Origin of the sequence: Ruegeria sp. MALMAid1280, assembly GCF_049195285.1 — a bacterium.
Taxonomy (GTDB): domain Bacteria; phylum Pseudomonadota; class Alphaproteobacteria; order Rhodobacterales; family Rhodobacteraceae; genus Ruegeria.
Genome location: NZ_JBMIRT010000059.1, coordinates 726,976 through 1,148,601 on the forward strand (window position 1 = coordinate 726,976; position 421,626 = coordinate 1,148,601).

The 421,626-nt window shown below is 58.6% G+C and carries 405 protein-coding genes, 7 tRNA genes, 1 other RNA gene, 6 pseudogenes and 1 riboswitch (1 of these 420 only partly in view); of the genes and pseudogenes, 231 read left to right on the forward strand and 188 right to left on the reverse strand.

Going from position 1 to position 421,626, the window contains the following annotated elements; all coding sequences use genetic code 11:
- The 3 genes in view from ACOQFT_RS20495 to ACOQFT_RS20505 are tightly spaced (at most 59 nt apart) and all read right to left on the reverse strand, a layout consistent with a single transcriptional unit that may run on beyond the window.
- Positions 1 to 545, reverse strand: the 5' portion of a protein-coding gene (locus ACOQFT_RS20495) for a MarC family protein (RefSeq protein WP_421599695.1). It extends 79 nt beyond the left edge of the window; 545 of the gene's 624 nt are visible here — the first part of the coding sequence; the start codon lies at positions 543 to 545; its stop codon lies beyond the left edge, outside the window.
- Entirely contained in the window at positions 542 to 2,395 is a 1,854-nt protein-coding gene (locus tag ACOQFT_RS20500) for an ABC-F family ATP-binding cassette domain-containing protein (RefSeq protein ID WP_421599696.1), read from the reverse strand. Before ACOQFT_RS20500 ends, ACOQFT_RS20495 begins: the two co-directional genes overlap by 4 nt.
- 59 nt (positions 2,396 to 2,454) lie before the next feature.
- The gene (locus ACOQFT_RS20505; RefSeq protein WP_421599697.1) at positions 2,455 to 2,730 is read right to left on the reverse strand and encodes a hypothetical protein; all 276 of its coding nucleotides are present in this window, start codon (positions 2,728 to 2,730) and stop codon (positions 2,455 to 2,457) included.
- Positions 2,731 to 2,974: 244 nt separating this feature from the next.
- Between ACOQFT_RS20505 and ACOQFT_RS20510 the strand changes: the two genes are divergently transcribed.
- Both ACOQFT_RS20510 and ndk read left to right on the forward strand, forming a co-directional pair.
- Positions 2,975 to 4,177, forward strand: a complete 1,203-nt coding sequence (locus tag ACOQFT_RS20510) for a multidrug effflux MFS transporter (RefSeq protein WP_421599698.1) — start codon at positions 2,975 to 2,977, stop codon at positions 4,175 to 4,177.
- Positions 4,178 to 4,279: 102 nt separating this feature from the next.
- Positions 4,280 to 4,702, forward strand: coding sequence for a nucleoside-diphosphate kinase (ndk, locus tag ACOQFT_RS20515; protein WP_170442135.1), 423 nt, complete (start codon positions 4,280 to 4,282; stop codon positions 4,700 to 4,702).
- A gap of 53 nt (positions 4,703 to 4,755) precedes the next feature.
- On the opposite strand, the gene ACOQFT_RS20520 is transcribed toward ndk, so the two are convergent.
- The gene (locus ACOQFT_RS20520; protein ID WP_421599699.1) at positions 4,756 to 5,103 is read right to left on the reverse strand and encodes a TfoX/Sxy family protein; all 348 of its coding nucleotides are present in this window, start codon (positions 5,101 to 5,103) and stop codon (positions 4,756 to 4,758) included.
- Positions 5,104 to 5,409: 306 nt separating this feature from the next.
- Here ACOQFT_RS20520 and ACOQFT_RS20525 point away from each other — a divergent pair, with 306 nt between their 5' ends.
- The 3 genes from ACOQFT_RS20525 to ACOQFT_RS20535 are packed head-to-tail and all read left to right on the forward strand — an operon-like array spanning position 5,410 to position 8,144.
- Positions 5,410 to 6,921, forward strand: coding sequence for a CHAD domain-containing protein (locus ACOQFT_RS20525; RefSeq protein ID WP_421599700.1), 1,512 nt, complete (start codon positions 5,410 to 5,412; stop codon positions 6,919 to 6,921).
- Positions 6,922 to 6,924: 3 nt separating this feature from the next.
- Positions 6,925 to 7,680, forward strand: coding sequence for a ParA family protein (locus ACOQFT_RS20530; RefSeq protein ID WP_421599701.1), 756 nt, complete (start codon positions 6,925 to 6,927; stop codon positions 7,678 to 7,680).
- Positions 7,677 to 8,144, forward strand: coding sequence for a CYTH domain-containing protein (locus ACOQFT_RS20535; protein ID WP_421599702.1), 468 nt, complete (start codon positions 7,677 to 7,679; stop codon positions 8,142 to 8,144). Before ACOQFT_RS20530 ends, ACOQFT_RS20535 begins: the two co-directional genes overlap by 4 nt.
- Here the strand turns inward: ACOQFT_RS20535 and ACOQFT_RS20540 are convergent.
- From ACOQFT_RS20540 to ACOQFT_RS20580, 9 genes are all read right to left on the reverse strand, one after another.
- Positions 8,141 to 9,511 (reverse strand): ATP-binding protein, encoded by a 1,371-nt coding sequence (locus tag ACOQFT_RS20540; protein ID WP_421599703.1) that lies wholly within the window; start codon positions 9,509 to 9,511, stop codon positions 8,141 to 8,143. The two genes, ACOQFT_RS20535 and ACOQFT_RS20540, sit on opposite strands and share 4 nt — an antisense overlap.
- Positions 9,504 to 10,184, reverse strand: a complete 681-nt coding sequence (locus ACOQFT_RS20545) for a response regulator transcription factor (RefSeq protein WP_170442156.1) — start codon at positions 10,182 to 10,184, stop codon at positions 9,504 to 9,506. The genes ACOQFT_RS20540 and ACOQFT_RS20545 overlap by 8 nt, the downstream gene beginning before the upstream one ends.
- 181 nt (positions 10,185 to 10,365) lie before the next feature.
- Positions 10,366 to 11,802: a Do family serine endopeptidase gene (locus tag ACOQFT_RS20550; RefSeq protein WP_421599704.1), complete on the reverse strand. Its 1,437-nt coding sequence runs from the start codon at positions 11,800 to 11,802 to the stop codon at positions 10,366 to 10,368.
- Between the two features lie 753 nt (positions 11,803 to 12,555).
- Positions 12,556 to 13,155 (reverse strand): nucleotidyltransferase family protein, encoded by a 600-nt coding sequence (locus ACOQFT_RS20555; protein WP_421599705.1) that lies wholly within the window; start codon positions 13,153 to 13,155, stop codon positions 12,556 to 12,558.
- A gap of 31 nt (positions 13,156 to 13,186) precedes the next feature.
- The gene (locus ACOQFT_RS20560; protein ID WP_421599706.1) at positions 13,187 to 15,604 is read right to left on the reverse strand and encodes a GcvT family protein; all 2,418 of its coding nucleotides are present in this window, start codon (positions 15,602 to 15,604) and stop codon (positions 13,187 to 13,189) included.
- A 92-nt stretch (positions 15,605 to 15,696) separates the two neighbouring features.
- Positions 15,697 to 17,004: an HlyC/CorC family transporter gene (locus tag ACOQFT_RS20565; RefSeq protein ID WP_421599707.1), complete on the reverse strand. Its 1,308-nt coding sequence runs from the start codon at positions 17,002 to 17,004 to the stop codon at positions 15,697 to 15,699.
- Positions 17,005 to 17,067: 63 nt separating this feature from the next.
- A complete protein-coding gene (locus ACOQFT_RS20570; protein ID WP_421599708.1) occupies positions 17,068 to 18,021 on the reverse strand; it encodes a site-specific tyrosine recombinase XerD in 954 nt (317 codons plus the stop codon).
- Between the two features lie 2 nt (positions 18,022 to 18,023).
- The gene (locus ACOQFT_RS20575; protein WP_421599709.1) at positions 18,024 to 19,547 is read right to left on the reverse strand and encodes a hypothetical protein; all 1,524 of its coding nucleotides are present in this window, start codon (positions 19,545 to 19,547) and stop codon (positions 18,024 to 18,026) included.
- Positions 19,537 to 19,686 (reverse strand): hypothetical protein, encoded by a 150-nt coding sequence (locus ACOQFT_RS20580; RefSeq protein WP_170348465.1) that lies wholly within the window; start codon positions 19,684 to 19,686, stop codon positions 19,537 to 19,539. The genes ACOQFT_RS20575 and ACOQFT_RS20580 overlap by 11 nt, the downstream gene beginning before the upstream one ends.
- 79 nt (positions 19,687 to 19,765) lie before the next feature.
- On the opposite strand from ACOQFT_RS20580, the gene ACOQFT_RS20585 reads away from it, so the two are divergent.
- The gene (locus ACOQFT_RS20585; protein ID WP_170442177.1) at positions 19,766 to 20,353 is read left to right on the forward strand and encodes a shikimate kinase; all 588 of its coding nucleotides are present in this window, start codon (positions 19,766 to 19,768) and stop codon (positions 20,351 to 20,353) included.
- A complete protein-coding gene (gene aroB, locus ACOQFT_RS20590; RefSeq protein ID WP_421599710.1) occupies positions 20,353 to 21,465 on the forward strand; it encodes a 3-dehydroquinate synthase in 1,113 nt (370 codons plus the stop codon). Before ACOQFT_RS20585 ends, aroB begins: the two co-directional genes overlap by 1 nt.
- Here aroB and ACOQFT_RS20595 read toward each other — a convergent pair whose 3' ends face one another.
- Together ACOQFT_RS20595 and ssb are read right to left on the reverse strand one after the other, a co-directional pair.
- Positions 21,466 to 22,536: a site-2 protease family protein gene (locus ACOQFT_RS20595; RefSeq protein WP_421599711.1), complete on the reverse strand. Its 1,071-nt coding sequence runs from the start codon at positions 22,534 to 22,536 to the stop codon at positions 21,466 to 21,468.
- Between the two features lie 18 nt (positions 22,537 to 22,554).
- Entirely contained in the window at positions 22,555 to 23,058 is a 504-nt protein-coding gene (ssb, locus tag ACOQFT_RS20600) for a single-stranded DNA-binding protein (RefSeq protein WP_170442187.1), read from the reverse strand.
- A 207-nt stretch (positions 23,059 to 23,265) separates the two neighbouring features.
- Here ssb and ACOQFT_RS20605 point away from each other — a divergent pair, with 207 nt between their 5' ends.
- Positions 23,266 to 23,850 carry a lytic transglycosylase domain-containing protein gene (locus tag ACOQFT_RS20605; RefSeq protein WP_421599712.1) on the forward strand — a complete coding sequence of 195 codons (585 nt, stop codon included), beginning with the start codon at positions 23,266 to 23,268 and terminating at the stop codon, positions 23,848 to 23,850.
- Between the two features lie 53 nt (positions 23,851 to 23,903).
- Here the strand turns inward: ACOQFT_RS20605 and ACOQFT_RS20610 are convergent, their stop codons facing one another.
- The 6 genes from ACOQFT_RS20610 to miaA all read right to left on the reverse strand — a co-directional run bounded on the left by ACOQFT_RS20610 (position 23,904) and on the right by miaA (position 31,862).
- The gene (locus tag ACOQFT_RS20610) at positions 23,904 to 24,098 is read right to left on the reverse strand and encodes a hypothetical protein (protein WP_421599713.1); all 195 of its coding nucleotides are present in this window, start codon (positions 24,096 to 24,098) and stop codon (positions 23,904 to 23,906) included.
- A gap of 64 nt (positions 24,099 to 24,162) precedes the next feature.
- Positions 24,163 to 26,250 (reverse strand): dipeptide ABC transporter ATP-binding protein, encoded by a 2,088-nt coding sequence (locus tag ACOQFT_RS20615; protein ID WP_421599714.1) that lies wholly within the window; start codon positions 26,248 to 26,250, stop codon positions 24,163 to 24,165.
- 93 nt (positions 26,251 to 26,343) lie between these two features.
- Positions 26,344 to 27,807, reverse strand: a complete 1,464-nt coding sequence (locus ACOQFT_RS20620) for an ABC transporter permease (protein ID WP_421599715.1) — start codon at positions 27,805 to 27,807, stop codon at positions 26,344 to 26,346.
- A gap of 13 nt (positions 27,808 to 27,820) precedes the next feature.
- The gene (locus ACOQFT_RS20625; protein WP_421599716.1) at positions 27,821 to 28,867 is read right to left on the reverse strand and encodes an ABC transporter permease; all 1,047 of its coding nucleotides are present in this window, start codon (positions 28,865 to 28,867) and stop codon (positions 27,821 to 27,823) included.
- A gap of 121 nt (positions 28,868 to 28,988) precedes the next feature.
- The gene (locus ACOQFT_RS20630; RefSeq protein ID WP_421599717.1) at positions 28,989 to 30,659 is read right to left on the reverse strand and encodes an ABC transporter substrate-binding protein; all 1,671 of its coding nucleotides are present in this window, start codon (positions 30,657 to 30,659) and stop codon (positions 28,989 to 28,991) included.
- Positions 30,660 to 30,968: 309 nt separating this feature from the next.
- Positions 30,969 to 31,862, reverse strand: a complete 894-nt coding sequence (gene miaA, locus ACOQFT_RS20635; RefSeq protein ID WP_421599718.1) for a tRNA (adenosine(37)-N6)-dimethylallyltransferase MiaA — start codon at positions 31,860 to 31,862, stop codon at positions 30,969 to 30,971.
- Between the two features lie 97 nt (positions 31,863 to 31,959).
- Between miaA and pyrH the strand changes: the two genes are divergently transcribed.
- The 10 genes from pyrH to ACOQFT_RS20685 all read left to right on the forward strand — a co-directional run bounded on the left by pyrH (position 31,960) and on the right by ACOQFT_RS20685 (position 44,068).
- Positions 31,960 to 32,712, forward strand: coding sequence for a UMP kinase (pyrH, locus tag ACOQFT_RS20640; protein WP_421599719.1), 753 nt, complete (start codon positions 31,960 to 31,962; stop codon positions 32,710 to 32,712).
- 209 nt (positions 32,713 to 32,921) lie between these two features.
- Positions 32,922 to 34,508 (forward strand): BCCT family transporter, encoded by a 1,587-nt coding sequence (locus ACOQFT_RS20645; protein WP_421599720.1) that lies wholly within the window; start codon positions 32,922 to 32,924, stop codon positions 34,506 to 34,508.
- A gap of 253 nt (positions 34,509 to 34,761) precedes the next feature.
- Entirely contained in the window at positions 34,762 to 35,988 is a 1,227-nt protein-coding gene (locus tag ACOQFT_RS20650) for an aminotransferase class V-fold PLP-dependent enzyme (RefSeq protein WP_421599721.1), read from the forward strand.
- 48 nt (positions 35,989 to 36,036) lie between these two features.
- Positions 36,037 to 37,461: a cryptochrome/photolyase family protein gene (locus ACOQFT_RS20655; RefSeq protein WP_421599722.1), complete on the forward strand. Its 1,425-nt coding sequence runs from the start codon at positions 36,037 to 36,039 to the stop codon at positions 37,459 to 37,461.
- Positions 37,462 to 37,530: 69 nt separating this feature from the next.
- Complete coding sequence (locus ACOQFT_RS20660; RefSeq protein ID WP_421599723.1) at positions 37,531 to 38,739, forward strand: class I SAM-dependent methyltransferase; 1,209 nt, start codon at positions 37,531 to 37,533, stop codon at positions 38,737 to 38,739.
- A 16-nt stretch (positions 38,740 to 38,755) separates the two neighbouring features.
- Positions 38,756 to 39,196, forward strand: a complete 441-nt coding sequence (locus ACOQFT_RS20665; protein WP_421599724.1) for a TrgA family protein — start codon at positions 38,756 to 38,758, stop codon at positions 39,194 to 39,196.
- A 31-nt stretch (positions 39,197 to 39,227) separates the two neighbouring features.
- The gene (locus tag ACOQFT_RS20670) at positions 39,228 to 40,343 is read left to right on the forward strand and encodes an NUDIX domain-containing protein (RefSeq protein ID WP_421599725.1); all 1,116 of its coding nucleotides are present in this window, start codon (positions 39,228 to 39,230) and stop codon (positions 40,341 to 40,343) included.
- A 69-nt stretch (positions 40,344 to 40,412) separates the two neighbouring features.
- Complete coding sequence (locus ACOQFT_RS20675) at positions 40,413 to 41,447, forward strand: cysteine synthase A (protein ID WP_170442230.1); 1,035 nt, start codon at positions 40,413 to 40,415, stop codon at positions 41,445 to 41,447.
- Positions 41,447 to 43,888 carry a DUF3772 domain-containing protein gene (locus ACOQFT_RS20680; RefSeq protein WP_421599726.1) on the forward strand — a complete coding sequence of 814 codons (2,442 nt, stop codon included), beginning with the start codon at positions 41,447 to 41,449 and terminating at the stop codon, positions 43,886 to 43,888. The genes ACOQFT_RS20675 and ACOQFT_RS20680 overlap by 1 nt, the downstream gene beginning before the upstream one ends.
- A gap of 90 nt (positions 43,889 to 43,978) precedes the next feature.
- Positions 43,979 to 44,068: transfer RNA gene (locus tag ACOQFT_RS20685), tRNA-Ser, on the forward strand.
- A gap of 33 nt (positions 44,069 to 44,101) precedes the next feature.
- Here ACOQFT_RS20685 and ACOQFT_RS20690 read toward each other — a convergent pair.
- Complete coding sequence (locus tag ACOQFT_RS20690) at positions 44,102 to 44,728, reverse strand: SDR family oxidoreductase (RefSeq protein ID WP_421600076.1); 627 nt, start codon at positions 44,726 to 44,728, stop codon at positions 44,102 to 44,104.
- Positions 44,729 to 45,039: 311 nt separating this feature from the next.
- Here ACOQFT_RS20690 and ACOQFT_RS20695 point away from each other — a divergent pair, with 311 nt between their 5' ends.
- The 5 genes from ACOQFT_RS20695 (at position 45,040) to ACOQFT_RS20715 (ending at position 49,301) form a co-directional block, all read left to right on the forward strand.
- Complete coding sequence (locus tag ACOQFT_RS20695) at positions 45,040 to 45,999, forward strand: glycosyltransferase family 2 protein (RefSeq protein WP_421599727.1); 960 nt, start codon at positions 45,040 to 45,042, stop codon at positions 45,997 to 45,999.
- Positions 45,996 to 46,382, forward strand: a complete 387-nt coding sequence (locus tag ACOQFT_RS20700) for a GtrA family protein (RefSeq protein ID WP_421599728.1) — start codon at positions 45,996 to 45,998, stop codon at positions 46,380 to 46,382. Before ACOQFT_RS20695 ends, ACOQFT_RS20700 begins: the two co-directional genes overlap by 4 nt.
- A gap of 9 nt (positions 46,383 to 46,391) precedes the next feature.
- The gene (locus tag ACOQFT_RS20705) at positions 46,392 to 47,138 is read left to right on the forward strand and encodes a methyltransferase domain-containing protein (RefSeq protein ID WP_421599729.1); all 747 of its coding nucleotides are present in this window, start codon (positions 46,392 to 46,394) and stop codon (positions 47,136 to 47,138) included.
- Complete coding sequence (locus tag ACOQFT_RS20710; protein WP_421599730.1) at positions 47,135 to 48,544, forward strand: hypothetical protein; 1,410 nt, start codon at positions 47,135 to 47,137, stop codon at positions 48,542 to 48,544. Before ACOQFT_RS20705 ends, ACOQFT_RS20710 begins: the two co-directional genes overlap by 4 nt.
- 145 nt (positions 48,545 to 48,689) lie before the next feature.
- Positions 48,690 to 49,301: a YrbL family protein gene (locus ACOQFT_RS20715; RefSeq protein WP_421599731.1), complete on the forward strand. Its 612-nt coding sequence runs from the start codon at positions 48,690 to 48,692 to the stop codon at positions 49,299 to 49,301.
- 13 nt (positions 49,302 to 49,314) lie between these two features.
- Here the strand turns inward: ACOQFT_RS20715 and ACOQFT_RS20720 are convergent, their stop codons facing one another.
- Entirely contained in the window at positions 49,315 to 50,226 is a 912-nt protein-coding gene (locus ACOQFT_RS20720) for a LysR family transcriptional regulator (protein WP_421599732.1), read from the reverse strand.
- 64 nt (positions 50,227 to 50,290) lie between these two features.
- Here ACOQFT_RS20720 and ACOQFT_RS20725 point away from each other — a divergent pair, with 64 nt between their 5' ends.
- Genes ACOQFT_RS20725 through ACOQFT_RS20735 form a run of 3 tightly spaced genes read left to right on the forward strand, consistent with a single transcriptional unit; the run spans position 50,291 to position 52,433 of the window.
- A complete protein-coding gene (locus ACOQFT_RS20725; protein ID WP_421599733.1) occupies positions 50,291 to 51,133 on the forward strand; it encodes an alpha/beta fold hydrolase in 843 nt (280 codons plus the stop codon).
- Positions 51,134 to 51,136: 3 nt separating this feature from the next.
- Positions 51,137 to 51,385 carry a hypothetical protein gene (locus ACOQFT_RS20730; RefSeq protein WP_421599734.1) on the forward strand — a complete coding sequence of 83 codons (249 nt, stop codon included), beginning with the start codon at positions 51,137 to 51,139 and terminating at the stop codon, positions 51,383 to 51,385.
- Between the two features lie 43 nt (positions 51,386 to 51,428).
- Positions 51,429 to 52,433, forward strand: coding sequence for a GlxA family transcriptional regulator (locus ACOQFT_RS20735; RefSeq protein WP_421599735.1), 1,005 nt, complete (start codon positions 51,429 to 51,431; stop codon positions 52,431 to 52,433).
- Positions 52,434 to 52,441: 8 nt separating this feature from the next.
- Here the strand turns inward: ACOQFT_RS20735 and ACOQFT_RS20740 are convergent, their stop codons facing one another.
- The 5 genes from ACOQFT_RS20740 to ACOQFT_RS20760 all read right to left on the reverse strand — a co-directional run bounded on the left by ACOQFT_RS20740 (position 52,442) and on the right by ACOQFT_RS20760 (position 58,429).
- Positions 52,442 to 52,954, reverse strand: coding sequence for a sarcosine oxidase subunit gamma (locus tag ACOQFT_RS20740; RefSeq protein WP_421599736.1), 513 nt, complete (start codon positions 52,952 to 52,954; stop codon positions 52,442 to 52,444).
- Between the two features lie 40 nt (positions 52,955 to 52,994).
- Positions 52,995 to 55,940 carry a sarcosine oxidase subunit alpha family protein gene (locus ACOQFT_RS20745; RefSeq protein WP_421599737.1) on the reverse strand — a complete coding sequence of 982 codons (2,946 nt, stop codon included), beginning with the start codon at positions 55,938 to 55,940 and terminating at the stop codon, positions 52,995 to 52,997.
- Complete coding sequence (locus tag ACOQFT_RS20750; protein WP_421599738.1) at positions 55,937 to 56,224, reverse strand: sarcosine oxidase subunit delta; 288 nt, start codon at positions 56,222 to 56,224, stop codon at positions 55,937 to 55,939. The genes ACOQFT_RS20745 and ACOQFT_RS20750 overlap by 4 nt, the downstream gene beginning before the upstream one ends.
- Positions 56,225 to 56,236: 12 nt before the next feature.
- A complete protein-coding gene (locus ACOQFT_RS20755) occupies positions 56,237 to 57,487 on the reverse strand; it encodes a sarcosine oxidase subunit beta family protein (RefSeq protein WP_421599739.1) in 1,251 nt (416 codons plus the stop codon).
- 78 nt (positions 57,488 to 57,565) lie between these two features.
- The gene (locus tag ACOQFT_RS20760) at positions 57,566 to 58,429 is read right to left on the reverse strand and encodes a LysR family transcriptional regulator (protein ID WP_421599740.1); all 864 of its coding nucleotides are present in this window, start codon (positions 58,427 to 58,429) and stop codon (positions 57,566 to 57,568) included.
- A gap of 111 nt (positions 58,430 to 58,540) precedes the next feature.
- On the opposite strand from ACOQFT_RS20760, the gene ACOQFT_RS20765 reads away from it, so the two are divergent.
- The 6 genes from ACOQFT_RS20765 to ACOQFT_RS20790 are packed head-to-tail and all read left to right on the forward strand — an operon-like array spanning position 58,541 to position 64,225.
- A complete protein-coding gene (locus tag ACOQFT_RS20765) occupies positions 58,541 to 59,140 on the forward strand; it encodes an amino acid synthesis family protein (RefSeq protein WP_170324713.1) in 600 nt (199 codons plus the stop codon).
- Complete coding sequence (locus ACOQFT_RS20770; RefSeq protein ID WP_421599741.1) at positions 59,112 to 59,891, forward strand: alpha/beta fold hydrolase; 780 nt, start codon at positions 59,112 to 59,114, stop codon at positions 59,889 to 59,891. The genes ACOQFT_RS20765 and ACOQFT_RS20770 overlap by 29 nt, the downstream gene beginning before the upstream one ends.
- A complete protein-coding gene (locus ACOQFT_RS20775) occupies positions 59,888 to 60,796 on the forward strand; it encodes a flavin reductase (protein WP_421599742.1) in 909 nt (302 codons plus the stop codon). Before ACOQFT_RS20770 ends, ACOQFT_RS20775 begins: the two co-directional genes overlap by 4 nt.
- 12 nt (positions 60,797 to 60,808) lie before the next feature.
- Positions 60,809 to 61,843 (forward strand): LLM class flavin-dependent oxidoreductase, encoded by a 1,035-nt coding sequence (locus tag ACOQFT_RS20780; protein ID WP_421599743.1) that lies wholly within the window; start codon positions 60,809 to 60,811, stop codon positions 61,841 to 61,843.
- Between the two features lie 8 nt (positions 61,844 to 61,851).
- Positions 61,852 to 63,330, forward strand: a complete 1,479-nt coding sequence (locus ACOQFT_RS20785; RefSeq protein ID WP_421599744.1) for an aldehyde dehydrogenase — start codon at positions 61,852 to 61,854, stop codon at positions 63,328 to 63,330.
- A 28-nt stretch (positions 63,331 to 63,358) separates the two neighbouring features.
- A complete protein-coding gene (locus tag ACOQFT_RS20790; RefSeq protein WP_421599745.1) occupies positions 63,359 to 64,225 on the forward strand; it encodes an urea carboxylase-associated family protein in 867 nt (288 codons plus the stop codon).
- Here ACOQFT_RS20790 and argE read toward each other — a convergent pair.
- Together argE and ACOQFT_RS20800 are read right to left on the reverse strand one after the other, a co-directional pair.
- Positions 64,222 to 65,379: an acetylornithine deacetylase gene (gene argE / locus ACOQFT_RS20795; protein ID WP_421599746.1), complete on the reverse strand. Its 1,158-nt coding sequence runs from the start codon at positions 65,377 to 65,379 to the stop codon at positions 64,222 to 64,224. The two genes, ACOQFT_RS20790 and argE, sit on opposite strands and share 4 nt — an antisense overlap.
- Positions 65,376 to 66,560, reverse strand: coding sequence for a M24 family metallopeptidase (locus ACOQFT_RS20800; RefSeq protein ID WP_421599747.1), 1,185 nt, complete (start codon positions 66,558 to 66,560; stop codon positions 65,376 to 65,378). Before ACOQFT_RS20800 ends, argE begins: the two co-directional genes overlap by 4 nt.
- Positions 66,561 to 66,646: 86 nt before the next feature.
- On the opposite strand from ACOQFT_RS20800, the gene ACOQFT_RS20805 reads away from it, so the two are divergent.
- The 11 genes from ACOQFT_RS20805 (at position 66,647) to ACOQFT_RS20855 (ending at position 78,408) form a co-directional block, all read left to right on the forward strand.
- Positions 66,647 to 67,690: a pyridoxal-phosphate dependent enzyme gene (locus tag ACOQFT_RS20805; protein WP_421599748.1), complete on the forward strand. Its 1,044-nt coding sequence runs from the start codon at positions 66,647 to 66,649 to the stop codon at positions 67,688 to 67,690.
- The gene (locus ACOQFT_RS20810; protein WP_421599749.1) at positions 67,687 to 68,832 is read left to right on the forward strand and encodes a M24 family metallopeptidase; all 1,146 of its coding nucleotides are present in this window, start codon (positions 67,687 to 67,689) and stop codon (positions 68,830 to 68,832) included. Before ACOQFT_RS20805 ends, ACOQFT_RS20810 begins: the two co-directional genes overlap by 4 nt.
- Entirely contained in the window at positions 68,829 to 69,536 is a 708-nt protein-coding gene (locus ACOQFT_RS20815; RefSeq protein WP_421599750.1) for a maleate cis-trans isomerase family protein, read from the forward strand. Before ACOQFT_RS20810 ends, ACOQFT_RS20815 begins: the two co-directional genes overlap by 4 nt.
- 147 nt (positions 69,537 to 69,683) lie before the next feature.
- Complete coding sequence (locus tag ACOQFT_RS20820; RefSeq protein ID WP_421599751.1) at positions 69,684 to 70,775, forward strand: ABC transporter ATP-binding protein; 1,092 nt, start codon at positions 69,684 to 69,686, stop codon at positions 70,773 to 70,775.
- 111 nt (positions 70,776 to 70,886) lie between these two features.
- Positions 70,887 to 71,978: an extracellular solute-binding protein gene (locus ACOQFT_RS20825; RefSeq protein ID WP_421599752.1), complete on the forward strand. Its 1,092-nt coding sequence runs from the start codon at positions 70,887 to 70,889 to the stop codon at positions 71,976 to 71,978.
- 66 nt (positions 71,979 to 72,044) lie between these two features.
- Positions 72,045 to 73,316, forward strand: a complete 1,272-nt coding sequence (locus ACOQFT_RS20830) for an ABC transporter permease (RefSeq protein WP_421599753.1) — start codon at positions 72,045 to 72,047, stop codon at positions 73,314 to 73,316.
- Between the two features lie 5 nt (positions 73,317 to 73,321).
- Positions 73,322 to 74,533 (forward strand): ABC transporter permease, encoded by a 1,212-nt coding sequence (locus ACOQFT_RS20835; RefSeq protein ID WP_421599754.1) that lies wholly within the window; start codon positions 73,322 to 73,324, stop codon positions 74,531 to 74,533.
- A gap of 160 nt (positions 74,534 to 74,693) precedes the next feature.
- Complete coding sequence (locus tag ACOQFT_RS20840) at positions 74,694 to 75,914, forward strand: aminopeptidase P family protein (protein WP_421599755.1); 1,221 nt, start codon at positions 74,694 to 74,696, stop codon at positions 75,912 to 75,914.
- A 143-nt stretch (positions 75,915 to 76,057) separates the two neighbouring features.
- Entirely contained in the window at positions 76,058 to 76,867 is an 810-nt protein-coding gene (locus ACOQFT_RS20845) for a glycosyltransferase family 25 protein (protein ID WP_421600077.1), read from the forward strand.
- Between the two features lie 117 nt (positions 76,868 to 76,984).
- Entirely contained in the window at positions 76,985 to 77,353 is a 369-nt protein-coding gene (locus ACOQFT_RS20850) for a group I truncated hemoglobin (RefSeq protein ID WP_421599756.1), read from the forward strand.
- Positions 77,350 to 78,408 (forward strand): adenylate/guanylate cyclase domain-containing protein, encoded by a 1,059-nt coding sequence (locus tag ACOQFT_RS20855; protein WP_421599757.1) that lies wholly within the window; start codon positions 77,350 to 77,352, stop codon positions 78,406 to 78,408. Before ACOQFT_RS20850 ends, ACOQFT_RS20855 begins: the two co-directional genes overlap by 4 nt.
- A 3-nt stretch (positions 78,409 to 78,411) precedes the next feature.
- On the opposite strand, the gene ACOQFT_RS20860 is transcribed toward ACOQFT_RS20855, so the two are convergent.
- The 9 genes from ACOQFT_RS20860 to guaA form a co-directional block, all read right to left on the reverse strand.
- The gene (locus tag ACOQFT_RS20860; protein ID WP_421599758.1) at positions 78,412 to 79,026 is read right to left on the reverse strand and encodes a TetR/AcrR family transcriptional regulator; all 615 of its coding nucleotides are present in this window, start codon (positions 79,024 to 79,026) and stop codon (positions 78,412 to 78,414) included.
- Positions 79,027 to 79,105: 79 nt separating this feature from the next.
- A complete protein-coding gene (ppk2, locus tag ACOQFT_RS20865; RefSeq protein WP_421599759.1) occupies positions 79,106 to 79,975 on the reverse strand; it encodes a polyphosphate kinase 2 in 870 nt (289 codons plus the stop codon).
- A 49-nt stretch (positions 79,976 to 80,024) separates the two neighbouring features.
- Positions 80,025 to 80,975, reverse strand: coding sequence for an alpha/beta fold hydrolase (locus tag ACOQFT_RS20870; protein WP_421599760.1), 951 nt, complete (start codon positions 80,973 to 80,975; stop codon positions 80,025 to 80,027).
- 4 nt (positions 80,976 to 80,979) lie between these two features.
- Positions 80,980 to 81,918: a homoserine O-acetyltransferase MetA gene (gene metA, locus ACOQFT_RS20875; protein WP_421599761.1), complete on the reverse strand. Its 939-nt coding sequence runs from the start codon at positions 81,916 to 81,918 to the stop codon at positions 80,980 to 80,982.
- 39 nt (positions 81,919 to 81,957) lie between these two features.
- Positions 81,958 to 82,830 (reverse strand): ATPase, encoded by an 873-nt coding sequence (locus tag ACOQFT_RS20880; protein ID WP_421599762.1) that lies wholly within the window; start codon positions 82,828 to 82,830, stop codon positions 81,958 to 81,960.
- A 47-nt stretch (positions 82,831 to 82,877) separates the two neighbouring features.
- Positions 82,878 to 83,774, reverse strand: a complete 897-nt coding sequence (locus ACOQFT_RS20885; protein WP_421599763.1) for a DMT family transporter — start codon at positions 83,772 to 83,774, stop codon at positions 82,878 to 82,880.
- Between the two features lie 99 nt (positions 83,775 to 83,873).
- Entirely contained in the window at positions 83,874 to 85,049 is a 1,176-nt protein-coding gene (locus tag ACOQFT_RS20890; RefSeq protein ID WP_421599764.1) for an OmpP1/FadL family transporter, read from the reverse strand.
- A 125-nt stretch (positions 85,050 to 85,174) separates the two neighbouring features.
- Positions 85,175 to 86,077 (reverse strand): DMT family transporter, encoded by a 903-nt coding sequence (locus ACOQFT_RS20895; RefSeq protein ID WP_421599765.1) that lies wholly within the window; start codon positions 86,075 to 86,077, stop codon positions 85,175 to 85,177.
- 75 nt (positions 86,078 to 86,152) lie between these two features.
- On the reverse strand, positions 86,153 to 87,712 hold the full coding sequence (guaA, locus tag ACOQFT_RS20900; RefSeq protein WP_421599766.1) for a glutamine-hydrolyzing GMP synthase: 1,560 nt from the start codon (positions 87,710 to 87,712) through the stop codon (positions 86,153 to 86,155).
- 81 nt (positions 87,713 to 87,793) lie between these two features.
- On the opposite strand from guaA, the gene ACOQFT_RS20905 reads away from it, so the two are divergent.
- On the forward strand, positions 87,794 to 88,231 hold the full coding sequence (locus ACOQFT_RS20905) for a GNAT family N-acetyltransferase (protein WP_421599767.1): 438 nt from the start codon (positions 87,794 to 87,796) through the stop codon (positions 88,229 to 88,231).
- Between the two features lie 8 nt (positions 88,232 to 88,239).
- Here the strand turns inward: ACOQFT_RS20905 and ACOQFT_RS20910 are convergent, their stop codons facing one another.
- Positions 88,240 to 88,941 (reverse strand): DUF2270 domain-containing protein, encoded by a 702-nt coding sequence (locus ACOQFT_RS20910; protein ID WP_421599768.1) that lies wholly within the window; start codon positions 88,939 to 88,941, stop codon positions 88,240 to 88,242.
- Between the two features lie 154 nt (positions 88,942 to 89,095).
- Here ACOQFT_RS20910 and ACOQFT_RS20915 point away from each other — a divergent pair, with 154 nt between their 5' ends.
- The gene (locus ACOQFT_RS20915) at positions 89,096 to 90,640 is read left to right on the forward strand and encodes a trimethylamine methyltransferase family protein (RefSeq protein ID WP_421599769.1); all 1,545 of its coding nucleotides are present in this window, start codon (positions 89,096 to 89,098) and stop codon (positions 90,638 to 90,640) included.
- Here ACOQFT_RS20915 and ACOQFT_RS20920 read toward each other — a convergent pair whose 3' ends face one another.
- Positions 90,641 to 90,940, reverse strand: a complete 300-nt coding sequence (locus ACOQFT_RS20920; protein WP_421599770.1) for a DUF6477 family protein — start codon at positions 90,938 to 90,940, stop codon at positions 90,641 to 90,643.
- A gap of 241 nt (positions 90,941 to 91,181) precedes the next feature.
- Between ACOQFT_RS20920 and ACOQFT_RS20925 the strand changes: the two genes are divergently transcribed.
- Together ACOQFT_RS20925 and ACOQFT_RS20930 are read left to right on the forward strand one after the other, a co-directional pair.
- Positions 91,182 to 92,291: a DUF6456 domain-containing protein gene (locus ACOQFT_RS20925; RefSeq protein WP_421599771.1), complete on the forward strand. Its 1,110-nt coding sequence runs from the start codon at positions 91,182 to 91,184 to the stop codon at positions 92,289 to 92,291.
- Positions 92,292 to 92,335: 44 nt separating this feature from the next.
- Positions 92,336 to 93,259, forward strand: a complete 924-nt coding sequence (locus tag ACOQFT_RS20930; protein WP_421599772.1) for a LysR substrate-binding domain-containing protein — start codon at positions 92,336 to 92,338, stop codon at positions 93,257 to 93,259.
- Positions 93,260 to 93,313: 54 nt separating this feature from the next.
- Here ACOQFT_RS20930 and ACOQFT_RS20935 read toward each other — a convergent pair whose 3' ends face one another.
- Entirely contained in the window at positions 93,314 to 93,862 is a 549-nt protein-coding gene (locus ACOQFT_RS20935) for a peroxiredoxin (protein WP_421599773.1), read from the reverse strand.
- Between the two features lie 264 nt (positions 93,863 to 94,126).
- On the opposite strand from ACOQFT_RS20935, the gene lipA reads away from it, so the two are divergent.
- On the forward strand, positions 94,127 to 95,077 hold the full coding sequence (gene lipA / locus ACOQFT_RS20940; RefSeq protein ID WP_421599774.1) for a lipoyl synthase: 951 nt from the start codon (positions 94,127 to 94,129) through the stop codon (positions 95,075 to 95,077).
- Complete coding sequence (locus tag ACOQFT_RS20945) at positions 95,074 to 96,231, forward strand: amidohydrolase (protein WP_421599775.1); 1,158 nt, start codon at positions 95,074 to 95,076, stop codon at positions 96,229 to 96,231. The genes lipA and ACOQFT_RS20945 overlap by 4 nt, the downstream gene beginning before the upstream one ends.
- Here the strand turns inward: ACOQFT_RS20945 and hpt are convergent.
- Entirely contained in the window at positions 96,218 to 96,760 is a 543-nt protein-coding gene (gene hpt / locus ACOQFT_RS20950) for a hypoxanthine phosphoribosyltransferase (protein ID WP_421599776.1), read from the reverse strand. The genes ACOQFT_RS20945 and hpt overlap by 14 nt on opposite strands.
- Positions 96,761 to 96,832: 72 nt before the next feature.
- On the opposite strand from hpt, the gene ACOQFT_RS20955 reads away from it, so the two are divergent.
- Positions 96,833 to 97,279 carry a type II toxin-antitoxin system RatA family toxin gene (locus ACOQFT_RS20955; RefSeq protein ID WP_421599777.1) on the forward strand — a complete coding sequence of 149 codons (447 nt, stop codon included), beginning with the start codon at positions 96,833 to 96,835 and terminating at the stop codon, positions 97,277 to 97,279.
- 37 nt (positions 97,280 to 97,316) lie between these two features.
- A complete protein-coding gene (locus ACOQFT_RS20960; protein ID WP_421599778.1) occupies positions 97,317 to 98,612 on the forward strand; it encodes an MmgE/PrpD family protein in 1,296 nt (431 codons plus the stop codon).
- On the opposite strand, the gene pyrC is transcribed toward ACOQFT_RS20960, so the two are convergent.
- Positions 98,609 to 99,646 carry a dihydroorotase gene (pyrC, locus tag ACOQFT_RS20965; RefSeq protein WP_421599779.1) on the reverse strand — a complete coding sequence of 346 codons (1,038 nt, stop codon included), beginning with the start codon at positions 99,644 to 99,646 and terminating at the stop codon, positions 98,609 to 98,611. The genes ACOQFT_RS20960 and pyrC overlap by 4 nt on opposite strands.
- Positions 99,647 to 99,768: 122 nt before the next feature.
- On the opposite strand from pyrC, the gene ACOQFT_RS20970 reads away from it, so the two are divergent.
- Together ACOQFT_RS20970 and ACOQFT_RS20975 are read left to right on the forward strand one after the other, a co-directional pair.
- Complete coding sequence (locus ACOQFT_RS20970) at positions 99,769 to 100,677, forward strand: AAA family ATPase (RefSeq protein WP_421599780.1); 909 nt, start codon at positions 99,769 to 99,771, stop codon at positions 100,675 to 100,677.
- Between the two features lie 58 nt (positions 100,678 to 100,735).
- A complete protein-coding gene (locus ACOQFT_RS20975) occupies positions 100,736 to 101,992 on the forward strand; it encodes a vWA domain-containing protein (protein ID WP_421599781.1) in 1,257 nt (418 codons plus the stop codon).
- On the opposite strand, the gene ACOQFT_RS20980 is transcribed toward ACOQFT_RS20975, so the two are convergent.
- Positions 101,993 to 102,496: a hypothetical protein gene (locus ACOQFT_RS20980; protein WP_421599782.1), complete on the reverse strand. Its 504-nt coding sequence runs from the start codon at positions 102,494 to 102,496 to the stop codon at positions 101,993 to 101,995. It lies immediately after the preceding gene.
- A gap of 234 nt (positions 102,497 to 102,730) precedes the next feature.
- Between ACOQFT_RS20980 and ACOQFT_RS20985 the strand changes: the two genes are divergently transcribed.
- The 5 genes from ACOQFT_RS20985 (at position 102,731) to ACOQFT_RS21005 (ending at position 108,646) form a co-directional block, all read left to right on the forward strand.
- On the forward strand, positions 102,731 to 103,699 hold the full coding sequence (locus ACOQFT_RS20985) for an XdhC family protein (RefSeq protein ID WP_421599783.1): 969 nt from the start codon (positions 102,731 to 102,733) through the stop codon (positions 103,697 to 103,699).
- Positions 103,696 to 104,694, forward strand: a complete 999-nt coding sequence (locus ACOQFT_RS20990) for a molybdopterin-binding protein (RefSeq protein ID WP_421599784.1) — start codon at positions 103,696 to 103,698, stop codon at positions 104,692 to 104,694. The genes ACOQFT_RS20985 and ACOQFT_RS20990 overlap by 4 nt, the downstream gene beginning before the upstream one ends.
- A 139-nt stretch (positions 104,695 to 104,833) precedes the next feature.
- Entirely contained in the window at positions 104,834 to 105,319 is a 486-nt protein-coding gene (locus tag ACOQFT_RS20995; protein WP_421599785.1) for a (2Fe-2S)-binding protein, read from the forward strand.
- Between the two features lie 80 nt (positions 105,320 to 105,399).
- On the forward strand, positions 105,400 to 107,760 hold the full coding sequence (locus ACOQFT_RS21000; RefSeq protein WP_421599786.1) for a xanthine dehydrogenase family protein molybdopterin-binding subunit: 2,361 nt from the start codon (positions 105,400 to 105,402) through the stop codon (positions 107,758 to 107,760).
- A 94-nt stretch (positions 107,761 to 107,854) separates the two neighbouring features.
- A complete protein-coding gene (locus ACOQFT_RS21005) occupies positions 107,855 to 108,646 on the forward strand; it encodes an FAD binding domain-containing protein (protein WP_421599787.1) in 792 nt (263 codons plus the stop codon).
- 43 nt (positions 108,647 to 108,689) lie between these two features.
- Here ACOQFT_RS21005 and ACOQFT_RS21010 read toward each other — a convergent pair whose 3' ends face one another.
- Complete coding sequence (locus tag ACOQFT_RS21010) at positions 108,690 to 109,589, reverse strand: MurR/RpiR family transcriptional regulator (protein WP_421599788.1); 900 nt, start codon at positions 109,587 to 109,589, stop codon at positions 108,690 to 108,692.
- Between the two features lie 87 nt (positions 109,590 to 109,676).
- Between ACOQFT_RS21010 and ACOQFT_RS21015 the strand changes: the two genes are divergently transcribed.
- A complete protein-coding gene (locus tag ACOQFT_RS21015; RefSeq protein ID WP_421599789.1) occupies positions 109,677 to 110,456 on the forward strand; it encodes a 3-keto-5-aminohexanoate cleavage protein in 780 nt (259 codons plus the stop codon).
- The gene (locus ACOQFT_RS21020; RefSeq protein ID WP_421599790.1) at positions 110,453 to 111,769 is read left to right on the forward strand and encodes an aspartate aminotransferase family protein; all 1,317 of its coding nucleotides are present in this window, start codon (positions 110,453 to 110,455) and stop codon (positions 111,767 to 111,769) included. The genes ACOQFT_RS21015 and ACOQFT_RS21020 overlap by 4 nt, the downstream gene beginning before the upstream one ends.
- Before the next feature lie 63 nt (positions 111,770 to 111,832).
- Here the strand turns inward: ACOQFT_RS21020 and infC are convergent, their stop codons facing one another.
- The 7 genes and pseudogenes from infC to cobA all read right to left on the reverse strand — a co-directional run.
- Positions 111,833 to 112,381 (reverse strand): translation initiation factor IF-3, encoded by a 549-nt coding sequence (gene infC / locus ACOQFT_RS21025; RefSeq protein WP_421600078.1) that lies wholly within the window; start codon positions 112,379 to 112,381, stop codon positions 111,833 to 111,835.
- A 159-nt stretch (positions 112,382 to 112,540) separates the two neighbouring features.
- On the reverse strand, positions 112,541 to 113,374 hold the full coding sequence (locus ACOQFT_RS21030) for a ferredoxin--NADP reductase (RefSeq protein ID WP_421599791.1): 834 nt from the start codon (positions 113,372 to 113,374) through the stop codon (positions 112,541 to 112,543).
- Between the two features lie 108 nt (positions 113,375 to 113,482).
- Positions 113,483 to 113,890: a DUF934 domain-containing protein gene (locus ACOQFT_RS21035; RefSeq protein ID WP_421599792.1), complete on the reverse strand. Its 408-nt coding sequence runs from the start codon at positions 113,888 to 113,890 to the stop codon at positions 113,483 to 113,485.
- The gene (locus ACOQFT_RS21040; protein WP_421599793.1) at positions 113,887 to 114,648 is read right to left on the reverse strand and encodes a phosphoadenylyl-sulfate reductase; all 762 of its coding nucleotides are present in this window, start codon (positions 114,646 to 114,648) and stop codon (positions 113,887 to 113,889) included. The genes ACOQFT_RS21035 and ACOQFT_RS21040 overlap by 4 nt, the downstream gene beginning before the upstream one ends.
- Positions 114,638 to 116,302 carry a nitrite/sulfite reductase gene (locus ACOQFT_RS21045; RefSeq protein WP_421599794.1) on the reverse strand — a complete coding sequence of 555 codons (1,665 nt, stop codon included), beginning with the start codon at positions 116,300 to 116,302 and terminating at the stop codon, positions 114,638 to 114,640. The genes ACOQFT_RS21040 and ACOQFT_RS21045 overlap by 11 nt, the downstream gene beginning before the upstream one ends.
- Before the next feature lie 65 nt (positions 116,303 to 116,367).
- Positions 116,368 to 116,682 (reverse strand): DUF2849 domain-containing protein, encoded by a 315-nt coding sequence (locus tag ACOQFT_RS21050; protein WP_421599795.1) that lies wholly within the window; start codon positions 116,680 to 116,682, stop codon positions 116,368 to 116,370.
- Positions 116,682 to 117,428 (reverse strand): annotated as a pseudogene (gene cobA / locus ACOQFT_RS21055) (uroporphyrinogen-III C-methyltransferase); the annotation flags it as partial. The pseudogene cobA and the gene ACOQFT_RS21050, both read right to left, overlap by 1 nt.
- A gap of 171 nt (positions 117,429 to 117,599) precedes the next feature.
- Here cobA and ACOQFT_RS21060 point away from each other — a divergent pair.
- Entirely contained in the window at positions 117,600 to 118,079 is a 480-nt protein-coding gene (locus ACOQFT_RS21060) for an Lrp/AsnC family transcriptional regulator (RefSeq protein WP_170442447.1), read from the forward strand.
- 6 nt (positions 118,080 to 118,085) lie between these two features.
- Here ACOQFT_RS21060 and ACOQFT_RS21065 read toward each other — a convergent pair whose 3' ends face one another.
- Entirely contained in the window at positions 118,086 to 119,258 is a 1,173-nt protein-coding gene (locus tag ACOQFT_RS21065) for a cytochrome P450 (RefSeq protein ID WP_421599796.1), read from the reverse strand.
- Positions 119,259 to 119,305: 47 nt separating this feature from the next.
- Here ACOQFT_RS21065 and ACOQFT_RS21070 point away from each other — a divergent pair, with 47 nt between their 5' ends.
- The 6 genes from ACOQFT_RS21070 to ACOQFT_RS21095 all read left to right on the forward strand — a co-directional run bounded on the left by ACOQFT_RS21070 (position 119,306) and on the right by ACOQFT_RS21095 (position 126,405).
- Positions 119,306 to 121,039: a sensor histidine kinase gene (locus tag ACOQFT_RS21070; protein WP_421599797.1), complete on the forward strand. Its 1,734-nt coding sequence runs from the start codon at positions 119,306 to 119,308 to the stop codon at positions 121,037 to 121,039.
- The gene (locus ACOQFT_RS21075; protein ID WP_421599798.1) at positions 121,036 to 122,265 is read left to right on the forward strand and encodes a sigma-54-dependent transcriptional regulator; all 1,230 of its coding nucleotides are present in this window, start codon (positions 121,036 to 121,038) and stop codon (positions 122,263 to 122,265) included. The genes ACOQFT_RS21070 and ACOQFT_RS21075 overlap by 4 nt, the downstream gene beginning before the upstream one ends.
- Before the next feature lie 372 nt (positions 122,266 to 122,637).
- On the forward strand, positions 122,638 to 123,639 hold the full coding sequence (locus ACOQFT_RS21080) for a DctP family TRAP transporter solute-binding subunit (RefSeq protein WP_421599799.1): 1,002 nt from the start codon (positions 122,638 to 122,640) through the stop codon (positions 123,637 to 123,639).
- Between the two features lie 112 nt (positions 123,640 to 123,751).
- Positions 123,752 to 124,429: a TRAP transporter small permease gene (locus ACOQFT_RS21085; RefSeq protein WP_421599800.1), complete on the forward strand. Its 678-nt coding sequence runs from the start codon at positions 123,752 to 123,754 to the stop codon at positions 124,427 to 124,429.
- The gene (locus ACOQFT_RS21090) at positions 124,429 to 125,805 is read left to right on the forward strand and encodes a TRAP transporter large permease (protein ID WP_421599801.1); all 1,377 of its coding nucleotides are present in this window, start codon (positions 124,429 to 124,431) and stop codon (positions 125,803 to 125,805) included. The genes ACOQFT_RS21085 and ACOQFT_RS21090 overlap by 1 nt, the downstream gene beginning before the upstream one ends.
- A 288-nt stretch (positions 125,806 to 126,093) precedes the next feature.
- Positions 126,094 to 126,405, forward strand: coding sequence for a DMT family transporter (locus tag ACOQFT_RS21095; protein WP_421599802.1), 312 nt, complete (start codon positions 126,094 to 126,096; stop codon positions 126,403 to 126,405).
- Positions 126,406 to 126,521: 116 nt separating this feature from the next.
- On the opposite strand, the gene ACOQFT_RS21100 is transcribed toward ACOQFT_RS21095, so the two are convergent.
- Both ACOQFT_RS21100 and tpiA read right to left on the reverse strand, forming a co-directional pair.
- The gene (locus ACOQFT_RS21100; RefSeq protein ID WP_421599803.1) at positions 126,522 to 127,271 is read right to left on the reverse strand and encodes an FkbM family methyltransferase; all 750 of its coding nucleotides are present in this window, start codon (positions 127,269 to 127,271) and stop codon (positions 126,522 to 126,524) included.
- Between the two features lie 176 nt (positions 127,272 to 127,447).
- Positions 127,448 to 128,197 carry a triose-phosphate isomerase gene (tpiA, locus tag ACOQFT_RS21105; protein WP_421599804.1) on the reverse strand — a complete coding sequence of 250 codons (750 nt, stop codon included), beginning with the start codon at positions 128,195 to 128,197 and terminating at the stop codon, positions 127,448 to 127,450.
- Between the two features lie 124 nt (positions 128,198 to 128,321).
- Between tpiA and ACOQFT_RS21110 the strand changes: the two genes are divergently transcribed.
- Positions 128,322 to 129,233, forward strand: a complete 912-nt coding sequence (locus tag ACOQFT_RS21110; protein ID WP_421599805.1) for an isopenicillin N synthase family dioxygenase — start codon at positions 128,322 to 128,324, stop codon at positions 129,231 to 129,233.
- Here ACOQFT_RS21110 and ACOQFT_RS21115 read toward each other — a convergent pair.
- Complete coding sequence (locus ACOQFT_RS21115; protein ID WP_170324779.1) at positions 129,230 to 129,595, reverse strand: HesB/IscA family protein; 366 nt, start codon at positions 129,593 to 129,595, stop codon at positions 129,230 to 129,232. The two genes, ACOQFT_RS21110 and ACOQFT_RS21115, sit on opposite strands and share 4 nt — an antisense overlap.
- A 242-nt stretch (positions 129,596 to 129,837) precedes the next feature.
- On the opposite strand from ACOQFT_RS21115, the gene ACOQFT_RS21120 reads away from it, so the two are divergent.
- Complete coding sequence (locus tag ACOQFT_RS21120; protein ID WP_421599806.1) at positions 129,838 to 130,092, forward strand: hypothetical protein; 255 nt, start codon at positions 129,838 to 129,840, stop codon at positions 130,090 to 130,092.
- A 230-nt stretch (positions 130,093 to 130,322) separates the two neighbouring features.
- Here the strand turns inward: ACOQFT_RS21120 and ACOQFT_RS21125 are convergent, their stop codons facing one another.
- From ACOQFT_RS21125 to ACOQFT_RS21135, 3 genes are all read right to left on the reverse strand, one after another.
- Positions 130,323 to 130,685, reverse strand: coding sequence for an SUF system Fe-S cluster assembly protein (locus ACOQFT_RS21125; protein WP_421599807.1), 363 nt, complete (start codon positions 130,683 to 130,685; stop codon positions 130,323 to 130,325).
- A 96-nt stretch (positions 130,686 to 130,781) separates the two neighbouring features.
- A complete protein-coding gene (locus tag ACOQFT_RS21130) occupies positions 130,782 to 131,060 on the reverse strand; it encodes an NfeD family protein (protein ID WP_421599808.1) in 279 nt (92 codons plus the stop codon).
- On the reverse strand, positions 131,060 to 131,950 hold the full coding sequence (locus tag ACOQFT_RS21135; RefSeq protein WP_170325515.1) for an SPFH domain-containing protein: 891 nt from the start codon (positions 131,948 to 131,950) through the stop codon (positions 131,060 to 131,062). Before ACOQFT_RS21135 ends, ACOQFT_RS21130 begins: the two co-directional genes overlap by 1 nt.
- 184 nt (positions 131,951 to 132,134) lie before the next feature.
- Here ACOQFT_RS21135 and ACOQFT_RS21140 point away from each other — a divergent pair, with 184 nt between their 5' ends.
- The 3 genes from ACOQFT_RS21140 to lon all read left to right on the forward strand — a co-directional run bounded on the left by ACOQFT_RS21140 (position 132,135) and on the right by lon (position 136,863).
- Positions 132,135 to 133,046: a nucleoside hydrolase gene (locus tag ACOQFT_RS21140; RefSeq protein ID WP_421599809.1), complete on the forward strand. Its 912-nt coding sequence runs from the start codon at positions 132,135 to 132,137 to the stop codon at positions 133,044 to 133,046.
- A gap of 64 nt (positions 133,047 to 133,110) precedes the next feature.
- Positions 133,111 to 134,241 carry a tRNA guanosine(34) transglycosylase Tgt gene (gene tgt / locus ACOQFT_RS21145; RefSeq protein WP_421599810.1) on the forward strand — a complete coding sequence of 377 codons (1,131 nt, stop codon included), beginning with the start codon at positions 133,111 to 133,113 and terminating at the stop codon, positions 134,239 to 134,241.
- A 213-nt stretch (positions 134,242 to 134,454) separates the two neighbouring features.
- Positions 134,455 to 136,863, forward strand: coding sequence for an endopeptidase La (gene lon / locus ACOQFT_RS21150; RefSeq protein WP_421599811.1), 2,409 nt, complete (start codon positions 134,455 to 134,457; stop codon positions 136,861 to 136,863).
- Positions 136,864 to 136,895: 32 nt separating this feature from the next.
- On the opposite strand, the gene ACOQFT_RS21155 is transcribed toward lon, so the two are convergent.
- The 3 genes from ACOQFT_RS21155 to ACOQFT_RS21165 form a co-directional block, all read right to left on the reverse strand.
- Positions 136,896 to 138,482 carry an APC family permease gene (locus ACOQFT_RS21155; RefSeq protein WP_421599812.1) on the reverse strand — a complete coding sequence of 529 codons (1,587 nt, stop codon included), beginning with the start codon at positions 138,480 to 138,482 and terminating at the stop codon, positions 136,896 to 136,898.
- A 127-nt stretch (positions 138,483 to 138,609) separates the two neighbouring features.
- Positions 138,610 to 138,684: transfer RNA gene (locus tag ACOQFT_RS21160), tRNA-Val, on the reverse strand.
- Between the two features lie 124 nt (positions 138,685 to 138,808).
- A complete protein-coding gene (locus ACOQFT_RS21165; protein ID WP_421599813.1) occupies positions 138,809 to 140,521 on the reverse strand; it encodes a M10 family metallopeptidase C-terminal domain-containing protein in 1,713 nt (570 codons plus the stop codon).
- A gap of 351 nt (positions 140,522 to 140,872) precedes the next feature.
- On the opposite strand from ACOQFT_RS21165, the gene ACOQFT_RS21170 reads away from it, so the two are divergent.
- From ACOQFT_RS21170 to uvrA, 3 genes are all read left to right on the forward strand, one after another.
- A tRNA-Asp gene (locus ACOQFT_RS21170) sits at positions 140,873 to 140,949 on the forward strand.
- A 44-nt stretch (positions 140,950 to 140,993) separates the two neighbouring features.
- Positions 140,994 to 141,070, forward strand: a tRNA-Asp gene (locus ACOQFT_RS21175).
- Between the two features lie 176 nt (positions 141,071 to 141,246).
- A complete protein-coding gene (gene uvrA / locus ACOQFT_RS21180; protein WP_421599814.1) occupies positions 141,247 to 144,105 on the forward strand; it encodes an excinuclease ABC subunit UvrA in 2,859 nt (952 codons plus the stop codon).
- Positions 144,106 to 144,121: 16 nt separating this feature from the next.
- Here the strand turns inward: uvrA and ACOQFT_RS21185 are convergent, their stop codons facing one another.
- From ACOQFT_RS21185 to ACOQFT_RS21205, 5 genes are all read right to left on the reverse strand, one after another.
- A complete protein-coding gene (locus tag ACOQFT_RS21185) occupies positions 144,122 to 144,451 on the reverse strand; it encodes a hypothetical protein (RefSeq protein ID WP_421599815.1) in 330 nt (109 codons plus the stop codon).
- A 99-nt stretch (positions 144,452 to 144,550) separates the two neighbouring features.
- The gene (gene mmsB, locus ACOQFT_RS21190) at positions 144,551 to 145,423 is read right to left on the reverse strand and encodes a 3-hydroxyisobutyrate dehydrogenase (protein WP_421599816.1); all 873 of its coding nucleotides are present in this window, start codon (positions 145,421 to 145,423) and stop codon (positions 144,551 to 144,553) included.
- Positions 145,424 to 145,426: 3 nt separating this feature from the next.
- Positions 145,427 to 146,467, reverse strand: coding sequence for an enoyl-CoA hydratase/isomerase family protein (locus ACOQFT_RS21195; protein WP_421599817.1), 1,041 nt, complete (start codon positions 146,465 to 146,467; stop codon positions 145,427 to 145,429).
- Between the two features lie 7 nt (positions 146,468 to 146,474).
- Positions 146,475 to 147,617, reverse strand: a complete 1,143-nt coding sequence (locus ACOQFT_RS21200) for an acyl-CoA dehydrogenase family protein (RefSeq protein WP_421599818.1) — start codon at positions 147,615 to 147,617, stop codon at positions 146,475 to 146,477.
- 94 nt (positions 147,618 to 147,711) lie between these two features.
- Positions 147,712 to 148,827, reverse strand: coding sequence for a carboxylate-amine ligase (locus ACOQFT_RS21205; protein WP_421599819.1), 1,116 nt, complete (start codon positions 148,825 to 148,827; stop codon positions 147,712 to 147,714).
- A 133-nt stretch (positions 148,828 to 148,960) separates the two neighbouring features.
- Between ACOQFT_RS21205 and ACOQFT_RS21210 the strand changes: the two genes are divergently transcribed.
- On the forward strand, positions 148,961 to 149,812 hold the full coding sequence (locus ACOQFT_RS21210; RefSeq protein WP_421599820.1) for a class I SAM-dependent methyltransferase: 852 nt from the start codon (positions 148,961 to 148,963) through the stop codon (positions 149,810 to 149,812).
- Between the two features lie 84 nt (positions 149,813 to 149,896).
- Positions 149,897 to 150,253 (forward strand): annotated as a pseudogene (locus ACOQFT_RS21215) (fasciclin domain-containing protein); the annotation flags it as partial.
- 51 nt (positions 150,254 to 150,304) lie between these two features.
- Here ACOQFT_RS21215 and ACOQFT_RS21220 read toward each other — a convergent pair.
- On the reverse strand, positions 150,305 to 150,889 hold the full coding sequence (locus ACOQFT_RS21220; protein WP_421599821.1) for a L,D-transpeptidase: 585 nt from the start codon (positions 150,887 to 150,889) through the stop codon (positions 150,305 to 150,307).
- Between the two features lie 195 nt (positions 150,890 to 151,084).
- Positions 151,085 to 152,584, reverse strand: coding sequence for a CoA-acylating methylmalonate-semialdehyde dehydrogenase (locus tag ACOQFT_RS21225; protein WP_421599822.1), 1,500 nt, complete (start codon positions 152,582 to 152,584; stop codon positions 151,085 to 151,087).
- Between the two features lie 103 nt (positions 152,585 to 152,687).
- Here ACOQFT_RS21225 and ACOQFT_RS21230 point away from each other — a divergent pair, with 103 nt between their 5' ends.
- From ACOQFT_RS21230 to coaD, 3 genes are all read left to right on the forward strand, one after another.
- Positions 152,688 to 153,590, forward strand: coding sequence for a LysR family transcriptional regulator (locus ACOQFT_RS21230; RefSeq protein WP_421599823.1), 903 nt, complete (start codon positions 152,688 to 152,690; stop codon positions 153,588 to 153,590).
- A 59-nt stretch (positions 153,591 to 153,649) separates the two neighbouring features.
- Complete coding sequence (locus tag ACOQFT_RS21235; protein WP_421599824.1) at positions 153,650 to 154,087, forward strand: CBS domain-containing protein; 438 nt, start codon at positions 153,650 to 153,652, stop codon at positions 154,085 to 154,087.
- Between the two features lie 85 nt (positions 154,088 to 154,172).
- Positions 154,173 to 154,664, forward strand: coding sequence for a pantetheine-phosphate adenylyltransferase (gene coaD / locus ACOQFT_RS21240; protein WP_421599825.1), 492 nt, complete (start codon positions 154,173 to 154,175; stop codon positions 154,662 to 154,664).
- Here coaD and gap (ACOQFT_RS21245) read toward each other — a convergent pair.
- The 3 genes from gap (ACOQFT_RS21245) to gap (ACOQFT_RS21255) form a co-directional block, all read right to left on the reverse strand.
- On the reverse strand, positions 154,656 to 155,660 hold the full coding sequence (gap, locus tag ACOQFT_RS21245; protein ID WP_421599826.1) for a type I glyceraldehyde-3-phosphate dehydrogenase: 1,005 nt from the start codon (positions 155,658 to 155,660) through the stop codon (positions 154,656 to 154,658). The two genes, coaD and gap (ACOQFT_RS21245), sit on opposite strands and share 9 nt — an antisense overlap.
- Positions 155,661 to 155,741: 81 nt before the next feature.
- Positions 155,742 to 155,885, reverse strand: coding sequence for a hypothetical protein (locus ACOQFT_RS21250; protein WP_421599827.1), 144 nt, complete (start codon positions 155,883 to 155,885; stop codon positions 155,742 to 155,744).
- Between the two features lie 71 nt (positions 155,886 to 155,956).
- Positions 155,957 to 156,958, reverse strand: coding sequence for a type I glyceraldehyde-3-phosphate dehydrogenase (gene gap / locus ACOQFT_RS21255; protein WP_421599828.1), 1,002 nt, complete (start codon positions 156,956 to 156,958; stop codon positions 155,957 to 155,959).
- 182 nt (positions 156,959 to 157,140) lie between these two features.
- On the opposite strand from gap (ACOQFT_RS21255), the gene ACOQFT_RS21260 reads away from it, so the two are divergent.
- On the forward strand, positions 157,141 to 158,100 hold the full coding sequence (locus ACOQFT_RS21260; RefSeq protein WP_421599829.1) for a DUF808 domain-containing protein: 960 nt from the start codon (positions 157,141 to 157,143) through the stop codon (positions 158,098 to 158,100).
- 1 nt (position 158,101) lies between these two features.
- Positions 158,102 to 158,515: a hypothetical protein gene (locus ACOQFT_RS21265; RefSeq protein ID WP_421599830.1), complete on the forward strand. Its 414-nt coding sequence runs from the start codon at positions 158,102 to 158,104 to the stop codon at positions 158,513 to 158,515.
- Between the two features lie 45 nt (positions 158,516 to 158,560).
- Here the strand turns inward: ACOQFT_RS21265 and tkt are convergent, their stop codons facing one another.
- Complete coding sequence (gene tkt / locus ACOQFT_RS21270; RefSeq protein WP_421599831.1) at positions 158,561 to 160,585, reverse strand: transketolase; 2,025 nt, start codon at positions 160,583 to 160,585, stop codon at positions 158,561 to 158,563.
- Positions 160,586 to 160,819: 234 nt separating this feature from the next.
- Between tkt and ACOQFT_RS21275 the strand changes: the two genes are divergently transcribed.
- From ACOQFT_RS21275 to ACOQFT_RS21285, 3 genes are read left to right on the forward strand one after another with little or no spacing between them, the layout of a single operon-like run.
- Positions 160,820 to 161,617: a hypothetical protein gene (locus ACOQFT_RS21275; protein ID WP_421599832.1), complete on the forward strand. Its 798-nt coding sequence runs from the start codon at positions 160,820 to 160,822 to the stop codon at positions 161,615 to 161,617.
- On the forward strand, positions 161,617 to 162,012 hold the full coding sequence (locus ACOQFT_RS21280; protein WP_421599833.1) for a cell division protein ZapA: 396 nt from the start codon (positions 161,617 to 161,619) through the stop codon (positions 162,010 to 162,012). Before ACOQFT_RS21275 ends, ACOQFT_RS21280 begins: the two co-directional genes overlap by 1 nt.
- Positions 162,009 to 162,362 carry an MliC family protein gene (locus ACOQFT_RS21285; RefSeq protein WP_421599834.1) on the forward strand — a complete coding sequence of 118 codons (354 nt, stop codon included), beginning with the start codon at positions 162,009 to 162,011 and terminating at the stop codon, positions 162,360 to 162,362. The genes ACOQFT_RS21280 and ACOQFT_RS21285 overlap by 4 nt, the downstream gene beginning before the upstream one ends.
- Here the strand turns inward: ACOQFT_RS21285 and grxD are convergent, their stop codons facing one another.
- The 6 genes from grxD to ACOQFT_RS21315 form a co-directional block, all read right to left on the reverse strand.
- Entirely contained in the window at positions 162,363 to 162,725 is a 363-nt protein-coding gene (gene grxD / locus ACOQFT_RS21290) for a Grx4 family monothiol glutaredoxin (protein ID WP_421599835.1), read from the reverse strand.
- A 37-nt stretch (positions 162,726 to 162,762) separates the two neighbouring features.
- Positions 162,763 to 163,017, reverse strand: coding sequence for a hypothetical protein (locus tag ACOQFT_RS21295; protein ID WP_421599836.1), 255 nt, complete (start codon positions 163,015 to 163,017; stop codon positions 162,763 to 162,765).
- Positions 163,018 to 163,199: 182 nt separating this feature from the next.
- Positions 163,200 to 163,436 carry a BolA/IbaG family iron-sulfur metabolism protein gene (locus tag ACOQFT_RS21300; RefSeq protein WP_170398586.1) on the reverse strand — a complete coding sequence of 79 codons (237 nt, stop codon included), beginning with the start codon at positions 163,434 to 163,436 and terminating at the stop codon, positions 163,200 to 163,202.
- Between the two features lie 134 nt (positions 163,437 to 163,570).
- The gene (purL, locus tag ACOQFT_RS21305) at positions 163,571 to 165,730 is read right to left on the reverse strand and encodes a phosphoribosylformylglycinamidine synthase subunit PurL (protein WP_421599837.1); all 2,160 of its coding nucleotides are present in this window, start codon (positions 165,728 to 165,730) and stop codon (positions 163,571 to 163,573) included.
- Between the two features lie 170 nt (positions 165,731 to 165,900).
- Positions 165,901 to 168,186 carry a mechanosensitive ion channel domain-containing protein gene (locus tag ACOQFT_RS21310; protein ID WP_421599838.1) on the reverse strand — a complete coding sequence of 762 codons (2,286 nt, stop codon included), beginning with the start codon at positions 168,184 to 168,186 and terminating at the stop codon, positions 165,901 to 165,903.
- A 279-nt stretch (positions 168,187 to 168,465) separates the two neighbouring features.
- Positions 168,466 to 169,374, reverse strand: a complete 909-nt coding sequence (locus ACOQFT_RS21315) for a LysR family transcriptional regulator (RefSeq protein WP_421599839.1) — start codon at positions 169,372 to 169,374, stop codon at positions 168,466 to 168,468.
- Positions 169,375 to 169,543: 169 nt separating this feature from the next.
- Here ACOQFT_RS21315 and ACOQFT_RS21320 point away from each other — a divergent pair, with 169 nt between their 5' ends.
- The 10 genes from ACOQFT_RS21320 to ACOQFT_RS21365 all read left to right on the forward strand — a co-directional run bounded on the left by ACOQFT_RS21320 (position 169,544) and on the right by ACOQFT_RS21365 (position 180,988).
- Complete coding sequence (locus tag ACOQFT_RS21320; protein WP_421599840.1) at positions 169,544 to 172,963, forward strand: indolepyruvate ferredoxin oxidoreductase family protein; 3,420 nt, start codon at positions 169,544 to 169,546, stop codon at positions 172,961 to 172,963.
- Positions 172,964 to 173,043: 80 nt separating this feature from the next.
- The gene (locus ACOQFT_RS21325) at positions 173,044 to 173,922 is read left to right on the forward strand and encodes a lysophospholipid acyltransferase family protein (RefSeq protein WP_421599841.1); all 879 of its coding nucleotides are present in this window, start codon (positions 173,044 to 173,046) and stop codon (positions 173,920 to 173,922) included.
- 8 nt (positions 173,923 to 173,930) lie between these two features.
- Positions 173,931 to 174,740: a glutamate racemase gene (locus ACOQFT_RS21330; protein ID WP_421599842.1), complete on the forward strand. Its 810-nt coding sequence runs from the start codon at positions 173,931 to 173,933 to the stop codon at positions 174,738 to 174,740.
- Positions 174,741 to 174,834: 94 nt separating this feature from the next.
- Positions 174,835 to 175,863, forward strand: a complete 1,029-nt coding sequence (gene argC / locus ACOQFT_RS21335; RefSeq protein WP_421599843.1) for an N-acetyl-gamma-glutamyl-phosphate reductase — start codon at positions 174,835 to 174,837, stop codon at positions 175,861 to 175,863.
- A gap of 7 nt (positions 175,864 to 175,870) precedes the next feature.
- A complete protein-coding gene (gene ccmE / locus ACOQFT_RS21340; protein WP_421599844.1) occupies positions 175,871 to 176,317 on the forward strand; it encodes a cytochrome c maturation protein CcmE in 447 nt (148 codons plus the stop codon).
- 147 nt (positions 176,318 to 176,464) lie between these two features.
- On the forward strand, positions 176,465 to 177,076 hold the full coding sequence (locus ACOQFT_RS21345; RefSeq protein WP_421599845.1) for a holin-associated N-acetylmuramidase: 612 nt from the start codon (positions 176,465 to 176,467) through the stop codon (positions 177,074 to 177,076).
- Positions 177,067 to 177,645, forward strand: a complete 579-nt coding sequence (locus ACOQFT_RS21350) for a holin family protein (RefSeq protein WP_421599846.1) — start codon at positions 177,067 to 177,069, stop codon at positions 177,643 to 177,645. Before ACOQFT_RS21345 ends, ACOQFT_RS21350 begins: the two co-directional genes overlap by 10 nt.
- A gap of 75 nt (positions 177,646 to 177,720) precedes the next feature.
- Positions 177,721 to 179,685: a heme lyase CcmF/NrfE family subunit gene (locus ACOQFT_RS21355; RefSeq protein ID WP_421599847.1), complete on the forward strand. Its 1,965-nt coding sequence runs from the start codon at positions 177,721 to 177,723 to the stop codon at positions 179,683 to 179,685.
- A complete protein-coding gene (locus ACOQFT_RS21360; protein ID WP_421599848.1) occupies positions 179,682 to 180,137 on the forward strand; it encodes a cytochrome c-type biogenesis protein in 456 nt (151 codons plus the stop codon). Before ACOQFT_RS21355 ends, ACOQFT_RS21360 begins: the two co-directional genes overlap by 4 nt.
- A gap of 74 nt (positions 180,138 to 180,211) precedes the next feature.
- Positions 180,212 to 180,988, forward strand: a complete 777-nt coding sequence (locus tag ACOQFT_RS21365; RefSeq protein WP_421599849.1) for an enoyl-CoA hydratase-related protein — start codon at positions 180,212 to 180,214, stop codon at positions 180,986 to 180,988.
- A gap of 3 nt (positions 180,989 to 180,991) precedes the next feature.
- Here the strand turns inward: ACOQFT_RS21365 and bmt are convergent, their stop codons facing one another.
- Both bmt and ACOQFT_RS21375 read right to left on the reverse strand, forming a co-directional pair.
- On the reverse strand, positions 180,992 to 182,005 hold the full coding sequence (gene bmt, locus ACOQFT_RS21370) for a betaine--homocysteine S-methyltransferase (protein ID WP_421599850.1): 1,014 nt from the start codon (positions 182,003 to 182,005) through the stop codon (positions 180,992 to 180,994).
- A gap of 123 nt (positions 182,006 to 182,128) precedes the next feature.
- Complete coding sequence (locus ACOQFT_RS21375) at positions 182,129 to 182,446, reverse strand: DUF1476 domain-containing protein (protein WP_421599851.1); 318 nt, start codon at positions 182,444 to 182,446, stop codon at positions 182,129 to 182,131.
- 187 nt (positions 182,447 to 182,633) lie between these two features.
- Here ACOQFT_RS21375 and purC point away from each other — a divergent pair, with 187 nt between their 5' ends.
- The 8 genes from purC (at position 182,634) to ACOQFT_RS21415 (ending at position 192,726) form a co-directional block, all read left to right on the forward strand.
- A complete protein-coding gene (gene purC, locus ACOQFT_RS21380) occupies positions 182,634 to 183,389 on the forward strand; it encodes a phosphoribosylaminoimidazolesuccinocarboxamide synthase (protein WP_421599852.1) in 756 nt (251 codons plus the stop codon).
- A 132-nt stretch (positions 183,390 to 183,521) separates the two neighbouring features.
- A complete protein-coding gene (locus ACOQFT_RS21385) occupies positions 183,522 to 184,184 on the forward strand; it encodes a MarC family protein (RefSeq protein ID WP_421599853.1) in 663 nt (220 codons plus the stop codon).
- Positions 184,185 to 184,300: 116 nt separating this feature from the next.
- On the forward strand, positions 184,301 to 184,531 hold the full coding sequence (purS, locus tag ACOQFT_RS21390) for a phosphoribosylformylglycinamidine synthase subunit PurS (RefSeq protein WP_109311572.1): 231 nt from the start codon (positions 184,301 to 184,303) through the stop codon (positions 184,529 to 184,531).
- A 4-nt stretch (positions 184,532 to 184,535) separates the two neighbouring features.
- Positions 184,536 to 185,579: a zinc-dependent alcohol dehydrogenase family protein gene (locus ACOQFT_RS21395; RefSeq protein WP_421599854.1), complete on the forward strand. Its 1,044-nt coding sequence runs from the start codon at positions 184,536 to 184,538 to the stop codon at positions 185,577 to 185,579.
- A gap of 11 nt (positions 185,580 to 185,590) precedes the next feature.
- A complete protein-coding gene (gene purQ / locus ACOQFT_RS21400; protein WP_421599855.1) occupies positions 185,591 to 186,259 on the forward strand; it encodes a phosphoribosylformylglycinamidine synthase subunit PurQ in 669 nt (222 codons plus the stop codon).
- A gap of 36 nt (positions 186,260 to 186,295) precedes the next feature.
- The gene (locus tag ACOQFT_RS21405) at positions 186,296 to 188,062 is read left to right on the forward strand and encodes a sensor histidine kinase (protein ID WP_421599856.1); all 1,767 of its coding nucleotides are present in this window, start codon (positions 186,296 to 186,298) and stop codon (positions 188,060 to 188,062) included.
- A 13-nt stretch (positions 188,063 to 188,075) separates the two neighbouring features.
- Positions 188,076 to 189,410 carry a sigma-54-dependent transcriptional regulator gene (locus ACOQFT_RS21410; RefSeq protein ID WP_170324832.1) on the forward strand — a complete coding sequence of 445 codons (1,335 nt, stop codon included), beginning with the start codon at positions 188,076 to 188,078 and terminating at the stop codon, positions 189,408 to 189,410.
- 505 nt (positions 189,411 to 189,915) lie between these two features.
- A complete protein-coding gene (locus tag ACOQFT_RS21415) occupies positions 189,916 to 192,726 on the forward strand; it encodes an Rne/Rng family ribonuclease (protein ID WP_421599857.1) in 2,811 nt (936 codons plus the stop codon).
- Between the two features lie 53 nt (positions 192,727 to 192,779).
- Here the strand turns inward: ACOQFT_RS21415 and ACOQFT_RS21420 are convergent, their stop codons facing one another.
- Positions 192,780 to 193,013, reverse strand: a complete 234-nt coding sequence (locus ACOQFT_RS21420; RefSeq protein ID WP_421599858.1) for a sulfurtransferase TusA family protein — start codon at positions 193,011 to 193,013, stop codon at positions 192,780 to 192,782.
- A 105-nt stretch (positions 193,014 to 193,118) separates the two neighbouring features.
- Between ACOQFT_RS21420 and ACOQFT_RS21425 the strand changes: the two genes are divergently transcribed.
- The 4 genes from ACOQFT_RS21425 to ACOQFT_RS21440 all read left to right on the forward strand — a co-directional run bounded on the left by ACOQFT_RS21425 (position 193,119) and on the right by ACOQFT_RS21440 (position 197,449).
- Entirely contained in the window at positions 193,119 to 193,871 is a 753-nt protein-coding gene (locus tag ACOQFT_RS21425; protein ID WP_170442577.1) for a cytochrome c biogenesis protein CcdA, read from the forward strand.
- Positions 193,872 to 193,934: 63 nt separating this feature from the next.
- Positions 193,935 to 195,149 (forward strand): hypothetical protein, encoded by a 1,215-nt coding sequence (locus ACOQFT_RS21430; RefSeq protein WP_421599859.1) that lies wholly within the window; start codon positions 193,935 to 193,937, stop codon positions 195,147 to 195,149.
- On the forward strand, positions 195,146 to 196,495 hold the full coding sequence (locus ACOQFT_RS21435) for a cytochrome P450 (protein ID WP_421599860.1): 1,350 nt from the start codon (positions 195,146 to 195,148) through the stop codon (positions 196,493 to 196,495). Before ACOQFT_RS21430 ends, ACOQFT_RS21435 begins: the two co-directional genes overlap by 4 nt.
- Before the next feature lie 72 nt (positions 196,496 to 196,567).
- Positions 196,568 to 197,449 carry a fructose bisphosphate aldolase gene (locus ACOQFT_RS21440; protein ID WP_421599861.1) on the forward strand — a complete coding sequence of 294 codons (882 nt, stop codon included), beginning with the start codon at positions 196,568 to 196,570 and terminating at the stop codon, positions 197,447 to 197,449.
- Positions 197,450 to 197,455: 6 nt separating this feature from the next.
- On the opposite strand, the gene ACOQFT_RS21445 is transcribed toward ACOQFT_RS21440, so the two are convergent.
- The 4 genes from ACOQFT_RS21445 to fumC are packed head-to-tail and all read right to left on the reverse strand — an operon-like array spanning position 197,456 to position 199,899.
- Complete coding sequence (locus tag ACOQFT_RS21445) at positions 197,456 to 198,058, reverse strand: DNA-3-methyladenine glycosylase I (RefSeq protein ID WP_421599862.1); 603 nt, start codon at positions 198,056 to 198,058, stop codon at positions 197,456 to 197,458.
- Positions 198,059 to 198,116: 58 nt separating this feature from the next.
- Positions 198,117 to 198,332: a ribbon-helix-helix domain-containing protein gene (locus tag ACOQFT_RS21450; RefSeq protein ID WP_421599863.1), complete on the reverse strand. Its 216-nt coding sequence runs from the start codon at positions 198,330 to 198,332 to the stop codon at positions 198,117 to 198,119.
- Complete coding sequence (locus tag ACOQFT_RS21455; protein WP_421599864.1) at positions 198,329 to 198,505, reverse strand: DUF4169 family protein; 177 nt, start codon at positions 198,503 to 198,505, stop codon at positions 198,329 to 198,331. The genes ACOQFT_RS21450 and ACOQFT_RS21455 overlap by 4 nt, the downstream gene beginning before the upstream one ends.
- Positions 198,502 to 199,899: a class II fumarate hydratase gene (fumC, locus tag ACOQFT_RS21460; protein WP_421599865.1), complete on the reverse strand. Its 1,398-nt coding sequence runs from the start codon at positions 199,897 to 199,899 to the stop codon at positions 198,502 to 198,504. Before fumC ends, ACOQFT_RS21455 begins: the two co-directional genes overlap by 4 nt.
- A gap of 183 nt (positions 199,900 to 200,082) precedes the next feature.
- Here fumC and ACOQFT_RS21465 point away from each other — a divergent pair, with 183 nt between their 5' ends.
- Positions 200,083 to 200,658, forward strand: coding sequence for a hypothetical protein (locus tag ACOQFT_RS21465; RefSeq protein ID WP_421600079.1), 576 nt, complete (start codon positions 200,083 to 200,085; stop codon positions 200,656 to 200,658).
- Positions 200,659 to 200,668: 10 nt separating this feature from the next.
- On the opposite strand, the gene ACOQFT_RS21470 is transcribed toward ACOQFT_RS21465, so the two are convergent.
- The 7 genes from ACOQFT_RS21470 to ACOQFT_RS21500 form a co-directional block, all read right to left on the reverse strand.
- Complete coding sequence (locus ACOQFT_RS21470; protein WP_421599866.1) at positions 200,669 to 201,127, reverse strand: SspB family protein; 459 nt, start codon at positions 201,125 to 201,127, stop codon at positions 200,669 to 200,671.
- Positions 201,128 to 201,203: 76 nt separating this feature from the next.
- Complete coding sequence (chrA, locus tag ACOQFT_RS21475; RefSeq protein WP_421599867.1) at positions 201,204 to 202,457, reverse strand: chromate efflux transporter; 1,254 nt, start codon at positions 202,455 to 202,457, stop codon at positions 201,204 to 201,206.
- Positions 202,454 to 203,269, reverse strand: coding sequence for a chromate resistance protein ChrB domain-containing protein (locus ACOQFT_RS21480; protein ID WP_421599868.1), 816 nt, complete (start codon positions 203,267 to 203,269; stop codon positions 202,454 to 202,456). The genes chrA and ACOQFT_RS21480 overlap by 4 nt, the downstream gene beginning before the upstream one ends.
- 128 nt (positions 203,270 to 203,397) lie before the next feature.
- Positions 203,398 to 203,829 carry an ester cyclase gene (locus ACOQFT_RS21485; protein WP_421599869.1) on the reverse strand — a complete coding sequence of 144 codons (432 nt, stop codon included), beginning with the start codon at positions 203,827 to 203,829 and terminating at the stop codon, positions 203,398 to 203,400.
- Positions 203,830 to 203,929: 100 nt separating this feature from the next.
- Positions 203,930 to 204,277: a transfer-messenger RNA gene (gene ssrA / locus ACOQFT_RS21490) on the reverse strand.
- Positions 204,278 to 204,314: 37 nt separating this feature from the next.
- Positions 204,315 to 204,677: a DUF4345 family protein gene (locus ACOQFT_RS21495; RefSeq protein WP_421600080.1), complete on the reverse strand. Its 363-nt coding sequence runs from the start codon at positions 204,675 to 204,677 to the stop codon at positions 204,315 to 204,317.
- Positions 204,677 to 205,420 (reverse strand): FadR/GntR family transcriptional regulator, encoded by a 744-nt coding sequence (locus tag ACOQFT_RS21500; protein ID WP_421599870.1) that lies wholly within the window; start codon positions 205,418 to 205,420, stop codon positions 204,677 to 204,679. The genes ACOQFT_RS21495 and ACOQFT_RS21500 overlap by 1 nt, the downstream gene beginning before the upstream one ends.
- Before the next feature lie 87 nt (positions 205,421 to 205,507).
- Between ACOQFT_RS21500 and ACOQFT_RS21505 the strand changes: the two genes are divergently transcribed.
- From ACOQFT_RS21505 to ACOQFT_RS21590, 18 genes are all read left to right on the forward strand, one after another.
- A complete protein-coding gene (locus ACOQFT_RS21505; RefSeq protein WP_421599871.1) occupies positions 205,508 to 206,299 on the forward strand; it encodes a DUF2182 domain-containing protein in 792 nt (263 codons plus the stop codon).
- A gap of 4 nt (positions 206,300 to 206,303) precedes the next feature.
- Entirely contained in the window at positions 206,304 to 207,008 is a 705-nt protein-coding gene (locus ACOQFT_RS21510; RefSeq protein ID WP_421599872.1) for a DUF1326 domain-containing protein, read from the forward strand.
- Positions 207,005 to 207,514 carry a DinB family protein gene (locus tag ACOQFT_RS21515; RefSeq protein ID WP_421599873.1) on the forward strand — a complete coding sequence of 170 codons (510 nt, stop codon included), beginning with the start codon at positions 207,005 to 207,007 and terminating at the stop codon, positions 207,512 to 207,514. The genes ACOQFT_RS21510 and ACOQFT_RS21515 overlap by 4 nt, the downstream gene beginning before the upstream one ends.
- Positions 207,515 to 208,618 carry a dimethylsulfoniopropionate demethylase gene (locus ACOQFT_RS21520; RefSeq protein WP_421599874.1) on the forward strand — a complete coding sequence of 368 codons (1,104 nt, stop codon included), beginning with the start codon at positions 207,515 to 207,517 and terminating at the stop codon, positions 208,616 to 208,618. It begins immediately after the preceding gene.
- A gap of 103 nt (positions 208,619 to 208,721) precedes the next feature.
- Positions 208,722 to 209,717, forward strand: coding sequence for an acryloyl-CoA reductase (acuI, locus tag ACOQFT_RS21525; protein ID WP_421599875.1), 996 nt, complete (start codon positions 208,722 to 208,724; stop codon positions 209,715 to 209,717).
- A gap of 186 nt (positions 209,718 to 209,903) precedes the next feature.
- The gene (gene frr / locus ACOQFT_RS21530) at positions 209,904 to 210,467 is read left to right on the forward strand and encodes a ribosome recycling factor (protein WP_421599876.1); all 564 of its coding nucleotides are present in this window, start codon (positions 209,904 to 209,906) and stop codon (positions 210,465 to 210,467) included.
- Between the two features lie 9 nt (positions 210,468 to 210,476).
- A complete protein-coding gene (locus ACOQFT_RS21535) occupies positions 210,477 to 211,208 on the forward strand; it encodes an isoprenyl transferase (RefSeq protein ID WP_170398697.1) in 732 nt (243 codons plus the stop codon).
- Positions 211,205 to 211,987: a phosphatidate cytidylyltransferase gene (locus tag ACOQFT_RS21540; protein WP_421599877.1), complete on the forward strand. Its 783-nt coding sequence runs from the start codon at positions 211,205 to 211,207 to the stop codon at positions 211,985 to 211,987. The genes ACOQFT_RS21535 and ACOQFT_RS21540 overlap by 4 nt, the downstream gene beginning before the upstream one ends.
- Positions 211,987 to 213,159, forward strand: coding sequence for a 1-deoxy-D-xylulose-5-phosphate reductoisomerase (gene dxr, locus ACOQFT_RS21545; protein WP_421599878.1), 1,173 nt, complete (start codon positions 211,987 to 211,989; stop codon positions 213,157 to 213,159). The genes ACOQFT_RS21540 and dxr overlap by 1 nt, the downstream gene beginning before the upstream one ends.
- A 4-nt stretch (positions 213,160 to 213,163) precedes the next feature.
- Positions 213,164 to 214,516: an RIP metalloprotease RseP gene (rseP, locus tag ACOQFT_RS21550; protein ID WP_421599879.1), complete on the forward strand. Its 1,353-nt coding sequence runs from the start codon at positions 213,164 to 213,166 to the stop codon at positions 214,514 to 214,516.
- A gap of 90 nt (positions 214,517 to 214,606) precedes the next feature.
- On the forward strand, positions 214,607 to 214,735 hold the full coding sequence (locus ACOQFT_RS21555; protein ID WP_421599880.1) for a hypothetical protein: 129 nt from the start codon (positions 214,607 to 214,609) through the stop codon (positions 214,733 to 214,735).
- Positions 214,736 to 214,864: 129 nt separating this feature from the next.
- Positions 214,865 to 217,225 carry an outer membrane protein assembly factor BamA gene (gene bamA, locus ACOQFT_RS21560; RefSeq protein WP_421599881.1) on the forward strand — a complete coding sequence of 787 codons (2,361 nt, stop codon included), beginning with the start codon at positions 214,865 to 214,867 and terminating at the stop codon, positions 217,223 to 217,225.
- A gap of 18 nt (positions 217,226 to 217,243) precedes the next feature.
- The gene (locus ACOQFT_RS21565) at positions 217,244 to 217,816 is read left to right on the forward strand and encodes an OmpH family outer membrane protein (protein WP_421599882.1); all 573 of its coding nucleotides are present in this window, start codon (positions 217,244 to 217,246) and stop codon (positions 217,814 to 217,816) included.
- Between the two features lie 71 nt (positions 217,817 to 217,887).
- A complete protein-coding gene (gene fabZ / locus ACOQFT_RS21570) occupies positions 217,888 to 218,361 on the forward strand; it encodes a 3-hydroxyacyl-ACP dehydratase FabZ (RefSeq protein ID WP_170398715.1) in 474 nt (157 codons plus the stop codon).
- Entirely contained in the window at positions 218,358 to 219,143 is a 786-nt protein-coding gene (gene lpxA, locus ACOQFT_RS21575) for an acyl-ACP--UDP-N-acetylglucosamine O-acyltransferase (protein WP_421599883.1), read from the forward strand. The genes fabZ and lpxA overlap by 4 nt, the downstream gene beginning before the upstream one ends.
- A gap of 4 nt (positions 219,144 to 219,147) precedes the next feature.
- Entirely contained in the window at positions 219,148 to 219,942 is a 795-nt protein-coding gene (locus ACOQFT_RS21580) for an LpxI family protein (protein WP_421599884.1), read from the forward strand.
- Complete coding sequence (gene lpxB, locus ACOQFT_RS21585) at positions 219,942 to 221,099, forward strand: lipid-A-disaccharide synthase (protein ID WP_421599885.1); 1,158 nt, start codon at positions 219,942 to 219,944, stop codon at positions 221,097 to 221,099. Before ACOQFT_RS21580 ends, lpxB begins: the two co-directional genes overlap by 1 nt.
- Positions 221,099 to 221,680, forward strand: a complete 582-nt coding sequence (locus ACOQFT_RS21590) for a cadmium resistance transporter (RefSeq protein WP_421599886.1) — start codon at positions 221,099 to 221,101, stop codon at positions 221,678 to 221,680. Before lpxB ends, ACOQFT_RS21590 begins: the two co-directional genes overlap by 1 nt.
- Here the strand turns inward: ACOQFT_RS21590 and mnmA are convergent.
- Positions 221,677 to 222,822 (reverse strand): tRNA 2-thiouridine(34) synthase MnmA, encoded by a 1,146-nt coding sequence (mnmA, locus tag ACOQFT_RS21595; protein ID WP_421599887.1) that lies wholly within the window; start codon positions 222,820 to 222,822, stop codon positions 221,677 to 221,679. The genes ACOQFT_RS21590 and mnmA overlap by 4 nt on opposite strands.
- Before the next feature lie 129 nt (positions 222,823 to 222,951).
- Here mnmA and ACOQFT_RS21600 point away from each other — a divergent pair, with 129 nt between their 5' ends.
- From ACOQFT_RS21600 to ACOQFT_RS21620, 5 genes are all read left to right on the forward strand, one after another.
- Positions 222,952 to 223,245: a DUF1153 domain-containing protein gene (locus ACOQFT_RS21600; protein ID WP_421600081.1), complete on the forward strand. Its 294-nt coding sequence runs from the start codon at positions 222,952 to 222,954 to the stop codon at positions 223,243 to 223,245.
- 82 nt (positions 223,246 to 223,327) lie between these two features.
- A complete protein-coding gene (gene ctrA, locus ACOQFT_RS21605; protein WP_421599888.1) occupies positions 223,328 to 224,044 on the forward strand; it encodes a response regulator transcription factor CtrA in 717 nt (238 codons plus the stop codon).
- A gap of 119 nt (positions 224,045 to 224,163) precedes the next feature.
- Complete coding sequence (gene ligA / locus ACOQFT_RS21610) at positions 224,164 to 226,290, forward strand: NAD-dependent DNA ligase LigA (RefSeq protein WP_421599889.1); 2,127 nt, start codon at positions 224,164 to 224,166, stop codon at positions 226,288 to 226,290.
- Complete coding sequence (gene recG, locus ACOQFT_RS21615) at positions 226,287 to 228,377, forward strand: ATP-dependent DNA helicase RecG (RefSeq protein ID WP_421599890.1); 2,091 nt, start codon at positions 226,287 to 226,289, stop codon at positions 228,375 to 228,377. The genes ligA and recG overlap by 4 nt, the downstream gene beginning before the upstream one ends.
- 112 nt (positions 228,378 to 228,489) lie before the next feature.
- The gene (locus tag ACOQFT_RS21620; RefSeq protein ID WP_421599891.1) at positions 228,490 to 228,612 is read left to right on the forward strand and encodes a hypothetical protein; all 123 of its coding nucleotides are present in this window, start codon (positions 228,490 to 228,492) and stop codon (positions 228,610 to 228,612) included.
- A gap of 184 nt (positions 228,613 to 228,796) precedes the next feature.
- Here the strand turns inward: ACOQFT_RS21620 and ACOQFT_RS21625 are convergent, their stop codons facing one another.
- Together ACOQFT_RS21625 and ACOQFT_RS21630 are read right to left on the reverse strand one after the other, a co-directional pair.
- A complete protein-coding gene (locus ACOQFT_RS21625) occupies positions 228,797 to 229,435 on the reverse strand; it encodes a MarC family protein (RefSeq protein WP_421599892.1) in 639 nt (212 codons plus the stop codon).
- Between the two features lie 59 nt (positions 229,436 to 229,494).
- Complete coding sequence (locus tag ACOQFT_RS21630; RefSeq protein WP_421599893.1) at positions 229,495 to 229,947, reverse strand: iron-sulfur cluster assembly scaffold protein; 453 nt, start codon at positions 229,945 to 229,947, stop codon at positions 229,495 to 229,497.
- A 48-nt stretch (positions 229,948 to 229,995) separates the two neighbouring features.
- Here ACOQFT_RS21630 and hisI point away from each other — a divergent pair, with 48 nt between their 5' ends.
- Positions 229,996 to 230,385: a phosphoribosyl-AMP cyclohydrolase gene (gene hisI / locus ACOQFT_RS21635; RefSeq protein ID WP_421599894.1), complete on the forward strand. Its 390-nt coding sequence runs from the start codon at positions 229,996 to 229,998 to the stop codon at positions 230,383 to 230,385.
- 5 nt (positions 230,386 to 230,390) lie between these two features.
- On the opposite strand, the gene gluQRS is transcribed toward hisI, so the two are convergent.
- From gluQRS to ACOQFT_RS21655, 4 genes are all read right to left on the reverse strand, one after another.
- A complete protein-coding gene (gene gluQRS / locus ACOQFT_RS21640) occupies positions 230,391 to 231,284 on the reverse strand; it encodes a tRNA glutamyl-Q(34) synthetase GluQRS (RefSeq protein WP_421599895.1) in 894 nt (297 codons plus the stop codon).
- On the reverse strand, positions 231,281 to 231,895 hold the full coding sequence (locus ACOQFT_RS21645) for a class I SAM-dependent DNA methyltransferase (protein ID WP_421599896.1): 615 nt from the start codon (positions 231,893 to 231,895) through the stop codon (positions 231,281 to 231,283). Before ACOQFT_RS21645 ends, gluQRS begins: the two co-directional genes overlap by 4 nt.
- A gap of 37 nt (positions 231,896 to 231,932) precedes the next feature.
- Positions 231,933 to 233,273: a methylenetetrahydrofolate--tRNA-(uracil(54)-C(5))-methyltransferase (FADH(2)-oxidizing) TrmFO gene (gene trmFO, locus ACOQFT_RS21650; protein ID WP_421599897.1), complete on the reverse strand. Its 1,341-nt coding sequence runs from the start codon at positions 233,271 to 233,273 to the stop codon at positions 231,933 to 231,935.
- A gap of 251 nt (positions 233,274 to 233,524) precedes the next feature.
- Positions 233,525 to 234,310 carry an enoyl-CoA hydratase gene (locus tag ACOQFT_RS21655; protein WP_421599898.1) on the reverse strand — a complete coding sequence of 262 codons (786 nt, stop codon included), beginning with the start codon at positions 234,308 to 234,310 and terminating at the stop codon, positions 233,525 to 233,527.
- A 58-nt stretch (positions 234,311 to 234,368) separates the two neighbouring features.
- On the opposite strand from ACOQFT_RS21655, the gene ACOQFT_RS21660 reads away from it, so the two are divergent.
- Complete coding sequence (locus ACOQFT_RS21660) at positions 234,369 to 234,812, forward strand: PaaI family thioesterase (protein WP_421599899.1); 444 nt, start codon at positions 234,369 to 234,371, stop codon at positions 234,810 to 234,812.
- Positions 234,813 to 234,868: 56 nt separating this feature from the next.
- Here ACOQFT_RS21660 and ACOQFT_RS21665 read toward each other — a convergent pair whose 3' ends face one another.
- Positions 234,869 to 235,096, reverse strand: coding sequence for a DUF1127 domain-containing protein (locus ACOQFT_RS21665; RefSeq protein WP_421599900.1), 228 nt, complete (start codon positions 235,094 to 235,096; stop codon positions 234,869 to 234,871).
- A gap of 99 nt (positions 235,097 to 235,195) precedes the next feature.
- On the opposite strand from ACOQFT_RS21665, the gene ACOQFT_RS21670 reads away from it, so the two are divergent.
- From ACOQFT_RS21670 to rpsI, 3 genes are all read left to right on the forward strand, one after another.
- Complete coding sequence (locus tag ACOQFT_RS21670) at positions 235,196 to 236,599, forward strand: PLP-dependent aminotransferase family protein (protein ID WP_421599901.1); 1,404 nt, start codon at positions 235,196 to 235,198, stop codon at positions 236,597 to 236,599.
- Between the two features lie 163 nt (positions 236,600 to 236,762).
- Positions 236,763 to 237,221, forward strand: coding sequence for a 50S ribosomal protein L13 (gene rplM, locus ACOQFT_RS21675; protein ID WP_421599902.1), 459 nt, complete (start codon positions 236,763 to 236,765; stop codon positions 237,219 to 237,221).
- 5 nt (positions 237,222 to 237,226) lie between these two features.
- A complete protein-coding gene (gene rpsI, locus ACOQFT_RS21680; RefSeq protein WP_058271904.1) occupies positions 237,227 to 237,712 on the forward strand; it encodes a 30S ribosomal protein S9 in 486 nt (161 codons plus the stop codon).
- Positions 237,713 to 237,810: 98 nt separating this feature from the next.
- Here the strand turns inward: rpsI and ACOQFT_RS21685 are convergent, their stop codons facing one another.
- The 9 genes from ACOQFT_RS21685 to ACOQFT_RS21725 all read right to left on the reverse strand — a co-directional run bounded on the left by ACOQFT_RS21685 (position 237,811) and on the right by ACOQFT_RS21725 (position 246,984).
- Positions 237,811 to 238,467 carry a YrbL family protein gene (locus tag ACOQFT_RS21685; RefSeq protein WP_421599903.1) on the reverse strand — a complete coding sequence of 219 codons (657 nt, stop codon included), beginning with the start codon at positions 238,465 to 238,467 and terminating at the stop codon, positions 237,811 to 237,813.
- Positions 238,468 to 238,554: 87 nt separating this feature from the next.
- Complete coding sequence (locus tag ACOQFT_RS21690) at positions 238,555 to 239,715, reverse strand: ABC transporter substrate-binding protein (protein WP_421599904.1); 1,161 nt, start codon at positions 239,713 to 239,715, stop codon at positions 238,555 to 238,557.
- Between the two features lie 24 nt (positions 239,716 to 239,739).
- Complete coding sequence (locus ACOQFT_RS21695) at positions 239,740 to 241,626, reverse strand: AMP-dependent synthetase/ligase (RefSeq protein ID WP_421599905.1); 1,887 nt, start codon at positions 241,624 to 241,626, stop codon at positions 239,740 to 239,742.
- Between the two features lie 4 nt (positions 241,627 to 241,630).
- A complete protein-coding gene (locus ACOQFT_RS21700) occupies positions 241,631 to 242,404 on the reverse strand; it encodes an ABC transporter ATP-binding protein (protein WP_421599906.1) in 774 nt (257 codons plus the stop codon).
- On the reverse strand, positions 242,401 to 243,165 hold the full coding sequence (locus ACOQFT_RS21705) for an ABC transporter ATP-binding protein (protein ID WP_421599907.1): 765 nt from the start codon (positions 243,163 to 243,165) through the stop codon (positions 242,401 to 242,403). Before ACOQFT_RS21705 ends, ACOQFT_RS21700 begins: the two co-directional genes overlap by 4 nt.
- A complete protein-coding gene (locus tag ACOQFT_RS21710; protein ID WP_421599908.1) occupies positions 243,162 to 244,259 on the reverse strand; it encodes a branched-chain amino acid ABC transporter permease in 1,098 nt (365 codons plus the stop codon). The genes ACOQFT_RS21705 and ACOQFT_RS21710 overlap by 4 nt, the downstream gene beginning before the upstream one ends.
- 3 nt (positions 244,260 to 244,262) lie before the next feature.
- On the reverse strand, positions 244,263 to 245,138 hold the full coding sequence (locus ACOQFT_RS21715; protein ID WP_421599909.1) for a branched-chain amino acid ABC transporter permease: 876 nt from the start codon (positions 245,136 to 245,138) through the stop codon (positions 244,263 to 244,265).
- Positions 245,139 to 245,212: 74 nt separating this feature from the next.
- The gene (locus ACOQFT_RS21720) at positions 245,213 to 246,241 is read right to left on the reverse strand and encodes an alcohol dehydrogenase catalytic domain-containing protein (protein ID WP_421599910.1); all 1,029 of its coding nucleotides are present in this window, start codon (positions 246,239 to 246,241) and stop codon (positions 245,213 to 245,215) included.
- A gap of 218 nt (positions 246,242 to 246,459) precedes the next feature.
- Positions 246,460 to 246,984 carry a hypothetical protein gene (locus tag ACOQFT_RS21725; protein ID WP_421599911.1) on the reverse strand — a complete coding sequence of 175 codons (525 nt, stop codon included), beginning with the start codon at positions 246,982 to 246,984 and terminating at the stop codon, positions 246,460 to 246,462.
- Positions 246,985 to 247,312: 328 nt separating this feature from the next.
- On the opposite strand from ACOQFT_RS21725, the gene ACOQFT_RS21730 reads away from it, so the two are divergent.
- The 5 genes from ACOQFT_RS21730 to ACOQFT_RS21750 all read left to right on the forward strand — a co-directional run bounded on the left by ACOQFT_RS21730 (position 247,313) and on the right by ACOQFT_RS21750 (position 250,961).
- Positions 247,313 to 247,747, forward strand: coding sequence for a hypothetical protein (locus tag ACOQFT_RS21730; protein WP_421599912.1), 435 nt, complete (start codon positions 247,313 to 247,315; stop codon positions 247,745 to 247,747).
- A gap of 121 nt (positions 247,748 to 247,868) precedes the next feature.
- Positions 247,869 to 248,077: riboswitch (cobalamin riboswitch) on the forward strand.
- A 203-nt stretch (positions 248,078 to 248,280) separates the two neighbouring features.
- Complete coding sequence (locus tag ACOQFT_RS21735; protein ID WP_421599913.1) at positions 248,281 to 248,415, forward strand: hypothetical protein; 135 nt, start codon at positions 248,281 to 248,283, stop codon at positions 248,413 to 248,415.
- A complete protein-coding gene (locus ACOQFT_RS21740; protein WP_421599914.1) occupies positions 248,415 to 249,173 on the forward strand; it encodes a metal ABC transporter ATP-binding protein in 759 nt (252 codons plus the stop codon). Before ACOQFT_RS21735 ends, ACOQFT_RS21740 begins: the two co-directional genes overlap by 1 nt.
- Positions 249,166 to 250,068 carry a metal ABC transporter permease gene (locus ACOQFT_RS21745; protein WP_421599915.1) on the forward strand — a complete coding sequence of 301 codons (903 nt, stop codon included), beginning with the start codon at positions 249,166 to 249,168 and terminating at the stop codon, positions 250,066 to 250,068. Before ACOQFT_RS21740 ends, ACOQFT_RS21745 begins: the two co-directional genes overlap by 8 nt.
- Positions 250,065 to 250,961, forward strand: a complete 897-nt coding sequence (locus ACOQFT_RS21750; protein WP_421599916.1) for a metal ABC transporter solute-binding protein, Zn/Mn family — start codon at positions 250,065 to 250,067, stop codon at positions 250,959 to 250,961. Before ACOQFT_RS21745 ends, ACOQFT_RS21750 begins: the two co-directional genes overlap by 4 nt.
- A gap of 200 nt (positions 250,962 to 251,161) precedes the next feature.
- Here the strand turns inward: ACOQFT_RS21750 and ACOQFT_RS21755 are convergent.
- From ACOQFT_RS21755 to ACOQFT_RS21785, 7 genes and pseudogenes are all read right to left on the reverse strand, one after another.
- A pseudogene (locus tag ACOQFT_RS21755) lies at positions 251,162 to 251,616 on the reverse strand (transposase); the annotation flags it as partial.
- A 567-nt stretch (positions 251,617 to 252,183) separates the two neighbouring features.
- Positions 252,184 to 252,738: a hypothetical protein gene (locus ACOQFT_RS21760; protein ID WP_421599917.1), complete on the reverse strand. Its 555-nt coding sequence runs from the start codon at positions 252,736 to 252,738 to the stop codon at positions 252,184 to 252,186.
- Positions 252,739 to 252,761: 23 nt separating this feature from the next.
- Positions 252,762 to 253,013 (reverse strand): acyl carrier protein, encoded by a 252-nt coding sequence (locus tag ACOQFT_RS21765; protein ID WP_421599918.1) that lies wholly within the window; start codon positions 253,011 to 253,013, stop codon positions 252,762 to 252,764.
- The gene (locus ACOQFT_RS21770) at positions 253,006 to 253,281 is read right to left on the reverse strand and encodes a phosphopantetheine-binding protein (protein WP_421599919.1); all 276 of its coding nucleotides are present in this window, start codon (positions 253,279 to 253,281) and stop codon (positions 253,006 to 253,008) included. Before ACOQFT_RS21770 ends, ACOQFT_RS21765 begins: the two co-directional genes overlap by 8 nt.
- Positions 253,262 to 254,056: a lysophospholipid acyltransferase family protein gene (locus ACOQFT_RS21775; protein WP_421599920.1), complete on the reverse strand. Its 795-nt coding sequence runs from the start codon at positions 254,054 to 254,056 to the stop codon at positions 253,262 to 253,264. Before ACOQFT_RS21775 ends, ACOQFT_RS21770 begins: the two co-directional genes overlap by 20 nt.
- Positions 254,049 to 254,684 (reverse strand): beta-ketoacyl synthase chain length factor, encoded by a 636-nt coding sequence (locus ACOQFT_RS21780; protein WP_421599921.1) that lies wholly within the window; start codon positions 254,682 to 254,684, stop codon positions 254,049 to 254,051. The genes ACOQFT_RS21775 and ACOQFT_RS21780 overlap by 8 nt, the downstream gene beginning before the upstream one ends.
- Before the next feature lie 74 nt (positions 254,685 to 254,758).
- Positions 254,759 to 255,319 carry a hypothetical protein gene (locus ACOQFT_RS21785; protein ID WP_421599922.1) on the reverse strand — a complete coding sequence of 187 codons (561 nt, stop codon included), beginning with the start codon at positions 255,317 to 255,319 and terminating at the stop codon, positions 254,759 to 254,761.
- Positions 255,320 to 255,678: 359 nt separating this feature from the next.
- Here ACOQFT_RS21785 and ACOQFT_RS21790 point away from each other — a divergent pair, with 359 nt between their 5' ends.
- From ACOQFT_RS21790 to ACOQFT_RS21865, 16 genes are all read left to right on the forward strand, one after another.
- Complete coding sequence (locus tag ACOQFT_RS21790) at positions 255,679 to 255,972, forward strand: hypothetical protein (protein WP_421599923.1); 294 nt, start codon at positions 255,679 to 255,681, stop codon at positions 255,970 to 255,972.
- Between the two features lie 115 nt (positions 255,973 to 256,087).
- Positions 256,088 to 257,437: an AMP-binding protein gene (locus tag ACOQFT_RS21795; protein ID WP_421599924.1), complete on the forward strand. Its 1,350-nt coding sequence runs from the start codon at positions 256,088 to 256,090 to the stop codon at positions 257,435 to 257,437.
- 2 nt (positions 257,438 to 257,439) lie between these two features.
- Complete coding sequence (locus ACOQFT_RS21800; protein ID WP_421599925.1) at positions 257,440 to 257,847, forward strand: hypothetical protein; 408 nt, start codon at positions 257,440 to 257,442, stop codon at positions 257,845 to 257,847.
- Positions 257,844 to 259,520 (forward strand): glycosyltransferase family 2 protein, encoded by a 1,677-nt coding sequence (locus ACOQFT_RS21805; RefSeq protein WP_421599926.1) that lies wholly within the window; start codon positions 257,844 to 257,846, stop codon positions 259,518 to 259,520. The genes ACOQFT_RS21800 and ACOQFT_RS21805 overlap by 4 nt, the downstream gene beginning before the upstream one ends.
- Positions 259,517 to 261,061, forward strand: coding sequence for an HAL/PAL/TAL family ammonia-lyase (locus tag ACOQFT_RS21810; RefSeq protein WP_421599927.1), 1,545 nt, complete (start codon positions 259,517 to 259,519; stop codon positions 261,059 to 261,061). Before ACOQFT_RS21805 ends, ACOQFT_RS21810 begins: the two co-directional genes overlap by 4 nt.
- Before the next feature lie 2 nt (positions 261,062 to 261,063).
- Positions 261,064 to 261,483, forward strand: coding sequence for an acyl-CoA thioesterase (locus ACOQFT_RS21815; protein ID WP_421600082.1), 420 nt, complete (start codon positions 261,064 to 261,066; stop codon positions 261,481 to 261,483).
- A complete protein-coding gene (locus ACOQFT_RS21820) occupies positions 261,480 to 262,076 on the forward strand; it encodes a LolA family protein (RefSeq protein WP_421599928.1) in 597 nt (198 codons plus the stop codon). The genes ACOQFT_RS21815 and ACOQFT_RS21820 overlap by 4 nt, the downstream gene beginning before the upstream one ends.
- 230 nt (positions 262,077 to 262,306) lie before the next feature.
- Positions 262,307 to 264,358 (forward strand): hypothetical protein, encoded by a 2,052-nt coding sequence (locus tag ACOQFT_RS21825; RefSeq protein WP_421599929.1) that lies wholly within the window; start codon positions 262,307 to 262,309, stop codon positions 264,356 to 264,358.
- Positions 264,355 to 265,590 carry an NAD(P)/FAD-dependent oxidoreductase gene (locus ACOQFT_RS21830; RefSeq protein ID WP_421599930.1) on the forward strand — a complete coding sequence of 412 codons (1,236 nt, stop codon included), beginning with the start codon at positions 264,355 to 264,357 and terminating at the stop codon, positions 265,588 to 265,590. Before ACOQFT_RS21825 ends, ACOQFT_RS21830 begins: the two co-directional genes overlap by 4 nt.
- A 146-nt stretch (positions 265,591 to 265,736) precedes the next feature.
- Positions 265,737 to 266,201, forward strand: coding sequence for a DUF3261 domain-containing protein (locus tag ACOQFT_RS21835; protein ID WP_421599931.1), 465 nt, complete (start codon positions 265,737 to 265,739; stop codon positions 266,199 to 266,201).
- Positions 266,198 to 267,388 carry a beta-ketoacyl-ACP synthase gene (locus tag ACOQFT_RS21840; protein WP_421599932.1) on the forward strand — a complete coding sequence of 397 codons (1,191 nt, stop codon included), beginning with the start codon at positions 266,198 to 266,200 and terminating at the stop codon, positions 267,386 to 267,388. The genes ACOQFT_RS21835 and ACOQFT_RS21840 overlap by 4 nt, the downstream gene beginning before the upstream one ends.
- Positions 267,389 to 267,393: 5 nt before the next feature.
- Positions 267,394 to 267,864 carry a hypothetical protein gene (locus ACOQFT_RS21845; RefSeq protein WP_421599933.1) on the forward strand — a complete coding sequence of 157 codons (471 nt, stop codon included), beginning with the start codon at positions 267,394 to 267,396 and terminating at the stop codon, positions 267,862 to 267,864.
- A complete protein-coding gene (locus ACOQFT_RS21850; RefSeq protein WP_421599934.1) occupies positions 267,857 to 268,582 on the forward strand; it encodes a 3-ketoacyl-ACP reductase FabG2 in 726 nt (241 codons plus the stop codon). The genes ACOQFT_RS21845 and ACOQFT_RS21850 overlap by 8 nt, the downstream gene beginning before the upstream one ends.
- Complete coding sequence (locus ACOQFT_RS21855) at positions 268,579 to 269,823, forward strand: beta-ketoacyl-ACP synthase (protein WP_421599935.1); 1,245 nt, start codon at positions 268,579 to 268,581, stop codon at positions 269,821 to 269,823. The genes ACOQFT_RS21850 and ACOQFT_RS21855 overlap by 4 nt, the downstream gene beginning before the upstream one ends.
- 9 nt (positions 269,824 to 269,832) lie before the next feature.
- Complete coding sequence (galE, locus tag ACOQFT_RS21860; protein ID WP_421599936.1) at positions 269,833 to 270,822, forward strand: UDP-glucose 4-epimerase GalE; 990 nt, start codon at positions 269,833 to 269,835, stop codon at positions 270,820 to 270,822.
- 608 nt (positions 270,823 to 271,430) lie between these two features.
- Positions 271,431 to 271,961 (forward strand): RNA 2'-phosphotransferase, encoded by a 531-nt coding sequence (locus tag ACOQFT_RS21865; protein WP_421599937.1) that lies wholly within the window; start codon positions 271,431 to 271,433, stop codon positions 271,959 to 271,961.
- Between the two features lie 393 nt (positions 271,962 to 272,354).
- Here ACOQFT_RS21865 and ACOQFT_RS21870 read toward each other — a convergent pair.
- A pseudogene (locus ACOQFT_RS21870) lies at positions 272,355 to 272,555 on the reverse strand (MerR family transcriptional regulator); the annotation flags it as partial.
- 846 nt (positions 272,556 to 273,401) lie between these two features.
- Between ACOQFT_RS21870 and ACOQFT_RS21875 the strand changes: the two are divergent.
- Positions 273,402 to 274,703, forward strand: coding sequence for a phospholipase D-like domain-containing protein (locus ACOQFT_RS21875; RefSeq protein ID WP_421599938.1), 1,302 nt, complete (start codon positions 273,402 to 273,404; stop codon positions 274,701 to 274,703).
- Between the two features lie 303 nt (positions 274,704 to 275,006).
- On the opposite strand, the gene ACOQFT_RS21880 is transcribed toward ACOQFT_RS21875, so the two are convergent.
- The 7 genes from ACOQFT_RS21880 to ACOQFT_RS21910 all read right to left on the reverse strand — a co-directional run bounded on the left by ACOQFT_RS21880 (position 275,007) and on the right by ACOQFT_RS21910 (position 286,666).
- Positions 275,007 to 276,362 carry an anti-phage deoxyguanosine triphosphatase gene (locus ACOQFT_RS21880; protein WP_421599939.1) on the reverse strand — a complete coding sequence of 452 codons (1,356 nt, stop codon included), beginning with the start codon at positions 276,360 to 276,362 and terminating at the stop codon, positions 275,007 to 275,009.
- 142 nt (positions 276,363 to 276,504) lie between these two features.
- Positions 276,505 to 277,167 carry a hypothetical protein gene (locus tag ACOQFT_RS21885; protein ID WP_421599940.1) on the reverse strand — a complete coding sequence of 221 codons (663 nt, stop codon included), beginning with the start codon at positions 277,165 to 277,167 and terminating at the stop codon, positions 276,505 to 276,507.
- Complete coding sequence (locus tag ACOQFT_RS21890; RefSeq protein WP_421599941.1) at positions 277,167 to 277,787, reverse strand: 7-cyano-7-deazaguanine synthase; 621 nt, start codon at positions 277,785 to 277,787, stop codon at positions 277,167 to 277,169. The genes ACOQFT_RS21885 and ACOQFT_RS21890 overlap by 1 nt, the downstream gene beginning before the upstream one ends.
- Positions 277,784 to 279,088, reverse strand: coding sequence for a nucleoside 2-deoxyribosyltransferase (locus ACOQFT_RS21895; RefSeq protein WP_421599942.1), 1,305 nt, complete (start codon positions 279,086 to 279,088; stop codon positions 277,784 to 277,786). Before ACOQFT_RS21895 ends, ACOQFT_RS21890 begins: the two co-directional genes overlap by 4 nt.
- A 667-nt stretch (positions 279,089 to 279,755) precedes the next feature.
- Positions 279,756 to 282,899: a UvrD-helicase domain-containing protein gene (locus tag ACOQFT_RS21900; protein ID WP_421599943.1), complete on the reverse strand. Its 3,144-nt coding sequence runs from the start codon at positions 282,897 to 282,899 to the stop codon at positions 279,756 to 279,758.
- A complete protein-coding gene (locus ACOQFT_RS21905) occupies positions 282,896 to 285,490 on the reverse strand; it encodes a PD-(D/E)XK nuclease family protein (protein WP_421599944.1) in 2,595 nt (864 codons plus the stop codon). Before ACOQFT_RS21905 ends, ACOQFT_RS21900 begins: the two co-directional genes overlap by 4 nt.
- 831 nt (positions 285,491 to 286,321) lie before the next feature.
- Positions 286,322 to 286,666 (reverse strand): transposase, encoded by a 345-nt coding sequence (locus ACOQFT_RS21910; protein ID WP_421599945.1) that lies wholly within the window; start codon positions 286,664 to 286,666, stop codon positions 286,322 to 286,324.
- 232 nt (positions 286,667 to 286,898) lie between these two features.
- Here ACOQFT_RS21910 and ACOQFT_RS21915 point away from each other — a divergent pair.
- Together ACOQFT_RS21915 and ACOQFT_RS21920 are read left to right on the forward strand one after the other, a co-directional pair.
- A pseudogene (locus ACOQFT_RS21915) lies at positions 286,899 to 287,399 on the forward strand (helix-turn-helix domain-containing protein); the annotation flags it as partial.
- A 100-nt stretch (positions 287,400 to 287,499) separates the two neighbouring features.
- Entirely contained in the window at positions 287,500 to 287,847 is a 348-nt protein-coding gene (locus ACOQFT_RS21920; RefSeq protein ID WP_421599946.1) for a RidA family protein, read from the forward strand.
- Between the two features lie 6 nt (positions 287,848 to 287,853).
- Here the strand turns inward: ACOQFT_RS21920 and ACOQFT_RS21925 are convergent, their stop codons facing one another.
- Together ACOQFT_RS21925 and ACOQFT_RS21930 are read right to left on the reverse strand one after the other, a co-directional pair.
- Complete coding sequence (locus ACOQFT_RS21925; RefSeq protein WP_421599947.1) at positions 287,854 to 288,144, reverse strand: M20/M25/M40 family metallo-hydrolase; 291 nt, start codon at positions 288,142 to 288,144, stop codon at positions 287,854 to 287,856.
- An 86-nt stretch (positions 288,145 to 288,230) separates the two neighbouring features.
- Positions 288,231 to 288,377, reverse strand: a complete 147-nt coding sequence (locus tag ACOQFT_RS21930; protein WP_421600083.1) for a hypothetical protein — start codon at positions 288,375 to 288,377, stop codon at positions 288,231 to 288,233.
- Between ACOQFT_RS21930 and ACOQFT_RS21935 the strand changes: the two are divergent.
- A pseudogene (locus ACOQFT_RS21935) lies at positions 288,352 to 288,714 on the forward strand (IS66 family transposase); the annotation flags it as partial. The gene ACOQFT_RS21930 and the pseudogene ACOQFT_RS21935 sit on opposite strands and share 26 nt — an antisense overlap.
- A 201-nt stretch (positions 288,715 to 288,915) precedes the next feature.
- Here the strand turns inward: ACOQFT_RS21935 and ACOQFT_RS21940 are convergent.
- Together ACOQFT_RS21940 and ACOQFT_RS21945 are read right to left on the reverse strand one after the other, a co-directional pair.
- Positions 288,916 to 289,653 (reverse strand): hypothetical protein, encoded by a 738-nt coding sequence (locus tag ACOQFT_RS21940; protein WP_421599948.1) that lies wholly within the window; start codon positions 289,651 to 289,653, stop codon positions 288,916 to 288,918.
- A 492-nt stretch (positions 289,654 to 290,145) separates the two neighbouring features.
- Entirely contained in the window at positions 290,146 to 291,639 is a 1,494-nt protein-coding gene (locus tag ACOQFT_RS21945) for a DNA cytosine methyltransferase (protein ID WP_421599949.1), read from the reverse strand.
- Positions 291,640 to 291,737: 98 nt separating this feature from the next.
- Here ACOQFT_RS21945 and ACOQFT_RS21950 point away from each other — a divergent pair, with 98 nt between their 5' ends.
- The 6 genes from ACOQFT_RS21950 (at position 291,738) to ACOQFT_RS21975 (ending at position 301,917) form a co-directional block, all read left to right on the forward strand.
- Positions 291,738 to 292,184 (forward strand): very short patch repair endonuclease, encoded by a 447-nt coding sequence (locus ACOQFT_RS21950; RefSeq protein ID WP_421599950.1) that lies wholly within the window; start codon positions 291,738 to 291,740, stop codon positions 292,182 to 292,184.
- A gap of 181 nt (positions 292,185 to 292,365) precedes the next feature.
- Complete coding sequence (locus ACOQFT_RS21955; protein ID WP_421599951.1) at positions 292,366 to 294,735, forward strand: sigma-70 family RNA polymerase sigma factor; 2,370 nt, start codon at positions 292,366 to 292,368, stop codon at positions 294,733 to 294,735.
- 9 nt (positions 294,736 to 294,744) lie between these two features.
- Positions 294,745 to 296,244 (forward strand): ATP-binding protein, encoded by a 1,500-nt coding sequence (locus ACOQFT_RS21960; protein WP_421599952.1) that lies wholly within the window; start codon positions 294,745 to 294,747, stop codon positions 296,242 to 296,244.
- Positions 296,245 to 296,260: 16 nt separating this feature from the next.
- The gene (locus tag ACOQFT_RS21965; protein WP_421599953.1) at positions 296,261 to 299,110 is read left to right on the forward strand and encodes a Z1 domain-containing protein; all 2,850 of its coding nucleotides are present in this window, start codon (positions 296,261 to 296,263) and stop codon (positions 299,108 to 299,110) included.
- Positions 299,097 to 300,116, forward strand: coding sequence for a PD-(D/E)XK motif protein (locus tag ACOQFT_RS21970; protein ID WP_421599954.1), 1,020 nt, complete (start codon positions 299,097 to 299,099; stop codon positions 300,114 to 300,116). Before ACOQFT_RS21965 ends, ACOQFT_RS21970 begins: the two co-directional genes overlap by 14 nt.
- On the forward strand, positions 300,103 to 301,917 hold the full coding sequence (locus ACOQFT_RS21975) for an AIPR family protein (RefSeq protein WP_421599955.1): 1,815 nt from the start codon (positions 300,103 to 300,105) through the stop codon (positions 301,915 to 301,917). Before ACOQFT_RS21970 ends, ACOQFT_RS21975 begins: the two co-directional genes overlap by 14 nt.
- A gap of 164 nt (positions 301,918 to 302,081) precedes the next feature.
- Here the strand turns inward: ACOQFT_RS21975 and tnpC are convergent, their stop codons facing one another.
- From tnpC to ACOQFT_RS21995, 4 genes are all read right to left on the reverse strand, one after another.
- On the reverse strand, positions 302,082 to 303,617 hold the full coding sequence (gene tnpC, locus ACOQFT_RS21980) for an IS66 family transposase (protein WP_421599956.1): 1,536 nt from the start codon (positions 303,615 to 303,617) through the stop codon (positions 302,082 to 302,084).
- A 54-nt stretch (positions 303,618 to 303,671) separates the two neighbouring features.
- Entirely contained in the window at positions 303,672 to 304,001 is a 330-nt protein-coding gene (tnpB, locus tag ACOQFT_RS21985) for an IS66 family insertion sequence element accessory protein TnpB (protein ID WP_421599957.1), read from the reverse strand.
- 166 nt (positions 304,002 to 304,167) lie between these two features.
- Positions 304,168 to 305,118 (reverse strand): hypothetical protein, encoded by a 951-nt coding sequence (locus ACOQFT_RS21990; protein WP_421599958.1) that lies wholly within the window; start codon positions 305,116 to 305,118, stop codon positions 304,168 to 304,170.
- A complete protein-coding gene (locus tag ACOQFT_RS21995) occupies positions 305,078 to 305,425 on the reverse strand; it encodes a hypothetical protein (RefSeq protein ID WP_421599959.1) in 348 nt (115 codons plus the stop codon). Before ACOQFT_RS21995 ends, ACOQFT_RS21990 begins: the two co-directional genes overlap by 41 nt.
- 509 nt (positions 305,426 to 305,934) lie before the next feature.
- On the opposite strand from ACOQFT_RS21995, the gene ACOQFT_RS22000 reads away from it, so the two are divergent.
- From ACOQFT_RS22000 to ACOQFT_RS22045, 10 genes are all read left to right on the forward strand, one after another.
- Positions 305,935 to 306,759, forward strand: a complete 825-nt coding sequence (locus ACOQFT_RS22000; RefSeq protein ID WP_421599960.1) for a hypothetical protein — start codon at positions 305,935 to 305,937, stop codon at positions 306,757 to 306,759.
- Positions 306,760 to 306,823: 64 nt separating this feature from the next.
- Positions 306,824 to 307,432 (forward strand): hypothetical protein, encoded by a 609-nt coding sequence (locus tag ACOQFT_RS22005; protein WP_421599961.1) that lies wholly within the window; start codon positions 306,824 to 306,826, stop codon positions 307,430 to 307,432.
- 71 nt (positions 307,433 to 307,503) lie between these two features.
- A complete protein-coding gene (locus ACOQFT_RS22010; RefSeq protein WP_421599962.1) occupies positions 307,504 to 308,076 on the forward strand; it encodes a hypothetical protein in 573 nt (190 codons plus the stop codon).
- Positions 308,069 to 308,443 (forward strand): hypothetical protein, encoded by a 375-nt coding sequence (locus ACOQFT_RS22015; protein ID WP_421599963.1) that lies wholly within the window; start codon positions 308,069 to 308,071, stop codon positions 308,441 to 308,443. Before ACOQFT_RS22010 ends, ACOQFT_RS22015 begins: the two co-directional genes overlap by 8 nt.
- A gap of 131 nt (positions 308,444 to 308,574) precedes the next feature.
- Complete coding sequence (locus ACOQFT_RS22020; protein ID WP_421599964.1) at positions 308,575 to 309,123, forward strand: helix-turn-helix transcriptional regulator; 549 nt, start codon at positions 308,575 to 308,577, stop codon at positions 309,121 to 309,123.
- Between the two features lie 307 nt (positions 309,124 to 309,430).
- Positions 309,431 to 311,185, forward strand: a complete 1,755-nt coding sequence (locus ACOQFT_RS22025; protein ID WP_421599965.1) for a hypothetical protein — start codon at positions 309,431 to 309,433, stop codon at positions 311,183 to 311,185.
- Between the two features lie 2 nt (positions 311,186 to 311,187).
- Positions 311,188 to 312,576, forward strand: coding sequence for a hypothetical protein (locus ACOQFT_RS22030; RefSeq protein ID WP_421599966.1), 1,389 nt, complete (start codon positions 311,188 to 311,190; stop codon positions 312,574 to 312,576).
- 173 nt (positions 312,577 to 312,749) lie between these two features.
- The gene (locus ACOQFT_RS22035) at positions 312,750 to 313,127 is read left to right on the forward strand and encodes a hypothetical protein (protein WP_421599967.1); all 378 of its coding nucleotides are present in this window, start codon (positions 312,750 to 312,752) and stop codon (positions 313,125 to 313,127) included.
- A gap of 12 nt (positions 313,128 to 313,139) precedes the next feature.
- Positions 313,140 to 313,553 carry a hypothetical protein gene (locus ACOQFT_RS22040; RefSeq protein ID WP_421599968.1) on the forward strand — a complete coding sequence of 138 codons (414 nt, stop codon included), beginning with the start codon at positions 313,140 to 313,142 and terminating at the stop codon, positions 313,551 to 313,553.
- 150 nt (positions 313,554 to 313,703) lie between these two features.
- Entirely contained in the window at positions 313,704 to 314,120 is a 417-nt protein-coding gene (locus ACOQFT_RS22045; protein WP_421599969.1) for a hypothetical protein, read from the forward strand.
- A 956-nt stretch (positions 314,121 to 315,076) separates the two neighbouring features.
- Here the strand turns inward: ACOQFT_RS22045 and ACOQFT_RS22050 are convergent.
- Positions 315,077 to 315,259 (reverse strand): hypothetical protein, encoded by a 183-nt coding sequence (locus tag ACOQFT_RS22050; protein WP_421599970.1) that lies wholly within the window; start codon positions 315,257 to 315,259, stop codon positions 315,077 to 315,079.
- A 26-nt stretch (positions 315,260 to 315,285) separates the two neighbouring features.
- On the opposite strand from ACOQFT_RS22050, the gene ACOQFT_RS22055 reads away from it, so the two are divergent.
- Entirely contained in the window at positions 315,286 to 316,365 is a 1,080-nt protein-coding gene (locus tag ACOQFT_RS22055; protein WP_421599971.1) for a tyrosine-type recombinase/integrase, read from the forward strand.
- A gap of 258 nt (positions 316,366 to 316,623) precedes the next feature.
- Here the strand turns inward: ACOQFT_RS22055 and ACOQFT_RS22060 are convergent.
- A tRNA-Ser gene (locus ACOQFT_RS22060) sits at positions 316,624 to 316,713 on the reverse strand.
- A 123-nt stretch (positions 316,714 to 316,836) separates the two neighbouring features.
- On the opposite strand from ACOQFT_RS22060, the gene ACOQFT_RS22065 reads away from it, so the two are divergent.
- The 8 genes from ACOQFT_RS22065 (at position 316,837) to ACOQFT_RS22100 (ending at position 323,844) form a co-directional block, all read left to right on the forward strand.
- Complete coding sequence (locus ACOQFT_RS22065) at positions 316,837 to 317,679, forward strand: DUF2059 domain-containing protein (protein WP_421599972.1); 843 nt, start codon at positions 316,837 to 316,839, stop codon at positions 317,677 to 317,679.
- On the forward strand, positions 317,679 to 318,479 hold the full coding sequence (locus ACOQFT_RS22070) for a DUF2059 domain-containing protein (protein ID WP_421599973.1): 801 nt from the start codon (positions 317,679 to 317,681) through the stop codon (positions 318,477 to 318,479). Before ACOQFT_RS22065 ends, ACOQFT_RS22070 begins: the two co-directional genes overlap by 1 nt.
- A 208-nt stretch (positions 318,480 to 318,687) precedes the next feature.
- The gene (locus ACOQFT_RS22075; RefSeq protein ID WP_421599974.1) at positions 318,688 to 319,302 is read left to right on the forward strand and encodes a 50S ribosomal protein L21; all 615 of its coding nucleotides are present in this window, start codon (positions 318,688 to 318,690) and stop codon (positions 319,300 to 319,302) included.
- A gap of 11 nt (positions 319,303 to 319,313) precedes the next feature.
- Entirely contained in the window at positions 319,314 to 319,583 is a 270-nt protein-coding gene (gene rpmA, locus ACOQFT_RS22080) for a 50S ribosomal protein L27 (RefSeq protein ID WP_010440093.1), read from the forward strand.
- 249 nt (positions 319,584 to 319,832) lie between these two features.
- Positions 319,833 to 320,369 (forward strand): GNAT family N-acetyltransferase, encoded by a 537-nt coding sequence (locus tag ACOQFT_RS22085; protein ID WP_421599975.1) that lies wholly within the window; start codon positions 319,833 to 319,835, stop codon positions 320,367 to 320,369.
- A 37-nt stretch (positions 320,370 to 320,406) separates the two neighbouring features.
- Positions 320,407 to 321,441, forward strand: a complete 1,035-nt coding sequence (gene obgE, locus ACOQFT_RS22090) for a GTPase ObgE (protein ID WP_170427712.1) — start codon at positions 320,407 to 320,409, stop codon at positions 321,439 to 321,441.
- Entirely contained in the window at positions 321,429 to 322,535 is a 1,107-nt protein-coding gene (proB, locus tag ACOQFT_RS22095) for a glutamate 5-kinase (RefSeq protein WP_421599976.1), read from the forward strand. Before obgE ends, proB begins: the two co-directional genes overlap by 13 nt.
- A 46-nt stretch (positions 322,536 to 322,581) precedes the next feature.
- A complete protein-coding gene (locus ACOQFT_RS22100; RefSeq protein ID WP_421599977.1) occupies positions 322,582 to 323,844 on the forward strand; it encodes a glutamate-5-semialdehyde dehydrogenase in 1,263 nt (420 codons plus the stop codon).
- On the opposite strand, the gene ACOQFT_RS22105 is transcribed toward ACOQFT_RS22100, so the two are convergent.
- Positions 323,841 to 324,437, reverse strand: a complete 597-nt coding sequence (locus tag ACOQFT_RS22105) for a histidine phosphotransferase family protein (protein WP_421599978.1) — start codon at positions 324,435 to 324,437, stop codon at positions 323,841 to 323,843. The genes ACOQFT_RS22100 and ACOQFT_RS22105 overlap by 4 nt on opposite strands.
- Before the next feature lie 43 nt (positions 324,438 to 324,480).
- Here ACOQFT_RS22105 and ACOQFT_RS22110 point away from each other — a divergent pair, with 43 nt between their 5' ends.
- The 5 genes from ACOQFT_RS22110 (at position 324,481) to tsf (ending at position 328,280) form a co-directional block, all read left to right on the forward strand.
- The gene (locus tag ACOQFT_RS22110) at positions 324,481 to 324,663 is read left to right on the forward strand and encodes a DUF3553 domain-containing protein (RefSeq protein ID WP_170324899.1); all 183 of its coding nucleotides are present in this window, start codon (positions 324,481 to 324,483) and stop codon (positions 324,661 to 324,663) included.
- Positions 324,664 to 324,761: 98 nt separating this feature from the next.
- Positions 324,762 to 325,517 (forward strand): GNAT family N-acetyltransferase, encoded by a 756-nt coding sequence (locus tag ACOQFT_RS22115; protein ID WP_421599979.1) that lies wholly within the window; start codon positions 324,762 to 324,764, stop codon positions 325,515 to 325,517.
- Positions 325,504 to 326,358, forward strand: coding sequence for a lysophospholipid acyltransferase family protein (locus ACOQFT_RS22120; protein ID WP_421599980.1), 855 nt, complete (start codon positions 325,504 to 325,506; stop codon positions 326,356 to 326,358). The genes ACOQFT_RS22115 and ACOQFT_RS22120 overlap by 14 nt, the downstream gene beginning before the upstream one ends.
- A gap of 166 nt (positions 326,359 to 326,524) precedes the next feature.
- Positions 326,525 to 327,328 (forward strand): 30S ribosomal protein S2, encoded by an 804-nt coding sequence (gene rpsB / locus ACOQFT_RS22125; RefSeq protein ID WP_421599981.1) that lies wholly within the window; start codon positions 326,525 to 326,527, stop codon positions 327,326 to 327,328.
- A gap of 76 nt (positions 327,329 to 327,404) precedes the next feature.
- Positions 327,405 to 328,280 (forward strand): translation elongation factor Ts, encoded by an 876-nt coding sequence (gene tsf / locus ACOQFT_RS22130; protein WP_170442733.1) that lies wholly within the window; start codon positions 327,405 to 327,407, stop codon positions 328,278 to 328,280.
- Positions 328,281 to 328,657: 377 nt separating this feature from the next.
- On the opposite strand, the gene ACOQFT_RS22135 is transcribed toward tsf, so the two are convergent.
- From ACOQFT_RS22135 to ACOQFT_RS22145, 3 genes are all read right to left on the reverse strand, one after another.
- Positions 328,658 to 329,413 (reverse strand): LuxR family transcriptional regulator, encoded by a 756-nt coding sequence (locus ACOQFT_RS22135; RefSeq protein ID WP_170442735.1) that lies wholly within the window; start codon positions 329,411 to 329,413, stop codon positions 328,658 to 328,660.
- A complete protein-coding gene (gene aroQ / locus ACOQFT_RS22140) occupies positions 329,410 to 329,859 on the reverse strand; it encodes a type II 3-dehydroquinate dehydratase (RefSeq protein WP_421599982.1) in 450 nt (149 codons plus the stop codon). The genes ACOQFT_RS22135 and aroQ overlap by 4 nt, the downstream gene beginning before the upstream one ends.
- Positions 329,860 to 329,951: 92 nt before the next feature.
- Complete coding sequence (locus ACOQFT_RS22145) at positions 329,952 to 330,965, reverse strand: NADPH:quinone oxidoreductase family protein (RefSeq protein ID WP_421599983.1); 1,014 nt, start codon at positions 330,963 to 330,965, stop codon at positions 329,952 to 329,954.
- A gap of 137 nt (positions 330,966 to 331,102) precedes the next feature.
- Between ACOQFT_RS22145 and ACOQFT_RS22150 the strand changes: the two genes are divergently transcribed.
- Together ACOQFT_RS22150 and ACOQFT_RS22155 are read left to right on the forward strand one after the other, a co-directional pair.
- On the forward strand, positions 331,103 to 331,921 hold the full coding sequence (locus tag ACOQFT_RS22150) for an SDR family oxidoreductase (RefSeq protein ID WP_421599984.1): 819 nt from the start codon (positions 331,103 to 331,105) through the stop codon (positions 331,919 to 331,921).
- Between the two features lie 21 nt (positions 331,922 to 331,942).
- Positions 331,943 to 332,965, forward strand: a complete 1,023-nt coding sequence (locus ACOQFT_RS22155) for a phosphotransferase family protein (protein ID WP_421599985.1) — start codon at positions 331,943 to 331,945, stop codon at positions 332,963 to 332,965.
- On the opposite strand, the gene ACOQFT_RS22160 is transcribed toward ACOQFT_RS22155, so the two are convergent.
- A complete protein-coding gene (locus ACOQFT_RS22160; protein WP_421599986.1) occupies positions 332,962 to 333,567 on the reverse strand; it encodes a 2-hydroxychromene-2-carboxylate isomerase in 606 nt (201 codons plus the stop codon). The genes ACOQFT_RS22155 and ACOQFT_RS22160 overlap by 4 nt on opposite strands.
- A gap of 173 nt (positions 333,568 to 333,740) precedes the next feature.
- Here ACOQFT_RS22160 and ACOQFT_RS22165 point away from each other — a divergent pair, with 173 nt between their 5' ends.
- Together ACOQFT_RS22165 and ACOQFT_RS22170 are read left to right on the forward strand one after the other, a co-directional pair.
- Complete coding sequence (locus tag ACOQFT_RS22165) at positions 333,741 to 334,961, forward strand: serine hydrolase domain-containing protein (protein WP_421599987.1); 1,221 nt, start codon at positions 333,741 to 333,743, stop codon at positions 334,959 to 334,961.
- A 51-nt stretch (positions 334,962 to 335,012) separates the two neighbouring features.
- Complete coding sequence (locus tag ACOQFT_RS22170; protein ID WP_421599988.1) at positions 335,013 to 335,882, forward strand: acyl-CoA thioesterase; 870 nt, start codon at positions 335,013 to 335,015, stop codon at positions 335,880 to 335,882.
- Here the strand turns inward: ACOQFT_RS22170 and ACOQFT_RS22175 are convergent.
- The 12 genes from ACOQFT_RS22175 to ACOQFT_RS22230 all read right to left on the reverse strand — a co-directional run bounded on the left by ACOQFT_RS22175 (position 335,879) and on the right by ACOQFT_RS22230 (position 347,621).
- Positions 335,879 to 336,646, reverse strand: a complete 768-nt coding sequence (locus ACOQFT_RS22175) for an SDR family oxidoreductase (protein WP_421599989.1) — start codon at positions 336,644 to 336,646, stop codon at positions 335,879 to 335,881. The genes ACOQFT_RS22170 and ACOQFT_RS22175 overlap by 4 nt on opposite strands.
- A 112-nt stretch (positions 336,647 to 336,758) precedes the next feature.
- The gene (locus ACOQFT_RS22180) at positions 336,759 to 337,988 is read right to left on the reverse strand and encodes an acyl-CoA dehydrogenase (protein WP_421599990.1); all 1,230 of its coding nucleotides are present in this window, start codon (positions 337,986 to 337,988) and stop codon (positions 336,759 to 336,761) included.
- Between the two features lie 110 nt (positions 337,989 to 338,098).
- Complete coding sequence (phoB, locus tag ACOQFT_RS22185; RefSeq protein WP_421599991.1) at positions 338,099 to 338,788, reverse strand: phosphate regulon transcriptional regulator PhoB; 690 nt, start codon at positions 338,786 to 338,788, stop codon at positions 338,099 to 338,101.
- A gap of 3 nt (positions 338,789 to 338,791) precedes the next feature.
- Complete coding sequence (gene phoU, locus ACOQFT_RS22190; RefSeq protein WP_421599992.1) at positions 338,792 to 339,502, reverse strand: phosphate signaling complex protein PhoU; 711 nt, start codon at positions 339,500 to 339,502, stop codon at positions 338,792 to 338,794.
- Positions 339,503 to 339,518: 16 nt separating this feature from the next.
- Entirely contained in the window at positions 339,519 to 340,316 is a 798-nt protein-coding gene (pstB, locus tag ACOQFT_RS22195) for a phosphate ABC transporter ATP-binding protein PstB (protein ID WP_170671479.1), read from the reverse strand.
- A gap of 11 nt (positions 340,317 to 340,327) precedes the next feature.
- Positions 340,328 to 341,689: a phosphate ABC transporter permease PstA gene (gene pstA / locus ACOQFT_RS22200; RefSeq protein ID WP_421599993.1), complete on the reverse strand. Its 1,362-nt coding sequence runs from the start codon at positions 341,687 to 341,689 to the stop codon at positions 340,328 to 340,330.
- Positions 341,686 to 343,158 (reverse strand): phosphate ABC transporter permease subunit PstC, encoded by a 1,473-nt coding sequence (pstC, locus tag ACOQFT_RS22205; protein ID WP_421599994.1) that lies wholly within the window; start codon positions 343,156 to 343,158, stop codon positions 341,686 to 341,688. The genes pstA and pstC overlap by 4 nt, the downstream gene beginning before the upstream one ends.
- An 83-nt stretch (positions 343,159 to 343,241) precedes the next feature.
- Positions 343,242 to 344,282: a substrate-binding domain-containing protein gene (locus ACOQFT_RS22210; RefSeq protein WP_421599995.1), complete on the reverse strand. Its 1,041-nt coding sequence runs from the start codon at positions 344,280 to 344,282 to the stop codon at positions 343,242 to 343,244.
- 203 nt (positions 344,283 to 344,485) lie between these two features.
- The gene (locus ACOQFT_RS22215) at positions 344,486 to 345,532 is read right to left on the reverse strand and encodes an ATP-binding protein (RefSeq protein WP_421599996.1); all 1,047 of its coding nucleotides are present in this window, start codon (positions 345,530 to 345,532) and stop codon (positions 344,486 to 344,488) included.
- A gap of 18 nt (positions 345,533 to 345,550) precedes the next feature.
- A complete protein-coding gene (locus tag ACOQFT_RS22220; RefSeq protein ID WP_421599997.1) occupies positions 345,551 to 346,075 on the reverse strand; it encodes a gamma carbonic anhydrase family protein in 525 nt (174 codons plus the stop codon).
- Complete coding sequence (gene gmk, locus ACOQFT_RS22225; RefSeq protein WP_421599998.1) at positions 346,072 to 346,713, reverse strand: guanylate kinase; 642 nt, start codon at positions 346,711 to 346,713, stop codon at positions 346,072 to 346,074. The genes ACOQFT_RS22220 and gmk overlap by 4 nt, the downstream gene beginning before the upstream one ends.
- Before the next feature lie 17 nt (positions 346,714 to 346,730).
- Positions 346,731 to 347,621 (reverse strand): YicC/YloC family endoribonuclease, encoded by an 891-nt coding sequence (locus tag ACOQFT_RS22230; protein ID WP_421599999.1) that lies wholly within the window; start codon positions 347,619 to 347,621, stop codon positions 346,731 to 346,733.
- A 286-nt stretch (positions 347,622 to 347,907) separates the two neighbouring features.
- Here ACOQFT_RS22230 and ACOQFT_RS22235 point away from each other — a divergent pair, with 286 nt between their 5' ends.
- The gene (locus tag ACOQFT_RS22235) at positions 347,908 to 348,528 is read left to right on the forward strand and encodes a PAS domain-containing protein (protein WP_421600000.1); all 621 of its coding nucleotides are present in this window, start codon (positions 347,908 to 347,910) and stop codon (positions 348,526 to 348,528) included.
- Positions 348,529 to 348,586: 58 nt separating this feature from the next.
- Here the strand turns inward: ACOQFT_RS22235 and ACOQFT_RS22240 are convergent, their stop codons facing one another.
- Positions 348,587 to 349,957 (reverse strand): class II 3-deoxy-7-phosphoheptulonate synthase, encoded by a 1,371-nt coding sequence (locus tag ACOQFT_RS22240; protein WP_421600001.1) that lies wholly within the window; start codon positions 349,955 to 349,957, stop codon positions 348,587 to 348,589.
- 169 nt (positions 349,958 to 350,126) lie between these two features.
- Between ACOQFT_RS22240 and ACOQFT_RS22245 the strand changes: the two genes are divergently transcribed.
- Positions 350,127 to 351,131 carry a GlxA family transcriptional regulator gene (locus tag ACOQFT_RS22245; protein WP_421600002.1) on the forward strand — a complete coding sequence of 335 codons (1,005 nt, stop codon included), beginning with the start codon at positions 350,127 to 350,129 and terminating at the stop codon, positions 351,129 to 351,131.
- A gap of 7 nt (positions 351,132 to 351,138) precedes the next feature.
- Here ACOQFT_RS22245 and ACOQFT_RS22250 read toward each other — a convergent pair whose 3' ends face one another.
- The gene (locus tag ACOQFT_RS22250; RefSeq protein ID WP_421600003.1) at positions 351,139 to 352,236 is read right to left on the reverse strand and encodes a PQQ-dependent sugar dehydrogenase; all 1,098 of its coding nucleotides are present in this window, start codon (positions 352,234 to 352,236) and stop codon (positions 351,139 to 351,141) included.
- Positions 352,237 to 352,404: 168 nt separating this feature from the next.
- On the opposite strand from ACOQFT_RS22250, the gene ACOQFT_RS22255 reads away from it, so the two are divergent.
- The 7 genes from ACOQFT_RS22255 to ACOQFT_RS22285 all read left to right on the forward strand — a co-directional run bounded on the left by ACOQFT_RS22255 (position 352,405) and on the right by ACOQFT_RS22285 (position 358,433).
- Positions 352,405 to 353,586: an ABC transporter substrate-binding protein gene (locus ACOQFT_RS22255; protein ID WP_421600004.1), complete on the forward strand. Its 1,182-nt coding sequence runs from the start codon at positions 352,405 to 352,407 to the stop codon at positions 353,584 to 353,586.
- A gap of 106 nt (positions 353,587 to 353,692) precedes the next feature.
- The gene (locus ACOQFT_RS22260) at positions 353,693 to 354,481 is read left to right on the forward strand and encodes an ABC transporter ATP-binding protein (protein WP_421600005.1); all 789 of its coding nucleotides are present in this window, start codon (positions 353,693 to 353,695) and stop codon (positions 354,479 to 354,481) included.
- Entirely contained in the window at positions 354,478 to 355,308 is an 831-nt protein-coding gene (locus ACOQFT_RS22265) for an ABC transporter ATP-binding protein (RefSeq protein ID WP_421600006.1), read from the forward strand. Before ACOQFT_RS22260 ends, ACOQFT_RS22265 begins: the two co-directional genes overlap by 4 nt.
- A complete protein-coding gene (locus ACOQFT_RS22270) occupies positions 355,309 to 355,674 on the forward strand; it encodes a hypothetical protein (protein WP_421600007.1) in 366 nt (121 codons plus the stop codon).
- Complete coding sequence (locus ACOQFT_RS22275) at positions 355,674 to 356,684, forward strand: branched-chain amino acid ABC transporter permease (RefSeq protein WP_421600008.1); 1,011 nt, start codon at positions 355,674 to 355,676, stop codon at positions 356,682 to 356,684. The genes ACOQFT_RS22270 and ACOQFT_RS22275 overlap by 1 nt, the downstream gene beginning before the upstream one ends.
- The gene (locus ACOQFT_RS22280) at positions 356,681 to 357,994 is read left to right on the forward strand and encodes a branched-chain amino acid ABC transporter permease (RefSeq protein ID WP_421600009.1); all 1,314 of its coding nucleotides are present in this window, start codon (positions 356,681 to 356,683) and stop codon (positions 357,992 to 357,994) included. The genes ACOQFT_RS22275 and ACOQFT_RS22280 overlap by 4 nt, the downstream gene beginning before the upstream one ends.
- Before the next feature lie 187 nt (positions 357,995 to 358,181).
- Complete coding sequence (locus ACOQFT_RS22285; RefSeq protein ID WP_421600010.1) at positions 358,182 to 358,433, forward strand: hypothetical protein; 252 nt, start codon at positions 358,182 to 358,184, stop codon at positions 358,431 to 358,433.
- 45 nt (positions 358,434 to 358,478) lie between these two features.
- On the opposite strand, the gene ACOQFT_RS22290 is transcribed toward ACOQFT_RS22285, so the two are convergent.
- Entirely contained in the window at positions 358,479 to 360,020 is a 1,542-nt protein-coding gene (locus tag ACOQFT_RS22290) for a helicase HerA-like domain-containing protein (protein WP_421600011.1), read from the reverse strand.
- Positions 360,021 to 360,446: 426 nt separating this feature from the next.
- Between ACOQFT_RS22290 and ACOQFT_RS22295 the strand changes: the two genes are divergently transcribed.
- Entirely contained in the window at positions 360,447 to 361,055 is a 609-nt protein-coding gene (locus tag ACOQFT_RS22295; RefSeq protein ID WP_421600012.1) for an invasion associated locus B family protein, read from the forward strand.
- A 60-nt stretch (positions 361,056 to 361,115) separates the two neighbouring features.
- On the opposite strand, the gene ACOQFT_RS22300 is transcribed toward ACOQFT_RS22295, so the two are convergent.
- Genes ACOQFT_RS22300 through ACOQFT_RS22315 form a run of 4 tightly spaced genes read right to left on the reverse strand, consistent with a single transcriptional unit; the run spans position 361,116 to position 365,355 of the window.
- Positions 361,116 to 362,324 carry a beta-ketoacyl-[acyl-carrier-protein] synthase family protein gene (locus ACOQFT_RS22300; protein WP_421600013.1) on the reverse strand — a complete coding sequence of 403 codons (1,209 nt, stop codon included), beginning with the start codon at positions 362,322 to 362,324 and terminating at the stop codon, positions 361,116 to 361,118.
- A 9-nt stretch (positions 362,325 to 362,333) separates the two neighbouring features.
- Complete coding sequence (locus ACOQFT_RS22305; protein WP_170324939.1) at positions 362,334 to 362,591, reverse strand: acyl carrier protein; 258 nt, start codon at positions 362,589 to 362,591, stop codon at positions 362,334 to 362,336.
- 32 nt (positions 362,592 to 362,623) lie between these two features.
- Positions 362,624 to 363,715, reverse strand: coding sequence for a UDP-3-O-(3-hydroxymyristoyl)glucosamine N-acyltransferase (gene lpxD, locus ACOQFT_RS22310; protein ID WP_421600014.1), 1,092 nt, complete (start codon positions 363,713 to 363,715; stop codon positions 362,624 to 362,626).
- Between the two features lie 35 nt (positions 363,716 to 363,750).
- Positions 363,751 to 365,355 carry a L,D-transpeptidase family protein gene (locus tag ACOQFT_RS22315; protein ID WP_421600015.1) on the reverse strand — a complete coding sequence of 535 codons (1,605 nt, stop codon included), beginning with the start codon at positions 365,353 to 365,355 and terminating at the stop codon, positions 363,751 to 363,753.
- Between the two features lie 354 nt (positions 365,356 to 365,709).
- Between ACOQFT_RS22315 and ACOQFT_RS22320 the strand changes: the two genes are divergently transcribed.
- Positions 365,710 to 366,279, forward strand: coding sequence for a YcbK family protein (locus ACOQFT_RS22320; RefSeq protein WP_421600016.1), 570 nt, complete (start codon positions 365,710 to 365,712; stop codon positions 366,277 to 366,279).
- 131 nt (positions 366,280 to 366,410) lie between these two features.
- Here ACOQFT_RS22320 and ACOQFT_RS22325 read toward each other — a convergent pair.
- The 10 genes from ACOQFT_RS22325 to ACOQFT_RS22370 all read right to left on the reverse strand — a co-directional run bounded on the left by ACOQFT_RS22325 (position 366,411) and on the right by ACOQFT_RS22370 (position 374,225).
- A tRNA-Arg gene (locus ACOQFT_RS22325) sits at positions 366,411 to 366,487 on the reverse strand.
- Positions 366,488 to 366,553: 66 nt separating this feature from the next.
- Complete coding sequence (locus ACOQFT_RS22330) at positions 366,554 to 367,774, reverse strand: cysteine desulfurase (RefSeq protein ID WP_421600017.1); 1,221 nt, start codon at positions 367,772 to 367,774, stop codon at positions 366,554 to 366,556.
- 13 nt (positions 367,775 to 367,787) lie between these two features.
- Complete coding sequence (locus ACOQFT_RS22335; protein ID WP_421600018.1) at positions 367,788 to 368,354, reverse strand: YIP1 family protein; 567 nt, start codon at positions 368,352 to 368,354, stop codon at positions 367,788 to 367,790.
- Positions 368,351 to 368,836 carry a YIP1 family protein gene (locus ACOQFT_RS22340; protein WP_421600019.1) on the reverse strand — a complete coding sequence of 162 codons (486 nt, stop codon included), beginning with the start codon at positions 368,834 to 368,836 and terminating at the stop codon, positions 368,351 to 368,353. Before ACOQFT_RS22340 ends, ACOQFT_RS22335 begins: the two co-directional genes overlap by 4 nt.
- Positions 368,836 to 370,119: a Fe-S cluster assembly protein SufD gene (gene sufD / locus ACOQFT_RS22345; RefSeq protein WP_421600020.1), complete on the reverse strand. Its 1,284-nt coding sequence runs from the start codon at positions 370,117 to 370,119 to the stop codon at positions 368,836 to 368,838. Before sufD ends, ACOQFT_RS22340 begins: the two co-directional genes overlap by 1 nt.
- On the reverse strand, positions 370,119 to 370,874 hold the full coding sequence (sufC, locus tag ACOQFT_RS22350; RefSeq protein WP_170671512.1) for a Fe-S cluster assembly ATPase SufC: 756 nt from the start codon (positions 370,872 to 370,874) through the stop codon (positions 370,119 to 370,121). Before sufC ends, sufD begins: the two co-directional genes overlap by 1 nt.
- A gap of 49 nt (positions 370,875 to 370,923) precedes the next feature.
- Positions 370,924 to 371,127: a hypothetical protein gene (locus ACOQFT_RS22355; RefSeq protein ID WP_421600021.1), complete on the reverse strand. Its 204-nt coding sequence runs from the start codon at positions 371,125 to 371,127 to the stop codon at positions 370,924 to 370,926.
- Entirely contained in the window at positions 371,127 to 372,647 is a 1,521-nt protein-coding gene (gene sufB, locus ACOQFT_RS22360; protein WP_421600022.1) for a Fe-S cluster assembly protein SufB, read from the reverse strand. Before sufB ends, ACOQFT_RS22355 begins: the two co-directional genes overlap by 1 nt.
- An 18-nt stretch (positions 372,648 to 372,665) precedes the next feature.
- Entirely contained in the window at positions 372,666 to 373,709 is a 1,044-nt protein-coding gene (locus ACOQFT_RS22365; RefSeq protein WP_421600023.1) for a cysteine desulfurase family protein, read from the reverse strand.
- Between the two features lie 57 nt (positions 373,710 to 373,766).
- Complete coding sequence (locus ACOQFT_RS22370) at positions 373,767 to 374,225, reverse strand: Rrf2 family transcriptional regulator (protein ID WP_421600024.1); 459 nt, start codon at positions 374,223 to 374,225, stop codon at positions 373,767 to 373,769.
- A gap of 177 nt (positions 374,226 to 374,402) precedes the next feature.
- Here ACOQFT_RS22370 and ACOQFT_RS22375 point away from each other — a divergent pair, with 177 nt between their 5' ends.
- The 6 genes from ACOQFT_RS22375 to ACOQFT_RS22400 all read left to right on the forward strand — a co-directional run bounded on the left by ACOQFT_RS22375 (position 374,403) and on the right by ACOQFT_RS22400 (position 380,365).
- Positions 374,403 to 375,056 (forward strand): alpha/beta hydrolase, encoded by a 654-nt coding sequence (locus ACOQFT_RS22375; protein WP_170442832.1) that lies wholly within the window; start codon positions 374,403 to 374,405, stop codon positions 375,054 to 375,056.
- The gene (locus ACOQFT_RS22380) at positions 375,056 to 375,301 is read left to right on the forward strand and encodes a hypothetical protein (protein ID WP_170442834.1); all 246 of its coding nucleotides are present in this window, start codon (positions 375,056 to 375,058) and stop codon (positions 375,299 to 375,301) included. Before ACOQFT_RS22375 ends, ACOQFT_RS22380 begins: the two co-directional genes overlap by 1 nt.
- Positions 375,298 to 376,455 carry an HD domain-containing protein gene (locus ACOQFT_RS22385; RefSeq protein WP_421600025.1) on the forward strand — a complete coding sequence of 386 codons (1,158 nt, stop codon included), beginning with the start codon at positions 375,298 to 375,300 and terminating at the stop codon, positions 376,453 to 376,455. The genes ACOQFT_RS22380 and ACOQFT_RS22385 overlap by 4 nt, the downstream gene beginning before the upstream one ends.
- A 391-nt stretch (positions 376,456 to 376,846) precedes the next feature.
- Entirely contained in the window at positions 376,847 to 377,182 is a 336-nt protein-coding gene (locus tag ACOQFT_RS22390; RefSeq protein ID WP_421600026.1) for a DMT family transporter, read from the forward strand.
- A gap of 76 nt (positions 377,183 to 377,258) precedes the next feature.
- Positions 377,259 to 379,076: a translational GTPase TypA gene (gene typA / locus ACOQFT_RS22395; RefSeq protein ID WP_421600027.1), complete on the forward strand. Its 1,818-nt coding sequence runs from the start codon at positions 377,259 to 377,261 to the stop codon at positions 379,074 to 379,076.
- A 458-nt stretch (positions 379,077 to 379,534) separates the two neighbouring features.
- Entirely contained in the window at positions 379,535 to 380,365 is an 831-nt protein-coding gene (locus ACOQFT_RS22400; RefSeq protein ID WP_421600028.1) for a hypothetical protein, read from the forward strand.
- A 140-nt stretch (positions 380,366 to 380,505) separates the two neighbouring features.
- On the opposite strand, the gene ACOQFT_RS22405 is transcribed toward ACOQFT_RS22400, so the two are convergent.
- The 4 genes from ACOQFT_RS22405 to recA form a co-directional block, all read right to left on the reverse strand.
- Positions 380,506 to 381,129, reverse strand: coding sequence for a transglutaminase-like cysteine peptidase (locus ACOQFT_RS22405; protein WP_421600029.1), 624 nt, complete (start codon positions 381,127 to 381,129; stop codon positions 380,506 to 380,508).
- A gap of 355 nt (positions 381,130 to 381,484) precedes the next feature.
- Positions 381,485 to 381,772 carry a DUF1330 domain-containing protein gene (locus ACOQFT_RS22410; RefSeq protein WP_421600030.1) on the reverse strand — a complete coding sequence of 96 codons (288 nt, stop codon included), beginning with the start codon at positions 381,770 to 381,772 and terminating at the stop codon, positions 381,485 to 381,487.
- Position 381,773: 1 nt separating this feature from the next.
- Complete coding sequence (gene alaS / locus ACOQFT_RS22415; RefSeq protein WP_421600031.1) at positions 381,774 to 384,443, reverse strand: alanine--tRNA ligase; 2,670 nt, start codon at positions 384,441 to 384,443, stop codon at positions 381,774 to 381,776.
- Positions 384,444 to 384,622: 179 nt separating this feature from the next.
- Positions 384,623 to 385,690, reverse strand: a complete 1,068-nt coding sequence (gene recA / locus ACOQFT_RS22420) for a recombinase RecA (protein ID WP_421600032.1) — start codon at positions 385,688 to 385,690, stop codon at positions 384,623 to 384,625.
- 192 nt (positions 385,691 to 385,882) lie between these two features.
- Between recA and ACOQFT_RS22425 the strand changes: the two genes are divergently transcribed.
- Positions 385,883 to 386,476 (forward strand): sulfotransferase family 2 domain-containing protein, encoded by a 594-nt coding sequence (locus ACOQFT_RS22425; RefSeq protein WP_421600033.1) that lies wholly within the window; start codon positions 385,883 to 385,885, stop codon positions 386,474 to 386,476.
- Here ACOQFT_RS22425 and ACOQFT_RS22430 read toward each other — a convergent pair.
- The 3 genes from ACOQFT_RS22430 to guaB form a co-directional block, all read right to left on the reverse strand.
- Complete coding sequence (locus tag ACOQFT_RS22430) at positions 386,473 to 388,764, reverse strand: ATP-binding protein (RefSeq protein ID WP_421600034.1); 2,292 nt, start codon at positions 388,762 to 388,764, stop codon at positions 386,473 to 386,475. The two genes, ACOQFT_RS22425 and ACOQFT_RS22430, sit on opposite strands and share 4 nt — an antisense overlap.
- A 104-nt stretch (positions 388,765 to 388,868) precedes the next feature.
- Positions 388,869 to 390,026: an RsmB/NOP family class I SAM-dependent RNA methyltransferase gene (locus tag ACOQFT_RS22435; protein WP_421600035.1), complete on the reverse strand. Its 1,158-nt coding sequence runs from the start codon at positions 390,024 to 390,026 to the stop codon at positions 388,869 to 388,871.
- Between the two features lie 93 nt (positions 390,027 to 390,119).
- Complete coding sequence (guaB, locus tag ACOQFT_RS22440) at positions 390,120 to 391,568, reverse strand: IMP dehydrogenase (protein WP_421600036.1); 1,449 nt, start codon at positions 391,566 to 391,568, stop codon at positions 390,120 to 390,122.
- A 216-nt stretch (positions 391,569 to 391,784) separates the two neighbouring features.
- Here guaB and ACOQFT_RS22445 point away from each other — a divergent pair, with 216 nt between their 5' ends.
- Complete coding sequence (locus ACOQFT_RS22445) at positions 391,785 to 393,827, forward strand: ASKHA domain-containing protein (RefSeq protein ID WP_421600037.1); 2,043 nt, start codon at positions 391,785 to 391,787, stop codon at positions 393,825 to 393,827.
- A gap of 22 nt (positions 393,828 to 393,849) precedes the next feature.
- Positions 393,850 to 394,707, forward strand: a complete 858-nt coding sequence (locus ACOQFT_RS22450) for a class I SAM-dependent methyltransferase (protein ID WP_421600038.1) — start codon at positions 393,850 to 393,852, stop codon at positions 394,705 to 394,707.
- Position 394,708: 1 nt separating this feature from the next.
- On the opposite strand, the gene ACOQFT_RS22455 is transcribed toward ACOQFT_RS22450, so the two are convergent.
- The 5 genes from ACOQFT_RS22455 to ACOQFT_RS22475 form a co-directional block, all read right to left on the reverse strand.
- Positions 394,709 to 394,782, reverse strand: a tRNA-Gly gene (locus tag ACOQFT_RS22455).
- A gap of 64 nt (positions 394,783 to 394,846) precedes the next feature.
- Positions 394,847 to 395,674: a polyphosphate kinase 2 family protein gene (locus tag ACOQFT_RS22460; protein ID WP_421600039.1), complete on the reverse strand. Its 828-nt coding sequence runs from the start codon at positions 395,672 to 395,674 to the stop codon at positions 394,847 to 394,849.
- A gap of 126 nt (positions 395,675 to 395,800) precedes the next feature.
- Complete coding sequence (locus tag ACOQFT_RS22465) at positions 395,801 to 396,856, reverse strand: methyltetrahydrofolate cobalamin methyltransferase (protein WP_421600040.1); 1,056 nt, start codon at positions 396,854 to 396,856, stop codon at positions 395,801 to 395,803.
- Between the two features lie 9 nt (positions 396,857 to 396,865).
- On the reverse strand, positions 396,866 to 397,792 hold the full coding sequence (locus ACOQFT_RS22470; RefSeq protein ID WP_421600041.1) for a methylenetetrahydrofolate reductase: 927 nt from the start codon (positions 397,790 to 397,792) through the stop codon (positions 396,866 to 396,868).
- A gap of 26 nt (positions 397,793 to 397,818) precedes the next feature.
- Positions 397,819 to 398,115: a virulence factor gene (locus tag ACOQFT_RS22475; RefSeq protein ID WP_421600042.1), complete on the reverse strand. Its 297-nt coding sequence runs from the start codon at positions 398,113 to 398,115 to the stop codon at positions 397,819 to 397,821.
- A gap of 242 nt (positions 398,116 to 398,357) precedes the next feature.
- On the opposite strand from ACOQFT_RS22475, the gene ACOQFT_RS22480 reads away from it, so the two are divergent.
- Together ACOQFT_RS22480 and ACOQFT_RS22485 are read left to right on the forward strand one after the other, a co-directional pair.
- Positions 398,358 to 399,470 (forward strand): Ppx/GppA phosphatase family protein, encoded by a 1,113-nt coding sequence (locus ACOQFT_RS22480; protein WP_421600043.1) that lies wholly within the window; start codon positions 398,358 to 398,360, stop codon positions 399,468 to 399,470.
- Entirely contained in the window at positions 399,470 to 400,186 is a 717-nt protein-coding gene (locus tag ACOQFT_RS22485; RefSeq protein ID WP_421600044.1) for an RlmE family RNA methyltransferase, read from the forward strand. The genes ACOQFT_RS22480 and ACOQFT_RS22485 overlap by 1 nt, the downstream gene beginning before the upstream one ends.
- 1 nt (position 400,187) lies before the next feature.
- Here the strand turns inward: ACOQFT_RS22485 and ACOQFT_RS22490 are convergent, their stop codons facing one another.
- From ACOQFT_RS22490 to ACOQFT_RS22500, 3 genes are all read right to left on the reverse strand, one after another.
- Positions 400,188 to 400,376, reverse strand: a complete 189-nt coding sequence (locus ACOQFT_RS22490) for a hypothetical protein (protein WP_421600045.1) — start codon at positions 400,374 to 400,376, stop codon at positions 400,188 to 400,190.
- Between the two features lie 96 nt (positions 400,377 to 400,472).
- Positions 400,473 to 402,371 (reverse strand): multiheme c-type cytochrome, encoded by a 1,899-nt coding sequence (locus ACOQFT_RS22495; RefSeq protein WP_421600046.1) that lies wholly within the window; start codon positions 402,369 to 402,371, stop codon positions 400,473 to 400,475.
- Positions 402,368 to 403,234, reverse strand: a complete 867-nt coding sequence (locus tag ACOQFT_RS22500; protein ID WP_421600047.1) for a YihY/virulence factor BrkB family protein — start codon at positions 403,232 to 403,234, stop codon at positions 402,368 to 402,370. Before ACOQFT_RS22500 ends, ACOQFT_RS22495 begins: the two co-directional genes overlap by 4 nt.
- Before the next feature lie 150 nt (positions 403,235 to 403,384).
- Here ACOQFT_RS22500 and ACOQFT_RS22505 point away from each other — a divergent pair, with 150 nt between their 5' ends.
- The 8 genes from ACOQFT_RS22505 (at position 403,385) to ACOQFT_RS22540 (ending at position 411,830) form a co-directional block, all read left to right on the forward strand.
- Positions 403,385 to 404,470, forward strand: coding sequence for an AI-2E family transporter (locus ACOQFT_RS22505; protein ID WP_421600048.1), 1,086 nt, complete (start codon positions 403,385 to 403,387; stop codon positions 404,468 to 404,470).
- Positions 404,471 to 404,473: 3 nt separating this feature from the next.
- Entirely contained in the window at positions 404,474 to 405,583 is a 1,110-nt protein-coding gene (locus tag ACOQFT_RS22510) for an acetoin utilization protein AcuC (protein WP_421600049.1), read from the forward strand.
- Positions 405,584 to 405,700: 117 nt separating this feature from the next.
- Positions 405,701 to 406,678, forward strand: coding sequence for an AAA family ATPase (locus ACOQFT_RS22515; RefSeq protein WP_421600050.1), 978 nt, complete (start codon positions 405,701 to 405,703; stop codon positions 406,676 to 406,678).
- Between the two features lie 20 nt (positions 406,679 to 406,698).
- Positions 406,699 to 407,646, forward strand: coding sequence for a DUF58 domain-containing protein (locus tag ACOQFT_RS22520; protein WP_421600051.1), 948 nt, complete (start codon positions 406,699 to 406,701; stop codon positions 407,644 to 407,646).
- On the forward strand, positions 407,643 to 408,119 hold the full coding sequence (locus ACOQFT_RS22525) for a DUF4381 domain-containing protein (RefSeq protein ID WP_421600052.1): 477 nt from the start codon (positions 407,643 to 407,645) through the stop codon (positions 408,117 to 408,119). The genes ACOQFT_RS22520 and ACOQFT_RS22525 overlap by 4 nt, the downstream gene beginning before the upstream one ends.
- Positions 408,116 to 409,099 (forward strand): VWA domain-containing protein, encoded by a 984-nt coding sequence (locus ACOQFT_RS22530; protein WP_421600053.1) that lies wholly within the window; start codon positions 408,116 to 408,118, stop codon positions 409,097 to 409,099. Before ACOQFT_RS22525 ends, ACOQFT_RS22530 begins: the two co-directional genes overlap by 4 nt.
- Positions 409,100 to 409,221: 122 nt before the next feature.
- Positions 409,222 to 410,601 carry a VWA domain-containing protein gene (locus tag ACOQFT_RS22535; RefSeq protein WP_421600054.1) on the forward strand — a complete coding sequence of 460 codons (1,380 nt, stop codon included), beginning with the start codon at positions 409,222 to 409,224 and terminating at the stop codon, positions 410,599 to 410,601.
- A complete protein-coding gene (locus ACOQFT_RS22540; protein ID WP_421600055.1) occupies positions 410,598 to 411,830 on the forward strand; it encodes a hypothetical protein in 1,233 nt (410 codons plus the stop codon). Before ACOQFT_RS22535 ends, ACOQFT_RS22540 begins: the two co-directional genes overlap by 4 nt.
- Positions 411,831 to 411,833: 3 nt before the next feature.
- Here the strand turns inward: ACOQFT_RS22540 and ACOQFT_RS22545 are convergent, their stop codons facing one another.
- Entirely contained in the window at positions 411,834 to 412,514 is a 681-nt protein-coding gene (locus ACOQFT_RS22545; RefSeq protein WP_421600056.1) for a Crp/Fnr family transcriptional regulator, read from the reverse strand.
- A 199-nt stretch (positions 412,515 to 412,713) separates the two neighbouring features.
- On the opposite strand from ACOQFT_RS22545, the gene ACOQFT_RS22550 reads away from it, so the two are divergent.
- The 3 genes from ACOQFT_RS22550 to cls all read left to right on the forward strand — a co-directional run bounded on the left by ACOQFT_RS22550 (position 412,714) and on the right by cls (position 416,804).
- Positions 412,714 to 414,324: an arylsulfatase gene (locus ACOQFT_RS22550; protein WP_421600057.1), complete on the forward strand. Its 1,611-nt coding sequence runs from the start codon at positions 412,714 to 412,716 to the stop codon at positions 414,322 to 414,324.
- Positions 414,325 to 414,394: 70 nt separating this feature from the next.
- Positions 414,395 to 415,369, forward strand: coding sequence for an HAD family hydrolase (locus tag ACOQFT_RS22555; RefSeq protein ID WP_421600058.1), 975 nt, complete (start codon positions 414,395 to 414,397; stop codon positions 415,367 to 415,369).
- Between the two features lie 22 nt (positions 415,370 to 415,391).
- Complete coding sequence (gene cls, locus ACOQFT_RS22560; RefSeq protein WP_421600059.1) at positions 415,392 to 416,804, forward strand: cardiolipin synthase; 1,413 nt, start codon at positions 415,392 to 415,394, stop codon at positions 416,802 to 416,804.
- On the opposite strand, the gene ACOQFT_RS22565 is transcribed toward cls, so the two are convergent.
- Entirely contained in the window at positions 416,801 to 417,235 is a 435-nt protein-coding gene (locus tag ACOQFT_RS22565; protein WP_421600060.1) for an ion channel, read from the reverse strand. The two genes, cls and ACOQFT_RS22565, sit on opposite strands and share 4 nt — an antisense overlap.
- A gap of 159 nt (positions 417,236 to 417,394) precedes the next feature.
- On the opposite strand from ACOQFT_RS22565, the gene ACOQFT_RS22570 reads away from it, so the two are divergent.
- From ACOQFT_RS22570 to ACOQFT_RS22580, 3 genes are read left to right on the forward strand one after another with little or no spacing between them, the layout of a single operon-like run.
- Entirely contained in the window at positions 417,395 to 418,042 is a 648-nt protein-coding gene (locus ACOQFT_RS22570) for an ABC transporter ATP-binding protein (RefSeq protein ID WP_421600061.1), read from the forward strand.
- Positions 418,039 to 420,453, forward strand: coding sequence for an FtsX-like permease family protein (locus ACOQFT_RS22575; protein WP_421600062.1), 2,415 nt, complete (start codon positions 418,039 to 418,041; stop codon positions 420,451 to 420,453). The genes ACOQFT_RS22570 and ACOQFT_RS22575 overlap by 4 nt, the downstream gene beginning before the upstream one ends.
- Complete coding sequence (locus tag ACOQFT_RS22580; RefSeq protein WP_421600063.1) at positions 420,443 to 421,483, forward strand: lipocalin-like domain-containing protein; 1,041 nt, start codon at positions 420,443 to 420,445, stop codon at positions 421,481 to 421,483. Before ACOQFT_RS22575 ends, ACOQFT_RS22580 begins: the two co-directional genes overlap by 11 nt.
- A 2-nt stretch (positions 421,484 to 421,485) precedes the next feature.
- Here the strand turns inward: ACOQFT_RS22580 and ACOQFT_RS22585 are convergent.
- Positions 421,486 to 421,626, reverse strand: a 141-nt coding sequence (locus ACOQFT_RS22585; protein WP_421596231.1) for a universal stress protein, incomplete at its 5' end; no start/stop codon positions are given.

Genomic DNA, 421,626 nt, shown 5'->3' on the forward strand with positions numbered 1-421,626 from the left:
CGTGTCAGCACGTTCAAGCCGGTCTTGCCCAGAATGCGCGCAATCAGACCACCGGACAGGAAGAAGATCAGAACCACGGCCATCACCGCCAACATCACAACAATGGCCTCGGCAATGCCAAGAATGCCCGGATGTTGACCGGCCAGCAGGATGATCGTTGCAATCGAACCCGGCCCGGCCACCAGCGGAATAGCCAGAGGGAACACAGACGGGTCCGGGTGTTCTTCTTCCTCTTCGACCCGGTCTTCGCGGCGTTTGGTGCGGCGTTCGAACAGCATGTCGAGCGCGGTCAGAAACAGCAGCGCTCCGCCGGCGACTTTGAATGCCTCCATCGAGATACCGACAAAGCCCAGCACGGCCTCGCCAAAGGCCGCAAAGGCGATCAGGATTCCCGAAGCCACGGCGCAGGTGCGCAATGCCACCTTGCGGCGCGCACGGGAATCCATGTCCTGCGTCAGCGCCACAAAGATCGGGGCGGTGCCGAACGGGTCGATCACCACGAACAAGGTGGTGAAGGCGGTAATGAAAAAGGCTAGATCCATCATGCTGCGTTCTCTGCGTTTTCAAGACGTTCGGCGGCGGCGACCCACAGGGCCTCGGCCTTTTGCATGGCCTCGACGACCTCGGTGAATTTGCGGTTCCAGGTTTCCAGATCGCTGATCTTGTCGTCCTCGTAAAGCGCCGGATCCGCCAGTTTGGCCGAGAGCTTGTCGTGCATATCCGTCAGCTTTTCGATCCGGTCCTCGCATTTGCGCAGGTCGGCGCGCAGGGCCAGCATCGCCTCGCGCGAGGGGCGTTTGGGTTTGGGCGCCTGCGGTTTCTCTTTGACCGGTTTGTCACGGGCGAGCAACATGGCGCGGTAGGCCTCGAGATCGCCGTCAAACGGTTTAACCGTGCCGTCCGAAACCAGCCACAGCCGGTCCGCGACCAATGACAGCAGGTGCATGTCGTGGCTGACCAGAACCACTGCGCCGGAATAGGCGGTCAGCGCCTCGACCAGCGCCTCGCGGCTTTCGATGTCAAGATGGTTGGTCGGCTCATCGAGGATCAGCATATGCGGTGCGTCGATGGTGGCGATCAGCAGCGACAGGCGTGCTTTCTGGCCACCGGACAGCCGCCCGACCAGCGTTTCCGCCTGATCCGCGTTCAGCCCGAACCCGGCCAGACGCGAGCGCCACTTGCCCGGCGCCTCGTCCGGGCGCAGGCGGCGCAGGTGGTCCAGGGGCGTCTCGTCCACATGCAGCTCATCCACCTGATGCTGCGCGAAATAGCCGATGCGCAGCTTGTTGCTGCGGGTCATCTTGCCCGCCATCAGGGGCAGGCGGTTGGACAGCAGCTTGGACAGGGTCGACTTGCCCTGGCCGTTCTTGCCCAGCAGAGCGATGCGGTCGTCCTGATCAATGCGCAGGTTCAGGCGGCGCAGTACCTCGGTTTCACCATAGCCCGTCACGCCGCCTTCGATCTGTATGATCGGCGGCGACAGTTCTTCGGGTTCGGGGAAGGAAAACGCGCGCAGAGCGGCCTCTTGCGGGGTCGAGACCAGTTGAATGCGTTCGATCATCTTCAGGCGCGATTGCGCTTGCACCGCTTTGGATGCCTTATAGCGGAACCGGTCCACAAAGCTCTGCAGGTGCGCGATGCGGGCCTTGGCCTTGGCATTTTCCGATTCCGCCTGCGCCAGTCGTTCGGCGCGGCGTTCGGCGAACTTGTCGTAGGGCACCGCGTAATAAGTCAGCTTGCGGTCTTCCAGATGCAGGATCGAGCCTACCGCTCGGTTCAGCAGCCCGCGGTCGTGGCTGATGATGATGACCGTATGCGGGTACCTAGCCAGATAGCTTTCCAGCCAAAGCGCGCCTTCCAGGTCCAGGTAGTTGGTCGGTTCGTCCAGCAACAACAGATCGGGCTGCGAAAACAGCACCGCCGCTAACGCGACGCGCATCCGCCAGCCGCCCGAAAAATCCGAGCAGGGGCGCAGCTGGTCGTGATCATCAAACCCAAGCCCTTTGAGGATCGAGGCCGCGCGGGCCTCGGCCGACCAGGCGTCGATATCGGCCAGACGTGTCTGGATCTCGGCGATGCGGGCGGGGTCCTCGGCGCTGTCGGCCTCGGCCATCAGCGAACTGCGCTCGGTATCGGCGGCCAGAACCGTATTGATCAGCGACACGTCGGAGGAGGGCACCTCTTGCGCAACACCCCCGATCCGTGCGCGTTTCGGCAGTACGATATTGCCCGATTCCAGCGCCAGCTCACCCCGGATCAGGCGGAACAGAGTGGTCTTGCCGGTGCCGTTCCGCCCCACGAGGCCAACCTTGTGGCCGTCGGGAATGGTGGCGCGGGCACCGTCAAACAGGGGGCGGCCCTCGACCGCATAGGTGATGTCTTCGATCCGTAGCATAGGCCGAGCACTGCGGCACGGCCTGACGCTTGTCAATGGGGTGAATCGCCGATGGTCAGTCAGTTTAGTTCAGCGGCCACGTCTTCAAAGGGGTACGAGGCAAAACCGACCAAATCCTGATCACCTTCTTCGCTGAATACAAAGACGTGAACTTCGTCATGGTGCAAGGTGGCACGGCAAAACACACCCGACTGAGACATGTTCGACGGGCAGGTTTCCAGATCGGTGTGAGCAATCGCTGTTTCGAATAGTTCGTAGTTCATCGGAACGGGCGCCGGATCGGCTACGGCGGTTGAGGCAAGGATGCAGGCGATAGCCGCAATTTTCGGTGTCATCAGAGTGGCCTTTTTTGTTAACACGTTCTGTCCGCACAGCAAAAAGACTGACAGAAAAAGTCAGGTAATTAAATGTGTATTATTCTACCGCGTCATTCTATCGCGCTGTCCCTTTGGTGCATTGCGCGTTCAACCTTGTTCGAGAGGTCCACACCTGCAGGCTTTGCGCCAAGTGGTTGGCATGGGCATGGTGCGCACCTTGTGATAACTCTGCCGTGATTTGTATTTCTAACCGGATTTCTTCATGCGCGCGGCTCAATCACCGCCATCTCTGGTCACACTGGTGTTCGCCACGGCTTTGTCCGTGCTGACGCTGAACATGTTCCTGCCGTCGCTGGCGCGGATGGCGGGGGATTTTCAGGTCGACTATGCGCTGGTGAACCTGTCCGTGGCCGGATATCTGGCCGTTTCTGCCGTACTGCAACTGACCATGGGGCCGCTGTCCGACCGGTTTGGCCGCAGACCTGTTCTGCTGATCTGTATGGCGGTGTTCGTCGCCGCGTCGGTCGGCTGCGTCCTGGCCGAGTCGATCTGGGTTTTCCTGGGCTTTCGCCTGCTGCAGGCCGCTGTGGTGGCCGGACCGGTTCTGTCCAGCGCCGCCATCCGAGACATGTATTCATCAAACGAGGCCGCCAGCAAGCTGGGTTACGTGGCGATGGCGATGGCGCTCGCCCCGATGTTGGGACCGATGCTGGGCGGTGCGCTAGACAGCCTGTTCGGCTGGCGCGCCGGGTTTTTTCTGTACTCCGTTTTGGGGGCAGGGCTGTTGCTGTTGCTCTGGGCCGATATGGGAGAAACCAACACCAACCGGTCTTCAACTTTCGCGGCACAATTGAGGGAATACCCGCACCTGCTCTGCGCGCGGCGGTTTTGGGGTTATGCCCTGTGCGCGGCCTTTTCGATCGGAGGTTTCTTCAGCTTCATTACCGGAGCGCCCTTGGTGGCCGCAGCGTGGTTCGATCTGAGTCCTGCGATGCTGGGGCTTGGGATCGGCATCATCACGGGCGGCTTCATGGTTGGCAACTTCATCACTGGGCGAATCGCGGCGCGCACGCCGTTGACCACCATTATTCTGATCGGGCGCATCGTTGCATCGACGGGGCCGTTGGGTGGTTTGCTCTTGTTCCTTGCTGATCTGGGGTCGGTCTGGGTGTTTTTCGGGTCGGCGATCTTTGTCGGCTTTGGCAACGGCTTGACCAATGCCAATGCAACCGCAGGGTTGATGTCCGTCCGTCCCAAACTGGCGGGCAGTGCCGCGGGGCTGTCCGGCGCGATGGTCGTGGCGCTGGGGGCGGTTCTGACCTCGCTCACCGGGCTTTGGGTCAGCCCTGAAAACGGCCCTTATTTGGTGTTGGGGATGATGTGGGCATGCAGTTTCGCCGGGCTGCTGGCGGTGCTGTATGTGCGCTGGGTTGACCAGCAGGACCCATTGCCGGAAACGATCTGAGCCGCCGCGCATCATAGTGCTTTTCATATGAGACAGACCATGCTACGCGGCGCGCGATGGATTTCGGCGCGACACCGCGCCTTATGTTAAGGAGAGGCCGACATGGCACTGGAACGCACATTCTCGATCATCAAACCCGATGCAACCCGCCGCAACCTGACTGGCAAGATCAATGCCAAGTTCGAAGAAGCAGGCCTGCGCATCGTTGCGCAAAAGCGCATCCACATGACCAAAGCGCAGGCAGGCAAGTTCTACGAAGTGCACGCCGAGCGTCCGTTCTATGACGAACTGTGCGAATTCATGTCGTCGGCCCCGGTCGTAGTTCAGGTTCTGGAAGGCGAAGGCGCCATTGCAAAGAACCGCGAAGTGATGGGCGCAACCAACCCCGCAGACGCAGCCCCCGGCACCATCCGCGCCGAGTTCGCTGAATCGGTTGGTGAAAACTCGGTCCACGGTTCGGACGCTCCGGAAACCGCAGCGGTTGAGATCGCCTACTTCTTCTCGGGCATCGAACTGGTCGGCTAATCCGCCACCTGATCGGATTTTAGGGCCGCTCCCGGAAACGGGTGCGGCCTATTTCATACCGACTTGAGGTCGTCCGCCGACACCCGCACGCCGACCGCGTCCAGATCTGAGATCATCTGAGTTTCAGGCGCGGCGCTGACACTGGCCTTGATCGCGTCAAACCGCTGACGCAGGGCCTTTTTCTCATCGCCCTTGCAGTCGTTCCACGGACGTCCCTGCAATCCCATCACCAGCACATAGTAGCCGATGAAATGCGGCCGGGTCCCGGCCCGCACCACGCGGGCATAGGCCTCGTCCGGGCCCAAGTCACGCAATTGCTGCGCCGAGTGGATTCCGGCGCGGGCGCAGGCCTGTTCGAAAGCGGGGCCCAGGTTGCGGATCGAGGAGACGGGATCGGACATGCTCACCTTCTAGCCCTGGGCTGCAGTGATGTCGACCTGATCCGGGGGTCGTGCAATATCGTGCTTGCCAGATGGGTTGCCCTGCGATTTCATGACGTCATGCCTGTCATGAGGTTTGCCTATGTCCAAAAACAAGGAAACCGGGGGAAAGCCCGACACGCGCAAAAAGAACACCTTGGAAAGGTTGGGCGGTAAGACGTTGAAGGCCCTCCATATCCGGGCAATCGTAAACGGGACCAGCGTCCGGAATATCCTTAAACCGCTGATGACGGGCTGCCTTGAAGCGCCGAAAAAGGGGCGTTCGTGATGGGGCAGGCAAGCGGGTTTTTCATCATTCCGGGCAGGTTGGATCGGGTTGAACTTTCTGGCGCGCTCAACGGACTGACGCCCGAGTTCGCGACGCTGACCGCGGCGCGGCCTTTCGACCTTTTGGACTGTTATGATCAGTCTCTGCGGGCAGAAGAACGGCTGCTGATCGAGGTCAATGGTGGGTTGCAGCTGCTTCAGGGCGATGGCGAAGCTTTGGCTCAGGCCTGCACCGGTAAAGGGAAATTTGTTCAGGATCTGCCGGACGGTCCTGTGAAAGCGGCGGTGAAGGGGTTTCCCAAACTGCGCGCATTGATGAGCGTCGGCTCGGGCCTGATCGAACCCGGCAGTTTTGCGGTGCTGGATGATCTGCAAAAGACGCAGGTTCGGGGCAGTGTCGTGACGTTGTCCACCGATGAGGGGCAGGCGACCCTTCTGACCCTGCAGCCGATGCGTGGCTATGATCGCGCTTATCACGCCGTTTGCGCGGCGCTAAGCGGCATGGCGGCTTCTGGATTTGAGGCAGTGTTTTCCAACCTGTTTCCCGGTGCCACGCCCTATGACGCCAAGCCTCAGGTCATTCTGGGCAAGCAGGAACCCTCGATCGAAGTAGCGGCTGATATCATCCGCACTTATCTGGCCGTCGCGCGCCAGAATGAGGCAGGCGTGATCGCTGATGCCGATACCGAGTTCCTGCACGACTACCGCGTCTCGCTGCGCAGGGTCCGATCAGTGCTGAGCCTGTTCAAAGGCGTGTTTTCCCCGGAACAAACCAAAGTGCTAAAGCGCGAGTTTTCGGATCTGATGGCGCCCACCGGGCGGGTGCGGGACTTGGATGTTTATCTTCTGGAAAAAGATATTTATTTCAATTTGATACCGCGTAATCTTCATCAGGGTGCCGAGACCATGTTCGCCCAATTCGCCACGGAACGCACCCGCGCGCTGGCCGCGTTGACCCGGCGTTTTCGCAGCGCGGCTTACGGCAAGAAGATGGATGAATTGGAAGCTCTGTTTGCTGATGCGAAAGGTTTGGAATTCGGTCCTAATGCGGATCGCGGCGCCTACAGCTATGCCTGCGCGCTGATTTGGAAGCGGTACCGCAAAGTCTGCAAGCTGGCGCGTGGCATCACCTCGGAAACGCCGGATGAGGTCGTGCATGACCTGCGGATCGACTGCAAGAAGCTGCGCTATCTGATGGAGTTCTTTGGCCCCCTGTTCGACAAGGGAGTCTTCAAAACGCTCATCAAGCCATTGAAAAAGCTTCAAGATAGTCTGGGCTTGTTCAACGATTACTCGGTCCAACAAGAGGCGTTGCTGGACTTTGTGGCAACCCAAAGCGATGCGCAAGGTAGGGCGAATGCACCGCTCGCCATGTCCGTCGGTGGGCTGATCGCCGTTCTCGACCAGCGCCAGGAGGCCGAACGCAACCGCGTCATTGCCAGTTTTCAACATTTCGACAACCCGGACATCCAGAACCTGTTCCGAACCCTGTTTCACCACAAGGAGGATTGAGGAGTGAAGATAATCGCCTGCTACAGCAACAAGGGTGGGGTGGGAAAAACCGCGACCTCGGTAAACCTGGCCCATGCCTATGCGCAAGCGGGATGCACTGTGCTGCTGTGCGATCTCGATCCGCAGGGGGCGTCGGGGTTCTATTTCAGGGTGAAGCCGTCGAAAAAACTGACGGATGCGCGGTTCTTCGAAGACGTTGCGCGGTTCACCAAGTCGATCCGGGCCAGTGATTTTGACAGGCTGGACGTGCTGCCCGCTAACCTGACCTTTCGCGATTTCGACGTATTCCTCTCACGAATGCGGAACAAGCGGTCGCGGTTGAAAAAGGCCTTGGCCACCGCAGGCAGTGACTATGACGTGATCATTCTGGACTGCCCGCCGAATTTCTCGACCCTGTCCGAGAACATCTTCAAAGCCGCCGATCAGATCCTAGTGCCAGTCATTCCGACCACTCTGTCGGAACGGACGCTTGAACAGTTGGTGCGTTTCTTCGACGATCACAAGTTACCCAAGAAAAAGCTCAAGGCATTCTTTTCGATGGTGCAGCGGCGCAAAACCCTGCATCTGGAAACGATGGAGAAGATGCGCAAAGCGTACAAGAAACGGTTCCTGCAGTCCGAGATCCCCTTTGCTGCAGATATCGAGCGCATGGGCCAGAACCGCGCTCCGGTCAGCATCTTTGCCGGACGCAGTGCCGCAAGTGTCGCCTATCAGGCGCTGTTCGATGAACTGGAAAACGGAGTGATTTCAACCAAATGAGCACCGAGATTGAACGCAAGTTTCTGGTCGCGGACCTGCCGGACCTGAGCGGTACGGAAAAGGCCGTTGTGCGTCAGGGTTATTTGACGGCGCCTGACGACTCCACCGAACTGCGCCTGCGTCAGAAAAACGATACGTATTACCTGACCCTGAAGGGGGGCGGCGCTTTGGTGAGGGTCGAGCGTGAGGCTGAAATCTCGGCTGAACAATTTGACACCTTCTGGCCCGAAACGGACGGGCGACGGGTGGAAAAGGAACGCTTTACCGGGCAGTTGCCGGATGGCCGGGTGTTCGAACTGGACGTGTTTCAGGGCGATCTGGCACCGCTGCGTCTGGTCGAGATCGAGTTTCAGACTGAAGCCGAGGCCGAAGCCTATACTCCTCCCGAGTGGTTCGGTGCGGATGTGACAGCAGATAAACGCTATAAAAACAAGATGATGGCGACCAAAGGTAAGCCGGTTTAAGGCTTGCGTGCCAATTTGATCTCCACCTCAAGCCCCGGATCGCAATTATGCGCCTCAAACGTGCCGCCGTGCATTCGGGATATTGCGGCAACCAGGGCCAACCCCAGCCCGGCATTGCGCTCGGTCCGGGCCGGGTCGAGCGTGACAAACGGCATGTGCAGACGCGGCAGGTCTTCTTGCGGGACGCCCGGTCCTCGGTCACGGACGCTGAGGCTGGTAAAGGGGCCGTCTTCGGACAGGTTGATCGTGACCGTCGTATCCTGCGGGGCATAGCGCATCGCGTTTTCCAGCAGGTTCGACAGCGCCTGAGATAGCAGCGGCCGGTGCCCGGGAATAGAGCCCGCGCTGCCGGTGACCTCAAGTCGGATACCCTGATCGTCGGCGACGGGCTCGTAGAGCTCGGCCACATCCGCCACCAGTTGCTGCAGGTCCACCGGTTCGAACTGTTCCCGACCCACACCGGCCTCGGCGCGTGAGATTTCGGTCAACTGCCCCAACACGCGCAGCACGTGGTCGATTTCGGTGCTGGCCCGTGCAACGTCGATCTCACGCTCCTGATCTGTCTTGTCCGGGTCAGACAAAGCCTCGACCCGCTGTTTCAGCCGCGACAGGGGAGAGCGCAGGTCATGCGCAATGGAATTCGATGTGGTCCGCAGATTGCTGACCAGTTCCTCGATCCGGTCCAGCATGGTGTTGAGCGTGCCGGCCACCTGATCGAACTCATCGTCGGTCCCGCGCAGGGGCATTCGGCGGGACAGGTCGCCCGAGACAATGTTTTCGGCGGTGCTGGCGATGTCGGACAGGCGGGAAAAGACCAGACGGGTGAATAGCCAGCCAGTCAGCACGCTCAGCGCCAGTGCAATCGCCAGCGCGATGCCGACCGACCGCAGCAGCACCCGGTCGAACTGCTGCCGCGCCAGCGCGTCGCGCCCAACCAGCAGACGTTCACCGCCGGGCAGGCGGATCGAGGCGGCCGAGATGGGCACAAGTTGGTCATTGTCGGCGCGGCGCAGTTCAAGATTGACCCAGCCGCTGCCTGCGGTGATCCCTTCGGGCCATTGTTTGAGGTTGCCCGCCAGTTTGGCGCCGAACCGGTCCGTCAGCAGATATAGTGCGTCCCGTTCCGAGGCGGTCGGGAGGCGCCGTTCAATCGCGGTCAGCAGCCCGATCAGGCCACGTCGTTCATATTCGTCCGCCAGCCCGGTCAGTTCCGCCGACACGACCGAGCGGGTCTCGCCCTCGATGCTGCGGTTGGCGGTGACATAGACCAAAGCCAACACGGTAGCCGTCAGCAAGGTGCTGAGAACCATGCTGGCCAATACAAGGCGTGTTCGCGAATTGTTGAAGGAAAGTCGTAGGTTATCCATCAGAGATCATGTAGCCCGCGCCCCGGACGGTTTCGATCATCGGCGGTTCACCACCTTCGTCCAGTTGCCGCCGCAGCTTGGAAATATGGACATCGACCACATTGGTATTCGGGTCGAAATGATAATCCCAAACCCCTTCCAGCAGCATGGTGCGCGACACCACGCGGTTCTTGCGGCGCAGGAAGAACTCAAGGATCTGGAACTCGCGCGGGGTTAGGGTGATCTCACGCCCGTTGCGGGTGACCTTGCGGGTCAGCAGGTCCATCTCAAGGTCACGGCAGGCCAGGGTCGGGCTTTCCTCGGCCTCTTGCGGGCGACGCAGAAGGGCCTCGATCCGGGCGTGCAGTTCCTGGAACGAAAACGGTTTGACCAGATAGTCATCCGCTCCGGCGCGCAGGCCCTTGACGCGCTCGTCCACGGCGCTCATCGCGGTCAGCATCAGAACCGGCGTTTTCACACCCGCCGCGCGCATCGACTTGATCAAGGACAGCCCGTCCAGCCCCGGCAGCATCCGGTCCAGGACCACGGCGTCAAACCCGCCGTCGGTGGCGTGGTACAGGCCCTCGCGGCCGTCTTCGGCTGCTTCGACAACATACCCTTCCTCGCCAAATCCCTTGGCGATGAAGTCCCGGGTGTCTTCGTCATCTTCGACGATCAGCAGGCGACGGCTCATGATCTGAGTTCCTTTCTACCAGGATTTAAACATAGTTTTCGGGCAAAACACATGGTTTTGCTAAATAATCTGCCGGGTGCGGAGATACGCACCCGGCAGCCCCAGGGGTTTGCGGACAATTCAAACCCGCCAGGGAGGCGCCCGCCAGATTCCCCATCACGTGGCGCGCGCTGGTGTCAGATCAGGCGATTTCAACCGCCACGAAGATCTGGTTTCCGCCGCGATTGATCAGCACAAGCGCGGGATCGGTCTTTTCGCTGTCCAGCGCGGCTTTCAACGCGTCCGGAGTCGCAGTTTCCTGACCGCCCAGCTTCACGATCACATCACCGCGCTGCAGTCCGGCCTTGGCCGCCGGGCTGTCGGGCTTCAGGTCAGTGACGATCACGCCGTCGACATTTTCGCCAACCCCCATGTCGGCGCGATTGCTGTCGGTCAGCGGGGCAACGGTCACGCCCAATGCGGTGCCCGAGACGGTTGCGTCCATGGACTTGTCGATCTCGGCCGAGGCGCTTTGATGCTGGCCGATAGTCAGTTCGATCTGCTGTTCCGTGCCATCGCGCAGAACGGTCAGAACGCTGTCCGTGCCCACCTTGGTTGTACCAACAAGGATCGGCAGGTCGCTGCTGGAGTCGACGGTCTCATCGTTGAAGGTCAGGATGATGTCACCCTGTTTCAGAACACCATCCGCAGGGCTGCCATCAACGACGTCCGCAACAAGTGCGCCGTGCGAGGCATCGGTACCCATGGCCGCGGCGATCTCGGGGCTGACATTCTGGATCGATACACCCAACCAGCCGCGGCTGACCTGACCGTCATCGCGCAGATCAGCGGCAATATGTTCCACGATGTTCGATGTCACAGCAAAGCCCAGACCCACAGAGCCGCCGGTGGGCGAATAGATGGCCGAGTTCACGCCAACCACTTCGCCTGCCATGTTGAACAGCGGACCACCCGAGTTACCCTTGTTGATAGCTGCATCGGTCTGAATGAATTCAGCGTAGGGCCCAGCCGAGATATTGCGGCCTTTGGCCGAGACGATCCCGGTGGTCACGGTGGAATGCAGCCCGAACGGGTTGCCGATGGCCACGACGTCTTCGCCCACGCGGATCACGTCGCTGTCGCCCAGGTTGACGGCTTGCAGCGCCTCGTCCGCTTCGATCTTCAGAACCGCGATATCGGTCAGAGGGTCGGTGCCGATGATTTCGGCGTCATAGCTACGGTCGTCGGACATGCGCACCGTGACAGACTCGGCATTGTCGACGACATGATGATTGGTGACGATGTATCCGGCCTCATCCAGAACAAACCCAGAGCCCAGCCCCTGTGCCGGCCCGCGCTGAGGGGCGTTGAACCCATCTGGCGTGCCGAAGCGTTTAAAGAATTCCCCAAACGGATGCTGGTCAAAGTCGAAGTCCTGACCCTGCGCCGGAACGGGCGCTGCGCCTTGTTCCGCGATAATGGTGACGACCGAAGGCGAAACGTTTTCCACCAGATCGGCCAGTGCTTCGTCGGCCATCGAGGGCAGGGCGGTGGTTGTCAGCATGGCGGCGCTCAGCGCGCCAGCGCCAATCCAACTGGCTGTCCCGGGCAAAAGAAGTGAGGATTTGCGGATGCTCATTTTGGTCTCCTGTTTTTGTCACGCGGTTGTGGCCGCGCGTTGAAACAGGAGATGCGCGTTCAGTCTGAGTGTTTCCTGAGCGAAATGTTAAGAAATCTTAATTTTGCCACAAACGGACGGTTTTATGCCGCCATGCCGATGGCTGAAATCGGAGGATTCGTGCGAATCACCGCGGGCGAATCGGTGGATTGTTGCCGGTTCGGGTGCCAAGTTGCAAAAAGAGTTGAATTGAATCAAATTTGTTAACAAAGCAGCCGGCAAAATTTCTCGATTTTCAGTGATCTTCTCTGAGTTGTGGTCATGTTCAAACTTGGCTGAAGGTAACGGAAACAATTGTTGGCAATTTCATCAGATATCTTATTAGGTTTGCGCTTATTGCTAAATGACGTGGCGTTAGTCAAATGCGTGACTCTTCTTTAGGTTGATTATCGCCAAAGAAATGTTGCGTAAAAACCATTCTGAGAGACGCAAAATTAACCGTTCTTTCCAATTTTACGTTGTTTGATCGCATCGGATCGGTGACGATGAAAGGGCCCAAGCGAGGGGGAGCCGATGGCACTAGGGGGTGCCTCAGGCTTGTCACAGTCACTGGAAACGCTGAGCGGCATGTTAACGAGGGGGTCTTGTTTAGGTTCGGCGGCGGAATAGCCAGGATGTCATTAGGCATTGTTGGCCGCGTTTCCGGGATTGATGAAAAGTGGTAGTCCTGTTTTGGGTACCGGCCCGGTCGATATCGACCGGGCCGCGTTACTTTCAGGAGCCGCGTTTTGCGTGCCACTCCGCCCAATCCTGAGGCGTATCCAGATCCAGCAGGGCGTTTTGACCGGGTAAGATGTGCAGATGCACTTTGCCAGCATTGGCGCGGACCACGGACTGTGCGCCTTCGTCGCCCGACAGTTGGTGGATATGGTCAAACAATCTGCGATCAAACGCAACCGGGTGGCCCGGTTTGCCGTCAGCGGTCGCGCCACGCCAGATCAACTTGTCCGGGTGGGATTGAACCGAACCAAGCACAGCCGCCAGGTCCTCGGAGGTGATGTCGGGCAAATCCGCCAGCAAGACCATCGCAGCGTGTGCCACGGCTGGTACATGCGCAAGGGCTCCGCGCAGGCTGGCATTCATGCCTTCGTACGCATCCCGGACATCGATCCGTTGCAGGTCCAACCCGTCCAACACGTCATGCCGCGCGTGCGGGGCCGGGGGCAACGCAACGATTACAGGGGCTGCGCGCAGAGCAATCATTGCTGCGCGCCGCAGCAATGGCACGCCGTCCACGACCTGCAGCAGCTTATCCTTGCCGCCCATGCGGCTGGATTGCCCGGCGGCCAGCAATAGAATAGGTATGTCCGTCATGCCGCCACCATGCCGCCGTATCCCTGCGGTGTCATCCCCGCATACGCGCCCCGTCCGCGTCAAACAGAGGCTTCGAGATCATCTTGGCTTTGCGCAGTTGGCCCAGGATTTCGATCTTAACTTCCAAGCCGTCCGTTGCCCGGTCCGCCGGCAGGAACCCGAGTGCTATGGACTTGCTGGCATAATGCGAATACCCGCCCGATGTGCAGAAACCCACCACTTTGCCGTCCAGCCAGATCGGCTCATACGCGTTCACATCTGCGTCGTCCGCGTCCACCGCGAAGGCCACAAGTTTGCGGGTCGGTCCTTGGGCACGCTCCTGTTCGGCAGCGGACCGACCAATGAAATCGGTGTTTTTGGAGAACGATATAAACCGGTCCAACCCGGTTTCGGCAGCGGTGTAATCGGGTGAGAATTCCCGCATCCACGAGCCAAAGAACTTATCCAGACGCAGGCTCATCATCGCGCGCATCCCGAAGGGTACCATGCCGTGTGGCTGCCCGGCCTGCCACAGCCCCCACCAGAGCTGTCTCTGCGCCATTGGATCGCAATAAATCTCATAGCCCAGATCGCCGGTATAGCTGACGCGCTGCACAATGCAGTCGGTCATACCAACCGTCATGCGCCGCACGTCGAGGAACCGTAGGTCTGAGGTATCGTCTCGGGTACAGGCGGCCAGAACATCCGCTGCCTTTGGGCCGGCGATCTGAAACCCGTTCAGCCGGTCGCTGATGTTCTCGACGGTCACACCATCTTGTTGGTGTTGCAGGAACCAGCGCATGTGGAAAGCCTGGCTGCCGTATGTGGCGGTCAGCTGGAATTCGTGCTCACTCAGGCAGGAGACGGTGAAATCTCCGATCAGCTTGCCCTTGGGGGACAGCATTGGCGTCAGGGATACGCGCCCCGGCTGCGGAATGCGTCCCGCCATGATTCGATCCAACCACGCGCGGGCTTCGGGGCCGGTAATGCGGTATTTGCCGAAGTTGTGGACCTCGTTGATGCCGACGCCATTGCGAACGGCGCGCACCTCGCGGCCCGTCGCGTTGAACGCGTCCGAGCGGCGGAACGATGGTGTTTCGTATCCGGGTTCGCCTTCTTGCGCGAAATAGTTCGACACTTCCAGCCCGTATTGCTGGCCCCAGACGGCACCCAGATCGCTGAAGATGTCATACATCGGGGTCGTGCGGTTGGGGCGCGCGGCGGGCAGTTCTTCGTTGGGGTAGGCGACGCTGAACCGCTTCTGATAGTTCTCGATCACCTTCGGTCGGGTGTAACCGGGGCTGATCCAGTCGCCGAACCGGGCCACGTCCATGGCGAACACATCCCGTTCGGGTTCACCCTCGATCATCCACTGCGCCAGTGTCAGGCCGACACCGCCGCCCTGGCTGAACCCGGCCATCACACCGCAGGCCGACCAGTAGTTGCGCATCCCCGGCACCGGCCCGACCAGAGGGTTCCCGTCGGGTGCAAAGGTGAACGGCCCGTGGATCACCGATTTCACGCCAGCCTCGGCCAGAACGGGAAAGCGTTTATAGGCAAACTCGATACTGTCGGTGATCTTGTCGTAATCGTCGGGCAGCAGTTCATGGCCGAACTCCCACGGCGTTCCGTCCACCGCCCACGGCTTGCAGGGCTGTTCGTAGAACCCGATGCACAGGCCGCGGCCTTCCTGCCGCAGATAGCTTTCACCGGCGGGGTCCATCACATGCGGGTGTTCGCCCCCTGCATCGATGATCGCTTCGATCTGCGGGATCGAGTCCGTCACTAGATACTGATGTTCCATCGGGTGCAATGGGAAGTAAACGCCTGCCATTGCGCCCACCTCACGCGCCCAGAGGCCACCCGCGTTGACCACATGTTCCGCGTGAATGGTGCCTTTGTCGGTCACCACGTCCCAGGTGCCATCGGGGCGCTGGTTTGTTTCGCGCACCATACAATGCGTTTCAATGGTTGCACCGCCCATCCGAGCCGCTTTGGCATAAGCATGGGTGGTGCCCGACGGATCAAGATGCCCATCCAGCGGATCGTAAAGCGCGCCGATGATGCCGTCGGTATTGGTAATCGGGGCGATTTTCTTGATCTCGTCCGGACCGACGATCTCGGTCTCCAACCCCATGAACCGGTGCTTGGCGCGCTCGGCCAGCAGCATGTCGAACCGGTCCTGATTGTCGGCCAGAGTCACCCCACCTACGTGATGCAGGCCGCAGGCCATGCCTGTGATCTCTTCCAACTCTTTATACAGGCGGATGGTATAACCCTGCAACGCGGCCATGTTGGTGTCGCCGTTCAGGGTGTGGAACCCCCCAGCCGCGTGCCACGTAGAGCCGCTGGTCAGTTCCGACCGTTCCAGAAGCGTGACGTCGGACCAGCCCAGTTTGGTCAGGTGATAAAGGACGGAACACCCGACAACACCGCCCCCGATGACGGCTACCTGAGTTGTGGTCTTCATGTCGTGGCCTCCCATGCGTTTTGGTCAAAGACTGCAGGCGCATGGCAGGGCAGGCTGTTCCGTTCACGACATCGCTTGTCGCGGAACAGGGATCAGAGAGGGCGGATTTTCAGCTCGGTAATCCGGTTGCCTTCGCGCGCAGTGACTTCGAAACGGAACCCGTGGAACGAGAATACCTGACCGGTCACAGGGATCATCTGTGCCTCGTGTATGACTAACCCGGCGATTGTGTTGGCCTCGTCATCGGGCAGAGACCAGTCCATCGCCCGGTTTGCGTCGCGGATGGTCATCGCGCCCTCGACAAGGAATTGACCATCGTCAGTTCGGGTCACGGGGACGTCCTCTTCGATGTCGAACTCGTCAGCGATTTCGCCCACGATTTCTTCGAGGATATCCTCCAGCGTGATCAGTCCACGCAGCGAGCCATATTCGTCCACCACCAGCGCAAAGTGGCTGTGCATCCGCAAAAACTCCCGCATCTGATCGTCCAGCGTGGTGGTTTCGGGCACGAAGTAAGGGGCGTTCGCCACCTTCGAGATGTCGAAGGATTTCAGCCGGTCGCTTTCTTCTTCGCTGGCGCCCGCATGGGCATACATGGCGCGGAACAGGTCCTTGGCGTGAACAACGCCCACGATGTTTTCCGGTTCATCCCGGAATACGGGCAGACGGGTGTGCGGGCTTTTCAGGCATTGCTGCAAAATGGCCCCAGGCGCGTCGTCCGCATCGATCATCTCAATGTTCGAGCGGTGCAGCATGATTTCTTCGACCGTGCGGTCGCCCAGATCAAGGGCACCCAGAATACGGTCGCGGTCTTCCTTTTCGACCACACCTTCCGAGTGGCCCAGATGCAGCGCACCGGCGATTTCCTCGCGCACGGCAAGGATGTTGCTGTCGGGGTCGATCTGCACGCCGAACAGGCGCAGCACGCCGCGTACCAGCAAGCGCACCGCAGCAACCATGGGCGAGAAAACCGTAACCACAACGCTGATGATCGGTGCCACAAGGGCGGCTGCTTTTTCCGCGTTGGTGATGGCGTAGGTTTTGGGCAGGACCTCGGCAAAGATCAGAACCAGCAAGGTCATCACCAGCGTCGCCAGCGCCACGCCGCTTTCGCCGAACAGCCGCGTGAACAGCGCCGTCGCAAGCGAGGCCGCAAGGATATTCACAAGGTTGTTGCCCAGCAGGACCGAGCCGATCAGCCGTTCATTGTCATCGGTGATGTCCAGCGCCTTTTGCGCCCCGCGCGAGCCCTTGTCGGCCTGCGCCCGCAGCTTGCCGCGTGACGAGGCGGTCAATGCCGTTTCAGAACCCGAGAAAAAGCCCGACAGAACAAGCAAAAGCAGAATGGCGCCTGTGGTAAACCAGAATGCGCCGTCGATCAGAGAAGAAGAGGGTTCCATCGGTCCTTGGTTATTGGTGTTGCTGCATCCGTTATGGGGTCGCGTCCCCTGCGGATCAAGGGGTTAGCCCTTGTCTTCGGGGTCTTTGGCCAGCGGGTGATGCTCCAGCACCAGTTCGGCCAGGCGTTCGTCCAGAACATGGGTGTAGATTTCGGTGGTCGCCACATCGGCATGACCCAGCAGCGTTTGGATCGACCGCAGGTCGGCACCGTTGGCCAGAAGATGGGTGGCAAAAGCATGGCGCAACGTATGCGGTGTGACCTTTTCCGGGGAAACGCCGCCCTGAACCGCAAGTTCCTTGACCAGCAGAAAGAACATGTGGCGCGTCAGGTGTCCCGATTTCCCGCGCGAGGGAAACAGGAACCTGGACCGTTGGCCGCCATTGGCGACCAGTTGATCCTCGGCCTCGTCCCGAACCATGAGCCACGCGGCCAGCGCCTCTCGGGCAGGAGGAGACAGCGGCACCATCCGTTCCTTGCCGCCTTTGCCCAGAACCAGCAGCATCCGCGGATCACCCCGTGCAGATGAGACCGGCAGCGAGACCAGCTCGGTCACACGCATTCCAGTGGCGTAGAGCACCTCCATCAGGCAGGTGTTGCGCACCCTGTCGCCCTTGGTGCGTCCGGTCTGACGGGCGGCCTGCAGCAGCCGGTCGACCTCGGGCACGTCCAGCGTTTTGGGCAGGCGTTTCTGCCGCCCGGGGCCTTTGATCTGAATGGCGGGGTTGGTTTCACGCCAGCCCTCTTCGAAGGCGAAACGATAGATCTGCTTGATCGCCGACAACCGCCGCGCGCGGGTGGATTGCGCCAACCCCTGCGCGTCACAGTCGATCAGATACGCCTCAATCCGATCACGCTCAGCCTCGGCGAACCCGAGCTTTCGGCGTTCCAACCAAGCAGCAAAATCCTTCAGGTCACGGCCATAGGCCAGCAGAGTGTTGTTGGCCGCCCCAAGCTCGGCCGCTTGTGCCTGCAGGAAGGTGGAGATCCACAGATCCGAAGTTGCCGGGGCCACCATGTTCAGGTGTCCTGTAGGATCAGAAGGTTCAGGGCGGCGCGGCGCGCGGTGTCCTCAAGACCCACACGGCGCAGGGTTGCCACAGCGGCGGTCAGATCGACAAGATTGCCGCGTGCGCCATGGGCGAACAGCTCCATCGTCGCCAGAATAGCCTCACCCAGCTGCCCGTTGGCCAACATGACATCAATGTCCGAGGGGATAGGCGCGGCCCAGGCGAACCCTTCAGCCACCGCATCGGCCCATGGGGAAGGCGATTTGGCCCGCCCCGGATCGCCCTGTGCCAGCGCGGCCAGAAACTGCGTTTCCACCGACTCGTCCGGAGGGGATAGGGCGGCGGTTTCATAAAGTTCGGATAACAGCAGAATTCGCCACCGCAGGTTTTCCGCGGCCGGATCGGGCAGGGCCATCTGCGACAGTCGGCCCGCGAACAACTCGGCAAAGGGAACCTCCAGCCCGGCGCTGCGCATTTGTTCCCAGACTTTGGGCAGTGTCTTGGCAACCGCGCCCGGCTTGCCTGTTTCCAACGCGCTTTCGAATTTTTGCACCGCCGCGACCCGATCCCAGACCGCGCCAGAGGCCGCAGGGGACCGCTCGGTATACAGGCCCAGCAGTTGGTTGGGGGTCAGTGCTCCGATCCGCGTCAGGCGCTCGGCGGCCTCGATCTGCGCCTTCCATCCGGCCACATCGCGCAGGTCGGCATTTGCGAATGCGCGCGGCAGCGGGGTTGAGGGCAAACGCTCGCCAATGGCTTCGAACAGCCGAAAATTCAGTGGGTCGGGGTTTTCGGGCTGCGGCAGGTAATCGGCATCTTCGTAAAGCTCGGGGCTGAGGAACCGGTCAAGTACGTCCAGATCATCGGACGGCAAAACCTGCAGCGCATGGGCGGCCTCAAGCGTCAGCGCGGCGGATCCCCAGTCGCCCCGACGGGCCTTGCAGAAGATTTGCGCCGCATAGTCCTGGGACAGATGCGGCTGTGCGATCAACGCGGTGCAGCTGCGATCCTCATCCCCGGTCAACAGCGTCGCATCGAACCAGCGTTGGAACCGCTCGCGGCTGTCGGTGGGGCCGGCCAGTTGCACCAGCGATTGCACCGGATCAGCCGCACCCAATTGCATCAGGCGGTCCAGCCGCGCCAGCAGCAGAGGTTCCTGCGCATTCGGCCCCGCAGGCGCGCGGGCCTCGGTCAGCAGCAGCGTGAACAGCAGGCGTTGCATCGCCGGGTTGTACTTGACGGGCACGCGGCCGATCAGCTGCGCCAGACGGGCGGGATCGCTGTTCTGCCACAGATCCACGGGCAGCCCGGTCACCGAGGATGACACCAGCCCAAGCGGGGGTGACAGCGCCTCGAGCGGTGTGACCTCGACATCCGGCTGAACGCCGGTCTCGGTCACAGAGGGTTCCAGCAACACGGTCCCCGGCAGGTTTTCCGGCGGGTCGTTTAGCCATTCGATGACGGCAAGAGGTTCCTGTTGCGCCTGGGCCGACCCGGCCAAAAACAGCGCAAACAGTGCGGTCTTATTCGACATTCAGGATTACCGGCTCTCGTATCTCATCCTGCGGCGCCGAGAAGTCGGCGCCGAAGAACGGACCCAAATAGGCATATGCCACCAGCCCGATGAAACCCAGGCAAATCAGATATAACAGGAACTTGATCAGACGGCCCATTGCTCAACGCTGCCCCAATTTTCTCTTTTGTCATAGTTATAGCTAGCATTTTTCCTAAGATCACGTCATTCACGGTGAAATGAGCGAAATTAAGCATAACTCTTCAGGCGTGAACCCGGATACGGGCTTTGAACTGCACAAAACGGTAGTTCTTGTCGGCATGATGGGGGCGGGAAAGACGGCTGTGGGCCGTGCATTGGCCGCGCGGCTGGGTGTTCCCTTCCTCGATAGTGATGCCGAGATCGAATCGGCGGCCAATATGACCATCCCCGAGATTTTCGCGCGCGACGGAGAGCCGTTTTTTCGTGCCAAGGAAAGCCAGGTCATCGGGCGTCTTCTGGATGAGGAAAAAGGCATCTTGTCCACCGGCGGCGGTGCCTTTCTGGCCGCACAGAACCGCACCATGATCACCGAACGCGGCGTGTCCGTCTGGTTGCGGGCGGATCTTGAGGTTCTGTGGAACCGGGTCAAACACAAGGACACGCGCCCCTTGCTGCGCACCGCCGACCCGTATGCGACTTTGCGCGCCTTGTACGAGGACCGAGTGCCGGTTTATGCGCAGGCCGACCTGATCGCTGAATCGGACGGCCATACCTCGATCGAGAATATGGTGAACCGGGTGGTGGATGCGCTGGCCACACGCCCCGATGTTTTGGAACGGAAGTGATGCACCAAACCGTACATGTAGAGCTGGGCGAACGCTCGTATGATGTGGAAATTGGCCCGGACCTGCTGGCACAGGCCGGCACGCGGATTGCCCCATTGTTGCCCCGGCCCAAGGTGGCCGTTGTCACCGATGAGAACGTGGACGCGCTGCATCTGGACGCTCTGCGGGATGGATTGGCTTCTGCCGGGATCGAGATGACGGCCCTGACCTTGCCTGCAGGCGAGGCCACCAAAAGCTGGCCGCATTTCGAACGTACCGTGGAATGGCTGCTTGCCGAAAAGGTCGAACGCCGGGACGTGGTTATTGCCTTGGGTGGCGGTGTCATCGGTGATCTGGTTGGGTTTGCCGCCGCAGTTCTGCGTCGCGGGGTGCGGTTCGTGCAGATACCGACGTCGCTGCTGGCGCAGGTCGACAGTTCGGTGGGCGGCAAGACTGGGATCAACGCGCCGCAGGGCAAGAACCTGATCGGGGCGTTCCACCAGCCGTCGCTGGTGTTGGCCGATACCTCGGTTCTGGGCACGATGACCCAGCGCGATTTCCTGTCGGGTTATGGCGAGGTGGTGAAATACGGCCTTCTGGGCGATGCGGCGTTTTTCGAATGGCTTGAGGCAAACGGAACGGATGTCTCGGGCGGTGACATGGCCGCGCGGGTGCGGGCCGTGACACGCTCGGTTCAGATGAAGGCCGATATCGTGGCGCGTGATGAGACCGAGCAGGGCGACCGCGCGCTGCTCAACCTTGGCCACACCTTCTGCCACGCGCTTGAGGCTGCGACTGGCTACTCCGATCGTTTGCTGCACGGTGAAGGCGTGGCCATCGGCTGCGCGCTGGCGTTTGAGTTGTCGTCGCGTCTGGGCCTATGCTCTCAAGAAGATCCAAGCCGCGTCCGCGCTCATCTTCGGGCGATGGGGATGAAAACCGATCTGGCCGACATTCCCGGCGATATGCCGGGGGCCGAGGCGCTGGTTGATCTGATGGCGCAGGACAAGAAGGTTATCGACGGTCAGCTTCGGTTCATTCTGGCGCGCGGAATCGGTGAGGCCTTTGTTACCTCGGACGTCCCGCCTGAGGCGGTGATTTCGGTGCTGGAAGACGCCCTGGCGACGGTCTGATCACCGCCCTTGGATCACCATCAACTCGCCGATGTTTTCCCGGGTGATGTAGCCGACCATGTTCCCGGCCTGCGTACAGACTGCGATGGCCGGGGCACCTTTGTGCAGCCCGTCCAGAACCGTTTCGAGCCCGCAGGCCAGTTGAACCTGCGGGATATCCGTCACCATGATCGAGGTTGCCGGGTCCGAACGCGGGATGTCTCCGGTCAAGGCGGTGAACAGCCGGTCGCGGGTGACGAACCCCAGCAGAGCGCCCGCTGAATCCAGCACCGGAAATTCATGCTGGGTGGTGTGAATGACGGCCTGTGCTGCGGTGGCCAGCGTGTCGGTGGGGGATAGGGCGTGAAATTCGGTGATCATCGCATCGCGTGCCAGAACCCGCCGCACGACTGAGCGCATGGCGACATCGTGGCTCTCGGAATTGGCGGCGACAAAGACGAACACCGCGATCAGGACCAGGATCGGGTTGCCGACACTCAAACCCCAGAAACCGAACGCCACGGCGACGATCTGCCCGGCAAGGGCGGCGACTCTGGTGGCTTTGACCCGGTCCATTTTCAGGCACAGCAGGGCGCGGAACACGCGCCCGCCATCCATTGGAAAGGCCGGGATCATGTTGAACGCCGCCAGCAACAGATTCAAATAGGCCAGCCGGTTCATCAGCCCGGGGCCGGTCGAGTCGATCTGCGCCATGGTCTCAAGCGGCATTCCGGCCCCCAGCACGACGAGTATCAACCAGATCACGATGTTCACGGCAGGGCCTGCAAGGGCGACCCAGACCTCTTGCATCGGTTTTTCGGGCATCCGTTCCAGCCGGGCCAGTCCGCCAATGGGCAGCAGAGTAATGTCGGGGGTCTTGATCCCGTACCGCCGCGCCATCAGCGCGTGGCCGAATTCATGCGCGACGACGCAGGCAAACAGCGCCAGCACGAAGATCAGATTTTCGACGGCGGCCGGTAACCCTCCGCTGGAGTAGGCGGCAAAACCGACCCAGGCCAGCAGCAGGAAAAAGGTGACATGGACCCTCAGTTCCGACCCCAATATCCGGCCGAGTGAGAAGGACCATGTCATGATATATCTCCGTTTCGCTTAGAACGGGATCTCGTCGTCGTCGATGCCGCCGGATGCCGGGGCAGGGGCGCTGGATGGGCCGCCATAGGGGTCGCCATAGCCGCCACCGGCCTGACCGCCGCCGTAGCTGCCCGATTGGCCGCCATAGCCACCGCCACCGCCGCCTTCACCGCGGGCGTCCAGCATTGTCAGTTCGCTGCGATAGGGCCGCAGGACCACTTCGGTCGTGTATCTGTCCTGACCCGATTGGTCCTGCCACTTTCGGGTTTCCAGCTGCCCTTCGATATAGACCTTGCTGCCTTTGCGCAGATATTGCTCGGCAACCCGCACAAGGGGCTCCGAGAATATAGCGACCGAGTGCCATTGCGTCCGATCCTTGCGCTCTCCGGTATTGCGGTCTTTCCAGGTCTCGGATGTCGCGATGCGCAGGTTGCATACCTTTCCACCATTCTGAAACGACCGTACCTCAGGGTCCGCACCGAGATTGCCGATAAGAATGACCTTGTTGACTGAACCCGCCATGTATTTCCCCGTTCTGAATTGACGTTTGCGCGCCCGAATCTGGCGCAGAGTTTCCAAGCGACCCTATACGGCCTGCGTCGTGGTTGAAACACGGTTGATGCAGGTAACACTCCGCAAGAAAATACGAGGGCTCAGTTTACCAAGCTTTCATTATTAACTGAAATATCTATACTCCTCAGAGTTCCTGAACGAGCGAGATTGGCGTTAATGCGATTTCTGGTTAGTTGTTTTTTGGTTGCGTGCTTTGCTCTGGTCTCGGTCCCGGTGACCGCGCAGACGTTGTCAACAAAAAGCCGGAAGGACATTTTTCTCAAGCAATCCAAGGTGTTGGACTCGCGTGCGGCAACTCAGTACCGCGATTCCGAGCGGCTGAAGCCGAAAAGGGCAAAGCCCAGTGACAGCTTCAACAAACGCTACACTGGCAAATACCGGGGGCAGTATATGACTCTGGCCCGGCAAGCCGCGCGCAAGCACAACGTTCCGGAAGAACTGTTCCTGCGTCTGGTGCAGCAGGAAAGCGGATGGAACCCCCATGCGAAATCGCACAAGGGTGCCTTGGGGCTGGCGCAGCTGATGCCTGGCACTGCGCGGCTTTTGGGCGTTAACCCGCATGACCCGAAACAGAACCTGGAAGGTGGGGCGCGGTACCTGTCCTGGCAATACCGCAAGTTCAAATCTTGGCGTCTGGCGCTAGCGGCTTATAACGCCGGACCAAAAGCCGTCGAAAAGCACGGCGGCGTTCCACCTTACAAAGAAACCCAGAACTATGTGAAAGTGATCTGGGGCGGCTAAGCGGTTGTTTCGGTCACATGGCACTGACTCTCGGCCCGAGCCGAGCGCGGCTCTTATGCTCTCCTCAGAGCCGCCCAGATCGCGATCACACCCAGCGCAAGGAAAAACGTCCGAACCGCGCCCCAATTTCCGAAGGCGAAGAGCATCAGCGCCGGACCCATCATCCAACCCAATGAGGTCATCACCCGCAGGCTCGCGTTGAAGGACGGTATGTCAAACCCGTAACGCCCGGCGCTGATGCTTCCCAAGCTGGACGTCGTCAACAAGGGGCGCCGGTATGTCTCCTGCACCCCTGATCTGTGGTTAACTGACTTATTCAGCCGCGACCTTGATGACCGGCTCCATGCGGGCCAGAATCTCTTCGGACAGGTGGCATTTGACCTGATGACCTTCGGCCAGAGTTTTCACCGGCGGCACGTCGCGTTCGCACATTCCGCCCGGAACTTCGGATTTCCACCGGCACCGGGTCTGGAACGGACATCCCGGAGGTGGGTTCATCGCAGACGGGATATCCCCCTCCAATACGATATGTTGCTTTTCGATCGATGTATCGGCAATTGGAACAGCGCTCAGCAACGCTTCGGTATAGGGGTGATAGGGTGGGGCAAAGACCTGATCCGTCGTGCCCAGTTCGACCACATGGCCCAGATACATCACCATCACCCGGTCGCTGAGATACCGCACGATGGACAGATCGTGGCTGATGAACAACAGCGTGGTTTTGTGCTCGCGCTGAATTTCCATTAGCAGATCGGTCACCGCCGCCTGCACCGACACATCCAGCGCCGAGACCGGTTCGTCCGCAACCACGATCCGGGCATCCCCGGCAAAGGCGCGGGCGATCCCGACGCGCTGTTTCTGCCCGCCCGACAATTGCCGCGGCATCCGTTCGGCAAAGGCGCGGGGCAGTTTCACCAGATCCAATAACTCCAGCATCCGCTTCTTGCGCTCGGCTTCGGAGTTGCCGACGCCAAAAATCTCCAGCGCTCGGATGATCTGACGACCCACGGTCATCGATGGGTTCAGCGTGTCGAACGGGTTCTGAAACACCATCTGCACTTCACCCACGGTCTTGGCGTCACGTTCCTCGATCGGGACGGCCTCGATGTTGCGATTGTCCAGCAGGATCTGGCCATCCGTCGCAGTTTCCAGCCCCATCAGGACCTTGGCGAATGTTGATTTGCCGCAGCCGGATTCGCCCACGATGGCCAGCGTCTCGGATTCATGTGCTTCGAAGCTGAGTGTTTCGTTGGCTTTCACAACCTTGGTCTCACCACCCCCGAACAGGGCATTTGCGGCCACCTCATAGTATTTCTTGAGATTTTCCATCTTCAGAACGGTCCGGCCGATCTCGGCCTTTTCCTTCTGTTCGCCCACGGTGATTGGTGCGTTCCAGTCGATCTCTTTGAACTTCAGGCAGCGCGTGTGGTGGCGATCATTGCCCGGCACCGGCTCCATCAGGATATTCTGGGCGTCGCAGCGGCCTTCCTCGAAATAATCGCAGCGCGGGCCAAAGTTACAGCCCGGCGGGCGTTCGTGGGGCAGGGGGAAATTGCCCGGAATCGCCACCAGCGGCCGCGCGTTCTTGTCGGCCCCGGGCAAGGGGATCGACCGGAAAAGCGCCTGCGTATAGGGGTGCTGCATCTCGTCGAACACATCGTGGATCGAGCCGCGCTCGACCGCCTCACCGGAATACATCACACACAGGCGGTCGCATGTTTCCAGAACCAGCCCGAGGTTGTGCGAGATGAACAGCATCGAAGTGCCGTATTTCTTGCCCAGATCCTTGACCAATTCGACCACGGCGGCCTCGACGGTCACGTCCAGAGCCGTTGTGGGTTCGTCCAGAATCAACAGCGACGGCTTCGACATCAGCGCCATCGCGATCACGATCCGCTGCTGCTGACCGCCGGACAGCTGATGCGGGAATGAATTCAGCATCCGCTCGGGGTCGGGCAGTCGCACATCGGTGACCACCTCCAACGCGCGGGCGTAAGCCTCATCCGAACTGACGCCCTCGTGAATCATCGGCACTTCCATCAGCTGCTTGCCGATCTTCATCGCCGGATTCAGCGAGGCCATCGGCTCCTGATAGATCATCGCGATTTCATTGCCGCGAATGTCACGCAGCTCGTCCGAGGTCATCTCGGACAGATCGCGGCCCTTGAACTTGATCGAGCCGCCTACGATCCGCCCGTTCTTGCCAAGGTCCTGCATGACGCCAAGGGCCACTGTGGATTTGCCGCAACCGGATTCGCCCACCAGCCCGACGGCTTCGCCGGGTTGCACACTGACCGAGAAATCCATCACAGCAGGGATTTCCCTCAGACGGGTGAAAAACGAAATCGAAAGCTTGTCGATCTCAAGGATTGGCCCGTCATAATCCGCCAGTTTGTTCATCTGTGTTTCTCCTCGCGAGAGTCAGGGGCATCCCCTTCATCTGGCTAAAAATATCCCGGGGGTCCGGGGGCAGAGCCCCCGGCCTCGATCACATCAGTCCTTCAGACTTTCTTCGCGCAGACCGTCTGCCAGCAGGTTCAAGCCAAGAACCAGTGACAACAGCGCCAGCGCAGGCGGCAGGGCCGGGTGCAGGTAGATCGACAGAAGTTTGCGCCCTTCGTTGATCGTAGACCCCCAGTCCGGGCTTTCCGGCGGAAGCCCCAGCCCGAAGAAACCCAAGGTCCCCAGAAGGATGGTGGTGTAGCCAATCCGCAGACAGAAATCGACGATCAGCGGACCACGCGCGTTGGGCAGGATCTCCCACAGCATGATGTACCATGGACCTTCTCCACGGGTCTGCGCCGCAGCCACGTAGTCCCGCGTCTTGATGTCCAGCGCCAGGCCCCGAACGATCCGGAACACGGTGGGCGAGTTCACGAAGACCACCGAGACGAACACCACAAGGATACCGCCGGGGATGTCGAACAGGTCCAGATAGGTCGGCAACCCCCAGATCCCGTAGCTGTCGGTGTTGATGATGTAACCATCAGTCGTGATCAGCGACAGGTAGAGCCACAGCGCGATGCCCAGCACTCCGATCAACAGCGGAGTGCGGAAGCTCGGCCTTGTGTAATAGCGCGAGTTCAGCAGAACCGCAAGGAACAGGATCGGGAAAACGAACAGCACGGCCGCCATATAATTCGGCACCCCGGTCGCCACGATTTCCGGCGTGACCAGCAGATAGAACAGCAGGATCACCGGGAAGGCGAGGATCAGGTTGGCGAGGAACGACAGGAACGTGTCCAGACGACCGCCATAAAACCCCGCTGGCAGGCCCAGGGTAATCCCGACCATGAAGGCAAACATGGTCGCCAGCGGCGCGATCTGCACCACGATCCAGGCGCCTTTGACCATGCGGCTGAAGACATCGCGGGCCAGGTTGTCGCCGCCCAGCAGGTACCAGGCGTACGCGCCTTCTTCCGTTGAGGGCAGGGGCGTGCCGGGGACCTTGTTCTTCATACCCGACACCTGATCCAGCGGGTCGTGGGTTATGATCAGGTCCATGGCGCCGAAGATGCCGGTGAACACCCAGAACATCACAAGGCCAAAGCCGATCATGCCGATAGGGCTGTCGAACAGTTTGCCGTAGAGGCCCAGCTTGCGTTTGAATGCAATCGACATGGCAAACAGGATGACCAGCGACAGCCAAACCGGCAAGAACTGCCGTGAGATTGCGCCGACGATGCCCGCGCTGGTGCCCATGAGGATGCCCAGCACGATATAGGCCAGTATCAACGCAACACAGGCCGCAAAGCTGTATTGCAGCGCTTTCTGCGTCAGCCCTCGCAGGCCCGAGCCTGAGCTGATCGTACCATCGATATTCACACTGACCGGGGTTTCCGGCAGCACGATACTGCCAAGGATCCAGACGGCGATCGACACCAGAAGGGCAGCTATCGCGATCATCAGTAACGGGTTCAGGAGGGCGATAGAGCCGGTCCAGGTAAGTGGTTCCATGATCTATCCCTCCTTACGAAATACGGATGCGCGGGTTGAGGTAGACATAGCCGATATCCGAGATCAGCTGCGTCACCAGCACCACAAAGACCGACACGACCGAGATCGCCAGCAACAGCTGAATGTCGTTGTTGCCCGCCGCCTGAACCAGCGCCCAGCCAAAGCCCTTGTAGTTGAACAGGGTCTCGACAATCACGACGCCGTTCAGCAACCACGGGAATTGCAGCATGATCACGGTAAAGGGCGCGATCAGCGCGTTGCGCAGCGCGTGCTTCATCACGATGTTTGAAAAGGACACACCTTTCAGACGCGCGGTTCGAATGTACTGCGCCGTCATCACCTCGGTCATCGAGGCGCGGGTCATTCGGGCGATGTAGCCCATCCCGTAAAGTGCAATCGTCAGCACCGGCAGGAAGAAATTCTCGAAGGTCGGATTCTCCATCGCTTGCGTCGCAGTGCCCTTAAACCATTTCAGCCCCACCGCGGATGAGGTGAAAATGGCGATGAAAATTACGCCTGATACGTATTCCGGTGTCGCAGTGGTGGTGATCGCAAAGGTCGACAGGGTCCGGTCGGTGGCCGAGCCTTCTTTCATTCCGGCCAGAACACCAAGGATCAACGCCGAAGGGACCATCAGCAGCATAACCCAGAACATCAACCTGCCGGTCAGGCCCAGACGGGTTCCGACAACGGTCGACACTTCCTCTTTGAAGACAGTGGAGTATCCCCAGTAGCCTTGCAGAATGCCGCAGAACTTGGGGGCGGTTTCTGCGGATTCACCGGGCAGAATACATCTTCCCTGTACCGTGCCATCCTCATTCGTATGTCGGTAGGACGGCAGAACACCCAGCCATTCGCCGTATTTGACCGGCATCGGCTGAAGATATCCGTTCTTTTCAAGAAAGCTTGCAACCTGTTCGTCCGACATTCGGAAATTGCCCTGCGTCTTCGCGAGCTTTTCGAGGTTGGGATAAAGGTTGGTGAGGAAAAAGACCAAGAATGTCAGGCATAATGCTGTCATGAGCATGATGCCGACACGCTTTAGAATGAAAAGTCCCATATTGGCCCCTGTTGGTAGGCTAGCGTGAAGATTATCCGGTTTCACGCATTGCTGTTTTTTGTGTCGCCGCAGTCAGGACGAAAAGGCCGCGCCTTTGCGGCGCGGCCCATTTGGTTTCAGCTTAGCCGATCAAGCCGAATTTATAGAGCTGGGGCAGGTCAGCGATGTGCTTTTCGACACCGACCATGTTGTCGCGGTGGTGACGCATTGCCGTCCGCCAGTAGGGTTGGATGACCACACCTTCGTCGATCATGATCGCCTGAAGCTTGGCCATCACTTCGCGACGCTGGTCCACGTCGGAGATCGAATTCGCTTCGGCCAGCAGGGTGTCGAACTCTTCGTTGGCAAATCCGGACTCGTTCCACGCAACACCCGACTTGTAGGCCAGCGCCAGAACCTGTGTGCCCAGCGGGCGGTGGTTCCAGTTGGTCGAGGAATACGGGTACTTGGTCCAATCGTTCCAGAAGGTCGAACCCGGCAGAACCGTGTGCTTGGCCTTGATGCCCGCATCGTTGAGCTGAGCAACAACCGCCGCGGTGGTGTTGCGGCGCCAGTCATCGTCGATGGACTGCACTTCGTGCTCGAAATCGCCCATGCCCGCTTCGTCCATCAGCGCCTTCGCGCCCGCCGGATCGTAGGGCAGGCGGGTCACGGCCGAGTCATACTCGGGGTGCATCGGCCCCACATGGCAGTTGTCGGCAGGGATGCCGTAGCCGGACATGCCAAGCTCCAGGCAGACATTGTTGTCCACGGCCATGGCAAGCGCCTGACGCACACGTTTGTCACCGTAGATTTTGTTTCCGTCTGCATCTTCAGCCAACTGGTTGGGACGGATGACGATGGTGAAGCCCGACGGGATTTCAGAACGAACCAGGCCGATGCTGTCAAAGATGTCGACGAATTCGCCAACCGACTCCCAGTTCATGTCGATCTCTTCGGCTTCGTAGGCAGCCAGGAAGGCCGCCGGGTCGGTGCCGTAGTCGATAAACTCGATCCGGTCGATATAACCGCCTTTTCCGGCTTCGTATCCCCACCAGTCAAAGCCTTCGTTGCGAACCAGAACGCCTTTGACGCCAACTTCGTGGCTTTCCGGGATCATGAAGCCAGTGCCGATCGGGTTTTCCAGCATATTGTTGGCGTCATGGCTGCTGTGCACGATCGCGCCCGGATAGTCGGCCATACCCGGAATGATCGTGATGTCAGGCGCGTTACACTTCAGTTTGACAGTGTGGCTGTCTACAACTGTGATAGCGCCTTCTGCGGCCTGCTGGGTGTTCTCGTCGATCAGCGACGCCATACGGGACGCCATCGAGTTACCCTCGAGCGTGGTGTCGCACCAGCCGGTGATGTTGCGCGCAACGTCTTCGGCGGTGAAATCATCGCCGTTGTTCCACTTCACGCCTTTACGGACGTTCAAGGTATACTCGGTCGCGTCATCGTTCGTTTCCCAGCTTTCCAGCAGCATGGGCTTGAACGAGCCGTCATTGTTGTACTCGACCAGGTATTCCAGCCAGCCGGCCGTAAAGGTGGCAATCTGAGTCCAGTCATAAGTCCGCGGGTCTTTCAGCGCGCGCACTTCCATCTGATAGCGGATGGTGCCGCCGCGCTGGGGCTCTTGCGCCGCAGCAGGTGATTGCAGGCCGATCATCCCGTAGGCTGCTGGCACGGCAACACCCAGCGCAGTGGCGCGGGCCATGAATTCTCGTCGGCTCAGTTTACCGTCCCGGTATTCCTGAGCGTGCATTTCTGCGGCCCAGTGAACCGGTGCTCCGGTGATGGTTTGGTTTCTCATTGATGTCTCTCCCTGATGAGATGTCTTGTTTTTAAAGAAGATTGGAACCGCTCGAACCGGTCAGTTTCCGGCAGCTGGTTCACGGTTTGTTTGAGTTCTGATTGTCCCCATGCATCCATTCCGCCCCAGAATCTGGATGAGGTCAATGTTCGAAATCGTCATTCATGATATAAAAACGACATGGCCAGAGATTGTTGTATCATGCACCACGCCCGGAAACGGGTGAATCTGCTATGTATACTGTGGTGAACCGGCGGATTCCCTCTTTGCAGGGAATCGCTCAGTAGAGCCTCTCAGGAAATCGACGTATCATTTTGAGAAGTCTATCCGATTCCATTTCTTCATCCGTGCCCTGAACCAGGTGCGCTGACGTTTGGCAAACTGACGGGTGGCGATCGTCGCACGCTCGCGGGCGGCGCCCAGGGTCATCTTGCCGTCCAGATACGCGATCAGCTCGGGCACGCCGATGGCCTTGAAGGCGGGCAGGGACGGATCATAGAGGTCGCGCATCGCCTCGACCTCTTGCAGCGCGCCCGTATCCAGCATCCGATCGAACCGCCGGGTGATGCGATCCAGCAGCCACTCCTTGTTCACGTCAAAGACGACTGGCACCGTGTCAGACAGATCCAGAACCGGAGGTGGCGTGTCGGTCTGCCAGTCGCTCAGGCTGCGCCCGGTGGCTTTCTGCACCTCCCAGGCGCGCTGAACGCGGGCGCGGTTCTGGGTGTCGATCCGGTTCAGCGTACCTGCATCGACACCGGCAATCAGTGAGGGCAGGTTCATCTGGTCTGCCTCGGCCCGAACCTCGGTCGGCGTGGGGGGGATGTCGGCCATACCTTCGGTGAGGGCCGAGAAATACAGACCGGTGCCACCCACGATGATCGGGCGCTGGCCCCCGGACAGCAGCGGCGTCACCTCGCGCAGCCAGTGGCCAGTGGAATAGTCCTGATCATAGGCGATGTGACCGTACAGCAGATGCGGCGCGCGGGCCTCTTCCTCGGCCGAGGGGCGCGCCGAAATCACCCGCCAGCAATCGTAAACCTGACTGGCATCCGCATTCACGATCACGCCGCCATAGGTATCGGCGATCTGCAAGGCCAGCGCCGATTTCCCCGAGGCCGTCGGCCCCGCGATCAGCACCGGTTTGTCGTCGTCAATCGGGGGCAGGCGGTCCCAAATCTGCGATCTGTCGTCATTGGCCATCCGGGTGTGCCCCAATCCTCACCATCCGCATTGAACCTGCGGAGTTTTTGCTTCATTTTGCGCCGGAAATTAACCCCGTGCCAGCCCGGAGCGCAACATGAGCCTTTCCCAATCAGTCGAAACCGCCGAAAACGCCAAAACAAAGTACAACCGCGTGATGCTGAAGATATCCGGCGAGGCGCTGATGGGGGATCAGGGGTTCGGCCTGCACCCGCCGACCGTTCAGCGCATCGCGCAAGAGGTCAAGTCGGTGCACGATTTGGGGGTCGAGATCTGCATGGTGATCGGCGGCGGCAACATCTTTCGCGGTCTCAGCGGTTCGGCGCAGGGGATGGAGCGCACAACGGCCGATTACATGGGTATGCTGGCAACGGTCATGAACGCGCTGGGGATGCAGTCGGCACTGGAAGAGATTGGCGTTTTCACCCGTGTCATCTCGGCCATTCGGATGGATGAGGTCTGCGAGCCCTATATCCGCCGCCGTGCTGTCCGGCACCTGGAAAAGAAACGGGTCTGCATCTTTGCCGCCGGAACCGGCAACCCGTATTTCACCACCGATACCGCTGCGACCCTGCGTGCCAACGAAATGGCGTGTGAGGCGATCTTCATGGGCAAGAATGGCGTTGACGGCGTTTATGACAAGGACCCGAAGGTTCACGCCGATGCGGTACGCTATGACACGGTCACCTATGATGACGTTCTGGCCAAACGGCTGCGTGTCATGGACGCTTCGGCCATTGCGCTGGCGCGGGACAACAACCTGCCACTGATCGTCTTTGGCCTCGACGAACCCGGCGGCTTCCGCGGCATTTTGGCGGGTGAGGGCACCTACACCAAAGTTCAGGGCTAACTCGAACAAACCGAATCCACGGGCCGGGGTCACATCCCGGCCTTTTTTGTCCGGGGATACCACTTTCACCGGCGCACAACTTGCTCTTTACACATGTCGTTTTTTGCAGGTTGTGTCGTTTTCTTGTTGTATGTGGTCTTCTCAGCCAACCCTTTTCGGTGCGGAATATTGAAAGTTCTGGGCACCGAATTAGGGAAGGAAAAGAAAGTATGTCCGAAAATACGGATACCGACTATGAAGTCGGTCAGGACAACGTCCAGATATTGGGGCTGGACGTTCACAATCCGGTTTTTGCCGTTTCGGGGCTTACCATTATTGCATTCGTGTTTTTCTCGCTCGTGTTTCGCGAGCAGGCGGCCGAATTCTTTGGTTGGCTTCGTCCGGCACTGACCAGCCAGTTCGACTGGGTGTTCATGATCGCTGCCAACATCTTTGTGGTGTTTTCACTGCTGCTGATCGTCACGCCCTATGGTTCGATCCGCCTGGGTGGTGACGATGCCAAACCGGATTACAGCTATGCCGGTTGGTTCGCGATGCTGTTTGCTGCGGGCATGGGCATCGGTCTGGTGTTCTGGGGCGTGGCCGAGCCGATTTCGCACTATGGATCGTCGCTGGGCGGCGTTGCCGTCGGAGAAGACGGCATCCGCACCGACTGGGCGCCGCTGGGCGCAGGGCTGGAAGACCCGGAAGCCTCGAGAAAACTGGCGATGGCGGCGACCATTTTCCATTGGGGTATGCACCCCTGGGCCGTCTATGCGGTCGTGGCACTGGCACTGGCCTTTTTCAGCTTTAACCGGGGTCTGCCGCTGACCATGCGGTCGGTATTCTATCCGCTGTTTGGCGAGGCGACATGGGGTCCTCTGGGGCACATCATCGACGTTCTGGCCGTGTTTGCCACCATCTTTGGTCTGGCGACATCGCTGGGTCTGGGCGCGACGCAGGCGCTGGCTGGTTTGAACTATCTGTTCGATGTTCCGATCACGGATGGCATGAAAGTACTGCTGATCGGGCTGATCACGGTGTTTGCACTGATCTCGGTTGTTGCCGGCCTCGACAAAGGGGTAAAGCGTCTGTCCGAGGCCAACATGATCCTGGCCGCGGCTCTGCTGTTGCTGGTGCTGATTGTCGGCCCGACCGCCGCAATTCTGACCGGCTTTTTCGACAGCATGATCGAGTACTTCATTGCGCTGCCCGCGCTTTCGAACTGGGTTGGTCGTGAAGACACCAACTTCTTGCAGGGCTGGACCACTTTCTACTGGGCCTGGTGGATTTCCTGGTCGCCTTTCGTTGGCATGTTCATCGCTCGCATTTCTCGCGGCCGGACCGTGCGCGAATTCGTGACCTGCGTGATCCTGATCCCGACGGTGGTCGGCGCGCTGTGGATGAGCGTTTTCGGCGGCGCGGCGCTGGATCAGGTAATGTCCGGTTCGGGACAGACCCTGTCGGACGCGGCGCTTGAACTGAAGATGTTCAAGATGTTCGAAGCCTTCCCGATGACCGGCCTGCTGTCCTTTGTTGGCATCATCCTTGTTGTCGTGTTCTTCGTGACCAGCTCGGACTCGGGCTCGCTGGTGATCGATACGATCACGGCCGGCGGCAAAACCGATGCCCCCACGGCGCAGCGTGTGTTCTGGTGCATTCTGGAAGGGGCGATTGCTGTCGTGCTGCTGCTGGGTGGCGGACTTGGCGCCTTGCAGGCCGCCGCGATTGCAACCGGCTTTCCGTTTGCGATCGTGCTTGTGCTGATGTGCGTATCGGTCTTCATCGGTCTGGCGAACGAAAAACGTCGCCGCTGAGTTCGGCCTTATCAAGAAAAGCCCCGGCCATGCGTCGGGGCTTTTTTCTTTTGGGCCGGGTTGACCGATGTCCTCGCCCTTGTCTAACTATCCGCGTCCTTCGGGTGGTCCGTTCTGCCCGGAAAGACTGCCCATGCCTCTGTCAAAAAGGGGCTGTGGTTGGGCTGGAAGACCTGCCGTGATTTCCGAGTTGTCCGAAATCATGCGCGGGCATCGTATCGGAACAAGCTGCATGAATGAGGAGAGGCGTGCCATGAGCACTCTGGATATCAATTTCGTTCGGGCTCAGTTCCCGGCTTTTTCCGAGCCCAGCCTGCAAGGACAGGCGTTCTTTGAAAACGCGGGCGGGTCATACACCTGTAAACTGGTGCTGGACCGGCTGACGCGTTATTACACGCAACGCAAGGTCCAGCCCTATGGCCCCTATGACGCCAGCCGTCTGGCGGGCGAAGAGATGGACGAGGCCCGCGCGCGCATGGCCGCGATACTGGGGGTGGACACCGACGAACTCAGCTTTGGGCCATCGACCACGCAAAACACCTATGTTCTTGCGCAGGCGTTTCGCAAATGGATGAAACCGGGCGAGGCCATCGTAGTGACCAATCAGGATCACGAGGCCAATTCGGGCCCGTGGCGGCGCCTGGCCGAGGATGGCATCGAAATCCGCGAATGGCAGATCGATCCGGAAACCGGGTCGTTGAACCCGCAGGATCTGGAAAACTTGCTGGACGAAAAGGTCCGTCAGGTGTGCTTTCCCCACTGCTCCAACGTGATCGGTGAGATCAACCCGGTCACCGAAATCACCTCGATCGCCCATGCGGCCGGTGCGTTCGTCTGTGTTGACGGTGTTTCATACGCGCCGCACGGGTTTCCAAATGTCGGCCATATGGGGCCGGATATCTATCTGTTCTCGGCCTACAAAACCTATGGCCCTCATCAAGGGTGCATGGTGGTCCGGCGCGCATTGGGAGAGTTGCTGCCCAATCAGGCGCATTTTTTCAACGGTGACGTGCTGTACAAGCGGTTTACGCCCGCCGGACCAGATCACGCCCAGATCGCGGCCAGTGCGGGCATGGCGGACTATGTCGATCTGCTGTGCGATCACCACGATGGCCCCGATGGGGACGCGACCCAACGCGGAGCCTTCGTGCATGACCTGATGCGCGGGCAAGAGGTGACCTTGCTGCAGCCGGTGCTGGATGCGGTCAAGGATCGCAATGCCGTGCGCCTGATCGGCACATCGGATGCGACGCGCCGCGCGCCGACCGTTGCGCTGGCCCTGAACCGAAACGCTGAGGCTGTCGCCGCTGATCTTGCAAGTCACGGGATCATGGCAGGCGGCGGTGACTTCTACGCCGTGCGTCCGCTGCAGGCGATGGGTGTGGATATGGCGCAGGGCGTGCTGCGGGTCAGCTTTACGCATTATACCTCGCAACAGGAAATTGATCAGTTGTTGAACGCACTTGACGTTGTTTTGTGATCCGGTTTCCGTTCGGCTTCGTAATGCGAAGAAAACAACCGGGCGGACATGGAAAACTCTCAATCTCCGATCATCTTGTGGTTCCGGCGGGACTTGCGCCTGTCGGACCATCCTGCGCTAAGCGCGGCAGCCCGGACCGGACGACCCATCATCCCGGTGTTCATTCTGGACGACGTTGTCGAGGCGTTGGGCGCGGCACCAAAATGGCGTCTTGGTCTCGGGCTAAAGACCTTTGCGCAGTCTCTTGAAAAGGCAGGCAGCCGCCTGATCCTACGGCGCGGGGACGCCTTAACCGTTTTGCAGAAGCTGATCGCGGAAACCGGTGCGACCGCGGTTTATTGGTCCCGGGCCTATGACCCGGGCGCAACTGCGCGAGACACCCGTGTCAAATCGGCTCTGACCGGGCAGGGGGTCGAGGCCACGTCCTTTGCTGGCCACCTGTTGTTCGAACCCTGGACCGTGGCCACCAAGACCGGTCAGCCGTTCCGGGTTTTCACTCCGATGTGGCGGGCGGTGCAGGGGCGGGACATCGCCGCGCCTGAGGTCGCGCCATCGGCCATCCCGGCCCCTCAGAACTGGCCGGAATCCGATGATCTGGCGGCATGGAAACTGGGCGCCGCAATGAATCGCGGGGCGGCGATTGTTGCGCCATATGTGCGCCCCGGTGAAAGTGCGGCTTTCGAGGCTCTGCACGGGTTTTTCGACCGAATCTCAGACTATTCGGCGGATCGGGATCGTCTTGATCGGGATGGCACATCGAATTTGGCCGAATACCTGTCGTTGGGCGAGATCGGGCCGCGCAGCGTCTGGCACGCGGTGCAGCGTGCCGCAATGACGGGTGCGCAGGGTACCGAGGCTTATCTGCGCCAACTGGTCTGGCGCGAGTTTGCATATCACCTGATGTTCCACACTCCGCACTTGCTGACTGAAAACTGGAAGCCGGAATGGGATGCGTTCCCGTGGAACACCGATGCCAGCCGCCCCGAAGTTGTCGCGTGGCAGCAAGGCCGCACCGGTATTCCGGCGGTGGATGCCGGGTTGCGTCAAATGTACGTAACCGGCCGCATGCACAACCGGGCCCGCATGATCGTCGCCAGTTATCTGACCAAGCATCTGATGACACACTGGAAAATAGGCATGAACTGGTTTGCCGAGTGCCTGACCGACTGGGACCCGGCGGCAAATGCGATGGGCTGGCAATGGGTTGCAGGCTCGGGGCCGGATGCCGCACCGTTCTTCCGGATATTTAACCCGCGGACCCAGCAGCAAAAATTCGACCCACATGGGACTTATCTGAAACGGTGGATCGCCGAAGAGCAGGCCGCACCTTCGATCAGCGCGCTGTCGTACTTTGATGCGGTACCGCGCTCGTGGGGACTGGAGGCCGCTTCTTCCTATCCGGAACCGGTGGTTGATCTTACCTCTGGCCGGGCGCGGGCATTGGTGGCCTATGAAGGCCGAAAAACCGGGTAAGGAACTGAAAACTTGCCACAAACACAATCTCGGCCTAGCTTTTAACTAAGGCCGCAAAGGGGAGGGCGGATGATCTTAACGACAACGGAAGGGCAGAAGGAACTGCCCAGGTATTTTGTTCAAGTCTTCAAGATGCTGAACCGGATGGAGTCCGGTCGGATAGATATCGCCTTGCCCGATGGCCGGGTTTTTCGGTCCGAAGGGGGCAAACCCGGACCGGTCGCTCGGGTTGATATCCATGACCCGGACGTCTTTGCGCGTCTGATCCGCGAGGGCGAACTGGGCTTTTCCGACGCGTATCTGGAGGGCGATTGGAGCACGCCCGACCTGCGATCCTTTATGGATCTGGTACATCTGGGTACCGAGACCGTGTATGACGATTTCACCGGTATGTTTTTGGTTCAGGCCTATGAACGCCTGCGGTTCTGGTTGCACCGGAACCATCGGCGGCAGGCCAGGAAGAACATCTCGTACCATTACGATCTGGGGAATGATTTCTATGGTTTGTGGCTGGACGACACGATGACTTATTCCAGCGCGCTGTTCGAGACGGGGCAGGAAAGTCTGGAAAACGCACAAACCGCGAAATACGCCAGTCTGGTCGATGAAATGGGCGCTAAGCCCGGAGATCACATCCTGGAGATCGGCTGCGGCTGGGGTGGTTTTGCAGAATATGCCGCGAAAGAGCGTGGCCTAAGGGTCACAGGTCTGACGATCAGCCAGGAACAGTTGAACTTTGCGCGGCAAAGAATTGAAAAGGCAGGGCTTTCAGGATTGGTGGAGTTCAAGTTGCAGGATTACCGCGACGAACAGGGCCAGTATGACGGGATCGCCTCGATCGAGATGTTCGAAGCCGTCGGACAGAAGTACTGGCCGGTCTACTTCGAGACTGTGCGCGAGCGCCTGAAACCCGGTGCGCAGGCGACGTTGCAGATCATCACCGTCGCGGATCACCGGTGGGACATTTACAAGAACGGCGTTGATTTCATTCAGAAATATATTTTTCCGGGCGGAATGCTTCCAACGCCTACGATCCTGAAAGAGCAGGTTTCCGAGGCGGGGTTGGACGTGGTGAAATCCCGGGAATTCGGCAAAAGCTATGATCTGACCCTGCGTCGTTGGTACGACACGTTCAACGAGAAATGGGACGAAATTGCCGAAATGGGGTTTGATGAGCGTTTCCGCCGCATGTGGAACTATTATTTGACCGCATGTGGCGCAGCCTTTGACACTGGCAACTGCGATGTGACACAGATCACTATAGCAAAACCCAGTTAATAAACGGAAATACCGAATGCCCAGTGCTCCGCGTCTCGTTGCTGCAATCTGTCTGTTGGTGGTCGCCTTTCTCGTATCAAGCATGATAATCGACAACGGCGAAGACGGTAAGGATTACGGCGCGTTCACGACGGTCAACATGATCATTGGATTGGTGTGCGGCTGGATGATCATGGGCAAGAGGGTTGGCCGGGGCTGGACCGGAGCGGTCAACAACGGGTTGACGGGTATTGCCGCGCTTGTGTTCTGGGGTCTTTTTGTTCAGGGCTGCAATGAAATGATCCGACTGGCCATGCGCCATCGCTATGATGGTCCGTTCGAGGCCCTGATTTCTATTTTCAAGATCGGTGTCGATTACAGCAGACTTCTGCTGGCGCCGGAAATTCTGTGGACTTTAGTGATCGGAGCCCTTATCGCCGGCCTTGCAACCGAAGAAGCCAGCCGCCGCTGGCGGTAACCCTCTGGAATTCAGCGCGAGATTCTCTTTAGTGTCCGATTTGTTCTTTTACGGCACGCTCAGGCACCAGCCGCTGCTTGAGCTTGTGCTTGGCCGCCCCTTGTCGCAATTGACGGTGTCGCAGGCCAGCTTGCAGGATCACGTAGTTTATGCCGTGGCAGGGCAGGTTTTTCCGATGATTGCTTCGGAAAAGGGCAGCAAAGCCGAAGGTCTGCTGGTACAGGGATTTACCCAAGAGGACTTGAACAGGCTGGCCTATTACGAGGGTGGGTTTGACTATGACCTCAGCCCGCTGGACGTGGAGCTTGCTGATGGGTCAAAAGCCCCGGCCAGTGTGTTTTTCCCGGAACCCGGTCTCTGGACACCGGACGGGCCATGGTCGTTGCAGGGCTGGGTCGATGACTGGTCCGAAGTGACCCTGCTGGCTGCACAGGAAGAGCTTGCCTATTACGGCAGGGTTGACGCCGCCACGATTGCCCGCAATTTCGCGCCGATCCGTACCCGCGCCTGGGCCCGCCTTGCCGCGCGCAAGCGCCGGACCGGCGATCTGCGCGACACCGCCAAAGACGTAATCGTCCAAAGCCACAAGCGCGCCTATGTGAACTATTTCGGCATGGAAGAGCTGGAGGTGCAGCACCGCCAGCATGACGGGACGATGGGGCCGGTCCTGCAGCGCAGCGGGCTGATGCAAGGGGCTGCCGTGGTCGTTCTACCCTATGATCCGGTCCGCGACGCGGTTCTGCTGGTCGAACAATTCCGCGCGCCGGTGTTTCTGATCGACGATCCCGAACCGTGGATGTGGGAACCTGTGGCCGGCATGATCGATCCCGGAGAAACACCGGAACAGGCCGCCTATCGTGAAGCCCAGGAAGAGGCTCAGGTGACGCTGGACGCATTAGAGTATGCGGGTGGGGCCTATTCCTCAAGCGGGTCGTCGACCGAGTTTATTTACCTCTATGTGGGGCTCGGTGATCTGACCCGGACCATCGACAATGGCGGGTTGGCGTCCGAGGGTGAGGATATCCGCACGCAAATCCTGCCCTATGACACCTTCATGCAAAAGGTGGACGGCAACGAATTCAAGGATTTGCCCCTGTTGTCGCTGGCCAACTGGCTGGCCCGACATCGCGACCGTCTGCGGGGGTGAGGATCGCCGCTTGTGGTTGTCGCACGGCATCTGTAAATCTTCGTTGATACGTAATGATATGAGGGCGCCATGCGCATTGCACGAGACCTTGCCGACGCAGTCGGGAAAACACCGCTGATCCGGCTGAAGCGCATCAGTGAAGAGACCGGGTGCGAAATTCTGGGCAAGGCCGAGTTCATGAATCCGGGTCAATCGGTCAAGGATCGCGCGGCGCTTTACATCATCCGCGATGCCGTTGCGCGGGGTGAGTTGAAGCCCGGCGGAACAATTGTCGAGGGCACGGCGGGCAATACCGGCATCGGTCTGGCGCTGGTTGGTGCGTCGATGGGGTTCAAGACGGTGATCGTGATCCCGGAAACCCAGTCGGAAGAAAAGAAGGATATGCTGCGTCTGGCGGGCGCGCAATTGGTGCAGGTTCCGGCCGCGCCGTACCGCAACCCGAACAACTTTGTGCACTACTCGCGCCGTCTGGCCGAGGAACTGGCGCAGACCGAACCCAATGGCGCAATCTGGGCAAACCAGTTCGACAACGTTGCCAACCGTCAGGCCCACGTTGAAACCACCGGCCCGGAAATCTGGGAACAGACCGGCGGTAAGGTGGATGGCTTTGTCAGCGCGGTCGGCTCGGGCGGGACGCTGGCCGGTGTGGCCGACGCACTGCAGCCCAAAGGGGTCAAGATCGCTTTGGTCGATCCGATGGGGGCTGGGCTTTATTCGTACTACACCACCGGTGAGATCGCGATGGAGGGCAGTTCGATCGCCGAAGGTATCGGGCAGGTGCGCATCACCAAGAACCTCGAAGGGTTCAAGCCGGACTATGCGTATCAGATGACCGACAACGAGGCGCTGCCTTACATCTTTGACCTGCTGCGCGACGAAGGCTTGGTCATGGGCGGTTCAACCGCGATCAACATGGCCGGTGCGGTACGTCTGGCCAAGGATCTGGGGCCTGGCCATACCATCGTGACGATCCTGTGCGACTATGGCACGCGTTATCAGTCCAAGCTGTTCAACCCCGAATTCCTGCGTGAAAAGGAACTGCCGGTGCCGGATTGGATGACCGAGGCGCCACGCAGCATTCCCGGCGTGTTCGAGGACGTATGATGCTGCGGCAGGTTCGCCTGTTTCTTGCGCTCTTTCTGGTTTGCTTTGCAATGCTGGGCGGCCCTGTGGCTGCCGAGCTGACCGATCAGCAAAGCGAATACTACCAGAAGTGGCTTGCAACGGCGGACCGTGCCGAGACCGAAATCGAAGCGGACCGGACCTCAAACGCGGCGCTCGAGAATTTGCGGTCCGAAATCCACACCTACCGTGAAGATTTCAACCGCGCGCGCAGCGCCAACACAGATCGCATCCAGACTCTCGATGCTCAGATCAAGGCCCTTGGACCGGCGCCCGAAGGCGACGCGACCGAGCCCGAGGAAATTGCCCGATTGCGGGCTCATCTGGAAGATCAACTGACCAGCCTGCAGGTTCCGCGGATCATTTCGGAGGAAGCCTTTAGCCGCGCCAATGGCCTGATCAGCGAGATCGATCAATTGCTGCGCGACAGGCAGACGAAAGAGTTGCTGGAACGCGGGCCATCCCCCGTGAACCCGACATATTGGGGCCCGGCCTGGACCGACATTGTGGAATCCGTGCGCGGCCTGATTGGTGAATCTGCGCAAAACCTGAAGGCCAATATTGTTCAGGACCGTCTGAGAGATCGCGGCCTTGGCATCCTGTTCCTGACCCTCGCCGCGGGTGTATTGGTTTATTACGGGCGCTACTGGTCCGAGGCTGCGGGCGAATACCTGCGCAGCCTTGGCGGGCGCGGTATTGGTGTCTGGTCGTTTCTGGTGTCGCTGCTGCGCATTCTGCTGCCTTGGCTGGGGGTCTGGCTGATGGTGCAGGCGGTCATCATGACCGGTCTTCTGGGGCTGCGTGGCACATTGCTGATCCAGAACGTACCGTACTGGGCCGCCCTTATCTTTTACTACGACTGGATCGGACGTCAGCTGTATCTGACGCAGGCGGCGCAGGGTTTCAATCGTCTGTCCCGCAAGAATGTTACCGAGCTGCGGGTGTATCTGGATATTCTGGCGATCTTTCTGATCGCGTATGAATTCGGGCTGCTGTTCGATCAGATCGAGAATATTACGGACGCAACCCGGGCGGTCATCAGCTTTCCGGTGGTCTTTGGCACCGCCCTGATCCTGCTGCGTATTCGCCGTATCCGGACCAGCCGCCCCGAGACCGACGACCCCGAGGCAAGTGAAACGCCGCGCAGTGCCGGTCTGGCTCAGATCGTGGAGTTTCTTCGCAAGGCCCTGTTCCTGCTGGGGATCGCCAGCCCGATCCTGGCGGCCGTTGGTTTTACCAATGCGGCCGAAGCGATTGTCTTCCCTGCGGTGAAAACGCTGGTTCTGTTTGCGGCTTTGGCGATCTTCCATCGCTTCCTGACCTCGGTCTACGGCTGGCTTAGCGGGCAGGGAGAGTCTGCGCGAGATTCACTGTTTTCCGTGCTGGCCGGTTTTGTCCTTGCCATCCTGACCCTGCCGGTTCTGGCGCTGTACTGGGGCGCGCGGCAAACCGACCTGCTTGAGGTCTGGTCGCGGCTGCTGCTGGGGTTCGATATCGGTGGTGTCACGATTTCTCCCAGCAATTTCTTTACCTTCCTGGTCGTGTTCGCAATCGGCTATGGCCTTACACGGTTGCTGCAAAGCGGGCTGCGCAATTCGCTGCTGCCGAAAACCAGCATCGATCCGGGTGGGCAGAACGCGATTGCGGCCGGCACTGGATATGTCGGGATATTTCTGGCGGCGCTTGCCGCCATCATGGTGGCCGGGTTCGACCTGTCGTCGCTGGCCATCGTCGCCGGTGCGCTGTCGGTCGGTATCGGTTTCGGCCTGCAGACCATCGTGTCGAATTTCGTCTCGGGCATCATCTTGCTGGTCGAGCGGCCGATCTCGAAAGGGGACTGGATAGACGTAAACGGGATGATGGGCTATGTGCGCGACATCTCGGTGCGGTCCACGCGGATTGAGACGTTTGACCGGACCGATGTGATCGTCCCGAACTCTGATCTGATCAGCGGTGTGGTCACGAACTATACCCGCGGCAACACCATTGGGCGGGTCATCGTGCCTGTGGGTGTGGCCTATGGCACTGACACCCGCGTGGTCGAGAAAATCTTGGGCGAAGTGGCGAACTCGCACCCGATGGTGCTGGCGCATCCGGCCCCCAGCGTGGTGTTTCAGGGCTTTGGCGCGGATTCTCTGGATTTCGAGATTCGCGCCATTCTGCGCGACGTGAACTGGGCGCTGTCGGTGAAATCCGACATGAACCACGAGATCAACCGCCGCTTTGTCGAAGAAGGCATCGAGATTCCCTTCGCACAGCGTGATGTCTGGCTGCGCAACCCCGTGGCGTTGCAGGGACAGCCCTCCGCACCGCAGCAGAAACCTGAGGCCGAGACCACAAAACCGGCTTCAAATCCGCCGTCTTCTGCTCCTGTTGATATGACCGAGGCCGATCTGAGTGACGGAAACGGCGACGAGATTTAATCGCGTCTGCAGCGGAACTGCGGAAGGTTGAATTTTCGCTTTAATCGCCCCTTGCAAATCCCCCGGCGATGGTCCAAATATCGCGCCCACGGAGAGGTGGCCGAGTGGTCGAAGGCGCACGCCTGGAAAGTGTGTAGGCGGGAAACCGTCTCCAGGGTTCGAATCCCTGTCTCTCCGCCATACACCACATTTTTTGCAACAGCACGACCGATGTCAGACCGAGCGTGTGATGCCCCCGTCGACGCGGATGTTCTGGCCGGTGATGTATGCTCCGCCGTCCGAGACAAGAAAGGCCACGGTGGCGGCGATTTCGTCATAGGCCTTGCCATAGCGTTCCATCGGGATGCGGGCTTTCCATTCCGGGTTTTCGGGCAGGCTATCGATGAACCCCGGCAGCACATTGTTCATGCGCACATTGTCGGGGGCGTATTTATCGGCGAACAGCTTGCTATAGGCCGCAAGCCCCGCCCGCATGGCGCCCGAGGTTGGAAACACCGGGTCCGGTTCGAAGGCGGCAAAGGTCGAGAAATTGATGATCGCGCCGGATTTCTGCTTGATCATGATAGGCGCAACAATCCGAGTTGCGCGTACGGCGTTCAGGAAATAGACCTCCATCCCCTCGTGCCAGTCCTCATCGCTGATGTCCAGAACCGGCGCGCGGGGGCCGTGGCCGGCCGAGTTCACCAGCACATCCACGCGCCCCCATTTGTCCATGACCGCATCCACCAGTTGCTGCATGTCCGCGCTGGACCTGTTTGTGCCGGTCGCGCCAATACCACCCCGCGCGACCCCAGAAATCCCCGGATCGTAGCCGCCGTGCGTGCGTGGATGCTTGCGCAGGTCTGAGGAAACCGGCACCACGTTCAGCAGGCAACCCGATCAATGCCGCAGGAAGGGCGTATTGCTGCCATATCAGGGTGCAAAAAACGCGGCAGAATAATGCGCGGTCATACTCATCGCGGGTTTTCGGGTCGGGTTATGTGTCGCAACGGTAACGACCCCCCGAAATTTCGCGCCGGCCAATTAGCGAAAGCCGATTGTTGAGATATCAAGAGCCGCAACCATAAGTGAAACAAAAAGCACGAGCAGCCAGTTCCGAAAAACCGCGACCCGATCGCGGGGGCCGGACACAAATCTCGGTCGGAGGTTCAATGTTATTGTCCGTTGTCGTTCCCTGCATGAACGAGGAGGCCTCGATCCCCATGCTGGTCGAGCGTTTGATCGTTGCAACCGACGCCTGGCGGGGTGACATCGAGATTGTGCTGGTCGATGACGGATCTACCGACGATACATGGAACGCGATCTGTACGCAGTGCAGGGACCATTCCGCGATCCGTGGTCTGAAACTGTCGATGAATCGCGGGCATCAGGTGGCCCTGACGGCCGGGCTGATGGCGGCCAAGGGTGAGCGGATTTTCATGCTCGACGCCGATTTGCAAGACCCGCCCGAGCTGTTGTCAGACATGATGGCAATGATGGATCGCGGCTATGACGTGGTTTACGGGCGCCGCAGCGAGCGCAAGGGTGAAAGCTGGTTCAAGAAGGTCACGGCCCACGGGTTCTATCGCGTGCTGAACCGGCTGTCCGATGTGCCGATTCCCAACGATACCGGCGATTTTCGTCTGGTGACCCGGCGGGCGCTGGACGCGGTGCTGCAAATGCCCGAGCGCGCGCGGTTCATCCGCGGGATGTTCGCCTGGGCCGGGTTCCGGCAGATCGGGATCGAATATATCCGCGATCCCCGTGTGGCGGGCGAAACCAAGTACCCGCTGTCCAAGATGATCCGGTTTGCCTTTGATGCGCTGGCCAGTTTCTCGATCAAGCCGCTGCAAATCGCGACGCGGATGGCCTTTCTGACCCTGATCGTTGCCGCCTTGATGGGGGTCTACGTATTCGGATCGCTGATCCTGTACAACACGGTCGCAGGTTGGGCCTCGACCGTTCTGATCATCAGCTTTTTCTCGGGTATCCAGTTGCTGACGCTTGGCATCATGGGCGAATATCTGGGCCGTCTTTACGTCGAGGCCAAGGGCCGGCCGCTGTTCTTCGTGGACGAGCAGGCCGGGGACGCGGTTGAGCCCGTCGTTGAGCATATTGCCAGACAGCAATGACCGAACACCGCCGCATATTCCGTTTTGCGGTCGTCGGGACCGGGGTGGCCGCCTATTACATGGTGACGTATCTGGGCCTGCTGCACCTGCTGGGTTCGCCCTGGATTGCCAACCTGCTGGCCTTTGGCTCGGCAATCCTGATCCAGTATGTCGGCCAGACCGCATGGACTTTTGGCAAACCTCTGGCGGCCCCGGCACAGTTCGGGCGCTTTCTTTGCATGATCGGGGTCGGGCTGGTTGTGTCTTCAGCCCTTACCGGGATCGTCGGGCCGCGCCTTGGGCTGCCCGAGACCGTCTCGGCCGCTTCGGTCGTCGTGGTCCTGCCGATCCTCAACTTTGTGATCCTTCGTCTTTGGGTCTATCGCGAGCGAAATTCAATCTAGAGATCAGTCATGTCGCATATCTATTCCAACGAGTTCTTTGACTATATCGACCAGGGCGCGCGGCGTTCGGCCAACAGCCTGATCCGGTGTCTGCAGTCGTGGATCAAACCGGAAAGCGTGGTCGATTTCGGATGCGGCCGGGGGGTCTGGCTGTCGGAATGGTCGGCGGCTGGCAGTACGGATATCGCGGGCGTAGACGGCGATTATGTGGACCGCGAACGGCTGGCGATCCCGTCAGATGCGTTTTTCGGAAAGGACCTTGTTGCGCCAATCGATCTGGGGCGGCGGTTCGATCTGGCCCAGTCGTTGGAAGTCGGAGAGCACCTGCCGCATGAGGCCTCGGTTAGCCTGGTCCAAAGCCTTACGACCCATGCAGATCTGGTCCTGTTTTCGGCGGCGGTGCCGGGGCAGGGTGGCGAATTCCACATCAACGAACAGCCGCTTTCGTTCTGGCAAAATCTGTTCGCCGAACGCGGTTACTCCGCCTATGACTGCCTGCGTCCCGAGTTGTTCGACGACACCAGCATCGAGCCCTGGTATCGCTACAACTCGGTTCTCTACGCCAATGACGCAGGCGCCGCGAAACTGCCGCCCGAGGTGCTGAAGACCAAAGTTACCGGTTCACTGAAAGAGGTGGGCTCTTTTGGCTGGAACCTGCGGAAGATGGTCGTGCGCCGTTTGCCGCGCAAAACCGTCACGGCGATCGCGCAGGCGCGCGCGTCGATCATTGCGCGCTCATACGGGGGGAAGGAATGAGCACTCGACCGCTCGGGCACGAGATTGTGCGTCTGTTTGTTCTGTGCTTTTCGGTGATGATCCTGGCGTATCTGCCGTTGATCGAAGACCCGTTTGTCCGTCATGACGACTTTCCGGCGCTGCTGGGCACGCGTACGGCGGCCTTGCTCAAGACGCTGGATGAGGGGCGCTGGCTGAACTACTGGTGGCAGTTCCGGCCGTTTTTCCTGCCGTCGCCAGTGCATTTTGTCCTCTACCTGACAGGATGGTCGCTTTTCTCAGCCGCAACGGCGCTGTGCCTTTTGGATCGCGACGTTGATGGCTGGTACAAGGGGTTTCTTGCCATTTTCGTGGCGCTTTCGATCCCCGCATATTTGATGTCCTTCTGGTTCAATACGCTGTTGCCGGGTGTCTGGGTGGTCGCGCTTTTTGCGGTGGCGGTCGTGTTCCTGCCGCATCGTACGGTGCTTGCTCTTTTGGTAGTGGCGGTGCCGTTGTCCTTTATGGCCTATACGACCTATCCGTTTCTGTTGCTTACGTTGGTTCTGTTGTCCCGCAAGGCGCCCAAGACCTATAAAAGCATGGCAATCACGCTGAGTGTGTTCGTTGTCAGCCTCGCTCTGGGTGTGTTGGCAGTCTATTCGCTAAACTACATCTATCACGGGGTTTTCGGCATTCCGGTTGCCCAATGGCGTAACCCTACCGAGGTGCATTCCTTTGCCGATCTGATGGCGAATATCGAAAAGCAGAAGGATTTCCTGCACAAAACCTTCGACCAGATGGGAGGGGGGGTCGCCAAGCACGGCGTCTTCATTCCGCTTATGTTCCTGGCAGCCTGGGTGGCTTTGTTCGTTTGGAACAGGTTTGTTGCCGTCGCTGTTCTTGCGGCAGTTCTGGCTGGGCTGGCACCGCTTGCGGCCAAGGCCCTGATGTCTGGTGTTCAGGTGCCGCTTCGGACGCTGGGCTGGGTGTGGATATTGTTCGGATTCTGCATTGTCTTTGTTGCCGTTCACTTGTCGAAGTCCAGCGCCAGATGGATGAGTCTTTCCCGCACCGCGATTGTGTGCGTGTTGTTGTTCAACATTCTGGCAATCGCGAAGACTTCGTTCTTTGCTTTCCCGCCGTGGCAGGACACGACCCGGAAAATGGCCAGCTCGGTGCCGGACGGTACTGAAACCATTTATGTCTTTGGGGATTATATGGCGGTTCACGGCGCGCGGAAGGCGGCGATTCAACAAACCCGGGGGCTGCAACTTCGGCTGGCCTATCTGACAGGGGCCAGTGTGTTCATCTGCGATGACAAGCCAAAGGGTTGCATGGATGTAGAACCGCCTTTCGACCTGAAAGTTCGGAAGGATGATCCGGTCGTCAAACCTGTGGGGCAAGATGTGTTCATTCTGCTGCCCGCACCTGACGCCGTTTCCTGAGACGGTTTGACGCCTGTCCCGTCCCGCTAAGCGGTGCGGGCAAAAGGTCAATTGTCACGGAAATAGGAACGTTTTATGTAGGGGGCTGATTTCAGAACCATCGCCCTGACGGGCGTATGTTTTTCGTGAACAGGACCCGGTAAGTATGATTGACCTGAGTGGCCTCACGCCCTTGCGGGAAAGCCGCAATTACAAGATTTTCCAGCACCCTGAATTTGAGGGTGAACTGTTGAAGGTCCGCATTGATGAGCCCGAGCGCAAGCACGTGCTGCCGCGCTATTCGGAATGGCGCTATGGCAACCTTCGGCAGTGGAATCGCGAGGCGAACGAATACCTTGCCGCGCTTAATCGCGGATGCCCGGAAATCGAACGTCTGGCGCGGTTTGGGGGCTATGCTCCGACCTCGGAGGGGCCGGCGATCGTGGTGGAAAAGCTGACCGGCCCGGACGGCGGGCTGGCGCCGACTCTGCAATCTGAACTGGTGACGTTTAATAACGACCAGTCAGCGCGGCAGCGGCTGCACCAAGAGTTCATGGAGTTGCTGGACGATCTGGAGCAGGGCCAGATCATTGTTGGCGACATGGGGTTCGAAAACATCGTTCGCGCGCATGAACGTGGAGGCAAGCTGGTCATCATCGACGGTCTGGGTGAAAGGGTGATGTTCCCGCTGGCCCTGTTCAGCAAATGGGCTTTCCACAAATCGATCCAACGCCGCCGAGAGCGCATGACCAAGGGGTTCAGGCTGGACGTCCCCTGACAAAGCGCCGGGCTCAGCCTGCGATGCGCAGGGGTACGGCGTTTTCGACCTCTTTGCGGATCTCTTCGATCAATGCCATCGCCGCAGGGTTCCGGCGTTTCAGGTGCGTTCGCGCGACAAAGGCAATGCCGGGCGGGTCGGGGAACAGATCGGCGATGATCTCCATATCCGGTGTGACGTGCAGGCCGTTCAGAAGGGCCACACCCAGCCCTGAACGCACCGCCGACTGGATACCGGCGGCACTTGGGCATTCCAGAACACTGTCGAACCGATGCGGCCCGTGGCGCAAGCCCCATTGCCGAAAAAAACACTGGCTGTCAAAGGCCAGGAACGGCACTGGGGCGGTGAGGTCGATGCGATACTCCGGCGATTTGACCCAATGCAGATCATCCTCGAACAGGATCAGGTCGTCGGGTGACACGTCCCGGCGAAAGATCTGCATGACCGCCACGTCCAGCTCTCCGGCCTTGAGCCACCCCTGAACGTTCAGGCTTTGGCTGGTGCGCGTCCGAACCTTAACATCGGGGTAGAGCCGCGTGAACCGTCCCAGTATTCGGGCGATGCCGCTGGTGGTGGTGTCTTCGGTCATGCCCAGCCGAATGGTGCCGGACAGGGGTTTCTTACCCAGGGCCGCCAGGGCCTCGTCATGCAATTCAGTGATCCTGCGGGCGTATTCGCACAGCCGCTGACCGGCATCGGTGAAAAGTGGGCCACCGGCGCGGCGGGCCAGAAGATCGCAGTCCAGTGCCTGCTCTAACCGCCGAATCTTGTGGCTGACCGCCGATTGCGACAGCGCCAGATGTTCTGCCGCCCGCGTCACGCCGCCATGGGCAGCGATGGCAAGCAAGGCCCGAAGGGCATCAATCTCAAGACGCTCGTTCATTGGTGCAGCCATGACAAAAACAGATGAGTAGATCAATATCATTCATTTGAGTCACATCCTAGCGCCGGTTTAGACATGTGAAAAGAAAAATCACCAGAGGCCAACCATGTCACATCTCGTCACCGACCATGCCCTGATCAACAAGTCCCGCATCGCCTATGGCATTCATGGCGCAGGCGACCCCGTCGTGCTGATCCACGGCACGCCGTCCTCGTCCTATATCTGGCGCAACGTGCTGCCGGAACTGGTCGAGACCGGCTACAAGGTTCATGTCTACGACCTGCTGGGTTTTGGCCTGTCCGAGCGTCCATGGGACGCGTCAGTTGATACATCGGTCACAGCGCAGGTTCCGATCCTCAAGGGGCTGCTGGACTTGTGGGGGCTGAATGACCTGCACGTAATCTCGCATGACATCGGCGGCGCGGTAGCCCCGCGTTTCGCTATTCAGTCGCCTGACCGGGTGCGGTCACTGACCATGATCGACGTCGTCAGCTTTGACAGCTGGCCCTCGAAGAGGACCAAAGAGCAGATGCAATTGGGTCTGCAGCCTTTGATCGACGCACCGGATACCCAGCACCGAGAGCATTTTCGCGAGTGGTTATTCTCGGCCGTGGCAAACAAACAGCGCTTGGCGGATACGGCGCTGGAAAAATATCTGGATTTTATCAGCGGACCCATCGGGCAGGGCAGCCTGTTCCAGCATCAGGTCTGTCACTACGACCCCAAGCACACCAATAGCATCGACTATGCCAAACTCGGCACATTGCCGGTTCAACTGATCTGGGGGGCGGAGGACGCATGGCAGGTGGTCGATTGGGCACACAAGCTGCACGACACCATTCCGGGTTCGGAACTGAACATTCTTGAAAACTGCGGGCATTTCGCGATGGAGGATCAGCCGGAACAGATATCGGCCCTGCTGGTCGACTTCCTCAAGCGGAAGGGGTAAGCCATGACCAAACATGACACCTCTCGCCGTGGTCTGACGACCGTGTTTGAAGTCACCGGATCGGTGCTGGCCATGGCTTACGCCCTGCTGATCGCATCGAACACAGGGGAAGAGCTGCTTGGCTTTGCGCTGTTGCTGGTATCCGCTGGCCTGTTCGCCGCGTGGGCGGTGATTGACCGGCGCTGGACCTTTCTGTTGCTGCAGGGGTTCTATGCGACCTCGGCCGTTATTGGGCTGATCCGCTGGGCATAAACTTCGCATAGGGCTGGTGCAGATTTCCTGCTAGGACAGACCTATGCGCATGGATGATAGAATCGAGATCGGCTTTCTGCTGTTTGATGGCTTTCCCATGGCCTGTCTGACCTCGGTGATCGAGCCGTTGCGGGCGGCCAACGAAATCGCCGGCCAACAGGCGTTCTGCTGGTCGCTGATCTCGGAGCGCGGTCAAAAGGTCCAATCCAGTGCCGGTGTCGGGTTCGAAGCTGAGCGGTCGCTGGCCGAATGCAAGGACATTGATGTTCTGTTTCTGCTCAGCAGTCCGACCTCGGTCTTTGACAATCCGACCGCCGGGAATGGTGTGCTGCGTGGCCTTGGGCGGCACGGCACGGTTCTCGGCGCGATCAGCGCCGGGGTTTTCCCCTTGGTGCGGTCCGGGGTGATGCAAGGTCATCCGGTTTCAGTCCATTGGTGCTATGAGGCCGCGTTCGAGGCCGAATTTCCTGGCATGGATGCCCGCAGTGAGGTGATTGTCCGGACCGCCAGCCGATACACCGTGTCCGGGGCTGCGGCAGGTTTCGATCTGGCGCTGCATCTGATTCAGGACCGGTTGGGTGGCGACGTGGCGCATGAGGTCGCCTGTTGGTTCCAGCATCCGATGATGCGCGGGGCAGGGGTTCGACAGCAGGTGCCCAGCGCCAATGCACCCGAAACGGGCGACAGCTTGCCGCCACTGGTGTCGCGTTGCGTCGCGTTGTTCGCAGCGCATTTGAGCCAGCCGATTTCGATCGCGGACGTGGCGCAGCAGACGGGTGTCACCCCCCGCCAAATCGAACGCGCCTTCAAGCAGGCAACGGGCGAAAGCCCCAGCCACTATTACCGCGCCATGCGGATGAAGGCGGCACGGCAGATGGTGGTCTACACCAAAGACCCGATTCCCGTGATCGCTGAGGCCGTCGGATACAGCTCGGTCTCGCCATTGGTGACTCATTACCGCGCGGCCTTCGGGCTCAGCCCCAGCGAGGACAGACGCCGCATCAACCGTTTTCGGGTCGAGGACAACGCGCCCTTACCGTCGGCCTGAGGGCTGCTTTACAGCGCCGCACGCATTGCCGTGACGATGGCGTGGTGCAGCGACCCGGCCGAGGATCGCGGACCGAATATGCTGACCATCTCGGGCGTTCGGCGCAGTACGAAACAGCCCAGATGATGGATCGCACATCGCGCGGAACCGCCATCATCCAACCTGCGCAGATCGAGCTGGCACAGCAGTTCCAGCACCGCTGAGATACTGTCACCGCTCAGATCAAACCGTGTCCAAGCGTCCGTCTGTTCTGTCACCGAAGCCGTATCCCCAACGACCGCCTTGACCTGATCTGCGAGGTCTTCGTGGCTATCATAGGGAGCTTCGATCATCCATTGATCTGGCCCGGACCAAAACGCTTTGACCGTCGCGCCAGCCCAGCGGCCAACCTCCGGGACGGGCGCGTCAATCAGCTGGGCCAACACCTCGGCAGCCTTGGGTTCCAGTCCCGCACGCGCAGCGACGGATGCCAACGCAACTTGGGGGACTTCGGTGCAGGTGACGCCCTTTACGGAGTCCACACGCGGCTCAGATCCACCCAGGGCAGTTATTGCAACAAGATCATGCACGCAGACGCTCTCCTTCAGGATCAACAAAATGGGCTGAGACGAGTTCCACCTCAACCGTCAGATCGGTCAGGGGAGAGACCAGCCGCATTTTCTCACCCAGTCGTTCCGAGCCGTTTTTAACCAGACCCAACCCGATACTGCTGTTCAGAATGGGTGAATAGACGGCCGAAGTGACATAGCCCTGATCATGGGCCGCATCGACAGGACCATCTGCATTCATCAGATGTCCGCCTGCGATGATCTTGTCCTCGGCCTGTATGGGTTTGATCCCCACAAGCCGCAGGCCATCCGGTTCGACCAACGCTTCTCGTTCCGAGAGGATCGAGCCGATGCTGTCCTTCTTCTTCGACACCATCTTGCCCAGCCCAAGGTTCAGCGCCGTTGTGGTGCCGTTCAGTTCGCTGCCCGCCGCATGACCTTTTTCGACCCGCATCACGCCCAGCGCCTCGGTGCCGTAGGGCACAACGTCGAACTCTTCACCTTCGGCCATCAGCCGCCGCATCAGCGCGTCGCCATAGCGCGACGGCACGGCGATCTCATAGGCCAGCTCGCCCGAGAACGAGATACGGAACAACCGCGCCCGCAACCCGCCGCAGACAGTGACTTTGCCGCAGGCCATGAAAGGGAAGGCGTCGTTCGAAAGATCGAACTCAGGGTCCACGATCTTTTGCAGCAGCTTGCGCGAATTGGGTCCGGCAACTGCATATTGCGCCCAGGCCTCGGTGGTCGAAATCAGCTGAACGTCCATGTCCGGGCACAGGCATTGGCGCACGAATTCCATGTGGCGATAGACACTTACGGCGTTGGCCGTAGTTGTGGTGACGACAAAGTGATCCTCGGCCAGCCGCGCGGCGGTGCCGTCGTCCATGACCATGCCGTCTTCGCGCAGCATCAGGCCATAGCGGGTTTTGCCCACGGCAAGCTTGGCGAAGCCGTTGGCATAGATGCGGTTCAGGAAGCCTGCCGCGTCCGTACCCTGTACATCGATTTTGCCCAGTGTAGTGCAGTCACACACCCCGACGGATGCACGGGTCTGGCGCACCTCGCGATCCACGGATTGCCGCCAATGCGTCTCACCGGACTGGGGGAACCACTGCGCGCGCAGCCAGTTACCAACCTCGACAAACACCGCGCCGCATTCCTTGGCCCAATAGTGCGAGGGCGTCAGGCGGGTCGGGTGGAAGTCCTGGCCCTTCATACGGCCCGCGAAAGTGGCGATTGGAACCGGAGTGTAAGGCGGACGGAAGATCGTTGTGCCGACCTCGGGGATCGATTTTCCTGCCATTTCTGCCATGATCGCCAGGCCGGTGATATTCGAGGTCTTGCCCTGATCGGTTGCCATGCCCAGCGTGGTATAGCGTTTCAGGTGCTCGACCGAGCGGAAGCCCTCCTGATAGCTCAGCTTCACATCCTTGACTGTTACATCATTCTGCTGATCCACCCAGGCGCGCTTGCATCCCTGCACGTACCAGAAAGGTGTTGGCGTGACCTGAGCGTCCTCGGCCTCGGGCAAATTGGGCAGGGCGCCATTGAGGTCCAACGCCTTGGCTGCCCCTTCGGCACCGGATTGCAAGGCGCCGTGGGTCGACATGATCCCGTTTGCCGCGCCCGCGACGGACATACCCACGGGCAGGGTGGAACCCGGGACAAAGGCGGCCAGAGCTTCGTTCCAAACCGGGCGCCCGCGTTGGTGGCAGGTCAGGTGGACGTTCGGATTCCAGCCGCCGGACACGCCCAACGCTCCGCAATCCAGCGTGCGGGTTGATCCGTCCGGCATCGCAACTTCGACGAAGGTCAGTCCGAGGCGCCCCTTGGTGTCAACGACTTGTGCACCTTTAAGGACTTCATAGTCATAACTGGTGGGCGCGTTGCCGCGCACATCCACCACGGCGGCGACCTTGACGCCTTTGGAGTGCAAATCCGCAGCGGTACGGTGGCCGTCATCGTTGTTCGTAAAGATCGCCACGCGGTGCGACGCAGTGGCTGCGAACCGGTTGGCATAGGTCCGCAAGGCGCTTGCTGTCATGATGCCGGGCCGGTCGTTGTTTTCGAACGCGATCGGGCGCTCGGTGGCCCCGGAGCAAAGCAGCGCCTTTTGCGTATAGATGCGCCACAGGATCTGGCGCGGCTTGCCTGCAGGCAAGGTGAGCAGGTGATCCCCGGTCCGTTCCACCGCGCCGTAGATACCGTGGTCGAACGCGCCGATCACTGTGCTGCGCGGCATCAGCCGAACATTTGGCAGCGACGACAGTTCCGCCACCGCCTGCGCGGCCCAGACCGAAGCGCTTTGGTCGCCCAGCGCGAAGGTCTCGCTGTTCAAGCGCCCGCCAAGAGTGAAATCCTCATCCGCGAGAATAACGTCCGCCCCGGCGCGGCCCGCGGTCAAAGCCGCCATCAGACCGGCGGGTCCTGCACCGATGATCAGCAGATCGCAGTGGCGGAAGCCTTTGTCGTATTCGTCCGGATCAGCCTCTGTCGACAGTGACCCCAGGCCAGCGGCGCGGCGGATAATCGGCTCGTAAAGCTTTTCCCAAAATGCGGCGGGCCACATGAATGTCTTGTAGTAGAACCCCGCCGAAAGGAAGTTCGAGAACATGTCGTTCACTGCCAGCGCATCGAATTTCAGGCTGGGCCAGCGGTTTTGCGAGTGTGCCTCAAGCCCGTCGAACATCTCAACTGTGGTGGCGCGGGTGTTGGGTTCCTTACGGGAGCCGGTGCGCAACTCGACCATGCCGTTGGGTTCTTCGGACCCTGCGGTCAGAAGGCCACGCGGGCGGTGGTATTTGAACGACCGCCCGATCAGTCGCACGTCATTGGCCAGCAGGGCCGAGGCCAGAGTATCGCCTGGATGCGCGGTATAGCTGCGCCCATCGAACTGGAAGCTCAGAGAAGTGTTGCGGTCGATCTGGCCGCCATCAAGCCTGTTGCTCTGCGTCATTTGGATCGCCCCCGAGCGCGGGCCACGTCGCGGGCCAGTTCCACTTTTGAAATCTCATGCGTCAGCGTGTTGCGCGTGACGACCAACCACGAACGGTCTCCGGCCTCGTGATACCACAGTTCTTGATGCTCACCGGCGGGGTTGTCGCGCAGATAGCCATATTCATAAAACGCATCGACCGCGTTGTCGGCCTGCCAGTTGGGGCGGTCGATCAGGGATGCGTCGCCCAGGTAGGTAAATTCTGACGAGTCGCGCGGACCCAGAAGGGGATGGTTGATAATCATGGAACGGTCCCCTCAGTGCAGGTTGGGCTGGTTGCCCACACCTTTTTCGTCGATCATTCGACCCGTCTTGAACCGGTCGAGGCGATAGGCGGTGGCGACCGGATGCGGTTCGTCTTTCGCCAGCAAGTGAGCAAAGCAATGACCCGAGGCCGGGGTCGCCTTGAACCCGCCATAGCACCAGCCACCGTTGAAATAGAGCCCCTCGATCGGCGTGCGGTCGATGATGGGCGAGCCGTCCATCGACATGTCCATCACGCCACCCCACATCCGCAACAGGCGCGCGCGCCCGATCATCGGCATCAAGGCTACGCCGCCTTCGCAAACGTCTTCAACCACAGGCAGGTTGCCGCGTTGGGCATAGGTGTTGTACCCGTCGAGATCACCGCCAAAGACCAGACCACCCTTGTCGGATTGGCTGACATAGAAGTGACCCGCGCCAAAGGTAATGACGCTGGGCAAGACAGGTTTCAGACCTTCGGAGACAAAGGCTTGCAATACATGGCTTTCGATGGGTAACCGCATTCCGGCCATTCCCATCACGCGCCCGGAATTGCCCGCGACCGCGCAGCCGACTTTGTTGGCACCGATAAACCCCTTGGTGGTCTCGATCCCCAGACATTTGCCGTTTTGGATCCGCAGGCCGGTGACTTCGCAGTTCTGGATGATATCAACGCCGTGCATATCGGCAGACCGCGCAAAGCCCCACGCCACCGCATCATGGCGCGCAGTGCCTGCGCGGCGCTGCACCAGACCGCCCTTGATCGGAAATCGGGCGTCGTCGAAATTCAGGTAGGGGTGTTCCTTGCGCACCTGCTCGGCATCCAGCAATTCGGCATCGGCGCCGTTCAGGATCATCGCGTTGCCGCGCCTTGTATAGGCGTCGCGCTGGCCGTCGGTGTGGAACAGGTTGATGATCCCGCGCTGGCTCATCATGGCATTGTAGTTCAGGTCCTGCTCCAGCCCCTCCCACAGCTTCATGGAGAATTCGTAAAACGGCTCATTCCCGTCCAGCATGTAGTTCGAACGCACAATTGTCGTGTTCCGCCCGACATTGCCGCCGCCGATCCAGCCCTTTTCGACCACGGCTACGTTGCGCTGACCGTATACCTTGGACAAGTAATGCGCCGTGGCCAGTCCATGGCCACCGCCACCGATGACGACTATGTCGTAGTGCGCCTTGGGTTCGGGCTCGCGCCAGACCGGTTTCCACCCTTTGTGGCCGGTAAGCGCCTCTTTGATAACTCGAAAGCCGGAGTATCGCATGAATCGGACCTTTTTTTGCCAGAATTCACTATTCTATGCGGTTTGAACATCCTCAGATGCGACATCGGTTTGATTGAATCAGACTTGGTGATGCGTCTCTTTGCGCTGAATATCGGCAAACCACTGCACAAAGGCATCGACCTCAGGCGAACGGCGCTGCACTGCCATAAAATACCCTTCGCTGGCCGCGGCGGAGGCATCTGATGCATGTACGACCTGACCGGTCTGCAGGGCGTGATCGGCGATCAGGGCGTTGACCAATGCAACGCCGTTGCCTGTCGTGGCAAGATGCAGAGCAAGGCCGTAGGAATCGACATAGAACACAGGGGTGCCAATCGGTTGGTCGGTCGCTTCGGCCCAAGAGTCCCAATTGTCCGACGTGCCAACAGTTCCGATAAGCGGCAAGTCTTGCAAACCGCCCAAATGCTGCGGTGCTTTCACCGCGATCAAGTGATTGGGCCGCAGTGCCATTGCATCCCGTCCCACCTGCTTTTCCGACCCGAATCTAATCTCTACGTCGGCGCGGGAGGCGGCGAATTCATCCGGCCAGATCGTACTGACGAACCGCACAGAAGTATCGGGATACCGTTGCTGAAATCGCGGAAGGGCCGGGGAAATCACCCATTCCAGCACACTGACCGAGGCCGCAACGGTAATATGCCGCGCTCGTTCCCCGGCCAGGTAGGGCGAGGCGGCAGAGTGCAGCATCTCAAGCGCGGCTTCGACCTGTGGCAGCAGTTTGCGGCCTTCGTCGGTCAGGGACAGCCCGCGCGCATGGCGGTGAAACAGCACCACGCCCAACCGCGTTTCCAGTGATCTGATCTGCTGGCTGACGGCGGATTGCGTCAACCCGACTTCCTCGGCGGCGGCGGTCGAACTCAGGCGTCTAGCCGCAGCTTCGAACGATCTGAACCAAGTCAGCGGGGGCAAGGATTTCGACATTGGTAACCTACATATTAGAGTCACTAATACCTAAGACCAAAGTTCTTTCGTTTGTCAAAGCAGTCCCTTGGCGAGGATAGTTTGCCAACGACAGAAAAGGGGGGCGCGCTCGTGGAGCCAAACATTCGGAAAATCGTGACCTATGACGAAGAGGTTCTGGTCGAAGGATTTCGCAAGGCCGAGCGCCCGTGGCGGATGTTTGCAGTGGCCGCGGTGGTGTCAAACCCCTGGGCGGGCCGCTATGTCGAAGACCTGCGGCCCGAAATTCTGAGCTTTGCGCCGATTCTGGGCGAAGAGCTGACCAGCCGGATGATCGCGTTGGCGGGCAGCGGCGACGCCATCGAAGCGTATGGCAAGGCCGCGGTGGTGGGGTTGGATGGCGAGGTCGAGCATGCCTCGGGCCTGATCCACACGCTACATTTCGGCAATCATTTCCGGCAGGCGGTGGCGGCGAAATCCTATCTGTCATTCACCAATACGCGCGGTCCGGCCAATGCGCCGATCATGGTTCCGTTGATGGACAAGAACGATGCGGGTCGCCGGTCCCATTACCTGACGCTGCAATTCGCCATTCCCGACGCCCCGCGCGCGGATGAGGTGGTGATCGTGCTGGGCGGCGCAACCTCGGGGCGTCCTCACCATCGGATCGGAGACCGGTATCAGGATTTGAAGGATCTGGGTCATGACGTGGACAACCCGGCCTCGGTCTGAATTCAGCAATCTGGCCGCGATTGATGCGGGCACAGGGCCGCTGGTCGTTCTGCTGCACGGTGTCGGCTTGCGGGCCGAGGCCTGGGGCGGGCAGATCGAGCCGTTGGTGTCCACCGGGTTTCGCGTGCTGTGTCCCGATATGCCCGGGCATGGCGAAACCCCGTACACTTCGGCCAGCGGGCTGGACGGCTATGCCGCTCCGGTTGCTGCGATGATACAGGAACCTGCCGTATTGATCGGGCATTCGATGGGGGCGCTGATTGCAACGCATATCGCGGCCTTGGGAAACCCTAATGTCAAAGGCGTTGCCGCTTTGAACGCTGTTTATCAGCGGCCGGAAGCAGCCCGACAAGCGGTCTTGTCGCGGGCGTATGCGTTGGATGAGGCGCACCCAAATGACCCGACGGTCACTCTGCAACGGTGGTTTGCCAAGGATGCGTCAGCGGAACGCGATGCCTGCGCGCACTGGCTGCAAGAGGTCGATCCGCGCGGATACAAAGCGGCCTACACGGTGTTCGCCGAAAGCGATGGTCCTACCAAGGCGCAGCTGGCGGCAATTGACTGCCCTGCCGTGTTTCTGACGGGAGCGGACGAGCCGAATTCAACCCCCCGGATGTCGCGCGACATGGCCAGGTTGGCGCCACAGGGACGGGCGGAAATCATCCCGAATGCGGCGCATATGATGCCGATGACCCACGCGGATGCGGTCAACGCCATCCTGCTGCGCTTGCTGCAGGAGTGCTTGCCATGACGACGCTTGATCCGCGCGCCCTGCGTGATGCCTTCGGCAGCTTTATGACCGGTGTGACGGTGGTGACAACACGCGATGCGACCGGCGCTCCGGTCGGGTTCACGGCCAATTCCTTTTCCTCCGTCTCCCTCGATCCGCCGTTGTTGCTGGTCTGTCCGGGGAAGTTCCTGTCCAGCTACGAGGTTTTCACCAACTGCAGACACTTCGCCATCAATGTTTTGGCCGAGGGGCAGCAGGACGTCTCCAACACCTTTGCTGGGTACAAGGGAGATCGGTTCGCCAAAGTCGCCCACCGGAACGGTGTGCACGACCTGCCTCTGATCGACGGGGCGCTTGCGCAGTTCTGCTGTGAAACGCATCAAGCCATCCCCGCGGGAGATCATACCATTCTGATGGGTCAAGTGTGCGAGTTCTCGCACGCTGCGGGTGACGGCCTTGGCTATGTAAGCGGGTCTTATTTCAGCCTTGGGCTGGAGCGTGAGATGGACTCGAAAGTGCCAACACTTTGCGGCGCAATCATAACGGCAGATGACAAGGTTCTGTTGGAGCATCAAGACGGGCGTTTCCGCCCCGTTCAGGTCGCGGGGGCCGAACCCGGTGGCCAGCGAAACAGGCTGGCGCAGGGGCTGGCCAAGCGGGGCATTCAGGCGCGGATCGATCAGGTCTATTCCGCGTTCAACGATGCGGATACCAAGCTGCACTACACGTTCTTTCTGGCCTCGGTCGAACTGGCAGCGCCACCTGAAAACACCCGTTGGGTCGCGGTCGAAGACCTGCCCAACCTGACCTATGCCACCCCCGGCATTCACCACATGATGTCCCGCTTCGCGCGTGAGGCTCAGACCGGCGATTTCGCCCTGTATCTGGGCGACGCCGAACGGGGCGACATTCACGATTTTCGCTAAAGGAGCCGGATGATGGAGTTTTCTCTGTTTGCCCATATGGAGCGTCTGACGCCCGACCAGCCGCATGACGTTCTCTATGATGAATTTGTCGGTCTGGCGAAAATGGCCGATGAGGGTGGAATGCGTGCGGTCTGGACTGGTGAGCATCACGGGATGGAGTTCACCATTGCGCCCAACCCTTTCCTGCCTCTGGTCGATCTTGCGCACCATACCAAGAATGTGCGGCTGGGAACGGGGACGGTAATCGCGCCGTTTTGGCATCCGATCAAACTGGCTGGCGAGGCTGCGGCGGCGGATCAGATCACCAAGGGTCGCATTGAATTGGGGGTCGCTCGCGGCGCCTATTCGTTTGAATACGAGCGTTTGGCACCGGGCATGGACGCGTGGGAGGCCGGGCAAAAAATGCGCGAATCAACGCCTCTGCTGCCGAAGATATGGCAGGGCGACTGCGCCCATGAGGGTGAGTTCTATTCCTTTCCGGCCACGACTTCGGCCCCGAAGCCAATGCAGGATGGTGGCCCGCCGATCTGGATCGCGGCGCGTGATCCCAACAGTCACGAATTTGGCGTGCATAATGGGTTCAATATTCAGGTCACCCCGCTTTGGCAGGGGATGGACGAGATCGAAACGTTAATGGGCCGTTTCAACGAAGCCTGTGGCAGCTATGCCGGACCACGGCCAAAAATCATGCTGCTGCACCACACCTATGTTGGCAAAGACGACGCCGATGTGGCGCAAGGGGTCGAGGACTTGCGGCGCTATTACAATTATTTTGGTGCGTGGTTCCTGAACAAACGACCCATTCAGCAGGGGCTGATCGAACCGATCTCGCAACAGGAAATGGACGCAAACCCGATGTACACAACCGAGAAATTGGGCCGTGACCTGACCGTCGGAACCGCGCAGCAAGTGATCGACCGGATCAAACGTTACGAGGATCTGGGCTATGATGAGTTTTCGTTCTGGATCGACAGCGGCATGACCAACGACCGCAAACGCGCCTCGCTGGCGCGGTTCATCGACGACGTCATGCCAGCCTTTCAGTGAGGACAACCATGGGAAACCTTCCGCATTTTCAACTGTTCATTGATGGCGAATGGACCGAAGGGTCAGAGGCTCAGGTCATGACCTCAGAAAACCCGGCGACCGGGCAGGGATGGGCGACATTCGCCTGCGCGTCGGCCGGGGATATTGAACGCGCAATTGCCGCAGCCAAACGGGTTCTTGACGATCCTGAGTGGCGGGACATGACTCAGACTGCGCGGGGAAAGCTGCTCTATCGTTTGGCTGATCTGGTTGCCGAAAACGCCGCGCGTCTGGGAGAGTTGGAGACAACCGATAGCGGTAAGCTGCTGGCGGAAACCTCGGCGCAAACGGGATATGTGGCGGACTACTACCGCTATTTCGCAGGGCTTGCGGATAAGGTCGAAGGCACAGTTCTCCCCATCGACAAACCCGATATGCACGTCTTCACCACGCGCGAACCCATCGGGGTTGTCGCGGCTATCGTGCCGTGGAATGCGCAGATGTTCCTGACGGCCACCAAACTGGGTCCGGCCCTCGCAGCGGGGTGTTCGGTGGTGTTGAAAGCCTCGGAAATCGCGCCTGCGCCGATGCTGGAATTTGCGCGTTTGATCGAACAGGCCGGGTTCCCGCCCGGCGTCGTCTCGGTCATTACCGGAGACGCCGAAAACTGCGCCATTCCGCTGACCCGCCATCCCGATATTGACCGAATTGCCTTCACCGGAGGGCCGGAAACCGCGCGGCATGTGGTGCGCAATTCGGCAGAGAACTTTGCGGTGACCTCGCTGGAATTGGGTGGCAAGTCCCCAATCCTCGTGTTTGACGACGCCGATCTGGACGGCGCGGCGAACGGGCTGATCGCGGGGAACTTTGGTGCGTCCGGTCAAAGCTGTGTGGCGGGGACGCGCGGGCTGGTGCATCGGCCCATTCTGGAGCCATTGATTGAACGGATCGAACAGAAGGCCAGCGCCATTCGCTTGGGTGACCCGCTGCACTCTGATACTCATGTTGGCCCGCTCTGCACCGCAGCGCAGGTCCGAAAGATCGAGGCGACATTGGCCTCGGCGCAAGGGCAGGGCGCGGTGATCCGATTTGGCGGTGCGCCTGCGGATCGTCCGGGCAACTACATGACGCCAACGCTGGTTCAATGCACCTCACCCGAGACCGAAACGCTGAAGGTTGAGATGTTCGGGCCGGTGATGTCTCTGCTTCCTTTCGACACCGAAGACGAGGCCATCGCGCTGGCGAACAGCACGCCCTACGGGCTGGGTTCGGGCGTCTTCACGCAGAATCTGGCGCGGGCGCATCGGGTATCTAAACGGATCAGGGCGGGGATTTGCTGGGTGAACACCTACCGTGCGATCTCTCCGATTGCGCCGTTTGGCGGGTTCAATCAGTCAGGCTATGGGCGTGAGGCAGGGGTTGAGGCGATCCTGGACTACACCCGGACCAAAACCACCTGGATCAGCACCGCGCAAGAGCCGATGGCGAACCCGTTTGTAATGCGCTAAGCCTGTGTAAACGCAGGGGAGGGCGCTGATGAAATTGGAGAAACCGAATTTTGTAGCACCAGCGGACGCGAATGAGCGCAAGGCCGTTCCTCCGGTCATCTGCTACCCCCCCGAGACGTTGGAACAGCCGAATCTCGCTGCGCTAACCACGCTGCGGGTAGGGGCCGGCAAAACGGCCGAGGCTATCGCAGCACCACGGGATGCCACTTGTATCGACGTGCCTGCGGGGGCGTTTGTTCGGGTGTTGTCGGTCGATGGCCCGCAGGTCGGTGACTTGAACATGTGGAACAAACATGACCTGACCGAGCGGTTCTATTCCGGAAAGACCCGCGCTTTGCACGGAACCCACCTGTCGACCGGCGACCGCATGTGGTCGAGCTTTCCCAACATGCGGCCAATGGCGACCATCGTGAACGATACGTTGGACTGGTATGGGTTCGATGCCTTTGGTGGCTCGGTCCATGACGTGATCGGGACGCGCTGTGATCCCTATACCGGACGGTTGCTGTCGGGCGATGACTACCACTATTGCTGCCATTCCAACCTGACCCGCGCCCTGGCCAGCCATTGCGATCTACCGCTGCATGAGGCCGAGATGCTGGTACATGATGTGCTGAACGTCTTCATGTGCACCGGCTTTGCCCGCGACACCGGGCAGTATTTCATGAAGGCCAGCCCGGTGCGTCCGGGGGACTATCTGGAATTCTTCGCCGAGATCGACCTGATCGTTGGGCTCTCGGCCTGTCCCGGCGGCGATTGTTCGTCCGAACATTCGTCGGACGCTGCGGCCTGTTTTCCGCTGGTGATGGAGGTCTATGATCCCGGCGAGGAGGTGCGTGCAGCGCATGTGCAACCGCCGCGGTCCTCTTATGACCGTACCCATGGGACAGGTTAAGACGTCAGGCGGCGCCCCAAACGGTTCAACATCCGGCAGCACAAGTCGAGCTGTTCGATCTCGACATACTCATCGGCCTTGTGCGCCTGTGTGATCGAACCCGGCCCGCAGACAATCGCGTGCACGCCGAGTTGCTGGAACAGTCCGGCTTCGGTGGCAAAGGCGACGACGCCCGTGCCATTGGCGCCGGTCAGTTCGGCGACCAGTTCGCGGGCGGCGTTTTCGTCCATGGGTTCCAACCCTTCGACCTCGGCTACGGCCTCTTGTGTGATGCTGGCCTCGGGATGAACGGCCTGCATTTCCGGCAGGAGAGTGTGCTGCACATAGTCCGACAGGGTATTGCGCACCAGTTCCGCATCGCTGGATTGAACGGGGCGCATTTCCCATGCGACCTCGGCCTTGCTGGCGATGACGTTATGAGCAACGCCGCCCGAGATGCGCCCGACATTAACCGTGGTCCAGGGTGGTTCGAACGGGCTGCCCTTGGGCGTGCGGGATTTCAGGATGTGACGTAACTCCAGCAGCTTGCCGATATAGCGCGCCGCGTATTCCGCCGCGTTGACACCGTCATCGGGGGCCGAGCTGTGCCCTTCGAGGCCGACAAAACTGGTGGTGTATTCGAAGCAGCCTTTGTGCCCTTCGATTACCCGCATTTCGGTCGGTTCTCCAATGATCGCGATATCCGGAACAATGCCGCGCTCGGATAGGTCGTTCACCAGGTTCTGCGCGCCCAGACAGCCGGTTTCCTCGTCATAGGTAAAGGCAAAATGCAGCGGTTGGGTCAGTTTGCTGGTGTCCACTGTCTCAGCAAAAGCAAGGGCGGCGGCAATGAACCCCTTCATGTCGCAGGTGCCGCGACCATACAACCGACCGTCCCGTTCGGCCATCTGAAATGGATCCGTGGTCCAGTCCTGATCGGCCACGGGAACCACATCCGTATGGCCCGACAGAAGAATGCCTCCGGGCATGTCCGGCCCCAGCGTGGCGAAGACATTGGCCTTGGCTCCGGTCGCATCCCGCGTCTCAATGCACCGCGCGCCCAGCGCCTCAAGCCGTTCGGTGAGGTAGCGACTGATCTCAAGGTTGCTGTCTGCGGACACCGTTTCAAAGGCGATCAGGTCGGCCAGGATTTCGGTGGTTCTGGTCAGGGTCATGGTTTCACAAACAGTTTGCGGGGCCGGTCGCAGAAACACTCGGCGGGTCCGGATTCGGTGATCAGGATCGACTCGGTGATCTCAAGGCCCCAGTCGTCCATCCAAAGGCCGGGCATGAAGTGGAAAGTCATTCCGGGTTCCAGAACAGTCTCATCTTCGGCGCGCAGGGATATGGTGCGTTCGCCCCAATCTGGTGGATAGCTGAGGCCCACCGGATAGCCGCAGCGTGCACCGCGCTCGATCCCGGCGCGTTCCAGCGGCGCGGCCAGCGCCAGTGCAATATCTCGCGCTTGGTTGCCCGCACGGGCGGCATCCAACCCGGCCTCAAGCCCTTCGACCAGAGCGGCCTCGGCTCGTAACAGGTGGTCGGGCGGCTGGCCCAAAAAAACGGACCGACAGAAGGGCGTGTGATAACGGCGGTAACAGCCGGACAGCTCGAAAAACGTGCACTCGCCGGATTTGAAGGGCGCGCCATCCCATGTCAGATGCGGGGCGGCGGCGTCCGGACCAGAAGGCAGCAGAGGCACGATGGCGGCGTAGTCCCCCCAATCGCTGTCCACGCCCGAGATCGCATCGTGATAAATCTGCGCGACCAACTCGTTCTTGCGCAGCCCCGGTTCAACCCGCTCCAGCACGCCGTCGATCACGTGTTCCGAAATCCGGGCGGCCTTGCGCATCAGGGCAATTTCTTCACCCGATTTCACAGCGCGCTGCCAGTTCACCAGCGCGTTCGCGTCGACCAGTTCGGCCTGCGGCAGCTCTGACAGCAAGGTCAGATGCGCCTTGGCCGAGTAGTAATAGCTGTCCAACTCGACCCCAATCCGTCCCGAACCCAAGCCGCAGTCGCGGATCAGCGCCGCAAGGTCCTGCATCGGGTGTCGGATGGTCGATTGCACATAATGGTCCGCATAACCGAATATCCGATCGTCCGGCATCCAGACCGTGCGCCGCGCGCCGTTGGCATCCTGACTGCGGCCCCACCAGATCGGATCGCGGTCATGCAGGACCAGAACGCCCTGATGCACGTAGAAGGACCAGCCCTCATACCCCGTCAGCCACGCCATGTTCGACGGGTCTTCGACAAACAGCGCGTCCAGACCAGCGGCGGCCATGGCTGCACGCGTCTTTGTCAGCCGACGATCATATTCAGCCTGGCTGAAAGCCGGATCGGCATGGGCCATGGGTTGCTCCGTGCGGTGTCTGAGTTTTGTTGACAGAACTAGACGAATCCGATCACGTCAATGGGCAACACAGGGAAGACGTTCAGTTGAAAATCACATCCAACCCGTATCGTGCCGGTCAGAAACTGATCGAGGGCGCACCGTTTCCGTCTACGAATGTGGCGCGCGCCTCGGAATTGATCGCGCGTTGCCTGTCTGCTGCCGAAACCCCTTTGCGCGATGTGCAGGGGTTGGCAGATGTCGCGAACCTGTGGGTCAAGGATGAACGTGGGCGGATGGGGCTGGGATCGTTCAAGGCTTTGGGCGCGGCCTATGTCATCGCGCGCCATGCAGCAGAGATTGCCGAGACGCCGGACAACACAACGCTGCCCGGTCGCACCTATGTTACGGCCAGCGCGGGGAACCACGGCCTAAGCGTGGCGTCGGGTGCGCGCAGGTTCGGGGCCGACGCGGTAGTCTATATCGCCGAGACCGTACCCGAGAGTTTTGCCGAACGCTTGCGTGAACAAGGCGCGAAAGTTGTGCGCGAGGGCGCCGACTACGCGGCCAGTATGGACGCCGCCAGCAATGCGGCGCAGGATAACAGCTGGACTCTGCTGTCGGACAGTTCGTGGGAGGGTTATTTCGACCTGCCGCACATTCTGATGGAAGGGTACTTGCAGATGGCGGCCGAGGCCGCCCGGCAATGCCCGCAGGTGCCGACTCATATCATCTTGCAGGCCGGTGTCGGTGGAATGGCGGGCGCGGTTGCGGCCTATGCGCGAACCGTCTGGGGGGACGCGCCGCAGATCATCGTGGTCGAACCTGATGCGGCCCCGGCGTTGCAGGCCAGTATCGAGGCCGGCGCCTGCGTTTTCGCCGACGGCCCCGACAGCGTGATGGGGCGGCTTGATTGCAAGGAACCGTCGTTGATCGCTCTGAACGGGTTGGCCCGCGATGCTGACAGGTTCCTGACCCTTTCCGATGCGCAAGTGACCGGGCATCTTCCCGCCATGGCCGCGGCGGGTATCGCCACCACTGCGTCAGGCGGGGCGGGGGTTGCGGCTGTCATGAATTCCGAAGTGCGCCGGGCTCTGGGCATCGGAGCAGATGCCCGTGTCTTGTGCTTCCTGTCCGAGATTGCTGAATGAGGGGCTTTGAGGCGTCCGAATTCCGCGCGCGAACGGACAGCGCACAGCGCTTGATGGAGCAGGCGGGCCTTTCGGCGCTGTTGCTGACGACCGAGCCAGAGATCCGCTATTTCACTGGCTACCTCACCCGCTTTTGGGAAAGCCCGACGCGCCCCTGGTTTCTGGTCCTTCCCGCGGCGGGCAAACCGATTGCAGTGATCCCGTCGATCGGAGCGGCGTTGATGACCCAGACATGGGTGGACGATATCCGCACCTGGAGCGCCCCGACTCTGGACGACGACGGTGTCAGCCTGCTGGCCGACACTCTGCGCGAGGTATGTCCGGCGGATGCAGTCATCGGCCTGCCGGACGGGCACGAGACCCATGTCCGTATGCCGCTGGCCGATCTCAACCGGTTGCAGCAGGGGCTGGGCAAGCGTCGTTTGGGCAGTGACGAAGGTATTCTCCGCGCCCTTCGGATGGTCAAATCCCCGGCCGAGATTGCCAAGATCGAAACCGCCTGCGCCATTGCCGGTCGGGCCTTCCAGCGCGTGCCCGAGATTGCCGGTGAGGGCGCTGCACTGGACGAGGTCTTCCGCCGATTTCAGATGCTGTGTCTGGATGAGGGCGCAGATTGGGTGCCTTACCTCGCCGGTGGCACCGGGCCGGGCGGGTATACGGATGTGATTTCACCGGCCCGCGCCACGGCGCTGCAACCCGGTGATGTATTGATGCTGGATACTGGGTTGGTTTGGGACGGGTATTTCTGCGACTTCGACCGCAACTGGTCGGTCGGAGCAGCCAGCACTCAGGTACGCGATGCCTATGCAACGCTGATCGAAGCCTCGGGCGCCGCATTCGAAGCTGCGCGCCCGGGTACAACGGCGTCAGAGCTGTTTCACGTCATGAACAAGGTGCTGTCCCGCACCTCGGGTGAGACTGGCGCGGGGCGGTTGGGGCATGGTTTGGGGATGTCGCTGACGGAATGGCCATCTTTGATCCCCTCCGATCATACGGTTCTGGAACCGGGAATGGTTCTGACGCTGGAACCCGGCATTGCGGTCGGCGACAAAATCCTCGTGCACGAGGAGAACATTGTTATCACCGAAGGGGCACCGCGCTTCATCAGCCCCAGAATCGGCCCGGAGTTGCCCGAGATATGAGTTATCTGCCCTACACGCTGGACAAGGACGATCCAGACGCCACGCCGATGGGGTTGATCGTCTTGCAAACCGACGAGACGATCGAACCCGAGTTCAACGCCTATTTTGCCGACCAGCGTGCGCCGGTGTATGTGTCGCGCATTCCCAGTGGGGCAGAGGTGACGAAAGACACTCTGGCGGAAATGGAGAAAGCCCTGCCTGCCGCCGCGGACCTGTTACCCAAGATTCGCCCCTACAAGGTGGTCGGATACGGGTGTACATCGGCCAGTTCGGTTATCGGGTCCGACCAGATCGAACGGATGGTTCGGAAAACCTGCGATACCGCTGTGGTCACCAATCCGCTGCGCGCGGCATCTGCCTGTGCGGCGCATTTGGGTGTTTCGAAATTCGCACTGCTGTCACCCTATATCGAAGAAGTGAACGAACCGCTGCGCCGGGCGTTTGCTGAAAACGGGGTTGTTATGGATGTGTTCGGCTCGTTCGGAGAGGCAGAAGAATCGAAAGTTGTACGCATTTCGCAGCGTTCCGTGGTGGATGCAGCGCTGAAACTTGGAGCTGATCCATCGGTTGAAGCTGTTTTCATAAGCTGCACGAATTTAAGAACTTTTGATGCAATCCCTGAAGTAGAAAACCGCCTGAAAAAGCCGGTTTTGTCCAGCAATCAAAGCCTTGCATGGCACATGCGGGACCTGAATTCAGCCTAGTGGCAATGCAGACGCAACCGAAAATGTCTGACCTTTGTCACATTTTGGTTGCGCGTTACGTCTCGCATGTCTTTTAATGAGGCCAATAGGTCTTTGAGATCCGGATAAACCGGGCAAACAACAGACCACAGGGAGCCAAGTTGGTATATGTCAAATGACGCAGCGTTCGTCGAGTTTCAGCGTGTCCAGAAGTCCTATGATGGCGAAGTACTCGTTGTAAAAGATTTAAACCTCTCAATGCCAAAAGGTGAGTTTCTGACAATGTTGGGCCCGTCGGGGTCCGGCAAGACAACTTGCCTGATGATGCTGGCCGGGTTTGAAACCGCCACGCATGGCGAAATCATGCTGGACGGGAAGCCGATCAATAATATCCCGCCGCATAAGCGAGGCATCGGGATGGTTTTCCAGAACTATGCCCTGTTTCCGCATATGACCGTGGCTGAAAACCTGTCCTTTCCGCTGGAAGTACGGAAAATGGGCAAGGATCAGCGTGAGGAAAAGGTGAACCGCGCGCTGGATATGGTGCAGATGGGGGCATTTGGCAGCCGCCGCCCGGCACAACTCTCCGGTGGTCAGCAGCAGCGGATCGCACTGGCGCGTGCGCTGGTGTTCGAACCAGAGCTGGTTCTGATGGACGAACCGCTGGGCGCGCTGGACAAACAGTTGCGAGAACATATGCAGTTCGAAATCACCCGTCTGGCGCATGAACTGGGGATCACCACCGTTTACGTGACCCACGACCAGACCGAGGCGCTGACAATGTCGGACCGTGTCGCCGTGTTCGACGACGGCCGTATTCAGCAACTGGCTCCGCCGGACCTTCTGTATGAAGAGCCTGAAAATAGCTTTGTTGCGCAATTCATTGGTGAAAACAACACATTGGAAGGTGTTGTTAAGTCAATCGATGGCGACTCGTGCGTGGTTGTTCTGGATGACGGATCCGAAATTGATGCCAAGCCGGTGAACGTCCACAATGCGGGCGAACGCACCAAGGTTTCTATCCGCCCCGAACGCGTCGAGTTCAACAAGGACCGTTTGCACGCCGATGCGCATACGCTGAAGGCCACGGTGAAAGAGTTCATCTATATGGGCGACGTGTTCCGCTTCCGCCTGTCCGTGGCGGGCAATGATGACTTCATCATCAAGACCCGGAACGCGCCGGATGCGGTCAGGTTGCGCCCCGGCCAGGATGTCGAGATCGGCTGGCTGGCCCAGGATTGCCGGGCGTTGGACGCCTGATTCTGGAATTCCCCGTGTGATCCGCCCGGGTGCGCGGGACATCAGATGATCGGGTTGCCCCGTGATCCGATCCTCAAAGCTAAAATTAACGGGTAAAACAGGGAGTTAACAATGAAAGTTACCAAAACCACTCTTTTGGCAAGTGCGGTTGCCGCAATTGCCGGTGGCGCGATGGCTGAAGAGATGACGATCGTCTCGTGGGGCGGCGCATACTCCAAATCGCAGCTCAAAGCGTATCACGAGCCCTATTCGGAAAAGACCGGTATCACCATCCTGAATGACGACAGCTCGAACGAAGCGGTCGCCAAACTGCGTGCGATGAACGAAGCGGGTAACATCACTTGGGATGTGGTTGATGTTGTGGCCTCGGACGCGATCCGTCTGTGCGACGAAGGTCTGGCGCTGGAAATCGACTTCGACACCCAACTGGCTCCGGCGCCGGATGGCACACTCGCATCCGAGGATTTCGGCGATCTGCTGGTCAGCGACTGCTTTATCCCGCAAATCGTGTATTCGACCACTTTCGGCTATCGCACCGATCTGGTCGGCGACACACAGCCCAGCGACATCTGCGCAGTGTTCGACCTGGAAAACTATCCCGGCAAGCGTTCGCTGGAGAAGCGGCCGATCAACAACATGGAATGGGCACTGCTGTGTGATGGCGTTGCCAAGGACGACGTCTATGACGTTCTGGCAACTCCGGAAGGGCAGGATCAGGCATTGGCCAAGCTGGACACGATCAAGGACAGCGTTGTCTGGTGGTCTGCAGGTGCCGATACGCCGCAACTGCTGGCTGATGGCGAAGTTGTTATGGGTTCGACCTATAACGGTCGTTTGTTCAGCGTGATCGAAGAGCAAAAACAGCCCGTCGCTATGCTGTGGGACGCACAGGTTTTCGACCTGGACGGCTGGATCATCCCGGCGGGCCTGAGCGAAGAGCGTCAGCAGCGCGCGTTGGACTACATCATGTTCGCAACCGATACGCAGCGTCTGGCGGATCAGGCCAAGTACATTTCGTACGGTCCGGCCCGTGCTTCGTCGGCACCGCTGGTTGGTCAGCACGCTGAACTGGGCATCGACATGGCACCGCACATGCCGACCGATCCGGAAAACGCCAAGAACACGTTCCTGTATAACTACGAGTTCTGGGCGGACTACCGCGACGATATAGACGCGAAATTCCAGGCATGGCTGGCACAATAAGCTTGTCTTGATACGCAAGGTCGGGGCCGCCAATGGCCCCGACCCACCAAAGACCAAGGGACGCAGATGACTGACGCTACTCAATCCGGTCCGATGCTGGCCGCAGATGGCACGCCACTGAAGAAATCACTGGCGCGATCCCTGCGCCGCCGCAAACTTCGGGCGCTGGCCCTTGTTGCGCCCTTGTTGCTGTTTGTTCTGCTCTCTTTCGTGATCCCGATCGTTTCGATGCTGTTCCGCTCGGTCGAAAACGGAATCGTTGCCGAAACGCTCCCACTGACTGTGGTTGAGCTGAAGAATTGGGATGCCGAGAGCAGTGAGCTGCCCGACGAAGCCCTTTACGCCGCCTTTGCCAAGGACATGGTCGAGGCTGTTGAGGCAAAAACGCATACCAGACTTGGCACGCGTCTGAACTATGAACAGACTGGAATGTCTTCGATGTTCCGTAAATCTGGACGCAAAATCAAGCGCCTGGACCCCGAGGCTGATGCGCCGTTCAAGGAAAAGCTGATCGAGATTCATGACGGCTGGGGCGATGTCGAAACTTGGCGCACGATCAAGACCCATGCGGTCCCGATCACCAATGGCTATTTCCTGAACGCCATCGACATGCGCCGTACGCCCGAAGGCGCGCAGGCGCAGCCCGAGGACAAGCAAATCCTGGTCAAGCTGTTTGGACGCACGCTGTTCATGTCGCTGATCATCACCGGGTCCTGCATTTTGCTGGCTTATCCGGTCTCGTACCTGCTGGCGACGCTGCCAATGCGGGTTTCCAATCTGCTGATGATCCTTGTCTTGCTTCCGTTCTGGACGTCGCTGCTGGTGCGAACTTCTGCATGGAAGGTCATGTTGCAACAGCAGGGCGTGATCAACGAAACGCTGGTCTGGCTGGGATTGGTCGCGGACGATGCGCGGCTTGTGATCATCAACAACCAGTTCGGAACGATCATTGCCATGACGCACATCCTGCTGCCGTTCATGATCCTGCCGATGTATTCGGTGATGCAGACCATTCCGCCATCCTATACCCGCGCGGCCAAGTCGATGGGGGCGACCAACTGGACGACCTTCTGGCGGATCTATTTCCCGCAATCCATTCCGGGTATCGGAGCGGGGTCCATCCTCGTATTCATTCTGGCCATCGGTTACTACATCACACCCGAGATCGTGGGCGGCACCAAGGGTGTCTTCATCTCGAACCGGATTGCCTACCACATCTCGTCCTCGCTGAACTGGGGTCTGGCGGCGGCGCTGGGGGCGATCCTGCTGGCGGTCGTTCTGTTGCTCTACTGGTGCTACGACAAGATCGTGGGCATCGATAACGTGAAACTGGGATAAAGATCATGGCAGCACTTACACCTATATCCCGCAAGCCGTTGTCGGTCGTCCTGCCGGCGGTCGCCATTGCCGGAGGTTTCTTCGGTATGTTCGTTGGGGCCGGGCAGGGCAATGTCCTGCTGGGTGTCCTGATCGGTGCCGCACTGATGGCAGGGCTGGCCTGGGTCTATATCACTCTGCTCGACAATGAACGTGTTGCGCGCTGGATTACCGTTCTGGGGCTTGCCGCGATCGGGTTTTTCTTTGCCGGGTTCACCGGCCTGATCGTCGGGCTGCTGGCGGGGTGGTTCTTTGCCTTTTTCATCTTCTGGCTGTACGAAGGGCGTTATCGGCAAAAGCTGTTGCCTTATCTGACAGGTCGGCAGGTGTTCGAACATTACCTGTTCCGCGTGATTTGCGGTGCCATCTTTGTCTTCCTGATCACGCCGATCCTTGTGGTGCTGCCACTTTCGTTCAACGCGCAGGACTTCTTCACCTTCACGCCTGAAATGCTGCGTCTGGACCCCGAGGGGTATTCGCTGAAGCATTACCGCGATTTCTTCACCAACAATGAATGGCAGCGCAGCTTCAAGAACTCGCTGATCATTGCGCCGATTGCGACGATCATCTCGGTGTCGCTGGGGACGCTGGCAGCCATCGGCCTCAGCCAATCGCATGTTCCGGGGCGCCGGGCCATCATGGGCATCCTGATCTCACCGATGATCGTTCCGCTGATCATCTCGGCGACGGGGATGTTCTTTTTCTACAGTGACATCGGGCGGTTCCTTGAGGGGACTCTGGGTATGGACAAGAACTTTGTGGGCTATGTGAAAGTCGTTCTGGCCCACGCGGTTCTGGGTATTCCCTTCGTGATCATCACTGTGACTGCGACTCTGGTGGGCTTTGATCAGTCGCTGACGCGGGCGGCTGCGAATATGGGGGCAGGGCCGGTGCGGACCTTCTTCAAGATCCAGATGCCGCTGATCCTGCCGGGCGTGATCTCGGGCGGCCTGTTTGCCTTCATCACCTCATTCGACGAGGTCGTGGTGGTGCTGTTCGTCGGCTCGGCCAGTCAGAAAACGCTGCCATGGCAGATGTTTACCGGTCTTCGTGAGCAGATCAGCCCGACCATTCTGGCGGTGGCGACCATCCTTGTGGTGATCTCGATTGCGCTGCTGACCACGGTCGAACTGCTGCGGCGTCGGTCCGAACGTCTGCGGGGCCTCAGCCCGGCTTGACGCGACTCGAAAGCTGATTTAGCGATTTCACCATGCACTCCGGTCACGATGGCGTCGTGACACAAGGCGGGGTGCATGGCTCTCGGTTCCCGAGGCCGCTTGTCCTGAACGCCGGGGCTTGTGGCCGGGCGGTGCTTGTCCGGCATTGAGGAGAGACCAAATGACCGATCTGCAAAATCGCCCCGAGTTCTTTACCAGCCACAACGGCGACAAGGCTCCGCTGCCTTTCAGCAAGGCGGAATACGCCCGACGTCTGGCCAGCCTGCGCGCGACGATGGCGGCGCGCGATATCCCGGCGGTGCTGCTGACGTCGATGCACAACATCGCCTATTACTCGGGCTTTCTGTATTGCGCGTTCGGCCGTCCGTATGGCTGCGTGGTAACACAGGACGCATGCACAACCGTGTCGGCGAATATCGACGCGGGGCAGCCATGGCGTCGCTCGGTCGAGGAAAACGTCATCTACACCGACTGGAAGCGGAACAACTATTGGCGCGCTGTGGCCGGTTTGATCGGTTCCGCTCGTCGTATCGGGATCGAGGGCGATCACATGACGCTGGCCATGCGGGATACGGCGCTGGACATGTTGGGTGCGCCGGAACTGGTGGATATCGCCCCCGATACGATGGCCGCGCGGATGGTGAAATCCGCCGAAGAAATCGAACTGATCAAAGGCGGTGCGCGTACGGCTGACGTTGGCGGCGCGGCCATCCATGCCGCGATCCGTGAAGCTGCGACCGAAATCGAAATTGCGATGGCCGGACGTGACGCGATGGAGGCCGAGATCGCGCGCGCCTATCCGGATGCCGAATACCGTGACACGTGGGTTTGGTTCCAGTCTGGCCTGAATACCGATGGCGCACATAACCCGGTTACCAAACGGGCGTTGCAAAAGGGCGATATCCTGTCGCTGAACACGTTCCCGATGATCTCGGGTTACTACACCGCTTTGGAACGGACCCTGTTCCTTGGCGAACCCGATGCTGAAAGCCTGCGTATCTGGAAGGCCAACGTTGCCGCACATGAGCTTGGTCTGAGCCTGATCAAACCCGGTGCGACATGCTCGGGTATCACGGCCGAGATCAACCGCTTTTTTGCAGATGAAGGGCTGCTGCAATACCGGTCCTTTGGCTACGGCCATTCCTTCGGCATTCTCAGCCACTACTACGGCCGCGAGGCCGGGTTGGAACTGCGCGAGGATATCGATACGGTGCTGGAGCCGGGCATGGTTGTGTCGATCGAACCGATGCTGTGGATACCCGAGGGCCAGAAGGGCGCAGGCGGATACCGCGAGCATGACATTCTGGTCGTCGAAGAAACCGGTGCCGAGAATATCACCGGCTTCCCTTATGGGCCGGAACATAACACGATCAGCGCCTGATAGCGTTGCAGGGAAGGGTCGCCGACCCTTCCTGACATCCAACCCGAGGGCGGGGTTGATTGTCCGGTTCAGCGGTGTGTATCTGACGATACTGCTGGAAAGGATATGCCGTGGGACAATTCGAACTGCCATCGGGAACGGGTGTGTGCTTTATCAACCTCGATCGGGTGCCCGAGAGGGCCTCTTTCATGGAAGCTCAGTTCGCTCACACAGGTCTGGTCGGCGCGCAACGATTCAGTGCGGTTGACGGGCAACTCCCCGGAGCGCTTGCGGGTAATGGCTATGCCCCCGGAACCGGCAGCCGCTGGGGCCTGAAACAAAGCGAAATCGCCTGTTTCGAAAGCCACCGGGCCGTTTGGCAGGCCGCTGTGGATCAGGGTTTGAAGGCGGTTGCGGTCTTTGAAGATGACGTTGAAATGTCTGCCCAAGCCGGGAAGGTCATTACTGCGCTGCTGGATGGCGGAGACGGGTTTGACCTCATCAAACTGGACTACTCTCCGCGTTCCATGCGGTTTGGTCCGTTGCAGAAGGTCGCGGATGTCCCGGTCAGACCGATGCTGGAAATGGCCCCCAGCGCGGCCGCTTATGTCGTCACCCAGGCGGCCTGTCGAAAACTGTTGTCTTGGTCCGAGAGGTATTCGGACCACCTTGATGATTTCATTTCGATTCCGCGCCCTGATTGGCGCATGTATCAGTGCTTTCCGGCGGTCGGGGTGCAGATGATCTGGTCCAAGCAACAGGATCAGACGGCAGAAACCGTCAAGGTCAGTGAGCGGTCGCAGGACCAGAAAACCAACAGTGGTCTGGACAAGGGGCCTTTGTGGTTCCGCGCCCGGCGCGAGCTGCAAGCCGCTGGGCGCAAACTGTATTGGCGTGCGGGTGCTCAGCGCCGTTTGCTGAATGACGGCGGGTTTATCGGGTTCATTCCGTGCGCCGATGACCTGAGCGTGTGACCGCAAATTAGGCTCTGAATCCCCTGATATCAGCCCCGCAACGCATAAGCGTTAACAAAACTGTTGATTTGATATAACCTTGCAGTGTTGTTTGTGGTTAACGTTTGGGTGTTTGGTGTGGGGCAGACAATTTACGAAAGATACGGCGGGTTCAAAACCATCAGCCGGATCGTGATGACATTCTACGAAATGGCTTTGGAATCCGATCAGATCGGCGGCCATTTCGAAGATATTGATATGCCGCGCCTGATCGACCACCAAACCAAGTTCGTGTCTTCCTTGGTGGGCGGGCCTGCATCCTTCAGTGATGATCGGATTGAAGCGGTTCACCGACACCTCAATATCTCTCATGCGGACTTTGACGAGATGGCTGAGCTTTTCGGCGAGGCGCTGGCCATGCATGGTATGGAGGAAAGCCATATCAAGATCGCCCTGAGTGCTATCGAGGCCAAACGCGCGATCATTGTAGCGCGCGACGCCGCATGAGTATTCTGGCCATCAACGAACAGCTGCTTCGGGCGATCGGAGTTGGTGTTGCGGTCGTGCGCGCTTCGGATCTGAGCTTTGTTTTTCACAACGGGCCATTCGCGGAATGGTTCGGGAAGCCAGAAGAAGGGCAGACGCTGCTGGATTTGATTCCGTCGCTTGATCCGCGCGAGTTGGAGGACGTAAAGCAATCCGGCCTGCGGTATTCGGTTGAGCTGCAGATCAAGCCAAAGCGCAGAACGCTTATTTTTGCGACGACCGTTTCGCTGGCAAATGGCCTGTCCGAACAGGTTCTGGTTGTCGAATGCCAGAACATCACCCGCATCCGCGAATTGGAAAGCATGATCGACAGCTACTCGACCATGGTCGAGCGCAACACGCGGGAATTGGAGCGCGAGAAAGAGCGGGTGGAACGGCTGCTGCTGAACCTGATGCCGCGCGCGGTGTACGAAGAGTTTAAGACGTTCGGCGTTGTCACGCCTCAGCTATTCGATCAGGTGTCGGTGGTGATGCTGGATTTCGTGGGCTTCACGGATTTCGCGGCCAAGACCGACCCGACAGTGACGCTGAGCGAGCTGAACGACATTTTCACCGCCTTCGACCGCATCGTTGAACAGTTTGGGTGTGAGCGGATCAAAACCATCGGTGACGCCTACCTTGCCGTGTCGGGGATGCCGGACGAGACGCCGGATCACGCCACCGCCGTGGCGCATTGCGCGGTGCGGTTCCTGCGGTATCTTGAGCGGCGCAATGAAAGCCATCCGCATAAATGGCAGGCCCGGGTCGGGTTGGGCATGGGGGCCGCTGTGGGCTCGGTCGTGGGGATACAGAAATACGTCTATGACGTGTTCGGCCCGGCGGTGAACATTGCCGCGCGTCTGCAAGTCTTTGCAAACCCCATGAATATCGTTGCTCCGGAAGAGATGAAATACGCTCTGATCGACGAGTTTCAGGTCTCGGACATTGGGCGCGTCGACATTAAGGGCATGGGCGCGATGGATCTGATCAATGTGACTTCTGGCCTTAGCGTGCCGCAACCGTTGTCGCGTTTCTGACCCCTAATCGTCCTGCGGAACCAACCCTAGGCCGCGAAGATAGATGCCGATTCCGGACTCCAGCAAATCCTCGGGCGGGAAGGGAGAGCTTGCGCCGGTATTGCGGGCGAACAGTTCAACAACGCCATGGCTCAAGGCCCAGATATGGGCGCTGAACATCGACGCGGGCGGGCGTTTTTCAGGCGGGATGTGCTGTGACAGATCCGAGGCCGCTTTCTCCAGCACCGCTTTCGCCCTGTTCGCCGCCAGCGCCAGTTCGGGTGTGCGGTTGATGGAAATACCGCTTTCGAACATTGCGATGTAATGACCTGGATGCTTGCGCGCAAAGGCCAGATAGGCGCGACCCGTCGCTTCGAACGCCGCCAAGGCCGAAGGCTGGCCCTTGTCATAGGCGTATTGAATCAGATCCGCGAACATCTCATACCCCTGACGGGCGGCCTCGGCGATCAGGTCTTCGCGCCCGTGGAAATGCCGATAGACCGCAGCTGGCGTTACACCTGCGGTTTTTGCGGCCTCGGACAGGGTAAATCCAGTCGGGCCTTTTTCCTCGATCAAAGACAGCGCAGCCTCGATCAGAGCCTGTTTCAGGTTCCCGTGGTGATACCCGCGTTTCGTCATCCCCGTTTCAGGTGCCTTTGCTGTTTAAGCTGTCGGAATACATGACATAATCCGCGTTGTGGTCTTCGTCCACTCTTGGTCACGCATCCCAGATTTCCGGCCCGCCGCAGATATTGGGATCATTCGGCCCGATGGCGTCCTCGTCCTTTTCATCATAGTCCAGCGCATGCAGTACCCTGCGAATGGCCGCCAGCCGCGCGCGTTTCTTGTCGTCGGACCGAACGATGGTCCACGGGCAATGCTCGGAATGGCTGCGGGTCAGGGTTTCCGAGATCGACTCGCTGTATTCGGCCCATTTGTTCAGGCCCGCCACGTCGATCGGGCTGAGTTTCCACTGCTTTAGAGGGTCCGTTTCGCGGGACAGAAAACGGTTCAACTGCTCTGCACGGCCGACATTCAGCCAGAACTTGAACAGAGTAATCCCGTCATTCACCAGCCCGGTTTCCAGCGGCAGAACCTGCCTGAAAAACCGTTCACGCTGTTCTGCGGTACAGAAACCAAACACGTTTTCTACAACTCCGCGGTTGTACCAGCTGCGGTCAAAAAACACGATCTCACCGGCCGACGGCAGATGCTGGATGTAGCGCTGGAAGTACCACTGGCTTTGTTCGGTATCCGAAGGTTTACTGAGCGCTACGTTGCGCGCGCCGCGCGGGTTGAGGTTTTCGCGGAACCGCTTGATCGTACCGCCTTTGCCAGCCGCGTCCCGACCCTCGAAAATGAGGGCAATCCGTTGATCGGTTTCCTTGACCCATGACTGCATCTTGACCAGTTCAATCTGCAGCTTTTCCATCTCTTTTTCGTACGCTTTACGCTTCAAGCGCTCGTCGTAAGGGTAGGTCGGGTTCAGAATGTCGTCCTTTTCGGACTTTTCGATGGCTGAACGCACCTCTTTCGGGGCGTCCTTTTCGAAGTACTTTTCAATGGAACCTTTCTCGGAACGGGCCATGTGCTACCTCGCCATAAAATCCATATCCTACTATGGATTAGCCGAGGGCTTAACGCAAACCCGCACGTTGCGCGGCGCGGTCGATAGCGGCGGCAACTTCGGGCGCTGCCACGACTTGCGGCATATGCCCGATGCCTGGAAGTTCAATCAGTTCGGCACCGGGGATTTCGTCGATCAACCGGTGTGAATGCCATTCAAGACCAACGGTGTCATCGGCGGTGCCGTGAACGATTTCGGTGGGGACGTTGATCTCGCCATATCGGGGTTGTAGAGCTGTCACCTCTTCCAACAAGTTGGCGCGCTGCTTGGCATTGGCGTGCATCGAGGCGCGGCGCATTGTCAGGCCGGGGCCGAAGTGATCGGCATAACCCTCTGGGGCTGTCTGGGGCGCGAACACCCGGTCCAGCGCCTGTTCGACATACCATTCGGGCGCAAAAGCGGTGATCAGCGGCAGGGTTGCCGCGCTGCCGGCCGAGGTGGAAGCCAGTCGGTTGAAACCGTCCAGAGGCGTCTCCCACGGGATCGCCGCAGGTGCGATCAGGACCAGCGCGGAAATGTTGTCAGGCCGCGTTACCGCCCAGGCAAGCGATACCGATCCGCCATAGCTTTGACCTGCAACAATAGGTTTTTCGGCCCTCAGTTGAGCAGCAGCTTTCTGCAAGATTTCCGCTTGCTCTTCAATGGTTTCACCGTCCGGATTGAAGCTGGCACTGTAACCCAATCCGGGGCGGTCGAACACGATAACGCGGTAGTTTTCGGCCAAAATCGGGGCCAGCGCAAAGGTCATGTCGCGTGTATTGCCGCTGGAGCCGTGGAGCAGCACCACGTCCGGCCCTTCGCCCATCACAACGGCATGGACGGGAATGCCATCAACCTCAACGATCTGACCTTCGGGGGGAAACGAGGCCTCGGCGCGGGCCTCGTTCCGGACCGCGCGCCAGGTTGCGACGACCCACAGCATGACCATCACGGCCAGAACTATGATGCCGACGCGCAGCATTGGCTCAGGCCCTCAGATCAGTTTGATCGACGCCAATCCGGTTGATGTCGTAGGGGGTTGTGCCGTAAATCTCGCTGATCCAGTTGCCATAGAGCAAATGCGCGTGGCTGCGCCATCTGTTCTGCGGTGTCTGGGCGGGATCGTCGTCTGGATAATAATTCATCGGCACGTTGATCGGCGTGCCATTGGCTACGTCGCGGTCATACTCTTGCTTCAGGGTATCGCTGTCATATTCGAAGTGGTTGAAGATATAGAGCGCACGATGCGCCTGATCCTCGACCAGACAAGGGCCGACATCATCGCTGCCCAGCAGAGTCACCAGCCCATCGGCGCCATCAATCTCGGCCTGTTTCATCTCTGTCCAGCGGCTGACCGGGATCACGCAATCGTCCGAAAATCCGCGCAGGAACGGCGAGGCAGGGTTGAGGTTTGTGTGACGGAAACAGCCGAAGGCCTTGGCGTTCAGCACGTGTTTCCGGACGCCGTGGAAATGGTTGATCATTGCCATCCCGCCCCAGCAGACGCCAAAGGTTGAATGCACGTTGGTCTGCGTCCACTCAAACACCTCGCGCATCTCGTTCCAATAGGTGACGTCGGTGAAATCCAGATGCTCGATCGGAGCGCCAGTGATGATCAGGCCATCAAACTTCTCGTCCTTGACGTCCCGAAAGGGGCGGTAGAACTCGGCCATATGCTCGGCTGCGGTGTTTCTGGTGCGATGCTCGGTCATGCGGATTAAAGATAGGTCGATCTGCAGCGGAGTCGCCCCGATCAGACGCGCGAACTGGTTTTCGGTCTGGATTTTCTTGGGCATCAGGTTCAGCAACCCGATCCGAAGGGGGCGGATGTCCTGACGCATCGCCTGATCCTCGGCCATGACCGAGACGCCCTCTTTGGTGAGGACGTCAAAAGCAGGAAGATCGGCGGGAATCTTGATCGGCATCAGGTGCAAGCCTTTGGAGTTAAACTGTAGAAGCGGAAATTAAGCGCGGTTCGCGCGGGTCTCAAGGGTGCGTTCGATCAACTCATCGAAATCAGCGGCGTCGCGCACCTTGTGCATGTCGTCGGCGGTAACGGCGACCCCCCAATTCTCGGCCATCGCCTGATAGCGCGGCTGACGATGCGCCAACGCCTGCGCATAGGTCCAGCGGATAAAGGCGTCGGGATCCACGTCCTCGGCCCGGCAATCGTTCAGGGTCAGGTAGTCGCCCCAGACGCGGGTCAGAAATTCGGGCTGATAGGACATCGGCTTGGGCGCCTTGTCAAAGCGGCGGATCAGTTCAGCGGTGTGGTCCTCATCGCCTTGTATCCAGATCATCAGTGTCTGGCTGGACAAGTCTGACAGTACATGGTCGGTCGGGTCATTGGGGTCCACCCATTCACAGATTGATCCGCCTGTGTCGCAGATGAAATTCGGGTATTGATACAGACGCCGCGCACGGTCGATGAAATATTCAGTGTCCAGCAGGGCATGGATTTCAGCCAGACGGAATTGTTCCTGCCGGCGGCGGTATTCGTGCAGCTCCATCCCGCCGAGATCGGGATTGCCGGGCTTGCCCAGATAGGCCGCCACCGGGGTCAAGTTCTCGAATGTTATATTCGATCCGATATAGATCGAATCCGACAGCAGGAGATCGCGCAGAAACGGGACCTTCATCGCCTCGGCCTTGGCGTTGTCGGCGATGTATTCACCCATGTAACGCGTGCCAATGCGGTAATCGATCGAATAATGGAACCAGTCGCCTGAATCTCGCAGGACGTTGGACACATAGGTCTTGCCCAGACCCGACATGCCAAAAAACAGCACCTTTTTCCGCGCCGCGTCGCGCCAGTCCTTTGCCGAGCTGTAGATCATCGTCAGCTGTCCCTTTTTGACCTAGCTAAAACGGGCAGCGGGCGGCGTCAATCGCGCGCCCCTGCGCGATTGAGGATCAGTAACCCCAGTGCAAGGATCGCAAAGCCCAGAAAGGCTTGTGGGGGCAGTGCCTCATCCCGCAGAACGGCACCCAGCACGATAGCGACCGGAGGGATGACCAACGTGACCAGCAACAGGTTGCCTGCGCCCGCCATGGCCAGAACCCGGTAGTACAGCAGATAGGCTCCGGCGGTGGCAATCAGGGCGTAATAGCCAATCGCCGCCCATGTGATCAGGGATAGGTCCAGGTTTGGTACGCCGTCGACGACCAGCGTGATCGGCAGGATCAGCAAGGTCGATCCGGTCAACATACCGGCTGCGGCGACGACGGGCGGCAGGTCGGACAAGGTGACCCGCGCCCAGGCACCGGCCAGCGCGTAGGACACCGTGCCTGCAATGATGGCCAGTTGCGCCATGCTCTGCAGATCGAAACTGGCAAAGTTGCGTATCCCGATGGCAATCGTGACCCCTAAAAAACCAAGCCCAACTCCAACCGCACGTCCCCGGCTAAGGCGTTCGTCCTTGAAAAACAGGGCCGCGACGATGACCCCGAAAATGGCCGTCATCGCGTTCAAGATCGAGGTCAGGCCGGTCTCTATGTAAAGCTGCCCCCAGGCCATCAGGGAAAACGGAATTGCGTTATTCAGCAGCCCCATGACTAGAAATGCCAGCCAAACGTGGGGGCTGCGCGGAACGGCCAGCCGCCGAAACCGCACCACAAGCCAAAGCACCAGCATGGCCCAGAAAACTCGGTGAAACACCGAGGTCATCACCGGGATGGTGTCCAGCGCGATGCGGATTGACAGAAATGATGCGCCCCAGATCAGGCCCAGCAAAAGAAGCTCGGCCCATGCATTCGGTGTGAGGTGTTTTTGTGCAGCCATGCCACCTTTTCGCATCCTCTGCGCACCCGTTCGACCCGAAACTTGCGCAAAGAAAAACCCCGCCGGAAAGGCGGGGTTCGTCTGTTTTGGTGCGTTGGATCAGCCCAGCGAGTAGGTGATCTGGAAACCGACACTCCACGCGCTGTTGCCGCTGAAGTCGGCCGTCTGGCCAAATCCACCATCCGCAGTCGCATCCCCAATGTCGGTATAGCGAACACCACCGGAAATCTGTGCGTTTTCAAGCGTATATGTTCCGCCCAGACCGATGCTCCAGAACCCGTCCGTGGGCCCAAGGTTGGACACCGGTTCGCCTTCGTCGGTTTCGTACCCCAGCGTCACAGCGCCGGCGAACTGATCGGTGAACTGGTAGCCAAGTCCAAGCGAGTAGGTGAATGTCGCGTCGTCGTAGTCAACCAGCGGTCTGCCAACGATACCAACATAGGCTGGCGGAGAGTAGTTCAACTGCGGCCAGTCCACCCAGCGGACCGAACCAAACAGCAGGGTCTTGGGTGCAACACCGGTCTGGAAGTCCAGGTTGATTGACTGAGGCGTTTCGATTTCACTGGATGTGTCAACCGATGCAACGGTTCCCGGCGGGATCGGCGGGATCGGGAGTGGGTTGAACGATTCGTCCTGCGACAGGTCGTGTGAAATTTTCGAGTTGTACGTAAGCGACACTCGTGCCGCGATTTCGGGCTTTTCCCATGCCACGCCGACAACGTAGCCGAAAGCGATGTCCCGATCCGAAGACACGTTGTACCCCGCAGCTGCAGGGACCGTGACCGAGGCTTTCACGCGCTGTGCCCGCACGCCGCCGATCGCGCTGAACCCGTTGTCGAACTTATAGCGCAGCAGAGCGGTAATCGCTTCGGTGTCCGCCTTGGCTTTCAGAGTATTGCCGGTGCGGCCGAACGGGACGGGGTTGATGGACAGCGGATAGTCATCCGCGTATTCGATGTCAGCCCCAAACGGTTCATCATACATGATCGCGAAATCAAGCTGTTCCGTGAGCGCGGTTTTGTAACCGAGATGCGGGGTGAAGAAATCATTTGCCACGCTGCCCGAGTCCACAACTTGTCCATTTGTCGGGCTGCCGGGGTTTGCATCAAGCAAGGTGCCGCTAACGCTTGGGTTGGTGTATCCAAGCCGGAACTGGGCGACCGATCCTTCTTCGAAGATCAGGTTGATGCCCTGGCCGCTGCGATCCAGGCCGCCTGAATAGGCCGCAGTCGCCCCAACGCTGAGCGCGCACGCCTGTAATAGCGCTTTTTTCATCATGTCCTCCCTTAAGGTCTCCTGTAAGTCAGGCTCGGGTTATTGAGTGGTTAAGATCGACCTGACTTGTGGTGCTCGATACTTTCTTAAGGCCTATTGAACCGTCAACTGGTGACGGTGCGTTATTACTGCTGATTGTGGTGTGAATCTGTTGCTAAACTGTTACGATTCTCGGCCTGAACGTTCATAAAGATGCCGGAAAAGATCACGGCGGCCCCCAGCAGGGTCCAGTGATCCAACGGCTCGTGATACAGAATCATACCGACCACCGCGATTGTCGGCAGGCGGGCAAAGTCGAATGGCACCACTACCGTTGCCGGGGCGATCGCCAGCGCGTTGGTGATGCAGTAATGCGCCAACAGGCCTGCCAGCCCCACCAGCAAAAGAAAAGGAATCGTGGCGAGTGTGGGTAGGGCAATCTGTCCGTCGATGCCCGCCGCGATCAGGCCCAAAATCGCCTGCATGACAGTCAGCCAGAACATGATGCAGCCGATACTGGCAAACCGCGTCAGAGTCTTGGTGGATATGGTGGTCAGGGCAAAGAAAACCGCCGAAAGCGCGGCCGTCAAAACGCCTGCGCCGAGCGGGACCGCGCCGGGGCGGGCGACAATCAGGATGCCTGCAAAGCCAATCAGAGCGGACAGCACCCGAACCGGGGTCAGCCGTTCTTTCAACAGCAGCGGGGACAACAGAATGACCCAGATGGGCTGGGTGAACTCCAACGCAAAAACCTGCGCCAGAGGGATGACCGAGACCGCATAGAACCACAGGTTCTGGCCGGTGAAGTGCATCAGGTTCCGGATACCGTGCAGACCCAGCCTGTGCGTCGAGACTTGATGCCATTTGCCGGTCAGCGACAGAATCAGCGCCACGACGCAGATACCGACAAGGCTGCGGTAGAACATGATTTCGAAAGTATCATGCGTTATGCTCAGCTCGCGACCGGCAATCGCCATGGACGAGAACGAGGCAATAGCCCCGGTCATCCAAAGCGCGGCCTTGCCGATCTGCGGTTTGCTGCTGTCCATTCACCTGCCTGCGGGATTCGCGGGTTTCTGCCTGAACCTAAACAAAAAAGCCGGGACAGTGCCCGGCTTTTTTAGTTATTCCCACTCGATCGTTCCCGGAGGTTTCGAGGTGATGTCATAGGTGCATCGGTTGATGCCCTTGACCTCGTTGATGATCCGCGTGGCGGTCTCGCCAAGGAATTCGTGGGTGAACGGGTAATAATCAGCGGTCATGCCGTCGACCGAGGTGACCGCCCGCATGGCGCAGGCATAGTCATAGGTTCGCCCGTCGCCCATCACGCCCACGGTACGAACGGGGAGGATGGCCACAAAGGCCTGCCAGATATCGTCATACAGCCCGTGCTTGCGAATCTGGTCGATATAGACCGCGTCGGCCTCGCGCAGGATGTCCAGTTTCTCGCGGGTGATCTCACCGGGGCAGCGGATTGCCAGGCCCGGTCCGGGAAAGGGGTGGCGGCCAATAAAGCTCTGCGGCAGGCCGAGTTCCCGACCCAAGGCGCGGACCTCGTCCTTGAACAGTTCACGCAGGGGTTCGACCAGCTTCAGCCCCATTTTTTCCGGCAGGCCGCCGACATTGTGGTGCGATTTGATGGTGACGGAAGGACCGCCCGAGAATGAAACGGACTCGATCACATCCGGATACAGCGTGCCCTGCGCCAGGAATTCGGCGCCGTCGATGGTGTCGGCGTGTTTCTGGAACACGTCGATGAACAGCTTGCCGATGATCTTGCGCTTGGTTTCGGGGTCGGACTGGCCGTCCAGCTCACCCAGGAACAGATCGCTTTCATCCGCATGGATCAGCTGAATGTTGTAGTTGTCGCGGAACATGCCGACGACTTCTTCGGCTTCGTTCTTGCGCAGCAGGCCGTGGTCGACGAAGACACAGGTAAGCTGATCGCCAATCGCCTCGTGGATCAGGATCGCCGCGACCGAGCTGTCGACACCGCCGGACAGGCCGCAGATGACTTTTTTGTCGCCGACCTGTTCGCGGATCTTGCGGATCATTTCATCGCGATAGGCGCCCATGGTCCAGTCACCGCTGAACCCGGCCAGTTTCACGAAGTTCTCATATAGTTTCGCGCCCTTCGGGGTGTGGTGCACCTCGGGGTGGAACTGAACGGCATAGAAGTGGCGGTTGGTGTCGGCGGTGATCGCGAAAGGCGCGTTGGGCGAGGTGCCGAATACCTCGAACCCCGGGGCGATTTCGCTGACGTGGTCGCCGTGGCTCATCCAGACTTGTTCGTCACCATCGGTGAACCAGCCGTTCAGAATGTCCAGCTGACCTTTCGGAGTGACAAAGGCGCGGCCAAACTCGGCGGTGCCGTGGCCGCTTTCGACCTTTCCGCCTAGCTGGTGCATCATCACCTGCTGGCCATAGCAGATGCCAAGGATCGGCACGCCATAGTCAAAAATCTCTTGCGGCGCTCGGGGTGAACCCTCGCGCGTCACGCTGTCCGGCCCGCCCGAGAAGATCACGGCCTTGGGCGCCATCTCGCGCACAAAGTCCATCGTGACATTCTGGTAGGGGTGGATTTCACAATAGACATTCAACTCGCGCAGGCGGCGTGCGATCAGCTGCGTCACCTGGCTGCCGAAGTCGATGATCAGAAGGCGGTCATGGGATGTCTGGCTCATGACTGGCTCTTAGGTCGCGCGGCGTCTATGTGCAAGCGTTATGAAGGCGTTTCAGGCCAGATACGCAAGGAGATCAGATCAATGACCACCATTCGTTTCAAGAATGCGACACAGGAAGACGCCGAGGCGATCACAGAATGTATCGCAGCCGCCTATTCCAAAGCGCGCGAAAGCATTGCTGATTTACCGGATGTGACGGCGGGTATTGAGCAGGATATCTCGGATCATCGGGTGGTTTTGGCTGTTTCAGGAACCGCATTGGCCGGGGTGGTCATCTATGCCCAGCAAGGTGACGAGATGAAGGTTTTCAATCTGGCCGTTTCGCCAAACGCGCAAGGGCAGGCGATTGCCGGAAAACTGCTGGCAGGGGCCGAGGCCGAAGCGCGTGAGGTCGGATGTACACGTATGGTTTTGCGTACCCACCGCCTTATGACGGATACACGCGCGATCTATGCTCATCTGGGTTGGCTTGAAACAGAAGTCAGCGGCAATTCTGTTGCACTGGAAAAAGCACTCTGAACCTGCCTCTAACCCATTGATTCCGACTTTTTACTGCCACGGCGAGAGGCGCGGTTGCCATCTGCCCGATAGCTCCAGATTGCGATGACGGACCAGCACAGAATGTAGAATATTCCGGTGATTATGAGGACCTCTCCGGGAATGGGGCCGACATCGGCCCGGTCGATGGCCTGAGGGAAACTCTCAACCGGGGTCGGGTGGACCGAGATCTTGACGCAGAAGGCGAGGCTCTGGATCAGCAGAATCCACAGGTAATTCCTGCGGATTCGTCGACCGATCGCGATCATGAGGCTCACGTGGTAGCGCGGATGCAGGTAATCCTGCGCCAGAACCTTTTGCCAGTTCTCCTCCATGTGAAGGTCGCCATCATAAAGCAGCGGAGCGTAGAAATGTGTCTCGAGCCATCTGGCCCGGGCGCGCCATACATTGAAATACCTGTATCGCCGCGCTTCGAGCATCAGGAACAGGATGATCAGAACACCGACAAGTACCAGCGGCAGGGGCGAGGCTTCGGGCGAGGAAAAGGAAATCGACAACGCAACACCCAGTGTGACAACCGCCCAGTTCGTCGTCGTATCCAATCTCGTGCGCCAGATAGTGCTGCGGTAAACCTCGCCCCGGTACAGGTGTGCAACGGCGCCGATTTCAGCCGCATCAAGGGTTTTTCGTTCAGCTTCAGGAGAGGGTGCTTTTTGCGTTTCCGATTCCATGTCCCTATCATGAGCATCAGGGGAAATGGGTCAAAACAAAATAGAAGTGGCCCACATGTCGCTTTTACCCCTATTGCGCCGCAATCCTCTACTGGTGTGATCGGCGGTTCCGGTAACACAATTTGCAACGTGAACATACTAACGGGATTATCTCATGGCAGAGGCAAACACCCGACGCAGAGCCAGAGGCGGTGGCGGAGCCGCCCGTCGGGCCGAGCGCACCGCGGTTCGTATCGAAACGGCGAAGTACATCGAACGGAACATTCCGAATTTCGAGGTTCTCAACGAAGAGGCGTTGGAGATCATCGAAGCCAACGCGGAAACCATTCTGGCCGAGGTTGGCGTCAACTTTGTTGACAATCCGGCCGCGCTGCAGCGTTGGAAAGACGCTGGCGCCGACGTTGACGGTGAGCGCGTACGCATTCCGCGCGGTTTGGCGCGTGAACTGATCAAGACGGCGCCCAGCCAGTTTACCCAGCACGCCCGCAATCCCGAGAAATCGGTTGTCATCGGCGGCCGCAATCTGGTTCTGGCGCCGGTCTATGGGCCTCCGTTCGTGCGCGACATCCATGGTGGTCGTCGTTATGCGACCATGGACGATTTCAACAAATTCGTGAAACTGGCCTATATGTCCAAGTGGCTGCACCACTCGGGCGGGACCGTATGCGAGCCGACCGACGTTCCGGTGAACAAGCGTCACCTGGACATGCTGATGGCGCACATGACCCTGTCGGACAAGCCGTTCATGGGCTCGGTCACCGATCCCAGCCGCGCGCAGGATTCGGTTGATATGTGCGGGATTCTGTTCGGCAAAGAGTTCGTGCAGGAAAACACTGTCATGACCTCGCTGACCAACATCAACTCGCCGATGACCTTCGACGACGTGATGATGGGCTCGCTTGAGGTCTATGCGAAGAACAATCAGGCCTGCATCATCTCGCCCTTTATTGTGGGTGGGGCAATGGCACCGGTTTCGGTTGCCGGTACGCTGACGCAGGTTCTGGCCGAGGTCATGGCCGGTGTGGCGTACAGCCAGATCATCCGTCCGGGTGCTCCTGCGATCTTTGGTGCCTTCGTGTCGTCGATTGACATGAACTCGGGCGCGCCGACCTTTGGTACGCCTGAGGCGTCGATGGTCACCTATGGCGCCGGGCAGCTGGCGCGGCGTCTGAACCTGCCGTTCCGCTCGGCCGGATCGTTCTGCGGTTCGAAACTGCCGGATGCGCAGGCGGCGTATGAAACCGCGAACTCGCTGAACATGGGTCTGATGGCCGGTGTGAACTTCATGCTGCACTCGTGTGGCTGGCTGGAAGGCGGCCTGGTCGCGGACTTTGAGAAGTTCGTCATGGATGCCGATCAGTTGGGCGTTCTGCACGGTCTGGCCAAAGGCGTTGCCTATGACGAGAACGCGCAGGCCATGGAAGCGATCCGCGAAGTTGGCCCCGGTGGCCACTATCTGGGTTGCGCACATACTCAGGCCAACTTCAAAGAGGCTTTCTGGAAAAGCGAAGTGTTGGACTATAAGCCGTTCGAGACCTGGGAAGACGAAGGCGCGCGCGACACGCGGACATTGGCCGCCACGCGGGTCGAGCATCTGCTGGCCAATTACCAGCAGCCGCAACTCGACCCGGAAATCAATGCCGCACTGAACGAATACGTGGCGGAAAAGAAAGCATCCATGCCGGATGCCTTCACCTGATCACTGATATTGCGAGGCGCGGCTGGCCTGATACAGCTGCGCCTCGCCCAGCAATGCGATAAGCAGATCCAGATGACGCACCAGTGAATAGGCCGCGTCTTCTTCCATACGCTGCGCGTTAACCTCTCGTTCCATTTCCATCAGCCGAACCAGTGCCGCACCGGTGCCGGGCAGCGAGCCGTATCCCAGAATACGTTGCAGATGACGTTCCCGGTCATAGTCCTGCGCCCCGAATTTCGCGGCCCGTGCCAACAGGCGAGGGCGGCGGAGGGTGGTAATCATGGTCATCAGGTCCTGCATCTCGGGGGTTCCTTGTTCGATTAGAAGTTGCCCTGTTTGTCACACAACCTAAGCGGGTGTTGCCTTGATTGGGCTCGCGCCGAACTCTGACTTCATGAGTGTTTATGTTTTTGAATCAAATCTGGTTCTTGTCTCCGTGGGTTAACGAACGAGTAACGAAAGCAACCCTAGTTAGAATTGGTTAACAAACTCATCGGGGGCGATTGAGAACAGACTGGTGTTTCGACGAGGGCAAGGAACTATGGAAAAAAACATGGCTTTCACCATTCCGGCTTGGGTACCTGAGGGGGCGCAAAGATATCTTGCCCACACAGAGACCGGCCAGTCGATCCGCGATATCGCGCGATCCGCGGGGTGCCATGCTTCGACCATTCTCAGGCAGATCAGACGGATCGAAATGCGCCGGGACGATCCTTTGGTGGATGCCGCGCTGCAATCGCTGGCCGAGACGCATTTTACCGATCCGGAAACGGGCGCCGGCGACACGTTTACAGCCACGCAAGAGGAAACCGCAGCCGCCAAGGACGAGGAATTCAACCGTGAAGCCCTGCGGATTCTGCGCCGCCTGTGCGAAACTGGGTCGGTTCTGGCGGTGGCAGAGGAAATGGACAAGGCTGTTGTGGTTCGCGACACCGGTGATGCCGGGGCCACCAGAACGGCCGTGGTGGAATGCAGGATCGCACAGGCGCTGGCCTTGAAGGATTGGATTTCCTGCGACAATCCGGGCCGGATTTCGCGCTATCGCATTTCCTCGGCAGGCCGAACCGCGCTGAGCCGCCTGATTGCCGAGGCCGAGAACAAGGCGCGTGAGCGCAGCGAGTTTGGCATGGCCGAGGCACCCGCTTCTTTCCAGGCGCAAATGGCACCGGGGCATGGTGCGGCTGCGAAACCCGACCGGCCAAGGCGCATTCGTTACAGCGCGGCGGAAAGCCCTCTGATTGCGTTGGCACGCAGGCGGGACCGGGATGGTAAACCGTTTCTCGATGAAACGCTGGTCGCTGCAGGTGAGCGTCTGCGCGAGGATTTTGAACTGGCGCAAATCGGACCGCAGGTCGCGCAGAACTGGGATCATTTCCTGACCGCCGGAGGGCGCGGCAGTTTCAAAAGCGAGGCCCATGGCGGGCGGGGGTCATCCGACGCACGGGATCGTGTTGAACATGCCTTGTCGGATCTCGGGCCGGGGCTGAGTGACGTGGCGCTGCGCTGCTGCTGCTATCTTGAGGGGCTGGAGCTAGCTGAAAAACGCATGGGCTGGTCCGCGCGGTCGGGCAAGATCGTGCTGCGGATCGCTCTGCAACGGCTCAAGCGGCATTACGAATTCCAGTCAGAGCGCAATCGTATGATCGGGTGATATGTTTTGGTTGCGTTCGCGCGGTCAAGTGATAGTCACAGGTTATGAACTTCACTCTCAGACAGTTGCAGTATTTCAGCGCCGTTGCCGAACAGCGAAATTTCGGACGGGCGGCGCAGACCTGCCATGTGTCTCAGCCCGCCTTGTCGGTGCAGATCAAAGCGCTGGAAGAAAGCTTGGGCAGTCCGCTTTTTGAACGTCAGGCCCGCGACATCCTGCTGACTCCGTTAGGGCGCGACGTGCTGGACCATGTGCGTCAGGTTCTGGGGGCCGCCGACAGGCTGGATCAATTCGCCAGGGACCGGTCTGGCGGGCATAGGTCGCTGGCGATTGGAATCATTCCGACAATCGCGCCATATCTGCTGCCCGGCGTTCTGGCCGGATTGCGTGCTTCGGACGTGTCGCTGCGGGTGCAGGTGCGCGAGGCCAGAACCGAACGTCTGCTGACCATGCTGCGCGCCGGGGAAATCGACGCTGGTGTTATGGCCCTGCCGGCTGGTGGAAATGAGCTGTTCGAACTGCCGCTGTTTCAGGATCGGTTCCTTCTGGCCGGAAGCACGGCACGTCTGCAGGGGATGGCAACAAATCCCGAGGCCCTGCGACCACTGGACCTGCAAACCGCACAATTGATGTTGTTGGACGATGGCCACTGCCTGACAGATCAGGCGCTTGATGTCTGCGGGCAAGACCGCAGCAGCGGGTTGATCAATATGGGCGCGTCCTCACTGGCAACCCTGTCGCGACTGGTTGCCGAAGGGTTTGGACTGACTCTGATGCCCGAGCTTGCCGCGCGGTCGGAATCCGAGGCTGTGCCCGGGTTGAAACTGATGCGCTTTGGCGCGCCTCAACCGGCGCGGACTGTTGGTCTGGTACGGCGTACTTCAACCGGGGGAGAGGGCTGGTTCGACGGTCTTGCCAGGGTCATCCAACGGGTCGGCGAAGATATCGTGACGGCCACGCGCACCTGAACACGAAAAGACCCGCCGATGGCGGGCCCTATTTGTTTTGGATCGTAGAAAAGCTTAGGCCAGAGCCGGCTCTTTGGCTTCGTCCAGGTGCTTTTTCAGGTTTTCCGGCGAGGACACGCCATAGGGATCTTCGGGGCAGTTGTCCATCAGGCCGGGCTCTTCGAACCATGCCTCGACCACGCCGTTGTTAACGATGGCAGCATAGCGCCACGAGCGCATGCCAAAGCCCAGATTATCCTTGTCGACCAGCATACCCATTTTGCGGGTAAACTCGCCCGAGCCATCCGGGATGACCTTGACGTTTTTCAGACCCTGGTCCTGTGCCCATTTGTTCATGACAAAGCTGTCATTCACCGACATGCAGTAAATCTCGTCGATGCCGTTTTCCTTGAATTCGGCATAGCCGTTTTCAAAGCCGGGCAGCTGATAGGTCGAACACGTGGGGGTGAACGCGCCGGGCAGCGAGAACAGGATCACCCGTTTGCCGGCAAAGTAATCTGCGGTGGTCTTGTCTTCCCAACGAAACGGGTTGGGGCCTTCGACGGCCTCGTCACGGACGCGGGTGTGAAAGGTTACGTCAGGCAGGTTGGTACCGGATTTCATGCTCAATTTCCTGTGATTCATCTGTGAACTGCCGAAGATTTAAAACAGTTCTAAATTGGCTTCAACGTGATTGTTGCCGCAAACGCGAATTTTGACGAAAACCGCAAAGCGTACTGTTTTCAATAGAATTTTGTCGGGATCTCCCCGGTGCTTTTCTGCAAAGGCATAGTGCGCTGTTATGGCAGCTATGCACGGGTGGCGTAGCTAAGCGCTGCAGTTTATATTATGTTGAAGCAAAGTGACCCAAAGTCAGGAAAGCCGACCGTGCGTGATCTGAAGATCCCCGAACAACGTCATCCCGAAAAGGCGCATCGCCAAGACAATGCGCAGCCGAAAAAACCCAAGTGGATTCGGGTGAGGGCCCCAGGTGGGAAAGGGTATGCCGATACCCACAAGATCATGCGCGAGAACAACCTCGTGACGGTCTGCGAAGAGGCCGGGTGCCCGAATGTCGGCGAATGTTGGAGCCAGGGCCACGCCACCATGATGATCATGGGCGAGATTTGTACCCGTGGCTGCACATTCTGCAACATCGCCACCGGTCGCCCGGACGATCTGGACGCGTTCGAACCCGGTCGGGTGGCGCACGCGGTGCAGAAACTGGGGTTGAACCATGTGGTCATCACCTCGGTGGACCGGGATGACCTGACAGATGGCGGGGCAGAGCATTTCGCCCAGACCATCCGCGCGGTGCGTCACCGCTCTCCCAAGACTACGATCGAAATTCTGACTCCTGACTTCCTGAAATGTGACCCTTCGGTTCTGGAAGTTGTGGTCGAGGCGAAGCCGGACGTGTTCAACCACAATCTTGAAACCGTCCCCGGCTTGTATCCCGAAGTGCGCCCCGGTGCGCGCTATTTTCACTCGCTGCGTCTGTTGCAGCGGGTCAAAGAGATGGACCCGTCGATCTTTACCAAATCGGGCATCATGGTCGGTTTGGGAGAGGATGAGCAAGGGGTCCGGCAGGTCATGGACGACATGCGCGCCGCTGATATCGATTTCCTGACCATCGGCCAGTATCTGCAGCCGACGCCGAAACACCATGGCGTTGATCGTTTTGTTACGCCCGAGGAGTTCGCGTCGTACGAGAAGGCGGCTTATGGCAAAGGATTCCTGATGGTATCCGCGACACCTCTGACCCGGTCGTCCTACCATGCGGGCGACGACTTTGCCCGCCTGCGTGATGCCCGCCAGAAAAAGCTGGAGCAAGGGTGACACCCGACACACTCGCGCAGCTAACCCGGCTGCGCCACGAATTGCACCAATACCCCGAGATTTCCGGGCAGGAGGAACAAACCGCTGCCCGGATTGCGGATGAGTTACGCGCCCGCGGTGCCGATCAGGTGCTGACGGGTATTGGCGGTCACGGTGTGGCGGGCGTTTTCGACAGCGGGCAAGCTGGGCCAACAGTCGCCATCAGGTGCGAACTGGACGGGTTGCCGATTCAGGAAATCTCTGCCGCGGATTATGCCTCGCGTGTTCCCGGCAAAGGCCATCTGTGCGGTCACGACGGCCACATGACGATGGTTCTGGGCGTGGCCGAGCATCTGGCGCAAACCCGCCCGGAAACGGGCCGCGTGGTTTTGATTTTCCAACCGGCCGAGGAAACCGGGCAGGGTGCCATCGCCTTCAGGGCAGACCCAACGTTTGCCGAAATCGCGCCAGACTTTGTGTTTGCGCTGCATAACCTGCCGGGTTTGGCACAGGGGAATGTGTTGCTGTGCCAAGGCCCTGCCAACTGTGCCTCGCGCGGGATGAAGATTGTTCTGACCGGCAAGACCTCGCACGCGGCGGCGCCGCAGGATGGGATTTCACCGGCTGAGGCGCTGGCCACTCTGATGCCGCAACTGGCGGAGATGGGGAAGGGTGGGACTCTGGATGCCAAGTTTGCCCTGACGACCGTGACCCATGCCAGCCTGGGCGAGCCGACCTTTGGCGTGGCCCCCGGCCAAGCCGAGCTTTGGGTGACCCTGCGCACCGTCGCTGACGCGCGGATGCAGGACCTGATGAACGAGGCCGAGGCGTTCGTGGCGCGGGTTGCCTCGGATCAAGGGCTGGGGTGCGAGATCGTTTATGAAGACGTGTTCGAGGCCTGCGCGAACGCGCCCGAGACCGTCGATATTCTCAGCCGATCTTGCGCCGCAATGGGGATGCCCTGCGAGTTGACGCCCAGCCCGCAGAAATTCTCGGAAGATTTTGGGCAGTTCGGCAAGGGCGCCAAATCTGCGATGTTCTGGCTTGGCTCGGGTGTGGATCACCCGCAGTTGCACAACCCCGATTACGATTTCCCGGATGCGCTGATTCCGGTGGGAACCGGGGTTTTCCTTGCTGCGATTCAGCGGGTGCTGGGGCCGCTTAACCCTCGGTAAAGCGGACCTTGCCGATGAAAGGCAGGTTGCGATTGCGCTGCGCGTAGTCGATTCCATAGCCCACGACGAATTCGTCCGGTATTTCAAAACCAATCCAGTCGGAGCGGAAATCAACCTCGCGACGGCTGGGTTTGTCCAGCAGGGCGATGGACCGCAGCCGCGCGGGTTTGCGACTGCGCAGCAGGTTGGTCACGTGGTTCAGCGTGTGACCGGTATCGACAATATCTTCGACGACCAGAACATCGCGCCCCTCAATTGCGCCCCGCAAGTCTTTGAGAATGCGGACTTCTCGGCTGCTTTCCATCGAGTCGCCGTAGGAAGACGCCTCAAGGAAATCCACTTCGATCGGCAGGTCCAGTTCACGCACCAGATCAGCGATGAAGACGAAACTGCCGCGCAGCAGGCCAACAACAACCAGTTTGTCAGTATTGCCGAACTCGGCGGTGATCTCGCGGCACAACTCCTCAATCCGGGCGGCGATGGCCTTGGCCGAGATCATCTCATCTATCACATATGCGCGGTCGTTCATCGCTGCCCCCTTGATCTTTGGCGCGCAACATACGAAATCACGCGCCAATGTCACCTGTTAAAACCGGACGCCATGCCTACCCATTCGGAAACCCGCCACCTGCCGTATACGGCGCAACAGATGTACGATCTGATTGCTGATGTGGCGAAATACCCCGAGTTTTTGCCCTGGTGTGCCGCCGCCCGCATCCGCCGGACCTATGCCGCCGGCGAGGCGCAGGTGATGGAGGCGGATCTGGTCATCTCGTTCAAGGTCTTCCGGGAACGTTTCGGCAGCAGGGTGACGCTGTTTCCCGATCAGATGAAGATCGACACCGAATATCTGGACGGCCCGTTCAAATATATGAAGTCCGACTGGCAATTCGAAGACGCGCCCGAGGGCGGGTGTAACGTGTCCTTCCACGTGGATTTCGAATTCAAGAACGCCATCCTGCAGGGCATCATTGGCGTCGTATTCAACGAAGCCATGCACCGGATCGTTCAGGCGTTCGAGACCCGCGCCGCGGATTTGTACCACTAGGTCTTTACCCGCAAACGGCGCACGCTAGACTGCGCCCATGAGCGATTTTTCCACTTCTCTGGCGGCGTTCGCAGCAGGCCCTGTCGAGACGACTTCGCAGGTGCGGGTCGTGACTTCTCTGTCCGTTCTGGACTGGGTTGCCGTGGGGCGCGCTGGCGCTGATGAGCCGGTCTCAAAGTCTGTGCGTGATCTGGTGCTGGGCGAAGAGGGCGCGGCGCAAGCGCATCTGTTCGGCGGCGGCGCGGCTCCGATGCGCGGGGTGGCCTTGGTCAATGGCACCGTGTCGCACGCGCTGGACTATGACGACACCCATTTCGCCCATATCGGACACCCGTCTGTTGCCGTTTTACCCGCCGCTTTGGCGCTGGCCGAATGGGATGATCGCATCCTCGTCGATTTTCTCGAGGCCGCGTTGGTGGGGATGGAGGTTTCGATCCGCATGGGTCTGTGGCTGGGCCGCGATCACTATCAGGCAGGATTCCATCAGACGGCGACAGCAGGCGCGTTTGGGGCCGCCGTTGCAGCGGGCCGCATCCTGGGCTTTGAGGCTACACAAATGCGTAAGGTGCTGGGTCTGACCGCGACGCGGGCGGCGGGACTAAAGGCGCAATTTGGCACGATGGGCAAGCCCTATAACGCGGGTCTTGCGGCTTCTGCCGGGGTTGAGGCCGCCTTGCTGGTTGCAAAGGGTTTTGAACCCAACACGGATGCGTTGGAGGGGCAGTGCGGTTTTGGCGCGACACATAGCGGTGAGGGGGACGCACCGACCGCTTTGGCCGGGCTGGGTGAGGAATGGCTGTTCGAGAGCATCAGCCACAAGTTCCACGCTTGCTGTCATGGCCTGCACGCCGCACTTGAGGCCGCGCGCGATTTGGATATTGCTGAACCCGAAGTGGCCGAGATCAAGGTCAAGACCCATCCGCGCTGGATGAGCGTATGCAACCAGATGTCTCCGACCACCGGTCTGGGGGCGAAGTTTTCGTACCGGACGGTGATTGCCATGCAGGCGCTTGGCTATGACACGGCGTTGCCCGCCAGCTACTCGGATAAAACCTGCGCTGATCCACGCCTGAAGTCCTTGCGGGATCGGGTGTCGGTCGAAACGGATGAAACGCTGTCAGAAACGCAGGCACATCTGACCTTGTTGCGCCGCGACGGTGCACGGCTTGCGGCAACCCATGATTTGTTGGCGCCGATGAGCTTGGCGGACCGCGAAGACCGGGTACGCGGCAAGGCCGCCAAGCTGATCGGAGGTGAAGAGGCGGACGCGATCTGGTCGATGCTGCGCACCGGCGGCCGCGCCCGCGATCTGGCAAAAAGACTGGCGGGTTAGACCACGCGCCAATGCAGCGGAAAGCCCGGATCAAACACAGTCACGGGGCCGTCGCCGGATTCGATCTTGTCTGGGTAACCAACGGGCTCCCCTTTGGTCAGGGTGATGGTGCCCTCGTTCACCGGCAGGCCGTAAAACGCAGGCCCGTTCAGCGAAACAAATCCTTCAAGCTTGTCCAAAGCGTCTTCGCGTTCGAACATCTCGGTCACCAGTGACATGGTGTTGGTCGCCGTGAAGCACCCGGCGCAACCACAAGCCATTTCCTTGTTCGCGTCAGTGTGCGGTGCGCTGTCCGTGCCCAGGAAAAACCGCGCATCGCCCGAGGTCGCAGCGGCCAGCAACGCCAACCGGTGCTCTTCCCGCTTGGCGACGGGCAGGCAGTAGTAGTGCGGTTTGATGCCACCCACCAGAATGTGGTTGCGGTTGATGATCAGATGGTGCGCGGTGATGGTTGCGCCCAGATCGGTCTCGTTGGCCTTAACGTAGTCCACGCCGTTGGCGGTGGTGATATGCTCCATCACCACGCGCAGGCCCGGTGTCGCCTTGCGGATCGGGTCCAGAACGCGTTCAATGAACACAGCCTCACGGTCAAAGATGTCGATCTCGGCATCGGTGACCTCGCCATGAACGCACATGGGCAGACCGATCTCGGCCATCTTCTCAAGCACCGGACGTACCTTGTCGAAATCCCGCACGCCCGAGGCTGAATTGGTCGTGGCCCCCGCCGGGTATAGCTTGACCGCCTTGACCAGCCCGCTGGCATGGGCGGCGGCTACGTCGTCCGCATCCGTATCCTCGGTCAGGTACAGGGTCATCAGCGGCTCGAACGTCATGCCCTCGGGCAGCGCGGCCATGATGCGGTCGCGATAGGCAGCGGCCTGATCGCCGCGCACCACCGGCGGCACAAGGTTGGGCATGATGATCGCACGGGCAAAATGGCGCGCGGTTTCGGGCAGGACGGCCTGCAACATCGCGCCATCGCGCAGGTGCAGGTGCCAGTCGTCGGGGCGTCGGATCGTGATGCTATCGGTCATGGCGCCTCCGCTATCACACGGGCCGCGCGCGGGAAAGGCCTTGTCAACCCGCCGCTTGGAAAGACCATGGCCTTGACGCGCGCGCGCCGCCGTGACCTGTTGTGCCGAGGGAGAGACATGACATGACGCAACCAAATTCCATCGACGCCGTTCAGAACATGCTGGGAGCGCAGGGCTATGTCTGCGGCCGGGCACTGGCCACGGTTGTGTTCCTGTCGCTGAAACTGGGCCGCCCGCTGTTTCTGGAAGGCGAGGCCGGGGTGGGCAAGACCGAGATTGCCAAAGCGCTCGCAGCGGGACTGAACCGGCGCCTGATCCGGTTGCAGTGCTATGAGGGGCTAGATGCCTCGTCGGCCGTCTACGAATGGAACTTCCCGGCGCAGATGGTGGCAATTCGTACGGCCGAAGCATCAGGCGGCGCAGATCGCGGCGTGTTGCAAGATGAGCTGTTTTCGGATGAGTACCTGATCGAACGCCCTCTGCTGCAGGCGATGCGCCCGGATGAAAATGGCGCCCCGGTACTGTTGATCGACGAACTGGACCGCACCGACGAACCGTTTGAGGCCTTCCTGCTGGAGGCGCTCAGCGATTTTCAGGTCACCATCCCTGAACTGGGCACCGTGAAAGCCCCGGAACCGCCCATCGTCATCCTCACCTCGAATCGCACGCGCGAGGTGCATGACGCGCTGAAGCGCCGTTGTCTTTATCACTGGGTTGATTACCCCGATTTCGACCGCGAAATCGAAATCCTGCACGCCCGCGCCCCCGAGGCCGCCGAGGCCCTCAGCCGTGAGATAGTAGCCTTTGTCCAGCATCTGCGCACCGAGGATCTGTTCAAGAAACCCGGCGTGGCCGAGACTATCGACTGGGCCAAATGCCTGCTGGCACTGGACGTGATCAACCTCAGCCCCGAGGTGATCGGCGACACGCTGGGCGCGATCCTGAAGTATCAGGACGACATCCAGAAACTGCAGGGGTCAGAGGCGAAACGGATTCTGGACGAGGCCAAAGCCACGTTGGAACCGGCCTGATGCTTCATCTTTTCCCAAATACTCCGGGGGTATGGGGGCAGCGCCCCCATGACGCCTGATGGCAGAACAACTTCTTCTCGATATTCCCGACAACCCGAAACTGGCGCAGAACATCACCCATTTTGCGCGGGCCTTGCGCAAGGCCGGATTGCCGATCGGAACGGGGCGGGTGGTCGACGCGATCCGGGCTGTACAGGCGACCGGGTTCACGGCAAAACAGGATTTCTACTGGACCCTGCACGCCTGTTTCGTCAGCCGGCCTGAGCATCGGACGGTGTTCGCACAGGTCTTTCGTCTGTACTGGCGCGACCCGCGTTACATGGAACACATGATGGCCATGATGCTGCCCGCAATCCGTGGCGTGCAAGAGGAACACAAGGCCGACCCGGCCGAAAAACGCGCGGCCGAGGCGCTGCTGGACGGCGTTGAACGCGACTTGTCCGAGGCGGTCGAGCAGGAAGAAGAGACCGAGCTGGAGATTGACGCCTCGCAAACCGCGTCCTCCGAGGAGCGGCTGCGCAGTCTGGATTTCGAACAGATGAGCACGACCGAGATCGCACAGGCCAAACGTATGCTGGCGCGGTTGACGTTACCGGTGAAACCCATCGACTCCCGGCGAGGGCAGGCCAGTCATATCGGCCATCGCATCGACCGCGCCCGCACCCTGCGCGCGGCAATGCGTCAGGGCGGAGAGCTGCGCGATATCGCGCGCCTGAAGCCCAAACCACGTTGGCCCAACCTAGTGGTGCTGTGTGATATTTCCGGGTCGATGAGCCAATACAGCCGGATCATCCTGCATTTCCTGCACTCGGTTTCGAACGCCAAAGGCGCCGGTTGGGCCAGGGTCCATGCCTTCACCTTCGGTACGCGCCTAACCAATATCACCCGCCACTTGCAGCAGCGCGATGTTGATGCCGCTCTGGCCGCTGCCGGGGCCGAGGCGCAAGATTGGGAGGGCGGTACTCGGATCGGAGAATGCCTGCATGCGTTCAACCGCGACTGGTCGCGCCGGGTCATGGGGCAGGGGGCGGTGGTGTTGCTGATCTCGGACGGGTTGGACCGTGGTGACCCCGAGGCATTGGGAAAGGAAATGGATCGGCTGCATTTGTCTGCACGCCGTCTGATCTGGCTGAATCCGCTGCTGCGTTGGGACGGGTTCGCACCCAAGGCGCAGGGCGTCGCTGCGATGCTGCCGCATGTGGACAGCTTCCGCGCGGGGCATTCGATTGCGTCGCTGGAGGACCTTGCCGCCGTCATCTCACAACCTGACGACGCGGGAGAGAAAGCGCGGCTGATGACCGCGCTTTCGGGGTGATTAGCCCCCCACCTGTTCTTCGTTGCACTTCCGCGCCATTTCCATGGCAATGTAGGTGCCGGTCAGATCGACGGTGAAGGCAAACTCCTTCTCGGGGAACACGACCATGACCTTCTGCTTGGCAATGTCTTCCGCGAACTGAGGGTCGTCGGACAGAACATAGCCGCCGGAATACCCTTTGGTAATATTGCCCTTCATGCCGGTGGCTTCACCCAAATAGATGTTGTCCCCCAGCAGGATGGCCACGGCTTCTTTCTCGCCGCGCTTGATGTCGGTCTTAGCCTTGGTAAACACACCCACATAGCCGACGCTGCGGTCTTCGGTCAGCCCCATCTGAACCACGTTTTCCGAGTCATCCACGGCTTCGATCAGGCAGGACTTCTTGTCCTGATCGATGAAGATTTTCCATCCCTCGACTTCACCGTAACGCAGGAAAGTATCCGCGCTGACCGCAGTCGATGCCAGCAGACCGATTGCCATTCCGAGTGTAAAAATGCGTTTCAACTCTCTGTCTCCTTTGTGAAAAATTAATATGCGCATACTGGAATGCACCAGCCGCGCGTGTAGGCTGGAATCAGGCCTGCTGACAATCAATCCTTTGCGTAAACCCAGGGTTCCTGGGCTTTATCGTTCCGAAGGTCCGATAAATTGGAACCCAGCAACACCTCGTGGGGCATGGGTTACTTTTCATCGCGTCAAACCTGCCTATGTTGGGGCTGAACACTCCGGGAGGGTGCAATGGACAGATTCGACAACAGCCCCGAAACGGCCCTGCGTTGGTACAGCGACGGAAGACCTGTCGCATTGGCCACGGTGGTCGAGACCTGGGGAAGCGCGCCGCGGCGTGTGGGGGCCCAGCTGGTCATCGGTGGGGACGGTCGTATCGAAGGGTCTGTCTCGGGCGGCTGTGTCGAAGGCGCGGTCGTGGTCGAGGCGCTTGAAGCGATCGACGAGGGCGAGGCGCGGCTGCTGGAATTCGGCGTCAGCGACGAGGACGCCTTTGCCGTGGGGTTGGCCTGTGGCGGTACCATCCGTGTGTTGGTCGAACCGGTGGGCAAGGTGCTGCCTGAACCGATGCTGCGCGAACTGGTCGAGGCCCGCGCACGGCGCGAACCCGTGGCCTATGAAGTGAATATCGAAACCGGTCAACGCGCTCTGCGACGCAATGCTTATGCGGACCGGCTGCGCATGGATCGATCCGGATTTGAAGAAGATGGTCAGACCTTCGTGGCGGTGCATAACCCGCCTCTGCGACTAATCATCGTTGGCGCGGTGCATATTGCGCAAGCGTTGGTGCCGATGGCGCGGATCGCCGGATATGACCCGGCCATCATCGACCCGCGCGATGCTTTTGCCTCCAGTGCGCGCTTTCCCGGCGAGACGATCCTTACCGACTGGCCAGACGAAGCCGTTGCCAAACTTGGGATGGACGCACGGACGGCGGTGGTGCTGCTGACCCATGACCCCAAGCTGGACGACCCGGCCTTACAATCCGCGCTTCAGGCCGGAGTGTTCTATATTGGCGCTCTTGGCTCGACCCGCACCCATGCCAAGCGTGTGACGCGGATGAAAGAGGCCGGATTCACTGATCAACAGATCGCGCGCATTCACGGGCCTATCGGTCTGGACATCGGCGCCGCAGACCCATCGGAAATCGCGGTGTCCATTCTGGCGCAAATGACAGCCGTGTTGCGGGGCAAAGCGTGAAGTTCGGCCCCGTTCCCGTTGATCAGGCCGTCGGAGCGATTCTGGCGCATTCCGTAAAGGCTGGTGGTACCAAACTGCGCAAGGGCCTCGTGTTGACGGCCGAGCATCAAAAGGTATTGGCCGTTGCCGGGCACAGTTCTGTCACAGTCGCCCGTTTGGCCCCCGGAGATTGCCACGAAGACAAGGCGGCCGCGATGTTAGCCGACGCACTGGTGCCTGATCCCAAGGAGGCGGCGTTGCGGGTGACGCAGCCTTTCACTGGCCGGGTGAACCTGTTGGCTGATGGTCCGGGGGTCGCAGTACTGGATGTCGCGGCGCTTGAGGCGTTCAATCTGGTCAATCCGATGATCACCGTGGCCACCGTACCGCAATACCAGCAGATGAGCGCAGGCGGCATGGTTGCGACGATCAAGGTGATTTCCTACGCCGTTCCGGGCGGCGACGTTCTTGAGGTATCGCGTCTGGCGAAGGGTGCGATCCGCCTTGCCACGCCGGTGTACCGAAACGCCGGGCTGGTGGTAACCGACATTCCCGGCGGACCACCGAACGAGAAAGGCATCGCTGCGATACAGGGGCGGGTGGAGGCCCTCGGGTTGGAGCTTGCCGATATCCGCATTGTCCCGCACCAGACAGAGGCGCTGTCGAGGGCCATCATGGAGACGCAGGGCGATGTTGTGATGATCCTGACCGGCTCGGCCACCTCGGATGTGTCCGACGTGGCGCCTCAGGCACTCCGTGCCGCAGGCGGACAGGTGGACCGCTTCGGAATGCCGGTCGATCCGGGGAACCTGCTGTTTCTGGGGGGGATCGGTGAACGCCCGGTGATCGGGTTGCCGGGATGTGCACGTTCTCCGGCTTTGAACGGGGCGGATTGGGTCCTGTCGCGGGTCGCCTGCGGGATCGCGACGACCGGCGCAGATATTGCGGCGATGGGCGTTGGCGGGCTGCTCAAGGAAATCCCGACGCGACCGCAGCCGCGTGCATCACGGCGTTAATTTGCCTTCCCAAGACCGCGCTTTACCAGTGATGACTGCCCAAGTGACTGACCAAAACAGTCGCTAAATATTTTTGTTCTCAAACAAAAATTCCCGTGTTTAACTCGGCGCAGGGAGAGTTTCATTTTGGGAGGAACATATGACACAGGTCTCAATGACCGTGAACGGTAAATCCGTGAGCGGTGATGTCGAGGGCCGGACGTTGCTGTCCAGCTTTCTGCGTGATCACCTGTCGCTGACCGGGACCCATGTGGGCTGCGATACTGCGCAATGCGGCGCCTGTGTGGTTCACGTGAACGGTGAGGCAGTCAAATCCTGCAATATGCTGGCGCTTGAGGCTGATGGAGCCGATGTCGGCACGATCGAGGGGCAAGCGAACGCGGATGGCTCGCTGAACGTCATCCAGCAGGCGTTTCAGGATCACCACGGGCTTCAATGCGGGTTCTGCACGCCGGGCATGGTGATGAGCGCTGCGGCGCTGTTGAAAAACAACCCGCGCCCGTCTGAGGCTGAGATACGGAAGTATCTGGAAGGCAACCTGTGTCGTTGCACCGGCTATCACAACATCGTCAAGGCGATCATGGCCGCATCCGGTCAGGACGTCAGCAAAATCGCTGCCGAATGATGCCGCTGCGGGCGTCGGGGGAGACGCCCGTGGGATGACAAAGGGTGCACAAGCATCCGTTTATGGGAGGAGAACAAGCAATGCCCAAAGACAGTGGCATCGGAGCCAGTTCCAAGCGGCGCGAGGACGTACGCTTTCTGACCGGAGCGGGCAATTACACCGACGACATCAACGTACATGGCCAAGCCTATGTGCATTTTCTGCGGTCCGACATCGCGCATGGCCGCATCAAATCCGTGGACACTTCGGCGGCCGAGGATATGCCGGGCGTGGTCAAGGTTTTCACCGGTAAGGATTTTGAAGGCGTGGGCGGGATGCCCTGTGGCTGGGAGGTGACCGACAAGCACGGCGCGCCGATGCAGGAGCCTCCTCACCCGATCATGGCGCAAGGTAAGGTGCGCCATGTGGGCGATCCGATCGCAGCCGTTGTGGCCGACAGCCTTGAACAGGCGCGCGACGCCGCCGAGGCGATCGATGTGGATATCGAAGAACTGCCCGCCGTGATCGACATGAAGGCGGCCGCGCAGGATGGCGCAACGCTGGTCCATGACGATCTGAAGAACAACATCTGCTATGACTGGCAACTGGGCGAGACCGACGACGCCAAGGTTGATGAGGTCTTTGCGGGCGCGGCCCATGTCACCACGCTGGATCTGGTGAACAATCGTCTGGTTGCCAACCCGATGGAACCGCGCGTGGCTGTGGGGGAATACAAGCGTGGCACGGATGAGTACACGCTTTATACCACCTCGCAGAATCCGCATGTGATCCGCCTGCTGATGTGCGCCTTCGTGCTGGGTCTGCCCGAGCATAAAGTCCGCGTGGTGGCTCCGGATGTGGGCGGCGGGTTCGGCACAAAGATATTCCACTATGCGGAAGAGGCATTCTGCACCTTCGCTGCCAAGGCTTGTAACCGCCCGGTCAAGTGGACCTCCAGTCGGTCCGAGGCGTTCATGTCCGATGCCCATGGCCGCGACCATGTCAGCAAGATCGAACTGGCGCTGGATGCGGATAACAACTTCATCGGGCTGCGCACCAACACCTATGCCAATCTTGGCGCGTATCTGTCGACCTTTTCCAGCTCGGTTCCGACCTGGCTGCACGGCACGCTGATGGCAGGCAATTACAAGACACCGGTCATTCAGGTGAACGTGAAGGCGATGTTCACCAACACAGTGCCGGTTGATGCCTATCGCGGCGCAGGCCGCCCCGAGGCAACGTTCCAGTTGGAACGCGTTGTGGACAAGGCTGCGCGCGAGTTGGGCGTCGATCCGATTGCGCTGCGCCGTCAGAACTTCATCACCCAATTCCCCTATGACACGCCAGTCGCTCTGACCTACGACACCGGGGACTATAACGGGACGATGGACAAGCTTGAGACCGCTGCCGATCTGGCAGGCTTTGCCGCGCGGCGCGCGCAAAGCGAGGCCAAGGGCAAGCTGCGCGGTCTGGGCATCAACTGCTATATCGAAGCTTGCGGGATTGCGCCCTCAAACATCGTTGGTATGCTGGGCGCGCGTGCGGGTCTTTATGATGCCGCAACGGTGCGGGTGAACGCCACCGGCTCGATCAGTGTCATGGTCGGTGCACACAGCCACGGCCAGGGGCATGAGACCGCCTTTCCGCAGGTTGTGGCCGACATGATCGGCATCGACGAGTCGATGGTCGAGATTGTGCATGGCGATACGTCCAAGATTCCATTCGGCATGGGCACCTATGGCTCGCGCTCGCTGGCGGTTTGTGGCTCGGCCATGGTCAAGGCCACCGAGAAGGTGATTGAGAAAGCCAAGCGGATCGCGGCTCATCTGCTCGAGGCGTCTGAGGCGGATATCGAGCTGAAAGACGGTCAGTTCAGCGTCGCGGGCACCGACAAGTCGGTGGCCTGGGGCGACGTGACCCTGACGGCGTATGTGCCGCATAACTATCCGCTTGAGGTTGAGCCGGGGCTGGAGGAGACGGCGTTTTACGATCCGGCCAACTTCACCTTCCCCGCCGGCGCTTATGCCTGTGAGGTCGAGGTCGATCCCGAGACCGGTCAGGTCACCATCGAGACCTTCACGGCCGCCGATGACTTTGGCAATATCGTCAACCCGATGATCGTGGATGGCCAGGTTCATGGCGGCATCGGTCAGGGCATCGGTCAAGCACTGCTTGAGAACTGCGCCTATGACGAAAATGGGCAGCTACTGAGCGCCTCTTACATGGATTACGCCATGCCGCGTGCGGATGATGTACCGTTTTATGGCGTCGATCATTCTAGTCAGACGCCTTGCACTCATAACCCGCTGGGTGTGAAGGGCTGTGGTGAGGCCGGGGCGATCGGGTCTCCGCCAGCGGTGGTCAATGCCGTGTTGGATGCGCTGAATTCGGGTGGCAAGGCGATTGATCACATCGACATGCCGGTAAGCCCGTCGCGTGTCTGGGCGGCGATGAACAGCTGAGAGGTTGGGGTGCGAGGGGCCAGCCCCTCGCGCTCCCCGGAGTATTTCCAAAAAGATGAAGGGCAGTTGAGTGCCTTTCGGAAAGGAAGACGAAATGTACAATTTCGAGTTTGAGAAACCCTCGACCATTGCTGATGCGGTCGCTGCATTGGGTGCTGAGGAGGCGCAGGCGTTGGGGGGTGGGCAGACCCTGATCCCGACGCTGAAACAGCGGCTGGCGGCACCATCCAAGCTGGTGTCAGTGAGCGGGATTGCCGAGATGAAGGGTGTTTGCGTGGAAGATGACGGCTCGGTGGCTGTTGGCGGGGCGACCACCCATGCCTCGGTCGCGTCCGAGGCCGCGGGCAGCTATCCGGCCCTTGCTGCGTTAGCGGGTCAGATCGGTGATCCGGCGGTGCGCAATCGTGGCACCATTGGCGGATCGATTGCGAATAACGATCCGGCGGCCTGTTATCCGGCTGCTGTTTTGGGATCGGGCGCGACAATCGTCACCAATGCGCGGCAAATCGCGGCGGATGACTTCTTTGAAGGAATGTTCACCACCGCGCTGGACGAGGGTGAGATTGTCACCTCGGTTCGGTTCCCAGTGCCGCAGGCGGCGAGCTATCAGAAATTCCAGCAACCGGCCTCGCGGTTTGCGTTGGTGGGCGTCTACGCGGCGCGTTTCGCCGATGGCGTGCGTGTTGCCGTCACCGGGGCGAGCGAAGATGGCGTGTTTCGTTGGTCCGAGGCAGAGGAGGCACTGAACAAAGCGTTCCGTGCGGATGCGTTGACGGATTTGCGCATCAACCCGGCCAACATGATCGCCGATCTGCACGGCAGCAAGGACTACCGCGCGCATCTTGTTGGCGTCATGACCAGGCGGGCTGTCGAAGCCTGTATGTAAGACGCGGTTAGGGAACAAAGCCCCGGTTTGAGGCCGGGGTTTATTACGTGCGGCGCAGTCTTGGCGGTTTTGCCGGTTGCCAATAGGCCCCGGTATCCTCGCGTGCCTTTTGGTAGGCGTCGATCCGATGGCGGGCCGCGTCGCCTCCGGCATCGAAGAGGTGGCCCAACAGGCATTCCAGCACCGCCATCGCTCCGGTGAAACAGGAAAACGGGTACAGGGCGCGGGTGCTGACGGTGAAGGCGATGTCGGGTTCGACCCCGGGGGCTATCACGTCACTGTCCGAGATCAGGATCAGGCGTAACCCGCGTTGTTTTGCGAACCGCATCGATTGGATGGTGTCTGCGGAATAGGGGTGGACGGTGATGGCGACCAGACAATCGTTTTGGTCGGCATCCAGCAGGTCGTCCGCAGCGGACCCGATATGGCGTGGCACCAGTTGGATGCCCGGATGCGCCATACGGCCCGTGTAGGAAAAGTAATAGGCCAGCGCGTAGCTTGCACGCGTCGCCGTGACGAAACACCTGCGGGATGTCTCGATGTGCCGGACCGCCTCGCGCGCCTTTTCGGGTTTCATCAGGCGTAAGGATCGGGCGACGATATTCTGTTCGTTCTGGGCCAGTTTGGCCTGCGTGTTGCTGAAGGCGTCTTGGGTTTGCAGGGTGGTTAACCAGTCCTGCCCCAATTCGCCTTCGCGGTCCGTGACCAAGGCGTTGCGGAAAGGGGCGCGGAAGGCTTCGAAACTGTCAAACCCCATGCGGTGTGCCAGCCGGACCAGAACATTCGAGCTGACGCCGATTCTGGTCGCCGTAGTCCGGATCGAGTCCAGCCCGAAATCTCCGGGATGGTCGATGACGTACTTGGCGGCCGCCTGCAGGGCCGAAGGCATTTGCCCGATATCATGACGCAAGCGGTCGGTGATCTGGTTTGGCGTGTTTTCCATCAAGGAAGAAAAACAAATGTTATGAAAATAACAAGTAAAAAACGTCACACGCTGGATTAGATGGCAAATGCTACCCGAGGTATGAGCATGTCAGACACGCAAACAAAAACCGAAACCGCCCGTCGTCCCTATGTGCTGGTCGCTCCGAATGGTGCGCGGCGGGGGCGTTCGGATCATCCGGAATTGCCCGTTTCGATTGATCAGATTGTTGAGACCGCGCGTACTTGTTTTGAGGCTGGCGCGCATGGGCTGCATTTGCACATTCGGGACATGCGGGGGCAGCATTCTCTGGACGCCGGTCAATATCTGGAAACGATGGCTGAACTGCGCCGGGTTGTTCCGGAGATGGACGTTCAGATCACGACCGAGGCTGCGGGTCTGTTCGATGTGCCCACCCAACTGGCCTGTCTGGAGCAGGTGCGGCCCGGTTGGGCCTCGGTGTCCGTGCGGGAAATTGCGCGGGCGCCAGAGTTGGCGTCACGTGTCTATGGGCTGTGCGCAGAGCAGGGAACGCGGGTGCAGCACATTCTCTACGATGCCGAAGACGCCGCGCTGCTGGTGCAGTGGCGCGAAGCCGGGGTTGTGCGGGACGGTCAGCTGGATCGTCTTTTGGTCCTGGGGCGGTATACGTCCGATCAGCAATCCTCGCCGCAGGATCTGGACCAGTTTCCCCAAGCCGCATCGCCCTGGATGGTTTGTGCTTTTGGCGCGCTGGAACATGCGTGTCTGGCGCACGCGACCCGGTACGGCGGAGACGTTCGGGTGGGCTTTGAAAACAGCCTGACCGATCAGGACGGAAACCTTTGGAAAGACAATGCCGCGTCGGTGACGGCGCTTGTTGCCATGTTGGAAAGGGCAGTCGAATGAGTCACGTATTTCCACGCCACACGAAATCGGACTTGCCGGTCGCGGCAGGAGGCGACGGGTGCTATCTGATCGACACGCAGGGCCGTCGGTATCTGGATTGTGGGGACGCTGCCGTGTCCTGTCTGGGCCACTCCGATCCGGCGGTGATCCGGGCTGTGCAGGAGCAGGTTAAAAAGATTGCCTTTGCCCATACCGGCTTCATGACCTCGGAACCAGCCGAGGCGCTGGCGGATTTGCTGGTTGAAAAGGCACCGGGCGATCTGGACCGGGTGTATTTCGTTTCGGGCGGGTCCGAAGCGACCGAGGCGGCGATCAAATTGGCGCGGCAGTATTATCTGGAGATCGGCCAGCCCGAGCGGCGGCATGTGATTGCCCGGCGGCAAAGCTATCATGGCAATACTCTGGGTGCTTTGTCGGCTGGTGGGAACGCGTGGCGACGGGCGCAGTTCGCGCCGATGCTGATCGACATGACCCATATTGCGCCCTGCTATGAATACGCGGAAAAGCCGGACAATGAGAGCAGCCATGACTACGGTCAGCGCGTGGCCAATGAACTGGAGGCCGAAATCCTGCGGTTTGGGCCCGAGACCGTGATGGCCTTCATGGCCGAACCGGTCGTGGGGGCGACTCTGGGCGCGGTGCCTGCGGTCGAGGGGTACTTCAAACGCATCCGCGAAATCTGCGACCAGTATGGCGTGCTGTTGATTCTGGATGAGGTGATGTGTGGCATGGGCCGGACGGGACATCTGTTCGCCTGCGATCATGACGAGGTGGCGCCGGATATCCTGTGCATCGCCAAAGGGTTGGGGGCCGGATATCAGCCGATCGGAGCGATGATGTGCACCGGCAGGATTTACGATGCGATCCGCGATGGGTCCGGTTTTTTTCAGCACGGTCACACTTATATTGGCCACCCGGTCGCGACCGCGGCGGCACTGGCCGTTGTCCGCGAACTGACCGGGCGTGATTTGCCTGCGAGGGCGGGGGTTCTGGGCGAAAAGCTACAATCGGCACTTGAAGCCGCGCTGGGACAGCATCCCAATGTCGGGGATATTCGGGGGCGCGGCCTGTTCCGAGGCATTGAACTGGTCGCTGATCGCAACACCAAAACGCCGTTCGACCCTTCGCTCGGTGTGGCGGGTAAGATCAAAAAGGCCGCCTTGGCCGAAGGTCTGATCTGTTATCCGATGTCCGGCACTCGCGACGGGCGTTTGGGCGACCATATCCTTTTGGCACCACCGTTCATCATCGATGAGGCGCAGATTGACGAATTGGTCGGAAAGCTGAGCAAGACAATATCAGCGGTGATCTGACGGCCGGGAAAAGAAAAGCCCCCTCGCATGAGGGGGCTTTGAAACTTAGGACGGATTAAGACCTTATTTCTGCGGCAGGGGCCCGATCATCATGATCATCTGACGGCCTTCCATCTTGGGCATGTTCTCGACCTTGCCCAGATCCTTGATGTCTTCTGCCACACGTTCCAGCAGCTCGCGGCCCAGATTTTGGTGCGCCATTTCGCGACCACGGAAGCGCAGGGTAACTTTGACCTTGTCACCGTTTTCCAAAAACTTGAACACGTTCCGCATTTTGACGTCATAGTCATGGGTGTCGGTGTTGGGTCGAAATTTGACCTCTTTCACCTCTATGATCTTTTGTTTCTTGCGGGCTTCGCTTTCGCGTTTCTGCTGTTCGTACTTGAACTTGCCGAAATCCATGATTTTGCAGACCGGCGGGTTCGCGTTGGGCGAAATCTCGACCAAATCGAGACCGACATCGGCGGCCATCTGCATGGCTTTAGCGGGATGAACCACCCCGACATTTTCACCTTCGGCGCCAATCAGGCGAATTTCGGGGGCACGGATCTTGTCATTGACGCGCGGGCCAGTGTCTCGTTGCGGCGGCGCGTTGTGAGGTCTGCGGGCTATGGGTTCATTCCTTTGATAATTGCAGAATTTCGAGCCCGGAATTTAGACTGCTGCGCGTCCTGATTCAAGCGCCAACCTTGCCGAATGGGCTGAATAAATCAGGTTTAACAGCAGGTTTATGCGCGGGCTACGACCATTCCAGCGGCCCGCGCATTTGGATCAGCCGACAAAGGCCTTTTCGATCACGAATTCCTTGGGCTCGGAATTGGCGCCTTCGCGCAGGCCGAACTCTTCCAGAATGGCCTTGATGTCCAGGTTGAAGGCCAGCGAGCCACAAACCATGGCGCGGTCGGTTTCCGGCTGGATGCCGCCCTCGATGCCCAGGTCGGCAAACACGGTGCCGTTTTTCAGCAGGTTGGTGATGCGGCCCATCTTGGGGCTCTCTTCCCGCGTGGTGGTCGGGTAATAGCGGATCTTGTCCGCAAAACCTTCGCCAATCAGCTCGGCCAGCATTTCGTCCTGGCGGATGTTTTCGATCAGCTGACGGCCATATTCCAACTCTGCTACTTCGCGGCAGGTATGGGTAATGATGACCTCATCATAGTCTTCATAGGTTTGCGGCTCGCGCAGAAGCGAGGCGAAGGGCGCAAAGCCGGTGCCGGTGGCAAAGAACCACAGACGCTTGCCGGGCAGCAGGGCGTCGTGGACCAGAGTGCCGACGGGCTTGGGACGCAGGATGATCTGGTCACCCGCCTTGATGTGTTGCAGTTTCGAGGTCAGCGGACCGTCCTGCACCTTGATCGAGTAGAACTCCAGCTCTTCGTCCCAGGACGGCGAGGCGATCGAATAGGCGCGCAGCAGGGGTTTGCCGTTGTCGCCCAGCAGGCCGATCATCACGAACTCGCCCGAGCGGAACCGCAGCGAGGCAGGGCGCGACACCTTGAACGAGAACAGGCTGTCGGTCCAGTGTTTGACGTCCGTTACGGTTTGGGCGTCCGGCAGAACGGGGGCCTTTACGGCGGTTGCTTCGGTCACGGGCTTCATCTCTGTCATCGTTTCACTGCCGGTCTGCTAAACCGACATCTCCGTTTAAGCTTTGATCCACATCAGGAAAAGGGGCAGATTGCCCCTTTCCTCAATTTAAGCTGGCGGTTGGCGGTCTTAGCCGCGCAGGCGGGCCTGATAGCTGTGGTCTTTCCAGTTGGCGCGGGCCAGCCACTGATCTTCGGGTTGACGGGCGGCCAGAGCCTCGTCGATCTCGACTTCGTCAAAACCGCTGCGGCGCGCCATGGCATATTGATCGGCCAGCACGTGACCTTTTGCGCGCAGACGGCCGGTATAGCCTTTCAGCCGCAGAACGCGAGCAATGGTAAAGCCACGACCATCGGCCGAGGACGGAAAGTCCACGCGCACCATCTGCGCGCCGCCCAGACGGTCAATCAGCTCATCCGGGTCGGTGTCCGAGGCCACATCCAGCGCGACCACATCATTGGCCGCGTCCTCCAGCGTGACAAAGCCGTCGGTCCAGTCATCAGGGGCGAACCCCGTATCCGATACGATTACGTTCATGTTTTCTCTCCGGCGCGCACCATTTTGCCATCGACAAAATGGATGCCGCATTCTTCCTTGTTCTGGTCGCGCCAGCGTCCGGCGCGGGGGTCTTCGCCTTCTTTGACCGGCGATGTGCAGGGCGCACAGCCGATCGAGGGGTAACCTTTGGCCACCAGCGGATGCCGGGGCAGGTTGTTTTCATCCATATAGGCACGCACGTCCGCGGGCGCCCAATGGGCCAGCGGGTTGACCTTGATCCGGCCAGTGCCGTCCTCGACCTCAAAGAACTCGAGCGCGGCGCGGGTGCCGGACTGAAACCGTTTGCGGCCGGTAATCCAGCCGTCATAGCCCATTAATGCCCGCTGCAGCGGGAAGGTCTTGCGCAGGTTGCAGCACGCATCCATGTCCCGCAAACGCAACGCGCCATAAGGGTCGTCGCGCTGAACGTCCTCATCCTCGGCGCGGATGACGTGGACGTTTTTCAGGCCCAGACGTTCGCTGACCTCCTGCTGGTATTCCAGCGTTTCGGTGAACAGCATCTGAGTGTCCACGAACAACACCGGGGTCATCTTGTTTACCACCGCCGCCATGTGCAGCAACACCACCGATTCCGCGCCAAAGCTTGAGACCAGCGCAAGCTCGTCAATCTCCTCCAAAGCGCCATGCATAACGTCATGGGCGCTGTGGTGGCGGAACTGGGCGTTCAGCGCCTCGACCCTTTCGGTCAGTTCGCTTCGATCCTTACCCAGTTCCGTCTGGATCAGGTCAAGCGGCATTGGCCTGCGCCTCGGGGTAGAGGGCCGATTTGAACGGCGCCATGCCTACCCGACGATAGGTCTGCAGGAATGTCTCCTCGCTGCTTTCGCGTTGTTCCAGATAGGTGTCGACGATGCGTTCAACCGCAGGCACGATTTCATCATAGGCAAAGCCCGGACCGGTGCGGTCGCCAATGGCCGCGTTCTCGGTGCCGTCGCCACCCAGAGTGATCTGGTAGTTTTCGACGCCAGCGCGATCCAGACCCAGGATGCCGATATGACCCACGTGGTGGTGACCACATGCGTTGATGCAGCCCGAGATCTTGATCTTCAGATGACCGATGTCGTGCTCCAGCTTGAGGTCTTCGAAGCGGGTCGCGATTTCCTGCGCGACCGGGATCGAACGGGCCGTCGCCAGCGCGCAGTAGTCCATACCGGGGCAGGCGATGATGTCGCTGATCAGGCCGATATTGGCGGTTGCCAGTTCGTGTTCCTTCAGCCTCGCGTGAATCCCGGGCAGGTCCGACTTGTGGACATGCGGGAGGATCACGTTCTGCTCATGGCTGATGCGCAGTTCGTCATAGGCGAACTCTTCGGCCAGATCGGCCATTACGCGCATCTGCTCGGCAGTTGCATCACCCGGCGTTGCACCGTGCTTCTTGATCGAGATCGTTACAATCGCGTGGTCCGCATTTTTGTGCGGCGCGATGTTGGTGTCGACCCACGCGCGGAAGACCGGGTCATTGGTGTAGGCGCTCTCGAACGACGCAACCGAGCCTTCGCGGAAGGCAGGTGCAGCGAAGAGGCCCTTGATCTCGTCCAGCAGGTTCATGTCGGCGCCCTTGAACTGCGGGCGAACCTGCAGGAAACGCTCGTTGACCTTGGCGCGGATGGTGTCGATGCCGTTTTCGTGCACGGTGATCTTGATGCGCGCTTTGTACTTGTTGTCGCGGCGACCGATCTGGTTCCACACGGAAACGGTGGCTTCCAGATATGCCAACAGGTCGTCAAAGGCGACGAACTCGGACAGTTCCTTGCCGATCATGGGTGTACGGCCCAGACCGCCACCGACGATGACGCGGGCGCCCAGAACTCCGTCACGCTCGACCAGTTGCAGGCCGATATCGTGTGCCTTGATCACGGCGCGGTCGTTTTCCGAGCCGGTGATGGCGATTTTGAACTTACGCGGCATGAACTGGAATTCCGGGTGGTCGGTCGACCACTGGCGCAGCAGTTCGGCATAAGGGCGGGGGTCGGCGACCTCATCCGCGGCGGCACCGGCGAAATGGTCGGCGGTCACGTTGCGGATGGTGTTGCCCGAGGTCTGGATGGCGTGCATACCTACCTCGGCCAGCGCGTCCAGCATATCCGGCACATCGTTCAGTTTCGGCCAGTTGTACTGGATGTTCTGACGGGTGGTGAAATGGCCGTAGCCCTTGTCCCACTTCTCGGCCAGCAGGGCCAGTTGGCGCATCTGCGCGCTGTTTAGCGTGCCATAGGGGATGGCGACCCGCAGCATGTAGGCGTGCAGCTGCAGATACAGGCCGTTCATCAGGCGCAGGGGTTTGAATTCGTCTTCGGTCAGCGAGCCGTCAATGCGGCGCTCGACCTGCGCGCGGAACTGCGCGTTACGTTTTGCCAAAAATGCTGTGTCGAACTCGGAGTAGCGATACATGATTAGCTGTCCTTGGTTGCAGCCCCGAACCTTGGGGCCATGAAGGGGAGAGAGAGGGCCGAGGATCAGGCCCGGGGCTGCGTTGCTGATTCCTGCTTGCCATGGGCATAGTTCGAGGGTCCGGTGCGGCGGAACTCCTCGCGGAAATGAGTGGGTTCGGGGCCGTTGTCGCCTGCGACGGCGTCAGCTAGATAAGCACCGACGATCTTGCTGGCCTGACGCGTGGCGTCCAGCAGACGGACCTGTGCGTGGGCTTCATCCGTGATCAACTCGGCATCGGACAGCTTACGCGACCAGCGGTCGTCTTCGGTCAGGTAAATGACGTCGCCTTCCAGCAGGTCGTTGGCGGTGATGACTTTGGGGGTAAAAGCGCGGGCCATCAGGCGTGCTCCTTCTTGAATTCGGTCAGGGCCTTGGCCGCTTGGCGCGGGGAAAGGCCGTAAAAGGTCAGGGTGGGGCCGTCCATTTCGGCGGCGTTCAGATCGGTGGGCAACTGGTCCAGCGTCGTGGCCAGAATGCGTTGATCGGGGCGTGAGGCGTTTTCCACCAGCGTCACCGGCGTATCGCGGTCGGCGCCATGCATGATCAGGCGGCCCTGAATGAAACGGGCGGATTTCTTGCCCATATAGATCGCCGCGACAGAACCCGGACGCGCCAGCGCGGTCCAATCGTGATCGGCAAAGCCTTTCATGTCGTGGCCGGTCAGGAACCGTACCGAGGAATTGCGGCCCCGGCGGGTCAGGCTTTGACCAATTCCTGCAACCGCAGCCGATGCCGCGGTGATGCCAGGCACGATCTGCCAAGAGATGCCTGCAGCCTCGACCGCTTCGATCTCTTCGTCCAGACGGCCAAACACCGTCGGGTCACCCGATTTCAGGCGTACGGCATGGTGGCCTTTCACGGCGTAGTCGACCAGCAACGCGTCTATGTCTTCCTGTTTCCACGAGGGACCAAAGCCCGCCTTGCCAACGTCAACGAGAAAAGCGGACTTGCCCGCCAGTTCCAGAACCTCGGCGCTGATCAGACGGTCATGCAGAACGACGTCAGCGCGCTCAAAGGCATTCAGCGCCTTGAGCGTCAGCAATTCCGGATCGCCCGGACCCGCGCCAACAAAGTCGACGTGCCCTGTGCCATCATATGAATGCGTAAGCTGCATGTGTGGTTCCGCTTGGTTTGACTTGGCTTGCAATATAGGAAATATTCCCGGTATAACGCTATATGGGCGCTTAAATAAGAACAAACGTTCCGTCAATGCCTCGATCTGGGACGCGAGTTTCGAAACGAAGGGAAAATTGGAATGTCGGTGCGGATTGATGACACGGATCGGAAAATTCTGGTCGAGCTACAGCGCGACGCCAGCCAATCGCTGGACGAAATAGCAGCCCGTGTCGGCAGTTCCAAGACCCCTGTCTGGAATCGCATTCGCAAGCTGAAAGGGGCCGGTGTCATCGGCCAGCAGACCGTTTTGCTGGACGCCGAAGCGCTGGGTTTCGAGGCGACTTTTTTTGTTCTGATCCGAACCTCGGAACATGAGGCCGACTGGCAGCGCAAGTTCCTCAAAGCCCTGCGGGATCGCCCCGAAGTGCAAGAGGCGCACCGGTTGGCGGGCGACATCGACTATATCCTCAAAGTGCGGGTCAAGAATGCGCGGGCCTATGACGAATTCTATCAGACCCTGATTTCCGAGGTGCGCGTCCACAACGTGACCGCGCTGCTGTCGATGGAGGAGATCAAATCCACCACCATGCTGCCGTTGAACGCGCTGATCGAAAGCTGAGACCAGTCAAACCCGCACCATCAGCCGGGTCAGGCCGCGGAAATGGTAGGTGTTGGAATATTCCGGACCGGCGCACAGACGCAGGTTCGGGCAGCGATCGAACAGGGCCGTCAGGGCAATCCGCATCTCCAACCGCGCCAGCGGGGCGCCGACGCAAAAATGCAACCCACCGCCGAAGCTGGTATTGGTCACGATCGGCCGGGTGGGGTCGAAACGGTCCGGATCGGCCCAGACCGATGGGTCCCGGTTCGCAGCCCCCAGCAACAGCGCAACCTCATCGCCACGGTGGAAGGTATGGCCAAATAGCTCGGCCTCTTCATAGGCATACCGGGTGAACATGTGCAGCGGCGGGTCGTAGCGCAGGATCTCTTCGATCAAACCGTCTATCGCATGGGCGCGTGGGTCGATTCCCATTTGCAGCAGAGTTTTCACGCCATTTCCCAGCGAATGAACCGTGGCCTCATGCCCGGCGTTCAGCAGCAGGATGCAGGTGGCGACAAGCTCGTCATGTGAGAGCTTCTCGCCGTCTTCCTCGGCGGCGATCAGGCGGGTGATCAGGTCGTCGCGCGGATTGCTGCGGCGCTGCTGGATGTAATCATCGAGGAAATCAGTGAAATCCTGTGCAGCGGCAGCGGCTGCGTCTTCGGTTTCGCGCGTCCGACTGGCCTGATACATCGCCACCATGGCATGAGACCAGCGCAGCAGATCGGGCGACATCCCCTCGGGCACACCTAGCAGGCAGCAGATCGTGATGACCGGGACTTGCGAACAGAATGTCTCCAGCAGATCAAAGGGTGCGTCTGGAAAGCGGTCGATCAGGCTGTGGCTGAGGTCTCGAATGGACGGCTCCAGCGCCGAGATTGCGCGCGAGGTAAAGGCGCGCACGACCAGCGCCCGTAACCGGGTGTGGCGGGGTGGTTCAGCCTCGAGCAATGAATGCGCCTCGACCGTCAGCCATGGGGCCAGATGCGCGGGGCGGGGGCGTTGCAACTCGGCGGGCACCTCGCGACCGAAGCGGCGATCCTTCAGCAAAGCCTGCACGGCCCGGTGCGAGACAGCCGCAACTTTTTGGTAATCCTTCCAATAGACAAGGTCCCCGTGCGAGCGGGCGTTATCATAAAATGGATAGGGGTTTTGCACGAAACCCGGATCGAGTGGGGATTGGAACAGTGTCTTCATGCGGCACAGACTTGCCATGCGGTCCGCTGAATGCAAGACCCTATACCATGCAACGGGTTTGGGTGATCCTTGGATTTCTGTGTGCCGTCGGGCTGTTGTCCGCCGGAGTGTGGTCCTACGGCTATCGGCAGGCGCTGTCGCAGCTGAGCGAAAAAGCCGAGGCCGACCTTGAGCTGGCGGCCGACCGGCTAAGCACTCAGATGCAGGTCTATCAGGAACTGGCGGTGCTGATGGCAAATCATCCGGCCTTGCGGACACTTGATACCCCGGCCCAGCAACAGGTCGCCCGGTCGATACTGCTGGACGTGGCGGACAAGACCGCGGCCGTGAACATGATGTATCTGGATCAGAGCGGTCAGGTATTGGTCTCGGCGCAACCGGTTCAGCAAGACAATATGGCGGGGCACCCTGCCTTCCAGCGTGCGTTGCAGGGGGCATTGGGCAATGCACACGAAGTGCTGCCGTTCAGCGGCGACCGGATCTATTCCTATGCGGCCCCCACCTTTGACGCCTCCGGCCGGGTCGAAGGCGCGTTAATGGTGGTGGCGGACGTACAGGATGTGGAACAGACCTGGCGTGGCAGTACCGAGGCGGTGTTCTTTACCGATGGACGCGGGGTGGTCTTTATCTCGAACCGGTCCGATCTGTTGTTCTGGCATCGTGCCGACGGGCAACAGGGGCTGACGCCGCCAGAGGGCGGAGAAGTTGCTTTCGCCTCGACTCGGGTCGGACCGCATGAACTGTGGAGGCTCAACTGGGGTCGCTACCTGCCAGGCCGCGCGTTGCATCTGATGCTTGATCTGCCTGTGATAGACATGACGGCAGAGGTGTTGGTCGATGTCGCCCCGGCCCGGCGTCTGGCCGGGTTGCAGGCGGCAACTGTTGCCGCGATCTGTCTGGCCTTCGGCGCGTTGCTGTTTCTGGCGACGGAACGCAGACGGACTCTGGCCGAAGCCAACGCAGTTCTGGAAAGCCGCGTTGCACAGCGTACCCGCGCCTTGACCGCAGCCAACACAGCTTTGCGGCGTGAGGTGCACGAGCGGCAGGAAGCGGAGACCGCGCTGAAACAAGCGCAGGAAGAGCTTATTCAGGCCGGTAAGCTAAGCGCCCTGGGGCAGATGTCGGCGGGTATCAGTCATGAGCTGAACCAACCCCTGATGGCGATCCGGCAGTTTGCCGATAACGGGACGGCCTTCCTGACGCGGGGGCGCGGGGAAAAGGCTGCCGAGAATCTGACGCGCATTTCCGACATGGCCGCCCGGATGGCGCGGATCATCAAGAACCTGCGCGCTTTTGCCCGCAACGAAAGCGAACCGATGGGCAAGGTCGATCTGGTGCAGGTGATCGACACGGCCGTGGAACTGACCGAGGCGCGTCTTCGCGCCGAAGGGGTGACGATGGACTGGCAGCCGCCCGACGGGCCGGTTCATGCGTGGGGCGGCGAGGTGCGGTTGGTGCAGGTGTTTGTCAACCTGATCAACAACGCCGCGGACGCGATGAGCCGGCAGGATGAGCGCCTTATCGGTATCGCGATCGAGGCCGGAGACAGGCTGACCGTTACGGTGCGCGATATCGGTCCGGGCATTGAAAACACCGAAAAACTGTTCGAACCCTTCTATTCGACCAAGGCGGTTGGGTCGTCCGAGGGGATGGGGCTGGGCCTTTCGATTTCCTATGGTCTGGTCCAGAGTTTCGGGGGCAATATTCGCGGTTCGAACGCGCAGACCGGCGCGGTGTTCACCGTTGAGCTTGAGTATTACCGGGAAGATGAGGTGGCATGACCCGCAAGGTTTTATTGGTCGACGATGACGCCGCTGTGCGCGAGGCGCTGGCGCAGACGCTGGAACTGGCCGATTACGCTCCGGTTTCGGCGGGGTCGTTCGTGGCGGCCAAGGATCACATCCGCGCCGATTTCCCCGGAGTGATCGTTTCGGACATCCGGATGCCGGGGCGGGATGGGTTTCATCTGCTGACCTACGCGCATGAGATTGACCCGGACCTTCCGGTCATCCTGTTGACCGGTGAGGGCGACATTCCGATGGCCGTGCGCGCGATGGGGCAGGGAGCGTTCGACTTTCTGGAAAAGCCCTGTGCCGCAGCCGACCTGCTGGAGGTTCTGGGCAAGGCCTTTGCCGCGCGAACGCAGGTTCTGGAGCAGCGTGCGCTGAAACGCGAGCTGGAACGTGGCGACCCGGCTGCGCGGCTGTTGTTCGGTCTGTCCGCTCAGGCCGAAGCGTTGAGAGAGCGCGTGCGGAGCGTTGCGCCCACCCGGGCCGAGGTTCTGGTCACCGGTCCTGCGGGCAGCGGGATTTCCAAAGTGGCCGAGGTCGTGCATCTGATGTCGCCGCAGGGGCAAGGGCCGTTTGTAAAGCGCCCGTCGTCCGGTCTGACGCCCGATGCGTTGGTTCAGGTCTGCGAGGATGCGGCCGGAGGGTCGCTGTTCCTGGACGAGATATCGGCAATGCCCGAGGCGACGCAATACGCCGCGCTGGAGGCGGTCGAGCAGGGGGTCGGCGCGCGTATTCTGGCCGGCACGACGGCGGATTTGTCAGTGCTGTCCGCAGAGGGGCGGTTTCACGCGGACCTGTTCTATCGGCTGGATGTGATGCGGGTGCGCATCCCGTCCTTGGCCGAGCGGCCCGAGGACATTCCGGTGATCTTTCGCCACTATGTGGCGCAGGCGGCCGAGCAGGCAGGTATTGCCGAGCCTGAGATATCTTCGGAACATCTGGCCTCATTGATGGCCAGCGACTGGCCGGGGAACGCGCGTTCTCTGATGTCGGCGGCCATGCGGTTTGTGCTGGGAATGCCGGAAGAGGTCGCGCAGGCCACTGATCTGGGGTTGAGCGAACAGATGGCGCGTGTGGAGCGTTCATTGCTGATTGCGGCGTTGGGTCGGCACAATGGCAAGGCCTCGGATGCGGCAAAGGCGCTGAAGCTGCCGCGCAAGACGTTCTATGACAAGCTGACCCGGTACCAGATTCGCCCCGAAGATTATCGCAGGTGATCAGAATGTCTCCCGCCCCCTTTGACCGCATTAACATGCGGTTAATGGCGTTGGGCCGGGCAGCCCGCTGGCGCGGGCTGCGCGTGGTGTGATCTGTCAACGGTATGATTCTTCGGCACTGATTCGATATGAGTGCGGATTTCCGCACAAGAGGTGTGGAGTTTGTGCGAAAATTCGCACAATGGGTGATGGGGTTTAAAAGGGAAGTCTGATTTGATCATTTTAATGCGCTGTTTTAAAGAGATAAATCCCGCAATTGCGCGACAGGAAACAAAACGTTGAGCCATAACCTTCGATTCGGTTCACTTCGCCTCATGCGGCACCAATCAGGTGCCAATGGGACGAATGAGGAAGTCTGGGAGGAAAAGACTGATGAAATTCCTGACAACGGCTGCTACGGCAATTGCACTGACCGTAACCGCAACAGCAGGCATGGCGGCCTGCGAGGACGGTGAGATTGTCGTGAAGTTCGCGCATGTGACGAACACTGACAAGCACCCCAAGGGCATTGCGGCATCGCTGCTGGAACAGCGCGTGAATGACGAGATGAACGGCGTGATGTGCATTGAGGTCTATCCGAACTCGACGCTCTATAACGACGACAAGGTGCTGGAGGCGATGCTGCAGGGCGACGTGCAGCTGGCCGCGCCCTCGCTGTCGAAATTTGAAAAGTTCACCAAGCAGTTCCGTCTGTTCGATCTGCCGTTCATGTTCAAGAACATCGAAGCCGTGGACGCATTCCAGGCTTCGGATGACGGTCAGGCGATGAAGGACAGTATGCAGCGCCGCGGCTTGCAGGGGCTGGCCTTCTGGCACAACGGCATGAAACAGATGTCGGCGAACAAGCCTCTGGTTGATCCGTCGGATGCAGACGGTCTGAAGTTCCGCGTTCAGTCCTCGGACGTGCTGGTGGCGCAGATGGAAGCCATCGGCGGCAGCCCGCAAAAGATGGCGTTCTCGGAAGTCTATGGCGCGCTGCAGCAGGGCGTTGTCGATGGGCAGGAGAACACATGGTCGAACATTTATGGCAAGAAGTTCTTTGAGGTTCAGGACGGCATCACCGAGACCAACCACGGTATCATCGACTATCTGGTTGTGACCTCGGTTGACTGGCTGGACAGCCTGGACCCGGAAGTGCGCGACCAGTTCCTGACCATTCTGGCCGAAGTCACCGAAACCCGGAACAAGGAAGCCTTTGCAGTGAACGAAGCGGCCAAGGCCTCAATCACCGATGCGGGCGGCATCATTCGTGACCTGAACCCCGAGCAGCGTCAGGCCTGGGTTGATGCGATGAAACCGGTCTGGGACCAGTTCGCCGACGATGTGGGCCAGGACAAGATCGACGCCGCTCAGGCCATCAACGCCGGGTTCTGATGCCGGTTCAGGCCGCGCGTCAGGGACTGGGGAGTATGCGACGCGCAGGCTGGGCGGGCCGTTAAAGGCCCGCCCCAATCACTCTCATCACAAAAAATGCGGGGACGGAAAGATGTCTGGTGCGAAACCCGGCCAAGGCGGGCTGGTCGACCATATCGAAGAAACCCTGATCGCGTTGTTGCTGGGCCTGATGACGGCCGTGACATTTGCCAATGTGATCGCGCGGTTCGTATTTAATTCCAACATCCTGTGGGCGCTTGAGTTGACGGTGTTCACTTTTGGCTGGCTGGTGCTGCTGGGCGCGTCCTATGCGGTAAAGAAGCACGCGCATCTGGGTGTGGATGCCATCCTGAACATGCTGCCCCCGGCACCGCGCCGGATCCTGGCGCTGATCGCGGTTGGCTGCTGTCTGGTGTTTTCGCTGCTGATGCTGAAGGGCGCCTACGACTATTGGGCCGTCTTTGCGGACCTTCCACCAACCTCGGGCCGCTGGTTCCCGACCGGGTTTGACACCGGCGCGCGCAGCCAGAGTTTCTATGAGGTCGATGACATCCCCATGGTCGCGCCGCTGCGGTTTCTGGAAGACCTGATCAACTATGGTGAAGGGTACGAGAAGCTACCGAAGGTAGTGCCCTATCTGGTGCTGCCGGTTTCAATGCTTCTGCTCGTGATCCGGTTTACCCAGGTCGCTGTGCAAATCTGGCGCGGTGAAACCGATCGGCTTGTTGCCAGCCATGAAGTCGAGGACGAGATCGAAGAGGTCCGGGCTCAGCAGGGGGAGCATGACTGATGGACGTTATCCTCCTTTTCTCGATGGTCATCGGCCTGCTGCTGATCGGGGTACCGATTGCGGTGGCTCTGGGCCTCAGCTCGACCTTGTTCCTGCTGATCTATTCCGACAGTTCGCTGGCTTCGGTCGCGGGCACTCTGTTCGAGGCGTTCGAGGGGCATTTTACCCTGCTGGCGATCCCGTTCTTCATTCTGGCCTCGTCCTTCATGACCACCGGCGGCGTGGCGCGGCGGATCATCCGGTTTTCGATTGCCTGTGTGGGGCATCTGCCGGGCGGTCTGGCGATTGCGGGTGTCTTTGCCTGTATGCTGTTCGCAGCCCTGTCCGGGTCGTCTCCGGCGACCGTGGTGGCCATCGGCTCGATCGTTATCGCCGGGATGCGTCAGGTGGGCTATTCCAAGGAATTCGCCGCTGGTGTGATCTGTAACGCCGGTACGCTGGGCATTCTGATCCCGCCGTCGATCGTGATGGTTGTCTATGCCGCAGCTGTTGAGGTTTCGGTTGGGCGCATGTTCCTGGCGGGGGTCATTCCAGGCCTAATGGCGGGTCTGATGCTGATGATCACCATCTATGTCATGGCCAAGGTCAAGAACCTGCCGAAGGGTGAGTGGAAAGGTTGGGGCGAAGTCTTCACCTCGGCGCGCGAAGCCGGTTGGGGTCTGTTCCTGATCGTCATCATCCTGGGTGGTATCTATGGCGGTATCTTCACCCCGACCGAAGCCGCTGCGGTGGCTGCCGTCTATGCCTTCTTCATCGCCAGCTTTGTCTACAAGGACATGGGGCCGCTCAGCACCGAGGACGGAGAGAAGAATCTGCCGCTGCTGAAAAAGCCCTATGCGCTGCTGACGGCGTTCTTCCATCCGGATACCAAGCACACGCTGTTCGAGGCCGGCAAGCTGACCGTCACGCTGCTGTTCGTGATCGCCAACGCGCTGATCCTCAAGCACGTGCTGACGGATGAGCAGGTGCCGCAGCACATCGCCAACGCCATGTTGTCCGCAGGCTTGGGGCCGGTGACCTTCCTGATCGTGGTGAACGTCATTCTGCTGATCGGCGGTCAGTTCATGGAGCCTTCGGGCCTGTTGGTGATCGTCGCGCCTCTGGTGTTCCCAATTGCAATTGAACTGGACATCGACCCGATCCATTTGGGGATCATCATGGTGGTCAACATGGAGATCGGGATGATCACGCCTCCGGTTGGTCTGAACCTGTTCGTGACATCTGGCGTGGCCGGGATGCCGATGATGAAAGTCGTAAAGGCGGCGCTGCCGTTCCTGGCGGTGCTGTTCGTCTTTTTGATTATGGTGACGTATATCCCTTGGATATCGACCTTCCTGCCCAACACCTTTATGGGGCCGGAAATTGTGACCAACTAACGGGTTCAGTCAAGCAAAAGATAAGCCGGGTCCGCGCAAGGGCCCGGCTTTATTCGTTCAGGTACTGTATGTCGGCGGGTATTGCCGAACCAAACCGACGGCCCCAAACGCGCGGCAGCGGCGGAATGGGCGCAATGCAACCAGAGCATTACGGTTTTGTAATTGTTTTGGTTCAACAGACCTTGCGCCCTTGAACGCTGGGCGCGACGTCTTACCTGAGGGTCAGAGGACGACCTCTCCGCATTGGGTGATCATTCGGGACGACCCGAACTGGATTGAGGTATCCTGATGTCCTGGATTTTTCTGCTCTTCGCTGGCCTGCTTGAAATCGTGTGGGCCGTGGCCATGAAGCAATCGGCCGGTTTCACCCGGCTGTGGCCAACGGCCGTCATGGGCGTGTCCATGATCGGCTCTTTCGGGTTGCTGGCCCTTGCCATGCGTACGCTGCCGCTTGGAACGGCTTACGTCATCTGGACCGGTATCGGCGCGGTGGGTGCGTTCTTGGTCGGCGCGGCGTTTCTGGGTGAGGCCCTGACCCCTTTGCGCATCGGCGCCGCGGTCCTGATCGTGTCAGGCCTGATTGTCATGAAGATCGCGTGACCGGGCAGGATGTAGCAGACCACTTTGCCTCCTGTTCGGGCATTTGCCAGCCAATGATACCTAAGGCCGGTCTGAACAAACGCTGTGCAGTTCCGGATCTTCGGTCATTCCCTTTGTTACTTTCGTTTCCTGAACAAGCGGGACAGTCGGCGCTTTTTCTTGGATGACGGTACGTATTGGTGCCATTTGTCGAGGGTGAAACCACCATGGAAGATGTTCACAAAGTTGGGTGGCGCGTATTTTGGGTTGATGAGCACAAGGTCCACTTGAACCAGGTAACCGTCATAGTAGCAAAAGTCGATTATATCCAATAGCTCGAAACCTGCGGCCATCGCCAGTTGCATTCGATCGAATATTTTATCCCGTGGAGATTCAAGGATCAGAACCGAGCAATGTTTCATCGCTTCTTGAGCCCCCTCCAGAATCATTTCTTCGGCCCCATCGACGTCAATTTTCAACAGAAATGGGGCAGCCGGAGCCTGTTCCGCGACAAAGGTGTCGAGCTTTAGCGTCGGCACCGTGCGTAGTGTTTCGGTCGGTGCTTCGCTGTGTGCAAACCTTGCATGTGTGACGTCTTGCCCCTGCACGACGGTCGAGACCGTCAGCTGCGCGGTCCCGTCAGCGTTGGATACCGCGACTTTGTTAAGTTCGAAATCTATGTTTGCGCCGCTGTAGACTTTTTCGATGGATTCAAAATGTTCTTCAATGGGTTCAAAAAGATAGTGCTTCTTTTCGGGAAATGCGGCCATCAATTCATGTGTGCCAAAGTGGATGCCGACATCCAGCACGCACTCGATAGGAAAATCGGCATCACGAAGCTGATGAAGAAGCGAAATCTTGCTTGGGTGGCGCTGACTGCTTTTCATAGTGTTCCTTTAATCGGCGAAAGTGCGGGGTATCTAGTTGGTGCGCCGGGAAGCATAACTGCTGCAGATCAAATATGATTCTGGTCCGGGTAATATTCCTCAAGCGAGAGTTTGGCGATGAGGCGAGCGAATTCAACTAATTCTTCCCCCGCCGGGTAAAATCAGACGAGAAGCGCTCAGGCTTTCTCCAATGCTTCGACGATTGCGGCAAAGTCTGCGGCCTTCAGGCTGGCACCTCCGACCAGCGCTCCATCCACGTTTGACACACCAAAGATATCGGTCGCATTGGATGGTTTGACCGAGCCGCCGTAAAGCAGGCGGACAGAACGACCAACGCCTTCACCGAAACGCCGTTCCAGGCGGGCGCGGATAAAGTCGTGAACTTCGCCGATTTCGTCCAGCGTGGGGACCTTGCCGGTGCCAATGGCCCAGATCGGTTCATAGGCGACAATCAGGTTTTCACCCGTCGACTGGTCAGGGATCGAGCCCGACATCTGGCCGCCGATGATGTCCAGCGTATTGGCGGCCTCGCGCTGTTCAAGGCTTTCGCCGACGCAGATGATCGCCTTCAGCCCGGCATCCATGGCCGTACGGGCTTTGACGCGCACGTCTTCGTTCTGTTCGCCGTGATCCTCGCGGCGCTCGGAATGGCCCAGAATGACCGCGCTTGCCCCGGCATCCACCAGCATGTCCGCGCTGATATCGCCAGTATGCGCGCCGGACGTTGCCGCGTGACAATCCTGTCCGCCAACGGTGATTCCCGTTTCCCGCACGGCCTCGGCGGCGCGGTGCAGCAGGGTTGCGGGCGGGCAGATCAGCACGTCCACGGTCGGAGAAGGGAAGGCACGGGCCAGAGCCCACAATTCGCTCAGAGCTGCCGTGGTTCCGTTCATTTTCCAATTGCCAGCCGCCAGCTTACGCCGCATGTCCCGATCTCCCTGCAATATAGTCGTTCTTCGAACCGGATAGCATCGCCAGTCGGGACTGACAATTCTGGTTGCAGAGCGGACCGCAAAACGGCAGTGTCCGCGCGCAGAAAGGAACGGGCGTATGATCGAAAACCTTGATCTGACAAAACTGGACCAACGCGATCCCGCCGAGCTTGGCAAGCTGGTGCGCGCGGTGGGTGAGGTGGGGTTCCTGACCGTCTCGAACACCGGGCTGGACCGCGACCGCGTGCGTCAGGTTCTGAGCGCGTATCGCGCGTTCTTTCACTTGCCCGAGGCCCAGAAGAAACGGGTCGATATGGCGTTGACCGGGGCCAACCGCGGCTGGGGCGCGTCACGGTCCGAGCAGGTCGATCCGGAAGCAAATCCTGACTTTAAGGAAGTGTTCGACTGCGGCTATGAATTGCCTGCGAACAGTCTGTACGCCGACGCGGATCTGGGTGTCTATGCCCCGAACCTGTGGCCGGATAATCCGCCCGCGTTCAAGGAAACAGTTCAGGCCTATTACACGGATGCCTGCGCGGTCGCGATGCGGGTTCTGCGCGCGATCGCGGTGGCGCTGGGGCGCGCAGAGAACAGCTTTGATACCGCGTTTGATACGCCGATGGCGCTGCTGCGCGGCAACTACTATCCTCAGCGCCCGGGCTGGGCCGGAGATCGCGACTTTGGCATCGGCGCGCATACGGATTACGGCTGCCTGACCCTGCTGGCGACCGACGGAACCTCGGGGCTAGAGGTGCGGATGCCCGACCAAAGCTGGGCAAAGGTCGAGGCCGCGCCAGGGACCTTCATCATCAACTTTGGTGAAATGCTGGAGTTCTGGACGGCGGGGCAAGTCAAGGCCACTCTGCATCGAGTAGTGGGCGGCGCGCAGGAGCGCCTGTCGGTGCCGCTGTTTTTCAATCCGTCCTACGATACCAACGTGGCACCGCCGAACTCAGGTCAGATCATTCGCGCCGGCGATCATCTGACCCGCCGGTTCAATGAGACCTACGTCCACCTTCAGGCATCTTAGGATTGGGGCGTCAACCCTTCGTCGAACTTGATCGACTCGCCGCACCCGCAGGCGTCGACAACGTTCGGATTGCGAAATTTGAAACCGGCTTCCAACAACGAGACCTCATAGTCGATCTCGGTCCCGAACAGGAACATCTGCGCCATCGGAGCGATCATGACCCGCGCGCCGTCCTGTTCTACGACCTCATCATTCGCGTCGGCCTGATCGACATAGTCCATGGTGTATTCCATGCCGGCGCAACCGCCTTTTTTGACGCCAATGCGCAGGCCAGCATGACCACCTGATTTCATCAGGCGGACAATCTGCTCTGCCGCTTTGGGCGTCATGGTCACGGCCTGTTTGCCGGGAATGCCGAACATTGTGATCTCCGTTGTCGCGCGTAGACTCCAATCTAGTGCTGAGACGGCAATGGCTCAAGACATAGCAGCGCTGCTTACCTAACTTTTCTGCCGCCCATTGAATGGTGCTTGCCTTTTGAGATCAGGTGACCTTAGCTGAGCGTATGCGTTTTGAGATAAGGTGAGATGGGATGGCTGACTGTAAAATTATTTGCAAAAACATGGTGTTGGCGTCAATTTTTGCGGTAACCGCAGGTGTTGCCGTGGCCGAGACCGCGCAAAAAACACATCCGGTCAACTGCGCCACCGCCGAAGGCGATTTGCGCGCGATTGCGGCCGAGAAAAAGCACGCGCAGGATCAGCAACTTGAAAGTGTGGCCGCTCTTACACCAGCCGGCGCGTTGCTGGGGTTGGTTACGGGCACCGAAAACAAAAGACTGTCCATGTTGTCTGGTGATTACGTCAAGGCATTGGATGAAAGAGCCGCCGAGATCAAAACCAAGTGCGGTGTTCAGTAACCAGTTAAGTTACCTGACAAAAAAAGACCGCTCTCGGGCAAGAGCGGTCTCTTATTCACGTCGTCCGGCCGGGTAAAGCGGGGGACGATTGCTTCTCCCGGTTGAAGTTGTGCTCTCATCGGGATGCGAGCATCAGCACACCGGGACTATTCTTGGCTTCGGTAACAGTTTTCCGACGGATCGGTGACAGAAAAATAAATCTTTTGCGACAAAGGTCTATTCTGTTCGGCTTACATGAAGCCAAGTTCCAGCCGCGCCTCGTCGGACATCATCTCCATGCCCCAGGGCGGTTCCCATGTCAGTTCCACGTCAACTTCCTTGACACCGGCGACCGGTTCGATCGCTTCGACGATCCAGCCGGGCATATCCCCGGCGACTGGACAACCCGGCGCGGTAAGCGTCATGATGACTTTCACCGCGTTTTCTTGGGAGATGTCGATCGTGTAGATCAGGCCCAGATCATAGATATTCACCGGGATTTCCGGGTCAAACACCGTACGGCAGGCTTCTACCACTGCGTCGTACAGGGGGTGCTCGATGGATGAAGGCGCAATCAGGGGCGTGCCTTCCAGCTGTTCACTCGGATGAGTCATTCGTGCCTCGGGTCTGGTTCCTGAGCAATTATATAGGGAAAGCCTGTGGCAGCGTCCAGAGGTGCAATGACGCCCCTTGAGGGGCGCCCGCAGTTCTTAGTCGTTGATGTCGTGCCGGAAGGTCTTCACCTGACCATGGGGCAGGGAGTAGACACGCCGCAGCACCAGCCACGCGACCAGGGACAATGCCGCGAAGATCAGCAGCAAAACCGGCAGCGAGGGCGCCATCCCGGGGATGACCAGCAGCAACCCGGTGATTGCCGCCCCGATCGCAAAGCCCAGAAAGATAAATCCGGGCAGCACGATCTCGAGGATACCAAGCGCCAGCGCCGCGGCCAGCCAGATCCACCAGGTCAGCCAGAAGGGATCGGCCATTATTTTCCTCCTCTCAGCATCTTGAAGGCATCGCCAAAGGCCTCAAGCGCGTTGGCGGGCACAACAATGGTTTGCGAGCCATTTCCTTTTCCCAGCGCATTCAGCGACTCAACCTGTTTCAGGGCTACCTGATATTGCGCGGCCTCGATGCCATTGTCCTGAATGGCCTTGGCGACCACGCCGGTTGCGTAAGCCTCGGCCTCGGCCTGAATACGGCGGGCTTTTGCGGTTTGCTCGGCAGCATACAGCTCGGCATCGGCGTTCAGTTCGACCGCGCGTTTCTGACCCTCGGCCTCGGTCACCTGAGCACGGCGGGCGCGTTCGGCGTTCAGCTGTTGCAGCATTGCGTCGCGGGTTGCCTGATCCAGATTCACGTCCAGAATCTCGGCACGGGTCACTTCGATGCCCCAGTCGTCAACAGCGGTTTCGACGCTTTCCTGGATGCGGGTAATCAATTGCGCACGGTTCGACTGGACCTCATCCAGGTCCATCTTACCGATTTCCGCCCGCACGATGCCAGCCACGGTTGTTGCAATCGCACCGTCGACGTCCCGAATACGGTATACTGTCTTTTCCGGTTCGAGAATTCGGTAAAACACCGAGGTGTCGATCTGCACCAGCACGTTGTCCTTGGTGATCGCGTCCTGCGTTGCGTTCGGCAACTGGCGTTCAAGAATGGATATCTTGTGGCGAGCAACATCCAGAAAAGGAACAATAAAGTTGATGCCGGGGCCAAGCACCGAATGCAGGCGGCCGAACCGTTCGACCACATATTTTTCAGATTGTGGAACGATTTTGATGCCTTTGAAAATGACAACGACGATTAGCACCGCCGCTAACACGTAAATGATGTTTGACGTCAGCAATCCAACAATCTGGTCTTCGTTCATGCCTATCATTTCTGTCCTCGTTTATTGTGTACTATAGTATACATGTGGGGATTGAGTCGCCCGTTTTCAACTCTGGTATGGGGTGAACAGGCGTGGAAGCAAATCTATGAAACTGTGGTTGCAGCGCGGAATTTTCCAATTGTGACCGCTTTGCATCCCAAGGTGTTTGCGGTATCGGGCGGGGATGAAACTGATCATCGACACAGATCCCGGCATCGACGATGCCATGGCAATCGCCTATGCCGCAGCCGCGCCCGAAATCGACCTGATCGGGCTGACCACGGTATTTGGCAACACGCATGTGCACCAATCCAGCCGCAACGCGCGGTTTTTGCTGGATAAACTGGGTCTGGCCGCACCAGTTGCCGAGGGGGCCTCATACGCGCTGGGGCAGAGCCATCACACCCCGTCCGAGCACGTGCATGGCCCGGAAGGCTTTGGCGACATTACTGAAATCCCTGAAATCGGCACAAACCACGATTTGTCGGCGGCCGAGTTTCTGGTTGAAACAGCGCGCCGCCATAAGGGCGAGGTGGTCGTCTGCGCGGTTGGCCCATTGACCAATATCGCCCTGGCCATGCAGCTTGACCCTGAGTTTTCGCGCAATATCAGTCGGTTGGTTGTCATGGGTGGCGCTGTCTATTGCCCCGGCAATGTGAACCATCATGCCGAGGCCAACATCTATCACGACGCCCGGGCCGCGGATATCGTCTTTGCCACACCGCCGGAAACCGTGCTGGTGGGATTGGATGTGACGTTGAAAACCCTCTACGAAACTGCAGATTTCGAAGCGCTGGCCGAACGATCCAGGGATATGGGCGGGTTTCTGCGCGATATTTCTCGGTTCTATCTGAAATTCTACAAAGAGGTTGGCGGGCTCGAAGGGTGCGGTCTGCACGATTCAACTGCGGTGATTGCCTGCACGCACGAGCCGATGTTCGACATGGTCGAAACCGGCCTGAGCGTGGTGACCGAAGGGCCAGAGTTTGGCGCGACCCGCCCCGATCCGTCGCGGCCTTCGGTCCGTGTGTGCCGGAATGTGGACGGGGCAGGGGTCGTGCACCTGTTTACCGAGCGCGTCGCGTCACTGCCCTGACGGGTTGCAATGGCCCGTCAGATCGGGCACATCCCACCCGGTTCAGCGACCCCGAGGCAACCCCATGACCGAGCGTTTTTCTTTTGACCTGAAAGCCACAGATGGCAAGGCCAGAACCGGCGTGATCAACACGCCGCGCGGCGAGGTGCGGACGCCTGCCTTCATGCCCGTCGGCACGGCGGCGACAGTCAAGGCGATGATGCCCGAAAGCGTACGTGCAACCGGGGCGGATATCCTGCTGGGCAATACCTATCACCTGATGTTGCGCCCTACGGCTGAACGCATTGACCGGTTGGGCAGGCTGCACAAGTTCATGAATTGGGAACGGCCCATTCTGACCGACTCGGGCGGGTTTCAGGTCATGTCGCTGGCTGGTCTGCGCAAGCTGACCGAAAAGGGCGTGACGTTCAAATCCCATGTGGACGGCTCAAGACACGAGTTGACACCGGAACGGTCGATGGAGATCCAGCGGCTGCTGGGCTCTGACATTGTCATGTGTTTCGACGAATGCCCGGCCTTGCCTGCGGTTCGGGAGCGCATCGCCGAGTCGATGCGCCTGTCGATGCGGTGGGCCGACCGGTCGCGTGAAGCGTTCGGAGATCGCCCCGGCCACGCGCTGTTCGGCATCATGCAGGGCGGCTTGGAGCGGGACCTGCGCGAGGAAAGCGCCGAGGCGCTGAAGCAGATCGGATTCGAAGGTTACGCGGTCGGTGGTCTGGCCGTGGGCGAGGGGCAAGAGGCCATGTTCGATTGCCTCGACTACGCGCCCGAATTTCTGCCGGCCGACAAGCCACGGTATCTGATGGGGGTCGGGAAACCTGATGACATCGTGGGCGCCGTCGCGCGCGGTATCGACATGATGGATTGCGTGCTGCCATCACGCTCGGGCCGCACCGGGCAAGTGTTCACCCGATACGGTGTCGTGAATATCAAAAACGCCCGCCACGCCGATGATCCGCGCCCATTGGACGAGCTTTGCACATGCCCGGCCTGTTCAAATTACTCGCGTGCGTATTTGCATCACGTGTTCCGCTCGAACGAGATGATCTCGGGGATGCTGCTGACCTGGCACAACCTGCATTACTTCCAGGAAATCATGCAAGGAATGCGCGACGCAATCGCGGCAGGCACTTTCGAGGCTTGGCAGGCCGAGTTCCACGCGCAACGGGCGCAGGGGGATATCGAGCCGCTTTAATCACCCTGCGATCCCGCCATTGTGCAAAAATGGTGGATATGTCGGCGCGATACCTTGCAGTCCGGAAAGCCTCGGGTCATTCTGAATCGTGATACACGACGGTAAGGTTGAAAAAGGGCGATGAGGCCCCACCTTTATCGTCCAAGACAGGAGATGGCCGAGCGTTGCCTTATTCAGGGACCGGAGCCGTCTTGCCAACGATAAGGATTGAGCATGCAAGAGCCTCTGAATTCCTCGTACCCCGTACTTCCGCTGCGCGATATCGTGGTGTTCCCACATATGATCGTGCCGCTGTTCGTGGGTCGGGAAAAATCCGTCCGCGCATTGGAAGAAGTGATGCAGGACGACAAGCAGATTCTGTTGTCCAGTCAGATTGATCCGGGTGATGACGATCCGACTGTGGACGGCATCTATCGGTCGGGCGTCCTGGCCAACGTATTGCAATTGCTGAAATTGCCCGATGGCACCGTCAAAGTGCTGGTCGAAGGGCAGGCACGTGTGCAGATCACGGATTTCCTTGAAAACGAAGAGTTTTTCGAAGCCCGCGCCGAGTATCTGACCGAAATTCCGGGCGATGTCACCACGACCGAAGCGCTGTTGCGCACCGTTGCGGATGAGTTCGAGCGCTATGCCAAAGTGCGCAAGAACATCCCCGAGGAAGCCCTGACCGCCGTCGGTGAGACCACCGAACCTGCCAAGCTGGCCGACCTTGTGTCGGGCCATCTGGGTATCGAGGTCGAGCAAAAGCAGGAACTGCTTGAGACGCTGAGTGTCAGCGAGCGGCTTGAGAAGGTCTATGGCCTGATGCAGGGCGAAATGTCGGTTCTGCAGGTCGAGAAAAAGATCAAGACCCGCGTCAAATCCCAGATGGAGAAGACGCAGCGCGAATATTATCTGAATGAGCAGATGAAGGCCATTCAGAAAGAGCTTGGCGATGGTGAGGACGGCAGCAATGAAGTTGCCGAACTGGAAGCCAAGATCAACGAAACCAAGCTGTCCAAAGAGGCGCGCGAGAAGGCCGAAGGCGAGCTGAAAAAGCTGCGCAACATGAGCCCGATGTCGGCTGAAGCCACCGTCGTGCGCAACTATCTGGACTGGATCCTGTCGCTGCCGTGGGGCACCAAATCTCGCGTCAAAAAGGATCTGGGTCGGGCGCAGGAAATTCTGGATGACGACCACTATGGCCTTGAGAAGGTCAAGGAACGGATCGTCGAGTATCTGGCGGTTCAGCAGCGTTCGAAAAAGCTGAAAGGCCCGATCCTGTGCCTTGTTGGCCCTCCGGGTGTGGGTAAAACCAGCTTGGGTAAGTCGGTTGCTAAGGCCACGGGGCGTGAGTTCATTCGCATCTCGCTTGGTGGCGTGCGTGACGAATCCGAAATTCGCGGTCACCGTCGGACCTATATCGGCTCGATGCCCGGTAAGATCATTCAGGCGCTGAAAAAGGCGAAGACCACGAACCCGCTCATCCTGCTCGACGAGATCGACAAGATGGGTCAGGACTTCCGTGGCGACCCGGCCTCGGCAATGCTCGAGGTGTTGGACCCGGAACAGAACAGCACGTTCATGGACCACTACCTTGAGGTCGAATATGACCTGTCCAACGTGATGTTCCTGACCACGTCGAACAGCTACAACATGCCTGGGCCGCTGCTGGACCGGATGGAGATCATCCCGCTGGCCGGTTATACCGAAGAGGAAAAGAGCGAGATCGCCAAGCAGCACCTGATCAGCAAACAGGTCAAGAACCATGGTCTGAAAGCCAAGGAGTTTGAACTGACTGACGAGGCGCTGCAGAAGATGATCCGCACCTACACCCGCGAGGCGGGCGTGCGGAACCTTGAACGTGAAATCGCCAAAGTGGCGCGGAAGTCTCTGACCAAGATCATCAAGAAAGAGGCGGAAGAGGTCACCGTGACGCCCGACAATCTGGATGAGTTCCTGGGCGTGCCGAAATACCGCTATGGTCTGGCCGAACAGGACGACCAGGTTGGTGTTGTCACCGGTCTGGCGTGGACCTCGGTCGGGGGTGATCTGCTGCATATCGAAGCGCTGAAGCTGCCCGGCAAGGGGCGGATGAAGACCACCGGTAAGCTGGGTGATGTGATGAAGGAATCCATCGATGCGGCCTCGTCCTACGTGCGGTCAATCTCACCTCAGATCGGGGTGAAGCCGCCGAAATTCGACTCGCTGGATATTCACGTCCACGTGCCGGACGGGGCGACGCCCAAGGATGGCCCGTCGGCCGGTCTGGCGATGGTGACCTCGATCGTGTCGGTGCTGACCGGCATTCCGGTGCGCAAGGATATCGCGATGACGGGCGAGGTGTCGCTGCGTGGCAACGCAATGCCGATCGGCGGTTTGAAAGAGAAACTGCTGGCGGCTCTGCGGGGTGGCATCAAGACCGTTCTGATCCCGGAAGAGAACGAAAAGGACCTGGCCGAGATTCCGGACAACGTGAAAGAAGGGCTGGAGATCATCCCGGTCACGCATGTCTCGGAAGTGCTGAAACACGCGCTGATCAGCGAGCCGGAGCCGGTTGAATGGGATGAGGCGGCGGAAGAGGCCGCAGCAGCGGCGGCCAAGGCGGCCGAAGATGCCGGGCGATCCGCAACAGCACATTAAACAGATCAAAGGCGGGGGCGACCCCGCCTTTTTTACAACCCGACAATGGGTTTTTTCGGGTCCAGAATCTCTTCCTCGGCGAGGTATTCCCGAAACTTTTCTGCGGGCAGAGCCGAGCGTACCGCGAGACCAAAGATCACTCCAGAAAACAACGCACACAACGCGATGTCCCATCCGAACGGGATTTGCTTTAGCGCGCCGTTCCCGAACTGACCGAGATAGGAAATTAACCCGATCCCGATCAGGTAAGGCAACAGCCACAGGGCTTCGGTCACGTCCATCTCATCCAGCCGGTTGCGAAACCGTGCCAGTAGCAGGGTCATCCCGATGATCAGCGCGATGCCAAGGCGCCAGACCGTGTCCCAGCCGCTCCAGTAGACGACCAGTGTTGCGATGGCAAATGCAGACATGGCGACAAGTTTTACGGCGGGGATGCGGATGGATCGTGGGTGATCCGGCATCAGATGGCGCAGGCACACGACAGCAATCGGGCCAACCGCGAACGACAACACAATTGCGGCACCGTTGAGCGCGATGACAGTGGTGAACGGAACCGTCAGCAGAAACAGTACCCCGATCAGAAAGTTCAGTGCCAGCGCCCACAAAGGCACACCGAATGAGGAAAGCGTCATCAATCGCTCCGGCAGAAATCCGTTTTTCGACAAGGCCATGGCGATCCGGGCGTTTGACCCCGTCGCAACCAGACCGTTGCCAAACGGCCCGATCACCGATCCGATGTTCAGAACGCTCAGAAACCAGACAAACCCGACCGAGATGATGACGCCGTCCAGCGGGCCCTGGCCGCCGAAACTCAGGCCGGCCCAGCCGTTTTTCAGCATGTCAGCATCCAGTGCCCCGACAAAGGCTATTTGCAGGCCCAGATAAATGGCCGCGCACAGCACTATGGACAGGACCAGCGCAGCGGGGATGGCGAATTTCGGATTTCGGACCTCACCAGCCATGTAGACTACGTGGCGAAATCCGATAAAGGAAAAGATGACCCCTCCGGTGGAAACAGCCGCCAAGATGCCCTGCAACCCGTAAGGCGCGAACCCGTCTGGCTGCGTGAAATTCTGTGCGTCGAAACGATTGACGATCAGCAGGGCGGTCAAAACGACCGGAATCGCGATTTTGGCCCATGTCAGCGCCGCGTTTACCTGAGTGAAGAACTTGACGCCCAATGCGTTGACCGCGACGAAGAGCAACATGAAGAACATGGCGACGGTGATGCCCGCTCCGGTCAGGTCTCCGGTTTCTGCCGTATGCAGCCACGGAGCATAGGGGGCGAGGTATTTCAGCATGGCCTCAACCTCGATCGGGGCAGTGGTGTTATAGCCGATCCAGGCCGTCCATCCCATCGACATCGAGACGATATTGCCATGCGAGAACTGCGGCACACGCGCAATGCCGCCGGGGATCGGCAGCATGGCCGAGATCTCGGCAAAGGTGATCGCCAGCACGAACATGGCCACGGCACCGATGATCCACGAGATCACGGCAGCCGGACCTGCGTGCTGAACGGCGAGAAGGGGGCCAAACAACCAACCGGACCCGATGATGCCGCCGACCGAGATGAAAGTCAGGCCGAGCAGGCCGATATCTCGTTTCAATCTGGCCACGACCGCACCCCATCCCTCATCGCCGCATGGTGATGCGGCTGTTCAGGACAGGATAAGCAACTGCGACGATTTCTGGCAAGCACCTGTCAGGGCAGGGAAAACCAACGCAGCCGTGCAAATAGGGGAATGGTGGGTGATAAGAGATTTGAACTCCTGACATCTTCGATGTGAACGAAGCGCTCTACCACTGAGCTAATCACCCGTGAGGACGCGTAATACAGAGAGTTCTGGTGGCTTGCAAGAGCGCCTGACGCGCAATTCTTGGAAATGCAGGCACAAAAAAACAGGCAGCAGAGACCCGCTGCCTGTTGCTGTGATTCAGGACCTTAAAGGATGAAGTCGTCTGCGGTCAGATCGTGCAAACCAACAAGTTTGATCATCATCTCAGGTTCTTCGTCGCCATCAGTGTCCACGTAGACGAAAGTCCTGTCATATAGGGTGCCTTCGTAGTCACTGTGTACGTAGTAAACCTCGCCCTGATCGGAGTTCGTTGCCGGGGTTTCGCCGTTGAAGACAAAGGTGTCGTCGCCGACCAGAACCGTGCTGGCATCGATGGCGCTCAGGTCGATCTTGTCCTCTCCGCGGGTGAAGTCCCGGATCAGGTCGGCGCTTTGACGGATGGCAGAACCTTCGTCGATCGAATTGAAGACGAACGTGTCGCTGTCGGCCCCGCCGGTCATGTCGTCCCGTCCGACGCCACCGACCAGGATGTCATCACCCTTGCCGCCGTAGAGTTTATCCCAGCCACGGCTGCCGAGTACGGTGTCGTTGCCAGCGCCACCCCTCAGGACGTCGTCTTTAATACCGCCGTCGATAACGTCGTTACCGGCATTACCCACAAGGTAGTTGACAGTTTCGTCGCCAGTGATGGTGTCGTTCTGCGCGGACCCAATAACGTGCCCGATGTTCTGGATGGTGTCGGTGCCATAGCCGGTGCTTTGCGCGCTGTCGTTCGACAGGTCAACGGTGGCCCCGCTGGTGCCCGAGTATTGCAACCAGTCCCAACCCTGACCGCCGTCGATCGTGTCGTTGCCGTCGCCGTCTTTGCTTACAAACCAGTCGTTACCATTGTCACCCGACAGAGTGTCGTTGCCTAAGCCGCCGGTAATCGTGTCATTGCCTGCACCGCCGAAAATCCAGTCGTTGCCGGCCGCCCCGGAAAGGGTGTCGTTGCCAACGGCACCGGCCAGGTAGTTGTTGACTTCGTTGCCGACCAACCAATCACTTCCGTTACCGCCGAACGCGTTTTCGATGACTACGGTGTTGGCGATGGTGAACCCGCCAGCAACGCCCGCCGCAGAAGATATCTGCCCGCCTGCGTCGCTGCCTTCAAGATCGGCATCGTTGAGATTGATGTAGACATCGCTCCATACGCCAACTGCGGAAATCGAGTCATTCCCACCGGTGTCCCAAATGGCTTTCCAAAACGTCCCCGCGCCGTTCGTGCCCTTGATTTGGTAGACGTCGTTACCCGTGGCATGCGCGACCGTGCCGTAAATGGCCTGCAAAGCGGCGATATCCAGTGCCATCGGTCCCGCTGCCTGACCATAGGTATAGTCCGTGACCGGGACATTCGATGCATAGCCCGAGTTATAGGACATGATCGTGTAGACGGCCTGATTTTGACCGTCGGTACCATAGTCGCCGAAGGGTTCGGTCACGCCGTCGAAGATGGACGAGAGTCCTCCATCGTCATGCGGGTGGGCCAGGCCAAGGCCATGCAGGATTTCATGCACAATGGTTGCGAATCCTTCACCGCCCATGGCCAGCGCTTCCTGGCTGAACAGGGGGGTGTTATAGGAGAACATCCCGAACAAGGTTGGGATGTTGAAGTCTTGCAGGAAGATGCCGTCATTACCTGGGACCTGGTGAAAGCCCAAACCACCGCCCAGGGTGTCTGAGTGCACAAGACCCCACGATATGTTCTCGTAGTGGGAGCCCTGAGGCGCGAGGAACCCAACTTCGACAAAATCAATCGGGATGAAGGTCTCGATGATGGCCAAAGCCTGGCGGAAGGCCTGTTTTTCGTATTCGTACATATTCGCGAAACCCTGTACGGAACTGTCCGCAAAGGAATACGTGATCGTGCCAGGGGGGCCTCCGGCCGGGTCGGATTTATGCGAAGATGCACATCTTATGCGTGTTTGACGTGGAATCGCGCAGGGCTAATTCCATGGGATTTCTGCAAGTGTTTCGGGTTAGTGATTCCGGCCCATAGCTGCGGCAAATCCCAATGGACGATGAATGCGTGAATGGTGCGGTTGGCAGGTGATGTGCCCCCGCGGCGGGGAACAAATTCTGCGATCTGGAAAAAAACTTCAAAACGCCGCTTGACGCTGCCCGACCGTAGCCATAATACACCCCAACGTTCAGCAACGAACGGGCAGCGGGCGGTTGTAGCTCAGTTGGTTAGAGTACCGGCCTGTCACGCCGGGGGTCGCGGGTTCGAGCCCCGTCAACCGCGCCATCGCTGCCATCCTTGGTCCAGGTCATAGGCCACGAAATAGATGCGCGGTTGTAGCTCAGTTGGTTAGAGTACCGGCCTGTCACGCCGGGGGTCGCGGGTTCGAGCCCCGTCAACCGCGCCATTTCCCTTATATGCCAATGAAATTCGAACCCCGTTCAAGGGGCGTACATTGGTTCGGGGTTTTGATGTCAGGAGATGTCGGCAATATTCCGATAGTTCACACTTTGTTCTAACTTTTCTGTTGGAGACTCGGTGCCGCTCGCCTATTTCTAGGACACTTGTGTGTTGGGGGCCAAAATGGCTGATCTGAAGAATATCGAGGTGCGCGGCGCGCGCGAGCATAACCTCAAGGGCATCGACGTCGATATCCCGCGGGATCAGCTGGTGGTGATCACCGGCCTGTCGGGTTCGGGCAAGTCCTCGTTGGCGTTTGATACGATCTACGCCGAAGGCCAGCGCCGCTATGTCGAAAGCCTGTCGGCCTATGCGCGCCAGTTCCTAGACATGATGGAAAAGCCCGATGTGGATCACATCAGCGGCCTGTCCCCGGCAATTTCGATCGAACAGAAAACGACGTCGAAGAACCCACGCTCGACCGTTGGTACGGTTACCGAGATTTACGACTACCTGCGTCTGCTGTTTGCCCGCGCAGGGACGCCCTACAGCCCCGCCACTGGTCAACCGATTGAGGCGCAGCAGGTGCAGGACATGGTCGACCGCATCATGACGATGGAGGAGGGCACCCGCGGTTATCTTCTGGCGCCCATCGTGCGGGACCGGAAGGGGGAGTATAAAAAGGAATTCCTCGAACTGCGTAAGCAGGGTTTTCAGCGCGTAAAGGTGGATGGCGAGTTCTACGAGCTTGATGAGCCGCCCGCTCTGGACAAGAAGTTCCGCCACGATATCGATGTCGTGGTCGACCGTCTGGTCGTGCGCGAAGGGATGGAGACGCGTCTGGCTGACAGCTTGCGCACAGCTCTGGATCTGGCGGACGGCATCGCCGTTCTGGAAACCGCGCCGCGCGAAGGTGACCCGGAACGCATTACATTCAGCGAGAATTTTGCCTGCCCGGTTAGCGGCTTCACCATCCCCGAAATCGAACCGCGCCTGTTTTCGTTCAACGCACCCTTCGGGGCCTGCCCGGACTGCGATGGTCTCGGCGTTGAGCTGTTCTTTGACGAACGGCTGGTGGTGCCGGACCAGACATTGAAACTCTATGACGGTGCCTTGGCTCCGTGGCGCAAGGGCAAATCGCCGTATTTCCTGCAGACCATTGAGGCCATCGCGCGCCATTACGAGTTTGACAAGAACACGCCGTGGAAGGACCTGCCTGCGAAAGTGCAGCAAGTGTTTCTGCGTGGTTCAGGTGACGAGGAAATCCAGTTCCGCTATGACGAAGGCGGGCGCGTCTATCAGGTCACCCGCAGCTTTGAGGGCGTGATTCCAAATATGGAACGCCGCTATCGCGAAACTGATAGCGCGTGGATTCGGGAAGAGTTCGAACGCTACCAGAACAACCGGCCTTGCGGTTCGTGCGAAGGGTATCGCCTGCGTCCCGAGGCTCTGGCGGTCAAGATCGCCGGTCTGCATGTGGGGCAGGTCGTTCAGATGTCGATCAAAGAGGCGCTGGCCTGGGTCGAAGACGCGCCGAACCATCTGAGCGTTCAGAAGAACGAGATTGCACGGGCGATTCTGAAGGAAATTCGCGAGCGGCTGGGTTTCCTGAATAACGTGGGTTTGGAATACCTTACGCTGTCCCGTTCAAGCGGCACCCTGTCCGGCGGCGAAAGCCAGCGGATTCGTCTGGCCAGCCAGATCGGCTCGGGTCTGACCGGGGTTCTGTATGTGCTGGACGAGCCTTCGATTGGTCTGCATCAGCGCGACAACGACCGGTTGCTGGGCACTCTCAAGAACCTGCGCGATCAGGGGAATACCGTGATTGTCGTCGAACATGACGAGGAAGCCATCCGTGAGGCGGACTACGTTTTCGATATCGGTCCCGGCGCCGGTGTGCATGGCGGGCAGGTGGTCAGCGAAGGCACGCCCGATCAGATCGCATCCGATGCGGCCTCGATGACCGGACAATACTTGGCCGGTACCCGCGAGATTCCGGTTCCGGCGAAACGGCGCAAGGGAAACAAGAAAAAGGTCTCGGTCGTCAAAGCGACCGGGAACAACCTGAAGAACGTCACCGCCGATTTCCCGCTGGGCAAGTTCGTCTGCGTGACCGGTGTGTCCGGCGGCGGCAAGTCGACGCTAACCATCGAGACGCTGTTCAAGACCGCCTCGATGCGTCTGAATGGTGCGCGCCAGACGCCAGCGCCCTGTGAGACGATCAAAGGGTTGGAGCACCTGGATAAGGTCATCGATATTGACCAGCGCCCAATCGGGCGGACTCCGCGTTCGAATCCAGCGACTTACACCGGGGCCTTCACCCCGATCCGAGACTGGTTCGCGGGTCTGCCCGAGGCAAAGGCGCGCGGTTACAAACCCGGTCGGTTCAGCTTTAACGTCAAGGGCGGTCGGTGCGAAGCCTGTCAGGGTGACGGTGTCATCAAGATCGAGATGCACTTTCTTCCGGACGTTTACGTAACCTGCGAAACCTGCAAGGGCGCGCGGTATAACCGCGAGACTTTGGAGATCAAGTTTAAAGGTAAGTCCATCGCCGATGTCCTTGATATGACAGTGGAAGACGCGCAGGAGTTCTTTAAGGCCGTGCCGTCGATCCGCGATAAGATGGATGCTCTGGCGCGGGTTGGGCTGGGCTATATCAAGGTTGGCCAGCAGGCGACCACCCTGTCTGGCGGTGAAGCTCAGCGGGTAAAACTGTCCAAAGAACTGTCGAAACGCTCAACCGGACGGACTCTGTATATTCTGGACGAGCCGACCACAGGGCTGCACTTCGAAGATGTGCGTAAGTTGTTGGAAGTGCTTCACGAATTGGTGGATCAGGGAAATACGGTTGTTGTGATCGAACACAATCTGGACGTCGTGAAAACCGCCGATCATATCATCGACATCGGCCCCGAAGGCGGTGACGGCGGCGGTGAGATCGTGGCAACCGGAACGCCCGAGGACGTGGCCGCTATCGAGCGCAGCCATACCGGCCGGTATCTGAAACAGATGTTGGATGGCGCGCGCGTGGCGGCGGAGTAAAAAAAGGGGCTGATCCTCAGTTGAGGATATCAACCACCGCTCCGATCAGGTTCAGCACCTTTCGTGTGTCGGGGTCGACACGATAGACATAGTCACCGGCGCGGATGTAGCTGCCGCGATTCAGCCCATAGCGGTACGGATCATTGATCCAGCGATAGTCGCTGTTGATGTAGTCACCCGTGCGATACAGGTTTTTGACCTGTCCCGGCGGCACGCAAGGAACGGCTTTCTTTGCCAGACCCGGCGGGCAGTGCCCGGCTTTACCTTTTCCGTTTCCAGCCAAGGCCATGCCCGAGCTAAACGCCAGCGCGAGAATTGTCGTCGAGATGGTCAAAACGCGCGACACCTTACATCCTTTCGCGTGAAAACTGTGGCCAAGGATAGATGGTCGTAGCCAGTCTGTGGGTCAACCCCATGGGCAGGAAGCTGCCCACGGGGTCCGCTCTTAGCTTCGTCCGCGTTTTTCGAACCGTGGCAGCATGGCCGAGAAGTCCATTCCCAGACCGCCCTCAACCTCGACAAACTGCTCATAGAGTGTGGTTGCGGCCTGACCCATCGGCGTGTCGGCATCCGCGCTTTCGGCGGCCTGTTGGCTGAGCCGCAGGTCCTTCAGCATCAGTTCGGCGGCAAAGCCAGGCTGGTACTGGTTATCCGCCGGGCTGGTCGGGCCGACGCCGGGGGCAGGGCAATAGGCGTTCATCGTCCAGCTATAGCCCGAAGAGGTGCTGACCACGTCAAACATCTTTTGCCGGTCCAGTCCCAGTTTGTCAGCCAGGGCAAAGGCCTCGCAGGTGGCAATCATGGTGACGCCCAAGATCATGTTGTTGCAGATTTTGGCTGCCTGACCGGCGCCGGAATCGCCGCAATGCACCGCTTTTTGACCCATGATGTCGAACAGGGGTTCGGCCTTGGCAAAAGCGTCGTCGCTGCCGCCAGCCATGAAGGTCAATGTACCGGCAGCAGCACCGCCAATCCCGCCTGACACCGGAGCATCAACAGAGAGGACACCAGCCTCTTTCGCCTGATCCGCAACCGCGCGGGCACTGTCGACATCGACGGTGGAGCAGTCAATCCACACAGATCCAGACTGCATTGCGGGGATGATCTCATCCGCAACCGCGCGCAGAATCTGACCGTTCGGAAGCATTGTGATAACGATTTCGGCACCGGCGGCGGCATCGGCGCCCGATCCGGCCATGGTGACGCCGGCGACATCGACATCGGCCATGTCAAAGCCCGTCACCTCATGTCCGGCCTTTGCCAGATTGGCGGCCATTGGATTGCCCATGTTGCCCAGCCCGATAAACCCGATTTTCATCTCTTATGTCTCCTCAAAAGTCAGCATGTCTGTGCCCAGCGGTTGCAGCATCTTGGACACCGCGACCGCAGGCACGGCCTGATCGGCGAACTGCCAGTGCGGCGTGCGGTCCTTGTCGATGATCTGGGCGCGGATGCCTTCCAGAAAATCTCCGTGTTCCATCGCGCGGAAGGTATAGCGGTACTCCAGTTCCAGCGCTTTGCGCTGTGTCAGGCTGGGGGTGCGCAAACGGTGCAGCATCTCGACCGTGCAAGCCATGGAAATCGGCGAATTGCGGTCCATGAGTTTGCACGCTTCAGTGGCCATCGCGTGTTGTGAATGGCTCAGGGTGTTCAGGATGTCCCCCAAAGTTTCACCGTCAAAACAGGCGTCTATCTCGGGCTGCTGACGCTCCAGTTCGCTGGCCGGAGGCTCTGCTGCATGTTTCTGCAGCATTTCGGTGTCACCCGATGCCTCGAGCATCTCGATCAGATCGGACCACTCGGCGAGGGGGATGTAGTGATCGGCAAAACCGGCAAAGATCGCATCGCCTTGCCCCATGCGGTGGCCGGTGGTGCCCAGATACTCGCCCAAACGACCGGGGGCCAGTGCCAGCATCAGGGTGCTGCCGACATCCGGCACCAGCCCAATGGAACACTCTGGCAGGGCAATTCTTGAGCTTTCGCCAACAATTCGGTGGCTGCCATGACAGCCGATGCCAACCCCTCCGCCCATGGTGAAGCCCTGAAGGAAGCTGACGACCGGTTTGGGGTATTCGAAGATCAGCGCGTTCAGACGGTATTCGTCCCGCCAGAAGGTCCGGCCGTAGTCGTAGTCACCCTTGATACCGGTTGCGTAAAGGTCGGCAATGTCGCCTCCGGCACAAAAGGCCTTGTCGCCCTCGGCATCCAGAATGACCAGATCCACGGCGTCATCTTCGCGCCAGTTCCGCAGCGCCGAGTCGATCGCCATACACATGTCATAGGTCAGTGCGTTCAGGGCTTTGGGGCGGGTCAGCGTGATACGCCCGGCACGGCCAGTGATGCGGATGTCGATGTCAGGCATGAGCCCCTCAGCGGTCTGCAAGCATTTGTCGGGCGACAATGACCCGCATGATTTCATTCGTGCCTTCCAGAATCTGATGCACGCGGAGATCGCGGACCAGTTTCTCGATTCCATAATCCGCCAGATACCCGTAGCCACCATGCAGTTGCAGGCATTGGTCCACAACCTTGGACCCGGTCTCGGTCACGAATTTCTTGGCCATGGCGCAGAACTTGGTGGCATCGGGTGCGCCCTGATCCAGCTTCCATGCGGCCTGCCGCAGAAAGGTGCGGGCGGCCTGCAGTTCGATCTCCATATCGGCCAGCCGGAATTGCAGCGCCTGAAACTGGTCGATGGATTGGCCAAAGGCCTTGCGTTCCGACATGTATTGCAAGGTCATGTTCAGCCCGGCCTGTGCGGCCCCAAGCGAGCAGGAGGCGATGTTCAACCGCCCGCCATCCAGGCCCATCATCGCGTATTTGAAACCGTCGCCTTCGGTACCCACGAGGTTGCCTGCCGGGATCTTGCAATCGTCGAACTGCACCTGCGCCGTCGGCTGGCTTTTCCAGCCCATCTTCTGTTCCAGCGCGCCAAAGCTGAGGCCGGGCGTGCCGTCCTCGACATAGACGGTGGAGATCCCCTTGGGGCCATCCTGCCCGGTGCGCACCATACAGACATAGGCGTCGGAATAGCCGCCACCCGAGATAAACGCCTTGGTGCCGTTCATCGTATAGCCTTCATTGGTGCGTTCGGCGCGGGTTTTCAGCGCAGCGGCGTCCGAACCCGAACCGGGTTCGGTCAGGCAATAGCTGAGCACGGTGTTCAAGCTCAGCACATCGGGCATGATACGGGATTTCAGGTCGTCGCTGGCGAAATTGTCCAGCATCTTGGCACACATGTTATGGATCGACAGGAACGCCGCGACTGATGGGCAGGCCATCGAAAGCGCCTCGAACACCAGCGTCGCGTCCAGGCGGGTCAGGCCAGACCCGCCGCTGTTTTCCGAGACATAAAGCCCACCGAACCCCAGCTCTCCGATCTGTGGCCAGAGGTTTTTGGGGATGGTCCCTTCGGCCTCCCACTGACGGGCGTTGGGTGCGATATTGTCCTGCCCGAATTCATAGGCCATATCGAAAATCGCGGTTTGCTCTTCTGTCAGTGCAAAATCCAAGGCTTGCCTCCCACGCTACCGAATGAATTGAACGACTGTTTATTTCTGAATTCTTACAGAAGTTTTGCAGGGCCAGCAATCACGCGTGGATATGTCAAAGGTCGTGGTGATATTCTTCGATCAAATGCCGGACCACGGCCTTGCCGGGATCGTCGCCCTTCGCCACGGCCTCGGCATAGACGCGGCGTTGTCGCGTGGCTGAGGTGCCGGTCTGTGCGATCTGCTGCAGGCGGGCAAGTTCTGTCATGGTGCCCAGTGCCTCGGCGTCTTCGGCCAGCAGGCCCATGAGTTCGCCCATAAGCTCGGGCATCGGTTTGATCGAACGATCGCCAAAGTCGATCAGCCCTTCGCCGACGCCGTACCGTTGCGCCCGCCAGCGGTTTTCGCCGACCAGAAACTGGTCGTAATGCCGCCAGCGCAGATTGCGGTCCTTCAGACGGCACAACATGCGGGTCAGGGCCTGTACCAGAGCGGCCAGTGACAGCGTGTGTTCCAGTCGCGGCTGCACATCCATGATTCGGGTTTCCAGTGTCGGGAACCGGTGTGAGGGGCGCAGGTCCCACCAAATCTTCGTCGTGTCCTCGATCACGCCGAGTTCGACCAGAATGCCCGTGGTGCGTTCGTATTCCGACCAACTGGCCAGAACCGGAGGCAACCCGGTACGCGGCAGGTTGTCAAACACGGTCAGGCGATAGGACGACAGCCCCGTATCCTCTCCGTTCCAATAGGGCGAGGACGTCGACAGCGCCAGCAGATGCGGCAGGAAATACGAAAGCTGCGGCATCAGATCGGCGCGCAGGGCCGAGTCCTCGACCCCGACGTGAACGTGCATCCCGCAGATCAGCATCCTCCGCGCGACGCCGCCCAAGGCGTGATGCAGCGCGTCATAGCGATCCTTGCGGGTGTGGTGTTGCTTCTTCCAGTCGGCAAACGGGTGGCAAGACACCGCAATCGGGGCGAGGTTATGTTCAGCGGCGCGTTTGGCCACGCAAGAGCGCAAGCGTTTCAAATCCTCGCGGGCGGACTTGACCGTTGGGTGGGGCCGGGTGCCGACCTCGATCTGACATTGCAGGAATTCGGGGCTGACCTGTCCTTCGAAATCCGCCTGGCAGGCCTCCATCAATGCGGCGGGTGCTTCGGCAAGTTCAAGGCTGTCGCGGTCGACCAGCAGATACTCTTCTTCGATGCCCAGCGTGTATTCTTGCTGCATGGTGGCCCTCGTTTAACTATTCCAACCAGTGAATACGGAAATTCCTGTTTTGCCAAGCGTTTGACGCAGCCTGCCTTGCAGAGGCCCGGCAAGCAGCGGTAAGGAACAGGCGAGACGAAAGTGGAGCCGCCCCGTGAAACCCAGAAAATTCCCCAAGATCAATGAGGCCCTGGATGAGTTGGGGGTAAAGCTGATCGACAAGGCCGCTGAAAACGACGAGCGCGCCCGGCTTGAGGCGTTCGAACGGGCAGGCGGGTTAACCCGCCCGGCCTATGCCTTGTCACCGGGGATGGATGGGTTCGATATCAGCCAGCTGGTTGCCGAGTACGGCCAACATGCCGATGCGCTGGAGGCCCTGAAGGACCCGGCGCGCAATCAGACCGGTTATCGGATCGGCAATGGCTATTACGACAGCCCCGACGCCGACGCGCTGTATCTTATGGTCCGCCGGTTTGCGCCGAAGCGGGTGATCGAGGTCGGCTGTGGCAACTCGACCCGCGTGACCCGTCAGGCGATCATCGACGGCGGGTTGGACACGAAGATCACCGCAATCGATCCGTACCCCCGCGCTGATATCGCGCATGTCGTGGATCACTTCGAACAGAAACGGCTTGAAGAAGTTGATCCGGCGCTGTTCGATCAGCTTGAGGCGGGCGATGTTCTGTTCATCGATTCCAGTCATGTGGTTCGGATAAGCAACGACGTGGCGCATCTGTTCTGCCGCATCATCCCGGCACTGAAACCGGGCGTGGTGATCCATGTCCACGATGTTTTTCTGCCTTATGAATACCCCAAGCGGTTCTTTTACGACTGTCCGGGCTGGGGTGAGCAGTACATGCTGCACGCCTTGCTGCAATCCGGTTCCTTTTCAATGCTTTGGCCCGGATACTACCTGCAACAGGACCGCCCGGATGCGGTCGAGGCCTTACCATTCCTGAAGGATGGCCGCGCGCAGAGCATTTGGGTGCAGATCAAAGAAAAGTGATCCGGGCCGGCTGAGGCTCCGTACCCCTCTCCATAATAAGCTGGAGAGGAGACAACAGCCATATTTCGCCGTACATTCATGGGCGCCGCCGTGCAGGTCGCCGGGCTGGGCGATACGTTGAAAGGCGATGGGCCGTTCACCGTGTTTGCCCCGACCGATGAAGCCTTTGCCGCGTTGCCCGAAGGCACGGTTGAAACGCTGTTGCTGCCGGAGAACAAGGATCAACTGGTCGAGATCCTGACCTATCACGTGGTTCTGGCCAAGGTGATGGCAGGTGATATCGCCGGGAAGCGCGCCAAGGTTCTGACCGTGCAGGGGGACCGCCTGAGCGTGAACGCACGGAACGGCGTAAAGGTCAATGACGCCGAAGTGGTGCAGGCGGATATCGAGGCCACCAATGGCGTGATCCACGTGATCGACGCGGTGATCCTTCCGGAATAACACCGCCAGGATAAGAAAAAGCCCCGGTCCTGCTGGCCGGGGCTTTGTATGTCAGGTCAGCCTGACTTGCGTTCCGATCTGAACCAGAGGGTACAGTTCCTCGACATGCTGGTTGTAGAGGCCGATGCAGCCGGACGAGCTTTGACGCCCGATCTTGCGCGTATCGTGGGTGCCATGCACCAGGTAGGCTGGCCAGCCCAGATACATGGCGCGGGTGCCAAGCGGGTTGCCGGGATCGCCACCTTCCATTCGAACGGGCAGGGACGGGTCACGCTCGCGCATGGAAGCGGTCGGGGTCCAGCTTGGAAATTCCGTCTTGCGTACGACTTTGGTGTAGCCGCGCTTGGTCAGCTCTTCGCTCATCGGGACCGAGCTTGGGTACAGTTTATAGGTGCCGTCCGGCCCCCAGTAATGCACCGCGCGGCTGGTGATGTCGGCCAGCAGACAGCCAGCGCCCAGCTCGTCGAAATGATCCTGCCAGTTCTGCTGCGAGAACGAGGACACGTTTCGGCGTACCGGCAACTGCGTGCTGATGGCTTCTTCATCGGGTGGGAAAGCATCGATGCTTTGCGCGCGCACGATGGCTGGCGTCGCCAAAAGAGACGCTGCGCCCAGCAACGCAGAGCGGCGAGTCATGCGGGGATTTGACAAATTGGCCTCCGGTTTAGGAACTGCTCGAGCAATAATTAGCCGTAAAGTATTGGCCGCCGCCCCGATTTTCTAGGGTGCGCAAGCTGAATTTATCGTGAAATTGACTGTTTTGGCGGGGCTTTGCCGAAAAACCCGGCCTGCGAAAGGCCGGGTTTGGTTGTTTCCGAGTTCAGCAGTGGATCAGTCCATTGCCTTGAAGTTGAACTCGCCACCTTCCTTGATGCCCGAGGGCCAGCGTGCGGTGACGGTCTTGGTGCGGGTGTAGAACTTGAAGCTGTCGGGACCATGCTGGTTCAGGTCGCCGAACATGGATTTCTTCCAGCCGCCAAAGGTGTGGTAGGCCAGCGGAACCGGGATCGGAACGTTGATACCGACCATGCCGATGTTGATCCGGCTGGCAAAGTCACGCGCGGTGTCGCCATCGCGGGTGAAGATCGCGGTGCCGTTACCGTATTCGTGATCCATCGCCAGGCCAATCGCCTCTTCGTACGAACCTGCGCGGACGGTCGACAGAACAGGGCCGAAGATTTCCTGCTTGTAGATGTCCATCTCGGGCGTGACGTTGTCGAACAGGTGCGGGCCGACAAAGAAGCCATCCTCATAGCCCTGCAGGCTGAAGTCGCGGTTGTCGACAACCAGTTTGGCGCCTTGCTCAACACCCGAGTTGATCAGGCCGAGGATACGCTCTTTGGCGGCGCCGGTCACAACGGGACCCATGTCCACATCGTCGCCTGCGGTGTAGGGGCCGACTTTCAGTTTCTCGATGCGCGGGATCAGCTTTTCGATCAGCGCGTCAGCGGTCTCTTCCCCGACCGGAACAGCGACCGACACGGCCATGCAGCGTTCGCCCGCCGCGCCAAAGCCTGCACCGACCAGCGCGTCAGCCGCCTGATCCAGATCAGCGTCGGGCATGACGATCATATGGTTCTTGGCGCCACCGAAACACTGCGCGCGTTTGCCATTGGCGGTCGCGCGGCTGTAGATGTATTGCGCGATCGGGGTCGAACCCACAAAGCTGACGCCCTGGATAATCTCGCTGTCGAGGATGGTGTCCACGGCCTCTTTGTCACCGTTTACAACCTGGAAGACGCCCTTGGGCAGACCCGCCTCGACAAACAGTTCGGCCAGCATCAGCGGTACCGACGGGTCACGCTCGGACGGTTTCAGAACCACGGCGTTGCCGCAGGCCAGAGCCGGACCAACGTGCCACAGCGGCATCATGGCGGGGAAGTTGAACGGCATGATCGAACCTACAACACCCAGCGGCTGGCGCATGGAATACATGTCGATACCGGGGCCTGCGCTGTCGGTGAATTCACCCTTCAGCATCTGCGGCGCGCCGATGCAGTATTCGATCACTTCCAGACCGCGCTGCAGGTCGCCTTTGGCGTCGGGAATGGTCTTGCCGTGCTCGCGGCTTAGCGCCTCGGCCAGCTTGTCCATGTCGCGGTTCATCAGACCGACCATGGCCATCATCACGCGCGCACGTTTCTGCGGGTTGGTTGCGCCCCATGCAGGTTGCGCGGCAGCGGCGGCCTCGATGGCGGCAGTAGTTTCTGCGGAACTGGCCATCGGGCAGCGATACTGAACTTCGCCGGTGGCGGGGTTGAACACGTCGTCAAAACGGCCGGATGTTCCCGGGCTCATTTCGCCATTCAGGAAGTGGGTCAGGTCTTGCATCGAAAACTCCTCCGATAGATTTGAGCGCACAATAGGCTTGCAGAAATTGTGCGAACAGAGGCAATATCTCAAAAGAGCTTTGCAAAAATGCAAAAGGTAACACATGAACCCGAACTGGGATGACATGCGGGTTTTTCTGGCCGTGGCGCGCGAGGAAAGCCTGTCTTCGGCCGGGCGCATACTTAAGATTGACCCTGCCACGGTCGGGCGGCGCATTGCCCGGCTTGAGGCGGCATTGGATGCGACCCTTTTCACGAAGTCCCAGCAGGGTTACCTGCTGACGGCGGCGGGGGAGCGCCTGTTGGATCACGGCCTGCAGGCCGAAGAAGCGATGCGTGCCGCGGCCGGAGTTGTAGTGGGCTCGACCAAATCTCTTAGCGGTCAGATTCGGATCGGGGCTCCGGATGGCAGCGCGAATTACCTGCTGCCGCAGGTCTGTGCGAAAATCAGCGATGCCAACCCCGACCTGGATATTCAGATTCTGGCCTTGCCGCGGATCATCAACCTGTCCCGACGCGAAGCGGATATGGCGTTGACCGTCAGTGCGCCAACTGCAGGAAAGCTGCTGGTCAAAAGGGTCAGTGATTACAAACTGCATCTGGTGGCGACCCATGATTATCTGGAAAACCACGACCCCATTCGCACCACCGCTGACCTGAATGGGCACCGGTTGATTGGTTACATCCCGGACATGATCTTCGACCGCGAATTGGACTATCTCAACGATATCGGCATTGACCGTGTCGCGCTTGCATCGAATTCCGTCTCGGTTCAACTGCGTCAGGTGACGCTTGGCACCGGGGTGTGTGTAGCCCATGACTTTACGCTGCCGTTCCACCGGAACCTACGGAAAATCCTGACGGATCAAGTGAGTTTGACCCGCAGTTTCTATCTTGTCCGGCATCAGGGCGACCAGCGCAACGAACGGTTGAACCGCTTTGCCGACGCCCTGAGTCAAGGTATCCGTGACGAAGTTGCGCGGCTAGAAGCCGATGCCGACGCTTGACAGGTCGGCCCAATCGCGCAACGCTTTGGAATAAGATTGTTATTTCGGAGGTGTTCTTCATGCTCGTTCAGGCCATTCTGAAATCCAAGACAACAGAAGGCGTGGTGACGGTCGAGCCTTCGGCGACGGTCTCGGAAGCTTCGAAGATACTGGCGGAAAAGCGCATCGGTACTGTTGTCGTGTCCAAAGATGGTGGGCAGACGGCATCCGGTATCTTGTCCGAACGGGATATCGTCCGTGAACTGGCCGCCAGCGGCAGCGAGTGTTTGAACCAGCCCGTCAGCGCTTATATGACGCAAGATCTGATCACGACGACGCGGCAGGCCACCGTTCAGGATATCATGGCCAGTATGACCGAAGGCCGCTTTCGCCACATGCCGGTGGTCGAAGAAGGCAAGCTGGTTGGAATTGTAACGCTTGGCGACGTGGTCAAGGCCCAGCTGGCGGAACTGGCGATGGAAAAAGACGCGCTGCAAGGCATGATTATGGGCCATTGACGGCACGGACCTCTGAACAGTTCGCTTGCACCTGCAACTTGTTTATGTTTGCTTGCGCAGAAATTTTATTGCGCAGGAGGGCGTGATGCGGGTGGGGTTATATCCTGGAACCTTTGATCCGATCACCTTGGGTCATATCGATATTATCCGCCGCGCCTCGGCGTTGGTGGACAAGTTGGTGATCGGCGTTGCTATCAATCGGGACAAGGGCCCGATGTTCTCCCTGGAAGAGCGTGTCGCCATGATCGAGGCGGAATGCGCGCATCTGTCCGAGCAAACCGGGACCGAGATCGTTGCCCATCCTTTCGAAAACCTGCTGATTGACTGTGCCCGCGATGTGGGCGCTCAGATCATCGTGCGTGGTCTGCGGGCTGTGGCGGATTTCGAGTATGAATTCCAGATGGTTGGCATGAATCGCGTGCTGGACAACTCGATCGAGACCGTGTTCCTGATGGCCGAGGCCCGGCATCAGGCGATCGCCTCGAAACTGGTGAAAGAGATCGCGCGGCTGAACGGGGACGTGTCGAAATTCGTCACGCCCCGGGTCAATGATGCCTTGCGCGAAAGGTTAGGCTAGGGCGCCCATAGCGGCGGCTGTGTCCAGCATCCGGTTCGAGAACCCCCATTCGTTGTCATACCATGCCAACACGCGCACTAGCGTGCCGTCGGTGACTTTGGTTTCCGCCAGAGACACGGTCGAGCTGTGGGCGTCGTGGTTGAAATCCATCGATACCAGCGGACGGCTTTCCGCTGCCAGAACGCCGGGGATCTTGGCGGCGGCATCAATGAACAGCGCGTTGACCTCTTCCTCGGTGGTGGGGCGCGAGACCTCGGCCACCAGATCAACAACCGATACGTTCGGCGTGGGGACACGGATCGCCTGGCCGGTCAGCTTTCCGGACAGTTGCGGCAGAACCAGGCCCACCGCAGCAGCTGCGCCGGTCGTGGTCGGGATCATCGACAACGCGGCGGCCCGCGACAGGTAAGGGTCCTTGCCCGCAGTATCGTGAACCGGTTGGCTGGCGGTGTAGGCGTGAACGGTGGTCATGTTGCCATGCACGATGCCCAGCCCGGCATCCAGCGCGGCAGCCACCGGAGACAGGCAGTTCGTGGTGCAGGAAGCATTCGAGACCACGGTGTCCTCGGCGGTCAGTTCGTGTTCATTCACGCCGAAAACGACTGTCTTAACTGCGCCATCGCCGCGCGCTGGCGCCGAGATCAACACTTTTTTCGAACCGTTTTTCAGGTGACGTTCGGCAGCTTCGCGCGTTCGGAACACGCCAGTGCATTCCAGAACCACATCCACATCAGACCAGTTCAACGCTTCGGGATCACGCTCGCTGGTCAGGCGGATGGGGCCGGTGCCGACATCCAGGCCAGCGTCGGTCAGCGTGACTTTGTTGGGATAGCGGCCATGCACGCTGTCAAATTCGAACAGATGCGCGTTCATTTCGGGCTTTGCCAGATCGTTGATCGCGACGATCTCCACATCGGTGCGCCCGGTTTCCATCACCGCGCGCAGAACGCCGCGTCCGATCCGCCCGAATCCGTTGATTGCCAGCTTGAGTGTCATTTTCTGCTCCGTACGAGTATCGGCCAATTTGGGTTAGCGCTAACATCGCCAGGTAAGCAGAAATGTCAAGCAAAACCTCAGTTAGCGCCAGAAGGCGACCCAGTCCAGAAAGGCGTACAGCTTTTTGCCGAGGAAGATCAGATGTTCCGGGCCAACGAGCGCGTAGTCGATTATGACGGCACCAAGGATCAAGAGGCCGAGCCAGATAGCGATTTGGTTGGTCATTGCGGCCCCGAACGAAAATGCCCGCCCAGATAACCTGAGCGGGCAAAAAGGTTCAAGATTTCAAACCGGTTTTAGTTAAGGTGACCCATGGCAACGGCGACGTCGGCCATACGCACCGAGAAGCCCCATTCGTTGTCATACCAGGCCAGAACGCGAACCAGTCGGCCATCAACAACGCGGGTCTGATCCGGTGCGAAGATCGAGCTTTCCTCGGTGTGGTTAAAATCGGTGGAGACAAGCGGTGCGGGCTCATAACCCAGAACACGCTGCATTGGGCCTTGTGCGGCTTCGCGGACGATCTCGTTCACCTCTTCGACATTGACTTCGCGCGAGGCGCGGAATGTCAGGTCAACGGCTGAAACGTTTGGTGTTGGAACGCGGATTGCGGAACCGTCAAGGCGGCCTTTCAGGTTCGGCAGAACCTCACCTAGCGCTGCTGCGGCACCGGTCGAGGTCGGGATCATCGACATGGCGGCGGCGCGGGCGCGGTACAGATCGCTGTGACGACGGTCCAGCGTCGGCTGGTCGCCAGTATAGGCGTGGATCGTGGTCATGATACCGGTTTCGATGCCCAGACCTTCGTCCAGAACCTTGGCAAGCGGAGCAAGGCAGTTCGTGGTGCAGGACCCATTCGAAACCATATTATCGTTTGCGGTCAGAGTGTTGTGGTTCACTCCGAACACGATGGTCTTGTCGACATTCTTGCCCGGCGCGGACAGCAGAACCTTGGCAGCGCCACGCTCCAGATGAGTTTTGGCCTTCAGTCCGTCATTGAACTTGCCGGTGCATTCCAGAACGACGTCGCAACCTTCCCAGTCCAGCTCGTTCATGTCGTAGGTCGAGAACATTTCCATTGGGCCGCGGCCCAGATCCATGGTGTTGCCATTGATCGCGATGTCGCGGGGGAAACGGCCATGAATGCTGTCATATTTCAGCAGATGCGCAGTTGTTTCCAGCGGGCCGGTCGCGTTGACCTTGATCACTTCGATGTCGTTACGGCCCGACGCGGCGATGTGCGACAGGGTGCAGCGGCCGATGCGGCCAAAACCATTGATACCGACCTTGATGGTCATGTGACGTCTCCAAAATGCGCTTGCGTTGCAGGCCATATAGCGGCGATTTCTGAATCTCAAAAGAGTAAAAGCGGCATATTTTTAAGGTGTTAGCGCAAACCCCGCCAGATTGCGCTAACGCTTGCGCTAGCTGAGGGATCGGGTAGGGTCCGTTTGCGGCAGGAGACAGGAAAGGATGCGCGATGAGCGGTCTGTTGGCCCTTTTGGATGATGTGGCGGGGATCGCCAAGGTCGCGGCGTCCTCGGTGGACGACGTGGTGGCGGCAGCGGGCAAGGCCGGGGCCAAGACGGCGGGTGTGATCATCGACGATGCGGCGGTCACTCCGAAATATGTTCAGGGCTTTGCTCCGGCGCGCGAGTTGCCGATTATCTGGCGGATTGCGCGTGGGTCGATTTTCAACAAGATCGTGCTGTTGCTGCCGGTCGCTTTGTTGCTGGCCAATTTTGCACCGTGGCTGATCACGCCGTTGCTGATGCTGGGTGGGTCGTATTTGTGTTTTGAGGGGGCTGAGAAGATATTCCACGTTCTGTTCCCGCATGGCAGCCACGCCATCGACGAAGACATGAACGTGCGCGACCCGGGGCATCTGGAAGAACAGAAGGTCAGGGGGGCAATCAAGACCGATTTCATTCTTTCGGCTGAGATCATGACCATTGCACTGGCCGCAATCGAGGCTCCGAATCTGTGGATGCAGGCGGCGACGCTGGCGGTTGTGGGTATAGGTGTGACTGTGGCCGTTTATGGTTCGGTCGCGCTAATCGTGAAGATGGATGACGTGGGCCTGTACTTGGCACAGAACGCGCCGACGCCTATCGGGCGCGGGTTGGGACGTGGCCTGGTCAAGGCGATGCCGGGCGTGATGAAGACCCTGTCGATCGTCGGGACAGCCGCAATGCTGTGGGTCGGCGGGTCGATTGTCATTCACGGGATGGAAGTACTGGGGTTTGGCTGGCTGGGCCATCACATCCACGATTGGGCCTATGCGATCGGGCATTCAGTTTCCGAGCAGTGGGTGGGTGCTGTGGAATGGATTTCCAAAGCCGCGATGGACGGCGTGTTTGGTCTGGCCTGGGGGTTTGTATTGATCCCGGTTGCAACCAAGGTCATCGGGCCGTTGTTCAACAGGAAAGCTGACCACTAAAATGAAGCATTTCCGCTTAGAAACCTTAATAGATGGGCCTATCATCCGAGAAATCGGATCACGCGGGTCGTCTCGGAGCGGTGCATCTTCGCTTCTCTCGGCGCTGAGCGTTGCAGCTGACGAAGTGCCGTTTGACGAAGGCGAACTCTACGTTTTTTTGCATTTTCGTATTGATACGGCCCTTAAGGCGCAGAAGCGTAGTCATTGGTCGGGCGGACGAGTCTACAACATTTTGACCGGGCAATCGGCAACCTACGTTCCCCTATCAGGCACCCATCTTCGTCAAGCTTTGTCTTGTATTGGCTTGCAACCACCCGAGAAAGTGGTGGTGCAGGGACGGTATGAGTTGCGATTGGATTACGCTCTGAAAGCCTATGACGCGTTAAAGTTGAAGGTTGAAGCCGAAGCCAAATGAAAAGGGCGGCCTAAGCCGCCCTTTGCTTTATTCTTCGGTATTGGCTTACAGCCCCAGCAGTTCCTTGACCTTGGCAACCGTTGCCTCAGCGGTGATGCCGAAATGCTTGTAAAGCTTACCTGCCGGAGCGGAAGCGCCGAAGCTCGACATGCCGATGAAACCGGCCTTGGCTTCGCGACCACGCTCACCCAGCAGCCAGCGGTCCCAGCCGCCGGCGCGGACAGCGGCCTCGATGCCGACGCGCACGGCGCCTGCGGGCAGAACGCGCTTGCGGTAGGCTTCGTCCTGCTCGGCGAACAGTTCCATGCAGGGCATGGAGACGACGCGGGTACCAATGCCTTCGCCCTCGAGCATCGCCTTGGCTTCCATCGCCAGCGAAACTTCCGAACCGGTCGCAATCAGGATGGCCTGACGCTTGCCCTCGGCTTCGGCCAGAACATAAGCGCCTTGTGCAACAAGGTTCTTGGCCTTGTGCTGGGTCCGTACGGTCGGCACGCCCTGACGGGTCAGCGACAGGACCGAGGGGCTGTCCTTGAATGTCAGCGCCAGTTCCCACGCCTCGGCGGTTTCAACCGTGTCGGCGGGGCGGAACACATAGGTGTTCGGCGTTGCGCGCGAGATCGCCAGATGCTCGACCGGCTGGTGGGTCGGACCGTCTTCGCCCAGACCGATCGAGTCGTGGGTCATCACGAAGACCGACGGTACTTTCATCAGTGCGGCCAGACGCATGGACGGGCGGGCATAGTCGGTGAAGGCCATGAACGTGCCGCCATAGGGGCGGATGCCACCATGCAGTGCCATGCCGTTCATCGCGGCGGCCATGCCGTGTTCACGGATACCGTAGTGGATGTAACGGCCCTTGCGGTTTTCCGGCAGGAACACGCCCATATCGGCTGATTTGGTGTTGTTCGAACCGGTCAGGTCGGCCGAACCGCCAACGGTCTCGGTCATGATCGGGTTGACGACGTTCAGAACCTTTTCCGACGAGGCGCGGGTGGCCAGTTTTGGCTGGTCTTCCGCGGCCTGTTTCTTGAAGGCGCGGATCGCACCCGCCAGTTTCTTGGGTGCTTCAAACGCATAGGCGCGGTTGAACTCGGCCTGCTTGCGCTCGGACAGTTGCGCGAAACGCTCTTGCCATGCGGCGTGCTCGGCGGCGCCACGGGCGCCGATGGCTTCCCATGCGGATTTCACGTCTGCCGGAATTTCGAACGCGTTATGCGGCCAGCCGTAACCTTCCTTGGCCGCTTTCAGCTGGTCCTGATCGGTCAGCGCACCATGCCCTTTCGAGGTGTCCTGCGCGGCGTGACCAAGCGCGATATGGCTTTCACACGCGATCATGGTCGGCTTATTCGACTTTTTGGCGTCGATGATGGCAGCATCGATGGCCTTGGGGTCATGGCCGTCGATTTCAATCACATGCCAGCCCGAGGCCGCAAAACGGCGCACCTGATCGGTGCGGTCGGCAATGTCGACCGTGCCGTCGATGGTGATGTTGTTGTTGTCCCAGAAAACGATCAGCTTGCTCAGCTCATGACGGCCCGCGAGCGTAATCGCCTCCTGGCTGACGCCTTCCATCAGGCAGCCGTCGCCCGCGATCACATAGGTATAGTGGTCAACGACCTTCTTGCCGTAATGCGCGCGCTGGATTTCCTCGGCCATGGCAAAGCCAACCGCGTTCGAGATGCCCTGACCCAGCGGGCCGGTTGTGGTCTCGATCCCGTCGACCAGGAAGTTTTCGGGGTGGCCGGCGGTTTTCGCGCCCAACTGGCGGAAGTTCTTGATCTCATCCAGCGTGACGTCGGCATGACCCGTCAGGTACAACAGCGAATAGATCAGCATCGAGCCGTGACCCGCCGACAGGATGAACCGGTCGCGATCAGGCCAGTTCGGGGCCGAAGCGTCGAATTTCAGGTGCTTTTCGAACAGCACGGTCGCAACATCGGCCATGCCCATCGGCATGCCGGAATGGCCGGAATTGGCGGCGGCGACAGCATCAAGGGTCAGGGTGCGGATGGCCGCAGCTTTGTCCCAGTGTTCGGGGTTTGCATTGCGCAACGCAGTCAGGTCCACGGGCGTTGTTCCTTTGGATTACAGGCAGATGGGCGCTCAATACCATCCGCCCTCCAAAGTGCAAGCAGAACCGGGCGTTCTGACCAAGGTGTGGTTCAAGAAAGCGGCCCAAGTTGTTGAAAGCAAACAGTGGGTATTTTCCGTCCCGTTAGGTTAGACTAGGGCAAGACGCGGTGGATGTTGATTCGGATACAGCCGCGACACAAGGAACCTTGATAAAGAGGTGGCAGGGGCATGAGCCAGATCGAAGAATTACAGCGCCGTATCATTGCCGCAATGGATCGGATCGGAACCGGCGTTGACGCGCTGCGGGATGCCGCGCCGGCCGACGGCGGTGCCGATGACGCCCTGCGCGTGGCACTGGATGATGAACGCGTTGCAAATGCGCAGTTGGAAGAGCGTCTGAAAACACTGAAGGATCGCCACGAACAGGAAGTCGACGCCATGCGCGCCGATATGGAAAGTCTGCGGACGGCACCGGTGGAAGATCCTGAAAACGGCGCGCTGCGGGAACAGTTGGCCGCGGCGACGGCAAAGCTGGCCTCGGTCGAGGCCGCGCGCGCCGAACTGGCAGCGGCCAAGGCGGCGCTGGAAAACCAGGATGAACTTGAGGCGCTCAAGGCTGAAAACGCACAACTGGCTTCGGCTGTCAGCGCTGCGCAAGAGGTCGAGGCCGAAAATGCACGCCTTCGGTCGGAACTGGCCGACAGCGAACGGGTGGCCGAGTTAAGCGCCGAGTTGGACATGTTGCGCGCGGAACGCGCCAGCCATGGGGCGGCAATGTCGCGGTTGGATGACGATCTTCAACGAATGCGCAAAGCTAACGAGCAACTTCGCCAATCGGTCGATGAATTGCGGGCCGCGGCCGAAGACGGCTTGCCCGATGCCGATCTGCTCAACCGCGCCACGGTGGCCGAGCTTGAGGCCACGCGTGCCGCGCAGGCGACAGACGCGGCCGAGGCGCAAGCGGTTCTGGCCCGGCTGGAACCGCTGCTGTCGCAGGCAAAACTGGCGGAAGGAGAGGTTGAATAATGCCCGAAGTGACCATTCAAATCGGTGGGCGCGGCTTTGAAGTCTCGTGCCAGGAAGGCGAAGAGGCGTTTCTGCATTCCGCCGCCAAGATGCTGGATGATGAGGCGCAAGTTCTGTCCGATCAGATCGGCCGGATGCCGGAATCGCGGATGTTGTTGATGGCTGGCCTGATGCTGGCGGACAAGACAGCCGGGACGGAAGAAAAGATACATGCGCTCGAAGTGAAGCTGGCTGCGGTCGAGGCAGAGATGCACGCGCTCAGAAACATGCCGCAGCCGGAACCCGAACGGATCGAGGTTGCCGTGGTACCGCCCTCGGTGACGGACACGCTGGCGGAACTGGCAGCGCGGGCCGAGGCCCTGGCCTCGGTGGTCGAAGAAAGGTCTGGGGAATGAATTCGGCCCGAACCCTCGTATGCGCCGCAGTTTTGGCGCTGCCGGGTGGTTTGGCCTGGGCTGAGATCGACATCCTGCCGGTCACATTCACCTGCGAGGGTGGGGTCCCCCTGCAAGTCGCCTATTTCAATGCGCCCGACGGATCGAGTGCGGCGGCGATGATGGTGGACGATCAACTGGTCACGTTGCGGCAAGTCGTAAGCGGGTCGGGCATTCGCTATGAATCCGAGGGCGGAGCAGGAACCTATGTCCTGCGGTCCAAAGGCTGGGATGCCAATGTGGGCTTTCTGGCGGCAGGCTCAGATGCCGCCAGTGAGCAAGTTATTCTACAAAACTGCAGCAGCCGCTGATCAGGCGTTCGCTTCGCGGATTTTGTCTGCGGCTTCTTTGTTGTAGCCGACGCCGTTGTCGTCAAACAGCGTATCCAACTCACCCGACAGGGTCATCTCGGTGATGATGTCGCAACCGCCGACGAATTCGCCTTTGACGAAAAGCTGCGGCACGGTCGGCCAGTCGGAATAATCCTTGATGCCCTGACGCACCTCTTCATCGGCCAGAACGTTCACGTCGGTGTAATCCACGCCCATGTAGTTCAGAACACCGGCCACGCGGGACGAAAACCCACATTGCGGCATTTCCTTGGTGCCTTTCATGTACAGCACCACATCATTGGCTTTGACGGTTTCGTCGATTTGGGTCTTAACGTCGGTCATTTCGCGTTTCCTTAGTCTTGCCCGTTTGAATGGGCGGTCATTTTCGTCTGAAGTAACGTAGGCCTTCCCGCCAGTTCCGTTCTTCTTGTTCTTGGTTCTTCTCATGAACCTTGTCGATGTCATTGACTTTGGTCACGCCATCGGGTTGCCAAGGTCGACGCTTCAATTCGTCGGGGTCTGGACGCATGTCGACAAGCTTGCGCTTTTTGTTGCGCTTCACATAGGCTTCGATCAGCGCGGCGGCAACTACCAACGCTGCGATTATGCCTATCCAGAATAGCCAGCCGTTCATTTTTAAACCTCAACCCAAGCGTCGTTCGTATTGACGCCATCTCATTTTCCTTGTGACACGCCAATATCTGGGCCCGTATTTCAGTAGTTTTGGCAGATCACAAAACAAGATCGATAGTGAGTAGATAATGTCAATGATCAGGAAGGTTAGCCTCAGCAGAACCCATCCGATCGGTTCATCCATTATTCAGGCACTTTCGTTGTCAACGCCAGCGCGTGTAGTTCTCCGTCCGGGCCGTCCATTTTGCCTTTCAACGCAGCATAAACGGCCCGCTGCTGCTGGACTCGGTTCTTCCCGCGAAAGCTTTCGTCCACGACCATGGCCGACATGTGCATGCCGTCATGCCCGCCAACCTGAATTTCCGCATCCGGAAAGGCTTCGCGCAGCAAGTGTTCGATTTCGTGGGCGCTCATCGGCATGTAGGTAACTCCTGAAGGTCTTTCCCAAGATGTAGAGCGCCAGGGCGGGGCGCGCAAGGGTGTGAAAGGGGGCGGAAAACGACAAAACCTGCGCCCATCGTGACGCAGGTTTTGCAATCAAAACTGATCGATGATCAGGCCACGGCCTCGGCAAAGCTGCTGCGGAAGGTGGCGGTCAGTTCCTCAAGCGCGGCCTCGGAGTTGCCGATGCGCACGCTGTCGCCGGTGAAACGGCCAACGGAAACCAGCGGAACACCGGCCTGACCGGCCGAGATCATCAGAGCCTCGGCCTGATCGAAGTTACAGGCGACCAGATAGCGGGCCTGATCCTCGCCGAACAGGAACTCGGTCGAGGCGTCGTCGAGGCAGACGCCCACGCCCGCGGCCTCGGCCAGTTCGAACGCGGCCAGAGCAAGGCCACCATCGCCCAGATCGGTGCAGGCCTTGATCATCTCACGATTGGCGCGGATGAACTCACCGTTGCGTTTTTCGGCGTCCAGATCGACATGCGGCGCGTCGCCGTCTTCGCGGTTGAAGACTTCGGCCAGCAGGGCGGATTGACCCAGATGGCCGTTGGTTTCGCCGATGACCAGCACAACGTGACCTTCGCGCACTTCGTTTCCGATGATCTCATCGGTATGGGACAGCAGGCCGACCGCGCCAATGGTGGGCGTTGGCAGGATCGCCTGACCGTCGGTTTCGTTATACAGCGAGACGTTGCCCGACACGATGGGCATGTCCAGCGCGGCGACGGCTTCGCCAATACCTTGAATCGCGCCCACGAACTGGCCCATGATCTCGGGCTTTTCGGGGTTGCCGAAGTTCAGGTTGTCGGTGGTGGCCAGCGGTTTCGCACCCACGGCGGTCAGGTTGCGATAAGCCTCGGCCACCGCCTGCTTGCCGCCCTCGACCGGGTTGGCACGCACATAGCGCGGGGTCACGTCACTGGTGAAGGCCAGCGCCTTGTCTGTACCATGTACGCGGATCATGCCAGCACCCAGACCCGGTGTGCGGGCGGTGTCGGCCATGACCATGGTGTCATATTGCTCGTATACCCACTGCTTGCCCGCGTAGTTGGGCGAGGCGAGCAGGGCGCGCAGACCATCAATCGGGTCGATCTGCGGGACCTCGGCCGGTTCTTCGGCCTCGGGCGTTGCCACCCACGGGCGGTCATATTCGGGCGCGGTCGAGGACAGTTTCGACAGCACCAGATCAGCTTTGACCTCTCCGTTGTGGACGATGAGGAAACGGTCCTCAGCGATGGTTTCACCGACGATGGCAAAGTCCAGATCCCATTTCTCGAATACGGCGCGGGCTTCGGCCTCAAGTTCGGGCTTGAGAACCATCAGCATCCGTTCCTGAGACTCGGACAGCATCATTTCGTATGCAGTCATGTTCTCTTCGCGCTGGGGCACGTTTTCAAGATCCAGACGCACGCCCAGACCACCCTTGTCGCCCATCTCAACGGCGGAACAGGTCAGGCCAGCAGCACCCATGTCCTGGATCGAGATGACTGCGCCGGTCTGCATCAGCTCCAGCGTGGCTTCCATCAGGCGCTTTTCGGTGAACGGATCGCCGACCTGAACAGTGGGGCGCTTTTCTTCGATCGTGTCGTCGAATTCGGCCGAGGCCATGGTTGCACCGCCAACGCCGTCGCGGCCGGTTTTCGCGCCCAGATAGACCACGGGCATTCCGACGCCCGACGCTGCCGAATAGAAAATCTTGTCACTGTCGGCCAGCCCCGCGGCAAAGGCGTTCACAAGGCAGTTGCCGTTATAGGCCGGGTGAAATCGGACCTCGCCACCCACGCAGGGAACGCCGAAGCAGTTGCCATAGCCGCCGATGCCTTCGACCACGCCGTTGACCAGCCGACGGGTCTTGTGGTGGCCGGGTTCGCCAAAGGACAGCGCATTCATTGAGGCAATAGGGCGTGCACCCATGGTGAAGACGTCGCGCAGAATGCCGCCGACACCAGTTGCCGCACCCTGATAGGGTTCGATGTAGGACGGGTGGTTGTGGCTTTCCATTTTGAACACCACGGCCTGACCGTCGCCGATATCGACCACGCCCGCGTTCTCACCCGGTCCGCAGATCACCTGAGGGCCCGAGGTGGGCAGGGTACGCAGCCATTTCTTGGACGACTTATAGGAACAGTGTTCGTTCCACATGGCCGAAAAGATGCCGAGTTCGGTGAAGGTCGGCTCGCGCCCGATGATCTCGAGGATCATGTCGTATTCGTCGGGCTTGAGCCCGTGTGCGGCGATCAGATCGGGTGTGATTGCGGGCTCTTGCATCTTCTGTCCTGTGTCCAATTGGGCCGAGATTGCGCGCCTTTTAGGGCAAGGGCGCGCCCGTGGAAAGGGTTAAGACCCGCAACGCATAGTTTGACGCGGGCTGCGCGTTAAAAAATGGCCGCCCGGCTGGGTCAGCAGGGCGGCCATTCTGGATTTCAAAGGTTTCCGGATTATTCCGGCGCGCCGTGTGCCGAGCCGGGTTTCTGCGCCTGTTGTTCGGCTTTCTGGTTGGCTGCTTCACCGGCCGCGGCCCCGACGGCGGCCTTTTGTTCCTCGGACAGGTGATCAGCATCGTCCAGGCCGGGGATCGCAACGCGCACCTCGCGGCGGGCAAAGTCGATGCCGTTTTCCTTGAACGCGGCTTTGACCCGGTTGAAGATTTCTTTGCGCAGCGTGAACTGCTTGCCCGGTTTGGCCATGAACTTGCCCCGGATAATCATACCCACATCGTCAAAGTCGAACACGCCCTGAGACTTGAAGGGCTGCAGGAAACCGTCCTTGTGGGTCTCGTCCTCCATCATCTCGGCACCGATCTTCTTGAAGATCTTCTTTACCTTGTTGGGGTCGGTGTCGAATGGCACGGTGAATTTCAGCTTCATGATGACCCAGTCGCGGCTGTAATTGGTCAGCTTCTGAATTTCGCCATAGGGAATGGTGTGAACCGGTCCGCGATGATGGCGCAACTGCATCGACCGGATCGAGATTTTCTCGACCGTGCCGGTGGTGCCGCCCACATCGACGTATTCACCCACGCGAAAGGCATCATCCACCAGAAAGAAGATCCCGCCGACGATATCGGCTACCAGCTTCTGGGCGCCGAAGCCGATGGCCAGGCCCAGAACACCGGCACCGGCCAGCAACGGCGTGATGTTGATCCCCAGCGCCCCGAGGGCGAGCAGGACAAAGATCACCGCAATGGCGGCCTGAGCGGTCACGCGCAGCAGGGGCAGAACCGTCGCCAGACGCGACCCACCAGAGCCACCGCCTTCGCCGGCCTCTTCATCCGGGCTTTGTTCGGCAGCGGTTTGTTCCTTGGCCAGACGACGGTTGATCCAGAGCGAGACGACCTCGTTCAGAATGTAACCGACGGCGATGATGATGAAGAACTGGATCAGCTTGCTGCCGGATTCGGCACCACCGCCTGCGATTTCCCGAAGGTCGAGGTCCCAGGCCCTGGCAATCATCAGAATGACCAGAATTCCGGCCAAAACCCGACCGATGCGAATATAGCTGCGCTTGGTGGATCTATAGGCTTTCTCCGCCACCGGACCTTCGCCCATCATAGGTGGCTGAAGATGGCGCACCAGACCGCGGATTAACGTGTCCAGTGCAGGTGCGATCAGCAGCCAGAACATCGTCGTGAAATGCGCCCCCTGAACCAGCAATGCAAGGGATGAGGGATTACGTTGCGCCACCAGAAACTCGACCAGCAGCCATATCGCGGCAGAAACAACAATGGCGAAGTATGGATAGTAATGCGCCACTTCCTCGTCGAACTTGGTGTGATCGGGGTCAGTGCCCAGCATCATCTGCGACAAGCCTTCGCGGGCCTTCCAGGCAATGACGCCGATATAGATGTGGATTGCCGCATTCAGCCAGAACCCGATGCGCGTTTCGCCAGCGGTGACCCCGTTCAGTTCATTGAAATGGATGATGAACAGTGTGAACCCGATCAGCAGCAACAGACCGATCAGATTTCGGTGCAGGTATTTCGCCCAGTGATCATCTATGTTCACAAGGCGGAAATGAGGTTTGTTCGGCGCCAGAACAAAACGCGAGACGGCTGCGCCCAGTCGTGGGATCCAGATCAGGTAGAACACGAAAGGCGCGGCATAGGTCACTTGTTCCGGCGTCAGAAGACCGCGTCCAAGGGCGCGGATGACGACATAGAAAACCACCAAACCCGCTATCTCGTGGCAGAAGCGGCGGAACAGATAGCTGACGGCCCCCCACAGATCATTCTCATCGGCGGGTTCGGCCTGGCTTTGCCACTTTCGGGTCAAAAATCCGAACAGCTTTTCCGCGATGAAGCCAACGATCAGTACGCTCAGCAACAACCCCATAAGGACAAACACGCCGTTGGTCCCGAACGTGCCGACGAAATTGTCGACAGCATGTACCTGCGCGCTGAAAAGGTTAGGCACGGTGACGGCGACATGCGTCCACGACGCCACCATTTCCGCCCAGATTTCGTTTAATTCCGTGATCGGGTCTTCGCGTTCCGCGGCTTCCGCGGCCTTTTGCTCGGCGACCGCGTCCAGACGTTCCAGAAGAATGGCGCGAACCTGATCGTCTGACATCCGCGCGACCAGATCGTCCACCTGCTCGGGCGTCAGGTCTTCGGGAATGCTGACAGAGGCTGCGGAACCTGTGGTGCCGCTGTTCTGGGCCAATACGGGCCCGGTCAAGCAGATGACGGAGATTATCGCCAACAATAGGCGAAAAGGGTGAAACATAGAATCTGTCCTCGAACGCAAGTCTTCGTGATTTTTTTTGTGATCATAGGTCTAAGTGCCCGAATTTCACAGATGTTTCACCATTCGAACCTGCGTGCGTTGCCTGAAAGCAAAAAAAAGGCCGAGCACTAAGCTCGGCCGTAGTCCAACAGGGAGGTATGAAGATGATGAGCGTTGCAGCATCACCGTCTTCGAGTGCTCATTTAGGGATCAGTTTGTGAACGATCAAGATTTATCAGACTGATTGCTGATCATGCCCGCTATGCTACATATGCATAGCTAGAGTTTTCCCATTTGCTTCAACTGTTTGCGTTGCGCGATGATCTCATCCTGAACAAAGTCGCGGAAGGCGGCGACGCGCTTGGAATGGCGCAATTCCTCGGGGTAGGCGAGGTAGACGGGAACGTCTGCGGTTTCGATATCCGACAGAACCGGCACAAGATGCGGGAAATCCTGCGTGACGTAGTCCGGCAGCACGCCGATTCCCAGATTGTGCAACACGCCCTGCAGAACGCCGAAATAGTTGTTCACCGTCAGCAGCGAGCCGGGATTGTAGGTCATCAGGTGCCGCACCATCGACGCGCTTGCGCCAACCTGCGGGGCCGAGGGTGTCTGGCAGATCAGCCGGTGGTCTTTAATCTCGTCCAGGGATTTCAGCATCCCACCATGGGTTTCGATGTATTCCTGTGTTGCATAGAGGGTCATCTGCACGGTCATCAGCCGTTTGCGGACCAGATCGGCTTGGCTGGGTTCTTTCATGCGGATGGCGACGTCGGCCTCGCGCATTGGCAGGTCGAGCACGCGTTCCTCCAGCATCAGGTCGATGTTGAGATCGGGGTATTGTTCATACAGCTTCGGAAGGCGCGGGGCGAGCCAAAGCGTTCCAAAGCCGAACGTGGTGGTGACTCGCAGTACACCAAAGACTTCTTCTTCGCTGTCGCGGATACGGGCGGCGGCGGCGTCCAGACGTTTGGACATGGCCGAGGTCGCATCGAACAGCAACTCTCCTTGTTCGGTCAGAATCAGCCCGCGTGCGTGGCGGTGAAACAGAGTCGAATCAAGCGACTCCTCCAGCGCCCTTATCTGTCGGCTGACGGCCGATTGCGACAGGTTCAGCTTGTCACCCGCATGAGTCAGGCTGCCTGCATCCGCCACCGCGTGAAATATCCTAAGCTTGTCCCAATCCATCGCCGCAACTTTCGTTATCTTTCGGAACGCCTATATGAAATAGGTAACAACTTCCACAATCAAAGGCTGAAATCCTTAGGTTTCAGAGGATAAACCCTATGCAGGTCAGAAATTATGACCTAAAATGGGTGAAAAAGTAGCACACTGATCTGACGAGGGGAGGCGTCTGATGAGTCAGCCACAAATATCACTGAATGACCGCTTCGATCTGAAAAAGAACCCGATCCTTTTGAATGGCACGCAAGCGCTGGTGCGCCTGATGCTGATCCAAAAGGCGCGGGACATGCAGGCGGGGCTGAATACCGCCGGTCTGGTAACCGGCTATCGCGGATCGCCGCTTGGTGCCGTGGACCAGCAGATGACGCGGGCCCAAAAGCAACTGTCCGAAAGCGACGTTACTTTTCAATACGGCTTGAACGAAGATTTGGCCGCCACAGCGCTGTGGGGCAGCCAGCAGGCTGGGCTGCGCGGGGACGGGCGGTTCGATGGTGTCTTCGGTCTGTGGTACGGCAAAGGACCCGGAGTAGACCGGTCCGGCGACGTGATGCGCCACGCCAACATGGCGGGCACGGCCAAACATGGCGGTGTACTGATGGCGATGGGGGATGACCACACTGGCGAAAGCTCGACCGTTCTGCACCAGTCGGAGTGGTCTCTGGTCGATATGTATATGCCGATCGTCAGCCCGGCCGGGGTACAGGAAATTCTGGACTATGGTATTTACGGGTTTGCGCTTAGCCGGTTCTCGGGGCTCTGGGTCGGCCTGAAGACGATGAAGGATACGATCGAGGTGACTTCGGTTGTGGATGGCAGCGTCGACCGGATGAACCTGATGTTGCCTAAGTTCGACATGCCCGAGGGCGGGCTGAACATCCGTCTGGGCGATACGCCGCACTTGCAGGAAGGGCGGATCATCGATTTCAAGCGCTTTGCCGCTGAAACGTTTTCGCACGCCAACAAGATGGACCGCAGGGTCTGGGGCAAGCCCGGAGCTAAGATCGGCTTTGTCGCTGCAGGGAAGAACTGGCTGGACCTGACCCATGCGATGTCTCTGTTGAATCTCGACGAGGATGAAGTCGAACGTTTGGGCATCACCACCTACAAGATCGGACAGACCTTTCCGTTGGACATGGCCGGGTTCCACGACTGGGCTGAAGGGTTGGACCTGATTGTTATCGTTGAAGAAAAACGAAAGCTGATCGAGGTGCAGGTCAAAGAGGCCATCTTTGACGACCGCCGGGGCCGCCGCGTATATGGCTGGTACAAGGGCGGGGCCGGGACTCTGCACCGCGAGGAACTGTTCCCGACTCGGGGCGCGCTGGATCCGATCATGATCGCCGAGAAACTGGGTGAGATTCTGATCGAAGAGGGCCGTGAGACAGACGGTGTCCGCGCCGGTCTGAACAGCTTGTCCGAAGCCCGCCGCGCCGATAATGCCGAGGAAATTGCGACGCGTCTGCCATATTTCTGTTCAGGCTGTCCGCATAACAGCTCGACCCGGCTGCCCGATGGCAGTCGCGCTTATGCGGGCATCGGCTGTCACTACATGGTGCAGTGGATGGACCGAGACACTACAGGCTTTACCCAAATGGGGGGTGAGGGCGTGAACTGGATTGGTGAGGCTCCATTCTCGACCACCAAACACGTGTTCCAGAACCTTGGTGACGGGACCTACAACCACTCGGGCGTGCAAGCGATCCGGGCGGCTTTGGCGGCGGGTACGAATATCACCTTCAAGATCCTTTACAACGACGCCGTCGCCATGACCGGCGGGCAGGAGAATGAGGGTGACCTGACCGCCGAACGGATCGTGGCCGAGGTCAAGGCCATGGGCGTTCAGCATGTCGCTGTGGTCTATGATGAAAAAGAAGACTTGAACTTCAAGGTTTTGCCTGCCGGAGTTGAAACATTTGAACGCGCCGGACTGATGCAGGTTCAGGAACGGTTCCGCGAGATCGAGGGCGTCTCGGTCATCGTCTACGTCCAGACCTGCGCGGCCGAGAAACGACGCCGGCGCAAAAAGGGTGCGTTCCCGGATCCGGACAAACGGGTCTTTATCAATGCCGATATCTGCGAAGGCTGTGGCGATTGCGGCGTGCAGTCGAACTGCGTCTCGATCGTTCCGAAAGAGACCGAACTGGGCCGGAAGCGGGCCATCGATCAATCCAGCTGCAACAAGGATTTCTCTTGTATCAACGGGTTTTGCCCGTCGTTCGTAACGTTGGAAGGCGCGCAAATCCGCAAGGAAGCCACCACCGAGATCGACCTGCCGGATCTGTCCGAACCCGTACTGCCGGAAATCAAGGGCACGCATAACGTGGTGATCACGGGGGTCGGGGGCACAGGTGTCGTGACCTTGGGTGCCATTCTGGCCCAGGCCGCGCAGATCGACGGCAAAGGTGCCGGAATGATGGAGATGGCAGGCCTCGCCCAAAAGGGCGGAGCCGTGCATATCAACTGCCGTCTGGCCAACCGTCCCGAGGATATCAGCGCCATTCGCGTGGCCACAGGCGAAGCGCACGCGTTGATCGGTGGCGATCTGGTAGTGTCCGCCGGGGCCAAGACCTTGGGCCTGACGCGGGCGGGTCAAACCGGGGCTGTCGTCAACTCTCATGAAACCATCACCGGTGATTTCACCCGCGATACCGAGTTCCGAATTCCAGGCGATCGGCTCAAACTGTCGCTACAGGCGCGGTTGAAGGAAGATGTTTCCCTGTTCGACGCCACCGAACTGGCGCGTGCGGTGATGGGGGACTCGATCTATTCCAACATGATGATCTTTGGCGCGGCGTGGCAACGTGGCTTGTTGCCGGTCAGTCATGACGCAATCTTGTCGGCCATTGAATTGAACGGCACGGCGGTTGAACGCAACAAACGCGCCTTCGATATCGGTCGCTGGGCGGTCCTGCACCCGCAGGATGTTGCCGGGATTCTCGAGCCTAATACAGCTGAATTGCCGAAAACTCTGGACCAGATGATTGAGTTCCGCGTGCAGCACCTGACCGCCTATCAAAGTGGTCGTCTGGCCAACCGGTATCTCAAGCTGGTCAATGCGTTTGAGGATGAAGGCATCCGAAAAGCAGTGGCAAAAGGTTATCATAAACTGTTGTCTTACAAGGATGAATACGAGGTTGCCCGATTGATGCTGGACAGCCGCGAAAAAGCGGCCGCCGAGTTCGATGGGGATTTCAAAATGACCTTCTATCTGGCCCCGCCCATTTTGGGTGGCACCGGGTCGGATGGTCGAGCGAAGAAACGGGCCTATGGGGAATGGTTGCTGAAGCCGATGAAGCTTTTGACCAGGCTTAAAGCCCTGCGCGGGACGCCGCTGGACATTTTCGGCTATAATGCCGAACGCCGGATGGAGCGAAAGTTGATCAAGCAATATGAGCGTGATATCAAAGAGATAACGCCGCTTGTTACACCGCAAACGCGGGATGCCGTTATTGCTCTTGCGCAATTGCCGCTGGACATTCGAGGGTTCGGGCCAGTGTTGCGCGCCAACGAGGCCAAAGCCGCCAAACGGCGCGAGGAACTGTTGGCCGTGATCCGTGACGGAGGGCCCGAACTGCGCGCAGCCGCCGAGTAAATCGTCACGGGCTTGTCACGAAGCCTAGGCAAAGTTGTTGCATAAACCTATCTTGCAGGTAGCAAACCTCGGAGACTCGAATGCCCTCGCGTCGGCACGTCGCTCGTGACATTTCCTATGCCCATTCCGCCGAAACCAGGGGCGGGAAGATGGTGATCAAGCTGATGGAGAACACCACAGGTCGCTTGCGTCTGATTAAGCGCGCAGATGGGTATGAGAAAGAAGTGACCGATGGGCGTGATTTCTGGTCTGTGATGGTGGGTCGCTATGGTCTGTCGCTGGATATAGTCGGCGGGGCGCTGTCGAACATTCCAAAGGACGGCCCGCTCATCCTGATCGCCAACCATCCGTACGGGATCTTGGATGGACTCATGATGGGTCATATGCTGTCCGAGACGCGAGGGGATTTTCGTATTCTGGCCCACCGCGTTTTCCGCAAGGCCGAGGACATAAATCGCATCATTCTGCCGATCTCGTTTGACCAGACCAAAGAGGCGATGAAGCTGAACCTTGAAACCCGAAAAACGGCGCTGAACTATCTGGGTGAGGGCGGCGCAATCGGGATTTTCCCGGGCGGCACGGTCAGCACCGGGGTCAAACCGTTCTCATACCCGATGGACCCGGGTTGGCGCGGTTTTACGGCGCGGATGGTGGCTAAGTCGAACGCTACGGTCGTTCCGGTTTTCTTCGATGGCCATACCTCGCGCCTGTTCCAGATCGCCAGCCATTTGCACAACACTCTGCGCATGGGTCTGTTGATCAAAGAGTTCAAAAAGCGGGTAGATACTCCGGTCAAGGTTGTTATTGGAAACCCCATCGGGCGCGACGTTCTGGACCCTTTGGCCAAGGACACACGCAAGATGATGGATTTCTTGCGCAAAGCCACGTATGAGCTTTCCCCAAAGCCGCTGAAGTCTTACGACTATGGCTATGAGTTTGAGGAACGGCATCGCGCCTAAAGGGGCAAATGGCAGTAGGCATTTTTGATTCTGGATTGGGCGGTCTGACCGTTCTGGACGCCGTGCAGAAACGTCTGCCGGACGTGGATTTGTTGTATTTTGCGGACAGCGCCCATGCGCCTTATGGCGTGCGCGATGCCGAGAATATCTATGACCTGACGCGACGCGCTGTTTACGACCTGTGGAATCGCGGCTGTGATCTGGTGATTCTGGCCTGCAACACCGCCAGCGCGGCCGCGTTGCGCCGGATGCAGGAAGAAGGCGTGCCCGAGGGAAAGCGCGTTCTCGGCGTCTTTGTGCCGCTGATCGAAGCCCTTACCGAGCGTCAATGGGGCGACAACAGCCCTCCGCGTGAGGTTGCTGTGAAACATGTGGCGCTGTTTGCCACGCCAGCGACGGTCTCCAGCCGCGCCTTTCAGCGTGAACTGGCGTTCCGCGCGATTGGTGTGGACGTCGAGGCGCAGGCCTGTGGCGGTGTGGTCGATGCCATCGAAGATGGTGACATGATATTGGCCGAGGCTCTGGTGCGCAGCCATGTGGATGCGTTGAAACGGAAAATGCCGGAACCGCAGGCCGCGATTCTGGGCTGCACCCACTATCCGCTGATGGCCGAGACCTTTCAGGCCGCCCTGGGGTCGGAAGTGCAAGTGTTCAGCCAGGGTGCTTTGGTGGCCGAAAGCCTTGCGGATTATCTGCAGAGACACCCGAAGATGCAGGGTGAGGGCAAAGGTGGGTTTCTGACCACTGGCAGGCCCGGCACTGTCAGCGACCGGGCCACGCAGTTCCTCCGACGACAAATCACGTTCGACGCCGCGTGACTTAGGTCAAGGACGGCTCAGCGCAATCTCCTTTATTTGAAGGCCGTCGCATCGGCGGTCGTGATCTGTGACACAATGGAACAAGAGGTCTGACATGACCCATAAAATCGCAATTCTGGGTGCCTCGGGTTATACCGGCGCTGAACTGGTGCGGTTGATCGCCGAGCATCCGCACATGGAAATCACGGCTTTGGCTGCCGAGCGCAAGGCAGGGATGCCGATGGCGCAGGTCTTCCCGCATTTGCGCCACATGGACCTGCCGGACCTGTGCAAAATCTCCGAGATTGATTTCTCGCAAGTCGATCTGTGTTTCTGCGCCTTGCCGCATAAAACCAGCCAGGAGGTCATTCGCGACCTTCCGAAAGACCTGAAGATCATCGACCTGTCCGCGGATTTCCGTCTGCGGGACGCGGAAGAGTACGAAAAGTGGTACGGCAATCCGCACGTGGCTTTGGAGCAGCAGGAAGAGGCGGTTTACGGCCTGACCGAGTTCTACCGCGATGATATCCGCAACGCGCGGCTGGTGGCCGGCACGGGTTGCAACGCGGCGACGGGTCAGTATGTGTTGCGGCCGCTGATCACGGCCGGTGTGATTGATCTGGATGATATCGTACTGGACCTGAAATGCGCCGTGTCGGGGGCAGGCCGGTCGCTGAAAGAAAACCTGCTTCATGCAGAACTCAGCGAGGGCTACAATGCCTATGCTGTGGGTGGCACGCACCGGCATCTGGGCGAGTTCGATCAGGAGTTCTCGGCCTTGGCCGGTCGCACCGTGCATGTGCAGTTCACGCCGCACCTGATCCCGGCCAACCGGGGTATTCTGGCGACCACTTATGTAAAGGGTGATCCGGCCAGCGTGTATGAGGCTCTGGCTAAAGCCTATGAAAATGAACCGTTTATCCGGATGCTGCCGTTTGGCGAGACGCCCTCGACCCACCATGTGCGGGGCTCGAACTTTTGCCATATCGGTGTGGTTGGTGACCGGATTGAACGTCGCGCCATCGTGATTGGCGCATTGGATAACCTGACAAAAGGTAGCAGTGGCCAAGCCTTGCAGAACGCCAACCTGATGTTAGGTGAGGATGAAACCGCGGGCCTGATGATGGCCCCGTTGTTCCCGTGAGGACGAAATGAAAACGCTCAAGAAACGCCGTCGAGTCCAAGTCATTCTGCTGGCCGTCGTGGCCCTTTTTGTGGCCACGGGGTTGATTGGGTATGCGTTGCAGGATGGCATCAACTTTTTTCGCTCACCCAGCCAGGTGATCGCAGAACCTCCGAAACCAACCGAAGTGTTCCGCATCGGTGGTCTGGTCGAGGAGGGCTCGATCATTCGCGGGCAGGGCGAGACGGTGCATTTTGTCGTGACAGACGGTGGCGAGAGTGTGCCAGTGGCGTTTACCGGCGTTTTGCCTGATCTGTTTGCCGAAAATCAGGGGATGGTGGGCACGGGTTCTTATGTGAATGGTGTATTTGAAGCCACTGAAATCCTTGCCAAACACGACGAAACCTATATGCCGAAAGAGGTTGTGGACGCGCTGAAAGAGCAAGGCGTTTATCAGGAGGCTGACGAAAGCTGAACGCAGCTGCGCTGCGGGCCTCCGGCGGGAGTATTTCGGAAAAGATGAAAAAGGGCGTTGCGCGCAACAGGCGGGCAGCGCCCTGTTTCGTTGTTGGAATTTAACCGGGTTGGGAAACCGTGTGTCGCACCAAATGCGGAGGGTGCAATGCAGACGGTACGACAGATTGCAACTGAGATCGTGGCGCGTGAAGGCGGGTTTGTGGATGATCCGGACGATCCCGGCGGGGCGACCAAATACGGTGTGACCATTCACACCATACGCCGCCTCGGGTTGGACCTGTCAGACGATGGGGTGATCAACGGCGCCGATGTGCGGTTGCTCAGTAGATCGCAGGCCGTCGATATTTTTGTGGAGCATTACTTTGAGTTGCCCCGGTTGAGCCTGCTGCCGCAGGTTTTGCACCCATCGGTTTTTGACATGTACGTCAATGCGGGCGGTCATGCCGTCAAGATCCTTCAACGGCTGCTGCGCGAAATGGGGTTCGGGGTCGTGGTAGACGGTGTCGTCGGGCCGAAAACCGCGCGGGCCTGCCAGAACGCGGCAGACCCTGATCCGGTTACCTTGCGCGATGCCTATGGGGTTGCGCGGCGCAATTTTTATTTCCGTCTGGCCGACCACCGACCAGCCTCTCGCAAATACGCTCGGAATCGAGCGGGTGGCAAAGGCGGATGGATTAGGCGGGCCGAGGAGTTCGTCTCGTCGACCTATCACCTGAGCGATTCAGATTTTCAAAGGAGGGTTGCGGGATGGGAATGATCTCGAACGTCTTGACGTTTCTGTTTGGAGGCGGGCGGAATGTTGTTCGCGAAACTGCTGAAATTTTTCGTGAAAATGCCGAAAATGGGGCCGAGCGCGGCCTGGTGTTGCAGCAACAGGCGATGGTTCAGTTTGGTCAGGAATTTCAGGCACCGACAAAGGGGGCGTTTGATCGGTTCATGGACGGGCTCAACCGGTTGCCGCGCCCGGCGATGGCGCTGGGGACGTTGGGTCTGTTCATAGCCGCTATGGTCGATCCTTTGTGGTTTGCGGCGCGGATGCAGGGGATCGCGCTGGTTCCTGAACCGTTGTGGTGGCTGCTAGGGGTGATCGTGTCGTTCTATTTCGGTGCGCGGCATCAGGCCAAGGTTCAGGATATGCAGCGAGAGATCACGGCCACGATGAAGCGCACCCCACAGGTGCTGGAAAACCTGCGGGCGTTGAAGGCCCTGCGCAGCGATGGAATCGGAGCTGCCGATCCGGGGACGGATGTTGCTCTGGCCGAAAACGCGAGCCATACCGGTGATAACCCTGCTTTGGAGGACTGGCGGCGCAAACGCGCGACCTGACCCGCGACACTATGCTCGCCCCAAAGGGGCGAAAGTGATTGGTGCTTGCCGGGCAACAGGATTATATCCGGGGCCATGATTACAGAACTTGGCCATTTTGCCCTGATCCTCGCTTTTCTGGTTGCCATCGTGCAGTCAGTTGTTCCGCTGATAGGTGCCGCCAAACGGTGGCCCGGTTGGATGTCCTTTGCTGAACCTGCAGCCATATTGCAGTTCCTGCTGGTGGGATTCTCGTTCTTGGCGCTGGTCTGGGCGTTTGTGGCCTCGGATTTCTCGTTGCGGGTGGTGGTTGAAAACAGCCATTCCGCCAAGCCGATGCTATACAAGATCAGCGGTACATGGGGGAACCACGAGGGCTCAATGCTGTTGTGGGTGCTGATCGTGTCGCTGTTCGGCGCCATGGCTGCGTTTTTCGGAGGCGGCCTGCCGCCCACGCTGAAAGCGCGGGTTCTCGCGGTTCAGGCTGCGATTGCGGTGGCGTTCTTTGCCTTCATCCTGTTCACCTCGAACCCGTTTGACCGGCTGATCGTTGCTCCGTTTGACGGGCGCGATCTGAACCCGCTGTTGCAGGACCCCGGTTTGGCCTTCCACCCGCCGTTCCTGTATCTGGGCTACGTGGGCCTGAGCATGGCCTTCAGCTTTGCCGTCGCCGCCCTGATTGAGGGGCGTGTGGATGCCGCATGGGGCCGCTGGGTGCGTCCCTGGACGTTGGCTGCGTGGGTGTTCCTGACCATCGGCATCGCGCTGGGGTCCTGGTGGGCTTACTACGAGCTTGGTTGGGGTGGTTTCTGGTTCTGGGACCCGGTCGAAAATGCCTCGTTTATGCCGTGGCTGCTGGCTGCCGCGCTGCTGCATTCGGCCATTGTGGTGGAAAAGCGCGAGGCGTTGAAAAGCTGGACTATTCTACTGGCGATCATCGCCTTTGGCTTCTCGCTGATCGGTACGTTCATCGTGCGGTCGGGGCTGCTGACGTCGGTTCACGCCTTCGCCAATGACCCCGAGCGCGGCGTGTTCATCCTGTTTATTCTGGTGATCTTCATCGGCGGCTCACTAACTCTGTTTGCCGCACGCGCGCAGGCGATGGAGGCCAAGGGCGTCTTTGGCATGGTCAGCCGCGAAAGCGCGCTGATTCTGAACAATATCCTGCTGGCCGTCAGCTGTTTCGTCGTGTTCGTCGGGACGATGTGGCCGATGGTGGCCGAGATGGCTTTTGACCGTAAACTCTCGGTCGGTGCGCCGTTCTTCAACGCAGCCTTCACGCCTTTCATGGTTGCTTTGGGTATTGCATTGCCAGTAGGGGCGATGCTGCCGTGGAAGCGCGGCAAGCTTGGCAAAACCGCCAATTCCTTGCGCTATGCATTCCTGCTGGCGTTGGCTCTGGCCTTGCTGGTCTGGGCGATGCAGACAGGACGCAGCGCACTGGGACCGGTTGGCCTGTTCCTGGGCGCATGGATCACCTTCGGCGCCGCCGTCGATTTATGGAGCCGCACGGGCCGCAAAGGCAGCCTCAAACGCCTGTTCCGCCTGCCGGGTGCAGACTGGGGCAAGGCCGTGGCGCATACGGGTCTGGGCGTAACCATGTTCGCCATTGCCGGCCTGACGGCGTGGGAGGTCGAAGACATCCGCGTCGCACAACCCGGTCAGCCGTTTGAGGTTGGGCAGTTCACCCTGACCCTGACAGATGTGCAGCGAGTGCAGGGGCCGAACTATTTCTCGACCATGGCAGATGTTCGGGTTGAAAAGAATGGGCGGCCCATGGGCACGCTTCATCCTGAAAAACGCGACTATCCGGTTGCACGGATGCCCACCACCGAGGCGGCGATCGACTATCGGTTCCTTGGTGACCTTTATGTGGTGATAGGTGACCAGCAGGCCGATGGCGGCTGGGTCATGCGGACCTATATCAAACCGCTGGCGAACTGGATTTGGGGCGGGTGTATCCTGATGGCTCTGGGCGGTTTGCTCAGCCTGTCGGACCGCCGGTTCCGGGTTGCAGCCGGTGCGCGCAAGGCGCCAACGGGCGGGGTACCTGCGGAATGAAACGTCTGATCCTGATCCTGACGCTGATTGCGTCGCCCCTGTTCGCCGTGCAGCCCGACGAAGTGCTGGACGATCCGGTGCTGGAGCAACGGGCCCGGGACCTCAGCACCGGGCTGCGCTGTCTTGTCTGCCGCAACGAAAGCATCGATGAAAGTAACGCCGAACTGGCGCGCGACCTGCGCCTGCTGCTGCGGGAACGACTGGTCGCCGGAGATACGGACCAAGAGGCGATTGCCTTCATCGTGGATCGTTACGGCGAGTATGTGTTGCTGAAACCGACCACCTCGGGCTCGAACCTGATGCTATGGCTGGCCGGTCCGATCATGTTGCTGATCGCCGCAGCGATGGGATGGAACTTTCTGCGCAAGCGATCCCAAGTTCAGGTCAGTGGTGAAAAGGACAAACTGACCGACGCCGAAAAAGAGCGTTTGCGCCAAATTCTTGAAGACTGACCCAGGGTTCCGCTTTTCCTTCCCCTGCATTTCGGTCAGGGTTCCGGAAAGACCGGAAATTTGGGGAGGGGTTCATGGAATACGAAACGATCCTGTTGGATATCACGGACGATTTGGCGGTTGTGACCCTGAACCGTCCCGACAAGATGAATGCGATGACGGCTCAGATGCGGGCCGAGGTCACGCACGCGATGAAACACGCCGCCCGGCACGCGCGGGCAATTGTTCTGACCGGGTCCGGCGGTGCGTTTTGCTCGGGTCAGGATCTCGGGGACGCGTCCAGCACCGGCAAGATTGATCTGGAACGGACGCTGCGCGATGAATACGAGCCGATGCTTGAGATGATCTATGATTGCCCGGTTCCAACCATTGCGGCCGTCAACGGCCCGGCCGCCGGGGCAGGGGCGAACCTTGCGCTGAGTGCCGATGTGGTGATCGCAACCGAAAGTGCGTATTTCCTGCAGGCTTTTGCCCGGATTGGCTTGTTGCCCGATGCGGGCGGTACGTGGTTCATGCCGCGCCAGATGGGGTTCGCCAAGGCCATGGGGGCCGCGTTGTTCGCCGACAAGATCAGCGCGCGGCAGGCGGATGACTGGGGCCTGATCTGGGAGGCTGTGCCCGACGACGCGTTTGACGCCCATTGGCGCAAGCGCGCTGCGTATCTGGCCAACGGCCCTACAGCCGGATTCGGTGCGATCAAAAAGGCGATCCGCGGAACTTATGAGAAAACGCTGCCGCAGCAGCTGGCGATTGAGGCGCACTTGCAGGGCGATTGCGGTCGTAGCCGCGATTTTGCCGAAGGCGTTGTGGCCTTCATGGAAAAACGCCCCCCGAAATTCGAGGGGCGTTGAAGATTAGGCGCGGCGGCGGCGGCGTGTGCGCCGCTCGGGCGCGGCATCGTCGCCAGTTCCATCCGATGCCGAAGAGAACGGCCCAAGAGCATCGGTTATCTGATCCAGCGTCGGGCGCGAGCTGCGCTGTCTGGTATCCAGAGCCTCGCGCATTTTACGCAGATGGTCGGGCATGGTGCCGCAGCAACCGCCAATGATAGTTGCCCCGGCATCGCGCGCCATGGCCGCATAGTCCCCCATCAGATCCGGCGTTCCGTCATAGTGGATGTGGCCGTCGACGTATTTCGGAATGCCTGCATTGCCTTTCGAAATCACGGGACGCTCGGTTCCTTGTGCGGCAAAGCCCAGCACAGTGCGCAGAATGTCCGAGGCACCGGTGCCGCAATTGGCGCCGAAGGCAATCGGCGGGTTGGGCAGGGTTTCGACCAGCTGCACCAAATCGGCCGAGGTCACGCCCATCATTGTGCGCCCGGCAGTGTCAAAGCTCATGGTGCCGCACCAGGGCATGTCGGCCATAGCAAAGGCCTCGGCTGCCGCGCGGAACTCTTCGGGTGCGCTGATCGTCTCGACCCACAGAACGTCCACACCACCAGCCTTGAGCGCTTCGGCCTGTTCATGGAACATCTCAACCGCAGCGGCGTGGGACAGGCTGCCTACGGGTTGCATGATTTCGCCCGTCGGACCGACCGAACCAGCCACCACGACAGGACGCCCGGCCTTGTCAGCAACTTCGCGGCCCAATTCTGCGCCAATGCGGTTCAACTCACCCACTCGGTTCTGCGCATCATGCAGTTTCAGACGCGCCGAGGTGCCGCCGAACGTGTTGGTCAGAAACAGATCGCTGCCCGCATCGACCGAGCCCTGATACAGCGCGCGGATCTTGTCCGGTGCATCCACGTTCCATAGCTCGGGCGCGTCGCCGGACTGAAGGCCCATGTTAAACAGATTGGTACCAGTTGCCCCATCTGCCAGAATGGCATCGTTGGATTCAAGAAGCTTGCTCAGTGCATTTGTCATTGGGGTGTTCCGAAAAAAGGCGCAAAAGGCCTGGCATCTATTGGAGACGCCCCGTGTCTCATGACCGGGGCGTTAAATCAAATTCATAAATCTCATGAAGATCATGAGGCAGGCGCTAACGCCTTAGTCTGTCTCGCTAAGAACCTGCGCTTTGGCTTCGGGCAGAAGCTCGGCCATCTTGGCGCGGATTTCGTCGTCCGACGACAGCGAACCCAGATCGCCCGAGATCTTGCGCACAACGTCTTCGTGTCCGGCTTCTTCCAGATCGGCAGTGACGACGGTTTTGGCGTAGTCTTCGGCCTCTTCGCCGGTTTTGCCCAGTTTTTCTGCAGCCCACAGGCCAAGCAGCTTGTTGCAGCGGGCTTGTGCTTTGAACTGCATTTCCTCGTCATGCGCAAACTTGGCTTCAAAGGCGTATTCGCGTTCGTCAAACGTGGTCATTGGTTGGGGACCTCTTGGATAACAACTTCTTTCCTGATGATATGACTATACGTGCGCCCGTTCGCAAGGGATTTGCGCTGCGTCAAAGCCCCTCGGGTCAGTAAACTTGCGGGAAAGGGGGGCTTGCACTATGAGAACGCCAACGTGAGGGGACTCATTCCCTCTGTGCAGAGTGGAAAGGTCGCTTATGGCGCGTCGCAAGAAAATCTATGAAGGTAAAGCCAAGATTCTGTACGAAGGACCCGAGCCGGGTACAATCGTGCAGTATTTCAAGGACGACGCCACCGCGTTCAACGCCGAGAAGAAGGACGTGATCGACGGCAAGGGCGTGCTGAACAACCGCCTGAGCGAGTTCTTCATGAACGGTCTGGCGCAGATCGGCGTGCCGACCCATTTCATCCGCCGTCTGAACATGCGCGAACAGCTGGTACGCAGCTGCGAGATCGTGCCGCTGGAAGTGATCGTGCGCAACTATGCCGCCGGGTCGATGTCGAAACGTCTGGGCATTGCCGAGGGCACGCAACTGCCGCGTCCGATCGTGGAATACTGCTACAAGGACGACGCGCTGGGTGATCCTCTGGTCACCGAAGAACATATCGCCGCCTTTGGCTGGGCCAGCCAGCAGGACATGGAAGACATCCTCAGCCTGGCACTGCGGGTGAATGACTTCATGAGCGGTGTGATGTTGGCGGTGGGCATCCGTCTGGTCGACTTCAAGATCGAGATCGGGCGCGTTTATGACGGCGACTATCAGCGTCTGATCATCGCGGATGAGATCAGCCCCGACAGCTGCCGTCTGTGGGATATCGAGACCGGTCAGAAACTGGACAAGGACGTGTTCCGCCGCGATCTGGGCAATCTGACCGATGCGTATTCTGAAGTTGCTCGCCGTCTGGGCGTCCTGCCGAAAAGCAACGTGACCAAACCGACGCTGATCAACTAAGCGGCCTTTTGGTGGGAAAATGAGTGAAAGCGCCGTCCGCCAAGACGGCGCTTTTTTCTTTTTGCTCTGGTGGTTTGACAGCGCGCCCGGTCCTTCGCATTGTCGGGCAGGTGCAATCAGGGTGGTCCCAATATGGCCGAATTGTTTGATCAGGCTGTCTTTCTGAAGTTCCTCGCGGCGCTGCTGGCGATCTTCAACCCGCTTTACGGCATCCCGATCTTTCTGAGCATGACCGAGGGCTATTCGACGTCCGAGCGCAAGCGCGTGGCGTTAATCGTGACGGGTACTGTTGTGGTCGTCGCCCTGATCGCCGTGCTGGTGGGCGAAGAGGTGCTGGCTATCTTTGGCATCGACATCCCCTCGTTCCGCATTGCGGGTGGATTGATCATTCTGGGGGTTGGTATGTCGATGCTGAACGCGTCTGACCGGCCGCAGGGCGATCAGCAGGCGGTGGAAGAGGGGGGCAAGAAGAAAAGCAACATCGCCGTTGTGCCACTGGCGATTCCTCTGACCATTGGTCCAGGAACCATTGCGACCACAATTGTTTTTGCCCACACGCTGTCGGACGGGGCCGAGATTGTCACACTGGGGTCCGCGGTGCTGATTGCCTGCGCGATCGTGGGGCTGGGGTTGCTGTTCGCGGACCCGATATCGCGGTTTTTCGGGCCGACCATGATCAATGTCATCACCCGCGTCATGGCGATCATTCTTGTCGCCGTCGCGGTCGAGATGGTGCTGACCGGCACATTCAACGCCATAGATGCGCGGTACCCGGGACTGATCGGCGGAAGCTGATCAACCAACCTGCGTCAAACTGTATGCGGACAAGGGTTGTCGAGCGCCGCTTCACACGCTATCCCCCGCGCAACGGAACGGGCCCGGAACCACGGCCCTCAGCTGGAGTTGCAGGAATGAAAGCACGGGTGCATGTGATGCTGAAAAACGGGGTCCTCGACCCGCAGGGTGAGGCCGTCCGGCACGCTTTGGGCGCTATGGGCTTTGATCAGGTCGAAGGCGTGCGTCAGGGCAAGGTGATCGACCTTGAACTGGCCGAAGGTGCGACCGAGGCCGACATCACCGAGATGTGCGAAAAGCTGTTGGCCAACACCGTCATCGAACGTTACGAGATCGAACTGGTCTGACTTGATGCGGGCCGCCCGTCTGATCACCTATCGTCAGTCGTTGGAGCTGACGACCATTCCCGACCCAGAGCCGGCCGAGGACGGCGTTGTCGTCCGAGTGCTGGCTTGCGGTGTTTGCCGGTCGGATTGGCACGCGTGGTCGGGGTCTGATCCGGATGTGGTCTTGCCGATAACACCCGGGCACGAATATTGCGGCGAAGTCGTTGCCGTTGGGGCGCGGGTGACCCGTTGGAAAGCTGGGGATCGGGTGATTGCGCCGTTCATTCTGGCCTGCGGCCATTGTTCGGATTGTGCGCAGGGCCACCAAACGATCTGCTCGGATCAGGTGGTGCCTGGTTTCACCTGTGACGGGGCCTTTGCCGAGCACATTGCCGTGGCGCACGCCGACGCCAACCTGACGGCTTTGCCGGACACGCTCGCGCCTGAAATCGCGGCTGCCCTGGGCTGTCGGGTGACGACCGCCTGGCAGGCTCTGGTGGGGCGGGCGCAGATACAGGGCGGCGAGTGGCTTGCCATCTTTGGCGGCGGCGGCGTGGGCGTCTCAACACTCTTGCTGGGTAAGGCGCTTGGGGCGCGTGTCGTCGTGGTCGATATCGTTGACGACAAGCTGGCCTATGCCACAAGCCTTGGCGCTGACGCCGTCGTCAATGCGGCCACCAGTGATGCATCGGAGGTCGTGAAAGAAATCACCGGCGGCGGTGCGCATGTCGCGATTGAGGCGCTGGGAATCGAAACCACCACCGTTGCTGCCGTGAAATCCCTGCGTAAGCTGGGCCGCATGGTGCAGATCGGAATGCCGGCCGGAAAGCACTCGACAATGTCTTTGCCGATGGACGTGCTGTATTCAGGCCAACTGGCCGTTTACGGAACCCGCGGGATGCCAAGCTGGCGCTATCCGTCGCTGTTGTCGCTGATTTCCGGGGGCAGCGTTGATCTCAGCCCGCTGGTGACGCGAAAAATATCTCTGAACCAGGTAAGTGAGGAACTTGCCGCCTTTGACCATCCAACGCCACCAGGTGTTGCCGTGGTCACCGATTTTGTCTGTTAGGAGGGTCCGCAATGCGCGCAGCCGTCATCGTTTTCCCCGGTTCGAACTGTGACCGGGACCTTGCAGTGGCCTTTGAACAGGCCGGGTTTCAGGTCGATATGGTCTGGCACAAGGATGCCGCGCTGCCCGAAGGGATCGACATCGTAGGCGTGCCCGGCGGGTTTTCGTATGGAGACTACCTGCGCTGCGGTGCCATCGCCGCACAATCGCCGATCTGCAAGGCTGTCGTCGACCACACAAATCGTGGCGGTTACGCCGTGGGGGTGTGCAACGGGTTCCAGATCCTGACCGAGACCGGCATCCTGCCCGGCGCGCTGCTGCGTAACGCGGGTTTGAAATACATCTGCAAGACCGTGGGTCTGAAGGTGGCCACCAGCGACAGCGCCTTTACCCAAGGCTACAACGCAGGCGATGTGATCGGAATTCCGATTGCGCACCATGATGGAAACTATTTCGCCGATGACGCCACATTGTCCGCGCTTCAGGATCAGGACCGGATCGCATTCACCTATACCGAGAATCCGAACGGCTCGGTCGGGGACATCGCCGGTATCCTGTCGGAAAACCGCAGGGTTCTTGGGATGATGCCGCACCCTGAGCGCGCTGCGGATGATGGGCATGGAGGCACCGACGGTACGGCATTGTTCCGCGCATTGTCGGGTGTCCTCGCGCCTGCGTGACTTGAGGTTGCAACGAAGCCCGCGTAATTTCCCGGGATGAGTTTCGGCTGGTCCAATCTGACAAAACCTTTCCGCGGTGCGCCCCTTGGGTGGCGCCTGCGGTTTGCTGTGATCGCATTGCTGGTCGCTGCCGTTGCGACGATCTGGATCACGAACCGTCTGCTGACCGACAGGTTCACCGAGTCGACCCGAAACCGGGCCGAGGTGCGCCTGGCGCTGTATTCTGGCAACCTGCTGAGCGAGCTGCGCAGAAATGCAATTGTGCCGCAGCTTCTGTCCCGCGACCCCACGTTGATCTCGGCGCTGCAATCCCATGACTTTTCGCTGTCCACCCAGCGCCTGATCTCATTCGTCGAAGAGATTGGGGCCGCGTCCTTGATGTTGCTGGATGGCGACGGGCGTCTGGTAGCGTCAACCGATCGCAACCGATTGGGTGAGGCGCATCGCAGTTCGCCTTATTTTATTGACGCTGTCCGCTCGAATGCCACGATCTTCACCGTGATCCCGAAAGAATCCGGTGGTTACAGCTTTGTCTATTCTCGCCGCATCGATGCCAACGCAGATATCCTTGGTGTGATTGTTGTCGAGGTCGATCTGCACAAGTTCGAACTCGCCTGGGCTGGTATTTCCGATGCGGTGATGGTCACCGACAGCACCGGTACGATCATCCTGTCGACCGAACCGCAATGGCGGGGGCTCGACGAAAACGCAGCCATGCTGCGGCAGCCCCCGGAAGGCGCGATCCAACGTGCAATCCGGGCCACGGCCGATTGGACAGCGCTGCCGCCAGATGCCTATCTGCAGGGCGAGGCCGTGATGCGGATGGAGACGCGCATTCCATTCCGCGGTTGGCAGATGACGTCCTTCACGACTTATGCCTCGATCCGGGAAAAGGTGAACAGCGTTCTTGCGCTTGAGATTATGGGCTTCGCGATTCTGCTGGCGCTGGCCTTCTACGCGCTCAGCCGGAGGGCGACGTTGCGGATGGCCCTGTTCCAGCGCGAGTCGGCAGAGCTTCGCGCATTGAATGCAAGGTTGCAGCGGGAAATTGCTGAGCGGGAAAGGGTTGAAAAGACGCTGGAAGTTGCCGAGCAGACGCTTGCTCAAAGCTCGAAACTGGCCGCCTTGGGCGAGATGTCCGCCGCTGTCAGTCATGAGCTGAATCAACCGCTGGCTGCAATGAAGACCTATTTGGCTGGCGCGCGTCTGCTGCTGCGCCGAAACCGCCCCGAAGAGGCGCTGGCCAGTTTTGGCCGCATCGATGGGCTGATTGAGAGGATGGGCGCGATCACCCGACAGCTCAAGTCTTACGCACGCAAGGGCGCGGATGCGTTTTCGCCTGTAAATCTTGGCGAAGCGCTGGCCTCATCCCTGTCGATGATGGAACCGCAGCTGCGCCAGCGGCATGTGAAGATCACTCAGATTTTGCCCGAAGAACCTGTTATTGTGATGGGGGACCGGATGCGGATCGAACAGGTGATGGTGAACCTCTTGCGCAATGCGCTGGACGCCACCAAATCTGTATCAGAGCCGGACGTGGAAATCATTCTGGCCGCAGGCGATATGGCGGTGCTGACCGTCCGTGACAACGGCTATGGGATCGAGGATATCGAGAACCTGTTTGAACCGTTCTACACCACCAAGCAGCCCGGAGACGGCGTCGGTTTGGGACTTGCCATCTCTTCGGGTATCGTAAACGACCATGGGGGGCGTTTGACCGCCCGCAACAGCCAGCACGGTGGCGCGGTGTTTGAGATGCAGCTGCCGATACTGGGAAGCGACGGCCTCGAGGCCGCTGAATAACAAAGGAAGTACTATGGCACAGGCCATGAAAATCGCCATTGTGGATGACGAACAGGACATGCGCCAGTCGATCAGCCAGTGGCTGGCACTGTCGGGCTATGACACCGAAACCTTCTCGAGCGCCGAGGACGCGTTGAAGGTATTGGGGCCGGACTATCCGGGCATTGTCATCTCGGACATCAAGATGCCCGGTATGGACGGCATTCAGCTGCTGAAAAAGCTGATGGGTGCCGACAGCACTCTGCCGGTCATCATGATCACCGGTCACGGTGACGTGCCGATGGCGGTTGAGGCGATGCGCGTGGGTGCGTTCGATTTCCTTGAAAAGCCGTTCAATCCGGACCGGATGTCGGAACTGGCCAAGCGGGCCAGCAATGCCCGCCGTCTGACACTGGACAACCGGGCGCTGCGGCGCGAGCTGTCGGGTGGCACCCAGATTATGAACAAATTGATCGGTGCCAGCCCGGTGATGGAACGCCTGCGCGAGGACATTCTGGATCTGGGGCAGGCAGATGGCCATGTCCTGATCGACGGCGAAACCGGTACGGGGAAGACCCTGGTGGCGCACGCGCTGCACGCGGTGGGCAGCCGGGCCGGAAAGAAATTCGTTCTGGTGTCCTGCGCGGCGCTTGAGGAAGACGTTCTGTCAAAACGTCTCTTTGGCCCGATGATGCCCGAGGATACTCAACTGCCTGCCATAGAAGAGGCACGCGGGGGAACTTTGGTTCTGGAGGACGTCGAAGCGCTGAGCGATACGCTTCAGGCCCGCCTGCTGAGTGTCATGAATGATCAGGGCACACCGGCGGAAACCCGGATCGTGGCGATTTCCAACCTGCAAGAGGCCGGAAAGACCAGCGAGGATGTGCTGCGCCCGGACCTGTTCTATCGCTTGGCCGCGCTGCGGATCACCATGCCGCCGCTGCGCCAGCGGGGCGAGGATATCCTGACGCTGTTTACCCGCCTCAGCGAGCAATTTGCCGAGGAATACGGTTGTGATGCACCGCAGGTCAGCGCTCAGGAAGCGGCGCAGCTGCTGCAGGCCCCGTGGCCGGGCAATGTGCGGCAGCTGATCAACATTGCCGAGCGTGCCGTGCTGCAGTCTCGCCGCGGATCGGGCACGATTGCGTCGCTGCTGATGTCGGATCACGAGGAAATGCAGCCGGTGATGACGACCGAGGGCAAGCCGCTCAAGGAATATGTCGAGGCGTTCGAACGGATGCTGATCGACAACACGATGCGCCGTCACAAGGGCTCGATTGCGTCGGTCATGGAAGAGCTGTGTCTGCCGCGGCGGACACTGAACGAGAAGATGGCAAAATACGGCCTGCAGCGTTCGGATTACCTGTAATTGGGCAGGGGGGGCTCTGTCCCCACCGCCTTTCAGGCGACTCCCCCGTGGTATTTTTGGCCAGATGAAGGGATCCTGAGCGGTGTTCAGGGCCCGTGATGCAGTTTGCCCATTGTCTTTTCCACAGGACTGCTTTTATTGTGTCCGAACGGGTTGGGCCTTTTTGTGCCCCTAAGCCCCGAATCTTTGAGTTTCGCTGCTCTGCCGCGGATGGTGACAATCCCACGAGGCAAAGCAGACCGATTGTGCCCCAGATTGGGGCAGATGAACGCCTGAGTCCGTTTATGCGGGCGAAAGGAATAAATGGGCAGGACGCGGCGAACCGCGCCTGTCGGAGAAGAACCGCGATGACGCGCGCGCAACGATCGAGAGTACGGGCAGGGGGCCACAGCGCCAGACCCTGCCGCGCGCCGTCCGATATCGCCCTGACAAGACACCACCCCAAAAGCGCCTGTCCGCCCGGACGGGTCAGGACAACGCGTTTGGCGCGGTGCACCAAGGACAAATGGCTAAGAAAATGCTTATCGATGCCACCCACGCGGAGGAAACCCGCGTTGTGGTGGTCGACGGAAACAAGGTTGAGGAGTTCGACTTTGAATCCGAAAACAAACGCCAGCTTGCTGGCAACATCTATCTGGCAAAGGTAACACGGGTCGAACCGTCGCTTCAGGCGGCCTTTGTGGATTATGGCGGGAACCGGCATGGTTTCCTTGCGTTCTCGGAAATTCACCCGGATTATTACCAGATCCCGGTCGCCGACCGCGAAGCGCTCATGGAAGAAGAGCGTGCCTATGCCGAGGCGATGAAAGCCCGGGATGAGGCCGAAGAGGCCAAGCCCAAGAAGCGCCGTTCACGGTCGCGCACCAAAGCGGCGGATGTGAAATCGGACGATCCGGTCGAAACGATCGAAGTTTCCACCGAGCCTACGGGTATGGAAACGATCGACTTGGATGAAGGGGAAGAGGGGGCTGATCTGTCGGTTCCCGAAGGCACCTCTCCGATGGACCACGTCGCTGAGACGCCGGTCGAAGAGCCCTCTGATGAAGCCCCGGAAGAGGCTGATGCCCCTGCCGAGGAAGCTGCAGTTGCGGAAGAACCCGCTGCTGAGGTCGAGGAAGGCGTGACTGACACGTCGGAAGCGGCGACTGCGAAAACCGATGAACCCGAGGGTGAAACGGTTGAGGCACCCGCCGAGGCTGTTGACGAAAGCGCCGCGGAGGATGCGGTCGCCAATAAAGCACCGGCGGAAGAGTCTGCAGCTGAAGAAATGAAAACTGAGGCCGACGACGAGGCGGAAGAAGAATCCCGCCCGGATGCGACCGCCAAGGATGACAGCATCGAGTCGGTGGCCGATGAGGATGACAGCGAAGACATTCGTCCGCCGCGCAAACCGCGCCCGCGTCGCTACAAGATTCAGGAAGTCATCAAGGTCCGTCAGGTCCTGCTGGTGCAGGTTGTCAAGGAAGAGCGCGGCAATAAGGGTGCAGCGCTGACCACTTACCTGTCGCTGGCTGGTCGCTACTGCGTTCTGATGCCCAACACCGCGCGTGGCGGCGGGATCAGCCGCAAGATCACCAACGCGCCGGACCGTAAGAAACTGAAAGAAATCGCCTCGGAAATCGACGTTCCGACCGGGGCGGGCCTGATCATCCGGACCGCGGGTGCAAAGCGCACGAAATCCGAGATCAAGCGCGACTATGAATACTTGCAGCGCATGTGGGAGCAGATCCGCGAACTGACGCTGCAATCCATCGCGCCTGCGAAAATCTATGAAGAAGGCGACCTGATCAAGCGCTCGATCCGCGACCTGTACAATCGCGATATCGACGAGGTTCTGGTCGAAGGCGAGGGTGGTTACCGCATCGCCAAGGACTTCATGAAGATGATCATGCCGTCCCACGCCAAGAACGTGAAGCGGTATGAGGACGCGCTGCCGCTGTTCGCGCGCTATCAGGTGGAAAGCTACCTGACCGGCATGTTCAACCCGACGGTGCAGCTGAAGTCCGGCGGGTACATCGTGATTGGTGTGACCGAAGCGTTGGTGGCGATCGACGTAAACTCGGGCCGGGCGACCAAGGAAGGCTCGATTGAGGAAACTGCGCTCAAGACCAACCTTGAGGCCGCCGAGGAAGTGGCGCGCCAGCTGCGCCTGCGTGACCTGGCTGGCCTGATCGTCATCGACTTTATCGATATGGACGAGCGCAAAAACAACGCGGCCGTGGAAAAACGCCTGAAGGACAAGCTGAAAACCGACCGCGCGCGCATTCAGGTGGGCCGCATTTCCGGCTTTGGCCTGATGGAGATGAGCCGTCAACGTTTGCGCCCTGGTATGCTGGAGGCGACGACGCAGCCTTGCCCGTCCTGTCACGGCACCGGACTGATCCGTTCGGACGACAATATGGCGCTGACCATCCTGCGTCAGATCGAAGAAGAAGGCACCCGCCGCCGCTCGCGCGAGGTTTTGGTGCGCTGCCCGGTCAGCATTGCCAACTTCCTGATGAACCAGAAACGCGAGCATATCGCGCAGATCGAAGCCCGCTATGGCCTGTCGGTTCGGGTTGAGGGTGATGTGCATCTGGTCAGCCCTGATTTCTCGATGGAGAAGTTCAAGACCGCCAGCCGTGCCGTGCCCGAGGCCAGCGCGCCGGTCGTGTCGGTGGATGCCTCGCTGATGGATCTGGTGGACGCTGACGAAGAAGAGACCATCGTCGAAGAGGCCGTACAGGCCGAAGAAGAGACCAAACCCAAGCGCAAGCGTCGCCGCCGCCGCCGCAAGAAGGGCGGTGCTGGTGGTGATGCGCCTGAGGCCTCGACCGAGGAAGAGGAATCCGCTGAGACGGATGACGAACCCGCGTCAGAGCCCGAGGCGGAAGAGGCCGCTTCGGAAGAGAGGACCGAAAAGCCCAAGCGTCGCCGGGCCCCACGCCGCAAGAAGAAAGACGTGGAACCTGTCGAAGCGGCCGAAGAAAGCCCGGTTGAGGCCGTGGCTGAGGCGACTGAGGAAACTGCCGCGCCGGACGCGGAGTCCGAGGCAGAGCAGGTAGGCGAACAGCCCGAACCTGTTGAGGCTGCGGCAGAGACCTCTGAGTCTGAAGCGCAAGAGACCTACGAACCAGCGCCCGAAGAGGTGGTTGAGCCCGTTGCTGAAACTGCGGACGCGGTTGAGGTCGTGGAAACGGTCGAGGTTGAAACCACCGTGGAAGAGGTGGTCCAGGAGACCCCTGAACCGGTGCTCGAGGTTGTGGCGGAAGAGCCCGAACAGCCCAGCGAACCCGACAAGCCGAAACGGCGTGGCTGGTGGTCATTGGGACAATAAATGGAAAAGGCGGGCTTCGGACCCGCCTTTTTTGATACGGATGCTTTTTCGCCTCAGCCTGTTTTTTGGATGAGGTAGATCTGATGCCCGTCCGCGTCCTGTTGCGACAACAACTGGTGCCCACTTTCGGCGCAGAAATGCGGAACGTCGATAACGGCAGCGGGATCGTCGGCCAAAACACGCAAAACCGCCCCTGAGGGCATGGATTTAAGGCGTTTTCTGGCTTTCAGGACGGGCAAAGGACACAACAGACCCAGCGCGTCGAGCGTTTCGGTGGGATTTGACATGAGGATGAGATATTTCCACTTTGCCTGACTGTCCAGCGCCTACGCACGGGGATGTGACCGAATGGCCCCGTGACGCGGCCGGTTTGATACCCTATGTGCTGATCCATGTTCGGAATTGATATCATCGACGCGGGCTTGCTGCCTGCCATGTTCATCGCGATGCTGGGCGGGCTGATCAGCTTTCTGTCGCCCTGCGTACTGCCCATCGTGCCACCCTACCTGGCGTATATGAGCGGCGTTACGATCAACGAGATGCAGGATGAGGCCGCGGCGCGGCGCAAGGCGACCCTGTCCGCGTTGTTCTTTGTGCTGGGCTTGTCGACGGTGTTCCTGCTGCTGGGCTTCACGGCCTCGGCCTTCGGGGCGTTTGTGCTGCAGAACCAGGTATTGTTTGCCAAACTCTCCGGCGCGGTTGTTATTGTCTTTGGTCTGCATTTCCTGAACGTGTTCCGCATTCCTTTCCTGGATCGTGAAGCGCGGATCGACGCGGGCGATTCCGGTGGCTCGGTCTTTGGTGCCTATATTCTGGGTCTGGCCTTCGCATTTGGCTGGACTCCCTGCATCGGCCCGCAGCTTGGGGCGATCCTGTCACTGGCCGCGTCTGAAGCCTCGGTCGCGCGCGGAACCTTGCTGCTGGGTGTGTACGCCGCAGGTCTGGGTATTCCGTTCCTGCTGGCGGCCATGTTCCTGAACCGGTCGATGTCGGTGATGAACCGGATCAAGCCCCACATGGGCACGATCGAAAAGGTCATGGGGGGGCTGCTGTTGTTCGTTGGCATCATGCTGATCACCGGCCTGTTCACCGAGTTCAGCTGGTGGCTGCTAGAAACCTTCCCGGCGCTTGCCAATTTCGGATGATGTGCTGATCCGGCTTACCTTGGCGGTAAGGCTGCGCTAACCTGCGCCGCAGAAGGTAAGGGCATGAGCAGTCACACAAATCAGCCTCGGGTGCGCCGGCGCCGGGTGTTTTACATCCCCGGCTATGATCCGATTCACCCTCGGCGGTATCGCGAGCTGTATCGCAAGGAAAGCCGGGCGCAGGCCGGTGTTTCCGGGTATGAGGTCTCGATTTCACGAAAATCGGTTGATGGGCCTTATGGCTGGCACGTCCGTTCGCATCAGGATGGTGCAGAGGTTGAGGCGGATGTCGACGTTTTGGTCTGGTCGGATATCGTGCGGGACAGCATGTCAAATTCGATCCCCGCGACCTACCTGCAACTTTTGAAGACAGCGTGGATTTACATAGGGTCAGGTGCGTTATGGCGGCTGATGCGGTTGCGCAAAGGGCCGGTGATTGCCGCGCTCTATCCCGTTGGAATGCTCATTATGCAATTGGCGGTGGCGCTTTTGGCAGCCTGGACCGTGGCCGCGTTGCTTTGGTCTATAGCGGGGTGGCTGGCCGTGGTGCCGGCGATTGCCGCCGCTTTTACCCTGCTGCATTGGTTCCGAAAAATCGACAACCGTCTGTTTGTCTATTACCTGATGCACGATTACGCCTATTCCGCCGCGCAGAAGGGCGCTGTTCCGAAGGAACTGAAGACCCGGTTGCAGGCGTTCACCTCTCATATTCGAAACGCGCTTGTGGCCGATGTGGACGAGGTTCTGGTTGTCGGCCATTCCTCGGGCGCGCATCTCGGGGTGACGGTTCTTGCCGACCTGATCCGCGAAGGCGGGCTGGCTGATGCCCGCCCGGCGCTGTCTTTTCTGACTTTGGGGCAGGTGGTGCCGATGGTTTCGTTTCTGCCCGAGGCCGAGGACCTGCGCACCGATCTGCAATTCCTATCCGAGCAATCTGACATCACCTGGGTGGACGTGTCGGCGCCGGGTGATGGCTGCGCGTTTGCCCTATGTGATCCGGTGGGTGTCAGCGGTGTTGCGACCGACCAGAAACGCTGGCCGCTGGTCCTTTCGGCCGCCTTCACGCAAACCCTGTCCCCGGAGCGCTGGCATGAGTTGCGCTGGCGCTTTTTTCGGCTGCATTTCCAGTATCTCTGCGCGTTTAATCGCCCCAGAGACTATGACTATTTCCGTATCACCGCTGGCCCTTTGACCTTGGGCCAACGGTTCGACGGGCGCGCGCCTTCGAAATCACGGATCGAACAACCAATCTCAAAATACAACTCGGTGCGAACATGAAGCCACCAAAGCCAACACCCCGCCCGGACAAGGTCTCGTTGTGGCGCTACCTGAAACTGTTCCGAAAGGATCTGCTGTCGGCGCAGCCGCAACGGCTCTACCGCGCGTGGATGGCAGAGTTTCGCACGCCGTTCTTCCGGTCCTACATGATCAACCAGCCCGAACTGGTGGAAACGGTTCTCAAGAAACGCCCCGGCGATTTTCCCAAATCCGGCCGCATCAGCGAGGGGTTGCGCCCGCTGCTGGGGGACTCGGTCTTTCTGACCAACGGAGAGACGTGGAAGAGGCAACGCCGGATCATCGACCCGGCCTTTGAGGGCGGGCGGCTGAAGGACACCTTTCCGGCGATGCTGCAGGCTGCAGAAGCCTGCGTCGCGCGGTTACGAGGGCAAGCGGGCGCAGTGATCGAGTGCGAAGAACTTACCAGCCACGCCGCTGCGGATGTCATTTTCCGCACCCTGTTTTCGGTCCCGATAGAACATGAGGTGGCCGCTCAGGTGTTCGAAAAGTTTCGAGCCTACCAGCGGCAACAACCTTTGCTGAATCTGGCGGCGTTTGTCCCGGTGCCGCGCTGGATGCCGCGCTTGCACGCGCGGAATACGCGCCGGAACGCCAGGGACATCCGCGCTTTGATCACGCGCCTGACAGCAGAGCGGGTCAAACTGATCGCCGTGGGTCAGGCGCCCGACGATCTGGCAACCAAGATCATGACCACGCCCGACCCGGAAACCGGGCAGTGCTTTGATACGCAGGAGATGGTCGATCAGGTCGCCATCTTCTTTCTGGCCGGCCACGAAACCAGCGCATCGGCGCTGGCGTGGACCCTGTACCTGATGGCGCTTTACCCGGAATGGCAGGAGAAACTGAGCGTCGAGGCGCGCGGTCTGGATAATCCCAGCTTTGCCACAATGTCCAAACTGCGCCTCAGCCGGGATGTGTTCCGAGAAGCGTTGCGCCTGTACCCGCCCGTGCCGATGATGGTGCGCGAGGCGACCTGTCCGGAACAATTCCGGGGCAGGGAGGTCGCCAAAGGGTCGCAGATCGTCATCAGCCCTTGGCACTTGCACCGGCAGGAACGCCTCTGGGACCGCCCGGACGATTTTGATCCCACCCGCTGGAATACCGAAAACGGCAAGACATGCCAGCGGCAGGCCTATATCCCGTTCTCGGCAGGCCCGCGCGTCTGTACCGGGGCCGGGTTCGCCATGGTCGAGGGGCCTCTGCTGTTGTCGATGTTGCTGCGGCACTTCCGGTTTGAGCTGGTAGAGGGCCGCACGCCCGTCCCGGTGGCACATCTGACGGTGCGGTCGAAAGACGGCATTTGGTTGCGCGTGGTTGAGCGCTAACAACCTACCATCACCCCGCGCCTTGCTGTATGCGATGGGCAACGCGGAATCATCATTGAACGGGAAAGTCTTATGTCCAAAGCAGAACAGCGCGAGCAGATGTCCAACGGCGCGGGTTTCATTGCAGCCCTGGATCAAAGTGGCGGCTCAACGCCCAAGGCGCTGGCGCTTTACGGGGTTGAGGCCTCGGAATACAGCTCGGACGAGGAGATGTTCGGCGAGATCCAGAAAATGCGCGCCCGCATCATTCTGGCCGACGACTTTACCAATGAAAAAGTGATCGGCGCGATCCTGTTCGAACGCACGCTGGGCGAAGTGATCGAAGGCCGCAAGGTTGCCGATTACCTGTGGTCGCAGAAGGGCATCGTGCCGTTCCTGAAGATCGACAAAGGGCTGGAGGATCAGACCAACGGCGTTCAGATGATGAAACCGATCCCGGGTCTGGCGGACACTCTGGCCAAGGCGAATGGCGTCTTCGGCACCAAAGAGCGTTCGGTGATCCACGAAGCCAACGCCGAGGGCATCGCCGCTGTTGTGGCTCAGCAGTTCGACGTGGCCCGCGAAGTTGTCGCTGCCGGCATGGTCCCGATTGTCGAGCCCGAGGTAAACATCAATTCGGCCACCAAAGCCGAGGCCGAAAATATCCTGAAGGCGGAAATCCTGAAAAACCTCGACCAACTGGCCGAGGGTCAAGACATCATGCTGAAACTGACCATCCCCAGCCAGGCGAACCTGTATGACGAACTGGCCGACCACCCGCGCGTTGTGCGCGTCGTGGCGCTGTCGGGCGGCTATTCGACCGAACAGGCCTGCGATCTGTTGGATCAGAACGGCAAGATGATCGCCTCGTTCTCGCGCGCACTGACCGAGGGGCTGTCAAAGCAGCAATCGGATGCTGAGTTCAATGCCGCGCTGGGTGGCAATATCGAAAAGATCTTCCGCGCCTCGGTCTAAGGGGCGCTAAACCGGCTTGGTGAATTCGCGGCGCATTTGCGCCGCTTTTTCGCGCTTGGAACATCCAATGGCGTGGTCGTTTACCAAGCCCATCGCCTGCATGAAGGCAAATACCGTGGTCGGCCCGACGAATTTCCAGCCGCGTTTCTTCAAATCCTTCGACATTGCGATGGATTCGGGTGACGTTGATGCGGTTTGCGGCGCGGGTGGGTTTTCTGCCTCGTATTGCCAGACATAAGCGGCGATGGACTCTTCGGCCGACACAAGCTCTTGCGCGCGGCGGGCGTTGTTGATGACGGCTTCGATCTTGCCACGATGGCGGATGATGCCAGCGTCCTGCAACAGGCGTTCAACATCCGATTCATCAAACTCGGCTACCGCGTTGAAATCGAATTGATAAAATGCTTTACGGAAATTCTCGCGCTTGGCGAGAATTGTGCGCCAACTGAGGCCCGACTGAAAGCTTTCCAGACACAGTTTCTCGAACAGGCGCCGATCGTCAGCCACCGGGTAACCCCATTCATTGTCGTGGTATTCAAAGAACTCTGGCGCCGCCCGACACCAAGCGCAGCGTGGCTGGCCATCCGGGCCGAGGACAGTCTGGTTCATGGGTGTACCATTTTTGTTCCCATTCACTCTAGGCGCATCGCCGTAATGGACGCAAGGGTTAGGCGCGATACCAGTGCAGGATAAAAACACGGATGGCAGAGGCCAGACCAATCTCGGGGTCGCGATTTACATCAATCTCAGCCGCCAAGGCGTTGATTGGCAAGCCTTTCTCTTTGGCAATGTCGCGAAAGGCCTGCCAGAACTCATCCTCCAGAGACACCGAAGTACGATGCCCCTTCAGGGTCAGAGATCGCTTGACCGGGCGGCCGCTCATTCGTCCAACTCGTGATGGTCAATGTCGCGGCGCTGTTTGTCTTGGTGGAATTTGTCTTCTATCTTTTCAGCCTTGTTGCGGCCGAATTTGACAGCGTTCTGGTCCGCGCGGGCCTTTTTCTCGGCCCGCGCTTTTTCTTTACGATACCGGTTCAGATTGACCGGTTTGCTCATTTGTCTTTCGGGCCGATCATATGTTCGGGGCGGACAACGGCGTCAAAGGTTTCTTCATCGACAAAACCCAGCGCGATGGCCTCTTCCTTGAGGGTCGTGCCATTCTTGTGCGCCGTCTTGGCGACGGTGGTGGCGTTGTCATAGCCGATGGTCGGCGCCAGAGCGGTCACCAGCATCAGCGATTCCTTCATCAACTTGTCGATGCGCGGCTCATTTGCCTTGATGCCCAGCAGCATCCGTTCGGTAAAGCTGTCGGTTGCGTCACCCAGCAGTTGGATCGACTGCAGCAGGTTGTAGGACATCATCGGGTTATAGACGTTCAGCTGGAAGTGCCCCTGCGAGCCGGCGAATTTCATTGCCGCGTCGTTGCCCATCACATGGGCGGCGACTTGCGTTAGTGCCTCGGCCTGGGTCGGGTTCACCTTGCCTGGCATGATCGAAGAACCAGGCTCGTTTTCCGGCAGTATCAGTTCACCCAAACCCGAGCGGGGGCCAGAGCCCAGCAGGCGGATGTCGTTGGCGATCTTGTAGCAAGAGCCCGCGATGGTCGCCAAAGCACCCGACAGGAAGACCATGGCGTCGTGGGCCGCCAGCGCTTCGAACTTGTTCGGTGCGGTGACGAAGGGCAGGCCGGTGATGTCTGCCATGTTCTTGGCCACGGCCTCATCCCAGCCGTTGTGGGTGTTCAGGCCAGTGCCAACAGCTGTACCGCCTTGGGCTAGCTCGTAAATCCCGGGCATCGAGGCGTGGACGCGGGCAATACCCTGGCGAATCTGATGCGCATAGCCGCCAAATTCCTGCTCCAGCGTCAGTGGCGTTGCGTCCTGAGTGTGCGTGCGGCCGATCTTGATGATGCCTGTGAACTCTTTCGCCTTGGCCTCCAGCGCTGCGGCGAATTTCTCAAGACCCGGCAGCAGCACGTCGCGCACGCTCATCGCCGTGGCGATGTGCATGGCCGTGGGAAAGGTGTCGTTCGAGGACTGACCCATGTTGCAGTGATCATTCGGGTGTACCGGGTCTTTCGAACCGATCACGCCACCCAGAATCTCAATCGCGCGGTTGGCAATCACCTCGTTCGAGTTCATGTTCGACTGTGTGCCCGAACCGGTCTGCCAGACGACCAGCGGGAAGTTGTCGTCAAACTTGCCTTCGATGACCTCTTCCGCGGCCTGAATGACGGCGTCCGCGATTTTCGCATCCAACTTGCCAATGGCCTTGTTCTCCATCGCGCAGGCCTTCTTGATCACGCCCAGCGCGCGCACGATGGCGACGGGCTGCTTTTCCCAGCCAATGGGGAAGTTCATGATCGAACGCTGCGTCTGGGCGCCCCAATACTTGTCGGCAGGGACTTCCAACGGGCCAAAGCTGTCGGATTCGGTGCGGGTCTGAGACATCTGTCACTCCGGTGTGTATGCAGTCGTATGCCGTTTACCCGTAACAGTGTCATCGTGCAATCGGCCAGTTGCGCGCACCATAAACTCAAGGGCGCCAGAGGTATAGCCGGAAGGGATTGGTAAATTCGGTCCGAAACGCATTGTGTGCGCTATCGGGTCAGCTACAATAGGTGGATCAACTTGATGGAGGCTAAGGTGGGCACATTGGTTCGAGCTTATCCCCTGAAAATCATTGCCTTTTCATTGGGCATATTGTTTTCGTTCGCCCTGACGGGGTTTAAAGCCCACGCTGCGGATATTGCGCCTTTTGTGGGCAGCTACGTCGGGTCTGCCAACGTTGTGGATGAAGACGGAAGCGAGACGCCACGTGACATGAGCGTGTCGATTAAAGAGTTGAAAAATGGCTTCAACGTCAGCTGGACGACCACAACCTACAAGGCGGACGGACGGGTCAAGGATCAGAAATTCTCGATAGATTTCAAGCAGTCAGACCGGAGTGACGTCTTCTCGGCAGCCATGAAGCGCAACGTGTTCGGGCATGAAGTCCCGCTGGACCCGATGCAGGGCGAGCCGTTTGTCTGGGGACGGATCGAAGGTGATACTTTGACCGTGTTCTCGCTGTTTATCGGCGAGACCGGGGACTATGAGCTGCAGCAATTCGACCGCACCCTCGCAGAGGGCGGACTGGACCTGTCATTTTCGCGGTTCCGCAATGGGGTGAAATCACGCTCGGTCGAGACGTTTCTGAAAAAGCAGTAGCGCCGGGCGGTTACTTTCGGAAACTGTCCAGCGAGACCACCTCGGCGTCGTGGTGAATGGGTTCCTCTTCAACCTCAATCGATTCCTCGACGATCGATTCAATCTCATCCTCGTCCTCGGGGCTTTCGAACCGCAGACCGAATTCGACCGAGGGGTCGACGAAGGTCTTGATCGACGCATAGGGGATATACAGCGGTTCCGGCGCATCGCCAAAGTTCAGCGTTATCGCAAACCCGTCATCGCCAACCTCGAGGTTTTCGAACCAGTGCTGCATGACTATGGTCATTTCCTCGGGGTACCGCTCACGCAGCCAGTCGGCCAGTTCGACGCCGTCCTGGCGGGTGTCGAAAGTGATAAAAAAATGGTGCGCCCCGGGCAGGCCATTGTCGGAAACGCTGGTCAGAACGGTCTTGATGAGACCGCGCATGGCGGTGTGCATCAGGTTCCCATAATCGATGTCTTGCGACATGTGTCATCCTCAAAAGTGGTTACCCTCAGCATAGGGGATTTCATCGGAAACGAAAGACCGCCCGTGTGAGGATTGTTTAAACGAAATACAGTCCTGTTCCTATTGCGGCCATGATCGCCAATGTGGTTGCCATTCCAAATTTAAACTTAAAAATCAATAGGCCAGCAAGCAATGTCAGGGCCAGAGCTGCCAGGTTTAGGCTTGTCAGGTCGGGCCAGGGTAATGTCACTGGTCCCCATGATGCTTCGGGGATTTTCTGGAACAGAACGTTCAGACTGAACCATACCGACAGATTGAGAATCACACCCACGACAGCGGCGGTAATCCCGTGCAGAGCGGCGGACAATCTGGGACGGGCGGCCAGTTGATCCAGATACGGCGCCGCAAGAAAAATCCAAAGAAAACAGGGGACAAAGGTCGCCCATAAGGCAACGGCTCCGGCGGCAATGGCCAGTGGCGCGCCGCCATTGATCTGGCCGGTCAGCATGGCGACGAACTGTGTCACCAAAATCAACGGCCCCGGAGTTGTTTCAGCCAAACCCAGCGCGTCGATCATCTGGTCCGTGCTGACCCAATGGTTTTTGTCCACGACGGTCTGGGTCATGTAGGCCAGCACGGCATAGGCTCCGCCAAACGTAACGACAGCGAGACGGGCAAAGAACCATCCCAGATCGCTCAGCAGTTTTTGCCCAGTAAGGGTCAGCGTCAATAGCGGCCCCAGCCACATAACCAGCCAGAACCCAGCGGTTCGGAACGTGCCGGAGACTTTGGGGGCGGAGGGAATCCCTGCGGATGAGGTCTGGCCGTCAAAAGTTACGTAGCCCCAAATCGCTGCGGCCAGAATGATCAGCGGAAAGGGCAGGTTCAGCGCGAAGATGGCTAGAAACCCGAGCCCAGCGATGGCGCGATGCTGAGTATCGGTTAGCGCCTTGTGCGACAGGTTTCGAAGTGCCTGCAGGACGATCACGATAACTGTGGCCTTGACCCCCAGAAACCCGGCCTGAACCACAGGCAGGTCACCGTAGGCGGCGTAAAGCCCCACCAGAATCGCGATGATGCAGGCTCCGGGAAGCACAAACAGGGTCCCGGCGATCAAACCGCCGGTCACCCCGCGCAAACGCCAGCCCGCATAGGTCGCCAACTGCATTGCCTCGGGGCCGGGCAGCAACATGCACAGCGACAACGCCCGCAGATAGGTCTGCTCATCCAGCCAGGGGCGTCTCTCGACCAGTTCCTGATGCATCAGCGAAATCTGCGCCGCCGGGCCGCCGAAGGAAAGCAGGCCGATGCGGCCGAACACGCGGACGAGTTCCGCGATTGACGGGGTCATGATCTGCGATCCGTCGGCCAATCGTGGTGTTCCTCGAAACCGTCCCGCGCCCAGCGAAACAAAGCGTCATAAAGGCGCAGGCCTGCCTCAAGGTTCTGGTGGTCGTCCCGGTATTGGCGCGAGAGGCCCACTGAAACCGCCAGCAAACCGGCCGCCTCGGGTGCAAGGTCATGACGATTGGTATCGGCGGCGCGGATCACCGTGGCAAGCCGGTCGAGGGCAGGGCTGTGCAACTGAAACTCGTCCAGCATGGTGTCGAAGGTGCAGCGGTCGTTTCGGTGGGACCAGAACGTATCCTCGATATCAAATGGGGTCGCATCGAAGGCCTGAGCGGTGGCGTCGACCTCGGACGGGGCCACGAACAGGAATTGCGCATCGGGGTCAACGAAGCGGCGGATCAGCCATGGACATGCGATCCGGTCGATCTTGGGCCGGTGGCGCGTGACCCAAACAGTTCGCTCATCGGCACGCTTCGGCAAGGCCGAGGCGGGTATCCGCGGCGCATCCGCCGTGTCACGCCAACCATACATTCCACCTTCCAGAAATTCGGCCTTACACCCATTGCTGCGCAGCCAGGATACGACCCCTTGGCTGAGCTTTTTGCCTTTCTGGCAAATGATGACGGCGTTCCGTTCACCAACTTTGCGGGCAATGCCGTCGATATCCATGGCAGGATGGCGAACGGAACCGGGGATCAGAAAGGGATCGGCTTCAAAATCCGGATCCAGGCAAATGTCGATCAAGACCGGCGCCTGCGGAGTTCCGATCAGGCGCAGCAACTGTTTCGGTGTGATTGAATTAGGCGCGGGCATGGCATGTCTCCTGATGCAAACGGATACATGCGAAACTTGGGCTGGCGCCTCACGGGGCGTTCGCAATCTTACCCCATGACCTTTGCTTACGATCAAGCGCCAAAGGGGTCAAGATTGCGTTGCCTGCGTCAGGCCCAATCCAGCCTCTGCCCGGTCATGCAGACGGGCAGGGTGTCTTGCGGAAATTGCCCGAGTTGTTCGAACAGCGAGATAAAGTCGAACTGGTTATACGCCTCGACCATACGGCCGTCTTTGATGCGCGCGATGACGCTGCCGGTGGCCTGCAACGGCGCCCCGTTATCCGCCCGAGTGGTGCTGAGATGCAGAATCCCGGACACCCAGTCGCCGTCTTCGACGATCTTCGGCAGATCGACCTTGATATCCCCCAGTACATGCCGGAAGGCCATGACCAGATCACGGAAATCATCCGCGCCAACCTGCATTTCGGGGATCAGCCCCTCGGCCATGGTGTCGGGGGCAAAGAACTGGTCGATGGCATCGGTGTTCCCGTTTTCCCAAACCTCGGCATACCAGTTTCTGAGTATATCTGCGTGTGACATCCCAGCTCTCCTTTTCCTATTGGGCCGAGAATGAAACGAAAGGGTGAAGAAACTCTGAACGTGAACAAGATCAGAGTTAAACCGCAGACATTAAGGGGAAAATGCAGGTTTCTGTTGCCAGGTACCTGCGAACCCCGCCTTACGCGGCTAGGCGCAAGGGCTTAAGTTTCGGTCTTGCTACTGCTTACGCAGCAACTGCAACCGGAGCACGATTGTCGTTTGCAATTGTACTAGTTTCGCCGATAACGGTGGCAGACAGCCGAGACAAAGCTAACCCCTTTAGACGTTCGTCGATCCTGTTTCGGCCCCAGAATCCTCAAACGAAGGATGGTTGGTGGAGCCGCCGGGTACCGCCCCCGGGTCCGATCCGCTTATTACGAGCGCGTTTATGTCCATAGTCCCGAAGGACATATCCTATATAGGTGAGCAGACGCGCGGATGCAAACCGGGATTTATGAAGCTCGGTTCTGTTAAAAAACAAACCTTTAGGCGGTTCTATTGAAGTTCGCCAAGATTAGCCACAGCGCCAGGGCCAGCTCGATTCCTCCGAATGTCACCGCCTTGACCATGGGGGGATTGTCCAGAACGACCGAGACAAACCGACCCAGCGCTGCGCCCGCGTACACAACCCCAAGCATGGCATAGGCCATCGGGTTGTTCAGCCACAGCACCGCTACTCCGGTTACCACGAACAGACCGCCAACCGAGGCGCGCATCTCGCTGAGACCCATGTTGCTGTCGGTCGGCGCCAGATCCAAGGATGCGGCGGTGAAAGCGGGGGCCAGGAACCCGAACAGGCCAAAGCCAATCGTCAACAAAGCGGCGATTACATTCAGCGCTGTTACCATCATTCCTCCGTCACTACTGGCTTGCTATGTTGCTGGGCCACATCCTGCGCCAGTTTTCGCGTATAGTTTTCAAGTTCAACCAATGCCGCGTCAACGTTTGCGGCGTTGCGTGCCTCCAACGCGTCCGCAATGCGATTGTGCAGGCCGGTGATCTCTTCGCGGGACCGGGCAGTGAAGGTGATCATGTTCATCAAGGGTTGCATCGCTTCAACAGCCCCGGCCAGTTGATAGGACAGAACCGGGTTGCCGGCTCCATCAACCAGAGCACGGTGGAAGGCGACGTCCGAAGAACAGAATGCCTCATCCGTCAGGCCGGGTTGTGCCTGCCGGAAAATCTCGGCCCGCATGGTGGCCAGTTGATCAGCGGTTCGACGCTGCGCCGACAAAGGGGCACAGGCACGTTCCAGCGCAAACCGGGCTTCGCAGGCGGTGTCAAAGCTGATCGCGTTCATCGACAGCAGCAGGGTCGAGGTGGTAATTTGCTGCGAATAGGCGTCTTCAAAGCTGATCCGGTTCACGAAGGCCCCACCGCTGGCGCCGCGTTGCGTGCGGATCAGCGATTGTGCGGCAAGACGCTTAAGGGCCTCGCGCACCGTTGGGCGCGACACCTGAAACTGGTCGGACAGCTCAGCCTCGGACGGTAATCTTTCGTCCACGATCAGCTCGCCCGATATGATAGCATCGCGTATGGCCTGAGCGATCTGGGCCGATAAATCCGCAGGTTTCTGGGGGTCGATTTTCATATTCCGGGGACCGTTGGTGAAATTTTTATTTGTCTGACATTTAAAAGTCTGACATTTGAAAAGCAAGGACTGAGTCGGGAGGGAAGCGTGAGTCGCGCAGTTCTACGCAGCGGATTGTGGCTGGGATTCTTCATTCTGATCCTGTGGGCGTGGTGGATGATGTTCACCATGAGCCGCGACATGGATCTGGACTGGATCGGCCGACCCGGCCCGATGGGGCAGGCGATGGCCGCGATGGACCCGCGCATGGACATGTATATGCCCATGGCCGAATTCGGCCCACTGTTCTGGATGTGGGCGATCATGATGGCGGCCATGATGCTGCCGACGCTTGTGCCGACCCTGCACAGCTACGAAGACCTGATCCGCAGCGCCAATGGTACGCGCGCGGGATGGATCGGCGTTTTGACCGGGTATTTCATCGTTTGGGTCGGATTTGCCGCCTTGATCACCGGTGTGCAGCTTGGCCTGCTCTTTGGCGGTGTCGTCGATATGCTGGGCATCGCCAAGTCCGGCTGGTTCGCGGGCGGGCTGATGATCGCGGTCGGAGCCTTTCAGTTCACCCGCGCGAAAGAGGTTTGCCACGGCGTCTGTCACGCCCCGATGACCTATTTCCTGGGCCATTGGAAAACCGGGTTCGCTGGCGGTCTGCGCATGGGGCTGGGGCTGGGCGCGTTTTGCGTCGGATGCTGCTGGGGCTTCATGGCGCTTGGGTTTGTTGGCGGTGTCATGAGCCTGTTGTGGATGGGCCTGGCGACACTGTTCATGGTTTTGGAAAAACTGCCTCAAATCGGTCACGCAGTCACGCGGCCAATGGGGTTTGCACTGATCGCAGGGGGGATTGCCCTGCTGATCTATCCCTTTGCTTACGGAGGATAAGTATATGGCTAAAAACCGAAAACCCGAGGCAGACAGGCTACCGATCAGCCAACGCATTGACAGCCGTATGCCCAATCCCAAACGGCGCGAAATGAGTCCGACAGACTGGGCCGTCAAGGGTGAACTGATCCTGAACTGTTCATGCGATGTGTTCTGCCCGTGCGTTGTATCGCTGGGCGCGCACCCTCCGACCGAGGGGCATTGCCACGCATGGATGGGCGTCATTATCGACGAAGGCCATTATGAGGGCGAGGACCTGTCCGGCCTGAACGTGGGTTTGCTGGTAGATATTCCGGGCCGTATGGGAGAGGGCCAGTGGAAAGTCGCGGCCTACGTAGACGAGCGCGCCAGCGGCAAGGCCTATAACGGGCTGCTGCAAATCTTCAGCGGCCAAGCGGGTGGCACTACGGGCCTGTTCACCATGCTAGTGAGTGAGATCATCGGGGCCGAGCGGGCTCCGGTCCAGATCGAGCGTGACGGCAACAAGCGTCGGATCGTGATTGGCCGCAAGATTCAGGGTGAGATCGAAATGTTGGCTGGCAAGGACCCTGAGCACCCGGTGATGGTCTCGAACTCGAAATACTGGATGGGTCCCGACATTATTGTGGCACGCGGCACCAAGTCCAAGGTGCGCGATTATGGTCGTGTTTGGGATTTCGGCGGCAAGTCTGCGGAAATCTGCCCGATTGACTGGCACGGTCCGAAATGATGATCACCGGCGCCTATGCACAGGAAATGGCGCGGTATAACCGGTGGCAAAACAAGCAGTTATCGGGGTTTCTGCAAGCGTTGTCGGTTGAGAACCTGACCAAGGAGCGCGGTGCGTTCTTTGGCTCGATCATGGGGACGGCGAACCATCTGTTGTGGGGCAACTGGATCTGGGTCTCCCGCTTTGACAGGGGCGAAGGTCCGGGCGGAGGTATCCCCGAAAGCGTCTCGCTGTGTACCGATATGACCGCTTGGCTACCCCTGTGTGAAACCGTCGATGCCCGTATTTCGGATTGGGCCGGCTCACTGGAAGACGCGCCGCTGACCGGTGAATTCACTTGGTTTTCAGCGGCAAAAGAGACTGATGTTACATTGCCTTACGCGCAATGTGTGATCCACATGTTCAACCACCAGACCCATCATCGGGGACAGTTACACCAGATGCTGACCGAAACCGGATCGGCCGCGCCTGTCAGTGATCTGGTCTTTATGCCCAAGGAGGCTTGAATGCCGCAGATTTCCATGTCTCGCCGGTTGCGCCGGACTCCGTTTTCCGACGGGGTCGAGACCGCCGGGGTCAAAGGGTACACCGTTTATAACCGTATGTTGTTGCCGACGGTTTTTGAAAGCGTCGAGGCCGACTATCGCCATCTGAAGTCCCACGTTCAGGTGTGGGACGTCTCATGCGAGCGGCAGGTAGAGTTGCGCGGCCCGGATGCGGCGCGGCTGATGCAGATGCTGACCCCGCGCGACCTGCGGGGGATGTTACCGGGGCAGTGTTTTTATGTGCCCATCGTCGATGAAACCGGCGGGATGCTGAACGATCCGGTGGCGGTGAAATTGGCCGATGATCGCTGGTGGATTTCCATCGCGGACAGTGACCTGTTGCTGTGGGTCAAGGGCATCGCGAACGGGTATCGTCTGGACGTTTTGGTAGATGAGCCCGACGTGTCTCCGCTGGCCGTACAGGGACCCAAAGCGGACGAACTAATGTCCCGGGTCTTTGGCGACCGCGTACGCGATATCCGGTTCTTCAAGTTCGACATGTTCGAATTTCAGGGCCGCGATCTGGCGGTGGCGCGGTCGGGTTATTCCAAACAGGGCGGGTTCGAGATTTACGTTGAAGGCTCTGACATCGGGATGCCGCTGTGGAATGCTCTGTTCGCCGCGGGGGAGGACCTGGAGGTGCGTGCAGGCTGCCCCAATCTGATCGAACGGATCGAGGGCGGCTTGCTGTCCTATGGCAATGACATGACCGATGACAACACGCCGCATGAATGTGGTCTGGGCAAGTTCTGCAACACGCACACGGCCATCGGCTGTATTGGCCGCGATGCCTTGTTGCGTGTGGCCAAGGAAGGCCCCGTGCAACAGATCCGCCCGATTGCCATCGAGGGCGATGCCGTACCTCCCTGTGACCGCCCGTGGTCGGTTTTTGCGGATGGTAAACGTGTGGGGCAGGTAACGTCGGCGGCGTGGTCTCCGGACTTTTCGACAAATGTGTCTATTGGAATGTTACGGCTGAGCCATTGGGATGCCGGAACGGTCGTCGAGGTCGACACGCCGGACGGTATGCGCCGCGCAAAGGTTCAGGAGCGGTTCTGGATTTGAACGCGGCAGGGGGCGCTGCCCCCGTCGCTGCGCGACTCCCCCGGGATATTTTTGGCCAGGTGAAAATTGGGACCTGGTTTTAGAGAAAACGAAAGGAAATAAGATGTTCAACGCATTGGTCATGGAAAAGGACGAGGAAAGCGGGCTGGCCAGCCCGGTGGTGAAACAGCTTTCGTTGGATGAACTGCCTCAGGGTGAGGTCACGGTGGCCGTCGAGTACTCGACCGTGAATTACAAAGACGGTTTGTGCACCTCTCCCAACGGGGGTGGTCTGGTGCGCTCGTACCCGCATGTTCCTGGGATCGACTATGCCGGTACGGTCGAGGCGTCCTCGGACGATCGTTATAAGCCCGGCGACAAGGTGGTTCTGACCGGCTGGCGTGTGGGTGAGGCCCATTGGGGCGGTTACTCGCAAAAGGCAAACGCTCGGGCCGATTGGCTGGTGCCTCTGCCCGAGGGGCTGGATGCGCGGCAGGCGATGGCGGTGGGTACGGCCGGTTTCACGGCGATGCTGGCGGTGATGGCGCTGGAAGATCACGATATGCAGCCCGGCCATGGCCCGGTTCTGGTGACTGGGGCCGCGGGTGGTGTGGGCTCGGTGGCAACAGCCATTCTGGCCAATCTGGGCTATGAGGTTGCGGCCGTCACTGGGCGCCCGGAAACGGGTGACTACCTGAAATCTCTGGGTGCGACCACAATCGTTCCGCGCGAGGAACTGAACGAGACCACCAAACGCCCGCTGGAAAGCGAGACCTGGGCGGGTTGTATCGACGCGGTGGGGGGCGAGATGCTGGCGCGCGTGCTGGGTCAGATGAAATACGGCGCTTCGGTCGCCGCGGTTGGTCTGGCCGGCGGTGCGGGCCTGCCTGCAACGGTGATTCCGTTCCTGCTGCGTGGGGTCAATCTGCTGGGTATCGACAGCGTCATGCAGCCCTATGAAAACCGGGTGCGCGCCTGGCAGCGCATTGCAACGGACCTGCCCATGGGCAAGCTTGAAGCGATGGTTCACCCCGCAACCCTGGGTGATCTGCCGCAATTGGGTGCCGATATCCTGAAAGGTCAGGTCAAGGGCCGCGTCGTTGTTGACGTAAACGCCTGATCGGTAAGACGAACATCAAGACCGGTCGGTCCACGTGCCGATCGGTCTTTTTGTCTCTGAAACGCCCGGAAAATGCCGGAAACACCTCTGGCCATTGGCGCATTTCCGCATCATGATTGCTATACATCCCACCTGCGATGGCTTATGAGCCATGCAAACAGCACCTGAAGACGGGGAGTGAGCAGCATGTCTGACGATTTCGAACTGGATACCGATGATTTGAAACGGCGCATGGAAGGCGCCATGTCCAATCTCAGAACCGAATTTGCCTCGCTTCGAACCGGGCGGGCGTCGGCCTCGATGCTGGAGCCGGTCATGGTCGATGCGTATGGATCGATGACGCCGATCAATCAGGTAGGAACGGTCAATGTGCCCGAGCCGCGTATGGTCACGGTCAATGTCTGGGACAAAGGCCTGGTCGGCAAGGTCGAAAAGGCCATCCGTGAAAGCGGTCTTGGGATCAACCCGCAGCTGAACGGCACCATCATCATGCTGCCGATTCCCGAATTGAACGAAGAGCGCCGCCGTGAGCTGGGCAAGGTTGCCGGCCAATATGCCGAACACGCCCGCGTTTCGATCCGCAATGTTCGCCGCGACGGGATGGATCAAATTAAGAAGGCCAAGGCCGACGGCATGTCCGAGGACGATCAGAAGTTCTGGGAAACCGAAGTTCAGGACCTGACCGACGAGATGATCAAATCCGTTGACACCGCGCTTGAGACCAAGCAGGCCGAGATCATGCAGGTCTGAGATCGGGATATGCTCAACGCCCCACATACTGAGCCCGCGAACGGGCCGCGCCATGTCGCTATTATCATGGACGGGAACGGTCGCTGGGCGCAGGCACGCGGCCGGCCAAGGCTGTTCGGGCACCACGCCGGGGCGCGGCGGGTGCGCGAAGTGGTCGAGGCCTGCCCGGGGCTTGGGATCAAGTACCTGACGGTTTTTGCCTTCTCGACCGAGAACTGGAAACGGACCCAGGCCGAGGTCGCAGGGCTGATGAGCCTGTTTCGGCGCTACATCATTAAGGAGACCCGGACCCTGAAGAAAAACGGGATTCGGGTGCGCTTTATCGGGGATCGGGTGCGGCTTGATAAGAAGCTGACCGAGTTGATGGATACGCTGGAAGAGGAAACCAAGGATAACGACTTGGTTCATCTGACGGTTGCCTTGAATTATGGCGGGCGGGATGAGGTCGCGCGCGCCACCAAACGTCTGGCCCGTGACGTGGCCGAAGGGCATTTGCGTCCCGAAGACGTGGATGAAGAAACCCTACCCAAGTATTTGGACACGCACGTTCTTCCCGATCCTGATCTGGTCATTCGAACCAGTGGTGAGGCTCGGATTTCGAATTTCCTTCTGTGGCAATCAGCCTATTCTGAATATGAATTCATCGACACGTTGTGGCCCGACTTCACCGCGGCCGAGCTGGAGCGGCTGTGCCGCAACTTCGGGTCCCGTGAACGCCGCTTCGGAGCAGTTCCGGCATGAGTGACGGCCGATGGTCTGACCTGACCGCAAGAGTTCTTTCTGCGGCTGTGCTGGTCCTTGTCGGCTCTGTCGAAGTCTGGCTGGGCGGCTTGTGGTTCGAAGCCTTCATCGGGATCGCCTGTGGTCTGATGACCTGGGAACTGGTGCGGATGATTGATCCGGACAAAGCCGGGGCGGCCGTGCAGCTTGGTATTCTGACCGGGGTCGCGGTTCTGCTCAGCTATCATCTGCCGCCGCTTTACAAATTGCCGGTTCTGATTGCTCCGGCTTTGGTCGGGGCAGGGCAGATCAGCCGATCCAAGACGACCTATGCGCTGTTTGCGATCTGGATTGCAGCGGCTGGGTTGGGGTTCATCTCGATCCGCGAGAATATGGGCTTTGGCTGGATGGTCTGGCTGATCTCTGTGGTGGTCGCGACGGATGTGGCTGGATATTTCGTTGGAAAAACCCTTGGTGGTCCGAAATTCTGGCCCAGGGTCAGCCCCAAGAAGACATGGTCCGGCACCGCCGGCGGATGGGCTGCCGCGGCCATCGTTGGTGGCATGTTCGCCATCCATGCCGGGTTCGGTTTCATGTTTGTCGTGATCTCGGTGCTGGCGTCGATGGCCAGCCAAGCCGGTGACATCGTAGAAAGCGCAACCAAGCGGAAGTTTGGCGTGAAGGACAGCTCGAACCTGATCCCGGGCCATGGGGGCTTTCTGGACCGGTTCGATGGCATGATGGGCGCAGCCCTGTTTGTTCTGATCGCGGGCCTGATCTATTCCCCCGGGGGCATGTGATGCGCAAAGTCTCGATTTTTGGTGCAACCGGCTCGATCGGGCAGAACACCATTGATCTGATCGACCGGAATCCGTCAGCTTACGACGTTGTAGCGCTGACCGGTGGGGCGAATATCAAAAAACTGGCCGAAGATGCGCGCCGCCTGAATGCTGATGTAGCCGTGACCGCGCATGAGGATCGGCTTGAGGATCTGCGCGCCGCATTGTCCGGCAGCGGCGTCGAGGCCGTGGCGGGGCAGACGGCCTTGACCGAGGCCGCGGCGCGGCCAGTTGATTGGGTCATGTCTGCAATCGTTGGGGCGGCTGGCCTGCCGCCGGGGCTTGAGGCCTTGAAACAAGGCGCGACGTTGGCGCTGGCCAACAAGGAAACGCTGGTCTGCGCCGGGGCTTTGGTGTTGGAAACCGCGCGGAAGCATAACGCACGTCTCCTGCCGGTCGACAGCGAACATTCGGCGGTGTTTCAGGCTCTGGTCGGTGAGGATATGGACGCTGTCGAGCGGATCATCATCACCGCCAGCGGTGGCGCCTTCCGCGACTGGCCGCTGAGCGATCTGGCCAGTGCCACGGTCGAGCAGGCCTCGAACCATCCGAACTGGAACATGGGACAGCGGATCACAATCGACAGCGCTTCGATGTTCAACAAGGCGCTGGAGCTGATTGAAACCAAAGAGTTCTTTGGCGTCTCACCAGATCAGATTGAAGTACTTGTCCATCCCGAATCCATCGTGCATTCGCTGGTCGGGTTCAATGACGGGGCGGTCATGGCGCATATGGGCGCGCCGGACATGCGTCACGCGATCGGCTATGCTTTGCACTGGCCCGAACGGCGCGACCTGCCGGTCGAACGCCTGAACCTTGCCAAACTGGGCCAGTTGCGGTTTCAGGAACCGGACGAAGCACGCTATCCGGCCTTGCGTCTGGCCCGCAATGTGATGCAGCGGGGCGGCCTGTTTGGTGCCGTCTTCAACGCCGCCAAGGAGCGCGCCCTGGATCACTTTATCGCGCGTCGTGTCGGCTTTCTTGAGATGGCTGATATTGTTGAAACCGTTCTGAACAGATTCGAGGTTGCAGACGGCCTTCTTGATGCCGCATTAGACCTTGATAACGTGCTGCAAACGGACCATTTGGCACGTAAGTGGGCCGACGAGGCCGCCATCCAGTCAGCAGGATAAAAACTTGGACTTAATCTCTCTGATCCCTCAATTCGGCAACCTGCTGTATACCATCTTTGCCTTTGTGATTGCGCTGTCCGTTATTGTCGCGGTGCATGAATACGGCCACTATATCGTGGGTCGGTGGTCCGGCATCCATGCCGAGGTTTTCTCTATCGGGTTTGGTCCGGTGCTGTGGAGCCGGGTCGACAAGCGCGGCACCCGCTGGCAGATCGCCGCGCTGCCATTTGGCGGCTATGTCAAGTTTCTGGGCGATTCAAACGCCGCGTCCGGCAAGGACGAAGAGGCGATGCAGGAAATCACCAAGCAAAGCCCCGAAGAGCTGCGCCGTACCATGCATGGCGCGCCCCTGTGGGCGCGGGCAGCCACGGTTGCCGCAGGCCCGGCGTTCAACTTTGTGATGTCCATCCTGGTGTTCGGCCTGATTTTCTTTTCTCAGGGCGTGACCCGGGAACCTTTGACTGTTGGCAAGCTGTATCCTTTGCCCGGGACGGCACAGCAATTGCAGGACGGTGATGAGATCGTGGCCATCGCGGGCATCACGGTGCCTGATTTTGGTCAGCAGGGGGCCTGGTCCGATTTCACCGACGCGCTGCCGGTTGAGGCCGCGCTGGATTACACGGTAATCCGCGACGGGCAGACGATGGATGTGTCCGGCCCCTGGCTGTTTCCACCGCTGATCCAGCAGGTTGCTCCGCGTAGCGCCGCAATGGATATAGACCTCAAATCCGGCGATGTCATCACGGCGATCAACGGTGAGCCGGTTTTTGCCTTCGGACAGCTCAAGGAACATGTGGAAGGCTCGGACGGTAAGGTCCTGCTGCTGGATGTCTGGCGCGACGGGGCCGAGCTTGAATTCGCGCTGGCTCCCCGCCGCACCGACGAGCCGCAACCCGAAGGCGGATTCGTGACCCATTGGCGTATCGGAATCGTCGGTGGCATGGCTCTGGAGCCGGCAACGGAACCGGCGGGCCTTGTGGACTCGCTGTCCGGCGGCGTACAGCAGACCTGGCGTATCATTGACGGGTCGCTGTCAGGCGTCTGGCACATGATCACCGGCGCGATCAGTACCTGCAACATGTCCGGTCCTATCGGTATCGCCGAAACTTCGGGCGCAATGGCCAGTCAGGGAGCGCAGAGCTTTATCTTCTTCATCGCGGTTCTGTCGACCGCTGTTGGGCTGCTGAACCTGTTTCCGATTCCGGCGCTGGATGGCGGCCATCTGGTTTTCTACGCCTATGAAGCCGTCACGGGCAAACCGCCCAGCGACAAGGTTCTGGGGGTGCTGATGGGGGTCGGCGTATCACTGATCCTGGGGTTGATGATCTTTTCGCTGACGAATGACCTGTTCTGCTGATTGTGGCGCAGCGCGCATGGAAAAGCCGCAATTCCGCCTCAATTCGGGCGTAGGTTTCTGGCCGGAATGTTAACCGTGTCAGAGGTTGTGATGTCTAAAGCCCTGCGTAAATCAGCCGAAAGTGTTCGATACTTGTTCGTGTTGAACTGGGACATGCTGCTGTTTTTTGGCGCGACCGCAGTCGCGATGGGCGGTTGGGCCTACCTGATCACCATGTGATTCTCATCACCTGTTGTGAAAACCACACGAGGCGGCCCAAGCGGCCGCTTTCTTTTTTGGTCTTTTGACAAGAATTAATAATCTCGCTACTCAGCTATAAAGTCCAAAAAAAATTGGGTAGTGAAAAGTATGACTCATAGGCGAGGCGCGGGCACATCCTGCGGGGGACAAAAGCCGGAAAACAAGATTTTGTGGCGGTCACTAACGTTTATTTTCCTTCTGACATTGGTAAGTTTCCTGCCTGCACCGCAGGCAGCATGGGCGCAGACCTTTGTCATCAATTCCTTTGACGTCGAAGGCAACCGACGCATCGAAACTTCGACCATTATCGCACGAACCGGTATCGAACCGGGCCAGTCGGTAACCGCCGGTCAGTTGAACGATGCCTATCAGCGTTTGCTTGACAGTGGTGTTTTTGAGACAGTCGAACTGACCCCGCGCGGCAATACGCTGCTGATCGAGGTCGAGGAATATCCGACCATCAACCAGATCAGCATCGAGGGGAACCAGCGGGTCAAGGATGACGTGCTGCTCGAGGCGATCACCTCGCAGCCGCGGCGTGTTTTCACGCCCCAGGTTGCGGAAACGGACGCGGATCTGATCGCCGAAATCTACTCGTCGCAAGGGCGGGTGTCTGCTACGGTCATCCCGCGCATCATCCGCCGCAGCGACAACCGGGTCGATCTGGTTTTCGAAGTCGCCGAAGGCACCACGATCGAGGTTGAGCGCGTCAGCTTTGTCGGCAACCGCGCTTATTCAGACCGCCGCCTGCGCCGGGTTCTGGAAACCAAGCAAGCCAACGTTCTGCGAACTTTCCTGCGCGGTGATACTTTCATTGCCGACCGGATCGAATTCGACAAGCAGGTCATTCGGGATTTCTATCTGTCCCGCGGCTATGTGGACTTCCGAATCAATAGCGCGAACGTCGAGTTCACCCGCGAACGGGACGCCTTTTTCCTGGTGATGAACATCACCGAAGGGCAGAAGTTCTCGTTCGGTCAAATCAGCACGGTCAGCGAAATTCCGGGCGTAGACCCGGCTCCGTACCAGGCTGCGCTGAAAATCCGGCCGGGCGTGATCTATTCGCCGTCTCTGGTGGAAAACTCGATTGCCCGGATGGAGCGATTGGGAATCAAGCAAGGAGTTGATTTTCTGCGGGTCGAACCGCGCGTCACCCGCAATGCGCGTGATCTGACGCTGAATGTTCAGTTTGTCCTGACCCGCGGACCGCGTATCTTTGTCGAGCGGATCGATATCGAAGGCAACACAACGACGCTGGACCGCGTGATCCGCCGTCAGTTCGACACGGTCGAAGGCGACCCCTTCAACCCGCGCGAAATCCGTCAGGCTGCCGAACGTATTCGTGCGCTGGGGTTCTTTGCGGTGGCGGATGTCGAGCCGCGTGAAGGGTCTACGCCCAGCCAGGTGATTGTGGACGTTGACGTCGAAGAGCAACCGACCGGCTCGCTGAGCCTAGGTGGTAGCTACTCGGTTTCCGACGGTTTCGGGATCGCGATCGGGCTGCGGGAAACCAACTTCCTTGGGCGCGGTCAGACGGTTGGACTGACCCTGTCGACTGCGCAGGATGCCGAGCAGTACACGCTGAACTTCACCGAACCCTATCTTTTGGGGCGCAAACTGCGCTTTGATCTGGGGCTTGGCCTGTCGTCGACCAACTCGAGCTTTGCCAGCTATGACACCGAGACACTGTTCTTTCGGCCCCAGCTGAGCTACGCCATTGGCGAGTTGTCGTCGCTGCGGTTGCGTTACGGTTGGGAAAACAGCGAAATGACCCAGCAGGATGATGAGGTCAACGGCGCTGTCATTTCTTCGGAAATCGACCAGGGGGAGCGTTCGACCAGTTCCTTGGGCGTGTCCTACGTATATGACAGCCGTCTCGGCGGTCTGAACCCGAACGCAGGTGTACTGTTCGAAGCCGGTATCGATGCGGCCGGTCTGGGTGGAGACAATGAGTTCTACAAGACCACCGCCCGCGGTATCGCCCAGACCCGCGTTTGGAACGAGGAGGTTGTGCTGCGTGCATCCCTCGAAGTGGGTGCGTTGCACTGGCGCGGCGATGACTTCAGCCGCACTATCGACCGCTTTGTTCTGGGACCGAACGTCTTCCGCGGGTTCGAGCCTGCGGGTATCGGCCCGCGCGATTTGTCGAACGGTCAGGATGACGCGATCGGGGGCAACTACTATTGGGTTGGACGTCTTGAATCGGACTTCCCGCTGGGCCTGCCCGAAGAGCTGGGTCTGCGCGGTGGCGTGTTCTATGACTTCGGTAACCTCTACAATCTCAATGACGTGAACACCGCAGGCGCGGACATCGTTGGCGAAGACGGCTCGATCCGTCACGTGATCGGTGTATCGGTTCTGTGGGAAACACCGTTCGGTCCGCTGCGTTTCAACTTCTCGAAAGCGTTGAAAAAAGAGGACTTCGACAAGGAGCAGAACTTTGACCTGACGGTTCAGGCCCGGTTCTGATCCTGAATGGTGAAACGTATGTTCATGAAACTGCAGGGCCCTTTTTGGGCCCTGTGTGCTTTTCTGGCCTTTGCCTGTGCAGCCCCGACCGTGGCGCAGCAACTGGGCGCACCGAAAAGCAGCGTTGTGACCCTGTCCAGCGAGCGGTTGTTTTCTGACTCGGCCTTTGGTCGGCGTATCCTGAGCGAGATCGAGGCCGAGGGTATCCTGCTGGGTGAGGAAAACGAACGGATCGTGGCCGAGCTGAGCCGGGAAGAAAAGCTTTTGACTGAACGCCGCGCCACCATGACAGCGGATGATTTCCGCCCGCTGGCCGATGCGTTTGACGAAAAGGTCCAATCCCACCGTGAAGGGCAGCGCGCCAAACTGGACGCTTTGGCGCGACGCAGTGAAGAGGCACGTCAAATGTTCTTTGAACTGGTGCAGCCGGTTTTGATTGATCTACTGCGCGAATCCGGCGCTTCGATTATCATTGAACGATCCAGCGTCTTTCTCAGCTCGGACCGTACCGACATCACCGATGCGGCCATCAGCCGGATCGACGCGGTGATCGGCGATGGCAGCTCTGTCGAAAGCGAGGCCAGCGAATAGGTTTGCTTGCCCTTACGGCGCGGTATTGCTACCACGCCGCAAACAGAAATCCATTACGGGACGACGACACTATGAGCACGGAAACCAAAAGCGCCGATATTCAGCTGATCCAGCGGATCTTGCCGCATCGCTATCCGTTTCTGCTGGTCGACAAGGTGGTTGATATCTCGGGCTATCAGTCGGCGGTTGGCATCAAGAACGTCACCATGAACGAGCCGCATTTCCAAGGCCATTTTCCGGGCACTCCGATCATGCCGGGCGTCACCATTGTCGAGGCGATGGCGCAAACCGCAGGCGTGATGCTGGGCGTCGGCATGGACGTGATCGACAGCGAACTGCTGATCTATTTCATGAATATCGACAAGTGCAAATTCCGCCGCAAGGTGATTCCGGGCGACGTGCTTGAGATGCATGTCGAAACCGTGCGCGGCAAGAAGGGCGGCAAGATTTTCAAGTTCAGCGGCAAAGCGACCGTTGAAGGCGAGATCGCGGCCGAGGCCGAATTCTCGGCCTATGTCGACTGGGACATGGAAAAAACAACATGAGCGGCATCCACCCAAGCGCAATTATCGAAGACGGTGCGCAGGTCGGTGAAGGCTGCATCATCGGGCCATTCTGCTATGTGGGTGCGCAGGTCAAGCTGGGCGAGCGGGTTGAGCTGAAATCGCATGTTGTCGTGACCGGGGATACCTCGGTTGGTGATGAAACCGTGATCTTCAACTTCTCGGTGATCGGAGAGATTCCGCAGGATCTGAAGTTCGGCGGCGAAGACACGCGGCTGGAGATCGGCAAGCGCAACCGCATCCGCGAGCATGTGACGGTGAACACCGGCACCGAAGGTGGTGGTGGTGTGACCCGGATCGGCGATGATTGCCTGCTGATGGCCGGTGTGCACGTGGCGCATGATGTACAGATCGGCAACCGGGTGATCATGGTGAACCATGCCGGTGCGGCCGGTCATTGTGTCATCGAGGACGACGTGATCGTCGGCGGCATCTCGGGGCTGCATCAATGGGTGCGCGTGGGTCGTGGTGCGATCATCGGCGCGCTGACGATGGTGGCCAATGATGTGATCCCTTACGGTCTGGTTCAGGCCCCTCGGGGTGAGTTGGACGGTCTGAATCTGGTGGGTCTCAAGCGGCGCGGTGTTTCGCGCGAGGATATCGCGGCCCTGCGGGCCGCGTTCCGCGAATTGTCTTCGGGCGAGGGGACGTTCATGGAGCGCGCTCATCGGGTGGGGGCCGAAAACGAAAGCGAATACGTGCAGCAGATCGTGGATTTCGTGACCGGAGAGTCGGATCGCTCTTTCCTGACACCGAGGAAGTAAACCGATGCTGGCGCTGATTGCTGGAACAGGTGCCTTGCCGGGCGAAGTGGTGCAACACCTTGCCGATCGTCCGGTGATCTGCGCGATGGAGGGGTTCACGCCCGACACTCTGACGGCAGATATCGTGTTTCCGCTGGAACAGCTGGGCAGTTTCATTGGTGATCTGAAAGCCCGTGGAGTGACCGGGATCTGCCTGGCAGGCGCGGTCCGGCGACCGGTGATTGATCCGTCGCGCATTGACGCGGCGACGATGCCGCTGGTGCCGGTGCTGCAACAGGCGCTCATGTCCGGCGATGACGGCGCCCTGCGTGCCGTGATCGGCATTTTCGAAGAATCCGGCCTGACCGTTCGCGCGGCCCATGAGATTGCACCCACGTTGCTGCCGCAGCTTGGATGCCTGACCGAAGCGCAACCGTCTGAGGCTGATCTGGCAGATGTGGATCGGGCCGCCGGTATCATGCGGGCCATGGGGGCCGCGGATATCGGGCAGGCCTGCGCCGTGTCCAAAGGGCAGGCACTGGCGGTCGAAAGCATCTTTGGCACCGACTGGATGCTGCAATCTCTGACCCAGCGGCCCGATGCCGGTGGCGGGGTTCTGTTCAAAGCCCCGAAACCCGATCAGGATCGTCGGGCGGACTTGCCGACCATCGGGCCGGGTACCGTTTCAGGTGCCGTAGCCGCTGGCCTCGCGGGTATAGTGATCGAAAAAGGCGGCGTGATCGTCTTGCAGCAGGATCGGGTCATTGATGAGTGCAACCGCCTTGGCCTGTTCCTCTACGTGCGCGAGCGGGCCAGCTGATGCGGGTGTTTCTGGTCGCCGGAGAACCGTCGGGCGACCGTTTGGGCGGCGCGCTGATGGAGGGGCTTCGAACCCTCGTTCCCGATGTGCAGTTTGACGGCGTTGGCGGGCCGTTGATGCAGGCACAGGGCTTGGAAAGCCGCTTTCCAATGTCCGAACTTTCGGTGATGGGGCTGGTCGAGGTTCTGCCCAAGTTCTTTCACCTCAAACGCCGGATTGCCGAGACCGCGAATGCGGTTCTGGACACGCAACCGGATGTACTGATCACCATAGACAGCCCCGATTTCTCACTGCGTGTGGCCAAGATCGTCAAGGCACAGAGCGATATTCGAACCGTGCATTACGTCGCCCCCAGTGTTTGGGCGTGGCGTCCGGGTCGGGCCGACAAGATGGCCAAGGTGATCGATCACGTTCTGGCGCTGCTGCCATTCGAGCCACCCTATATGGAACGCGCCGGCATGGAATGCGATTTCGTCGGCCACCCGGTTGCCACTGAGCCGGTCGCGACCAAAGACGATATCCGCACGTTCCGCGCCACCCATGATCTTGGCGACGCACCGATTTTATTGACGCTGCCCGGTTCGCGCAGGGGCGAGGTCGAGCGTCTGGCCCCGATCTTTGGCGCGGCGTTGCGGCGTTACCTGCAAGACCGGCCGGACGTGCGAGTCGTGGTGCCAGCGGTGGCGCATATGGTCGATACCGTTGCTCAACATGTGCAAAGCTGGCCGGGCAAACCGGTGGTGGTCGATCCGCGCAACATCCCCTCGGACCAAGCGGTTGCGCAAAAGCGGGCTGCCTTTGCAACGGCTGATCTGGCGCTGGCGGCGTCGGGGACCGTTTCGCTGGAATTGGCCGCGCAGGCAACGCCGATGGTGATTGCCTATAACCTCAACTGGCTTACGACCCGGATCGCCAAGCGCATGGTCAAGCTGGATACGGTGACGCTGGTCAATCTGGTGTCCGAGACCCGTACCGTTCCCGAATGTCTGCTGGACGACTGCCAGCCGGACAAGATCGCCGATGCCCTCTCACAAGTAGCTGTGCACCCGAATGCGCAGCGCGAGGCCATGGTGACAACGATGGAGCGTCTGGGACGCGGCGGCGAAGCGCCCGGACTGCGGGCGGCCAAAGCGGTTCTGTCCCGGATGAGCGCGTGATGCTGGACTTTGCGCTTTTTGGTCTGTCGGCCTTTATGGCTCAGATCATGACCAATCTGGACAATCTGGCGGCGCTTCTGGCGCTGACGGTGGTCTCGGGGGCAAAGCGGTCGATCTTTGGGTTCCTGATGGCACAGATGATCGTGATCGGTGCGGCGCTTTTGCTGGCGATGGGGGTCGAAGATGTGGTGCCGCATTGGGCCGGGTATCTGGGGGTGATCCCGCTGGGCCTTGGCATTCTGGCTCTGATCCGGAGGAAAAGCGGGAAAGAAACCGCGCCAAACCCCAACCTGGATACCGGAGCGTCGGTGATCATGGTCACGTTGCTGTTTATCAGCCTGTCAATGGACACCTTTGCGGTTCTGGCGCCGCTGTTGGCGGATTCAGCCCCCAGCTTTCGGACTGCGGGCGTGATCGGTGCAGTGTTTGCTGCGGCCAGTCTGGCCACGGTTGCTTTGCTTGGATCAAAAGCCCCGTTCATGAGCGGTGCTTTGGCCCGGCGGTTGGAGCGTCTGGTGCCCTATGTCATGATCTGCGCCGGGCTTTATATCCTCAGCAATTCGTGGACGGACGCGGTTTAGTAACCGCGCCAGATCCAGCCGCCGCCAAAGATGCGGCTGCCTTCCGAGGCATAGAAAACGCAGGCCTGACCGGGCGAAACACCTTCCTCGGGCGTCAGCAGTTCAACCTCGGCCGTGGTGTCGGACAGGGGCCGGATGATTGCCTCACGCGGGGGACGGGTCGAGCGGACCTTGACCGTCACATGCCACTCATCGCGCGAGGTGAACGGCTCGTCGCCCAGCCAGTTGATCTCACGCACCGGAATGGTGCGTGTGGCCAGCATGTCTTTGGGCCCAACGACGACCTGTTTCTTGTCGACGTCCAGCTTGACCACATAAAGCGGCTCGCTGAGGCCACCGATGCCCAGACCGCGGCGCTGCCCGATCGTGTAATGGATGACGCCGTTGTGATGCGCCAAGACACGGCCATCGGCGTGCACGATCTCACCGGGTTCCGCAGCACCAGGGCGCAGTTTCTCGATCACGCTGGCATAGTTGCCATCGGGAACGAAGCAGATGTCCTGACTGTCGGGCTTATCGGCCACGGCCAGCCCATATTGCGCCGCCATCTCGCGGGTGGCGTCTTTTGAGGGCAGGTGACCCAGAGGGAACCGCAGAAAGTCCAACTGCTCGGGCGTGGTCGAGAACAGGAAATAGGACTGATCCCGGTTCGCATCCTCGGCGCTGTGCAGTTCCGGGCCTTTGGGGCCCATCTTGCGCTGAATGTAGTGACCGGTAGCCATGCAGTCGGCCTCAAGGTCTTTGGCGGTTTCCAGCAGGTCCTTGAATTTCACCCGTTCGTTGCAGCGGATGCAAGGGACAGGAGTTGCGCCAGCCAGATAGCTGTCGGCAAACTCGTCGATCACCGCATCCTTGAAGATATTTTCGTAATCCAGAACGTAGTGCGGGAATCCACGTTCTTCGGCCACGCGGCGCGCGTCATGGATATCGATCCCCGCGCAACAGGCGCCTTTCTTGGCCAAGGCAGCCCCGTGGTCGTACAGTTGAAGCGTCACGCCCACCACGTCATAGCCCTCATCAGCCAAATGGGCGGCAACAACGGAACTGTCCACGCCGCCGGACATGGCCACAACCACCCGCGTTTCCGACGGGGGTTTGGCAAAGCCAAGCGAGTTCAGCGGTGTCTCGGTATCGAGGGCCATGACGATTCCAGTGCGGGTTAAGAAAGACCGGCAGAATATAGGAAAATTCTACACACTCTCAAGGGGCGGTTTCACCCTGCATTAAGTAGGCTGGTGTCAGCTTTGTCGCAGCACGAAGAGGACCGAGAGATGTATTTGCACAAAGTAGAAGGACCAAGGTCCGTAACCCTGCCGGATGGAACGGTTTTATCGCGCGCCGATCTGCCGCCAGAGGATACGACGCGATGGGTGGCCTCGCGCAAGGCGATTGTCGTTCGGGGCGTGATTTACGGGTTGATCACGCTGTCGGACGCCAAAAAGCGCTATGGGCTGAGTGATGAGGAGTTCAACGCATGGGTTTCGGCGGTTGCAGAGCACGGAACGGACGCTCTGAAGGTCACAGCGCTAAAAAAATATCGACAACCTAAAGATGAAAGTGAATAAACGATTCAACGGTAACGTCAGATTAACCATTTTTGAGCAGGCTCAATTTGAAATTGGTAAATTGACCGAATTGGAGCAGTAAATGCGTATACTTCTTGTCGAGGATGATCCGACCACGTCGAAAAGCATCGAGCTGATGCTGACGCACGCCAACCTCAACGTCTATGCAACGGACCTCGGCGAGGAAGGCATCGATCTGGCGAAACTTTACGATTACGATCTGATCCTGCTGGACCTGAACCTGCCGGACATGAACGGACATGAAGTGTTGCGCCAGTTGCGCATTGCGCGGGTGGAAACGCCGATTCTGATCCTGTCGGGCGCGGATGATACGGAAAGCAAGATCAAGGGTTTCGGTTTCGGTGCCGATGACTACATGACCAAACCGTTCCACCGCGAGGAACTGGTGGCCCGTATCCACGCCATCATCCGCCGCTCGAAAGGGCATTCGCAATCGATCATCCACACCGGACGTGTGGCCGTGAACCTGGACGCCAAAACGGTTGAGGTCGAAGGCAAGGCGGTGCATCTGACCGGCAAGGAATACCAGATGCTGGAACTGCTGAGCCTGCGCAAGGGCACGACGCTGACCAAAGAGATGTTTCTGAACCACCTCTATGGCGGCATGGATGAACCCGAGCTGAAGATCATCGACGTATTCATCTGCAAACTGCGCAAAAAGCTCAGCAATGCGACCGGCGGCGATAATTATATCGATACCGTTTGGGGCAGGGGCTATGTCCTGCGCGATCCGCAAAGCAACAGCGTTGACGAAACACGGATGGCCGTCGGCGCTTGAACTGAAAACGGTCGCCTGCGGTCCGGGGCAGCCTCCCTCACTCACTGAACAGCACATCTGGACCTGACCATGACCTCGCCCTATCACTGAGGTCCAAGAATACGTGACAGGGCGAGGCCATGAGCAAAGTGATTCCGGTATCTGACCTGACTGAAGAGGCCGCGCGGGCGGAACTGGCGCATTTGGCCGAGCAATTGTCTCGGGCAAACACGCAGTATCACACCCAAGACGCGCCCGATATTTCCGACGCAGACTATGATACGCTCAAACGTCGAAACGCCGAGATTGAAGCGCGTTTCCCGCAGTTGAAACGGGCCGACAGTCCCTCGGATCAAGTAGGTGCGCGCCCGGCTGACGGATTCACCAAAGTCACCCACGCCGTGCGCATGATGTCGCTGGGCAATGCGTTTGATAACGACGATGTTCAGGACTTTGATCGTTCGATCCGGAAGTACCTTGGGTTGAAAGAGACAGAGCCGTTGTCCTTCACCGCTGAGCCCAAGATTGACGGCTTGTCGCTGTCATTGCGGTATGAAAACGGAACGTTGGTTCAGGCCGCCACCCGCGGCGATGGCGAGGTCGGAGAAAACGTCACCGCCAATGCCCGGACAATTTCGGACATTCCTCAGTCCATCGCGGATGCACCTGAGGTTTTGGAAGTGCGTGGGGAGGTCTACATGTCGCATGAAGACTTTGATAAGCTGAACGCGCGGCAGGAAGAGGCCGGTGAAAAGCCCTTTGCCAACCCGCGAAACGCGGCGGCGGGGTCTTTGCGGCAGCTGGATTCGAAAGTCACGCGTTCGCGTCCGCTGAAGTTCTTCGCCTACGCGTGGGGCGAAGTCTCCGAACCGCTGTCGGACACCCAAATTGGTGCAATTGATCGGTTGCGCGCCTTTGGGTTTGCCACCAACCCGTTGACCCGGCTCTGTGAAGACACCGGGCAGATGTTGGACCACTATCGGGATATCGAGGTTCAGCGGTCAACGCTTGGCTATGACATCGACGGTGTTGTTTACAAAGTGAATGACCTGTCCTTGCAAGCGCGGCTGGGGTTCCGGTCCACGACCCCTCGCTGGGCGATCGCGCATAAGTTTCCGGCTGAACTGGCCTGGACCCGGCTGGAAGCGATTGACATTCAGGTTGGCCGGACCGGCGCGCTTAGCCCGGTAGCCCGTCTGCACCCGGTGACCGTCGGCGGAGTGGTCGTGTCGAACGCCACGCTGCATAACGAGGATTACATCGCTGGCCGCGATGCAAAGGGCGGTACGATTCGCGACGGCAAGGACATCCGCGTCGGCGATTGGGTGCAGGTCTACCGCGCCGGTGACGTGATCCCCAAACTGGCGGATGTGGACATTTCAAAGCGCCCCGATGGCGCCGCGCCTTTCGACTTTCCCACAACCTGCCCCGAATGCAGCAGCGATGCGGTGCGCGAAGAAGGTGACGCCGTCCGGCGCTGTACCGGAGGCATGATCTGTCCGGCGCAGGCGGTCGAAAAGCTCAGGCATTTTGTCTCGCGCAAGGCTTTCGACATCGAAGGCCTGGGCGCAAAACAGATCGAGATGTTCTATGACGACCCTGACCTGCCGGTCAGAACTCCGGTCGATATTTTCACTTTGCAGACGCGTGACGCAGCGAACTTGAACAAGCTGGCCAACCGCAAAGGGTGGGGTGCACAAAGTGTCGGCAACCTGTGGGCCGCGATTGATGAAAAGCGCAAGATACCGTTTGGTCGGTTGCTGTTTGCGTTGGGCATCCGGCATATGGGCGAGGCGGCTTCGAATCTGATTGCCACCCATTACGGCACTTGGCCCGACTTTGAAGGCGCAGTGACCGCCGCGGCTGGTTTCGAAGGGCCGGAGTGGGAAGATCTGCTTAGTGTTGATGGCGTTGGTGAAATCATGGCCCGCGCCCTCGTGTCTGCTTTCGCCCAAGAGGCTGAACGCGCCAGTATCGACGCGCTTGTTGCCCAATTGGAGGTTCAGGAGGCGAAACGCCCGGACACCACCGGCAGTCCGGTTGCGGGCAAGACCGTCGTCTTCACGGGCACGCTGGAAAAGATGACCCGTGCCGAAGCCAAGGCCCGCGCCGAGGCCTTGGGCGCCAAAGTCTCGGGCTCGGTCAGCAAAAAGACCGATATTCTGGTGGCTGGTCCGGGGGCAGGGTCCAAAGCGCAAAAGGCCGCTGATTTAGGGATTGAAACGCTGGATGAGGATGGCTGGCTGCAGCTGATCGGCACCGTATGAGCGGACGTCCCGAACAGTTATTCCCGTTGTTCGCGGGTCTTGAAACGCTGGACGGCGTGGGCCCGAAAACGGCGCAGGTTCTGACGCAGGCGGGCACGGACTCACCGCGTGACGTTTTGTTCGGCCTGCCGTATGCCGTCATTGACCGCAGGCGACGTGACACCATTCAGGGCGCCGATCTGCCCACAACCCTGACGGTCGAGGTGACCGTTGGCGCACACCGGCCACCCCGCAACAAGGGCGGCGCGTACCGGATTCATGTCGAGGATAGCCAAGCAGATTTCCAACTGGTGTTCTTCCATGCGCGCGGCGACTATTTGAAACGGGTTCTGCCGCAGGGTTCTCGTCGTGTGATCTCGGGCAAGCTTGAGCTGTTCGATGGCATGGCGCAGATGGTTCACCCAGATCACATACTGCCGGTGGAAGAGGCGCAAGACATTCTCGACTTTGAACCTGTGTATCATCTGACACAGGGGATCACGCAAAAGACGGCCTACAAGGCCGCGCGCAGTGCCTTGGCACGTGCGCCGGGCTTGAAGGAATGGATCGATCCAGCTCTGGTGTCGAAACAGGGGTGGTCAGATTGGTCTGCTGCAATTGCGGCGGCGCATAGTCCACAAGGGGCGGACGATGTTGCCGCTCATGCGCCCGCGCGCGAGCGTCTGGCTTATGATGAGCTTTTTGCGCATCAACTGACATTGGCTCTGGCGCGGCAGCGAGAACGGAAGGCCCGCGGCATTGTCAGTGTCGGAACCGGAACGTTGCAGGCCAAGGTACTGGCCAACCTTCCGTATCAGCCCACCGGCGCGCAGTTGCGGGCGATTGACGACATTGCTGGCGACATGGCCTCGGATGCGCGGATGAACCGGTTGCTGCAGGGTGACGTCGGCGCGGGAAAAACACTGGTGGCGTTCATGGCGCTGCTTGTCGCGGTCGAAGCGGGCGGGCAGGGTGTCATGATGGCCCCGACCGAGATTTTGGCCCGGCAACATCTGGAAGGGCTGCGGTCTTTGGCAGAAGAAGCCGGCGTTGTTCTGGATATTCTCACCGGCCGCGACAAAGGGGCTGAGCGCCGCGCCAAGCTGGCGGCACTGAAGAACGGCGATATTCACATTCTGGTCGGCACCCACGCCGTGTTCCAAAGCGATGTGGAGTTCCGCGCACTGCGCCTTGCCATCGTTGATGAACAACACCGGTTCGGTGTCAGGCAGCGAATGGAGTTGTCCGATAAAGGGCAGGGGGCGGATGTTTTGGTCATGACGGCCACGCCGATCCCCCGCAGCCTGGCGCTGGCGCAGTACGGCGATATGGATGTCTCCGTGCTTGATGAAAAACCGCCGGGTCGGAAACCGATCAAGACGGCCATTGTCAGCACCGAACGTATGGAAGAGGTCGTTTCTCATCTGCGCCGTGCCATCGACGAAGGGCGTCAGTGCTATTGGGTCTGTCCTCTGGTCGATGAGTCCGAGGTGTCGGATTTGACGGCGGCTGAGGAGCGGTTCAAACGCCTGCGCGCAATACTGGGCGAAGGCACGGTCGGGTTGGTGCATGGCCAAATGCCTTCGGCTGACAAAGATTCCGCGATGAAAGCGTTTCAGGAGGGGCAGACTAAGGTTCTGGTTGCCACGACGGTGATTGAGGTCGGAGTCAACGTTCCCAATGCCTCGATCATGGTGATCGAACGGGCCGAGATATTCGGCCTGGCGCAACTGCACCAACTTCGCGGCCGTGTTGGACGGGGCGAGGCGGATTCCACCTGTCTGCTGATGTACCAACCGCCGCTCAGCGAAGGCGGGCGGAAACGGCTAGAGGTGCTGCGCGAAACCGAAGACGGGTTTAGAATCTCGGAAACCGACCTGCAAATGCGCGGTGCGGGTGACCTGATCGGCACGGCGCAGTCCGGGCTGCCGAAATTCCGGATCGCGGATCTTGAACGGCAGGCCGGATTGATGGCCATTGCTCAAACCGACGCCCGCGCGCTGCTGTCGGCTGACCCGCAATTGAAATCGGACCGGGGTCAGGCGGCACGTGTTCTTTTATGGTTGATGAAACAGGATCAGGCAATCCGTTTGATTTCAGTGGGTTAGGGTCTTTGTTCCCGTAAGTTCACAAATGTTCTCAAAAAGTTCTTTACCGACTCGGTAAAATATGAGAACAAAAGGTCAACAAAGGATTAAAGCTCTGACCGGAGGTGAGACCATGCTGACCCAGATCAAGACCGCCATTAGCCGCTCGCAATCGACATTGGTGCAGGATGCTGTGGGGGCCGTGTCTTTGGTCGTTATGCTGATGGTCGCTCTTCACCTGCCGGGCACATTCTGACCCTTTCTGCCTGCGATCTCGTGCCGCTCATACCGCGCTGTCATCCCCATTTCAGTCAAGGGTGACCTGCCTGTCCCAATTCCCTTGAAGGGCCTGCCTCGGCCCTGCGCGGCTATCCGGACCCCACACGAGACACGCACAACCTGCCGCCGCCCTTTCCGCCCGGAAGGCGCGGCGGTTTTTTTTAAAGTTCACCCGTTTTGATGATCTCAATCATTGCCGACAGCACGGAATTGACCGCGACCGAAGCCAGGATCATCCCCATGACACGGCTGATGATGGCGGCACCCGAATACCGAATAAGGCGAATAATCGGGTCTGCCAGCAGCATCAAAACAAAGGCGATCAGCACCACAGACAGCATCACCAAGGCCGTAATGCCCTGATCTGCGGCACTGTACCGATTGTTGTCGGTCAGGATGACAATGGCCAACATCGCTCCCGGGGAGGCAAGGGAGGGAACTGCCAGAGGAAAGATGGCCGGGTTGGGTCGTTGCGACGGCCTTTCCAGCTCTTCCTCGGCTTCGTGTTGTTCGACGACCTGCTTGCTTTCGCCAAAGATCATCGTCAGCGCGAAGAGAAACAGAATGATACCGCCCGCGACCTGAAACGAGTTCAGGCCGATATCCAGTGCCTCGATTAGCAATTGACCAAAAATCAGAAAGAACAGGAGAACGCCGGCGCTGACCAGAGCGGCCAACAGAGCGGTTTTGCGGCGCGCAGACGCGGTCAGGGTGGCCGTGACCGCGATGAAAACGGGGATGGTGCCAATTGGATCGATAACGACCCAAAGGGTAACGAAATGCTCAAGCAGATTGTTCAAACCAGTCTCTCCCCCAAATTTCTGCTTAGGTTAGACGGGTTTGCGGCAGAAAGCTACGTTCAGGCGCAATTGGCCTGTTCGGCTTGCTCCATAGCCTCGGCCGCGGCTTCCAGCGCCAGCAGGATCGAGGCATGGCGGTTCTTATAGTCCCGCGCAGGCATCAGCACTTCGAGACCGTCAAAGGGTGCAACGGGCGTCGGGCCATCTTTCTTCAGCATGGCCGACAACTGGTCGCGTGCGGTTTCCACCTGCGCCCGTGTCGCCCCGACAATGGCATTGCCGACAACCGAGGCCGAGGCCTGACCCAGCGCGCATGCTTTCACGTCCTGCCCGTATTCCGTGACCTTGCCGTCCTGCATTTTCACATCCACGGTCACCGTCGAGCCGCACAAGGGCGACCGCTTTTTAACGGTGGCGTCGGGGGCGTCAAGCCGGTCCAGATGCGGAATGTCCGCGGCCAGCGCCAGAATGCGGCCGGAATAGAGCTTTATCAGATCGTTCTCGCCGGACATGGCTTTCCCTCGTTGTCTGTTCCCCATACATAGTGAGCATCCACCGGGATGCAAAAGGTTTTTCTTATGTCCGCTACTGTCACGTTTGACCCCTCTGCACTGAAGTTCAACGAGGCCGGTCTGATCCCGGCCATCGCTCAGGATGAAAGCTCGGGCGAGGTGTTGATGATGGCCTGGATGAATGTCCAAGCCATTGAGAAAACGCTGGAAACCGGACGTGTCACTTATTGGTCGCGGTCTCGCCAGTCGTTCTGGATCAAGGGTGAGACCTCGGGCCATGTGCAGGAATTGGTTGATTTCCGCCTTGATTGCGACCGCGATTGCCTGCTGGTTCTGGTGCGCCAGACCGGTGCCGCGTGCCACACCAACCGACGCACCTGCTTTTACACGGCCGTTCGTGACGGGAACGAGGTTGAGCTGATGTCACCGATGGAGTGACCCGGTCACAGGCCAACCATTGACCGAATGTCGGCAGGTGAGGCCCCCTCGGCCCGATATTTCGAGATCGCCCGCGCGTCGTCTCGTTTTGCCAGGCGTTTACCTGCGTCATCCCGGATCAGCCGGTGATGCAGGTAATGTGGTGTCTGAAGACCAAGCAGGGCTTGCAAGACGACGTGAATGCGTGTTGCCTCGAACAGGTCCTGACCGCGTATCACATGGGTGATGCCTTGCGCGGCATCGTCCAAAACCACCGACAGATGATAGGACGTCCCCATATCGCGCCGGGACAACACCACATCGCCAATGGTTTTCGTCAGTTCATCCAGAGTAAACGTGATGGCGCCGGCCTCGCCATTGGGTCCAGCGCCATCTTCCTGAAACGATCCCACGACGGTGTCGGATTGCCCGCAGGTCAGAAGCAGTTGGCCAGCCGCAGCCACATCCAGGCGCAGCGGTACGTCCTTGGGGCGCGGGTCTTGTGCCAAGCTCGGCAGCCATTTCGCCCGGCACCTACCGGGATAGATAATCCCGTCTGGCCCGTGCAGCGGCGTGCCTTCCTGCGGCGCACTGGCGGCAGCGGCGATATCCTTGCGGTTACAGGTGCAGGGGTACAGCAACCCGCGCGACCACAGATTGTCCAACGCCGTTCCGTACGCGGCCAGGCGGTCGGATTGCCGCATCACGGGTTCTGGCCAGAAAAGGCCCAGCCACCGCAAATCCTCATAGATTTGATCTTCCCAATGGGACCGCGACCGCGAGCGGTCGATATCCTCGATCCTCAGCAGGAACTGTCCGCTCTCAACCTTGGCTAGATCATGGGCCAGCATCGCCGAATAGGCATGACCCAAGTGAAGAGGGCCAGTGGGCGATGGCGCGAAACGGGTTTTAAATGTCACGCTTTTTCAACTACATATACGTCAGATTTCAGGTCCATGCCCGGCAAGTGGGGACCATATTCCCGGAACAGAAGCCGCGCGGCCCCCATATCCAGCCAGTCATTCAGCCGAACGGTATAGGACTTATCCGCAAGCGTATGATCGTTAAAGGAAAAAGCCAGCAATCCATTTTGGGGCAGGGCGCGCATCAGCATGTCAAACACCTCGGGCGGTGCCGTGCCGACACTGATCACGCCGATGGCGGCGATAGCCTTGTAGGCCCCTTCCTCCAACGGGTTCGGGTCCGTGATCTCGAACGTAGAGAGCTTGCGATAGATACCCTTGGCCTCGGCCCCCTCCAACATTTGGGGGGTCGGATCGACACCGTCTATCACCTGAAAACCGGCGGCGTGCAGGGCTTCGCCTGACAGGCCGGTTCCGCATCCATAGTCCAGAACGGGCGTCTGGGGTTCGGGCATTTTGGACCAGAGCGCCTCGGCCACGCGAGCGGGGGTCGCGTAACCGTGCGCACCGACTTCGGCATCATAGGAAGAGGCCCATTTCTGATAATGCGCGCGTGAGGCCTCGGGCGTTTCTAAACCATAGCTTTCTTTGATTTTATTGTCGCTCATACACGGATGTTAGGACGTCAGGCCGGGGTGCGTCCAGTCAGCAATGCACCAGCCAGTTTGTCCATTCGGCCTTGGCCCGATCGGTATAGGCCTTGTAACGGTCCTTGCGGCCCCGGCGTCCGCCTTTTAATCCGTCAACGGGGCGGAAAAGGCCGAAATTGACGTTCATGGGCTGAAAGGTCTTGGCCTCGGCCCCGCCGGTGATGTGGTGGATCAGGGCTCCCATGGCACTGTCCTGCGGGACTTCGGGCAGCGATCGGCCCAGTATTTCAGCCGCGGCCAGACGACCGGCCAGAAGCCCCATGGCAGCGCTTTCGACATAGCCTTCAACCCCGGTAATCTGTCCGGCGAACCGGATATTCGGTTTGGATTTCAGACGCATCTGCGAATCCAGCAGGGTGGGCGAGTTGATGAACGTGTTGCGATGAATGCCGCCCAAACGTGCGAAGCTGGCGTTTTCCAAACCAGGGATCATACGGAACACGTCGGTCTGTGCGCCGTATTTCATCTTGGTCTGAAAGCCCACGATGTTGAACAGTGTTCCAAGGGCATTGTCCCGGCGCAACTGCACCACCGCATGAGGTTTCACGTCCGGCTGATGCGGGTTGGTCAGGCCAACCGGTTTCATCGGCCCGTGGCGCAAGGTTTCGCGTCCGCGCTCCGACATCACCTCGATCGGCAGGCAGCCGTCGAAATAGCCGGCGGATTCACCCTCGTGGAACTCGGTTTTGTCAGCGCCCAGCAGGGCATCGATGAACGCCTCATACTGATCGCGGTCCATCGGACAGTTCAGATAGGCGGTGCGTTCTTCCTCGGTCTCGCCCTTGTCATAGCGCGATTGCATCCAGGCTTTGCTCATGTCGATGCTGTCGGCGTACACAATGGGCGCAATGGCGTCGAAGAAAGCCAGCGACTCGGCGCCGGTCTCGATCCGAATTGCCTCACCCAGCGTGGCCGAGGTCAGGGGGCCAGTGGCAAAGATCCAGTGGCCGTCATCGGGCAGGGAGGTCACCTCTTCGCCTGTAACCTCAATCCGGGGATGTGAGCGCAACTTTTCGGTAACCGCTTCGGCAAAGGGATCGCGGTCCACGGCCAGCGCGCCACCGGCGGGCAGGCGGTGCGCATCGGCAGTTGTCATGATCAGCCCGTTGGCCTGGCGCATTTCCCAATGCAGCAGACCAACCGCGTTCTGTTCGTCATCATCCGACCGGAACGAGTTCGAACACACCATCTCGGCCAGGTTGCCGGTCTGGTGCGCAAAGGTGCCCACTTTGGGTCGCATTTCGTGGATCACAACATCCACGCCCATTTCCGCCGCCTGCCACGCGGCCTCGGACCCGGCCATGCCGCCGCCCACGATATGCAATTTCTGTGTCATGCGCTGCCACATAGGGCACAGCACCGCTCAACGCAACACGAGGCGCATCGTTTATGATTTAAGGGGATTTTGGGGTCACCGCTGCGGGAATGTCGACGCTGGTGAGAGAAACCAGCTTGGAGGGACCTTCCGCCCACGGCGACCCAAAAGTGTCTCCAGAGCATACGCTCTGACCCAGCTTTGCCACAGTGTCGCCTTTTTGAAAAGTGCAAAAATGACGACAGTCTTTAAAAATGTTGACAACAATCGCCTTATTGATGCCAATTTGGCGGTCTTTTTTCGATAAATGCGGATATCCCTTCTTCGGTATCCCGGTGCAGCATATTCTGCGCCATTACCTCTCCGGTATAGGCGTAGGCCTCTTCAATCGACATATCCAACTGCGCGTAGAACGCCTGTTTGCCGATCTTCACGGCTGATCCCAGCTTGTCCGCAAGCTGATCTGTAAGGGTCGCCGTTTCATGTTCCAGCAACAAGTCAGGCACCACACGGTTGACCAGCCCCAGTTCAACCGCTTTTTCCGCCGAAATGAAATCGCCGGTCGTCAACATCTCGAACGCGCGCTTGCGCGGGATGTTCCGACTGAGCGCAACCATCGGCGTCGAGCAGAACAGCCCGATATTCACCCCGTTGACGCCAAACCGGGTGCCCTCGGCCGCAACCGCCAGATCGCAGGTGGCGACCAGTTGGCACCCTGCCGCCGTGGCAATTCCGTGAACCTGCGCGATGACGGGTTGGGGCAGGGACTGAATCGACAGCATCATCTGCGCGCATCTGGAGAACAGGTCCTGGAAATAGGCCTTGCCGCCATCCTCGGACTGACGCCCGGCCGTCATCTGCTTCAGATCATGACCCGCACAAAACGCCTTACCTTCACCCGACAGGATCACCGCGCGAATCGAGCTGTCATCCCGCAGCGCGTCGAACTCGGTTTGCAGCGCGGCCAGCATCTCGTCGCTGAGGGCATTCAGGCGCTCGGGCGCGTTCATTTTAAGGGTCGCGACCGCGCCAGTGTCGTTACGTTCCAGAATTGCCATCTTGCCCTCCGATCTGATGTCGGGCCAACTCTAGGTCGGCAAGTCGAGGAGGGGAAGTATGGCGTTGGCAATGGGCCGGGAAGACCTGATGGAGTACATGGGGCAGATCTTTCCTCAGGTGCACCGGGATTTTGTGGTCGAGGACCTGACAGAGGACTCGATTGTCATGCGGCTGATTGTCGAAGACAGGCATCTGCGTCCCGGCGGAACCGTGTCGGGGCCGTCCATGTTCGGGCTGGCGGATGTTTGTGTCTATGCTTTGGTTCTGGCCCGCAAGGGGCGCCAATCTTTGGCGGTAACCACCAACAGCTCATTGGATTTTCTACGCAAACCCGAGGGCGGCAAGGACATGATCGCCCATTGTCGCCTGCTGAAACTGGGCCGCAGCCTGGCGGTTGGCGATGTTCTGATGTTCTCGGAAGGCTCTGATAAGCCCGTTGCGCGGGCCACGATGACGTATTCGCTGCCGCCCGAGGGGTCTGCAGCCGCTGCTTTCGGATAAAGAAGGCCGGGCAGAGCCCGGCCAGGAAGAGGTCCCGTCAAGGGACTGGGGAATCTTTAATCCTGCCAGAAATAGCGGGTGTATTCACTGCGGGCCTGATATCTGGTCAGGCCGACATCTTTCAGAAGCCTGTCATCCAGATTGGACAAATTGACCCGGCTGCGGCGTTGGCGTTCCCACTTTGTCACTGCCGCCGCAAACCGCACGGCCAGCGCGGCGATCAGCGGCAGCCGGGGACTGTCGTTCAGCAGCATGAGGGCGGGGTTGTGCATTGCGCGTGTCATAGTGGATATCCTTTCAAATTGTATTGACACAAAGTATGCTTGTTCGGTATAATCGATTGATACATTCAGGATTGTGTCAAAATCAAAGGAAGAATTGTAATGGATACAATTTGGCCAGAGGCGCTGCCGAAATCCAAAGGGCCGAAATACTCTCTGGTTGCTGATACGATCCGAAAAGCCATTGAAAACAAGCTTCTCGAGGTTGGTGCGAAGCTGCCTCCGGTGCGTGAACTGGCGTATCGTTTACAAATCACACCGGGCACGGTTGCGCGGGCTTATACGATTCTGACCGATGAGGGATTGCTACAAGCTGAGGTCGGGCGTGGTACATTTGTGGCCCCTCCGAAATCGCCCATTCTGGATGATGTTTGGGCCAGGCAACTGCATCTGCGTGATGACAAATACAACGCCAATGTCAGCCTGTTCAGCCCACGGTTGGCGGATATGGGGCAGGTGTCTCTGATCCGCGAATGCCTGCAAAAGGTGTCGCAAGCTGATCCGGGGTTGTTTCTGAACTATCCGACCCGCGACGCCTATCAACCCATGCGGCAAGCGGTGGTTGAGTGGCTGTCGGATCTGCCGCTGGGTGCAGTGTCCCATGACGACATTGTACTGACACATGGCGGACAGAACGGGTTGTGTCTGGTCTTTCAGACCATTCTGCGCGGAGCCAAGCCTGTGGTTCTGGTCGAAGACCTCTCATACGCCGGGTTCCGCCGCGCCGGGGAATTGATGCGCGCCGATGTGGTCGGCGTGAAGATGGATAAGTGGGGGATCGACCCCATGGCAATGGAGCATGTGCTGCGCCAAACAGCAGCGCAGGCCGTTTGTGTTTCACCCGAAGTGCAGAACCCGACCGGCTTGCACACGCCATTGGAACGCCGGAAAGAGATCGTTTCGGTCGCCCGGCGTTTTGACCTGCAGATCATCGAGGACGACTGTTATCGCATGGGTGACGCGCGCGAGCCCAGCTATCGGGCGTTGGCGCCCGAACGGGGGTGGCATGTATCCTCGATCTCAAAAATCCTGACGCCATCGCTGCGGGTTGGGTTTGCCATCGCCCCCCGAGAGCGAAGCGGGGATCTGCGACGGTCCGCGGAATACGGGTATTTCGGGCTGGCTCAGCCTCTGGCAGAACTGACCCGGTTATTGCTGTCCGATCCCCGGACCCGTCAGATCGCCAGGGATGTGCGCGTTCGGATGGGCGATTACGTCCGTGTGGCGGTGAATGCGTTGGGTGGGTTCGACCTCAACTGGGCGCCGGATGTGCCCTTTGTCTGGCTTAACCTTCCATCCGGCTGGCGTGCCGGTTCGTTCACACGTGCGGCCGAGCGGGAAGGGATACAGTTGCGGTCCGCTGATGAGTTTGCTCTGCGTGACGGACGGGCCCCAAATGCCGTGCGTATTGCGATGAACGGGCACGTGTCGCTGGAACGGTTTGAGGACGCAATGCAGCGGTTGCGCAGGTTGCTGGACAATCCGCCCGAGCAAATCAGCGTCTGAATTTGGGGTAAAATAATACCTATTTTTTAACTCATTGAAATCACACAATTTAAAAGCACTTACTGTTGTTGACCTGCGCAACACACACCTCTAAATACGCTCCATCGAATTCGGGCCGCTCTGTCTTGGGGCGGTCTTTCACATCAAACAGGACTATCCTGCCATGAAAACCTTTTCTGCAACACCTGCAGACATCGACAAGAAATGGATCCTGATCGACGCCGAAGGCGTTGTTCTGGGCCGTCTTGCCTCGATCGTCGCCATGCGCCTGCGTGGCAAGCACAAAGCGTCGTTCACCCCGAATATGGACATGGGCGACAACGTCATCGTGATCAACGCTGACAAAATTCAGATGACCGGCAAGAAGCGCGAAGAGAACTTCTACTGGCACACTGGCCACCCGGGCGGCATCAAGTCGCGCACCAAGCAGCAGATTCTGGACGGTGCACACCCCGAGCGCGTCGTGACCCAAGCGGTCAAGCGCATGTTGCCGGGCAACCGCCTGTCGCGTCAGGTTATGACCAACCTGCGCGTTTATGCCGGTGCCGAGCATCCCCATGAGGCGCAAGCGCCCGAAGTTCTGGACGTTAAATCCATGAACAAGAAAAACACCCGGAGCTAATGACGATGGCTGATCAGATCAATACTCTCGAAGAGCTGAGCGCCGTTGCAGGCGTTGAGGTTGTGGCCGAAGAAGTCATCGTACGTGAACCCGTACGTGACGAGCTGGGCCGTTCCTACGCCACCGGCAAGCGTAAAGACGCTGTTGCCCGCGTTTGGATCAAGCCGGGTTCCGGCAAGGTCACCGTGAACGGCAAGGATCAGGACAAGTACTTTGCCCGTCCCGTTCTGCAGCTGATCCTGCGCCAGCCGTTCCAGGTTGCTGGTGTCGAAGGTGAATTCGACGTTGTTGCAACCGTCAAGGGCGGTGGCCTGACCGGTCAGGCCGGTGCGGTCAAGCACGGCATCTCGAAAGCGCTGCAGCTGTACGATCCCAGCCTGCGTGGTGCCCTGAAAGCTGCTGGCTTCCTGACCCGCGACAGCCGCGTTGTGGAACGTAAGAAATACGGTAAGCGCAAAGCGCGTCGTTCGTTCCAGTTCTCGAAGCGTTAATCGCTGCGGAATGCATGTTTCAAACGGTCGCAAGAAATTGCGGCCGTTTTACTTTGCAGGGTCATAGAACAACCAGCAAAGCTTGTTTTAAAGGCTGACTATTGACGCAAAGCCGTCTCGGCGACTTTGGTGAATCTGTCTCTGATCTGATCGATCTTGCGTCTGTTCAGAAACCCGAACCAGCGACGGACGGGAATGAGCTGCTTGCAGCCGAAACTGTCGATCCAAACCCATCGTGCTGATCCGTCGGAAAACGTCTGGTACACGATGTTCCCGGTGTTCTTGTTGCTGATCAGGACCTGCTGTTCGATCAACTGGTCAAAGTGCTTGTTCAATGCGGTCAGATGTTCACGGGTTAGGCGCCCGCTGTTGGCCAGTTCTTTCAGGCTGGGTGACAACTGCCCATCCGGTTCGGAAATCCGTTCATACATAAGCGCAAGGCCCATATCCGTTTGAACGACGCCTCGAACCTCGCAAACCGGAATAGGGTCATCGCTATTCTGGTATCGAACCATCAGATCAAAGGATTCGTGAAACTCGCGCAGGAACCCTTTAAAAACTGTGGATCGGCGGAAAGTTCGATCAAACCACGTGTCCGACAAAAGGTTGGCCTGCCCATCCATTGTGTCAGGCTGAGGTATTTTCAGAAGCGTATCCGGCGCGTCAGGGTGTTGGTAAACAAATTGCCGATTGCCCTGCGCAATCACCTCGCAGTTGGTCAGCTTCAGTACGTTTTCGATTCGAGCGATAGTCATGTCACCAAATATAACAGTTTTGTGACGCGACAAAACATGCTGGAGCCGATCCAAGACCCTACTACGCGCGGGCAATTCCGTCTGTTGCTATTCTTCGTAGACCAGTTTCCAAGCCCCGTTCTCTACCACGTTGACAAAGACGGTGTCGGCCCCCTGATGATCCTCCGGGCCATAGGTCAGGCGGTTTCCAACCAGTTCGTCGTCATAGTCCAGACTTTCCATGGCGGCGATAAAGCTTTCATGAGTCAGATCGGGTCCTGCGGCCTCCAGCGCCTTGACCATCATTTCAGCGGCGGAATAGCCCAGCATTGAAAATCCGACGGGGTCTTCGCCGGTTGCGGCCTTGTATTCCTCGATAAACGCGGCGGGGGCGGGGTCGTCGGCGCGCGCCCACAGATCCTGCCATGAGGCGGCGGCATAGAATCCATCCGTCACTCCGCCGGGAACCTGTGCGACGACGGTAAGAAAGCTTGCTGCGGTGCCCAGGAACTTCATATCTGTCAGGCCCATCTTTTTGGCTGTGCCCACAACCGTAATCGCCTGACGCACACCCAGCGCTATCGTGACGATATCACAGCCTTCTTCCTTGAGCTTGCTCAGCGAGCCGACAAAGTCAGTCTCATCCGGTTTGTGCGTCGTCTCGGCGACGAAGGCGACACCGGCTTCTTCGGCACCGGCCTTGCTGCCTTCCAGAATCTCCTCTCCGAAATCCGTCGGCAGGTACATGGTGCAGACGTTTTGCGCCCCGAACTGACCGGCCAGATATTTCACGCCGATGCGGCTTTGGTCAAAATAGGTGGAAAACGAGGTAAACTTGTTCTTCATCGGCTCCTGCAGCATCTGGCTTGATGCCGTCAGAGGTGCAACGTTCGGAATGCCCTTGGGATCAAGCAGCTTGAACCCGGCCAGGTTCATCGGGGTGCCCAGCGATTGCAGCATGGCAAACACCTGGTCGCGGTTCAGCAGCTTGTTATAGCCCTGCATCGCGCGCGGCATCTGGTAGCCGTTGTCTTCGACCACATAGCGGATGGCACGGCCATGCACGCCGCCCGCGGCGTTGACCCGGTCAAACACCACGTTTGCGCCCATTGTCGCCGGAACGCCAACAGCGGCGAAAATACCGCTCAGATCGTTGACCGAGCCGATGACGATCTCATCATCTGTAACGCCCTGCGTCTGCGCCGAGGCCAAGGTCGCGGACACCGCCAAAACGGCCGCAGCGGCCAAGCCTTTGATCCCTTTGGTCATGATTTCTCCTCTCTGTGAATTCCCTTATTTATACATGTCTTCAATAAGATGGGCGTGTTTCTGTTCCACGAAGCTGCGTTTCAGCTTCATCGTCGCGGTCAGTTCGTCGTCATCTGCGGTCAGCAGTACGTCGATCAGGCGGAAATCCTTGATCTGCTCCACACGGGCGAATTCCTTGTTGACCGCAGCGACTTCGACCCCGATCTGTTCCCTGACCTCAGGCGCCGCGCAGAGCGAGGCGAAGTTCGAGAACGGGATTTTCTGATCCTGTGCGTATTTCTCGACGTTTTCCTGATCGATCATGATCAGCGCGGTCAGGTATTTCCGGGCATCCCCGATGATCACCGCGTCCGAGATATAGGGGCTGAACTTCAACCGGCTTTCGATCTCGGCCGGGGTGATGTTTTTGCCGCCTGCGGTAATGATGATGTCTTTCAGCCGTCCGGTGATGGTGACAAAGCCCTGATCGTCGATATGCCCAAGATCGCCGGTCCGAAGCCATCCATCGGCGGTGAAGGTCTCGGCGGTTTTGGCGTTGTTGCGCCAATAGCCTTGAAAGATATTCAGGCCTTTCAGCTGGATTTCACCTTCGTCCGAGATACGAATGTCATTGCTGGCAATGGCCTGACCAACGGTGCCGATCTTGTTTGTCTCAACGCTGTTTATCGTGGCAATACCCGAGGTTTCGGTCATCCCGAACCCTTCGACCAGCGGCACACCGATGGCCCAATACCATTTCAGCAGATCGGGTGAAATCGGCGCCGCACCGCTGCCGCCCCGGCGCAATTTGTCCATTCCCAACATCCGCCGCAGGTTGCGCAGCACCAGCCGATCCCACAGCCAGTAGCGCGCCGAAATGCTGGTCGGTACGGGCTGACCTGCGCACAGATATTCGGCACGGGCAAGCCCGACCTTCAGCGCCATCCGGTACGCCGCCCGACCTGTCGGGGTGGCGTCTTGTGCCATGACCTGCACTTGGGAATAGATCTTCTCCCACACGCGCGGCACGGCGATGAAGGTGGTGGGCGAGACCTCCTGCAGATTGGCGAATACGGTCTCGGGGCTTTCGGCGAAATTGACGACGCACTTGGCGGCCAGCGGGAAATAGATTGAAACCGCGCGTTCCAGGATATGGCACAGCGGCAGGAAACAAAGCTGTTCGTCGGTTTCAAAGACGGGCAGGGCGCGGGCGCCGCTTTCGATGGCGGCCAGAATGTTCTCGTGGCTCAGCATAGCACCCTTGGGCTTTCCGGTGGTGCCCGAAGTGTAGATCAGCAGCGCCGTGTCCTGAGGGGATGCCAGCGCCAGTTCGGCCTCGAACCGCGACGGATCTTCCGCCTCGGCCTGTTGGCCCAGCTTATACAGGTCGTCGATCATCATGCAGCGGGGGTGGGCCAAGTCGTGCAGACCCTCATCCACAAGAATGATGACGTTCAGCAGATTTGGCACCTCGGCCTCAACCTCAAGATACTTGTCCAGCTGCTCTTCGTTTTCGACGATCAGGAACCGGCTGTCGCTGTCATTGATCAGATAGCTCAACTGGTGGGCCGAGTCCGTTGTGTAGACGCCCGACGCGATACCGCCGACGGCCTGAATGCCCATGTCGAACCAGGCCCATTCCTTGCGGTCTTCGGACAGGATCGAGACGACCTCGCCCCGTTTCAAGCCCAGCTTGCGCAAGGCCAGCCCGATCCACTTGGCGTGCTGCCAGTAGTCAGTCCATGAATAGGACCGCCAGATCCCAAGGTCCTTTTCACGATGCGCAGTGCGATCCCCCAGCGCGGCACAGCGTTTCTGAAACAGCTGGGTGACGGTGGTACATTCGTCCACACGCACCGGCCGCTGACCGGCGGCAGCGTTGAACCAGACGCCGTTGATATTGGTCTGAGGGGGCAGGGTGCTGATATTCAACCGCTCACCTCCACGTCTTTCTGCGTTTCCAGCGGCGGGTTTCCCGCACGCCTTCCTCTTGCATGCCAAGATAGAAGTTCTGGATGTCCTCGGATTGCATCAACACATCCGCCGCGCCGTCCATGACGATGCGGCCGACCTCCATCACATATCCGTGCTGGGCCAGTTCCAATGCGGCCTTGGCGTTCTGTTCGACCAGTACCATGGTCATGTTCTGCTCATCGTTCAGGCGCTTCAGGATGCCAAAGATTTCTTGCACCAGCAGGGGGGACAGGCCCAGAGACGGCTCATCCAGCAGCATGATCTTCGGGTTCGCCATCAGGCCGCGGCCGATGGCCAGCATCTGTTGCTGGCCGCCCGACAGGGTTCCTGCTTCTTGGGTGCGCCGTTCCTTCAGGATGGGAAAGTAGGTAAACACCAGTTCCCGGTTGTGATCGATCCGGGATTTGTCGGCCAATGTATATGCGCCGAGGTTGAGGTTTTCATCGACCGTCATCAGGGGAAAGACCTCACGCCCTTCGGGGACGTGGACGATGCCCATCTCGACAACCTTATGCGGCTCGGACCCCTGTATTTCGGCGCCGTCAAAAGTGATTTTACCCTTTTCCGGGTCCATCACGCCCGAAATGGTCTTCATCAAAGTCGTCTTTCCCGCGCCATTCGCCCCGAGGATCGAGACGATCTGACCGCGATGCACGTCCAGAGATACGCCGCGGATGGCCATGATGGGGCCATAGAAGCTTTCAACATTGCGGATGGTCAGGACCGGATCGCTCATGAGGCTTTCCCCAGATAGGCTTCGACCACGGCGGGGTGGGATTGCACCTCAGCGGGCGCGCCAAGCGCCAGTTTCGCACCGTCGGCCATAGCCAGAACCCTGTCTGACACGCCGGAAACCAGCCCCATGTCATGTTCAACCATCAACACCGTGATGCCCATCTGCCGCCGGATATCGTCGATCCACCAGCGCATGTCCGTAGTCTCTTCGACCGACAGCCCCGAGGCCGGCTCGTCCAGCAGCAGCAGCTTGGGATCGGTGGCCAGTGCGCGGGCGACCTCGACCACCTTGCGCACACCATAAGGCAGGCCCGAGATCATCTTGTCGCGATAGGCCTGCAGGTCGAGAAAGTCGATAATCTCTTCGACCTTTTCGCGGTTTTCGACCTCCTGCCGGCGGGCAGAGGGCAGGAACAGCACCTCGGACAACAGGTTGGTGCGGCGATGCCGGTGACGTCCGACCAAAAGGTTCTGCAGAACGGTGGCGTGCTCGAACAGCTCGATATTCTGGAACGTGCGCGCCACGCCATAGGCCGCCACGCCCGAGGGTTTTACCTGCAGCAGATCGTGACCGTCGAAACGGATCGACCCAGCAAACGGGTCATAGAACCGCGATATCAGGTTGAAGACGGTGGATTTACCCGCGCCGTTCGGGCCGACGATGGCAAAGACCTCACCTTGTTCGACCGAGAAGGACAGGTCGTTGACCGCAATCAGGCCGCCGAACTTCAGGGTGACGTTTTCGAACTCCAGAAAGCTCATCGCAGGCGTTCCGTCTTGAGGTAGGATTTCTGCCGCTTGAACATGTCCTTTCGGTAAAACGGGAACAGCTCGAACCAGGTGCGGATTTTCAGCCAGCGACCATAGAGGCCCATCGGCTCGAACAGGATGAAGGCAATCAGGATCATTCCGAAGATACCGAACTCCAGCCCCGGAATGGCGACCGTGTTGCCACCGAACAGCGCACCCACGTATTCCTTTGAGATCGACAGAAACTGGGGCAGAAACCCGATCACGATGGCGCCAAGAAACGCACCGTGGATCGAGCCCAGCCCGCCGATCACGATCATCATCAGCAGTTGGATAGAAATCAGAACGCTGAAGGTCTCGTTGTTGAAGGCGCCTGCGTACATGCCCATCAGGGCTCCGGCCCAGCCCGTCACGGCGCAGGACAGGGCGAACGAGATCATCTTGGTGCGCGCAATGTCGATCCCCATCGCCTGCGCCGAAATCTCGGAATCGCGCACCGCGATGAAGGCGCGCCCCAATGGTGCGCGCAGCAGGTTGATATAGCCGAGGGTGACCAGAACGGCCACACCAAGAACCAGCCAGAAGAACTGATCAGGGGTGGCCCAGCGATCAACCAGATGGCCAAAAACCACGACCCCGCCCAGATACTTGCCCGCCACGCCACCGGTGATCGGTTCGGCCAGAACGATCACGTCATCCATCAGGATCGACAGCGCCATGGTAAAGATCGCCAGATAGATACCGTGCAGTCGCAGGGCAGGGATGGCGACCGTCACCCCGGCAATCCCCGTCAGGACACCGGCCAGCGGGAAGGCGACCAGAAACGGCACGCCAGCCTCGATCAGGATGACGTTGGCATAGCACCCAAAGGCCAGAAAGGCGGCATGGCCGAGGCTGACCTGTCCGGTATGGCCGGTCAGCACCATCAGGCCCAACCCGGCGATGGCCCAGATCAGGACGTTCGTCAGCTCTCCCAGATAGAAATCATCCAGCCACCACGGCGCGGCGGCAACGACGACAAGAAGGATCAGGTAGAGGCTGAGCTGATAGCTATCCTTCCAGGGGCGGATATCCTGCAGATAGTCGGTTTTGAACACGATCCGCATGGTCTAGACCTTCTTGACCCGGACCTGACTGAACAGACCGTTGGGGCGGAAGATCAGCACCGCCAGCAACAGCGCGTAAGGCGCGATCTGGCTGTAGCCCGCGGCGATGTAACGGCTGGCAAAGGGTTCGATGACGCCGACGATCAGCCCTCCGGCCAGTGCACCCGGCAGGCTGCCCAGTCCGCCAATCACCGCAGCGGCAAAGGCCTTGATCCCAAGCAGTCCGGTTGTTGGATCCACCGCGCCTTTGGCGGCGAACAACACGCCCGCAATACCGGCGACCACACCGGCCAAGGCCCAGATGAACCCCTGAACGCGCTTGACCGGAATGCCCATGTAATAGGCCGCCAACTGGTTCTGCGACGCCCCCTGCATCGCCAGCCCAAGTTTCGTCCGATTGAAGAATACATACATCCCCCAAGTTAGCAAAACGGTGACAACGATAACGGCCACGTCCTCCATCCCCAGGACAATGCCCCCAAACCTGAATTCCTTTCCGGCCAGAGGGTTCTGCAAGGTTTGCGGCTCGTGCCCCCAGATCAGCCCGGCCAAAAAACGGATCACAAAGCCCAGAGCGATCGTCAGGATCACCACTGCGGTCTGGCTTTCCCCAAACAGGCGGCGGATGATCAGCCGGTCCAGCAGATACCCAAGCGCCCCCATGATCCCCAGCGAGATCGGAAGCGCCAGCCAGAAAGGCAGCCCCATATATTCGGTATTGGTAAGCCCGATGGTGACAAAAGCGCCCAGCATCATGAAATCGCCCTGTGCGAAATTCACCGCCTCGGTCGCTTTATAGATCAACACAAAACCAAGCGCGATCAGGCCATAGACACAGCCGTTTGCCAGCCCGCTGATCAGCAGCTGCGCATTGTCCAATTTCACCCTCCCAGCCGGTAGGCCCGGCGTTTTGACCGCCCCGGGTGTCCTCCGTCACCCGGGGCTTTGTTCTACTATGGCGTGATAATCACCTTTCCGTCACTCTTTTTCAGGGCTTCGGCCAGATTTGGCACCAACTCCCTCAGTGCAAGCTGTTCGGAAATATCGGTTTTCCAGCGACCATCGGCGAATCGGGCCTGAACTTCGGTCACGACACGTGCCTGATTCTGCGGCGGGGTGGTGGTCACCCAATTGGTCAGCCAAAAACCCTCGATCCGCTTGCCCATAAAGATCAGCTGGCCCATTTGCGTCAATTTCGGCAGTTCGGCGCTGAGCTTGCCATAGCAAACCCAGCGCGCCTGATTGGGCATGGCGCAGAACACCTGCTCGGACAGTTGATCGGCCACAGCGTCCAGGAACACGCGGGGCTTCAGAGCCTGACTGACTTTGGCAAATTTCTGGACGATGTCGGGATCGGTGGTCACCAGAACCTCTGCCGCTCCATGGTCTTTCAACGTTTCGACGGTTTCGCCGCGCCGGACCAGAGCGATCGGTTTCAGGCCAAGGTCGCGCCCGAGGCCGCACATCAGTTTACCCAACTGGCTGGTGGCCGCCGAAACCACGAACGCGTCGCCGGCGCCTCGGGCGATATCAACCATCGCCATGGCGGTCAGAGGGTTCACGATCTGCGCCGCGCCGTCTTCGTCGGAAATCTCGGGGCGCAGAGGGATGCACATCATCGCCGGAGCCAGCACGTATTCGGCCCAAGAACCGGAACCGGCGGTGATGAAGGCGACGCGCTGACCCATTAGCGCCTCGGCACCCTGACCGGTTGTAACGACGTCGCCACAGCCCTCAAACCCGGCGGCCGCCCCTTTGACGCGGGGCTGTCCGTATTCGCCCTTGATGAAATGGATATCGGATGGATTCACCGAGGCTGCGCGCAACTTGACCAGAACCTGCCCGGGGCCGGGTTCAGGAACCGGCAGTTCGGCTTCGGTCAACCAATCTCCGGCGTTCTCGATATATGGACCGGTGGCTTCACCGGAATAACCGTCGTGCAAAAGAACGGTTGCATACATGGTCTGGGGCAGGGTGGTCATGGTCGTTCCTTGTTTCTGAACCGCGCGTTTCGTTGCCAAAACCCAGTCACGGCGGCACCATAAGGACGCCCCGTGTAACAGACGAATTTGGGTTTATTTCCAACTCGATCACAGCCAAACAAATGCGCCTGTGCGCGTCAATCGACCGACGCCCTGACGTGGATGGAACCTGCGCCATGCCCAATAGGGGGCCGCCCAAACCGGGCGACCCGCTTGCTTCACTGTCCGGACAGCAGGTCGCGGAGTTCCTGGAACTTAACCGCGATCGTTTCTGGTGAAGCCTTGATGTCATCCAGAATCTGAATGGCCTGTGTTTTCAGCTCCTGCGCCAGATTGCTTTCCTGAACCGAGGCGACCATCGTGTCATAGTCGAAATTCTCAAGGCTCAGCGCGCCGTTCTCGACCCACGAGTTCAGCAGGTCCTGACCCTGGTTCGCCAATGCGGCAACTTCCTCACCGGCCTGGTTGGCTAGGTCCGTGGCCGCTTCTCCGGCCTGCTCGGCCGCATCGGTGGCCTGTGCCGCAATGGACGAGGCGCCTTCGGTTGCCTGATCAGCAACCGAGCTTGCAGCCTCGCTGACTGCATCGGTTGCGTCCTGGGCTGCCTCGCTGACCGCGTCGCCGGCATCTTCCGCCGCCGATTGCAATTGTTCGGCGGGCGTGGGTTCGGGTTGAGTAAGGTAATAATACGCGCCGGCGCCGATGGCGGCGATGGCTACAGCTAATACGATAGTGCGCGACATGTGTCTCTCCTTTGGAAAATGTGTCGCCGAGATGGGTCAAATCTAACCGGATGCAAAGGGGAAAACCCGGAAGTTCTTTTCAAATCCGAGGATTGAGCCATGCTACGCCTATCCGCTGAAACGCAATGGCAATAACATGCCACCATACAATCGAAGTAACATTTGATGCGTGGCACCTACCCGTTGAGCCTATCGCAACAAGATTGGATAGCCCGTTTTGACTGAACGAACACAGAATCTGGTCCGAACCCAGCCTGCCTATTTCCTCGATTTCGAAGCCAGTTCCCTCAGCGCGATCAGTTGGCCGATCGAGATTGGGATTTCGCGCGTGGTCCAGAGCAAGGTGAACACCGCATCACGCCTTATCAAACCACATCCTGACTGGGATGCGGCGGGCTGGTCGGATGTCAGTGCCGAAATCCACGGGTTAAGCCGCGCATATCTAGAAGCAGAAGGCGAAGATCCCAAAGCAGTCGCACAATGGTTCAAGGCAGAAAACACCGGAATTGCCGTGACGGACAATCCAGAGTTTGAGCGGCGGTGGCTGATACGGTTGCTGGAGACGGACATGCCATTTCCCAAAGTCCAGCTTCTCGATTTTGACAGTTATGTCCGGATGAGCCTGACAGAGCAGGCAGCGATTGAATGCGTCTATCACGCGTTGGAAAGTGCAGGGCCGCCACCGCACCGGGCGGGGCCGGATGCGGCGCGGTTGGCTAAAGCATGGTTGCGCGGTTTCGAATGCCTTCAGAACTCTGCATAGCGCAGGGCTGGCATTGCCGACGGTCGTATGGTGGCGGCTGTAAAAGCATTCCAATCTCCTGTGAAGTTCAGGCTATCAATCACTGTGGATAGCGCGCTCTATTGTCGAATCAATTCGATTTGTGTTTTGTGTTCGGGATGGTTCCCGACCGTGTTCTGTGGTTTGGGATAAAAGGGAATACGGTGCGGCCCTGAAAAGGCCAACTCCGTGACTGCCCCCGCAACTGTAGGCGGTGAGCGACCCGAGATCGGCCACTGGGCAAGCGCCTGGGAAGGATCGGGATAGCGTTGACCCGCAAGTCAGGAGACCTGCCATCCGAATTATTACTAACCTGGGCGGGGTGTCCCAGAGGGAGATGACAATGTTTCACACGGCCATTGCCGTTCAGAACCTTGCACTCGCTTTGCCCTCGTCCAAGCTGAGGAGGCGAAGTCATTGTCATTGCGGAATTCTGAATCCCGACCCTGCAAAACGCTTGGGGTGAATGTCACCTCGGCCCAGTCCGGCATTTCTGTATCCCGCGAGACAGCCCGATGACACTGCGTTCGACCGACTTTGACGTTGCGCACCGCGGCCGCTGCCTGACTGAATACAGCATACCGGTTCTGGTTGCGGGCGCGCTGGCCCTGTCGGCGCTTCTGTGGCTTGCGATTTACGCGGTGATCTGATGTCAAATGTTCTGCAAATCCGCGATCTGACCCTTGGCTACCGCGACCTGACCCTGTTTCGCCGCTTGTCCATGGATGTCGAAGCCGGCACGACTTTGGCCGTATTGGGGGCCAACGGGTCGGGCAAGAGCACATTCGTGAAGATGTTGCTGGGCCTGATCGACCCGCTGTCGGGCAGCGTTGACTGGCCGCAAGGCCGCCCCCGTGAAATCGGCTATCTGGCCCAGATGACCGAGTTTGACCGGCGTTTCCCCATCCGCGTGCGGGATCTGGCTGCAATGGGTGCTTGGCGCGGCTTTGGCCTCCGTTCCGGGCTGGACAATGCCGCGCGTGACCGGATGACTGCTGCGCTGGATGAGGCCGGCGTTCTGGACATCGCGGACCGACCCCTGCACATGCTGTCCGGCGGGCAATTGCAGCGCGCCTTGTTTGCCCGGGTAATCATGCAGGACGCTCCACTTGTCCTGCTGGATGAACCCTTTGCGGCCGTCGATCAACACACCGAGGCGCATCTGCTGTCGATCATCGAGCGCTGGCGCGGCGAAGGTCGCGCCGTTGTGCTGGTGGTACATGATCTGTCGTCCGTGCTGGATCATTGCAGCCACGCCCTGCTTTTGGGCGGGCAAGAGGCAACCTATGGCAAAGTCAGCGACGTGCTGACGCCCGACCGGCTGGTGGTCCAGGGATATCTTTCGGAAAGCCAGGCCTCCTGGATGTTCCGGGGCAACCGTTCAACATCGGAGCACGCACATGTTTGACCTCCTCAGCGAAATGTGGAGCTTTGCCTTCATGCGGCGTGCCTTTGTGGCGACCACGGTCCTGTCGGCCTCGGTGGCGCCGGTGGGCGCGTTCCTTGTCCTGCGTCGCCTGTCGCTGGCGGGCGAAGCCATGGCCCATGCCATCACGCCCGGCATCGTCATCGGGTTTGTCACGGCGGGCCTGTCGGTCATGTCGCTGCTGGTTGGCGGTCTGATCGCAGGCGTGGGGGTTGCCATTCTGACGGCCTTTCTGGCGCGCCGGACGATCCTGCGCAGCGATGCCAGCCTGGCCTCGCTTTACCTGATCGCACTTGCCGTCGGTATCTTCATCCTGTCGGCCGCAGGGTCTGCAGTTCCGTTGAAAAGCTTCCTGTTCGGATCGATCCTCGGCATAGACGATGCTTCGATGCTGCTGGTGGGAGGGGTCGCCACAGTCACGCTGGTGGCGTTCGCTTTCTTGCTACGGCCCCTGATCGTCAGCACTTGTGACCCCGTTTTCTTTGAAACCCAGACGCGCCGTCCATGGCTGATTGATCAGGGCTTTATGCTGCTGCTGGTGCTGAACCTGCTGGCGGCCTTCAAGACGCTGGGCACGCTGATGGCGGTTGGCCTGATGATCCTGCCCGCAACGGCGGCACGCTACTGGGCCAGCACGATCACGGGGCAGCTTGTTCTGGGCTTCCTTTTTGCCCTGTCCAGTTGCTGGATCGGCCTGACCCTGTCGTACCTGTTCCCGGACACGCCTTCCGGACCGGCAATTGTACTGGTTGCAGGTGTGTTCTTCTTCGTTTCGGCCATTTTTGGTCCGTTAGGCTTTGGCAGACGGCTGCGCAATCCGTCTGTTTCAAAAGACCTCGCCGTTGCGCAAATCCATCAAGAAGAGAGAGCCAAATGACTCTTGTGAAATCCCTCTATGCCGGTATTGCTACGGCATCCTTTGTTCTGGCCGCACTGCCAGCCGCTGCTGAAGACGACGTCAAGATCGTTGCCAGCTTTTCGATCCTGGGCGACATGGTCGAAGAGGTTGTGGGCGATCTGGCCACTGTGACGACCATCGTGGGTCCTGACGCGGACGCGCATGTCTATCAGCCCTCGGTCGCGGATGCGCGCGCCGTGGCTCAGGCCGACATCATTTTCGTCAATGGCCTGGGTTTCGAGACGTGGTCCGACACTTTGATTTCGGAATCCGGAACCGAAGCAACCGTCCACGTGGCCACCGCCGGTATCACGCCGGTCAAAGTTGACGGAATGACCGACCCTCACGCGTGGAACTCTTTGTCAAACGGCGTGATCTACGTGACCAACGTGGCCGCCGCGATGAAAGAGGCCATGCCCGAGCACGCGGGCGAGATCACCGCCAACGCCGACGCTTACATTGCCGAACTGGAAGCGCTGGATGCCGAAACCAAGTCAAAACTGGCCGACCTGCCCGCGAACCGTCGCACCGTTGTGACCGCGCATGATGCGTTCGGCTATCTGGCGGACGCATACGGCCTGACCTTTCTGGCTCCGGTCGGCATCGCCACCGAGGCCGAGCCGTCGGCCAAGGATCTCGCTGTCCTGATCGATCAGTTGAAGGCAGAAGGCGCGGCGGCCCTGTTTGTCGAGAATATCACCAGCCCGGCCTTGGTGCAGCAAATCTCGGAGGAGACCGGCATTGTGATCGGCGGGCGTCTGTTCTCGGATGCCCTGTCCGAACGCGGCGGTCCTGCGACCAGCTATCTTACGATGTTCCAGCACAACCTCGGCACGCTGCTGGACGCGCTGGCACATGAAACCGCCAGCTAAGCTTGACCTTCTGTGCGAGGCGGTGATTGATTTACCGCCTCAAGCACCCACTATAGCTTGATGCCCGGGAATTCGCGACTGGCGTTGATGACTACCAGTTTCGGGGCCAAACGGCTCTGTTGCGCAAATCCACTGATGGCCGAGGTTTCCCTTTCCCCGGAGAGACCTATCCCACAGCTTCGGCGGTGGTATCCGCTTCATCGTCGCCAGAGTGCCCGGCCGAAGTATTTCGAGGTGCCCAGCGCATTGTTTCTTGCGACCGCGCCGGCAGTAGCGGCCTTCCACGGCTTAGCGTTCTTTCGCGGCGGCATGACCGCATGGGCACCACGACCCGCAATGGCATCGTCGCGCTTACGGGTATCGTATGCGCCGTCGGCGGTGACGCGGCCGATCTCCTCATCCGCCGGGATCTGGCCGAGCAGATCTGGCAAGACCGGGCATCGCCTGTGTGGCTCCCGGTGATCTCGACGGCCCGAATCTCCAATGTCTGCTTGTCGATCCCGAGGTGGATCTTGCTCCAAATCCGCCGTTTGGACCCGCCGTGCTTGCGAGTATGCCATTCGCCTTCGCCCTTGATGCCGGCATTATCGAAAAGCAGGTGCAGAAGACCCCTGGAACAGCGATACGGCATGTTCACGGCAATCCGCTTCGAACGGAGAACACCCGCTTAGATTTATGTAATTGCTCGACTCAAATGCGGATCCTGCACCCGGTACTGCCAGAAGCAACGCGAACGCGGAAAAATTCTGTTCAATTAGTTCACAGTGATACTTGTCGAAGTTCGTTTCCCCAGAAAATGCGGTCATAAATCGACCTATGAACAGGGGTGTACGAAAAATTGTCCGTCAATGAGGTGGGTAGCGATCAATATCCTATTTGTGACGCGTTATCAGGCGGTTAACAATTCCTTGCAACCCATTCTCTCTCGGGCGGAATCCATGTTGTTGCGTAAATCGCGGACGAACCCTTCGGGATCACGGATGTTCTCTACAAACAACTCAGGAGCGGCATCGTCTTGGCTTAGCCACTCTCGAAATGGGGTCAATCTCTCCTCTATTATGGGAGCCTTCTGTTGATGGTTGAGAAGGCTTCAATCATCAGACCGATGCGTCCACTTTTCAATTGTCCGAAGGTGATTCAATAAGAAACGCCTCTCATGGGCGCTCAATGCCGAGGGAGCGACTTCGTCCATGGACTGAGATGGATGGTTAGGTTCTTTTGCTTAGGCCACGAAGAAATGGCGGTACAAAAAATCAGACGCCAACAGAACACCAGACAAACAATAAAACAGAAAACCGTTATAAATGGCCCAGATTTCAATTGGTGCAAAGAAGGCGGTTAATGCCGCGACAACAGAGTTAACAACCAGAAACACCAGCCAAATGAGTGTTAACTTGCGTGTGTAAACAACACCAGAAGGTTGCAGCTCCGGCTGTCGCATCCGCGCCAGAATTTCGATTAGTGGCTGCTCTTTTGTAAGACTGATACCGAAAATCAACGCAAATGACCCGCTCATAGCAAATGGATGTATCAGATAGGCCTGATCTTTAACCGCCAGAAGAGCCAAGGCCATGACAACAAGATAAAAGATCAGCTGCGGGACAAGTAGGTCGGTCATCCTTCGTTCGGCCAGGGCAAACCGAAGAATGCTCAGCGCGATCGCGACAACAAACAACCAATACGGATGCGCGAAGGACGAAAACCAGAATGCCGCGAACGGGAAAGCGACAAGGCAAACAGCCAGAAGAAAAGTAAGCGAGGCGCGGAAGATGGTCATCGACTTGCGTGCTGCGGACGACCTCAGAGGTTCGCCACTACCACGTCGACCACGTCCTTAACGGTTCGCGCCGATTTGAACTCTTCTGCTGAGAAGCGCTTTCCGATATCCCGCTGAAAGCGGACAATCAGATCGACGGCATCAATACTGTCGAGGTCCAGATCCTCATACAGGCGGGCGTCAGGTTGCACGTCCTGCGGTGGCACCTCGAAGTCTTCTTCCAGATACTGCTTCAGCAGGTCCAGAACCTCATCAAAATTGGCCGGCTTAGACATTGGCGCCTCCGCGTTCGGACAAGATTTTCTGCGCCAGCGTGGCAACCGAGTAAAACGCCTGTTTCACGTCATCCGAGTTTGCGTCCAGCTTGACACCATACGTCTTTTGAACGGCAACGCCGACTTCCAGAGCATCGATCGAATCCAACTCAAGCCCACCATCAAAAAGCGGCTCCGAGGATGAAATGTCAGCTTCAGACACGTCTTCGAGGGCAAGAGCATCAATAATCAGTGTCTTAAGTCGTTGTTCAAGCGTTTGGATATCCAAGGGATACCTCCAAAATCTTCTGTGCATTTCTTGAAATGTGCCGCTTGCGCGTAGGCACGGGCAGGGTCGTATCACACAGATCTCTGGTTGATACAATGGGCAACGCGGTCAGAGTCATCGATAGACGCTCGGGCGGCACACGGTACCACGGCACGCCCTTCATCAACGTCCGGTGGTTGACGGTGATTGTGATCGGGACGATCTCGCATTGCGTAGCACAGGCGACGGCGGCAAACCCACGGTGAAACTTCATTACATTGCTGGCAGGTGTTCGTGTGCCTTCGGGGAAAACAACAATTGATTTACCCGAATTGATCGCATCGATGCAGTCCTGAGCCAATTTTTCCGGATCTTCATCGTTCCGGATGTAATTCGCTCCGGAAACCGCAGGTGAGATGAAAAAGTTCGAAAAAAGCTCGTGCTTCACAATGCATTGCACGTTCGGCATGCGGGAAATCAAAGCGATGACGTCTATCAAAGTCGGATGGTTGGCGATGATAAGACGGCCCTTGCCATCTACCGAGGGGGCCATCGTCAGGTTCTGCATGTCGCGATAGTGAAACCGGGCCACGCCCAACACCGTCATCAACCGTAGAAAGGCGTTGAAGGTAAGGCTGACGCCGCGTTGGGTTCGCCGTTCAAGTTCCGCAGGGTCGTGTTCGATATATGCAAGCAGGCGAAACCAAATGGCACCCAATACGAGGCTGCCCAGCCCGAAGGTTGAAAAAGAAATGCCGGTGGCCAGAACGCGCCAATAGTAGTTCAGTTTACGCATCGGCGCGTCTCACCAATAGATTGCGCCGGGTTTCGGTCAATCGGACTTCGGTCGTTTCATTGCCCAGAAGCCGTACAAACGCACGAGCATTGTTCAGGCCGTTGGGTTGTTCGTGGGTCTTTTCAGGTTTCACACGAGACAGTGCAAGCGCGCGATCATGAAGGGCGGTTGGGCGGGAAGAGAGCGAAACACAAAGGGTGAAACCATCCGAACCTTCGGGCGCGAGTGGGCGGTATTCGTCGGGCAGGGCAGCCTCGTGAAACAAGTACGTCACTGCGCGCGCCGGGTTATAGGAAATACGGGTCAACGCCTCGGTCAGGCCCATAGTGAAACTGTCAACACCGGCGGAGATACCAGAGTGGGCCGACCGCAAAGTCCGGATCAAGGTGGCAAACCCGGGTACTGCATTGTGTACCGATGTTGAAAAGGCCGTCGGCGACAAAAGCTCTTGCTGGTTGAGTTCGGTCAGCAGTTTGAGCGTTTCTTGCATGTCCGAATACCTGGACGCGAAGATCAGCTCCGAATCCTCGGGGTCCTCGGCGGCCAAATAGGTGCCCAAGGCGGTCCGGGCAAAGTCGCTCAGACGTCTGCGGAATTTCGGCGGTATGTTCTTGTGCGGCGCGTCCACGAAACCTGGACCTTCACCGCCCTGTTTAGTCCAATACCGGCAGGGTCCAGCAAAAAAAGTCAGTTCTGTATCGGTCAGCTGTTGCTCCCCCCGGCCATTTTTAGCAACTCAGTTTCGATTTCACGCTGCAGCAGGATGACCCATTTGTTGTAGTTCCGGTGAATCTTGTTTCCGGACTGCATCAGGTTCGTGCTGTCGACCAGAGCAATACTGACTGTCTTGCTGTTGTAGATAACCTTGACCCGCGCCTGATGCGACCGGACAACGACGGTCAGGTTCACTTGGCCGGGTTGCTTGTTGGTCACAATCCATTGGTCGCGGGCACCTGCTCCGCGCAAGATAGCTTGTTCCACATCCCATGACGACAAGCGCGTTGAACTTTGCGGAACGTTGATAACCGGTGTGAAAGCCGGAACCACACGTTCGATGAGCGGAGGCGTGTAGGACTGACTCGAAGATGTTGTCTGGTTGGCGTCCAGGCTTTGCACGTCAGTCGTGCAGCCAGCGATCAAAAGTGTCAGGAATAGAGCGGCTGAATGTCTTACGTTGGTTGCCATGCGACTATTGGACCAATGATGTTCTGTTTCGGAAATGTGCTCGAATAGACGCAGCAATGTCAGTGTGGCCTGGAACATTCAAGGATGACGTTTAGTCGCAATGACGTTTCCGGGCGCAGGGCGTAGCTGCTTCCCGGATGGCCTCTTTTTGTCCCATGAAACCACAACTGCTGTTCAGGCAGAGTTGCACCGTTCTGACTGCGAAGCTGAAGGGAGAGCCCTTGAACCAGGCACCACGCCGGGCCGTGCAATCCCAGGCTGCACGGGCGCTATTGGCGGGGGCGGTTCAGGATAGGGACGATTTGCGCCATGCGGTGCTGAGCGATCCTCGCGACGGCCCAATGACCTATACCTCTGAAAACAGGCGGCTTTGGGCGTCTATAACACATCGCGGTGGGTTTGTAGGAGCCGGGTTGTCCGAAATTGGACCGGTCGGCGTGGATCTGGAAATTTTGCAGGATCGACCAAATTGGGCCGAGCTTGCGCAGGTGGCCTGGCCAGAAGGGGCGCAGCCCAAGGATCAGACCGGGTTTTATTTGTTATGGACCCTGTGGGAGGCGTGCGTGAAATGCGGCGCTGAAGACCGGTTTGCTGAAATAGCGGGCAAAACAGCGGATAATTGTGCTCAAACCGCCACATCGGACTGGGTTGAGGGGATTGCCGGTGGGCTCATGTATGCCTTTTGTGTTGACGCTCAAACGGTGCGTGCTGTAGTGCAGCGTCCGGTTTGAGGCTGGGGGAGCAGGCTCTCAGGCCAGTTTGTCAGTACAGAGTATTTGAACTCTTTTTGAGGCGCAGACGTCACTGAAGCGGCCGCCTTATCGGATTTGAACGAGCAGGAATACGTTGAACTCATTTCGATCACTGTGCGATTTGCCGAACTGGCCAAAAGACGAGGTTCTATTTCAGGGTTCCGCCGTTGCCACGACCGTGGCTGACGTCCTGGGGTTGACACGCGCGCTGGTCGTGGAACTCGCTGAGCGCAAACGTCGCGGGGACGTGCGCAGGATTGCGATTGCCTGCGAAGACCCGTCTGCCTTTTTGGCGTCCTTGCTGGCGTGTTTCGCGTGTCGGGTTACCACGATTCTGCCCGGAGTGACGTCGCCCGGTGGCCTGACGAACCGCGCAGATCAGTTCGATCATCTGATTACAGATACCGAGATTGCGCGTCTGTTTTCTGCCGCTCAAATTTCAGATGGCGCCGTAGACCTGCCAGAGGCGGCCGAGTGTAATCTTGTATTCTTCACAAGCGGCTCAACTGCCGCACCGCAGCCAATTCCGAAATCCTGGCGGCAGATTGAGGCTGAGGCTGAAACTCTGCAGCAGCAGTTCGGATCTGACGTCGCCGGAGCTCGGGTCGTGGCCACAGTTCCACATCACCATATTTATGGCATCCTGTTTAACCTCGTCTGGCCCTTGGCCACCGGACGAGCGCTGTTTGTACCGCGCCAGATATCCGTCGACGCGGCACTGGACCATGCCGAGCAATGCCCGACCGTCATCGTCTCGTGCCCGGCGCATATGATGCGCCTTGGGTCCAGACCGGTATCAGAACGGGCACCGGTAATGGTGTTTTCCTCTGGCGCGCCGCTGATGGCGGACAGTGCCCGGGCTATGGCCCAGATATCCGGTTCCTTTCCGGTTGAAGTCTATGGCAGCACGGAAACCGGCGGCATTGGTTTTCGAACCCAGGCGGTTTCGGATCAGAAGTGGACGGTGTTTCCGGGGGTCGATGTCAGGTACGCATCTTCAGGGTGTCTGGCCGTCCGCTCGGCGGTGACACCCGGTGCTGATTGGTTCGAGACGTCGGATTTATGCACCTTGTCGCCAGATGGGCTCAGGTTCCAGCTGGGCGGGCGAAATGATCGTGTCCTCAAAATTGAAGGCGTTCGCGTGTCATTGCCTCGGATCGAGGCGCTTGCGCAGGCAAATTCATGTGTTCTGGAAGCCGCGGCGCTTGGTGTGGATACGGATAAGGGCCAAAAGTTGGCAATGGTGGCAACCCTCACGCCCGAGGGTGAGCAATTGCTGCAAAGCAAGGGCAAGTTCCGCCTCGAACGCGTCCTTTCAACCGCGATCAGGACGGCGGAAAACGCAGCATCCGCGCCAAAGCTATGGCGGTTTGTCCGCGAAATTCCGACCAATGAGCGCGGAAAAAGACAGGCTGCAGCCTTGGCTGCACTATTTTCGGGGTGACGATGGCAGTGCTCAATCACAAAGATACGTACGTGACGGGGGGGTGTATGCAAGACCCTCGCGCCACTGTTTTGCCGCCCTACAGGATTGCCACATTGGAAGGCCCGCACGCGATTTTGTCGCTGAACGTAGTGCCAGAGTTGACATGCCTACAGGGGCACTTTCCGGAAAAACCGATCGTTCCGGGCATTGCCTTGCTTGATTGGGCAGTTCAGCTGGCCGATCAGGTTTTTGGCTGTGGGCGTGCGGTTGGCGGTGTGCGGAACCTTAAATTTAAAAAGGTGGTTGAACCGCAGGCGCATCTTGAGCTGACATTGGAACACCAGCCTGAACGGGACCGCGTTAAATTCACCATTGCTTCGGCGTTTGGTGAACATGCCAGCGGTATTGTCGAACTGGTGCGATCATGACCGGTGCAATTTCCGAATTCAAACCCTGCGCGCTGGTCCCCAGCTTCAATCATTACAAAGGTCTACCGGCGATAGTGGAGTGCCTGAAACAGCTTGGTCTGTCAGTGATCGTTGTGGATGACGGGTCAGCAGAACCGGCGGCCTCGGCGATAGCGCAGGTGGCGCAACCCGACGGTTCGGTGCGCGTTTTTCGTTGCCCGCAAAACGGTGGCAAGGGGGCTGCGGTCATTCGTGGATTGCAAGAGGCTCAAGCCCTCGGGTTCACACATGCCGTTCAGGTGGATGCTGATGGGCAGCATGATCTGGATGCGGTCGAAGAGTTGCTGGGCAATGCTCACGGCGCTCCTGACACGTTATGGAGCGGTCGTCCGGTTTATGAAAGCGACGCGCCTTGGGGCCGCCGTATCGGGCGCTATGTCACTCACTTTTGGGTCTGGGTGGAAACGCTATCCTTTCAGATCAAGGATACGATGTGTGGCTTGCGTATCTATCCGGTTGCGCGCACGCTTGAGGTTTGCGAGTCCGAGGTTCAGGGTCGCCGAATGGATTTCGACATCGAGGTGATGGTGCGCATGTTCTGGAACGGAACGCCGGTGCGCCAAATTCCGGTGAAAGTTAATTATCCAGTCGAGAACCATTCGAATTTTGATGCGTTGCGCGACAATATCGCGATCTCGAAGATGCACACACGGCTTGTGTTCTCGATGCTGCGCAGACGACTGTTCGGGTGGGTGCGTCCGGTCAGATCGACACATTGGGCAGATCAGAGAGAACGCGGAACCTATTGGGGCATTCGCTGCGTGGCGTCCATTTATCGCTTGTTGGGCGCGCGGGCGGCGATGGTGCTGATCGCGCCGATTGTGGCGGTGGCATTCCTGTGCTCGGGCGACGCGCGCCGGGCGTCGGGTCAGTACTTGACCCGGGCACGGCAGGCGGGGGTTTGCTGTGGCAGCGCGTGGTATCACAGCTTCTGGCAGTTTCTGAATTTCGGCCGCGCGGCTCTGGATAAGGCCAGCGCCTGGAATGGCGATATTGGGGCTGAGGACGTGTGGCTGGGCGATGGCGTTGCGTCGTTGCGCGATCAGGTCGGGGCCGGGCAGGGCATTGTCGTTCTGGTGTCGCATCAGGGCAATCCCGAGGTCTTGCGGGCGGTGGCGTCGAAGCAAAAATCCTTTGTGGTCAATATCTTTGCCCACACCAAACACGCCGAAAATTTCAACAGCGTTCTCAGAAAGCTGGACCCCGGTTCGCAAGCCCGGTTGATCGAGGTAACGGCGCTGAACCCGGTGGTCGCGGGTGAGCTTTATGATCGTGTACAGCGGGGGGAATGGCTGGTCATCGCGGCGGACAGGACGCCTGTCGAGGCGCGCGAAAATGTGGTGCGCATTCCATTTCTGGGCGACGAGGCTGCCTTTCCCACCGGGCCGTTTCTGATATCACATTTGCTGGAATGCCCGGTCTACATGATGGGGTGCCACCGGCATGACGGGCGGTTCCAAGTCAGCTGGGAAAAGCTGGCCGACCGGGTACAGTTACCACGGGCCAACCGGGGGCAGGGGCTTAGGGATTTTGCTGCCCGCTACGCAGCCTTCCTTGAGGCACAGATCCACAAAGCACCCTATCAGTGGTTCAACTTTTTCAACTTCTGGGCTTCGGAGCAGAAAACAAGATGAATTTTCCATTAGCGAGCATCACTTTCGGCGACCGGGACATCTCTTGTTCGGACATCGTTCGCATTGCGCGCCAACCTGCCGTGACAGCGGTGATCAACACCTGCCCATCCTATCGCGGCAAGCTACGGGGCAGCACAGCCTACCTTGATCGCTTACTGGAAGAAGACGGCGAGATCTACGGTGTGACAACCGGGTACGGAGACAGTGTTGTCCGGGCCGTTCCTCCCGCGCTGGTCCCCGAACTTCCTTTGCATCTGAGCCGGTTCCATGGCTGCGGTCTGGGCGAGATGTTGACGCCGGAACAGACGCGCGCCGTACTTGCCGTGCGGCTCAGCTCGTTGACGTACGGGTTTTCCGGTGTCAGCGAAGAACTTGTGGATTTACTGGCCGGGTTGCTCAACCACGACATTCTGCCCTGTATTCCCTCTGAAGGGTCTGTGGGGGCCAGCGGTGACCTGACGCCCTTGTCCTATGTTGCTGCGGCCCTGATCGGCGAGCGGGACGTTACCTATCAAGGCGAAGTGATGCCTGCGGCGCAGGCTTTGGACAAAGCAGGCTTGCAACCGATCACCCTGCGTCCGAAAGAAGCATTGGCGATCATGAACGGGACTGCGGTGATGACCGCGCTGACCACGCTGGCGCTGGAGAGGGCAGCTTATCTGGGTCGATTGGCAACACGGATCACGTCGCTGGCGGCCATCGCCCTGACCGGTAATCCCGCCCATTTCGACTCCCGCTTGTTCGAGGCAAAACCCCATCCCGGTCAGGCCGAAGCAGCGGCCCGTATTCGTGCGGATCTGGCCAATCTGGGCGCCGATTATGAACCTGCACGCCTGCAGGACCGGTACTCAATCCGCTGCGCGCCACATGTTATCGGTGTGCTGTTCGATATGCTGCCGCAATTTACGCAGATGGTAGAGACCGAGATCAACAGCGCCAACGACAATCCGCTGATCGACCCGGAAGACCACCGTATCTTGCATGGGGGACACTTCTATGGCGGTCACATGGCGTTTGTTGCCGACTCGCTTAAGAACCTCTTGGCCAATCTGGCCGACCTGATGGACCGCCAGATGGCGTTGCTGGTGGACACCAAGTTTAATCACGGTCTGCCCTCGAATCTGTCTGGCGCTGAACTGACGCGCGCATCGATCAACCACGGGCTGAAAGCCTTGCAGATCGGAGCTTCGGCCTGGACGGCAGAGGCGTTGAAGAACACGATGCCCGCCAGCGTGTTCTCGCGTTCGACCGAGTGTCACAATCAGGACAAGGTCAGCATGGGAACTATCGCCTCGCGGGATGCGCTGCGGGTCTGTACGCTGACCGAGCAGGTGGCGGCTGCCTTGCTGATTTCCGTCCATCAAGCCATCTTGTTGCGTTTGGAACGAGACGAATTGCGAACGGATCAGTTGACGCCGGAAACCCGGACCTTCCTTGATCAACTGGGCGAAACGATTCCTCGGATTGATGAAGACCGCCCACTGGACGCTGTCTTGCGCAAGTTAACCGACGACATCCACAACCGCGTGTGGGAGATTTGACGATGATCTCGTCCAGCATTGAGACCCGCGTGCAGTTCTATGATCTCGATCCGATGGAGATCATGTGGCACGGCAACTATGTTAAACTGTTCGAAGAGGCTCGCTGCGCCCTGCTGGATAAGCTGGAATACAACTTTCCGCAGATGCGCGAGGATGGTTTCGGCTGGCCGGTAGTTGATCTGCGCGTGAAATATGTTGCACCTGCGCGGTTTGGGATGCGCATCCGCGTCACGGCGACCCTTCGAGAATATCTCAATCGCATGGTCATTGATTATCAGGTTGTTGATATTGAGACCGATGCGCGCTTAACCAAAGGCCAGACCACGATGGTTTGCGTCGCAGCAGATACAGGTGTCATGCAGTTCGAAACACCGGCCACCTTCCGCGCTAAAGTCGAAAACCAAAGCGATCGGGCCGCATGACAGTGCGCGTTGTTCTGGTCTTCTTGACGTGTCTCGTCGCCGATCTCGCGGCTGCTGCACCTTTGGGTGGGACATTCCACCAGTCGCGTTACTTGCCCGAGCACGATGTTACGCTTGAAACAACTGGTTCGTTTGCCCTGTTGCCCGGTGAGGGGTTGATCTGGGCGACCCGAACTCCGTTTGCAACAACACTTATCGTAGCACGGGACGGGTTGTATCAGTTGAACCCCGCCGGTGATTTTTCCGGGCTGGACGAAGGGCGCGGGGCGCTTGAGCTGACCATACTTGACCGGATGCTTTCCGGCGATCCGCAGGCTCTGGTCAAAACCGGGATTTTTACGCTCAGCGGTGAAACGCAAATGCCTGACGGTGATACGCAGATACGCGGCGTCATGAAAACACCATCCGGAAAATCCGAGCCGGTCACACTGCGCGTGTCCGGTGGGGCAGATCCCGTACTTCGGGAAATCGTGTTCTGGGCGAAAGATGCGCAAGGTCGGACCTATGAGGCCAGCGCAGTGCGTCTGGACATGGACAGTTCTGACCGGGCCGAGCTTTTGCCCCTGTGGCAACAGTTTCAGGGGGCGCACTAACTGTGGTTCCTAATCGCCGGGTACTACTGTGGATTCTTGCGCAGGCGGTGTGTGCCGTTGTCCTGTTTACGGGCATTGCCGACGGGCGATTTAACATCCGAGGTGACATCTCGGCCTTTGATCACAGCAACAGTAAAAATCCGGACCTTGACGCAGTTTGGACCGAGCTGCGCGGGCGGCAAACAGGGCAGGGAAGCGTTTTGCTTTCGCATCAGGAGCCCGATCGCGCCGTGGAAGCGGCGGTTGCGCTACAGGCTGCCTTGTCCGCTCATCCCGGTCTGTCCTCGGCTGGGTTAGAGGAACAGAGCCCCGAGGATCAACAATTTTCCGAGCTGTTGTTACAGTCTTTCCCAAGCGTTGTGAGCCACAAGGACCGTCAGGATCTTGAGCAGTCGGAAGGCGAGGGAATTCTGGCCCGCGCGTTAGCTGGATTGACGATACCGGGCATGGCCTTGTCTTTTACAGACCCAGCGCGCGACCCGTTCAACCTGACCGGGCAGGCGTTGATCTCGGCTTTTGATCCAGCAATTCCGGACCAATTGATTGGTGGCGTGCCGGTTTTTCGATCTGCGGACGACGTCTACCACGTGCGGGTTCCGTTTCAGGCTGATGGTGTCAACGATCTGGCAAGTCAAAGCGATCTGGCCGCAGCAGTTCGAGCGGTCGTGGCTGAAACGCTGCAGGATCGGCCACTGATCCAAGCCCATTTTCTGGGGGGCGTTTTCTTCTCCGCCGATATCGCCAAAGCCTCGCGGGCCGAGGCCGAACGCCTGACGCTGCTGTCCGCCTTGTGGGTGCTGGTCGTGGTTGTCGTATCTATGCGCTCGATTCGATCCCTGATTGCAACGGCTTTGGTTCTTGGCGTCGGGTTACTTTGGGGCGGTGCCGCTGCCGCGCTGATCTGGGGCAGTGTGAACTCCGTCGCACTTGGCTTTGCCGGGGGTTTGCTGGGCGTGGTGGCAGATTATGTCTTTCACTATTTTCTGGCGCGACCTGGTAGCAACAAACGTGTGGCGTGCGCTACGCGCAAAGGCTTACTGTTCGGTGCCCTCAGTTCTATTGTAGGGTTCGCCAGTTTGTTTTTTACCTCGTTCGATCTGTTGGCACAGATCGCCGTGATTGCCTGTGCTGGCATCGCTGCGTCACTGACGACGATCCTGATCCTGCTTCCTGCAATTGGCTTGTTTCCGGTCCCGACAAATCAGCAACAGGCGTTGTTCAGCACAAAGTTACGGCGGCAGCACATCCGAGTGGCCGGTTTTCTGGCGCAACCGGTCGTCGGTTTGGCGCTGCTGGCCAGTGCTTTTCTGGTTCTCAAGCCACCATCCGATGATGTCCGAACGCTGGGTCATGCGCCTGGGGCGTTGCTGCGTGATGCCGAACTGGGGGCCGAACTGTTCCCCTCGGCTCAAATCAGCCGCTTTCTTGTGGTTAAGGCTGATGACAGCCAAAGATTGCTTGAACGGCTTGAAGACGTCGCACCGACCTTACGCCGTCTTCAGCAGCAAGGTCAGATTACCTCGGCGTTTCTGATCTCGGATCTAATTCCCAGCCTGGCTCAGCAGTCCGAGACCGCTGTGCTGGTGCAGAATGGATTGGCGCCACGCTGGGCGAAAGTTACAGGCCTGCCGTTTGTTGTATCCAAGCCGGTGCCGCTTACGATTGAAACCGTTCAGTCGATCGTGCCGCAGCATCGCGCCCTGCAGGTTGTGCACCAGACGCCGGACGGGCGTGTCTGGGTGGCCATCCCAATTGTCGGCGGCACAGCCGCAGCAGTTGCTGAATTGGCGCAGGGATTTGACGACGTGTATTTGATAGATCCGGTCGAGGGCGCGAACCGGGCTTTTGAAAAGTCCCGCAAGGGTGCTCAATTCGCTTTGTTGGTCGCGCTGGCTCTGCTTTGGGCGCTGTTTTGTATGCGCAATGGGGTGGCGCGCGGCACAAGGTTGGCGCTGGTTCCTGCAGTGGCGGTTGTGGCTGCCCCGGTTTTGGCCGCGCTGGTCGGTGTGCCATTGAACTTACTGACCGTGATGTCTTTGTTTCTGGTGCTGGCCATCGGTGCGGATTATGCGATCTTTCTTGGCGATTCAGACCTTGGGCCGCATCCCGAGACCTATCGCGCCGTGACCCTGTCCGCGCTGAGTTCGGTTGGTGCTTTCGCGATCCTTGGGACCAGCAACCTACCCGCCATCCACCAGATCGGCACCGTTTTATGCGCGGGCCTGACCGTTGCGTGGCTTATTTCACCATTTTCAACACATGTCATAGGAACAGATAAATGACGCAAAATTCGACAACCACCGGCGTTGCGATCATCGGAGCGGGACCTGCGGGTTCGCTGGCGGCCAAGCGGTTGGTTGACGCCGGGCACCGGGTAACGGTGGTCGAATCCGCTCGTCACCCGCGGTTTTCAATTGGTGAGAGTCTTCTGCCCTTTTCAATGATCCCACTGGAACGCGCAGGACTGCTGCCCGAGATTGAAGAGGCAGGATTTCAGATCAAGACCGGGGCACGGTTCGTGCGGGGCGCTCAGACAACTGACATTGACTTCCGTCAGAAATTCGAACCCGGCTGGGGGACTACATTTCAGGTACAGCGCGCCCGGTTTGACCAAATTCTGGCAGATGCGGCGGAGCGTGCGGGCGCGGAGATGTTCTATGACACGCAAGTGGTGGACGCCGATATCTCAGCACAGAATGCGTCGCTGACGCTGCGCAATGAGGATGGTCGAACAACGTGCCTCAATGCCGATTTTGTACTGGACGGTAGCGGGTTCGGGCGGGTTTTGCCCCGACTTTTGGGGCTTGAGACCCCGTCAGACTTGCCGTTCAGGGGGGCGTTGTTCACTCATATCGAGGATGGCATCACCGATCCGGATTTCGACCGCAGCAAGATCGTGATCACCGTGCATCCGCAGCACCCCGAAGTCTGGTACTGGCTGATCTGTTTCTCTGACGGGACCAGTTCGGTTGGCGTCGTGCTTGGGGCAGCGCACGACTTGGGGGAGGGCGGTGATGACCATACGGACCTGCTGTGGAAATGGGTCAACGATACCGATTTGGGACGCTTGCTAAAGGATGCACGCGCGGTTCGACCGACGGGGTGTATTCGGGGATATTCCAAGAATGTCAAATCCTTGCATGGCCCGCGATTCGCCTTGCTTGGCAATGCGGCCGAGTTTCTGGACCCGGTTTTCTCAAGCGGTGTAACAATTGCGCTGCATTCGGCCGACCTGGCCTGCGAGGTTCTGCTGCGGCAGCTCGAGGGTACTGAAGTGGATTGGGATCGCGATTTCGCGATCCCCTTGAAATCCGGTGTGGATGTTTTCCGAACCTTTGTGACCAGTTGGTACGATCAAAGCCTGCAAGAGGTGATCTTCAATCACCCGAGCGAGATCAACAATGTCACCCGGATGGTTACGTCGATTTTGGCTGGATACGCCTGGAATCGCGATAATCCTCTGGTCAAAAAACCGGCAAGCGGTTTGGCTGCGATCAGAAAGATGGTCGCCTGATGCGCCGGTTTTTGGCAGTTTTTTTTGCATCGGTTCTGGCAGCCTGTGCGGGTCCGGAGCCTGAAGCGCCGCAGGAAGCTCCAGTGTCCGTTCTACCGAACGAACCTCCGGTTGCATCAGAGCGGGCGCAGTCTGAGAGTGCACCGGTGATTACGCCGAACAAGTTGGTATGGCCAAAGCCGCCGCTGAAGCTTCAGCAAAAGCTGACGCTTGAGGTCGATGGGCGGACGCGGCAGGCGACGGCGTTTCTTAGCCTTTCGGGCGAGGTGATCGAAATGCAGCTGTTTGACCCACTTGGATTGCCAATGGGGTCGTTGAAATGGGTGAATGGTCAGGCTGCGCCGAACAGCGCTAAATTCCTGCCCGCACAGATATCGGACCGTCATATCCTGGATGACATTGTTCTGGCCTTTTGGCCGTCGGATGCTCTACTGCCCTTGATGCGGCGAGATCTGGATTTGAAGGTGGACAGCCATGACCGCATGGTCAGTGAAGGGTTGCAGCCACTGGTTACTGTCACCTATAGCGAACCGCCTGACTCGACTGAGCTGACGATCAATGACCAACAACACGGCTACACCCTAAAAATCTCTTCTGTAGAATTGTCATGACCGCACAACCGTACTTCCTAAACGATCTGGGAATCACCTGCGCATTGGGGCAGGGGAAGCAAGTCGTGGTGTCGGCGCTATTGGCCGGGGATCGATCCGGGATGCAAACAGATCCAGGTTACTTGCAGCGTGGAGAGACGGTTGTCGGCATTGTGCCGAACTTGCCCTCGTTGCCGAGATCGGACAAGTTCGCGACGCGCAGCAACCGCATCCTGTATAGTGCGTTGGTGCAAATCGAGGACTCGGTTGCCTGTGCGGCCCAACGCTATGGTCCAGAGCGTATCGGCGTGGTGATCGGTGCCACGACAAGCGGCATTGAAGAAGGCCGGTTGGCTCTGGCTACTGCCCATGCTGATGGTGCGTTTGCGTCCGATTTTCGTTTGGAAATGCAGGAACTGGGCAATCCGGCGGACTTCGTTTCCACGCTTTTCCAGCTTCAGGGTCTGTCTTTTACGGTGTCCAACGCTTGTTCATCAGGGGGCAACGCGCTGGCCAGCGGCGCGCGCTTTCTGGCGACCGGGCAGTGTGATGCGGTTATCGTTGGTGGGGTCGACGCGTTGACCAGTCTGACTCTGAACGGGTTTGATGCGTTGTCGTCGATTGCGCCTGGGCTGTCCAACCCGTTCTCGGTCAATCGCAACGGCATCAATATCGGAGAAGGTGCCGCAGTTTTTTTAATGACGCGCCAGCATTCTGACGTAGCGCTTTTGGGGTGGGGCGAGACCTCGGACGGGTATCACATGAACGCTCCGGACCCGTCAGGGCGGGGGGCGTTAGACGCCATGAAAAAGGCGATGGATATGGCCGGGTGCGATGCAGGTGATATCGCTTATGCCAATCTGCACGGAACCGGAACGAGAGCAAACGACGCGATGGAGTCGCTGGCTGTCGCTCAGGCGCTCGGGCATGACGTCCCGGTAAGTTCGACGAAGCCAATGACCGGTCACACGCTTGGGGCCGCTGGCGCTATTGAGGCCGGATTTTTATGGTTGTTGTTGTCTCGCTCTCTGTCGGATACAGAGCTGCCGCCGCACCTTTGGGATGGACAGTTGGGAATGGATTGCGAACCGTTGAACTTCGCCACATTTGGCGAAACTGGTCCCACTAAACATGTCGCCTCAGCGATGCTCAGTAACTCATTCGCTTTCGGAGGCAACAATTGCAGCCTTGTTCTGGGCAGGAGCTAACAGCCATGACCAATCCGACACCTGATTTACACGAGGATATCGTTCAGTTCATGCCGCACGACCGGCCGATGGCGCTGTTGGATCGGCTGGTCGAGGCCCAAAACGGGCGTCTCAAGGCTGAGGTTCGGATTGAGTCGGATTCAATGTTCTATCGGCCAGACGAAGGCGTGCCGAGCTATCTGTCGCTGGAATACATGGCCCAAGCGGTTGCGGCATTGGATGGTTTTTGGAAAGCGCAACGCGGCAGTGCGCCGTCCATCGGCTTTTTGCTGGGGACCCGCGCAATGCCCTTGTCCCGGCCCTTTTTTGATGTCGGAGAAGTGCTGACCGTGACCGTGGAAGAACGATTCAACGACGGGAACATGGCGTCGTTCGATGGACGTGTGGACAGTGGATCCGAGACTGTCGCCTCTGCCACACTTAATGTTTTCAGCCCGGACGGGTCCGAAGTGACGAAGGAGTCCGAAGATGCCTGAACGTATTCTGGTCACAGGCGCGAGCAAAGGTCTGGGGGCTGCGATAGCCCAAAAGCTGGCGGGCGACGGGTTCGAGATCGCGTTGCACTACGGGCGCGACCGCGCGGGCGCAGAAGCTCAGGCCGAGGCGATCCGTGGCCAGAGTGGCACGTGCAGCTTAGTCTCTTTCGACGTCTCCAATCGCGAGCAATGCCGGGACGTCATCGAACAGGATATCGTGCAGAACGGGGCCTATTACGGGGCAGTTCTGAATGCTGGAGTGACGAGAGACGGCGCTTTTCCCGCCCTGACCGGTGAGGACTGGGACGGTGTCGTCGATACCAACCTGAACGGGTTTTACAACGTTCTTCATCCTTTGTTGATGCCGATGATCCAGCGCCGTAAGCCCGGGCGAATTGTCACGATGACGTCGGTCTCGGGGATTATTGGCAACCGGGGGCAGACCAACTATGCAGCATCGAAGGCCGGATTGATTGGGGCGTCAAAGTCTCTGGCCATTGAACTGGCCAAGCGCAAAATCACTGTGAACTGCGTGGCACCGGGTGTCATCGAGACCGCCATGACCTCGGAACTGCCAAGCGACATGGTCAAAACCCTGGTTCCGATGCAGCGCGCCGGTCTGCCGGACGAGGTGGCAAATCTGGTGTCTTTCCTGTGTTCTGACGGTGCCTCCTACATCACCCGGCAGGTGATCGCCGTGGACGGAGGGCTGCAATGACGCGCAGGGTCGTCGTAACAGGCATGTCCGGCGTCACATCTCTGGGCGAGACATGGGGCGATATTCGGAATCGGATAGAACAGGGGCAGACCGGCATCCGCTACATGCAGGAATGGGATGACTGTCAGGATTTGAACACCCGGTTGGGTGGGCCGATCGACACGTTCGAACCGCGGGACCACTATAACCGCAAGGCGCTCAGAACAGCCGGAAGGGTGGCCGCGCTGTCGATGTATGCCTCTGAGAAAGCACTTGAGGTGGCAGGTCTGAAGGACGACCCAGAGCGCCTGCACACGGGGCGCGCCGGGGTTGCCTATGGCTCATCCTTCGGCAACGTTGATCCGATCATCGATTTTGCCCGCCTGCTGACAGATCGCACAGCGCGCAACTTGAACGCGGCAAGCTATGTACGCATGATGAGCCACACTTCAGCTGTCAATATCGGCATCCATCTGGGGCTGACTGGTCGGGTGCTGCCGACATCATCGGCGTGCACCTCGGGCAGTATGGGGATCGGGTTTGCCTATGAGGCGATCCGGGATGGGCAGCAGGACATCATGCTTGCCGGTGGGGCCGAGGAAATGAGCGTCGGCATGAGTGCCGTCTTTGATACGCTGTTCTCCACCAGCGCCATGAACGATCATCCGGGTCAGACGCCACGACCTTACGATAGCGCCCGTGACGGTCTGGTGATCGGTGAGGGAGCTGGAACTTTGGTCCTCGAAGAGCTTGAACACGCCACCGCGCGCGGTGCGCCCATTTTTGCAGAAATCGTTGGTTTTGGCACCAATTCGGACGGCAGCCATGCGACGCGACCGCAATCCGAAACGATGCAGACCGCCCTGCGATTGGCCTTGCAAGATGCAGGACTGGAACCGGAAAGCATCGGTTTCGTAAGTGGCCACGGAACCGCCACGGATGCCGGTGACATTGCTGAAATTCATGCGACCTCAGCCGTTTTTGACCGTGCTGTCCCCATGCACTCGCTCAAGGGGCATTTCGGACACTCGCTTGGGGCCTGTGGAGCCATCGAAGCATGGCTGTCAATTGAAATGATGAATGATAGCTGGTTCCCGGCGACGGCAAATCTCTCAGATCCTGATCCAAGATGCCTGGCGGTCAGCGCCGCGACCCCCGATTTTCTGATTGGCGCGGCGCGTGAGATCCGACCCCAATATGTGATGTCAAACAACTTTGCCTTTGGCGGGATCAACACGTCCCTTATTTTCAAGAAGGTCTGATCGGAACTCATGCAAGATGCACTCTCACCGATCCTGGTGACCGGAGGGGCGGGCTATGTTGGGGCCCATCTGGTCCGGCATCTTCGGTCCCGAAACTGTGACGTTGTGGTGGTGGACGACCTGTCCAACGGTCGGCGCCCACGCCTGCCTGATGACGTGCCGGTCTATGAAACCTGCATTGGCCGGGTAGACGAGATCACACGGATTCTTCGCAAGCATCGCTGCCGCACTGTGGTGCATCTGGCGGCATCGAAATCCGTCGCAGAATCGGTGCGCGATCCTCTGGTTCATTATCGAAACAACCTGTCGAACAGTGTTGCGCTGTTGGAGGCCTGCACGGCGGCAGATATTCGGCAGTTCCTGTTTGCGTCTTCGGCTGCCGTCTATGGCGACGTGCCCGGAGGGATCGTGACAGAGGACGCCAACCCTCTGCCGAAATCTCCCTATGGAATATCCAAGAAGATGTTCGAAGACGTGCTGCAGTCTTCGGTCGAACATTACGGGATGACTTACGCCATTTTGCGCCTGTTCAATGTGGCTGGCCGCGGCGCGTTCATGGCCCACGAAGACATTGCTGGAAGTGAGCCCAGCCTTCTGGACGCGTTGGCCGCGTGTCGGGTGCGGGCGGGAAATACCGACAAGATCGAATTCCAGATTCTGGGCAATGATTATGACACCGAAGATGGCACCTGCGAGCGCGACCTTATACATATTGACGACGTGACCGAGGCGTTCTGGCGCAGCCTCCTGCACATCGCTGAGACCGGTAAGAACCTCGTCGTCAACTGCGGCAGTGGGACGAGCCGGTCAGTGAAACAGATTGTGCACCGGTTTCGCGACAGGCATGCGCCGTCGATCACACCGGTCTACGCGCCCAGACGTAATGGTGACATCGCAAAGATCTGTGCAGACATCAGCGCATTCAAACATGCCACGGGATGGGAACCAGTCCACAGCGAGCTTGACAAGATTCTGGTTTCTATTTCCGAACCTTCGTAACGAGCCTATTCAACGCAAGAAGAGCCAGCTATCGCCATCCTCTGATGGGGACAACGGGTTCTGGTAATCTTATCGTTTCTCAAATCGAGAAATCGGGCTTTGCGCTTGCGCAGGGGCCGTTTCTTTTTTGTCGATGGGGGGAAACCTCAGCGCAGAAACTGACGCTCTCGCGACAAGATTTGGACCTAGGAGATGGCATAGTTGGTGCAATCGAAACCCGAAATGTTGTAATGGTATGAGGTGTTTCGGCGGCGCAAAGCGTGTTAACGGCGCCCCTCGCGGGAGCGGCACGCCGGGGAATATCGCTTTTTTTCTGATGGTTAGTGGCGGAGAGACAGGGATTCGAACCCTGGGTGGGCTTGCACCCACAACGGTTTTCGAGACCGTTTCTATAGGTGGTTCGGCGAGTTTGACTCCAATAAAATAAGGGGCAGGGCGACTTTCTCAAAAGCAAAATCGGCATAGTTCGCGGCATGGGTTGGCATAGTAACATGTCATAGTAAATTGGCAGGGTAACGTCGTCGTTTTAACGCCTTTCGGCCAGACGCCCGGAGGCCAACTGAGAGTGACACAAACATGGCATTCTGCGATGCTGAATGGGAACAGGTATGTCAAAGCAAAGCAAGTTTATCTCCAGGGTATTGCGCCATGAGCCGGAGGCTGCCGGACTTTCTTTACTGCCTGGGGGGTGGGTGCGCATTGAGGATCTGCTGCAGGGAATGAAACACGCCGGACATTGTTTGAGCGTGCAAGAGTTGCACCAACTGGTCGAAGAAAACGACAAACGACGGTTTTCGATTTCCAGTGATGGAACTCTCATTCGGGCGGCGCAGGGACATTCCGTTGATGTGGATCTGGGTCTCGAGGCTATTGAGCCGCCTGAAGCCTTATACCATGGCACAGCTCGGTCGAACCTGGAGAGTATTTTCAGTGAGGGTTTGAACTCAGGTCGCCGGCAACAGGTTCATCTATCTCCAGACTATGATGCAGCGAAAAGAGTGGGGCAAAGGCACGGGAAACCCACTGTTCTGCGGGTCGGATCCGGTGACATGCATCGAGCTGGCCATCTATTCTATCGAGCAGACAATGGCGTGTGGTTAACGGATATGGTCCCGGTTCAATTTTTAGGTTTTAACTAAGCTTTTGCTTCCTTTGAGCCACCGGTTGCCTCTGACCTGTGCTTCTCGTCAGCTATGGCCTCCGCACTCTCACGGCACCAGGAAGCAGATCTATTAGCTTTTTCTTGGAGCAATATTTCGATGCGATGCTCAAGCACTTTGGCTGGAACAAATTCATTTATAAGAGCGATCAGATCAGACCGGTTTAGTGCCATTAACTTGTTGTCCATACAGCTATGATACATCGCTGTGCTGGTTAAGGCCAAGCGAAGAAAACTCGACTGGCATGACTTCAATTGCATTGCCAAAGGACGGGTCACCCAAACATGATCAGCGGCTGGAAGCGCGAAGCGATCCCGAACCTTGTGCAGAACTGCCGCGTCATCCCGGGTATCGGCCGATTTGCCGGCATCAATGAAGTCTCCGAGACACCCGAGTTTGGCTCTTGGCCTTGCAGATTGCAGGCCGCGATGGCGTCTTGAACTTCGGCTCCACCGCGCCCTCGCGCAGGTACTTTCTGATGGTGTTGCGAGACAGGCCGGTGCGCCTTGAAATCTCGCGGATTGGCATTTTGTCACGCAATTCCCAGCGTCGGATAGCACTCAAAAATCTCATGTCGATCACTCCATATCTCCCCGACCGAATCCGTCAGGGCAATGTGTTCACATGGGTCAATTCTCAGTGAAAATTTAGCAGCCTACCGGGTCACTTCTCAGCGGAAATCAACAGCAATATCGACATAGAGCGCGGCTTGGGCTGACATAGATACTCGTAACAGTAATTGGCCGCTGAAATTGGCTTTGCTGGAGCCTGAGGTGTGCGGGGAAGATCCCGATTGCTGCAATGGCAGTTACTTGAGGCGGCGGAACAGAGGCAGCGATCAGACCAAGCCCGATCCCTAAAAGCTTACTTGCAGTCATGTCATTTCATCGGCTCCAAAGTTCGGAACACTATGACCAGCACTAATGACCTCATGAACTTCTCTGCGGGTAGGACTTGTCGTGAAAGCCAGCATCAGTTTGCAATTTAACCAGCCCGATCTGCAATTTTGACCATCAAAAATTTGCCACTGTTTTTGAGGCAGTGGCAAATTCAATGAATCCGGGAAGTTTCGCGGTTCAGCGCCTTGGCGCACGCGCTCCCCACAAAGCTGGCGTGTGCCAAGGCGCATTGGTCCGTCACGACCAACGCAAGTTTTTTTATTCGCTATAACGTAGTCTTGGCAAAACTGCTTTGGTCAACCCAGCTGCTTTCGGTTTGGGTGTCTTGGATGTTTAATCCTAAGTAAGGCAACATTCTGCGTTTGTTCAGTTGTTCGCGATTTTTTTGGTGACTTGAGCCCAGTTTGGAATACACGTAAGACGGGAATGAGGACAAGCTACGCTCTCGGGTTTTGGGCCTAAAAAGCGAGTGGGCGCCTATGTGGAAACGCGGATCTAATAGCGCCAAAGGATTCACTCTATGAAGACTATCGAAGAAAGCGGGTCGCAGACAATTACGACAGGTGAAGCGATCGAACTAAAAGAGCCCTGTCTGGTGCGTAACACAAGTGGGAGCTTTCTGGGGAGTCATCTTGAGGCACTTAGGTTTGTCGTCGAGAATGCAACTGAGATTTCGATCGCCGTGGCTTTTCTCAAGGGAAAGGGGCTCAAGAAGGTTATTCGTGCGTTCCGGGAACGCCTCGCTGCTGGTGCGAAACTCGAGATGTTCATAGGCCGTGACTTTTGGTTAACCGAACCTGAGGCGCTTAAAGAACTCCTCTACCTTTCCCAGCAATACTCTGCGCTCAAAGTATACTTGGTCAAAAACACTAAAGGATCGACTTTTCATCCCAAAGTCTATGTGGGCACAGGAGCGGCAGACGCACGGATTTTGCTTGGCTCGGCGAACCTCACAGGAGGAGCTTTGACTAAGAATGAAGAGATGTCATTGTGTTGGAAACTCGAGCTGAACGATCCGTTGCTCACACAGATAAACGATGTATTCACCTCGTATCGATCCGACGACATATCCGAAGAACTTGATGCAATCGTGCTTGAACAGTACCGTTCCAGGTATAAAATCGCGCTGGACACCCAGCGCCGGGTCGAGAAAGAGATTGATAGTGCTAACGCCTCTATGTTCGACTTAACGACGCTGTCTTCTCTCTTCAAGGAATTTCGCCAAGACCGTCTGGAGATGGAAGCGCTCGAGAAGAGGAGGCTCGACCGGCAACGCGCACTGCTGGTTCAGCAAGAAATCGCAAGTATGGCCGCGCAACGAAAACTATCACAATTTGATAGAAAGAAATTTCGATCGCTCTTCCGGAATCTTGTAACTTCTGGCGATGGGCATAGTCACCTCTGGCATTCTGGTGACATTCATAGACGCGGGCAGGCCGTGCTTACCCAGCCGTCAAAAGCCATAAAATTGTTTGCGATGGCGGAGAAGGCCGCGAAACTCCCGGTCAAAGAAGGGTATGCAAAAATGCGGGAACCTGCCTCCACTACACAGGGTGTGGGGATCAATATGGTTTCAGAGATGCTATGCACGTTTGCGCCAAAGCAATTTGCCGTGTTTAACGGCAATACTGCGGCTGCATTGCGCGCAATTGGTGCCAACCCACCAAGGTCGATAAGTCTTTTCTCACCGGATGCATATGGTCGGGTTTGCGAAGTAATAGAAGCGGTGCGCCGACGCACCGGAGGAGAAGACCTGTCGGATGTGGACGCGTTTCTGAACTGGGTCTATCAAAACAAAATTAAAACCGTAACCAATCGGTGAGATGTTTTCGCGAGCCTTAGAAATCCATTTTTCAAGCGCCACGCGCGCATTAGGGTTTCAGCGCGGTCGCAAAGGATTCAGTGATTGCATTGGTTAATTGAATTCCGGATGGCTTTCTGCAACACCATAGTAATCTCCGAAAAGACGTTGCTAACACATACACTTAACAAAATTGAGTTGACGCCAGCGGACAATGCCGCTGCCGCATTAGGGACCCCATGTATCTGGCATCACTTACGATTAACAATTTTCGCCGCATAATATCTGCAACTATAGAATTCGAGCCAGGGCTGAAGCTTTGCTTCAGAGTTTATCAAACACCGATCCAAACCGAGGAGCGAACAATCGCTCATATGTTTTTAGCAAGTAGGCGTCGGTCATGCCTGCTACAAAGTCACATATCACCCTCAGGCCATCGCCTTCTGCTTCATACTTTTTGAACGTGTCTGTCGGTAGCAAGCGCTTTGGGTCGGATTGAAGGGCTTCAAAAACGGAAACGACCATGCTTTGCCCCTTGAACTCCAAATGCTGGACGCTTGGGTTTTTGATAACCTCAGAAAAGACCAGTTTTTTCAGAGATTTCAAGAATTGAGCTTGGGGTGAGGCCAACTTTGCACGGAATTTAAGGAGTGGCTCGTCAAATTGGCTGTACTCATCATATTCGATTGCCGTGATGAAGTGGTGAACCAAGCGACTTATATAGCGTTTTCGGGTGTTGGTGGCGCCGAATAGGCCATCAAGCATCCGGCCATAGACATCGTTCTCGCTTTCCCCTGGATACTTTTCTTTCAGAGCGTTGAGGAAGGATGAACACTTATCTTCTGGGATATATTCCTGAAACTGCGTTGCAGAGATCAATTTCAGAGCAACGGCATCTTCAAAATCGTGCACTCCATAAGCAATGTCGTCCGCGACGTCCATGATGCTACAATCCAGGGACTTATGCATTGAAGCATTATGCTTACCATCTTCTTTCTCAAGTGACTGGAAATGGTCACGGTCTGAGCCAGAAAGCGGCTCGAGGATCCAAGCTACTACATCATTCTCGGTATTCAGGTAACACTTAGGGGGCGTGGAAGCCCTGTCATCAATTATCTTGAGCGTCGAAGGAGATTCTTGCAGTCTTGGTTGAAGCGTGGAGTTTTCGGCTTCTGAGAAGCTGACGGGATACTTCAGTATTCCGAGAAGCGAACGCCTTGACAGGTTTGCGCCTGCATCTGCGGAGAAATTCTCAAGGCGAGATAGGATCCGGAGAGTCTGCCCGTTTCCCTCGAACCCCCCAACCCTTTCTTTGTCAGCAGTTCGCATGCAGTAGTTCAGTGCGATTTCACCGCCATGGCCGAAAGGGGGATGCCCCAAATCATGGGAACATCCTATCGCTTGAATAGTGCTTCGGTCAGGTAAGTACTTTGTAGCGTCATGTTTAGGACTCGACTTAGCCAATTGCTTGACCAGACCTGAGCCGATTTGTGCGACTTCAAGAGAATGGGTCAATCTGGTTCGGTAAAAGTCACTGTCTCCCAGGTTCAGAATCTGTGTCTTCCCTTGCAACCTACGAAATGATGCAGAGTGAATTACCCGGGCATAATCAATGTCGCCCTCATCTCGCGCATCCTCTTGTTGAGCATCCCACGGCTCTCTTCGATCTAACCAAGTCATGCTAATTGCTCATCCTTGTAGTAATTGATTTTATGGCGAAATAACTTGTCTATCGCCGAGATTGCCGCGCGCTCGGATAGTGGAAGGTTAGTAGCGCTGCTTCGAGGCTTCGTGAGACTCGTTTTGCATCGCCGGGTAATGTTCAAATCGCAAAAGATAACTGGCGAGACCCTTTCAGGGATTCAACCTGCCAAATCCACCCATCAAATTCGCGCCGAGAAACAGACAATAAGTCGGCTGCATAACAAAACACGTGCTTCAAGAAACCATAGTCATCAGCATCAACGCCCACGCGCTTAGCGAATGTGCGGATGTGACGGTCTACCGCAATCGACTCGATGCCAATAAGGCATGCCAAGTAATCAACCGTCTTTGGACCTACGCCATTCACCTTTTGAAAGGCCGCTCCAAACTCGTCGGTCTTATATTTTTGTTTGAGGTCTTCGACGTCCTGAACGTCTTCGTAATACAGAAAGGCAACGATCCGTTCGAAGCGAGCGATTTTTTGGTGATGGCTCCACTGAAGGAAGGCACCTGTTTCACCATCGTTAATAATCCCGATAAGCGCGGAAATTGTATCAGCTTGCGGATGCTGGTTCAGAATGTTTGTTACTCTGGGCCGAACAACCGTAGAGTAGCGTAATCCCGCCTGAAGAGCGGTGTCCGCCAATACTGCCCCCATATGGTTGCAAACCATGCGCTTCGTCAGGCGGGCTTCCGTTAAGCCTTGGTTGCTGGCAAAGTCAGCAACCTTCCTCGCAGCCGTTAGCACTGCTATGGGATCATGTTCACATGAACGCGTCATCAAAGTAGCCCCGTTTGCCGGAGTGCTGCTAAACGTTCTACGCAATTTGGGCAAGCCCCGCAGGGTAGTTTGCTCGAGGCTTGACAAGAGAATGTTCGACCTATCGGAACGCCCAGTTTTTTAGCGTCACGAACTACATCTGCCTTGGAAGCAAATCTATAGGGTGAAAAAAAGCGGACGGGTCCGACCGCTTCTGTTAAGCCATCAAGTTTGTTCAGAAACTCAGCAGTGCAATCAATTTCCTTAGCGTGGTTGCTATTTATGAAACCTGTGTAGACTTCACGGATGCCCAGGGTTTGAGCTCTGGCTGCAGCAGCGGAAAAAAACAACATGGTTCTATAGGGAACATAAAGATCGTCGTCTTGAACTTCATCTGACCACAAGTTGGGTTCGTCGATCAATCGTGAAGTGGAGCCCCTGAACAGGTCAGAAATTTTGTTTCGTTCAGGAGGCATAACCCCTTGAGGCATGACCTCATTCAGTCGGTTCCATTCGATTTCTACGCAGTGCTGACCGTAGTCAAAGAACACAGGAACTACAGATTTTCCTTCTGATACAAGTCGGTATGCAACAGTGGTTGAATCCAGACCACCGGACGCTAACAACAGCGTTCGTGTCATTTCTTGGTGCTCCGCAACTTCGATAGACAAGAGAACAAGCCGTTAAGGCACTCCCCCAATGAATCCGAAAAAACTTCACTACCCGCCATAACCATGGTGTTCTTGTTTTCACATCGTGGGTCGTAGGTGATCACTGGCGTTCTGGATTTCAGGGCATAGCCGATTTCGACCAATGTGCCTGGGTCCTTCTCCAATGGTACTGCAAAGACAACGTCACACTTTTCAAGCAGGGCTAAGTCCTTATTGTAAACCTCACGCAGCGTATGGATGTCGGCTGGGCGAGCAACTTCACCGTTTTCTTGAACAGGGCGTCGCACGTTGAAATTATGATATTCCAGAGCGGACACGGCTTCATCCAATTCATGCTTGTCGATGTAAGAAAAATCGGGTGCAGCAAGATAAATGTTGAACGCAGTTCTTTCGTGCCAGGGCAATGATACTCCACCCAGCGATCGCACCAATTCCATTGGCAGTTTCAAATCTCGTTGAACGTCTCGACGTAGGTCGTCAGGGTATGTCGTTTGAGCGTATCGTGTAGCAGCCTGTGCACCGCGCCAGGTTGCTTCGTTAACACCAATGGGTGCCAACGCGGCCACCACAGCAGCGTATACGTCACCGACACCAACCGAGTTTACTGTTGCTCCAAGTGTAGCTTGAATCTCTTCCACACCACCCTCGATTAGATTGATGAGCCTGCTTCCCCCTCGGTTTTCCTTCAGCAGAAGGTAGGATGCATTTGCGGATCTTGCTGCTTCCATCAGTGGGTCTAAGGACTTGCCACCCAACGCACCAAAAAGGTCGGACGAGGTCGAAATCACTATAGTCTGAATGCGATCCTTGAAGCACTCCAGCTCAAGAAAAGACTCAACTCCGTAGGCAATATCCATAGTGACATCCGCATTGGATCTTAGGAGTTCACTTAATGTGGATAGTGAGAACTTGCCTGGGAAAACAACGACCTGTTCAAATTTTTCTAATTGGTTTCCAACTTCCAGCATGGAAACAGATTTTCGCTCACGCAGGAGTTCTTCATATCCTTGGTGGCCAACTTCAGTGACATCGGAAATAAAAACAACATTGGGAGAGTTGGAGATTTCGCCAAGCCAGATAAACTCAGTGCAACCGTGCGCATGAAGATAATCTGTCGCTTCTTGGATAAGATAACTTGGGCAAATAGCAGCGACTGCAAATGGAATGCCGCAAGCCCACAGACCTCGAGCAGCATGAATAATACCGCCAAGGCGCATTTTGGGTGCGAGACCTTTTCCTAACTGAAAGAAGTCAACATAGACTTCGCCCACGACCAAAATCGGGTTTGGGTCAGTGACGTTAGGCAATTGTAAAATCTACGGTCGTTTGGGGGTTGGGGAAAGTGGATGAGCTTTGAACAATGCCAACGTAATTGAAGCCTTCGTTCAAGCATGCTGCGAGATAGTTAAATCGAGTCGGTAATGCCCCAACAACTACACCGTTTGCGTCCAACGCCACGATCCGTTGTGCAACGGTAATCGTTAGCTCGGTTCCCGGTGGCGGAACGGTTCCGGTGGTCGTGAAGTAGTCACACTGTCCGACCTCTTCTAATTCTGTCGAAAAGGCCATCGCACATTGATCGGTTCCGCTGCTGCCTCCTGATCCACCACTTCCGTTTGAACTTGAAGGCGATCCTGAATAATCCGAAAATCTACCAGAGCCACTGCTGCCCATTATTGAGTTCCTTTAGGGTTGAAGGTAATGAACTTTCATCAACCCTAAATGAGTTGTCTGTGACGTCAATCCAGGAAAATACCGCTTCGGTATTGTTTCAGAACCCGTCCTTCGATCCCCATCGTCAGCGAAACGCAGGAGTGCTTTTCATCAAGAATGAATTTGATGCAATGCGCAGCGTTTTTCGACTGGGAGCAGTGTTTGGAATCAGGAGCCTCAAACAACGCATGTAGTAGCCGAAATCGATCCATGCGAAAAATGACATCAGGCTGGCTCCACGATCGACGTGTTGCCGATGCTCAACGTTCCTTCACTCATCCAGTGGATCGCGACGCCGTTCAGAGGTTTGTCGGGCCACTTTTTGCGTACCATGGTGGCATAGGCCTCGATTTGCGGCTGGTAACTGGCAAAGCGCGCGACGGGATCGGGACAAGGGCCAGATTTGTGATCGATAATCAACAGCCCGTGTGGTCCCTCGGCGAGGCAGTCGAGAATGGCGTTGGTTTCCGATCCGTCGGCTGCTTTTTCCTGCAAGGGTAGTTCGAAGTGGAGCCTGCCATAGCCCTGTTCGATTAGCCATTGGGTCAGGGCCTCCGCTTGGGCGGCGATCTGCGCGATGGCTTTTTCGGGCAAGCCGGTCGCGGCGGCAATCCGGTCGACCTGATCGGGGCGCTCGGCCAGAGCTCGGAAAGCCAAGTGCCAGGCAGTGCCGCGCTTGGCTGCGCTGCTCGTGCGGGTCTCGGCGACGCCCTCTGCCAACTGCACAGTTTCGAGGAGCACGTCAGGTTCCTGTCCGGGGGCTTCGAGGGTTGAGGGGCTGCGGCGCCACGGCGTTCGTACACTGTCAGGCATGGTGCGCGGTAGGCCCAAGCGTAGGTGCGCTTCGCTTCCCGATTGTTCAGCTTCCGGGGGCTCTTCCGGCAGGCCCTCTCTGATCAGTGCGGCAAAGGACTGTCCGGCGACAGTCAATGTGTCATCGCCAGTTTCAAATCCGGCGCGATCTCGGAGCAGATCGACCATGCGCTCTGCTTGCTCGCGTGGTTTGGACCGTTCCCGAGGCATTGCGAGGATCAGCCGATCCCGCGCACGTGTCAGCGCGACATAGAGTTTGCGGGCCGCGTCGCGTTCGCCCTCGGGGCGGCGGGCCTCGGTGAATGGGGCTTGCGATTCCGGCGCTGCGAAATCGGGCAGGTAGCCCAACCCAGCATGATCGAGAACATTGTCGAGATCGTGGAAGGTATCGAAATCGGCCCGCAAGGTGCCCGGGCGCTCGGCGATCTTCTGATCCAATCCGGCGACAAGAGTGATTGGCCATTCGCGCCCCTTTGCGGCGTGCCAGGTGCAGATCTCGATCCCTGAAGCAGACCAGCCATCCGGGTCGGGATGGCGATCCCATTCCTTGGCAGATTGATGCGCAATCCATCCGAGGAAGACCTGTATCCCGGCACCGTGGAAGCCTGCGGCGGCGCGCAGGTCCTGTGCCATGGTGTCAAACTCCTGTGCTTCGGCCTCAAGGCGTGCCAGGTCAGCCAGCGCTTGTGCCGGTTGTGCCAACCCGGCGGCCCAGTCGCGTAGTTTGGTCGTACGCAGGATGGCAGCCAGGGTGTCGGCCACGGTGCGGGCAACTACGCCCTCATTTAGGGCGTTCAGAGAAACGAGCGAGACATGTGTGTTCAGCACCCCGTCAACGGCGTTGCGCAACGCGTCTTCCAGTGGTACGCGCGGTGGACCAAGGGTCAGCCATGTCAGCGCTGCGTGGATGTCGTCCGGATCCGCTGCCAACGCCAGCGCAGCGCGGGCGGCACGCATCGCGGGCGCTGTCAGCCAACCGTTCTGCTGGATGCGTACGGGCAGGTCATGGGCTTCGAGGGCGGCAGCAGCCGCGCTGGCCTTGGCGTGGGTATAGGTCAGAACGGCGATGTCGCTTGGCTTGGCTGGGCGCATCTCCTTGCTTGCCTTGTCATAGACCGGCGTTCCTGCATCCAGGATGTCAGCCACCCGATTGGCGATGCAGGCAACCGTGGTGTCCTTGCGTCCACCAGGCAAGTTCAGTAGCTCGAGCGCGGGCTCTTCTGTCGCCTCGCGTTGCGGGCTTAGCTGGTCGTACTGGTCGAAGAGCGTCGGGCCAAGTGCATTGACCATCTCCATGATCCGCGCTTCGGAGCGCCAGTTTCGGTCAAGCGGCGTGACCGCATCCGGATGCGCAGCTTGCAAGGCCTCTGACAGCCGTGGGTCAGCACCTTGAAAACCCATGATGGATTGTTTGGTGTCGCCCACGATCAGCGCTCGTTTTGCCCCCTGCGCAAGCTGCCAGAGCAGCGCGAACTGCACCGGGTTGGTGTCCTGGAATTCGTCGATCACAACGCAGTCGATTTCGCCCAGAACGGCATACAGAATCTCGGGGCGGTTGCGAAGAAGGGTTTCGGTCTCCGCGATCATGTCAGCATAATCGATTAGCCCGGACTGGCGTTTGGCAGTCTGGTAGGCCTCCAGCACCTGCTGAGCGCCAGTGACCAACGCGGTCAGATGCGCGCAGGCGTCGGCCAAGGGGCCAGGATGGCGAGGCAGTGCGCTGGCGGCATCAATGACGGACTGGGCGAGGGCGTCATAGCCTTCTGGAGTTGGGGTGCCGCGTTTCGTTAATCTGAGGCTGCGCAGTTTCTGCCATACCATCCAATCTTTTTCGAGGACACCAGGTCGGTTGGCCTTGCGCAGGATCTGGTGGTTTCTTGCGAACTCATCGCGGACAGACTTCTTTGCAGCAAAATGTGGAGCGAGGCTATCCGGAAAGACCTCCAACAAATCATGTAACGCTCGGCGCAATGCCGCGGTCAGGGCATCGCCATCCGCCTCAACCGGGCCGTAACCCTCGGCCAGCGCATCCAGAGCCGGCACCAGGATGTCCAGCGACTGCCCGCGCGCACCGAGCCCACGGATCAGGTCGACAGTACGAAGAACATCGGCACGAAATTCATCCTCGGCGGTGGTCTGCGTTGCGTGAGACCACGCGTAGCCGAACCGTTCGAGGTCTGCCATCAGTGGTTCCAGAGCCTCGCATCGGTGCATTTCCAAGCGGATCAGCAAATCGCGTTCAGGCTCGCTCAACAAACGACTTTCAGGGGAACGTCCAGCGGCGAAGGCATGCTCCGTGAGCAACCTTTGTCCCAACGCGTGGATCGTGCCCATGTAGGCGCGGTCGATTTCCAGCGCGTCGTGCAACCGACCGCGTCCCATCAGCTCACTGCGTACACGATTTCGCATTTCGGCGGCGGCCGCTTCGGTGAAAGTCACAGCAAGGATCCGCCCCGGCGCGACCTCGCCGCTTTCGACCCAAGCCCCCAACGTCTTCTGGATGTGATAGGTCTTTCCAGCACCGGCTCCGGCCGGAACGAGAGACAGTTGTGTCATTGCGCGTCCCCCTCAGTGGCGTCATCAGGCAGGCTGAAGGCTGCAACGAGTGGGATGTCGAGGGCATAGGCCTTTATCCCGCGCTCCTTGTCGAAAGACTTTGCGTCGTTCAGGTGATTTAGGCGGATCGTACCTGCGCCGACTTCGGCCAAGACTTCAGAAAGGTGCTCCATCGCGTTCACCGAAGCATCCTCACTCGTTGTTTCAACCCGAGGCACGTTGCCGCCAGCGGCATCAGACAGGACGGTCCCGTCACGCAACATATGGTAGGCGGTTATAACCTGAGATCCTTCGGCGACAAGCCGGGTGAGTGCGGTATCTTGCGTGGGGCGTTCGAGCATAGCGCGATAAAGTGCGACCTGAAGGTCCCAGCCCTTGGCCATACGGTCGCGCCGACCACCTGCGCTGGACCGTTTGTGATCAACCACCAAGATGCGCCCGTCGGGCAACTTCAGCAGGCAATCTGCCTTGCCATGCAGCAGCAGGCCCCCGTGTTCACCCGCAAGAAGGATCTCGTTATGCAGGACCTCGGCGCCAGTCTCACGCAGGAACCCCGCCCAGGCGCTGCAAATATCCCTGGCCTCGCGTAGCAGACTACTGCGTTCCGTAGTCCAGGCTGCATTGGCAAGCCAGTCGGCATGACGGCCGATCGCTGCGTCCAGCACGCCGGGTAGAACGTCGGCAATAGTGTGTTCATCCGGCACTGGTTTACCTTCCGCAAAGACATCTTCCAGAACCTGGTGCATCAGCGTTCCAAGTGTCATTGCATCCAGTGTATCAGGCGCCCAGCTGAGGTCCTTTGCGCCAAGTTCATCCAACAACCAGCCAAGGGGGCTGACCAGCAGTGTCTCCAACCGTGAGGGAGAATGCGGTAGCGGTGTGCCATCCGATGCGTCTCGTAGTCGTAGCAGGTCGAAGCCGGGCTGTTCTGTGGTGCCAAGTCCGCGCTGGATATGGAGCATGCCGCTTTCCGGCAAGGCAGGCGCGCCGCCAATCGGGACAGGGTTGGGTTTGATGGTTGTCACCGGTAATTCCTCCGGCTGGGTCGAACGCATTTCCTGGACAAGATCGGAGGGTTCCTCGGCGCCCAGCATTTGCGCGATCAGCGCCAAACCAGTCGAAGGGATTAATCGGTCGCCTCGTAAATCCAGTGCAGGGGCAAGCAACGTCAAACCTTCGGTCGCGGCACTCAGCTGGCGGCGGAAGAGTTCCAACCCACGGGCAAGCTTCTGCTGGCGCCCCTCCAGCTGAAGGCCACGTTCGCGGATCATAGCGATCTCGCCCTCGGTGAAAAATGGATTCGATCCTGGCGGACGGGGCCAGTTTCGCCCGGCCATTCCCAGCACAATCAACTGGCGTGCCGAACGCCAAGGGAGGGCGTTTTCCGTGAAAAGAGATACGCCCTCGACAAACCGGTCATATCCTTCCGAGGCAACAAGGTTTGGCGCTGCAATGCGGCGCAGAAGCGGCCAGTCGATGGAATCGCGCGTGACGGATTTTAGCGCTGCAATACGAGGGTGCAGCTTGGCCTCGGGCGCGGCCTGAGCGATGACGCCGAGCCGAGCAAAAAGTTGTTCGGGGTTGCTGCAGGGACGCAAGGCGTCGAGCAATTCGCGCGCCGGTCCGCTAAGGCTTGACGCAGTGCGCGACCACCCCCGATCGATCACGTCGCATGCCATCTTGCGGCCCGTCTCTGCCGGCCAAGGCATTCCGGGTGCGATACACAGGGAGGCAAGCGCTGTACGAGGTGTGGGGCCGCTAAGCAGGACCAGCAAAAGCGACAGTACTTCGCCCGGCCTGTCACGGATTACTGGTTGGGCGGGCAGCCCGGAGAGCGGCAGTCCGACCCGGTCGAAGGCCTCTTGCAGCGCCAGTTCGTAGGTGGGGCTGTCCGGGACAAGTAGGCCGATCTCGCCAGGGTGATCCGCTCGGCCATCGTCCAGATGGGTTTGCGCCAAAGCAGCGGCGCACTCGGCTTCTTCATGCGGGTCGCGCAGCCCGTGGCAGATGACGGACGCGTCCGGTGTGGTAGTCTCGGAGCGGAGCCCGAGGTTATCCTGAAGATGGCGCAACGCGCTTCCGTCGTCGGCCAAGGGCGCGGCTTGGATACCATCCACGCAGCCATGATGCGTGCGAAGAGCGTTGGCCAGCGCCGCCTCTGCCGGGGATGCAAAGGTGCAATCTTCGCCCACCAACGGCAGCGGTTCCAGCGCGTCCGCGACAGTGCTGCTCAAGACGTGCCGCCAAGTGTTCATAGGGCCGGGCAGGGAGCCGATGTCATACCACAGATTACGTAGCGCGGTTAAATGGGAGCGGGCACGTCCCTCGGGAAGATTCTCTGGCCGTACGTCAGATGGATCAATTCGCGGAGTGGCATGTGCAAGCGCGATCAGCCCAGCCTTGACCGCTCGCGCGGTCTCCTCAGGTGCAGCGGCGAAGCTCTCGGACCAAGGTGCACCGGTGCCGAGATGCTCGGCGATGTTAGCATTTGATATCTGAGGTTCCAGGTAGATTTCAGCCAGTAGATCGTCCGTCACGTAGCGCAGCGCGCCTGTTGTCGGGGAGCGGGTCATCAGGGGATCGATGCGCATTGCATACCTTTTCGAAACATAAGCGGTCGTTGGCTCACGATGGCGCGGTAGTGTGTAGATAGATGTTGTGGTACAGGCTTGGTCGGGAAATCCGCGCAACGAAGTTTGGCCACCAATAACCGGAGAGCGTCGAGCACCGGAACATCAATTTGGCAGCCCCATTGATAAGGTGAACAGAGGAGCGTCGGCGCCCGGCATTGCTTGAAAAACGCCGAAGCGAATTAGTTTGAGAAATTTGTAAAGATCTGGGGTGTCAGTGTAAATTTCTGTCACGGTTATCTAAGCGAACAATTATTGAAATATTGCGAGAGGTTTATACGACCACAAGACGAATTGACCTAACGAAGGCTCGCTTGTCAATTGCTGTTCTTCGTGGTTGCCTTCCTGAAAGGTAGGGCAAATTTGCCCATGATATTGCTCTTGGCAGAATAACACACTGGTGAAGAAAATCCTTAAACTTTCGGAACGTGCGTCGCACTATTAATTATAGAGGTGCTTTTCGGAGGTGACCCTGATAACAAGGCTCCACCAAATCAAGATTGTACAAGGTCTCGGGAGGTTGCAGGCAGCGTTGTTCCCAGAGGGTTCACATTAGCAACGAGCGTTGTTGTGTAGACTGTTGAACAATTAGGCCCGTTTGAAGGATATCCAGATCTTGCATTAGAGCCGATAAAGTTGTTGGGGCTGTTAGTTCGGAAGGGGGTTGATGCGCCGGATTTGGTGGCATTCTCGGTGAAAGTAGAGGGGCTTGTAGGACGTGCCCCCAATTCACCCGTTGTGGGCAAATCAGCTCAGAACACAACAGTTGAGGCGGATTAAAGTGTTTCCAGTTTACATAGAAGCATATCCGGCCTCGCAAAAGTAGCTCCAGCATTCTTGCGGGGTGTAGAGATCGCAGATTTCGCTGAGGGCGTCGAACAGCTCCGTGAATGATCGCGCTCCAATGCGCCTCAGGTGGGCTTTGAATTTTGAGTACGCCATCGCGATCGGGTTCAGGTCCGGGCTGTAGGGTGGCAGGAACAGGAACCAGCAACCGTGTTCGCGCAGGAGCGCTTCGGCCTCCTTGTTGCGATGGGTGGCCAGGTTGTCGAGGATCACGGCAGTGCCGGGTTCGATCACCGGGAGAGAAATAGCTGAAAGTTGGTGATGTGTAAAACACACGACTTGATCTGACATTTCTGCTCTTATGGAGCGCAAGCAAGGAGTGTCGATCAATGACAAGCATTCAGGAAAAGATCATCAAGCCGAAGCTGGGGCTGCTGGAATTGGCCAAGCAACTCGGCAGCGTTTCACAGTGTTGATTGTCACTGAGAACTGACCCGGTATGCCCATAAATTGTCACTGAGAATTGACCCATGTGAACACACTTCCCCGACGGTTTTTGTTGGGGGGATTTGGAGTGATCGACATGGGATTTTTGAGTGTCATCAGACGCTGGGCATTGCGTGACAAAATGCCGATACGCGAGATCGCCCGGCGGACGGGTTTGTCTCGGAATACTATCAAGAAGTATCTGCGCGAAGGCGCGGTTGAGCCGAAGTTCAAGACGCCCAAGCGTCCAAGCAAATTGGACCCATATGCGGATCGGTTGTCCGCTTGGCTTTTGATCCAGACGCGGAAGTCACGCAAAGAGCGGCGGACAGTGAAGCAAATGCATGCTGATCTGGTGAAGCTGGGATATGACGGCTCCTATGAACGCGTGGCGGCTTTCGCCCGGGCGTGGCGTGATGATCGGCATCGAGCGGAACAGACGACGGGGCGCGGCACCTATGTGCCTTTGGTATTCCAACCCGGCGAAGCGTTCCAATTCGATTGGAGCGAGGACTGGGCCAACGTCGGCGGTGAGCGGGTCAAACTTCAGGTCGCGCATATCAAACTGTCACACAGCCGCGCGTTCCTGGTGCGCGCTTAACTGCTGCTTTGATCTGCAATTCAAATCCCGGCTTGCAACCTGACATCGTTCAGGCGCTTGATCCGGGTCGTTTCAATCCCTGACCATGAGGAAAAATATGACAGAAATCACCCGCCATCATACCGCCAAGCGAATGAGCCAGATCGTTGAGCATGGTGATACGATTTATCTCGCAGGCCAGGTTGGCACCTCTGGTGCACCGGTCGCGCGGCAGACGCAGGATTGTCTGGACAAGATCGATGCGTTGCTCGCCGAGGTTGGAAGCGACAAGACACGCATTCTTCAAACGACCATCTGGTTGGCCGATATGAAGGATTTTGCCGAAATGAATGCTGTCTGGGATGCATGGGTGCCAGAGGGTCACGCACCGGCCCGTGCTTGCGGCGAGGCTAAGCTGGCAACCCCCGAGTATCTGGTGGAGTTCATAGTGGTCGCAGCTCGCTAACTGCTGTTAGCGAACAGACCTGAGAAACTCCGCAAGAACGTCGATGGCGACTCCCAGATCTTCCGAAGATGCGAATTCCTCGGGCCTGTGGCTCACACCATCACGACAGCGAACGAACAGCATTGCGACCGGGCACAGATCCGCCATTGCCGAAGCATCATGCGTAGCGCCCGAGGGCAATGACAACCCCTTGGCGCCCTTGGATCTGACTGCATTAGTCAAGACACATGACAATCTGGCATCGCAGGGCTGGGCTTGCTGGGAATATGTTACGGAGCACTCGATGGCCAAACCCATACTCGCAGCTATGGATTGAGTGAATTGATGCAAGTCCTGACCTGCTTGCAGGCGGTTTCCGTCCAGTGGAGAGCGAATTTCGACCGTCAGTCGTACAATCCGCGGTATCGCATTCGCAGGCGCATGTTGTAGATCATGCCATCGCCATCACCGATCAGCTCGACGAAAACTACGACCGCTACTCCGACGCCTGGCCCGTCAGCAATCTGGCTCCGGGAAACGCGCTCCCGCATCTCCGCAAAATCACCTATCGGAGAGGCCCTGAGCTACATTGCCAAACACTGGGACGGCCTGACTGTGTTCCTTGAAGATGGCCGTGTGGAACTGGATTCCAACAGTGTCGAGCGGACAATCCGTCCGATTGCTCTGAACCGAAAGAATGCACTCTTCGCTGGCCACGAGGCTGGTGCCCAATATTGGGCAATCCTTGCGCCGATGATCGAGACCTGTAAACTCAACGCCATTGATCCCCACGCCTGGCTCACTTAAACCATGTCCGCCATTGCAACCGGTCATAAGCAATCCGATATCAACAACCTCATGCCCTGGAACTATGCCGCGCACGTGTGATCGGCGCACCGCTTACGGTTCTCCGGAAGACAGCGACTTTTGAAGTGCCTGAAGATCGACCCGATTCGAATGTCTCCTTCGTATCTTGCGGTTAAGCTTATCTCCCACCGCACGGAATACGTCAGCGGGGCCTACCCCCTTTCTTTTTGGCGGCAGGCTAAATTTTAGGCTGAACCTGTTTGGCACGACAACTGGCCACAATTAGAGATCCGACATCGCCCTTCTGAGATCATGTGACCACTCGCAGTCGCCGACAAGTCTTCGAACAGCATCGTTCGTATGCTTCAAGACTTTTTGCAAGTAGTCTTTGTTTCCTTGATGAACGACCCTCCGGCCGCTTCGGCTTTTCTTGTCGACAGCCTCACCCGAAAACTCACGTCGGTCGGCTTGGGCTACTACCAGTTCTTTGATTTCAGGCATGGCTTTGAGTAAAGCAGGCAAGGCAACAGGCCGCAATTTAACGCTCTCGTTTGCGTCGTACCTGTCAAACATAAACATACTGTCTGAGTGTTTACTGAACTCTTCCAGTCCAGCTGTGTCTAATAGCGACTGAGGGACAGCACGCTCTGGGTATTCGGCCATATCCCAGACTGCGGTAACACCCGAGATCTTTTTGCTACCTTCCACGATCTGCATTACATCAAGCAACGCACGGCTAACGCGCATGCGATCCACCTCTGGTAAGTGGATTTTCTTAAGTTTTTGGTAGGCGTTATAGGAAACGAAAAGCGATTTAACTCGCAAAGACGTATTTACCGGCAACCCTCTTGAGGCTGCAAACGATGATAGCTCTATATTTCGACCCTGTTCGTTTGGCCAAGGGTACAATGTCTTAAATTTGCTGTCCGGCTTTTGATCGTAGAACCTCACACACCGTGCTTTGCTAAGTAACGCCACGGTTTGAGTTGCACTTTGGATTGCCTGTTGTAGTTCTGCCATTGGGGTCCTCAAAATCAGAAAAGTTGGGAAAAATGGTAGGTCCGACAGCGCCGCCAAACACTAAACGCTCAGAGACGTTCGAAGTAGGTGCCTTTCTCTCGCTCGGTGTCGGCGGCGTTGATCGATGTGGACGCCGATGCCTTGGATAAGCGTATTTTGGAACTTGTCGAGACCAAAGAAGATCGCATGCGAGTTTGGCTCGAGGAGAATGCAGAAACTCTTGAGTAGCGCACGTAACTTCACCGCACAGACACAGCGTGAAGTCCTTCTGGTTGCAGTTTCTCCGCAGCACAGGTGGGCACGCAAAACCACTGCCTCCCCAAATTGAAAATTGGTTTGAACAGGTCCCAATTGCATCAATTGTGGAGAAAGAAAACTTCGATGTGGAAAATTACCCTCAACGTTTCGCCTGTTTGAGTTTCTATCGAACTTCACAGATAACTGCGGCGTCTACTTGCGGCCAATGGATGTGATCTTCTGTGGTGTCTGACGTCAGCCAACGAGCCTAAGTAACGCATGTCCGATCTGATAAGCCAGATAGGGTGGAACTGCATTTCCGACTTGGTGGTATTGCTTCGTGCGAGGCCCGCAGAAGAAGTAATTGTCAGGGAACGTCTGCAAGCGAGCGGCTTCTCGTACCGTCAAAGAGCGGCACTGTTTGGGGTCTGGATGAATGAAGTAATGCCCATCCTTGGAAATATGGCTGGTCACAGTGCTCGAAGGGCGATTAGATGCTTGGGTCCGGAAACGATCAGCAAAGGCGCCTGTCGATCTGTTCCGGTGTTCGGGTTGCAGGAAAGCAGGGAACTGCTCCAGCTTCGGCGCGCGTCCGAATACTCGGGTCCAAGCCGCAGAGAACATGTAGCGTCCGAGATCACCGGGAATGTGCCCCCGAGTTTCGTGGTGCAGCGTGGTCGTCAGTCGCGGGTCATCAAACCATACGCGAAGATGGTCCGGCATCCCGATGGTTTCACCACGCCATTTACTTTGTCGGAGTTGCGGAAGATCGTTTGCCATCTCGATTGATTGAGCGATAGCGCGAAGCTCGTCAGGGATTTCTTCGGCAATGGCGATACGGGCAGCTTGTTCTCGCACCGTATCCTTCCATACGGCGTTGTTGTCATTTCTGCTGAGGCCGCTTCTTAGCGACCACAGACCGCAGATAGCTTCATCGACCGAGACCATTTTCTGCGTAGCGCCCAAGGGGGCCAGACCTGTCGGCAGATTACCCGCGAGGTCAGATCGAACTCCGAGAATTATCACCCTGTGTCGGGCCTGTGGAATCCCGTGCTCTTCCGCGCGGATTAGGAAGTCCTTGGCATTCGCACGTTTCGCGTCCAACGGGATCGGTTTTCCAAGAGGCAAAAGGCGATATCCGTCTGCTGCGCTTTCGAGGTCGTCGAGAACCCGTTGAAAAATGCCGCCGCCGTCAACCTTACTGGAGAGCATGCCCTTCACGTTCTCCATGATAAAGGCTGCAGGTCGTAACCGATTCAGTATTTTTACATATTCGCGATAGAGGTAGTGGCGAGTGTCGTTTTCAAGGATGTAACCTGCCTTCCCCATATTTCGGGATCGTCCGGCGAGAGAATAGGCTTGGCAGGGCGGACCTCCAATTAATATGGTGTCACCGTGATAGCTTTCGCGGTAGTTGTCGAGCTCGGTTGCGAGTTCGTCGAAGACCCCTTCCTCTCCGAGAACTTGTTGGCGCACTTCTTCCTCTGCGCTTTGCCATTGCGCGGGATATAGAGACCGCCAATCAGGCAGACCCAATCCGGATCTCAACGCGGCGTAGTATTCATTCGGCATTTCTTCGAAAGATCGAAGGAATGCACGAAGTCGCAGGGTCTGAACTGCTTGGTCATCCATTTCGACGGAAAGATGGATTTTCATCCTGTCGTCAGATTCCCGCCCCGCACGAGAAAAACCCTCCCCAAGTCCTCCGGGACCCGCAAAAAGATCGATGATGGCAAAGGTCTTTGGCATAGGTGCATCCCTCCGGCGGCAACTTCTACCAGGTTTTGGGTGGGGCGCCATATGGAAAACAGCAGTTAGCCATATAGATTTAAGGGATGGTGGATATCGTGGACAAGCAGACCCGGTCCCGAATGATGTCAGGGATCAAGGGTGCAAACACAAAGCCGGAGCTGCTGCTGCGCCGCGCCCTGCACGCACGCGGATTTCGGTACAAAATCCACGACAGGAAGCTCCCGGGCAGGCCGGATATCGTGCTGCCGAAGTGGCGTGTCGTGATTGAGGTGCGAGGCTGTTTCTGGCACCGCCACGAAGGCTGTCCCAAAGCAAACACACCGGCCACGAACGCCGCCTTCTGGCGGGAGAAATTCCTTTCGAACATCGCACGCGACAGGATGAATGCTGATGCCTTGCTGGCGAGTGGCTGGCGGGTCCTGATCGTGTGGGAGTGTGCGATCGGCCGGATTCTTCAGAAAAACGTAGTCGACGAGGTGACAGATTTTGTCACCGACGGCATGCAAACTGGAGTTCGACTGCATGAGATCGGAGCCGTCTGACTGGTTTGGTCGATGGGTAAACCCATGTTTCGATAGATATGATTTGGGCCGGATGAATAGTTGGACACTTAAACAATAATTATGACTCAAAATCGCCTTGTGGTGGTTCTCGTTTGGCCTGAATTCAGCTTAACATTGCCGAAGATTCGGATGCCAGAATTTTGGATTGACAGAGTAATTGATGAACTTGGCGAGTAAGGTTAATTTACGGACTGGCTGCGAAGGCAGTAACCCTCCCAGAGAGAAAAAAGCTTCCTTTCCTCTCCATGATGCAGCCCGCGAAGGCCGCCGGGATGTTGTGTATCTACTTTTGGAACGCGGTCACAGCGTATTGACTTTGGATGGCGAGGGTCTCCGGGCTTCTGACAGGGCACGAGAGGAGGGACATTTAGCGCTTGCCGATGAATTGAAGGGCCGCGAGGCTGAACATCCGCCGGTATCGTCGATACGCTCTGAGGTGGAAAGGCTGTCCACCAGAGAGTTGATCAACCTCGTTCAAGGCAAATCTGAAGCCGTAGCTGCGCTGATTGCTGCCGGGCGTATACAAGCTGTTGATGGAAAGGGTGACACGCCCCTGCATATCTGCGCAGCGCAAGGGCGTTTGCAGTTTTGCGATCAACTGATCAAGGCGGGCGCCGATCCTGCTGTGTCAAACTTCGAGCGCCGGAAGCCCCACGAGCGTGCTGCCGAGAATGGGCACACCATGTTGGCGGGGCTTTTGCGAAGCTTGTTACCGGAAGTTGAGCCAGTGAGCGCCGTCAATCCTTATCCGAAACAATCAAATGTGAAGACCGAGTCGATCACGTCGAGTTCGATTTCGGAATCTTCGGAGGATTCCTTCGATTTCGATGATTTGGATATGGATTTTTACGGAGAGGAAGAAGCTGAACAATTCCATCGAGACATCGAGCGCGACGATTACGTAGCCGAGTTTGAAGTCGTCGAAGGCCGGGTTGCGCGTCTCGGAAGTGATGACGGAACGGATATTGAATTCGATGACCTTGGCGAGGGTGGGTTTTGGATCGATGCTGAGGACATCGTGGGCCCCTTGCCGCAGACGGCGGAGTTCGCTGACGCGGCCACGTACAGATCGTTCCTCGATGTTCGCATGGGTCGTAAGTCAGCGTTTCAAGCGACCGCCCCGACGACGCGGTATTATGCAATTGCGGACAGCGCCGTAGTGCAGTGGGTAGAGAATGTAGTAGCCGAAGGTTCCTGCACGGAAGAGGACGTCGATGTTCTAATTGGAAGGATTCGAGGGAGTTTCAACTCTGAAGCAGTCAGGGCCAATTTGGTTCACGAGTTTACCAATATCGGATTGATGCAAGTCGATGACCATAGTCATGGTGCCGCAATTGTTGCAGGTGAAATGCCTGATCCCCAAGATATTGTCGATCTGCTCTCGTGTATCTGCAATGGATCGAACATGCGCCCCGGGCTGGAATTCAGGCCGCTGTCGGCGCGAATGGAGGCGCGACTCTTTCGGGAACTGTCGGAAAGCCAGAAAAAGATTTGCCGCGCGCTCGTTGCCGATGCCAAGCTTGTTTCGGCGGTTGTCATGCTTGGGGAGCGGATAGAAGCAGGTACTGTCGAACCCGGCTTGCTTACCGATCTTGATATTCAGCGTGGACGACAGACGCAGGACGCCGAAGTGCTCTCAGGAGCACTTTCCTATCTCGTCGGGTACCAGACTCTTCTGGAAGACGGTGACATCACCTCCGAGGATCGCGCGAAAGCAATGGAAGCGGTTTTGGCGATGAAGCTTTCACGGCTCGCCGTTGAATTGATCGAAGAAAGTGTGCGGGTCAACACCGAACTCGACGACGCTCGCGAACAGATCGTGGCTTCGCTCGCGGTTCGAGAGCGTTATCGTCAGGAGATACTACTGGGACACCTGCCGCTCGTCCGTCGAATGGCCAGCCGGCGCGAAGCACACATCGATGATATCGAAGACTTGGTGCATGATGGTGTTTTTGGACTGATGCGGTCGATAGACCTTTTTGAGACCGATCGCGGCCACCGTTTCATGACCTACTGTCAGTTCGGAGTCCGGCAATCGATCAGTCGAGCGTTGGATGACACTGGCTCGTTGGTTCGCGTTCCGGCACATCAAGCTGTTGTTTTGAGGAAAGTGGATCAACTTGAGGGAGGTTTCTCAGAAGAGTTACCGGCGGAGGCTGTCATCTCGCTGATCTCAAAAAAGATGGGAATCCCGGCAGAGATTATTCGAAAGTTGCGACGCGTCCCGAGAAGGCTCGTGCCGTTCGAAGAAACTGCTGAAGATCAACTGGACGTGGATTCCCCTCAATTCCGCGACTACCTTTCACTTCAACGTAGGGAAGTCATCGAGGATTTCCTAACGCGCATGCCGGAACGTGCCGCGGATGTACTCGTTCGCCGCTTCGGATTGCGCGAAGAGGATGAGATGACCCTTGAAGAGCTGGGGGCCATCTACGGTGTAACGCGAGAGCGCATCCGTCAGATCGAAGCAAAGCGTCTGGCCGATTTGGGCCACCCAGCTAACCAACGGCTGCTTCGGAGCCTGCTCTGAATGATAACCATGAAGACACGTAATGCACCACCGCGCGCTGGAATGTTGATCGAGTCCCTGCGAGGACTCGGTTACACCACTGCGACGGCTGTCGCCGATATCATCGATAACTCGATTTCCGCCGGGGCTCGTTCCGTGGATGTTCACTTCGAATGGGCCGGGCCGGATAGCTGGATCCGGATCACTGACGATGGTTGCGGAATGAATGATATGGAGCTGGAAAAAGCCATGCAACTTGGCGCCAGCGATCCGCGCCATGAGAGGCGGTTGGATGATCTCGGTCGGTTCGGGATGGGGCTAAAAACGGCGAGCTTCTCACAGGCACGGGCATTGACGGTTCATTCCCTCCGTGCCGACAGCGAGGCAGCTTGCCTGCGGTGGGATCTTGACGTTCTTGAAGATATCTCGGGGGGCGACTGGCCGATGATTGAGGGTCCTCGCCCGGGTTCAGAAGAACGGTTGGGTGTCGTTAACCTTGGCCATTCGGGAACCGTTGTCTTGTGGGAGGACCTGGATCGGATCGTGACTCCAGGGTTTACCAGCGACGATCTTTTTGAGGTTTTGGAAACCCTCGAAGGGCATCTGGCAATGGTGTTTCATCGCCTGATCGGCACTGCTTTCGACCAGATCGACCTGAAGTTGAACGGCAAGCGCGTTAAGCCATGGGACCCGTTCTTGATGGGCAACCCTTCGAAGCGTCTGGAGAGCTTGGAGTACTCTCTGATCGGTGCGCCAGAAGTACGGGTGCAACTCAACGTTCTGCCACATAAGGACAAGTTCGAGAAGGCTACAGATTTCGAAGCGGCAGCCGGACCGGACGGATGGGCGTCACAACAGGGCTTTTACATTTACCGCAACAAGCGGCTGCTCGCCGTGTCCGGATGGCTTCGCTTGGGCGAACGGGGGCGTCATTGGCCTCGCGATGAAGCACATCGGTTGGCTCGAATCCGCTTGGATATTCCGAACACGATGGACAGCGAATGGAACATAAATGTTCTGAAATCCACCGCGAGCCCACCTGTTCGTTTGCGACCGCAGCTGCTGCGTCTTGCGAAGGAAGTTCGTGAGATCGCTCGGAATGTCTATGTTTACCGAGGTCGACTGGTTGCGGATGGCACACAGGGTAACGAGGGAATGCCCGACATCTGGGAGGCAATCAAGCGACCCTCTGGCGCTACTGCTTACCGACTGTCAAGGCAGCACGACCTGTACCGCTCCTTAATGGATCGTGCCGGACCACTGGCCAAGGATATCGAAGCACTCCTGCGGCTTGTCGAGGGAACCGTGCCGGTTCAGCGAATTTGGTTGGACACTTCAGACCATGACGAACCGCCAGTGAGCATCTTGGATGAAGAGGCCGACCCTGCGCTAATCGAAATGATGGAGGCCATGTTTGATGCGTTGGTTTATTCGCGTGGCTTGAGCGAGGCAGAAGCCCGGGAGAGACTCTCGCGAACCCGGCCATTCGATAAACGAGCGGACTTGATCGCAGGTCTGGGTAAGAAATAAGGAAAGGCAGCCGACCATGTCGGAGAGTAGAGATTTTGCAGACATTCTGAAAGCCAGTGAACCATTCGTTCGTCGCCAGATAGAAAAGACTGGAGAACTCGTCACGGCAGACCTAATCGACGGCGTTCTACGGAAGGTCGAGATGATCGATCCAGATTTGTTTGAGAATGTAGACCGTGAAGCCGTGATCGACGAGATGATCCGACGTTCCAGTCACGGGATCGGCAAAGACGCGTCCCTGGTTGGTACCGAGGGGCATGAACCTTGGTTGGACGCGGATCGGAAGCAGGGTTGGCGTTATTGGCGCCGATATTCAGAATACATGGAGGAAAAACTCCCCTGGAAAGCACTGGATGCGCTGGATAAGTCGACGGACGAGATTCTGGGAAACCTCGAAGATCCACTGCGTACTGGCAGCTGGGATCGTCGCGGTCTCGTCGTGGGTCATGTGCAATCAGGCAAGACAGGAAGCTACACCGGGTTGATCTGCAAGGCGGCGGATGCGGGATACAAGATCATTATTGTGCTGGCAGGTTTGCACAACAACCTGCGGGCGCAAACGCAGATTCGCCTCGATGAAGGGTTCCTCGGGTACGCGACTCTGGTTAATGTGGATCACCTTCCTTTGGTCGGCGTCGGCCAAATCGACAAGGACAAGTACTCACAGCCGAACTGTGCGACGAACCGTTCGGACAAGGGGGATTTCGACACAGCGACGTCCCGTAAGTTGAATGTGAAACCCGAAGAACGCCCGTGGCTTTTCGTGGTGAAGAAGCAGAAGAATGTTCTTGAACGGCTGGTCTACTGGTTGGAAAATCATTGTGCCGATGCAGTTGACCCTGAAACAGGGAGAAAGGTTGTAACTGCCTTGCCGGCGCTTGTCATCGACGACGAATCTGATCACGGCTCGGTGGACACGGGTGAAGTGCCCGTCGGGGACGATGGAAAGCCCGATCTCGAACACTCGCCTACAGCCTTAAACGGTCTCATTCGACGCGTGCTTCACACCTTCTCACGCAAGGCCTACGTCGGTTATACGGCCACGCCCTTCGCGAACATCTTCATCCACGAACGTAATGCCACTGCTGAGCACGGACCGGACCTGTTCCCATCGGCATTCATAACCAGCCTCGGAGCGCCGACGAATTACATCGGTCCAGGCCGGGTTTTCGGTTCTGCCTCGTCCATTCCGGATGATTTGCCTCTGGCGCGTACGCTTGACGATGACGACTATTTGGAGTGGATGCCTCCGACCCACAAGAATGGATGGCGTCCTCGGATCGGTGGGGAACGCATTCTTCCCAACGGGTTGCAAGAGGCCATCCGCTCTTTCATATTTGCCTGTGCCGTGCGCAAGGTGCGTGGCCAAGGTAGCAAACACAGCTCCATGTTAATCCATGTTTCGAGATTCACTTCGGTTCAGAACGAGATCGTGTCGCAGGTAGAGGAGTTCGTCCGCCATATGAAAAGGCGGTATGAACGAAACATAGATTTGACAGAACTCGATGCTCAAATGCAGACGGATTTTGAGCTTCGCTTTCATCCGGACATGGCACGCGTGCGCAATGCCTTTACGGAAGTGCCTCAGGGCGAAGATGTGACTTGGCCCCAAGTCCGTGCCGTTCTTCCATCTGTACTCGGGGATATCGAAGTTCGGGAAATCAACGGGTCTGCCAAGGATGCTCTGGACTATGCCGAGAACGAAAATAAGGGGCTGAAAGTTATTGCCATTGGCGGCGACAAACTCGCGCGCGGACTGACCTTGGAAGGACTCTGCACGAGCTACTTCATGCGCACTACCAAGATGTACGATACGCTCATGCAAATGGGGCGATGGTTCGGGTATCGAGACAAGTATCTCGACGTCTGCCGACTTTATACGTCAAGCGATCTGATTGAGTGGTTCGGCCACATTGCCGACGCTGCAGAAGAGCTTCGTGAAGAATTCGACAACATGGCCGCAGTCAAGGCAACGCCGAGGGAATTCGGCCTGCGGGTGCTGTCGCATCACACGCTAACCGTGACATCCAAGGCAAAAATGCGGTCCGCGAAACCTGTGCATTTGACCTATTCGGGTAGCCTGATGCAAACCGTGGCTTTCCCGATCGATGAGAATCATGAGCGAAATTTCAAGGTCGGCACGAGGTTCCTTGCCGCCGCAGGCAAGGCGCATCCATTGCAAGATCAGCAATATCCTCAAGACAATCAAAATTGGAATGGTGCTCTCTGGCGCAAGGTACCTGCGATCGCTGTCGTCGAGTTTCTCCGAAGCTATCAGCCGCACCCCAAGTCTTATCGTGTAGTTCCACCTATGCTTGCAGACTTCATCGAAAGGATGAGCTCCACGGGAGAACTCACGGAGTGGACGGTTGCGCTGGTCGGCTCTTCGAAGGGCAAGATGGAAAAAATTGCTGGCATAGAAGCTGGCATGTTAGAGCGCGCGGCAATCGGAGAACATTCGGACCGATACTCCATCAAAACTCTAATCTCCCCGCGTGATCAGGCCATCGATCTGACCCGAGTGCAGTATGAGGCTGCGCTTGCGCGAACCCGTGAGATATGGCGCGGTGATGCCGAACGAAATGAGAGTAAAGGCCCGCCAGAGGAACCCAGCGGATCAGCCATCCGGCATGTTCTGGGTTTCGGCCACGAGGGTCTGGGTCTCCAAGCTGACCGAAAACGGGGTCTGTTGCTTATGTATCTGCTGGACCCGGAAAAATCGTCCTGTCCAGCACTGCAGGGGAGAAACCCGGTTCTCGCATGGTCGCTCTCGTTCCCGGGGAGTTCATCGAAACTGCGAATACGGGATGCGGACTACATGGCGAACTCTGTGCTCTGGGAGGCAATGCGTGATGACGTGGAGTGAAGAGGGCTTGGCTCGAACATGGCGGGCGCTGAAGGATGTCGAGGGCGAGGAGTGGGCGCTATCACCACTTCACCGAAATAGTGCTGTAATCTTTCATGCTGGTCGCAGTTTTCCGGGCAGCCGTGAAGCCATCGTCGTGGATTTCCCAGTCGGGACGATTAGGCCTACCGATCGGCTCCCTGGTGGCGGTGGGTTTGACGTACTACGGGTGCCGCCCCACGATGGTTCGGAAGGGAGAGAGGCTATTGCACTTGTGCGTCTGATCGACGGTTCGCACGAGCTTTTCGCGCTCATGGCGGTAAACGTACTGCGTCACCTCGAGCACCTCGGTGGCGTCACGCCGCGAGCGACGCTCGACGCTTTCTTCGTCCGGGTTCGCGAATGGCAGGAGTTTATGTCGAACCAACGCCGCAAGCCTCTGTCGACGGAAAAACAAGCTGGGTTGATGGGTGAACTCATCGTGCTGGAGGCATTGGTCGAACACATGGGATCTGCACTGGTGGCACTTGACACTTGGCAAGGACCGTTGAAGGCCGCGCAGGATTTCCATGTCAACAGCGGTGCAATCGAGGTGAAGAGCACAGCTAAGGCGCAAGGCTTTGTCGCACTGATTAATTCCATTGACCAGCTGGATTCAGAACGCTGGCCCCTGTACCTTTGTGCTATCCGGTTTTCCGAGGACGAGGCAGGCGAAACCCTGACCCAATTCGTAAACCGCCTGCGCGAGGTCATGGAAGGGGCAGGCGTGCGCAAGCAGTTTGAGGCGCTACTCCTTCTGTCGCGCTACATGGATGAACATGCGGACCGCTACACGCGTAGTCTTCTGCCGGGAGAAGTGCAGTGTTTTCGGGTGGAGGACGGTTTCCCGCGTCTGCGCCGCGAGACGTTGCCGTGCCAGATTAGGAATGCGAAATACGATCTCGACATAGAAAGCCTCGATAGTGAGCTGCAATCCATGGACATGATGATCCAGATGCTTGGAGAGACGGTCGATGAATCTGTCTGAATTTCACACGGAATTCCGAAATCATGTTCAGGGTGTCATGGCCGAGCGGGCCAACAATCCGGATGAGGTATTTCCCCAAGAAGAGCTAATCTTCGCAGAACTCGCTATGGATGACGTGAGCGCGGCAGGCATTTCCGAAGCACCCGAGGTCTGCCATTGGGAAGGGACGATCCGAAGTGCGAAATTGCGTATTTCCGGGTTCAGCATCTCTGCAGATGACACGCGGATCGATCTGTTCTTGACACACTACCTTGGTACCGAACACCTGACCCAACTACGGGATTCCGAAGTCGGTGGTGTGGCAAAAGCAGCAGTTACCTTCGCGGCCAATGCCGGAGCGGGCAAGCTCTCCGGGCGTCTGGATCCGACGAGCCCAGTACTGGAACTGGTTGAGACCTTGGAGCGTCGTTGGCACGATCTGGATCAACTGCGGGTTATCGTTCTGACCGATGGGCAGACGAAATCGAAACACTTCTCGCCAAGAGAGGTGGAAGGTCGCCTGATTCAGGTGGAAGCCATGGATATGGAGCGCCTGTTTCGCCATACGACGGGTAAACCTCGTGACGAGATTGCAATCAGTTTTGAGCAGGCGATTGGGCGGCCTTTGCCATGCGTCCACGTGGCGGATCCCTGTGCCGATTACGATTACGCATTGACTGCCATCCCGGCGGAAGTTCTGCGTGCACTCTACGAGCGGTTCAACACTACACTTCTCGAGGCAAATGTCAGATCCTTCCTTGGCACCCGCAAGAAAGTGAATGCTGGCATCGCGCAGACCCTCAGAGACGAGCCAGGGCATTTTCTCGCCTACAATAACGGCTTGGTGATCGTCTGTGATGAGGCCAGCATGACGCAAGCCCAAGACGGGCAGGTCGGTATCTCGTTACTGAAGGGGCTTCAGATCGTGAACGGCGGCCAAACTACTTCATCGATCTATTTCGCAAGCCGCGACAATAGGGGCCTCGACCTATCGCGCGTAATGATACCAGCGAAGATCGTGATCCTCCGGGAAGGTGAGGATCAGGGACGCGAGACCCTAATCTCACGGATTTCTCAATTCGCCAACAGCCAAACTGCAGTTAAGACTTCCGACCTTTCTGCAAACCGTGTTTTCCACATCCAATTTGAAAAGCTGGCGAATGACACGTGGTGCCCAGATGGTACCGGGCGATGGTTCTACGAGCGTGCAGCGGGTGCATATGCTGTGGCCATGTTGCGGGACGGTCGCACCAAGGCGCAGAAGAAACGTCTGCAGGCGATAATCCCGACGAGGCGGAAGCTAACAAAGAACGATCTGGCCAAGTACCACGAGAGTTGGCGTGGGTTGCCGAACCAAGTGGCCTTAGGCGGGGAGAAGAACTTTGCGGCTTTCATGTCTGCCCTCGACGAAACGCCGGAGATCGTTCCCGAGACCCTCGATGTTGCGTGGTATAAAGAAATGATCGCCAAGGTGATCCTGTTCAAGGCAATCGAGAAGCAGATCAAAACGAGGGATGCCAAACAGATATTCAAGCAGGGCTACGTCAACATTGCGAGTTATACCGTAGCGATTGTGGGGCAACGTTTAGGCAGCAGGATCGACCTGATGCAGATCTGGCAGCGCCAAGATACGTCAGGACCGCTGTCTCGTCTCTTGTGGGACTGGGCTTGCGTAGTGAACTCGGTGTTCAATCGAATAGGCGCAGGCGCACAATTCTCGGAGGTGGCAAAGCGGTCAGCGACGTGGGAAGCAGTTCAAGCCGCGTCCTACCCAGACATTACGGAGATGGCTCCGGAACTTCGGCAGTTGCAGGACGTTTGACCCGTGTGTTGATCGTCAGCCATACTGGATGTGTGCCCAAACAAGCAACACTCTGATCCGTGGGCCGTATAGCGTGGCGCGACGATAAAGGTGGCCGCCGGGGTGCCTTTCTGGTCACTCCTTATGCGGTGGCCGACATAGCTTTTCCGTAAGCGGGGCGCCCATCACACGTTGGCGGAATAGTTCCATGGCAAGAGGCTTTCGATTTCCGACTGTTTGTGCCCTTGCGCGACGGCGGTCAGCGTCTGTGTGAGCCAGGCATGAGGGTCGACGGCGTTCATCTTGCAGGTTTCAATCATGGACGCGAGGATTGCCCAATTCTGGGCACCGGCGTCATGCCCGGCAAGCAGTGCGTTTTTTCTGTTCAGAGCTATCGGTCGGATTGTCCGCTCGACGGAGTTTGAGTCCAGTTCCACGCGGCCGTCGTCGAGGAACTCGGTCAGACCTGCCCAGTATTTGGAGATGTAGTTCAGGGCCTCGCCGATGGGGGATTTGGCGGAGACGCGGGCGCGGCTTTCCTTGAGCCAGTTCTCCATTTGACCGATCAGCGGTTTTGAGCGCTTCTGGCGTGCCGATTTTCGATCCTCTGGACATTGGCCCCGGATGTCCTTTTCGATGCGGTAGAGAACCTGGATCTGGATCAGGCCATCGTCAGCAATCGGGGTTGCTTTGCCGGATTTGGCGACCTCGAAGAGTTTGCGCCGGGCGTGTGCCCGGCAGTAGGCCAATCGGATCGTATTTCCCTGACGCTTGAGCAGGCGGTTATAACCCGCGTATCCGTCCACTTGCAGGGTGCCGGTGAAGCCTTTCAAAATGTCTTCCGCGTATTGGCCGGACCGCCCCGGCGCATAGGTGAAGGCCACGCCGGGAGGATCTTCCCCGCCCCATGGCCGGTCATCACGGGCAAGCGCCCAGAAGTAGCCAGTTTTGGTCTTCTTGCGACCGGGGTCGAGTACCGGGGCAACCGTTTCATCCATGAACAGCTTGCCCGAGCATTTCAGGTCAGCCATTAGCGCGTCAAAGACGGGACGCAGTTCAAAGCCCGCGCGACCCACCCAGGCCGCCAAAGTGGAGCGATCCAGATCGATGCCCTGACGGCTGTAGATTTGTGCCTGGCGATACAAGGGAAGGTGATCGGCGTATTTACTGACGATCACATGGGCAATTGTCGCCTCGGTCGGCATACCGCCGGGGATCAGGTGTGCCGGAGCGGGCGCCTGGGTAATCCCTTCCTCGCACGACCGGCATGCATATTTCGGACGGCGGGTCACGATCACCCGGAACTGGGCCGGAATGACATCGAGCCGCTCGCTGACATCTTCGCCAATCACATGCCGTTCTGCACCGCAGCCGCAAACCGTGCTCTCTGGCTCGATCACCTTTTCGATACGCGGCAGGTGCTTGGGCAGCGATCCACGATTGGCTTTGCGCGGACGGGGTTTGCCCGTTGCCTGCTGGTCGTCGACTTCCTCTTCTGCCTGGATCGCCTCCGTTGCCGCTTCGATGTCTTCCAGCGCCAGCTCAAATTGGTCAGGATCAACCCGTTCGGATTTTGATCCGAAGAGCACGCGCCTGAAGTCGGCCACCAGCTTTTCCAACCGGACGATACGGTCCTGATGACGCTGCTCACGCCCGTCTGACGCGATGATCATCGCCTTCAGAGCCGCCACATCGTCGGGAAGATCAGCCGCATCAATCATGGGGAAGGCTTACCATTTCCACCCGCAGAGCGCCTTCGCAAAGCGGGGTCCGAGTCACTCCGCCGCAGTTGGTGGGCGCGCCGCCAGAGCCTTCACCTTGCGCCAGTCGAGCCCGGCAAACAGCGCCTCGAACTGAGCGTGATTGAGCGACATCAGCCCGTCCCTGATCGCAGGCCAGGTGAAGGTGGTTTCCTCCAGCCGCTTGTAGGTCATCACCAGCCCGGTGCCGTCCCAATAGAGCAGCTTCAACCTGTCAGCTCGCTTGGAGCGAAACACAAACACTGTCCCTGTGAACGGCTCCTTGCGCAACTCGTTCTTCACCAGCGCCGCCAGCCCGTCATGGCCTTTCCGGATGATCCTGTTTGAACTTCCGTGCGAATTCACCTCTGAGCGATCATCGTTTAGGGGTTTTCAGCAAAGGGCTGTTCGCATGAATTCTTCATTCATCATCGACTAAATCGACGATGGCTACATGCGCTGCCCCAGTTCCAGCGCGGCTATGTCTGATGACGGGAACAGGTATGCGGCCTATTGCAGTGCTCTACCGTGGTCATCCGGCGGCCTCTCTGGCAGCCAGTTCCTCAAAGGCGGCGAGATAGGCCTGCCGTGTTTTTTCCTGCCAGTCTATGAGCCCTTGCCAAGTGGAATGTTCCGAGATGCCGCCGGGACGCTTTTTTCCCAACAGTGACTTTCCTGAGCCGAACGTTGCGTCCAATTTCTGTTCCAGCCACTCGGCATGCGGGGTCAGTTGATTGGTCAGGACAGAGATATCCTCTCCATATCTTCCTCGGACAAACACGCCGCCCGATTTCTGGCCGATCCAGACACTGATCGTGACTTCGGGCATGGAAGCAGGGCTGCAGTAGAAATAGCTGAGGCGAGACACCACATCCTCGACCTCTGGATAATGCTGGGCATAGGCCGACCAATAGGCGTGGCGCATGTCCCCAAGCTCGCTGTCTCCTTTGGCTTCGCGGCGTTTTGGCATCAGTTTGCGGTCCCAATCATTGGGTTTTTCAACGACCTCGAAGATGGGCGCATAAGGGCTGTTGCCGATGCGAACCACACGGGCCCGTACCGCGAAGAAAGAAAACCCATCGGCGGTGTGTTCATTCAGCCAGCGGATGGCGGAAAGGTGAGGTTCCCGAAAGGTTGGAGCAATCCAAACCACGGTTTGAGCTTCAAGACCGGCAAGATAGGTCATGATCTGACCCAAGTGGGTGTGGTCCGTGGTCTCCAACTGGTTTTCGATCAGGACGACCGTGTTGTCCATCGGATTGCGCGCCAGAATATCGGCGGAGAAAGTCTCGACAGCGACTTCGGTCCCTGTGAGCTCGAGAGGAATGCCAATCGTTTCAGACAGATGACCGATGTTATCCGCGAGCCATGGGGTGAAGGAGTGCGCTTCGTGTTTCCAAGCATCACGCAGGGGGAGGTCTTCGAGACATCCAAACTTAATATCAGTCATGCAAGCTTCTTCTGTTTGAGAAGGGGGAGGCAATAGCGTTGTCGAGGTTCTCGTTGAAATCACAGATGGACCGCATTTCGACAAAGCCCCGGCACCCGAAGTGCTCCGGCCTGTTTTCGGCAGGGATCCACTTGTTGCATGTGGCTTTCGTTTTGAGCATGGCGTCATGGCCGCGGAAACCCTTGGTTGCCCACAACGCGCCAGGCAATGCCGTCCAGAGAGTAAATTTTATTCTGGTCAAATTTTCCCTATCGGTTGGGTGCACATCATCATCGAGTTTCCAGTGCTTGTTTGGATAGGAATATGATGAATTCAGAATGGGTTGGTCGGAAAAGCTCATAGCTGCGAACATTGTTACTGTTTTCGGTCAACAAAGCAGGAGAGGTTGACAACTGCAAGTGAATCCAACTCGCACAGATGACGATTTTGGCGAGAAGTGTTCAGTCAGCCAATGCCATTTGGGCTTAGCGCCTAAGTGAGGTAATTCCGGTGGATCTGTCTCTCGACTACATACCGAGAAGGAAACCCGAGAACGGATTTGTCGTTTTGTGCACTGTGTCAAGAAGTGCGCCAAGCGTTTTGCTGAATCCGTCTTTCTCAGGTTTCTCTTGGTTCTCTCATTTCTACCGTTTCTGTTAATTCTCAGGAAAGAAAAGCATTAGATAGCAGTGTGTTTCAACGTCTCAAGCCCATCACTCGATGGTTTGCCTCGTGCGTGTTGCATGGATCTGAACTGCAAACGCGCTGAAAATTCGGAGGGATTTTTCCAGCCTTTGGGAGTCAAACCCGCCCCTATTTTTTTCAACGATGAATTCTCATGTCCCAACTACAACAAGAAAAGGGACATCCATGTTTGTCAAAAACCCAAGGGTCCAGCTATCCTGGCAGCTCTACTACAAGCTCATCCATCAGAACCTATCTGTGCCGAGCTATCGCGTCATGTTGGGGATCGTACTTCAACACGAATTCCAAGAACATTGGCACGACATTTATTGCGATCTTCCGGAGCAGACAGAGTCATGGGCTGAACTCTCAGAATTCCGCAAGATCGTCGGCCTGAGTGGCCGTGATTGGAAAAAGCAATGTGCGTCGGCGGTGGAAGAACTGTCGGGAACCGGCTGGTTTGCAGATATTGAACTTGTTCACGGCAACAGATCGATAAAGTGGACGTTGGACAGGGCAATTGTCGAGGCACAACTTGACCGAGACAAGTATGTTCTTCTTTCCCTGGAGGAAATCGCCGCCTGCCGGACATCGCTGGAACATCAGTTTGTCTCGGAGTTGACCCGGACCCGTCAAATGAAGGCGCCCGAGTTTGATTGCCATGCACTTAAAGCTGTTCCAAAGCGGGGTAACAACATCGACTGGAAGCGTTTCCGCCCACGTCTTGAACGTTTTTTTGACAAATGGGGGCGTGATGAGGGCACCTCGTTTGTCGTTGGGACCGCCCGTTCACACCTGGGCGATGTCACCAATGTCACTATCCGAACTCGGACCTCGCATACCAATTGGTTTGGTTGGGCGCTGTACAAGTTCCCCCCGAACTCAAGGGTTTATCTCTATGAGAACGGCGCAATGCGGCAGCTTGGGGCCGAGGAGATCTTCAGGAAGGTAAGGGAAAAGGTGCCCGGGTTCATTCCTGCGAAGAAACGCCAGCTGAAGCGGGCGGCTTAAACAATTCGTCAAAAAACATTGGGCAATTGATTTGGCAATTGCCGACCACCCAAAGGAACCAAAGATGACAAAGAAAGAAACCCGTGGCGCAAAGGCGAGTTACACGGACAAGCAACTTGAGACTGCTGTCGGAGCGCTGTGGACAGCGGGGCAGGTGCCCGATGCGAAATCAGTGGCAAGTTACTTCACCGACGTTTTCGGTATCGAAAGTACGCCGCGCCCGGATTCACTGCAGCGGAAAATCGGTGACATGGTCGGAGATTTGGAGAAGCGGAAAAAGACGGAACTGCTTCGCAATCTTCCCAAAAGTATCGGGGATCAGGTAAAAGCTGCAATGGCGGCGGAAGAGGAAAAATATCTCCTCATTGCAGCCCGCGCGTATGATGAAAGCCGGGCTGATGCCTTCGCAATTGTCCATTCGAAGGACACAGAGATCATCGCCTTGTCAGCGCGCATCAGAAATCTCGAGCACAGCCATGACCAAAAAGAAGGGATGTTGACGTCGGTGCAAGATGATCTCGACAGGGCTCGGTCCAAGATAGATGTGCTGCAAGATGAAAGTCGGGAACAAGAAATCCGAATACGTGAGCTTTTGGCCACCGTTCAGGCTCAGGAAAAGGCACTGAAGGTATTTGAAGGCCTTGCCAAATTAGCACCTGCTAAAGCTGCGTAGCGCTGGCTGAAATTCGGTGTAGTGACGGTGCGGATTTGCGCTTTGTGGCGCGACCGCACTATAATTCCCGTATGAGCGAACAAGAAATTCCAGAACGTATTCAAGCAGCTCTCCACGCAGAGCTGTCTCCAGATGATCTCACCGCCGATGAACAGGAAGTCTGGCTTGATGCATTTATGGAGAAAACTGCAACCCTGACGCCTGAAGCGAAGGCCTTTTATGAAAATCGCCGCTGGCTTGGTCTCGGCGTCGGCTTGGATGAAGACGGAAATCTTGTTCGCGGTCGAGACACTCAAACATCTGAAAGCCGGGCCGAAAAGTTACGTGTTCTTGCAGACATCGTCGAAGACAAATTCGGTAGCACCGTCTGGTTCGAGCAGCACCACAACTCAAAATACTACGAAATCTCGGCCTTTCATGTCTTTTACATGCCCGCATACGGCGGGGAATTCGACAAGGCGTATATAGTCTCAAAAACTGATCCCGCACGAGATTTTGTGGAAGCCGCACTCCCCAAAATCGGCATTCATGTTCGCAGTGCCGAGTTGCGAGAAACGACATTCATTGAATTACGACCTGAGTCAGCAAGCGCCGACGAAAAAGTGGCAATGCTGAGAATCCTGAATAGGGGAATCCATGATTGAAGGCATCACATTGAATACAGAAGCCATTGAGCGCAACCGACCGATAATCGAAGAACGTGCGAAAAAACTGCGGATTTTGCATGACATCGTGAGAGATCGGTTCGACGGTGCATATGTCACTTTCGAACAGCATTGCTCCCGATTTGATAACGACACGATCGCATTTTTTGTGGTCCTGCACAGCGACAAAAGCGTGGTTGAATCGGCCAGGAAATTTGTAGAAGACGCGCTCCATCGCATCGAAGTGCCGGTTCGCTACGAGCGTTGCGACGCATTTTCTGTATATCTAAGACCAGAGCCGGCAAGCGCACACGAAAAAGTGGCGATGTTGCGGGTTTTGAGGGAAGGGACTGAGCAAGGCGATTAAAAAAGCCCGTTGGGTCGCCTTGGTTTCGGTTGGACCCCGGCTTTGCCTCTGAGCGGCCTAATGATCCAAACCAAATTTCCTTGTTTTGCGTTGTGAACCCACCTCCCTGCTGAGCAGCAGGGAGATAGACTTTGACCGAAACGAAAAAAACGGCCGGCATCGCAACCGGCAACCTTGCCACTGTTGAAGATCTGGTCAAATTCTTAAGAACCAGCCGAGCCGACATACCGGGTATCATGGCGCGCATGGGTGTTCCCAAGCGTGGAATTGGATTCCCATGGCAACGGATCTGGCTGGCCCTTGGTGTGGACATGACCAGCGTTGTGGACACCACGGATTTATACAAACCGATGTTGAAGCTTGACGAGGTGGCGGCCTTGCTCGGGGAAAGTTCCAAAACGACGCGCCGAAGAGCGGATGGGATGCACCGGGATCAGTCCATTCCCAAACATATCGACCTTGGACCACGGAAGCGGATTTATTTTGCTGCGGAAATACAATCCTGGCTTTACGGTGATCCAATTGAATTTGAGAGGTGTGGCAAGAACCTTTCCTTCATCGAGCAGAAGCCGAAGGGCAGGGCGCCGAAACACTGTCGGAAGTCAGATGCAGACACTAATCCCCTGAGTGCTCCCCAAACTGCGGCGGCACTGTTCATGGGGCCTCCGCCGAAACTGTAGGCACCAAACAAACCATTTTTTCCGTAAATTCCAACCCAGACCCACCTCCTTTCTGCGCCAGGAAAGGAGGTTTTCTTTTGTCATTTCGCAGGGCGCAAAACTGCCCGAGTTTCATCATCAACCCGCACAAAATGACAACTGGGCAGGAAATTGGTCGTCCAACGGACAAATGACACCGGTGTCGGACAAAATGACAAACGCCCCCAGATTTTCGGGAGTGTTAAATCTCCAGGTAATTGTCATTTTCGACTTCGGTTTTTCGGAAAACGGCCAATTTGTCATTTAGCGGACAAGAAAAGAGGCCTTTATGAGTTTTTTCACACCTATCACACAGATGACCATGCAAGATGTTCTGGATTGGACCATCGCAAACGATAAGAACGATTACACCTCGCCAGTAGCCCGTTGCAGTGGGCTGCTGGACAATCGTCAGCTGATAGAAATCCCCGTCAACCTGACGGAGTTCAAACGGCGTTTTCCGTTACATGGATTTAATCCCAGAAACTTCAAAACTGAGAAGGCCTACAAGGCTTGGCGGCGCAAAGTGATTGCTGCGATCAAGGGAGCTACGGGCCAGGTTAAAAAAGAGCGAGAGCGACGGTCCCGGCGTGATGAATGGGCTTGCGTCATCAAGATTATCGAGCCGATGACAGGAATGCCGCCGGACGCAGTGTATCCGCATCAAATTCTGATCCCGATCCGGAAGTTGGCGGATTTTGCGCGGCAATATGGAAAGCGTCCGGACCAGGTGAGCCAGGAATGGCTGACAGAACAACGTCCGACGCTTGACTCCAACGAATGGCAAACCATGCAGCGGGCACTTCGCCAGTTGAACGATCTGAGGTGTCTATCGTCACTCAAACCGTTTCTTCCGGATCAACCTTATGCAGTGGAGAAGCCATCCCGCGACAACATTCTGCCGGGTATTCCGGATAGTATCGGCGAGGAGATCCAGGCATGGGTGGAGAACGCCGCCAAGCGCGAGTTCGATCCTATCGAGCGGGAGTATACCGAACCACCGTCAACGGGTGATGTCGGCCAAAAGACCAGCGCGCTGAGAAAATTTGTCAGCACTCTTGCCGTTTCCGAAGAAGTCGAGATCTCGCCAGACACCAGGCTCTCCGATCTGATGACCACAGACAATTTTGAAATTGTCATTCGAGCCTGGACGCGGAATTCGGACGGAAAGGGAAAAATCACGGCGCGAACCGCCAATGACTATATGAAGAGCCTCTATGTGCTGATGGCACGCAACGATGTCTGTCCGGCTGCAATCAAATCGCATGTCGCAGCAAACAGCTTTCTGAAATCAGGAAAGAAGCAAGCCAAGGAAATGTCCGCCAGGGCACGCGATTTCTGTGAAACCTTGCTTGGCTCGCAAAAGCTCACAATGGACTTCCTATCGTTGCATGTGCAGCTGCGCAATCAAGCGCACGAGATGATCGAGAAACTCACTGCTGAACGGCAGCAATTGACCACGAGAGAGATTCAGAAGATCCGCGAAATCGGAACCGTTGCTGCATTTTGTGCACTCGAGACTCGTGGCGCTCCAATCCGCATCGGTAGCGCTCTGGCTCTTAAATGCCGAGGAGGTGGTATCACATTCCACCTCCCGACGACGACAACGGATCACGCGACAATTACCCTGTCGCCGGACCACACGAAAAATGATGTGGAGATTTGGGCTCCCATCAAACGTGGCAACCTCAGTGGGTTGGAGGTCATCGAGTGGTACTTCAAAGTCATCCGACCACTTTATCCGGATGCTGACAAAAACGAGTTTGTCTTTCCGGGTATCAAGGTGGAAGGATCACTTCCTTACAAAACTTTCCTCGGATGGTTCAAACGCCAAACTCGAACTGCAGGTTTGCCAATGACGCCACACAATTTCCGTCACGGTTTGGCATCGCTGCTTATCCAAAGAAACCCGGGTCGTTGGGATCTGATCGAGCGACTGCTGGATGATACGATTATCACTATCCGCAGGAACTACGCTTGGGTCGACAAACGCCGTGCCATTGCCGAGGTCCAGCAATTCATTCTCGACCTGTCGGAGCTGTGACCATGAAGAAACCTGATCGCCGCAAAAAAAATGAAATCCTGCAACATGCGCGGTGGGATCCGATCATCGCTACACTCGACATATCGAAGGTGGCCGTCGACCATCTCCGAATTCTCGATGACTTCCTCGCCTTCATAGAAAAGCGCCAGATCACCTCGATCTGGTCGCTCCGGGTTTCTGACTTTCTGTCTTTCGACGAGGCTTACCAGTCAGCCAACCGACTTCGCCGGCTAAAGCATGGAATGCAGTCGGTTTTCCCGGATCAGCCGGCGATCCTGGTCCTGACTGATGCGATCCGCCGGAAAGAAGCCGCGACGCGCATGCCGAGAACATCGGGGCCGAGGCATCGTCGGCTTGAAAAGTCCATTCCAGCGGATGAATTGCCGCAAATCTGGAAGGATGCCTTGACGGATATGGAGGCCGGATTTGACCGAAACGGCGTAATGGCGCCGTCTTTGAGAATGATCCCGACATACCGCATGAAACTGCGTCAGTTGGCTTTCTCCGCGCAAAAAGCTGGGCTCCAAGCGGCGTTCTCTCCTCATGCGCTGCGTGCTTATGGCCGTGATATGCGCGCGCGAGACCTATCTCCTGCAACATTGCGGGCCTCTTTCTCAGCCGTGCAGAAATGTGCTCGCTATGTTGCCGCCGATCAGGAAATAATCGACTTCCTGGCCGAGCTCCTTCGTATCTATGAAGAAAAAGCTAACAAAGCGCCGAAGAAGAAGTACCAGAAGCTTCAGAATACTGGCTATTCGCCGGTCGCGATTGTCAATCAAGCCTCGAAGCTCTTGAGCGAGGCATCGGTTTTGACCTGTCCCAAATCGCGCCATGCCCAGCGTAACACAGCAGCGGCGCTCGCGCTGTTTTCGAACTTACCGTTGCGGCTTGCCGATACCCGCCTCGTCTTCGGGAAAAACGTGCTGTGGCAAGAGGGGCGATATCATCTTCAAGCAGAGATTTCGAAAAACCAGGAACCCTGGAGCGCGGAATTCGACCCACGCCTCAATGTCTTCATCAATGCCCTGATCTTACGCGGATGTGACAAGATCTGGCTCGAGCACATGCGGGAAGAGTGCCTTCGATCGAGCAGGCCGCTGTTCATCCGATCAGATGGGGAGGGCGTGGGGTACAATTACGTTTCCGATTGCTGGCGTCGAGTCTATGGAACTGGTGAGCATATCGCCCGCACGATCCAGCACACTTTTCTGGGTATCGAGCTCGGTCCGGCCGGGACTGATATGGCGCTGGCAACCTGCGGCCAAAACTCTTCACAGACACAGAAGCATTACCAGGATGACACTGTCGCCAAAGCGCTGCGCCTTAAGGGGCAGGCATCTCTGGCTGAGATTCCAGACATTGAATATCTCAAACTCTTCGAACTGATCTGAAAGTTCGCTTCAGGTTGTCTCCATTTTCTGCGCGGTCCTCTTGGTGAGACCGCGCAGCAAACGGCGCACCCGAAACGAAACACGGAAAGAAACTATGACATGAGAATACCAACAACAACCGCAGAGCGTCTTGGTCGTCCGAGGAGACGGCAGCAAACCCTGAGGAAATCTCAATGCAAATACAAGGCACTCCGGCCACCAAGGCCCTTCTCACCTTCATCCAGGACTACAACGAGGCGTTGCAGAACGCGTCACTTTTGCTCGGTGGGCAGTTTGCCCTGAGGAGGGTGCAATTCCTCATCGATCACCTGGCGACCCAGCGGTCGCTAACGCGGCGCGCCAAGCTCGACCTCGTGGCGATGCACAAATTGCTGACACTGCAGAATGTCGGCGATCCGGAGCGGATCGAGACAGCGCTGTTCGCTAATATCGATCCCGCCGACCCTGTCGTCGAAGAGCTCTGCCTTCTGTCCGACGCTCTACTCGATCACATGCGAGCGGTGGACACCGAGGCCGACTTGCCGGTGTTCGAACTCGAACTGGCGGCGTGAGGAGGGATCATCATGACGAAAGATCTGCCAGAGTTGCCGCCGTTCGAAATCGTCGTATACCGGGCCATTCTCGCCGCGCGAAGCTTTTACGCAGAATGGCAGCGACACGGCCCCGAAGTCGACCCTGAAATGCAGCGTTCGGTGTCAATTGCACTCGAGCACCTGGATGAGGGAACACTGTTCTCGTTCAACGATGACGATACATGGCTTTCGATCGAACAGGTGCTCATCAACGCGTTGAACGCCTGTCAGGACGGCTACGGCGATTACGCTGTTCGCGAAGATACCCGCTACGATCACATCTTTCTGGCCGAGCAGGAGCGGTTTCGTCGACTGATGGAAAGCTGGAAAGGCTTCAGGGATGCCCGGCAGCGGGTGCTCGATCGTCGCAGAGCATCAAAAGTCGCTGCAGAGATGGGCAACTAACGCAGCTTTAGAAAGCTCACGAAAAGTCGACAGAGCCTCGATGTGGAAACGGCGGGGCTCTGCGAAAAACTTAAATACCGCAAAATGAAACTTTGTTTGAGATTTTCCGCTCTGCAGAGGGTGCTGACAGGAACATAGAGGTAGTAATCTATGCGACAAAACAACTTGCCGGATGATCTGGACGAAATCACCGTCGCTGCCGTGAAGGCTGGTCGCGCGTTTGGTACCGCGTGGGGCGATTATCCAAAGCTGGTCAATCAAGCTGCTTCAACGCAAGAGACACTACAAACAGTCGATCGGCTGAAATCAAACGATGTGTTCAATTCTGATGATGAGGACGCTCTCGATGAAGTCGAGAAACAACTGGTTGCTTGGTTCGAGGCGCTGCCCGGACGTCGCTACCTTGAATTGGACAGCCGCGCTGGCGTTCTGAAGGTCATTGAAACTGATGAGGCGCAAGAAGTCCTGAACCTTCTACTGCAATATCTTGCTTTTCGCCGTTTGCGTCAAGAAGTTGTGGACCGAATGACGGCAAAAAGGGTGCTGATGAGCTTCCGAAATACGTGAGATGAAGGCGGCAGGTATTGCGCGCATCAAGATTCAAGAGCTGCATGAAAGAAAAATCCAAAAAAAACTCTTTCTGGCTCTTGATATGCTTTCTGTTCGAACAGGATGGGAGAACTCGGTAAATTTCGTGGCCTTGTTTGCTCCGAAAAATAGATCTTCCGTCTAAAATAAAATTACCAACCAATTGATAAATAACCATTTATATGACAGCGCTGCCGAACCTGCGAGTATTTACCATAAAAACAAACTCGGAAATTCGACTACAATTTCATCTTCAAGAAAATTTCTGCGAAATAAAGCAGCAAAAAAATTATTTGTCTTTTTTATTACAAAAAATTCTGATGCCTCACCTCTGCCGATCGGATCATCATCACCAGAAAAATACTATGCAAGTTCGGAAAAATACGACTAACGTTTCTGGTGTTTTTCATGCGATTATAGTTGGCAATTTGCCACCGGGGACAACCTATAAATATCTGTTTTCAATAAATTTTACGCATTCGAAGCACCATCCGAACACAGATGAAAAATCAAAAAAATCCGAGCGAAAAAAGGTAATTCTGAGCACTTCAAACTCGGTAAAAATAAATCGCAGAAAACTCTGATGCGACTTTATTTTTCCGACTTTGGCGTCTGCAAGAGGGGATTCAAACCTCTCTCCAAGGTCTGAGCGGCCATTCCTACTTCCTCCTCACACGCAAACAAGGCGCGAGGAGAAAATGAAAACACGCCCAATGGAAACCAAAAAGCCAATCAGGCCCGAGATGTCGGCAACCGGAAGGAACGTTCCCGGAATGGCTGGACGTGGCTTTCGAGACATTCGCCCTCGCTTCGAGCTTTTCTTCATCAACCGAGATGAAATCTCCTGATCGCTTACGCCAGCTCAAGGCGAAAGCACCGGCCAAAACAAAAAGGGAAATAGACCCATGACAAACAGAGCAGTTCGAAGCTCCGCTTCATTTGAAAACCTTGAGCTGATTGATGGGCTGGCCGACAGGCCGCCGCCCATCAAGACAGCAGTCGTCGCGCACCTCAGCGGATATTCCCGAAGGAAGATCACCGATCTCGCAACCAAGAAGGAAATCCCTGGCGCAACAAAACGTGAAGGTCTCTGGCTTTTTGACCAGCACGAATTCCACATCTGGCTCAATGAAGGAAACAAGAAATGTCGAGCAACATCTACAAGCAATCGGGCAGCAAAAACTGGCATCTCAGTGTCACGATCGACGGAGTCCGCCACAGAGAGTCGCTTCGAACAACTTCGAAACGCGTCGCCGAAAAGAAGGCGAAAAGCCGCATAGAGGAACTGCAAGAGAAAGCCCGCAAAGGTGAAAACGATTGGTTGTTTCAGGCCGGTTTCGTCAAGTTCTATGACGGGATGGATCAGGGGAACTCTTCCTGGTCGGCAGAAACCATCAAGCGCTACAGGACGAGCCTCCGTAGTATCCTCGGTGTTCTCGAGGAATATTGTGAAGATGAGGGCGACGACGTTTCTGATCTCATGGCGATGGAGATCGACAGGGCGGTTGTTTCCGAGTTTGTGGAGCGGCGCAAAGACCAAGGCGTTACTGTGGCCACGATCAACCGTGATCTCACCGCGTTCTGGCACCTGATGTCTGTGATGAAGAATGATGGCTGGATCCTGGACAACCCTGTTGCTTCTTATGAGCGGCAGGGGATGAAAGAAGTCCTGCCGGATATCGTAATGCCCACAGACACTGCCATTGAGGAACTGGCTTCAAGAGCTCCTGGAACCCTGTCGGAATTTCCTGGCTTTCTGAATGAAACAGGCGGGCGGGTGAAAGAAACCGCAATGATCAAATGGTCTGATATCAAGGGGATGGAGAAACCTGTCGAAGGCAAAGTAAAAGTCACCTATCGCAATACTAAAGGCGGAAAGATCCGAGTCATAACACTGCGACAGGGCGCAATCGATATCCTCCTTCGCATTCCGCGGTCCAACTCGTCTCCATATTTATTCTGGAATCGGAGCGATCATGGCTATTACAAGGACGCTTCAAACCTGTTCTGGGAATATGGGCAGGAAACCGGATTTGGCTCACGCCTGCATGATATCCGGCACAAGTTCGCGATTGAGCGTCTGCAGGAGGGCTGGAGCATCTATCGGGTCAGCCGGTATATCGGCCATGTGTCGGTGAGGACGACCGAACGCTATTACTTCCGGTATCTGACCCAGGAGGAGCAAGATGCCGCGCGCTCCGATGGGGACAACGGCTTCCGGTGAATCTCAGCTGGCTCAGAACATGAAATCAGGCCTCGCAGCGATTGCGGGGCCTGTTTCCTTTTGTCGATCAGCGCTCAAACAATGGATGTCAGAACAACGCGTTTGCTGCGGAATTTGGACCAGGGAGATGACATAGTCGGCGCAATCGGAACTCGAAGTGTGACATAGTATGTCAAATTTCGGGGTTGTGAGGTCTGGTATGGGCACCTGATGATTCGCCGCGTCGGCGAAAAATATTATTGCTTGTCAGGGGGATAGTGGCGGAGAGACAGGGATTCGAACCCTGGGTGGGCTTGCACCCACAACGGTTTTCGAGACCGCCCCGTTCGACCACTCCGGCACCTCTCCGCGGGGGTCTGTGAGGGGGGGATTTAGTGAGGAACGCGCGGGGGTGCAAGCAGAAAATTCCCGAAATTCACCAAGACGGGATTTTCCATTGCCAGATGGCGCAAAACACCTAGGCTTCTGGATATGACTTGTCACCTACGCCGCCTCGCTTTGCCCTTTGTTCCGTTGCTTTTGGCGTTTGCCATGTTGCCCGCGCCCACATGGGCCGCCGGGCGCGACCGGATTGAGGCCTTTCTGACCACAACCGGTTTTGACGTGGCGCTGGATAGCATCGCGCTTGCCTCGGCCTCGGCGCCCCGGATGCTGGGAATCGACCCCGAAGGGTTCGGCTCGGACTGGACCCGCCTGACCGAAGAGGTGTTCGATACCGAAGACATGCACGAAACCGCAGTCGCCATTCTGGAACAGACGCTGAGCGATGAGGCCCTGAACCATGCCGTAGAATTCTATGCCTCGGATCTGGGGCAGCGGCTGGTCGAGGCGGAAAATGCGTCTCATATGGCCGAAGATGACGACGCCAAACAGCAGCAGGGTCAGGAGATCGTGGCCGGTCTGATCAAGGACGGGTCGAAGCGTGTCGAGAACCTCAAGCGCATGAACGCCGCCATTGATTCCAGCGGAACGGCGTTGCGGGCGCTGCAAGAGGTTCAATTGCGTTTTCTGCTGGCCGCCAGCGCATCCGGAGTGATCGACCTGGAACTGAGCGCCGATGAGCTGCGGCAGATGATGAAGCAAAACGAAACCGGCATGAGACAGGCGCTGCAATTGTCCGCGCTTGCCGGGGCGGCCTATACCTATCGGGATTTCTCGGATGCCGATGTCATCGCCTATGCCCAGGCGTTGGAACAGCCGCTGATGCAGGAGGTTTATGAGCTTCTCAACGCGGTTCAATACGAAATCATGGCCATGAAGTTCGAGATTCTGGCCTCACGGATGGCGGAATTGCACCCGGCACAGGACATCTGATGCGACTGTTTCTGGCGTTTGCCGCCCTGTTTTTGTGGACCACGCCGCTGCAGGCCGAGGAAAAGGTCGAACGTCTGCTGCAAGCCCTGCATCTGGATGAAGTCATCGAAATCCTGCAGGATGAAGGTGGCACGATGGGGCAAACCCTGCAGGATAGCTTTCTGGACAATAAAGGCGGCCAGGTTTTTCAAAACCAGGTCGACCGGATTTACGATGCCGACAGAATGCGCCGCCAGGTCGTGGATGTGTTCGATCAATCCCTTACCGACAGGGAACTGGACCGCGCGATCCTGTTTTACGAAAGCGATCTGGGTCAGACTATCGTTTCGCTTGAGATCACGGCCCGTATCGCCCTTGCCGATGAAGCCATCGAGGAAATGGCGCAGGACGCGTATGAGAACGGCGACAAGGACTCCGAGCTTTACCGTCTGGTCGATGAATACATCCGGATCAACAACCTGATCGAAGAAAACGTTCAGAACTCCATCAGCGCCGACTACAATTTCTTCCGCGGGATGGATCTGGGCGGTGAAGTGGATGACGCCGAGCTTTTGGCACAGCTTCTGACGCAAAAGGACAGTATGACAGAAGAGACGCAGACATGGCTGTATTCTTTCTTTCTGCTGGCCTATCAACCGCTGAGCGATGCGCAGATTCGCGAGAATATCGCGTTTTCACGAACCGAAACGGGCAGGGCGATCAACAACGCCCTGTTTGAAAGCTTCGATCAGATGTTCGACGTGATCTATTTTCAATTGGGTCAGGCGGTCGCGCACGTGCTGCAGGGTTCCGACCTTTAAGCCTGCATTTGATGTTGACTTTCCTCTGCAATCTATGGATAAGCGCGCATCCCGGCCGGTTTTCCGCGCCGGGTCTCGTTATTGTTGACCCAAAGGGCATATCCCACGGGTCGTCACACAGCCCGAAAAGGGCGCGCTGTTCGAGGTGGCTGAGGCCGTCAACTCCCAAACGGGGACCACAGAACGCGGGTTAGAAAAGGAAAGACGCATGTTTGCGGTCCTCAAGACTGGCGGCAAGCAGTACAAGGTTCAGGCGGGCGACGTGCTCCGCGTTGAAAAGCTGGCTGCCGACGCAGGTGAAAAAATTCAATTCAACGATGTTCTGATGCTGGGCGGTGACGCTCCGGTTGTTGGCGCACCTTTCGTTGAAGGCGCAGGCGTACAGGCCGAAGTGATCGAACAGGTCAAAGGTGACAAAGTCATCAAGTTCGTCAAGCGCCGTCGTAAGCACAGCTCGAAGCGTACCGTTGGCCACCGTCAGAAACTGACCCTGGTCAAAATCACCGACATCCTGTCGTCGGGCGCTGACAAGTCGGGCATCAAGGCTGCAACCGGTTCGGCTCCGGCTGGCGAAGCTGCTCCGGCGGCAAAAAAGCCTGCCAAGAAAGCAGAAGCCAAAGCAGAGGCACCCGCCGCTGTTGCCGCTGATGATCTGACCAAGCTGAACGGTGTCGGCCCCGCCGCTGCCAAGAAGCTGGCAGAAGCCGGTATCGAGAGCTTTGCCGCTCTGGCCGCCTTGTCGGACGAGCAGATTGCTGCTATCGACACCATCAAAGTGAAACCCGAATGGGTTGAGCAAGCCAAAGAGCTGGCTCAAGGCTAAGGAGAGAGAGAATGGCACATAAAAAAGCTGGCGGTTCCTCCCGTAACGGTCGCGACTCAGCTGGTCGCCGCCTTGGCGTGAAACTGTATGGTGGCCAGGCAGCCATCGCAGGCAACATCATCGTGCGTCAGCGCGGCACCAAGTTCTGGCCGGGCGAAGGCGTAGGCATGGGCAAAGATCACACCATCTTTGCAACTGTTGATGGCGCCGTGAAGTTCCACAAGGGACTCAAGAACCGCACCTTTATTTCGGTCCTGCCAGTGGCGGAGGCCGCAGAGTAAGCCGAAACCCATAAGGTTTGAAAAATTCATGGGGGACCGGCAGAAAATGCCGGTCCCCTTTCTCGTTTTAACGCAGTTTTGATCAATGGCCCCGATGACACACGCAGCAAGCATAATCCCGTCACTGGTTCAGGGCCGGATTGCCCCTGCGGTTGAAGATCGGATGGGGCGGAAATATCTGATTGGGACGTTAATTGGTTTCACCGTTGCGTCCGCGATTTACGTGTTGTTCGGAGGAGGAACGAACTCATGAAACTTGAGACAATAATAAACCAGCCGGTCATAGAAACCGAGCGGTTCGACCTGCGCCCGCTGCGTCGGTCGGATATGGGTCTCATTGAACATTACGCAGGCGATGAGCGCGTGGCGCGCATGACCACGTCGATCCCGCACCCTTTGCCGCCCGGCTCGATCGAGGCCTTTGTGACCCGTTCCATGGCCGAGGATCGCGAAGAGGACGTTTGGGTAATGGATGCCACCAAAGATGGCGGACCCGAACTGATCGGTCTGATCTCATTGACGCGGCTGGATCGCAACCAGACCGAAGTCGGCTATTGGGTCGCGCCAGTCTATTGGAACACCGGCATCGCATCGCTGGCAGTTGAAACGCTGGTCAATGCTAATCCGTTGGAAAACGCGACGATGTTCGCCAGCGTGTTTCAGGATAATCCGGCCTCGGCCCGGGTGCTGACTCATTGCGGGTTCCAGTACCTTGGTGACGCCGAAAACTACTCGGTGGCGCGTGATGCAAACGTGCCCACCTGGACATACAGCAAAAAACTCTGACTTGTGGCCGATGGGGCCTTTGCAGTAGGGGACAGCCATGAAATTTCTCGATCTTGCAAAGGTCTACATCCGGTCCGGGGCCGGAGGTGGCGGCTGCGTCAGCTTTCGGCGCGAAAAATACATCGAATATGGCGGACCCGATGGCGGGGACGGCGGTAAAGGTGGCTCGGTTTGGGCCGAGGTCGTGGACGGGCTGAACACCCTGATCGACTTCCGCTATCAGCAGCATTTCTTTGCCAAGAACGGCCAGCCTGGTCGCGGACAACAACGCACCGGCAAGGATGGCGATGACATCGTTTTGCGTGTGCCCGTCGGCACCGAAATTCTGGACGAAGACGAAGAGACCGTGATTTGCGACCTGACCGAGGTTGGGCAACGCGTTTTGCTGGCCAAGGGCGGCAATGGCGGCTTCGGCAACCTGCATTTCAAATCAGCCACCAACCAGGCGCCGCGCCGGGCCAATCCGGGGCAGGCGGGAATCGACCGCACCATCTGGCTGCGGCTGAAACTGATCGCCGATGTGGGGCTGTTGGGGATGCCCAACGCGGGCAAATCGACCTTTCTGGCGGCGACATCGAACGCGCGCCCCAAGATCGCGGATTATCCCTTTACGACCCTGCACCCCAATCTGGGCGTTGTTGGCGTCGATAACGTCGAATTCGTCGTGGCCGACATCCCCGGCCTGATCGAAGGCGCGCATGAGGGCCGCGGGATCGGTGACCGGTTCCTGGGCCATGTCGAACGTTGCGCCGTCTTGCTGCATTTGGTCGATGGCACATCTGAGACCGTGGCCGATGATTACCGCACGATCATCCACGAACTTGAGGCTTATGGCGGTGAGCTGGCCGAAAAGCCTCGCATCACGGTGTTGAACAAGGTTGACGCGCTGGATGACGAAGAGCGCGATCTGGCCAAGGCCGAATTGGAAGAGGCCGTTGGCGGCCCCGTCATGACCATGTCGGGCGTGGCCCATTTGGGCGTGACCGAGGTTCTGCGGGCGTTGCGCGCCCAGATCGACGAAAACCGCCTGCGGCAGAAGCCCGCTGAGGAGGCGAAGTCGTGGCAACCCTGACCTCGGCCAAACGTCTGGTGGTCAAGATCGGGTCCGCATTGCTGGTGGATCGGAATACAGGGTTGTTGCGGTCGGACTGGCTGCATTCACTGGCGCAGGATGTGGCGTGGCTCAAGGGGCAGGGGACGGATGTCATTCTGGTCTCGTCCGGGTCAATCGCTCTGGGTCGCGGGGTGCTTGACCTGCCGATGGAGGCCTTGCCCCTTGAACAGTCTCAGGCAGCCGCCGCCGTGGGCCAAATCCGCCTGGCCCGCGCTTATGAAGAAGCACTGACTCCGCACAAGATCACCACTGCGCAGGTCCTGGTGACGCTAGAAGACAGTGCAGACCGCCGCCGTTACCTGAACTCTCGCGCAACACTCGAAACGTTGCTGAGCCTCGGCGTGGTTCCGATTGTCAACGAAAACGACACCGTTGCGACGGACGAGATCCGCTACGGCGACAATGACCGACTGGCCGCTCAGATCGCGGTGACCGTCGGGGCCGACCAACTGATCCTGCTGTCGGACGTGGATGGGTTCTACACCGGCAACCCGAACGAAGATGCCTCGGCCACGCGTTATGATTCGATCGACGACATCACCCCGGAAATCGAAGAGATGGCGGGCGATGCCGGGTCGGGGCTGTCTAAGGGCGGTATGAAAACCAAACTGCTGGCCGCCAAGATGGCAACAGCAGCGGGTTGCGATATGGCGATCACCGAAGGGTCACCCCTGAACCCGCTGAAAACGCTTGAGAATGGCGCAAATTGCACCTGGTTCACGGCCACTCTGGATCCGCACGCTGCCCGGAAACGCTGGATTTCGGCGATGAAACCGCGGGGCGAGATTGTGGTGGATGCGGGCGCGGCGCGTGCGCTCGGCAATGGCAAAAGCCTGCTGCCTGCGGGCATCGTCGAAGTGACCGGAGATTTTGGCCGCGGCGATCCGGTGGCAATCCTTGACCCAACCTCGCGCCGACTGGCGCAAGGCCTCAGCCGCTATACCGCGCAAGAGGCGGATGCGATCAAGGGGCGAAAGTCCTCGGAGATCGAGGCAACTTTGGGTTATCCGGGGCGGGCCGTTTTGATCCACCGGGACGATTTGGCGCTGTAGGCGCGCAATGCTAAAACACCAGAAGACCGACCGAAAGGCACATGAGATGAAGGATTTCGACAGCATTCCCACACTGATGGCCGATCTTGGAAAACGCGCCAAATCGGCCTCTGCCGATCTGGCCTGTGCCAGCGCAGAACGCAAGCACGCCGCCCTGATTGCTGCAGCGGATGCGGTTTGGGCACACCGAGCCGACATCATCGCGGCAAACAAGAAAGACCTGGAGTTTGGCCGCGAAAAGGGCCTGAGCCCGGCGATGATGGATCGCCTGATGCTGGACGAATCCCGCATTCAGGGCATGGTCGGCGGCTTGCGCACCGTGGCGGATCAGGCTGACCCGGTTGGCGAAGTTCTGGCCGAATGGGATATGCCCTCGGGCCTGAACATCCAACGCGTCCGCACACCTTTGGGCGTGATCGGCGTGATTTACGAAAGCCGTCCGAACGTGACAGCGGATGCAGGTGCACTATGCCTGAAATCCGGCAATGCCGTGATCCTGCGCGGCGGGTCTGAAAGCTTCCATTCCTCTAGCGCGATCCATGCCTGTCTGGTCGAAGGGTTGAAGGCCGCAAACCTGCCCGAAGACGCGATCCAGCTGGTGCCGACGCGCGACCGGGCCGCTGTGCAGGAATTGCTGACCCTGACCGACTACGTGGACGTCATCGTTCCGCGCGGCGGCAAAGGTCTGGTTGGTCTGGTCCAGCGCGAGGCCCGTGTGCCCGTATTCGCGCATCTCGAAGGCATCGTGCATATCTATATCGACAAATCAGCCGACCCGCAGAAAACACTGGATGTGGTGCTGAACGCCAAGACTCGTCGTACCGGGATTTGTGGCGCCGCCGAGTGTCTGTTGATCCATCAGGACATCGCCGAAACGCTGGGCCGGGACGTAATTGCCGCGCTGCAGGCCGCAGGTGTTGAGGTCCATGCCGAAGGTGCGCTGGCTGTGGAAGGCACGATTGCGGCCACAGCGGACGATTGGGGCAAGGAATTCCTCGACAGCATCATTGCCGCCAAACCGGTGGCAGATATCGACGCGGCTATTACGCATATCCGTCAGTATGGCTCGAACCATACCGACTGTATCATGACCGAAGATGCGGACGCTGCCGCGCGGTTCTTTGAACGGCTCGACAGCGCGATCCTGATGCACAATGCCTCGACCCAGTTTGCCGATGGGGGCGAGTTTGGAATGGGCGCCGAGATCGGTATCGCCACCGGCAAGATGCACGCGCGCGGACCCGTGGGCGCCGCGCAGTTGACCAGTTTCAAATATCTGGTGCGTGGGAACGGAACGACCCGGTCCTAGAACCGGATCACAATGCGGGTTGAGGTGGTTTCTGCCGCAACCCGCCGCCCCATCGACGCCGCGGTCTCGGGCAGCAGTGCAAACTGTACCTGCGCGGGGGTGACCTTGTTGGCAAACCGGCCCAGAGGCAGGCTCTTCCACAGATCATTATCCAGATTCAGCTTGTCGGCCGAACCCGTCACCGTCCAAGTTTCCCCAGTATTGGCGATTGTGACCTCACCGCCAAAGGGCATCGCGCTTTCGCAGCACATCAATGCCAGAAACGCCAGTTTCACCTGATTGCGCGGCACCGCTTCGGTCAGGTGCCAGTTGACGCGCACTCGGCCAGCCCGTTCAACATCCTTCAGCAGCTCAGACACCTCAGCCCGTCCCAGAGGCTGGTCACTGGCCGATCCGAACGCAACGCGGAAGAACCGTATCCGCGCCCCGGCGCTGCCGACGCTACCCGAAATCAGTTCCATTTCGGGACCCTGGGTGCCTCCAACCATCTCAAGCAACTCCAGCCCGTTGGTGATCGCGCCAATGGGGCTGATCAGATCGTGACAGATCCGGGAACCGATAAGCTCGGCCATGTTGACTGTGGTGTCGCTCATGCGTACCTCCTGCTGCATCTGCCGCCGGACCTGGAGCCCAGACATGTCAGACCTCAATGCCATTCTTGCACCGGGCATGTATGTCCGCCACCCCGATTTCCCCGATTGGGGCGTTGGACAGGTGCAGTCCAACATCGGGGGCAAGATCACCGTCAACTTTCGCGAGCAGGGGAAAGTGGTGATTGACGGAACACGCATCGCCCTGATGCCAGTCTTTGATCCGTGAAACTGGTTTAGGAAAGGTTAACAGCCCCGCATATCCGCTCTTGTTGCCATCCCCCCGAAAACTGCGGTATCAGCGCGCAAACAAGAACGGAACCTCAGATGCCGGATGCAGGCCCTTCCTTTACCGTCAAACTCGCCGAGACCGAGGACGAATTGCGCGCGGCCCAGCGGCTGCGCTATGACGTGTTTGTCCGCGAACTGGGCGGTGGCGGAGAGATGGTCGATCACGAGGCTGGGCTAGAGCGCGACAGGTTCGACCCGTATTTCGACCACATGCTGGCCATCGACAACGTCACCTGCGAAACTGTGGGCGTTTACAGGCTGTTACCGGGCGAACGTGCTGCAGAACTGGGGCAGTTCTATTCCGAAGACGAATACGACCTGAAGGTCCTCAAACAAAGCGGCCGCAAGCTGTTGGAATTGGGGCGGTCCTGCCTGCATCCCGATTACCGCGGTGGTACGGCGATGTATCACCTGTGGAACGGTTTGGCGGCTTACGTCAATGAGCGCGAGATCGAGGTTCTGTTCGGCGTCGCCAGTTTTCATGGCACGAATGTTCAGGACCTGGCGCAGCCCTTGTCGATGCTGCATCACAACCATCTGGCGCCGCCCGATCTGCGGGTTCGGGCGCAGCCGGACGTGTTTCAATCCATGGATCTCGTGGCGCCGGACGACCTGGATCGCCGCGCGGCGATGGTGCAAGTTCCGGCGCTGATCAAAGCCTATCTGCGGTTGGGCGGTTTCGTGGGCGAAGGCGCCTTTATCGATCACGCCTTCAACACGACGGACGTGTGCCTGATCCTTGACACTGCCCGCATGAATGAACGGCAGAAACGAATCTATGGCGGAGCGTAACCCGGTGAACGACGCGCTGTGGAACAGTGAGGATGCGCCGGACCCGATCAATCTTGGGCTGATTGGGTGGGTTCTCGTCTTTCTGCGCGGGGTGCCTCTGGCGCTACTGGTATTTGGCGGGCTGATCGTCCTTCTGACCATTCGTCTGATCGAACTCCCGTTATTCGGCATGCGCCGTCCGATCACGCCGTTCATCGCGCAGTTCGTCAGCCGCAATGCGTTCCGAATTCTCGGAATGGGATTTCGAACTTCGGGGCAGTTGATGCAGCAGCGCGGGGCCGTGGTTGCGAACCATTCCTCCTGGCTGGACATCTTTGCGTTGAACGCGCGCAAGCGGGTCTTTTTCGTGTCCAAGGCCGAAGTTGCGAAATGGCCCGGTATAGGCTGGCTGGCCCGTGCGACCGGCACCGTGTTCATCGAGCGGGACCGCAAGAAGGCCAAAGAACAGACCAAGGTGTTTGAAGCCCGCCTGAAAGCCGGCCATAAATTGTTGTTCTTCCCCGAAGGTACATCGACCGATGGTCTGCGGGTTTTGCCTTTCAAAACAACGCTCTTTGCTGCGTTCTTCGCGGAAGAATTACGCGAATTCATGTATGTGCAGCCGGTCTCGGTGATCTTCCACGCACCCGAAGGCCAGCCGGACCGGTTCTATGGCTGGTGGGGCGAAATGGAGTTCGGGCCGCATCTGCTCAAGACACTCGGTGCGCGCAGGCAAGGGGCTGTGGAGTTGATCTTTCATGCCCCGGCCAAGGTCAGCGACTTTGATAACCGCAAGGCGCTGGCGGCGCATTGCGAAGAAGCCGTGCGACATGCGCACAGCTTGGCCCGGCTCGAAAAATAAGGGCAGTAGGCCCTTGCGCTGCATCCAAACCTGCCGTATACGCGCGCCATTCAAACCCGCAGGCGGGGTTTGGCCTTTTTGAGGGAGACATCCTCATCAATGCCGCCGGTTGGAGCATCCGCTTCTTTCACCCCCGCCCAGGCGTAAACCGGAAAAGGAAAATAGCATGGCTCTTCCCGAGTTCACCATGCGTCAGCTGCTGGAAGCTGGCGTTCACTTTGGTCACCAGACACAGCGTTGGAATCCCCGCATGGGCCCGTTCATCTACGGCTCGCGCAATGGCATCCACATCATGGACCTGACCCAGACCGTTCCAATGCTGGACCAGGCGCTGCAGGCGGTTCGTGACACCGTTGCAAAAGGTGGCCGCGTTCTGTTCGTTGGTACCAAGCGTCAGGCTGCTCAGCCGATCGCAGACGCCGCTGAAAAGTCGGCTCAGTACTTCATGAACCACCGCTGGCTGGGCGGCACGCTGACCAACTGGAAAACCGTTTCCCAGTCGATCAACCGTCTGAACCAGATTGACGAAGCCATGGAATCGGGCGCCGAAGGCCTGACCAAGAAAGAGCGTCTGGGCATGGAGCGTGACCAGGCCAAGTTGCAGGCTTCGCTGGGCGGCATCCGCGAGATGGGCGGCGTTCCTGACCTGCTGTTCGTCATCGACGTCAAGAAAGAAGCACTGGCAATCGCCGAAGCCAACAAGCTGGGTATCCCGGTTGTGGCCGTGGTTGACACCAACTGCTCGCCCGACGGCGTTGACTATATCATCCCCGGCAACGACGACGCAGCGCGTGCAATCGCTCTGTACTGCGATCTGGTTGCTCGTGCAGCTCTGGACGGCATGACCGCTCAGATGGGTGCCGCAGGTGTTGACCTGGGTGCATTCGAAGAAGCACCGGTTGAAGAAGTCGTTGCGGAAGAAGCACCTGTTGCTGAAGAAGCCGCGCCGGAAGCCAAAGCCGAAGCGTAAGCTGCCCGTCACGTAAATGACATATGGGGCAGGGTATGACCTGCCCCAATTCCGTTTGAATTGAGGAGAGCCCAAGATGGCAATCACAGCAGCAATGGTTAAAGAACTGCGCGACCAGACCGGCGCAGGCATGATGGACGCGAAAAAAGCGCTGACCGAAACCGGCGGCAACATGGACGAAGCCGTTGACTGGCTGCGCACCAAGGGCTTGGCCAAAGCGGCCAAGAAGTCGGGCCGTACCGCAGCAGAAGGTCTGGTTGCTGTTCACGTCAACGGCGGCAACGGTGTTGCTGTCGAGGTGAACTCGGAAACCGACTTCGTTGCGAAAAACGCCGAATTCCAGGAAATGGTTGGCAAGATCGCTTACGCAGCCGAAGGCGTTGCAGATGTCGACGCGCTGCTGGCGGCTGACCTGGGTGGCAAGAACGTGGCCGACACCCTGACCGACAAGATCGCCACTATCGGCGAGAACATGTCCGTGCGCCGCATGGCCAAACTGTCGGGCGACACTGTTGTGTCTTACGTCCACAACGCGGCCACCAACGGCATGGGCAAAATCGGCGTTCTGGTTGCTCTGACCGGTGGCGACGAAGCGATCGGCAAGCAGGTTGCGATGCACATCGCAGCAGTGAACCCGGCGGCCCTGTCCGAAGCGGACATGGACCCGGCCGTTGTCGAGAAAGAAAAGCAGGTTCAGATGGACATCGCCCGCGAATCCGGCAAGCCGGAGCAGGTGATCGAGAAGATGATCGAAGGCCGCATGAAGAAATTCGTCGCCGAATCGACCCTGCTGAACCAGCAGTTCGTTGTGAACCCTGACCTGACCGTTGAGGCAGCGGCCAAAGAAGCAGGCGCAACCATCACCGGCTTCATCCGTCTTGAAGTTGGCGAAGGCATCGTGGTCGAAAAAGAAGACTTCGCAGCCGAAGTTGCCAAGGCCGCTCAGGGCTAAGGACGATCTCCGGGCCTCGCAAGAGGTCCGGACACGCAAATGTCGAAACCGGTTGCGCAAGACGTGACCGGTTTTTTTGTGCGGGAATAAAAAAAGACGCCGAAGCGTCTTGATGTTCGTGGAATTAATTGAGGGGCCCCGCAAGATGGGGATGGTCGAGGCCCCCCAAAATTCCGGCAATCGGACGCAGACAAATAGGCGCCTTCTTGTCAGAGCGGCTGGAGAGCCCTGTTATTGCAAAGATCCAACCAAATGTTCCCTGGCTAAAGCCACCACTCACGGAACCATTTCACTTTGCAACTCCGCCTCAGGAATGGAAAGTCATGATTTCCTTACCTAGGGTAAATTGACGCAATTTGGCGTCAGCTTTCGGAGACCTAAGCCTCCATCACGAACATCTGATTCTGCAGAGATGCCTTCAAAACTGCCTGTGCCGTGGTTTCGACGGAAAGGGCTTCACGCGCAAGGCGCAGGTGCTTTTCAACCGTTGCCGAAGTCAGTCCCATCAGCAACGCGATGTCCTGCGTGGTCTTGCCGTCTCCGACCCATTGCAACGCCTCGCGCTGGCGTTTGGTCAAAGCCCGGTTGGGGGCGTTGTAGGGCAGGGTGAGGATTTTCAGATGCGCGACGTTGTTCATCAGCAGGATGTCATCGCCGTGCTCGGCCCACATCGCATCGACTTCGGCCTGACTGGCCGCGCCTCCGGACGACAGGGAAATTGCCCCTTTCGACCGCATCGAGACCGAAGTGAAGCTGATCGTGTATCCGAAGGTCACGCCTTGCGACCGGTTGAATTCCAGAACGTCCAGCTCTTGCGCCGTCAGCTTGCCGTTGGCCACCATGTCCTGCGCGATGTTCCAACTGGCTGCGCCTTCATTGTGCAACGCCCATTTCAGCATCGGAGCATGGAAATACATCCCATCCCGCAGGAACCCGTCCAGATAGGATTTTTCATGATTGGTCAGAATCACGAAATCTTCGGGGTCACCAAGTGAGGTCGCCGTTCGGTATTGGGTGTACCCATAAATCAGGCGGTCAAAACCGAAACTTGCCATCTGGCGACAGTGGGCATCCCAAAGCTCTTCCAGAGTTTTGGTGTAGCTGAGGAAATGCAGATATTCACTCAGCGTCATGCAGAAGACCCGCTTTTCAGATGCGCAGCCAATGCGTCCAGCGCCAGCACGTAGCCATGTGCACCAAAGCCGCAAATCTGGCCGACCGCGACCTTTGAGATATACGACAGGTGCCGGAACGTCTCACGCGCGTGGATGTTGGACAGATGCACCTCGATCACCGGAAGCTCGACCGACACGATCGCATCCATCAGGGCGATGGAGGTGTGGGTGAAGGCACCGGCGTTCAGAATGATCCCGTCCTGATCCCCTTTGGCCTCATGAATGGCGTCGATCAGTGCCCCTTCGTGGTTGGACTGAAAACACGACACTTCGACCCCGATGGAAGACCCATGGCTCAGGCACAAGTCCTCAACCATTTCCAACGTGGTACTGCCATAAACCTCGGGCTGCCTTGTGCCCAGAAGGTTCAGGTTCGGACCGTTCAAAATCAAAGCTTTGTGCATTACTTCACTGTTCCCATGGGAAATTCATAGACGCTAAAGGGTGTCAATGTCCACCAGCCAGCGCGCCTATAGGGCGAGTGGGGGAAGCGACGTCACTCACCTTCGGCGTGAACCGGCATTGTCACCACGGTCTTACCCAACGCAGAACGGCTTGTCATATGCGACAGTGCCTCGGATGCGCGGTCCAGCGGATACCGTGCGTTGATCTTTGGTCTGATTTTTCCTTCGCTGTATAACTGGAACAAATTCCTCACATTTTCCGAATGCCCAACGGGATCGCGCATCACCGAGGCGCCCCAAAACACGCCCATGATCTGACAGCCTTTGAGCAACGGCAGGTTCAGTGGGATTTTGGGGATGCCCGCCGGGAAGCCAACCACCAGAAAGCGGCCGTTCCAAGCCATACTGCGCAGTGCGGGTTCAGCATAGTCCCCACCCACCGCGTCATAGACGACATTTACCCCCAAAGGCGCGGACAAATCCTTGATTTCACTGGTGAACTTCTTCTGCGAGTCCCGATCCATGTCATGCGCATACAAAACCGTCTCATCCGCGCCCAGACTTCGGCAGAAATCCGCTTTGTCTTGCGAGGATACGGCGGCAATCACCCGCGCGCCCATGGCCTTGCCCAGCTCGATCGCAGCAGACCCGACACCGCCCGCGGCACCAAGCACCAGCAGCGTCTCGTCAGGCTGCAAGTCTGCCCGATCCTTCAGCGCGTGATAAGAGGTGCCATAGGTGAAAATGAAACAGGCCGCGTCCTCGAACGGCATCGTGTCAGGGAACTTGACAGCGGTGGCTGACGGGATGCTCAGATGCGTGGCGAACCCACCGTGGCCGGTCAGCGCCAGTACCCGGTCGCCGATTTCAAAGCCGCTGACGCCTTCACCGATGGCCAGCACTTCACCTGCGATTTCACCGCCCGGCGCAAAGGGGCGGGGCGGTCTGATCTGGTAACGGTCCTGAATGATCAGCGTGTCCGGGAAATTGACGCCCGCCGCCCTGATTCCGATCAGCAACTCGCCCCGTGTCGGTGATGGATCGGGGAGGGTGGTCAGCTCCAGTGTTTCCGGCCCGCCCGGCGCGACGCTGAGTAAAGCTTGCATATCAGACCTGTTATCCTTGTTATTCGGTAAGGACGAGCTTTGGCGCAGCAACTGGGCTTGTCAAGAAACCACCGGACTTGACGCCTGACCGACCCCATTTCGGGGAAGCGCCCGCCGCAGAACAACAGGAGCAGACCATGACCCCCGAAACGCTTTTCTCTTTGCAGGGCAAGACTGCGCTTGTCACCGGTGGCGCCACCGGGATTGGGCGAATGGCGGCCGAGGCGCTGGTGCGGGCCGGCGCGCGCGTCCTGATCGCTTCGCGCAAGGCCGAGGCCTGCGAAGCCGTCGCGGCAGAGCTGAATGCGCTGGACGCCCCCGGTCAGGCCGAAGGCTTCGGCGGCGACGTTGCCACCAAGGAAGGGGTCGAAGCGCTTGCTTCCGAAGTCAGGAACCGCACGGATCGCCTTGATATCCTTATGAATAACGCAGGCATAAGCTGGGGTGCGCCGATGGGTCAGTTCCCCTATGAGGCTTGGGGCAAAATCATGTCGGTCAATGTCGCGGGCCTGTTCGACCTGACTCAAAAGCTGTTGCCTGTGTTGATGGCATCCGGTTCTGCCGACGATCCGGCACGGGTGATCAACGTTGGCTCGGTCATGGGCGAGGTGCCGATGGGTGACGGCGCCTACAGCTATTCGGCGTCAAAAGCCGCTGTTCTGCACCTGACCAAGATCATGGCCAAGGAATTCTCACCCTACCACATCACGGTCAACGCGCTGGCGCCTGGGCCTTTTGTTTCGCGCATGACGGCCTTTGCCACGGGCGACGAAGAGACACGGGAAAAAGTTGGCAAATCCGTCCCTTTGGGGCGCGTTGGGCGCGATGAGGACATCGCTGGCTGTATGTTGTTTCTGTGCGGTCGCGGCGGGAGTTATGTGACCGGCGCAGTTATCCCGGTATCTGGCGGCATAAATGTGGTGACGGCCGGAAACATCTTTGCCGAAGCCTTTTAGGCTGTGATCCGGAGGAGCAGGATGAGTAGCACGCAACTGGACATCGCAGCCGTCGACGCCTATCTCAACGCCCATCTTCCGGGGTATCGAGGTCCGCTGGAGGCAACCAAGTTTGCGGTCGGCCAGTCCAACCCGACCTTTCTTCTGCAAACCCCTGAGAAGAAGTATGTTTTACGCCGGAAACCTCCGGGCGTATTGTTAAAATCCGCGCACGCGGTGGACCGGGAATTCTGCGTGCAGTCAGCTCTGGCCGACAGTGTGGTGCCGGTCCCCCGGATGTATCTGCTGTGTCAGGATGACAGCGTCATCGGCTCGGATTTCTACGTCATGGAACATCTTGACGGGCGCATATTTCTGGATCCCACCATGAGCGGCGAAAGCAACGATACCCGCGGCGCCGTTCTGGATGAGATGAACCGGGTTCTGGCCGCGCTGCACATGGTTGATATCCAAGCCGCCGGGTTGTCCGATTACGGACCGCCCGGAAATTACTTCGAACGGCAGATTGCGCGCTGGACCAAACAGTACCGGGCCTCGGAGACCACGGAAATTTCCGAAATGGACGCCCTGATTGAAGCTCTGGAAAATGCCATTCCAAAGGATGACGGGCAAAGGACGCTGGTGCATGGCGACTACCGCATCGACAACCTGATGTTCGAGAAACACGGTACCCGGTGCATCGGTGTGCTGGATTGGGAACTTTCGACCATCGGGCACCCCTATGCGGATCTGGCGGCTGTGATCATGCAATGGCGGATGCCGCCCGGTACCGAGGGCCGGGGGCTGGCAGGTATCGACCGCGACAGTCTGGGGCTGCCGTCCGATCAGGCCTTTGTCGACCGGTATTGTCAACGTCGCGGCCTGTCCGGCATCGACAATTTCGGCTTCTACCTGGCGTTCAATTTCTTCCGCATGGCTGGAATTCTGCAGGGTGTCTACAAACGCGCGCAGGACGGCAACGCATCGGATCCGAAGCGCGCCGTGGTTCTGGGCTCGTATGTCCCGATGTTCGCGCAGCATGGACTGGCCGCACTAAATGCCTAGGACCCCTTTGAAAGCTCCAGTTCCAGATTTCCCAGGCTGTTCTTGCCAAAGAACATCTCGGAACCCGCAAAAAGGCTTGGCACGCCGAATACTCCACGTTTTACGGCAGCCTTGGTCTGTTCCTTGAGCTGCTGCTTGACCTCGACGCTGGTCATCGCCTCGCGGAGCTTGCGTACAGGCAATTCGTTCTCGTGCAGGATTTCGGTGAGAACGCCGATCTCGTCGACCTTTTGACCATGCACCCAGATGGCATCAAATATGGCGTCTTTATATTTGTTTTCCCAAGATTTACCGGATGCAAACACCGCGCCACGCATGGCGAATTTGGTATTGACCGGAAAGTGCGGACTCATGTGAAAACTTATGCCCCGGGCACGCGCAAACCGGTGCAGATCATGGGTCAGGTATGCCGTTTTCTGGCGGTTTTCCGAGAACGCCTTAAACGGGTTTTGGTTGTTGGTGGCCTTGAACACCGCAGTCAGCAGAACAGGAACATGCTTTACCCTGACGCGATGTTTATCAGCCAGAGCGGGCAGGGCCTTGTAGGCGAGAAAAGCATTCGGGCTGCAGAAATCGTACACAAATTCAATATCTTGTGTCATATTTCTCCTCCGATAGGGTAGGTGGTGAAATGTCTCCAACTCGTAACAGCGAATCCTCTACCTACTCAGTGTAGCAGCCCGCTGGGTCAAACGTACCGCTCTGGTCGATTTCCCTGTCAATTCAGCGTGTAAGGCCGCAAGATCGCGGCAATGAGACAGAAGGCAGGTTACAGATGACAGCGTTCGATCCCAGGCGCCTGACCCGTATCACCGACTGGATGCAACGCTATGTCGATGAACGGAAATACGCGGGCAGTTCTCTGCTGGTAAAACACAAAGGGGCCGAGGTGTTTTTCAACGCCTGCGGTCAAAGAAGCGTCGAAAACGGTCTGCCGTTTCAGCGCGACACGATCGTACGTATCTATTCTATGACCAAGCCGGTGACCACTGTCGCACTGATGATGCTGGCCGAGCGCGGGTTGTTTCATCTGGACGCTCAACTATCCGATTTCCTTCCGGAATTTCGCAACATGCAGGCCTTGATTCCGGGTGCCGAACGGCTGGACCAAACAGAATACGCCCCCACGCCCACATTGCACCAGTTGCTGACCCACACAAGCGGCCTCAGCTATCCGTTCAACCCCGGAGTGCTGCCTCGGGCAATGGATGAACGGGACCTGATGTTCAAGTCAGATCAAGGCCTTCTGGCGGATCGTGTGGCCGATCTGGCCGATTTTCCACTGGCGTTTCAGCCAGGCACCCGGTGGGAATACTCTGTCGGCATAGACGTTCTGGGGCGCGTGATCGAAGTGGTTTCGGGTCAGCCGTTGGACCAGTTTTTTGCGCAGGAGATCTTTGAACCGCTGGGGATGAAGGATACCGGGTTCCGAGTGTCGCCGGGAACAGGGGATCGGTTTGCTTCGCTCTACACTCCGCTGGCCGGGGACGCGATGGCGCTGAATTCGGCTGAAACCGGCGGTGAGACCCTGCGGCTTGTCGATCAGGTCGGAGACTCTCCGTTTGAACACACCACTACGTATTCGGGTGGCGGTGGTCTGGTTGGCACAATCGACGACTATTCCGGCTTTGTCGAAATGCTGCGCGACCGGGGGCAGGGCAACGGACACCGCCTGCTGGGGCTCAAGACCGTGGATTTTATGCTGCGCAATCATTTACCGGGCGATATTGCCGCAATGGGACCACAGAGTTTTGCCGAGCAACCCATGGAAGGCACCGGTTTTGGCCTGGGTGGCGCGGTGGTGCTGAACCCCGGCAGAACCCGTGTGCCGGGCTCGGTTGGTGATTTCAGCTGGGGCGGCATGGCGTCGACCTTTTTCTGGATCGACCGGGTTAACGATCTGACGACTATCTTCTTTACGCAGTTGTCACCGTCCAGTTCCTATCCGTCGCGGGCAGAGTTAAAGGCGCTTGTCCTCGGGGCAATGATTGAATGACCTTTCCGGCACTGATACCCAAGCCCGAGACGACAAACCGGAGACCTTAGAATGACCGAAGCGGAACGTATCCTCTTGGACCTTTTGAACATTGAAAGGCTTGAGGTCGACCTGTTTCGCGGCACCGGCTCCGGCGGCGAGACTCCGACCCGTATTTTCGGTGGGCAGGTTATTGCGCAGGCTCTGGCTGCTGCTTACCGAACCGTAGATGATCGCCTGTGCCATTCTCTGCACGCGTATTTCATCCGCGCTGGTGATCCGTCCATTCCCGTTATTTATCAAGTCGATAGAGCGCGGGACGGAGGTTCAATGACCACACGACGTGTGGTCGCGATTCAGCACGGCAAGCAAATCCTCAACATGTCGGCCTCTTTCCATGTTCAGGACGAAGGCTGGGACCATCAACATGCCATGCCGCCGACCGAGGCCCCAGAAAACTACCCGGAACGATCCGAGTTGCGGCAGCGTTACGTGGATCAAGTTCCTGAAAAACTGCGTGGAGAGCTGTTGCGTGAACGGCCGATCCAGGTGCGTGAAGTGAACCACCTGAACCCCTTTAGCCCCGAAAAATCTGACGATCACAATCAGATCTGGTTTCGCATGGGGGCTGCCGCGGGGGCTGATCCGGTAACTCAGCATCTTCTTTTGGCTTACGCGTCGGACATGTACCTGATGACATCAGGATTGCGGCCGCATGGGCTGAGTTTGTTCAGTAGTGAGGTCAATTTTGCCAGCCTGGATCATGCGTTGTGGTTCCACGCGCCTGTTCACTTTGAAAACTGGCATCTTTATGCGATGGAATCACCATGGAGCGGGCAGGGGCGCAATTTCAACCGCGGCTCGATTTACGCACAAGACGGCACTCTGGTCGCGTCGGTCGCACAGGAAGGTCTGATGCGAAAAGCGCGCAAAAAGCCTTAGCTGTCTTCGGTAAACTGCTGATTTAGCTTACGCATCCCGCCAAGCCAACGGTCATAGTCTCCGGCTTTGTGGCGGATGTAGTCCAAGACCTGAGGATGTGGCAGCACCAAAAACTGCTCGGAACGGATAGCGTCAACGCAGGCCTGCGCCACGTCCTCAGGCTCCAACATGCCATCAATCGACGCGACTGAAACCTCGTGTCCGCGTGTCATTTCGGATCGAACGGCCTGCGGACACAGAACAGACACGCGCAGACCTTTGTGTCCGTAGGTCAAGGACAACCACTCGGCAAAGCCAACGGCCGCGTGTTTCGTCACGCCATACGGCGCAGCGCCGGGCTGGTTCAGCAATCCCGCAGCTGAAGCCGTGATCATGATATAACCGCTGCCACGGTTGATCATCCTCGGCACCAAATGGCGTGCGGTCCAGACATGGGACATGACATTGATCTTCCAGATCCGGTTCCAATCTTCGTCAGAGACCTCTGGGCCGCCAAGCGTGAGGATACCGGCATTGGCACAAAACAGGTCAATCGGACCGATCGTATTTTCGACGGTCTCGATCAACGTCTGAGTGTCAGCTTCTTTCGAAACATCGCAAACCAGCGCGTGGCCGCCAATGTCCTTGGCCACGCGCTGCACACCATCCGCGTCTATATCTGCGCAGATGACCTTGGCACCCTCGCGGGCGAACCGTTCAGCCAGACCTTTGCCAATGCCCTGAGCGGCTCCGGTGACAACCACAGTCTTTCCGCACAGCTCCATGACATAATCCCGAATGTTGGTTCGGATTTAAACCGTAACTTGTTTGATTTGCTGCGCAATCTGGTATTTGGCAGCAAAAGTTTTTAACCATAATACCAATTACACGATAACCTCAATAGAACGCCTGCAACCCGGTCTGTGCCCGCCCAAGGATCAGTGCATGCACATCATGCGTGCCTTCATAGGTATTCACCGTCTCAAGGTTGACCATGTGCCGGATGACCTGGAACTCCAACGAGATGCCATTGCCCCCGTGCATATCCCGCGCCATCCGCGCGATATCCAGCGCCTTGCCGCAGTTGTTGCGTTTGACGATCGAGATCATTTCAGGCGCGGCTTCGGCCTGATCCATCAGGCGACCGACGCGCAGGCTCGCTTGCAGCGCCAAGGCGATCTCGGTTTGCATGTCCGCCAACTTGCGTTGATACAGCTGAGTTTGCGCCAGCGGTCGATTGAACTGTTTCCGATCCAGACCGTATTGACGTGCAGCGTGCCAACAGGATTCGGCAGCCCCCAGGACCCCCCAACTGATGCCATACCGCGCGCGGTTCAGACAGCCGAATGGTCCCTTGAGGCCCTGAACATGCGGCAGCAGCGCGCTTTCATCGACCTCAACACCATCCAGAACGATTTCACCGGTGATCGAGGCGCGCAGGCTCAGTTTGTTCTGAATTTTCGGGGCGCTTAGACCTTTCAGCCCCTTGTCCAAAACGAAGCCCCGGATTTTGCCATCATGGGCATCGGACTTGGCCCAAACCACAAACACATCCGCAATCGGCGCGTTCGAGATCCACATCTTGCTGCCGGTCAGACGATAGCCACCGTCAATCTTTTCGGCCTTTGATTTCATGCCAGCCGGGTCCGAACCTGCATCCGCCTCGGTCAGACCGAAACAGCCAATCCATTCACCGCTGGCCAGTTTTGGCAGGTATTTCCGGCGCTGTTCCTCGCTGCCATAGGCATAGATCGGATACATCACCAGAGAGCTTTGCACCGACATCATCGAGCGGTAGCCGGAATCCACACGCTCGACCTCGCGCGCGACCAGACCGTACGAGACGTACCCTGCCCCTAGGCCGCCGTATTCCTCGGGAATTGTGACGCCCAACAGACCCATTTCGCCCATCTCGCGGAAAATCTCGGGGTCGGTTTCTTCGTTCTGGAACGCCTCAGTTACGCGCGGCTGCAGCTTTTCCTGCGCGTAAGCCTGCGCGCTGGCCGCGATCATGCGTTCGTCTTCGTTCAACTGGTCGGACAGACGAAACGGATCATCCCATGCAAACTTGCCCATGTCGGGCGCATCTTTGGCACGCAATGCGGGCTTGGTGTCGGGGGCGTTCATGGTGCTTCTCCGCTTTGTCAGCTTCGACGCAACCTAACCCGCCCCCGGACCAAAAGACAGTAAGAGTTTCGCATCCGACCATGAGCAAAACTCATACCCCTGCCCCGGTTTTACCCCAGCGCATATCCGGCACCGCGAACCGTGCGCACCGGGTCATCGCCGCCATGTTGCGTCAGTGCCTTGCGCAAACGACCGATATGGACGTCAACCGTGCGCGTATCGACATAGATATCGCGGCCCCAGACCCTATCCAGCAATTGCTCGCGGCTCCAGACGCGGCCCGGTTTTTCCATGAAGGTGCTCAACAGGCGGAATTCGGTCGGACCCAGTTTCAAAGGCTTGCTGTCACGGCTGACCTTGTGCGTTTCCGAATCCAGAACGATATCGTCAAACTCCAGTCGCAGACCAACAGTTGCCGGACGCACGCGGCGCAGCTGCGTGCGGACCCGCGCCATCAGTTCGACCACCGAGTATGGCTTGACCACATAGTCATCGGCACCCGTTTCAAGGCCCCGCACCTTGTCGACCTCTTCGGTGCGGGCCGAGAGCATAATTATCGGGATCGATCGCGTATCCGGGCGGGATTTCAGGCGACGGCAGACCTCGATGCCGCTGAGGTTGGGCATCATCCAATCAAGCACGATGATATCCGGGTGCTCCTCGTCGACCAGCAGCATGGCTTCGTCACCACTGCCGGCCCTGGATACGCGGAACCCTTCCGCTTCGAGGTTGTATGCCAGCACTTCACGCTGTGCCGGTTCGTCTTCAACGACCAGAACGGTAGGCTGATCCGCAGACATCGGTCAGATCTCCTGAGGGGTGTGCGAGGTTACATCAGCTTTCGGGCGCGCCTCGGTTGGGCGTTCCCCGGTCACGAGGTAGACAACCTGCTCGGCAATTGCGGTCACGTGATCGCCCATGCGTTCAATGTTTTTCGCGATGAAATGCAGGTGCATACAGGACGAGATTTTGCGCGGGTCCTCGGCCATGAAGGTCAGAAGCTCGCGGAACAGGCCGTTATACATCTGGTCCACTTCCTCGTCGCGGTTGATGACATCGGTCGCCAGTTCGGCATCGCGTTGTATATAGGCGTCCAGCGCATCGCGCAGCATCCGTTCAACCTCACGCGCCATACGGCGCAGGGCGGCTGTGCTGCTATTGATTTCGCCGGCATTCACCAGAACGGTCGTCCGCTTGGCAATGTTTTTGGCGTAATCGCCAATCCGTTCAAGGTTGCCGGATACTTTGAGAACCGACAGAACCAGACGCAAATCACTGGCCGTCGGGGCCCGCAACGCGATCAGACGTGCGGTTTCTTCGTCGATCAACTCTTCCAAAGCGTCGATGGCCTTGTCGCCGTGACGGACCTGTTGCGCGAGTTCTTCGTCGCGGCTTTCCAGCGACCGGGCCGCGCCCATGATGGCAGCTTCGACCAGCCCGCCCATCTTCATGATGTGGGCCTGAATGGCCTCGAGATCGCGGTCGAACGCGGATGCAATATGTTGTTCGCTCATCGCAATAATCCTGTGCTCAGCCGATCCGGCCGGTGATATAACTTTCGGTGCGGGGATCTTCGGGGTTGGTGAAGATCTGCCCCGTCTCGCCAAATTCGACGAGATTGCCGAGGTGGAAGAACGCGGTTTTCTGGCTGACACGCGCGGCCTGCTGCATTGAGTGCGTCACGATCACCACCGAATAGCGCGAGCGCAGCTCGTCGATCAGTTCCTCGACCTGCGCGGTTGCGATCGGGTCCAGGGCCGAGCACGGCTCGTCCATCAGCAGGACCTCGGGGGCAGTGGCGATGGCACGGGCGATGCACAGGCGCTGCTGCTGACCACCGGACAGGCCGGTGCCGGGGGCGTCCAGACGATCCTTGACCTCATCCCAGATCGCGCCACGACGCAGGGATTTTTCAACGATTTCATCCAGTTCCGCCTTGTTCTTTGCCAGGCCGTGGATACGCGGGCCATAGGCCACGTTGTCATAGATCGACTTGGGGAACGGGTTCGGCTTCTGAAATACCATTCCCACCTTGGCGCGTAGCTGCACCGGATCGACGCGCTTGTCGTAGATGTCTTCACCGTCCAGCAGGATATCGCCTTCGACCCGGCAGATATCGATCGTGTCGTTCATCCGGTTCAGGCAGCGCAGGAACGTGGATTTGCCGCAGCCCGACGGGCCGATGAAGGCGGTCACGGTCTTGTCCTCGATCTGAACATCCACGTCTTTGATGGCGTGTGTGTCACCGTAGTAGACCTGAACCTTGTTCGCGGCGATCTTGATGGCTTTGGAGTCCACGGTTCTCTCCACTCGTTTCATGTCGTTCATAATAAGCCCCTTTACCAGCGGCGTTCAAAGCGGCGGCGCAGGAGTACCGCGATGGTGTTCATTGTCACGAGGAAGATCAACAGGATGATGATGCCCCCCCATGCGCGTTCGTAAAAGGCCGGATCGGCGCGCTTGGACCATTCGTAGATTTGCGCCGGCATGGCCGAGTTCGGCGACAGAAAGCCCGCCACCAGCCCGTCCGGCGGGTTCGAGGCGATAAAGCCCACCATCCCGATCAGCAGCAACGGCGCTGTTTCACCAAGCGCCTGCGCCAAACCGATGATAGTGCCGGTCAGAATGCCGGGCGCGGCCAGCGGCAGAACATGGTGGAACACCGCCTGCATTTTCGAGGCCCCTACCCCAAGCGCCGCATCGCGGATCGACGGCGGAACCGCCTTGAGCGACGCCCGGGTCGAGATGATGATCGTCGGCAAAGTCATCAGCGTCAGCACCAGACCACCCACCAGCGGCGCCGAGGTCGGCAGGTGCATGTAGTTGATGAACACGGCCAGACCAAGGATACCAAACACGATGGACGGTACGGCGGCCAGGTTCGAGATGTTGACTTCGATGATATCGGTCAGCCTGTTTTGCGGAGCGAATTCCTCAAGATAAATCGAGGCGGCGACACCAATGGGCAGCGCCAGCGCCAGCACCACGAACATCATGAACAGCGAGCCCAGCATGGACACACCGATCCCCGCAGCTTCGGGTCGTTGGTCCGAGGCATCCGCACCGAAAATGAAATCCGGGTTGAAGGCCTTGTACAGCACGCCCGCATCGCGCAGCTGATCCACGACATCCAATTGCGCAACCGAGATGCTCTTGTCATTGGCGATCGATTCCCGGGTCACGCGGCCTTTCATATAGCCATCAACACGGCTGTTGGTCAGAAAACGGAAGCTGACCGTCTTGCCGATCTCATCGGGGTTGGCGATGACATAGTTCCTCAGATCAGCCAGCGCTGCCTTGGACAGGATTTTTCCCAGCTCTTTGGGCTTCAGGTCCGTCTGAATGCCCAGCTTTTGCACTTCGCTTTCCAGCGCCGATGCAATCAGAGGCGCGTATCCAAAGGTAGAAACCTTCTTGATATCTTCGATGTTTCGGTTGCCCTTCTTGTCCAGCTTGTCTTCCTTCAGTTCGACATTCAGCTCAACAAAACTCTGCTGGAACGCGCCTGTACCGGCGGTGACGATGTTGGTCACCAGAACGATCAGCATCAGAAGGCCGATACCAATGGCCGCGATGCCATACAGTTTGAACCGGCCTTCGGCAGCATTCCGACGTTTGGTGCGCGCGTCCTTTTCGAACAGCGACCCGCCTTTGCGTTTCCCAGCAGGAGCAGCTCCAGGGGTTTGGGAAATATCGGTCATTCGTACTGCTCCCGGTATTTGCGTACGATGTAGAGGGCAAAGATATTCAGCCCCAACGTAATGATGAACAGGGTCAGACCCAGAGCAAAGGCCACCAGCGTTTCGGGGCTGGCAAAATCGGTGTCACCGGTCAACTGGCTGACGATCCGGGTGGTGATGGTGGTCATAGCCTCAAACGGGTTGCCCGAGAATTTGGCGATTGCACCTGCGGCCATCACAACGATCATGGTCTCACCGATGGCGCGGCTGGCAGCCAGCAGGATCGCACCCACGATCCCCGGCAACGCGGCCGGCAGAACCACCTGACGCACGGTCTCGGATTTGGTCGCGCCCAGTCCCAGCGAGCCATCGCGCATCGACTGCGGCACCGCGTTGATGATGTCGTCCGACAGCGACGACACGAACGGGATCAGCATAATGCCCATGACCAGACCAGCCGTCAGAACCGCGTTGGAACTGGCCATCCAGCCCAGCCCCAGCGAACCTCCCTCGCCGAACATCGACACCAATGCCGGACCCACGGTCAGCAGAGCAAACAGACCGTAAACAATAGTCGGTATACCTGCGAGGATCTCAAGCAGCGGTTTGGCAAGAGCACGGGTCGCACCCGAGGCGTATTCCGACAGGTAGATTGCGGCGAACAGACCGATCGGAACTGCCACCAGCAGCGCGATCAGCGAGATATAGAGCGTGCCCCACAGCAGCGGCAGGATCGATAGCTCACTGCCTCCGCGGAAGTTCGGGGCCCAGGTGCTGCCGAAGAAAAAGTCTTTCCATGAATGCAGCTGGAAGAAGTTCATGGTCTCGAACAGCATCGACAGCACGATGCCAACGGTGGTCAGAATCGCAATCGATGCGGCCAGCAGCAGCAGCGCCAGAATACCCTGCTCGACCACGTTGCGCGCGCGGAATTCCTTGTGCGTCCGCACATAGGCGAAGGCTGCGCCCATCAGAGCCAGCGCCAGCACGACGACCTGCATCGCCACCGACCCCGTCCCGGTCATGCTGCGGTACTTCTGCGCCGCAACCAGAATGGGTTGGGTGACGTCCTGCGTCAGAACCTGCCCCGCGTCTTTCAAAGCCTTCGTCAGCGCGTCAATATCCGCGTTGGCGTTCTGTGCCTGTGCCTCAGTCACGGCACCTGTTGCCACGGCGCCTTCCAGACCGTCGGCCACGCGGCGCACTTCGCTCATGATCAGGCCGCGATCCGACCCTTCGGGGATCGCCTGATCGGGGATGAGACCGGATACCGTGCTGTTCACGATCATCGGCTGTACCAGAAGCCAGACAATCAATACGCCCAAAGCTGGAACAAGCGCCGACATGGCGACGTTGTAGCCATAGTAGGACGGCAAAGAGTGCAATTCGCGGGCGTCACCTCCCGCACTTGCCAGGGCACGGGACCGACCCGTGAAATATCCGATCACTGCCAGCGCAAGCAGGATAAGCAACAGCCAGGATAACGCCATGATAACTCCGTGGGGATGGCAGAGTTGGAGTCAAAACGAACCGGGGCGCGCATAAAACGCCCCGGTTCCATTCACAAATGTACTTAGGAGCCGCCGCCCAGAACGGTTTCGTTGGCAACAGTTTCCTGTACCTTGACCAGTTCCGGATCGGAAACCAGACCGTACTCGGCCAGCGGGCCGTCGGGGCCTGCGATCTCGTCTGCGACGAAGAACTCAGCATATTCTTTCAGGCCGGGGATCACACCGATATGAGCTTTCTTCACGTAGAAGAACAGCGGGCGCGAAACCGGGTACTCGCCGGATGCGATCGACTCGGTCGAGGGAACGATACCGGACATGGTCGCAACTTGCAGTTTGTCGGTGTTGTTCTCGTAGAAGGCCAGACCAAAGACGCCGATGCCGTCCTTGTTGCTGTCGATACGAGCCAGGGTCTCGGTGTAGTCGCCGTCGATGTCGACCGAAACACCGTCGGTGCGCAGAGCGATACAGGCTTTTTCAGCCGCTTTCTTGTCGTCACCGTTGGCAGCTTTGTAGACGTCGAAATCGCCCAGATGCTCACAACCGGCCAGGATCACTTTGTCTTCAAAGACTTCGCGGGTACCGTGCTTGGTGCCCGGGATGAAGGCTGCGATCGGCTGTGCCGGGAATGCAGGGTTCACGTCGGCCCAGGTCTTGTTGGGGTTGTCGACCAGTTCACCGTCAACGACGATCTGAGCGGACAGGGCTTTGTACCAGTCTTCCGGAGTGAACTCGAAAGAGTTGCCGTTGATGTCGGACGCGAAAACGATGCCGTCATAACCGATCTGAACTTCGATAATGTCGGTTACGCCATTTTCCGCACAGGCTTTGATTTCTTTTTCACGGATCTGGCGCGATGCGTTGGCAACGTCGATGGTGTTTTCGCCGACACCTTCACAGAAACGCTTCAGACCAGCAGACGAACCGCCCGATTCAACAACCGGTGTCGGGAAGTCAAAGTTCTCACCGAAGGCTTCAGCAACGATCGATGCGTATGGCAGCACGGTCGACGAACCAGCAACCTGAACCTGATCACGTGCGGCGGCCGCGGTGGCCGATACAGCAGCAATGGTAAGAGCCGAAGCCGACAGTTTAACAAAGGACATCTCAGTCTCCTTGAGAATGTAGTTGGTGATCACCCCCATGATGATCTTGCCGGCACCTCTACGGCCCGCGCGTAAGCCTTTTGTGACAGGTATGTAACAGCTTTATGACAGTCGGCAGAAATTCTTACCGACGTGACGCATTGCAGACATGCAGCGTTCACATAGCCACACGAAACCGCTCTGATTGCGGTGAGTTTAGCGAGTCACCGCGGCAGAATAACGGTGAACGTCGTGCCTTTGCCCAGATCGCTTTCTACCCGCAGCCGCCCGCGATGGCGGTTGATGATGTGTTTCACGATGGCAAGACCCAGCCCCGTCCCGCCCAGTTGCCGGGACCTGTGACTGTCGGCGCGATAGAATCGTTCGGTCAGACGTGGCAAATGCACCGCATCGATACCCGGCCCCTTGTCGATCACCTGCACCCGAACCCCCGGGCCCCGCATTGCGGAATCACGCTCGGACGGAAGCACGCGAATCTCGACACTCCCGCCGCTGCCGCCGTATTTGATGCCGTTCTCGATCAGATTGGTGAACACCTGCCGAAGCTGATCATTGTCCCCGGCCAGCGAAACAGGTTCTTCCGGCGCCGTCAGGGTCAGTTGCACCTCGGCGTCTTCGGCCAGTGGCCGAAGAGAGTTCAGCGTCGATTGCAAAAGCCCCGTCAGGTCCAGCTGTTCTTTCGGCCGCACACGCTCTTCGCTTTCGACGCGGTTCAAAGATAACAGATCCCCTACCAGCCGGTTCATCCGGTTGGCTTCATCGTTCATTATGTGAAGAAAGCGCTCGCGCGCGGCCGCATCGTCACGGGCCGGTCCACGCAGCGTTTCGATGAACCCCATCACGGCGGTCAGAGGTGTGCGTAGCTCATGGCTGACATTGGCGACAAAATCGCGGCGCATCTGGCTGGCTTGCTCGACATGCGTGACGTCCTGAAAGACCGCCAGCAAAGCCCCTCCAGACACCGCGCCGACCCCGTTCAGATACCGGCATTCGACCTCGAACGTGGTGTCCTGCGCGCCATCGTTGGACAGGTGGCGCGTTTTGGCCGGGCCTTTGGTATGCAGGGCTTGTTCAATCGCATCAATCACCTGCGGTTGCCGCAGGATCGTTGCGAAATGCCGACCGACGATATTCTGCGCCAGTAGGGTTTTCGCATCCGTATTCGCGGCGATGATCCGCTCTGTCTGGTCGACCATCAAGGCGGGCATCGGAATAGCCGAAACAAATTCGACTAACAGGTCGTCTGACATTGTCCCGATCTTTCCAGACTAGACCACAGGCTTCATCTCATCGCGGAACCGGCGCATGTTCTGCTGATAGTGCAACGCGCTGGCGGTGATTTTCTGCGCCGCGGCCTCATCCAGTTGCCGCACGACCTTGCCAGGCGACCCCATGACCAGCGAATTGTCAGGGATCTCCTTGCCTTCGGTGATCAACGCCCCTGCTCCGATCAGGCAGTTCTTGCCGATCTTCGCCCCGTTCAGAACGATGGCCCCCATCCCGATCAGCGTGTTTTCCCCGATCGTGCAGCCATGCAGCATCACCTTGTGCCCAATGGTGCAGTTCTTGCCGATGGTCAGCGGGAACCCGGCGTCGATATGCATGACGCAATCTTCCTGCACGTTGCTGCCTTCGCCCACACGAATCTCTTCGTGATCGGCGCGGATGGTGCAGCCGAACCAGACCGAGCCCCCCTGCTCCAACACCACCTTGCCAATCAGGTTGGCGTCGGGCGCGACCCATGTATCCTCGTGGATTTGCGGAGTATGTTCTCCCAAGGTGTAGATGGTCATGACAGTCCCTCGAATTCGTTCTGCAGGGTACGCACGTGGTCTTGTAGCTTGGGCTGCTGGATACGGCGCATCCGTTCGGCGCTGACGATGGTTTTCAGCTTGTCCTCGGTTGCATCCAGATCGTCATTGACCAGAACATAGTCATAGTAACCCCAGTGGCTGATCTCATCCCAGCTTTTCAGCATTCGTTTGGCGATCACGTCCTCGCTGTCCTGCCCGCGGGTTTCCAGACGGCGGCGCAGTTCGGGGATCGAGGGCGGCAGGATGAAGATCGACAGCGTATGCTTGCCCAGATCCGAGTTGCGGATCTGCACTTCGCCCTGCCAGTCGACGTCGAACAGCACATCCCGGCCCGAGTTGATCGAATCCCGCACCGGACCGGCGGGCGAGCCGTAAAAGTTCCCGAAGACGTGCGCATGTTCCAGCATCTGCCCATCGGCAACCTGCTGCCTGAACTCGTCCTCCGACAGGAAGTAATACTCCCGCCCATGCTCCTCACCCGGACGCGGCGCGCGGGTAGTGGCCGAGATCGAAAATCCCAGGCCTTCGTCCCAATCCATCAGCCGACGGGCCAGAGTGGATTTTCCCGCGCCCGAGGGCGAAGAGAGGATGATAAGTAGGCCGCGGCGATCTGCCATGTCAGTCGTTCCCATTGTCATTCTACGTTCTGCACTTGCTCGCGCATCTGGTCTATTACCGCCTTCAACTCAAGCCCGACCGAAGTCAGATCAGCGCTCTGCGCTTTCGAACACAGCGTGTTGGCCTCACGATTGAACTCCTGCATCAGGAAGTCCAGTTTGCGCCCGACGGCTGCGTCCTGCGACAGCAAATCCCGCGCGGCGGCGACATGGGCTTTCAGGCGGTCGATTTCCTCGGTGATATCGGATTTGACGGCGATCAGCGCCAATTCTTGCGCCACCCGGTCCGGATCGGCGCCCTGCGCATTTTCCAAGACCCGCGCCAGATTATCCCGCAGCGCCTCGGCGGCCTTGTCCTTGCGTTGTTCGGCAAGGTCCGCAGCCTGTTCGGTTAGTTGAGCCACCTGCGCCAATTGCCCGTCCAGAACGTCGGCAAGTGCCTTGCCCTCGGTCTGCCGCATATCAACAAACGCCGCCAAAAGCGGGGCGAATTCCTTGGTCAGTTGTTCCACCAGCGGCGCGGGGTCATCGACGTCGCTGCCGGTCTCCAACATGCCCTTGATGCCGATCAGATCAGCCGCAGTGGACGGAGCCAGCGCAACACCGCTGGCGGCGGCCATTTCCTGCGTACTGGCCAGCGCGGCGAGCGCGGCGGTCATGGCGGTTTCGTTCAGGGCAAGATCGGGCGTCGTTTCATCACGGCTCAGCTTTAGCGAAAGGGTGACGCTGCCCCGGCTCAGAGCTTTCGAGATTTGTGCGCGCAAAGCGGCTTCGAGCCCGGTCAGCCAATCGGGCACGCGCAAACGCATGTCCAACCCCTTGCCGTTCACACTGCGCAACTCCCACGTCCAGCTATGGGGCCCATATGCCCCCTTGCCCGAGGCGAAACCGGTCATGGATTTGATCATTTTAGCTGCCCCTGTCTGCTCGCTTGGTGCACCTAATGCCATCGGCAGGCGCAGAGCAAGAGTTTGCTCACTTTGAAGCGATCTCCAGAAGTTAACCATTCGTTAAAGAATTCCTCCAAAATTGACTCAACCCATGTCAATTTGACCTGAGTCAATGGCTGGTCGGGCGCAAATGGTCCCGGTATCTGGCATTTTAGGAAAATGACGGTCGATCGACGCTAGGGTGATGGAAATGAAAACCTTTTTCGGAAACGGTTCCGGGTCAAGTTTTGGAAAGATCGTCGCAATGGATCGTTTTGACAGCGGGCGCAGCCTCTCGCCCATCCGACAGGTCGAAGCGTACTGGACTGCGCTTCTGGCAGGTAACGGCGTGCCCAAGCGATCGCAAGTCGATCCGCGTGGTCTTGAGAACGTTCTGGAATACACGTTCATTTTGGAACGCATCGCGCCGGGACTGGCGCGGTTCCGTCTGGCAGGCAGCCATCTGAACAAACTGGCGGGTATGGAAGTGCGCGGTATGCCGCTGACTGCCTTTTTTGAACCCAGCGACCGTGGCCAAATCTCGGACGTGTTGGAGCAGGTCTTTGCCCGGCCTGCGATTGCCGAATTGGGACTGGTCTCTTCCGGCAAATTGGGGCGGACCCAATTGCAGGCCCGCATGATCCTGTTACCGCTGAAAAGTGATCTCGGCGATGTCAGCCGCGTGTTGGGCGTGATGGTCTGTGACGGTGCAATCGGTGCAACGCCACGCCGGTTCACCATTCCGGATGTCCGCGTTCGGGCGGTCGCCGACGTTCAGGCACCACAGCAGCAGGTGGAACGCGTACTTGCCGGTTTCGCCGAGGATCAGGATGCGTTCAAACGCCCCGGATCACATCTGCGGCTGGTGTCGTCCCGCGACGACTGACACCAACGAAAAAGGCGGACCAAATGGCCCGCCTTTTATTTTGCAATTTGCCCAGAACTTAGCTGACTGCGCGCTTGCTGCCATTACGGCGCAGGTTCGTCAGCTCCTCGGCGACAAGGAAGGCCAGTTCCAGCGATTGCGACGCGTTCAGACGCGGATCGCAAGCCGTGTGGTAACGATCCGAGAGGTCCTCTTCGGTCACAGCCCGCACACCGCCGGTGCACTCGGTGACGTCCAGACCGGTCATCTCGAAATGTACACCGCCGGGGATGGTGCCCTCAGCCTGATGTACGCCAAAGAAGTCGCGCACCTCGCGCAGCACGGAATCGAACGGGCGGGTTTTGTAGCCGGTGGCCGATTTGATCGTGTTGCCGTGCATCGGGTCACAGACCCAGGTCACGTTGGCACCCTCTTCCTTGACTGCCTGAATCAGACGCGGCAGGTGCTCACCCGCTTTGCCCGCACCAAACCGTGCAATCAGGGTCAGGCGGCCTTCTTCGTTTTCGGGGTTCAGTTTGGACATCAGAACCTTGAGGTCTTCGGCAGTGGTCGTCGGACCACATTTCAGACCAATCGGGTTCAGCACGCCGCGGCAGAACTCCACATGCGCGCCGTCCGGCTGACGCGTACGGTCACCGATCCAGATCATGTGGCCGGACCCGGCCAGCCAGTTTCCGGATGTCGAATCAAGACGGGTCAGCGCCTCTTCGTATTCCAGCAGCAGGCTTTCGTGGCTGGTGTAGAATTCAACGGTCGAGAACTCATGCGTGGTGTCCGCCGTGATCCCGGCAGCGTTCATGAAATCAATCGTATCCTGAATACGGTCGGCGATTTCCGAGTATTTGCTGACATCCTGTTCGTCGGTAAAGCCCAGCGTCCAGGAATGCACCATGCTCATATCCGCGAAACCACCTGTCGAGAATGCGCGCAGCAGGTTCAGCGTCGCGGCGGCCTGAGTGTAGGCCTGCAGCATCTTGTCGGGATTCGGGATGCGGGCCTCGGGCGTAAAGGCCAGCTCGTTGATGATGTCACCACGGTAGCTGGGCAGTTCCACACCATCCACAACCTCGGTCGGTGCGCTGCGCGGCTTGGCAAATTGGCCGGCCATGCGGCCCACTTTCACCACCGGCACCTTGGCGCCGTAGGTCAGCACCATTGCCATCTGCAGCATCACCTTGAAGGTGTCGCGGATCGCATCCGCGCTGAACTGGTCGAACGCCTCGGCACAGTCCCCACCCTGTAACAGGAAAGCCTCGCCGCGACCGGCGGCACCCAGATGTTGCTTGAGACGCCGCGCCTCACCGGCAAAGACCAGCGGGGGATACTGTGAAAGCTGGGCCTCGACCTTGGCCAAAGCGGCCTCGTCGGTATAGTCTGGCATCTGAACCCGGGGCTTGTTGCGCCAGTTCGCTTTTTGCCATTCGGTCATAGCTTTGATCTCCGCTGAAGTAGTCAGGTCGTCTCTATACAAAATGCATTGAAGACTGACCATATCCGATTTGGGCCTCTTGACGCGGGAAACAAGCTTTGATCATGGTGGCTGTCAAATCTGTCGCCGGACGTAACGTCTCGAAGCGCCGAATCAAGGACACCTCGCCATGCAAGAGCAACGCCAAGTTGTCACGGTGGAAGACACTGCGGCCAACCCGCGCAATTTCGTATTTGTCCTGCTGGACAAATTCTCGCTGCTGTCATTCGCATCGGCGTTGGACAGCCTGCGGATTGCCAACCGTATGGCAGATAGGACGCTGTATACCTGGACCCTGATGGGCGAAGGTGGCGAAACGGTCAATTGTTCGGCTGGTACGACATTCAAGTTGGATCAGGACCTTATCGAACTTCAACGCGATGATGTCGTGTTGATCTGCGGTGGCGTGGACGTTCAGACGGCGACCACCAAGAGGGTGTTGAACTGGGTGCGACGCGAGGCACGCCGAGGCCTGCGCATCGGCGGCCTGTGCACCGCAGCCTACACGCTGGCCAAGGCCGGGCTACTGGACGGCAAGCGCGCCACGATCCACTGGGAAAACGCCGACAGTTTCGTTGAGGAGTTTGACGAGGTCGAACTGACCAAGTCTGTCTTTATCCTCGATGCGAACCGGATGACCACGGCGGGTGGCACCTCGTCCATCGATCTGATGCTGAAGATCATCGCCGACGACTATGGCGAAGATCTTGCCAATGCCGTGGCGGATCAGATGATCTATTCCTCGATCCGCACCGATCAGGACACGCAGCGCCTGTCGACTCCGACGCGCATTGGTGTGCGCCACCCCAAGCTGAGCCAAGTCATCCTGATGATGGAAAAGAACATCGAAGAGCCGATCTCGCCTTCGATTCTGGCCAAGGATGTCGGCATGTCCACCCGGCAGCTTGAACGCTTGTTCCGCCGCTACCTCAGCCGCTCGCCCAAGCGCTACTATATGGAGTTGCGTCTGCACAAAGCGCGTAACCTGCTTATGCAGACGGATATGAGCGTGATCAACGTGGCGCTGGCCTGCGGATTCGCCAGCCCGTCCCATTTCTCGAAATGCTATCGGGCGCATTACAACACCACGCCCTATCGGGAACGCGGCGCGCAGGGTGACCGCTTGTCGGGATGATCCGACCTTAAGTACCCGGTGTCATGCGATAAACTGCACCCTGACCGACCGAAATAAACCAGATCGAGCCATCCGGGGCCTCGACGATGTCGCGCACGCGTTCAGTCTCGGGGCCTTTGATCTGCTCAACCTCGTGCAGCGGCGATCCAGCCAATCGCGCGATATAGTCAAACTTCAGCGAGCCGACAAAGATGTTCCCTTTCCAGTCCGGCCACAGCTTGCCGGAATAGACCATCAACCCGGACGGTGCCATGGACGGGTCCCAGTAATGCTCTGGCTGCTCCATGCCCGGTTTTGCGGTGCCTTCGCCGATTTTCTCACCGGAATAGTGAACGCCATAGGAAATGACGGGCCAGCCATAGTTCAATCCTGGCTGCACCAGATTGACCTCGTCTCCGCCCTTTGCCCCATGTTCCGAAATCCAAAGACGACCTTGTGCATCCAGACCAGCCCCTTGCGGATTGCGATGACCAAACGACCATATCTCGGGTCGGACATCGTCGTTTTCGACAAAAGGATTATCCTCGGGCACCGTTCCATTGCGGTTGATGCGGATAACCGATCCCATGTGATTGCTTGTGTCCTGAGCGGCTGGCCGGTCTCCACGGTCTCCGATCGTGATAAACAGTGTCCCATCATCGGCCTCGACCACCCGTGACCCAAAGTGCTTGCCGGTGCTGCCACCGGGTACTGCCTCAAAGATTAGGCGCACTTTGGTCAGCCGGTCGCCATTTTCTGAAAGGCGTGCGACCGCAACCGCGTTTCCGGCCTTGCGAAACTGCCGTTTTGAATAGGTCAGAAAAATCTCTCGGGTTTGCGCGAAATCGCGCGCGATTGTGACATCCAGCAACCCGCCCTGCCCCTTTGCCGACACTTTCGGCACACCCTTGACGCGTTTTGCCTGTCCGTCCGTGACATAGAGGAGTTCTCCCTCACGCTCGGTCACCAGAAACCCGCCGCCCGGCAAAACACCTATCGCCCACGGGGTGTCCAAGCCTTCAATCATCGGGCTGACCTGTACGGGACCAGATGAAGTCTCGAGGATGTCGGCACTGACCCAACCGGCCTTAAGCAACAGCGCCAGAATCGCAAATACCCTTAACATTCAACTCTCCATCTTCGGACTAACTGCCGCCAGGCAACGGGGCACACCCAACAAAAACTAGCAGAAGTATAGGCGGCAATGACACATCTTCGTGAGGACTTTTCTTTTCCGGACAGCTTGCCTAGGGTCATGCCCAGAACGAATACGTTCCAACTTGGGAGTAACCACATGAAAAAGCTGCTTACTGCAACCGCAGCAACCGCATTGCTGGCCGGCACCGCCATGGCCGAAGACGTTAAACTGGGCGTTCTGTTCGGATTTACCGGACCGATTGAATCGCTGGCCCCATCAATGGGGTCTGGTGCTGAACTGGCAATGTCCGAAGTTACCGAATCCGGCAAGCTTCTGGATGGTGTGACGGTCACAGCGTCGCGCGCTGACACCGGGTGCATTGACAACGGTCTTGCGACCTCGAACGGTGAACGGATGATCGCTGACGGCGTTGCCGGTATTATTGGCGGCGATTGTTCGGGCGTAACTGGCGCGATCCTGCAGAACGTCGCTATTCCAAACGGCATGGTCATGATCTCGCCTTCGGCGACCTCGCCCGGCCTGTCGACCATGGAGGACAACGGCCTGTTCTTCCGCACCGCTCCGTCGGATGCGCGCGAAGGTCAGATCATGGCTGATATCCTGAAAGATCGCGGTATCAACTCGATCGCGCTGACCTACACCAACAACGACTTCGGCAAAGGTTTGGCGGACGCAATTCAGTCTTCGTTCGAAGCTGCTGGCGGTGAAGTAACCATCGTGGCGTCGCACGAAGACGGCAAAGCAGACTATTCGGCCGAAGTTGGCGCGCTGGCGTCGGCAGGCGGCGATATTCTGGTTGTTGCAGGCTATTTGGATCAGGGCGGTCTGGGCATCATCCAATCCTCGCTGGATAGCGGTGCGTTTGACACGTTCGGCCTGCCCGGCGGCATGATTGGCGACTCGCTGCCGCAGAATGTTGGCCCCGACCTTGATGGTTCGTTTGGTCAGATCGCCGGCTCGGGCGGCGAAGGTGCTGAAAAGTACTTTGCAATGGCCGACGCTGCGGGTTTTGATGGCTCGTCCCCATATTCGCCGGAATCTTACGACGCCGCTGCTTTGTTCATGCTGGCAATGCAGGCTGCTGGTTCGACCAACCCAGCCGAGTACGGCGCAAAGATCATGGAAGTTGCCAACGAACCTGGTGAAAAAATCTATCCGGGTGAATTGGCCAAGGGTCTGGAGCTGCTGGCCGCAGGTCAGGACATCGACTATGTCGGTGCATCCGGCGTTGAGCTGATCGGCCCCGGCGAAAGCGCGGGTTCCTACCGCGAGATCGAGGTAAAAGACGGTAAAAACGAAACCGTTAAATTCCGGTAACCTCACTCTAATCGTCTTAAAAACAAGCAGCTCGGGCCTTGTGCCCGGGCTGTTTCGATGACAAAAGGCTGCACCTCTGGTTTCGGGGTTAAGGCAAGGGAAATCCATGATCGTCGTTGAGGACGTGCACAAGCATTTTAGCGGCTTCCACGCGGTGGATGGCGCTTCGTTAAAGATTGGAAAGGGTTCGATCACCGGCCTTATCGGACCAAACGGTGCAGGCAAAACCACGCTGTTCAACGTGATCGCGGGCGTTCTGCCTCCGACCAGCGGCAAGGTGTTCATGGATGGTGAGGACATCACCGGATTGCCCCCACATGAGTTGTTTCACAAGGGCTTGCTGCGCACGTTCCAGATCGCGCATGAGTTTTCCTCGATGACCTGCCGCGAGAACCTGATGATGGTGCCCGGTGCCCAATCTGGTGAATCGCTGTGGAATACCTGGTTCGGCCGCAAGCGCATCGCTGATGAGGAACGCGCCCTGCGCGCCAAGGCCGACGAGGTGCTTGAGTTCCTGACCATCGAACATCTGGCCGATCACAAGGCGGGTCAAGTCTCGGGCGGGCAAAAGAAACTGCTGGAGCTGGGCCGCACCATGATGGTCGACGCCAAGATCGTGTTTCTGGACGAGGTCGGCGCGGGTGTGAACCGCACCCTGCTGATGACCATCGCCGACACAATCCTGCGCCTGAACAAGGAACGCGGCTATACTTTCGTGGTCATCGAGCACGACATGGATTTCATCGGCAAGATTTGCGACCCGGTCATCTGCATGGCCGAGGGCAAGGTTCTGGCCGAGGGCACTCTGGACGAGATCAAGGCCAATGAGCATGTGATCGAGGCCTATCTGGGCACCGGCCTGAAGAACAAAGACAAGCTGGAGGCGGGCGCATGAGCGACAACCCCTACCAGGACGACAAGGGCAACAAGGACGCCTCGATCACCAATCCGCATGGTGTCGGCACCATGACGCCAGCGCATCGGAAAAGCGGCGAAACGCACCGTGTCGAAGGTGGTCCTTTTCTGATCGGCGACACGATGACCGGCGGCTATGGCAAAGGGCCGGACATCCTCCATGATTGCACCATCGCCGTCGACAAGGGTGAAATTGCAGTGATCGTCGGCCCCAACGGCGCGGGTAAATCGACTGCGATGAAGGCCGTGTTTGGAATGCTGGACGTCCGTGCCGGGGCGGTGCGGCTGGATGGCGAGGATATCACCAAACTCTCGCCGCAGGACCGGGTGATCAGGGGGATGGGCTTTGTGCCGCAGACCTCGAATATCTTCACCTCGATGACGGTGGAAGAGAACCTTGAGATGGGCGCCTTTATCCGCCGCGACGACATCAGCCAGACGATGGAGCAGGTCTATGACCTGTTCCCCATCCTGCGCGACAAGCGCAATCAGGCGGCCGGAGAGCTGTCGGGCGGACAACGCCAACAGGTTGCCGTGGGCCGGGCGCTGATGACCCAGCCCAAAGTGCTGATGCTGGACGAGCCGACCGCCGGTGTTTCCCCCATCGTGATGGATGAGCTGTTCGACCGGATCATCGAGGTCTCACGCACCGGCCTGCCGATCCTGATGGTCGAACAGAACGCCCGTCAGGCGCTTGAGATCGCGGATAAGGGATATGTGCTGGTTCAGGGGCGGAATGCCTATACCGGCACGGGCAAGGAACTGCTGGCCGATCCCGAAGTGCGCAAGAGTTTCCTGGGGGGGTAAATGGCTATACATCTGATCTCCTGCATTTTTCCGATGCTCTGCCCTGCTTTCGAGCCTTGTGAAAACAAGCTTGAAGGTGAAACTGTAAATTTGAAGTTTCGTATGCAGGACGACGTTCCAATAGTAGAGTTTTGGACGCCAGGGAGCCCGCAACACATGCCGTGGCCTGCTATCGTGCAAACACATTCGTTGCCACAGATCTCTTGGGTGTTCTTTTCGTCGGGCGAGATCCATGGATCTTGGATGGTAACAGTCCCAACAGGCGGCGGCGACGCGTTTGTCTCGGTTCACTCACAGGCCGTATTCGCGCAAAACTCGATGTACGCATCGAAGGGCGCCTGCGAAATTCAACAAGAGGGCGTGTAATGGACTTCCTCAACGCCCTTGTGGCGCTCTCCAACTTCGTTCTTGTTCCCGCAATCGCCTATGGCAGCCAATTGGCGCTGGGTGCGTTGGGGGTGACGCTGATCTATGGCATCCTGCGGTTCTCGAACTTTGCCCATGGCGACACGATGGCCTTTGGCGCGATGATCGCCGTTCTGGCCACGTGGGGGCTGCAAGCCGCCGGGGTCAGTTTCGGGCCGCTGCCGACCGCCCTGCTGGCCCTGCCCTTTGCCATTCTGGGCTGTATCGTTCTGGTGCTGATCACCGACCGACTTGTCTATCGCTTTTACCGCGAACAAAAGGCCAAGCCGGTCATTCTTGTGATCGTTTCGATGGGTGTAATGTTCATCATGAACGGCCTCGTAAGGTTCATCATCGGGCCGGATGACCAAAGGTTCTCGGACGGCGCAAGGTTCATCGTTTCGGCGCGGGATTTCCGCGAGATGACCGGGCTGCGTGAGGGGCTGGCGATCAAGACCTCACAGGGCATTACCGTGATTGTGGCCGTTGTCGCCGTGGCGCTGCTGTTCTGGTTCCTGAACAAGACCCGCACCGGCAAGTCGATGCGCGCCTATTCGGATAACGAGGATCTGGCGCTGTTGTCGGGGATCAACCCCGAACGCGTGGTGATGATCACATGGATCATTGTCGCCGCTTTGGCGACCACGGCGGGCGTGCTGTACGGGCTGGACAAAAGCTTCAAGCCTTTCGTCTATTTTCAGCTTCTGCTGCCGATCTTTGCCTCGGCCATCGTGGGCGGTCTCGGCAGCCCTCTGGGCGCCATCGCGGGCGGCTTTATCATCGCCTTTTCCGAGGTGACGATCACCTATGCCTGGAAAAAGGTGCTGACCTATCTGGCACCGGAAAGCCTGGAGCCATCGGGATTGGTGCAATTCCTGTCCACCGACTACAAATTTGCGGTCAGCTTTGTCATCCTGCTGATCGTGCTGCTGTTCAAACCTACGGGTCTGTTTAAGGGGAAAGCGGTATGACCGAGCCCGTCAAAAACACGCTGCTTTTCGCCGTGGTCGGCGGCCTGATCCTGCTGACCGGGTTCACGCAAAGCTGGAACGCCGCGATCCTGATCCTGAACATGGGGCTGATCTCGGCCGTCATGGCGTTGGGGGTAAACCTGCAATGGGGCTTTGCCGGGCTGTTCAACGTCGGCGTCATGGGCTTTGTCGCGCTGGGCGGGCTGGCGGTTGTGCTGGTTTCGACCCCGACCACGCCCGGAGCATGGTCGGCTGGCGGGTACGGTATCGTTCTGGCCTTGCTGCTGGGGGCCGCGACGGTCGTGGCCACCGTTCTGGTGGCGCAGAAAATGCCGAAAGGCCGGGTGCGAACGCTGTCGATCATCGCCATTCTGATAGCGGGGTTCTTTATCTACCGCGCCGTGCTTGATCCCAACACCGCGGCGGTCGAGGCAATTGAACCTGCGGTCGCAGGCAACCTCGGCGGCCTGAACCTGCCGGTGCTACTGGCCTGGCCCGCCGGAGGTCTGCTGGCTGCGGGTGCCGCCTGGCTGATCGGTAAGACCGCTCTGGGTTTACGCTCGGACTATCTGGCGATCGCAACGCTGGGTATTGCCGAGATCATCATCGCGGTCCTGAAGAACGAGGACTGGCTGGCCCGGGGCGTCAAGAACGTCTACGGCATCCCGCGCCCGGCACCGGTTGTTGGCTATGAGGTCGATCTGCAGAACGATCCCGGCTTTGTAGCCCGCGCCGATTGGCTGGGGCTGGACCCGGTCACGGCCTCGACCCTTTCGGTCAAGCTGGGCTATTCATTGCTGTTTCTGATCGTGCTGTTGCTGTTGCTGTGGATGGCGCAGAGAGCACTGAACAGCCCGTGGGGCCGTATGATGCGCGCCATTCGTGACAATGAGGTCGCAGCCGAGGCGATGGGGAAGGACGTCACCCGCCGCCATTTGCAGATATTCGTTCTGGGCTCGGCCATCTGCGGCATCGCAGGGGCGATGATGACCACTCTGGACGGTCAGCTGACCCCCAGTGCGTATCAGCCGCTGCGTTTTACCTTCCTTGTCTGGGTTATGGTGATCGTCGGCGGTTCGGGCAACAATTTCGGAGCGGTTCTGGGCGCCTTCGTCATCTGGTTCCTTTGGGTTCAGGTCGAACCAATTGGCCTGTGGCTTATGAACCTGATCACATTGGGTCTGCCCGATGGCAGTGCGCTCAAGGCCCATCTGATCGAAAGCGCCGCGCATATGCGCCTGCTGACCATGGGGCTGATCCTGCTGATTGTTCTCAGATTCAGCCCAAGAGGCCTGATTCCCGAGAAATAGATCGCACCAGTGGGAAAATTCGAAACCGTGCCGCATAATCGGCGCGGTTTCTTGATTCATGAACCGAACATGAATAGACGAAATCATCGTTGAGCACGTTCCGGGCCTGCGCCGGATCGCCTTCACGTTAAATTAGTCAATCGAGGCTGAAACTACAGGCCACCTCTCAAGAGTAAGAAGACGACGAATGAAAACTTCCATTTTTCCAAAAATCCTCATGCTACCAGTTGTCGCCAGCCTGGCTGCATGTATCCCGTCACCCGAAGATCTGGAGACTGAGCCGGTCAAGGTTCAAACTCCGAAGGGCGTGGTGACCTGTCAGCTGTACCGTCATGACCGGGTCACCTGGGATCGCGCCATTGATTACCCGGCCACCAAGATGTCTGTACCCGAGGCGGACGCCTATTGCCGACAAGAAGGCCAGCGCCGCCTGAAGTAACGGGATCGGCGCCGGGCGGCAGACTCACCGCGCGGCGCCATGTGCTTATCGGCCTCTAAACAACCCGCCCAGAATACCGCGGACGATACGGCGCCCGGTTGTCCCTTTGAGTTCCTTGATGACAGCCTCGCTCATGGCGGTGGCAAATGTATCCTTTTTCCGCGTCACTCGGGAGGATGACCGCCCCACACGGCCACCGGAATATCGGCGGGCCGTGGCGAATTCGCGTTCTGCTACTGTCTGGGTCTCTTCCTCCTCTTCCGCTTTTGCTGCAGCTTTGGCAGCCTCATCCGCGCGGCCCTGAAGGATTTCGAACGCCGACCTGCGATCCTTCAGCGTGCCGTATTTGGACTGCATGGGAGAGGCCGCCAGAACTGCCTGACGCTCGGCCTCGGTGATTGGCCCTAGCTGCGATCCGGGTGGGCGGATCAGGGTCCGTTCAACAATCCCCGGCACCCCCTTTTTCTGCAGCATCGAGGTCACCGCCTCGCCCACGCCGACTTCGCGGATTGCAGCCTCGGTGTCGAAGGCCGGGTTTTCCCGATAGGTTTCGGCGGCCAGGCGCAGGTTCTTGCGATCTCTGGCGGTGAACGCACGCAACGCGTGCTGCACACGGTTTCCAAGCTGCCCCAGAATATCCTCGGGGATGTCCGCCGGATTCTGCGAGATGAAATAGACCCCAACCCCCTTGGACCGGATCAGCCGCGCGACTTGTTCAACCTTGTCGACCAGAACCTTGGGCGCGTCTTCGAACAGCAGATGCGCCTCGTCAAAAAAGAAGACCAGCTTGGGTTTGTCCGGATCGCCGACCTCGGGCAGTTCTTCGAACAGCTCGCTTAGCAGCCAAAGTAGGAAGGTCGCATAAAGGCGCGGAGAGCCCATCAGCTTGTCCGAGGCCAGAATATTCACCATCCCCTGCCCGTTCTCATCCGTGCGCATCAGATCGGCAAGCTCCAGCGCGGGTTCGCCGAACAGGTTGGTGCCACCCTGGTTTTCCAACACCAGCAAGCGGCGCTGAATGGCCCCGATCGAGGCGGTTGAGACATTGCCGTAACGCAGGGACAATTTCGCCCGGTTCTCACCAATCCATACCAGCAGGGCCTGCAGGTCCTTGAGATCCAACAGCGGCATTCCCTCTTCATCCGCCACGCGGAACGCGATGTTCAGGATGCCTTCCTGCGCCTCGCTCAGGTCCATGAGGCGCGACAGCAGCAGCGGGCCCATCTCGGTCACGGTCGTGCGCACCGGGTGGCCTTGCTGACCGAACAAATCCCAGAACGTCACCGGACACGCGGCATAGGCGTAATCCAGAAACCCGATGCGCGAGGCGCGATCCTGAAACGCCTGATGCAACTTATGGGTTTCGCTTCCCGCCTTGGCCAGACCGGACAGATCCCCTTTGACGTCAGAAAGGAACACCGGAACGCCCGCTGCGGAAAACCCCTCGGCCAGAATTTGCAGCGTTACGGTTTTGCCTGTGCCCGTCGCACCGGCGATCAACCCGTGCCGGTTGGCATATTTCAACGTCAGGGATTGAGGCAGGCTGTAATCGTCACCTGCACCGCCCAGAAAGATGTTTTTTTCCATGTATGTAAGGCCTTAATTTCCACCGATCTGCCCCCAGCATACAAAGTTAACCTTTGACTGCGATAGTCAATTCGCTGCCTTCGTCGCGAATGGTGCAAGGCGGCAAACTTCCTCCCTGTCGACTGACCGCGCCTTCGGGCGCGGTTTTTTTACGGAAAACTGGATCTGCCATTAATTTTTTAGGTTTGCAGTTGACCGCTGCGCCCGCCTTTCGTAACGTCTGCCCATAACTAAGTCGGCCAGTCCGACGGGGAGAACATTTCGTGAAAGGGAGCCGCTCCACCGGCTCCCTTTTTCATTGACCGGAAATGCCGCGGAATGGCGAAAAACCGATCATATCCGACCGTTTACACAGCTTAGAGCCTGACACCATGATCCAAGGGTGGTAAGACGCCCAAAAAGCTCAATCACTCTGCCGAGGCATTCATGATCAAGAAACTTCTCTCTTTCAACGTAATGGCCGCCGTGCTGTGCTGCGGGGGCGTCTACGCGCAGGAAACGACGCAGGAAAGCCAACCCGCAGCCGAAACGCCGCAGACAGGTGCGGGCACCGAACTGGACCTCGGTGAAAGCGGTCCTCGTGTTGGCGAACAATACGTCAAGGAAAAGGCCGGAGACTGGTCCGTCACCTGCATCAACACAGACACGGACAATGACCCCTGCGCGTTGCGACAGATTCTGCTGGGTCCGCAGCGTCAGCCCATCGCGGAAATCACCATTGAAAAGCTTGCCGAGGGCACCACGGCCGTTGCAGGCGCAACTGTTATCGTGCCCCTGGAAATTCTATTGCAGGCACAGCTGGCCTTCTCGATCGATGGGGCACCGGGCAAACGCTATGACTATCAAACCTGCACCCCGGTCGGCTGTATCGCCCAACTGGGTTTCACTCAAGGCGACGTGGATGCGATGAAAGCTGGCAGCAAGGCAAAGCTGTCCATGGTTTCGGTCCATGCGCCCAATCAACTGGTGGAACTGGAAATGTCCCTATCGGGCTTCACGTCCGGGTTTGACGGGCTGAACGCGAACCAGAACTAAGCCAAGACAAAAAACGCCGCCGTAACAGAACGGCGGCGTTTCTATTGCTTTGCTCCAGCCTTATGCCCTCTTCAATGCAAGTACCGCGTTGAGCCCACCAAAGGCAAACGCATTGCTCAGCGCCACCTCGACCTTTGCTTCGCGGGCGGTATTGGGCACCACGTCCAGCGCGCATTCCGGGTCGGGCTCTTCGTAGCCGATGGTCGGAGCGATAACGCCATCGCGCAATGCCATGATACAGGCCAGCAGCTCGACCGCGCCGGTTCCACCGATCAGGTGACCATGCATGGATTTCGTGGATGAGATCATCAGATCATCCGCGTGCGGGCCGAACACATCCGCAACCGCCGCGCATTCGGTTTTGTCATTCGCGGCCGTGCCGGTGCCATGCGCGTTGATATAGCTGACTTGATCCGCATTCAGACGCGCATCCGCCAAAGCACCCGCCATCGCCCGTGCCGCGCCCTGTTTGCTGGGCATCACGATATCTGACGCGTCCGAGGACATGGCAAATCCTACGATCTCGCACAGGATATCGGCACCCCGAGCGCGGGCGTGTTCATATTCCTCAAAGACAAAGATACCGGCACCTTCGCCTTGAACCATGCCGTTGCGGTTGGCGCTGAACGGGCGGCAGGCGTCCCGGGACATAACCCGAAGCCCCTCCCAGGCCTTCACACCACCAAAACACAGCATCGATTCCGACCCGCCGGTGATCATCGCAGGGGCCGCCCCGCTGCGCACCATCTGGAACGCCAGCGCCATCGCGTGGTTTGACGACGCACAGGCCGTCGAGACGGTAAAGCTCGGGCCTTTGAGGTTGTGCTCCATCGACACGTGGCTAGCCGCGGCATTGTTCATCAGCTTCGGCACGACAAACGGGTGAACCCGATTCTTGCCGTCTTCGTAGACCGACCGGTAATTGTCATCCCAGGTCGAAACGCCACCTCCAGCGGTGCCCAGAACAACACCGGACCGGGCGGCAAGCTCACCATTGAATTTGATCCCGGACTGATCGATCGCCTCTTTCGCGGCCGTAAGGGTGAATTGAGTGAACCGGTCATACAGGCTCATCTGCTGGCGATTGAAACGCCCTTCGGCCTCGAACCCACGGACCTGACCGCCGATCTTGATGGAAAGCCGTTCGACGTCGCGGAACTCAAGTTCTGAAATGCCACAACGCCCTTCGCGCATGGCTTCAAGCGTATCGGACACGGAATGGCCCAGCGAGTTGATCGTCCCGGCGCCGGAAATGACAACGCGTTTCATGGAGCTTTGTCAGACCTTTTCCGACACGAGCTTTTCGATACCGGCAATGATGGCTGCCACGTTCGAGATATCGAAATCGCTGGCCTCGGGTTCGTTGGCGTTGAACGGGACCGAGATGTCGAACTCTTCTTCGATGGCAAAGATGCTCTCGACCAGACCCAGACTGTCGATTCCCAGATCCTCAAGCGTGCTTTCGGGTGTGACGTCCGAAGGCTCCAGCACGGCCTGCTCAGCAATGATTGCGATGACGCGGTCGGTGATGCTCATGTCGGTCCTCTGATTATCCCGTTGCGGATGACTTAATCGCTCGGAGGCTGTTTGAAAACAGCCTTTTTCAACGCCTCGACGTCACGGGCAATCCGCGGCAGACGACGTTGTGCTTTGTAGATGTTGGTGTGGGTGTCCATCTTGATGCCCGGATAGCCCATGATCACGCGGCCCGCAGGAACATTTGACAGAATCTTAGTGCCGCCCCCCGCTATCACGCCGTCACCGATAAAGATGTTGTCGACGACACCGGTCTGGCCGCCCAGAACCACGTTGTTACCAATCTCGACCGAACCGGACACTCCGGTTTGACCGCACAGCAGACAATCCTGCCCCACGCGGGTGTTGTGGCCGACATGCACAAGGTTATCCAACTTTGAGCCGTTGCCGATACGGGTATTCCGGATCGTGCCGTTGTCGACGGTGCAATTGGCGCCAACCTCGACGTCATCACCAACCTCGACCGCGCCCAGAGAGTGAATGCGTAGCCAGCTTTGCGCCCGTGCGTCGCCCTGATCACCCATCGTCTTGCGTGCATTTTCGGCGCCGGAGACTTCGGGGGTGACAAAGCTGAACCCGTCACCGCCAATCCGCGCGCCGGGTTGGGCAATGAAACGGTCCCCGATCTGCGCCCGCGCCCCGATGCTGACCATCTCGCGCAGCATCGCTAGGTCGCCCAGAACGGCATCCATCCCAATCACACAATGAGGCCCAATCACCGCACCCTTGCCGATCTTCACCCGTGCGCCGATGACGGCAAGCGGTCCGATCGAGGCACCTTCGCCGATTTCAGCCGTCGGGTCGATCACGGCCGAGGGGTGAATCCCCGGCTCAACCCCCTGCCCGCGATCCAGCATTGCAGTCACGCCAGCCATCGCCATACGCGGCCGGGGCACAAAAATCGCGGCTTCCAAACCCAACGCCTGCCAGTCGGCCCCTTCCCACAAGACAGCAGCCTGCGCGGCCCCGCCGCTCAGCGCCTCGGCATATTTCGGAGACATCGCCATCGCCAGATCGGACGCCCCAGCATCCGCCGGTTCGGCGGCGCGTTCGATAATCAGGCTGGTGTCACCCTGGCTTTCCGCCCCAAGGGCGTCAGCGATTTGCTGGATCGTGTAGTGCATGTCGGGCTTCCCGGTTTAAGGACCTGACCCGCTGATTACCCCTGAACGTCCGGCAGGGCCACCCCTGCCTTCTGCAGAGCCTCCCAGATTTTCCGGTCGCGCTCATAGACATCCCGACGATACTGGACCTTGCCCTTTGGTCCGATAAAGGCTGTACGATAGATGATATGGACCGGAACGTGTTCCTCAAGCCGCACTGTGGTTTCCTTGCCGGTGTTCAGCACCCGGTGGAAAAACGCCTTTGGATTCTCTTCCTGTTTGGCCAGCAGCGCATAGGCGAACTCAAACGGTTGCGCCAAACGGATACAGCCATGCGAGAACGCCCGCACCTCACGCGCGAACAGACTTTTCTGAGGCGTATCATGCAGATAGATGTTGTACTTGTTGGGGAACATGAACTTCACCAACCCCAGAGCATTGCTTGTTCCGGGCGCCTGACGCATCGCAAACGGAAAGTTGCGCGCATTGAACTGGGTGAAATCCACCGCACCGCGATTGACCTGACGGCCGCTGCGGTCGGTAATCTGGATGTGCCCGACCGCGTGCGGATTGGACTTGAGCTTGGGCAGGTATTCCTTGGTGATGATCGAGCGCGGAACATACCAGCTGGGGTTGATGACCATATGCTCCATCTCATCCGAGAATTCGGGGCTGCGGCGGTCATGGGTGTTCTTGCCGATCACGGCGCGGGTCTCAAAAGTAATCGAACCGTCATCCACGATCTTGGCCGAGAAATCGGTTTGATTGACCAGAATATGGCGCCCGCCCCGTTCACGCGGCAACCAGCGTTCGCGCTCAAGTGCGACATAGACGGCCTTGAGTCGATCCGAGGCGCTGCGGTTAAGCTCGGTGATCGTGCCCTGACCGGCAACGCCGTCGGCCGCAAGGCCGTGATCGGTCTGGAACGCCTGCACCGCGCCCAACAGGGCGTCATCGAATTCCGGGCTGGCCGTCGGTCGCATATAACCCATTGAAACCAAACGGTTGCGCAGCTTTATTACATTCGGTCCCGTGTCACCGTATTCCAGTTTGGACACCGGAACCGTAGGCCCCCAGCCCCCCTGGTTGACGAGGTTCTCCAGTACGAGTTTCTGTTTCATCAACGCCCGGTATTGAGTCGATTGCGGGGCGAGCTGATCGAAATAGCTGCCGTTCTCCGCCGCGATCAGAGCCTGAAGGTGTTCTTTGGCTGGGGTTCGTTCGACCTTGCGCACCAGGCCATCGTCGATCGCAGAAGGCCGCAGTGCGCCCGATTGCAGGTTCCGGGCGTATTCTACAAAAGCGAGGGTCAACTGGATTTCGACCGCGCCAAGATCGCGTGTCGTGCGGGCGTTCTGCATCTGATCCAAAAGCGCCTGAGCGCTGAAAGAGCCCTGCGGCAGTCCATGCATGTCGGTGCCCGACAAGGCTCGCATCAACCGCGCCCGCCGCGTCATGTGTTCAGGTGTTTCCCCCACCCAAACCGGTGCGAATCCGTTTTCACGATAGAATTCCGCAATCCCTGACCCCGAGGGGGCAAATTCTGCCACAGCCATCTGATAAGCCGTTGCCGGTCGGGTTTCTGCGCCTGCGATCGATGCTGAAGCCAGAAAACATGCCGTTAAAATGAAACTAGTACGCGTCCGAAAACCTGAGAACATGGGATGGCCTTGATTATTCTTTATTTTGCGCCGCTGGGATGCGTGCCGATCAACTATGATTGCGCCCCGGGCAGCTTGTCTATTCACAAATGTATCATCGCGGCGCATCTCTCAGGGCGTGATGCGTGTTTGCATCGCCCGGCGGAATTGCGCTGCCAAATGCCTCTGGATTATACATAATTGTGCCACCTGCGCAAAAAACTGCCGAAAATTCCCCCTTGAAAAGGTGATTTTGAAAGACTTCTTGGCTGTTTTTCGCGACTGTGTCATAAATCCCGCATCTGGGATGGGAAAAAATTAAGAACGCGCGCGTAACATCGTGTGCAGGCAGGAACAGTACGGGACGAAACTGAAATGACGATGAGCAGTACATCGGGCTTGACCCGGCGTGCCCTTCTGGGCGCATTCGCGGCTACGGCAGTTGTGGCAGCACCGACTTATTCCAATGCAGCAGGGTTTCTTCGCGGTGGTGGCGACATCCGTCGCATCCGCATGTATTCCGGTCGCACCGGCGAGCGTATAGACATGATCTATTGGGTCGATGGCAAGTACATCAAGGACGCCGTAAAAGAGATCAACCAATTCATGCGCGACTGGCGGACCGATCAGGTCAAGGACATGGACCTGCGCACAATCGACATCATGGCGGCCTCGCACAATCTTCTGGATGTGAACGAACCGTACATGCTGCTTTCGGGCTATCGCTCGCCGCAAACCAACGCGATGCTGCGGTCGCGGTCGCGCCGGGTTGCCAAGAACTCGCTGCATATGAAAGGCCAGGCCGCCGACTTGCGCTTGTCGTCGCGTTCGGTCTCGCAGATGGCCAGGGCTGCCATGTCCTGCCGCGCGGGTGGCGTGGGCAAATACTCCCGCTCGAATTTCGTGCACATGGATTGCGGTGAAGTCCGCAGCTGGGGCGGCTAAATACCCCGGCATAGTTTCGAAACGACGAGCGCCCTTGGGCGCTCTTTGTTTTTTAGGACACCGGAAATGGCGAGAATCGCCGAAAACTGCCTTCAAGGCAGGCGCTGCGCAGAACCTAAAAAATGGGAATATGGCGCACCTGAGAGGATTCGAACCTCTGGCCTCTGCCTTCGGAGGGCAGCGCTCTATCCAGCTGAGCTACAGGTGCCTTGGCCGTTAGCTAACCTTGTTCCGATCCGGGTGCAACTGCAAATCTGCCCGGATCGGTTAGGTTTCAGGCAAAGAGATCATGCGCCAGTTCCAGCGCGTCAATCAGCGTGTCGACCTCATCCTGAGTGTTGTACAGCCCAAAGCTGGCGCGGCAGGTTGCGGTCACACCGTAGAAATCCATCAACGGTCCGGCGCAATGGTGGCCTGCACGCACGGCGACGCCTTTCTTGTCCAGAATCGTCGACACGTCATGCGCGTGCCCTGCCCCATCCAGCGTAAAGCTGAAGATCGCAGCTTTGTCCGCACGGGTGCCCTGAACCTGCACCCAGTTCAGACCGGTCAGGCGCTGCATGGTATAGTCGCGAATCCCAGCTTCATGCGCGGCGATGTTCTCCATCCCCAGATCCATCATGTATTCCAGCGCCACGCCCAAGCCGATGGTCTGAACGATACCGGGGGTTCCGGCCTCGAACTTCATCGGCGGGTCATTGTAGATCACCTGATCCTTGCTGACCTCTTTGATCATGTCGCCGCCACCGATAAAGGGGCGCATCTCGGCCATACGTTCGGACTTGATATAAATCGCACCCGAGCCGGACGGACCATACAGCTTGTGCCCGGTGATGGCGTAGAAATCGCAGCCGATATCCTGCACGTTGACCGGCATATGCACAGCGCCCTGGCTGCCATCGACCAGCACGGGAACACCCTTGGCATGGGCACCTTGGGTGATGGCTTTGACGTCAACCACGGTGCCCAGAACGTTGGAACATTGGGTCACGGCGACCAGCCTGGTCTTTGGGCCAATCGCGTCGATCACCGCCTGCGGGTCCAGACCGCCTTCGGCATCCACGTCGACCCATTTCAGGACAACGCCCTGACGTTCGCGCAGGAAATGCCAGGGTACGATGTTGGCGTGATGCTCCATGACGCTGAGGACGATCTCATCCCCTGCCTGCAGGCGTGGCATCGCCCAGCCGTAAGCAACCAGATTGATCCCCTCGGTCGTGCCCGAGTTCAGGACGATCTCATCCTCATCCGCTGCGCCCAGAAAGCGGGCGATGGTACCGCGGACGGCCTCGTATTTCTCGGTCGCCAGATTTGACAGGAAATGCAGACCGCGATGAACGTTCGAGTATTCCTCGGCATAGGCCCGCGTCACCGCATCGATGACAACCTGAGGCTTTTGCGCCGAGGCCCCGTTGTCCAGATAGGTCAGCGGCTTGCCGTTCACGTCGCGCGACAGGATCGGAAAGTCTGCGCGGATTTTTTCTACGTCATACATGGTCTTGTTATCCCTATACCGGGCCGCTGGGCGTTAACGCGAGGACAAAGGGTACCGCCACAAGGGCAGACAGCAAAATGACCCCGAAGGATTTCCAGAGCGATCCGAATTTATGCGCTTCATTCAGGAAATGGAGCGTGACGTAAAGGCTCAACACCGCCATCGCGAGCGTAACCATCACGATCAGCAGCGGCAGCACCAGCAAAGACAGCAGCGACAACACCAACCCGCCGATCTGCAGGTATTGCAACCAGACGGTCAGCAGGAAGATATCGTCAAAGGACCCGACACCGCCAAGCAGACGGCCAAACATCAAAAACGCCAAAATGCTCAGCATCATGGCCCCGGCCGAGCGGGCAAGGATCAGCAGAATCGGCTCGGTCACAGGAACGGGTTGGTCGGGTGGGATTGGCAGCGCTTGCGCCATCCCCACCTGAAGCAGGCAGCTTAGCACCATGGCCAGAGAAAACCCCAGACATAAAGCCTCGCGCCCGGGACGCATAGCCAGCAGAAGACGCGCGGTCTGCGCCGGGTTGTTCACCGTCAGGACCGCGAGGTTGGTAAGAGACGTCACGCTCATTCCGGCCGTCCTTGAGCTTGTCTGAGACCAGCCAGCCAGAACCAGATAAAAACCCCGAACCAAGCCAGGCCGACAAAGGTCAATGCCGGGCCGGGCCCAATGAACCCGGCGACCAGACCGTTCAACAGCACCAGAGGCGTTGAGGATAACAGCGCCCAGAACAATGCAAGACGGGCACCGTAAGCCGTTCCGCGCCCCCCAACCAAACGGGCCGCGCCATAGGACACAAAAGCCAGCGCGTAGAAAAACAGCGGCAGGATGATGACGGTGCCCAGCAAGGCCCCGCCCATCAGCATGTTCAGCTCAAGCCCTTCCAAATGCGCCCGCCGGGCAAGGCTGGGAAGTTGTGCGATAAAAGCCACCACGCAGAACCCCATGACAAAGATCAGCGCCCTGTCCTCACGTTCACCCAAGTCCAGAATCCGACGCACCACGCGCCCTGGCCCCCGGTACGTGGCCACGATATCCGATGTGACAGGCATCAGCTGCGCCGCGCCAGCCAGCCTTCCAAACGGGTCACGATCGCATCGGCCAGTTCACTATCTTCGATCTCGTCCACCGCCTCGGCCAGAAAGGCCAGCGTCAGCATGTTGGTGGCATCCTTGACCGGAACTCCGCGCGAGCGAAGGTAAAACAGGGCCGTCTCGTCAATCGCGCCCGAGGTCGACCCGTGCGAGCACGCGACGTCATCGGCATAGATCTCAAGCTCGGGTTTGGCGAGGAACTGGCTGTCATCGTCCAGCAACAGCGACTGGCTGATCTGATAGCCATCGGTTTTCTGTGCGCCTTCCTTCACAAGAATCTTGCCCTGGAAGACGCCGGTCGCGCCGTTGCGCAGAACCTTCTTGAACACCTGACGGCTTTCACAATTCACCGCGTCGTGGGTGATAAAGACGGTATCGTCGTGATGGAAATCCCCATCGCCAACGCAGGCACCGGCCACATGGGCCACCGCATCGTCACCGGTCAGTTCGACGACCTGTTCATTGCGGGTCAGAACGCCATTTGCGGTCAGGGTGAACGATTTGTAGGTCGATTCCCTGCCCAGACGGGTGAACATATGCGTCATCGCCCGGCGTTCGTGATCGCGACCCTGCGCACGCACGTGATGCAGCGTACCATTGTCGGCGATGTCGATCTCCATACACTTGTTGAACCGAGACGCCGCCGGGCCGTTTTCCAGAATCGTCACCTCGGCCCCGCTTTCGACACGGACAATGTGATGCAGCATGGCATCCGACGTTTCCGACGCATGGCGATAGATCAGGCTGATCGGCTTTGACGGTTTGCCGGTGACGTGAATCGCGACGCCATCTTCTGCATAGGCCGTGTTCAGCGCTGCCAGAGGCCGTTGCACCGGCGATTGTCCACGTGCCTCAAGAACGCCGTACAGTTCCTTGGCCCAGTGAATATCTTTGCTGCAGATATCCTCGATCCGATCAATGTTGACGCCTTCCAGCTCAAGATCATCCGATTCTTCTGCGCTGAACACGCCGTCTATGAAGACGATTTTCAATCGGTCGATTTCACCGAACAACGTCGCCTCATCCGAGTAGAACAACGCGGCATGCGGCGCTTCCGGAGAAATCAGCGTGTCGGGACGTGTGTATTTCCAGTATTCGTCACGGCGACTGGGAAGACCCATCTCACGCACACGAGCCAAGGCATCGTCGCGCGCAGCGCGGGTGCATCCGCACATCTCGGGCAACGTCATGGCCGCCAGCCGTTCCTCGGTTGCGGTTTGTTTTGCTTGCGGCAAAGCCATCAGTTCACCTCGGCCAGAATGTCGGCGTAACCGTTATGTTCAACTTCCAGCGCCAGTTCGGGGCCGCCGGATTTCACGATACGACCATCCGCCATGATGTGGACGACGTCGGGTTTGATGTGGTCCAGCAGGCGCTGATAGTGGGTGATCACCAGGAACCCACGACCCTCGTCGCGCAGCGCGTTGACGCCTTCGGACACCAACTTCATCGCATCCACGTCGAGGCCCGAGTCGGTCTCGTCCAGGATGCACATCTTCGGTTCAAGCATCGCCATCTGCAGGATTTCGTTGCGCTTCTTCTCACCGCCCGAGAAACCTACATTGACCGGACGCTTGAGCATGTCCGCGTCGATTTTCAGCGATTTGGCTTTTTCGCGCACCACTTTCAGGAACTCGGCGGCGGACAGTTCCTCTTGACCGCGGGCCTTGCGTTGCGCGTTCACGGCGGTCCGCAGGAAGGTCATGTTGCCGACGCCCGGAATTTCGACCGGGTATTGGAACGCCAGAAACACACCCGCAGCGGCGCGCTCTTCCGGCTCCATCTCCAGCAGGTCTTCGCCGTCCAGAGTGGCCGAACCTTCGGTGACCTCATAGCCATCACGGCCCGAAAGCACATAGCTGAGCGTCGACTTGCCAGAGCCGTTCGGCCCCATGATCGCGTGCACCTTGCCAGCCTCGACTGTCAGGTCCACACCTTTCAGGATCTGCTTGTCTTCTTCTTCAAGTTGTACGTGCAGGTTCTTGATTTCCAGCATGTTTTTTCCTTTTGCGTATCGCAAGGGGCGCCCCGGCCCCGATAAATTCCTATCCCAGCACTTTGCGGATCAGACGCGCGGCAACCCATCCCAGGATTGCCCCAATGCCCACCGCCCAGACCGGGTTGATGAATGCCATATAGAAGATGTTGACGTAGGCCATGCCAAGAAGGCCGCCCAAAACCGGCAGTGCATATCCCAGCCAGGTCAGCACATCATCCCTTTGGATGCTTTTTCGGGGTGTCCGCGCCATCAACCGACAGAGCCTTCCAGCGAGATTGCCACCAGTTGCTGCGCTTCCATGGCGAACTCCATCGGCAGCGCCTGCAGGACGTCCTTGCAGAACCCGTTGACGACCAGCGCCACGGCCTCTTCCTCGTCCATGCCGCGCTGACGGCAATAGAACAGCTGATCGTCATCCACCTTGGACGTCGTCGCCTCGTGTTCAACACGCGATGAGTTGTTCTTGACCTCGATATACGGAACCGTGTGCGCCCCGCATTTGTCGCCGATCAGCAAACTGTCGCACTGGGTATAGTTGCGGCTGTCTTTCGCCTTCGGGTGCATCGAAACCAACCCGCGATAGGTGTTCTGCGCCTTGCCCGCGCTGATGCCCTTGGACACGATGCGCGACTTGGTGTTCTTGCCCAGGTGAACCATCTTGGTGCCGGTGTCGGCCTGCTGCATATTGTTTGTGATCGCGATCGAGTAGAACTCACCCTGGCTCTCGTCGCCGCGCAGGATGCAGGACGGGTATTTCCAGGTCACGGCCGAGCCGGTTTCCACCTGTGTCCACATCACCTTGGAACGATCCCCCCGGCAATCGGCGCGCTTGGTTACAAAGTTGTAGATACCGCCCTTGCCGTTCTCATCCCCGGGGAACCAGTTCTGAACGGTCGAATATTTCACCTCGGCGTCTTCCTCGACGATGATCTCAACCACAGCCGCGTGCAGCTGCGCGGTGTCGCGCTGAGGCGCGGTGCAGCCTTCCAGATAGGACACGTACGAGCCCTTGTCGGCGATGATCAGCGTGCGCTCGAACTGGCCGGTGTTTTCCGCGTTGATACGGAAATAGGTGCTCAGTTCCATCGGGCAGCGGACGCCCGGCGGGATGTAGACGAAGGACCCGTCCGAGAACACGGCCGAGTTCAGCGTGGCGTAGAAGTTGTCCGACACCGGAACCACGGTGCCCAGATATTTCTTCACCAGCTCGGGGTGATCCTTGATCGCCTCGGAGATCGAACAGAAGATCACGCCATGTTTCGCCAGCTCGTCCTTGAAGGTCGTACCGACGGATACCGAGTCGAAAACCGCGTCCACAGCAACCTTGCGGCCTTCTGCGGGCATGTCTTCGGCTCCTTCGACGCCTGCCAAAATCATCTGTTCTTTCAGCGGGATACCCAGCTTTTCGTATGTGGCCAGCAGCTTGGGATCGACCTCATCCAGCGACTTCGGCTTTTCCTCCATCGATTTCGGACGGGCATAGTAATACTGGTCCTGAAAGTCGATTGGCGGGTAATGCACCATCGCCCATGTCGGCTCTTCCATCTTTGTCCAGCGCTCGAAAGCCGACAGACGCCATTCGGTCATCCATTCGGGTTCTTCGTTTTTTTCTGAGATCAGGCGGACGATATCCGGGTTCACGCCCTTGGGCGCATATTCCATCTCGATATCGGTATCCCAGCCGTATTTGTAGGTGCCGACCTCGCGCACCGCATCCACGGTTTCCTGATCGACACCTTCTTTTACCTGGGTCTGGTCCAAAGCGGCCATATCCTTCACTCCGTCAGATCACGCGGCACGCGCGCGATGCTTTTTCTCTTTTTCAAGCCACGCTTCGGCGAAACGCAGCACATCTTCTTCGGTGGTCAGCGGCCCAAGCGACACGCGTATCGCGCTGGCTGCCGTGACCTCGTCATATCCCATTGCCGTTAGAACCGCGCTGGCGCGGACCTTGCCGCTGGAACAAGCCGAGCCCGCGCTGACCGCAAACCCCGCCAGGTCCATCTGCATCACCTGCGTTTCGCCCTTCCATCCAGGGGTGGCGAAGCACAAGGTGTTGGGCAGGCGATCCTGATCTTTCCCGACAAAAATAGTAGATTTAGAACCAGCCTCAAGAGCCTTTTCTAGAATATTTCTAAATTCCCGGATCTGCTCCCAAACGCCATCGGCCAGATCCCGGGCCGCCGTTTCAGCTGCAGCCCCGAACCCCGCGATTCCAATGACATTTTCCGTACCCGAGCGGCGGCCCATCTCCTGACCGCCCCCCTTGATCTGCGCAGGCAAATCCGTGCCGCGTTTCATCACGACAGCCCCGATGCCCTTTGGCCCGCCCAGCTTATGCGCCGAGATCAACGCCATCTGGGTATCCAGCCAGTTGAAGGCGACCGGCAGTTTTCCAAATGCCTGAGTCGCATCGGTCACGGCCAAGCCCTTGGGAAGGTTCTGAATTATCCCCGTTTCCGAATTGGCCAGTTGCAGGGTCGAAACTTCGGGCTCGGGCACCTGAACCTGGCCGGACATCGAGACGGGTAAATCCTCGTTAATCCAAGCTCTTACAGCATCATGTTCCATTGCAGAACCGTGCAGATTCCGGCCACCCAACGCCAGCGACGCGCCTTCGGTCGAGCCAGAGGTAAACACGATATCCGCACCGTCAGCCCCGAAAGCGGACGCGATTTGTGCCCGCGCGCGTTCAATCACGGCCTTGGCCGCGCGCCCCTCGGCATGGACCGAGGATGGGTTGCCGCAAAAATCCATTACCGAGATCATCGCCTCACGCGCCTCGGGGCGCAGAGGGGTCGTCGCATTGTGATCCAGATAAACACGATTCATGGATTCACCTTTTCCCAAAAGCGAAACCTCCGGTTGCCGGATAAACGCCGCATCGCATCACTCATCGACAACGGCAAACAGGCTGGGCACTGCGGGACATGGGGCAAGATCGTTTTTGATCACGTCCGACAACCGCGTCTGATGCAGGAAGACATAAACATGTGCGCTGAGACCCTCCCACAGACGGTTGGTCAGCGATTGCGCCCGGCTTCCCGACGACGCACCAGACGCGCCCGCGCCTTTTTGCAAAGCATCAACCGTTTCATCCACGGCGGCCAATACCTCGACCACGCGGATTTCCGACGCGGCGCGCGCCAGACGATAGCCGCCACCCGGCCCGCGAACCGAAGATACCAGATCAGCACGGCGCAGTTTGACGAAAAGCTGTTCCAGATAGGGCAACGAGATATCCTGCCGTTCCGAGATTTCCCCCAATGTCACAAGGGTATCTTGGGGCTGAGTGGCAATATCGGCTAACGCAACCATCGCGTAACGACCCTTGGTCGAAAGCTTCATTGTCTACTCCTCTTGGCAGGTACTACGCGAAAACATTGACGCCGCCGCTGCCAGTGCGTATCTCCGACAGGCAGCAACTTGCGCAAAGCAACATAATTAGAACCGTTCTAAGGTGCCTGACGATAACCGTCAAGTATATCCGGGCACCAAGAAGAAAAAGACAGGACCAAAGCACACATGCCCGAGGTGATTTTTCCCGGACCCGAAGGCCGCCTGGAAGGCCGTTACCACCCGCAAAAGGAAAAAGACGCACCGATCGCCATCGTGCTGCACCCGCACCCACAATTCGGCGGGACCATGAACAACAAGGTCGTCTACAACCTGCATTATGCGTTCTACAACATGGGCTTCACCGTGTTGCGCTTTAACTTTCGCGGCGTGGGCCGCAGCCAGGGCGAATACGACCAAGGCGTGGGTGAGCTGAGCGATGCGGCCTCGGCGCTCGATTACTTGCAGTCGATGAACAACAACTCGAAACACTGCTGGGTCGCGGGGTTCTCGTTTGGCGCGTGGATCGGAATGCAACTGCTGATGCGCCGCCCGGAAATCACCGGCTTTATCAGCGTCTCTCCGCCCGCGAACATGTATGACTTTTCTTTCCTGGCGCCCTGCCCCTCGTCCGGCCTGATCATCAATGGCTCGGCCGACCGCGTGGCGCCTCCGACTGACACCACCTCGTTGGTGAACAAGCTGCACGAACAAAAGGGCATCACCATCACTCATAACGAGGTGGAAGGCGCCGACCACTTTTTCCAGGATCGTCACATGGACACGCTGATCACCGATGTCAGCGATTATGTGAAACGCCGCCTGACTGAGAACACGCGCTGATGTCTGACACCATCACCACCCTCGCCTCGAAATTGGCCGAGGACACGATGAAAGTGATGGACGAAACCGGGGACGACCGCTTTTTTGTCGAAGTGGGCGATCTTCTGGGGGCGTCCTCGCAGACCTTGGAAGAAGCGTTCCTGACCGAAGTCCGCGTGCGGCTGGCCGAGCGAAAGGCCCGCCAATTTGTGATCAAGAAGCTTACGGATCACCGCGCCAAGACCAAAGCAATCGAGAAACAATGACTGAAAGACTGACCGCGCAGATCGATTTCCTGAAACGCGCGGACGGCCTGAAATCGGTCGATCGTGCCAATTTCCTTCTGGATCAGTCCCGCCCGGAAAATGCCGCCGAGCATAGCTGGCAATTGGCGCTGTGGGCACTGGTGATGCAGCCTATGGCCAGTGCGGACGTCAATATCGATCGGGTCATCCGAATGCTGTTGCTGCATGATCTGGTCGAGATCATCGTCGGCGACCACCCAATTCACCTGCAAACCGACTGGCAGGCCGTTGAGCGGCTTGAAAACGCCGCTGCAGCAGAGCTGTTCGGACTTTTGCCCGAAGATCAGGCCACGGATTGTCTTGCCTTGTGGCAGGAATTCGAGGCCGACCAGAGCCCGGACGCAAAATTCGCCAAGTATCTGGATCGGTGCCAGCCGATGTTCCAGGTTCTTTGCGCACCCGCCCCACAGCCCGAACACCTGGCTATCGTGCAGGACAATCTGAACGGGGGGCGTGCCGCTTATTTAAGGACAGAATTCCCCGAGGCCCACGCCGCCGCCCAAGGCCTGCTGGAAGGCGACCAACCCACTGAGACCAGCTTCGCGACCCGCCTTGCCTTTCTGGCCGAGACCGACCAGTTGAAATCGGTCTACCGCGCCTCGCGCCTGCTCGGCGATGAACGGTTCGAAAACTCGGCTGAACATTCCTGGCACATCATGCTGTATGCGTGGATTCTGGCCGAACACGCAGCCCCCGGCGTTTCGATCGACCGCGCGCTGAAAATGCTGCTGCTGCATGATATTGTCGAGATCGACGCCGGAGACCACCCCATCCACGGTCAGGTCGACCACGCCGCACAAGAGGCCGAGGAGCAGGCCGCCGCCGAACGCCTGTTCGGGTTGCTGCCGGATGATCAGAAATCAGATTTTACATCCTTGTGGTACGAATTCGAAGCCGCCGAAAGCCCGGACGCCCGCTTCGCCAAGGCCATAGATCGCTTTCAGGCGCCGGTCGGCAACTTGGCCACAGGTGGCGGATCATGGACGGATTACAATGTCACCTATGCTCAGATTGAACAGCGTGTGGGAGCTCCGATTCAGCGCGGTGCGCCGGGTCTGTGGACATGGCTTCAGCCACAGCTTACCGCCTTTTTCGCCGCAACGGCCAGTTCCTAGGCAAAAGAAAAAGAGGCCCAAAGGCCTCTTTTCCCCGTGTTTCGGCAGGCGCTCAAACCTGATCACTATCTAACCGTTCAACAAACTTGGCCGCGTTTTTGTCGACGGACCCCCCGCCAGCAAGCCACCCAAGCGCCACAATCAACGCCGAAACAATGACGATACAACATGCGAATTTCGTCATGAATATACACTCACAAAACAAAAACCTTTAAAAACAGTGGCTTTTTATCACAGAGTTTCACGCAAAGACAGTCTGGTTATCCTGACCTTACGACAGGCTGATCGGGTTGGCGCGGCGTCTTGGGTCGGGCAATCGGGCCGAGATTTCTCTTGCCCACCCGGCTGATTTCGTGCTCAACCTCGCAAAACTTCTGTCGAGAACCCCACCGTGCCCCATGCTTATCTGATCCTGTTTCTGGCGGTCATCGCCGAAACCATCGGTACGACGGCCCTGCAGGCCAGCCATCAATTCAGCCGTCTCTGGCCGTCCGTTCTGGTCGTGGTCAGCTATGGTATTGCCTTCTATCTTCTGGGGCTGACACTGAAATTCATGCCAGTCGGCATCGTCTACGCGATCTGGTCCGGTCTTGGCATCGTTTTCATCGCAATCATCGGCTTTATCGTCTTTGGTCAGAGGCTGGACTGGCCGGCGGTCCTTGGCCTTTCGATGATTCTGATCGGAATCCTTGTCATTCACCTGTTTTCCAAGACTGCTGGCCACTGATCACCGGTTAGGGCTGGCCTATTTGGTCAAACCGCGCTATGCGCGCGGCAACTTCCCGTTCAAAGGCTGACCTCTCATGGACCTGCGCAATATCGCAATCATCGCTCACGTGGACCACGGCAAGACGACCCTGGTGGATGAGCTGCTCAAACAATCCGGCGCGTTCCGGGAAAATCAGGCTGTGGCCGAACGCGCCATGGACAGCAACGATCTTGAGCGCGAGCGCGGGATCACCATCCTTGCCAAGGCCACCTCGGTCGAGTGGAAAGGCACCCGTATCAACATCGTCGACACCCCCGGCCACGCCGATTTCGGCGGTGAGGTCGAGCGTATCCTCAGCATGGTCGACGGCGTTGTCCTGCTGGTTGACGCCGCCGAAGGCCCGATGCCGCAGACCAAGTTCGTGACCTCCAAGGCGCTGGCGCTGGGCCTGCGCCCAATTGTGGTGCTGAACAAGGTCGACAAGCCCGACGCAGAACCCGACCGCGCGCTGGACGAATGTTTTGACCTGTTCGCCAACCTTGGCGCTGACGACGATCAGCTGGACTTCCCGGCCATGTATGCCTCGGGCCGTTCGGGTTGGGCCGACATGGAATTGGACGGCCCCCGCAAGGACCTGACCGCCCTGTTCGACCTGATCGTCGACCACGTCCCCGCGCCGAAACAGGCCGACAAAAAAGACGAACCTTTCCGCATGCTGGCAACCACACTGGGCAGCGACCCGTTCATCGGTCGCATTCTGACTGGCCGCGTGGAAAGCGGTACGCTGAAAGCGGGTGACAGCCTCAAAGCGCTGTCGCGCGACGGTACGTTGATCGAAAACTTCCGCGCCTCCAAGATTCTGGCCTTCCGCGGCCTGGCGCAACAGCCCATCGACGTGGCCGAGGCCGGTGACATCGTCACCATCGCAGGCATGAGCAAAGCCACTGTGGCCGACTCGCTGGTGGCGCCGCAGGTCGAAGAGGCTCTGCCCGCCCAGCCCATCGACCCGCCTACCATCACCGTAACCTTTGGCATCAACGACTCGCCCCTGGCCGGTCGTGACGGCAAGAAGGTGCAGTCGCGCGTTATCCGTGACCGCCTGATGAAAGAGGCCGAATCCAACGTCGCCATCCGCATCACCGACACCCCCGGCGGTGAAGCCTTTGAGGTCGCTGGCCGTGGCGAATTGCAGATGGGCGTTCTGATCGAGAACATGCGCCGCGAAGGGTTTGAACTCAGCATCTCGCGCCCGCAGGTTCTGTTCCGGGACGAGGACGGGCAACGTATGGAACCCATCGAAGAGGTTACCATCGACGTGGATGACGAATTCTCGGGCGCGGTGATCGAAAAAGTCACCGGTGCGCGCAAAGGCGAACTGGTCGAGATGCGCCCCGCCGGTGCTGGCAAGACTCGGATCATTGCGCATGTGCCGTCACGCGGACTGATCGGCTATCATGGCGAGTTCCTGACCGACACGCGCGGCACCGGAGTTCTGAACCGCGTGTTCCACGGCTGGGCCGCGCATAAGGGCCCGATCCCGGGCCGTCGCGCAGGCGTTCTGATCTCGATGGAGAAAGGTCAAGCCGTCGCTTATGCCCTGTGGAACCTGGAAGAGCGCGGCCGCATGTTCGTCGCCCCTCAAACCGACGTCTATCAGGGCATGGTTATCGGTGAGCATTCACGCGACAACGATCTGGAAGTGAACCCGCTCAAGGGCAAAAAGCTGACCAACGTGCGCGCCAGCGGTTCGGACGACGCGGTCCGGCTGACACCGCATGTTCAGTTTTCCCTGGAGGAAGCCATCGCGTATATCGACGATGACGAGCTGGTCGAAGTCACTCCGAACGCCGTGCGCCTGCGCAAGCGCTTTCTGGATCCGCATGAGCGCAAACGCATGGCAAAGTCTGCCTAAGGTTGACAATTCCATCGTTCACAATTGTGAAACAATGCTTCAACAGTGGCAGTTTTGCATACGTGATGGACCTATAAAGTTCCCGATAGCCCGCCAAATTGGCGGGCTTACTTTTTGTTTTTTATTTAATTTCTACTTTAGCGGGTATCGCCGAATTCAGCTCCACTCACGCTCCTCTTGAAATTGTGTCCAAAAACGGATGTAATCGGGGAATAAGTGTGGCACGATAGTATTACCAAATGATGTGTCTCCGCAGTTAGTGCGGCAAAGTGTGTAACGAGTTTTGAAGGAGTGGCGCCATGTGCGTGAAGTCTCGACTATTGTCTATTGTATTTGTTTCAGCAACTTTCCCACTGATTACAGCCAGTGCGGCGTTAGCAGAAAGATGTAACACCAAAACAGCTCGGCAATCGGTGTCGACCGATACTTTGTGCGCGTGCACGGTCGTCGATACCCGGATGTTACGCTACATTCAGCGGCGGGCTGATTTCGAAGATATTCTGGCGCGGACATTGGAAAGCTGCCCGGCATTCGCAGCTGTTCTGACCGACCTGCCAACAGCCACCACAGCCGCATCTGCGCGCGATGGCGAGGGTAACGACTCTGGCTTTGGCGGCCCCGGGGGCAGCATTGGTGGTGATGGCGACGACGGTGGTAACGACGGCGACGACAGTGGTGACGACGGCGACGACGGTGGTAACGACGGCGACGACGGTGGCAACGACGACGACAATGGTGGCGACGGTGGCGACGGTGGCGGCGGCAATAACGGCGGCGGTGGCAATAACGGTAACGGCAACGGCGGCAACAACGGCGGCGGTGGCAATAACGGTAACGGCAACGGCGGCAACAACGGCAGCGGTGGCAATGACGGCAATGGCAACGGCGGCAACAACGGCGGCGGTGGCAATGACGGAAACGGCAACGGCGGCAATAACGGCAGCGGTGGCAACGACGGCAACGGCAACGGCGGCAACAACGGCGACGGCGGCAATTCCGGAAACGGCAACGGCGGCAACAATGGCGACGGCGGCAATTCCGGCAACGGTAACGGCGGCAACAATGGCGGCAGCGGAAACTCCGGTGACGGTAACGGCGGCAACAATGGCGACGGAAGCGGAGGCAACTCCGGCGGTGCCGGCAGCGGTGGCGGCGGAAGCGACGGCGGTAACGGCGGAGGCGCCGGAGCCGGCGGCGGCAGCGGAGGTGGCAGCGCTGGTGGTGCCGGAGCTGGCGGTGGTGCCGGCGGCGGCAATGCCGGGGGCGCTGGAGCTGGCGGTACGTTCTAAGTGAAAGGCTGTGGTTTAGCGCCAAGAACCAATGTGGCGCAGCCAAGCACGATAACCAAAGTCATGAATACAGAAAGGGCGACCTTTGTGCCGCCCTTTCTCATTCATCAACAATTCAATCGTTGTTCAGCAGGAAAACCTCAACTGCTACTATAAACCCCAACCCAACCACTGGGTTTCCGCGGGTTCTGCATCCGCAGGAAAAGATAATGCGTAGCCGACCACGGTTTGATTTTGTTGGTCAGGTTATCCAAAACCAGATCACCAGCTGCCGAGCGGTAGACCAGCACAGCATGTGCATTCCGCTGCGTATCCAAAACCGTTGCGATCAGCAATTTGCTGGGATCGACGCCGGCGCGAATGAGATCTCGTTTCTTCAGCAGAGCGAAATCTTCACAATCCCCGCCTCGGGACGTCGGCAGCGCCCATCTTTCCGCGATGCGGTATTGCGATTGGTCCGTCACCGAGCGCGTCGTTGCATTGACCTGCTGATTGACCCGCTGGATTATCTGCATTTCCTGTTGACTGGACATGGAAGCCGAAGCCTTGGTTGAACAGGCCCAGTTGTATTGACGGCACAATTGACGGGCGCCGGCAGGCGGCGGCGATGCCGATACGACTTGGAGATAACTTCCTTCGCTTGCCTCTGCAGCGATGCCCACACCCAAAGCGCCCACGGCCAGCGCGGCGGCGGCGAAAAGTCGACCCATAGTTGAGGTCAACCGCGAAAATACGGCTCTGAATTCAGTGCTCAACGGTTTCATGCCTGTTCCTCGATCCAAATTCATCCACGCGATTGCAGAGAACGGGACCGTAGATTGTTTTGCTAACTATCAGTGGACGGGGCCGTTTGCGCAATCTGCAGTGACGTTGCAAGCAAAAAGAGGCGGAAATTCGTTCCGCATTTTGACCATTTCTGGCAAGAATTGAGAGAATCTGGCCACAATTTAAAGGTGACCCGACGTAATCTTTTCACCCGGCATCCGTGATAAGCGTTTGAAAAACTTACCTGCAATCTGAAAAGAAAAAGGTCAGGCGACCGCTCGGGCCACCTGACACATTCATGCGCTGAATTCCGCTCAGCTTGTCGGAATCTGGCGTAACTTTGCCAGAGTGATTCTAGTCGGTGATCTCAATAACGACCAATTCACGCTCGCTGGCGCCGCGCGCGTGATCCAGCGCCTGCTGGTATTCAGGAGATTCGTAACACTCCACCGCGGCTTCAACCGAGGGGAACCGGGCCACCACATTGCGGGGCCGCTCTCTGCCTTCAAGCTGCACGTAGCGCGCGGCGCGGGCGATGAATTCCCCCCCGTGCCTGGCAATCGCAGGACCCGCCAGCTCGGCATATTTTCCATAAGCCTCGGCGTCGGTCACAGTAACGTGGGCAATCCAGAGTGCGGGCATGTTATCCTCCCAGTACTTGTTCAGCGGCTTTGATTGCCGCGTCCGAATTCGACGCATCACGACCGCCGCCCTGCGCCATGTCGGGGCGTCCGCCACCGCCTTTGCCACCCAGTTCGACCACTGCGGCCCGAACCAGATCAACGGCCGAGACCTTATCGGTCAGGTCTGAGGTAACACCGGCCGCAACCGCCGCCTTGCCGCCCGCATCCGCGATCAACAGCACAGCGCCCGAGCCGATGCGGCTTTTGTGTTCGTCGATCAGCGCCGGAAGGTCTTTGCCCGAAACCCCGCTCAGCGCCTGGGCCAGGAAAGGTACTCCATTCACGTCACGCGCCTCGGCGCCGCCCTGCCCCGAGCTTCCCGCCATCGCCAAGTCGCGGCGCAGTTGGGCAACTTCGTTTTGCAGGGCTTTGCGTTCATCCAGCAGTGACTTGACCCGGCTGACCACATCGTCCGGCTGCGCCTTCAACTCTGATGCGATCTGGCCAAGCCGTTGATCTTGTACCGAAAGATGGCGGAAAGCCTCATCCCCGGTCAGCGCTTCGATCCGACGCACACCGGCGCTGCTGGCGCTGTCACCCAGCACGACAAACGTGCCGATATCTCCGGTCTGACGCACATGCGTACCACCGCAAAGCTCGATCGACCATGTGTCGCCGTCATGCCCTTTGCCGGTCGGGGCCTTACCCATCGAGACAACGCGAACCTCATCGCCGTATTTCTCACCGAACAGCGCCTGAGCGCCCAGTTCCCGCGCATCGTCCGGCGTCATGATCCGGGTCTCAACGGTCGAGTTCTGGCGGATGAACTCGTTCACCTCTCGTTCGACCTTCTGGATTTCCTCGGGGCTTAGCGCTTTGGAATGGCTGAAGTCGAACCGCAACCGGTCCGACGCATTCAGCGACCCGCGCTGTGCCACGTGATCGCCCAGCGTTTCACGCAGCGCCTCGTGCAGCAGGTGCGTGGCCGAGTGGTTGGCCCGGATCGCGGTCCGGCGCGCGTGATCGACCGCAAGCTCAACCGAGTCGCCCGTCGACAACTCACCCTGGCTGACCGTTACCTGATGCGCATAGACCTTGCCTTCGGCAAACTTGCGGGTGTCTTCGACCCGCGACACATCCTGCATGTTCTCAAGACGTCGGATTTCACCGGTATCGCCGACCTGACCACCGGCTTCGCCATAAAAGGGCGTCTGATTGACGACAACCCAACCGGTGCCACCCTGTTCGATCTTGTCGACCAGAGCGCCATCCACGATCAACGCAGCCACTTGCCCTTCGGCTTTCTCAGTATCGTAACCGAGGAAATCCGTGGCCCCAGCCTGATCCAGAACATCGAACCAAATGGCCTGATCTGCGGCCTCGCCCGATCCGGCCCATGCGGCGCGGGCCTTGGCTTTTTGTTCGGCCATGGCGGCATCGAAACCATCCGTATCCACCGTCAGGCCCTTTTCGCGCAGTGCATCCTGCGTCAGGTCCAACGGGAAACCGTATGTGTCGTACAGCTTGAACGCCGCATCGCCAGACAAAGCCGCACCTTCGGACAGGTCCGCGACCTCGTCATCCAGCAGCTTCAGACCTCGATCCAAGGTCTGCTTGAAGCGTGTTTCTTCCAGCAAAAGCGTCTCTTCGATCAACGGTTGCGCCTGCCCCAGTTCGGAATATTGCGCGCCCATCAGTTGCACCAGAGTCGGCACCAGGCGGTGCATGACCGGATCTTTCGCCCCCAGCAAGTGCGCGTGCCGCATCGCTCGACGCATGATCCGGCGCAGTACGTAACCGCGCCCGTCATTGCTGGGCATAACGCCATCCGCAATCAGGAACGAAGTCGAACGCAGGTGATCCGCGATCACCCGATGGTGGACGTTTTGGTCCCCATACGGATCCACCCCGGTCGCATCTGCCGACGCCTCAATCAGCGTCTTGAACAGATCGGTGTCATAGTTGTCGTGGCTGCCCTGTAGCAGCGCGCCGATCCGCTCCAACCCCATGCCGGTGTCGATCGACTGCATGTCGAGTTCGACCATCGAGCCGTCCTCGAACTGCTCGTTCTGCATGAAAACGATGTTCCATATTTCGATGAACCGGTCGCCATCTTCCTCGGCCGAGCCCGGAGGGCCGCCCCAGATATGATCACCATGATCATAGAAAATCTCGGTGCAAGGCCCGCAGGGGCCAGTCGGTCCCATCTGCCAGAAATTGTCATTGGTGGCGATGCGGATGATCCGGTCTTCGGGAACGCCGACCTTTTTCCAGATCTCGAAAGCCTCGTCATCGGTGTGATAAACCGTTGTCAACAGGCGGTTTTTGTCGATGCCGAATTCCTTGGTGATCAACTCCCAGGCAAAGGGGATCGCCTCGGGCTTGAAGTAGTCGCCGAACGAGAAATTTCCCAGCATCTCAAAGAACGTGTGGTGCCGCGCGGTGTAGCCCACATTGTCCAGATCGTTGTGCTTGCCGCCCGCGCGCACACATTTCTGCGCCGTGGTAGCACGCTGGTAATCGCGGGTTTCAACTCCGGTGAACAGGTTCTTGAACTGCACCATGCCCGAATTCACGAACATCAACGTCGGGTCGTTGCGCGGGACCAGAGGGCTGGACGCCACCACCTCATGCCCCTGTTTGGCAAAGTAGTTCAGAAAGGTCGATCGGATATCGTTCAGCGTGGGCATAAGGCTCTCTCAGCGCGCAATCATATTGTGTTGAAACGGGTTTATCGCTGTCCCTAGGGATAGTCCACAGGCGAGGCGGCGCAAACGAAACAAGGCGGCCCTGACGGACCGCCCTGTTCCGGGTATTCTCAGCACCATTGGGGTGCCGGGGGATTTCTGCTGTTCCCGTCAGCGACTGTTTAAGCTTCGAGGATATCGTCATCCTCGGCAGCACCCGGCGGCATGTCGAACTCCAGCCCGTGCGCGGCGCGAATCTTGTCTTCGATCTCCAGCGCGGCGCGGCTGTTGTCACGCAGATATTGCTTGGCATTCTCACGCCCCTGCCCGATCCGCTCGTCACCGTAGCTGAACCACGAGCCCGACTTCTCGACCACACCGGCCTTGACGCCCAGATCCAGCAGTTCGCCCATCTTGCTGATGCCTTCGCCATACATGATGTCGAATTCCACCTGCTTGAACGGTGGCGCCACCTTGTTCTTGACGACCTTGACGCGTGTCTGGTTACCCACCACCTCGTCCCGGTCCTTGATCGCACCGATCCGGCGGATGTCCAGACGGACCGAGCTGTAGAATTTCAGCGCGTTACCACCAGTCGTGGTTTCCGGGCTGCCAAACATCACGCCGATCTTCATCCTGATCTGGTTGATGAAGATCACCATGCAGTTCGAACGGCTGATCGACCCGGTCAGTTTCCGCATCGCTTGACTCATCAGTCGGGCCTGTACGCCCACGCTGCTGTCGCCCATGTCGCCCTCCAACTCGGACTTCGGCGTCAGCGCCGCAACCGAGTCAACCACGACCATGTTCACCGCCCCGGATCGCACCAGTGTATCGGTGATCTCCAAAGCCTGTTCTCCGGTGTCGGGCTGAGAAATCAGCAGCTCATCCAGATCCACACCCAGCTTGCGGGCATATTGCGGATCCAGCGCGTGTTCCGCATCGACGAACGCACAAACACCGCCACGCTTCTGCTGTTCTGCAATACAGTGCAGCGTCAGCGTTGTCTTACCCGAGCTTTCAGGCCCGTAAATCTCAACAATCCGGCCCATTGGCAGACCGCCAATCCCCAGCGCGATATCCAGACCCAGTGACCCGGTCGAGCTGGCATCGATGTCCTGCTTGGAATCTTCGCCCAGCTTCATGATCGAGCCCTTGCCGAACTGCCGTTCGATTTGAGCCAGCGCGCTGTCGAGCGCCTTTTGCTTGTCTGCGTTTTTCTTGTCGCTCATCGTCAGAAGATCCGCCATTGTCCTGTCGCCTTCCCTTTTGTCACACCCTTGAACGGGCGGCAATCGCTGCTTTGTTCGCCTCTTGTTCCTTATGGGACCAAAAAGAGAACATTTCAACTAAAACTTACAATACTTACTGTTCAGCAATTGTGTTAAAGAGTCGTTTACGCCAATCTGCGGCAGTAACAAAGGTTGGCAAAGGGCGACTAAATGCTTGTTTTCTATAAGGAACGCCTTGCGTTTCTGGCCGTTCCCAAAACAGGCAGCACGGCATATCACACCGCCCTGCGCGACCGCGCCGACTTTGTCGTGACCGGCCCGCCAGAACTGAAACATGCCCCCGTGCGGCGCTATGACCGATTTTTTCAGAACATCTTTCGGAAAATGTACGACACCGAGATGGAAATCATGGCGGTCGTGCGCGAACCCGTCGATTGGCTGGGCAGTTGGTACAAGTTCCGCAGCCGGGATGACCGGATCGGGCATCCGCATTCCACCCGTGATCTGAGCTTTGATGAGTTTGTGCAAGCCTATATGCAAAGCCCCCGCTCCGAATTTGCCGATGTCGGCAGCCAGAGCCAGTTCTTCCGCACCCGGAGCAACGGTTTTGGCGCCAAGCATATCTTCAAATATGAAAATCAGGACAAGATCCTGGATTTCCTGCAAGACCGGCTGAACATGCAGATCGACCTGAAACAGGAAAACGTCTCACCCCACCGCGAGTTGTTCCTGACGCCCGAGACGGAACGCAAATACCGCAAACGGCACGCGGCCGAGTTCGCCTGCCATGACGCGGCGCTCTAGTTGATCTGCTGAAATACTGCTTCGGTCAGTTGGTTCAGCGAGAACGGCTTGGGCAGAAAGGTGGAATTCGCGATCTCGGGCCCGGAATCGCCGAAGGCACCCTCGGTATAGCCGGACATGAAAATCACCCTTGTATCTGGGCGGGTTTCCATCGCCTTGCGTACCCAGGTCGGCCCATCCATGCCGGGCATGACCACATCGGTGACAAAGACATCGACAGTCAAGGCACCGTCCTCAAGCAGACGCAGCGCCTCTTCCGCCGACTCGGCCTCGAGCACGGTATACCCCTTCAACCGCAGCGCACGTGTTGCGAAAGCGCGCACCGGCGCTTCGTCTTCGACCAACAGAACAACCCCTTCGCCCTGACGGGCGGTTTGCGTGTCGGCGGCGGGTATCGCGTCGGGTTGCGCTTCCGGAGAGGCGACGGACACCGGCAGATAGACGATGAATTCCGTCCCGTGCCCCTGAACGCTGTCGACAAAAATGAAACCACCCGTCTGCTTGACGATGCCATACACCGTCGACAATCCCAGACCGGTGCCTTCCCCGGTGCGTTTGGTGGTGTAAAAGGGTTCGAATACCTTCTGCAGCTTGTCCGCCGGGATGCCAACACCACTGTCGATCACCTTGACGGTGACATATTCGCCGGGCTGAACCGTGGCCCGATCACGCGTGAAGGGATCGCTCAGCACCACAACCTCGGTCTCAATCCGCACCTCACCGCCATCGGGCATGGCATCACGGGCGTTCACGACGAGGTTCATAAGCACCTGTTCCAATTGCCGTTTATCAGCCCGCACAGGTTTCAACACCGGATCATGGCTGAGGATCAGGCGGACTTTCTCGCCCACCAGCCGGTTCAGCAAGTGGATCAGATCCGAGATCGTATCCCGAAGGTCCAGCACCTCGGGCTGCAGTGTCTGTTTCCGCGAAAACGCCAGCAGCTGACTGACCAGAGCGGCCGCCCGGTTGGCGTTTTGGTTGATCTGTACGAGATCCCCATAGTTCGGGTCATTCTGGTCATGCCGCAGCAACAGCAGGTCGCAATGCCCCGATATGGCAGTCAGCAGGTTGTTGAAATCATGAGCAACGCCACCGGCCAGTTGCCCGACCGCCTGCATCTTTTGCCCTTGCACGAACTGTGCCTCAAGGGTCTTGAGCTCGGTGGCATCGTTCAGAACTGCAATCAGCTGAACCTGCCCGTCATTCACAACGCGGTTCAGCGTGACCTGAACAAACACCTCTTTGTCCTGCCGGGACAGGCGCAGGAATTCGGACCGCATTGCTGGTTCCTGAGCCGCCGTGCGCGCCAGCCAGTCCAAAATCGGATAGCCGAGGCCGTGCATGATCTGATCAGCATTGGTTTCGCCGGGCTCGATTTCACCAATCAGTTTCACCGCCAGCCGATTGGCCTCGAGAATCCTTCCATCCGGCGCAAGGCGCACGATGGGCACCGGCAAATCCGCAAAGGACGCCCCGCTGCTGGCATGGCCCGCTACCTCTGTCGGCAACACAATCAGGTCGCGTACCGTGCCGGAGCGGTTGAGCTCACACACAGCGGCAGAGACGGTTCCATTTGCCGTGTGAACCTGAACGATATCGCCCTGTGCCCCAGGATCAGTGGAAAGGACCTGCTGCAATTTATCTGGCCTGTGCCCCAGAAAATGGGCCGCCGCGACGTTGACCCGCAGCAACGTGCCGTTGCGACCTTCGGTCAGGACCGGAACCGCAACCTCATCCCACTGCCCTGGGGTATCCAGATGAAACCGCCAGCAAAACTGACCGTTGCCGACATCGAAAACCGATACCGGGACGGTCGATCCGACAGTTATGATGTCCTCGCGTGCCTTGCCGTGAATCTCAGCCTTCGACTGAAGACGCAGCAGAACAGGTGCCGGATTCGCAAATATCGACTTCAGGCAAAGTTCTAACCGCGCACCCGGAAAGGCCTGGAACTTGTTTCGTGCTTCGGGATTGGCGGTCAGAATGTCACCCTGAGCGTTTGCAATCATGCAGGGAAACAGGTCCTGTTCCGCAAAGATCGCCATGGTCTTCACCGCCTGCCGCGCCAGATGATCCACGATCTTTCCCCGCAGCGCCACGAGGAAACTCGCCGCCAGCAGTGAGACGCCCGCCACGACAAAACCGGTGTGCCAAAGTCGCGGCACGAGCCCAACAACTGGCGCAAGACTCAGCAGTGCGCCGATCACAACCAGAGGAGCAAGTCGCAAACCGGTCGGGGCATTTTGAAAGGACGGATCAGAGAAAACTTCCGTAGTATCAGTCATAAACAACTCAGGTCGGTGGGCTTTCACGCAGTCAGCCCAAATAAGGTTAATGCCCGCTTAATAAAAACCGGGAACTCTCCTCTTGGTTGCTATGATCTGGCGCGCTATCGCGTCAAGTGTGACGTAAAGAAACCGTCCGTATCGTGGGAGACAAGCCACGTTTTCCGAAATACCTCGGACCAATCCCGATGATTTCGAAGGAAGCCATCGACAACATCACCGTTCTCGGCGTCCAGCATCGAACAGGTCGCATAGGCCAGAACGCCACCGGGCGCGATCATCGGCGCCAGCTTTTCCAGAATAGAGGCCTGAATACCCGTCAGCTCTTGCAAACGGCTTTCGGTCAGCGCCCATTTCCCCGCCGGAGCCCGCCGCCACGACCCGCTGCCCGAACACGGCGCGTCCGCGAGGATGACATCGAACGGGGCCTGTTGCGGGATGTCATCCGTACTCAGAATCTTCACCCGCACGCCAGCCCGTTCCGCCCGCACCGGAAGATCCCGCATCCGTGCCGAATTCACATCATGGGCAAACACCGAAACCCCTTTTTGCGCGGCCAGGGCCAGAGACTTTCCCCCGCCGCCCGCGCAATAGTCCAGCACGCGCATTCCCGGACGCAGGTCCAACGCCGCGACAACCGCCTGACTGGCCGCGTCCTGAAGCTCGACCAACCCGTCCGCATAGGCCCGGCTTTGCGCAATCTTGCGCGCGCCCTTGGTGACTTCCAACGCCGTTTCGCAGGCCGAAGACGCGGCGGCGTTGATCCCCTCGGCGGCCAGTGCAGCGATTGCGGTGGGGACATCCGTCTTGATCAGATTGACCCGCAAATGCACCGGCGCCCGTTTTCGCAGGGACTGCGCGACCGAAACCGTCTGATCCCCCAACGAGGTTTCGAACCGGGGCCAGAGCCAATCGGGGATGTCATACTGTTCAGCCTCAGAGGCGAAATCGCGTCCGACCTCAGTGCCGGCCAACACCTCTGGCGCGTGGCGGGCGCCCGAGAACAGATCCTCCAACGGCTCACCGTTTTTACGCACGGCGCCGATCATCAGACCACGCCCGGTCTCGGCCCCTCCGAGCGCTGCGAAGGATCGCTTGCACCGCAATGCTGCAAACACATGATCGCGGACCGCAGCCCGATCCTTGGACCCGGCAAACCGGCTGCGACGCGCCCAGTTGGTCAGAGATTTCTCGACAGGTGCGCCTGCAAGAATCTCATCAAGGATTTCAATCGAAGCCTGAATGCGCGCGGCCGGTGTCATACTGTCTTCCGAAGCTGTTGAAGTGACTGCTGCCAAAGCCACCAATACAAAACGGCGCCCTGCTGCGGGCGCCGTGAACGTTGAACACCGAGGTTACATCACCCGGTAGTTCGGGCTTTCACGGGTGATCTGCACGTCATGCACGTGGCTTTCCTTCAGGCCTGCGCCGGTGATTTTGACGAAGTTGCAGTTCCTGCGCATTTCTTCGACCGTTGCACAGCCGGTGTAGCCCATCGCCGCGCGCAGACCGCCGACCAACTGGTGCACTACGGCGCTGGCCGAACCCTTGTAGGGCACCTGCCCCTCGATCCCTTCGGGCACCAGCTTGTCATTGGCCGCGTCCTTCTGGAAGTAGCGATCAGCCGAGCCGCGCGCCATCGCGCCCAGGCTGCCCATGCCACGATAGGATTTGAAGGAACGGCCCTGGTACAGGATCACCTCGCCCGGGCTTTCATCGGTGCCCGCGATCATCGAGCCAACCATCGCACAGGACGCTCCCGCCGCGATCGCCTTGGCGAAATCGCCCGAGAACTTGATACCGCCGTCTGCGATCACCGGCACATCTCCGGCGGCCGACGCGCAATCCATGATCGCGGTCAGCTGAGGTACGCCGACACCGGCAACCATCCGCGTGGTACAGATCGAGCCCGGCCCAATGCCAACCTTGATAGCATCAGCACCTGCATCGATCAGCGCCTTGGTGGCATCGCCTGTTGCGACGTTCCCGGCGATGATCTGTACTTCATTCGACAGTGTTTTAACCCGCTTCACTGCGTCCAGAACGCCCTGAGAGTGACCATGCGCGGTATCAACGACAATGATATCGGCTCCGGAATCCACCAACTGCTCGGACCGCTCAAACCCGGCATCGCCGACCGAGGTCGCCGCCGCCACACGCAGACGGCCCAGCGGGTCCTTGCAGGCGGTCGGGTTCAATACGGCCTGTTCTGTATCTTTTAGCGTCAACAGACCGGTCAGCTTGCCCGAACCATCAACCACCAGCAGCTTTTCAATCCGGCGGGCTTTCATCAGGCTCTTGGCCTCTTCCAGATCGGCCGGTTCCTGCAACATGGCCAGATTGTCAGTGGTCATCATCGCGCGGATCGGCTGATCGTCCGAGGTCGCAAAGCGCATGTCCCGGTTGGTGACGATACCAACCACGCGGCCCGCCTCGTCGACCACGGGGAAACCGGTGAAGTTGTAGCGATCGACCAAAGCCTTGGCGTCCGCCAGCGTCTGATCCGCGCGCAGCGTGACCGGGTTGTAGACGATGCCCGATTCGAACCGTTTCACCCGCCGTACTTCACGCGACTGTTCTTCCACCGACAGGTTCTTGTGGATGACGCCGATGCCCCCGGCCTGGGCCATAGCGATGGCCATGCGCGCCTCAGTCACCGTGTCCATTGCCGAGCTCAGCAACGGGATGTTCATGGTTATCGCCCGCGTCACGCGCGTGCTTGTATCCGCCGTCGCCGGCAGCACCGACGAGGACGCCGGAACCAAAAGAACATCGTCAAAGGTAAGTGCCTCACGAATCTGCATCTGCTAACCCCATGCAAAAGCCCGTTTGACGGTGACCCTATTACATGGATTTCACCTAAGGAAAAGCCCCAGAGCTCAACTAGTTTCCCCTGCGGGCCGTTACCGCAATAAAAAAAGACGCAACCCGCACAAAACGTGCCGCTGAATGCCCTTTCCCTTTGCGCACAAACCCATATCTTGCCCGGCATACGCGCGAATACAAAAGGCAGGCCAGCTATGACCACCGAACCCCTTGTTGTCTTTACTCCCTCGGGCAAACGCGGGCATTTCCCCGTTGGCACTCCGGTTCTGACCGCCGCCCGGCAATTGGGCGTCGATCTGGATTCGGTTTGCGGCGGGCGCGGGATCTGTTCGAAATGCCAGATCACCCCCAGCTATGGCGAGTTTCCCAAGCACGGCGTGACTGTATCCGAGGGCGCGCTGAGCGATTGGAACGCAGTCGAGCAGCGCTATGATGACAAACGTGGGCTGAAACCGGGCCGCCGCCTGGGGTGTCAGGCCACCGTACAGGGTGACATCGTGATCGACGTTCCACCGGAAAGCCAGGTGCACCGTCAGGTCGTTCGCAAGGCCGCAAGCGCGCGTGCGATCATCATGGACCCGGCGACACGGCTGTACTTTGTCGTGGTGGAAGAGCCCGACATGCACTCGCCCACGGGTGATCTTGAGCGGCTGGAGCGCGCCCTGCGCCAGCAATGGAACATCGAGGCCGTCACCGCCGACCTGTCGCTGATGTCCAAGCTGCAGCCGGTTTTACGCAAAGGTAAATGGGAGGTCACCGTGGCCGTCCACCGGGGCCACAACGACACCGTTGGCCGCATCGTCGAAATCTGGCCCGGCCTGCACGAAAGTGGACTGTATGGTCTGGCCATCGACCTCGGCTCGACCACCATCGCGGCCCATCTGACCGACCTGGAAACCGGCGAGGTCAAGGCGTCCTCGGGCCTGATGAACCCGCAGATCCGCTTTGGAGAAGACCTGATGAGCCGCGTGTCATACTCGATGATGAACCCCGGTGGTGACCAGGAGATGACGAAAGCCGTGCGTGAGGCGATTAATGACCTGACAACCTCGATCGCGGAAGAGGCCGGGATTGATGCGGACCTGATCGTCGAAACCGTGTTCGTCTGTAACCCGGTGATGCACCATCTGCTGCTGGGTCTGGACCCGGTTGAACTGGGCCAGGCACCGTTTGCGCTGGCCACGTCCGAAAGCATGTCCCTGCCCGCGCGCGAGATGGACTTGACGAATATGAACCCACGCGCGCAGGTCTATATCCTGCCCTGTATCGCGGGCCATGTCGGTGCCGACTGCGCGGCCGTGGCCCTGTCCGAAGAGCCCGGAAAATCCGAAGACCTTGTGCTGATCGTCGATGTTGGCACCAACGCCGAGATTCTGCTGGGCAACACCATCCGCGTCCTGGCATGTTCCTCGCCCACAGGTCCCGCGTTCGAGGGGGCTCAGATCAGTTCCGGTCAACGTGCGGCACCCGGTGCGATTGAGCGGATCGAGATTGATCCTGTGACCAAGGAACCCCGTTTCCGCGTCATCGGGTCCGACAAATGGTCCGACGAGGAAGGGTTCGATCAGGACGTCGCCACCACCGGCATCACCGGCATTTGTGGCTCGGGCATAATCGAGGCGGTGGCCGAAATGCGCATTGCCGGTCTGTTGGATGAAAGCGGCCTGATCGGCTCGGCGGCGCAAACCGGAACCGTGCGCTGTGTGCCCGAGGGCCGCACCCACGCCTATCTGATCCACGACGCCGGCGCCGAGGGCGGCCCGCGCATCACCGTAACCCAAGGCGATATCCGCGCCATTCAGTTGGCCAAATCCGCGCTTTACGCCGGTGCCCGCCTGCTGATGGACGTGATGGAGGTCGACAAGGTCGACCGCGTCGTTCTGGCCGGGGCGTTCGGCGCCCATATCTCGACCAAACACGCGATGGTGCTGGGCATGATCCCGGACGCACCGCTGAATAAGGTCTCCAGCGCCGGCAACGCCGCCGGCACCGGTGCACGGATCGCGCTGTGCAACATCGGTGCCCGGACCGAGATTGAACGCGTCGTGCGTGAGATCACCAAGGTTGAAACCGCCATCGAGCCCAAGTTCCAGGATCATTTCGTCGCCGCCAACGCGATTCCGCACAAAACCGATCCGTTCCCGGAACTGGCGCAGGTAGTCACCCTTCCCGCGCCGTCGTTCAACACTGGCGGAGATGCGGAAAAGTCTGGCCGCCGTCGCCGCAGGAGGTCATAATCACCCCAACCATGGGGGCAAAATGACGTCAGCAAACGAAGAACAGGCCGAATACTGGGGTCAATCTGAAAACGGCACCAAATGGTTGACCTACGAAGATCAGCTGGACCATGCCTTTGCGCCTGTTCTGAATCTGGTTCTGAACCGGGCTGAGTTGTCTGCGGGAATGAAAGTTTTGGATATCGGTTGCGGCACGGGTGTCAGCACCCTTGCCGCGGCCCGCCGTGTCGGGCCGGATGGGCAGGTACTGGCCGCCGATATCTCTCAACCCTTTCTGGATCGGGCCACAGCGCGCGCTTTGGAAAACGGGCTGGACAACATTCAGTTCCAGTATGCCGATGCACAGACCTTTGCGTTTGAACCCGATCTCATGGATGCCGCGATCTCACGGTTCGGCGTAATGTTCTTCAGCGATTCCGTCGCCGCTTTTGCCAATATTGCCAAAGCGTTAAAGCCCGGCGCACAGATGACTTTCGCAGCTTGGGCCCCTCTGGACGTGAACCCCTGGTTTCGGGTTCCCCATATTGCCGCCGTCAAACGATTGGGGCATCCTCCGCGCGTGGACCGCTATGCGCCCGGCCCCCTTGCGTTCCATGACCTTGACCACGTCACAGGAATGATGGTTCAGGCCGGGTTGTCAGATGTAAAAGCCGAGGCAGTCCCTGTGAAACTACAAGGCGTCAACGGCGTTGAGGGTACAGCCGCGCTGTGTACACGCGTCGGACCGGCTGCTCGGGTCATTGCATATTTTGACGGGGATGAGCGGGACGTGCAGGCCATTCAGAAAGACGTCACGACCGAGTTTCAGCACCTGCAAAACGGAACGAAACCCCACATTCCTGCGGTCATCAACCTGTTTCAGGCCCGTCGATCCGAGTGACTGGAGCGGGTAGCGGGAATCGAACCCGCGCGTTCAGCTTGGGAAGCTGACAGGCTACCATTACATCATACCCGCCGCGTAGCGCTGGATAGCACCGCCCGCCGAGCGACTTCAAGCGCCTTTCCCGGGTGTTCGGCAATTACTCTGTCCGGGCGCGCAGGCTGTCGATCAGGGACTGGTCCACGTCCAGCGCTTCGCAAGCTGCATCAAGGGTTCGCCTGTCCAGATGCTGCGGGCTCAGGTCGATGTCCTTGGAGAATGCATCAACAATCGCGCGCATCGCGCTTATTCTTGCGTATTTCTTGTTATTTGCTGGAATGACATGCCAAGGCGCAATTTCGGTCGAGGTTCGCGCCAGCATCTCTTCCACAGCCACTTCTGCCTCTGCCCAGCGTTCGCGGTTACGGAAATCCTCATAGGTCAGTTTCCACCGTTTCATCGGGTTGCGCAGGCGCTCCGTGAAACGCGCCATCTGTTCGTCCGGAGAGATGTGGAAAAACAGTTTTACGATCCGGGTGCCGTCATCGGCCAGCATTCGTTCGAAATCGTTGATTTCGCGATACCCGGCCCGCCAACGCTCTTCCGGTGTGAGCTTTTCAAGCCGCTCGACCAGAACGCGGCCGTACCAGCTGCGGTCGAAGGCCGAGATGGCACCTTCGGGCGGCAGTCTTTCCCAGAACCGCAGCAGGTAGTGGCGATTCAGGTAGTAGTTGCGTGGTGCGCCAATCGGCCAGACCTTGAAACTGCGCGGGTCCAGCGCCTGACTGATCCGGCGGATCGTGCCGCCCTTGCCTGCTGCGTCCCAGCCCTCAAAAACAAGCACGCCTTTCACGCCATGAAACAGGAACGCCTGTTGGATCAACGCAAGTTGCGCCTGAAGATTGACGAGTTCTTCGAAATATTCCCTCTTGCTCAGGCGCTTGCTCAGGTCGACATCCGCCAGTTTCGGTGGGTAATGCTTGCTCATGAAAACACCTGATTTTGTTGCGGGGGTCGTACCATTGTCGCAAGCCGGTCGATACCGGGCATTGATCAGGGTCAAACGAAAAAGGCCGGACGCGATGCCCGGCCTTTGATCATACTGTTGCTGAAATCAAGCGCGACGGCGACGGCCACCGCCGCGACGACCGCCTGCGGCACCGGCGATCTCTTCCGGCGATTTGTTGAACTTGATCCACGCACCACCATGCGGGTCATTGTTGGTCAGCAGGTTGGCCGCACGGATGGCTTCCATTTCCTTGCCTGCGCGCGGCAGGGTCGAGCCCAGACCGAACAGCTGGCAGAAGGTTTCATCATCCATATCCGCAGGCAGAACGATGCCTTTTGCTTCAACTTCAGCCTTCTTTTCTGCCAGTTTCTTGGGACCAACTGGCAGGGCCACCGGGTTCATAATCGCCGAAGTCATGCCAGCGCCCATTGCCATCGGCAGGAAGGCGTTGTTGATGCCGTGGCGGTTTGGCAGACCGAACGAGATGTTGGACGCACCACAGGTGGTGTTCACGCCCAGTTCCTCGCGCAGACGACGGACCAGAGCAAACACTTGCTGGCCAGCCGTTGCCATCGCACCAATCGGCATCACCAGCGGGTCAACCACGATGTCATGGGCGGGGATACCGAAGTCGGCGGCGCGTTCCACGATCTTCTTGGCCACGTCAAACCGCACATCGGGGTCTTCGGAAATCCCGGTGTCGTCGTTCGAGATCGCCACAACAGGAACGTTGTATTTTTTAACCAGCGGCAGAACCAGTTCCAGACGCTCTTCTTCACCGGTGACCGAGTTCAGCAGCGGACGGCCTTCCGCCGCCTCAAGACCGGCTTCCAGAGCACCCGGAACCGAGCTGTCGATGCACAGCGGCACGTCGACCAGACCCTGAACCAGCTCGACGATCTTGGTCATCAGCGGCGGCTCGGTCTCGTTCGGGTTGGGGTTCGAGTTGTAGACAACGCCCGCGTTGATATCCAGGACGGTCGCGCCTGCAGCGACCTGCGCGATGGCGTCTTTCTCGACGGTCGAGAAATCGCCTGCTTCCAGTTCAGCGGCCAGTTTCTTGCGGCCCGTGGGGTTAATCCGCTCACCGATCACGCAGAACGGTTCGTCAAAGCCCAGAACGGCTGTTTTTGTTTTTGATTCTACGACTGTACGGGTCATGTCCGTTCCTTAGGAGTTTACAGGCTTTGCCGAGGCGCCGCCGTTATTGATTGCCCAATTGGCGTTGGTCTTGATACCGCCAAGAGGGAAGAAATGCACGTTGGTGATGTTGAAGTCCGGGTTGGCCGCCTTGTGGTTGGCCAGTTCAGTCAGAACATCGGTCGGCTCGTAAGGCAGCAGCAGCTTGGACACGTCCATGGCGCGTTTCTGCAGAACTTTCAGCGACGGGCCAACACCACAGGCGATAGCGAATTTGATCAGGGTCTGCAGCTTGGCCGGGCCCGCGATACCGATATGGATCGGCAGATCGACGCCCGCTTCTTTCAGACCGTCTGCCCATGCGATGATCGGCTTGGCGTCAAACGCGAACTGGGTCGCCAGCGCCATTTCCGCATCGGTGGTTTCCGAGAATTTCTGTTTCCAGCGCAGCGCGTCGTCAACATTTTTGGTCGAACCGTCCGGATCGATGTCCTTGTTCCCCTCGGGGTGACCGGCAACGTGCAGACGCTTGAAGCCCGCCTTGTCGAACAGACCGCTTTCCAGCAACTGCATCGAGCTGTCGAAATCACCGTGCGGCTTTGCAACACCACCAGCCAGCAGCAGTGCCTGATCAACGCCTGCTTCGCCCTGATACATCGAGATCCAGTTCTCCAGGGTGGCGGCATCCTTGATGATCCGTGCCGGGAAGTGCGGCATGACCGGATAGCCCTCGGCCGCGATCCGCTTGGCGGTGTTGACCATGTCCTCGATCGGGGTGCCCTCGATATGGGCGATGTAGACGCGAGTGCCTTCGGGAAGCAGCGCCCGGAAATCCTCGACCTTTTCGGCGGTGCGCGGCATCACCTCGATCGAATAACCCTGCAGGAAGGCTTCGACAGTTGGGTTCACCGGGGCCTTTTCGGCCGCATCACGTTTCTTGAAGTTCAGCAAAGCCATAGCGGCCTCCCATAAAGATTTCGGGCTCATGCCCAACCGTCATTTGCGATCAGCGCCTTGATGCGGTCCTGATCGTATTCAGTTTCCAGACGCACGGCTTCGGCTTCTGCAATCTCGGACGGGTCGCCCTCAACCACGAAAGGGTCAGCTTTGCGCCATTCGGCCAGGTAGGCATCACTGTCCTTGGCGTTCACCTTCATGGCAGCACGGTCGATGGCTTGTTCGAACCGCTCCTCCAACTGCCGCTTTGCGCCACGACGGCCTTTTCCGACGATAACTTGGGCGGGAATGTCGCGCCAATATACGATGGTGACGTCAGGCATTGCCTTTGATTCCTCCTAACCAGATGGGCAGTTTCTAAACTTCTATACGGGCTCAGGTCGGTCGGTTTTCGACACAAGGCGTATTTCAAGCGACCTTTTTTGCCCACGACGGGATACAGGGCTTGTACTGAATTCTAACGCAAACGCGCACATCAAAATACTCATCACTTTAATGAGCGTCTTGCACGAAACAATTGCCCGACCTATGGTCAGGGTAACTCGAAAATCGGAGGGCGTTTAAGATGGCGCCCAAGCGTCCCAAAGGTGCGGGCGCGTTCCCGAAGGCGGTCGAAAGCCCCGCGCCGGCAATACCCGATCCAGATGCGTTATATGCGGCGCTGGATCTGGGAACAAATAGCTGCCGCATGTTGATAGCCCAGCCCAAGGGCAGCGGGTTTCATGTGGTGGACAGCTTCTCCAAATCCGTGCAGTTGGGCGCGGGTCTGGAACGGACCGGACGGCTGTCGCGGTCCTCGATGGCGCGTACCATTCAGGCGCTGCGCATCTGTCAGCAAAAGCTGAAACGCAACAAGGTCAGACGGATGCGGCTGGTCGCAACCGAGGCCTGTCGGCGCGCGAAGAACTCACGCGATTTCATCCGGCAGGTGAGGCGCGAAACCGGACTGACGCTTGAGATCATCCAGCCCGAGGAAGAGGCGCGTCTGGCCGTGATCTCTTGCGCGCCGCTGGTGTCGACCAAGACCGAACAATTGCTGGTCGTCGATATCGGCGGTGGCTCGACCGAGTTGGTGTGGATCGACATCTCATCGGTGCCGCGCCGTGACCGCCCCGCCGCGATCATGCGTCTGCACAACGGGTTTCACACCGCCGAGAGCCCCTTTCCCGCAGCCAAGGTGGTGGACTGGATCAGCGTACCGCTGGGCGTCGCCACGCTGCGCGATCAGTTCCACGATGTCGAGGACGACTCGGCCCGGTTTGCGCTGATGAGCTGGTTTTTCGAAGAAAACCTGGCTGATTTCGCCCCCTACAAGGACGAACAGGCCCGCGAAGGATTTCAGATCGTGGGCACCAGCGGCACCGTGACGACCGTTGCCGCCTCGCATCTGGGGCTGAAACGCTATGACCGGACCAAAGTGGACGGTCTGCGTATGACCAGCGATCAGATTGACAAAGTCATACGAGGATACTTAGAACTCGGCCCACTGGGGCGGCGGCGCGATCCGCGGATCGGCGATGACCGGCAGGCCCTGATCATGTCCGGCTCAGCCATTTTGCAGGCATTGCTCCGCTGCTGGCCCACCGACCGCCTCTCCGTGGCGGACCGGGGGCTGCGCGAAGGTCTGCTTTATGCGCAGATGAGCGCGGACGGGGTATTGGAAGACGGACCGTTCTGATGGCGAAGACACCGAGTGGAAAAAACAATTCAGGCCGTGGACAACGCGACCTGAAGGTCAAGGTCAAGACAGCGCGCGGGCGCAAGCTCAGCTCGACCCGCTGGCTTGAGCGGCAGTTGAATGACCCTTATGTGAAACGTGCGCAGGTCGAAGGGTACCGCGGGCGCGCGGCATTTAAGATACTGGAACTGGACGATAAATTCCGCTTCCTCGTTCCCGGTGCGCGGGTGGTTGATCTGGGCTGTGCGCCGGGTGGCTGGCTGCAGGTGGCCGTCAAACGCGTCAATGCTCTGGGTGAGAAGTCGGGCAAACGGGTCGGCACGGTTCTGGGTGTGGACCTGCAAGAGGTGGAACCCGTCGCCGGTGCCGAAGCGCATGTGCTGGACTTCATGGAAGACGACGCCGATGTGAAGGTCAAAGACTGGTTGGGCGGTAAAGCCGACGTGGTCATGTCCGACATGGCGGCGGCCTCATCGGGGCATAAACAGACCGACCATTTGCGGATCATGGCCTTGTGCGAAACAGCGGCCTATTTCGCCTTTGACGTTCTGGAAGTAGGCGGCACCTTTGTCGCCAAGGTTCTGGCCGGAGGCGCCGAGGGCGATCTGCAAAAGCTGTTGAAGCAGAAATTCGACAAGGTGGCCAACGTCAAACCGCCTGCGTCCCGCTCCGACAGTTCCGAGAAATTTGTGGTCGCCACAGGGTTCAGGGGCTGACCTAATCCTTGATCCAGAATCGGTCACAGGTCAGAAACTGTTCGCGCAGGGACGCGGCAGCGGTTTTTTGCAACAACAGCGCCTGACCGTGGTCGATGTATTCCGGTTTTCTGGCCTGCAGATCAGCGACCCTTTGGTCCGGGGACACAGGGTTTTGCAACTGAGATGTATGGACCGGCTTATCCGGCATGGATCACCTATGGGCATGGCAGGGTTTCTGCACTGCTCATGGTTAACGCCCAAATTTGCCGGGATCGTGGCCTAAACCGGGCCAAGCGGTGCCGGTTCACGGGGCCAACTGCGTCCTGAGTTGCAGCAGCCCCGGATCGTCCGGCAGCACCCTCAACCCCTCTTGCAGCACGCCCCTCGCGGCATCCGGGCCCCGGTTGATCTGTGCCAGTTGCACCAACATGGGCCAGGCCTCGGTCCGTTGCGGGTCCAGGGTAACGACCTCTCGAAAGGCGCGCTCGGCGGCCGGGGCGTTGCGGAAGGTCAGGGCCATGCCCCCCAAAACAAGGTGGGTTTCAGGAAAATCCAGACGGTTCGCGATCGCACCCTGCCATTCCTCCATTCCCTGCGCCACCTTCTCCTGCTGTTCCGGGGTCAGGGCTTGACCGGGTATGTTCAGAAATTCTTTGGCGGCCGAGATGCGTACGTTACGCAATGGATCGGACAGCAAGGGTTCCAGCCGCTGAACCTGATCCGGCAGGGCGGCCTGACGTTGCAGCACCATCGCATTCGCGCGCACCAGCGGGTCGGTGTCAGATAACAAAGACGCCGTCTTTTCCGCAACATCTGCCGAGCCGAAGGATTGCAGCAGATAAGCCGCCGTGGCGCGAACAATGCCCGGCTGGGCAGTGTCAGTCGCTATCCCCAGCAACGCACCCGGCGCATCGGCGCGCCCGTCCAGAGCCGCCTGAAACGTGGTCCCATAATGCGGCCCGCGGTGGGTGGATGCCGGAAACCATTCCTCGATCTGCTGCGCGGCCCAGGCCTGATCCTCGGCCTGATGGCAATCGGTGCAGGCATCTTGACCCAACCCAAGATCGGGGCGCGGGATGCGAAAGCTATGATCGCGCCGCCCGTCGACACCCATATAGACACGCTCGATCATGTGGCAGGACTTGCACTGAGCGCCTGCGCTGTCCTCGGAGTGATGATGATGCGCGGACGTGTCGTATTCTTTGGTGGTCAGCGTTGGAAATTCAGGATTGCCCACCGGTGAGTGGCATTGCGTGCAGATGCTATTTCCGTCGGCCTTCAACTCGGCACTGTGCGGGTCATGGCAGTTCATGCACCCGACGCCCTGCGCGTACATCTTGGATTGCAGGAATGAACCGTAGACATAAACCTCGTCCAAAATCTGGCCGTCCGAATGATAAAGGCCGGGACGCAGCACCGCCAGATTATAGGCGTCGTGATAAGGCGTTCCGGGGATCGGGTTGCCGTCGCCATGCGCCTCACGCCGGGAATGGCATCCGGCGCATTGTTGGATTTCAACCTCGGTCCGGCCCCTGCCCCAGTTCATGGTGAAACCGAATTCATTCAGATCGCCGGCGAGAGTCTGGCCCTGCGTCCAGTCGATATGTGCCGATCCGGGACCGTGGCAGGCCTCGCACCCGACCCCGATCTCGGACTGCGTTGAATCATAGCTGCGGGTCTGCACCTCGTAGTTCTTTTCATAGCCCGTTGCGTGGCATTCGGCACACCGGGCGTTCCAGTTCTTATAGGGGCCAGTCCAGTGCAGCCCATCATCGGGCGGCAGGTCCTGATCGGGATAGAGGTGGAACCACTGTCGGGGCCCAGTATCCCAGACGACATCGAAACTCTGTAACCGGCCGGGTTCGGTTTCGAACAGGAATTGCTGCAAGGGCGCGATCCCCACGACCGAATGCACGCCATATTCAGTTGTGACGCCGTCCTTTTCGGTCACGTTGGCCCGCAATCCATCGCTGCTTGTGCTGAATTCGACCGCCATGCCGTCGTGGTCAAACCGGGCGCCGTCAAAATCTGCCGCCACATGCCTGGCCTCAACCTCAGTCCAGGCCAGCGCGTGATGGGAAGCCGCCCACGCTTCGGCCTCGACGGTGTGGCATTCGACGCATCGGCCCGAGCCGACATAATCCGGCTCCTGGGCAAATGCGACAGCTGGCAGAAACATCCAGAAAAGAAACGCAGCCCTCACGTTTCAAACCCGTCAGCATCGTTCTGCAGGTCCATCAGCGCCCCGTTATATTCGGCCCCAAGGATCAGGATCGCCGCGCAGAGATACAGAAAGATCAGAGCCGCCATCGCTCCGGCCAAACCCGCATAGGTGGCGCTGTACGAGGCAAACTGCGCAATATAGACAGAAAAACCCCATCCTCCTGCTGCCCACAACGCCAGCGTCAACAGTACGCCGGGCAGAATCTGCCGCAGTTTGTGACGGCCGGTCGGCAGGATCAGATGTGCCAGCACCACGACACCCACCGGCACACCTACTGTGAAGGTCCAGCGCAGCCGATCCACCGACAGCCAATCGGACACGTTCACATCGGTCTTTTCCGAAACCAACCGGGTGTAGACCGGCAGGACGACCTCGACCGCGGCAATGATCATGATGGTTATGCCCCCGACGACCACCAAACCCAGACAAAGCAACCGGGTTTTCCAGAACGGCCAGCTGTCGTGATCGTGGTAGGCCTGGTTCATCGCCTTGCGCACGGCCAATACCCCGTTCGAAGCAAAAAACACCGCCAGCAAACCGCCCAACGTGATCACGCCCGAGCCGGACTCGGCCAGAACCGAGCGCAGCTCGGCCACGATCGGCCCGGCCACATCCTTGGGCCATGCGCCAAAAATCAACTCGATCAATTCGTTGGTAACATAGTCCTGCGACAGTGACCCAGCCAGCGCCACGGTGAACAGCGCAAAGGGAAACAGCGCCAGCATCAGGGACATGGCGACGTGGCTGCTCATGACAAAGCCGTTCTTGGCGTCGAAACGGGTCACCGCCACCCAGAGCGCCTGAACGGGCCGGCCAAAGAAGGGAATCACGCGGGCATTCATCCCTAAAGCCTAACCTGCCTGTCCCAACCACAGAACCGGCAAATCCGTCTGCGGCGCAAATAATCTCTGACAAACATCTGGGCGCATTGCATAATCCGGCCCCGCTGTGCAGGATCGGATACAAGCGCAATTCTCAGGATGAGCCAACGCATGACACCGGACCAGAACGATACCGTGACGCCGACAAAGCTCAAGCTGTCCGTTGTTCGGGATGTGTCGATTGTGACGACACTTGTTGTTCTGGGCCTATACGCCGGGGCCGCGTTTCTGATCCCGTTGACGATGGCCCTGCTGATCAATGTCCTGATCATCGCGCTTAGCGACAGGATCATCGCCCTGACCCGGATGCCGGTGTGGCTGGCCAATGTTGCGGGGGTCACTGTGGTTTTGGCCGGCTTGTTCGTGATCATGTATATTCTGGGCAGTCAGGCGACCCAGTTTGCCCGCACGATCGGCACTTATGAAAGCCAGTTCGATGCCGCAGTCAATCGCGTCACCGGTTTGGTGGGCAATGACGTGACCAAGTTCATCCGCGATAACCTGATCAATATCGACATGTCCTATGTCGCACGTATCCTTCTGGGCAGCGCCACGTCATTGCTGAACCAGTTCTTTCTGATCAGCCTCTATGTCGCCTTCCTGATGGCCGAGCGTCTGGCCTTTCGCAAAAAGATCCAGCTGGCCGCCGGTGACCCGAAAACTGGCATTGAGTTCGCCTCGATCCTGGATGCGATCACGTTCAGCCTGCAACGCTATGTCGGGGTGAAAACCCTGATCAGCCTGATCACGGCGGGCATCAGCTATTCGGTGTTCAAGCTGCTGGGGCTGGAGTTTGCCGAAACCTGGGCCGTGCTGACCTTTGCGCTGAACTTCATTCCGTCCATCGGGTCGATCATCGCGGTGATCTTCCCGTCAATGATTGCGCTGGTTCAGTTCGACAGCATCGGCCCGTTCCTGATCATCGTGCTGGGCTGCGGCACCATCCAATTCCTGATCGGCAATTTCCTGGACCCCGCCCTGTTGGGCCGGTCGCTGAACATGTCCACCTTTCTGGTCATTCTGGCGCTGATGTTCTGGACCACAATCTGGGGCCTGATCGGAGCTTTCCTGAGCGTCCCCCTGACCGTGTGCATCCTGATCGTCTTCAGCCATATTCCCGCCCTGCGCCCGGTTGCGATCCTGATGTCGCTGGACGGCAGGTTGGGCGAGGAAAACAGCCCGCGCACAGTACGCTAGACGATGCAGCGCCCCCTGTTCATCGGATCGGAAATCTACCGCAACTCGACCTATGGCTCGAAACACCCTCTAGCCATTCCGCGTGTTTCTACCGTCATTGATCTGTGCCGGGCCCAGGGGTGGCTGTCGTCAACGAACTATCGCGTCAGCCCCTGCGCGAAACCCTCGGCTTTGGAGGCATTTCACACACCGGACTATATCGCGGCCCTGCAACAGGCCGAGAGGGATCAGGCAGTGTCCGACGAGACACGAGAGAAATACGCGCTGGGCACCCTGTCGAACCCCGTATTCCCCGAGATGTATCGCCGCCCGGCCACGGCCGCCGGTGGATCGATGCTGGGGGCAGAGTTGATCCGGGATGGCGGAATTGTCTTTAACCCCGCAGGTGGCACGCATCATGGGCTTGCCAACCGGGCAAACGGCTTTTGCTATCTGAACGATCCGGTGTTGGCGATCCTGACCCTGCTGAATGCCGGCCTCGACCGGATCGTTTATGTGGATATCGACGCCCATCACTGCGATGGCGTCGAGGCCGCCTTCCGAGGGTCAACAAAGGTGCGGATGATCTCGATGCACGAAGGGTCCCGCTGGCCGTTCAGCGGCACTCTGGACGACGATGCGGGCGGGGCGGCATTCAACCTTCCTGTTGCGCGCAACCTCAATGATGATGAGTTCATCGCCATCCTCGACCAGTTGATCCTGCCCGCGACCGCCTCCTTTGACCCGCAGGCCATTGTTTTGCAATGCGGCGCGGATGCGGTGGCCGAGGACCCGCTGTCCCGGCTGACCCTGTCCAACAACGCTCATTGGCGTGCGGTGGCCTCTCTGCGCGATATGGCCCCCCGTCTGCTGGTTCTGGGAGGTGGCGGCTATAACCCTTGGTCCGTCGCGCGGCTGTGGACCGGCGTTTGGGCGACTTTGAACAAGACCGCCATACCCGACCTGTTGAATGACAAGGCGCAATCGGTGCTTGAGGACCTGACATGGAACCGCGCGGCCGGAAAACAACCGCCCCGTCACTGGCTCGTAACGCTGCGCGATGCCCCGAACCACGGGGAGATTCGCCCAGAACTGCGCGCCGATCTGCACCATATCGCGGAACGGATTTCATAGTGGATCGGACGCGGCAAGGCTGTTAACGTCCGATCATTACTGCACATTCCATCTCATCTCGCCCCGGCGCACCCCGCCAAGTCCTTCCCGACGTCCGGCCACGATTGGACCAAACAGATGAATGCACTTAATCAGATACTTGATCTTAAAGCTCGCATGGGTCAGGCGATTATCGGCCAGACCGAGGTGATCGACCGGCTGCTCATCGGATTGTTGGCTAACGGCAATCTGCTGATCGAGGGCCTGCCCGGTCTGGCAAAAACCCGTGCCGTCAAGGCCATGGCGCGCAATCTGGACGCCAGCTTCAGCCGGATACAATTCACGCCCGACCTGCTGCCCTCGGACGTCACCGGAACCGAAGTATTCCAGCAAACCGGCGACGGCGGCACCTTTCGGTTTGACCCCGGCCCGATCTTTGCCAACCTCGTTTTGGCCGACGAGATCAACCGCGCACCGGCCAAGGTTCAGGCTGCGTTGCTGGAAGCGATGGAGGAACGGCAGGTCACCGTTTCAGGCACAACGCATAAGATGGAGCCGCTGTTCATCGTGATGGCTACCCAGAACCCGATCGAACAAGAGGGCACCTACCCCTTGCCCGAGGCGCAGATGGACCGGTTTCTGATGCATGTGCAGATCACCTACCCTCCGGTCGAAGATGAGGTTGAAGTGATCCGTCTGGTGCGCGGCGAGGACATCGCCGCAGGGTCCGGCGCGGCGGGCGTTATGCCGACACCAATCCCGCAGGACGCTGTGTTTCAGGCCCGATCTGAGATCGGACAGATCCACGTTTCCGACGCTATGGACCGATATATGGCAGACCTCGTGCAAGCCACCAGAACGCCCGGGAAATACAGCAAAGAGCTTGCCAGTTGGATTGAAATCGGTGCCAGCCCGCGCGCATCGCTGGCGCTGGACAAATGCGGGCGGACCTACGCCTGGATGAATGAGCGCGATTACGTTGACCCGGCGGATGTACGCGCCATCGCCCATGACGTTTTTCGCCACCGCATCACGCTTAGTTTCGAAGCACAGGGCGGCGCCAAATCGGCGGATGATGTGATTGCGGAAATCCTGCGCCTTGTCGCGCTGCCCTGAGTATTCGGAAAGAGAGCCCCGTGGCCCACACCGCCACATATCCCAGCGACCCGCGCATCCATGTAGATGCGGACCATCTGCTGCGGTTGGGCGCCCGGTCGCGCACAATCAGCCTGTTGCCGCGTCAACCAGCGCGCTCGATCCTCAATGGTCGTCACGCCTCGCGCCTGCGTGGGCGCGGTTTGAACTTTGAGGAACTACGAACCTATCTGCCCAGTGATGACATCCGGACAATCGACTGGAAAGTGACCGCACGCACCGGAAAACCCCATGTTAGGGTCTATACCGAAGAACGGGACCGCCCTGCCCTCCTGCTGGTCGATCAGCGCGTTTCGATGTTTTTCGGCACCGAGGTTTACATGAAATCGGTCATCGCGGCCGAAGCGGCCGCAATCGCCGCCCATCGCGTTCTGGGCCAAGGCGACCGTGTTGGCGGGATTGTCTTTGGCGACACCGATCTGGCCGAACATCGCCCCCAACGCCGCCCGGCCGCTCTGAAACGGTTCCTGTCCTCGGTCGCCACGCTCAATTGCAAGCTGAACGCCACGCTACGCCCCGAGCCGACCGTTTTACTGAACGACGTCCTGAAACAGGCGGCCCAGATCGCGCATACCAACGCTCTTATATGCGTGTTCTCGGACTTTGACGGCCTGAATGAGACCTCGGAAAACCTGCTGAGACGCCTTGCGCAGTCAAACGATCTGATTTTGTTTAACATTTCCGACCCCAGCTCGCGCGAACTGATCCCGGGGCTGCGTATGACCCTCTCGGATGGAGACGCGCAGATCGAACTCGACAGTACCGAACCTGGTGTGTCGGAACGCATTCAAGCGGCATTGGAAAACAGGCTGGCGCAGCTCGGACAATGGTCAAACCGCTATGGCTTTCCGATCGTGCCGCTGACCACCGCGGAACCGGCCCTGGATCAACTACTTCGGCAATTCGGTCATCGCGGAGGGCGAAGATGAGCGTCGATGTCGAAAGGAAATCGCTTGTCGAGTTGCTGGACATGCTCGAACCCGCCCCAGCGCATGCGCCGATACCTATGACCCCGCAGACTTGGGGATGGGCAGTGTTGGCTTTGCTGGTGGCGACAGCGGTTTGTTGCGGAGTATATTTGTACCGACGTCACCGCAAAGCGAATGCGTACCGCCGTTGCGCGCTTGCTGACCTGCAAGCCGCCGACAATGATGTCGCCAAGATCGCGGAAGTCCTACGACGCACTGCACTGGCTGCTTTTCCACGTGATCAGGTGGCTGGTCTTCATGGTACGGATTGGATTATATTTCTCAAGCAAACGGCTGAAAACATTTCTATTTCTCCAGTCGACGCGCGAGCCTTGCTTGAGGCGCCCTACAGATCTAGCCCCCGCAATCCAAATGTTGCCAATTTCGCGAGCGACTGGATCAGAACCCACAAAGCTCAGAGGGCGCAAATATGATCTCCTTTGCTGCACCCTGGGCCTTTCTGCTTCTGCCGCTGCCAGTACTGGTCTACAGGTTCGCACCACCGCATCGCGAAAAATCCAGCTCGATCCGCATTCCCTTCTTCCGGCATGTCGCCAAGGCAGCAGGCATTGAACCCAAATCCGGCTCGATCATCCCGCATCGACCAACGTTGCAAACCGTTGTGGTTGTTCTGATCTGGCTGGTGCTGGTGACAGCGCTGGCCCGCCCGGAAAAACTGGCAGACCCGATCGTGATCGAGAAATCCGCCCGAGATGTGGTGTTGGCGCTCGATATCTCAGGGTCGATGGATCAACGCGATTTTCAATCCACCGACGGCGCACCCAAACAACGGTTGGCGGCGGTCAAGGACGTGATGCGCACCTTCATTGCTGAACGTCAGGGCGACCGGATGGCATTGATCATCTTTGGCACCCGCGCCTTTGTCCAAGCGCCGTTCACCGAAGACTTGAATAGTTTAAATGGGTTCCTGGATCAAACTCAAGTTGGAATGGCAGGTCCGAACACCGCCCTGGGCGATGCAATCGGCCTTGGTATCCGCACCTTTGAGTCCAGCGAAGTGGATCAACGCCTGATGATCGTCCTCAGCGACGGCGCCGATACTTCCAGCCGCATGACACCCGTCAACGCCTCCGCCATCGCGGCTGAGAAACGTGTCGCCATCTACACTATCGGGGTCGGCGATCCCAATGCATCCGGCGAGGATCGCGTGGATTTGGACGCCTTAAAGGCCATCGCAGAACGTACCGGTGGGCAGTATTTCTTTGCCAGCAACGAGGCCGCGCTGGCCCAGACCTACCAGCGCATTGATGAGCAAAATCCCAGAATTGTTGAGACCCAAAGCTATCGGCCGCGAGAAAGCCTTGCGCACTATCCATTGTTGGCCGCCCTGTTGCTGATGTTGGGCAGCTCTTCCGGTCTATACATCGCGCGGCGTCGGAGGGGGCATTCATGATCGGCGCCTTGGCGGAATTTCATTTATTGAGAGTAACTTATCTGCTTTTCCTGATACCGATTGCAGGCCTCTGGTGGGTCGCGCGCCCAAAACGTTTGGGACGTTCCGATCTGCCATCCGGAGTGGCTCCGCACCTCGCTGCTGCTCTGCTATTGGACGCTCAGGAAAAGCGGCGCATCTATCCCATTGACGTCGCCATGATCGCCTCGGCCTTGGTCGCTGTCGCCGCAGCCGGGCCAACGTGGTCACGGGCCCAGAACCCGCTTGTGGCGGACACTGCCCCTCTGGTGATTGCCCTGAAGGTCACCAAGAGCATGGAGAACCCAGACTTGGCCCCGTCACGGCTGGAGCGTGCAAAGTTCAAGATCACCGACCTTATCAACGCCCGGTCCGGCGCAAGAACGGCGCTGATTGCTTATGCCGGGTCGCCGCATCGCGTAGCCCCCCTGACCGAAGACGCAAATATCCTGCGCCCGCTGCTGGAGGGGCTGACCCCGGCCGTGATGCCCAAGCAAGGGGATGCCGCCAGTGATGCGCTGACGCTCGCGCATAGCATTTTAAGCGAAAGTGACACTCCGGGGGCTGTCCTGTTTGTGCTGGACGATCTCGACCCATCGCAGCTTGCAGAGTTTCGGACCGCAAAGACGCGGGTTTTCTTTCTGACCATGCTCCCCGACGGTGGCGAGATTGTGCAGTTGCGTAATCTGAAGAACGCCGTCGTGGTTCCGTTTTCCACTGATGACAGGGATATCGCTCGGTTGCGGCGGCAAATCCAAACAGCTTACGTGGATGCGTTGGATGAAGATGATCGTCTGGATTGGCAGGATCAAGGCTGGATGTTGGCATGGCCTGCGGCGCTGCTGTCGCTGCTCTGGTTCCGGCGCGGCTGGGTGATCCGGTGGGCATTGTTGGGGTTGTTCCTGATACAGCCCGTAGGCCCCGCGCGTGCAGATGGTTGGCGCGATTGGTTCCTGACCCCGGATCAACAGGGGCAAATTGCAATGAACCAAAAACGCTATGCGGACGCCGCCGAGTTGTTTGAGGACCCTTATTACGAAGGCTACGCGAGATTGAAAGCAGGCCAATATCCCGAGGCCGCAGCCATCTTCGCTGAACTGGCCACGGCAGAGGCCGCTTTTGCAGAGGGCATGGCTCGTATTCGCAACCGGGAATACCGACCCGCCATATTGGCCTTTGAAACCGCCCTAGAACGCCGCCCTAACTGGCCGGAAGCAAAGCATAATCTTGAGGTCGCCAACGCCATTCTCGACTATGTCGAAACCACACGGGAACAATCCGATACCGGAGAAGAAGCAGGGATCGGGGCGGATGACACAGTGTTCGACAACGAAGCTGGTCGCGGAGAAAACACAACCCTTCAGGCCTCGACCGACGACGCCAAACCCATGTCAGCGGATCAGTGGATCAGTGCAATTGACACGGACATGCAGGATTACTTGAGAAACCGGTTCCTGCTGGAAAATCAGGTGCAGGAACAATGAGATATTTATCCCTCCTCATGTTCATATTTCTCCCGTGGTTGGCGTTCGCCCAAACCCCGACCACGCCCGAACCACAGGTCACGATTGAAGCGCCAAGTGAGGACGTGATTGTCGGACAATCGGCGATCCTTCGTATCAAGGTTCTGGTGCCGACCTTTATGCCTTCCCCTCCGGTCTTTCCTGCGCTGGAACAGGAAAATCTGCTGGTGCGACTGCCCGAGCGCGCCTCGGGTCCTGTCAGCGAGCCCGTGAACGGCGAGACATGGTCCGGTGTTCAGCGGAGCTATCGCATTTACCCGTTGGTGCCGGGAGTGATTGAGTTTCCCGCCCAGGACATGACGGTCACTTTTGCAGACCCGGAAACGAACAATCCGACCCAGATTTCCGTTCCGCTGCCACCGATCAAGGTGAATTCTGTGATCCCCGATGGCGCGCGCGATTTGAATCCGCTGATCATCGCGACAGGTTTTGACCTGGAACAAGAAATCGAAGGCTCAACCGAAATGCAGGCTGGTGATGCCGTCACACGGCGGTTGACGGCGCGTATTTCAGGCACAAGCCCAATCCTGATACCGCAATTAACCCCAGAAAATCAGGATCCTTTGCTGCGACCTTATCCCAAAGAGCCACGATTCTCAGAAACCGAGGATCGGGGTATCCTTTCCGGCAAACGTATTGATGAAACAGTTTACCTTGCGCAAGGCGGAGGTAAAACTCAGCTACCGTCGATTTCGTTACAATGGTTCAACCTGACGATGAACAGCGTAGAAACCGTGAGTGTCGACGCCGTGGACCTGAGGCTCACCGCGCCGAAATCCGGGCCTCCGTCTGCGGAGACCCTGATCAGGTATCTGTTTTGGGCTGCGGCGATCATTGTGGCCGTGTGGGCCGTAATGCGGTGGTCGAGGCCGCGATATCGAAGGTGGAAGAAAGTGCGTGACCAAGCCTACCACGCTTCGGCGGAATATGCCCTCGTGCAATTGCACAAGGCACTGCAAGATCAGGACCTGTCCGCCGCGTACTCGGCGCTGGAAATCTGGAAGCGGCGTTGTGAAGCCCCGCAAGGGTACGGCGAACTTGAAGCGTGTTTGCTTCAGATTGGTTCCGCACGATATGCAGTTGATAAAGAAAATAAAATCACAGATTGGCGCAATGCCGTTTCCGCGCTGGACACTCTGATGGCCACCCCAAGAAAACGGCCAAATACGCTTCCGCCGCTGAATCCCTGATCCTCAGGTCTGGCAACTGGCAATCAAGGCCTGCCGGTCCTTCAACCGCACACGCCCGTAGCCGAGTTCGATCAGGTCCAGATCTGCAAGACGGTGCAGGCTGCGGTGTAATGTGGGTTGCGACACGGCGATCATCTCGGCCAGTTCATCTTGCGACACCACGATCCAACCGTCGGATTTTGACGCCCCCTCATCCAGATGAAGCAGTCGCAGAACCAGCCGTTTTTCACTGCCGGTCACCGCGAGGTTGGCCATTATTCGCAGCGCGGTCTGCATATTTTCCTGCGTCAGTGCATAAAACTCGTGGATATAAGCGGGATTAGCCTGAACCAGCTTGGCGATACGCGAGTGCGGAAAGAACAAGGCTTGTGTCTCTTGCGTGGTGACGACGCTGATCAGCCGAGGGGTGTCTGCGAAAAGAGCCAGATCCCCGATCCAGAACCCGGCGCCCTCGCGGTGAATGACAAATTCCTGCCCATCATCCGCCGGTGCGGTGATCTGAACACCGCCGCTGACGACAGCAAATATTCCGTTTGCCGGGTCTCCGTGGTGATACAGCGCTTCCCACGGCTCATAGGTTTTTGCCGCCCCGCAAGCCAGCAAATCGCGCTGAAACGCGTCCGAGCGTTTGCTGAACCACCCGGTCTCCTGCAAGAGTTTCATATTATGTGCTTTGTCAAACATTAGAATTTTCCAATATCATCATATGATGAGTTTTCAATCCCGCAGATCGCCTAACCTGAGCGCATTCGAATCCCGGATGGGTGGAGCTTGGGCGTTCAGATTTCGACATTTTTTACGAACCGCATTGGCTTAATTCTCCAGCTATCAAGCTAATACACACCTGCCGGATCCACAGACCCTTACAGATCAGGAGCTTACAATGTCACCACCACGTTCGATTGCATACAGGTGGCGCACCGAGTTGCGTCGTATTGCTGTGGCCACCGTCGCCGTTGCGTTGGCACTTCCCGCCTGGGCGCAAGACCAGAAACCCAACATTCTGGTCATCTGGGGTGACGATATCGGACAGTCCAACATCTCGGCCTATACGATGGGCCTGATGGGCTATCAGACGCCAAATATCGACCGCGTCGCCAAGGAAGGCATGATTTTCACCGATTATTATGGCGAGCAATCCTGTACCGCCGGCCGTTCGTCCTACATCATGGGGCAATCGGTGTTCCGGACCGGCCTGTCCAAGGTGGGCCTGCCCGGCGCTGATCTGGGGATGCAGGTCGAAGACCCGACCATCGCCGGTCTGCTGAAGGACCACGGCTATGTCACCGGTCAATTCGGCAAGAACCACTTGGGCGATAAAGATGAACATCTACCGACAAACCACGGTTTTGATGAGTTTTTTGGAAACCTATATCACCTGAACGCCGAGGAAGAACCCGAAAACGAGGACTATCCCGGAGATGCAGTTCTGCCCGACGGTCGCACTTTCCGCGAAGCCTATGGTCCGCGCGGCGTCATCAAGTCCAAGGCCGATGGCACCATCGAAGATACCGGTCCCCTGACCCGCAAACGCATGGAAACGGTGGACGAAGAAACCGTCGCTGCGGCCATCGACTTTATCAAGCGTGCCCATGAACAAGGCCAGCCCTTCTATGTCTGGTGGAACGGCACCCGGATGCACTTCCGCACCCACGTCAAGGATGAAATGCGCGCTCAGGCGAACGAGATATTCGGTGGCAGTGCGGACGAATACACCGCAGGCATGATCGAACATGACATGCATGTGGGCCAGTTGCTGGACCTGCTGGATGAGCTGGGCATTGCCGACAACACCATCGTTCACTACTCCACCGACAACGGTCCGCACATGAACACATGGCCGGACGCTGCCGCAACGCCGTTCTGGGGTGAAAAGAACACCAACTGGGAAGGCGGCTGGCGCGTTCCGTCGATGGTACGCTGGCCCGGCCAGATCGAGGCCGGATCGGTCACCAACGAGATCGTGCACCACATGGACTGGCTGCCGACTTACCTTGCTGTTGCCGGTGACCCGGACATCAAGGAAAAGCTGAAGGCAGGTTACAGCTCGTCGGGTATGGGGCGCGACTACAAGGTACATCTGGACGGCTACAACATCCTGCCCCTGCTGACCGGTGAAGCCTCGGAAAGCCCGCGTCGCGAAATTTTCTATTTCTCGGATGACGGTGACCTGACTGCATTGCGTTTTGATGACTGGAAGCTGATATTCCTCGAGCAGAAGGCATGGGCCACCCTGCGGGCCTGGATCGAACCCTGGACTGAGCTGCGCATTCCGCTGATCGTAAACCTGCGTCGCGATCCCTATGAGCGCGCCTACCGGACGTCCAACACATACTACGACTGGCTGTTGGACCGGGCCTATTTCCTGGTGCCCGCGCAGCAATATGTCGGCAGCTTCCTGGAAACGTTCCAGGAATTCCCCCCGCGTCAAGAGGCTGCCAGCTTCAACCTGGATCAGGTGATGGAGAAGCTGTCCTCGCCGACCAACAACTAACCCCCCTTAGATAGCGAAGGGCCGCCCATCAAACGGCGGCCCTTTACCAATTGAATACAGGGAATTTATCATGAGGAATTCAGTTCTTTCAGCCGCTCTTGTCATCGCTCCGATGACCGTGTTCGCCGACCCTCTGCCCAGTTGGGGCACATCCGCGTCCAAGCACAGGATCATTGAATTTGTCGAGGCCGTCACTGATCCGAACGGTGCCGACTACGTCACTCCGACCGCTCGGGTGGCGGTGTTCGACAATGACGGCACTTTGTGGGCCGAAAAGCCCGTCTATTTTCAACTGACCTTCGCCATGGACCGGCTTGCCGAACTGGCCAAGGCCGACCCCTCGGTCCTGACCACCCCGACGCTGGAAGCAGCGGCACAGGGTGATCTTCAGGCTGTCGTCGATGGCGGCCACGATGCCTTGATCGAGGTTCTGAACGCCTCGCATTCCGGCATTAGCGTTCAAGAATTCCAGGCATCAGTTGCTGATTGGCTGGACACCGCACGTCACCCCGATACCGATCTGCCCTACGATCAGATGACCTATCAGCCGATGGTGGAGCTGCTGCGCTATCTCAGGGATGAAGGGTTCCGCACCTATATCGTTTCGGGCGGTGGTCTGCATTTCATGCGCGTTTTTGCCGAAGATGCCTATGGCATTCCGCCCGAGCAAATTCTGGGCACCTATGCCGACACGACCTATGAAACGGTCGAGGGCACACCCACGATCACCAAGGCCCCTGGCATCGCCTTTGTCGATGACAAAGAGGGCAAGCCGATCAACATCGAACGCACAATCGGCAGGCGTCCCATTCTGGCCGGCGGCAACTCGGACGGGGATTTTGCCATGCTGGAATGGACCACCGCAGGTGATGGCCCGCGTCTGGGCGTGCTGATCCACCACACCGATGCCGAGCGCGAATGGGCCTATGACCGCGAAAGCCCTATTGGAAAACTGGTCGACGGGTTGGACAAAGGCCCCGACATGGGCTGGGTCATTGTTGATATGGCGCAAGACTGGGATCGCATCTACACTGGGGCCGATTAGGCACTCAGAGACCGATAACCCCATGTGGACACTGCTTGTTTCCGCGTTCGTCTTCTTTCTGTATGTGACGGCCGCGGTGTTTTCGATACGGGCGGCCCAAACTGCCCGCACACCGCAAGGGGCCGTCGGGTGGGTGGTCCTTTTGATCTCGGTCCCGTTTGTGGGTGTGCCGCTGTATCTGTTTCTAGGGCACCACCGGTTCCGGGGCTATCGCATCGCTCGCAAGCACAGCGAGCGGGTTGTCGAGGGCATCAAGACATTCGCGGATTTCTCACAGCCTGACCCGGATTCGATGCCCATTAACCCGCGCCCTTTTGAGGCGCTGGCGCATCTGCCGGTCTCACGCGGGAACGGAGTGGAATTGCTGATCGACGGGCAAGCGACCTTCGACGCCATTTTCCAGGCTATTGATGCGGCGCGGAATTATGTCCTGATCCAGTTTTACATCGTGCGGGATGATGCGCTGGGAAAACAGCTCAAGGAAAAGCTGATCGCCGCCACCAAACGCGGTGTGTCGGTGCGCTTTATGACCGATGCGGTCGGCAGCTATGGCTTGCCGACAGCCTATCTGGACGAACTGCGCGCCGCCGGGATCGAGATCGCCAATCCGCGCGACCGTCGCGGGCCGCAATACCGCTTTCAGCTGAATTACCGCAATCACCGCAAGACCGTGATCATTGACGGTGAGACGGGCTTTATCGGTGGGCATAATGTGGGTGTGGAATATCTGGGCCAAGACGCGCATTTCGGCCATTGGCGCGACACGCATATCAGGATGACCGGTCATATCGTCCGGCAGCTGCAGCTGATTTTCACAGAAGACTGGCACTGGGCGCATGAAGAGGACCTGATCGAACAGCTGGACTGGGCCGGGTCGGAATCCGAGCAGGACATGAACGCCCTGATTGTTGCCACCGGCCCCGGCGACGACACGGAAACCGGCGCGATGATGTTCTTTGCCGCCATTACCGAAGCGAAAGAAAGGCTGTGGATCGCCTCACCCTATATTGTGCCGGACATCGATGTCATGACCGCCTTGCAGCACGCCGCCCTGCGCGGCGTGGATGTGCGCATTCTGGTGCCGGACGTGATCGACCACCGTCTGCCCTGGCTGGCTGCCTTTGCCTATTTTGACGAGGTCAGGGACTGCGGCGCGCGGGTGTTTCGCTACACTGACGGCTTTATGCACCAGAAGGTGTTTGTGGTCGACGACACGCTGGCGGCCGTGGGTACAACCAATCTGGACAACCGCTCTTTCCGCCTGAATTTCGAAGCAATGGCCCTGTTCTTTGATTCAAGAGCGACGCAAGCCGTGGACAAGATGCTGCGGGCCGATTTCGAAAAATGCTATGAGCTGACCAAAAAACTGCCCGACCAACCGGCCTATATCCGGTTTGGATCACCGCTTGCACGGCTGTTCGCGCCAATCCTCTAGGACATAAGCTCTTCTTTGAAGACCTGCGTCATCAGCGCGACCATAAAGGCGGTGGATAGCCCGAAAGCCAACAGTCCTGTAACCGAGGCAAAGGCGCCGAAAATACGCAGCGGCTCCCCCAGAACGATGTCGCCGTAGCCCAGTGTCGTGAAGGTCACCAGCGAGAAATACAGCGCCGAGTTCCAGTCAGGCAGCACATCCCCCAGCATCCAGACAATCGCCCAGAGCCAGACCTGAAATGTGTGGATCATGACGATAAAAACAAGGGCGATACAGATCGGGGCGGCGATCGAAACGAACCTTTTACTGTTTTCCAATCGCAGGGACGCACCCCGTACAACCTGCGTGCACCACGTCAGAAGGATGATCTCGATCAGAAAGCAGATGCCCAGATAGATACTGCCCCAAAGGATCTGCTGCGTTAACGTCATCAATTCGCTTATCATGTTCCGACCTGAAGAAGTTCCACCACAATGGCGACTTAACCGAAAAAGGACAAGGCTGCGGCGAATGGAAACGAATGCGGCTGGGTGCTGGACTCTGCCGCACGGCGGCGCACATTGTTGCGGGCACAGTCCGAGGTTTTTTGCATGTTGCTGACGATCGACAAGGTCCAGAAATCCTATCCGGGTGGACGACCGGTTTTGCGGGACGTGTCGCTGACCCTCGATCGGGGACAGACGCTGGCCCTGACCGGAGAAAGCGGCAGCGGCAAGAGCACGCTGCTCAATCTGGCGGCGGCATTGGACAGTTTCGACGACGGAGAGATCACGCTGGACGGCACTGCCCTGTCACCGCTGGATGACGCGGGGCGCGCCGCGCTGCGTCGTCAAAGCGTTTCGCTGGTGTTTCAGCAGTTCAACCTGATCCCCTCGCTGACTGTCGCGCAGAACCTATCGTTTCACGCCCGGCTGTCTGGTCGCGAGGACGTCGGTTGGACCGCACAGCTGACGGAAAGGCTGGGCCTGTCCGGCTTGCTCAACCGCTTCCCCGAGAGCCTTTCGGGCGGGCAGCAGCAGCGCGTCGCCATTGGGCGCGCGATGGCGGCGCGGCCGAAACTGCTGCTGGCGGATGAGCCCACAGGCAATCTGGACGAAACCGCCAGCGCCAATGTGCTGGACCTGATGCTTGCGCTGGTGGGTGATACCGGGGCCGCGCTGTTGTTGGTCACCCATTCGCAGGACATCGCCGGGCGGCTGGACCGGCACGCGCATCTGGCCGGTGGTCACATCACATGACCGGCGCGGTCATACAGGCCCTGCTGTCGCATTGGCGGCGTCACAAGCTGCAGCTGGCGACTCTGCTGGTTGGAATTGCGCTGGCCACGGGTCTGTGGTCCGCCGTACAGGCGATCAACGCCGAGGCCCGCGCCAGCTATCAGCGCGCCAGTGATCAGCTCGCACTGGGTTTGCATGACGAATTGCGTTACCCGACCGGTCCGATCCCGATTGCGCGCTATATCACGCTGCGCCGGGCCGGGTGGCAAGTGGCGGCGGTTCTGGAAGGCCCCCTGCGCCTGAACGGACGCACGGTGCAGGTGATGGGCGTCGATATGGTGGCCTACCCCGCCCTGCCCGCCGTGACGCAGATCGAGCGATCCCAAATGCCCCCCGATCCGGCTGACATGCTGACCGCGCCCGGCCGTCTGCTGTCATCCCCCGAACTTGCCGAGGTGCTAAGAGCGAAGGACGGTCTGCCTCCGATCCTGCTGTCTGAAGCCGTCCCGCCCGACCTGATCCTAACCGATATCGGCGTGGCTGAGACACTGTTGGAAAAACCCGGCCAGATTTCCCGCTTGCTGGTGTTACCAGATCAGCCGCGCGGCATTCCTTCGCTGTCCGAGATCGCACCTGAACTGGAGCGCGTTGAGGCCTCCTCCCGGCTGGACACAGCCCAGTTGACGGACAGTTTTCACCTGAACCTGACAGCCTTTGGCCTACTGTCCTTTGCGGTTGGGCTGTTCATCGTCCACGGTACCGTCGGGCTGGCCTTTGCCCAGCGACGGGCGATGATCCGGACTTTGCGCGCGCTGGGCGTATCCATGCGACGGCTGGTCTGGATGATCATGGCTGAACTGACCCTGCTGGCCCTTATCGGCGGCCTGTTCGGGCTAATCCTTGGCTTCTTTCTGGCCGGAGCCTTGCTGCCTGACGTCGCCGCCACCCTGCGCGGTCTATACGGCGCGCCGATCGACGGGCAGATCACCTTGCAATCGCAATGGGTTCTGGCTGGGCTGGCGATGGCCTTGGCAGGTACGCTGCTGGCCAGCGGTCAGGCCCTGTTTTGCCTGTCGCGTATGCCCTTGCTGACAGGGGCTGGCCTGCAGTCCTGGCGAAGCTCGCAAGCCGGGCGCCGCACGGCCGGGCTGATCGGGCTGGTCCTGATCGCGGGCGGCGTTGCCATCGGGTTTACGGTCGAAGGGCTGATCGCAGGGTTTGCGATGGTGGGCGGCATCCTGACAGGAGCTGCCCTGATCCTTCCCTATCTGCTGTCGCTTGCCTTGTCGGCCTTCCAGCGCAGCGCAAACGGGCCAGTCGTGCAATGGATCTGGGCCGATATGCAGGCACAGTTGCCCGGCCTGTCGCTGGCCCTGATGGCGCTGTTGCTGGCGCTGGCGGCGAATATCGGTGTCGGCACCATGGTGTCCAGCTTTCGGCTGACCTTCACCGGCTGGTTGGATCAACGCCTGACCTCCGAACTGTATGTGACCGCCACCGACAACCTGCAAGGCCAGCAGATCGCACAATGGCTGGACCCGCAGGTAGACGCGGTACTGCCGATCCGCAGCATTGAACTGGCACACGAAACGGGGCCGCTGTTCCTGTACGGGATCGTTGATCACCAAACCTATCGCGATCACTGGCCGATCATCGCATCCTCGGACAGCACGTGGGATCGGGTTCAATCAGGCGAGGCCGTGCTGATCAACGAACAACTCGCCCGGCGCGCGAACTTGTGGCCCGGCGATACGCTGACCCTCAAAGAAGGCCATACCCTGACCATTGCGGGCGTCTATTCGGATTACGGAAACCCGACCGGACAGGCCATCGTGTCGATGTCCCAACTGGACCGGATCGCGCCGGGGGCTGACACGCGCAGGTTCGGTATTCGTATTGCCCCGGAGCGCGCCAACGAGATGGCACAAGCCCTGCGGGATCAGTTCGAATTGCCACGTCAGGCGGTCATTCAGCAAGCAGCAATGAAGGCACAATCGCTGGCGATCTTTGACAAGACCTTTGTGGTGACATCAGCGCTGAACGTCCTGACGCTGGGCGTCGCCGGGTTCGCCATCCTGACCAGCCTGCTGACCCTGTGGACCCAGCGCCTGCCGCAGATTGCGCCGGTCTGGGCGCTAGGGTTGACGCGGGCAAAGCTGGCGCGGCTGGAGCTTTTGCGCAGCGTATTGCTGGCTGCGCTGACGGCGGCGCTCGCCCTGCCGCTGGGTCTGGTTCTGGCATGGGCGTTGCTGGCGGTGATCAACGTGCAGGCCTTTGGCTGGCGATTGCCGATGTATCTGTTCCCGACCGACTGGGCCTATCTGTTTGCTCTGACCTTGCTGGCCGCCTTTATCGCCGCCGCCCTGCCTGCATTGCGTTTGCTTCGCCTGCCACCTGCCGATTTGTTAAGGGTGTTTGCCAATGAACGTTAAAACACTGCTCTGTGTCCTGTTCCTGCTGCTCCCCTCTGCCCTGCACGCGCAGGGTTATGCCGGGTTGGGTGGCTCGGCCGAGGGGTTCGACATCCCGCAACCCGGCTACACGTTCGAATTCCCCCGCGATCACGGCCCGCATCCCGGCTTTCGGATCGAATGGTGGTACCTGACCGCAAACCTGACCGGTGAGGACGGGCGTGATTACGGCATTCAGTGGACGCTGTTCCGATCCGCCCTAAAATCGTTTGACGCCGAAGGCTGGCAGAGCCCGCAGCTCTGGATGGGTCACGCCGCCGTCACAACACCTGAAACGCACTATTTCGCCGAACGCCTGTCGCGCGGCGGGATCGGTCAGGCCGGGGTGACAGTCGCCCCTTTCGAGGCCTGGATCGACGAGTGGCACATGCGCGGAGCGGACCTCGGCGCACTGACCCTTTCCGCCAGCGGCGCCGAGTTTGCCTATGATCTGACCCTGAACGCCCACGGCCCGCTGGTGTTCCACGGAGACGCCGGATACTCGGTCAAATCCGCGGATAGGCAAGCTAGCTATTACTATTCTCAGCCCTTCTACACGGTCTCAGGTGTGTTGCACCTGCCCGAGGGCGAGGTTGCGGTCACCGGTCAGGGCTGGCTGGACCGCGAATGGTCCTCGCAGCCTCTGGCGGCGGATCAAAGCGGCTGGGACTGGTTCTCGCTCAGCTTTGACGACGGAGACAAGCTGATGGCCTTCCGCCTGCGCGGCGGGCGCGGAGACTTTACGGCTGCCACATGGATCACGCCGGACGGAACAGCGACCCCGGTGCCGGATGGCTCTGTCTCGTTCGCGCCAATGGACACTGCGCGCGTGGCGGGCCGGGACGTGCCCATCCAATGGCACGTCACACTGCCCGACCGCGATTTGGACGTCGAGGTCTCGGCCATGACCAGCAATGCCTGGATGGGCGCAAGCTTCGAGTATTGGGAAGGTCCCGTCATCGTCTCGGGCAGCCACCAAGGGCGCGGATACCTTGAGATGACGGGGTATTGACCCTACCTGACCACGTAGACCGAGACGGTTGAGTGTCTGACGACGCGGGCTGCGTTTGGGCCTAGGAGGTAGTCTTTGAGGTCTGGTTTATGGGCGCCGATGACGATGAGGTCTGATCCGGCCTCGGCGGCGGTGTGCAGGAT

What these genes read in the sequence shown, in the direction of transcription:
- ACOQFT_RS20750 (WP_421599738.1), bottom strand. Translation starts at nt 56,224, where the DNA reads ATGATTATCAACCATCCCCTTCTGGGTCCGCGCGACTCGTCAGAATTT.
- ACOQFT_RS20970 (WP_421599780.1), top strand. Translation starts at nt 99,769, where the DNA reads ATGACGCAACCAAATTCCATCGACGCCGTTCAGAACATGCTGGGAGCG.
- ACOQFT_RS21905 (WP_421599944.1), bottom strand. Translation starts at nt 285,490, where the DNA reads ATGCGCATCGATCCCCTGATGACCCGCTCCCCGACAACAGGCGCGCTG.
- ACOQFT_RS20710 (WP_421599730.1), top strand. Translation starts at nt 47,135, where the DNA reads ATGAGCACTCGACCGCTCGGGCACGAGATTGTGCGTCTGTTTGTTCTG.
- ACOQFT_RS22285 (WP_421600010.1), top strand. Translation starts at nt 358,182, where the DNA reads ATGAAAACTTCCATTTTTCCAAAAATCCTCATGCTACCAGTTGTCGCC.
- ACOQFT_RS20890 (WP_421599764.1), bottom strand. Translation starts at nt 85,049, where the DNA reads ATGAAAAAAGCGCTATTACAGGCGTGCGCGCTCAGCGTTGGGGCGACT.
- ACOQFT_RS22365 (WP_421600023.1), bottom strand. Translation starts at nt 373,709, where the DNA reads ATGAATCGTGTTTATCTGGATCACAATGCGACGACCCCTCTGCGCCCC.
- ACOQFT_RS21920 (WP_421599946.1), top strand. Translation starts at nt 287,500, where the DNA reads ATGACAGAAATCACCCGCCATCATACCGCCAAGCGAATGAGCCAGATC.
- ACOQFT_RS22065 (WP_421599972.1), top strand. Translation starts at nt 316,837, where the DNA reads ATGACTTGTCACCTACGCCGCCTCGCTTTGCCCTTTGTTCCGTTGCTT.
- ACOQFT_RS21740 (WP_421599914.1), top strand. Translation starts at nt 248,415, where the DNA reads ATGTCAAATGTTCTGCAAATCCGCGATCTGACCCTTGGCTACCGCGAC.
- ACOQFT_RS21690 (WP_421599904.1), bottom strand. Translation starts at nt 239,715, where the DNA reads ATGACCAAAGGGATCAAAGGCTTGGCCGCTGCGGCCGTTTTGGCGGTG.
- ACOQFT_RS21850 (WP_421599934.1), top strand. Translation starts at nt 267,857, where the DNA reads ATGCCTGAACGTATTCTGGTCACAGGCGCGAGCAAAGGTCTGGGGGCT.
- ACOQFT_RS20500 (WP_421599696.1), bottom strand. Translation starts at nt 2,395, where the DNA reads ATGCTACGGATCGAAGACATCACCTATGCGGTCGAGGGCCGCCCCCTG.
- ACOQFT_RS22300 (WP_421600013.1), bottom strand. Translation starts at nt 362,324, where the DNA reads ATGAAACGCGTTGTCATTTCCGGCGCCGGGACGATCAACTCGCTGGGC.
- ACOQFT_RS22165 (WP_421599987.1), top strand. Translation starts at nt 333,741, where the DNA reads ATGACAGCGTTCGATCCCAGGCGCCTGACCCGTATCACCGACTGGATG.
- guaB (WP_421600036.1), bottom strand. Translation starts at nt 391,568, where the DNA reads ATGCAGATTCGTGAGGCACTTACCTTTGACGATGTTCTTTTGGTTCCG.
- ACOQFT_RS21600 (WP_421600081.1), top strand. Translation starts at nt 222,952, where the DNA reads ATGTATTTGCACAAAGTAGAAGGACCAAGGTCCGTAACCCTGCCGGAT.
- ACOQFT_RS21405 (WP_421599856.1), top strand. Translation starts at nt 186,296, where the DNA reads ATGAGTTTCGGCTGGTCCAATCTGACAAAACCTTTCCGCGGTGCGCCC.
- ACOQFT_RS22320 (WP_421600016.1), top strand. Translation starts at nt 365,710, where the DNA reads ATGACGATGAGCAGTACATCGGGCTTGACCCGGCGTGCCCTTCTGGGC.
- ACOQFT_RS21670 (WP_421599901.1), top strand. Translation starts at nt 235,196, where the DNA reads ATGGATACAATTTGGCCAGAGGCGCTGCCGAAATCCAAAGGGCCGAAA.
- ACOQFT_RS21205 (WP_421599819.1), bottom strand. Translation starts at nt 148,827, where the DNA reads ATGCAGCAAGAATACACGCTGGGCATCGAAGAAGAGTATCTGCTGGTC.
- ACOQFT_RS20780 (WP_421599743.1), top strand. Translation starts at nt 60,809, where the DNA reads ATGGAGTTTTCTCTGTTTGCCCATATGGAGCGTCTGACGCCCGACCAG.
- ACOQFT_RS22275 (WP_421600008.1), top strand. Translation starts at nt 355,674, where the DNA reads ATGGACTTCCTCAACGCCCTTGTGGCGCTCTCCAACTTCGTTCTTGTT.
- galE (WP_421599936.1), top strand. Translation starts at nt 269,833, where the DNA reads ATGCAAGATGCACTCTCACCGATCCTGGTGACCGGAGGGGCGGGCTAT.
- ACOQFT_RS22475 (WP_421600042.1), bottom strand. Translation starts at nt 398,115, where the DNA reads ATGCCTGACGTCACCATCGTATATTGGCGCGACATTCCCGCCCAAGTT.
- ACOQFT_RS20840 (WP_421599755.1), top strand. Translation starts at nt 74,694, where the DNA reads ATGACCGATCTGCAAAATCGCCCCGAGTTCTTTACCAGCCACAACGGC.
- ACOQFT_RS22110 (WP_170324899.1), top strand. Translation starts at nt 324,481, where the DNA reads ATGTCAGACCTCAATGCCATTCTTGCACCGGGCATGTATGTCCGCCAC.
- ACOQFT_RS21005 (WP_421599787.1), top strand. Translation starts at nt 107,855, where the DNA reads ATGTACAATTTCGAGTTTGAGAAACCCTCGACCATTGCTGATGCGGTC.
- ACOQFT_RS22070 (WP_421599973.1), top strand. Translation starts at nt 317,679, where the DNA reads ATGCGACTGTTTCTGGCGTTTGCCGCCCTGTTTTTGTGGACCACGCCG.
- gap (WP_421599826.1), bottom strand. Translation starts at nt 155,660, where the DNA reads ATGACACTCAAGCTGGCAATCAACGGATTCGGGCGGATCGGACGCGGC.
- phoU (WP_421599992.1), bottom strand. Translation starts at nt 339,502, where the DNA reads ATGAGCGAACAACATATTGCATCCGCGTTCGACCGCGATCTCGAGGCC.
- aroQ (WP_421599982.1), bottom strand. Translation starts at nt 329,859, where the DNA reads ATGCACAAAGCTTTGATTTTGAACGGTCCGAACCTGAACCTTCTGGGC.
- ACOQFT_RS22530 (WP_421600053.1), top strand. Translation starts at nt 408,116, where the DNA reads ATGATCTCCTTTGCTGCACCCTGGGCCTTTCTGCTTCTGCCGCTGCCA.
- ACOQFT_RS20770 (WP_421599741.1), top strand. Translation starts at nt 59,112, where the DNA reads ATGACGTGGACAACCCGGCCTCGGTCTGAATTCAGCAATCTGGCCGCG.
- ACOQFT_RS22470 (WP_421600041.1), bottom strand. Translation starts at nt 397,792, where the DNA reads ATGGCTTTGCTGAACTTCAAGAAACGTGATGCGGCCGAAAAGGCCCCG.
- ACOQFT_RS20785 (WP_421599744.1), top strand. Translation starts at nt 61,852, where the DNA reads ATGGGAAACCTTCCGCATTTTCAACTGTTCATTGATGGCGAATGGACC.
- ACOQFT_RS21535 (WP_170398697.1), top strand. Translation starts at nt 210,477, where the DNA reads ATGCTCAACGCCCCACATACTGAGCCCGCGAACGGGCCGCGCCATGTC.
- ACOQFT_RS22380 (WP_170442834.1), top strand. Translation starts at nt 375,056, where the DNA reads ATGTCTGACACCATCACCACCCTCGCCTCGAAATTGGCCGAGGACACG.
- ACOQFT_RS20915 (WP_421599769.1), top strand. Translation starts at nt 89,096, where the DNA reads ATGGCAGAGGCAAACACCCGACGCAGAGCCAGAGGCGGTGGCGGAGCC.
- mmsB (WP_421599816.1), bottom strand. Translation starts at nt 145,423, where the DNA reads ATGAAAATCGGGTTTATCGGGCTGGGCAACATGGGCAATCCAATGGCC.
- ACOQFT_RS21135 (WP_170325515.1), bottom strand. Translation starts at nt 131,950, where the DNA reads ATGAACGAAGACCAGATTGTTGGATTGCTGACGTCAAACATCATTTAC.
- ACOQFT_RS20605 (WP_421599712.1), top strand. Translation starts at nt 23,266, where the DNA reads ATGCGATTTCTGGTTAGTTGTTTTTTGGTTGCGTGCTTTGCTCTGGTC.
- purL (WP_421599837.1), bottom strand. Translation starts at nt 165,730, where the DNA reads ATGCAAGAGCCCGCAATCACACCCGATCTGATCGCCGCACACGGGCTC.
- ccmE (WP_421599844.1), top strand. Translation starts at nt 175,871, where the DNA reads ATGAAAACGCTCAAGAAACGCCGTCGAGTCCAAGTCATTCTGCTGGCC.
- pstA (WP_421599993.1), bottom strand. Translation starts at nt 341,689, where the DNA reads ATGACCGATATTTCCCAAACCCCTGGAGCTGCTCCTGCTGGGAAACGC.
- ACOQFT_RS20775 (WP_421599742.1), top strand. Translation starts at nt 59,888, where the DNA reads ATGACGACGCTTGATCCGCGCGCCCTGCGTGATGCCTTCGGCAGCTTT.
- ACOQFT_RS21765 (WP_421599918.1), bottom strand. Translation starts at nt 253,013, where the DNA reads ATGTCTAAGCCGGCCAATTTTGATGAGGTTCTGGACCTGCTGAAGCAG.
- ACOQFT_RS22425 (WP_421600033.1), top strand. Translation starts at nt 385,883, where the DNA reads ATGCTTGTTTTCTATAAGGAACGCCTTGCGTTTCTGGCCGTTCCCAAA.
- ACOQFT_RS22250 (WP_421600003.1), bottom strand. Translation starts at nt 352,236, where the DNA reads ATGTTAAGGGTATTTGCGATTCTGGCGCTGTTGCTTAAGGCCGGTTGG.
- ACOQFT_RS21080 (WP_421599799.1), top strand. Translation starts at nt 122,638, where the DNA reads ATGAAATTCCTGACAACGGCTGCTACGGCAATTGCACTGACCGTAACC.
- bmt (WP_421599850.1), bottom strand. Translation starts at nt 182,005, where the DNA reads ATGACAAATGCACTGAGCAAGCTTCTTGAATCCAACGATGCCATTCTG.
- ACOQFT_RS20830 (WP_421599753.1), top strand. Translation starts at nt 72,045, where the DNA reads ATGACTGACGCTACTCAATCCGGTCCGATGCTGGCCGCAGATGGCACG.
- metA (WP_421599761.1), bottom strand. Translation starts at nt 81,918, where the DNA reads ATGCCGATCAAGATTCCCGCCGATCTTCCTGCTTTTGACGTCCTCACC.
- ACOQFT_RS22260 (WP_421600005.1), top strand. Translation starts at nt 353,693, where the DNA reads ATGATCGTCGTTGAGGACGTGCACAAGCATTTTAGCGGCTTCCACGCG.
- ACOQFT_RS20960 (WP_421599778.1), top strand. Translation starts at nt 97,317, where the DNA reads ATGAGCGATTTTTCCACTTCTCTGGCGGCGTTCGCAGCAGGCCCTGTC.
- ACOQFT_RS22465 (WP_421600040.1), bottom strand. Translation starts at nt 396,856, where the DNA reads ATGACCCGTACAGTCGTAGAATCAAAAACAAAAACAGCCGTTCTGGGC.
- ACOQFT_RS21995 (WP_421599959.1), bottom strand. Translation starts at nt 305,425, where the DNA reads ATGAGCTTTTCCGACCAACCCATTCTGAATTCATCATATTCCTATCCA.
- ndk (WP_170442135.1), top strand. Translation starts at nt 4,280, where the DNA reads ATGGCACTGGAACGCACATTCTCGATCATCAAACCCGATGCAACCCGC.
- purQ (WP_421599855.1), top strand. Translation starts at nt 185,591, where the DNA reads ATGCGCGCAGCCGTCATCGTTTTCCCCGGTTCGAACTGTGACCGGGAC.
- ACOQFT_RS20895 (WP_421599765.1), bottom strand. Translation starts at nt 86,077, where the DNA reads ATGGACAGCAGCAAACCGCAGATCGGCAAGGCCGCGCTTTGGATGACC.
- ACOQFT_RS20920 (WP_421599770.1), bottom strand. Translation starts at nt 90,940, where the DNA reads ATGCAGGACCTGATGACCATGATTACCACCCTCCGCCGCCCTCGCCTG.
- ACOQFT_RS20975 (WP_421599781.1), top strand. Translation starts at nt 100,736, where the DNA reads ATGGCAGAACAACTTCTTCTCGATATTCCCGACAACCCGAAACTGGCG.
- ACOQFT_RS20715 (WP_421599731.1), top strand. Translation starts at nt 48,690, where the DNA reads ATGATTGACCTGAGTGGCCTCACGCCCTTGCGGGAAAGCCGCAATTAC.
- purS (WP_109311572.1), top strand. Translation starts at nt 184,301, where the DNA reads ATGAAAGCACGGGTGCATGTGATGCTGAAAAACGGGGTCCTCGACCCG.
- ACOQFT_RS22150 (WP_421599984.1), top strand. Translation starts at nt 331,103, where the DNA reads ATGACCCCCGAAACGCTTTTCTCTTTGCAGGGCAAGACTGCGCTTGTC.
- ACOQFT_RS20545 (WP_170442156.1), bottom strand. Translation starts at nt 10,184, where the DNA reads ATGAGCCGTCGCCTGCTGATCGTCGAAGATGACGAAGACACCCGGGAC.
- ACOQFT_RS21060 (WP_170442447.1), top strand. Translation starts at nt 117,600, where the DNA reads ATGTCGGTGCGGATTGATGACACGGATCGGAAAATTCTGGTCGAGCTA.
- ACOQFT_RS21455 (WP_421599864.1), bottom strand. Translation starts at nt 198,505, where the DNA reads ATGAGCAAACCGGTCAATCTGAACCGGTATCGTAAAGAAAAAGCGCGG.
- ACOQFT_RS20510 (WP_421599698.1), top strand. Translation starts at nt 2,975, where the DNA reads ATGCGCGCGGCTCAATCACCGCCATCTCTGGTCACACTGGTGTTCGCC.
- ACOQFT_RS22025 (WP_421599965.1), top strand. Translation starts at nt 309,431, where the DNA reads ATGAGTTTTTTCACACCTATCACACAGATGACCATGCAAGATGTTCTG.
- ACOQFT_RS20650 (WP_421599721.1), top strand. Translation starts at nt 34,762, where the DNA reads ATGAGCACTCTGGATATCAATTTCGTTCGGGCTCAGTTCCCGGCTTTT.
- ACOQFT_RS22355 (WP_421600021.1), bottom strand. Translation starts at nt 371,127, where the DNA reads ATGGCGCGGACACCCCGAAAAAGCATCCAAAGGGATGATGTGCTGACC.
- ACOQFT_RS21275 (WP_421599832.1), top strand. Translation starts at nt 160,820, where the DNA reads ATGAGCCAGATCGAAGAATTACAGCGCCGTATCATTGCCGCAATGGAT.
- pyrC (WP_421599779.1), bottom strand. Translation starts at nt 99,646, where the DNA reads ATGACCGATAGCATCACGATCCGACGCCCCGACGACTGGCACCTGCAC.
- uvrA (WP_421599814.1), top strand. Translation starts at nt 141,247, where the DNA reads ATGGCTGATCTGAAGAATATCGAGGTGCGCGGCGCGCGCGAGCATAAC.
- ACOQFT_RS21810 (WP_421599927.1), top strand. Translation starts at nt 259,517, where the DNA reads ATGAATTTTCCATTAGCGAGCATCACTTTCGGCGACCGGGACATCTCT.
- ACOQFT_RS22305 (WP_170324939.1), bottom strand. Translation starts at nt 362,591, where the DNA reads ATGAGCATCACCGACCGCGTCATCGCAATCATTGCTGAGCAGGCCGTG.
- ACOQFT_RS22055 (WP_421599971.1), top strand. Translation starts at nt 315,286, where the DNA reads ATGTCGAGCAACATCTACAAGCAATCGGGCAGCAAAAACTGGCATCTC.
- ACOQFT_RS22485 (WP_421600044.1), top strand. Translation starts at nt 399,470, where the DNA reads ATGGCGAAGACACCGAGTGGAAAAAACAATTCAGGCCGTGGACAACGC.
- ACOQFT_RS22460 (WP_421600039.1), bottom strand. Translation starts at nt 395,674, where the DNA reads ATGAGCAAGCATTACCCACCGAAACTGGCGGATGTCGACCTGAGCAAG.
- aroB (WP_421599710.1), top strand. Translation starts at nt 20,353, where the DNA reads ATGCACCAAACCGTACATGTAGAGCTGGGCGAACGCTCGTATGATGTG.
- ACOQFT_RS21955 (WP_421599951.1), top strand. Translation starts at nt 292,366, where the DNA reads ATGAACTTGGCGAGTAAGGTTAATTTACGGACTGGCTGCGAAGGCAGT.
- ACOQFT_RS21165 (WP_421599813.1), bottom strand. Translation starts at nt 140,521, where the DNA reads ATGTACGAATACGAAAAACAGGCCTTCCGCCAGGCTTTGGCCATCATC.
- ACOQFT_RS21720 (WP_421599910.1), bottom strand. Translation starts at nt 246,241, where the DNA reads ATGACCACCCTGCCCCAGACCATGTATGCAACCGTTCTTTTGCACGAC.
- ACOQFT_RS21310 (WP_421599838.1), bottom strand. Translation starts at nt 168,186, where the DNA reads ATGTTTCACCCTTTTCGCCTATTGTTGGCGATAATCTCCGTCATCTGC.
- ACOQFT_RS20700 (WP_421599728.1), top strand. Translation starts at nt 45,996, where the DNA reads ATGACCGAACACCGCCGCATATTCCGTTTTGCGGTCGTCGGGACCGGG.
- recG (WP_421599890.1), top strand. Translation starts at nt 226,287, where the DNA reads ATGAGCGGACGTCCCGAACAGTTATTCCCGTTGTTCGCGGGTCTTGAA.
- ACOQFT_RS20620 (WP_421599715.1), bottom strand. Translation starts at nt 27,807, where the DNA reads ATGGAACCACTTACCTGGACCGGCTCTATCGCCCTCCTGAACCCGTTA.
- ACOQFT_RS21300 (WP_170398586.1), bottom strand. Translation starts at nt 163,436, where the DNA reads ATGCCGATGAGCGCCCACGAAATCGAACACTTGCTGCGCGAAGCCTTT.
- ACOQFT_RS21285 (WP_421599834.1), top strand. Translation starts at nt 162,009, where the DNA reads ATGAATTCGGCCCGAACCCTCGTATGCGCCGCAGTTTTGGCGCTGCCG.
- ACOQFT_RS22410 (WP_421600030.1), bottom strand. Translation starts at nt 381,772, where the DNA reads ATGCCCGCACTCTGGATTGCCCACGTTACTGTGACCGACGCCGAGGCT.
- ACOQFT_RS22120 (WP_421599980.1), top strand. Translation starts at nt 325,504, where the DNA reads ATGGCGGAGCGTAACCCGGTGAACGACGCGCTGTGGAACAGTGAGGAT.
- ACOQFT_RS22510 (WP_421600049.1), top strand. Translation starts at nt 404,474, where the DNA reads ATGCAGCGCCCCCTGTTCATCGGATCGGAAATCTACCGCAACTCGACC.
- ACOQFT_RS20855 (WP_421599757.1), top strand. Translation starts at nt 77,350, where the DNA reads ATGAGTATTCTGGCCATCAACGAACAGCTGCTTCGGGCGATCGGAGTT.
- ACOQFT_RS22375 (WP_170442832.1), top strand. Translation starts at nt 374,403, where the DNA reads ATGCCCGAGGTGATTTTTCCCGGACCCGAAGGCCGCCTGGAAGGCCGT.
- ACOQFT_RS22330 (WP_421600017.1), bottom strand. Translation starts at nt 367,774, where the DNA reads ATGTATGACGTAGAAAAAATCCGCGCAGACTTTCCGATCCTGTCGCGC.
- ACOQFT_RS22385 (WP_421600025.1), top strand. Translation starts at nt 375,298, where the DNA reads ATGACTGAAAGACTGACCGCGCAGATCGATTTCCTGAAACGCGCGGAC.
- ACOQFT_RS21040 (WP_421599793.1), bottom strand. Translation starts at nt 114,648, where the DNA reads ATGCCGCTTGACCTGATCCAGACGGAACTGGGTAAGGATCGAAGCGAA.
- hpt (WP_421599776.1), bottom strand. Translation starts at nt 96,760, where the DNA reads ATGAACGACCGCGCATATGTGATAGATGAGATGATCTCGGCCAAGGCC.
- ACOQFT_RS22235 (WP_421600000.1), top strand. Translation starts at nt 347,908, where the DNA reads ATGGATCGTTTTGACAGCGGGCGCAGCCTCTCGCCCATCCGACAGGTC.
- ACOQFT_RS20525 (WP_421599700.1), top strand. Translation starts at nt 5,410, where the DNA reads ATGGGGCAGGCAAGCGGGTTTTTCATCATTCCGGGCAGGTTGGATCGG.
- ACOQFT_RS22160 (WP_421599986.1), bottom strand. Translation starts at nt 333,567, where the DNA reads ATGACACAAGATATTGAATTTGTGTACGATTTCTGCAGCCCGAATGCT.
- ACOQFT_RS21805 (WP_421599926.1), top strand. Translation starts at nt 257,844, where the DNA reads ATGACCGGTGCAATTTCCGAATTCAAACCCTGCGCGCTGGTCCCCAGC.
- ACOQFT_RS21845 (WP_421599933.1), top strand. Translation starts at nt 267,394, where the DNA reads ATGACCAATCCGACACCTGATTTACACGAGGATATCGTTCAGTTCATG.
- ACOQFT_RS20645 (WP_421599720.1), top strand. Translation starts at nt 32,922, where the DNA reads ATGTCCGAAAATACGGATACCGACTATGAAGTCGGTCAGGACAACGTC.
- ACOQFT_RS21515 (WP_421599873.1), top strand. Translation starts at nt 207,005, where the DNA reads ATGATGATCACCGGCGCCTATGCACAGGAAATGGCGCGGTATAACCGG.
- ACOQFT_RS20705 (WP_421599729.1), top strand. Translation starts at nt 46,392, where the DNA reads ATGTCGCATATCTATTCCAACGAGTTCTTTGACTATATCGACCAGGGC.
- ACOQFT_RS21965 (WP_421599953.1), top strand. Translation starts at nt 296,261, where the DNA reads ATGTCGGAGAGTAGAGATTTTGCAGACATTCTGAAAGCCAGTGAACCA.
- ACOQFT_RS21925 (WP_421599947.1), bottom strand. Translation starts at nt 288,144, where the DNA reads ATGGGTTTGGCCATCGAGTGCTCCGTAACATATTCCCAGCAAGCCCAG.
- ACOQFT_RS22220 (WP_421599997.1), bottom strand. Translation starts at nt 346,075, where the DNA reads ATGACCATCTACACCTTGGGAGAACATACTCCGCAAATCCACGAGGAT.
- ACOQFT_RS21045 (WP_421599794.1), bottom strand. Translation starts at nt 116,302, where the DNA reads ATGTATCGCTACTCCGAGTTCGACACAGCATTTTTGGCAAAACGTAAC.
- ACOQFT_RS20555 (WP_421599705.1), bottom strand. Translation starts at nt 13,155, where the DNA reads ATGACGGACATACCTATTCTATTGCTGGCCGCCGGGCAATCCAGCCGC.
- ACOQFT_RS21195 (WP_421599817.1), bottom strand. Translation starts at nt 146,467, where the DNA reads ATGCCTGACATCGACATCCGCATCACTGGCCGTGCCGGGCGTATCACG.
- ACOQFT_RS21395 (WP_421599854.1), top strand. Translation starts at nt 184,536, where the DNA reads ATGCGGGCCGCCCGTCTGATCACCTATCGTCAGTCGTTGGAGCTGACG.
- ACOQFT_RS20905 (WP_421599767.1), top strand. Translation starts at nt 87,794, where the DNA reads ATGACCACCATTCGTTTCAAGAATGCGACACAGGAAGACGCCGAGGCG.
- frr (WP_421599876.1), top strand. Translation starts at nt 209,904, where the DNA reads ATGTCTGACGATTTCGAACTGGATACCGATGATTTGAAACGGCGCATG.
- rplM (WP_421599902.1), top strand. Translation starts at nt 236,763, where the DNA reads ATGAAAACCTTTTCTGCAACACCTGCAGACATCGACAAGAAATGGATC.
- ACOQFT_RS21130 (WP_421599808.1), bottom strand. Translation starts at nt 131,060, where the DNA reads ATGGCCGATCCCTTCTGGCTGACCTGGTGGATCTGGCTGGCCGCGGCG.
- ACOQFT_RS21500 (WP_421599870.1), bottom strand. Translation starts at nt 205,420, where the DNA reads ATGAAAATCGACCCCCAGAAACCTGCGGATTTATCGGCCCAGATCGCT.
- ACOQFT_RS20930 (WP_421599772.1), top strand. Translation starts at nt 92,336, where the DNA reads ATGAACTTCACTCTCAGACAGTTGCAGTATTTCAGCGCCGTTGCCGAA.
- argC (WP_421599843.1), top strand. Translation starts at nt 174,835, where the DNA reads ATGACCCATAAAATCGCAATTCTGGGTGCCTCGGGTTATACCGGCGCT.
- ACOQFT_RS22010 (WP_421599962.1), top strand. Translation starts at nt 307,504, where the DNA reads ATGAGCGAACAAGAAATTCCAGAACGTATTCAAGCAGCTCTCCACGCA.
- recA (WP_421600032.1), bottom strand. Translation starts at nt 385,690, where the DNA reads ATGGCGGATCTTCTGACGATGAGCGACAAGAAAAACGCAGACAAGCAA.
- ACOQFT_RS22555 (WP_421600058.1), top strand. Translation starts at nt 414,395, where the DNA reads ATGAGGAATTCAGTTCTTTCAGCCGCTCTTGTCATCGCTCCGATGACC.
- ACOQFT_RS20575 (WP_421599709.1), bottom strand. Translation starts at nt 19,547, where the DNA reads ATGTCGAATAAGACCGCACTGTTTGCGCTGTTTTTGGCCGGGTCGGCC.
- cls (WP_421600059.1), top strand. Translation starts at nt 415,392, where the DNA reads ATGTGGACACTGCTTGTTTCCGCGTTCGTCTTCTTTCTGTATGTGACG.
- ssb (WP_170442187.1), bottom strand. Translation starts at nt 23,058, where the DNA reads ATGGCGGGTTCAGTCAACAAGGTCATTCTTATCGGCAATCTCGGTGCG.
- ACOQFT_RS21520 (WP_421599874.1), top strand. Translation starts at nt 207,515, where the DNA reads ATGCCGCAGATTTCCATGTCTCGCCGGTTGCGCCGGACTCCGTTTTCC.
- ACOQFT_RS22175 (WP_421599989.1), bottom strand. Translation starts at nt 336,646, where the DNA reads ATGGAGCTGTGCGGAAAGACTGTGGTTGTCACCGGAGCCGCTCAGGGC.
- ACOQFT_RS20675 (WP_170442230.1), top strand. Translation starts at nt 40,413, where the DNA reads ATGCGCATTGCACGAGACCTTGCCGACGCAGTCGGGAAAACACCGCTG.
- ACOQFT_RS22045 (WP_421599969.1), top strand. Translation starts at nt 313,704, where the DNA reads ATGCGACAAAACAACTTGCCGGATGATCTGGACGAAATCACCGTCGCT.
- ACOQFT_RS21630 (WP_421599893.1), bottom strand. Translation starts at nt 229,947, where the DNA reads ATGTCCGGCGAGAACGATCTGATAAAGCTCTATTCCGGCCGCATTCTG.
- ACOQFT_RS22575 (WP_421600062.1), top strand. Translation starts at nt 418,039, where the DNA reads ATGACCGGCGCGGTCATACAGGCCCTGCTGTCGCATTGGCGGCGTCAC.
- ACOQFT_RS21065 (WP_421599796.1), bottom strand. Translation starts at nt 119,258, where the DNA reads ATGAAGACACTGTTCCAATCCCCACTCGATCCGGGTTTCGTGCAAAAC.
- ACOQFT_RS21930 (WP_421600083.1), bottom strand. Translation starts at nt 288,377, where the DNA reads ATGCGGGAGCGCGTTTCCCGGAGCCAGATTGCTGACGGGCCAGGCGTC.
- ACOQFT_RS20955 (WP_421599777.1), top strand. Translation starts at nt 96,833, where the DNA reads ATGCCTACCCATTCGGAAACCCGCCACCTGCCGTATACGGCGCAACAG.
- ACOQFT_RS21225 (WP_421599822.1), bottom strand. Translation starts at nt 152,584, where the DNA reads ATGCAAGACCTGACCCACTTCCTGAATGGCGAAATGAGCCCGGGAACA.
- ACOQFT_RS20665 (WP_421599724.1), top strand. Translation starts at nt 38,756, where the DNA reads ATGCCCAGTGCTCCGCGTCTCGTTGCTGCAATCTGTCTGTTGGTGGTC.
- ACOQFT_RS21470 (WP_421599866.1), bottom strand. Translation starts at nt 201,127, where the DNA reads ATGTCGCAAGACATCGATTATGGGAACCTGATGCACACCGCCATGCGC.
- ACOQFT_RS21220 (WP_421599821.1), bottom strand. Translation starts at nt 150,889, where the DNA reads ATGACTCGCCGCTCTGCGTTGCTGGGCGCAGCGTCTCTTTTGGCGACG.
- ACOQFT_RS21815 (WP_421600082.1), top strand. Translation starts at nt 261,064, where the DNA reads ATGATCTCGTCCAGCATTGAGACCCGCGTGCAGTTCTATGATCTCGAT.
- ACOQFT_RS21890 (WP_421599941.1), bottom strand. Translation starts at nt 277,787, where the DNA reads ATGACACGAACGCTGTTGTTAGCGTCCGGTGGTCTGGATTCAACCACT.
- ACOQFT_RS22240 (WP_421600001.1), bottom strand. Translation starts at nt 349,957, where the DNA reads ATGACCGAATGGCAAAAAGCGAACTGGCGCAACAAGCCCCGGGTTCAG.
- ACOQFT_RS21555 (WP_421599880.1), top strand. Translation starts at nt 214,607, where the DNA reads ATGTCTAAAGCCCTGCGTAAATCAGCCGAAAGTGTTCGATACTTGTTC.
- ACOQFT_RS21280 (WP_421599833.1), top strand. Translation starts at nt 161,617, where the DNA reads ATGCCCGAAGTGACCATTCAAATCGGTGGGCGCGGCTTTGAAGTCTCG.
- ACOQFT_RS21415 (WP_421599857.1), top strand. Translation starts at nt 189,916, where the DNA reads ATGGCTAAGAAAATGCTTATCGATGCCACCCACGCGGAGGAAACCCGC.
- ACOQFT_RS22265 (WP_421600006.1), top strand. Translation starts at nt 354,478, where the DNA reads ATGAGCGACAACCCCTACCAGGACGACAAGGGCAACAAGGACGCCTCG.
- lon (WP_421599811.1), top strand. Translation starts at nt 134,455, where the DNA reads ATGCAAGAGCCTCTGAATTCCTCGTACCCCGTACTTCCGCTGCGCGAT.
- mnmA (WP_421599887.1), bottom strand. Translation starts at nt 222,822, where the DNA reads ATGGCCCTCGATACCGAGACACCGCTGAACTCGCTTGGCTTTGCCAAA.
- typA (WP_421600027.1), top strand. Translation starts at nt 377,259, where the DNA reads ATGGACCTGCGCAATATCGCAATCATCGCTCACGTGGACCACGGCAAG.
- ACOQFT_RS22490 (WP_421600045.1), bottom strand. Translation starts at nt 400,376, where the DNA reads ATGCCGGATAAGCCGGTCCATACATCTCAGTTGCAAAACCCTGTGTCC.
- ACOQFT_RS21510 (WP_421599872.1), top strand. Translation starts at nt 206,304, where the DNA reads ATGGCTAAAAACCGAAAACCCGAGGCAGACAGGCTACCGATCAGCCAA.
- ACOQFT_RS22135 (WP_170442735.1), bottom strand. Translation starts at nt 329,413, where the DNA reads ATGACGCTGAGTGAATATCTGCATTTCCTCAGCTACACCAAAACTCTG.
- lpxD (WP_421600014.1), bottom strand. Translation starts at nt 363,715, where the DNA reads ATGCACTACACGATCCAGCAAATCGCTGACGCCCTTGGGGCGGAAAGC.
- fabZ (WP_170398715.1), top strand. Translation starts at nt 217,888, where the DNA reads ATGAGCACGGAAACCAAAAGCGCCGATATTCAGCTGATCCAGCGGATC.
- ACOQFT_RS22500 (WP_421600047.1), bottom strand. Translation starts at nt 403,234, where the DNA reads ATGAATGCCCGCGTGATTCCCTTCTTTGGCCGGCCCGTTCAGGCGCTC.
- ACOQFT_RS20580 (WP_170348465.1), bottom strand. Translation starts at nt 19,686, where the DNA reads ATGGGCCGTCTGATCAAGTTCCTGTTATATCTGATTTGCCTGGGTTTC.
- ACOQFT_RS21580 (WP_421599884.1), top strand. Translation starts at nt 219,148, where the DNA reads ATGCTGGCGCTGATTGCTGGAACAGGTGCCTTGCCGGGCGAAGTGGTG.
- ACOQFT_RS21360 (WP_421599848.1), top strand. Translation starts at nt 179,682, where the DNA reads ATGAAACGTCTGATCCTGATCCTGACGCTGATTGCGTCGCCCCTGTTC.
- ACOQFT_RS20790 (WP_421599745.1), top strand. Translation starts at nt 63,359, where the DNA reads ATGAAATTGGAGAAACCGAATTTTGTAGCACCAGCGGACGCGAATGAG.
- ACOQFT_RS22450 (WP_421600038.1), top strand. Translation starts at nt 393,850, where the DNA reads ATGACGTCAGCAAACGAAGAACAGGCCGAATACTGGGGTCAATCTGAA.
- ACOQFT_RS22040 (WP_421599968.1), top strand. Translation starts at nt 313,140, where the DNA reads ATGACGAAAGATCTGCCAGAGTTGCCGCCGTTCGAAATCGTCGTATAC.
- ACOQFT_RS20835 (WP_421599754.1), top strand. Translation starts at nt 73,322, where the DNA reads ATGGCAGCACTTACACCTATATCCCGCAAGCCGTTGTCGGTCGTCCTG.
- ACOQFT_RS21000 (WP_421599786.1), top strand. Translation starts at nt 105,400, where the DNA reads ATGCCCAAAGACAGTGGCATCGGAGCCAGTTCCAAGCGGCGCGAGGAC.
- ACOQFT_RS21465 (WP_421600079.1), top strand. Translation starts at nt 200,083, where the DNA reads ATGGAGGCTAAGGTGGGCACATTGGTTCGAGCTTATCCCCTGAAAATC.
- ACOQFT_RS20760 (WP_421599740.1), bottom strand. Translation starts at nt 58,429, where the DNA reads ATGTCGAAATCCTTGCCCCCGCTGACTTGGTTCAGATCGTTCGAAGCT.
- ACOQFT_RS21785 (WP_421599922.1), bottom strand. Translation starts at nt 255,319, where the DNA reads ATGTTCCAGGCCACACTGACATTGCTGCGTCTATTCGAGCACATTTCC.
- ctrA (WP_421599888.1), top strand. Translation starts at nt 223,328, where the DNA reads ATGCGTATACTTCTTGTCGAGGATGATCCGACCACGTCGAAAAGCATC.
- ACOQFT_RS21230 (WP_421599823.1), top strand. Translation starts at nt 152,688, where the DNA reads ATGAACCCGAACTGGGATGACATGCGGGTTTTTCTGGCCGTGGCGCGC.
- ACOQFT_RS22525 (WP_421600052.1), top strand. Translation starts at nt 407,643, where the DNA reads ATGAGCGTCGATGTCGAAAGGAAATCGCTTGTCGAGTTGCTGGACATG.
- ACOQFT_RS21485 (WP_421599869.1), bottom strand. Translation starts at nt 203,829, where the DNA reads ATGTCACACGCAGATATACTCAGAAACTGGTATGCCGAGGTTTGGGAA.
- chrA (WP_421599867.1), bottom strand. Translation starts at nt 202,457, where the DNA reads ATGACCCCGTCAATCGCGGAACTCGTCCGCGTGTTCGGCCGCATCGGC.
- ACOQFT_RS20925 (WP_421599771.1), top strand. Translation starts at nt 91,182, where the DNA reads ATGGAAAAAAACATGGCTTTCACCATTCCGGCTTGGGTACCTGAGGGG.
- ACOQFT_RS22335 (WP_421600018.1), bottom strand. Translation starts at nt 368,354, where the DNA reads ATGAGCGTGACGTCTCTTACCAACCTCGCGGTCCTGACGGTGAACAAC.
- ACOQFT_RS22290 (WP_421600011.1), bottom strand. Translation starts at nt 360,020, where the DNA reads ATGGAAAAAAACATCTTTCTGGGCGGTGCAGGTGACGATTACAGCCTG.
- ACOQFT_RS20560 (WP_421599706.1), bottom strand. Translation starts at nt 15,604, where the DNA reads ATGAAGACCACAACTCAGGTAGCCGTCATCGGGGGCGGTGTTGTCGGG.
- ACOQFT_RS21260 (WP_421599829.1), top strand. Translation starts at nt 157,141, where the DNA reads ATGAGCGGTCTGTTGGCCCTTTTGGATGATGTGGCGGGGATCGCCAAG.
- ACOQFT_RS22000 (WP_421599960.1), top strand. Translation starts at nt 305,935, where the DNA reads ATGTTTGTCAAAAACCCAAGGGTCCAGCTATCCTGGCAGCTCTACTAC.
- ACOQFT_RS21830 (WP_421599930.1), top strand. Translation starts at nt 264,355, where the DNA reads ATGACGCAAAATTCGACAACCACCGGCGTTGCGATCATCGGAGCGGGA.
- ACOQFT_RS21325 (WP_421599841.1), top strand. Translation starts at nt 173,044, where the DNA reads ATGCCCTCGCGTCGGCACGTCGCTCGTGACATTTCCTATGCCCATTCC.
- guaA (WP_421599766.1), bottom strand. Translation starts at nt 87,712, where the DNA reads ATGAGCCAGACATCCCATGACCGCCTTCTGATCATCGACTTCGGCAGC.
- ACOQFT_RS21265 (WP_421599830.1), top strand. Translation starts at nt 158,102, where the DNA reads ATGAAGCATTTCCGCTTAGAAACCTTAATAGATGGGCCTATCATCCGA.
- ACOQFT_RS20570 (WP_421599708.1), bottom strand. Translation starts at nt 18,021, where the DNA reads ATGGTGGCCCCGGCAACTTCGGATCTGTGGATCTCCACCTTCCTGCAG.
- ACOQFT_RS20550 (WP_421599704.1), bottom strand. Translation starts at nt 11,802, where the DNA reads ATGAGCATCCGCAAATCCTCACTTCTTTTGCCCGGGACAGCCAGTTGG.
- ACOQFT_RS20520 (WP_421599699.1), bottom strand. Translation starts at nt 5,103, where the DNA reads ATGTCCGATCCCGTCTCCTCGATCCGCAACCTGGGCCCCGCTTTCGAA.
- gmk (WP_421599998.1), bottom strand. Translation starts at nt 346,713, where the DNA reads ATGGCAGATCGCCGCGGCCTACTTATCATCCTCTCTTCGCCCTCGGGC.
- ACOQFT_RS21590 (WP_421599886.1), top strand. Translation starts at nt 221,099, where the DNA reads ATGCTGGACTTTGCGCTTTTTGGTCTGTCGGCCTTTATGGCTCAGATC.
- ACOQFT_RS21760 (WP_421599917.1), bottom strand. Translation starts at nt 252,738, where the DNA reads ATGACCATCTTCCGCGCCTCGCTTACTTTTCTTCTGGCTGTTTGCCTT.
- ACOQFT_RS21315 (WP_421599839.1), bottom strand. Translation starts at nt 169,374, where the DNA reads ATGGATTGGGACAAGCTTAGGATATTTCACGCGGTGGCGGATGCAGGC.
- ACOQFT_RS20615 (WP_421599714.1), bottom strand. Translation starts at nt 26,250, where the DNA reads ATGAACAAACTGGCGGATTATGACGGGCCAATCCTTGAGATCGACAAG.
- acuI (WP_421599875.1), top strand. Translation starts at nt 208,722, where the DNA reads ATGTTCAACGCATTGGTCATGGAAAAGGACGAGGAAAGCGGGCTGGCC.
- ACOQFT_RS22400 (WP_421600028.1), top strand. Translation starts at nt 379,535, where the DNA reads ATGTTACGCTACATTCAGCGGCGGGCTGATTTCGAAGATATTCTGGCG.
- pyrH (WP_421599719.1), top strand. Translation starts at nt 31,960, where the DNA reads ATGAGCCTTTCCCAATCAGTCGAAACCGCCGAAAACGCCAAAACAAAG.
- ACOQFT_RS22435 (WP_421600035.1), bottom strand. Translation starts at nt 390,026, where the DNA reads ATGACACCGGCCGCGCGCATTCAGGCTTCGATTGAAATCCTTGATGAG.
- lpxA (WP_421599883.1), top strand. Translation starts at nt 218,358, where the DNA reads ATGAGCGGCATCCACCCAAGCGCAATTATCGAAGACGGTGCGCAGGTC.
- ACOQFT_RS20820 (WP_421599751.1), top strand. Translation starts at nt 69,684, where the DNA reads ATGTCAAATGACGCAGCGTTCGTCGAGTTTCAGCGTGTCCAGAAGTCC.
- ACOQFT_RS21075 (WP_421599798.1), top strand. Translation starts at nt 121,036, where the DNA reads ATGACCCGCAAGGTTTTATTGGTCGACGATGACGCCGCTGTGCGCGAG.
- rpsI (WP_058271904.1), top strand. Translation starts at nt 237,227, where the DNA reads ATGGCTGATCAGATCAATACTCTCGAAGAGCTGAGCGCCGTTGCAGGC.
- grxD (WP_421599835.1), bottom strand. Translation starts at nt 162,725, where the DNA reads ATGACCGACGTTAAGACCCAAATCGACGAAACCGTCAAAGCCAATGAT.
- ACOQFT_RS21100 (WP_421599803.1), bottom strand. Translation starts at nt 127,271, where the DNA reads ATGAAAAGCAGTCAGCGCCACCCAAGCAAGATTTCGCTTCTTCATCAG.
- ACOQFT_RS21910 (WP_421599945.1), bottom strand. Translation starts at nt 286,666, where the DNA reads ATGTCAGATCAAGTCGTGTGTTTTACACATCACCAACTTTCAGCTATT.
- ACOQFT_RS21880 (WP_421599939.1), bottom strand. Translation starts at nt 276,362, where the DNA reads ATGACTTGGTTAGATCGAAGAGAGCCGTGGGATGCTCAACAAGAGGAT.
- ACOQFT_RS22505 (WP_421600048.1), top strand. Translation starts at nt 403,385, where the DNA reads ATGACACCGGACCAGAACGATACCGTGACGCCGACAAAGCTCAAGCTG.
- ACOQFT_RS21885 (WP_421599940.1), bottom strand. Translation starts at nt 277,167, where the DNA reads ATGACGCGTTCATGTGAACATGATCCCATAGCAGTGCTAACGGCTGCG.
- ACOQFT_RS20595 (WP_421599711.1), bottom strand. Translation starts at nt 22,536, where the DNA reads ATGACATGGTCCTTCTCACTCGGCCGGATATTGGGGTCGGAACTGAGG.
- ACOQFT_RS21140 (WP_421599809.1), top strand. Translation starts at nt 132,135, where the DNA reads ATGAAACTGATCATCGACACAGATCCCGGCATCGACGATGCCATGGCA.
- ACOQFT_RS21745 (WP_421599915.1), top strand. Translation starts at nt 249,166, where the DNA reads ATGTTTGACCTCCTCAGCGAAATGTGGAGCTTTGCCTTCATGCGGCGT.
- ACOQFT_RS20535 (WP_421599702.1), top strand. Translation starts at nt 7,677, where the DNA reads ATGAGCACCGAGATTGAACGCAAGTTTCTGGTCGCGGACCTGCCGGAC.
- ACOQFT_RS21095 (WP_421599802.1), top strand. Translation starts at nt 126,094, where the DNA reads ATGTCCTGGATTTTTCTGCTCTTCGCTGGCCTGCTTGAAATCGTGTGG.
- ACOQFT_RS21840 (WP_421599932.1), top strand. Translation starts at nt 266,198, where the DNA reads ATGACCGCACAACCGTACTTCCTAAACGATCTGGGAATCACCTGCGCA.
- ACOQFT_RS22545 (WP_421600056.1), bottom strand. Translation starts at nt 412,514, where the DNA reads ATGTTTGACAAAGCACATAATATGAAACTCTTGCAGGAGACCGGGTGG.
- ACOQFT_RS21010 (WP_421599788.1), bottom strand. Translation starts at nt 109,589, where the DNA reads ATGGAAAACACGCCAAACCAGATCACCGACCGCTTGCGTCATGATATC.
- ACOQFT_RS21660 (WP_421599899.1), top strand. Translation starts at nt 234,369, where the DNA reads ATGGCGTTGGCAATGGGCCGGGAAGACCTGATGGAGTACATGGGGCAG.
- ACOQFT_RS20995 (WP_421599785.1), top strand. Translation starts at nt 104,834, where the DNA reads ATGACACAGGTCTCAATGACCGTGAACGGTAAATCCGTGAGCGGTGAT.
- ACOQFT_RS22315 (WP_421600015.1), bottom strand. Translation starts at nt 365,355, where the DNA reads ATGTTCTCAGGTTTTCGGACGCGTACTAGTTTCATTTTAACGGCATGT.
- alaS (WP_421600031.1), bottom strand. Translation starts at nt 384,443, where the DNA reads ATGCCCACGCTGAACGATATCCGATCGACCTTTCTGAACTACTTTGCC.
- purC (WP_421599852.1), top strand. Translation starts at nt 182,634, where the DNA reads ATGGCGCGTCGCAAGAAAATCTATGAAGGTAAAGCCAAGATTCTGTAC.
- trmFO (WP_421599897.1), bottom strand. Translation starts at nt 233,273, where the DNA reads ATGACACAGAAATTGCATATCGTGGGCGGCGGCATGGCCGGGTCCGAG.
- ACOQFT_RS22170 (WP_421599988.1), top strand. Translation starts at nt 335,013, where the DNA reads ATGACCGAAGCGGAACGTATCCTCTTGGACCTTTTGAACATTGAAAGG.
- ACOQFT_RS21425 (WP_170442577.1), top strand. Translation starts at nt 193,119, where the DNA reads ATGTTCGGAATTGATATCATCGACGCGGGCTTGCTGCCTGCCATGTTC.
- hisI (WP_421599894.1), top strand. Translation starts at nt 229,996, where the DNA reads ATGCAAAAGGTTTTTCTTATGTCCGCTACTGTCACGTTTGACCCCTCT.
- ACOQFT_RS20860 (WP_421599758.1), bottom strand. Translation starts at nt 79,026, where the DNA reads ATGACGAAACGCGGGTATCACCACGGGAACCTGAAACAGGCTCTGATC.
- ACOQFT_RS20735 (WP_421599735.1), top strand. Translation starts at nt 51,429, where the DNA reads ATGCGCATGGATGATAGAATCGAGATCGGCTTTCTGCTGTTTGATGGC.
- ACOQFT_RS22210 (WP_421599995.1), bottom strand. Translation starts at nt 344,282, where the DNA reads ATGTCCTTTGTTAAACTGTCGGCTTCGGCTCTTACCATTGCTGCTGTA.
- ACOQFT_RS22540 (WP_421600055.1), top strand. Translation starts at nt 410,598, where the DNA reads ATGAGATATTTATCCCTCCTCATGTTCATATTTCTCCCGTGGTTGGCG.
- ACOQFT_RS22100 (WP_421599977.1), top strand. Translation starts at nt 322,582, where the DNA reads ATGAAGGATTTCGACAGCATTCCCACACTGATGGCCGATCTTGGAAAA.
- rpmA (WP_010440093.1), top strand. Translation starts at nt 319,314, where the DNA reads ATGGCACATAAAAAAGCTGGCGGTTCCTCCCGTAACGGTCGCGACTCA.
- ACOQFT_RS22155 (WP_421599985.1), top strand. Translation starts at nt 331,943, where the DNA reads ATGAGTAGCACGCAACTGGACATCGCAGCCGTCGACGCCTATCTCAAC.
- tgt (WP_421599810.1), top strand. Translation starts at nt 133,111, where the DNA reads ATGACCGAGCGTTTTTCTTTTGACCTGAAAGCCACAGATGGCAAGGCC.
- ACOQFT_RS22230 (WP_421599999.1), bottom strand. Translation starts at nt 347,621, where the DNA reads ATGATCAAATCCATGACCGGTTTCGCCTCGGGCAAGGGGGCATATGGG.
- ACOQFT_RS20800 (WP_421599747.1), bottom strand. Translation starts at nt 66,560, where the DNA reads ATGGCCCATGCCGATCCGGCTTTCAGCCAGGCTGAATATGATCGTCGG.
- ACOQFT_RS20885 (WP_421599763.1), bottom strand. Translation starts at nt 83,774, where the DNA reads ATGGCTGCACAAAAACACCTCACACCGAATGCATGGGCCGAGCTTCTT.
- ACOQFT_RS21350 (WP_421599846.1), top strand. Translation starts at nt 177,067, where the DNA reads ATGGGAATGATCTCGAACGTCTTGACGTTTCTGTTTGGAGGCGGGCGG.
- ACOQFT_RS21090 (WP_421599801.1), top strand. Translation starts at nt 124,429, where the DNA reads ATGGACGTTATCCTCCTTTTCTCGATGGTCATCGGCCTGCTGCTGATC.
- ACOQFT_RS21665 (WP_421599900.1), bottom strand. Translation starts at nt 235,096, where the DNA reads ATGACACGCGCAATGCACAACCCCGCCCTCATGCTGCTGAACGACAGT.
- ACOQFT_RS20655 (WP_421599722.1), top strand. Translation starts at nt 36,037, where the DNA reads ATGGAAAACTCTCAATCTCCGATCATCTTGTGGTTCCGGCGGGACTTG.
- ACOQFT_RS20540 (WP_421599703.1), bottom strand. Translation starts at nt 9,511, where the DNA reads ATGGATAACCTACGACTTTCCTTCAACAATTCGCGAACACGCCTTGTA.
- ACOQFT_RS22105 (WP_421599978.1), bottom strand. Translation starts at nt 324,437, where the DNA reads ATGAGCGACACCACAGTCAACATGGCCGAGCTTATCGGTTCCCGGATC.
- ACOQFT_RS21320 (WP_421599840.1), top strand. Translation starts at nt 169,544, where the DNA reads ATGAGTCAGCCACAAATATCACTGAATGACCGCTTCGATCTGAAAAAG.
- ACOQFT_RS21365 (WP_421599849.1), top strand. Translation starts at nt 180,212, where the DNA reads ATGGAATACGAAACGATCCTGTTGGATATCACGGACGATTTGGCGGTT.
- ACOQFT_RS20630 (WP_421599717.1), bottom strand. Translation starts at nt 30,659, where the DNA reads ATGAGAAACCAAACCATCACCGGAGCACCGGTTCACTGGGCCGCAGAA.
- ACOQFT_RS20880 (WP_421599762.1), bottom strand. Translation starts at nt 82,830, where the DNA reads ATGATCTACAGCTCGGCAAAGGACTGGCGCGACGCGGCGCGGAAAAAG.
- ACOQFT_RS21975 (WP_421599955.1), top strand. Translation starts at nt 300,103, where the DNA reads ATGAATCTGTCTGAATTTCACACGGAATTCCGAAATCATGTTCAGGGT.
- ACOQFT_RS21970 (WP_421599954.1), top strand. Translation starts at nt 299,097, where the DNA reads ATGACGTGGAGTGAAGAGGGCTTGGCTCGAACATGGCGGGCGCTGAAG.
- ACOQFT_RS21085 (WP_421599800.1), top strand. Translation starts at nt 123,752, where the DNA reads ATGTCTGGTGCGAAACCCGGCCAAGGCGGGCTGGTCGACCATATCGAA.
- ACOQFT_RS20660 (WP_421599723.1), top strand. Translation starts at nt 37,531, where the DNA reads ATGATCTTAACGACAACGGAAGGGCAGAAGGAACTGCCCAGGTATTTT.
- tpiA (WP_421599804.1), bottom strand. Translation starts at nt 128,197, where the DNA reads ATGCGGCGTAAGCTGGCGGCTGGCAATTGGAAAATGAACGGAACCACG.
- ACOQFT_RS22515 (WP_421600050.1), top strand. Translation starts at nt 405,701, where the DNA reads ATGAATGCACTTAATCAGATACTTGATCTTAAAGCTCGCATGGGTCAG.
- sufD (WP_421600020.1), bottom strand. Translation starts at nt 370,119, where the DNA reads ATGGCTTTGCCGCAAGCAAAACAAACCGCAACCGAGGAACGGCTGGCG.
- ACOQFT_RS21705 (WP_421599907.1), bottom strand. Translation starts at nt 243,165, where the DNA reads ATGAGCTTTCTGGAGTTCGAAAACGTCACCCTGAAGTTCGGCGGCCTG.
- ACOQFT_RS21875 (WP_421599938.1), top strand. Translation starts at nt 273,402, where the DNA reads ATGAAGACTATCGAAGAAAGCGGGTCGCAGACAATTACGACAGGTGAA.
- ACOQFT_RS22245 (WP_421600002.1), top strand. Translation starts at nt 350,127, where the DNA reads ATGCAAGAGCAACGCCAAGTTGTCACGGTGGAAGACACTGCGGCCAAC.
- ACOQFT_RS20755 (WP_421599739.1), bottom strand. Translation starts at nt 57,487, where the DNA reads ATGCGATACTCCGGCTTTCGAGTTATCAAAGAGGCGCTTACCGGCCAC.
- ACOQFT_RS21725 (WP_421599911.1), bottom strand. Translation starts at nt 246,984, where the DNA reads ATGTCGCGCACTATCGTATTAGCTGTAGCCATCGCCGCCATCGGCGCC.
- ACOQFT_RS22270 (WP_421600007.1), top strand. Translation starts at nt 355,309, where the DNA reads ATGGCTATACATCTGATCTCCTGCATTTTTCCGATGCTCTGCCCTGCT.
- ACOQFT_RS22405 (WP_421600029.1), bottom strand. Translation starts at nt 381,129, where the DNA reads ATGAAACCGTTGAGCACTGAATTCAGAGCCGTATTTTCGCGGTTGACC.
- ACOQFT_RS20810 (WP_421599749.1), top strand. Translation starts at nt 67,687, where the DNA reads ATGAGGGGCTTTGAGGCGTCCGAATTCCGCGCGCGAACGGACAGCGCA.
- ACOQFT_RS22480 (WP_421600043.1), top strand. Translation starts at nt 398,358, where the DNA reads ATGGCGCCCAAGCGTCCCAAAGGTGCGGGCGCGTTCCCGAAGGCGGTC.
- ACOQFT_RS21940 (WP_421599948.1), bottom strand. Translation starts at nt 289,653, where the DNA reads ATGGCAGAACTACAACAGGCAATCCAAAGTGCAACTCAAACCGTGGCG.
- ACOQFT_RS21480 (WP_421599868.1), bottom strand. Translation starts at nt 203,269, where the DNA reads ATGCCCGCGCCTAATTCAATCACACCGAAACAGTTGCTGCGCCTGATC.
- ACOQFT_RS21655 (WP_421599898.1), bottom strand. Translation starts at nt 234,310, where the DNA reads ATGGCAATTCTGGAACGTAACGACACTGGCGCGGTCGCGACCCTTAAA.
- dxr (WP_421599878.1), top strand. Translation starts at nt 211,987, where the DNA reads ATGCGCAAAGTCTCGATTTTTGGTGCAACCGGCTCGATCGGGCAGAAC.
- ACOQFT_RS21385 (WP_421599853.1), top strand. Translation starts at nt 183,522, where the DNA reads ATGGCCGAATTGTTTGATCAGGCTGTCTTTCTGAAGTTCCTCGCGGCG.
- ACOQFT_RS20815 (WP_421599750.1), top strand. Translation starts at nt 68,829, where the DNA reads ATGAGTTATCTGCCCTACACGCTGGACAAGGACGATCCAGACGCCACG.
- ACOQFT_RS21620 (WP_421599891.1), top strand. Translation starts at nt 228,490, where the DNA reads ATGCTGACCCAGATCAAGACCGCCATTAGCCGCTCGCAATCGACATTG.
- ACOQFT_RS21445 (WP_421599862.1), bottom strand. Translation starts at nt 198,058, where the DNA reads ATGAACCAGACTGTCCTCGGCCCGGATGGCCAGCCACGCTGCGCTTGG.
- ACOQFT_RS21295 (WP_421599836.1), bottom strand. Translation starts at nt 163,017, where the DNA reads ATGAACGGCTGGCTATTCTGGATAGGCATAATCGCAGCGTTGGTAGTT.
- ACOQFT_RS21685 (WP_421599903.1), bottom strand. Translation starts at nt 238,467, where the DNA reads ATGACTATCGCTCGAATCGAAAACGTACTGAAGCTGACCAACTGCGAG.
- ACOQFT_RS21900 (WP_421599943.1), bottom strand. Translation starts at nt 282,899, where the DNA reads ATGACACAACTGTCTCTCGTTCCGGCCGGAGCCGGTGCTGGAAAGACC.
- ACOQFT_RS20565 (WP_421599707.1), bottom strand. Translation starts at nt 17,004, where the DNA reads ATGGAACCCTCTTCTTCTCTGATCGACGGCGCATTCTGGTTTACCACA.
- ACOQFT_RS22550 (WP_421600057.1), top strand. Translation starts at nt 412,714, where the DNA reads ATGTCACCACCACGTTCGATTGCATACAGGTGGCGCACCGAGTTGCGT.
- ACOQFT_RS21450 (WP_421599863.1), bottom strand. Translation starts at nt 198,332, where the DNA reads ATGAGCGGCCGCCCGGTCAAGCGATCTCTGACCCTGAAGGGGCATCGT.
- ACOQFT_RS22280 (WP_421600009.1), top strand. Translation starts at nt 356,681, where the DNA reads ATGACCGAGCCCGTCAAAAACACGCTGCTTTTCGCCGTGGTCGGCGGC.
- ACOQFT_RS21710 (WP_421599908.1), bottom strand. Translation starts at nt 244,259, where the DNA reads ATGCGGATCGTGTTCAAAACCGACTATCTGCAGGATATCCGCCCCTGG.
- ACOQFT_RS22005 (WP_421599961.1), top strand. Translation starts at nt 306,824, where the DNA reads ATGACAAAGAAAGAAACCCGTGGCGCAAAGGCGAGTTACACGGACAAG.
- ACOQFT_RS20625 (WP_421599716.1), bottom strand. Translation starts at nt 28,867, where the DNA reads ATGGGACTTTTCATTCTAAAGCGTGTCGGCATCATGCTCATGACAGCA.
- ACOQFT_RS22145 (WP_421599983.1), bottom strand. Translation starts at nt 330,965, where the DNA reads ATGCAAGCTTTACTCAGCGTCGCGCCGGGCGGGCCGGAAACACTGGAG.
- ligA (WP_421599889.1), top strand. Translation starts at nt 224,164, where the DNA reads ATGAGCAAAGTGATTCCGGTATCTGACCTGACTGAAGAGGCCGCGCGG.
- ACOQFT_RS21030 (WP_421599791.1), bottom strand. Translation starts at nt 113,374, where the DNA reads ATGACAGAGATGAAGCCCGTGACCGAAGCAACCGCCGTAAAGGCCCCC.
- ACOQFT_RS22215 (WP_421599996.1), bottom strand. Translation starts at nt 345,532, where the DNA reads ATGTCAGACGACCTGTTAGTCGAATTTGTTTCGGCTATTCCGATGCCC.
- ACOQFT_RS21235 (WP_421599824.1), top strand. Translation starts at nt 153,650, where the DNA reads ATGCTCGTTCAGGCCATTCTGAAATCCAAGACAACAGAAGGCGTGGTG.
- ACOQFT_RS20680 (WP_421599726.1), top strand. Translation starts at nt 41,447, where the DNA reads ATGCTGCGGCAGGTTCGCCTGTTTCTTGCGCTCTTTCTGGTTTGCTTT.
- ACOQFT_RS21115 (WP_170324779.1), bottom strand. Translation starts at nt 129,595, where the DNA reads ATGTTCGGCATTCCCGGCAAACAGGCCGTGACCATGACGCCCAAAGCG.
- ACOQFT_RS21440 (WP_421599861.1), top strand. Translation starts at nt 196,568, where the DNA reads ATGTCCAAAGCAGAACAGCGCGAGCAGATGTCCAACGGCGCGGGTTTC.
- ACOQFT_RS22445 (WP_421600037.1), top strand. Translation starts at nt 391,785, where the DNA reads ATGACCACCGAACCCCTTGTTGTCTTTACTCCCTCGGGCAAACGCGGG.
- ACOQFT_RS20730 (WP_421599734.1), top strand. Translation starts at nt 51,137, where the DNA reads ATGACCAAACATGACACCTCTCGCCGTGGTCTGACGACCGTGTTTGAA.
- fumC (WP_421599865.1), bottom strand. Translation starts at nt 199,899, where the DNA reads ATGTCTCAGACCCGCACCGAATCCGACAGCTTTGGCCCGTTGGAAGTC.
- bamA (WP_421599881.1), top strand. Translation starts at nt 214,865, where the DNA reads ATGACTCATAGGCGAGGCGCGGGCACATCCTGCGGGGGACAAAAGCCG.
- ACOQFT_RS21035 (WP_421599792.1), bottom strand. Translation starts at nt 113,890, where the DNA reads ATGAACGTAATCGTATCGGATACGGGGTTCGCCCCTGATGACTGGACC.
- ACOQFT_RS21820 (WP_421599928.1), top strand. Translation starts at nt 261,480, where the DNA reads ATGACAGTGCGCGTTGTTCTGGTCTTCTTGACGTGTCTCGTCGCCGAT.
- ACOQFT_RS21375 (WP_421599851.1), bottom strand. Translation starts at nt 182,446, where the DNA reads ATGACCACGTTTGACGAACGCGAATACGCCTTTGAAGCCAAGTTTGCG.
- ACOQFT_RS21355 (WP_421599847.1), top strand. Translation starts at nt 177,721, where the DNA reads ATGATTACAGAACTTGGCCATTTTGCCCTGATCCTCGCTTTTCTGGTT.
- ACOQFT_RS21435 (WP_421599860.1), top strand. Translation starts at nt 195,146, where the DNA reads ATGAAGCCACCAAAGCCAACACCCCGCCCGGACAAGGTCTCGTTGTGG.
- ACOQFT_RS22035 (WP_421599967.1), top strand. Translation starts at nt 312,750, where the DNA reads ATGCAAATACAAGGCACTCCGGCCACCAAGGCCCTTCTCACCTTCATC.
- ACOQFT_RS22180 (WP_421599990.1), bottom strand. Translation starts at nt 337,988, where the DNA reads ATGAACGCCCCCGACACCAAGCCCGCATTGCGTGCCAAAGATGCGCCC.
- ACOQFT_RS22565 (WP_421600060.1), bottom strand. Translation starts at nt 417,235, where the DNA reads ATGACGTTAACGCAGCAGATCCTTTGGGGCAGTATCTATCTGGGCATC.
- lpxB (WP_421599885.1), top strand. Translation starts at nt 219,942, where the DNA reads ATGCGGGTGTTTCTGGTCGCCGGAGAACCGTCGGGCGACCGTTTGGGC.
- ACOQFT_RS20985 (WP_421599783.1), top strand. Translation starts at nt 102,731, where the DNA reads ATGGACAGATTCGACAACAGCCCCGAAACGGCCCTGCGTTGGTACAGC.
- ACOQFT_RS21250 (WP_421599827.1), bottom strand. Translation starts at nt 155,885, where the DNA reads ATGACCAACCAAATCGCTATCTGGCTCGGCCTCTTGATCCTTGGTGCC.
- argE (WP_421599746.1), bottom strand. Translation starts at nt 65,379, where the DNA reads ATGACCCTGACCAGAACCACCGAAATCCTGGCCGACCTGATCGCCTTT.
- ppk2 (WP_421599759.1), bottom strand. Translation starts at nt 79,975, where the DNA reads ATGGCCCGTTCCGAGAAAGGTTCCATTGAAAAGTACTTCGAAAAGGAC.
- ACOQFT_RS21495 (WP_421600080.1), bottom strand. Translation starts at nt 204,677, where the DNA reads ATGGTAACAGCGCTGAATGTAATCGCCGCTTTGTTGACGATTGGCTTT.
- ACOQFT_RS20745 (WP_421599737.1), bottom strand. Translation starts at nt 55,940, where the DNA reads ATGACGCAGAGCAACAGGCTTGATGGCGGCCAGATCGACCGCAACACT.
- ACOQFT_RS21015 (WP_421599789.1), top strand. Translation starts at nt 109,677, where the DNA reads ATGTCAGACACGCAAACAAAAACCGAAACCGCCCGTCGTCCCTATGTG.
- ACOQFT_RS21800 (WP_421599925.1), top strand. Translation starts at nt 257,440, where the DNA reads ATGGCAGTGCTCAATCACAAAGATACGTACGTGACGGGGGGGTGTATG.
- ACOQFT_RS21125 (WP_421599807.1), bottom strand. Translation starts at nt 130,685, where the DNA reads ATGACTCATCCGAGTGAACAGCTGGAAGGCACGCCCCTGATTGCGCCT.
- gap (WP_421599828.1), bottom strand. Translation starts at nt 156,958, where the DNA reads ATGACCATCAAGGTCGGTATCAATGGTTTTGGCCGCATCGGCCGCTGC.
- ACOQFT_RS22570 (WP_421600061.1), top strand. Translation starts at nt 417,395, where the DNA reads ATGTTGCTGACGATCGACAAGGTCCAGAAATCCTATCCGGGTGGACGA.
- ACOQFT_RS21735 (WP_421599913.1), top strand. Translation starts at nt 248,281, where the DNA reads ATGACACTGCGTTCGACCGACTTTGACGTTGCGCACCGCGGCCGCTGC.
- ACOQFT_RS21960 (WP_421599952.1), top strand. Translation starts at nt 294,745, where the DNA reads ATGAAGACACGTAATGCACCACCGCGCGCTGGAATGTTGATCGAGTCC.
- tnpC (WP_421599956.1), bottom strand. Translation starts at nt 303,617, where the DNA reads ATGATTGATGCGGCTGATCTTCCCGACGATGTGGCGGCTCTGAAGGCG.
- ACOQFT_RS20870 (WP_421599760.1), bottom strand. Translation starts at nt 80,975, where the DNA reads ATGCTGCGCGTCGGCATCATAGTTCTGGCCGTGATGGTCATGCTGTGG.
- ACOQFT_RS22115 (WP_421599979.1), top strand. Translation starts at nt 324,762, where the DNA reads ATGCCGGATGCAGGCCCTTCCTTTACCGTCAAACTCGCCGAGACCGAG.
- coaD (WP_421599825.1), top strand. Translation starts at nt 154,173, where the DNA reads ATGCGGGTGGGGTTATATCCTGGAACCTTTGATCCGATCACCTTGGGT.
- ACOQFT_RS20695 (WP_421599727.1), top strand. Translation starts at nt 45,040, where the DNA reads ATGTTATTGTCCGTTGTCGTTCCCTGCATGAACGAGGAGGCCTCGATC.
- ACOQFT_RS21420 (WP_421599858.1), bottom strand. Translation starts at nt 193,013, where the DNA reads ATGTCAAATCCCACCGAAACGCTCGACGCGCTGGGTCTGTTGTGTCCT.
- ACOQFT_RS21645 (WP_421599896.1), bottom strand. Translation starts at nt 231,895, where the DNA reads ATGAGCGACAATAAAATCAAAGAAAGCTATGGTTTAGAAACGCCCGAG.
- ACOQFT_RS22255 (WP_421600004.1), top strand. Translation starts at nt 352,405, where the DNA reads ATGAAAAAGCTGCTTACTGCAACCGCAGCAACCGCATTGCTGGCCGGC.
- ACOQFT_RS22370 (WP_421600024.1), bottom strand. Translation starts at nt 374,225, where the DNA reads ATGAAGCTTTCGACCAAGGGTCGTTACGCGATGGTTGCGTTAGCCGAT.
- ACOQFT_RS21700 (WP_421599906.1), bottom strand. Translation starts at nt 242,404, where the DNA reads ATGAGCGATCCGGTCCTGACCATCCGCAATGTTGAAAGCTTCTATGGC.
- ACOQFT_RS21775 (WP_421599920.1), bottom strand. Translation starts at nt 254,056, where the DNA reads ATGCGTAAACTGAACTACTATTGGCGCGTTCTGGCCACCGGCATTTCT.
- ACOQFT_RS21855 (WP_421599935.1), top strand. Translation starts at nt 268,579, where the DNA reads ATGACGCGCAGGGTCGTCGTAACAGGCATGTCCGGCGTCACATCTCTG.
- ACOQFT_RS21750 (WP_421599916.1), top strand. Translation starts at nt 250,065, where the DNA reads ATGACTCTTGTGAAATCCCTCTATGCCGGTATTGCTACGGCATCCTTT.
- ACOQFT_RS21430 (WP_421599859.1), top strand. Translation starts at nt 193,935, where the DNA reads ATGAGCAGTCACACAAATCAGCCTCGGGTGCGCCGGCGCCGGGTGTTT.
- ACOQFT_RS20825 (WP_421599752.1), top strand. Translation starts at nt 70,887, where the DNA reads ATGAAAGTTACCAAAACCACTCTTTTGGCAAGTGCGGTTGCCGCAATT.
- ACOQFT_RS21345 (WP_421599845.1), top strand. Translation starts at nt 176,465, where the DNA reads ATGCAGACGGTACGACAGATTGCAACTGAGATCGTGGCGCGTGAAGGC.
- rpsB (WP_421599981.1), top strand. Translation starts at nt 326,525, where the DNA reads ATGGCTCTTCCCGAGTTCACCATGCGTCAGCTGCTGGAAGCTGGCGTT.
- ACOQFT_RS21110 (WP_421599805.1), top strand. Translation starts at nt 128,322, where the DNA reads ATGATCGAAAACCTTGATCTGACAAAACTGGACCAACGCGATCCCGCC.
- ACOQFT_RS21410 (WP_170324832.1), top strand. Translation starts at nt 188,076, where the DNA reads ATGGCACAGGCCATGAAAATCGCCATTGTGGATGACGAACAGGACATG.
- ACOQFT_RS22580 (WP_421600063.1), top strand. Translation starts at nt 420,443, where the DNA reads ATGAACGTTAAAACACTGCTCTGTGTCCTGTTCCTGCTGCTCCCCTCT.
- pstC (WP_421599994.1), bottom strand. Translation starts at nt 343,158, where the DNA reads ATGGCGTTATCCTGGCTGTTGCTTATCCTGCTTGCGCTGGCAGTGATC.
- pstB (WP_170671479.1), bottom strand. Translation starts at nt 340,316, where the DNA reads ATGAACGACATGAAACGAGTGGAGAGAACCGTGGACTCCAAAGCCATC.
- ACOQFT_RS22030 (WP_421599966.1), top strand. Translation starts at nt 311,188, where the DNA reads ATGAAGAAACCTGATCGCCGCAAAAAAAATGAAATCCTGCAACATGCG.
- miaA (WP_421599718.1), bottom strand. Translation starts at nt 31,862, where the DNA reads ATGGCCAATGACGACAGATCGCAGATTTGGGACCGCCTGCCCCCGATT.
- ACOQFT_RS21945 (WP_421599949.1), bottom strand. Translation starts at nt 291,639, where the DNA reads ATGCCAAAGACCTTTGCCATCATCGATCTTTTTGCGGGTCCCGGAGGA.
- ACOQFT_RS21020 (WP_421599790.1), top strand. Translation starts at nt 110,453, where the DNA reads ATGAGTCACGTATTTCCACGCCACACGAAATCGGACTTGCCGGTCGCG.
- ACOQFT_RS22430 (WP_421600034.1), bottom strand. Translation starts at nt 388,764, where the DNA reads ATGACTGATACTACGGAAGTTTTCTCTGATCCGTCCTTTCAAAATGCC.
- ACOQFT_RS21070 (WP_421599797.1), top strand. Translation starts at nt 119,306, where the DNA reads ATGCAACGGGTTTGGGTGATCCTTGGATTTCTGTGTGCCGTCGGGCTG.
- sufC (WP_170671512.1), bottom strand. Translation starts at nt 370,874, where the DNA reads ATGCTGGAAATCAAGAACCTGCACGTACAACTTGAAGAAGAAGACAAG.
- ACOQFT_RS21330 (WP_421599842.1), top strand. Translation starts at nt 173,931, where the DNA reads ATGGCAGTAGGCATTTTTGATTCTGGATTGGGCGGTCTGACCGTTCTG.
- ACOQFT_RS21540 (WP_421599877.1), top strand. Translation starts at nt 211,205, where the DNA reads ATGAGTGACGGCCGATGGTCTGACCTGACCGCAAGAGTTCTTTCTGCG.
- ACOQFT_RS20720 (WP_421599732.1), bottom strand. Translation starts at nt 50,226, where the DNA reads ATGATATTGATCTACTCATCTGTTTTTGTCATGGCTGCACCAATGAAC.
- ACOQFT_RS22340 (WP_421600019.1), bottom strand. Translation starts at nt 368,836, where the DNA reads ATGCCTGTCACATCGGATATCGTGGCCACGTACCGGGGGCCAGGGCGC.
- tsf (WP_170442733.1), top strand. Translation starts at nt 327,405, where the DNA reads ATGGCAATCACAGCAGCAATGGTTAAAGAACTGCGCGACCAGACCGGC.
- ACOQFT_RS22085 (WP_421599975.1), top strand. Translation starts at nt 319,833, where the DNA reads ATGAAACTTGAGACAATAATAAACCAGCCGGTCATAGAAACCGAGCGG.
- ACOQFT_RS21865 (WP_421599937.1), top strand. Translation starts at nt 271,431, where the DNA reads ATGTCAAAGCAAAGCAAGTTTATCTCCAGGGTATTGCGCCATGAGCCG.
- phoB (WP_421599991.1), bottom strand. Translation starts at nt 338,788, where the DNA reads ATGTCTGCGGATCAGCCTACCGTTCTGGTCGTTGAAGACGAACCGGCA.
- obgE (WP_170427712.1), top strand. Translation starts at nt 320,407, where the DNA reads ATGAAATTTCTCGATCTTGCAAAGGTCTACATCCGGTCCGGGGCCGGA.
- ACOQFT_RS20910 (WP_421599768.1), bottom strand. Translation starts at nt 88,941, where the DNA reads ATGGAATCGGAAACGCAAAAAGCACCCTCTCCTGAAGCTGAACGAAAA.
- sufB (WP_421600022.1), bottom strand. Translation starts at nt 372,647, where the DNA reads ATGGCCGCTTTGGACCAGACCCAGGTAAAAGAAGGTGTCGATCAGGAA.
- ACOQFT_RS21565 (WP_421599882.1), top strand. Translation starts at nt 217,244, where the DNA reads ATGTTCATGAAACTGCAGGGCCCTTTTTGGGCCCTGTGTGCTTTTCTG.
- ACOQFT_RS22015 (WP_421599963.1), top strand. Translation starts at nt 308,069, where the DNA reads ATGATTGAAGGCATCACATTGAATACAGAAGCCATTGAGCGCAACCGA.
- ACOQFT_RS21050 (WP_421599795.1), bottom strand. Translation starts at nt 116,682, where the DNA reads ATGGCCCGCGCTTTTACCCCCAAAGTCATCACCGCCAACGACCTGCTG.
- ACOQFT_RS20725 (WP_421599733.1), top strand. Translation starts at nt 50,291, where the DNA reads ATGTCACATCTCGTCACCGACCATGCCCTGATCAACAAGTCCCGCATC.
- ACOQFT_RS20935 (WP_421599773.1), bottom strand. Translation starts at nt 93,862, where the DNA reads ATGAAATCCGGTACCAACCTGCCTGACGTAACCTTTCACACCCGCGTC.
- ACOQFT_RS22295 (WP_421600012.1), top strand. Translation starts at nt 360,447, where the DNA reads ATGATCAAGAAACTTCTCTCTTTCAACGTAATGGCCGCCGTGCTGTGC.
- ACOQFT_RS20505 (WP_421599697.1), bottom strand. Translation starts at nt 2,730, where the DNA reads ATGACACCGAAAATTGCGGCTATCGCCTGCATCCTTGCCTCAACCGCC.
- ACOQFT_RS20585 (WP_170442177.1), top strand. Translation starts at nt 19,766, where the DNA reads ATGAGCGAAATTAAGCATAACTCTTCAGGCGTGAACCCGGATACGGGC.
- ACOQFT_RS22075 (WP_421599974.1), top strand. Translation starts at nt 318,688, where the DNA reads ATGTTTGCGGTCCTCAAGACTGGCGGCAAGCAGTACAAGGTTCAGGCG.